At 64.9% G+C, this 335,419-nt stretch carries 291 protein-coding genes, 1 other RNA gene and 2 pseudogenes (1 of these 294 running past the window's edge); 133 read left to right on the forward strand and 161 right to left on the reverse strand.

The window, feature by feature from the left end; translation table 11 throughout:
- From QTI66_RS20335 to QTI66_RS20345, 3 genes are all read left to right on the forward strand, one after another.
- On the forward strand, window positions 1-1,340 hold the 3' portion of the coding sequence (locus tag QTI66_RS20335; RefSeq protein ID WP_286561670.1) for a tetratricopeptide repeat protein. The gene continues 208 nt to the left of window position 1, outside the view; only the last 1,340 of its 1,548 coding nucleotides appear in the window; the start codon falls outside the window, past its left edge; the stop codon is at window positions 1,338-1,340.
- A gap of 70 nt (window positions 1,341-1,410) precedes the next feature.
- Complete coding sequence (locus tag QTI66_RS20340; RefSeq protein WP_286561671.1) at window positions 1,411-1,839, forward strand: AP2/ERF family transcription factor; 429 nt, start codon at window positions 1,411-1,413, stop codon at window positions 1,837-1,839.
- Window positions 1,840-1,988: 149 nt separating this feature from the next.
- Window positions 1,989-2,480, forward strand: coding sequence for a hypothetical protein (locus QTI66_RS20345; protein WP_286561672.1), 492 nt, complete (start codon window positions 1,989-1,991; stop codon window positions 2,478-2,480).
- Window positions 2,481-2,525: 45 nt separating this feature from the next.
- Here the strand turns inward: QTI66_RS20345 and yjfF are convergent, their stop codons facing one another.
- The 8 genes from yjfF to QTI66_RS20385 all read right to left on the reverse strand — a co-directional run bounded on the left by yjfF (window position 2,526) and on the right by QTI66_RS20385 (window position 12,594).
- Entirely contained in the window at window positions 2,526-3,563 is a 1,038-nt protein-coding gene (gene yjfF / locus QTI66_RS20350) for a galactofuranose ABC transporter, permease protein YjfF (RefSeq protein WP_286561673.1), read from the reverse strand.
- A complete protein-coding gene (locus tag QTI66_RS20355) occupies window positions 3,560-4,615 on the reverse strand; it encodes an ABC transporter permease (RefSeq protein ID WP_286561674.1) in 1,056 nt (351 codons plus the stop codon). The genes yjfF and QTI66_RS20355 overlap by 4 nt, the downstream gene beginning before the upstream one ends.
- Window positions 4,612-6,168 carry a sugar ABC transporter ATP-binding protein gene (locus QTI66_RS20360; RefSeq protein WP_286561675.1) on the reverse strand — a complete coding sequence of 519 codons (1,557 nt, stop codon included), beginning with the start codon at window positions 6,166-6,168 and terminating at the stop codon, window positions 4,612-4,614. The genes QTI66_RS20355 and QTI66_RS20360 overlap by 4 nt, the downstream gene beginning before the upstream one ends.
- Window positions 6,165-7,376, reverse strand: coding sequence for a multiple monosaccharide ABC transporter permease (mmsB, locus tag QTI66_RS20365; RefSeq protein WP_286561676.1), 1,212 nt, complete (start codon window positions 7,374-7,376; stop codon window positions 6,165-6,167). The genes QTI66_RS20360 and mmsB overlap by 4 nt, the downstream gene beginning before the upstream one ends.
- Window positions 7,366-8,919: a multiple monosaccharide ABC transporter ATP-binding protein gene (gene mmsA / locus QTI66_RS20370; RefSeq protein ID WP_286561677.1), complete on the reverse strand. Its 1,554-nt coding sequence runs from the start codon at window positions 8,917-8,919 to the stop codon at window positions 7,366-7,368. The genes mmsB and mmsA overlap by 11 nt, the downstream gene beginning before the upstream one ends.
- On the reverse strand, window positions 8,919-9,992 hold the full coding sequence (chvE, locus tag QTI66_RS20375) for a multiple monosaccharide ABC transporter substrate-binding protein (RefSeq protein WP_286561678.1): 1,074 nt from the start codon (window positions 9,990-9,992) through the stop codon (window positions 8,919-8,921). Before chvE ends, mmsA begins: the two co-directional genes overlap by 1 nt.
- Before the next feature lie 135 nt (window positions 9,993-10,127).
- On the reverse strand, window positions 10,128-11,090 hold the full coding sequence (locus QTI66_RS20380) for an ABC transporter substrate-binding protein (RefSeq protein ID WP_286561679.1): 963 nt from the start codon (window positions 11,088-11,090) through the stop codon (window positions 10,128-10,130).
- Between the two features lie 52 nt (window positions 11,091-11,142).
- Window positions 11,143-12,594: an aldehyde dehydrogenase family protein gene (locus QTI66_RS20385; RefSeq protein ID WP_286561680.1), complete on the reverse strand. Its 1,452-nt coding sequence runs from the start codon at window positions 12,592-12,594 to the stop codon at window positions 11,143-11,145.
- 88 nt (window positions 12,595-12,682) lie between these two features.
- Between QTI66_RS20385 and QTI66_RS20390 the strand changes: the two genes are divergently transcribed.
- From QTI66_RS20390 to QTI66_RS20405, 4 genes are all read left to right on the forward strand, one after another.
- Window positions 12,683-13,642, forward strand: a complete 960-nt coding sequence (locus QTI66_RS20390) for a LysR family transcriptional regulator (RefSeq protein WP_286561681.1) — start codon at window positions 12,683-12,685, stop codon at window positions 13,640-13,642.
- A 122-nt stretch (window positions 13,643-13,764) separates the two neighbouring features.
- Complete coding sequence (locus tag QTI66_RS20395; protein ID WP_286561682.1) at window positions 13,765-14,682, forward strand: SMP-30/gluconolactonase/LRE family protein; 918 nt, start codon at window positions 13,765-13,767, stop codon at window positions 14,680-14,682.
- 147 nt (window positions 14,683-14,829) lie between these two features.
- Window positions 14,830-15,594: an SDR family NAD(P)-dependent oxidoreductase gene (locus QTI66_RS20400; protein ID WP_286561683.1), complete on the forward strand. Its 765-nt coding sequence runs from the start codon at window positions 14,830-14,832 to the stop codon at window positions 15,592-15,594.
- Window positions 15,591-16,673 carry an aldose epimerase family protein gene (locus QTI66_RS20405; RefSeq protein ID WP_286561684.1) on the forward strand — a complete coding sequence of 361 codons (1,083 nt, stop codon included), beginning with the start codon at window positions 15,591-15,593 and terminating at the stop codon, window positions 16,671-16,673. The genes QTI66_RS20400 and QTI66_RS20405 overlap by 4 nt, the downstream gene beginning before the upstream one ends.
- On the opposite strand, the gene QTI66_RS20410 is transcribed toward QTI66_RS20405, so the two are convergent.
- The gene (locus QTI66_RS20410) at window positions 16,670-20,104 is read right to left on the reverse strand and encodes a hypothetical protein (RefSeq protein WP_286561685.1); all 3,435 of its coding nucleotides are present in this window, start codon (window positions 20,102-20,104) and stop codon (window positions 16,670-16,672) included. The two genes, QTI66_RS20405 and QTI66_RS20410, sit on opposite strands and share 4 nt — an antisense overlap.
- Window positions 20,105-20,189: 85 nt before the next feature.
- Here QTI66_RS20410 and QTI66_RS20415 point away from each other — a divergent pair, with 85 nt between their 5' ends.
- Window positions 20,190-20,897, forward strand: coding sequence for an alpha/beta fold hydrolase (locus QTI66_RS20415; protein ID WP_286561686.1), 708 nt, complete (start codon window positions 20,190-20,192; stop codon window positions 20,895-20,897).
- Window positions 20,898-20,927: 30 nt separating this feature from the next.
- On the opposite strand, the pseudogene pcp reads toward QTI66_RS20415, so the two are convergent.
- The 9 genes and pseudogenes from pcp to QTI66_RS20460 all read right to left on the reverse strand — a co-directional run bounded on the left by pcp (window position 20,928) and on the right by QTI66_RS20460 (window position 28,724).
- Window positions 20,928-21,589, reverse strand: a pseudogene (pcp, locus tag QTI66_RS20420) (pyroglutamyl-peptidase I).
- Complete coding sequence (pxpA, locus tag QTI66_RS20425) at window positions 21,586-22,323, reverse strand: 5-oxoprolinase subunit PxpA (RefSeq protein ID WP_286561687.1); 738 nt, start codon at window positions 22,321-22,323, stop codon at window positions 21,586-21,588. The pseudogene pcp and the gene pxpA overlap by 4 nt, the downstream one beginning before the upstream one ends.
- Entirely contained in the window at window positions 22,313-23,362 is a 1,050-nt protein-coding gene (locus QTI66_RS20430; RefSeq protein WP_286561688.1) for a 5-oxoprolinase subunit C family protein, read from the reverse strand. Before QTI66_RS20430 ends, pxpA begins: the two co-directional genes overlap by 11 nt.
- Window positions 23,359-24,021, reverse strand: a complete 663-nt coding sequence (gene pxpB, locus QTI66_RS20435) for a 5-oxoprolinase subunit PxpB (protein ID WP_286561689.1) — start codon at window positions 24,019-24,021, stop codon at window positions 23,359-23,361. Before pxpB ends, QTI66_RS20430 begins: the two co-directional genes overlap by 4 nt.
- Complete coding sequence (coaD, locus tag QTI66_RS20440) at window positions 24,018-24,518, reverse strand: pantetheine-phosphate adenylyltransferase (protein ID WP_286561690.1); 501 nt, start codon at window positions 24,516-24,518, stop codon at window positions 24,018-24,020. The genes pxpB and coaD overlap by 4 nt, the downstream gene beginning before the upstream one ends.
- A 20-nt stretch (window positions 24,519-24,538) precedes the next feature.
- The gene (locus QTI66_RS20445; RefSeq protein WP_286561691.1) at window positions 24,539-25,216 is read right to left on the reverse strand and encodes an RsmD family RNA methyltransferase; all 678 of its coding nucleotides are present in this window, start codon (window positions 25,214-25,216) and stop codon (window positions 24,539-24,541) included.
- Window positions 25,217-25,246: 30 nt separating this feature from the next.
- Window positions 25,247-25,867, reverse strand: a complete 621-nt coding sequence (locus tag QTI66_RS20450; RefSeq protein ID WP_286561692.1) for a LysE/ArgO family amino acid transporter — start codon at window positions 25,865-25,867, stop codon at window positions 25,247-25,249.
- Between the two features lie 17 nt (window positions 25,868-25,884).
- Window positions 25,885-27,246 carry a M16 family metallopeptidase gene (locus tag QTI66_RS20455; RefSeq protein WP_444815026.1) on the reverse strand — a complete coding sequence of 454 codons (1,362 nt, stop codon included), beginning with the start codon at window positions 27,244-27,246 and terminating at the stop codon, window positions 25,885-25,887.
- A complete protein-coding gene (locus QTI66_RS20460) occupies window positions 27,246-28,724 on the reverse strand; it encodes a M16 family metallopeptidase (protein WP_286561693.1) in 1,479 nt (492 codons plus the stop codon). Before QTI66_RS20460 ends, QTI66_RS20455 begins: the two co-directional genes overlap by 1 nt.
- 29 nt (window positions 28,725-28,753) lie before the next feature.
- Between QTI66_RS20460 and ftsY the strand changes: the two genes are divergently transcribed.
- The 3 genes from ftsY (at window position 28,754) to rpoH (ending at window position 31,668) form a co-directional block, all read left to right on the forward strand.
- Window positions 28,754-30,133, forward strand: a complete 1,380-nt coding sequence (ftsY, locus tag QTI66_RS20465; protein ID WP_286561694.1) for a signal recognition particle-docking protein FtsY — start codon at window positions 28,754-28,756, stop codon at window positions 30,131-30,133.
- 21 nt (window positions 30,134-30,154) lie between these two features.
- Entirely contained in the window at window positions 30,155-30,619 is a 465-nt protein-coding gene (locus QTI66_RS20470; protein WP_286561695.1) for an Mpo1 family 2-hydroxy fatty acid dioxygenase, read from the forward strand.
- Between the two features lie 107 nt (window positions 30,620-30,726).
- Entirely contained in the window at window positions 30,727-31,668 is a 942-nt protein-coding gene (gene rpoH / locus QTI66_RS20475; RefSeq protein ID WP_286561696.1) for an RNA polymerase sigma factor RpoH, read from the forward strand.
- A 183-nt stretch (window positions 31,669-31,851) separates the two neighbouring features.
- On the opposite strand, the gene ffh is transcribed toward rpoH, so the two are convergent.
- Window positions 31,852-33,249, reverse strand: a complete 1,398-nt coding sequence (gene ffh / locus QTI66_RS20480; protein ID WP_286561697.1) for a signal recognition particle protein — start codon at window positions 33,247-33,249, stop codon at window positions 31,852-31,854.
- 197 nt (window positions 33,250-33,446) lie between these two features.
- Here ffh and QTI66_RS20485 point away from each other — a divergent pair, with 197 nt between their 5' ends.
- The 8 genes from QTI66_RS20485 (at window position 33,447) to QTI66_RS20520 (ending at window position 43,633) form a co-directional block, all read left to right on the forward strand.
- Window positions 33,447-34,253: a cytochrome C assembly family protein gene (locus QTI66_RS20485; protein WP_286561698.1), complete on the forward strand. Its 807-nt coding sequence runs from the start codon at window positions 33,447-33,449 to the stop codon at window positions 34,251-34,253.
- Complete coding sequence (locus tag QTI66_RS20490; RefSeq protein WP_286561699.1) at window positions 34,250-34,492, forward strand: PP0621 family protein; 243 nt, start codon at window positions 34,250-34,252, stop codon at window positions 34,490-34,492. Before QTI66_RS20485 ends, QTI66_RS20490 begins: the two co-directional genes overlap by 4 nt.
- The gene (locus QTI66_RS20495) at window positions 34,489-36,180 is read left to right on the forward strand and encodes a two-component system sensor histidine kinase NtrB (protein ID WP_286561700.1); all 1,692 of its coding nucleotides are present in this window, start codon (window positions 34,489-34,491) and stop codon (window positions 36,178-36,180) included. Before QTI66_RS20490 ends, QTI66_RS20495 begins: the two co-directional genes overlap by 4 nt.
- 4 nt (window positions 36,181-36,184) lie before the next feature.
- On the forward strand, window positions 36,185-37,717 hold the full coding sequence (locus QTI66_RS20500; RefSeq protein WP_286561701.1) for a sigma-54-dependent transcriptional regulator: 1,533 nt from the start codon (window positions 36,185-36,187) through the stop codon (window positions 37,715-37,717).
- A complete protein-coding gene (gene ampD / locus QTI66_RS20505) occupies window positions 37,710-38,315 on the forward strand; it encodes a 1,6-anhydro-N-acetylmuramyl-L-alanine amidase AmpD (protein ID WP_286561702.1) in 606 nt (201 codons plus the stop codon). The genes QTI66_RS20500 and ampD overlap by 8 nt, the downstream gene beginning before the upstream one ends.
- A 361-nt stretch (window positions 38,316-38,676) precedes the next feature.
- On the forward strand, window positions 38,677-41,595 hold the full coding sequence (locus QTI66_RS20510; protein ID WP_286561703.1) for a ribonucleoside-diphosphate reductase subunit alpha: 2,919 nt from the start codon (window positions 38,677-38,679) through the stop codon (window positions 41,593-41,595).
- Window positions 41,596-41,733: 138 nt separating this feature from the next.
- Window positions 41,734-42,972, forward strand: a complete 1,239-nt coding sequence (locus QTI66_RS20515) for a ribonucleotide-diphosphate reductase subunit beta (protein ID WP_286561704.1) — start codon at window positions 41,734-41,736, stop codon at window positions 42,970-42,972.
- A gap of 196 nt (window positions 42,973-43,168) precedes the next feature.
- Entirely contained in the window at window positions 43,169-43,633 is a 465-nt protein-coding gene (locus QTI66_RS20520; RefSeq protein WP_286561984.1) for a histone H1-like DNA-binding protein, read from the forward strand.
- Between the two features lie 73 nt (window positions 43,634-43,706).
- Here the strand turns inward: QTI66_RS20520 and QTI66_RS20525 are convergent, their stop codons facing one another.
- The 12 genes from QTI66_RS20525 to QTI66_RS20580 form a co-directional block, all read right to left on the reverse strand.
- Window positions 43,707-44,609: a carbohydrate kinase family protein gene (locus tag QTI66_RS20525; RefSeq protein WP_286561705.1), complete on the reverse strand. Its 903-nt coding sequence runs from the start codon at window positions 44,607-44,609 to the stop codon at window positions 43,707-43,709.
- Between the two features lie 56 nt (window positions 44,610-44,665).
- On the reverse strand, window positions 44,666-45,946 hold the full coding sequence (locus tag QTI66_RS20530) for a zinc-ribbon and DUF3426 domain-containing protein (RefSeq protein ID WP_286561706.1): 1,281 nt from the start codon (window positions 45,944-45,946) through the stop codon (window positions 44,666-44,668).
- Window positions 45,947-46,016: 70 nt separating this feature from the next.
- Window positions 46,017-46,901 carry a 50S ribosomal protein L11 methyltransferase gene (gene prmA / locus QTI66_RS20535; RefSeq protein ID WP_286561707.1) on the reverse strand — a complete coding sequence of 295 codons (885 nt, stop codon included), beginning with the start codon at window positions 46,899-46,901 and terminating at the stop codon, window positions 46,017-46,019.
- A 16-nt stretch (window positions 46,902-46,917) separates the two neighbouring features.
- Entirely contained in the window at window positions 46,918-48,267 is a 1,350-nt protein-coding gene (gene accC / locus QTI66_RS20540; protein WP_286561708.1) for an acetyl-CoA carboxylase biotin carboxylase subunit, read from the reverse strand.
- Between the two features lie 120 nt (window positions 48,268-48,387).
- The gene (gene accB / locus QTI66_RS20545) at window positions 48,388-48,840 is read right to left on the reverse strand and encodes an acetyl-CoA carboxylase biotin carboxyl carrier protein (protein ID WP_286561709.1); all 453 of its coding nucleotides are present in this window, start codon (window positions 48,838-48,840) and stop codon (window positions 48,388-48,390) included.
- Window positions 48,841-48,942: 102 nt separating this feature from the next.
- Window positions 48,943-49,491, reverse strand: a complete 549-nt coding sequence (locus tag QTI66_RS20550) for a TlpA family protein disulfide reductase (RefSeq protein ID WP_286561710.1) — start codon at window positions 49,489-49,491, stop codon at window positions 48,943-48,945.
- Window positions 49,488-50,084 (reverse strand): hypothetical protein, encoded by a 597-nt coding sequence (locus tag QTI66_RS20555; RefSeq protein WP_286561711.1) that lies wholly within the window; start codon window positions 50,082-50,084, stop codon window positions 49,488-49,490. The genes QTI66_RS20550 and QTI66_RS20555 overlap by 4 nt, the downstream gene beginning before the upstream one ends.
- Before the next feature lie 27 nt (window positions 50,085-50,111).
- Window positions 50,112-51,008: an EamA family transporter gene (locus QTI66_RS20560; RefSeq protein WP_286561985.1), complete on the reverse strand. Its 897-nt coding sequence runs from the start codon at window positions 51,006-51,008 to the stop codon at window positions 50,112-50,114.
- Between the two features lie 103 nt (window positions 51,009-51,111).
- Window positions 51,112-52,116 carry an SDR family oxidoreductase gene (locus QTI66_RS20565; RefSeq protein ID WP_286561712.1) on the reverse strand — a complete coding sequence of 335 codons (1,005 nt, stop codon included), beginning with the start codon at window positions 52,114-52,116 and terminating at the stop codon, window positions 51,112-51,114.
- A 6-nt stretch (window positions 52,117-52,122) separates the two neighbouring features.
- On the reverse strand, window positions 52,123-53,055 hold the full coding sequence (locus QTI66_RS20570; protein WP_286561713.1) for a bile acid:sodium symporter family protein: 933 nt from the start codon (window positions 53,053-53,055) through the stop codon (window positions 52,123-52,125).
- 36 nt (window positions 53,056-53,091) lie between these two features.
- Window positions 53,092-54,423 carry a flavin-containing monooxygenase gene (locus QTI66_RS20575; RefSeq protein WP_286561714.1) on the reverse strand — a complete coding sequence of 444 codons (1,332 nt, stop codon included), beginning with the start codon at window positions 54,421-54,423 and terminating at the stop codon, window positions 53,092-53,094.
- A gap of 41 nt (window positions 54,424-54,464) precedes the next feature.
- Window positions 54,465-55,334: an SDR family oxidoreductase gene (locus QTI66_RS20580; RefSeq protein ID WP_286561715.1), complete on the reverse strand. Its 870-nt coding sequence runs from the start codon at window positions 55,332-55,334 to the stop codon at window positions 54,465-54,467.
- A 91-nt stretch (window positions 55,335-55,425) separates the two neighbouring features.
- Here QTI66_RS20580 and QTI66_RS20585 point away from each other — a divergent pair, with 91 nt between their 5' ends.
- Genes QTI66_RS20585 through QTI66_RS20595 form a run of 3 tightly spaced genes read left to right on the forward strand, consistent with a single transcriptional unit; the run spans window position 55,426 to window position 58,248 of the window.
- Window positions 55,426-56,214 carry an IclR family transcriptional regulator gene (locus tag QTI66_RS20585; protein ID WP_286561716.1) on the forward strand — a complete coding sequence of 263 codons (789 nt, stop codon included), beginning with the start codon at window positions 55,426-55,428 and terminating at the stop codon, window positions 56,212-56,214.
- A 37-nt stretch (window positions 56,215-56,251) separates the two neighbouring features.
- Window positions 56,252-57,736, forward strand: a complete 1,485-nt coding sequence (gene mpl, locus QTI66_RS20590) for a UDP-N-acetylmuramate:L-alanyl-gamma-D-glutamyl-meso-diaminopimelate ligase (protein WP_286561717.1) — start codon at window positions 56,252-56,254, stop codon at window positions 57,734-57,736.
- A gap of 11 nt (window positions 57,737-57,747) precedes the next feature.
- Window positions 57,748-58,248 (forward strand): cupin domain-containing protein, encoded by a 501-nt coding sequence (locus tag QTI66_RS20595; protein WP_286561718.1) that lies wholly within the window; start codon window positions 57,748-57,750, stop codon window positions 58,246-58,248.
- Between the two features lie 9 nt (window positions 58,249-58,257).
- On the opposite strand, the gene QTI66_RS20600 is transcribed toward QTI66_RS20595, so the two are convergent.
- The 3 genes from QTI66_RS20600 to rodA form a co-directional block, all read right to left on the reverse strand.
- Window positions 58,258-59,376 (reverse strand): 3-deoxy-7-phosphoheptulonate synthase, encoded by a 1,119-nt coding sequence (locus tag QTI66_RS20600; protein ID WP_286561719.1) that lies wholly within the window; start codon window positions 59,374-59,376, stop codon window positions 58,258-58,260.
- A gap of 290 nt (window positions 59,377-59,666) precedes the next feature.
- Window positions 59,667-61,127, reverse strand: a complete 1,461-nt coding sequence (tldD, locus tag QTI66_RS20605; protein ID WP_286561720.1) for a metalloprotease TldD — start codon at window positions 61,125-61,127, stop codon at window positions 59,667-59,669.
- 33 nt (window positions 61,128-61,160) lie between these two features.
- A complete protein-coding gene (rodA, locus tag QTI66_RS20610; protein WP_286561721.1) occupies window positions 61,161-62,333 on the reverse strand; it encodes a rod shape-determining protein RodA in 1,173 nt (390 codons plus the stop codon).
- A gap of 181 nt (window positions 62,334-62,514) precedes the next feature.
- Between rodA and QTI66_RS20615 the strand changes: the two genes are divergently transcribed.
- The 8 genes from QTI66_RS20615 to ruvC all read left to right on the forward strand — a co-directional run bounded on the left by QTI66_RS20615 (window position 62,515) and on the right by ruvC (window position 70,164).
- Window positions 62,515-63,102: a YqiA/YcfP family alpha/beta fold hydrolase gene (locus QTI66_RS20615; protein ID WP_286561722.1), complete on the forward strand. Its 588-nt coding sequence runs from the start codon at window positions 62,515-62,517 to the stop codon at window positions 63,100-63,102.
- Window positions 63,103-63,163: 61 nt separating this feature from the next.
- A complete protein-coding gene (locus QTI66_RS20620) occupies window positions 63,164-65,230 on the forward strand; it encodes a ribonuclease catalytic domain-containing protein (RefSeq protein WP_286561723.1) in 2,067 nt (688 codons plus the stop codon).
- Window positions 65,227-66,084 carry an energy transducer TonB gene (locus QTI66_RS20625; protein WP_286561724.1) on the forward strand — a complete coding sequence of 286 codons (858 nt, stop codon included), beginning with the start codon at window positions 65,227-65,229 and terminating at the stop codon, window positions 66,082-66,084. Before QTI66_RS20620 ends, QTI66_RS20625 begins: the two co-directional genes overlap by 4 nt.
- Before the next feature lie 26 nt (window positions 66,085-66,110).
- Window positions 66,111-66,947 carry a shikimate dehydrogenase gene (aroE, locus tag QTI66_RS20630; protein ID WP_286561725.1) on the forward strand — a complete coding sequence of 279 codons (837 nt, stop codon included), beginning with the start codon at window positions 66,111-66,113 and terminating at the stop codon, window positions 66,945-66,947.
- A gap of 19 nt (window positions 66,948-66,966) precedes the next feature.
- Window positions 66,967-67,716 carry a transglycosylase domain-containing protein gene (locus QTI66_RS20635; protein ID WP_286561726.1) on the forward strand — a complete coding sequence of 250 codons (750 nt, stop codon included), beginning with the start codon at window positions 66,967-66,969 and terminating at the stop codon, window positions 67,714-67,716.
- Between the two features lie 35 nt (window positions 67,717-67,751).
- Window positions 67,752-68,615, forward strand: a complete 864-nt coding sequence (locus tag QTI66_RS20640) for a lysophospholipid acyltransferase family protein (protein WP_286561986.1) — start codon at window positions 67,752-67,754, stop codon at window positions 68,613-68,615.
- 9 nt (window positions 68,616-68,624) lie between these two features.
- Window positions 68,625-69,614 (forward strand): phosphatidate cytidylyltransferase, encoded by a 990-nt coding sequence (locus QTI66_RS20645; RefSeq protein ID WP_286561727.1) that lies wholly within the window; start codon window positions 68,625-68,627, stop codon window positions 69,612-69,614.
- A 7-nt stretch (window positions 69,615-69,621) separates the two neighbouring features.
- Window positions 69,622-70,164 carry a crossover junction endodeoxyribonuclease RuvC gene (ruvC, locus tag QTI66_RS20650; protein WP_286561728.1) on the forward strand — a complete coding sequence of 181 codons (543 nt, stop codon included), beginning with the start codon at window positions 69,622-69,624 and terminating at the stop codon, window positions 70,162-70,164.
- 405 nt (window positions 70,165-70,569) lie between these two features.
- Here the strand turns inward: ruvC and QTI66_RS20655 are convergent, their stop codons facing one another.
- From QTI66_RS20655 to QTI66_RS20790, 28 genes are all read right to left on the reverse strand, one after another.
- The gene (locus QTI66_RS20655) at window positions 70,570-70,746 is read right to left on the reverse strand and encodes a hypothetical protein (protein ID WP_286561729.1); all 177 of its coding nucleotides are present in this window, start codon (window positions 70,744-70,746) and stop codon (window positions 70,570-70,572) included.
- Window positions 70,747-70,762: 16 nt separating this feature from the next.
- Window positions 70,763-71,686, reverse strand: a complete 924-nt coding sequence (lpxC, locus tag QTI66_RS20660) for a UDP-3-O-acyl-N-acetylglucosamine deacetylase (protein WP_286561730.1) — start codon at window positions 71,684-71,686, stop codon at window positions 70,763-70,765.
- 211 nt (window positions 71,687-71,897) lie between these two features.
- On the reverse strand, window positions 71,898-73,109 hold the full coding sequence (gene ftsZ, locus QTI66_RS20665; protein WP_286561731.1) for a cell division protein FtsZ: 1,212 nt from the start codon (window positions 73,107-73,109) through the stop codon (window positions 71,898-71,900).
- A gap of 186 nt (window positions 73,110-73,295) precedes the next feature.
- Window positions 73,296-74,525 carry a cell division protein FtsA gene (gene ftsA, locus QTI66_RS20670; RefSeq protein ID WP_286561732.1) on the reverse strand — a complete coding sequence of 410 codons (1,230 nt, stop codon included), beginning with the start codon at window positions 74,523-74,525 and terminating at the stop codon, window positions 73,296-73,298.
- Between the two features lie 24 nt (window positions 74,526-74,549).
- A complete protein-coding gene (locus QTI66_RS20675) occupies window positions 74,550-75,347 on the reverse strand; it encodes a cell division protein FtsQ/DivIB (RefSeq protein WP_286561733.1) in 798 nt (265 codons plus the stop codon).
- 2 nt (window positions 75,348-75,349) lie between these two features.
- On the reverse strand, window positions 75,350-76,339 hold the full coding sequence (locus QTI66_RS20680; RefSeq protein ID WP_286561734.1) for a D-alanine--D-alanine ligase: 990 nt from the start codon (window positions 76,337-76,339) through the stop codon (window positions 75,350-75,352).
- Window positions 76,336-77,784 carry a UDP-N-acetylmuramate--L-alanine ligase gene (murC, locus tag QTI66_RS20685; protein WP_286561735.1) on the reverse strand — a complete coding sequence of 483 codons (1,449 nt, stop codon included), beginning with the start codon at window positions 77,782-77,784 and terminating at the stop codon, window positions 76,336-76,338. The genes QTI66_RS20680 and murC overlap by 4 nt, the downstream gene beginning before the upstream one ends.
- Window positions 77,781-78,839 carry an undecaprenyldiphospho-muramoylpentapeptide beta-N-acetylglucosaminyltransferase gene (gene murG / locus QTI66_RS20690; RefSeq protein ID WP_286561736.1) on the reverse strand — a complete coding sequence of 353 codons (1,059 nt, stop codon included), beginning with the start codon at window positions 78,837-78,839 and terminating at the stop codon, window positions 77,781-77,783. Before murG ends, murC begins: the two co-directional genes overlap by 4 nt.
- Window positions 78,836-80,140, reverse strand: coding sequence for a putative lipid II flippase FtsW (gene ftsW, locus QTI66_RS20695; RefSeq protein WP_286561737.1), 1,305 nt, complete (start codon window positions 80,138-80,140; stop codon window positions 78,836-78,838). Before ftsW ends, murG begins: the two co-directional genes overlap by 4 nt.
- Window positions 80,137-81,963 (reverse strand): UDP-N-acetylmuramoyl-L-alanine--D-glutamate ligase, encoded by a 1,827-nt coding sequence (gene murD, locus QTI66_RS20700; RefSeq protein ID WP_286561738.1) that lies wholly within the window; start codon window positions 81,961-81,963, stop codon window positions 80,137-80,139. Before murD ends, ftsW begins: the two co-directional genes overlap by 4 nt.
- Before the next feature lie 5 nt (window positions 81,964-81,968).
- Window positions 81,969-83,147 carry a phospho-N-acetylmuramoyl-pentapeptide-transferase gene (gene mraY / locus QTI66_RS20705; protein WP_286561739.1) on the reverse strand — a complete coding sequence of 393 codons (1,179 nt, stop codon included), beginning with the start codon at window positions 83,145-83,147 and terminating at the stop codon, window positions 81,969-81,971.
- A 15-nt stretch (window positions 83,148-83,162) separates the two neighbouring features.
- Window positions 83,163-84,590, reverse strand: coding sequence for a UDP-N-acetylmuramoyl-tripeptide--D-alanyl-D-alanine ligase (locus QTI66_RS20710; protein WP_286561740.1), 1,428 nt, complete (start codon window positions 84,588-84,590; stop codon window positions 83,163-83,165).
- A complete protein-coding gene (locus QTI66_RS20715) occupies window positions 84,587-86,110 on the reverse strand; it encodes a UDP-N-acetylmuramoyl-L-alanyl-D-glutamate--2,6-diaminopimelate ligase (RefSeq protein WP_286561741.1) in 1,524 nt (507 codons plus the stop codon). Before QTI66_RS20715 ends, QTI66_RS20710 begins: the two co-directional genes overlap by 4 nt.
- A complete protein-coding gene (locus QTI66_RS20720; RefSeq protein ID WP_286561742.1) occupies window positions 86,110-87,861 on the reverse strand; it encodes a peptidoglycan D,D-transpeptidase FtsI family protein in 1,752 nt (583 codons plus the stop codon). Before QTI66_RS20720 ends, QTI66_RS20715 begins: the two co-directional genes overlap by 1 nt.
- Window positions 87,858-88,211, reverse strand: a complete 354-nt coding sequence (gene ftsL, locus QTI66_RS20725; protein ID WP_286561743.1) for a cell division protein FtsL — start codon at window positions 88,209-88,211, stop codon at window positions 87,858-87,860. Before ftsL ends, QTI66_RS20720 begins: the two co-directional genes overlap by 4 nt.
- Entirely contained in the window at window positions 88,208-89,128 is a 921-nt protein-coding gene (gene rsmH / locus QTI66_RS20730) for a 16S rRNA (cytosine(1402)-N(4))-methyltransferase RsmH (protein ID WP_286561744.1), read from the reverse strand. The genes ftsL and rsmH overlap by 4 nt, the downstream gene beginning before the upstream one ends.
- A gap of 8 nt (window positions 89,129-89,136) precedes the next feature.
- Window positions 89,137-89,568 (reverse strand): division/cell wall cluster transcriptional repressor MraZ, encoded by a 432-nt coding sequence (gene mraZ, locus QTI66_RS20735; RefSeq protein ID WP_286561987.1) that lies wholly within the window; start codon window positions 89,566-89,568, stop codon window positions 89,137-89,139.
- A gap of 261 nt (window positions 89,569-89,829) precedes the next feature.
- Window positions 89,830-91,155, reverse strand: a complete 1,326-nt coding sequence (gene hslU / locus QTI66_RS20740; protein ID WP_286561745.1) for an ATP-dependent protease ATPase subunit HslU — start codon at window positions 91,153-91,155, stop codon at window positions 89,830-89,832.
- Between the two features lie 175 nt (window positions 91,156-91,330).
- A complete protein-coding gene (gene hslV / locus QTI66_RS20745) occupies window positions 91,331-91,876 on the reverse strand; it encodes an ATP-dependent protease subunit HslV (protein ID WP_286561746.1) in 546 nt (181 codons plus the stop codon).
- 55 nt (window positions 91,877-91,931) lie between these two features.
- Window positions 91,932-93,488, reverse strand: coding sequence for a hypothetical protein (locus QTI66_RS20750; RefSeq protein ID WP_286561747.1), 1,557 nt, complete (start codon window positions 93,486-93,488; stop codon window positions 91,932-91,934).
- Window positions 93,489-93,525: 37 nt separating this feature from the next.
- Window positions 93,526-94,416 (reverse strand): RNA polymerase-binding protein DksA, encoded by an 891-nt coding sequence (gene dksA, locus QTI66_RS20755; protein ID WP_286561748.1) that lies wholly within the window; start codon window positions 94,414-94,416, stop codon window positions 93,526-93,528.
- Between the two features lie 273 nt (window positions 94,417-94,689).
- Window positions 94,690-95,733: a CobW family GTP-binding protein gene (locus QTI66_RS20760; protein WP_286561749.1), complete on the reverse strand. Its 1,044-nt coding sequence runs from the start codon at window positions 95,731-95,733 to the stop codon at window positions 94,690-94,692.
- Between the two features lie 97 nt (window positions 95,734-95,830).
- Entirely contained in the window at window positions 95,831-97,045 is a 1,215-nt protein-coding gene (locus QTI66_RS20765) for a class I SAM-dependent rRNA methyltransferase (protein ID WP_286561750.1), read from the reverse strand.
- Window positions 97,042-98,070, reverse strand: coding sequence for a tyrosine recombinase XerC (locus QTI66_RS20770; protein WP_286561751.1), 1,029 nt, complete (start codon window positions 98,068-98,070; stop codon window positions 97,042-97,044). Before QTI66_RS20770 ends, QTI66_RS20765 begins: the two co-directional genes overlap by 4 nt.
- Window positions 98,015-98,683 carry a YdcF family protein gene (locus QTI66_RS20775; RefSeq protein ID WP_286561752.1) on the reverse strand — a complete coding sequence of 223 codons (669 nt, stop codon included), beginning with the start codon at window positions 98,681-98,683 and terminating at the stop codon, window positions 98,015-98,017. Before QTI66_RS20775 ends, QTI66_RS20770 begins: the two co-directional genes overlap by 56 nt.
- Window positions 98,680-99,372: a DUF484 family protein gene (locus QTI66_RS20780; protein ID WP_286561753.1), complete on the reverse strand. Its 693-nt coding sequence runs from the start codon at window positions 99,370-99,372 to the stop codon at window positions 98,680-98,682. Before QTI66_RS20780 ends, QTI66_RS20775 begins: the two co-directional genes overlap by 4 nt.
- On the reverse strand, window positions 99,369-100,247 hold the full coding sequence (gene dapF, locus QTI66_RS20785) for a diaminopimelate epimerase (protein WP_286561754.1): 879 nt from the start codon (window positions 100,245-100,247) through the stop codon (window positions 99,369-99,371). Before dapF ends, QTI66_RS20780 begins: the two co-directional genes overlap by 4 nt.
- 33 nt (window positions 100,248-100,280) lie before the next feature.
- Window positions 100,281-100,928, reverse strand: a complete 648-nt coding sequence (locus QTI66_RS20790; protein WP_286561755.1) for a TetR/AcrR family transcriptional regulator — start codon at window positions 100,926-100,928, stop codon at window positions 100,281-100,283.
- A gap of 94 nt (window positions 100,929-101,022) precedes the next feature.
- On the opposite strand from QTI66_RS20790, the gene QTI66_RS20795 reads away from it, so the two are divergent.
- The 3 genes from QTI66_RS20795 to QTI66_RS20805 all read left to right on the forward strand — a co-directional run bounded on the left by QTI66_RS20795 (window position 101,023) and on the right by QTI66_RS20805 (window position 104,305).
- Window positions 101,023-101,436 (forward strand): VOC family protein, encoded by a 414-nt coding sequence (locus QTI66_RS20795; RefSeq protein WP_286561756.1) that lies wholly within the window; start codon window positions 101,023-101,025, stop codon window positions 101,434-101,436.
- A gap of 400 nt (window positions 101,437-101,836) precedes the next feature.
- Window positions 101,837-103,534 carry an MBL fold metallo-hydrolase gene (locus QTI66_RS20800; protein ID WP_286561757.1) on the forward strand — a complete coding sequence of 566 codons (1,698 nt, stop codon included), beginning with the start codon at window positions 101,837-101,839 and terminating at the stop codon, window positions 103,532-103,534.
- A gap of 57 nt (window positions 103,535-103,591) precedes the next feature.
- On the forward strand, window positions 103,592-104,305 hold the full coding sequence (locus tag QTI66_RS20805) for an RNA pseudouridine synthase (RefSeq protein WP_286561758.1): 714 nt from the start codon (window positions 103,592-103,594) through the stop codon (window positions 104,303-104,305).
- A 27-nt stretch (window positions 104,306-104,332) separates the two neighbouring features.
- On the opposite strand, the gene rnpB is transcribed toward QTI66_RS20805, so the two are convergent.
- Window positions 104,333-104,664, reverse strand: an RNA gene (gene rnpB, locus QTI66_RS20810) — RNase P RNA component class A.
- Between the two features lie 67 nt (window positions 104,665-104,731).
- Between rnpB and cysK the strand changes: the two genes are divergently transcribed.
- The 4 genes from cysK (at window position 104,732) to QTI66_RS20830 (ending at window position 108,873) form a co-directional block, all read left to right on the forward strand.
- Window positions 104,732-105,652, forward strand: a complete 921-nt coding sequence (cysK, locus tag QTI66_RS20815; protein WP_286561759.1) for a cysteine synthase A — start codon at window positions 104,732-104,734, stop codon at window positions 105,650-105,652.
- An 86-nt stretch (window positions 105,653-105,738) separates the two neighbouring features.
- Entirely contained in the window at window positions 105,739-107,385 is a 1,647-nt protein-coding gene (locus QTI66_RS20820) for an NAD(P)/FAD-dependent oxidoreductase (RefSeq protein ID WP_286561760.1), read from the forward strand.
- On the forward strand, window positions 107,382-107,942 hold the full coding sequence (locus tag QTI66_RS20825) for a VUT family protein (protein ID WP_286561761.1): 561 nt from the start codon (window positions 107,382-107,384) through the stop codon (window positions 107,940-107,942). Before QTI66_RS20820 ends, QTI66_RS20825 begins: the two co-directional genes overlap by 4 nt.
- 61 nt (window positions 107,943-108,003) lie before the next feature.
- On the forward strand, window positions 108,004-108,873 hold the full coding sequence (locus QTI66_RS20830; protein ID WP_286561762.1) for a ProQ/FINO family protein: 870 nt from the start codon (window positions 108,004-108,006) through the stop codon (window positions 108,871-108,873).
- Here QTI66_RS20830 and QTI66_RS20835 read toward each other — a convergent pair.
- The 5 genes from QTI66_RS20835 to pyrC form a co-directional block, all read right to left on the reverse strand.
- Complete coding sequence (locus tag QTI66_RS20835; RefSeq protein WP_286561763.1) at window positions 108,866-109,342, reverse strand: CreA family protein; 477 nt, start codon at window positions 109,340-109,342, stop codon at window positions 108,866-108,868. The two genes, QTI66_RS20830 and QTI66_RS20835, sit on opposite strands and share 8 nt — an antisense overlap.
- Complete coding sequence (htpX, locus tag QTI66_RS20840) at window positions 109,342-110,211, reverse strand: protease HtpX (protein WP_286561764.1); 870 nt, start codon at window positions 110,209-110,211, stop codon at window positions 109,342-109,344. The genes QTI66_RS20835 and htpX overlap by 1 nt, the downstream gene beginning before the upstream one ends.
- A gap of 87 nt (window positions 110,212-110,298) precedes the next feature.
- On the reverse strand, window positions 110,299-111,084 hold the full coding sequence (locus QTI66_RS20845; protein ID WP_286561765.1) for a DUF3025 domain-containing protein: 786 nt from the start codon (window positions 111,082-111,084) through the stop codon (window positions 110,299-110,301).
- Window positions 111,081-111,839 (reverse strand): NYN domain-containing protein, encoded by a 759-nt coding sequence (locus QTI66_RS20850; RefSeq protein WP_286561766.1) that lies wholly within the window; start codon window positions 111,837-111,839, stop codon window positions 111,081-111,083. The genes QTI66_RS20845 and QTI66_RS20850 overlap by 4 nt, the downstream gene beginning before the upstream one ends.
- Window positions 111,836-112,867: a dihydroorotase gene (pyrC, locus tag QTI66_RS20855; RefSeq protein WP_286561767.1), complete on the reverse strand. Its 1,032-nt coding sequence runs from the start codon at window positions 112,865-112,867 to the stop codon at window positions 111,836-111,838. The genes QTI66_RS20850 and pyrC overlap by 4 nt, the downstream gene beginning before the upstream one ends.
- Window positions 112,868-113,079: 212 nt before the next feature.
- Here pyrC and QTI66_RS20860 point away from each other — a divergent pair, with 212 nt between their 5' ends.
- Genes QTI66_RS20860 through QTI66_RS20870 form a run of 3 tightly spaced genes read left to right on the forward strand, consistent with a single transcriptional unit; the run spans window position 113,080 to window position 116,015 of the window.
- Window positions 113,080-113,640: a TRAP transporter small permease gene (locus QTI66_RS20860; protein WP_286561768.1), complete on the forward strand. Its 561-nt coding sequence runs from the start codon at window positions 113,080-113,082 to the stop codon at window positions 113,638-113,640.
- Window positions 113,637-114,935 (forward strand): TRAP transporter large permease, encoded by a 1,299-nt coding sequence (locus QTI66_RS20865; protein WP_286561769.1) that lies wholly within the window; start codon window positions 113,637-113,639, stop codon window positions 114,933-114,935. The genes QTI66_RS20860 and QTI66_RS20865 overlap by 4 nt, the downstream gene beginning before the upstream one ends.
- 39 nt (window positions 114,936-114,974) lie before the next feature.
- Window positions 114,975-116,015: a DctP family TRAP transporter solute-binding subunit gene (locus QTI66_RS20870; protein ID WP_286561770.1), complete on the forward strand. Its 1,041-nt coding sequence runs from the start codon at window positions 114,975-114,977 to the stop codon at window positions 116,013-116,015.
- A 50-nt stretch (window positions 116,016-116,065) separates the two neighbouring features.
- On the opposite strand, the gene QTI66_RS20875 is transcribed toward QTI66_RS20870, so the two are convergent.
- From QTI66_RS20875 to QTI66_RS20900, 6 genes are all read right to left on the reverse strand, one after another.
- Window positions 116,066-116,386: a type II toxin-antitoxin system PemK/MazF family toxin gene (locus tag QTI66_RS20875; protein ID WP_286561988.1), complete on the reverse strand. Its 321-nt coding sequence runs from the start codon at window positions 116,384-116,386 to the stop codon at window positions 116,066-116,068.
- Window positions 116,380-116,634 (reverse strand): AbrB/MazE/SpoVT family DNA-binding domain-containing protein, encoded by a 255-nt coding sequence (locus QTI66_RS20880; protein WP_286561771.1) that lies wholly within the window; start codon window positions 116,632-116,634, stop codon window positions 116,380-116,382. The genes QTI66_RS20875 and QTI66_RS20880 overlap by 7 nt, the downstream gene beginning before the upstream one ends.
- Before the next feature lie 96 nt (window positions 116,635-116,730).
- A complete protein-coding gene (locus QTI66_RS20885) occupies window positions 116,731-118,182 on the reverse strand; it encodes an efflux transporter outer membrane subunit (RefSeq protein WP_286561772.1) in 1,452 nt (483 codons plus the stop codon).
- A gap of 36 nt (window positions 118,183-118,218) precedes the next feature.
- On the reverse strand, window positions 118,219-121,479 hold the full coding sequence (locus tag QTI66_RS20890) for an efflux RND transporter permease subunit (protein WP_286561773.1): 3,261 nt from the start codon (window positions 121,477-121,479) through the stop codon (window positions 118,219-118,221).
- A gap of 34 nt (window positions 121,480-121,513) precedes the next feature.
- Window positions 121,514-122,758, reverse strand: a complete 1,245-nt coding sequence (locus QTI66_RS20895) for an efflux RND transporter periplasmic adaptor subunit (protein WP_444815027.1) — start codon at window positions 122,756-122,758, stop codon at window positions 121,514-121,516.
- Window positions 122,759-122,909: 151 nt separating this feature from the next.
- On the reverse strand, window positions 122,910-123,782 hold the full coding sequence (locus tag QTI66_RS20900) for an alpha/beta hydrolase (protein ID WP_286561774.1): 873 nt from the start codon (window positions 123,780-123,782) through the stop codon (window positions 122,910-122,912).
- A 197-nt stretch (window positions 123,783-123,979) separates the two neighbouring features.
- On the opposite strand from QTI66_RS20900, the gene QTI66_RS20905 reads away from it, so the two are divergent.
- A complete protein-coding gene (locus QTI66_RS20905; protein ID WP_286561775.1) occupies window positions 123,980-124,894 on the forward strand; it encodes a LysR family transcriptional regulator in 915 nt (304 codons plus the stop codon).
- 20 nt (window positions 124,895-124,914) lie between these two features.
- Here the strand turns inward: QTI66_RS20905 and QTI66_RS20910 are convergent, their stop codons facing one another.
- From QTI66_RS20910 to QTI66_RS20945, 8 genes are all read right to left on the reverse strand, one after another.
- Window positions 124,915-125,313, reverse strand: a complete 399-nt coding sequence (locus QTI66_RS20910) for a hypothetical protein (protein ID WP_286561776.1) — start codon at window positions 125,311-125,313, stop codon at window positions 124,915-124,917.
- Window positions 125,314-125,326: 13 nt separating this feature from the next.
- Window positions 125,327-126,277: an alpha/beta fold hydrolase gene (locus QTI66_RS20915; RefSeq protein ID WP_286561777.1), complete on the reverse strand. Its 951-nt coding sequence runs from the start codon at window positions 126,275-126,277 to the stop codon at window positions 125,327-125,329.
- Window positions 126,278-126,434: 157 nt separating this feature from the next.
- Window positions 126,435-127,172 (reverse strand): amino acid ABC transporter ATP-binding protein, encoded by a 738-nt coding sequence (locus QTI66_RS20920; RefSeq protein WP_286561778.1) that lies wholly within the window; start codon window positions 127,170-127,172, stop codon window positions 126,435-126,437.
- A 46-nt stretch (window positions 127,173-127,218) separates the two neighbouring features.
- The gene (locus QTI66_RS20925) at window positions 127,219-127,890 is read right to left on the reverse strand and encodes an amino acid ABC transporter permease (protein WP_286561779.1); all 672 of its coding nucleotides are present in this window, start codon (window positions 127,888-127,890) and stop codon (window positions 127,219-127,221) included.
- A gap of 1 nt (window position 127,891) precedes the next feature.
- Complete coding sequence (locus QTI66_RS20930; protein WP_286561780.1) at window positions 127,892-128,647, reverse strand: amino acid ABC transporter permease; 756 nt, start codon at window positions 128,645-128,647, stop codon at window positions 127,892-127,894.
- An 87-nt stretch (window positions 128,648-128,734) separates the two neighbouring features.
- Entirely contained in the window at window positions 128,735-129,631 is an 897-nt protein-coding gene (locus QTI66_RS20935; protein ID WP_286561781.1) for a transporter substrate-binding domain-containing protein, read from the reverse strand.
- A 166-nt stretch (window positions 129,632-129,797) separates the two neighbouring features.
- Window positions 129,798-131,249: an aspartate ammonia-lyase gene (locus tag QTI66_RS20940; protein ID WP_286561782.1), complete on the reverse strand. Its 1,452-nt coding sequence runs from the start codon at window positions 131,247-131,249 to the stop codon at window positions 129,798-129,800.
- A 159-nt stretch (window positions 131,250-131,408) separates the two neighbouring features.
- A complete protein-coding gene (locus QTI66_RS20945; RefSeq protein ID WP_286561783.1) occupies window positions 131,409-132,395 on the reverse strand; it encodes a LysR family transcriptional regulator in 987 nt (328 codons plus the stop codon).
- A gap of 103 nt (window positions 132,396-132,498) precedes the next feature.
- Here QTI66_RS20945 and QTI66_RS20950 point away from each other — a divergent pair, with 103 nt between their 5' ends.
- Entirely contained in the window at window positions 132,499-133,953 is a 1,455-nt protein-coding gene (locus QTI66_RS20950) for an amidase (RefSeq protein ID WP_286561784.1), read from the forward strand.
- A gap of 7 nt (window positions 133,954-133,960) precedes the next feature.
- On the opposite strand, the gene QTI66_RS20955 is transcribed toward QTI66_RS20950, so the two are convergent.
- From QTI66_RS20955 to QTI66_RS20975, 5 genes are all read right to left on the reverse strand, one after another.
- Complete coding sequence (locus QTI66_RS20955; RefSeq protein WP_286561785.1) at window positions 133,961-135,145, reverse strand: M20 aminoacylase family protein; 1,185 nt, start codon at window positions 135,143-135,145, stop codon at window positions 133,961-133,963.
- Between the two features lie 51 nt (window positions 135,146-135,196).
- Window positions 135,197-136,699, reverse strand: a complete 1,503-nt coding sequence (locus QTI66_RS20960) for a M81 family metallopeptidase (RefSeq protein ID WP_286561786.1) — start codon at window positions 136,697-136,699, stop codon at window positions 135,197-135,199.
- 85 nt (window positions 136,700-136,784) lie between these two features.
- On the reverse strand, window positions 136,785-137,246 hold the full coding sequence (locus QTI66_RS20965; protein ID WP_286561787.1) for a MarR family winged helix-turn-helix transcriptional regulator: 462 nt from the start codon (window positions 137,244-137,246) through the stop codon (window positions 136,785-136,787).
- A gap of 201 nt (window positions 137,247-137,447) precedes the next feature.
- Entirely contained in the window at window positions 137,448-138,386 is a 939-nt protein-coding gene (locus QTI66_RS20970; protein WP_286561788.1) for a 2-hydroxyacid dehydrogenase, read from the reverse strand.
- 66 nt (window positions 138,387-138,452) lie between these two features.
- On the reverse strand, window positions 138,453-140,300 hold the full coding sequence (locus tag QTI66_RS20975) for an ABCB family ABC transporter ATP-binding protein/permease (RefSeq protein ID WP_286561789.1): 1,848 nt from the start codon (window positions 140,298-140,300) through the stop codon (window positions 138,453-138,455).
- A gap of 40 nt (window positions 140,301-140,340) precedes the next feature.
- Here QTI66_RS20975 and QTI66_RS20980 point away from each other — a divergent pair, with 40 nt between their 5' ends.
- Genes QTI66_RS20980 through QTI66_RS20990 form a run of 3 tightly spaced genes read left to right on the forward strand, consistent with a single transcriptional unit; the run spans window position 140,341 to window position 141,882 of the window.
- Complete coding sequence (locus QTI66_RS20980) at window positions 140,341-140,769, forward strand: acyl-CoA thioesterase (protein ID WP_286561791.1); 429 nt, start codon at window positions 140,341-140,343, stop codon at window positions 140,767-140,769.
- Between the two features lie 5 nt (window positions 140,770-140,774).
- Entirely contained in the window at window positions 140,775-141,314 is a 540-nt protein-coding gene (locus tag QTI66_RS20985; RefSeq protein WP_286561792.1) for a GNAT family N-acetyltransferase, read from the forward strand.
- Between the two features lie 49 nt (window positions 141,315-141,363).
- The gene (locus tag QTI66_RS20990; protein WP_286561793.1) at window positions 141,364-141,882 is read left to right on the forward strand and encodes a hypothetical protein; all 519 of its coding nucleotides are present in this window, start codon (window positions 141,364-141,366) and stop codon (window positions 141,880-141,882) included.
- Window positions 141,883-141,894: 12 nt separating this feature from the next.
- Here QTI66_RS20990 and QTI66_RS20995 read toward each other — a convergent pair whose 3' ends face one another.
- From QTI66_RS20995 to QTI66_RS21045, 11 genes are all read right to left on the reverse strand, one after another.
- Window positions 141,895-142,674 carry an enoyl-CoA hydratase gene (locus tag QTI66_RS20995; protein WP_286561794.1) on the reverse strand — a complete coding sequence of 260 codons (780 nt, stop codon included), beginning with the start codon at window positions 142,672-142,674 and terminating at the stop codon, window positions 141,895-141,897.
- A 147-nt stretch (window positions 142,675-142,821) separates the two neighbouring features.
- On the reverse strand, window positions 142,822-143,415 hold the full coding sequence (locus tag QTI66_RS21000) for a 2-hydroxychromene-2-carboxylate isomerase (RefSeq protein WP_286561795.1): 594 nt from the start codon (window positions 143,413-143,415) through the stop codon (window positions 142,822-142,824).
- A 26-nt stretch (window positions 143,416-143,441) separates the two neighbouring features.
- On the reverse strand, window positions 143,442-144,200 hold the full coding sequence (locus tag QTI66_RS21005) for an SDR family oxidoreductase (RefSeq protein WP_444815028.1): 759 nt from the start codon (window positions 144,198-144,200) through the stop codon (window positions 143,442-143,444).
- Window positions 144,197-145,033, reverse strand: coding sequence for an acyl-CoA thioesterase (locus QTI66_RS21010; RefSeq protein ID WP_286561990.1), 837 nt, complete (start codon window positions 145,031-145,033; stop codon window positions 144,197-144,199). Before QTI66_RS21010 ends, QTI66_RS21005 begins: the two co-directional genes overlap by 4 nt.
- 29 nt (window positions 145,034-145,062) lie before the next feature.
- Window positions 145,063-145,959, reverse strand: a complete 897-nt coding sequence (locus QTI66_RS21015) for an alpha/beta hydrolase family protein (RefSeq protein WP_286561798.1) — start codon at window positions 145,957-145,959, stop codon at window positions 145,063-145,065.
- Window positions 145,960-146,018: 59 nt separating this feature from the next.
- Complete coding sequence (locus QTI66_RS21020; protein WP_286561799.1) at window positions 146,019-147,215, reverse strand: acetyl-CoA C-acyltransferase; 1,197 nt, start codon at window positions 147,213-147,215, stop codon at window positions 146,019-146,021.
- Entirely contained in the window at window positions 147,212-147,628 is a 417-nt protein-coding gene (locus QTI66_RS21025) for an endonuclease domain-containing protein (RefSeq protein ID WP_286561800.1), read from the reverse strand. Before QTI66_RS21025 ends, QTI66_RS21020 begins: the two co-directional genes overlap by 4 nt.
- Window positions 147,629-147,694: 66 nt before the next feature.
- The gene (locus tag QTI66_RS21030; RefSeq protein ID WP_286561801.1) at window positions 147,695-150,094 is read right to left on the reverse strand and encodes a 3-hydroxyacyl-CoA dehydrogenase/enoyl-CoA hydratase family protein; all 2,400 of its coding nucleotides are present in this window, start codon (window positions 150,092-150,094) and stop codon (window positions 147,695-147,697) included.
- 31 nt (window positions 150,095-150,125) lie between these two features.
- Entirely contained in the window at window positions 150,126-150,560 is a 435-nt protein-coding gene (locus QTI66_RS21035) for a DUF2147 domain-containing protein (protein WP_286561802.1), read from the reverse strand.
- Between the two features lie 115 nt (window positions 150,561-150,675).
- A complete protein-coding gene (locus QTI66_RS21040) occupies window positions 150,676-152,472 on the reverse strand; it encodes an acyl-CoA dehydrogenase C-terminal domain-containing protein (protein ID WP_286561803.1) in 1,797 nt (598 codons plus the stop codon).
- A 51-nt stretch (window positions 152,473-152,523) separates the two neighbouring features.
- Entirely contained in the window at window positions 152,524-153,192 is a 669-nt protein-coding gene (locus QTI66_RS21045; RefSeq protein WP_286561804.1) for a TetR/AcrR family transcriptional regulator, read from the reverse strand.
- Between the two features lie 246 nt (window positions 153,193-153,438).
- Between QTI66_RS21045 and QTI66_RS21050 the strand changes: the two genes are divergently transcribed.
- On the forward strand, window positions 153,439-154,632 hold the full coding sequence (locus QTI66_RS21050) for a serine hydrolase domain-containing protein (RefSeq protein ID WP_286561805.1): 1,194 nt from the start codon (window positions 153,439-153,441) through the stop codon (window positions 154,630-154,632).
- A gap of 35 nt (window positions 154,633-154,667) precedes the next feature.
- On the opposite strand, the gene QTI66_RS21055 is transcribed toward QTI66_RS21050, so the two are convergent.
- The 3 genes from QTI66_RS21055 to QTI66_RS21065 are packed head-to-tail and all read right to left on the reverse strand — an operon-like array spanning window position 154,668 to window position 157,039.
- A complete protein-coding gene (locus tag QTI66_RS21055; protein ID WP_286561807.1) occupies window positions 154,668-155,516 on the reverse strand; it encodes a fumarylacetoacetate hydrolase family protein in 849 nt (282 codons plus the stop codon).
- Between the two features lie 45 nt (window positions 155,517-155,561).
- The gene (locus QTI66_RS21060) at window positions 155,562-156,308 is read right to left on the reverse strand and encodes an SDR family NAD(P)-dependent oxidoreductase (protein WP_286561809.1); all 747 of its coding nucleotides are present in this window, start codon (window positions 156,306-156,308) and stop codon (window positions 155,562-155,564) included.
- Complete coding sequence (locus QTI66_RS21065) at window positions 156,305-157,039, reverse strand: SDR family oxidoreductase (RefSeq protein WP_286561810.1); 735 nt, start codon at window positions 157,037-157,039, stop codon at window positions 156,305-156,307. The genes QTI66_RS21060 and QTI66_RS21065 overlap by 4 nt, the downstream gene beginning before the upstream one ends.
- A 165-nt stretch (window positions 157,040-157,204) precedes the next feature.
- Between QTI66_RS21065 and QTI66_RS21070 the strand changes: the two genes are divergently transcribed.
- From QTI66_RS21070 to QTI66_RS21095, 6 genes are all read left to right on the forward strand, one after another.
- Entirely contained in the window at window positions 157,205-157,915 is a 711-nt protein-coding gene (locus tag QTI66_RS21070; protein WP_286561811.1) for a FadR/GntR family transcriptional regulator, read from the forward strand.
- A gap of 59 nt (window positions 157,916-157,974) precedes the next feature.
- On the forward strand, window positions 157,975-158,970 hold the full coding sequence (locus tag QTI66_RS21075; protein ID WP_286561812.1) for a sialic acid TRAP transporter substrate-binding protein SiaP: 996 nt from the start codon (window positions 157,975-157,977) through the stop codon (window positions 158,968-158,970).
- Between the two features lie 130 nt (window positions 158,971-159,100).
- Window positions 159,101-159,658 (forward strand): TRAP transporter small permease, encoded by a 558-nt coding sequence (locus tag QTI66_RS21080; RefSeq protein ID WP_286561813.1) that lies wholly within the window; start codon window positions 159,101-159,103, stop codon window positions 159,656-159,658.
- 26 nt (window positions 159,659-159,684) lie between these two features.
- Window positions 159,685-161,079, forward strand: coding sequence for a TRAP transporter large permease (locus QTI66_RS21085; RefSeq protein WP_286561814.1), 1,395 nt, complete (start codon window positions 159,685-159,687; stop codon window positions 161,077-161,079).
- Between the two features lie 45 nt (window positions 161,080-161,124).
- Entirely contained in the window at window positions 161,125-162,651 is a 1,527-nt protein-coding gene (locus tag QTI66_RS21090) for a UxaA family hydrolase (protein WP_286561815.1), read from the forward strand.
- 8 nt (window positions 162,652-162,659) lie between these two features.
- Window positions 162,660-163,727, forward strand: coding sequence for a malate/lactate/ureidoglycolate dehydrogenase (locus QTI66_RS21095; RefSeq protein ID WP_286561816.1), 1,068 nt, complete (start codon window positions 162,660-162,662; stop codon window positions 163,725-163,727).
- 199 nt (window positions 163,728-163,926) lie between these two features.
- On the opposite strand, the gene QTI66_RS21100 is transcribed toward QTI66_RS21095, so the two are convergent.
- Together QTI66_RS21100 and QTI66_RS21105 are read right to left on the reverse strand one after the other, a co-directional pair.
- Entirely contained in the window at window positions 163,927-164,748 is an 822-nt protein-coding gene (locus tag QTI66_RS21100; protein ID WP_286561817.1) for an Ivy family c-type lysozyme inhibitor, read from the reverse strand.
- A 57-nt stretch (window positions 164,749-164,805) separates the two neighbouring features.
- Window positions 164,806-165,714, reverse strand: a complete 909-nt coding sequence (locus QTI66_RS21105; RefSeq protein WP_286561818.1) for a LysR substrate-binding domain-containing protein — start codon at window positions 165,712-165,714, stop codon at window positions 164,806-164,808.
- 134 nt (window positions 165,715-165,848) lie between these two features.
- Here QTI66_RS21105 and QTI66_RS21110 point away from each other — a divergent pair, with 134 nt between their 5' ends.
- The 9 genes from QTI66_RS21110 (at window position 165,849) to QTI66_RS21150 (ending at window position 174,852) form a co-directional block, all read left to right on the forward strand.
- Window positions 165,849-166,733 carry a dioxygenase family protein gene (locus tag QTI66_RS21110; RefSeq protein WP_286561819.1) on the forward strand — a complete coding sequence of 295 codons (885 nt, stop codon included), beginning with the start codon at window positions 165,849-165,851 and terminating at the stop codon, window positions 166,731-166,733.
- Window positions 166,734-166,764: 31 nt separating this feature from the next.
- Window positions 166,765-167,571, forward strand: a complete 807-nt coding sequence (locus QTI66_RS21115; protein ID WP_286561820.1) for a citryl-CoA lyase — start codon at window positions 166,765-166,767, stop codon at window positions 167,569-167,571.
- Window positions 167,568-168,725, forward strand: coding sequence for a CaiB/BaiF CoA transferase family protein (locus tag QTI66_RS21120; RefSeq protein ID WP_286561821.1), 1,158 nt, complete (start codon window positions 167,568-167,570; stop codon window positions 168,723-168,725). The genes QTI66_RS21115 and QTI66_RS21120 overlap by 4 nt, the downstream gene beginning before the upstream one ends.
- Entirely contained in the window at window positions 168,722-169,717 is a 996-nt protein-coding gene (locus tag QTI66_RS21125) for a Bug family tripartite tricarboxylate transporter substrate binding protein (protein WP_286561822.1), read from the forward strand. Before QTI66_RS21120 ends, QTI66_RS21125 begins: the two co-directional genes overlap by 4 nt.
- Before the next feature lie 78 nt (window positions 169,718-169,795).
- Window positions 169,796-171,007 (forward strand): amino acid ABC transporter substrate-binding protein, encoded by a 1,212-nt coding sequence (locus QTI66_RS21130; protein WP_286561823.1) that lies wholly within the window; start codon window positions 169,796-169,798, stop codon window positions 171,005-171,007.
- Window position 171,008: 1 nt separating this feature from the next.
- The gene (locus QTI66_RS21135) at window positions 171,009-171,860 is read left to right on the forward strand and encodes a branched-chain amino acid ABC transporter permease (protein ID WP_286561824.1); all 852 of its coding nucleotides are present in this window, start codon (window positions 171,009-171,011) and stop codon (window positions 171,858-171,860) included.
- A gap of 2 nt (window positions 171,861-171,862) precedes the next feature.
- Complete coding sequence (locus tag QTI66_RS21140; protein ID WP_286561825.1) at window positions 171,863-173,626, forward strand: branched-chain amino acid ABC transporter ATP-binding protein/permease; 1,764 nt, start codon at window positions 171,863-171,865, stop codon at window positions 173,624-173,626.
- Complete coding sequence (locus tag QTI66_RS21145; protein ID WP_286561826.1) at window positions 173,619-174,323, forward strand: ABC transporter ATP-binding protein; 705 nt, start codon at window positions 173,619-173,621, stop codon at window positions 174,321-174,323. The genes QTI66_RS21140 and QTI66_RS21145 overlap by 8 nt, the downstream gene beginning before the upstream one ends.
- Before the next feature lie 91 nt (window positions 174,324-174,414).
- Window positions 174,415-174,852, forward strand: a complete 438-nt coding sequence (locus QTI66_RS21150; RefSeq protein ID WP_286561828.1) for a DUF2501 domain-containing protein — start codon at window positions 174,415-174,417, stop codon at window positions 174,850-174,852.
- Between the two features lie 104 nt (window positions 174,853-174,956).
- Here QTI66_RS21150 and slmA read toward each other — a convergent pair whose 3' ends face one another.
- Window positions 174,957-175,625, reverse strand: a complete 669-nt coding sequence (slmA, locus tag QTI66_RS21155; RefSeq protein ID WP_286561830.1) for a nucleoid occlusion factor SlmA — start codon at window positions 175,623-175,625, stop codon at window positions 174,957-174,959.
- A 121-nt stretch (window positions 175,626-175,746) separates the two neighbouring features.
- Here slmA and galE point away from each other — a divergent pair, with 121 nt between their 5' ends.
- Window positions 175,747-176,769 (forward strand): UDP-glucose 4-epimerase GalE, encoded by a 1,023-nt coding sequence (galE, locus tag QTI66_RS21160; protein ID WP_286561831.1) that lies wholly within the window; start codon window positions 175,747-175,749, stop codon window positions 176,767-176,769.
- A gap of 49 nt (window positions 176,770-176,818) precedes the next feature.
- Here the strand turns inward: galE and argB are convergent, their stop codons facing one another.
- A complete protein-coding gene (gene argB, locus QTI66_RS21165) occupies window positions 176,819-177,712 on the reverse strand; it encodes an acetylglutamate kinase (protein WP_286561832.1) in 894 nt (297 codons plus the stop codon).
- A 49-nt stretch (window positions 177,713-177,761) separates the two neighbouring features.
- Window positions 177,762-178,862 carry a glycosyl transferase gene (locus QTI66_RS21170; protein WP_286561833.1) on the reverse strand — a complete coding sequence of 367 codons (1,101 nt, stop codon included), beginning with the start codon at window positions 178,860-178,862 and terminating at the stop codon, window positions 177,762-177,764.
- Between the two features lie 47 nt (window positions 178,863-178,909).
- Between QTI66_RS21170 and QTI66_RS21175 the strand changes: the two genes are divergently transcribed.
- Entirely contained in the window at window positions 178,910-179,698 is a 789-nt protein-coding gene (locus QTI66_RS21175) for a glycosyltransferase family 2 protein (RefSeq protein WP_286561834.1), read from the forward strand.
- Here the strand turns inward: QTI66_RS21175 and QTI66_RS21180 are convergent.
- Complete coding sequence (locus tag QTI66_RS21180; protein ID WP_286561835.1) at window positions 179,653-180,699, reverse strand: glycosyltransferase family 2 protein; 1,047 nt, start codon at window positions 180,697-180,699, stop codon at window positions 179,653-179,655. The two genes, QTI66_RS21175 and QTI66_RS21180, sit on opposite strands and share 46 nt — an antisense overlap.
- 150 nt (window positions 180,700-180,849) lie before the next feature.
- Here QTI66_RS21180 and QTI66_RS21185 point away from each other — a divergent pair, with 150 nt between their 5' ends.
- From QTI66_RS21185 to QTI66_RS21200, 4 genes are all read left to right on the forward strand, one after another.
- Entirely contained in the window at window positions 180,850-182,268 is a 1,419-nt protein-coding gene (locus QTI66_RS21185; protein WP_286561991.1) for a mannose-1-phosphate guanylyltransferase/mannose-6-phosphate isomerase, read from the forward strand.
- Window positions 182,265-183,068: an ABC transporter permease gene (locus QTI66_RS21190; RefSeq protein WP_286561836.1), complete on the forward strand. Its 804-nt coding sequence runs from the start codon at window positions 182,265-182,267 to the stop codon at window positions 183,066-183,068. The genes QTI66_RS21185 and QTI66_RS21190 overlap by 4 nt, the downstream gene beginning before the upstream one ends.
- A gap of 3 nt (window positions 183,069-183,071) precedes the next feature.
- Window positions 183,072-183,776, forward strand: coding sequence for an ABC transporter ATP-binding protein (locus tag QTI66_RS21195; RefSeq protein WP_286561837.1), 705 nt, complete (start codon window positions 183,072-183,074; stop codon window positions 183,774-183,776).
- A 209-nt stretch (window positions 183,777-183,985) separates the two neighbouring features.
- Entirely contained in the window at window positions 183,986-184,633 is a 648-nt protein-coding gene (locus QTI66_RS21200; protein WP_286561838.1) for a DUF1698 domain-containing protein, read from the forward strand.
- 117 nt (window positions 184,634-184,750) lie between these two features.
- Here the strand turns inward: QTI66_RS21200 and QTI66_RS21205 are convergent, their stop codons facing one another.
- Entirely contained in the window at window positions 184,751-186,880 is a 2,130-nt protein-coding gene (locus tag QTI66_RS21205; RefSeq protein ID WP_286561839.1) for a glycosyltransferase family 4 protein, read from the reverse strand.
- Window positions 186,881-186,927: 47 nt separating this feature from the next.
- On the opposite strand from QTI66_RS21205, the gene QTI66_RS21210 reads away from it, so the two are divergent.
- The 6 genes from QTI66_RS21210 to QTI66_RS21235 all read left to right on the forward strand — a co-directional run bounded on the left by QTI66_RS21210 (window position 186,928) and on the right by QTI66_RS21235 (window position 197,377).
- Complete coding sequence (locus QTI66_RS21210) at window positions 186,928-187,386, forward strand: hypothetical protein (protein ID WP_286561840.1); 459 nt, start codon at window positions 186,928-186,930, stop codon at window positions 187,384-187,386.
- Window positions 187,370-190,036, forward strand: a complete 2,667-nt coding sequence (locus QTI66_RS21215) for a glycosyltransferase (RefSeq protein WP_286561841.1) — start codon at window positions 187,370-187,372, stop codon at window positions 190,034-190,036. Before QTI66_RS21210 ends, QTI66_RS21215 begins: the two co-directional genes overlap by 17 nt.
- A 135-nt stretch (window positions 190,037-190,171) precedes the next feature.
- The gene (gene gmd, locus QTI66_RS21220) at window positions 190,172-191,209 is read left to right on the forward strand and encodes a GDP-mannose 4,6-dehydratase (RefSeq protein WP_286561842.1); all 1,038 of its coding nucleotides are present in this window, start codon (window positions 190,172-190,174) and stop codon (window positions 191,207-191,209) included.
- Window positions 191,206-192,102 carry a GDP-mannose 4,6-dehydratase gene (locus QTI66_RS21225; protein WP_286561843.1) on the forward strand — a complete coding sequence of 299 codons (897 nt, stop codon included), beginning with the start codon at window positions 191,206-191,208 and terminating at the stop codon, window positions 192,100-192,102. The genes gmd and QTI66_RS21225 overlap by 4 nt, the downstream gene beginning before the upstream one ends.
- Before the next feature lie 414 nt (window positions 192,103-192,516).
- Window positions 192,517-195,084: a glycosyltransferase family 4 protein gene (locus QTI66_RS21230; protein ID WP_286561844.1), complete on the forward strand. Its 2,568-nt coding sequence runs from the start codon at window positions 192,517-192,519 to the stop codon at window positions 195,082-195,084.
- A 571-nt stretch (window positions 195,085-195,655) separates the two neighbouring features.
- The gene (locus QTI66_RS21235; RefSeq protein WP_286561845.1) at window positions 195,656-197,377 is read left to right on the forward strand and encodes an FkbM family methyltransferase; all 1,722 of its coding nucleotides are present in this window, start codon (window positions 195,656-195,658) and stop codon (window positions 197,375-197,377) included.
- A gap of 46 nt (window positions 197,378-197,423) precedes the next feature.
- On the opposite strand, the gene QTI66_RS21240 is transcribed toward QTI66_RS21235, so the two are convergent.
- From QTI66_RS21240 to QTI66_RS21255, 4 genes are read right to left on the reverse strand one after another with little or no spacing between them, the layout of a single operon-like run.
- The gene (locus QTI66_RS21240; protein ID WP_286561846.1) at window positions 197,424-199,820 is read right to left on the reverse strand and encodes a glycosyltransferase; all 2,397 of its coding nucleotides are present in this window, start codon (window positions 199,818-199,820) and stop codon (window positions 197,424-197,426) included.
- Complete coding sequence (locus tag QTI66_RS21245; RefSeq protein ID WP_286561847.1) at window positions 199,817-201,556, reverse strand: glycosyltransferase family 4 protein; 1,740 nt, start codon at window positions 201,554-201,556, stop codon at window positions 199,817-199,819. The genes QTI66_RS21240 and QTI66_RS21245 overlap by 4 nt, the downstream gene beginning before the upstream one ends.
- Window positions 201,557-201,567: 11 nt before the next feature.
- Window positions 201,568-202,227: a class I SAM-dependent methyltransferase gene (locus QTI66_RS21250; RefSeq protein ID WP_286561848.1), complete on the reverse strand. Its 660-nt coding sequence runs from the start codon at window positions 202,225-202,227 to the stop codon at window positions 201,568-201,570.
- 47 nt (window positions 202,228-202,274) lie between these two features.
- Complete coding sequence (locus tag QTI66_RS21255; RefSeq protein ID WP_286561850.1) at window positions 202,275-203,552, reverse strand: methyltransferase domain-containing protein; 1,278 nt, start codon at window positions 203,550-203,552, stop codon at window positions 202,275-202,277.
- A gap of 317 nt (window positions 203,553-203,869) precedes the next feature.
- Between QTI66_RS21255 and QTI66_RS21260 the strand changes: the two genes are divergently transcribed.
- On the forward strand, window positions 203,870-206,422 hold the full coding sequence (locus QTI66_RS21260; protein ID WP_286561851.1) for a methyltransferase domain-containing protein: 2,553 nt from the start codon (window positions 203,870-203,872) through the stop codon (window positions 206,420-206,422).
- A 447-nt stretch (window positions 206,423-206,869) separates the two neighbouring features.
- Complete coding sequence (locus QTI66_RS21265; protein ID WP_286561852.1) at window positions 206,870-208,360, forward strand: FAD-dependent oxidoreductase; 1,491 nt, start codon at window positions 206,870-206,872, stop codon at window positions 208,358-208,360.
- Window positions 208,361-208,525: 165 nt separating this feature from the next.
- Here the strand turns inward: QTI66_RS21265 and rfbC are convergent, their stop codons facing one another.
- The 5 genes from rfbC to QTI66_RS21290 all read right to left on the reverse strand — a co-directional run bounded on the left by rfbC (window position 208,526) and on the right by QTI66_RS21290 (window position 212,697).
- Entirely contained in the window at window positions 208,526-209,074 is a 549-nt protein-coding gene (gene rfbC / locus QTI66_RS21270; protein ID WP_286561853.1) for a dTDP-4-dehydrorhamnose 3,5-epimerase, read from the reverse strand.
- Complete coding sequence (rfbA, locus tag QTI66_RS21275) at window positions 209,071-209,958, reverse strand: glucose-1-phosphate thymidylyltransferase RfbA (RefSeq protein ID WP_286561992.1); 888 nt, start codon at window positions 209,956-209,958, stop codon at window positions 209,071-209,073. The genes rfbC and rfbA overlap by 4 nt, the downstream gene beginning before the upstream one ends.
- An 11-nt stretch (window positions 209,959-209,969) precedes the next feature.
- A complete protein-coding gene (gene rfbD, locus QTI66_RS21280) occupies window positions 209,970-210,869 on the reverse strand; it encodes a dTDP-4-dehydrorhamnose reductase (protein ID WP_286561855.1) in 900 nt (299 codons plus the stop codon).
- Complete coding sequence (rfbB, locus tag QTI66_RS21285; RefSeq protein ID WP_286561857.1) at window positions 210,866-211,945, reverse strand: dTDP-glucose 4,6-dehydratase; 1,080 nt, start codon at window positions 211,943-211,945, stop codon at window positions 210,866-210,868. Before rfbB ends, rfbD begins: the two co-directional genes overlap by 4 nt.
- Before the next feature lie 407 nt (window positions 211,946-212,352).
- On the reverse strand, window positions 212,353-212,697 hold the full coding sequence (locus QTI66_RS21290) for an adenylyl-sulfate kinase (protein WP_286561860.1): 345 nt from the start codon (window positions 212,695-212,697) through the stop codon (window positions 212,353-212,355).
- Between the two features lie 339 nt (window positions 212,698-213,036).
- Here QTI66_RS21290 and QTI66_RS21295 point away from each other — a divergent pair, with 339 nt between their 5' ends.
- The 4 genes from QTI66_RS21295 (at window position 213,037) to QTI66_RS21310 (ending at window position 215,519) form a co-directional block, all read left to right on the forward strand.
- Window positions 213,037-213,534 carry a phasin family protein gene (locus tag QTI66_RS21295; RefSeq protein WP_286561861.1) on the forward strand — a complete coding sequence of 166 codons (498 nt, stop codon included), beginning with the start codon at window positions 213,037-213,039 and terminating at the stop codon, window positions 213,532-213,534.
- A 132-nt stretch (window positions 213,535-213,666) separates the two neighbouring features.
- A complete protein-coding gene (locus QTI66_RS21300) occupies window positions 213,667-214,350 on the forward strand; it encodes a TetR/AcrR family transcriptional regulator (protein WP_286561862.1) in 684 nt (227 codons plus the stop codon).
- Window positions 214,351-214,367: 17 nt separating this feature from the next.
- On the forward strand, window positions 214,368-215,201 hold the full coding sequence (locus QTI66_RS21305; protein WP_286561863.1) for a tetratricopeptide repeat protein: 834 nt from the start codon (window positions 214,368-214,370) through the stop codon (window positions 215,199-215,201).
- 60 nt (window positions 215,202-215,261) lie between these two features.
- Entirely contained in the window at window positions 215,262-215,519 is a 258-nt protein-coding gene (locus QTI66_RS21310; protein ID WP_286561864.1) for an acyl-CoA-binding protein, read from the forward strand.
- 28 nt (window positions 215,520-215,547) lie between these two features.
- On the opposite strand, the gene QTI66_RS21315 is transcribed toward QTI66_RS21310, so the two are convergent.
- From QTI66_RS21315 to QTI66_RS21330, 4 genes are read right to left on the reverse strand one after another with little or no spacing between them, the layout of a single operon-like run.
- Complete coding sequence (locus QTI66_RS21315) at window positions 215,548-216,792, reverse strand: CaiB/BaiF CoA transferase family protein (RefSeq protein WP_286561865.1); 1,245 nt, start codon at window positions 216,790-216,792, stop codon at window positions 215,548-215,550.
- Window positions 216,792-217,394, reverse strand: coding sequence for a polyhydroxyalkanoic acid system family protein (locus QTI66_RS21320; RefSeq protein WP_286561866.1), 603 nt, complete (start codon window positions 217,392-217,394; stop codon window positions 216,792-216,794). Before QTI66_RS21320 ends, QTI66_RS21315 begins: the two co-directional genes overlap by 1 nt.
- On the reverse strand, window positions 217,339-218,508 hold the full coding sequence (locus QTI66_RS21325; protein ID WP_286561868.1) for an aminopeptidase: 1,170 nt from the start codon (window positions 218,506-218,508) through the stop codon (window positions 217,339-217,341). The genes QTI66_RS21320 and QTI66_RS21325 overlap by 56 nt, the downstream gene beginning before the upstream one ends.
- Entirely contained in the window at window positions 218,505-220,604 is a 2,100-nt protein-coding gene (locus tag QTI66_RS21330) for a molybdopterin-containing oxidoreductase family protein (RefSeq protein ID WP_286561869.1), read from the reverse strand. Before QTI66_RS21330 ends, QTI66_RS21325 begins: the two co-directional genes overlap by 4 nt.
- A 47-nt stretch (window positions 220,605-220,651) precedes the next feature.
- Between QTI66_RS21330 and QTI66_RS21335 the strand changes: the two genes are divergently transcribed.
- Window positions 220,652-221,770 carry an ABC transporter substrate-binding protein gene (locus tag QTI66_RS21335; protein WP_286561871.1) on the forward strand — a complete coding sequence of 373 codons (1,119 nt, stop codon included), beginning with the start codon at window positions 220,652-220,654 and terminating at the stop codon, window positions 221,768-221,770.
- Window positions 221,771-221,899: 129 nt separating this feature from the next.
- On the opposite strand, the gene QTI66_RS21340 is transcribed toward QTI66_RS21335, so the two are convergent.
- Together QTI66_RS21340 and argE are read right to left on the reverse strand one after the other, a co-directional pair.
- On the reverse strand, window positions 221,900-223,165 hold the full coding sequence (locus QTI66_RS21340; RefSeq protein ID WP_286561872.1) for a DUF445 domain-containing protein: 1,266 nt from the start codon (window positions 223,163-223,165) through the stop codon (window positions 221,900-221,902).
- A gap of 16 nt (window positions 223,166-223,181) precedes the next feature.
- On the reverse strand, window positions 223,182-224,393 hold the full coding sequence (argE, locus tag QTI66_RS21345; RefSeq protein ID WP_286561873.1) for an acetylornithine deacetylase: 1,212 nt from the start codon (window positions 224,391-224,393) through the stop codon (window positions 223,182-223,184).
- A 162-nt stretch (window positions 224,394-224,555) separates the two neighbouring features.
- Between argE and QTI66_RS21350 the strand changes: the two genes are divergently transcribed.
- Complete coding sequence (locus tag QTI66_RS21350) at window positions 224,556-225,767, forward strand: M20 aminoacylase family protein (protein ID WP_286561874.1); 1,212 nt, start codon at window positions 224,556-224,558, stop codon at window positions 225,765-225,767.
- Window positions 225,764-226,858: a M14 family metallopeptidase gene (locus QTI66_RS21355; protein WP_286561875.1), complete on the forward strand. Its 1,095-nt coding sequence runs from the start codon at window positions 225,764-225,766 to the stop codon at window positions 226,856-226,858. Before QTI66_RS21350 ends, QTI66_RS21355 begins: the two co-directional genes overlap by 4 nt.
- Before the next feature lie 30 nt (window positions 226,859-226,888).
- Here the strand turns inward: QTI66_RS21355 and QTI66_RS21360 are convergent, their stop codons facing one another.
- Window positions 226,889-227,662, reverse strand: coding sequence for a type III pantothenate kinase (locus tag QTI66_RS21360; protein WP_286561876.1), 774 nt, complete (start codon window positions 227,660-227,662; stop codon window positions 226,889-226,891).
- 130 nt (window positions 227,663-227,792) lie between these two features.
- On the opposite strand from QTI66_RS21360, the gene lysM reads away from it, so the two are divergent.
- Window positions 227,793-228,272 carry a peptidoglycan-binding protein LysM gene (gene lysM, locus QTI66_RS21365; protein WP_286561878.1) on the forward strand — a complete coding sequence of 160 codons (480 nt, stop codon included), beginning with the start codon at window positions 227,793-227,795 and terminating at the stop codon, window positions 228,270-228,272.
- A 5-nt stretch (window positions 228,273-228,277) separates the two neighbouring features.
- On the opposite strand, the gene QTI66_RS21370 is transcribed toward lysM, so the two are convergent.
- Window positions 228,278-228,724, reverse strand: a complete 447-nt coding sequence (locus QTI66_RS21370; protein ID WP_286561879.1) for a rhodanese-like domain-containing protein — start codon at window positions 228,722-228,724, stop codon at window positions 228,278-228,280.
- Between the two features lie 189 nt (window positions 228,725-228,913).
- On the opposite strand from QTI66_RS21370, the gene QTI66_RS21375 reads away from it, so the two are divergent.
- The 3 genes from QTI66_RS21375 to QTI66_RS21385 all read left to right on the forward strand — a co-directional run bounded on the left by QTI66_RS21375 (window position 228,914) and on the right by QTI66_RS21385 (window position 234,382).
- On the forward strand, window positions 228,914-231,340 hold the full coding sequence (locus QTI66_RS21375; RefSeq protein WP_286561880.1) for a DUF6600 domain-containing protein: 2,427 nt from the start codon (window positions 228,914-228,916) through the stop codon (window positions 231,338-231,340).
- A 55-nt stretch (window positions 231,341-231,395) separates the two neighbouring features.
- Complete coding sequence (gorA, locus tag QTI66_RS21380; RefSeq protein ID WP_286561881.1) at window positions 231,396-232,778, forward strand: glutathione-disulfide reductase; 1,383 nt, start codon at window positions 231,396-231,398, stop codon at window positions 232,776-232,778.
- 83 nt (window positions 232,779-232,861) lie between these two features.
- The gene (locus QTI66_RS21385; RefSeq protein WP_286561882.1) at window positions 232,862-234,382 is read left to right on the forward strand and encodes an AMP nucleosidase; all 1,521 of its coding nucleotides are present in this window, start codon (window positions 232,862-232,864) and stop codon (window positions 234,380-234,382) included.
- Window positions 234,383-234,469: 87 nt separating this feature from the next.
- On the opposite strand, the gene QTI66_RS21390 is transcribed toward QTI66_RS21385, so the two are convergent.
- Window positions 234,470-234,784, reverse strand: coding sequence for a hypothetical protein (locus QTI66_RS21390; protein ID WP_286561884.1), 315 nt, complete (start codon window positions 234,782-234,784; stop codon window positions 234,470-234,472).
- Window positions 234,781-236,046 (reverse strand): DEAD/DEAH box helicase, encoded by a 1,266-nt coding sequence (locus QTI66_RS21395; protein WP_286561885.1) that lies wholly within the window; start codon window positions 236,044-236,046, stop codon window positions 234,781-234,783. Before QTI66_RS21395 ends, QTI66_RS21390 begins: the two co-directional genes overlap by 4 nt.
- Before the next feature lie 17 nt (window positions 236,047-236,063).
- On the opposite strand from QTI66_RS21395, the gene QTI66_RS21400 reads away from it, so the two are divergent.
- Window positions 236,064-236,429 (forward strand): translation initiation factor Sui1, encoded by a 366-nt coding sequence (locus QTI66_RS21400; protein WP_286561994.1) that lies wholly within the window; start codon window positions 236,064-236,066, stop codon window positions 236,427-236,429.
- A 21-nt stretch (window positions 236,430-236,450) separates the two neighbouring features.
- Here QTI66_RS21400 and QTI66_RS21405 read toward each other — a convergent pair whose 3' ends face one another.
- Both QTI66_RS21405 and QTI66_RS21410 read right to left on the reverse strand, forming a co-directional pair.
- The gene (locus QTI66_RS21405) at window positions 236,451-237,764 is read right to left on the reverse strand and encodes a Fic family protein (protein ID WP_286561886.1); all 1,314 of its coding nucleotides are present in this window, start codon (window positions 237,762-237,764) and stop codon (window positions 236,451-236,453) included.
- A 180-nt stretch (window positions 237,765-237,944) separates the two neighbouring features.
- Window positions 237,945-238,619 (reverse strand): ArsR/SmtB family transcription factor, encoded by a 675-nt coding sequence (locus QTI66_RS21410; protein WP_286561888.1) that lies wholly within the window; start codon window positions 238,617-238,619, stop codon window positions 237,945-237,947.
- Window positions 238,620-238,669: 50 nt separating this feature from the next.
- Here QTI66_RS21410 and QTI66_RS21415 point away from each other — a divergent pair, with 50 nt between their 5' ends.
- The 5 genes from QTI66_RS21415 (at window position 238,670) to QTI66_RS21435 (ending at window position 243,417) form a co-directional block, all read left to right on the forward strand.
- Entirely contained in the window at window positions 238,670-239,827 is a 1,158-nt protein-coding gene (locus QTI66_RS21415) for a cytochrome P450 (RefSeq protein WP_286561889.1), read from the forward strand.
- Between the two features lie 147 nt (window positions 239,828-239,974).
- Window positions 239,975-240,898 carry an ATP-binding cassette domain-containing protein gene (locus QTI66_RS21420; protein WP_286561891.1) on the forward strand — a complete coding sequence of 308 codons (924 nt, stop codon included), beginning with the start codon at window positions 239,975-239,977 and terminating at the stop codon, window positions 240,896-240,898.
- Between the two features lie 114 nt (window positions 240,899-241,012).
- Complete coding sequence (locus tag QTI66_RS21425) at window positions 241,013-241,840, forward strand: ABC transporter permease (RefSeq protein WP_286561892.1); 828 nt, start codon at window positions 241,013-241,015, stop codon at window positions 241,838-241,840.
- Between the two features lie 34 nt (window positions 241,841-241,874).
- A complete protein-coding gene (locus QTI66_RS21430; RefSeq protein WP_286561893.1) occupies window positions 241,875-242,276 on the forward strand; it encodes a phage holin family protein in 402 nt (133 codons plus the stop codon).
- A gap of 10 nt (window positions 242,277-242,286) precedes the next feature.
- Complete coding sequence (locus QTI66_RS21435; RefSeq protein ID WP_286561894.1) at window positions 242,287-243,417, forward strand: zinc-binding dehydrogenase; 1,131 nt, start codon at window positions 242,287-242,289, stop codon at window positions 243,415-243,417.
- Between the two features lie 3 nt (window positions 243,418-243,420).
- Here the strand turns inward: QTI66_RS21435 and QTI66_RS21440 are convergent, their stop codons facing one another.
- The gene (locus QTI66_RS21440) at window positions 243,421-244,020 is read right to left on the reverse strand and encodes an ORF6N domain-containing protein (RefSeq protein ID WP_286561895.1); all 600 of its coding nucleotides are present in this window, start codon (window positions 244,018-244,020) and stop codon (window positions 243,421-243,423) included.
- Window positions 244,021-244,032: 12 nt separating this feature from the next.
- Window positions 244,033-244,962, reverse strand: a complete 930-nt coding sequence (lipP1, locus tag QTI66_RS21445) for a LipP1 family hormone-sensitive lipase (protein ID WP_286561896.1) — start codon at window positions 244,960-244,962, stop codon at window positions 244,033-244,035.
- Between the two features lie 76 nt (window positions 244,963-245,038).
- On the opposite strand from lipP1, the gene QTI66_RS21450 reads away from it, so the two are divergent.
- Both QTI66_RS21450 and QTI66_RS21455 read left to right on the forward strand, forming a co-directional pair.
- On the forward strand, window positions 245,039-245,515 hold the full coding sequence (locus QTI66_RS21450; protein WP_286561897.1) for a CopD family protein: 477 nt from the start codon (window positions 245,039-245,041) through the stop codon (window positions 245,513-245,515).
- The gene (locus QTI66_RS21455) at window positions 245,512-246,768 is read left to right on the forward strand and encodes an RNA polymerase sigma factor (RefSeq protein ID WP_286561898.1); all 1,257 of its coding nucleotides are present in this window, start codon (window positions 245,512-245,514) and stop codon (window positions 246,766-246,768) included. The genes QTI66_RS21450 and QTI66_RS21455 overlap by 4 nt, the downstream gene beginning before the upstream one ends.
- Window positions 246,769-246,791: 23 nt before the next feature.
- Here QTI66_RS21455 and QTI66_RS21460 read toward each other — a convergent pair whose 3' ends face one another.
- The gene (locus tag QTI66_RS21460; protein WP_286561899.1) at window positions 246,792-248,114 is read right to left on the reverse strand and encodes an alpha/beta fold hydrolase; all 1,323 of its coding nucleotides are present in this window, start codon (window positions 248,112-248,114) and stop codon (window positions 246,792-246,794) included.
- Window positions 248,115-248,256: 142 nt separating this feature from the next.
- Complete coding sequence (locus QTI66_RS21465; RefSeq protein ID WP_286561900.1) at window positions 248,257-249,072, reverse strand: transporter; 816 nt, start codon at window positions 249,070-249,072, stop codon at window positions 248,257-248,259.
- A gap of 75 nt (window positions 249,073-249,147) precedes the next feature.
- Between QTI66_RS21465 and QTI66_RS21470 the strand changes: the two genes are divergently transcribed.
- The 7 genes from QTI66_RS21470 to QTI66_RS21500 all read left to right on the forward strand — a co-directional run bounded on the left by QTI66_RS21470 (window position 249,148) and on the right by QTI66_RS21500 (window position 257,593).
- A complete protein-coding gene (locus QTI66_RS21470; protein WP_286561902.1) occupies window positions 249,148-250,110 on the forward strand; it encodes a DedA family protein/thiosulfate sulfurtransferase GlpE in 963 nt (320 codons plus the stop codon).
- A gap of 231 nt (window positions 250,111-250,341) precedes the next feature.
- The gene (locus QTI66_RS21475) at window positions 250,342-251,952 is read left to right on the forward strand and encodes an acyl-CoA carboxylase subunit beta (protein ID WP_286561903.1); all 1,611 of its coding nucleotides are present in this window, start codon (window positions 250,342-250,344) and stop codon (window positions 251,950-251,952) included.
- Window positions 251,949-253,913 carry an acetyl-CoA carboxylase biotin carboxylase subunit gene (locus tag QTI66_RS21480; RefSeq protein WP_286561904.1) on the forward strand — a complete coding sequence of 655 codons (1,965 nt, stop codon included), beginning with the start codon at window positions 251,949-251,951 and terminating at the stop codon, window positions 253,911-253,913. Before QTI66_RS21475 ends, QTI66_RS21480 begins: the two co-directional genes overlap by 4 nt.
- Window positions 253,914-253,929: 16 nt before the next feature.
- The gene (locus tag QTI66_RS21485; protein WP_286561906.1) at window positions 253,930-254,838 is read left to right on the forward strand and encodes an SDR family oxidoreductase; all 909 of its coding nucleotides are present in this window, start codon (window positions 253,930-253,932) and stop codon (window positions 254,836-254,838) included.
- Between the two features lie 28 nt (window positions 254,839-254,866).
- A complete protein-coding gene (locus QTI66_RS21490; protein ID WP_286561907.1) occupies window positions 254,867-256,027 on the forward strand; it encodes an acyl-CoA dehydrogenase family protein in 1,161 nt (386 codons plus the stop codon).
- A gap of 7 nt (window positions 256,028-256,034) precedes the next feature.
- Window positions 256,035-257,198, forward strand: coding sequence for an acyl-CoA dehydrogenase family protein (locus QTI66_RS21495; protein ID WP_286561909.1), 1,164 nt, complete (start codon window positions 256,035-256,037; stop codon window positions 257,196-257,198).
- Window positions 257,199-257,317: 119 nt separating this feature from the next.
- A complete protein-coding gene (locus QTI66_RS21500) occupies window positions 257,318-257,593 on the forward strand; it encodes a hypothetical protein (protein ID WP_286561910.1) in 276 nt (91 codons plus the stop codon).
- Window positions 257,594-257,617: 24 nt separating this feature from the next.
- Here QTI66_RS21500 and QTI66_RS21505 read toward each other — a convergent pair whose 3' ends face one another.
- The 3 genes from QTI66_RS21505 to QTI66_RS21515 form a co-directional block, all read right to left on the reverse strand.
- On the reverse strand, window positions 257,618-258,139 hold the full coding sequence (locus QTI66_RS21505; protein ID WP_286561911.1) for a hypothetical protein: 522 nt from the start codon (window positions 258,137-258,139) through the stop codon (window positions 257,618-257,620).
- Window positions 258,136-259,062 (reverse strand): M15 family metallopeptidase, encoded by a 927-nt coding sequence (locus tag QTI66_RS21510; RefSeq protein ID WP_286561912.1) that lies wholly within the window; start codon window positions 259,060-259,062, stop codon window positions 258,136-258,138. Before QTI66_RS21510 ends, QTI66_RS21505 begins: the two co-directional genes overlap by 4 nt.
- A gap of 180 nt (window positions 259,063-259,242) precedes the next feature.
- Window positions 259,243-260,268 carry a class I fructose-bisphosphate aldolase gene (locus tag QTI66_RS21515; protein WP_286561913.1) on the reverse strand — a complete coding sequence of 342 codons (1,026 nt, stop codon included), beginning with the start codon at window positions 260,266-260,268 and terminating at the stop codon, window positions 259,243-259,245.
- A 160-nt stretch (window positions 260,269-260,428) separates the two neighbouring features.
- On the opposite strand from QTI66_RS21515, the gene QTI66_RS21520 reads away from it, so the two are divergent.
- On the forward strand, window positions 260,429-261,850 hold the full coding sequence (locus QTI66_RS21520) for an NfeD family protein (protein WP_444815029.1): 1,422 nt from the start codon (window positions 260,429-260,431) through the stop codon (window positions 261,848-261,850).
- Window positions 261,847-262,629, forward strand: coding sequence for a slipin family protein (locus QTI66_RS21525; RefSeq protein ID WP_286561916.1), 783 nt, complete (start codon window positions 261,847-261,849; stop codon window positions 262,627-262,629). The genes QTI66_RS21520 and QTI66_RS21525 overlap by 4 nt, the downstream gene beginning before the upstream one ends.
- Window positions 262,630-262,633: 4 nt before the next feature.
- Here QTI66_RS21525 and QTI66_RS21530 read toward each other — a convergent pair whose 3' ends face one another.
- The 4 genes from QTI66_RS21530 to QTI66_RS21545 form a co-directional block, all read right to left on the reverse strand.
- The gene (locus QTI66_RS21530; protein WP_286561918.1) at window positions 262,634-263,887 is read right to left on the reverse strand and encodes an MFS transporter; all 1,254 of its coding nucleotides are present in this window, start codon (window positions 263,885-263,887) and stop codon (window positions 262,634-262,636) included.
- Between the two features lie 26 nt (window positions 263,888-263,913).
- Complete coding sequence (gene mhpA, locus QTI66_RS21535) at window positions 263,914-265,527, reverse strand: bifunctional 3-(3-hydroxy-phenyl)propionate/3-hydroxycinnamic acid hydroxylase MhpA (RefSeq protein ID WP_286561919.1); 1,614 nt, start codon at window positions 265,525-265,527, stop codon at window positions 263,914-263,916.
- A gap of 25 nt (window positions 265,528-265,552) precedes the next feature.
- Window positions 265,553-266,521 carry a VOC family protein gene (locus tag QTI66_RS21540; RefSeq protein WP_286561920.1) on the reverse strand — a complete coding sequence of 323 codons (969 nt, stop codon included), beginning with the start codon at window positions 266,519-266,521 and terminating at the stop codon, window positions 265,553-265,555.
- Window positions 266,522-266,622: 101 nt separating this feature from the next.
- Window positions 266,623-267,462 carry a fumarylacetoacetate hydrolase family protein gene (locus QTI66_RS21545; RefSeq protein WP_286561921.1) on the reverse strand — a complete coding sequence of 280 codons (840 nt, stop codon included), beginning with the start codon at window positions 267,460-267,462 and terminating at the stop codon, window positions 266,623-266,625.
- 157 nt (window positions 267,463-267,619) lie between these two features.
- On the opposite strand from QTI66_RS21545, the gene QTI66_RS21550 reads away from it, so the two are divergent.
- The 3 genes from QTI66_RS21550 (at window position 267,620) to QTI66_RS21560 (ending at window position 269,560) form a co-directional block, all read left to right on the forward strand.
- The gene (locus QTI66_RS21550; protein WP_286561922.1) at window positions 267,620-268,339 is read left to right on the forward strand and encodes a TetR/AcrR family transcriptional regulator; all 720 of its coding nucleotides are present in this window, start codon (window positions 267,620-267,622) and stop codon (window positions 268,337-268,339) included.
- Window positions 268,340-268,472: 133 nt separating this feature from the next.
- Window positions 268,473-269,033, forward strand: coding sequence for a DJ-1/PfpI family protein (locus tag QTI66_RS21555; RefSeq protein WP_444815034.1), 561 nt, complete (start codon window positions 268,473-268,475; stop codon window positions 269,031-269,033).
- A 149-nt stretch (window positions 269,034-269,182) separates the two neighbouring features.
- A complete protein-coding gene (locus QTI66_RS21560) occupies window positions 269,183-269,560 on the forward strand; it encodes a ribbon-helix-helix domain-containing protein (protein ID WP_286561924.1) in 378 nt (125 codons plus the stop codon).
- A gap of 27 nt (window positions 269,561-269,587) precedes the next feature.
- Here the strand turns inward: QTI66_RS21560 and QTI66_RS21565 are convergent, their stop codons facing one another.
- Window positions 269,588-271,108, reverse strand: coding sequence for a CoA-transferase (locus QTI66_RS21565; protein ID WP_286561925.1), 1,521 nt, complete (start codon window positions 271,106-271,108; stop codon window positions 269,588-269,590).
- 110 nt (window positions 271,109-271,218) lie between these two features.
- On the opposite strand from QTI66_RS21565, the gene QTI66_RS21570 reads away from it, so the two are divergent.
- Genes QTI66_RS21570 through QTI66_RS21600 form a run of 7 tightly spaced genes read left to right on the forward strand, consistent with a single transcriptional unit; the run spans window position 271,219 to window position 279,258 of the window.
- Window positions 271,219-272,352: an acyl-CoA dehydrogenase family protein gene (locus QTI66_RS21570; protein WP_286561927.1), complete on the forward strand. Its 1,134-nt coding sequence runs from the start codon at window positions 271,219-271,221 to the stop codon at window positions 272,350-272,352.
- 4 nt (window positions 272,353-272,356) lie between these two features.
- A complete protein-coding gene (locus tag QTI66_RS21575) occupies window positions 272,357-273,124 on the forward strand; it encodes a 3-ketoacyl-ACP reductase (RefSeq protein WP_286561928.1) in 768 nt (255 codons plus the stop codon).
- Between the two features lie 21 nt (window positions 273,125-273,145).
- Window positions 273,146-274,309, forward strand: coding sequence for a dihydrodipicolinate synthase family protein (locus QTI66_RS21580; protein WP_286561929.1), 1,164 nt, complete (start codon window positions 273,146-273,148; stop codon window positions 274,307-274,309).
- A 13-nt stretch (window positions 274,310-274,322) separates the two neighbouring features.
- Window positions 274,323-275,090 (forward strand): enoyl-CoA hydratase/isomerase family protein, encoded by a 768-nt coding sequence (locus tag QTI66_RS21585; RefSeq protein WP_286561930.1) that lies wholly within the window; start codon window positions 274,323-274,325, stop codon window positions 275,088-275,090.
- 21 nt (window positions 275,091-275,111) lie between these two features.
- Window positions 275,112-276,602: an aldehyde dehydrogenase family protein gene (locus QTI66_RS21590; protein WP_286561931.1), complete on the forward strand. Its 1,491-nt coding sequence runs from the start codon at window positions 275,112-275,114 to the stop codon at window positions 276,600-276,602.
- Between the two features lie 11 nt (window positions 276,603-276,613).
- Window positions 276,614-278,239 carry a GMC family oxidoreductase gene (locus tag QTI66_RS21595; protein WP_286561933.1) on the forward strand — a complete coding sequence of 542 codons (1,626 nt, stop codon included), beginning with the start codon at window positions 276,614-276,616 and terminating at the stop codon, window positions 278,237-278,239.
- Window positions 278,236-279,258 carry an aldo/keto reductase gene (locus tag QTI66_RS21600; RefSeq protein ID WP_286561934.1) on the forward strand — a complete coding sequence of 341 codons (1,023 nt, stop codon included), beginning with the start codon at window positions 278,236-278,238 and terminating at the stop codon, window positions 279,256-279,258. The genes QTI66_RS21595 and QTI66_RS21600 overlap by 4 nt, the downstream gene beginning before the upstream one ends.
- A gap of 37 nt (window positions 279,259-279,295) precedes the next feature.
- On the opposite strand, the gene QTI66_RS21605 is transcribed toward QTI66_RS21600, so the two are convergent.
- Window positions 279,296-279,754, reverse strand: coding sequence for an RcnB family protein (locus tag QTI66_RS21605; protein WP_286561935.1), 459 nt, complete (start codon window positions 279,752-279,754; stop codon window positions 279,296-279,298).
- Between the two features lie 259 nt (window positions 279,755-280,013).
- On the opposite strand from QTI66_RS21605, the gene QTI66_RS21610 reads away from it, so the two are divergent.
- A complete protein-coding gene (locus tag QTI66_RS21610; protein ID WP_286561936.1) occupies window positions 280,014-280,493 on the forward strand; it encodes a VOC family protein in 480 nt (159 codons plus the stop codon).
- A 97-nt stretch (window positions 280,494-280,590) separates the two neighbouring features.
- Window positions 280,591-281,541: an AraC family transcriptional regulator gene (locus QTI66_RS21615; protein ID WP_286561937.1), complete on the forward strand. Its 951-nt coding sequence runs from the start codon at window positions 280,591-280,593 to the stop codon at window positions 281,539-281,541.
- Here the strand turns inward: QTI66_RS21615 and QTI66_RS21620 are convergent.
- The 7 genes and pseudogenes from QTI66_RS21620 to QTI66_RS21650 all read right to left on the reverse strand — a co-directional run bounded on the left by QTI66_RS21620 (window position 281,507) and on the right by QTI66_RS21650 (window position 293,113).
- On the reverse strand, window positions 281,507-284,713 hold the full coding sequence (locus QTI66_RS21620; RefSeq protein WP_286561938.1) for an efflux RND transporter permease subunit: 3,207 nt from the start codon (window positions 284,711-284,713) through the stop codon (window positions 281,507-281,509). The two genes, QTI66_RS21615 and QTI66_RS21620, sit on opposite strands and share 35 nt — an antisense overlap.
- Window positions 284,714-284,721: 8 nt before the next feature.
- On the reverse strand, window positions 284,722-285,813 hold the full coding sequence (locus QTI66_RS21625) for an efflux RND transporter periplasmic adaptor subunit (RefSeq protein WP_286561939.1): 1,092 nt from the start codon (window positions 285,811-285,813) through the stop codon (window positions 284,722-284,724).
- Between the two features lie 32 nt (window positions 285,814-285,845).
- Window positions 285,846-286,814 carry a hypothetical protein gene (locus tag QTI66_RS21630; RefSeq protein WP_286561940.1) on the reverse strand — a complete coding sequence of 323 codons (969 nt, stop codon included), beginning with the start codon at window positions 286,812-286,814 and terminating at the stop codon, window positions 285,846-285,848.
- Between the two features lie 215 nt (window positions 286,815-287,029).
- Window positions 287,030-289,339 (reverse strand): annotated as a pseudogene (locus QTI66_RS21635) (NADP-dependent malic enzyme); the annotation flags it as partial.
- Between the two features lie 31 nt (window positions 289,340-289,370).
- Entirely contained in the window at window positions 289,371-290,744 is a 1,374-nt protein-coding gene (locus tag QTI66_RS21640) for a dicarboxylate/amino acid:cation symporter (protein ID WP_286561942.1), read from the reverse strand.
- A gap of 196 nt (window positions 290,745-290,940) precedes the next feature.
- Window positions 290,941-291,918 carry a tripartite tricarboxylate transporter substrate-binding protein gene (locus QTI66_RS21645; RefSeq protein WP_286561944.1) on the reverse strand — a complete coding sequence of 326 codons (978 nt, stop codon included), beginning with the start codon at window positions 291,916-291,918 and terminating at the stop codon, window positions 290,941-290,943.
- A gap of 28 nt (window positions 291,919-291,946) precedes the next feature.
- Window positions 291,947-293,113 (reverse strand): mandelate racemase/muconate lactonizing enzyme family protein, encoded by a 1,167-nt coding sequence (locus QTI66_RS21650; RefSeq protein ID WP_286561945.1) that lies wholly within the window; start codon window positions 293,111-293,113, stop codon window positions 291,947-291,949.
- A 104-nt stretch (window positions 293,114-293,217) separates the two neighbouring features.
- On the opposite strand from QTI66_RS21650, the gene QTI66_RS21655 reads away from it, so the two are divergent.
- Window positions 293,218-294,123, forward strand: a complete 906-nt coding sequence (locus QTI66_RS21655; RefSeq protein WP_286561946.1) for a LysR substrate-binding domain-containing protein — start codon at window positions 293,218-293,220, stop codon at window positions 294,121-294,123.
- 12 nt (window positions 294,124-294,135) lie between these two features.
- Here QTI66_RS21655 and QTI66_RS21660 read toward each other — a convergent pair whose 3' ends face one another.
- Window positions 294,136-295,056, reverse strand: coding sequence for a LysR family transcriptional regulator (locus QTI66_RS21660; protein ID WP_286561947.1), 921 nt, complete (start codon window positions 295,054-295,056; stop codon window positions 294,136-294,138).
- A 125-nt stretch (window positions 295,057-295,181) separates the two neighbouring features.
- On the opposite strand from QTI66_RS21660, the gene leuC reads away from it, so the two are divergent.
- From leuC to QTI66_RS21675, 3 genes are all read left to right on the forward strand, one after another.
- Entirely contained in the window at window positions 295,182-296,588 is a 1,407-nt protein-coding gene (gene leuC, locus QTI66_RS21665) for a 3-isopropylmalate dehydratase large subunit (RefSeq protein WP_286561948.1), read from the forward strand.
- Window positions 296,589-296,597: 9 nt separating this feature from the next.
- Window positions 296,598-297,248 carry a 3-isopropylmalate dehydratase small subunit gene (leuD, locus tag QTI66_RS21670; RefSeq protein ID WP_286561950.1) on the forward strand — a complete coding sequence of 217 codons (651 nt, stop codon included), beginning with the start codon at window positions 296,598-296,600 and terminating at the stop codon, window positions 297,246-297,248.
- A gap of 76 nt (window positions 297,249-297,324) precedes the next feature.
- Complete coding sequence (locus QTI66_RS21675) at window positions 297,325-298,302, forward strand: tripartite tricarboxylate transporter substrate binding protein (protein ID WP_286561951.1); 978 nt, start codon at window positions 297,325-297,327, stop codon at window positions 298,300-298,302.
- Between the two features lie 40 nt (window positions 298,303-298,342).
- Here the strand turns inward: QTI66_RS21675 and QTI66_RS21680 are convergent, their stop codons facing one another.
- The 3 genes from QTI66_RS21680 to QTI66_RS21690 form a co-directional block, all read right to left on the reverse strand.
- Complete coding sequence (locus QTI66_RS21680; RefSeq protein ID WP_286561952.1) at window positions 298,343-299,683, reverse strand: DUF5666 domain-containing protein; 1,341 nt, start codon at window positions 299,681-299,683, stop codon at window positions 298,343-298,345.
- The gene (locus QTI66_RS21685) at window positions 299,680-300,546 is read right to left on the reverse strand and encodes a DUF6502 family protein (protein ID WP_286561953.1); all 867 of its coding nucleotides are present in this window, start codon (window positions 300,544-300,546) and stop codon (window positions 299,680-299,682) included. Before QTI66_RS21685 ends, QTI66_RS21680 begins: the two co-directional genes overlap by 4 nt.
- 485 nt (window positions 300,547-301,031) lie before the next feature.
- Window positions 301,032-302,006 carry a fasciclin domain-containing protein gene (locus tag QTI66_RS21690; protein ID WP_286561954.1) on the reverse strand — a complete coding sequence of 325 codons (975 nt, stop codon included), beginning with the start codon at window positions 302,004-302,006 and terminating at the stop codon, window positions 301,032-301,034.
- A 278-nt stretch (window positions 302,007-302,284) separates the two neighbouring features.
- Here QTI66_RS21690 and sorT point away from each other — a divergent pair, with 278 nt between their 5' ends.
- Together sorT and sorU are read left to right on the forward strand one after the other, a co-directional pair.
- Window positions 302,285-303,487: a SorT family sulfite dehydrogenase catalytic subunit gene (sorT, locus tag QTI66_RS21695; protein ID WP_286561955.1), complete on the forward strand. Its 1,203-nt coding sequence runs from the start codon at window positions 302,285-302,287 to the stop codon at window positions 303,485-303,487.
- Window positions 303,484-303,840, forward strand: coding sequence for a SorU family sulfite dehydrogenase c-type cytochrome subunit (gene sorU / locus QTI66_RS21700; protein ID WP_444815030.1), 357 nt, complete (start codon window positions 303,484-303,486; stop codon window positions 303,838-303,840). The genes sorT and sorU overlap by 4 nt, the downstream gene beginning before the upstream one ends.
- A 46-nt stretch (window positions 303,841-303,886) precedes the next feature.
- Here the strand turns inward: sorU and QTI66_RS21705 are convergent, their stop codons facing one another.
- The 5 genes from QTI66_RS21705 to QTI66_RS21725 all read right to left on the reverse strand — a co-directional run bounded on the left by QTI66_RS21705 (window position 303,887) and on the right by QTI66_RS21725 (window position 308,728).
- Window positions 303,887-304,324 (reverse strand): LEA/WHy family protein, encoded by a 438-nt coding sequence (locus QTI66_RS21705; protein ID WP_286561956.1) that lies wholly within the window; start codon window positions 304,322-304,324, stop codon window positions 303,887-303,889.
- Between the two features lie 200 nt (window positions 304,325-304,524).
- The gene (locus tag QTI66_RS21710) at window positions 304,525-306,030 is read right to left on the reverse strand and encodes a M48 family metalloprotease (RefSeq protein ID WP_286561957.1); all 1,506 of its coding nucleotides are present in this window, start codon (window positions 306,028-306,030) and stop codon (window positions 304,525-304,527) included.
- Window positions 306,031-306,179: 149 nt separating this feature from the next.
- Window positions 306,180-307,238: a beta-keto acid cleavage family enzyme gene (locus QTI66_RS21715; protein WP_286561958.1), complete on the reverse strand. Its 1,059-nt coding sequence runs from the start codon at window positions 307,236-307,238 to the stop codon at window positions 306,180-306,182.
- Between the two features lie 63 nt (window positions 307,239-307,301).
- Window positions 307,302-308,291, reverse strand: a complete 990-nt coding sequence (locus tag QTI66_RS21720) for a Bug family tripartite tricarboxylate transporter substrate binding protein (RefSeq protein ID WP_286561959.1) — start codon at window positions 308,289-308,291, stop codon at window positions 307,302-307,304.
- Between the two features lie 38 nt (window positions 308,292-308,329).
- On the reverse strand, window positions 308,330-308,728 hold the full coding sequence (locus tag QTI66_RS21725; RefSeq protein ID WP_286561960.1) for a carboxymuconolactone decarboxylase family protein: 399 nt from the start codon (window positions 308,726-308,728) through the stop codon (window positions 308,330-308,332).
- A 134-nt stretch (window positions 308,729-308,862) separates the two neighbouring features.
- Here QTI66_RS21725 and QTI66_RS21730 point away from each other — a divergent pair, with 134 nt between their 5' ends.
- Window positions 308,863-309,816, forward strand: coding sequence for an AraC family transcriptional regulator (locus tag QTI66_RS21730; RefSeq protein WP_286561962.1), 954 nt, complete (start codon window positions 308,863-308,865; stop codon window positions 309,814-309,816).
- Here the strand turns inward: QTI66_RS21730 and QTI66_RS21735 are convergent.
- Window positions 309,793-320,409, reverse strand: a complete 10,617-nt coding sequence (locus QTI66_RS21735) for a VCBS domain-containing protein (RefSeq protein WP_286561964.1) — start codon at window positions 320,407-320,409, stop codon at window positions 309,793-309,795. The two genes, QTI66_RS21730 and QTI66_RS21735, sit on opposite strands and share 24 nt — an antisense overlap.
- Before the next feature lie 323 nt (window positions 320,410-320,732).
- On the opposite strand from QTI66_RS21735, the gene QTI66_RS21740 reads away from it, so the two are divergent.
- Window positions 320,733-321,044, forward strand: a complete 312-nt coding sequence (locus QTI66_RS21740; protein WP_286561965.1) for a polyhydroxyalkanoic acid system family protein — start codon at window positions 320,733-320,735, stop codon at window positions 321,042-321,044.
- A gap of 354 nt (window positions 321,045-321,398) precedes the next feature.
- Here QTI66_RS21740 and QTI66_RS21745 read toward each other — a convergent pair whose 3' ends face one another.
- Window positions 321,399-323,153, reverse strand: a complete 1,755-nt coding sequence (locus tag QTI66_RS21745; protein WP_286561967.1) for an alkyl sulfatase dimerization domain-containing protein — start codon at window positions 323,151-323,153, stop codon at window positions 321,399-321,401.
- 125 nt (window positions 323,154-323,278) lie between these two features.
- Here QTI66_RS21745 and QTI66_RS21750 point away from each other — a divergent pair, with 125 nt between their 5' ends.
- Window positions 323,279-324,013, forward strand: coding sequence for a Crp/Fnr family transcriptional regulator (locus tag QTI66_RS21750; RefSeq protein WP_286561968.1), 735 nt, complete (start codon window positions 323,279-323,281; stop codon window positions 324,011-324,013).
- 32 nt (window positions 324,014-324,045) lie between these two features.
- Here QTI66_RS21750 and QTI66_RS21755 read toward each other — a convergent pair whose 3' ends face one another.
- Window positions 324,046-324,753: a Crp/Fnr family transcriptional regulator gene (locus tag QTI66_RS21755; protein ID WP_286561969.1), complete on the reverse strand. Its 708-nt coding sequence runs from the start codon at window positions 324,751-324,753 to the stop codon at window positions 324,046-324,048.
- A gap of 90 nt (window positions 324,754-324,843) precedes the next feature.
- On the opposite strand from QTI66_RS21755, the gene QTI66_RS21760 reads away from it, so the two are divergent.
- The 9 genes from QTI66_RS21760 (at window position 324,844) to QTI66_RS21800 (ending at window position 335,238) form a co-directional block, all read left to right on the forward strand.
- The gene (locus QTI66_RS21760; RefSeq protein WP_286561970.1) at window positions 324,844-325,383 is read left to right on the forward strand and encodes a thiamine pyrophosphate-binding protein; all 540 of its coding nucleotides are present in this window, start codon (window positions 324,844-324,846) and stop codon (window positions 325,381-325,383) included.
- 3 nt (window positions 325,384-325,386) lie between these two features.
- Window positions 325,387-325,998, forward strand: coding sequence for a thiamine pyrophosphate-dependent enzyme (locus tag QTI66_RS21765; protein ID WP_286561971.1), 612 nt, complete (start codon window positions 325,387-325,389; stop codon window positions 325,996-325,998).
- A gap of 2 nt (window positions 325,999-326,000) precedes the next feature.
- On the forward strand, window positions 326,001-327,629 hold the full coding sequence (locus QTI66_RS21770) for a GMC family oxidoreductase (protein ID WP_286561972.1): 1,629 nt from the start codon (window positions 326,001-326,003) through the stop codon (window positions 327,627-327,629).
- Window positions 327,630-327,654: 25 nt separating this feature from the next.
- On the forward strand, window positions 327,655-328,629 hold the full coding sequence (locus QTI66_RS21775; protein ID WP_286561973.1) for a Bug family tripartite tricarboxylate transporter substrate binding protein: 975 nt from the start codon (window positions 327,655-327,657) through the stop codon (window positions 328,627-328,629).
- A gap of 50 nt (window positions 328,630-328,679) precedes the next feature.
- Complete coding sequence (locus QTI66_RS21780; RefSeq protein WP_286561974.1) at window positions 328,680-329,102, forward strand: helix-turn-helix domain-containing protein; 423 nt, start codon at window positions 328,680-328,682, stop codon at window positions 329,100-329,102.
- An 8-nt stretch (window positions 329,103-329,110) separates the two neighbouring features.
- A complete protein-coding gene (locus QTI66_RS21785) occupies window positions 329,111-330,589 on the forward strand; it encodes a coniferyl aldehyde dehydrogenase (protein WP_286561975.1) in 1,479 nt (492 codons plus the stop codon).
- A 264-nt stretch (window positions 330,590-330,853) separates the two neighbouring features.
- Window positions 330,854-332,188, forward strand: a complete 1,335-nt coding sequence (locus tag QTI66_RS21790) for a DUF1254 domain-containing protein (protein WP_286561976.1) — start codon at window positions 330,854-330,856, stop codon at window positions 332,186-332,188.
- 58 nt (window positions 332,189-332,246) lie between these two features.
- On the forward strand, window positions 332,247-333,506 hold the full coding sequence (locus tag QTI66_RS21795) for an MFS transporter (RefSeq protein WP_286561977.1): 1,260 nt from the start codon (window positions 332,247-332,249) through the stop codon (window positions 333,504-333,506).
- 22 nt (window positions 333,507-333,528) lie between these two features.
- Window positions 333,529-335,238 carry an alkyl sulfatase dimerization domain-containing protein gene (locus QTI66_RS21800; protein WP_286561978.1) on the forward strand — a complete coding sequence of 570 codons (1,710 nt, stop codon included), beginning with the start codon at window positions 333,529-333,531 and terminating at the stop codon, window positions 335,236-335,238.
- Window positions 335,239-335,419: the final 181 nt, after the last annotated feature.

Genomic DNA, 335,419 nt, shown 5'->3' on the forward strand with positions numbered 1-335,419 from the left:
CGATGGGGCACTGGAGAGCCTCGATGAATCTGGCGGGCCTGTACGAGAGTGGCTTAGGCGTACAGCAAGACAGCGAGCAGGCAGTGTTGGTTGTCGAGGAGCTAATGAAGAAAGGCGTGCCGGCTGCCTTTGACAAGATGGGCACGTACCATCAGCGCGGCATCGGCGTGAAGACGGACACGAGCCGGGCATACGCGCTCTGGCAGCTTGCGGCGGACATGGGGAACGCTGCGGCTCAAGCCTATCTTGGCTCTAAACTGAAGGGGGCCTACGACAACCCTGGCCAAGGCTTTTGGGGGAACCGCGAGGTAGCACTCAAGATGCTCGAATGCGGGCTTGCACAGGGCAACAAAGATGCCGCCTACGAATTGGCGCTTACGCTGGAAAACACCGATGAGTCGCACGCTCGTGCGCTGCGCGTTTTTCACGAAGGCGTCAAGTTGGGCAGTTCAAAAAGCGCGAACTACCTCTCGTCCTCTTTTCGGCATGCCGAACCCCTCACCGGCAACACCATCGATACAACACGCTCGGAGCGCTACAACGAACTAGGCAATGCCTTGGAACGCAACCCCGACCTGCGCTTCCCCAACCTGGACAAGGTGCTGCCCCTGCCACCGGCCGAGTTGCCCCTGTGGGACGGCAAACGCGAGACCTTGGTCGATGCCGCCAAGGCCTTGGTCGCCAAACCTGCCGTCAAACCCACACCGGGCGCACAACGCACCGGCCGCGGACATATCCCGCAAGACCACGTGCTGCGCGCCCCAGACCGCCCGATAGTCGTCGAAGCCACGTCCCTGGTACCCCACAGCGGCTACTGGCTGCCCCATCTGTACAACGTCCACCGCGAACATGAGCGCGCGTGGGAGGCGGCCCAAGTGCCTCAGCGCTACGCCCGGGGCGAAGCGTTCGAGATGGTGGACCGCAGCAGCATGGGCGCCTATGCAAAGGTTGCACCACGCACAGTCTGGGCGTACATGGGCGAAGCCGTGGCCGTCCAGCAGTCCGCGCACCCGCGTGTGGCGCAAGGCCTTGCTCGCCCGACTCGCGTGCCCGAGCCGCTGCTGCGCTGCAAGGGCATGCTGCCGTGTCCACGCACGGGCGTATGGGCTGCCCAGGTAGCTCGGGAGCATCCATTTTCCAGGTCGTACAACCGCTGGGATCGCTTTGCATATGTGGAAAAGGACCAGCCCTTTCCCAATCCGCAGGACCAGCACATCCCCGTCGCGCCAAATGAGGTGAGTTGGCTGTGGCTGGATAACGCCAATCAACGCAGCTGGTCGGGCGACGCGCAGGTGAGCCTGAGCGATCTGCACGACGCACATTTCGAGCCGCTCGCGTGACCTGCGGTCAAGGAGCGGCACCGAGCGCCGAGTCCCAAAGACTCAATACGAAGCAATCGATCGTAGAACCATGTCAGGTCCACCCAGAGCACCAACAAACAAGCTGAACATCTATCGCGTAGAAGACGAGGCACGTTGGCTTGCGACCATCCAGGGCAGCGGTGTCCAGTTGCACCAAAGCTTTGCGGACACCAAACTCGGCGGCAAGCGTGCAGCGTTGAAGGCTGCGATTGAATGGCGAAATGCAATGCGCGCCCAACACCCCACGATGCCGCAAAGCGAACGCATGCAGATGGTGACGGTCGCCAACACGTCCGGCGTTCCGGGCGTCTTCTATTGGCACGACGGCAAGGGCAGGCCGTATTGGAAGGCGCAAACCACCGTCAACCGGCAGACCGTCGCAAAGGCCTTCTCGGTCGCACGCTATGGATATGCCGAAGCTTTCAAACTAGCTGCCGAAGAGCGAAAAAATCAGATCGAACGGATGGCGCGTTCGTAGTGTCTTGTGCCGGATTCGTCCGACAGCGATTCGGCACCTGCAGGCACGGCGGCCCGCCACCCCCGTCCCACACCGGGCTGCTGAAGCCCTGTTCACACTGATTTTCAGCGCGTCGCAGCAGTGCGCGCGCCAATCACAAGGAGTGAACCATGAAAGCAACCCGAATCGTCTGCTCTGCCCTGCTGGCCCTCGGCAGCAGCTTCGCTGCCTCCGGCGCGATGGCGGCAGGACCCACGAGCTACCAGCGTGCCGTGTGTGATGGCGTGATGCAAGACCGTGCCGCCTGCATCCGCGAAGGCGGCGCCGCCCGACAGGCTGCACAGACGGGCGCATTGACGACGCCTTCCCCCGATTCAGCGCTTCAAAACGCGCTGGCACGTTGCCAGAACCAGCCGGCTGAAGACCAGCGCGCCTGCCAGGACCGCGTACGCGGCACCGGTGTCACGGCAATTGATGGGAGCGTACTCGGCGGTGGCGCCATTCGCGAGACGGTAACGCCAGTCCCCGTGGCGGCAACTCCGCTGCCTGCGGCGTCGCCCATCCCGTTGACGCCGACCGTGGCGCCGATGCCAAGGCCGATGCCCCCACCGCCGGTGATCGTGCCAGCGCCGGCCACGGTGATCGTCGTACCGGCGCAATGATCTGAATATGCGCCGCGGGTGCGAACATCGCACCCGCAGGCCGGATCAGCTTCTTGACGCGGACCGCGCGCTGAAGAGCCTCTGCAACAGGCAGAAGACGAAGAGCAGCGCGCCCACCACGATCCGCGTCCACCACGAACTCAGCGTGCCGTCGAAGGCGATGAGCGTCTGGATGATGCCGAGCATCATCACACCGAACAGCGTGCCGACGACGTAGCCGACGCCGCCGCTCAACAGCGTGCCGCCGATGACCACGGCCGCGATGGCATCCAGCTCCAAGCCGACCGCATGCAGGCCGTAGCCCGACAGCATGTAGAAGGTAAAGATCACGCCGCCCAGCGCGGAGCAAAAGCCCGACAGCGTGTACACGCCGATGACGGTGGAGCGCACCGGCAAGCCCATCAACAGCGCGGAGTTCTCGCTGCCGCCGATGGCATAGACGGCGCGCCCAAATGGCGTGTAGTTCGCCACGAAGACCGCGATGGCCACCACCACCAGCGCAATCACCGCGCTGATCGACAGCGACGCATCAAAGCCCACCGGGATCCGGATCTGCGACACATCCGAGTACCACTCGTTCGTGATGCTGATCGAATCGATGCTGATCACGTAGCACAGCCCGCGCGCCAGGAACATGCCGGCCAGCGTGACGATGAAGGGCTGGAGCCGGAAGCGCTCGATCAGGAAGCCCATGAACGCGCCGAACACGGTGCCCATGGCCAGCACCAGCGGAATGACGGCCAGCGGGCTGAATCCGTGCTTCTCCACCAGCGAAGCCGACACCATCGTGGTGAGCGCGATCACCGAGCCTACCGACAGGTCGATGCCACCCGAGAGAATGACGAAGGTCATGCCGACCGCGACCACGCACAGGAAGGCGTTGTCGATCAGCAGATTGAGGAAGACCTGAAGCGAGAAGAAGCCGTTGTAGAACACCGAGCCCAGCGTGCCCATGAGCACGAAGAGCGAGATGGTGGCGGCGAGCGGAAGGTAGCGCGGCTGCAAGCGCGCCGGCTTGTGCACCCGCGCTGGCGTCTTGACCGTGGCCGCGGGCGCTGCAGTCGGCGGCGCAACGGCGCTCATCGCGCCACCTCACCACGCGGCGCGCGAATCACCAGGCTGCGAATCTCCGCACGGAACTCAGGCGACTGCAACAGCATGACGACAAACACCACCACGGCTTTCACCACCAGGTTGATTTCAGGCGGTACGCCCAGCGAATAAATGGCATACGTCAGCGTCTGGATGATGAGCGCCCCGATGACGCTCCCGACCAGGCTGAAGCGCCCACCGGTGAGCGCCGTACCGCCCAGCGTCACCGCCAGGATGGCATCGAGTTCGAGCAGCGCGCCTGCGTTGTTGCCGTCGGCGCTCTTCACGTTCGAGCTGATGATGAGCCCCGCCACGCCCGCGCAAAAGCCGCAGAACATGTAGCAGCACACGATAAGCCGCTTGGCGCGCACGCCCGCCATGTGCGCCGCCGAAGGATTGATCCCGACCGCCTGGATGAACAGCCCCAGCGATGTCCGCGTGATCGCAAGGTATAGCGCAATGAACACGGCCGCCGCGATGAACAGCGAAAACGGCAACCCCGCCAGGTAGCCGCTGCCGATGAAGAAATAAGGTTGGTAGTAGATCGTGATGATCTGCCCGCTGGTGATGAGCTGCGCAATGCCGCGCCCGGCCACCATCAGGATCAGCGTCGCGATGATGGGCTGCATGCCCACGCGCGCGACCAGCAAACCGTTCCACAGTCCGCACACGAGAGCCACCGCCAGTGCGGCCACCACGGCGAGCCACATCGGAAAGCGGCTGACCTGCTCGCTCACGCCCGCCTTCACCACCAGCGATCCACCAATCATGTAGGCCGCGAGCGCCGCGGCAATCGCCACCACGGCACCCACAGAAATGTCGATGCCCCGCGTCGCGATCACGAGCGTCATGCCCAGCGACACGAGGATCAGCGGCGCCGCGCGGTTCAGGATGTCGATCAGGCTTCCATACAAATGCCCGTCGCGCCACTCGATGTGCAGGAACGAAGGATTGAAAGCCGCGTTCATTGCCAGCAGCAGAATGAGCGTGACCACCGGCCACATCAGCCGGTGCTGCGACCAGCGCTTGAGGGAGTCGCTCATGTCTGCGCTGCAATCAGTTCGTACACCGCGTCCTCGGAACTGCCGGCCGGCAGCTCGCCCACCTTGCGCCGGTCGCGCAGCACGGCAATGCGGTGCGACACGCGCACCACTTCGTTCATTTCGGAGGAGATGAAGAGCACCGACATGCCGCCCTCCGCCAGCCGAAGGATCTCGTCCATGATTTCCTGCTTCGCTGCGACGTCGATGCCGCGTGTGGGCTCGTCGAGCAGCAACAGTCGCGGATTCGTTGCGAGCCAGCGTGCGAGCATCGCCTTTTGCTGGTTGCCGCCCGAAAGCAAGCCAATGGGCGTTTCGACGCTCGCGGTCTTGATGCCCAGCGCCTTGACGAACTTCTCGGCCAGCGCGGTCTGCTCGGCGCGCGAGAGGTTGCGCCGCAATCCGAGGCTGGCCTGAAGCGCCAGTGCAACGTTCTCGCGCAGCGAAAGCTCGGCGACGATGCCGTCGGTCTTGCGCTCCTCGGGGCACATGGCAAAGCCGCGGCGCACCGCGTCGGCGGGGCTTGTGAAGTTGACGGGCTCGCCATCAACGCGCAGCGTGCCGCCGTCAGGCTTCGCCAAGCCGAACAGGAGCCGGGCAACTTCGGTGCGTCCGGACCCCAGCAAACCGGCCAGTCCGACCACCTCGCCTGCGCGCATCTGCAGATCGACTGGCAGAAGCTGACCCGTCTGCGCAACCTGCTCGGCCTGCAGCACGACGGCAGCGTTGTCCGGCACCAGCGGCAGGTTGGCCGCCGCGCCGGCCTGCATGTCGAATTCACGCCCCACCATCGCCGAAATCAGCGCCTGCGGGCCCAGCTCGGCGGCTGGCCATTCACCGACCCAGCTGCCATTGCGCAGCACCGTGATGCGGTCCGACACCGCATACACCTGGTTCAGGAAATGCGTGACAAACAGAATCGCCAGCCCCTCGCCGCGCAAGCGCCGCAGCACCCCAAACAATTTCTGCACTTCGTCTTCATCAAGACTGGAAGTCGGCTCGTCCAGGATCAGCACGCGCGACGACACACCCAGCGCACGCGCAATGGCCACCATCTGCTGCACGGCCACGGGATAGCTCGACAGCAGTTGCGTGACATCGATGTCCACGTCCAGCCGCGCCAGCAACTCACGCGCCCTTCGATTGACGGAAGCCCAGTCGATGCGAAACCCCTGCAAGGCACCTCGGCGCGGATAGCGGCCCGAGAAGATGTTCTCCGCCACCGACAGGTTCGGGCACAGGTTCACCTCCTGGTACACCGTGCTGATGCCGAGCTTCTGTGCCTCCAGCGGCGACGCCGGCCGGATCGCCTCGCCACCCAGTTGCATGTCGCCGCCGTCGATGGTGTAGACGCCCGTGAGCACCTTGATGAGCGTCGACTTGCCCGCGCCGTTCTGCCCCATCAACGCGTGGATCTCTCCTGCGCGGAGGCACAGGTCCACGCCCTTGAGCGCAGCCACGCCGCTGAACTGCTTGTGAATGCCGCGCAGATGCAGCGCAATCCGGGCGTCATCGCCGACCGCGACGCCCCGACCCGGATCGACTGCCGCGCTCATTTGTTCTTGTTGTAGACGTCGACGAACACAGCCGCCAGCAGCACCAGCCCCTTGATCACCTGCTGGTAGTCGATGCCGATGCCCAGGATCGACATGCCGTTGTTCATCACACCCATGATGAAAGCGCCAATCACCGCGCCCATGACCTTGCCCACGCCACCCGACGCCGACGCGCCACCGATGAAGCAGGCCGCGATCACGTCCAGTTCAAAACCCAGCCCCGCCTTGGGCGTCGCCGTGTTCAACCGCGCCGCGAACACCAGGCCGGCCAGCGCCGCCAGCGCGCCCATGTTCACGAAAGTCAGGAAGGCAAGCTTCTGCGTGTGGATGCCCGACAAACGCGCCGCTTTCTCATTGCCGCCCAGCGCGTAGATGCGTCGGCCGATGGTCGTGCGGTTCGTGACGAAGTCGTAGGCAATGATGAGCACCGCCATCACGATCAGCACGTTCGGCAGGCCCTTGTAAGTCGCCAGCAGGTAGCAGAAGTAGATGATGACGCCCGCGAAGAACAGGTTCTTGACGAGGAAGAAGGGAAAGGGCTCATCCTCCATGCCGTACTTCGCGAGCTTGGCCCGGCCGCGCATCTTGAAGAACACCAGCGCCGCCGCAGCAATCGCGCCCAGCGCCAAAGAGGCGACGCGCATGCCTTCACCGCCGAAGGGATCGGGAATGAAGCCCGAACTCAGCTTCTGGAACTCCACCGGAAACGGCCCCACCGACTGCCCCGCCAGCAAGGCCAGCGCCAACCCCTTGAACACCAGCATGCCCGCCAGCGTGACGATGAATGACGGTATGCGGAAGTACGCCACGAACCACCCTTGCGCCGCGCCGATCACCGCGCCCGCCGCAATGCAGACGAGGCCCGTCGGCAGGTACGGCCAGTTGTACTCGACCATCAACACCGCAGCCAGCGCCCCTATGAAGCCGCACACCGAGCCCACCGACAGGTCGATGTGCCCCGCCACGATCACCAGCAGCATGCCCAGCGCCATGATCACGATGTAGCTGTTCTGCAAGACCAGGTTGGTGAGGTTGAGCGGCCGCATCAGCGTGCCGTCGGTCAGCACCTGGAACAGCACCATGATCGCGACCAGCGAGATCAGCATGCCGTATTCGCGCAGGTTGCTCTTGATGAATCCCTTGTGTTCTTCCGCGGCGACCTTGGCCGGCAGCACGGGTGCCTGGACGGCTTTCACATCATTCGCCATGGACGCTGCTCCCCGAGTTGACGATGACACGCATGATGCGCTCCTGCGATGCCTCGGCCACCGGCATCTCGGCGACGAATCGCCCTTCGTTCATCACGTAGATGCGATCGCACATGCCGAGCAGTTCCGGCAGTTCCGACGAAATCATCAAGATACTCTTTCCTTCGCTCGCCAACTGATCGACGATCGTGTAAATCTCGTATTTCGCCCCGACGTCGATGCCGCGCGTGGGCTCGTCGAGGATCAGCAGTTCGGGCTTGGCGAAGAGCCATTTGCTCAGCACCACCTTTTGCTGGTTACCGCCCGACAGGTCCACCGTGTGCTGCGCCACGCCCGAACAGCGGATGTTGAGCGCCTTGCGGTAGTCGTTGGCCACCTTGAACTCGCGGCCCACGTCCACGATGCCCGCCTCCGACACTGCCGGCAGATTGGCCAGGCTGATGTTCTTGCGGATCTCCTCGTCCAGCACCAGGCCGTAGCCCTTGCGGTCTTCGGTGACGTAGGCAATGCCGTGCGCAATCGCCTTGCTGATCGAGCTGATGTCGATCGGCTTGCCATGCATGAAGGCGCTGCCGCTGATGCGCTGGCCGTACGACCGGCCGAACACGCTCATGGCGAACTCGGTGCGCCCCGCGCCCATGAGCCCTGCGATGCCGACGATCTCGCCGCGCCGCACGTTCAGGCTCACGTTCTTCACCACCTCGCGGTCGGCGTGCTGCGCGTGGTGCACCTTCCAGTCGCGCACTTCGAAGATGACTTCGCCGATCTTCGGCGTGCGCTGCGGATAGCGGTGCGCCATGTCGCGCCCCACCATGCCGCGGATGATGCGGTCTTCGCTGATGGCGATGCCGCGGCAGTCCATGGTCTCGACGGTGGCGCCATCGCGCAGCACCGTGATCGAGTCCGCCACCTTGGAAATCTCGTTGAGCTTGTGCGAGATCAGGATCGACGAGATGCCTTGCGCCTTGAGTTCGAGCAGCAATGCCAGCAAGGCGTCGCTGTCGCTCTCGTTCAGGCTGGCGGTGGGCTCGTCCAGGATGAGCAGCTTCACGTCCTTCGACAGCGCCTTGGCGATCTCGACCAACTGTTGCTTGCCCACGCCCAGATGCGTCACCAGCGTGGTCGGCGCCTCTTTTAGGCCCACCTTGGCAAGCAGCGTGCGCGTCTGGTTGAAAGCCTCGATCCAGTCGATAACCCCGCCCTTCGCGCGCTCGTTGCCCAGGAAGATGTTCTCGGCAATCGACAGGAGTGGCACAAGGGCCAGCTCCTGGTGAATGATGATGATGCCGAGCTTCTCGCTCTCGCCGATGTCCCGGAAACGGCGAACCTCGCCGTCGTAGTGGATGTCGCCGGTGTACGAGCCGGCGGGGTAGACGCCGCTGAGCACTTTCATCAGCGTCGACTTGCCCGCACCGTTCTCGCCCACCACCGCATGGATTTCGCCGGCGCGCACGGCGAGGTTGACGTTGTCCAGTGCGTTGACGCCTGGAAATGTTTTGGTGATCCCGCGCATCTCCAGGATCGTGTCTCCCTGTCCGGCCATTACTTGACCTGGCTTTCCTTGTAGTAGCCGCTGTCGATCAGCACCGGCTTCCAGTTGGTGATGTCCACGCTCACCGGCTTGAGCAGGTAAGACGGCACCACCTTCACGCCGTTGTTGTAGGTCTTGGTGTCGTTCACTTCCGGCGCCTTGCCGGCCATCATGGCGTCGACCATGGCAACGGTGACCTTGGCGAGTTCACGCGTGTCCTTGAAGATGGTGGAAGTCTGTTCCTTGCGCAGCATCGACTTGACCGAGGGCACTTCCGCGTCCTGGCCCGTCACCACCGGCATCGGCTGCGACGCCGAACCATAGCCCACGCCCTTGAGCGACGACAGGATGCCGATCGACAGGCCGTCATACGGCGACAGCACCGCGTCCACGCGGTCCTTGGTGTAGTAGGCCGACAGCAGGTTGTCCATGCGCGCCTGCGCCACAGCGCCGTCCCAGCGCAGCGTGCCGACCTTTTCCATGCCCATCTGCTTGCTGCGCACCACCAGCTTGCCGCTGTCGATGTAGGGCTTGAGCACCGACATCGCGCCGTTGTAGAAGAAGAAGGCGTTGTTGTCGTCCGGCGAACCGCCGAAGAGTTCAATGTTGAAGGGGCCCTTGGCTTCCTTCAGCTTGAGCGACTTCTCGATGGACTGCGCCTGCAGCACGCCCACCTGGAAGTTGTCGAAGGTCGCGTAGTAGTCGACGTTCTTCGAGCCCTTGATGAGGCGGTCATAGGCGATGACCTTGATGCCCTTGTCCGCCGCCTTCTGCAGCACGTCCGAGAGCGTCGTGCCGTCGATCGCGGCAATGACCAGCACCTTCGGTCCCTTGGTCACCATGTTCTCGATCTGCGCGAGCTGGTTGGGGATGTCGTCGTCCGCGTACTGCAGGTCGGCCTTGTAGCCCTTTTCCTTGAGCGACTTGACCATGTTGTCGCCATCGGCGATCCAGCGTGCCGACGACTTGGTCGGCATGGAGACCGCGACCAGCCCCTTGTCCTGCGCCTGTGCGAGCGAGGCGAAGCCGATGAGTCCGGAAGCAGCAATGCCGGCGACCAGGGTTTTGAGGAAGAGGCGTTTCATGTCAAGAGTCTCCTTGGGTGTGTTGTGTATTGATTGTGGGCGCGAAGTCTTGTGGGAGGAACACCGCGGAGCCGTCTTTGCGACACCGCGGAGCTTTCATGGCGCAACGGCACGACGTGCCGCGGAGGCCGTGTCTCAATATTTGCGCTTCGGGAATTCGGCAGCGGCCACTTCCATCGGGAAGATGCCTTCCTTCGTCACGATGCGCTTGGGCAGCGGCTTGCCTTCCTGGATGTCCTTCACCGCGCTCATCAGTTGCGGGCCCAGCAGCGGGCTGCATTCGACCGACACGTTCAGCTTGCCCGCCATCATGGCTTCGAAGGCGCCCTTCACGGCGTCGATCGAAATGATGACGATGTCCTTGGCCGGCTTGAGGCCCGCTTCCTCGATCGCCTGGATCGCGCCGATGGCCATGTCGTCGTTGTGCGCGTACAGGACATTGATGTTCTTGTCGGCCTTCAGGAAGGCTTCCATCACTTCCTTGCCCTTGGCACGGGTGAAGTCGCCGGTCTGCGAGCGGGTGATCTTGAACTTCGGGTCGGCCTTGATGATTTCTTCAAAGCCCTTCTTGCGGTCGATGGCCGGTGCCGATCCCACCGTGCCTTGCAGCTCGACGATGTTGATCGGGCCCTTGTTGTCCTTCATCTTCTCGACCAGCCAGCGGCCGGCCTTGCGGCCTTCTTCGGTGAAGTCCGAGCCCATGAAGGTGACGTAGAGCGTGTCGTCCTTGACGTTGACCGAGCGGTCCGTGAGCACGACCGGGATCTTGGCGGCCTTGGCTTCGCGCAGCACGGTTTCAAAACCCGTTTCGACCACGGGTGAGAAGGCGATGACGTCCACCTTCTGCGCGATGTACGAGCGGATGGCCTTGATCTGGTTTTCCTGCTTTTGCTGCGCGTCGGAGAACTTCAGCTCGATGCCTGATTCCGCCGCGGCCGACTTGATCGACTCGGTATTGGCAGTGCGCCATTCGCTTTCCGCGCCGACCTGTGCGAAGCCCAGCACGATCTTCTTCTGCGCGAAGGCCGACAGCGGCAGCACACCGGTGACGGATGCCGCTGCAAGGGCGGCGGTAAGGGTGCGACGATTCAGATTCATGATGGTCTCCTATGGTTTGAGTAAGTAAAGGAACGTCGGGAAAAAATCGTCGTCAGGCCTGCAGGTAGCTGGTCTTGAGCGTGGTGTAGAACTCGGCCGCATGGCGGCCCTGCTCGCGCGGGCCGTAGCTCGATGCCTTTCGGCCGCCGAAGGGTACGTGGTAATCCACGCCGGCCGTCGGCAGGTTGACCATCGTCATCCCTACCTTGGCATGGCGGCGGAAATGTGTTGCGTGCTGCAATGACCGCGTGCAGATGCCGGCGCACAAACCGAAAGGCGTGTCGTTGGCCAGCGCAAGCGCGTGCTCGTAGTCGGCGGCGCGCAACACGCAGGCCACTGGCCCAAATATTTCTTCACGTGCCACCCGGTGCTCGGGCTGCGCCAGGAACAGTGCCGGACTCATGTAGTGGCCCGTGCTCGATCGCTTGAGCGCTTCGCCGCCCCACACATGCTCGGCGCCTTCTTCGCGTGCGATCTGCACATAGGCCAGGTTCTGTTCGAGCTGCGCCGCATCGACCACCGGGCCCATCTCGATGCCATGTTCGAGCGCATGCCCGACTTTCAGCGTGGCCACGCGCTGTCGCAGGCGCGCCACGAAAACGTCGTGCACCGGTGCCTCGACGATGATGCGGCTGGACGCCGTGCAGCGTTGGCCCGTCGAAAAATACGCGCCCTGCACCGCGCAATCCACGGCACGGTCCAAGTCGGCGTCGGCCATCACCACGAGCGGGTTCTTGCCGCCCATCTCCAGCTGCACCTTGGCCCGCCGCGCCGACGCCGACTGAAGAATGCGCTCACCCGTGGCGACCGAGCCGGTAAAACTCAAGGCATCGACCCAGGCGCTGTCGACCAGCGTCTGGCCCACTTCGCGCCCGCTGCCCATGACGAGATTGAACGCCCCCGCTGGCAGGGCTGCGCGGCTGATGATCTCGGCCAGCGCCCAGCCGCAAGCCGGCACCAGTTCGGCCGGCTTGAACACGACGCTGTTGCCATGGGCCAGCGCCGGCGCAATCTTCCAGGCCGGGATGGCAAAGGGAAAGTTCCACGGCGTGATGAGCCCGACCACACCGATGGGCTCGCGCGTGACGTCCACCTGCACGCCGGGCCGCACCGAGGCCATGGTCTCGCCCGCCGCACGCAAGGCCTCGCCCGCGAAGAACTTGAAGATCTGCCCCGCACGCGCAGCTTCGGCCACCGCTTCAGGCAAGGTCTTGCCCTCTTCGCGTGCGAGCAGCAGCCCCAGTTCATCCTTGCGCGCCAAGATCTCGCTGCCGATCTGGTCGAGCGCATCCGCGCGGCGCTGCGGCGTGGTGTGGCTCCATGAGGGAAAAGCATCCACGGCAGCGCGGATGGCACGCTCGGCCTGGTTGCGATCGGCCCGCGCATATTCGGCAACGACCTCGCCCGTATCCGACGGGTTTCGGCTGATGCCCGTCGTGACGCCCGTTTCCCAACGGCCGTTGATGTACTGCCTGGCGTTGTACTGGAGGTCACTTCGCTTCAAAGTGTCGCGAGTGTAGGAATGTTACCGATAGCTTTCTAATGAATATTTGGGTCGAATCGATATCAGAAGGTGGATTCACGATAACCCTATGACCAACTACACGCACTGGTTCATCCGTGCACGGCTCAAGACGAGGCAATTGCTGTTGCTCGTCGCCCTCGCGGAAGAGGGCAACATCCACCGCGCGGCCCAGGTGCTCAACATGACGCAGCCGGCCGCCTCCAAACTGCTGAAGGATCTGGAAGACGTACTGGAGGTCTCGCTGTTCGAGCGCTTGCCGCGGGGCATGCGTCCCACCTGGTATGGCGAAACCATGATCCGCCATGCGCGCGTGGCGCTGGCCAGCCTGAACCAGGCGCATGACGAACTCGAAGGACTGAAGGCCGGCCGCTTCGGGCAGGTGGCGGTGGGCTGCATCACCGCGCCGGGCCTGTCGTTGCTGCCGCCGGCCGTGGCCGCGGTCAAGCGCGAGCATCCGAGCCTGCGCGTCTCGCTGGAAATCGAAACGAGCCCGGTGCTGCTGGAGCGCCTGGCGCAAGGCAAGCTCGACATCCTGGTCGCGCGCCTCTTTGCGGAGCACGACAAGACCCAGTTGCGCTACGAAGCGCTGACCGAAGAGCCCGTGAGCGCACTCGTGCGGCCGGGCCATCCGCTGCTTGGCATGACCGGGCTCACGCTGCGCGACCTGGTCGGCAGCGGCTGGATCGTGCCGCCCGCGGGCAGCGTGCTGCGCCATCGCTTCGACCTGATGTTCCAGCAGGAAGGGCTGGCACCACCCATCAACCTGATCGAGACCAGCGCCCTGCTCTTCATCACGCGCATGCTGCAGCAAAGCGACATGGTCGCCATCCTTGCGGCCGACGTGGCGCGCTACTACGCGGCGCACGGCATCGTGTCGCTGCTGCCGGTGTCCATGAACTGCCACATGGACGCCTTCGGCATCATCACGCGCACCGATCGCCTGCTGTCGCCCGCGGCCAAGGTGATGATGCGCGCGCTCAAGACCGCGAGCCTGGACGTGTACGGCGCGCGGCTCGAAATCGAGTAGTCATTGCAATGCAGGGATCGACCGATGCCGCTTTCAGGTCTTTCCAGTATGGGTAGGCGTTGATAGGATCGGCCCGCCAGAACGCCGCCAAAAGCCGCGCACCCTGGCGAAGGAGACACACTTTGACCGCATCCACGTCCTTGCCCATCCCCACCGTTCTCGATGCGCCCCGCTGCGTGTGGGCCGCCGGCGCGGAGCTTGGCGAAGGAACCCTCTGGTCGCAGCGCGAGCAGTCGCTCTACTGGGTCGACATTCTGGGCAAGCAGTTGCATCGCCTGCGCTTGGCCGACGGCGCGCAGTCGAGTTGGCGCTTCGATGAGGAAATCTCGGCTGTGGCCGAACGCGCGCATGCACCGGGTCTGTTCATCACCTTGCGCCGCGGCTTTGCGCTGTTCGACCCCGACGTCAGCGGCGCCAAACCGCGCTACCTTCACCAGCCCGAGGAGCCCGCGACCAACCGCTTCAACGACGGCAAGTGCGACGGCTACGGCCGCTATTGGGGCGGCACGATGGATTGCGCCTGCGAGCAGCCCACCGGCACGCTGTACCGCTACGACGCCGACGGCCGCTGCACGCGACACGACTCCGGGTATCCCGTCACGAACGGCCCGACCTGGTCTGCCGACCAGGGCACCTTCTATTTCAACGACACGGCGCGTGGACGGGTCTACGCCTGGGACTTCGACGCGCCGCGCGGCACTGTGTCGAACAAACGCGAGTGGCTTCGCTTCACGCGCGAGGACGGCTATCCCGATGGCATGACGACCGACGCCGCCGGCCGCCTGTGGATCGCCCACTGGGGCGGCTCGTGCGTGACCTGCCATGACCCGGTGAGCGCGCGCGAGTTGTGCCGCATCAAGCTGCCGACGGCGCACATTACCGACGTCGCATTTGGCGGGCCGGACCTGCGCACGCTTTTTATCAGCAGTGCGTGGAGCGGCCTCAATGCCACGCAGCGCGCTGAACAGCCCTTGGCGGGTGCCTTGTTTGCGGTGACCATCGACAGCCCGGGTGTGCCTGCTGCCCTGTTCGGCGGGTAGCTTGCCCACCCCCGTTTCTTGCTCACTTCGTGTCGCCGGATCCCCACTCAAGGGGGCGCTTCCCCCGCGGCCCACAAAGCTGGTTCCGCGGGCGCTCCCGCACGGGGCCTGACCCTGATCTTCGTTTGCTTCAACCACTGAATTCACATGACTGCTTCTGCACAATATCCCAGCCTTTCCGACCGCAGCGTGCTGATCACCGGTGGCGCCACTGGCATCGGCGCCACGCTGGTCGAGAGCTTTGTTGCGCAGGGTGCGCGCGTCGCCTTTGTCGACATCGATGACGCGGCGGGCCAGGCCCTTGCAACATCGCTGGCCGGTGCGCGCCATGCACCGCTGTTCATTCGCACCGACCTGACCGACATCCCGGCGCTGCAGGCCGCCGTTGCAACGGCACGCGCAAAAAACGGGCCGATCAGCATCCTCCTGAACAACGCCGCCAACGACAAGCGGCACACCATCGAAGAGACGACCATCGCTTCGTGGGACGCCGGCATTGCCGTGAACATCCGGCACCAGTTCTTTGCGGCGCAAGCGGTGGCGCCAGACATGCGCGCGGCGGGCGGCGGATCGATCATCAACTTCGGCTCGATCAGCTGGATGCTCAAGCAGGGCGGCATGCCGGTGTACACGACCGCCAAGTCGGCGGTGCAGGGTCTCACGCGCAGCCTGGCGCGCGACCTCGGGCCGTCGAACATCCGCGTCAACACGCTGGTGCCCGGCTGGGTCATGACGGAGAAACAGTTGCGCCTGTGGGTCAAGGAAGACTCGAAGGAAGAGATTGCCAAGGGGCAATGCATCAACAAGCCGCTGATGGCCGAGCACATCGCGAGCATGGCGCTGTTCCTGGCTTCGGACGACAGCGCGATGTGCACGGCGCAGGACTTCATCGTGGACGGAGGCTGGGCTTGACCCTTGCGCTTGCGCGCATCGAACAGCGCGATGTGGGCCAGCTCGCCGATGGGCGCTTGGTGCGCGAATTCACGCTGCATGGCGCGAGCGGCATTCGCCTGAGTGCGATCAACCTGGGCGGCATCGTGACGGCGCTGCATGTGCCGGACCGCGATGGACAGCTTGCCAATGTCGTGCTTGGCTGCGCATCGCTACAGGACTACGAGACGCGCAATCCGCACTTCGGGACCATCGTGGGGCGCTATGGGAATCGCATTGCGCACGGACGCTTTTCGATTGAAGGTCGCGAGGTGCAGTTGGAAGTGAACGACGGCAGGAACGCGTTGCACGGTGGCTTCAAAGGCTTTGGCAAGCGCTGGTGGGACATCGAGCCGGTGGCGATTGCCGCGGACGGCAGCGTGGCGATCGAGTTGCGCTACACGAGCGAGGATGGCGAAGGCGGCTACCCAGGCCGGCTCGATGCGCGTGTGCGCTACACGTTGACGGCACAGAACGAATGGCGCATCGACTACCACGCGACCTGCGACCAGTCGACCATCGTCAACCTGACGCATCACGACTACTTCAACCTGCGCGGCAGCGGGGATGTGTTGGATCACATGCTGACGATCGGCGCGAGCCGCTATTGCCCGGTGGATGACACGCTGATTCCTGAAGGCATCGCGCCGGTGGAAGGCACGCCCTTTGACTTTCGCGAAGCGCGTCGCATCGGCGAGCGGATCCGGCAGTCGCATGTGCAGTTGCTGCGCGGGCGTGGGTATGACCACAACTTCGTGCTCGACGAAGCGGACCCGAAGGCCCTGCACTTCGCTGCGCGGCTGGAAGATCCTGTTTCCGGTCGCACGATGGACGTGCTCACGACCGAGCCCGGCGTGCAGTTCTATTCAGGCAACTTCCTGGATGGCACGCTGGTGAATTCCGCGGGCCAGGCCGTGCGGCAGGGCGATGGGCTGTGCCTGGAGACGCAGCACTTTCCGGATTCACCGAACCAGCCTTCGTTTCCTTCGACGGTGTTGGTGCCGGGGCAGGTGTTTGCCAGCACCACCGTGCATCGCTTCGGGTTGATGCGTCCGCGCTAGACATTCACCAGCGCCAGATAGTCCAGCAACGTCGACCCGCCCAAGGTCGCAAACGGCAACAACACCGCCTTGAGCAAGGGCTGCTGCCAGAACGGCGCAAACGCGCCTTCATGCAGGCTGTCCATTCGCGCGAGCAGCAGCGAAAGCTGCGCAGCCTTCGGCGGCTCCGGAGGCGGCACATGCTCGCACTTCCCGGGATCTTCGTCAGGCTCTTCGGACTCATCGTCAGGATCGTCGAACTGCCCGACTGGCGCGGCGCCAGCCGCCACCTCCTCCGCCTTCGGCTTCACATCTCCACTCACCCGCACCAGCGCATCCCGCAGCAAATCCATCGCGTGCTCCCGCGACTTCTCCGCCGCAAAGCGCAGCGCCACCGCACACGCCAACGCAATCGACGCCCCCAGCACCGACAAGACGATCCCCGTCGCCGGCATGTACCAGTCATCGAACGCCGCGCTGCGCGACAACAGGAACAGCGACAGCACGATGAAGGGAAAGTAGATCAAGCGCGTCACGCATTTCGTGCGCAGTGCGATGAACTCCAGGTCGATCCAGTTGTCCAGGTACGCGCGCGGCACGTGGAGGTCGTCCTCGAACTTCTCGACCGTTGATCGGGGCCAGTTGGCGCCGTGCACGCGCAGGCCGTGCACGAAGCTCACGCAGAAGGCGGTCGCGTCCACGACGAAGAAAACGAGGAAATACATCGCGAGAATCATGAGCGCGTGCAGCCATCGGTGGATGGAAAGCACGAGCGGGCCTCGCTGCGGAATGAACCAGCCGTCACGCATCGCCAGCCACAGCACGCCGCTGACGCACAGCGCAATGAGCACGCACGCCGTCGTGCGCGTGGCACGCGCGCTGATGCGGTTCTGCACGATGTAGCGGCGCCAGAAGATGATGGTGCCCGAGGTGCCGACGCAGCCCACCTTGCCCGCGCCCTCGGGTTGCGTGAAGCGGAACGAGAACATGTTGGCGACCTTCTTCCACCACGGCAGCCCGATCTCCGCCTTTCGCTGGTCCTCGATCAGTTGTCGCCGTGACTTGCGCAGCCTGAAGCGCAGGATGATGTCGTCGAGGTTCTCGCTCAGCGCCGACCATCCACTGAAGATCATGTAGAGGCACAGCAGCAGGCTCAGGATGCGAATGCCTTCGGTCGGCCAGATGCTGATGCCTTCGAGCATGACAAGGGGCTTGCCTCCGGCCGTGAGCCATTGCGCAAAGCGTTCCCAGTTCGCCGCCAGCGCCATGGGAATCGCCACATGCAGCAAGAAGAGCAATGCGATGAGCCCAACCCAGCGCATGACGCGCTTGTCGCCTGTCACGCTGACGAACATGAAGTTGCGCAGCCGCTTGCGCACCGCCTGGCTGCTCGTGATCACCGGCAGCCACAAGGGCAGGATGAGCGCCGAGAACAGCGCGGCCATCGTGGCGAAGCGCATCTGCGGATAGGCCGGCGACGCCGATGGATGAATGCCGCCGCAGGCGTCCCACCGGGGCCCTTCGCACGGCTGGCGCGGGGCGCCCTTCTGGCCTGCCGTCGGCGCGACTGAGGGCATCACTTCTTGCGTCGGCGTGCTGTAGTCAAAAGCCGTGGTGCGCCCAATCTCAAAGAGCCGCGGCGGCTTGAACCACATGTTGATGCTGTCTTGCGGTGTCGCGGCCGCGTCCGATGCCGACGCATCGTGCGGCACGAGGGCGCGCCGTGCGTCGTCCATCGCAATCCTTGTCGAAAGAAACGCCGAGGTCTGGTAGCTGTCGCGAAACGGCGGCACGCCCGCCTGCAGGCGGTCACCCAGTCGCAAGCCGAAGTTCGAGCCCACGATGAGGTTGCGCGTCCAAGCCCGTTCGCGCGGATGCAGGTAGCGCGCATCGAGGTCGGTGGTGAAGAACATCGCATTGGGAAACTCCGGCTGCAGCGCCTGCAGCACCAGCAGCTTGTCGTGCACGTCCGAACCCAGCACGCCGATGGCGCGCAGGCCCTTGCCGTCGGAACTCGACTCTCGCAGCTGGCGGTCGAGTTCGCGCATGCGCACCGAAAGGCGGCGCAGGTAATCGAACTGGCTTTGGCCTTCCGCAATTTCGACGAAGGTGCCGTCGCGGCGGCGGTTGTCGTCCTTATTGCCGGCGCCGGACTTGTCCGAGGACGACTTCGATGCAGCGCCATCCGCGTTGCCCGCGGGGAGTTGGCCATCGATGCCGCGCACATAGGTGAACCGGTTCACGCAGAAGCCTTCTTCCTGCTTGCCCGCGCGGAATTCGCGGCGCAGCGTGCGGCCGTACAGGGTGTCCCATTCGGCAATCACGGCGATATGGCTGAGCCCTTCGTCGTTGGGATGGGTCCTGTCGCACGCTTCGCCATACGCGGCACCCGAGGCCACCGTGCCCGCCGTGAGGCCGCGCAATTTCAGTTCGTCGATCAGGGCCTTGGCCAGCTTGTCGTCGTCGCCGATGGTGCGCACCAGGTGCACGTTGTTCTGCGCAAGGTAGGCCGACAAGGACAACTTGAGATCCGCCTCCGGCAGGTTCGCGAAGATGCGCTCGTCGGGCGCCGTCGCGGATGCGGAATAAAAACGCAGCGGCAGGTTGGCGAACGACTTCCCGATCGCCTTGTCCGCACCCTGCTGGCGGAGCTCGTCGACCATGCTGCGAAGCTCGTCCGAGCCGCTGGGCCCGAGCACGCGCCAATTCACCTTCACCGGATCGAAGCGCGCGATCAGGTCGCGGATCCGGCCCAGCGGCCCGCCGGCAAAGATATTGCCGTCGAGCCACATCACGAGGATCAGCGGCTGGATCTCGTCGCCCTTGCGGGGCGTGCCGTCGATGGCGGGCTCGAACCACTCGAAGGGCACGATCTCCGGCAACTCCGGCGTTGGCGGGACGTCGACGCCCACGGGAAAGAAGTAACCCAGATGCTCGCTGTCCACCGGCGCGAGGCGGCTCGCGCTCAAGCCCGCGAGCACGGCATAGCGGGTGCGGCGACGACTCTCGATGTTGTCCGAGTAGGGGCCGCCGGGCAGCATCACGGCGAACACTTCCACCTTGCGGCCGCTCGTTGCCATGCGCGCGACGATGTCCTCGCGCAGCGCCCGTGCCGTGTGGCGCTTGTCGGCCTCGGCGGCCTTTTTGGCGTCGCGCTTGGCGGCTTCCTCGCGCGCCCGGGCGATGGCGCCAAAAGGGTCCTGCCACAGGCGAGCATCGACGTCCTGCATCACGCTGGCTTGCTGGATGCGCGGTTCGTTCACCGGGAGCCGCGTGGTCTCCAGCGGCACATCGCGTATGAACAGCACGCCGGCGGTGAGCATCACGATCGCGACGATGCCGCTCGAGGAGAACCCGCCGCCCGCCGACCTGGATTCCTTGTCCATGCCCGATCCCTCCGCCCACGAATGGAGGCATGCGCTCACTCTAGGCGCGCCGGGACGGTGGCGCATCCACCAAATAGCGGACGCGAGCGGCTATTTCTTTTGGACGGGGGCGGCCGCGAGCGACGCTGGCGCAATTCTTCGAGAATCATTCATGCCCACACTTGTCCTGCTCCCCGGCCTCGCCTGCGACGAACGCCTCTGGGAAGCGCAGATGCCCGTCATCCCCGCCAGCCTCGCACCCCGGGTGAGCGACGCCCACATGCGCCACCCCCGCATCGAAAGCATGGCCTCGGCCGTCTTGCGCGAACATGCCGGGCCTCTGGTGCTGTGCGGTGCGTCGATGGGCGGCATGGTCGCCATGGAAGCCGCGCGGCAGGCGCCCGAACGCGTGGCCGGCCTCGCCTTGCTGGGCACCAATGCGCGGGCGGAAACGCCGGAGTACTACGACCTGCGCGCCTCGGCCATCGAACTCTTCGAGGCCGGCGACGTGCGCGAGGTGATCGAGCCCAACATCGCCTTTGCATTCCACCCGCGGCAGGCCGCCAACCAGACGCTCGTGCAGCGCTACCTGGACATCATTCTCGAAGCGGGCGCGCAGCAACTCATCCGCCAGAACCGCGCGCTGATGGAGCGTCCCGATGCCTGCGCCAACCTCCCGTCCTTGCGCTGCCCGGTGCTGGTGATGTGCGGCGACGCCGATCGCTTGACGCCGCCCGAATGCTCACGCGAGATCGCCAGGCTGGTGCCGCATGCCGAGCTGCACTGGGTGCCCGAGTGCGGCCACATGCTGACCATGGAAAAGCCGGCGCTGGTGAATGCGGCGCTGGGCCCCTGGTTGCGCCAGTTCGTGGCGCACTGACATCAGGCGCTGCCGCGCCCGGTGCGGCGATCAGTGCAACTGACCCCCCCCTCGCGGATGTCCTCACGCACTTCGAGCGAAGTCCTGATCGCGATCCGCATCGCCTCGATGGCCGTCGCCTGCGCCAGACTGGGAACGCCGGGCAGGCGCGCCGCCTGCATCGGCAAATACGGGATGTGGATGAAGCCGCCACGCATGCCCGCCACCGGCCGCGTCACGATGCGATGCATCAGGCCGAAGAAGAGGTGGTTGCAGACAAAGGTGCCGGCCGTGTTGGACACCGAAGCCGGAATGCCCGCAGCCCGCAGGTCGCGCACGATGGCCTTGATGGGCAGCGTCGAGAAGTAGGCCGCCGGCGCGCCGTCGATCACCGGCGTGTCGATCGGCTGGCAGCCCGCGTTGTCGCAAATGCGCCCGTCGTCCACGTTGATGGCCACGCGCTCCGGCGAAATCTCGCTGCGGCCGCCCGCCAGCCCGAGGCACACCACGAGTTGCGGTTGCAGGCTGTCGATGGCTTCATCGAGCGAACGCAGCGCCGCCCCGAACGCGCAAGGCATGCGACGCGCATGCACCAGCGCCATCTTGCCGTCGGCGCCCTCCCAGCCCCAGCCATGCAGCGCCCGCGCCACTTCCCACGAAGGGTTGATGGTGTCGCTGTCAAAAGGCTCGAAGCCGGTGAGCAGCACGTTCATGTGGGCTTGACGGCGATGCCTTCGATGGCCAGCCGCTCGCGAATGCGCCGCGCGAATTCGAGCGCATGCGCCCCGTCGCCGTGCAGGCAGACCGATTGCGCGTTGACGGCGACGGTGCTGCCGTCGATGGCCCGGACCTTGTGCTCGCGCACCAGCGAAAGCGTTTGCGCGAGCGACTGCTCTTCGTCCTCGATCAACGCGCCCGGCTGGCTGCGCGGGACCAGGCTGCCGTCGGGCATGTAGCCGCGGTCGGCAAACACTTCTTCCACCGGCTGCAGGCCGGCGCGCTGCGCGGCGGTGATCATGCCGCTGCCGGCGAGGCCGAAGAACTTCAGGCCGGGGTCGAAGCGGCGAACGGCCTCGCAGATGGCGTCGGCCAGCACCGGATCCTTGACGGCCTGGTTGTAGAGCGCTCCGTGCGGCTTGACGTGCGCCAGCGCGCCGCCTTCGGCCTTGACGATGGCGGCCAGCGCGCCGATCTGGTAGAGCATCCCCGCGACAATCTCCTCGGGCGGCAGGTGCATCGTGCTGCGACCGAAGTTCTCGCGGTCCGGAAAGCTGGGGTGCGCGCCGATGGCGACGCCATTCTTGAGCGCCCATTGCACGCACTGGCGCATGGTCTGCGCGTCGCCGGCATGCCAGCCGCAGGCGATGTTGGCCGAACTCACCAGCGCCAGCAGCGCCTCGTCGTTGCCGGCGCCTTCGCCCAGATCGGCATTGAGGTCAATCTGCATCCTGCTCTCCTTCGGCTTCAGCTTCTTCTGCTTTCCCGGGCGGCGGGGCGATGGCAGCGGCTGAAGCCCAGTTCATGAGCGCGAGCCCCTGCGCCATCATCGAAAGATAGCGCTGCTGGTCATTCCATGCGGACAGTGCGGCTGCGGCATCGACTTCTTCGAGCCGCAACTCGCCGCCCAGCGGCGCCTGCGCCAGCTTCCAGAGGTCGGCGCGGATGACCACCGCAATGCGCGGATAGCCGCCCGTGGTCTGCGCGTCTCCCATGAGGATGATCGGCTGGCCCGAAGGCGGAACCTGGATGGTGCCGGGAATCACGCCCGCCGACAGCATGTCGGCCGAGCGCTTGCGCTTGAGTTCCGGGCCGGCCAGGCGGCTGCCCATGCGATTGCTTTGCGGCGTGATGCGCCACGTCTCGGTGCACAGCTGCTTGCGCGCCGCGATGGTGAACTGTTCGTTCTCAGGCCCCGGCAAGATTCGCAGGGTCGTCGCCGTACCTTCGCCGCCGCCGTCGGGGGCAAGAAGGCCGAAACGGCGGCGCTCCAGTTGTGCCGGCGTGAGCGCACTGGCGCCGACGGGCAGGCGGTCGCCTTTGCGCAGCGCCCGTCCTTCATGGCCGCCAAAGCCAGCTTTCAGGTCGGTGCTGCGCGAGCCAAGAACGAGGGGCACGTCGATGCCGCCGGCCACCGCCAGCCAGGTGCGAAGGCCCGGCCTTTGCACCGTGCTCGCGCCGCCGAGCCTGAGGGTCTGGCCCGCGCGCACCGGCACGCTCCAGTAAGGCCACATCAGTTGCCCATCGAGCCGCGCACCAAAGGGGTCGCCGGCCAGCGCGATGCGGGTGGCTTCCTCGAAACGGATTTCGCACATGCCCATCGTGAGCTCGATGCCGGCCGCGCCATCGGCGTTGCCAACGAGCCGGTTGGCCAGCGTGAGCGCCATGACGTCGAGCGCGCCACCCGGACACACGCCCAGATGCCGATGGCCGTGGCGCCCCAGGTCCTGCACCGAGGCCAGCATGCCGGGCTTGACGACGACGATCACGCTTCCACGCTTTCTGCCACGAAGCGCACGCGGTCACCGGCCTTCAGCAGCGTGGGGCTTGGTGCCAGGGGATCGAATAGGGTGAGCGGCGTGCGACCGATGATTTGCCACCCACCCGGCGACATCGAAGGGTAGATGCCTGTCTGCTCACCGCCGATGCCCACCGAGCGCGCCGGCACCGCAAGTCGCGGCTCGTTGCGCCGGGGTGTGGCCAGTTCGGGCGGCAGTCCACCCATGAATGCAAAGCCCGGCAGGAAGCCAAGAAAGTAGACGACGTATTCGGCCTCGCTGTGGCGCCGCACGACCTCGAAAGGCGTGAGGCCGGTGTGCGCCGCGACGTCGGCGAGGTCGGGGCCATGCTCGCCCCCGTAAGCCACCGGAATCTCGATGAGCCGGCCCTCCATCGGCACCGCCTCGATCGTGGGCCAGATCGCCAGCACGCGCAATTCAAGCTCCTGCGCATCGAGCAGCAGGGGGTCGAACATCAGCGTCAGGTTGTTCATGCCCGGCAGCAGTTCGCCCACGCCGGGCCAGGATGCCGCCTGCGAGGCCAGTGCCCAGAGTTTCTGTTGCGCCTCGAGCGTGGCGGGGCCCGGCAACTCGCAAAGCAGGGCCGCATCGCCCAGCGAATGAAGGCGAGGCAGGCCGTCTTGCGTCATTCTCGCCCGAGGCTGCGCACCTTGGCGGCGAGCCGCGCCTGCACATGGGGAGAGACGAACTTGTCGGTTTCGCCGCCGAGCACGGCGATCTCGCGCACGAAGGTGCTGGAGATGAACTGGTACTTGTCGCTGGGCGTGAGGAACACGGTCTCGACGGCCGGCATCAGCGAGCGGTTCATGCCGGCCAGCTGGAACTCGTAGTCGAAGTCGGTGACGGCGCGCAGGCCCCGCACCATGGCCTTGCCGCCGCGCGCAACGACGAAGTCGCGCAGCAGGCCGGAGAAGCTTTCCACCGTGACCTGGTCGCTGTAGGGCGCAACGACATCGCGCGCCATCTCGATGCGCTCCTGCAGGTTGAACAGCGTCTTCTTGTGATGCCCTGCCGCCACCGCGACGATGACCTTGGCAAAGAGCTGCGTGGCCCGTCGCACGACGTCCTCGTGGCCGAGGGTCATGGGGTCGAAGGTACCGGGATAAACCGCGATCACGCTGGACATGTTGTTTCCTCCTGGGGCTGTCACGCTGCTGGCATGTTGTGTTTGTCGGCCGGATTATGTACGCGCAATAGATGCGCGTGTACGGCTCCCGCTTTCAGGTAGCGAAAGACGGCCAGGCCCAGCGGGCCCAGCTCCTCGTCGGTCCAGCGGCGAGGCGATTCCAGGTAGACGGCGCCGTCTTCCCGCAGGGCGCGGGCGGCCGCCCGCAAGGCGGGTGCATAAAGCGCCAGGTTGTCGAAGGGCGGATCGATGAACACCGCATGCTGGCTGCGCGGCTCGGTGCGCTCCAGCGCTGTGAGGCCGTTGCCGCGCTCGACGCGCACGGCCTGCGCGCCCAGCTTGGCCTGCACTGCCTTGAGTTGCGCGACCAGGGCGGCATCCTGTTCGCACAGAAGCACCGAGGTGGCACCACGCGAAGCAGCTTCGAATCCCAGCGCGCCGGTGCCGGCAAAGGCGTCGATGCACTGCCAGCCCGGGAGGTCGCCGCCACCGGCAGCGGCGATGCTGGCGAGCCAGTTGAAGAGGGTTTCGCGCACGCGATCCGGCGTGGGGCGAAGGCCCGGCTTGTCGGCAACGGCCAGGCGCGTGCGCTTCCATTCGCCGCCGATGATGCGTACTTCGTTGGCGTGCGCCGGGCGCGGTGGTCGGGGCTTGGCGGGGGCCTTGGGTTGTGTGGCGGTGGGGGGAGACTTGCGCATGCCCGCAAGCTTAAAGGCAACGCCGGAAGGTCAGGCGCCGGCCATGGCCCGTTGCGCCAGCAGGTAGGCCAGCAACAGCATCGTCGCGCCGATGAGCGCGTCGAGCACGCGCCAAGCACCGGGCCGCGCAAAGACCGGCGCGAGCATCCGCGCGCCAAAACCCAGCCCGAAGAACCAGACCACGCTGGCCAGCGAGGCACCCGCCACGAAAACACCCTTCAGCATGCCGGCGAACTGCGCGCCCACCGTGCCCACCAGCAGCACCGTGTCCAGGTACACGTGCGGATTGAGCAAGGTAAATGCCGCCGCCTGCGCAAGCGCCGCCGCCACCGAAAAGGATTGCTTTCCGTTCGCCGCGTCGAGCGCTCCGGGCCGCCGGCTGCGCCACAGCGCGCGCAGGCCGTACACCAGCAGGAAGACCGCGCCGGCCACCGTGAGCCACTTGGCCAGTGCCGGACGGTCCCCGAGCGCTTGCGCCATGCCCGCCACGCCCGCGGCCATCAGCATCGCGTCGGCCAGAGTGCAGAACACGACGACCGGCAGCACGTGCTCGCGCCGCAACCCCTGGCGCAGCACGAACGCGTTCTGCGCGCCGATCGCCACGATCAGCGCGAAGCTCATGGCGAAACCGGTGCCGAACGCACCGGTCATGGCTCCAGCGCCGAAGCTCAGGGCTTGGCCCCCACGATGACCGTCACCATGTCGTCGGGTTTCAGCTTGCGCGCGAAGGCGGCCTTGACGTCGGCCACGGTGACGGCGTTCATGCGCGCCGTCCACGTGTCGAGGTAGTCCAGCGGCAGGTCGTTCCACGCGATGTTCGCGACGTTGCCCAGCAGCTTGCGGTTGCTGTCGAGCAGCAATGGAAAGCCGCCGATCAGGTTGTCCTTGGCGGCCTGCAGTTCGGCCGCGGTGGGGCCGTCGGCGACGAATCGGGCCAGCACGTCGCGCGAGACCTTGACCGCTTCGTCCGCCTGGTCGGGCCGCGTCTGGAAGCCGATGGTGAACGCGCCGGCGTGCAGGCCCGGCGAAAAGCCGCTGTAGACGCTGTACGCCAGGCCACGTTTTTCGCGCACCTGCTCGGTCAGGCGCGACACGAAGCCGCCGCCACCGAGGATGTAGTTGCCCAGCGTCAGCGCAAAGTGGTCCGGATCGCGGCGCGGGTAGCCCGGCTGGCCGATGAGCACATGCGCCTGCGCCGATGCAAAGGGAATGCGGTCGATCTTGGGCGCCGTGAGCGGCGCCACCTCGGGCACCGGCGGCAAGGGACTGCAATCGGCTTGCGCAGGCAGCCGCGCCAGCAGGGCCGTGGCGATGCTGTCCGCCTGCGCACGCGTGACGGCGCCCACGATGCTGAGCTTGGCGCGGCATGGTGCGATGAGGCGCGCGTAGGCCTTGCGTATCGCGTCGACGTCGATCTGCGCCAGCGTGCCCTCGGTCGTCTCCTGCCCGTAGGGATGCTGGCCGTAAACGTCGTGCGCATACGCGCGCCCGACGATCGTGGCCGGCTTGGTGTTCGCTTCCTTGATCGACGCATTGATGCGCTCGCGCTCGCGTTGCCAGATGTCTGTCGGAAAAGCGGGCTCGCCGATCTCGCGGGCCGCGAGCGCCACGGCCTTGTTCAGCAACTCGGGCTTGGCGAGGGTGCGCAAGGTAAAGCTCATGCGGTCGGTCCCCGCGCCCACGTCGAAGCTGGCGCCCAGGTCGGCCCATGCCTCTCCCAGTGCGTTCTCGTCCATGGCGGGGTCCGATCCCCTGGCGAGCACGCCCTTTTCAACCATGTCGGAGATGGCAGCTGCCAATCCCGCTTGCGCGGGTGGATCGCGGCGGCTGCCGGCGTCGAAATCGATCTCCACGTCGACGATGGGCAGCGCGTCCGTGGCAACGAGGTAGATCTTGGCGCCACTGGGCTGCGTCCAGTGCTCGATGGGCAGCGCGGCGTGCGCACCCAGCGTGGCGAAGGCGACCCATCCGGCGGCGAGCAGGCGCAGCGATGCGGCCGCGAGCTTCATTTTGTTGTTGATAGCGGGCATCAGCGCATCTCCCCTTCACGTCCTGCCGCTTCGCGCGGTCTGCGATTCTTCTCGGGTGGCAAGGGTCGCAAGGTGGCCACGGTGAGCTGGTCGTCGCCGAAATAGCGTGCGGCCACGGCCTGCACCTGTTCGGGCGTGACGGCTTGGAGGCGCGCCATGATCTGTTCGCTGGCATTGAGCGGCAGGCCCTGGATCCAGTTGGCGCCCAGTTCGCGCGCCTGCGCCATCACCGAGTCGAGCTTGTAGGTTTCGCTGGCCTCCCATTGCGTCTTGACGCGCGCCAGTTCGGAGGCCGCCACGCCCTCCTTTGCGATGCGGGCAACCTGCGCGCGCAGCGCCGCCTCGACGGCTTCGGGCGTCTTGCCTGCGGCGGGAACACCGTCGAGCCCGAAGAGCTGCGGACCGCGTCCGACGAATCCTGCATAGGCGCCCACCGAATCGGCCACCCGGTCACGGCCTTGCGTGAGCGAACGATCCAGCCGCGCGCCGGCATAGCCGTCGAGCACGGCGGAAAGCACCACCAGTGCGTACGTATCGCTTGCTTCGTCGAGCTTGTCGAACTGCGGAATGCGAAAGACCAGCGACACATAGGACTGCTCGGCGGGCGCCTTGAATTCGACGCGGCGAATGCCGCGCTGCTCCGGCTCGGTGCGGGGCTTGCGCGCGGGCACGGCGCGCGCCGGAATGCTGCCGTAGTACTTCTCGGCGACCTTGCGCACCTGCGCGACGTCCACATCGCCGGCGACGACGATGGCGGCGTTGGCGGGCACGTACCAGCGCTTGTGGAAGTCGCGAACGTCCTCGGGCGTCATGGCGTCCAGGTCGCTCATCCAGCCCACGATGGGGCGGTGGTAGGGCGAGGCGACGAAGGTGGCGGCGTTCTGCAGTTCGCCCAGCAGCGAGCGCGGCTGGTCTTCGGTGCGCATGCGGCGCTCTTCCTTGACGACCTCGATCTCGCGCTTGAACTCGTCGTCCGGCCACTGGTTGTTGGCGAAGCGGTCGGACTCGAGCCGCATCACGTCTTCGAGCTTGCCGGCGGGAATCTGCTGGTAGTAGCCGGTGTAGTCGCGCGTGGTGAAGGCGTTTTCGCGTCCACCCAATGCCGCCACGCGGCGCGAGAACTCACCCGGCTTGATGCGCGCCGTGCCCTTGAACATCATGTGTTCGAGCGCATGGGCGACGCCGGACGTGCCGTCCACTTCCTCCACCCCGCCGGCGCGCACCCACACCATCTGCACGGCGGTAGGGGCGCGACGATCGGGCTGCACGATCAGCGTCATGCCGTTGGACAGCGTGAACTGCTGGGCGCGCGTGGGCGCTGAAGGCAAGGTCGTGGTGACGACGGGGGTGTCGGTCGGCTGCGCGACAGCCGCGACGGGTGCCAAGGCCCCGAACGCTGCCGCCATCACCGCGGAGGACAAAAAAGCGGCCGCAAAGGGCCGCCGGACCGCTGTGCGGTGTGGCGAGGGCTGTTTCATAGAATGGTTCGGATTCTAAGAACCCCCCAATGTTCAGTTTCTTCAAGAAAAAACCACCGACGGACGCAACCGCGCCTGCGGAGCCCGCGCTTGCGCCGCCTGCAGAGGCGCCTGCAACGCCGCCTGCGCCACCCGAGAAATCGCTGTTTTCGCCTTCGACGTGGTTCGGGAACAAGTCGGCGCCGCCTGTGGAAAGCGCGGAAGTGCTTGCGCCCGTGGCCGCGCCGGCGCCTATGGAATCCCCGACGCCGTTGGCGCCCGCCGCCGCACCCGCAGCACTGGCGCCTATACCGCCGACTGTCGCGCCCGCACCCGCACCCGCACCCGCACCCGCGCCTGTCGCGTTCGTCGCACCCGTCGAGGCGCCTGCACCCGCCTTTGCGCCACACCGGCCGCCAGCAGAAGCCCCGGTGTCGCCCCCCGTGTGGGCGCCCGCGCCGGTCGTGGCCCCGCCGGTTTCCGCGCCCGCGCCCCGGCCCGCCGCACCACCACCGCCACCTGCCGAACCCGAGCGCAAGCGCTGGCTCGACCGGCTCAAGAACGGCCTGAAAAAGACCGGCACCAGCATCCAGGCCGTCTTCGTCAACGCGCAGATCGACGAAGACCTGTACGAGGAACTCGAAGCCTCCCTGCTGATGGCCGACACGGGCGTCAAGGCCACCGAATTCCTGCTGGAAGACCTGCGCCGCCGCGTGAAAAGCGCGATGGCGACCGACGCCGCGCAGGTCAAGGTGCTGCTCGCCGAGGCGATCGCGGACCTGCTCAAGCCGCTGGAAAAGGCGCTGGTCATCGGCCAGTTCACCCCGACCGTCATCATGGTCGCGGGCGTCAACGGGGCGGGCAAGACCACCTCCATCGGCAAGCTGACCAAGCACCTTGCCAACGAGGGCTGCTCGGTGCTTCTGGCCGCGGCCGACACCTTCCGCGCCGCGGCGCGCGAGCAACTGGGTATCTGGGCGGACCGCAACACGGTCGAGATCGTCAGCCAGGAAGGCGGCGACCCCTCGGCTGTGAGTTTCGACGCCGTGAACGCGGGCCGCGCGCGCGGCAAGGACGTGGTGCTGGTCGACACGGCGGGCCGCCTGCCGACGCAGTTGCACCTGATGGATGAACTCAGGAAGATCAAACGCGTGGTCGGCAAGGCCGACGCCACGGCGCCACACGAGGTGCTGCTGGTCATCGACGGCAATACCGGCCAGAACGCCCTCGCCCAGGTGCGCGCGTTCGACGACGCGCTGGGGCTCACCGGCCTTGTTGTCACCAAGCTCGACGGCACCGCCAAGGGCGGCGTGTTGTGCGCCATCGCCCGCGAAAAGCCGATTCCGGTTTACTTTATCGGCGTCGGTGAGAAACTAGAGGATCTGGAAACATTTGACGCCCGGGAATTCGCACAGGCACTTCTGGGCTGATTTTCTCTGGGGCGCACCACGATGAGCGACACCGCATTTCACGCATTCGAATCAGAGGGCCGCAAGGTCGACCGCCTGCTGGCGCACTATGGCGAAAGCCACCGCAACCACACCAATGAGCTGATCCACGTGGTCGCCATTCCGGCGATCATGGTGAGCATCGTCGGACTGCTGTTCGCGCTGCATCCGTGGGTGGCCTACGCCTTCGTGGCGGCCAGCATCGTCTATTACGTGCGGCTGCGCTCGCCGGTGCTGCTGGCGGTCATGGCGGCGTGGACGGTCGTCATGTTCGCGCTGGTGTACGCCATGGGCGACAAGGTGTTGCCGATTTCGGCCGGCATCTTCATCGTGGGCTGGATCTTCCAGTTCATCGGGCACAAGATCGAAGGCAAGAAACCTTCCTTCTTCGAGGACATCCAATACCTCTGGGTCGGCCCGCTCTTCGTGGCAGCCTGGCTGCTCCAGCGGCTCGGGATCCGCTGGTAGCTCCGTTAGTAAATTTCTATCGACCAGATAGAAGTCCTCGGGAACCCTTTGTTTAGCACTCCCTCTAATCGAGTGCTAACATCAGTGCCAACCAAGGAGTTTCCCCAATGACAAGTCTGTCTGGAGCCTCTGCCAATCAACTCGCCGTCGCCAATCCATGGTCGATGGTGCCGCCGCTTGGCAATCTGGACGCGTACATCTCGGCCGCCAACCGGCTGCCGCTGCTCACCCTCGAGGAAGAGCAGGGTTTCGCGCGCCGATTGCGCGACCACAATGACCTTGAAGCCGCCGGTGCGCTCATCCTGTCGCACCTGCGCCTGGTCGTCTCGATTTCCCGCCAGTACCTGGGCTACGGGCTGCCGCACGGCGACCTGATCCAGGAAGGCAACGTTGGCCTGATGAAGGCCGTGAAGCGTTTCGACCCCGACCAGGGCGTGCGGCTCGTGAGCTACGCCATGCACTGGATCAAGGCCGAGATCCACGAATACATCCTGAAGAACTGGCGCATGGTCAAGGTCGCGACGACCAAGGCCCAGCGCAAGCTGTTCTTCAACCTGCGGTCCATGAAGCAGGGTTTCAAGGCCGACGCAGCCGCTGCCGACAGCGACACGCACCGCGACACCCTGAGCGCGAGCGAAGTCGACCAGATGGCAACGCAGCTCAACGTCAAGCGCGAGGAAGTGCTGGAGATGGAAACGCGCCTGTCCGGCGGCGACATCCTGCTCGACCCGAGCCCGTCCGATGACGGCGACGACGCCTTCGGGCCCATCGCCTACCTGGCCGACGCGTCGCAGGAGCCGACGGCACAGCTCGAATCGCGCCAGCGCGACCGCCTGTCGAGCGACGGCATCTCGACGGCGCTGCTGGCGCTGGACGACCGCAGTCGCCGCATCGTGGAAGAGCGCTGGCTCAAGGTGAACGACGACGGCTCGGGCGGCATGACGCTGCACGAACTGGCAGCCGACTACGGCGTGAGCGCCGAGCGCATCCGCCAGATCGAAGTCGCGGCGATGAAAAAGATGAAGAAGTCGCTGGCAGAATTTGCCTGAACCAGGCCCACCCCCGACTCTTGCTCACTTCGTGTAGCCGCATCCCCCCTCAAGGGGGCAACACCAGCGGCCCGGCGAAGCCGGTTCCGCGGTGTTTCCCGAACAGGCTTCGCGGAGCTTGCCCTTGAATTTTGGGTCCCCAAAAAAAAACCGGTGCTTGTCACCGGTTTTTTGTTGCGGTAGTCAAAACCGTGGCATTCCGCCGCCACCGCCCATCCCGCCGCCACCCATGCCCGGCATGCCCTTCATGCCACCCATGCGCTTCATCATCTTCATGAGGCCGCCGCCCTTCATCTTCTTCATCATGCCCTGCATCTGCTCGAACTCGTTGAGCAGGCGGTTCACTTCCTGAACCTGCACGCCGGCGCCGGCGGCGATGCGGCGCTTGCGCGTGGCCTTGAGCAACTCGGGCTTGCGGCGCTCCAGCGGCGTCATGCTGTTGATGATGCCTTCCTTGCGGCGGATGTCGCGTTCGGCGCGCGTGAGGTCGGCGTCGGTGGCCTTGGCGGCCATCTGCTGGGGCAGCTTGTCCATGATGCTGGCGAGGCCGCCCATCTGCTTCATCTGCTGCAATTGGCTCAGGAAATCGTTGAGGTCGAAGCCGCCGCTCTTGACCTTGGCGGCGAGCTTCTGCGCCGCAGCCACGTCGACGCCGGCTGTGACCTGCTCGACCAGCGCCACGATGTCGCCCATGCCGAGGATGCGTCCTGCGTGGCGCTCGGCGTCGAACACTTCCAGCCCGTCGATCTTCTCGCTGGTGCCGGCGAACTTGATCGGCACGCCTGTGACATGGCGCACCGACAGCGCTGCACCGCCGCGCGAATCGCCATCCGTCTTCGTCAGGATGATGCCGGTGAGCGGCAGCGCTTCCTTGAAGGCCTTGGCGGTGTTGATGGCATCCTGGCCCTGCATCGCATCGACCACGAAGAGCGTCTCAACCGGGTTCAGCGCCTCGTGCAGCTGCTTGATTTCGGTCATCAGCACTTCGTCGATGGCCAGTCGTCCTGCGGTGTCGACCAACAGCACGTCGAAGAAGTGGCGGCGCGCATGGTCGATGGCCGCGCGCGCGATGTCCAGTGGCTTCTGGTCCGGCGTGCTCGGGAACCATTCGGCGCCGGCCTGCTTCGTCACCGTCTTGAGCTGCTCGATGGCCGCGGGACGATAAACGTCGCCCGACACCGTCAGCACCTTCTTCTTGCGCTTTTCGATCAGGTGCTTGGCGAGCTTGGCCGTGGTCGTGGTCTTGCCGGCGCCCTGCAGGCCCGCCATCAGGATCACGGCGGGCGGCTGCGCGGCGAGGTTGATGTCGGAAACCCCCTCGCCCATGGTCGCGGCGAGTTCGCGGTTGACGATGCCCACCAGCGCCTGGCCCGGCTTGAGCGACCCAAGCACTTCCTGGCCGAGCGCCTTGTCCTTGACGCGGGCGACGAAGTCGCGCACCACGGGAAGCGCCACGTCGGCTTCGAGCAGCGCCATGCGCACCTCGCGCAACATGTCCTGCACGTTGGCTTCGGTGATGCGGGCCTGGCCGCTCATCTGCTTGACGAGCCGGGAGAATTTTTCGGTGAGGGCGGTGGCCATGAGGGGTTGCCTTGTTGCCCGCGGCAGCAGGCGCAATGAGACGAGAAAGAAGCAAGCGCAGTATCAACGAATCGGGACGCCCTTCGCAGAACGCCGTGGAACCGGCTTCACCGGGCCACTGGCGTTGCCCCCGGCAGGGGTTGGCGAAGCGCAACGCAGTGCCCGAAGCCTGGGGGCGAGCCCTTATGATCCGACCAATGATTTTAGCGAGCCCCTCCCCACTCGGCGTGGCACTGGGCATCGCCACCGCGGTCGCCTATGGAATCACCGCCGCCGGCGCATCGCGGATGAGCCGCTCGGCAACGCAAACCCTTCTGGGCCTGGCCTGGCTGCTTCACGCCGTCGCGCTGGCGTGGGGGCTGACCGGCGGCGACCCGCGCTTCGGCTTTGCACCCGCGCTTTCGGTCACGGCGTGGCTGGTGCTGACCGTCTACGCCGTCGAAAGCCGGCTCTATCCGCACCTGAACGTGCGGCGCGTGCTGGCCCTGCTGGGTGCGGCCGCGGCTCTGCTCGCCGTCTCATTTCCCGGAACCCCTTTGCACGTCAGCGCATCGCCTTGGCTGCCGCTGCATCTGGCGCTGGGCATCGCGTCTTACGGACTCTTCGGCGCTGCGGTGGTGCACGCATGGCTCATGTCGCGCGCCGAAAAGCAGATTCGCCGTGCCGACTCTCCCCCCGGCGGCCTGCCGCTGCTCACGCTGGAGCGCCTCACCTTCCGCTTCGTGACGGGCGGCTTCGTGCTGCTGACGGCCACGCTGGTGGCGGGCCTGCTATTCAGCGAAACGCTCTACGGCACGTCCGTCAACCACTGGAAGTGGGACCACAAGACCGTGTTCTCGGTGCTGGCGTGGCTGACCTTCGGCGTGCTGCTCATCGGGCGTGCGCGTTTCGGCTGGCGCGGCCGCAGCGCGACGCGCGTGCTGTATGCGGGCACCACGCTCTTGCTGCTGGCCTATGTGGGCTCCCGATTCGTCCTTGAAGTGGTCTTGCACCGAACGCCATGAAGTATTTGCTGGTCATCGCGGTGGTGTGGATCGCCTTCCTGATCTGGCGCCAGCGCCGGCGTGACGAGGCCCGTGCGGCCGCGCCGCCGCCCGCTGCGCCGCCACCGTCCATTCCGGCGCCGCAAGCCATGCTGCGCTGCGCCCATTGCGGCCTGCACCTGCCCGGCACCGACGCCATCAAGGGAAGCGACGGCCGCGACTACTGCAGCGCCGCCCACCGCCAGGCGGCCGAGGCATGACCCCGCTGTTGTGGTCGCGCGGCGAGTCCGCGACCGACTGGGGCACGCTCGGCGCCAACACCGGGAAGAGCTCGGCACTGCTACGGCTGTGGCGCGGTTTCATGACCGCGCGCTGCTTCGTGGCAGCCGTGCTGGTGACGCTGCAAGCCCTCACCATCGGCATCGCCCATGCCACGCCGCCCGCGCCCTTGTGGGTGTCCGGCGCATATCTGGTCGTGGCGCTGCTGGGCGCACGCTTCTTGCGCTTTCAACCGCCGCTGCGCAGCTTCGGCCTGGCGTGGATCGTCACCATCGCCATCGATCTCAGCGTGTTTGCGCTTCTGCAGTTGCTGCAGGCCGGCAACATCAACTACACGCCGCTTTTTGCACTGCCTGTGCTGATGGCGGCCGTGCTGGGCACCGTTTCGGTGGGCTTGGGAACCACCGCCGCCGCCACGCTCCTGCTTCTGGGCGACGCCAGCTGGCACTGGATGCAGAGCCCGGGCGATTCGTCCGCGCGATTCGTCCAGGCGGCCCTCACCGGCACGGGCCTTTTCGTGGTGTCGCTGCTCGCGCACGAGCTGGCGCTGCGGCTGGCGCGCGAGGAAACGATGGCCCTGCGCAGCCGCACCACCGCGCGCATGCACGCGCTGGTCAACGACCTGGTGATCGAGACACTGAGCGAAGGCGTGCTCGTGGTCGATGCCAACGGGCTGGTGCATGCGGCCAACCCCGCTGCCGGCGACATCCTCGGCAAGGACCTGGCCAACCTGCCCCTGCCCTTTGCGCTCGACGCCCATCCCGCGTGGCACGCATTGGCCGCACTGGCCTTGCAGACTTTTTCGCGAGGCAAGGGACAGTCCAAGGAAATCCCGATCGCGCAGATGCACGGCTCGCCCCTCGAAGTGCGCGTGCGCACGCGGCTCACGCCCGCTTCCGATCAACGCATCGATCGCCTGTGCGTCATGTTCCTGCAGGACCTGCGCGAACTGGAAGCGCGCATCCGCACCGAAAAGCTCGCCGCGATGGGCCGCATGTCGGCCGCCGTGGCGCATGAAATCCGCAACCCGCTGGCCGCCATCACGCAGGCCAGCGCGCTGCTCAGCGAAGACCTGCTCGAGCCCGGACAGCGCAAGCTCACGGAGATGGTGCAGCACAACGCGCAACGCCTCGCCCGCATCGTGGACGACGTGCTGGACGTCTCCCGCGCACGCCAGCAGCGCATGCTTCCGCTGGGCGAACAGGTCACGCTCGACAGCACGGTGCGCACGCTCGCCGGTGAATGGGTGCAGCAGACGCAGCGCCAGGGCATCCTGCTGCAGCTCGACGCCGCCGGCCGCGACGTGCGCTTCGACGGGGAGCACCTGCGCCGCATCCTCGTGAACCTGCTGGACAACGCGGCACGCTATGCCGGCGACCGTGAAGGCTCCATCCAGATCGCCACGCGCCAGTTGCCCAACGGCCGCGCCACGCTGCAGGTCTGGAGCGATGGCGCACCGCTCGAGGCCGCGGTGCAGCGGCACCTGTTCGAGCCCTTCTTTTCATCGGAGAGCCGCTCCAGCGGCCTGGGCCTCTTCATCTGCCGGGAACTGTGCGAAAGGCACGGCGCCACCATCGGCTATGACCGCCGCGCGCTCACCGCCAACGGGCCCGAAGGCAACGAGTTCCATGTCTCCTTCGCCTCCGCCGAGATGCGACTGACACAATAGCGCCGTGAGCACTGCCCAACCTTCCACTTCGCGACCCGCCCAGATCCTTGTCGTCGACGACGAGCCGGACCTGCGCACGCTGTATGAACTGACACTATTGCGTGAGGGTTACCGCGTCGAGGCGGCAGGGACTGTTTCCGAAGCGTGGCAACACCTGGAAGCCAATCGCTTCGACGCCGTGATCACCGACATGCGCCTGCCCGACGGGTTGGGCATGGAGTTATTGCTGCGCATCCAGCAGGCCCAGCGCAGCGAGCGCTGCGTGGTCATGACGGCCTATGGCTCCGCCGAGAACGCGGTGGAAGCGCTGAAGGCAGGCGCTTTCGACTACCTGACGAAGCCGGTCGACCTCAAGCAGTTTCGCGCGGTGGTTGCCTCCGCCGTGCAAGAGCAGGTGCAGACGGCACTGCCTGCCAAAACGCCCTCGCCCGTGGCCGACAGCGCCAAAGGCGACGTTGCCAGCGCCACCAGTGGGGCAGCGCTCGAACGGCTTGTCGGCAACTCCGAGGCCATGCGTCTGGTGAAGGCGCGCATCGCCAAGGTGGCGCGCGGCATGGCGCCGGTGCTGGTGCGCGGCGAGTCGGGCACGGGCAAGGAGCTGGTGGCGCGTGCCGTGCACGCCTGCAGCCAGCGCAGCGAAGGGCCCTTTATCGCCGTCAACTGCGGCGCCATTCCAGAGAACCTGCTCGAAGCCGAATTCTTCGGCGCGCGCAAGGGCTCGTACACGGGTTCGGCCGCCGACCGCGACGGCTACTTTCAGGCGGCGCGCGGCGGCACGCTTTTCCTCGACGAAATCGGCGACCTACCGCTTGCGATGCAATCCAAGCTGCTGCGCGCCATCCAGGAGCGCAGCGTGCGGCCCATCGGTTCGACGCAGGAAGACAGCGTGGACGTGCGCATCGTCAGCGCCACCCACAAGGACCTGCAGGCCGAAGTGCAGGCGGGCGGCTTCCGGCAAGACCTTTTCTATCGCCTCAACGTGATCGAGATCGCGGTGCCCGCGCTGCGCGAGCGCCGCGAAGACCTGCCCGCCCTGTGCGACGCACTGCTCAAGCGCATCGCCCGCGACAGTGGCATGCCGGTGCCCACGCTCTCGCATTCCGTGCTGCAAAAGCTCGCGGCGCACCCGATGCGCGGCAACGTGCGCGAACTGGAAAACCTGCTGCACCGCGCGGTGGCGCTGACCGACGGCGATGAATTGCACCTCGACTTCGAAGCCTCCGATAACGCCATCGCCGACGAGACGGCCCAGCAGCTCGAAGCGGCGCTGGCTTTCGCTTCGGCCGAAGTGCCCAAGGCGGTGGAAGCACCTGCCGCGCAGGCGCGCGTGACGACGGTGCCCTCCGACCTGCAGGCCTACCTCGACCAGCAGGAGCGCGAGATCCTCGTGCGTGCGCTGCAGGAAAGCGGCTTCAATCGCACGGCAGCGGCGGCGCGCCTGGGCTTGAGCCTGCGGCAGATCCGCTACCGCATCGCCCGGCTGGCAATCGCCACGCCCAACGGCGATGACGGCCCGGTCGGTGGCCCCGATGACTGACCCTGCGCCGAAGGCCCAGGACGCCTTGTGGCAGTCCGGCTGGTACCGATTCGCCAAGCACCTGCCCTCTCCGAATTTCGGGCCGCGCCCCGCCGGCGCGCAGATCGACCTGATCGTGCTGCACTCCATCAGCCTCCCACCCGGACAGTTCGGCGGTGACGAGGTGCAGCAACTTTTCACCAACCAGCTGGACTGGGACGCGCACCCCTACTTCGGCCAGATCCGCGGCATGGAAGTCTCATCGCACTTCTACGTGCGGCGCGACGGCGAGTTGTGGCAGTTCGTCGATTGCGACGAACGGGCATGGCACGCGGGCGCGTCGGCATGGCGCGGGCGCAGCAACTGCAACGACGACTCCATCGGCATCGAACTTGAGGGCATCGAAGGCGGCGTGTTCGAGGCCGCGCAATATGAAACGCTGGCCAGCCTGATGCCGGCGCTGGCGCAGCGCTACCCGATTTCCTTCGTCGCCGGGCACGAACACATCGCGCCGGGCCGCAAGTTCGACCCCGGTTCCGGCTTCGATTGGCGGCTACTTCGGGAACATCTGGCGTGGCGTTCTGAGGTCTTTCCCGAAGCGTCGATAATCGCCCGCTGAATTTTCTTAATCGATGCGCCGCAGGCGATGGTTCACCAGCACCTCGTGTGCGCCGAACCTCAGATTCGCCGGGCAGAGCAACCATGCGGCTTGCGCGCCCAAATCGGCCGGCAAGCCCCGTCATCCCTCACTTCAATTACCGTAATCGAGACGTGGCGTGCGTATTTCCGATACGCCGCGATAAGGGTGTTCCATTGAATCATTGAAAATTGTCAAAAACACTACATCTAGTGATTGTGTGGCCCTTCGCACACCAGATATAGTGCTTGCACCGCACGGCTATGGCATGTAACCGGCAGCCTGCGCAAGCGGCGTTTTTGATGCCGTCAATCACAACAATAGTCGCAAAGAGGACCAACGAATGCAATCTTCCCAGAACACTTCATCATCGACGGCGCGTGCCGTTTCGACTCCGAACGCTGCGCAGCCGCGCGACGTGGCCGGCTCGCCCAATGTCGCGGCGCTCGCCAACTACCAGATCATTCGCCGCAACGGCGCCGTGGTGCCGTTCGAGCCGAACAAGATCGCGATCGCGATGATGAAAGCGTTCCTGGCCGTTCATGGCACGCAAGGCGCGGCTTCGGCCAGCGTGCGCGAAACGGTCGACGGCCTGACGCAAGGCGTCGTGCGCGCCATGGTGCGCTCGCGTCCGGGCGGCGGCACCTTCCACATCGAAGACGTGCAGGACCAGGTCGAACTCGGCCTGATGCGCGGCGGCCACCATGAAATCGCCCGCGCCTACGTGCTGTACCGTGAGCGCCGCTCGCAAGAGCGCACGCATCAAGTCGAACAGCAGGCGCCCGCTGCGCCCGCACTGCACGTGCTGGACAACGGCGAGCGCGTCGCGCTCGACCTGGGCGAGCTCAAGGCGCTGTTCGTGTCGGCCTGCGAAGGCCTGGGCGACAGCATCACGGCCGAGCCGATCGTGTCGGAAACGATGCGCAACCTGTACGACGGCGTGCCGCTGGACGAGGTCTACAAGGCATCGATCCTGGCCGCCCGCACGCTGATCGAAAAGGATCCGGACTACACCTTCGCGACCGCGCGCCTGCTGCTGCACACGATCTTCAAGGAAATCATCGGCCGCGAAGTGGCGCCGGCCGACCGCGCGCAGACCTACGCCGACTACTTCCCGCACTTCATCAAGAAGGGCGTGGACAACGAACTGCTGGACGAGAAGCTGCTCCAGTTCGACCTGCCGCGCCTGGGCGCCGCCCTGAAGGCCGAGCGCGACAACCAGTTCGACTACCTCGGCCTGCAGACGCTCTACGACCGCTACTTCCTGCACGTGCGCAAGGCGCGCATCGAGTTGCCGCAGGCTTTCTTCATGCGCGTGGCCATGGGCCTGTCGCTGAATGAAATCGACCGCGAAGCCCGCGCCATCGAGTTTTATGAAGTGCTGTCGTCCTTCGACTTCATGTCGAGCACGCCGACGCTCTTCAACGCCGGCACGCTGCGCTCGCAACTGTCGTCGTGCTACCTGACGACCGTGCCGGACGATCTCGACGGCATCTACGAGTCGATCAAGGAAAACGCGCTGCTGTCGAAGTTCGCCGGCGGCTTGGGCAACGACTGGACCCGCGTTCGCGCGCTCGGCAGCCACATCAAGGGCACCAACGGCGAATCGCAAGGCGTCGTGCCATTCCTGAAGGTCGTGAACGACACGGCCGTCGCGGTGAACCAGGGCGGCAAGCGCAAGGGCGCCGTCTGCACCTACCTGGAAACCTGGCACCTCGACATCGAGGAGTTCCTGGAGCTGCGCAAGAACACCGGCGACGACCGCCGCCGCACGCACGACATGAACACGGCCAACTGGATCCCTGACCTCTTCATGCGCCGCGTGATGGAAAAGGGCAACTGGACGCTGTTCTCGCCCTCCAACGTGCCCGACCTGCACGACCTGTTCGGCACCGACTTCGAGAAGGCCTACGTCGCCTATGAAGAGAAGGCAGCCCGCGGCGAGATCAAGCCGAGCCGCACCGTGGCGGCCAGCGACCTGTGGCGCAAGATGCTCACGATGCTGTTCGAGACCGGCCACCCGTGGATCACGTTCAAGGACGCCTGCAACGTGCGCTCGCCGCAGCAGCACGCCGGCGTCGTGCATTCGTCCAATCTCTGCACCGAGATCACGCTCAACACCAGCGACACCGAAACCGCCGTCTGCAACCTCGGCTCGGTGAACCTGCTGCAGCACTTGAAGGACGGCAAGGTCGACCAGGCCAAGCTGAAGAAGACGATCTCGACGGCGATGCGCATGCTCGACAACGTCATCGACATCAACTACTACGCCGTGAAGAAGGCGCGCGACTCCAACCTGCGCCACCGTCCGGTGGGCCTGGGCCTGATGGGCTTCCAGGACGCGCTGTACGAACTTCGCATTCCCTACGCGTCGCAGGAAGCCGTGCAGTTCGCCGACGAGTCGATGGAAGCCATCTGCTACCACGCCTACTGGGCCTCGACCGACCTGGCGCGTGAACGCGGCAAGTACTCCAGCTACAAGGGCTCGCTGTGGGACAAGGGCATCATGCCGATCGACACGCTCGACCTGCTCGAGAAGGCACGCGGCGGCTACGTCGAAGTGGACCGTTCGTCCACGCTCGACTGGGACACGCTGCGCCAGAAGATCAAGCAGGACGGCATGCGCAATTCGAACTGCGTCGCCATTGCACCGACCGCAACAATTTCCAACATCATCGGTGTCGATGCCTCGATCGAGCCTTGCTTCGGCAACCTCTCGGTCAAGTCGAACCTCTCGGGCGAGTTCACCGTGATCAACCACTACCTGGTGCGCGACCTCAAGCGCCTGGGCCTGTGGGACGACGTGATGGTGATGGACCTGAAGCACTTCGACGGATCGCTGCGCCCCATCGACCGCGTGCCGCAAGACATCAAGTCGCTCTACGCCACCGCCTTCGAGGTCGAGACGACGTGGCTCGTCGAAGCCGCATCGCGTCGCCAGAAGTGGATCGACCAGGCGCAGTCGCTCAACATCTACATGTCGGGCGCATCGGGCAAGAAGCTGGACGACACCTACAAGCTCGCATGGCTGCGCGGCCTGAAGACGACCTACTACCTGCGCACCATCAGCGCGACGCACGCCGAGAAGTCGACGGTGCAATCGGGTCGACTCAATGCCGTGTCGTCGGGCGGTGCACCGACACAGCAGATGAGCGCACTCGAAGCGGCTGCGCAAGCAGCGCAAGCGCAGATGAATGCGACGCCCGCAACGGATATCAAGTTCTGCGCGATCGATGATCCAGGCTGCGAAGCCTGCCAATAAGACGACTGTGATTCGCTGCATCGCCTGACACAACGCGATGCATGCGAACAACATAAGAACAAGATAAATCGAGCTCGATGTGAACGAGCACTTTTCAACTCACATCGTTGCTCACATAATTTGAGCATTGGATTTTTTATGTTGACCTGGGACGACGAAGTCAAGCCCTCCTCGCCGAAGGACATGCAACTAGGATTGCAGCATTCATCGAACAGCGACGCGCCGATCAGCCGCTCGATGGAACTCCCGACTTCGCAAATTGCCCCCGCCGTGCGTGTGCTGGACGACGGCGCAACAGTTGCACAACACCCCGTCAGCACTTCGGCTTCCACGCCAGTGGCTGCACAACCTGCCGTTGCACGCCGCGTGCGCGCAGACGACAAGCGCATCATCAACGGCCAGACCGACGTCAACCAGCTGGTGCCCTTCAAGTACAAGTGGGCCTGGGAAAAGTATCTCGCCACCTGCGCCAACCACTGGATGCCGCAAGAGGTGAACATGACGCGCGACATCGCGTTGTGGAAAGACCCGAACGGCCTCACCGAAGACGAGCGCCGCATCGTCAAGCGCAACCTCGGCTTCTTCGTGACCGCCGACTCGCTGGCCGCCAACAACATCGTGCTGGGCACCTATCGCCACATCACGGCGCCCGAGTGCCGCCAGTTCCTGCTGCGCCAGGCCTTCGAGGAAGCGATCCACACGCACGCCTACCAGTACATCGTCGAGTCGCTCGGCCTGGACGAGAGCGAGATCTTCAACGCCTACAACGAAGTGGCGTCGATCCGCGAGAAGGACCAGTTCCTGATCCCCTTCATCGAGGCGATCATGGACCCGAACTTCCACACCGGCACGCCCGAGAACGACCAGACGCTGCTCAAGTCGCTGATCGTGTTCGCCTGCCTGATGGAAGGTTTGTTCTTCTACGTCGGCTTCACGCAGATCCTCGCGCTCGGCCGCCAGAACAAGATGACGGGTGCCGCAGAGCAGTACCAGTACATCCTGCGCGACGAGTCGATGCACTGCAATTTCGGCATCGACCTCATCAACCAGCTCAAGCTCGAAAATCCGCACCTGTGGACCGCCGAGTTCAAGGCAGAGATCAAGGCCCTGTTCCTCAGGGCCGTCGAACTCGAATACCGCTACGCCGAAGACACCATGCCACGTGGCGTGCTCGGCATGAATGCCTCCATGTTCAAGGGCTACTTGCGTTACATTGCGAACCGTCGCGCAACGCAGATCGGCCTCGAAGCGCTCTTCCCGAACGAGGAAAACCCGTTCCCCTGGATGAGCGAAATGATTGACCTGAAGAAAGAGCGCAACTTCTTCGAAACCCGCGTGATCGAGTACCAGTCGGGTGGCGCACTTTCTTGGGATTGAGTTTCGCGACAAACGACAAGAAAACGAATTCAGGAATTGCCCTTGGCGCCGATCGCACCGAAGAGTGTGGCGTCCGGGGTTCAGGTGTTCATGGCGCTGGGGCAAAGATCCCAACACCATGAATCGCTTCACGGCTCACAAGAAGTTGTGGAGTGCTTCAAGAGGTTGATTTTTCAACTTGATCAAGGAGAAAGAAATGGCAACTGCAAAGAAAGCGCCGGCTAAGAAAGCCGCTGCGAAAAAGGCTCCGGCAAAGAAGGTCGCTGCGAAGAAGGCTCCGGCCAAGAAGGTAGCAGCCAAGAAGGCGCCGGCCAAGAAGGTCGCTGCCAAGAAGGCTCCGGCCAAGAAGGTAGCGGCGAAGAAGGCTCCGGCGAAGAAGGCCGCAGCGAAGAAGGCTCCCGCCAAAAAGGTAGCGGCCAAGAAGGCGCCTGCCAAGAAGGCAGCAGCCAAGAAGGCCCCTGCGAAGAAGGCTGCGGCCAAGAAGGCGCCGGCGAAAAAGGCAGCGGCCAAGAAGCCCGCTGCCAAGAAAGCTGCGAAAAAGCCTGCTGCCAAAAAGGCCGCGAAAGCGCCCGCTGCTGCAGCCGTCGCCCCTGCCCCTGCGGCACAGACGACGCTGAACCCCCAGGCAGCATGGCCGTTCCCGACGGCCAGCAAGCCCTGAGTCGTTCAACGGCTGAAAAGCAAAAAAGCCCGGCACCGCAAGGTGTCGGGCTTTTTTTTGAGCTCGCGCGCGACTACAGGTCGAGTTCGCCGCGATTCACTTCATAGTTCTGCGGACCGCGCTGCGCGATCTTGAGCGCGCCGATCTTGTTGCCCAGCGCTGCGCACTTCTCAAGCGGCCAGCCTTGCTCGAGGCCATAGAGCAACGCACCGCGCCAGGCGTCGCCGCAACCCGTGGGATCGACGACCGCCTTGGCCTTGACCGCCTGCACGCGCGTCATCTCGCCGCCCACCCACACTTCGCAGCCCTCGGCGCCGAGCGTGACCACGAGGCCACGCACGCGGCGCGAGATCTCCGCGCTGTTCCAGCCGGTGCGCTCGCTGAGCATCTTGCCTTCGTAGTCGTTCACCGTGACCCAGTCAGCCAGCGTCACGAAATGCGCGAGCTCGTCGCCGTCGAACATCGGCAGGCCCTGGCCCGGATCGAACACGAAGGGAATGCCGGACGCCTTGAACTGCTCGGCGTGCTGCAGCATCGCGTCGCGGCCGTCGGGCGCGATGATGCCCAGGCGGATGTCGTCGCGCGGCTGGATCTTCGTGATGTGCGCCTGCTGCATCGCGCCGGGGTGAAAGGCCGTGATCTGGTTGTTGTCGCGGTCCGTCATGATCATGGCTTGCGCGGTGTAGGTGTCGCTCACTTCGCGCACGAACTCGGTGGAGATGCCCAGGCTGCGCATGCGCGCGAGGTAGTCGGCGCCGTCGCTGCCCACGGTCGCCATCGGCAAGGCGCGACCGCCCAGCGCATTGAGGCTGTACGCGATGTTGCCGGCGCAGCCACCGAAGTCCCGCCGCAGCGCGGGCACCAGGAAGGACACATTGAGGATGTGGAGTTGTTCTGGAAGGATCTGGTCCGCGAACCGGCCTTCGAACGTCATGATGGTGTCGAAGGCGAGGGAGCCGCAAATCACTGTTGCCATGAGTTAAGCCCTGGTGTGAGTGGGTGAGGAAAATTGAGCCGGCGCGGTGCGCGTGCTCAAGGATAGAAAGCAATCAGGCGATAGCCGGAAACGGGTGGCAAGGCGGCTGCATCGCCGCCGCCAAGTTCCACCGACAGCGAAGCCGTGCGTTCGGCGCTCGCGCCAAGAACGGGCGGTGCGCCGAACTGCGCCGGCGTCAGCACGCGTCGCACGACCGCACGCTCGTCGGTGTCGAGCAAGCTCAGTTCGATGGCAGGCATGGCCAGCGGCACACGTGCGCCATTGCGCAAGGTGAACAGGAGCCGGTAGCCATCGCCCTCCTTCTCGCGCGTGAACGATGCACCTTCGATGGTGATGGAGCCGATCTGCCGCAAGGCAGAAAGCTCGCAGTTCGTCCAGCGGCACAGTTGCTGAAGCGCGGGCCGCAGTTCCGGTTGGCTCGCAGCGATGGCATCGCGCTCGTGGCGAACGATCTGGAGAAGCAAGGCCACGAAGGCGACGACGCACAAGACCGCCCACGCCACGCGCATTCCGCGGGCACGCCTGGAGGAATCCGCAACGGGCGGGTCCGCGAAAGACACGGGCGCCGAAGGTTCGTCGAGCGCCGGCGTGACGGGTTCGTCTTCGTCTTCAGCCGCCTTCACCAAGCTGTGGGCAGCGCCTTGCACCTCGCGTTCGCGCTCCTTTTTCTCGGCCCGCTCCTTGCGCAAGGCCTTGACCCGCTCGCGCCGCAGCGCCTTTTGCAACTGGGCGTTGACCGCGTCGTCGATGGGCGACGGCACGAGCAGTGGCGGCGGCTCGGGCGAATCCATGTGCGGATCGACACGGGCCGTATTGCTGGGCACTTCGAGCGCGGTCCACTCCGAGATCAGGGGCTCGCCGCTCCACCAGGGCTCTTCATCGTCCTTGGAACGGGCCGGCCGCGCCTTGTCTTGCGTCGACGAAGCTTGGCTGCCCGCGAGCGCATCCTGTGCCGCAGGTGGCGCAACGGTTGGCAGTGGCGAGGGCTTGGGCCCGAGGTCGAGGATGTCCGCTGCAGGCCACGACATGGCCGGCAGCTTCATGCCGGTCGAGAGCGAGGGTGCGGGCTCCGGCGCTGGCAGCGGCGTCTGTTGCGCAGGCTCGGCTTGCGCTGCTTCGCGCGGCGCAGCAGGTGCGGACGAAGACGGCGTCGGGGCGATGGCCATTCCTTCTTCGTCGGCCTCCTGCAAGTCGGCCGTGGCGTCGAAGACCTGGCTGCAGCGCCCGCAGCGAACCCAACCATCGGAAATGCGAAGCTGGTCCCGGACGACCTTGAATGCAGTCGCGCAGGTGGGGCAGCGGGTAACAAGACTCATCTGGCGCAAATTGTAGAGGCGCCTTCCGGTGCCGCGCACGCGTCGGCCGCGTGCGGCAAGGCCGGCGAACTCACTTGCGCGCCGTCATGAGGATCCAGCCGTCCTCGCTGTCGCTGACTTCCAGTTGAACCCAGGGGGCGTACGCGGCCTTCAACTCGTCGGCTTGCCGCTCCAGGATGCCCGCCAGCACCAGCGCGCCGCCTTGGGCGACGTGGTTGCACAGCAAAGGTGCGAGGACCTTGAGCGGCGTAGCGAGGATGTTGGCCAGCACGGTGTCGTATTCGCCGTGGGCGGCCTCTGGAAGGCCGGGCGAGAGCTGCACGTTGTTGGCATCGGCGTTCAGGCGCGTGGACTCCACCGCGGCTTCGTCGATGTCGACCGCGTCGATGCGCGTCGCGCCGTACTTGGCTGCGCCGATCGCGAGGATGCCGGAGCCGCAGCCATAGTCGAGCACGCTCTGGCCCTGGAGGTTGCCGCGCGTTGCGATCCAGCGCAGGCACATGCGCGTCGTGGGATGCGTGCCGGTGCCGAAGGCCAGACCCGGATCGAGCCGGATCACCTGGCGCGCCTGCGCGGGCGGCTCGTGCCACGTGGGCACGATCCAGAAATCAGGCGTGATCTCGACAGGCGCGAACTGCGATTGCGTGAGTCGCACCCAGTCCTGCTCGGGCACGTTGGCCACGCCGAGCAACTGGCAACCCTCGAAGAAGTCCTGCACTTCCAGCACGTCTGCTGCGCCACACGCCTCCGATTCCGTCGGAAACAGCGCGATGACGCGCGAGCGCTCCCAGCCGTCCTTGGGCGGCGGCATGCCCGGCTCGCCAAACAAGGCGTGCTCGGCGTCGGTCTGCGCGTCGGCGTCTTCGACCGAGACGCTCAGGGCGTCGAGCGCATCCAGCGCATCGCTCAGGATCTCGATGCGGTCTTCAGGCGCCAGCAGACGCAGTTCAAACACGGTGGGGCCTTGCTGTTCAGCGGTTGTGGGCCGCCAGCCACTCTTCCAGGTAGTGGATGTTGGTGCCGCCGCTCATGAACTTGGCATCGACCATCAACTCGCGATGCAGCGGGATGTTGGTCTGGATGCCTTCGATCACGGTCTCGTTGAGGGCCGTGCGCATGCGCGCCAACGCCTCTTCGCGCGTGTCGCCGTGAACGATGATCTTGCCGATCATCGAGTCGTAGTTCGGCGGCACGAAATAGTTGGTGTAGACGTGCGAGTCGACCCGAACGCCCGGACCACCCGGCGGATGCCACATGGTGATGCGGCCCGGCGACGGGGTGAACTTGTACGGGTCTTCCGCGTTGATGCGGCACTCGATCGAATGGCCACGCATCTGGATCTGGCGCTGCGTGAACGGGAGCTTCTCGCCCGCCGCCACCATGATCTGCGTCTTGACGATGTCGATGCCGGTGGTGAACTCGGTGACCGGGTGCTCCACCTGCACGCGCGTGTTCATTTCGATGAAATAGAACTCGCCGTCTTCATAAAGGAACTCGAAGGTACCGGCGCCGCGGTAGCCGATCTTCTTGCAGGCGGCTGCACAGCGCTCGCCGATCTTGTCGATCAGCTTGCGAGGAATGCCCGGCGCCGGCGATTCCTCGATGACCTTCTGGTGGCGCCGCTGCATGGAGCAGTCGCGCTCGCCCAGGTAGACCGCGTTCTTGAACTTGTCGGCCAGGATCTGGATTTCGACGTGGCGCGGGTTCTGGAGGAACTTCTCCATGTACACCGCGGCGTTGTTGAACGCAGCGCCGGCCTCGGCCTTGGTCATCTGGATGGCATTGACCAGCGCAGCCTCGGTGTGCACCACGCGCATGCCGCGTCCGCCACCGCCGCCCGCGGCCTTGATGATGACGGGGTAGCCAATGGCGCGCGCGATGCGCTTGTTGACCGCCGCGTCGTCCGACAGTTCGCCTTCGGAGCCGGGCACGCAAGGCACGCCGGCTTTGATCATGGCCTGCTTGGCCGAGACCTTGTCGCCCATGATCCGGATGGATTCGGGCGTGGGGCCGATGAACTGGAAGCCGCTTTGCTCGACACGCTCGGCAAAGTTGGCGTTCTCGCTCAGGAAGCCGTAGCCGGGGTGGATCGCCTCGGAATCGGTCACTTCGGCCGCCGAAATGATGGCCGGCATGTTCAGGTAACTTTGACCCGAGGGGGCGGGGCCGATGCAAACGGCCTCCTGGGCCAGCTTGACGTACTTGGCTTCGCGGTCGGCTTCCGAATACACCATGACCGCCTTGATGCCCAGCTCGCTGCAAGCGCGCTGGATTCTCAGGGCGATTTCGCCGCGGTTGGCGACAAGGATCTTTTTAAACATGGCGTCCTCCGCGGCTCATCGCCCGCGTGCTGGCGCACGCCAGTGCAATTTGCCGGGCTTCGCCCGTCCGCGCCGGGGCGCGAACTCCCCGATTCGCGACAAGGATCTTCTTGAACATGCTTACTCGATGACGAACAGCGGCTGGCCGTATTCGACCGCTTGACCGTTTTCGCCGAGGATCTGCGTGACGGTGCCCGACTTGTCGGCTTCGATCTCGTTGAGGATCTTCATGGCCTCGATGATGCAGATCGTGTCGCCTTCCTTGACCTGCGCGCCGATTTCAACGAACGGTGCCGCGCCGGGGCTGGACGAACGGTAGAAGGTGCCTACCATCGGGGACTTGACGATGTGGCCGGCGGGGGCGGCTGGTGCCGCGGCCGGTGCCGCCGCGGCGGGCGCTGCTGCCGCAGGCGCTGCGGCCGGCGCAGCCAGCGTTTGCACGTACTGAACGGGGGCCGCTGCACCGCCACCCTTCACGATGCGAACTTTGCCTTCGGCCTCAGTGATTTCCAGTTCGGAAATATTGGATTCAGACACCAGGTCGATGAGTGTCTTGAGTTTGCGCAGATCCATGGGACTCCATCGCCGGCTTGACGCCGATCATTATTTAACTCGCCTGAAAATCGGCTTATTTCGGCGTACGCACGCCAAATGCCTGACTGGTGGAGTCGGATTCTAACCGTGAAAAAGCTCACGCCGCCACGTGTCCAGGTCGCTCTGCTCCAGCTTCCCCATTTTACGGGCCGTAATCTTGCCGTCCGCGCTGACGACCAATGTGAATGGAAGTCCGCCGCCGGTATTTCCCAACTCGCGCAGCAGTTCCGTGCCTTCAAGCCCCGCCAATCCGATGGGATACGAAACGGGCGTGCGCTGCAGGAACTTGCGCACCGAACTGGGCTGATCGATGGCAAGACCCACGATTTGAACGCCGTTGCCGCCACTTTCCTTGAAGAAGCGGTCAATCATGGGCATTTCTTCAACGCAGGGGGCGCACCACGTCGCCCAGAAGTTGATCAGCAACGGCTTCATGCGCAGCGATGCCAGGGCGATTTCACCGCCCTCGGGCCGCTCGAACTTCTTGTCCCAGAAATCGCTCGCCACGGAATCCTTGCCGCCCGCGGCCTCACCCTTGCGGCTCCACCAGGCACCGCCGGCACCCGCCGCAGCCGCCAGCACCGCAACGGCGCCGAACAGCCAGTTTCGGCGACTTGACGGCGAATTCACGAATTTTCCTTTTCGATCAGCCGGCGCAGCGCTGCCAGATTTCCGCGCGGGACGCGGCCTTGTGCGTCCGGCTTGAGGGCGCCGCGCAGGTCGTCCAGGTCGTACACCAGCAGGTGCACGCCGATTTCCTCGCCCAGTGCACGGCTGGCAACGTGCATGCTCAGGGCTTCCACCTGCTCGCCATGAAAGCCCGTGACCATGCGCGGTTCGTAGTCCACGTGGTGATCGATGAGGGCAATTTCCGCCGATTTGGAGTCGTCGCAGAACAACTGGATGTAGATATCCGACAGGCGCGTGGCCGTGCCGTGCCATACCGCGCCGCCAATGTGGGGCCGGAAGGCCGCCATGTGCTCCATCCACTCCAGCGCCAGCACGCGAAGCGCGTGGAGCTCCTGCGGTTGCGAGTCGGCGCAATACAACGCAATGTAGTCACGCACTTCCACCTCGACCTCGTCGTTGTTGGGCAGGGCGGTACGGCTCGAGAGGCCCAGGTCGCGCAGCGCGCGCCGCTTGGCCGGGCCGTATTCCAGCCCCTCCTCAACGATGAGGCGTGCAGCGCATGCGGCGATTTCCCGCTTTGAGGAATTGTCCATCGGGCCATTTTGCCCGTGACGCATCAATCACAGAAGGCCGCGTGCTTTGCGCGGGCCCGTCGCCCATGCCAACGCTCGCGTGGCGAGGCCCTGGTTGGTGACCAAACCCAGCAGAACGCCGGCTGTTCCCAGCCATTGCGCGGGCGTTGGCTTTTCGCCGAAGCAAATGGCCGCCGCCGCGAGCCCGACCACCGGCACCAGCAGGGAAAAGGGAACGATGCGCCCCGCCGGATGCCGCTGCAAGAGCCGCGTCCACAGGGTGTACGCGAGCAGCGTGGCGAACCAGGCGAGGAAGAGCACGGCCAGCACTGCCCGCCCATCGAGACTTGCCAGCTGGTGAAGCACGCTGGACGGTCCGTCCATGGCCAGCGCCAGCGAGGCAAAGGGCAACACCGGAAAGATGCTGCTCCACACGATGAAGGCGAACGGGTCGTAGCCCGGCGCAGCGCGCACCGCAAAGCGCACCACCACGTTGGAGCTTGCCCACATGAACGCGGCCGACAAGGTCAGGATGAAGCCGATCAGCGTCATCTGCCCCGGGCCGTCCCCGTGCGCCATGGCGATCACCAGCAAGCCAGCGAGCGCAACGGTGAGGCCCAGCCACTGGTTGCGGCCCGCCTTTTCGCCCAGCAACGGACCGGCCAGCAGCAAGGTGAAGAAGGCTTGGGTCTGCATCACGACCGAGGCCATGCCTGCCGTCATGCCCAATTGCAAGCCGAGGAACAGGAGCCCGAACTGCCCGAGCCCCTGCGCCAGGCCGTAGCCGGCCAGGAAGCGCCAGGGCAATGCTGGGCGCGAGACGAACAGCAGCAATGGAAAGGCCGCGGCGGCAAAACGCAACGCGCCGAGCAGCATCGGGCCCAGCGTGTGCAGCCCCACCTTCATGGCGACGAAATTCAAACCCCAGATCAACACCACGCCCATCGCGCGGAATGCGTCGCCGCGGCTCAGGCCGCCTGTAGCGCTCACTGGGAAGCCTCCGCGCTACGCGCTGCGGCGCGATCGCCTTCGGGCGGCCGGGCGGCGATCATGAAGCGATCTGGCCCATGCGCAGGCTGTGCGCCTTGCGTGCCGCCTTGAAAGCCAGGAACGCCTCGAGGCTGGACTTGCGGGGCACGTAGCCGAATTCCGTCTTGAGTCGGTAGTTCGACAGCACCGGCCGGTAGCGCAGGAAGTCGAGCTGTTCCGGTCCGTAGCGGCTGACGCGAAGGCGCGAGCCCACTTTCAGCGCCAGTCGCAAGACGGGTGCAGGAATGGAGAGCATGGGCTTGCGCAACAGCGCTGCAATCTGCGGCAGCGTGAGCGCGCCGTCGCCGGCCACGTTGAAGCAGCCCGCGCGCCCGCTGGTGATCGCATGCACGATGCAGCCGGTGACGTCTTCGTCCCAGATGAACACGAAGGGGCTGTCGCTGCCGCGAATGGCCAGGATGCGCGGCTTGTCGAACAGCGCGGTGATCTGGTTGTTCACGTGCTCGCCGAGGATGGTGCCGATGCGCAGCACCGTCTGGCGCAGCGCCGGGTGCTTCGTGCGGAAGTCCGCCAGCATTTCCTCGACCAGGCGCTTGTGATGCGAATAGGCAAAGGCCTCATTGCCGCGCAGCGCCTGGCTCTCGTCGATCCACGCGGGGTTGTCGACGTGATAGCCATAGGCCGCGCCACTGGAGGACACGACGATGTGATGAACGCCCGTGGCCACGCAGGCCTCGAGCACGTTCTTCGTGCCCAGCACGTCGACCGAATACTCGAACTCGCGCGTGCTGCCCGCACCGGGCGTGACGATCGAGGCCAGGTGCACCACCGCGTCGATGCGGTGCTGCGCCATCACCTCGCGCACGTCGGGCGCGCGCACGTCACCCACGGCATAAACAACGCCGGGAACGCGGCGCACCGCGGGAACCTCACGCACATCGAGCGCGACGACGGAATCGATATCGGGCAAGCGCGCCAGTGCGGAAACGACCGTGCGTCCAAGAAAACCATCGGCACCCGTGATCAACACGCGCCGGGCCAAAACAGGCAAAGAGAAATCCATTGAAACTCAGGCCGAACGAGCGGCAGACGAAGATGAAGAAGGTGTGAGCGGACGACGCGCCCACCACGCAGCGAGCCCGAGGCCCGCGATGATGTCCCAGAAGCCCCAGACGCCGGCCACCACGGCCATGCCACCCAGTCCTCCGAAGAAGCTGAAAATCAGGACGAGTCCCAGGCCCGCATTGCGAATGCCGACCTCGAAGCTGACGGCCCTGCGGTCGTACTCCGCCAGGCCCGTCACCGTGGCACAGGCGTAGCCGGTGGCAAAGGCCAGTGCGTCATGCAGGATCACGGCCAGCAGCACCAGCGTCACGTAGTCGAGAAAGTAGCGCCAGTTGCCCGCCACCGCGCCCACGATGAAGCCGACCAGGCACAGGAAGCTCAGGATGCGCACCGGCTTGGTCACGCGTTTGGTCAGCGCCGGCCAGTAGTGCGCCACCGCCAGGCCCAGCACGAAGGGCACGCCGATGATCGCGATGATGTGCATGACCATCTCCGAAGGGTCGAGCGCAATCGTCTTGAGCAAGGCCGACGCCGTCGGATGAATGCCGCCCCAGAACGCGAAGTTCAGCGGCATCACGAAGATCGAGATCAGGTTCGAAATCGCCGTCATCGACACCGACAGCGCCACGTTGCCCCCTGCCCGGTGCGTCAGGATGTTCGACACGTTGCCCGGTGGGCAGCACGCCACGAGGATCATGCCCAGCGCAATGCTGGGCGCCGGCTTGAGCAGCAGCGTGAGGCAGAACGTGACCGCAGGCAGCACCAGGAACTGCGCTGCAATGCCCGCCGCCATGGCCACCGTCATGGTGCCAAGCCGCTTGAAATCCGCCACGCGCGTGTCCAGCGCAATGCCGAACATCAGAAAGCCCAGCACGGCATTGAGCGCAACCAGCGAAGCCGGATTGAAGTTGAGGCGCACCTCGTCGACGGGCAACATGGGTTTTTCTTTCTTGTGATGGGATGGGTTGCGGCTTCAGGCCAGCGCTGCCGAAGCCTGGCGCACCGCCCGACGGTACGCGTCCTTGTTGACGTAGTACGACATGCGCTCGAGCTTGAGGTAGGTGTAGCCGCCCGAGAGGTCAGGCGTCGGACCCGCCTTGGCCGCCTTCAGCGCAGCGGCTTGGGGCTTGCCTTCGGCCTGGGCCTTGAAGTAGCGCGCCACCAGTTCGGCCTGCTCATAGCGGCCCTGCCAGCCGATGCCGCTCGCCTCGATCATGCCGAGCACCGCGAGGTTGTCGAAACCCGGCGCGAAGATGTTCAGGTAGAGCTTGGGCGCCATGCCCTCCCAATTCAACCACGTGCGGTCGATGAAAGGGTAGTGCAGCTTGTAGCCCGTCGCGCACAGGATCAGGTCGTAGTCGCGCGCGCTGCCGTCCTTGAAATGCACCGTGTCGCCATCAAGCCGCGCCACGTCCCCGCGCACGTTGATGTCGCCGTGGCCGATGTGGTGCAGGATGAGCGAGTTGACCACCGGGTGCGACTCGTACATGCGGTAGTCCGGCTTCGGGAAACCAAAGCGCACCGGGTCGCCGGTGAACCACTGCAGCACCTTGGCATCGAAGCGCTGCTTGATCCACGCCGGCAGCGGCCGCTTGCCGCCGAGCGTGTCGGCCGGCTTGCCGAAGATGTACTTGGGCACGAAGTAGTAGCCGCGACGCACCGAGATGTCGACGCTCTTGCCGTAATGCACGGCGTCCACCGCAATGTCGCAGCCGCTGTTGCCGGCGCCGACGATCAGCACGCGCTTGTCCTGGAAAAGACTCGCATGCTTGTACGCGGAGGTGTGCATCACATCGCCGTTGAAGTAGCCCTCGAAGCGCGGCATGCTGGGTTCCGACAGGGTGCCGTTGGCAATGATCACGCCCTTGTAGTCCGCGCTTTCCACGCGGCCGTCGCCCACGTCGATGCTCACGCGCCACAGCGTCGACGCGCCTTCGGTCACCGGCTCCACGCGCACCACGCGAACGCCGAAGCGGAAGTGCCGGCGCAGGTCGAAGTGGTCGGCGAAGTCGCTGAAATAGCGGCACAGCTCGGTGTGGCTGGGGTAGTCGGCCACGCTGTCGGGCATCGGGTATTCGGCGAACTCCGTGGTGCGCTTGGACGAGATCAGGTGCGCCGACTGGTACACCGTGCTGCGCGGGTTGCCGATGTTCCACAGGCCGCCGACGTCGTCGTAGGCCTCGAATCCCTGGAATGGAATGCCGAACTTCTGGAGGTTGCGCGCACCCGCCAGGCCCGAGGGGCCGGCGCCGATCAACGCGATTTGCTGGTGCGTAGGCACAGGAACAGACACAGGGGTAGTCACGAGAAACGAACTCCGGGGGGAAGACAACGAACTGCGCGCGTTCAGCGCGCAGTCGACTCAGTTTGTGAGGCGGCGCGCGGAGCGCCATGAGTGCTTGGCGTGGCAAGGCCAGGAAGACCGGGAATGGGCGTTGCGCCCGCTTCCCCGGGCCGCGGTTTGCGCGGCTGACGCAACAGCAATGCGTCATGCCAGCGCTCGGGCAACAGATCGAGCGCAGATGAAAGCCAGCCGATTTTTCGTGGAAGCACCAGTTGCTCGCGCCCTTCGGCCAGCGCACGAAGAATGGCTGCCGCTGCCTGTTCCGGCTCCATCAGGCCGGGCATGGCGAAATGGTTGCCAGCCGTCAGGGCCGTGCGCAGGTAGCCGGGGCTTACCGTGCACACGCTCAGGCCGGTGGGACGCAGTTCGGCGCGCAGGCTCTGCAGGTAGCGGATCAACCCGCCCTTGCTGGCGCAATAAGCGCCGTTGCCCGGCATGCCGCGTCGGCCAGCAATGCTGGCGATGCCTGCCAGCACGCCATGGCCCCGCGCACGCATCGGCTTCAGGAAGGGTTGGAAGGTGGTGGCGACGCCGAGCAGGTTGATTTCGAGCATGCGCCGGAACACCGCCAGGTCGGACGCCTCGGCCGTGTCGAAGCCGCCGGCAACGCCAGCGTTGGCGATCACGGCATCGGGCACGCCGAAGGCTGCCATCCAGTCCGCCGCCATGGCCTGCATGGCCGCGGCATCACTCACGTCGGGCGTGTAGACGGCGCAGCGCGTGGGCGCCGTGGCAGCCAGTTTTTCCAGTGCGGTGCGGTCGAGGCCGACGAGCGCAACTTTGGCCCCGCGCGACAGCGCCGCCGACGCCATGGCACGGCCCAAGCCGCCACATGCGCCTGTAATAACGAGGTTGTCGAGTGTCAAATGCATCAAAATGTGTACCGCTAACCACCGATTTTAACAATTTTGAGAGACAATCTCGGAATATTTATTAGTTTTGTTCCGGATTTCGAGATAGACAATGGATTTTCCCGAATCAGCCAGCATTGATGAAGTCGAAACGGCCGCCACGCCCGGTCTTCGCTTACTGAATTTGCTCGAATTGGTTGCCTCTTCCGGCGAACCGCAAACCCTCGCGGAAGTCGTTCGAAGCAGCGGCCAACCCAAGCCATCGGTGCACCGGATGCTCCAGCAGCTGGAGGTCGGAGGCTTGCTGGCCCGCGGCGTCGATGCGCGGCGCTATGCCATCACCCCGCGCCTCATTCGTTTCGCCGAAACGGTTCTGCGTGGCAGTTCCGCAACAGGTGTGCGTCATTCAGTGCTTCGCCAGCTTGTTTCCGATGTGGGCGAAACCTGCAACCTGACGGCCCTGTCGGGTGCTGAAGTGATCTACGTGGACCGCGTCGAAACTGCGTTCCCGCTGCGTCTTGAGTTGCGGCCGGGCTCGCGAGTTCCCCTGCACTGCTCGGCCAGCGGCAAATTGTTCCTGGCCAACCTGCCGCGCGCCCAGCGCGAGCGGCTGCTCGACGGCCTGTCGTATGAGCGATTCACCGCCCACACGCTCGATAACCGCGAAGCGCTGGAAGTCGAACTCGAACGCATCCGCGAAGAAGGCCACTCGGTCGACGCGGAGGAATTCATCGACGGACTGGTGTGCGTCGCCGTGCCGGTGCGTGACGAACCGGCAGGCCCCGTACGCTGCGCCGTTGCACTGCAGGCGCCGGCCGTGCGCATGCCGCTGCCCAGCGCACTGCTGCAACTGGACAAGCTGCGCAATGCAGCACAGGGAATCGCACGGGCGACTCGCTGAGGCCGGGGGCCTGAAGGCCGACTTTTAGAATCGGCCGATGCACATTCATATTCTCGGCATTTGCGGGACCTTCATGGGCGGCCTGGCCGCACTGGCCCGCGAAGCCGGCCACCGCGTCACCGGTTGCGACGCGGGCGTCTACCCTCCCATGAGCGACCAGCTTCGCGCCTTGGGCATCGACCTCATCGAAGGCTTCGGCGCCGACCAGATGGCGCTCAAGCCCGACGTGTACGTCATCGGCAATGTCGTCTCGCGCGCGCGCCTGGACGACGGAAGCCCCAAGTTTCCGCTCATGGAAGCCATCCTCGACGCCGGCGCCGCGTACACCAGCGGTCCGCAATGGCTGGCGGAGCATGTGTTGCAAGGGCGCCATGTTCTGGCCGTGGCCGGCACCCATGGCAAGACGACCACGACGTCGATGCTGGCATGGATCCTTGAGAAGGCCGGCCGTGCGCCGGGATTTCTGGTGGGTGGCGTGCCGCTGGATTTCGGTGTGTCAGCGCGGCTCGGAAGCGGCGCCTGCTCGAGCGCAGTGCCGGGCCGCCCCAAGCAAGCGAGCGCCCCCTCGGGGGGCAGCGAAGGACACGAAGTGCCGAGCGTGGGGGCACCATTCGTCATTGAGGCAGATGAGTACGACACGGCCTTCTTCGACAAGCGCAGCAAGTTCGTCCACTACCGTCCGCGCACTGCGATCCTGAACAACCTCGAATTCGACCACGCCGACATCTTTGACGACCTTGCAGCCATCGAGCGCCAGTTCCATCACCTGGTGCGCACGGTGCCAAGCTCGGGGCGCGTCGTCGTCAACGCGAAGGAAGAAAGCCTTCGTCGCGTGCTCGCGCAGGGTTGCTGGAGCGAAGTGGCCGGATTCGGCGGCAGCGGCGAATGGCAGGCGGAAGGCGCGCACGACGCATTCGACGTGATGCATGCCGGCCGCCTCGTGGGCCGCGTCGAATGGGCCTTGTCCGGCGAGCACAACCAGATGAACGCGTTGGCCGCCATCGCAGCGGCGCAGCACATCGGCGTCGATCCGGCCGAGGCGGCTGGCGCGCTGGGCACCTTCCGCAATGTTCGCCGACGCATGGAACTGCGCGGCACGGTGGAACGAGCCGGCGGCGCCATCAGCGTGTACGACGACTTTGCGCACCACCCGACGGCGATTCGCACCACGCTCGACGGCCTTCGCCGCAAGCTGGACAACGAACATCGCAAGGCCGAGCGCATCGTTGCCGTGTTCGAGCCGCGCAGCAATACGATGAAGCTCGGCGCCATGGCGGCCCAATTGCCGTGGAGCCTGGAAGCGGCCGACCTGGCCTTCTGCCACACGGCGGGGCTGGGCTGGGACGCGGCGGCTGCACTCGCGCCGATGGGTGCGCGCGCTCACGTCGCGGACGGCATCGATGCGCTCGTGCGTCAGGTCATCGAGGCCGTGCGACCCGGCGACCACGTCGTGTGCATGAGCAACGGCGGCTTTGGCGGCGTGCACCAGAAGCTGCTCGACGCGCTGGCCGCCAAAGTCTAAAGTGGGCGTCCATGCAGGCGCGCGAACTCATTGACACCCTGCGGCTCGAGCCGCATCCGGAAGGCGGCTGGTACCGCGAAGTGTTTCGCTCCAGCTCAAGCGTCGCGCCCGTCGATGGCCGGCCGGCGCGCGACGCGCTCACCACCATCTACTTCCTGCTCGAAGCCAACCAGTTCTCGCGCTGGCACCGGGTGCTGTCGGACGAAGTGTGGGTTCATGTTTCGGGCGCGCCCTTGGCGCTGTACGTCTGCGATGCCGCATTGCGCACGGCGCCGGGCCTCTTCAAGATCGGGCCGGTGGATGTGCACGGCACGCATCCGCAGCATGTCGTGCCGGCCGGCCAGTGGCAGGCGGCGCGGCCGATCACTGCGCGTTCCGCCGACGACTACACGCTGGTGACCTGCACCGTCGGCCCCGGCTTCGACTTCAGCGACTTCTCGATGATGGCGCCCGACAGCGACGAAGCACGGTCGATGCGTCACCACTGGCCGGATCTGGCGGCGTTGATCTGAAAGTTGGGTTCAGCCTCGGCGTGCCCTGACGGCGCGCGACAGGGTATCGAGCATCTGCACCGAATCATCCCAGCCGATGCACGCGTCGGTGATGCTCTTGCCGTACTCCAGGTCCGCGACCTTGTTCTTGCCCGGCGTGAACTTCTGTGCGCCGGCGACCAGGTGGCTTTCGACCATGACGCCGAACACGCTCTTCGACCCTGCGGCGATCTGGCTGGCGATGTCCGTCGCCACTTCCATCTGCTTCTGGTGCTGCTTCGAACTGTTGGCGTGGCTGCAATCCACCATCAGCGTGGGCGGCAGCTTCGCCGCCGTGAGGTCCGCGCAGGCCTGCGCCACGCTGGTCGCATCGTAGTTGGGCGCCTTGCCGCCGCGCAGGATGACGTGGCAATCGGAGTTGCCGTTGGTCTGCACGATCGCCACTTGGCCGTTCTTGTGCACCGACAGGAAATGGTGCCCGCGCGCCGCCGCCTGGATCGCATCGGTGGCGATGCGGATGTTGCCGTCGGTGCCGTTCTTGAAGCCTATCGGCGCGGAAAGACCGGACGCCAGTTCGCGGTGCACCTGGCTCTCGGTCGTGCGCGCACCGATGGCGCCCCACGCGATCAGGTCGCCGATGTATTGCGGGGAAATCACGTCGAGGAACTCGCTGCCGGCCGGCAGGCCGATGCGGTTGATGTCGATGAGCAGCTGGCGCGCCATGCGCAGGCCTTCGTCGATGCGATAGCTCTCGTCGAGGTACGGGTCGTTGATGAGGCCCTTCCAGCCCACCGTCGTGCGCGGCTTCTCGAAATAGACGCGCATCACGATTTCCAGCGTGTCGGCGTACTTGTCGCGCTCGACCTTCAGGCGGCGGGCGTAGTCCAGCGCCGCAGCCGGGTCGTGGATCGAGCACGGGCCCATGACCACGAGCAGGCGATCGTCCTTGCCCGTCATGATCTTGTGGATCGATTTGCGCGTGTGGGTGATGAGCGACTCCACCGGCGTCCCGCGGATCGGGAAGAAGCGGATCAGATGTTCCGGAGGGGGCAGCACGTTGATGTCCTTGATGCGTTCGTCGTCGGTCTTGCTGGTCTTTTCGACTTGCGCATACCAGGCGTCGCTGGCGGAGGCGGTGTTGTGGCTCATCGGATCGTTCCTTCTTCGGTGTCGTCTTGCTTGAAATGAATGGGGCAAAAAAAAACCGCCGGGGCTTTTGGCACCGGCGGTTTTGGGAGGTTCTTTTGTCTGCTTGCTTTACGCGCGCGCCTCTCGTCCGCCGGATACCGGGAACCAAAAGTACGAAAAGAAAAAGGCACGAAGGGCTGACATGAGCCGCGAATGTAGCACGGGCTTCGGCTTGAGATCGCAAATGCTTGTAACGCCCGACGGCAAACCACGGCAATCTGCCGTGCCCGCCCCGACCGCGCGCAAGGCGCTCAAGCCGTGCCGCCGACGGTCAGGCCGTCGATGCGCAGCGTCGGCTGGCCCACACCCACGGGAACGCTCTGGCCTTCCTTTCCGCAGGTGCCGACACCGCTGTCGAGCGCCATGTCATCGCCGATCATGGTCACGCGCTTCAACGCATCGGGACCGTTGCCCACGATGGTCGCGCCCTTGACCGGGTACTGGATCTTGCCGTTTTCCACCCAGTAGGCCTCGCTCGCAGAGAACACGAACTTGCCGCTGGTGATGTCGACCTGACCGCCGCCGAAGTTGGTGGCGTACAGGCCCTTCTTGATGCTGGCAACTATTTCCTTGGGGTCCTTGTCGCCGCCGAGCATGTAAGTGTTGGTCATGCGCGGCATCGGCACGTGGGCATAGCTTTCGCGGCGGCCGTTGCCGGTTGGCTTGACCTTCATCAGGCGCGCGTTGAGCGAATCCTGGATGTAGCCCTTGAGAATGCCGTCCTCGATGAGCACGTTGCGCTGGCTGGCGTGGCCTTCGTCGTCGACGTTGAGCGAGCCGCGGCGGTCGGCGATCGTGCCATCGTCGAGCACCGTGACGCCCTTGGCCGCCACGCGCTGGCCGATGCGGCCGGAAAACGCACTCGATCCCTTGCGGTTGAAATCGCCTTCCAAGCCGTGGCCCACCGCTTCGTGCAGCAGGATGCCGGGCCAGCCCGGGCCGAGCACGACCGTCATTTCGCCGGCAGGGGCGGGACGCGATTCGAGATTGACCAATGCAGCATTCACGGCTTGGTCGACATAGCTCGCGATGTGCTCGTCGTCGAAGTAAGCGAGGCCGAAGCGCCCACCGCCACCGCCCGATCCCACTTCGCGGCGGCCGTTCTGCTCGGCGATCACCGTGACCGACAAGCGCACCAGCGGCCGCACATCGGCGGCCAGCGTGCCGTCGGCGCGGGCCACGAGCACCACGTCGTATTCGCTGGCCAGGCCGGCCATGACCTGCGCCACGCGCGGGTCGCGCGAGCGGGCGAGCTTTTCGACTTTTTCGAGCAGCTTGACCTTGGCAGTGCTGTCCAGCGTCGAAATGGGGTCGATGCCACCGTAAAGCGAGCGGCTCGACGCGATCTTGCGCGTTGCCATCTTGGCCTTGCCATTGCGGCCCGCCGACGAAATGGAGCGAACGGTGCGCGCCGCGTCCAGCAAGGAGGCTTCCGAGATGTCGTCGGAATAGGCAAAGGCCGTCTTTTCGCCGCTCACCGCGCGGACACCCACGCCTTGGTCGATGCTGAAGCTGCCCGTCTTGACGATGCCCTCTTCCAGGCTCCAGCCTTCGCTGCGCGTGTACTGGAAGTAAAGGTCGGCATCGTCGACCTTGTGCGCGGTGATTTCCGCGAGCGCCTTGGACAGGTGCGACTCGTCGAGTCCGAAGGGCGTGAGCAGGAGTTGCTGCGCCGTGGCCAGGCGCTCGATGGTGGGTTCGCGAGAGATCATCGGTCCATTGTAGGGACCGCGTCCAATTCGCGCCTAACTCAAGTGATCGGGGCTTTTCGCCGCCATTTTCTTCGCGCGCGAGATCGACATCAGGATGCCCAGCCCCAGCCCCAGCGTCACCATGGCGGTGCCGCCATAGCTGATGAAAGGCAGCGGCACGCCCACCACGGGCAGGATGCCGCTCACCATGCCCATGTTCACGAAGGCGTAGGTAAAAAAGATCATCGTGACCGCGCCGCCGAGCAGGCGCGAGAACAGCGTCGGCGCGTCGATGGCGATGAACAGGCCGCGAATGATCAGGAAAATGAACGAGGTGATGAGGAACAGGTTGCCCGCCAGACCAAATTCCTCGGAATAGGCCGCAAAGATGAAGTCGGTGGTGCGCTCGGGAATGAACTCCAGGTGCGTCTGCGTGCCCTGCATGAAGCCCTTGCCGCCCACGCCGCCCGAACCGATGGCGATCATCCCCTGGATGATGTGAAAGCCCTTGCCCAGCGGGTCCTTGCCCGGATCGAGCAGCGTGCACACGCGCTGCTTCTGGTAGTCGTGCAGGATGCGCCAGTCGAAGCCGTCCGCGCACAGCGTGGATTCATAGCCCACGATCAATGCCACGGCGATGATGCCGAGCACGAAGGGCGGCACGATCAGCTTCCACGGCAAGCCGGCAAAGAAGATTACCGACATGCCCGCCGCCAGCACCAGCAGCGAGGTGCCCAGGTCGGGCTGCTTCATGATGAGGCCCACCGGCACCGCCAGCAGCAGCGTTGCCACAATGAAGTCGAGCGGCCGCAATGCGCCCTCGCGCCGCTGGAACCACCACGCGAGCATGAGCGGCATGGCGATCTTGAGGATTTCGCTGGGCTGGATGACCACGCCCACGTTGATCCAGCGTTTGGCCCCCTTCTTGGTCAGGCCGAACATCGCCACTGCAATGAGCAAGGCCACACCCACGGTGTACAGCGGCACCGCAAAGGCCATGATGCGCTGCGGCGGCACCTGCGCGACCACGAACATGAGAAAGCCCGCGATCAGCATGTTGCGGCCGTGGTCGGCAAAGCGGGTTCCGTGGTCGTAGCCCGAGGAATACATCGTCACCATGCCGGCGCAGGCGAGCAGGAAAACGGCAAAGGCCAGAAAGCCGTCATAGCCCTGGAAAATGGGCGCAATTCGACGCGCGAAAGAAGGCTGGTTGAACACGGCTGACATGGGCCGGAATTATCGGCGCCCTGCTGGCATGCCTTGGAGACATGGGGCGAATTCATGCGTTGCGATGCAGATGTTTCGCGGCCGACTTCACACCAAAGTTCACACATTGCTTGCCAGACCGGGATCGACGTTCCGTTCAAGCCACCATGGCGCGACGCCAACGCGCGATAGCATCGCGTCCATGCCGACCACCCACCTGCTCTACCTCCACGGATTCCGCTCGTCGCCTCACTCCGTGAAGGCCAGGGTCATGGCGGCGCGGATCGCGCAGCAGCATCCTGCGGTGCACTGGTGGTGTCCGCAGCTTCCGCCCTCGCCGCAGGAGGCGATGGCCCTCATCGAAAACGGCATCGCGGACTGGCCGCGCGAGTCGATGGCGGTGGTCGGCTCGTCGCTCGGCGGTTTCTACGCAACCCATGTCGCCGCGCAAACGCAGTGCCGCGCCGTGCTCCTGAACCCCGCCGTGTACCCGGCACGCGACCTGGCGCGCTACATCGGCGACCAGACGCAGTGGCACGACCCCTCGGAGCACTTCTATTTCAAGGCGGAGTACATCGAAGAACTGCGCGCTCTCGAAATCGACACCCTGGCCCGGCCCGAGCGCTGCCTGGCCATCATCGCCAAAGGCGACGAAGTGCTGGATTGGCGCGAAATGACGGCCCGCTACCCCGGCAGCCGGATCGACCTGCTGCCCGCCGGCGATCACGCCCTGTCGGATTTTGAAACGGCCCATCTGGCGCAAGTCATCGAGTTTCTGGACCTCGCCTGAGGCCAAAACGGACCGCCGTCTGGCGCCGGAAACTGGCCGGGCCGCATGTGACAATCGCGGAATGTTTGTATTGTTCGAAGAAGCCGGCAAGTACCTGGGTGGCCGCGTGCTGTCGGAGGCGGAAGCCTCCGCGCAGGTGGAGCTTGAGACCGGCAAAAGGGTCAAGGTCAAGGCAGCCAACATCGTGCTGCGTTTCGAAAAACCCTCGCCTGCCGAGTTGCTTGCCGAGGCGCGAACGCTGGCCGCCGCCATGGACCTCGACCTCGCCTGGGAGTTCGCGCCCGAAGGGGAGTTCGGATTCGGCGATCTCGCCTCCGACTATTTCAGCGCCAAGCCGACGCTGGCGCAGCAGGCCGCCGCCCTGCTCGCCCTGTTCGAGGCGCCGCACTATTTCCGTCGCGCCGGCAAGGGCCGCTTCAAGAAGGCGCCCGAGGAAATCCTGCAGCAGGCGCTGGCCGCCATCGAAAAGAAGAAGCTCGTCCAGGCGCAGATTGCCGAATGGGCCGCGCAGCTGAGCGAGGGCACCTGCCCCGCGCCGGTGCGTGAACAGCTCTACAAGATCCTGTTCAAGCCGGACAAGAACGCCGCCGAATACAAGGCCGTGGTCGAGGCGTCGCGCGCATCGCACCGTCCGCCGCTGGAACTGCTGGAACGCGCGGGCGCCATCGACTCGGCCTACCAGTTCCACTGGCGCCGCTTCCTGTTCGAGAACTTCCCCAAGGGCACCGGCTTTCCGCAACTGGCGGCACCAGCCATCAACGACGCATTGCCGCTCGCCACGGTGCAGGCCTTCTCGATCGACGATTCGCACACCACCGAAATCGACGACGCGCTCTCGGTGCAGGGCCTGGGCACCGGCACGATCACGGTCGGCGTGCACATCGCGGCGCCCGGCCTGGCGCTGACGCCGGGCAGCGCCATCGACCAGGTGGCACGTTCGCGCATGTCGACCGTCTACATGCCGGGCCACAAGATCACGATGCTGCCCGACGATGTCGTGGCGGCGTACACGCTCGAAGAAGGGCGCGATTGCCCCGCCGTGTCGCTCTATGCGCGATTCGACGAAGCCACGCTGGCGCTGCAAGGCACCGAAACGCGCTTGGAGCGCGTGCCGATCAGCGCCAACCTGCGGCACGACAAGCTTGACGCCCACGTCACGCAGCCGTGGTTGGAAGACGCGTCCCACGCCGTCGACGGCGTGCCGGAGCCGGCCGCCAGCCTGCGTGAGCCGCTGTCCTTCCTGTACCGGCTGGCCAAGCACCTCAAGGCGCAGCGCGAAGTGGTGCGCGGCAAGCCCGAGAGCTTCAACCGGCCCGACTACACCTTCCGCCTCGTCGGCAACGACGGCGAGCCCGATGGCAGCGAGCAGGTGCAGATCGGCACGCGCCAACGCGGCGCGCCGCTGGACCTGATCGTGTCTGAAGCCATGATCCTGGCCAACAGCACCTGGGGCGGCTGGCTCGGCGAGCTGGGCGTGCCCGGCCTGTACCGCAGCCAGGCCAGCCTGGCGCCCGGCATCAAGGTGCGCATGGGCACCAAGGCCCTGCCGCACGCGGGCCTGGGCGTGAAGAGCTACGCCTGGAGCACCTCGCCGCTGCGCCGCTACACCGACCTGGTGAACCAGTGGCAGATCATCGCGGCCGCGCGCCACGGCAAGACGGCCGCGCTCGCCGCACCCTTCAAGCCCAAGGACGCGGACCTGTTCTCGATCCTCTCCGGTTTCGACGCGGCCTACAGCACGTACAACGGCTACCAGGGCGCGATGGAGCGCTTCTGGACGCTGAAGTACCTGGCGCAGGAAGGCATCACCGAGCTGGACGCGACCCTGATGAAAGACTTGCCCAATGGCGCCTTGGCGCGCGCCGACTCGTTGCCGCTGGTGTTCGCCGTCACCGGCACGCAGGGCCTGGCGCGTGGCGCGCACGTGCGCGTGCGGCTCGGCGAGATCGATGAGATTTCGCTGGACGTCCACGGCACCGTGATCGAGCGCCTCGACGCCACCCCGGCCGAAGCTGCCGCCGAAGACGACAGCGGCGAAGAGGAAGAAGTCGCCGGCCCCATCGCCATCGCCGTGGACCTGGCGGATGGTGAAGGCAACGAAGCCACCCCCGAGAACGCACCCGCATGAACCTGCGCGACTTCAGCACATTGCAGATTGCGCTGGGCGTCTCGATCCTGGCGCATGCGGCCCTGCTCGCGGTTCGCTTTGCCGATCCGCAAGCCTTCAACCGCGTGTTCGAGGACACGGCGCTGGAAGTCATCCTGGTCAACGCCAAGACCAACGAGAAGCCCGACAAGGCCAAGGCGATTGCGCAGGCCTCGCTCGCCGGCGGCGGCGACCTGGAGCGCGGCCGGGCCACCAGCCCGCTGCCGCCCTCGGCATTCACCGCCGTTGGCGATTCGATCGACGACGCGCAGCGCCAGATCGAATCCATGCAGGCGCAGCAGATGATGATGCTGGCGCAGATCAAGAAGCAGCTCGCCGCCCTCCCCCCACCGGACCCGCGCAATCCGGGCAACCCGGCCGAGCAGTCGGCGCAGGAAGAAAAGCGCAAGCAGCTCGTCGAACTGCTGGCCGAGATCGAGCGCCGCGTGAACGAAGAAAACGCGCGTCCCAAGAAGCGCTACGTGAGCCCCGCCACGCGTGAAGCGGCCTATGCGGTGTACGTCGACTCGCTGCGCCGGCGCATCGAGGCGCGCGGCACCGAACACTTCCCGGAAGCGGCGGGCAAGAAGATGTACGGCGAACTCACCATGCTGGTGACGGTCAATTTTGACGGCAGCGTCCTGGGCACCGAAGTGGTGGAATCTTCGGGCAACACGCTGCTGGACCGGCGTGCGCAAGCCATCGTGCGCAGCATCGGCAACTTCGGCAAATTCACGGATGCGATGCGGCGGCAAACCGACCAGATCGTGCTGCCCTCGCGCTTCAAGTTCACGCGTGACGAAACGCTCGAGGCACAGCAGCTTTCGGCGCGATAAACAACAGAACACAGGGAGACGGGGCCATGGACCTCTATTGCGTGATGGGCCATCCTGTGGAGCACAGCCGCTCGCCCTGGATCCATGCCCGCTTTGCCGAGCTGACAGGCCAGCGCCTCGAATACGGCCGCCGCCTGGTGCCGCTCGATGGCTTCCGCGAAGCTATCGAGGCCTTTCGCGGCGAGACGGCGGGCAGCGCGCGGGGCTGCAACATCACCGTTCCCTTCAAGTTTGAAGCCGCCGAAGCCGCCCAGCACCTGAGCCCGCGCGCCGCGCTGGCGCAGGCGGTGAATTGCCTGTCCTTCCGCGACGATGGCATCCACGGCGACAACACCGATGGCGTGGGGCTGGTCAATGACATCACGCAACATGCAGGCGTTTCGCTGAACGGGCGCGACGTGCTGTTGATCGGCGCCGGCGGCGCGTCGGCCGGCGTGCTCGGACCGCTGCTGGAATCGGGCGCCCACCGCGTGGTGGTGGCCAATCGCACACTGTCCAAGGCCATCTCGTTGGTGCAGCGACACGCGGCGGTGGCGCTGCCGCATCACGCGGACCTGGAAGCGCAGTCGCTGCAGACCGTGCAGGGCAGCTTCGACGTGGTCATCAACGCGTCGGCATCCAGCCTGTCGGGCGGCGAGGTGCCTGTGGCGGCCAGCGTGCTCAAGCCGGGTGCATTGGCCATCGACATGATGTACGGCCCGGCTGCGGCCGGGTTCCTTGCCTGGGCGCGCGGGCATGGCGCCACGCCGCGCGACGGACTGGGCATGCTCATCGAACAGGCGGCCGAGGCCTTCTTCATCTGGCGCGGCGTGCGCCCGCCGTCCGCCCAGGTGCTGGCCGAGTTGCGCGCAATCGTGGGCTGATCGACGAACTCTCCATCGGATGCGGGCCATTTTTCGTTGGGTGCTGTGCCTGTTGCTGGCAGCGATCGCGCTCGAAGTCTTCTTCGTGGCGCGCATCGCGGTCATGGCGGCCATCGACCCGGAGTCGACCGCGTTCCAGCGCTCGGAAGCCTGGCAGATTGCGACGAACGGCCGCGCCAACGGCGACAAGGCGTGGGCGCAACGATGGGTGCCCTACGACCAGATCTCGGACTCGCTCAAGCGTGCCGTGATCGCCAGCGAGGATGGTGAGTTCCTGTATCACCAGGGCGTGGAATGGGAGGCCATCGAAAAGGCCCGTGAACGCAATGCCAAGGCCGAAGAACTTGCCGCACGGCGCGCTGCGCAAGCCGCGCGCACCGGCAAGCCCGTGCGTGCGCCCAAGCTGCGCGGCGGCTCGACCATCACGCAGCAACTCGCGAAGAACCTGCTGCTGTCGGGTGAACGCACCATGGTGCGCAAGGGGCAGGAGCTGGTGTTGGCCACCACGCTCGAACTGCTGCTGAGCAAGCGGCGCATCCTGGAGATCTACCTCAACAACGTCGAATGGGGCGAAGGTGTGTTCGGTGCCGAAGCCGCGGCCCAGCGCTACTTCAGGAAGCCGGCGTCGCGCCTCAATGCAGGCGAGGCGGCGCGCCTTGCCGTCATGCTGCCGAGTCCCAAGTTCTTCGAAGGCCGACCGGGTTCGGCTTATCTCGCGAGCCGCACCGCCACCATCGTGGCGCGAATGCCATCGGCTGACTTACCCTGATCGACGCGTGGGCCTTGGCCCGTATCATCGCGGCCATGCTTGCGAAGATTGTCGGTTGGATATTGTTGGCCCTCGTGCGATTGCTGACCGGCGCACAAGCGAGGTGGTGGGGCTGCCCGCCCAAGGCCGAACGTCGCATCTACTTCGCCAATCACCAGAGCCATCTCGATCTCGTGATGATCTGGGCGGCCTTGCCTGAAGAGCTGCGCAGCATCACGCGGCCGATTGCAGCGCGCGACTATTGGGCCAACACGCCCGTCAAGCGCTGGATCACGACCGAAGTCTTCAACGCGATCTATGTGGAACGCGGTGGCAGTGCGCCGGTGCCCAAGGATCTCGACACGCCGCCGCCGGTGCACGCCGCGCCGAAGGAGCGTATCGACCCGCGTTTCGATGCCGAGGCCTTCGCGCCGGAGGCTGCGATGACGGAGTCGGTGGCGAACGGAACGGCGGTTTCCGGCTCGCCCGCCTTCGCGCCGGCCGAATCCTCTTCCGGTGTCTTCCAGGCTGAACTGCCGCTGTCGGCGCCCGCTGAAAGCATCGAGCCCATCGCCACACCCGGCACCGCCGAGGCGCTGTTGCCCTTGCAGCCCTTGATCGACGCGCTGCAGAGCGGCGACTCGATCATCATCTTTCCCGAAGGCACGCGTGGCCACACGGGCGAGCCGCAGAAGTTCAAGTCGGGCCTGTTCACGCTGGCGCAGATGTTCCCCGAGGTCGTGCTCGTGCCGGCCTGGATCGACAACGTGCAGCGCGTCATGCCCAAGGGAGAAGTGGTGCCCGTGCCCATCCTGTGTTCCGTGACTTTCGGCGCGCCCATCCAGCTGGAAGAAGGCGAAGAGCGGCGGCCTTTCCTCGATCGCGCACGCGAGGCAGTCATCGCGCTGCGGGACGTGTAGGCGCACACCATGAACCAGTACTTGCGCAGCCTCACGCCGACACAGCAGGTCGGCGCCCTCTTTCTCATCGTCTTCGGCTTGCTCGCGCTCGTGAGCTTGAGCACCCTGCTGCTTTCCCTGCGGGAACGCCGCAATCCCATCCATGACGAAGCATGGCAACTGGAGCTCGACCATTCGCGCGCCCTGTCGCGCACCACCTGGTTCATGGTGATCGTGTTCTGGGTCGGCTGGGCGCTGGGGCCGACCGTCGCGACGATCCTGTTCGCGCTGCTGTCCTTCTTTGCCTTGCGCGAGTTCATCACCCTTTCGCCCACGCGGCGCGGTGATCACCGCAGCCTGCTGCTGGCTTTCTTCGTGATCCTGCCGATCCAGTTCTGGCTGGTGGCGACGGCGAAGTTCAATCTCTTCACGGTGTTCATCCCCGTGTACGTGTTCCTCGCGATTCCCGTGGTGAGCGCGCTGGCGGACGACCCGAGCCACTTCCTGGAGCGCAACGCGAAACTGCAGTGGGGCATCATGGTCTGCGTGTACGGCCTGAGCCACGTGCCGGCCCTGTTGCTGCTGGAGTTTCCGGGCTACGAAGGCAAGAGCGCGTTCCTGGTCTTCTACCTGGTGGGTGTGGTGCAGACCTGCATGATCGTGCAGCACCTGCTGGCCCGGCGGATGGACCGCAAGCCTTTCGCGCCCAACGTGAGCCGCAGCTTCAACTGGACGACTTGGGGCATTGGCCTGGCGGTGGCCTGCGTGGTGGGCGCGCTGATCTCGTTCATCACGCCATTCAAGTTTGGCCAGGCCATGGCGATGTCACTGATCGCCTGCGTGTCGGGCTCGATGGGCCATCTGGTGATGAAGGCGCTCAAGCGCGACCGCGGAATTCCGAACTGGGGACGGCGCGGCGTGGGCGTGACCGGTGCCAACGGCTTGCTCGACCGCGTCGACGCGCTGTGCTTCGCGGCGCCGATCTTCTTTCATTCGGTTCGCTGGTACTTCGGGGTTTGAGGCATTCATGAGAATTCTCGGCATCGACCCCGGCCTGCAAACCACCGGCTTCGGCGTGATCGATGCCGATGGCCATGCGTTGAACTACGTGGCCAGCGGCACCATCAGCACCAGGCACATGGTGGGCGGCGAACTCGCGTTGCGGCTGAAGGTGCTGTTTGACGGCATCGGTGAGATTTCCGAGCGCTACCGGCCCGACGCGGCGGCGGTCGAGATCGTTTTTGTGAACGTCAATCCGCAGTCCACGCTGATGCTCGGGCAAGCGCGCGGTGCGTGCCTGACGGCGTTGGTGATGAACAAGCTGAGCGTGGCCGAATACACCGCTCTGCAGATGAAGCAGGCCGTGGCGGGGCACGGCAACGCAGCGAAGGCGCAAGTGCAGGAGATGGTGAAGCGCTTGTTGAATCTGCCCAAACCGCCCGGCGCGGATGCGGCCGACGCGTTGGGCATCGCGATCACGCATGCGCATGTGGGCAAGTCGATGGCGCGCTTGGGGGCGGCGGTGACGCGTGGATCAGGTGGGGGTTACCGCCAAGGCCGCACCCGCTGACCGGATTTTCTCCCTCCCCTCCCGGGGGAGGGCCGGGGTGGGGGCGCTGGGCGGTGGAACTATTGGGGCGATTGAAACGCTGCATGCCCCCATCTCAACCTTCCCCCGGCGGGGGAAGGAGCAAGACCAAGACTCAGGCGACCCGCTCGGCGGCCGATGCGCTGGGCATTGCGATCACGCATGCGCATGTGGGCAAGTCGATGGCGCGCTTGGGGGCGGCGGTGACGCGTGGATCAGGTGGGGGGTTACCGCCAAGGCCGCACCCGCTGACCGGATTTTCTCCCTCCCCTCCCGGGGGAGGGCCGGGGTGGGGGCGCTGGGGGGTGGAAAGTGCTGGAGCGATTGAACCGCTGCCGTGCCCCCATCCCAACCTTCCCCCGAAAGGGGAAGGAGCAAAACCACACGTCAGGCGACGCGTTCGGCGATCAAAACTGCAAAGAACCCAAGCGCCGCCAGCAACGTCCACTTGAGCACAACCCACCCAAATCGCCGGTACCTGACCTGCCCCGTGCCCACATAAAAAACAAAGGACACGCCCGCCACCAGCAACAGCAGCAGGATGGCCCAGCGAAAAAGGAGCATGTGCGGGTGATCGGCCCTACCAGGCCTGTGCCACTTCAGCGAAGCCGCGCGGCGCATCCGCCTCGTCTTCGAAAGTCACGATCTCGTAGGCGTCTGAATGCGCCAGCAGTTCGCGCAACAGCAGGTTGTTCAACGCGTGCCCCGACCGGAAGGCCGTGTACGCCGCAAGCATCGGCTTGCCGATGATGTAGAGGTCGCCCATGGCGTCCAGGATCTTGTGCTTGACGAACTCGTCGTCATAGCGAAGCCCGCCGGCATTGAGGACCTTGGTGTCGTCCATCACGATGGCGTTGTCCAGACCACCGCCCAGCGCCAGCCCTTTGGAACGCATGTATTCGACTTCCTTCGTGAAGCCGAAGGTGCGCGCACGCGCAATGTCGCGGCTGTACGAACCGCTGCCCAGATCGAACTCCACGCGCTGCCCCGTCGAATTCACGACGCGGTGATCGAACTCGATCTGGAACGTGAGCTTGTAGCCGTGAAAGGGCTCCAGCCGCGCCCATTTTTCATTCGCGCCCTCGCCCTCACGCACCTCGACGGGCTTGAGCACCTTGATGAACCGGCGTGGCGCCTTCTGCAGCACGATGCCCGCGCTCTGGAGCAGAAACACGAATGACGACGCCGACCCGTCAAGAATCGGCACCTCGTCCGCCGTGATGTCGATCAGAAGGTTGTCGATCCCCAAGCCGGCACATGCCGACATGATGTGCTCGACCGTCTGCACCTTCGCCCCACCCCGCGAAATCGTCGAGGCCAGCCGCGTATCGGTCACAAACTCCGCTTCCATCGGAATCTCCACCGGCTCCGGCAGATCCACGCGACGAAAGATGATGCCCGTATCCGGCGGCGCCGGACGCAAGGTCAGCTCCACGCGCTGCCCGCTGTGAAGCCCCACGCCCACGGCGCGGCTGATGGATTTGAGGGTTCTCTGTTTCAGCACGGTCCCGATTTTAGGAGCCCGCGCCATCCAGCGCACCCTTTCCCTCGCTATGACCCCCATAGCCCCCCTTTCACACCCCCCAGCCGATTGATGGTGCGAAAAGCGTAGCGAGCGCCCCGAGGTCGCACCGAGCAGCGCAGCCGTACTCTTGTACGGCGAGCAGCACAGGTGCGAGATCGGGGCGCGCAGTAGCTTTGCGCGCCATCAATCATTAGTCAGCTTGGCGGCGGAGGAACGCGGGGATCTCGAAATCGTCCATGCCGCCGGACGACAACGCATCCACCTTGGCCGCAGCCATGGTCCGATTCGTGCGCCAAACGCTAGGCACCGACATGCCGTCGTAGTTCGGCTGGCCGCTGTTCGCCGCCGCCCCCGAAGCCGCGCCCAAAGCCGGCATCACGTACCCCACGTTGTCCGTGCCCGTCTTGCGGATCACTTCCAGCTGCGGCGCACGGTTCGCGCTTTGGCGCGACAGCCCGGTGGCCACCACGGTCACGCGCATTTCATCGCCCAGCGTTTCGTCGTAAGCCGCGCCATAGATGACGTGTGCATCCGGCGACGCATAAGCGCGAATGGTGTTCATCGCCAGCTTCGATTCGCTCAGCTTCAGCGAGCCCTTCGATGCCGTCACCAGCACCAGCACGCCCTTGGCGCCCGACAGGTCGATGCCTTCCAGCAGCGGGCAGGCCACGGCCTGCTCAGCCGCAATGCGCGCGCGGTCCGGGCCGTTGGCCGCAGCCGTGCCCATCATCGCCTTGCCTGGCTCGCCCATGACGGTGCGCACGTCTTCGAAGTCGACGTTCACGCCGCCGTACTCGTTGATGATTTCCGAGATGCCGCCGACGGCATTCTTCAGCACGTCGTTGGCGTGCGCGAACGCTTCATCCTGCGTGACGTCTTCACCCAGCACGTCGAGCAGCTTTTCATTGAGCACCACGATCAGCGAATCGACATTCGCTTCCAGTTCGGCCAGGCCCTGGTCCGCGTTGGTCATGCGACGGCCGCCTTCCCAGTCGAAAGGCTTGGTCACCACGCCCACCGTGAGGATGCCCATTTCCTTGGCCACGCGCGCGATCACCGGTGCCGCACCGGTGCCCGTGCCACCGCCCATGCCGGCCGTGATGAACAGCATGTGCGCGCCGTTGATGGACGCGCGGATTTCATCGACGGCGGCTTCGGCGGCATCGCGGCCCTTCTCCGGCTTGCTGCCGGCGCCCAGGCCACTGGTGCCCAGCTGGATCACCTTGTGCGCATTGCTGCGCGTCAAGGCTTGCGCGTCCGTGTTGGCACACACGAACTGAACGCCCTGCACCCCGCGTTCGATCATGTGGGCCACAGCGTTGCCGCCACCGCCACCGACACCGATCACCTTGATCTGCGTGCCTTGATTGAATTCTTCGACTTCGATCATTTCGATGCTCATCTGTAACTCCTTGAATTTGCAGTTGCCGTTATTGCTGTGAATCAATTGCTTTTTGTTGCTCTACTACTACTTCCGAACCGAACCCGGTTGACCACTAAGGCGGACCCGTGCGCCGCCATCGTTCGTTGAAATGCAGCGGGGGACTGCCACGCGCAAGCCAGAGTCGGTGGTGGGTGCGGAACATCGTCAGAAGTTCCCCACGATGAAGTCCTTGAAGCGGCCGAAGGCGGTCTTCACGGAGCCGCTCTTTTGCGCCACCTTGTAGCCGCGCATGCGCGCAAAGCGCGCCTCTTCGAGCAGGCCCATGACTGTCGCCGCACGGGGCTGGGCCACCATGTCGGACAAGGCGCTGGAATACTTCGGAATTCCGCGGCGAACGGGCTTGAGGAAGATGTCTTCGCCCAGCTCGATCATTCCCGGCATCACCGCGCTGCCGCCGGTGAGCACCACGCCGGAAGAGAGCACTTCTTCGTAACCCGACTCGCGCACCACCTGCTGCACGAGCGAAAAGATTTCTTCGACGCGCGGCTCGATCACGCCCGCCAGCGCCTGCTTGCTCAGCATGCGCGGGCCGCGATCGCCCAGGCCCGGCACTTCGACCTGCGTGTCCGGATCTGCCAACAGTTGCTTGGCATAGCCGTTCTCGACCTTGATGTCTTCCGCGTCCTTCGTCGGCGTGCGCAAGGCCATCGCGATGTCGCTGGTGATGAGGTCGCCCGCGATCGGGATCACGGCCGTGTGGCGAATCGCACCGTTGGTGAAGATGGCCACGTCGGTGGTGCCGGCACCGATGTCCACCAGCACCACGCCCAGTTCGCGTTCGTCTTCGGTCAGCACCGCCTGGCTCGAGGCCAGCGGGTTGAGCATCAACTGGTCGACTTCCAGGCCGCAGCGGCGCACGCACTTGATGATGTTCTCGGCCGCGCTCTGGGCGCCGGTCACGATGTGCACCTTGGCTTCGAGCCGCATGCCGCTCATGCCGATGGGCTCCTTCACGTCCTGCCCGTCGATCACGAATTCCTGCGGCTCCACCAGCAGCAGCCGCTGGTCGCTGGAGATGTTGATGGCGCGCGCCGTCTCCACCACGCGGGCCACGTCCGCCGGCGTGACCTCTTTGTCTTTCACCGCGACCATGCCGCTGGAGTTGATGCCGCGGATGTGGCTGCCGGTGATGCCGGTGTAGACGCGGCTGATCTTGCAGTCGGCCATCAGCTCGGCCTCCTTGAGCGCCTGCTGGATGCTTTGCACCGTGGCGTCGATGTTCACGACGACGCCACGCTTCAAGCCATTGCTCGGGGCAATGCCCAGCCCCGCGAGCTTGAGTTCGCCGTTGGGCAGCACTTCGGCCACCACCGCCATCACCTTGGCGGTGCCGATGTCGAGGCCAACAACCAGATCTTTGTAGTCTTTGGGCATGAATGAGAGGTCCTCGGTATTCGCTTATTTCTTCTTGGGGTCGGTCTTCTTGGGGTCGACCACGACCGTGGTGACACCGCGCAAGCGCAGTGCGTACGCATCCTTGTGGCGAAGGTCCGCGCCTTCGACCGAATCCAGTGTTCGGCCGTACTGGCCGGCCACTTGCCGCACCGACGTGAGGAAGCGCTGCGTGCGCGCAGCCACCTCCTCCGCCTGGCCACGGCCCAGTTCAACCACCGCACCGGTGTCGAGCTTCGCTTCCCAACTTCCGCGCGAGGACAGCGTGAGCTCGTCGATGGCGAGGTCGTAGGGCTTGAACAGCGGCTCCAGCACGCGGTACATGCCCAGCACCTGGCCGGCCTGCTCGGCCGGTCCGTCCAGGCGCGGCAGGGCATCGTCCACCTCGGCCACGTTGGCTTCGAACACCTCGCCGAAGCCGTTGATCAGTTTCGATTCCGACTCATCGCCCCAGTGCGCGACCGGCACCTGCTCGGTGAGCGTGGCGCGCAGCTTGTTCGGGAACTCGCGGCGTACCACGGCCTTGCGCACCCACGGCACGGATTCGAACGCGGCGCGGGCACGCGCCAGGTCGACGGTGAAGAAATTGCCCGTCAACTGCGGTGCCACGTTGGCGCGCAGCGTGACGGCGCTGTTGTGCGTGACTTCCCCATCCACCTTGATGCTGGTCAACGGGAAGAAGGGTTGGCGCAAGCCCCACCACACGCACGCCGCCAGCAACATGAGACCGCACAACGCAAACAGGAGCGTTGCCACGATGTTCATGAGCCTGACGTCGAACGGGACGGGGATGCTGTCGGCCATTTTCAGTTGCCGCCTCCACTGGTTTCGGCCGGCGATGCGGAGTCCAGCGTCGCCGAGGCCAGCACCCGCACGCACAGGTCTTCATAGCTGATGCCCGCCGCGCGCGCCGACATCGGCACCAGCGAATGGCTGGTCATGCCCGGCGAGGTGTTCATCTCGAGCAGGAAAGGCTTGCGATCGCTCGCGCGGATCATCACGTCGGCGCGGCCCCAGCCGCGGCAGCCGAGGGTGCGGTAGGCGGCCAGCGAGATGTGCTGGATTTCGCTTTCGAGTTCGGGCGCGAGGCCGCTCGGGCAGTGGTACTTCACGTCGTCTGTGAAGTACTTGTTCTGGTAGTCGTAGGCGCCTTCGGGTGCGGCGATGCGCACCACCGGCAGGGCTTGCGCATACTGGCCGGAGCCCAGCACGGCGCAGGTGACTTCCTCGCCTTCGATGAACTCCTCGCACAGCACGTCGGAGTCGAACTGCGCGGCGAGCGCGACGGCGTCCTTCATCTCCGAATAGCCGTTCACCTTGGTGACGCCGATGGATGAGCCTTCGCGCGGCGGCTTGACGATGAGGGGCAGGCCGAGCACGTCCGGCACCGCGCGCACCTGCTCGATGCTTTGCTGGTCGAAGGCCAGGCGCGCATAGCGCGGCGTGGGCAGTCCGTCCGCCACCCAGATGCGCTTGGTCATGACCTTGTCCATGGCCACGCTGGAAGCCATGACGCCCGAGCCGGTGTAGGGAATGCCCAGCAATTCCAGCGCACCCTGCACCGTGCCATCTTCGCCGTGACGACCGTGCAAGGCGATGAAGCAACGCGCAAATCCCTCGCGCTTGAGCTCGACCAGGTCACGCTGCGACGGGTCGAAGGAATGCGCATCCACGCCCTTGGCGCGCAAGGCGCCCAGCACGCCGGTGCCCGACATGATCGAAATTTCACGCTCGGCCGAGCTTCCGCCCATCAAGACGGCGACCTTGCCAAAACGACTGATATCCACGGCGCTCACGCTGGCGCTCCTTTTCCTGCATTGACATGAACGGCGGGTGCAACCCCGCCCAACTCGACGACCCTGGCGGGTACGGCACCGATCGAACCTGCGCCCATGCAGATCACGACATCGCCGTCGCGGGCGTTGTCCAGGATGGCCTGGGGCATTTCGGTGATGTCATCGACGAACACCGGCTCGACCTTGCCTGCCACGCGCAGGGCGCGCGCCAGCGAACGGCCGTCCGCGGCCACGATGGGCGCTTCGCCCGCCGCGTAGACCTCGCCCAGCAGCACGGCGTCGGCTTGCCCGATGATCTTCACGAAGTCCTCGAAGCAGTCGCGCGTGCGGGTGTAGCGGTGCGGCTGGAAGGCCAGCACCAGGCGTCGCCCCGGAAAGGCGCCGCGCGCCGCCGCGATGGTGGCGGCCATCTCCACCGGGTGATGGCCGTAGTCGTCGATCACCGTGAAGCTTTCGCCGTTGCGCTGTGGCACGGCGACGTCGCCGTAGCGCTGGAAGCGGCGGCCGACGCCCTTGAAATCGGCAAGTCCGCGCTGCACGGCTTCGTCCGCGATGTTGAGTTCGACCGCCATCGCGATCACCGACAGCGCGTTGCGCACGTTGTGCTCGCCCGGCAGGTTCAAGGTGATGGGCAGGTCCGGCAGCGTGACGCCGTTGCGGCGCTGCACGGTGAAGTGCATTTGTCCGCCCACGGGGCGCACGTCCACGGCGCGAACCTGCGCGTCTTCGTTGAAGCCGTAGCTCGTGACCGGGCAGGACACGTGCGGAACGATCTCCCGCACCGCTGCGTCATCGGTGCACAGGATGGCCACGCCATAGAAGGGCATGCGGTGCAGGAAATCGACGAAAGCCCGCTTGAGCCGCGCGAAGTCGTGCCCGTAGGTTTCCATGTGGTCGGCATCGATGTTCGTGACCACGGCCATGACGGGCAGCAGGTTCAGGAACGAGGCGTCCGATTCGTCGGCCTCCACCACGATGTAGTCGCCGCTGCCCAGTTGCGCATTGGTGCCCGCGCTGTTGAGCCGGCCGCCGATGACGAAGGTCGGGTCGAGCCCCGCCGCCGCCAGCACGCTCGCCGCGAGGCTGGTGGTGGTTGTCTTGCCATGCGTGCCGGCGATGGCGATACCCTGTTTCAGCCGCATCAGCTCTGTCAGCATCAGCGCACGCGGCACGATGGGGATGCGTTTCTCGCGGGCCGCGAGCACCTCGGGGTTACTGCCCTGCACGGCGGTGGAGGTGACCACTGCGTCCGCGCCGGCGATGTGCGCGGCGTCGTGGCCGACGTGCGTCGTGATGCCCAGGCCCGCGAGTCGGCGCAGCGTCGCGCTGTCGGCCAGGTCGGAGCCCGAAATCTTGTAGCCCAGGTTGAGCAGCACCTCGGCGATGCCGCTCATGCCCGAGCCGCCGACACCGACGAAGTGAATGTGACGAATCGCGTGCTTCATTTGGCCAACTCCTCGCAGGCACGGACGACCTCGATAACCGCTTCGGTCTTTTGCAGGCTCTTGGCCTTGATGGCGCGCTCCAGCAGGGCGGCCCTGTGTGTCTTTTGCAGCAAGTCGGAAAGCAATTCAGGAGTGAGTTCGGACTGTTGAACGAGCCAGCCGCCACCGTTGTCGACGAGAAATCGCGCGTTGGTGGTCTGGTGGTCGTCGACAGCCGACGGAAAGGGAACGAACAGCGCCGCCGCGCCCACCGCCGCGATTTCGGTCACGGTGCTGGCGCCGGCGCGCGCAACGATGAGGTCCGCCGCGGCATAGGCGTCGGCGGTCTCCTCGATGAAAGGCGTGAGTTCGGCTTCGACGTTCGCGGCCGCATAGTTGGCGCGCAGTTCGTCGATCTGTTTGGCGCCGCTTTGATGCAGCACGACGGGGCGCTCACCGGGGGCGATGCGCGCCAGCGCCTGGGGCACGATGCTGTTGAGCGCCTTGGCGCCCAGGCTTCCGCCGACCACCAGCAGCTTGAGCGGGCCGGTGCGGCCAGCAAAGCGCGCAGCCGGATCGGGCTGCGAAAGGAAGGCGGCGCGCAGCGGGTTGCCGACCCACTTGGCGTTCTTGAGCACGTTGGGGAAAGCCGTGAACACGCGGTCGGCCACGCTGGCCATGACCTTGTTGGCCAGGCCGGCCACCGAGTTCTGCTCGTGCAGCACCAGCGGCTTGCCCAGCAGCACGCTCATCATCCCGCCCGGAAAGCTGATGTAGCCGCCAAGGCCAACCACCACATCAGGCTTGACGCGGCGAACCACGGCAATGCTCTGCCAGAAGGCGCGCAGCAGGCGCATCGGCAGGAAGACCAGCGTCGTGAGGCCCTTGCCCCGCACGCCGCCGAACTGCACCGCCTCGAATTCGAAGCCGCGCGGCGGCACGAGTTGCTGCTCCATGCCCGTGGGCGCGCCCAGCCAGTGCACACGCCAGCCGCGTTCGCGCAGGGCTTCGGCAACGGCGAGGCCCGGGAAGATGTGTCCCCCGGTTCCGCCCGCCATGACAAGGGCCGTTTTCACACGCGCCCTCCCCGCATCAACACCCTGTTCTCGTAGTCGATCCGCAGAACGATCGCGAGCGCAATGAGATTCATGATGATGGCCGAGCCGCCAAAGCTCATCAGCGGCAGCGTCAGCCCCTTGGTGGGCAAGGCCCCCAGGTTCACGCCCATGTTGATGAAGGTCTGGAAGCCGATCCACAAGCCGATGCCCTGGGCCACGAGACCAGAGAACACGCGGTCGAGCGCAATGGCCTGGCGGCCGATGTGCATGATGCGGCGCGTCATCCAGAAGAACAGGATGATGGCCGTCAGCACGCCCACCAGTCCGAACTCCTCGCCGATCACCGCCATCAGGAAGTCGGTGTGCGCTTCGGGGAGCCAATGCAGCTTCTCGACGCTGCCGCCGAGGCCCACGCCGAAGATCTCGCCGCGTCCGATCGCGATCAGCGAATGCGACAACTGGTAGCCCTTGCCGAGCGCGTTGTGCTCGCTCCACGGATCGAGGTAGGCAAAGATCCGCTCGCGCCGCCACGGCGAAGACGCGACGATCATCCCGAAGGCCACCACCACCAGCGTGGCGATCACGAAGAACATCCGCGCGTTGACGCCGCCCAGAAAGAGGATGCCCATCGCGATCACCGCGATGACCATGAAGGCGCCCATGTCCGGCTCGGCCAGCAGCAGCATGCCGACCACCACGACCGCCACGCCCATTGGCAGCACCGCGCGGAAGAAGCGCTCCTTGATCTCCATCTTGCGCACCATGTAGCTGGCGGCGTAGAGCACCATGGCGAGCTTCGCCAACTCGGAGGGCTGGAAGTTCGTGATGCCCAGCGGAATCCACCGGCGCGCACCGTTCACGCTGCGGCCCACGTGCGGAATCAGCACGGCCACCAGCAAGAGCAGCGAGGCGACGAAGAGCCACGGCGCGGCGCGTTCCCAGGCGCGCATGGGCACCTGGAAGGCCAGCAGGGCTGCGATAAAGGCTGCCACCAGGGAGACCATATGGCGCGTGAGGAAGTACGCCTGTCCGTAGTTCTGACGGGCGAAGCGCGGGTTGTCAGGAATCGCGATCGAGGCCGAATACACCATCACCAGGCCCCAGGCCAGCAGTGCGACCGCCACCCACAGCAAAGCCTGGTCGAAGCCGAGCACACGCATGGGCGCGGCCTTGGTCTGTGTGACGCCGGCTCCGCCCAGATGCACGGGCAGGTGCACCGGCAAGGCGTCGATGCTCTTGCGCGCGCGGCCGAACAGGCGCCCGAACCACGCGCGGGCATGGCTGCTGTTCTCCTGGGCGGCGAGCGCAGCGCTGTTCATGCGGCGTCTCCATGGCCGGGGCGCGGACGGTCGGCCAAGGCTTCGACCGATTCGCAGAACACTGCCGCGCGATGCGCGTAGTCCTTGAACATGTCGAAGCTCGCGCACGCCGGCGAAAGCAGCACGGCGTCGCCGCGCTGCGCGTTGTCGGCGGCGAGGTTGACGGCTTCGGCCATCGACGGCGCGTGCAACAGCGGCACGCCGGTGGATGCGAGCGCCTGCTCGATCAGCGGCGCATCGCGCCCGATCAGCACCACGGCGCGTACATGCTGGCGAACCGGTTCTGACAGCGGCGAGAAGTCCTGGCCCTTGCCTTCGCCACCCAGGATGACGACCAGTTTGCGATCCACGCCCAGGCCGTTCAGCGCGGCCGCGGTCGCGCCGACGTTCGTGCCTTTGCTGTCGTCGAAATATTCGACCTCGTCGATGATCGACACCGGCTCCACGCGATGCGGCTCGCCGCGGTATTCGCGCAGTCCGTAGAGCATCGGCGCGAGCGCGCAGCCCGCGGCCGACGCGAGTGCCAGCGCCGCCAATGCGTTGAGCGCGTTGTGCTGGCCGCGGATGCGCAACGCATCGGCAGGAATGAGTCGCTGCAGGTGGATTTCTTCTTCGACCACGGCGCCGCGCTTGCGCTTGATGGTTTCGTCGGCTTCGTGTGCACGCACGAGCCAGCTCATGCCGTTGACGCGTTCGATGCCGAAGTCCCCCGGCCGCAGCGGCAGCGCCGCGCCAAAGGTGAGGTGCGTGCGCACCTGCGGCCGCTGGAGCTTGACGCGGACGGGCGGCGGCAGCATGGCCATCACGCCCGCGTCGTCGCGGTTGAGCACCATCAGGCCCTTCTTGCCGAAGATGCGCGCCTTGGCCGCCGCGTAGGCTGCCATGTCGCCATGCCAGTCCAGATGGTCTTGCGTGAGGTTGAGCACGGTCGCGGCCGTGGGCTCGAAGCCCTGCACCGCGTCGAGCTGGAAGCTGGAGAGTTCCAGCACCCAGACGTCGGGCAGTTGCTGCGCGTCGATGCGCGCCGCCAGCGTGTCCAGCAGCGTGGGGCCGATGTTGCCTGCCACCGCGACGGTCTTGCCAGCGCGCTCCACGAGTTGACCGGTCAGGGAGGTGACGGTCGTCTTGCCGTTGGTGCCGGTGATGGCCAGCACCGCGGGCTCGTAGCCGCGCGCTGGCGGGGCTTCGGGGATCACGGGCGCGGGGACGTCTTCTTCGTCGTCGGCGGCGTCTGTCGCGGGCTCGGCATCTGCCGGTTCGCTCGCTTGCAACGTCGACGGGGCTGTGGCGTCGGTGGCCTCGCCCGCCGCAATGGTCGCAGCGTCACCCGTCGCGTCATTCGCAGGGTCACCCGCCGCGTCAGTCGTCATGTCGCCCGTCGGCTCATTCGTCGCGTCGTTCGCCGCATCGGGCATCGCCGCATCGGGCATCGCCGCCTCGGCCGTCGATTCCTCGACCGCCTCAACAATCTCCGGAGGAATCCGCAGATCCGCCAACGCCTGCGCGAACAGATCCAGTTCACCGCCCACTGCCAGCCCGACGGCACGCGCGCTCGACACCACCGGCGCCACCGTCTGCGGCGACAGGCCCGGCGAGCAGTACACGGCGCGGATGGGCGTGCCGTCGACCAGCGCCGCGCTGAAGGCGCCGCCGACGAAGGCCACGTCCGGCAGTTCCTGCTTCAGTACCGCCAGTTGCGGCGGTGCTTCGCGCGTATCGGCCACGGTCACCACGGCGCCGTTGCGCGCGCACCAGCGCGCCATCGCCAGGCCGGACGCACCGAGGCCCAGGATCAGCACGTGGAGTTGGTTCAGATGCTTCACTGCGCCTATCTCAGCTTGAGTGTCGACAGGCCCACGAGGCACAGCAGCATCGTGATGATCCAGAAGCGCACGACGACCTGCGTCTCGCGCCAGCCGCTCTTTTCGAAGTGGTGGTGCAGCGGCGCCATCTTGAGCACGCGCCGCCCTTCGCCAAAACGCTTCTTGGTGTACTTGAAGTACATCACCTGCGTCATCACCGAGATGGCCTCGACCACGAAGATGCCGCCCATGATGAAGAAGACGATTTCCTGCCGCACGATGACGGCGATGGTGCCCAGTGCTCCGCCGAGCGCCAGCGCGCCGACGTCGCCCATGAACACCTGCGCCGGGTGCGTGTTGAACCACAGGAAGGCCAGGCCCGCGCCGGCCATCGCCGAACAGAACACCAGCAGTTCGCCCGAGCCGGGAATGTGCGGAAACAGCAGGTAGCGCGAATACACGGAGCTGCCCGTCACGTAGGCGAACACGCCCAGCGCCGAGCCCACCATCACCACCGGCATGATGGCCAGGCCATCGAGCCCGTCCGTGAGATTGACCGCATTGCTCGCACCCACGATCACCAGGTAGGTGAGGATGACGAAGCCCACGCCGCCGAGTGGATAGCTGATCTCCTTGAAGAAAGGCACCAGCAGGTTGGTCTTGGGCGGAAAGTTCAGGTCGAAGCCCGAGCGCACCCACGTGTAGAACAGTTCCAGCACGCGCCAGTTGGAGCTTTCCGAAATGCTGAACAACAAATAGAAAGCGGCCAGCAGGCCGACGATGGATTGCCAGATGTACTTCTCACGCGAAGGCATGCCTTCGGGGTCTTTCTTGACCACCTTGCGCCAGTCGTCGACCCAGCCGATGGCCCCGAAACCCAGCGTCACCCACAGCACGATCCACACGAAGCGGTTGCTCAGGTCGAACCACATCACGGTGGCCAGCGCAATGGAGAACAGCACCAGCACGCCACCCATGGTCGGCGTGCCGCTCTTGACCAGGTGCGTTTCCATGGCGTAGCCGCGCACGGGCTGGCCGATCTTGAGCGCCGTCAGTCGCCGGATCACGTACGGGCCGGCGATCAAGCCGACCAGCAAGGCCGTCAACGCGGCGCCCAGCGCACGAAAGGTCAGGTACTGGAACACGCGCAGAAACCCGAACTCGGGCGAGAGCGTTTGCAGCCATTGAGCCAGGCTCAGCAGCACGTCGTATTGCGCGGCTCATGCAGCATGACCGGCCTCCTCGTTGTTGGTCTGGATCTGTGCGGCAATGGCCTGCACGACGCGCTCCATCTTCATGAAGCGCGATCCCTTGACGAGCACGCTCGAAGCCCGCGGCAGCTTTGCCAGCACGGCCGCGTTGAGCGCGTCGATGTCGTTGAAATGCCGGCCTTCGCCGGCGCCCATGCCTTCGGTGGTGAAGGCGTCGATACCGTGCGCCGATTCGGCGCCCAGTGCGTAGACGGTCTCGATGCCGCGCGTGGCCGCCCACGCGCCGATCTCCGCGTGGAACTGCGGACCCTGGTCGCCCACCTCGCCCATGTCGCCGATCACCAGCAGGTGCGGTGCGGGCAGGCCGGCGAGCACGTCGATGGCGGCGCGCATCGAATCCGGATTGGCGTTGTAGGTGTCGTCCACCACGGTGATGGCCTGTCCGTCGGCGCGCGTGAGCACGCGGGCGCTGGAGCGGCCCTTCACCGGCTGGAACGCGGCCAGGCCCTGCGCGATCTTTTCGAGCGAAACACCTGCCGCGAGCGCACACGCCGTGGCCGCCAACGCGTTGATGACGTTGTGGCGCCCCGCAATGCGCAACTGGCAAGCCATCAGGCCCAGCGGCGTCTGCACTTCGACGTCCCACGCACAGCCATGCCACACGGCCTCCAGCAGTGCGATGTCGGCGTTGGGCTGCTCGCCGAAGGTGAGGCAGCGGCGCGACGCGCCGCGTTGCGCGAGCCGGGTCCACAGCGCGGTGAACTCGTCGCCGTGGGGAAACACCGCCGTGCCATCTTCGGGCAAGGCCGCGAAGACCTCGGCGTTCTCGCGCGCCACGGCCTCCACCGTCTCCATGAATTCCTGGTGCTCGCGCTGCGCGTTGTTGACCAGCGCAATGGTCGGCTGCGCAATGGCGGACAGCCGCGCGATCTCGCCCGGATGGTTCATGCCGAGTTCGACCACGGCCAGTTGATGCTGCGCGCGCAGGCGCAGCACGGTAAGCGGCAAGCCGATCTCGTTGTTGAAGTTGCCGACCGTGGCCAGCGACCGGTCGCCACTGCTGGCGGCCAGGATCGCCGCGATCATTTGCGTGACGGTCGTCTTGCCGTTGCTGCCGGTCACGGCGATCAAGGGCAACTCGAACTGCGCGCGCCAGCCCGCGGCCAGTGCGCCCAGCGCGGCCAGCGTGTCGGGCACTTCGAAACCCGGCAGGCTCGCCGCTTCCAGTCCGCGGTGGGCAATGGCCGCCGCGGCGCCACTGGCTTTGGCATCAGGAAGGAAATCGTTCGCATCGAAGCGCTCGCCCTTGAGCGCCACGAACAAGTCACCTGCGGCCAGCGTGCGCGTGTCGGTGTGAACACGGTCGATGCGCGTCTTGCCGTCGCCGACCAGCCGCGCACCCGGGATCCAGCCCACGGCCTGTTCGAGAGTCATCATGTCGAAGTCCTTTGCGTCAGCGCGTCGGCCGCGTGCGCGCGGTCCGAAAAGGCGATGCGCTCGCCCGCGATTTCCTGCCAGGCTTCGTGGCCCCGGCCTGCCAGCAACACGACGTCGTCCGGTGCCGCCTGTGCGATGGTTTCCGCGATGGCGCGGCCCCGGTCGAGTTCGACCTGCGCCGCTTCGGGGCTGGCCAGACCCAGCAGGATCTGGCTGACGATGGCGCCGGGCTTTTCGCTGCGGGGGTTGTCGCTGGTGACGACGACGCGGTCCGCCTGCATCTCGGCCACGGCGGCCATCATGGGCCGCTTGATCGGGTCGCGGTCGCCACCGCAGCCGAACAGGCACCACAGCTTGCCGCCGCGCTGCTGCGCCAGCGGGCGCAGGCCCACCAGCGCCTTGTCGAGTGCGTCAGGCGTGTGGGCGTAGTCGACCACCACCATCGGCCCTTGCTCGGCCGGCACGCGCTCCATGCGGCCCGGCACGCTGCTCAGGTTGGCGCAGGCCGCGACGGCTTGCGCCAGCGTGAGGCCCAGTGCGCGCAGCGCGCCCAGTACGCCCAGCAGGTTGGCCACGTTGTACTGGCCGATCAGCACCGTGGCCACATGCTCGGGCGCAACGCCGGACTCCACCACCGTGAAGCGCAGGCCTTGCGCGTCGTAGCCCACGTCGTGTGCGCTCAGGCGGGCACGCGCGCCGGCGGCAGAGACCGTCCAGACGTCGAGCGCGCCCGCGGCGCCGTTCGCCCGCAGGTTGCCCACGAGGCTGGCGCCGTGCACGTCGTCGATGTTGACCACCGCCGCGCGCAGGCCCGGCCAGCGGAAGAGTTCCGCCTTGGCCTGCCAGTAGGCGTCCATGCTGCCGTGGTAGTCGAGGTGGTCCTGCGTGAAATTGGTGAACACGGCCACCGCAATGCGCGTGCCGTCCAGGCGCCGCTCGACGATGCCGATGGAGGACGCCTCGATGGCGCACGCGCCGAATCCGCGGTCGGCGAAATCGCGCAGGTAGCGGTGCAACATCACCGGATCGGGCGTGGTGAGGCCGGTGTACGTGAGGTTGGGCGGCGCGCCGATGCCCAGCGTGCCCACCACTGCGCAGGGGCCGCGCGCGGCAGCGGGCGCGCCTGCCGTGCCCGCCAGTCCCGACAGCGCTTCGGCCAGCCACCACGCGGTGGATGTCTTGCCGTTGGTGCCGGTGACGGCCAGCACGTCGAGCCGCTCGGAGGGGTGTTCGTGGAAAGCGGCCGCAATGGGCCCGGTGGCAGCCTTCAGGCCCGCATAGCTGGCGATGGCATCGCCTTCGAAGCCGAAGGCCTCGACGCCCTCGCGCTCGACAAGGCACGCCACGGCACCTTGCGCCAGCGCGGCCGCCACATGGCGGCGTCCGTCGGTGGCTGCGCCTGGCCAGGCGATGAAGCCGTCACCCGCGGACACCGCACGGCTGTCCGCGTGCAGTGCGCCGCGCACCCGTCCGCGCAACCACTGCGCGGCTTCGGTGGGGGTGTGCAAGACCATCGTCATCAGAAGCTCTCGTCCACGCCACTGGTGACCACCAGCGGCTTCACTGCGAGATCGGGCGGCACGTTCATCATGCGCAGCGTCTGCTGGACGACTTCGCTGAAGACAGGCGCCGCCACCAAGCCGCCGAAATACTGCCCGGCGCTGGGCTCGTCGATCATCACAGCCACGATGATGCGCGGTTTGTCGATCGGTGCCATGCCCGTAAACCAAGCGCGATACTTGTTACTCGCATAGCCCTTTCCAACCTGCTTGTGGGCCGTGCCGGACTTGCCGCCGACCGAATAGCCGATGGTTTGCGCCAGCGGCCCGGTGCCGCCGGGGCCCGCCGCCATTTGCAGCATCTTGCGCACGGCCAGAGCGTTCTTCGCCGAGAAGACCTTGACGCCGACGGCCGGCTCCGGGCTCTTGAGAATGGTCACCGGGATGATGTCGCCGTTGTGCGCAAACGAGGTGTACGAATGCGCCATCTGGAACAGCGACGCCGACAGGCCGTAGCCGTAGGCCATGGTGGCCTGCTCGACGGGCTTCCACGACTTCCACGGACGCAGGCGGCCCGTGACCGCGCCGGGAAACTGCACCTGCGGCTTCTGGCCGTAGCCCAGCGAGGTATAGGTGTCCCACATCTCGTGCGGTGTCATTTTTTGCGCGATCTTGAGCGCGCCGATGTTGCTCGACTTCTGGATGACGCCTTCCACCGTCAGCGAGCCGTAGTTGTGGGTGTCGCTGATGGTGAAGCCGCCAAGGCTGTAGCGGCCGGGGCCGGTTTCGATGATCGTCTGCGGCGTGATGCGACCCGCTTCGAGCGCCATGCCCACGGTGATCGGCTTCATGGTCGAGCCCGGCTCGAACACGTCGGTGAGCGCGCGGTTGCGCAGTTGCTCGCCGGTGAGGTTGGCGCGCTTGTCGGGCACATAGCTCGGGTAGTTGGCCAGCGCCAGAATCTCGCCGGTGACCGAGTCGAGCACCACCACGCTGCCGGCCTTGGCCTTGTTGGCCGTGACGGCGTCGCGCAGCTTCTGGTAAGCAAAAAACTGCACCTTGCTGTCGATGCTCAGCTGGATGTCCTTGCCGTCGAAGGGCGGCACCTGCTCGCCAATGCCTTCGACCACGCGGCCGAGCCGGTCCTTGATGACGCGGCGCGAGCCGGCCTTGCCGGCCAGGTCCTTGTTGAACGCCAGTTCAATGCCTTCCTGCCCGTTGTCCTCGACGTTGGTGAAGCCGACCACGTGCGCGGCCGCTTCGCCTTCGGGGTACTCGCGCTTGTACTCGCGGCGCTGGTAGATGCCCTTGAGGTTGAGCGCGGCGATCTGCTTGGCGATGGGTTCGTCCACCTGGCGCTTGATCCAGACGAAGGTCTTGTCCTCGTCTTCGAGCTTCTTGTCGAAGTCCTTTTGCGACATGCCCAGCAGCTTGGCCACCTGCTTGAGCTTGGCGCGTGTCTCGGGATCGTTGCGCTCCACGTCTTCGGGAATCGCCCAGATGCTGGGCGCCACCACGCTCGATGCCAGCAGCAGTCCGTTGCGGTCGAGAATGCGGCCGCGGTTGGCGGGAAGCTCCAGGGTGCGCACAAAACGCACTTCGCCCTGACGCTGGAAGAAGGTGTTGCCGAACACCTGCACGTAAGCCGCGCGTGCGCCCAGCACCACGAAGCCCAGCGCGATGCCCGCGACGATGAGCTTGCTGCGCCAGACAGGCGTCTTGCTCGCGAGCAGGGGGCTCGTCGTGTAGCGGACGCTGCGATTGCGGCTCAATGCGTGCTCCTTGCCGCGCCGGCGCCGCGCGCCGGAGCACCGCCCGGCGCGGGTGCCGCCACGGGGGCGACGGCGGGAATGACGCTGCCGTCCTGCCGCACGTACTGCGTGATGGCCGGCGTGGCCGTGCGCATCTTCAGTTGGTCCTTGGCGAGCTTTTCGACGCGCAGCGGGGTGGCCTGCGCGCGCTTTTCAACCTGCAGGCGCTCGTAGTCGAGCTCGAGGCGGCGCGCCTCCTGCTCGACCCGGTGCATTTCCGTGTAGAGCTGGCGTGCCATGTACTGCGTGTGCACGACATAAAGCGCCGAGGCCAGCACGGCGACCAGCAGCAGCAGGTTGAGCCGGCTCATGCGGGCGCCCCCGTGCGCTCGGCCACGCGCAGGATCGCGCTGCGCGAACGCGGATTGCCCTTGACCTCCGCCTCCGACGGCTTGATGCGCCCGATGGAGCGCAGCTTCATTTCCTGGGGCACGGCAAAGGGCGCGCGGCGGTCGAACACCTCGCGCGAATGCTTTGCGATGAACTGCTTGACGATGCGGTCTTCCAGCGAGTGGAAGCTGATCACGGCAAGCCGGCCCTGGGGTTGAAGCACGGAAAGACTCGCCTCTAGCGCCTGTTGCAGCTCTTCAAGCTCGGCATTGATGAAAATCCGAAGAGCCTGAAATGTGCGCGTTGCAGGGTTCTGGCCCGGCTCGCGGGTTTTGACCGCGCCAGCCACGAGGTCGGCCAGTTCGGTGGTGGTTGAAATTGCGCCCCGTTCTTGTCTGCGAGCAACAATCGCCTTTGCAATCTGAACAGCAAACCGTTCTTCGCCATAGTCACGGATGACCTCTGCAATCTGTTGTTGTTCTGCTGTTGCCAGCCACTCGGCCACGCTTTCTCCGCGCGTGGTGTCCATGCGCATGTCCAGCGGGCCGTCGAAACGAAAAGAAAAACCCCGCGCGGGGTTGTCGATTTGAGGAGAGCTGATTCCGAGGTCCATCAACAGGCCGCCCACGCTGGCCGGCGGCAATTCGCCGATATGCCTGAACCCCTGGTGACGGATGGAAAAACGCGCATCCTCGATGCGCGCTGCTTCGGCCACCGCTTCCGCGTCCTTGTCGAACGCGATGAGGTGGCCCTCCGGCGCCAATCGCTCCAGGATCGCCCGGGCGTGGCCGCCCCGCCCGAAGGTGGCATCGACGAAGGTGTCGCGCGAGCCATCGGCCTGGAGAGCAGCAACCGCTTCTTCCAGGAGGACGGTGGTGTGGGTCCATTGGTTGTCCACGCCGACTCTCAGAAAGAAAGGTCCTGAAGGGCGCCCGATGCCAAGCCCGCCTGGATGGCCTCGGCCTCCTTGGCGTCGTGCGTGGCCTTGTCCCACAACTCGAAGTGGCTGCCCATGCCCAGCAGCAGCGTGTCGCGGGCGATGTTGGCCGCCGCGCGCAGTTCGGGCGACACGAGGATGCGGCCGGTGGAATCCATGTCCACATCCATCGCGTTGCCCAGGAACAGGCGCTTGAGCCATTGGTCTTTCAGCGGCATCGCGGCGATGCGCTCGCGGAACTGCTCCCACGCGGGGCGCGGAAAGATCATCAGGCAGCCATGGGGGTGCCGAGTGATCGTGAGTGCACCGCCGGCTGTAGCAGCCAGCACATCGCGATGCCGCGTAGGGACGGACAAACGCCCCTTGGCATCCAGACTCAGCGATGAAGCGCCTTGAAACACGACCACGAAACCCCGTTGACGGAACGTGACGCGCACCCAAAACAGGCACTGACCGACACTATTTCCCACTTAAATGCACTTTTTTGCACTGTAGCAGGAATCAAGGGGTGCGCAAGGGTGGGCCTTGTCTATTTTTTGTAATGGAATCAAGGACTTAGCCGCGTTTTCAAAAATCAGGACGCGGCGAAAAGTCCTTTATAAGTAAGCACTTAGCAAAGGCACTGAATGTGCTTTGTGAAACACAGGCCTTGTCAGGAGACGCTAGAGGATGTAGCGCGAAAGGTCTTCATCGTGACTTAGTGCCTGCAAGCGAGCATCCACATACGCCGCGTCGATGCGGATCGTCTGACCCGAAAAACGGGTTGCATCAAAGCTTGCTTCGTCCAGCAGGCGCTCCATCACGGTGGACAGGCGGCGCGCGCCGATGTTCTCGGTGCGCTCGTTGACGTCGAAGGCAATGCTCGCCAGCCGCGTGATGCCGTCGGGCGTGAAATCGAGCGTCACGCCTTCCGTGGCGAGCAGCGCCTGGTACTGCTTGACCAGCGATGCGCGCGTTTGCGTGAGGATGCTTTCGAAATCCGCCACCGAGAGCGACTGCAGCTCGACGCGAATGGGAAAGCGCCCCTGCAACTCCGGAATCAGGTCGCTGGGCTTGCTGAGGTGAAAAGCGCCGCTGGCCACGAACAGGATGTGGTCGGTGCGCACCACGCCGTACTTGGTGCTGACGGCCGTGCCTTCGACCAGCGGCAGCAAATCGCGCTGCACGCCCTGGCGCGACACGTCGGCGCCCTGCGCGTCCGTGCGGGTGGCCACCTTGTCGATCTCGTCGATGAAGACGATGCCGTTCTGCTCCGCATTGGTGATGGCCTGCGCGCGAATCTCGTCCTCGTTGACCAGCTTGGCGGCCTCTTCGTCGATGAGCAAGGTCATCGCCTCGGCGATCTTGAGCTTGCGCGTCTTGCGCTTGGCTTGGCCGAGCTGGCCGAACATGCCGCGCAGTTGCTCGGTCATTTCTTCCATGCCGGCCGGACCCATGATTTCGAGCGGCTGGCGCGCTTCGGCCAGGTCGATCTCGATTTCCTTGTCGTCCAGCAGGTGCTCGCGCAGCTTCTTGCGGAAGGCCTGGCGCGTGGTGTTGCCGCTGTCTCCGGCGGTGGCGCCATCGGCCAGGCGCGCGGGTGGCAACAGCACGTCGAGGATGCGTTCCTCGGCGGCGTCCTCGGCACGCATGCGCACCTTGGCGCTCTCATGCTCACGCGTCTGCTTGACGGCGATTTCCGCGAGATCGCGAATGATGGAATCCACGTCCTTGCCGACGTAGCCCACTTCGGTGAACTTGGTCGCCTCGACCTTGATGAAGGGCGCATCCGCCAGGCGCGCCAGGCGCCGCGCGATCTCGGTCTTGCCCACGCCCGTGGGGCCGATCATGAGGATGTTCTTGGGCGTGATCTCGGAGCGCAGCTTGGCGTCCACCTGCTGACGGCGCCAGCGGTTGCGCAGGGCAATGGCGACCGCGCGCTTTGCGTCGACCTGGCCGACGATGTGGTTGTCGAGTTCGGAGACGATCTCCTGTGGGGTCATGGACATGGAGTCACCTCCCGCCGGGCCGCCCCAAGGGAGGTGAGCGCCCCCTCGGGGGGCAGCGAATACACGTAGTGATGAGCGTGGGGGCTCACAGTGCTCCGCCGGGCCGCCCCAAGGGAGGTGAGCGCCCCCTCGGGGGGCAGCGAATACACAAAGTGATGAGCGTGGGGGCGCATGTTCAGAGCGTCTCGATCGTGTGGTTCATGTTGGTGTAGATGCACAGTTCCCCGGCAATCTCCAGCGATTTCTTGACGATGTCGGTGGCCGACAGGTCGGTGTTGTCCAGCAGCGCCTTGGCTGCCGACTGCGCATACACGCCACCCGATCCGATGGCCACGATGCCCTGTTCGGGCTCCAGCACGTCGCCATTGCCGGTGATGATGAGCGAGGTGGTGGCGTCGGCCACCGCCAGCATGGCTTCGAGACGGCGCAGGACGCGATCCGTGCGCCAGTCCTTGGTCAGTTCAATGGCCGCGCGGGCCAGTTGCCCCTGGTGCTTTTCGAGCTTGGCCTCGAAGCGCTCGAAGAGCGTGAAAGCATCGGCCGTGGCGCCTGCGAATCCCGCCAGCACCCTGCCGCCGTAAAGCCGGCGCACCTTGCGCGCCGTGCCCTTGATGACGACGTTGCCCAGTGTCACCTGGCCATCGCCACCGATCGCGACCTGGTCGCCCCCTGGGGTCTTGCGACGAACGCTGACAATCGTTGTTCCGTGAAATTGTTCCATCGAAGCAATTTGGGGGCAGCGGCGCCCAAATGCAAGGCCAATTACGAGACGAAAACTATTTCGCCCGAACGGCCACGGTGGCGTGCTCGGTGATGCCGACCACGTGGAAGAAGGTCGCCACCAAACGGTGCGCTTCGACAAACTCAATGCGCATGCCCTTTTCCTCGTGATCGGCCACCCAATCCACGAGGGCGCGAGCCGCTTCCAGATCGACGCGCACCAAGGCGGCGCACGAGACGATGGGCGTCAGCGCATGCGACAGCTCGAAATCCAGCCTGCGCAACAAGTTGCGGCAATCGCCACTCAACTGCCCGACCAGCAACGCGCGGCTCGGGAAGGAGATGTTGGTGTTGGGCGGTGGCACAGGCGCCGTGAAATCGCTGTAGGTGCCGCGCGGCTCGACCCACGGTGGTGGCGACACCTCGTAGGTGATGCAGTAGTTGAGCGCGGCCAACTCGTACATGTCGGGCTCGTGCAGCGTGCGCAATACCGCCATGCGCAGCTGCCACCACACGACGTCGACACTGCGGTCGCCGGTCGGCGCGGCCTGCGCGAGCACGGCCAGCAACTGCTCGGCCCCCGTAAAGCGCAATTGCACCGGGGAATCGGCCCAGTGATTGAAGAGCGCGCGAAGCGGCGGCGCGGCATCCGGCTCGATGCTGCCCAGCCCATGCCAGTCGAACTCCCACTCGGCGCCTGCGGCGCTCAGCGCGCGGGTGAGATCGCCAAGGCTTTCACGCGTGATGCGCGCGGGGCTGACCCAGTCGGCCTTTTGCACGGGCACGCTGGGCGTGATTTCGGCCGGCAGCGAATCGAAGGCGGTCTGGGCGTCGCGCACCAGGGACCTCAGCGATACCCACTCGGGGCCCGGCCGCCTCAGGCGCTGCGCATAGCGCGTGCTGGCGGCACCGAACTTCTCGGCATCACCTGTGGCGCGATAGAAGTCCAGCAGTGCACGCCAGACTTCGTTGTGATCGGCTTGCGGGCTGTCCGGCGCCACGAGTTGCAGCAACACGGTTTCCGCCCCTGCATCGTCGCCCTGGGCAAAACGGATTGCTGCGTCTTCGAGCCCCGTGGGGTGGCTGTGCTCGCGAATGGCGGGGTCAGCAGCCGCCGGGGCCGCTGCCGCGACTTCAGGCTGCGGCGGCGCCACGCCCGGCTCGGTGTCGGCGTAGGCACGCGCGCGCTGGTCCGCCAGAACCGCCTCGCTGGGCGGCTCATTGCTGTCGGCGGGTGGCGTCGCGTTGGGGCCGCGCCCCTTCCACCATTGCTGCGACATCTGCTCTTCGATCTCGTCGATCTTCTTGAGCGTGAGCGCGCGCCCTTCGGACTTGCCCGAGGTGCTCATGTTGAAAGAGGAAATGGCTGCCGCCCCTTCCGCGGTGCCGCCGCTGGCTTCGCGCTGGCGGAGCTTGCGCAGCATGTCGAACTCGCGGCGGCGCACGAAATCGTTGCGCTGCCGCCGCTCGATCATTTCCTTGAGCATCTCGCGGCTGTAACCGTTTTCCGCGGGGACGGACTCCGGAGCGTCGAGCTCGTTCCAGTCCTTCAGCGGATTGCGGACGAACTTGGCCACCTTGGCCAAGAGGCGGCCGGTTTCTTCCTTGGCCATGTCGTGAGCGCTTTTATCCAGGGAGGTGCAGGAGGAATCAGTCCCCGAACATCTTCTGCTTGAGTTCGCGGCGCTGTTGCGCTTCGAGCGAGAGCGTCGCCGTGGGGCGGGCCAGCAGGCGACCGACGCCGATGGGCTCGCCGGTTTCGTCGCAGTAGCCGTAGTCGCCGGCGTCGATGCGCTGGATCGACTGCTCGATCTTTTTCAGCAGCTTGCGCTCGCGGTCACGGGTGCGCAGTTCGAGGGCGTGTTCTTCCTCGATGGTGGCGCGGTCGGCCGGGTCGGGCACGACCACGGTGTCTTCGCGCAGGTGCTCGGTGGTTTCGCCGGCGTTGTCGAGAATGCCCTGCTTCAGCGCCATCAGCTTGAGCCGGAAGAACGCCATCTGCTTGTCGTTCATGTATTCCGACTCGGGCATGGCGATGACTTCGTCGTCGGTGAGCTGTTCGGCCGACTTGGTCTTCCAGTTGTTGGCGAGCTTGGGATCTTTCTTGATCGCGACGGGCGGTGGGGGGACGAGAACGGTAGACATGATCTTCGTAAAACTGGACTTGGCGGCCGTGGAGGCCACCGTTTGGGGCATGGAAGGAACTGTCAGCGATGACAAGCGCGATGAAACGCGTCCGCTGCGCGCCGGCATGGCCGAAACGTGCGCTGGCGCAGCAGGCGCTGCGACTTTCACCGGAACGGCGGGTGACGCCACCGGTGCGGCTACCGTGGTGGCCTTCTTGGCGGCCACGGGCGCCGGTGCCTCAGCCTTCTTCGCTGCGGGATGCACAGCGGCGGCGGCCTTGGCAGGCGCTTCGGAACTGGCGGGGCTGTGCGTCGCCGCAACCTTCTTCGCAGCGGGCGCAGCCTGCTTGGCGGCCGGTGTCTTCTTGACGTCCGGCTTGGTAGCAGGCTTGGCCTTGGCGACGGGTTTGTTCACGGTGACGGGCTCCTTCATTGAATATGACGCGCTTCCACTGGTTGTTTTCACCCGTGGTTTCCACAATACCTCGCAGTATTTGCAGACCCCACGTTTATAGGGTGCTCGCCAGTGACAATTCGTGGGGTTATACCCCTGAATTTGAGCCACAAACGCGCTCTCTTGTATGCTGAAAGTCACACCAAGCCTTCAAAAAGACAAGGCACGACCCTCGAACAGGGGCGCGATTGTATAGAGAAGTAGCGCGCGTGCGCGTCTGACGTCAGCGCTGTCTCAAACCAGGCACTGATCCAGGCCTTGTTCGAGGATTTCCCGGGGCAAATCAATGCCGATGAAGACCATGCGGCTGTTGCGCGTTTCGCCTTCGGCCCACGCCGGGCCCAGGTCGCTGCCCATTAGCTGGTGCACGCCCTGGAAGATCACCTTGCGCTCGGTGCCCTTCATGTTCAGCACGCCCTTGTAGCGCAGCATGCGCGGGCCGTAGATGTTGACGATGGCGCCCAGGAAGTCTTCCAGCCGCGCCGGGTCGAAGGGGCGGTCGGCCCGGTAGACGAAGCTCTTGACGTCGTCGTCGTGGTGATGGTGGTGGCCATGGCCTTCGTGGGCGTGCGACGGGTGGTCGCAGTTCTCGCCGTGCTCATGGTCGTGGTCGTGCTCGTCTTCCTTGAGGAAGTCGGGGTCGATGTCCAGCTTGGCGTTCAGGTTGAAGCCGCGCAGGTCGAAAACGTCCTTGAGCGGCACTTCGCCGAAATGCACCTTCTGCTGCGGCGCACGCGGGTTCATGTGCTTGAGGCGGTGGATCAGGGCATCCGTCTCTTCCGCGGCGACAAGGTCGCTCTTGCTGATGAAGATCTGGTCGGCAAAGCCCACCTGGCGGCGCGCTTCCTGGCGGTCGTTGAGTTGCTGGGGCGCGTGCTTGGCGTCCACCAGCGTCAGGATGGAGTCGAGCAGGTAGCTTTCGGCGATCTCGTCGTCCATGAAGAAGGTCTGGGCGACGGGGCCGGGGTCGGCCAGGCCGGTCGTTTCGATGATCACGCGGTCGAAGTCGAGCAGGCCCTTGCGCTTCTTGGCGGCCAGCAGTTGCAGGGCTTCGCGCAGGTCTTCGCGGATGGTGCAGCAGATGCAGCCGTTGCTCATCTGGACGATCTGCTCCTTGGACTCCGTCACGAGGATGTCGCTGTCGATGTTCTCTTCACCGAACTCGTTTTCGATCACGGCGATCTTCTGGCCGTGGGCCTCGCTGAGCACGCGCTTGAGCAGCGTGGTCTTGCCCGAGCCGAGGAAGCCGGTGAGGATGGTGGCGGGAATAAGGGCCATGACGTGCTCCGGAAACCGAAAGAAAAAGAATGGATCGGGAAAACCCGAAAGTTTAGCCAGCGCGCAATGCACGCGCTCAGCCAAGGTTGAGGGTGCCTCAGGCGGCCTTGCGCACCACCACCAGCCCCTTGAGGTATTCGCCCTCGGGGAATTCGATGGTCATCGGATGGTCCGCCGCGGCGCCCAAGCGCTCGCTGATGTAGCCGTCCACCCCCGCATCGATTCCGGCGGAGGCGACGATCTTGTGGAACAAGTCGGCGCTGATGCCGCCCGAGCAAGAGAAGGTCAGCAGCACGCCGCCCGGCGCCAGCAGCTTGAGCGCCAGGCGGTTGATGTCCTTGTAGGCGCGAGCGGCACGCTCGGCGTGCGCGATGGTGGGCGCAAACTTCGGTGGATCGAGCACGATGGCGTCGAACACCTGGCCTTCGTCCAGGAAGCGGCGCAGCGTCGCGTTGACGTCGGCGTCGAGGTAGCGGCAGTCGGCGCCTTCGAAGCCGTTGAGCGCGACATGGGCCTTGGCGCGGTCGAGCGCCGGCAGCGATGAATCAACCGATGTCAGCTCGGCGTCCTCAAGCGCACCCGCCGCCCGCAGACCCGACAAGGCGGCCACCGTGAAGCCACCCGTGTAGCAAAAGCAGTTGAGCACCTTGCGGAAGCGCCTGTGCTGCGCCAGTTCGGCAAAGCGCTTGCGGCTGTCGCGCTGGTCCAGATAGAAGCCCGTCTTGTGGCCGGTGGCGACGTCGAGCGTCAGCTTCCATTCGTGCTCGGTGATCGTCAGCTCGGTCGGGCGGCCTTCGCCGCCGCGCAGCCAGCCGGTGACCGGCTTGAGGCCCTCGCGCTCCCGGCCGCTGGCGTCCGAGCGCTCATAGAGGTGCGTCAAGCCCGTCGCGGCCAGCAAGGCATCGGCCAGCACGCCCTTCCAGCGTTCGACGCCCGCGCCGCTGAACTGGGCGACCAGCGTGTCGCCATAGCGGTCGACGATCAGGCCGGGCAGGCCATCGGCCTCGCCGTGGACCAGGCGCACGCCATCGCTGCGCAAGTCGAACAGGCCTCGCGCCTGGACGGCCTGCGAAACGCGCGCCTTGAAGAAGGCCGCATCGATGCGCTCGCCCTCCTTGAAGCTCCAGGCACGCGCCCGGATTTTGGACTCCGGGCTGAACGCCGCCCACGCGAGGAACTGGCCTTCATGGGACTCGACGCGCACGGTTTCGCCTGCGTCGGCGCCACCCTTGGCGATGGCCGAATCGAACACCCACGGGTGACGCCGCAGCAGCGAACGTTCCTTGCCGGGCTTGAGACGAAGCGTCTTCATTTTCTGGTTTTCGCTTTCGCGTCGTTGTGAGGGTCGGGACGCAATTGCGCCCGCGGATGTGCGGCGTCGTAGGCCTTGGCCAGATGCTGGAAGTCCAGCCGCGTGTAGACCTGCGTGGTGGAGATGTTGGCGTGGCCCAGCAGTTCCTGAACGGCCCGCAAGTCGCTGCTCGATTGGAGCACGTGGCTGGCAAAGGAATGCCGCAGCATGTGCGGATGAACCGGCGCCGCCAGGCCCGCCTTGAGGCTGCGCTGCCGCAGTTGCCGCCAGATCGCCTGCGCGGTGATGCGCGTGCCCCGGTTGCCGATGAAAAGCGCTGCGGCCGACGGCGCATCGCGCACCGTGGCGGCGGGCAGCGCCGCGCAGTCGCCGCGCACGGCCAGCCACGCGAGCAAGGCCTCGATGGCCTTCGCGCCCACCGGCACGCTGCGGCGCTTGTTGCCCTTGCCGAGCACATGGGCCTCGGTGGCGTCCAGGTCCACCCAGCCGCGCGCGTCTTTGCCGGCGTGCACGTCCAAGCCGACGAGTTCGCTCACGCGCAGGCCGCAGCCATAGAGCAGCTCGACCATCGCGCGGTCGCGTGCTTCGCACCATGGGTCGGCGTCGACATCGTGCAGTTCGGCCAGCCGGACGGCGTCATCGACCGCCAGCGCCTTGGGCAAGGGCCGGCCGGCCTTGGGGGCGTGCACGTCCTGCACCGGGTTGGCGCTGACTTTGCCCTGTTGGCCCAGCCAGCGATAAAAGCTGCGCCAGCACGACAGCACCAGCGCGATGCCGCGCGATTCATGGCCTGCGCCGTGCAATTGCGCCATCCAGCGCCGCACGTGCGCGGGCTGCGCCGCTTCGAGCGGCAAGCTAAGTTCAGCCGTCTTTTCCGCGAGTGTCCTGAGGTGGATCGAATACAGCTCCACCGTGCGCGCCGCGAGCCGTCGCTCGACGCGCACGTACTCCAGGTACTTTTCGATCCAGTCAGGGTTCAAGGGGTGGCTCCATCGGGTCGTGCCAGAGGTAACCGGACAAGGCATTGTTGATGATGGCCAGCGGCTCGCGCAACACGCCCTTGTAGAAGAGAAAGGGCCGACGCCCGCAGAATTCCGGAGCGGCGGCGTACTGAACCTTGAAAGCACGGTCAAATCCACTGGCGCGCGCCAGCCGCTCGATGCGCCAGAGGTGATAGGGGTCCGACACGACGATCACGCGCTTGACGCCCGCCGCGTCCAGCAATGGCCAGGACATGGCCAGGTTCTGGCGCGTGGACGAGGACAGCGACTCCTTCATGACCACGCCGGTGTAGCCGGACTGCCGGGCATGGACTTCCATGACCTCCGCCTCGATGCGCCCGTCCTCCCAGTCCTCGCCGCCGGACATGACCAGGGCGCTCACCTGTCCGGCACGGGCCAGTTCGACGCCGCGATCGACACGGTTGGTCAGGCAGGGGTTGGGCTGGCCGCCCAGATAGGCACGGTTGCCAAGGACCAGCGCCGCATCGGCCTGCTGCGTGGGCGGGTGCGCGAGCCGATCGCGTGCATGCCGCCAGACGATGGTCGCCAGCGTCGCATGCACCGCGCACAACGCCAGCGCGACGGCCAGCCAACGCCAGCGCCATCGCCAGAACGCGGCGAGGCGGCCTGACCTCAAGTGCGCAGCCGCGACAACGCCGCCGATGCCAGATCAGCGATGCGTTCCAGGAAGTCGGTGCCCATTTCGGAATTGAAGCGCTGCGCGTCGGGCGACGCCAGCACCAGCAGGCCGAAGGCGGGCGCATCGGCCTCCGCACGCAAGGGAATCATGGCCATGGACACGGCCGCGCGCGCATCGCCCAGCCAGTTGGCCGCCTCGAAGCCCGAATTGAGTCCGCAATACGGCGAGGTGAGCGAAGTGGCCAGCGCCTTGACGTCGTCGCCCACGCCCTGTGCGTAGCCCTCGCCCGCAAACGCTTCGTCGACGCCCCACACCTTGATGGCAGCTTGCGGCACCATGAAGATCGCCTGCAAGTCGGCGGCGATTTGCCAGGGCAGGCCGCGCGCGTCGCGCGTGGTCAGCAGGCCGCGGGTCCAGCGCTGCATGCGGTCGGCGGTCACGACGTTCTCGGTGCCGTGGCGCACCATGTCCATCACGCGATGTTCCAGCGCCTTGATCTTTTCGCGCAGCATCTCGGCTTGCCGCTCCTGCAGGCTCACGGCGCGCGAGCCGTGCGGGCTGGTGAGTTGCACCTGCGCCAGCAATTGCGCGTGGCGTTCGAAGAAGTCCGGCGTGTTCGCCAGGTAGTCGGCGATGTCGTCTTCGGTGATCGGATTCATGGCGTCTTTGTTGTGGGATGAATTCATGGGAGCTGCTCTGGAACCTCGATGTCGCCTTCAAAAACGGTCACGGCCGGGCCGGTCATCAGCACGGGATGGTTGATGCCCTGCCATTCGATGGTCAGGACGCCGCCGCGCGTTTGCACGTCGACACGGGAATCGAGCAGGCCCAGGCGAATGCCCGCGACCACCGCGGCGCACGCGCCGGTGCCGCACGCCAGCGTTTCGCCGGCGCCGCGCTCGAACACGCGAAGCCGGATGTTCTGGCGGTCGACCACCTGCATGAAGCCGGCGTTGACCCGCTGCGGAAAGCGCGGGTGGCTTTCGATGAGCGGGCCCTGCTCGGCGACCGGTGCGGTGTCCACGTTGTCGACGATCTGCACCGCGTGCGGATTGCCCATCGACAGCACAGCCACCGTGATGATGGCGCTGCCGGCGCGCGTGCCCAGGGCCAGATGCCACTGGAACCAGCCGCCGTTGGCCACCGAACTCAACCCGGCGTCGTCGAACGGCACGCGCTCGATGTCGAAGATGGGCGCACCCATGTCGACCGTGACGCGGCCATCGGCGCTCATGCGTGGCTCGATGACGCCGGACAGCGTCTGAACGCGCAAGGTGTTCTTGTCGGTCAGGCCGCGTTCGCGCACGAAGCGCATGAAGCAGCGCGCGCCGTTGCCGCATTGCTCCACTTCGCCGCCGTCGGCGTTGTGAATGACGTACTGGAAATCGATACCCGCCGCGGGCGAGGGACGCACGTTCAGGATCTGGTCGGCCCCGACGCCGAAGTGGCGGTTGGCCAGGAAGCGGTATTGCCCGGCGCTGAGCCCCAATGAGCCACGGGTTTCATCGAGCACGACAAAATCATTGCCGGCTCCTTGCATCTTGGTGAAATGGACACGCATGCGGCGATTATCCGTGTCCCTCGTGCGGCCCGATCAGATGCCCCTTTCCACCATGTCGAGCAAGCGCTGGCCCATCACGTCAGCGGCTTGACGGGGAAGGCCACGCAATGGCCCGTCGATCATGAGCATGGCCATTCCGTGCACCGACGACCACGCCAGGAATTCCGCGTTGGGTCGCCGCTCGAGCGGCAGGACGCCGGCTGCAACCAGCTGGTCCAGCGCCGCACCGAGCAACTCGAAAGGATTGAGGCCACTGCGCCCGGCGCGCGCCGGATCGGCATTGAGTTCGGCCACGTCCGGCGACGCGAAGCCCATGCGAAACAGGCCTGTTTCTTCCAGCGCGAATCGCAGGTAGCCGGTGCCAATGGCGCGCAGGCCGTCGCGCGCCCGATCGGCCGCCCGGCGTGAACGGCGAACGCCCGCCAGTTCCTTTTCCATGGCCTGGGCCACGCCCGACAACGCGTGGGAACGCACCGCTTCCAGCAGCGCCTCGCGGTTGGCGAAGTGCCTGTAGGCCGCGTTGGGCGCCACGCCCACGCGCCGCGTCGCCTCGCGCAGCACGACGGCTTCAGGCCCGCCTTCGCGTGCGAGTTGCACGCCCGCCTCGAGCAGCGCGCGGCGCAAATCGCCGTGACGATAGGTGTCGCGCACAGGCGCGGTCTTGGTGCTCTTGCCCGTCATCACCCCTCCATGTGGACACTGTCCATTATCTTTGCTATTGTTTGTGGACGGCGTACACAAACGTCCGTATCAACCCTTCCTGAAAGGACGAACCATGAAAGTTGAGCCCTACATCTTTTTTGACGGCCGCTGCGAAGAGGCGCTGGAGTTCTACAAGAAAGTGCTCGGCGCGGAAGTGACCATGCTGATGCGCATCAAGGACAGCCCCGAGCCGATGCCCCCCGGCATGGTGCCGCCCGGCTCGGAAGAAAAAATCATGCACTGTGGCTTTCGCATCGGCGAGTCGCAACTGATGGGGTCGGACGGCAACTGCAAGGGCCAACCCACGTTCCAGGGCTTTTCGCTGAGCGTGACGGTGCCTGACGAAGCCAAATGCAAAGAGGTGTTTACCGCCCTGTCGGACGGCGGACAGGTCCAGATGCCGCTCGCGAAGACCTTCTTTTCGCCCCAGTTCGGAATGGTCGCCGACAAGTTCGGCGTCGGATGGATGGTCATCGTCGACGCGTGATCGCGCAGAGGAGGCAACCAATTCGGGAAACACCGCGGAACCGGCTTTGCCGGGCCGCTGGTGTTGCCCCCGGTAGGGGGTTGGAGGCCACACGAAGTGGGCAAGCCTGGGGGCGAGCAACAGTTCTCCGGGCCGCTGGTGTTGCCCCCGGTAGGGGGTTGGAGGCCACACGGAGTGGGCAAGCCTGGGGGCGAGCAACAGTTCTCGGGCCGCTGGTGTTGCCCCCGGTAGGGGGCTGGAGGAGTGACACGAAGTGCACGGAGCCTGGGGGCGAGCAACAGCACGCATACGATGGTTCGCTTTTCTCCCCAAATGTGTTGGTGATTTGTGACGTTTTTCAGGCTATGCGAAGCGAAATTTCCGATGCGGTATAAGCTTTGGCGCGTCCGATAATCAGCCCATGGTCCGTCCCTCCCAACAGTTGCACCCCACCCGCGAACCCGTGCCGACGCGGCCCGCCGCGACGGTCTTGCTGCTGCGCGACGGCCCCGAAGGCCTCGAGGTGTTGATGACGCGCCGCTCGGACAACGCGAGCTTCGCGCCCGGCGCCTACGTGTTCCCGGGCGGCCGCATCGACGACACCGACACGCGGGCACGCACCATCGCGACGCGCCGCCGCACGCAAAGCCGCGTGCAACTCACCCAGGCCATTGCCGCGGTTCGAGAGACCTTCGAGGAACTCGGCGTGCTGCTCGCGCACCACGCCGAAGGCGGCGCGCCGGTCAGCGCCGCCGAGGTCGCGGCCATGGACCGCTCGACCACGTCGACCACTTCCTTTGCCGACCAGTGCGCCGCACGCTGCCTGCGGCTGTCGACGGATCAGGTCTACACGCTGGCGCACTGGATCACCGACCGGGACATGCCCAAGCGCTTCGACGTGCCCTTTCTGGTGGCACGCATGCCCGCCGACCAGGTGCCGGTGGCCGATGACGCCGAGCAGTTCGAGCCTGTCTGGGTGCGCCCGGCGGATGCGCTGGCGCGTCATGCCAAGGGCCGCTTCTTCATGATCTTCCCGACCGTGCGCACGCTCAAGCGGCTCACGGTGTTCCAGAACGTCGATTCGGTGCTGTCCCTGTGCGCGCAGGAAAAGCCGCTCTGGATCAGTTGCCCGCGCGCCGGCCTTCTGGGCGGCAAGGACGCGCGCTTCATGGAGCATGAGGCACCGTACGGCGAACTGGCCTTGGTCTGTCCGGACGGCCAGACCGGCCACGCACTCGACTGGCAAAGCAAGGAGCCGGTGCCGCTGCTCAAGAACGTGCAGCGGCTGACCGCGCCCAACCCCTCGGCCATGACCGGCCCCGGCACCAACAGCTACGTGATAGGCGAGAAGGCGACCGGCTACGTCGTCGTCGATCCAGGCCCGGCCGATTTCGACCACGTCGGACGGCTGTGGCGCGCCACCGGCGGCGACATCCGCATGATCGTGTGTACCCACTCGCATTCGGATCATTCGCCCGGTGCGTCTCCGCTGCAGGCCTTGTGCCCGCACAAGCCGCCGATTCTCGGCCTGCCCTCGGCGCCGACGGCTCGCCCCGCTGCCCGTTTTACCCCGGACCGGTCGCTGGCCGACGGCGAGCGGCTGGTGTTGAGCGGCCTCGAAGCCGAAGGCGGCGCAGGAATCAAGCACACGCTGCGCGTCATCCACACGCCCGGCCATGCCGCGAACCACCTGTGCCTCGTGCTGGAAGAAGACGGCCTGCTCTTCTCCGGCGACCACATCCTGAACGGCAGCACGACCGTCGTCGATCCACCGGACGGCAACATGACGGAGTACCTCGATTCGCTGGACGGGCTGGACGATGCCTGCGCCGAAGGCAACATCGAGTTCATCCTGCCGGCGCACGGCTACGTGATCGGCGAAGCGCGCGGCGCCATTGCCAAGCTCAAGGCGCATCGCCTGCAACGCGAATCCAAGATCGCCCGCGCCATGCGCAAGGTGCCCATGGGCACGCATGAGGATTGGCTGGCCATCGCGTATGACGACGTGCCCCAGCAGTTGTGGCCCGTCGCGGCCCGCTCGCTGGCCGCGCACGTCGAACGCATCCGCGAACTGGCGTCACGGCCCGGCGCCCTGCCCTCGGCCCTTTCCACGCTGTAGTAACGAAGCGCGCGCCGGGCGCTGCGCGACAATCGCAGCGTTCAACACAGGGAAAAGATGACTGACGATCCGCAAGATGGCGTGCGCCTCGCCAAGCGCGTGGCGGCGCTGGCCGGTTGTTCGCGCCGCGAAGCCGAACTGCTGATCGAAAACGGCGCCGTGCGCGTTGACGGCACCGTCACGCTGCTGCCACAGGCGCGCGTGCAGCCTGCGCAGGAGGTCAGCATCGAGCCGGGCGCCAAGGCCGTGCCGGTGGAACCGGTCAGCCTGCTCCTGCACAAGCCTGCCGGGCTGCGCATGGAAGACGCGCCCGCGCTGCTGGTTCCGGCCAATCTGCATGCGCCAGACCATCACGAGGCATCGCGAATGCTGCCGCGCCACGTGGCGGGCCAGCGCAGCATGACCCCGCTGGAGAGCGGCGCCAGCGGCTTGATCATCTTCACGCAGGAATGGCGGATCGAGCGCAAGCTCCAGGAAGACGCTGCTTTCATCGAGCACGAGGTGATGGTGGACGTCACAGGCGAGGTGAACGCACAAGCCCTCGCGCAATTGAACCGTCCGCCGGCCAAGGTGAGCGTCGGGCGCCAGTCCGAAGCGCGTACGGGATTGCGCTTTGCGCTGAAGGGCTACCACCCCGGGCAGATCGCGCAGCAGTGCGACCGGGTCGGCGTGACCATCGAGGCGATGAAGCGCATCCGTATCGGACGCGTGCCGCTGGCTGGACTGCCGCCCGGCCAGTGGCGATACCTGCAACCCCACGAGCGCATCTGAAATAAGCGGTTCGGGGGGCAATTGAAAGTGTGAAGCACGCCTGTAAGCCGGATTCTGTGCACTGAGGTTGCCCCCAGCGTGACCGCCATTACTCTGGGCCGCCGGTCACCCGGACGGCTCGATGCCACCTACCCGCCAGCTCAGCGGAACCACCTCGATACTGGCCTACTTGGTGTTGCTGCGCGCAGAGATTGCCCGTTTCACCCGATGCCGGGTTGCCCCGTCACCGACTCGTCTCTGTTGCTCTGATCCTCACCTCGCGGTGGAGAGCCGTTAGCTCCTGCGCTGTCCTGTGCAGTCCGGACGTTCCTCCAGTGCGCTCTTTCGAGACTTGCACCAGCGGCGGTCCAGCGTGCTTCACGCCTCGATTATCGCCACAATGGCGCTCCGCATTTCTCGAAATCGAACGACTGTCCAGGAGCCTGCATGAAAGCCCAGAACGTACTTGAGACCATCGGCGGCACGCCGCACATCCGACTGCAACGCCTGTTCAAGGGCGCAAGCCAGCAAATCTGGATCAAGTCGGAACGCGCCAACCCGGGCGGATCGATCAAGGACCGCATCGCCCTGTCGATGGTGGAAGACGCCGAGAAATCCGGCGCGCTGAAGCCCGGCGGCACCATCGTCGAGCCCACCTCGGGCAACACCGGCATCGGCCTGGCGATGGTTGCGGCCGTCAAGGGCTACAAGCTGGTGCTGGTGATGCCCGACAGCATGTCGATCGAGCGCCGGCGCCTGATGCTGGCCTACGGCGCGACCTTCGACCTGACGCCGCGCGAGAAAGGCATGAAGGGCTCCATCGCCCGCGCCGAGGAAATCGTGGCCTCCACACCGGGCGCGTGGATGCCGCAGCAGTTCAACAACCCCGCCAACGTCGAGGTGCACGCGCGCACCACGGCGCAGGAGATTGCGGCCGACTTTCCGGATGGCGTGGACGTGTTGATCACTGGTGTCGGCACGGGCGGCCACATCACGGGTTGCGCGCAGGTATTGAAGAAGAAGTGGCCCAAGCTGAAGGTGTTTGCAGTGGAGCCGGTGGCCTCCCCCGTCATCTCGGGCGGCCAGCCTTCGCCGCATCCGATCCAGGGCATCGGCGCGGGCTTCATTCCGAAGAACCTGGACACCTCACTGCTCGACGGTGTGATCACCGTTGATGCGGAACCAGCACGCGACATGGCGCGCCGCTGCGCGCGGGAAGAGGGGCTGCTCGTGGGCATTTCCTCCGGCGCGACGCTGCAGGCCATCATGCAGAAGCTGCCGGAACTGGCGCCCGATGCGGTGGTGCTGGGATTCAACTACGACACGGGCGAGCGCTACCTGTCAGTGGACGGCTTCCTGCCCGCCTGAAACGCCCTCAAAACCCGGCGCGGCGGCCGGGCGGTCCGGAAAATTACAATAGAGCCTTCTGCCCGATCGACACGGGCCGCTCGAACATGATCCGAATCTCCGAACTCAAGCTTCCGCTCGACCACGCGCCCGACGCCCTTCTGCAGGGCGTTGCGGGCAAATTGGGGGTGTCGCCGGCCGACATCGCCTCCCACAAGGTCTTCAAACGCAGCTTCGACGCACGCAAGGTCGAGCTTCTGCAGGTGTACATCGTCGATGTGCAACTGGCCGACCCGTCGCGCGAGGCCGCACTGCTCGCATCGCACGCCGCGAACCCGCACATCCAGCCTGCGCCCGACATGGAATACCGCCTCCCGGTGCATGCGGGCGATGGCTCGGTGCCCCGTCCCGTGGTGGTGGGCTTTGGTCCGTGCGGCATTTTTGCGGCGCTGTTGCTGGCGCAAATGGGCCTCAAACCCATCGTGTTGGAGCGCGGCAAGACGGTTCGCCAGCGCACCAAGGACACTTGGGGCCTGTGGCGCAAGAGCGAACTCAACCCTGAATCGAACGTGCAGTTCGGCGAAGGTGGCGCGGGCACGTTCTCCGACGGCAAGCTCTACAGCCAGATCAAGGACCCGCGCTTCCTCGGCCGCAAGGTGATGGAGGAATTCGTCAAGGCTGGCGCGCCGCCCGAGATCCTGTACGTGGCGCATCCGCACATCGGCACCTTCAAGCTGGTGAAGGTGGTGGAGAACATCCGCGAGCAGATCGTCGCGCTCGGCGGCGAGATCCGTTTCGAGCAGCGCGTGACCGACGTGCTGATCGAAGACGGCCATCTTCGCGGGCTGACCGTGCTCGACCAACGCACCGGCACGTCGAGCGAACTGCGCGCCGACCATGTCGTGATGGCGCTGGGCCACAGCTCGCGCGATACCTTCGAGATGCTGCACAAGCGCGGCGTCTACATCGAGGCCAAGCCTTTTTCGATTGGGTTTCGCGTGGAGCATCCGCAAGGGCTCATCGACCGCGCGCGCTGGGGACGCCACGCCGGCCATCCGCTGCTCGGTGCGGCCGACTACAAGCTTGTGCATCACGCGAGCAACGGCCGCTCGGTGTACAGCTTTTGCATGTGCCCCGGCGGCACGGTGGTCGCCGCCACGAGCGAGCCGGGCCGCGTGGTGACGAACGGCATGAGCCAGTATTCGCGCAACGAGCGCAACGCCAATGCGGGCATCGTCGTGGGCATCGATCCGCGCGACTATCCCGAGGGACCGCTGGCCGGCATCGCCTTCCAGCGCCGGCTCGAGTCCAACGCCTTCGTGCTGGGTGGCGGCGATTACCGCGCGCCCGGGCAACTCGTTGGGGATTTCGTCGCCGGACGCCCTTCCGTCGCGTTGGGCGACGTTCAGCCGTCGTACAAGCCCGGCGTGACGCCCGGCGACCTTCACCAGGCGCTGCCGGACTACGCGATTGAAGCCATGCGCGAAGCCTTTCCGGCCTTCGGCAAGAAGATCAAGGACTTCGACCTGCACGACGCGGTGCTGACGGGCGTCGAGACGCGGACTTCTTCGCCCATCCGCATCACGCGCAACGAGCACTACCAGAGCCTGAACGTGCGCGGCCTCTACCCGGCCGGAGAAGGCGCCAGCTACGCGGGCGGCATCCTGTCGGCCGGCGTGGACGGCATCAAGGTGGCGGAGGCGGTCGCGCGACAGCTGACGGCCGACATCGCCTCGGCGGAAGCCATCGCATGACACGCGTCGTCGCATTCCCGCCGCCCACCAGGGCCCAGTTCTCGCAAGGTGTGGCCGCCATGGTGGTGGTCGTGCTCGCCTCCAACTATCTGGTGCAGTTCGCCATCAACGACTGGCTCACCTGGGGCGCCTTCACGTATCCGGTGGCCTACCTCGTGAGCGACCTGCTCAACCGCCGCTTCGGCCCTGAGGTGGCGCGCCGCGTGGCGTGGTTCGGCTTTGCGGTCGCGGTGGCGGCCTCGCTGGCGCTGGCGCCGGCGCGCATCGCCGCTGCGTCGGGGCTGGCTTTCATCGCTTCACAGTTGCTCGACATCGGTGTGTTCCACCGCTTGCGCCGTGGCCGCTGGTGGCGCGCGCCGCTCGTGGCGACCGTGATCGCGGCGGTGCTCGACAGCATCGTGTTCTGGGGCATTGCCTTTGGCGGCACCGACGGTCCCTGGCTCAGCTGGGCCGTGGGCGACCTGGGCATCAAGCTGGCCGTGGGCGTGTTCATGCTCCTGCCTTTCCGATTGTTAATCGGGCGCACGGCGCCACCGGCGCAAGCCAGTGCCGCCTGAAGCCCGCACACTCCGCCGATTTCCGCGTGTTTTTTGTTTTCTACCCGTAGACCCCATCCAGATGACTGACGCCATTGACACCGTCGCCGCCAACGTGGCCACCGCACCCGAGGCGACAGCACGCCCGAAGGACGACACCGCGCCCCGCAAAAAGCGGGGCCGCGGCGGCCGTGGCGGTAAACGCGCCAACCCGAACCCCAACACCGGGGCGAACGCCAACGCCACCGATGCCGACGCCGGCGCATCCGGCACCCCTGCGAATGCCGGCAAGCCCGGTGCACCCGCCCATGCAGGCGCGCGCAGCAAGACCCAGCCGCGCAAACCCCATCCGGTTCTCGAGAAGCTGTTCGAGCTGTACCCCGGCCTCTTTGGCGCGCGCTTCCTGCCGCTCAAGCGTGGGGTGTACGAAGAGCTGATCGCGCGGCACCCGGAAGTCTTCAAGGCCGAGGACCTGAAAGTCGCGATGGGCCTGCATGCCCGTTCCACGCGCTACCTCGAAGCCGTGGCCGCCGGCCATCCGCGTCACGACCTCGAAGGCAATGTGGTCGAGCCCGTGGCGCCTGAGCACGTGCACCACGCCATTCTGGAAATTTTCCGCCGTCGCAAGAACGGCGCGCCCGAAGAGATCGCGGCACAGCTTCGCAAGCGGATTGCCGCCGCCATCGAAGCGTCGGGCCTGCCGCGCGACGAATACGCCGCACTGGTGCGCTCGCAACGCGATGAGGCAGCCAATGCAGCGCTGGACGATGCCGTGGCGGAACTGGCCACGCAAGCGGCCAAGCGCGAGGCGCTGCTGCGTGCTTTCGAAGCCAGCGGCCGAAGCGAAGCCGAGTTTGCCGACATGTACGGGATGTCGCCTGCCGACGTGGCGCGCACCCTCAAGCGTGCGCGGTCAGACAAGGCAGCGGCGGCGACCAGCGCCGCTACTTGACCGGCAAGGCCACCGCCCGATCCACCGCCACGGCGGTGATCGAGTTCTTGGGCGAGCCGTCGACGAGCTGGTCGGAATAGGTCAGGTACACCAGCGCATGGCGTTTGACATCGACCATGCGCACCACGCGCAGGCGCTTGAACATTACTGACTGGCGCTCGCTGAAGATCTCTTCTTGCTGGCGCAAGGGCTGCGGCACGCTGATCGGCCCGACCTGCCGGCAGGCGATGGACGACTCGGCCTTGTCCTCGGCCAAACCCAGTGCGCCTGAGACGCCGCCGGTGCGCGCACGCGAGACATAGCAGGTCACGCCGCTGACCTTCGGGTCGTCATAGGCTTCGACCACCACCTTGTGGTCGGGGCCGATGAGCTTGAAGGCGGTGTCGACGTCACCGATGCGCTCGGCCTGCGACAGCATCGGGACGAGCGCCGCCGCAAGGGCGAACGCGAGGCAGGCCGCGCGCCGCATCAGCGCGCGTTCTGCAGCGCAGCGATGCGCTCTTCGATCGGCGGGTGTGTGGCAAAGAGCTTGCCCACGGCGCCGGTGATGCCCATGGCTTCGACCGCCTTCGGCAACTCACCGGCCGGCAGGCCGCCCAGGCGGGCCAGCGCGTTCATCATCGGTTGCTTGCGGCCCATGAGCTGCGCCGCACCGGCGTCAGCGCGGAACTCGCGCTGGCGCGAGAACCAGGCGACCACGATCGCGGCGGCGAAGCCGAGCACGATGTCCAGGACCAGCGTCGTGATCATGTAGCCGATGCCCGGGCCCGAGCGGTCATCGCCACGGCGCAGGAAGGTGTCGACCGCATAGCCGATCACGCGCGACAGGAACACGACGAAGGTGTTCATCACACCCTGGATGAGCGTCATCGTGACCATGTCGCCGTTGGCGATGTGCGCGACTTCGTGGCCGATGACGGCCTCGACTTCTTCGCGCGTCATGTTTTGCAGCAGGCCGGTGGAGACGGCCACGAGCGACGAATTCTTGAAGGCGCCGGTGGCGAAGGCGTTAGGCTCGCCCTCGAAGATGCCGACTTCGGGCATGCCGATGCCAGCCTTGTCGGCAAACTTGCGAACGGTGCCGACGATCCACGCTTCGTCGGGCGACTGGGGCGAATCGATCATGCGCAGACCCGCCGTCCACTTGGCCATCGGCTTGCTGATGAGCAGCGAGATGATCGCGCCACCAAAGCCCATGATCAGCGCGAAGCCGAGCAGCGCCGTCAGGTTCAGGCCGTTGGCGGTGAGGTAGCGGTTCACGCCGAGCAGGCTGGCGACGACGCCCAGCACTGCAACCACCAGGACGTTGGTGAGAACGAACAGAAGAATGCGTTTCAAGTTGGAATCTCCGTGAGGCGAAACTGACGATCAGATGGGGGCCGGGCGGCTCGCTTCAAGCTGAACATCAACGCAGGTCACTGTTGTTTATGGCTTTTTCTGGCGCCCTGCGGGACGAAATACGTCGGAATCATCATAAAAGGAAAAGTTCTCGCTCTCGCCGTTCCAGCCGGGGATGCCCATGACCGGCAACGGGGAGAAGGGCTTGGCGGCGAACCACTCTGAGTGGAGTGCGCTGGCCAGCGATGCGTCGAAGTCTTCGCGCCACGGGGCGCTGGGTGGCGTGAGGAGCACGTGGGCCGTGAGTGCCTTTCTCGGCGCAACGGCGAGCTTTTCGAGCAGGGCATGGCCGAAAACGACGACGCGTGCTTGTGCCCACTTCGCGCGGTGCTGGATGAACAGCGATTGCCAATCGCGCGCGATCAGCGCGTCCTGAAGCACGGGCGGTGCATCGAACAGTGCGCCGTTTTCGTCAAAGAGCGTCAACGCGTCGCGCAATGGTCCGCGGGAAGCGCCGATGCCCATGCGTGCGATCTCTGCAGCTTGCAATTCGTTGAGGCGACGCTTGATACGCGGAAAGCGCAGCCACGCGAGCCCGTTGAACAGGTCATGCAGGTTGTCGCGGGTCGGCACGCAAGCCGTTCGCGCGATGAAAGCTTCGTACGCTTCGTCGGCCGGTGCACTGCCGGGAGGAACGAAGCGCAGCACTCCGGCCGCCAGTTCGATGCGCGCTGCTTGCCCGTTCAGCGCCTCACTGACGGACGCGCCACGCGCGACGGCGTCGAACACGTCGGGCGCGTGAGACGCATACGGTTCAAACCACGGCTGGCGCAGGTCCGGCACGGCCCACTCGCCGTGCGGAGCTGCTTTCATGACAAATCAGGACCGATGTACTGGACCTTGCTGGGCTTGGCAGACGGGCTCAGGTCGAACCAGTCCGGATGCTTGCGAAACAGCTTGAGCGAGCTGGCGCTCTTGCTGAGCAGCTTGCCGGCGCGCAGCCATTCGACCGCCTGGTTCAGCTCGATCTTCTCGCCTGTCCTGAACTCGGGGACCACTTCCAGAATGCGCACCACTTCATCCGGCAGCATCGGCGCCTTTGGCGGCGGCGGAGGTGCAGCGGGTTTCGCCTTGGCGCGGCTGGCGCGCGGCGCGCGCTTGGCGGCCGACTTCGCCGTGGGCTTGTCGGCCGGCTGCGACGACGCATGGTGCTGCAAGTCGGTGAACTGGTCGTAGACGGTGGTCGTCTCATCGCCCGTCTTGCCCTGCTGGCCGATGCCGCACACGCGGCAGCCTTTTTCGCGCAGGCGAATCACGAGCGGCGCGAAATCGGAATCGGAAGAGACCAAGTAGACGACGTCGGGACGCTCGGCAACAGCAAGGTCCATCGCGTCCACCGCGAGCGCGATGTCGGTGCTGTTCTTGCCGGCGGCAAGGTTCACCATCGGGCGCACGCCCAAGCGCTTGAACAGCGACTGCTGCTTGAGCGCCGTCTCGGCGTTGCAGTACGCGCGGCGCACATGCAGGTGTCCGTGCTCGCCGAGCACCTTGTGGACGGCTTGCTCGATCACGTCGGCCGAGACGTTGTCGGCGTCGATCAGCAGCATCACGCGCATGTCGTTGTTCATACGAGCTTCCAGCCAAGTTGCTCGCCACCGCGCAACGGCTTGAGCGTGGCGTCGCCGTAGGGCACGGTTTCCGGAACCGTCCACTCCTGGCGCCTGAGCGTCACGGTGTCCTTGTTGCGCGGCAAGCCGTAGAAGTCGGCGCCGTGGAAGCTGGCGAAGCCTTCGAGCTTGTCGATGGCGCCGACGCTGTCGAAGGCCTCGGCGTACAGCTCCAGCGCAGTCAGGGCGGTGTAGCAACCGGCGCAGCCCAGCGCGTGTTCTTTCAGATGCGCGGCGTGTGGTGCGCTGTCGGTGCCGAGGAAGAAGCGTTCGCAGCCGCTCGCGGCTGCTTCAACCAGCGCGACGCGATGCGTTTCGCGCTTGAGCACCGGCAGGCAGTAATAGTGCGGCCGGATGCCACCGGTGAAGATGGCATTTCGGTTGTAGAGCAGGTGATGTGCCGTGATGGTCGCGCCAGTGAAGCGGTCGGCATCGCGAACGTAGTGTGCGCCCTCTTTCGTCGTCAGGTGCTCGAAGACCACCTTCAGTTCGGGGAAGTCGCGGCGCAGCGGAATCATCACGCGGTCGATGAACACGGCCTCGCGGTCGAACAGGTCGATGCCCGGGTCCGTCACTTCGCCGTGCACGAGCAGCAGCAAGCCGTGCTTTTGCATCGCTTCCAGCGTCTTGTAGGTCTTGCGGATGTCGGTCACGCCAGCGTCGCTGTTGGTCGTGGCGCCGGCCGGATAGAGCTTGAGCGCGCGCACCCCGGCTTCCTTGGCATGGGCAATTTCTTCGGGCGGCAGCATGTCGGTCAAGTAGAGCGACATCACCGGTTCGAAGCTTTGGCCCTGCGGCACGGCGTCCAGGATGCGCTGGCGATAGTCGAGCGCCTGCTGCGCCGTGGTCACGGGCGGGCGCAGGTTCGGCATGATCAGCGCGCGGCCCATTTGCGCGGCGCTGTGCGGCACGACGGCCTGCAAGGCGGCCCCGTCGCGCACGTGAAGGTGCCAGTCGTCGGGGCGGGTGATCGTGATGGTGTCTGTCATGGGCGCGAATTGTCTCACCGGGCTTGCCGTGCCACCTTCAGTGCATGGCATCGCGAGTGCCCACACTCAGTAAAGACCCGATGCCGCGAATGGATACCCGTCGGTAACATTTGTGCGTGCCTTCCGACGCGGCGTGCCCTCCCCGAGCCGCGCCCGACATCTGTGGCGCGATTGCGTCCAGCCTTGCCGACATCTCCCGTCCATTTCTCTCTATGTCCCAACCCGAACCCGGCGCACTGCTGGACAACACCAGCCCGGTGCCCGAAGACCTGCCCGTTGCCGACGAACCCACGCGCGTGCCGCTGGCCATCGAGGACTGGGCCACCGTCGTCATCATGGGCTTGCTCGCCTGCATCACCTTTGCCAACGTGCTGGTGCGCTACTTCACCAACAGCTCCTTCGCGTGGACCGAAGAGTTCTCGGTGTTCCTGATGATCCTGCTGGCGATGGTGGCCGGCTCGGCCGCGGTGGCGCGCGACCGTCACATCCGCATCGAGTACTTCGCCGAAGCCGGATCGATGGCACGCCGCAAGCGCCTGGCGCAATTCGGCGCGCTGATGGTGGCGGTGCTGTTCCTGATCGTCGCGGCCCTGAGCGTGCGCGTGGTGTGGGACGACTATCGATTTGAAGAGACCTCGCCGGGCATCGGCGTGCCGCAGTGGTGGTATTCGGTCTGGCTGCCGATCTGCTCGCTGGCCATTGCGGGACGTGCGCTCGGGCTGTTCGTGCGCCGTGGCCGCAAGACGAACTACGGCGGCGGATCGCCCGAATGATCCCGACGCTGCTCTTCGTCGCCTTCGTCGCGATGATGCTGCTGGGCGTGCCGATCGGCGCGGCGCTCGGGCTGGCCGGCGCGGCCTGCATCGCGCTGGCCAATGCGGATACGCAATGGTTCGGTTTGCTGGCGGTGCCGCAGAACTTCTACGCGGGTTTGGGCAAGTACCCGTTGCTGGCCATTCCGATGTTCGTGCTGGTGGGCTCGATCTTCGACCGATCGGGCGTGGCGTTGCGGCTGGTCAACTTCGCGATCTCGATCGTGGGGCGCGGGCCGGGCATGCTGCCCCTCGTGGCGATCGTGGTGGCGATGTTCCTGGGCGGCATCTCGGGCTCGGGTCCGGCGAATGCCGCCGCCGTGGGTGCGGTGATGATCACCGCCATGTCGCGCGCCGGCTACCCGGCGGCGTTCTCGGCCAGCGTGGTGGGGGCGGCCGCCGCGACGGACATCCTGATTCCGCCTTCGGTGGCTTTCATCGTCTATTCGGTGCTGGTGCCCGGTGCATCGGTGCCGGCGCTCTTTGCGGCTGGCATGGTGCCCGGCATCCTCGCGGGTCTGGCGCTGATCGTGCCGGCCGTGTGGATGGCGCGCGCCAACAAGATGGGCGCGCTCGAATCGAGCCTGCCGCGCCCGCCGTTCTGGAAGAGCTTTCGTGAAGCGACCTGGGGCTTGGCGGCACCCGTCCTGATTCTGGGCGGCATGCGCGCGGGCTGGTTCACGCCGACGGAAGCCGCCGTGGTCGCGGTGTTCTACGGGCTGTTCGTCGGCATGGTGATCTACCGCACGATCAAGGTGCGCGACCTGTTCGTGATCTTGCGCGAATCGGGCGAGTTGTCGGCGGTGATCTTGCTGGTGGTGTCGTTGGCGGGCATCTTCGCGTACTCGCTGTCGACGCTGGGCGTGATCGATCCGGTGACGCGCGCCATCGTCAACTCGGGGCTGGGCGAATACGGCGTGCTGTCGCTGCTCATCGTGCTGCTCATCACGGTCGGCATGTTTCTGGACGGCGTGTCGATCTTCCTCATTTTCGTGCCGCTCTTGTGGCCCATCGTGCAGCACTACCAGTGGGACCCGGTGTGGTTCGGCGTCATCCTCACGCTCAAGGTGGCGCTGGGGCAGTTCACGCCGCCACTCGCGGTCAACCTGATGGTGTCCTGCCGCATTGCCAACGTGCGCATGGAAGAGACTGTGCGCTGGGTCGGCTGGATGCTGTTCGCGATGTTCCTCGTGATGGTGGCCGTGATTGCATGGCCGCAGCTGGCCCTGTGGCTACCCCACAAGCTTGGCTATTGAAGCGCTGGTGTTTCGTTTATTCAAAAGGAGACTGACGTCATGAAATTTCGCCGCAAACTGCTCGGCCTGCTGGCCGTGGCCACCGCACTCACCACCTTCTCGACGGTGGCACCGGCGCAAGCGACCAACTACAAGCCCGAATACAAGATGTCGCTGGTCGTCGGCACCGCCTTCCCCTGGGGCAAGGGCGGCGAGATCTGGGCGAACCTGGTGCGCGAGCGCACGCAGGGCCGCATCAACATCAAGCTGTACCCGGGCGTCTCGCTGATCCAGGGCGACCAGACGCGCGAGTTCAGCGCACTGCGCCAGGGCGTGATCGACATGGCCATCGGTTCGACCATCAACTGGTCGCCGCAGGTCAAACAGCTGAACCTGTTCTCGCTGCCCTTCCTGATGCCCGACTACGCGGCCGTCGATGCGCTCACGCAGGGTGAAGTCGGCAAGACCATCTTCGCCACGCTGGACAAGGCGGGCGTGGTGCCGCTGGCCTGGGGCGAGAACGGCTATCGCGAGATCACGAACTCCAAGCGCCCGATCAAGACGCCGGACGATCTCAAGGGCCTGAAGATCCGCGTCGTGGGCTCGCCCCTGTTCGTCGACACCTTCACCACGCTGGGCGCCAACCCCACGCAGATGAGCTGGGCCGACGCGCAGCCGGCCTTTGCCAGCGGCGCGGTGGATGGGCAAGAGAACCCGATGTCGATCTACACCGCGGCCAAGCTGCACACCGTCGGGCAGAAGAACGTGACGATGTGGGGCTACGTGGCCGATCCGCTGATCTTCGTGGTCAACAAGGAAGTGTGGGCGTCGTGGACGCCGGCGGACCAGGCCATCGTGCGGCAGGCCGCCATCGATGCCGGCAAGCAGGAGATCGCGATTGCTCGCAAGGGCCTGGCCGAGCCGGGTCAGCCGCTGCTCAAGGAGATTGCGGGTCTGGGCGTGACGATCACGCAGCTCTCGCCGGCCGAACGCGATGCTTTCGTGAAGGCAACGCGTCCGGTGTATGACAAGTGGAAGTCGCAGATCGGCAGCGATCTGGTGGCGAAGGCTGAGAAGGCGATTGCCACGCGGGCGAAGTAGGCCAATCAGCGCCACCCAAAAAGCCCCGGATTTCCGGGGCTTTCCTGTTTTCACTCAGCGAAGACTTCTTGCAATGTCGTGAGCGTCGCCGCCAGGGATTTCGGCGAAACGGCTCCGAGCCGCTTTGCCAGGCGGACCTTGTCAACGGTCCGTACCTGGTCCAACAAGATCAAGCCCCTGGTCCCGCCGTGCGTCACCGCGACACGGAATGGCGCCGCGAACCCCTTGGAAGTCATGGGCGCAACGATCACGGTGCGCAGGTGATCATTCAGCTCAGCCGGCGAAACCACGACGCAAGGACGTGACTTCTTGATTTCGCTGCCGACGGTGGGGTCAGGATTGGCGAGCCAGATCCCAACGCGCTTCACCAGGTGAGCTCCGAATCACCAGCGTTGCCGAACTCACCCATCACCAGTTCGTCATCGCCGTTGGCCGCCAGCGCTTGCGCAGCCTCGGCCCAGCCTGCGCGAGCGGGCCGCACCGCCTTTCGCAAGACGATCGCACCGTCTTCCACGGTCATTTCTGCCGCGGCTTCGTCATCGAGCCCTGCTTGCGCGAGCACGAGTTTGGGAAGAACAACGCCTTTGCTGTTCCCGAATGGCTTGATGGTGACTCGCACGATATCTCCCGTTGCAACAATGCTATTCCTTCAGATACCCTGAGTCGATCACCGGGACTTGCAGCGGTTCCATGCAGCCCCTTGGTGCGGCAACGACTACATTCGCGTTGATTGAGTGTTCGCCGCGACCTTGTCCGCCTCCCAGCCGCCACCGAGTGCGCGCACCAGCCCAACCGTCGCCTGGTATTGCAGCGACTTCACGAGCAAAGCCTGACGCCGGTTGCGCAACTCACTGCGCCGCGCGTCCAGCAGATCGAGTTGGCTGATCACGCCATTGCGATAGCGTGAATCCGACAGCACCGTCGCGCGCACCGCCGACGCTACAGCCAAGTCCTGTACCTGCGACTGTTCGGCCAACAGGCGCAATGCCGCCAACTGGTCTTCCACTTCCTTGAACGCAACCAGCACTTGCGCGCGATAGCTCGCCATCGCGCCATCGAACTCGGCATTGGCCCCTTGCACGCCGGCTTCGCGGCGTCCGCCGTCGAGCAGCGGAAGCGAGAGCAAGGCACCGATGCCCCATGAGCGCGCGGACCATTGCAAGAGGTCGCTGAGGTCCGTCGATGCATAGCCGCCCGAACCCGTCAGCGAGATGGTGGGGAACCACGCGGTCTGCGCAACGCCGACCCGCGCCTGCGCGGCCAACACGGTCTTTTGCGCAGCGAGCACGTCGGGGCGGCGTTCGAGCATCGTCGACGGCATGCCAGCAGGAATGGCTGGCAAGGCGGTCTGCCAGTCTTGCGCTTGCAGGCTGAAGTCGGAGGCGACATCGCCCACCACGACGGCGAGCGCATGTTCAAGCAGCGCGCGTTGGCGATCAACTGCGAGCGCTTCGGACTCCGTCGACGCCAACTCGGTGCGGACGCGCACGACATCGAGCTCCCCGAGATCGCCGGCCCGCTGGCGTCGCTCGGTCAGGTCCAGCGTGTTGCGGTACGCGGCAACGGTGTCCCGCATGATCTGGCGCTCCGCGTCGAGTGCGCGCACGCCGAGATAGGTCTGCGCGACCTCGGCCTGCACGAGCAGTCGTGCGCTTTGCAGCAAGGCCTCGCGCGATTGCGCATCGAGCGAGGCGGCCTTGCTCGCGCCAGCCAAGCGGCCGAACAGGTCGACTTCATAGGACACGCCCAAGCCGGCCGTGAAGAGATTGGCCGGACGTGTGCTCTGCACCTTGTCCACGCCGGCACCGCGCGAGCCTGCAGCGCCGAGCCCGACCTGCACCGAGCGATCCGAATCGACCGTGCGCGCAATTGCGCGGGCCGCTGCGAGCCGCGCCGCCGCCTGCTGGATGTCGGTGTTGTTGACCACTGCGCGCTCGATCAGCCCGTCGAGCACCGGGTCGTTGAAGACGCTCCACCAGCGCGCGTCCGCCGGCACTGGCGCATTCGTTCGAACTGCGCTCGCCTGCTGCTCCTTGAACTGCGCTGGCGTTGCCAGGTTCAAGTCAGCGGAAGGCGGCGTGGCACAGCCGGCGAGCACCAGTGCGGCCACCAGCGGCAACCAGGCCCAGCGGCGCAGGCCGCCGGATGAAAGGACATTCTTGTTCATGGCTTCACTCCATTGCGCGTCGTCTTGCGAACACGCTCATTCATTGGGACCGCGCGGCGCGGCAGGCAGCGGGCGCAGCGAGCCGCCACCCGAAGCGGCAGGCAGCGTTGGCGTGGGGGCATGCGCGAAGTCCTCGCCGTGCGGCACTTCGCCATGCAGCTTCAGCGGCTTGTTGCCCGTGAGCGCGCGCAGTGCCACGTAGAACACTGGCGTCAGGAACAGGCCGAAGGCCGTCACGCCAATCATTCCGGCGAACACCGCCACGCCCATCGCGCTGCGCATCTCGGAGCCCGCGCCGGTCGCAAGCACGAGCGGCAGCACACCCATCACGAAGGCCAGCGAGGTCATCAGGATCGGCCGCAGACGCAACCGGCTGGCCTCGATCGCCGCCTGCATCGGTGTGCGCCCTGCAAACTCCAGCTCCCGCGCAAACTCCACGATCAGGATCGCGTTCTTCGCACTCAGCCCGACCAGTACGATCAGCCCGATCTGCGTGAAGACGTTGTTGTCCCCATCCGAGATCCACACGCCCGTCATCGCAGCGAGCAGGCCCATCGGCACGATCAGGATGATCGACAGCGGCAGCGTCAGGCTCTCGTACAGCGCGGCCAGCACCAGGAACACCAGCAGGATTGCGATCGGGAACACGAGGATCGCAGAGTTGCCCGCGAGGATCTCCTGGTACGTCAGGTCGGTCCACTCGAAGCTCACGCCCTTGGGCAGCGTCTCGGCGGCGATGCGCTCGATCGCGTCCTGCGCTTCGCCGGACGAATAGCCCGGTGCGGCCCCGCCGTTGATGTCGGCTGCGAGGTAGCCGTTGTAGCGCATCGCGCGTTCCGGCCCGAAGGTGGCATTGACCTTCATCAGCGCCGACAGCGGCACCATCTCGCCCGAGGTCGAGCGCACCTTCAACAAGCCGATGTCCTCAGCCCGCGCACGGTACGGCGCATCGGCCTGCACGCGCACGCTGTAGGTGCGGCCGAACTGGTTGAAGTCGTTCGCGTACAGGCTGCCGAGGTAGATCTGCATGGTGTCGAAGATGTCCGTCACCGGCACGCCGAGCTGGCGCGCCTTGGTGCGGTCGATGTCGGCATAGAGCTGCGGCACGTTGACCTGCCAGCTGCTGAACATGCCGGTGAGCTCCGGCGCCTGCCGCGCCTTGTTCATGAAGGCCTGCACGGCCGCGTCCATGCCGTCGTAGCCGACCGATCCGCGGTCTTCCAGTTGCAGCTTGAAGCCGCCCGTGGTGCCCACGCCCGCCACCGGCGGCGGCGGGAACATGACGATGAAAGCGTCCTGGATGCCCGCGAACTGCTGGTTCAACTGGCCCGCGACGGCGCCACCGCTCTGGTCCTTGCGCTTGCGCTCCTCGAAGGGCTTGAGCATCGCGAACACGATGCCGGAGTTGGAGCTGTTGGTGAAGCCGTTGATCGACAGGCCCGGGAAGGCCAGCGTGCCTTCCACGTTCGGGTTCTGCTCCATGATCTTGCCCATGCGGCGGATCACCTCATCGGTACGGTCGAGCGTGGCGCCATCGGGCAGTTGCGCGAAGCCGATCAAATATTGCTTGTCCTGCCCTGGCACGAAGCCGCTGGGCACCGCCTTGAAGAGGCCGAAGGTCACGCCGACGAGCGCCAGGTAGATCACCAGCATCAGCGTTTTGCGCGAGATGACGCGCTTAACGCCGCCGCTGTAGGCATTCGAGCCGCGGCTGAAGAGCTTGTTGAAGCCGCGGAAAAGCCAGCCGAAGGCGCGGTCCATGCCGCGCGTCAGGGCGTCCTTGGGCGCATCGTGGCTGCGCAACAGCAATGCAGCGAGTGCGGGCGACAGCGTCAGCGAATTGATCGCCGAGATCACCGTTGAGATCGCGATCGTCACCGCGAACTGCTTGTAGAACTGGCCCGTGAGCCCGGTGATGAAAGCCAGCGGCACGAACACCGCGACCAGCACCAGCGCAATGGCGACGATGGGACCGGACACCTCGCGCATCGCCCTGTAAGTCGCGTCGCGCGGACTCAGCCCCGCCTCGATGTTGCGCTCCACGTTCTCCACCACCACGATGGCATCGTCCACCACGATCCCGATGGCAAGCACCAGCCCGAACAGGCTCAGCGCATTGATCGAGAAGCCCAGCACATGCAGCACCGCAAAGGTTCCGATGACCGAGATCGGCACCGCCAGCAGCGGGATGATCGAAGCACGCCACGTCTGCAGGAACAGGATCACCACCAGTACAACAAGCGCAATCGCTTCGAGCAGCGTGTGGATCACCGACTCGATCGACGCGCGCACGAACTGCGTCGGGTCATAGGCGATGCGGTACTCCACGCCTTCGGGCATGTTCTTCTGCAACTCGGTCATCGCCTTGCGCACCTGAGAGGAGATCTCAAGCGCATTGGAGCCCGGCGACTGGAACACGCCGATGCCGACGGCCGAATCGTTGTTGAGCAGCGAGCGCAGCGAGTAATCGGCCGCGCCGAGTTCCAGCCGCGCGATGTCGCGCAGGCGGGTCACGGCGCCATCGCTGCCGGTCTTGACGATGATGTCGCCGAACTCTTCCTTGCTTTGCAGGCGACCTTGCGCGTTGATGGACAGTTGCACGTCCACGCCCGGCAAGCCCGGCGATGCACCGACAGCGCCGGCCGCAGCCTGCACGTTCTCGCCACGCACGGCAGCCACTACATCGCTCGCTGAAAGCCCACGCTGCGCCACCTTCTGCGGATCGAGCCAGACACGCATCGCGTACTCGCCGCCACCCCAGATCTGCACCTGCCCCACGCCCTGGATGCGCGCCAGTTGGTCCTTGACGTTGAGCACCGCGTAGTTGCGCAGGTAGTCGATGTCATAGCGGCCGTTGGGCGACACCAGATGCACCACCATCGTGATGTCCGGCGAACTCTTGACGGTGGTGATGCCCAGCCGCCGCACCTCTTCCGGCAGCCGTGGCTCGGCTTGCGACACGCGGTTCTGCACGAGTTGCTGGGCCTTGTCCGGATCGGTGCCGAGCTTGAAGGTGACGGTGAGCGTCATCACGCCATCGGTCGTCGCCTGGCTGCCCATGTAGAGCATGCCTTCGACGCCGTTGATCGACTCTTCCAGCGGCGTCGCCACGGTCTCCGCGATCACCTTCGGATTCGCGCCGGGGTACTGCGCGCGCACGACCACCGAGGGCGGCGCGACGTCGGGATATTCCGAGATCGGCAGCCCGCGCAGCGCGATCAGGCCGGCGATGAGCATCAACACCGACAGCACGCCGGCAAAGATCGGCCGGTCGATGAAGAACTTCGATAGATTCATGATGAGCTTTCTTCAGGCGCGCAAGGCGCTCATATCAGGTGTTCGACGCGACCTTGCTCGCCGCCGGCGTCGCGGCCGGCGACTGCGCGGTCGCATCCATGGGCACCACCTGCGGCGCCACCAGCGCACCCGGGCGCACGTGCTGCAAGCCATTGACCACGACGTTCTCGCCTGCCTTCAGGCCGCTGGCGACGATGCGCAGGCCATTGGCCGGCGCGCCGAGCGTGACCTCGCGGTACTCGGTCTTGTTGTCGCCGTTCACCACCATCACGAACTTCTTGCTCTGGTCGGTGCCGATGGCGCGCTCGCTCACCAGCATCACGTTGCTGCTCTTGGCCTGGCCCATGCGGATGCGCGCGAACTGGCCGGGGATCAACTCGCCGTCCTTGTTGTCGAAGGCGGCGCGCACGCGCACCGTTCCGCTGCGCGCGTCCACCTGGTTGTCGATGAGTTGCAGGCGACCTTCGAAAGGCGTGCCATTGCTCGCGGCCGTGCCCATCTGCACGGGAATCTTGCCGATCAACGCACGGGCGCTGGAACCGCCGGGCATGTCCTTGAGGGCGCGTCCGATCACGTTTTCATCCACGTCAAAGCTCGCGTAGATCGGGCTCACCGACACCAGCGTGGTCAGCACCGGTGCGCCGGGACCGGCGGCGACGAGGTTGCCGACCGTCACCTCGAACTTGCCGATGCGCCCGGAAACGGGAGCGCGAACCTGCGTGTAGCCCAGGCTCAGCCGTGCCGTTTGCAACGCAGCTTGCGCGGCGCGCAGGTTGGCTTCCGCTTCGCGCTTGGCATTGCCGCGCTCGTCGAGTTCACGTTGCGCGATGGCTTGCTCGTCCCAAAGGCGCGTGGCACGCACATGCTCGCTCGTGGCTTGCGACACGCGGGCCTGCGCGGCAGCAACCTGCGCTTCGGCGCGATCCACTTCCGCGGCGTAGGGCGCAGGGTCGATGGTGATGAGCAACTGGCCCTGCTTCACCAATGAGCCTTCTTCGAAATGCACGGCCTGCACGGCGCCTGCCACGCGGGAGCGCACATCGACGCGCTCGACCGCTTCGAGGCGGCCCGAGAACTCGTCCCATGCGGTGATGTCGGTGGTGGCCACCGTGGCAACGGAGACGGGCGTGGCTTGCGGCGCGGGCGGCGGGCTGCTGGCCTCGGCCTTCAGCGTGTTCAGTCCGAACACCGCAGACGCAATCGCCAGCACGGCCGTCAAACCCGTCAACGTGGGCCACAGGCCCTTGCGTGCTGCGGAGGAAATCTGTTGCTTGGTCATGATGATTCTTCCTTTTGGGTCAATTTCGGGATGCAAGGGGCCATCCGGCGCGGGTAGCGCCAGAAAGCGTTGTTTTCTTCTGGAAAGGCCGAGGTCTCCGTCGGCGGGGAAAGCGTTGGCTGGCAACAGTTGCCAGCTGGAACGTCAGCGCTTAACTCGTCGCGGGCGGCGGTGTGGCCGCGCTGAAAAACTCGCGGAAGTGCTGCTTTACCGTCACGGCGCAAGGACACTCACCGCTCGCGCCCTGCGACAGCGATTCGGCCCACTGCGATGCCGGCGGCAGCACGATGCTCGAGACCTCGTTGCCGGCCTGCCTCAAGCGGCCGGCATAGGTCATGGCCTCGTCGCGCATCGCATCGTCCTGCCCGACCAGAACCAGCGTGGGCGCCAGTTGGCTGAGCCGAAGCGATGCGCTGGGCACGGCATAGGGATGCAGCGCATCCTTGGGCCGCCCGAGGTATTTGGCCCAGCCCGTCGCCCATTTGCACTGCGTGCCGTCGTCGGTCGCCTTGCGCAGCGACGCGGTGCCGGTGCAGGGGTCAAGCATCGGCGACAGCAGGATCTGCCCTGCAATGGGCGGATGGCCCCGGTCGCGGGCGATCATCGCCACGGCTGCTGCGAGGTTGCCGCCCGCCTCTTCGCCCGCCAGGAAGACGCGGGCGCCCTTGCCGGCCAGTTTGACCCGGTTCTTGTAGAGCCACTCCAGCACATCGAAGCCCACTTCGATGGCGCCGGGGAAGGGGTTCTGCGGTGCCAGCGGATACGCCAGCGACACCACCAGCGCGCCGGCGTCCGCCAAGAGGGTGGCCACCATGCGACCGTCGTCGAGTTCGCCGCAGGCAAAGGTCCCGCCGTGGAAATGCAGGATCAGCGGTGCATTGGCAGCACCCGACCGCTCCCCGTAGATGCGCGCCTTCACCGCATCACGCTTGGGCAAATCAATCGTGATGTCGCATTCCGCGATGCCGCTGGACGCTGCTTCTTCTTCAGCGTTGGCGGCGGGCTGGGACGGACGGGGTGACATAGGGGCGTACCTGCGAAGGGTAATTGCAAACAGTGCGATGTGGAAATGGTGCGATGGTTGAATATTAGGACGCATCGCCGCCAAGGAAACAGGCCCGAACAGCCCACTCTGTTTCCAAGGAGCGAACAATCGCGGGTTTCTTGCGTGTGAGAATCCCGCTCCCCCGGGGTATACCCGGGCACGAGGAGTTGAGATCCATGGACCCCATCCACGCGATGCGTGCCTTTGTTCGCGTCGTCGAAGCCGGCAATTTCACCCGGGCCGCCGAGTCGCTCGACCTGCCCAAGGGCACGGTCACCAAGCAAATCCAGTCGCTGGAGGAGCGGGTGCAGGCGAAGCTGTTGAACCGGACCACGCGCCGAGTCACCGTGACGCCGGACGGCGCCGCGTACTACGAGCGCGCGGCGCGATTGCTCAATGACTTCGACGACCTGGAGTCGAGCATGACCAATGCGCAGGCCAGTCCCAAGGGGCGGCTGCGCGTGGACGTTGGCTCCTCGACGGCCAAGCTCATCATCATTCCGGCGCTCCAGTCCTTTTGCGACCAGTACCCGGACATCCAGCTCGATCTGGGCGTGACCGACCGGCCGGTGGATTTGATTGGCGAGAACGTCGATTGCGTGATTCGCGCCGGCGACCTGGCCGACCAATCACTGGTGGCGCGGCGCATCGGCAACCTGCCTTTCACGACGGTGGCGTCGCCGTCGTACATCAAGCGCTACGGCATGCCCGCGCATCCGCGCGAGCTGGACAAGCGGCACCACGTCGTTGGCTTCTTCGGCGCCCACTCGCGGCGCAACTACCCGCACGAGTTCAACAAGGATGGGGAGCATGTTGAGTTGTCCGTGAACTACCGGGTGTCGGTGAACGAGAGCAACGCGCACTTGGCTGCTGTGCTGGCGGGGTTCGGGATCTCGCAGTGCGTGACTTTCCAGGCGGCGCCGTATCTTGAAAGCGGCGAACTGGTGGAAGTGCTGCCGGATTGGTCGCGCGATCCGCTGCCGGTTTATGTTGTGTATCCGCCGAATCGGCATTTGAGTCCGAAGGTGCGGGCGTTTGTGGATTGGGCGGCGGAGTTGTATGCGGGGCATCCGAATTTGCAGAGGTCCTGAAAAACCGCACAGCCTTGGCGTCACTGCCAATAGTCGGCGGGCGGGCGGTCCAAGGGATCATTTGAATAGACTTCCAAGTACTTCGCGGTCGGCAGCACGCCCTCTGTTGATGCCCGGCAATCGACGAACCACACCCGCGCCACCAACCCCTTTCGCAGGCTGTTTATTTTGTCGTCGCCACCAAAAGCCGTGTAATAGACACCCGACTGAGGTGGCCTCACTCGCTTGATTTGGCCGCTCGATGTTTTGAGTGTGATGGTGGAAATCTTCGATGCCGTTATGGTGCCAACTAGATTTGGCGGGCTCGGGTTGGTCACTCCACCGTCAGGGGCGGGCAGCCGACATGCAGCGTTCGCGATCATCGCCATCGTGAAAATGACGATAAGCGCCAACAGCCTGAAAATTGATTCGAAGTGCATTCCCTTTACAGCCTCAAACTCCGCTCTCCATAAACACCTCAACAGCCTTCACCGTCCGCGCCGGATCTTCTTCCTGCGGAATATGGCCCAAGCCATCAAACACCTGGACCCGGCTCCCCGCAATGTCCCGCGCGAAATACTGCGCCTGCGCCGGAGGGATCAATCGATCCAAAGCGCCCCACAAGATGAGCGTCGGCTGCTTGATCTGCGCGATCTGGGCGGAGTAGTTCTCCCCCTTCAGCGTCCGGAAGCGTTCGACCAGCGCCTGGCGATTGCCCGCGCGCAAGGTGAGTTCGTAATAGCGATCGACCAGTTCGGGCGTGACCTTGTCCGGATCGCCATACACATTGCGCACACTCGATTCGATCATTCCGCGCGGCAACAGGTTGCGCATCACCGGTGCCAGCATCGGAATGCCCGCCAATCGAAAGCCCAGCGGCACCGATTGCGATTCATAGGGATAGCCTCCTGCATCCACCAGCACCAGCTTGCTCACACGCGCAGGAAAGTCCACGGCCGTCTTCCACGCGACCGCACCGCCGAGCGAATTGCCGGCCAGCACGGCTTGCTTGATCGCCAATTGGTCGAGCACATCGACCACGAAGCGGGCGTAGCGCGGCAGCGAATAGTCGGCATCGGGCGCGGGGCCGGTCAGGCCGAAGGCAGGCAAGTCCATGCGCACCACGCGATGCCTGGCCTTGAGCACATCGACCCAGCCATCCCAGGTGTGCAGGCTCGCGGACGTACCGTGGATCAGGACGATGGGTTGCGGATCATCGCGCGGGCCTTCGTCGCGCAAGTGCACATCCATGCCCTCGATGGCCACGAATTGCGAAGGCGGCGGCGCCCAGCGCGCCTTGAGCGTATCGACCGGACGATCCGGTGCCCAGACTTGTGCGGTGCCGACGCCCGGCAGGGCGAGCAAAAGGCAGGCGGCGAACGCAAGCGACTTGAAGAGACCCATCGATTTTTTCCAGCATTTCAAACCCCGCCAGTATTGCGCGAGGCCTGCCCTGCCCGATGGCATCGTGTTTCGACCGACACGAATTGCACACCCTTCGCCATGGCGCCGACATGAAAAAGCCCCGCGTTGCGGGGCTCGGTGCGGGGCGAAATATCGCTCAGTGCGCCAGGATCTTGTTCAAGAAGTCCTTCGTCCGCGCCTGCCGATTTTCCGGATGCGCAAAGAACTCCTCCTTCGAGCAGTCTTCCAGAATCCGCCCACCCACGTCGATGAAGATCACGCGGCTGGCCACCTTGCGCGCAAAGCCCATTTCATGCGTGACGACCATCATCGTCATGCCTTCCTTGGCCAGCGCCACCATCACGTCCAGCACTTCGCCGACCATCTCGGGGTCGAGCGCCGAGGTGGGCTCATCGAATAACATCACGATCGGGTCCATGCTCAGCGCACGCGCAATCGCCACGCGCTGCTGCTGGCCGCCCGACAGCTGGCCGGGGAACTTGTCCTTGTGCGCCATCAGGCCCACGCGGTCCAGCATCTTCAGGCCACGCGTCTTGGCTTCGTCCGGGCTGCGGCCCAGCACCTTGATCTGCGCGATCGTGAGGTTTTCCGTCACCGACAGGTGCGGGAACAGCTCGAAGTGCTGGAACACCATGCCGACCTTGGAGCGCAGCAGCGGCAGGTTGGTCTTGGGGTCGTGCAGCGCAATGCCGTTGACGGTGATCTCGCCCTTCTGGAAAGGCTCCAGCGCGTTCACCGTCTTGATGAGCGTGGACTTGCCCGAGCCCGACGGCCCGCACACCACCACCACGTCGCCCTTGGCGATGCTCACCGAACAGTCGTTGAGCACCTGGACCGAGCCATACCACTTGGAAACGTTCTTGATTTCAATCATTTTTCAACTCCAGTGCGAGTACCAGATTTATTCGATTCGAAGTCGTTCATCGAATGATGGCGATCTTCTTGTGCAACATCTTGACCAGGTAGGACAGCGTGTAGCAAAGGATGAAGTAGACGACCGCGGCCAGCAAATAAGACTCCACCGGACGGCCGAAATTCTTGCCCGCCGTCTCGAAGCCCTTGAGCAGGTCATAGGCGCCAATCGCATACACCAGCGAAGTGTCCTGGAACAGGATGATGGTCTGCGTCAGCAGCACCGGCAGCATGTTGCGAAACGCCTGCGGCAGGATCACCAGCTTCATCTGCTGGCCGTAGGTCATGCCCATCGCCTGCCCCGCGTAGACCTGCCCGCGCGGAATCGACTGGATGCCCGCCCGCATGATCTCGCTGAAGTAGGCCGCCTCGAATGCCACGAAGGTGATGATGGCCGACACCTCCGCGCCAATCGGCCGGCCGATGATGAAGGGCACCAGCAGGAAGAAGCCCAAAATCACCATCACCAGCGGAATGCTGCGCATGCCGTTGACGTAGATGGCGGCCGGCATGTCCAACCACTTCTTGCCCGACAGGCGCATCAGCGCCAGGATCGTGCCGAAGAGCACGCCGCCCAGCGTTGCGACCACCGTCAGGAACACGCTGAAGTAAAAGCCCTTCAGGATGAAGGCGCTGACGACGTCCCAGTTGTAGAACGTGAAGTCGAGATTGAGGTTCATGTCAGTGGCCTCCCATTCCGCCAGCAGCCACGAAGCCCGGCACGCGCACCTTCTTCTCGATGTAGGCCATGATCCGGTTGATCACCATGGCCGAGAAGATGTAGAGCAGCACCACGCCGATGTAGATTTCCATGTTGCGCGCCGTCTCCTCGCCAGCCTGCAGGTAGAACTGCGTGAGTTCGGCAATCGACACCGCAAACGCCACCGACGAATTCTTGAAGATGTTCATCGATTCGCTGGTGAGCGGCGGCAGGATGATGCGGTAGGCCATCGGCAGGATGACGTAGCGGTAGTACTGCAGCGTCGTGAAGCCCACCGCCATGCCCGCGTAGCGCTGGCCCTTGGGCAGCGCCTGGATGCCCGAGCGAAGTTGCTCGGCAATACGCGCCGAAGTGAAGAGCCCGAGCGCAATGACCACCAGCACGAAGGGCGGAAAGTCGCGCATCACCGGGAAGATGGCGGGCACCACGTGGTACCAGAGAAAAATCTGCACCAGCAGCGGCACGTTCCGGAAAATTTCCACCCACACGTTGCCCAGGCGCACGAGCCAGGGGCTGTCGGGCAGCGTTCGGATGATGCCGATGAGCGAACCCACGATCAGGGCGATCGCCAGTGCGCACAGCGACACCGACACCGTCCAGCCCCAGGCCGACATCATCCAGTTGAGATAGGTGTAGGTGCCGCCGGAGCCAAAGCAGCCCGGCACCAGGTCACCGTCGATCGTGTCTTTGCAGAAAACCTGCCAATCCCATGCCATGGGCGACTCCTCGCGATTTGTTGTGTTGTTGTCGATAAAACAAACGCCCGCCACAAGGGGCGGGCGTTTGTCGTTCATCCATGCGGATTATTTCTTGACGTAGTCTTCCATCGGCTTGTTGTTCGGAGAGGCCCAAGCCGCCTTGGTGGCATCCGACAACGGCAGGTTGAGCGCTTGGTTGGTCGGCGGGATCGGCTGCATGAACCACTTGTCATACAGCTTGGCCAGCGAGCCGTCCTTGATCTGGCGTGCGATGGAGTCGTCCACGGCCTTCTTGAAGGCAGCGTCGTCCTTGCGCAGCATGCAGGCGATGGGTTCGACCGACAGTTCCGGGCCGACGAGCTTGAAGCCCTTGGGATCCTTGGCCTTGGAAATGTTGGCCGCCAGGATGGAGCCATCCATCACGAAAGCGTCGGCGCGGCCCGACTCGAGCAGCAGGAAGCTGTCGGCGTGGTCCTTGCCCATGACTTCCTTGAAGTCGATGCCCTGGGCGCGCTCGTTCTTGCGCAGCGTCTGGACCGAGGTGGTGCCGGTGGTGGTCGCCACGGTCTTACCGTTCAGGTCCTTCAGGTCCTTGATGCCCGAGTCGGCCTTGACGGCGATGCGCACCACTTCCACATAGGTGGTGTAGGCGAAGTCGACGTCCTTCTGGCGCGTGGCGTTGTTGGTGGTCGAGCCGCACTCGAGGTCCACGGTGCCGTTTTGCACCAGCGGAATGCGGTTTTGCGAAGTCACCGGGGTGTAGGTGATGGCGAGCTTCTTGCCGGCGGTCTTCGACAGGTCGTCGATGATGCGTTCAGCCATCTCGGTGTGGAAACCGGCGTACTTGCCGTTGCCCAGCGTGAAAGAGAGCGCGGAGGAGTCACGCACCCCGAGGCTGATGGCTCCACTGGCCTTGATCTTGGCCAGCGTGTCGGTGGCTTGCGCGAACGCGCCGCCAGCGGCGAGCGCTGCGATGGCCAGTGCAAAAACTTGCTTCTTCATGCGAAAACTCCTGAATTAACTAACAGAAACCAATCCCAAATTCTAATCACCCGCTTTATTGGGGCGTCTTAGGGCCAATACGGTGCATTTAGCCTCATTCGGCAAACCCTCTTCAAGAGGGCGCGCCCGAACAGGGCACTTTGCCCGCACCGCCTTGTATCAACTCTTAAGCAGCCTTTGTGCCTGAGGGCACGGCCGCAGGGTGCACAGGTGCGGACAATCGCACGGGTTGCGTCAGTTTCTCGGGAACGAGCAAAGCTTCCATTTCGGCGCGGGTCATGATGCCCAGCGCCTCGGCCACCTCGTCGATCGGACCGCCGGTGGCCAGCGCGGTCTTGGCGATGAGCGCGGCCTTCTCGTAGCCGATGAGCGGATTGAGCGCAGTGACCAGCGTGACCGACTCGCGCACCCGCTTCGCCAGGAATTCGCGATTGGCCTCGATGCCTTCGATGCAGTTCTTCTGCAGCGTGACGCAGGCGCGGCTCAGGTGCTGGATGCTCTTGAACACGCTCCACCCCATGATCGGCTCGAAGGCATTGAGTTGCAGTTGCCCCGCCTCGGATGCCATCGTCACGGTGACGTCGTTGCCGATGACTTCGAAGGCCACCTGGTTCATCACTTCCGGAATCACCGGGTTGACCTTGCCCGGCATGATCGACGAGCCGGCCTGCCGCGCCGGCAAGCGGATTTCGCCAAAGCCCGCCTGCGGCCCGCTGGACAGCAGGCGCAGGTCGTTGCAGGTCTTGCTGAGCTTGGTCGCCACGCGCTTGAGCACGCCCGACAGTTGCACGAAAGCCCCCGTGTCCTGCGTCGCCTCGATCAAATTGGCGGCCTGCTTGAGCGGCACGCCGGTTTGCTCAGCCAGGTATTGGCACGCGAGGTTGGCGTAGCCGTGCGGCGCGTTGATGCCGGTGCCGATGGCCGTTGCGCCCAGGTTGATTTCCTCGATGAGCGAGCGCGCCTCACGCAGCCGCGCTTCGTCTTCCTCGATCATCACGGCGTAGGTCAGGAACTCCTGGCCGAGTGTCATGGGCACGGCGTCCTGCAACTGGGTGCGTCCGATCTTCAGGATGTCGCGAAACTCCAGCGCCTTCACCTCGAAGCTGCCACGCAGATTGGCCATCGACTCGAGCAGCCGGCCGATGGCGAACCACAGCGCCAGCCGCACGGCCGTCGGATAGACGTCATTCGTGCTCTGCGATGCATTGACGTGGTCGTTGGGGTGCAGGATGTCGTAGCTCGCCTTGGGATGCCCCATCTTCTCGAGCGCGAGGTTGCAGATGACCTCGTTGGCGTTCATGTTGGTCGACGTGCCCGCCCCACCCTGGATGACGTCGACGACGAATTCGTCGAGCAGCTTGCCTTCGATCAGGTCGTCGCACGCCGCCATGATCGCGTCCGCGCGTTCGCGGCTGATGGCACCGAGATCGGCGTTCGCCCGTGTCGCCGCCTTCTTGACGAAAGCCAGCGCGCGAACAAGATCGGGCATGGCGGAGATGCGCGTGCCGGAAATCGGAAAGTTCTCGACGGCACGGGCGGTGTGAACACCCCAATACGCGACCGCCGGGATCTTGCGTTCCCCGAGAAAGTCGTGCTCGATCCTGAAGTGGGATTCCATGGCGCTCTCCAGCTAAAAAAATGCACGCCACGTGGCGTGCATGAAGAGATTGCGTGACAGCGAAACTGCCGCAACTGTATGCCTCAAGTGCCCGGCAATCCAATGCTGTTTGTAAGCGTCGTTATGCACATGACTCATAGTTTGTGCAGCGCACAAAAATCAGGCCGTGGGTTGCGTCGAGACCAGATAGGACCACAGCGCATCGACCGAGTTTTTCGACGCAGCGCCTGCGTCCGCAGTCGCCCTGCCCGCAGACCGGGCACCCTTGCCGCCGCTGGCCTCGGCGGGCCGCTCCCGGTAGGCGCGGATTTCCATCGTGGCTTCCAGTGCATGCGCCGATCCCGGCGGCAAGGCGCTCACCAGCTTGCGGGCACGGCCTTCCTTGCGCACCGCGCTTTGCGGCAGAAAGGCGATGCCGTGGCCTTCCAGCGCCATCGCTTTCAGGCCTTCTGCCATGTCGGTTTCGTACACGCGGTCCAGGTGCATGGGCACCGGCGAGTCCTTGAGGATCTGATCGACGATGCGGCTCAGGTAGGCGCCGGGCGCATAGCCCAGATACGGCAGCGGTTGGCCGGGGCGGCCCGGAAGCTGGTAGCGCGCGGAGCCGTCCGGCTCGGCGCGCACCCACGGCGCCACCACTTCCTGCCCGAGCGTGACCATTTCATAGCGTGTTGAGTCCAGCTCCAGCGGCAAGGAAGGATGGTGATATGCAATGAGCAGGTCGCAACCTCCTTCGACCAGTCGCGTCACGGCGTCGTGCACGTTGAGCGCGATCAGCCGGCTTTTCATCGGGCCGAAGTGCTCGCGCAGGCTCGTGGCCCACAAGGGAAAAAAGGTGAAGGCCAACGTGTGGGGCACCGCAAACTCGATCACGTCCTGCCCGGCCGTCGTGTGGCCGCGCAGCATGGCGCGCGCGCTTTGCAGGCCTTGCAGCATTTCGATGGCCTGCCCGTAAAGGGTCTGGCCCGCGGGCGTGAGCCGCGTGGGGTACGAACTGCGGTCGACGAGGTCGGTGCCAGCCCAGGCTTCCAGCGCCTGGATGCGACGGGAAAATGCGGGCTGCGTCACATGGCGAAGCGCGGCCGAACGGCTGAAACTGCGCGTCTCCGCAAGGCTGACGAAATCTTCGAGCCACTTGGTTTCCATGCGCCGGATTATGTCCACGCGATCCGGGGTTCAATCTTGCTGCATTGCCGCAAAGGCAGGCTGCGACATACTGGCCGCCCCTCAAGACCCAAGTCGTACTGCGATGTCGAACGCCGATCTCCTCGAACTCCACGCCACCGAGCTTGCCCGCCGCATCGCCGCGCGCCAGGTGTCGTGTCTTGAACTGATGCAGGCCACGCTGGCGCGCATCGATGCGCTCAACCCGCGCTTCAACGCCATCGTTTCCATGCGCGATGCGGATGCCTGCCTTTCTGACGCACGCGAGCGCGACGCGCAGTTGGCCCGCGGCGAACGCATGGGCTGGATGCACGGCTTTCCGCTGGCCGTGAAAGACCTGAGCCACGCCGCGGGCCTGCCTACTTCCATGGGTTCGCCCCTGGCGCCCAAGACCCCCGCACGCACCGACAGCCTGCACGTCGCCCGCGCCCGCGCCGCCGGCGCCATCGTGATCGGCAAGACCACCACGCCTGAATTCGGGCTGGGCTCCCACACCTACAACAACGTGTTCGGCATCACGCGCAACGCTTGGGACCCGGGCAAGAGCGCGGGCGGCAGCAGTGGCGGTGCGGCCGTCGCGCTGGCGCTCGTCATGCTGCCGGTGGCGGACGGCAGCGACATGATGGGGTCGCTGCGCAACCCGGCCGCGTTCAACAACGTCATCGGCATGCGCCCCTCGCGCGGCCGGGTGCCGGGCGCGCCGGAAGACGATCTGTTCTTCCAGCAACTGGGCACCGAAGGCCCGATGGCGCGCACCGTCGAGGACGCCGGGCGGCTGCTGTGCGTGCAGGCCGGCTTTGACCCGCGCGTGCCACTCTCGATGACGGACGCCCTGCCCTCGCCTGACGACTTGCAACTGGACGGCGACGCGAAAGGCCTTCGCATCGGCTGGCTGGGCAGCATCTGGCCCGACTTGCCGCTGGAGCCCGGCGTGCGGGAACTGTGCGAATCGGCGCTGGAGACCTTTCGCACCATCGGTTGCGAGGTCGAAGCCTGCGTGCTCGACGTGCCGCGCGAGCAGAACTGGACGGCGTGGCTGCGCCTGCGGCAACTGCTCGTGAGCGGCAAGCTCGGCGCCCTGAATGCGGATCCCGCGCTGCGCGGGCGCATCAAGCCCGAGGCGCTCTGGGAAATCGAGCAGGGCGGGCATCTGGACGCAGGCAAGCTGTACGAGGCGTCGATCTTCCGCTCCAACGTTTTTCGCGCCTTCGCGCGCCTGTTCGAGCGCTTCGATTTCGTCGTCGCGCCCACGGCGCAGGTGTTTCCCTTCGATGCCGAACTGCACTGGCCGGCGCAGGTGGCCGGCGTGCCAAGTGACACCTATCACCGCTGGATGGAGATCGTCTCGCCCTTCACGCTGGCCGGCTTGCCGACGCTCAATGTGCGCGCCGGTTTTGGCGCGACGGGACTGCCCATGGGCCTGCAATTGGCCGGGCCGGTGAACGCCGACCTTGCCGTGCTGCGCGTGGGCCATGCGTACGACCAAGCCTGCCCATGGAGCGCACTGCGGCCGCCGGCACTGGAGCAGGTTCGGTCATGACCAGCCGTCAAGTCAAGTAGGTCTCCGCCAGCATCGACCAGTAGGCCGCGCCCAACGGCAGGTTGCTGTCGTTGAAGTCGTAGGCCTGGTTGTGCACCATGCATGCGCCGTGTTCGTCGCCGCGGCCGTTGCCGATCATCAGGTAGGCGCCGGGGCAGCGCTCGAGCATGAAGGCAAAGTCCTCGCTGCCGGTCGATGCCATGCCTTGCGGCTCGACGTGCGCATCGCCCACCAGCGCGCGCCCGATGCTGCGTGCAAACTCGGTTTCCTCCGGCGTGTTGACCAGCACGGCGTAGCCGCGCCGGAAATCGATCTCCGCCCGAACGCCAAAGCATTCCGCCTGACCGATCACGATCGACTTGAGCCGCTGCTCCAGATGGATTCGCATCTCGCGCGTCAGGGCGCGCATGCTGATTTCCATGGTCAGCGTTTGCGGAATCACGTTGTTGGCCTTGCCGGCATGGATCGCGCCCACCGAGACGATCGCCGCCTGCTGCGGATCGGCGTTGCGTGAAACGATGGTCTGCAGCGCCATGATGATGCTGGCCGCCGCCACGATCGGGTCGCGACACAGGTGCGGCATGGCGCCATGGCCGCCGATGCCGGTGAGGGTCACCGTCGCGTAGTCCGAAGACGCCATCGCCGCACCCTCGCGAAACACGAAGTCGCCCTGCCGGCGACCGGGCATGTTGTGCATGGCGTAGACGCTGTCGCAGGGATATTTTTCGAAGAGCCCGTCATCGATCATGCGCAGCGCGCCGCCCATGCCCTCTTCGGCGGGCTGGAAGATCAGGTTGAGGGTGCCCGAGAACTCGCCTTCTTCCGCAAGGTACTTGGCGGCGCCCAGAAGCATGGCCACGTGCCCGTCATGGCCGCAGGCGTGCATGATGCCGGGGCGCCGGCTGCTGTAGGCCAGCCCCGTCTTCTCCTCGATGGGCAAGGCATCCATGTCTGCACGGATGCCGATGCGCTTCTTGCCCCTGCCGCGCTGGAGCCGGCCCACGACACCCGTGCCGCCAATCCCCCGCTCCACCTCGTAGCCCCAAGCCGTCAGCCGTTGCGAGACCAGCGCGCTGGTCTCGTGCTCTTCAAAGCCGAGTTCCGGGTTTTGGTGGATGGTGTGTCTCACCGTTAAAAACTCCGGGGCGTGCTGGTGCATGTACCGCAGGTACTGCGCGGCGCTCTTGGGCATGAACTCCTCCTGACTCTTGTTTTATGGTGGGATCGCGAAAGTCTCGAGGGCTCAGGGGCCCAGGGCCATGGTCGCCGGCAACCGGGTCCACGGCAGGTCGGCCGGATCGGCCGCCATCGGGCCCTTCGCCTTGGCGACCAGAATCGCCTTGGCGATCGGCGCGAAGTCGGCGCGAAAGTGCACCGAACTCTTGTTGACCAGGATCTTCATGTCTTCGGGCGCAATCCCCAGGTAGCGGAAGTGCTCGCGGTCGAGCACCTGCGTTTTCTGGCTGCAGATGGCGATGAGCACCCCCTCCACTTCCACGCAGGCGCTCTGACCGAGGGAGACCGTCATGCCCGCGCCCATCGGCCCTTTCAGAGCCACCTCGCCGTTGCTCAGTTGGCGCACGGTCGCGCGCACGACGACGGGAGGATCGCTTTGCTGCCCGCCCCAAGTCGCGACGGCCTTGCCCACTTGGAGTTGCAATTGCGCACCCAGGCCGGCCGCATGCGAAGCCGCCGCGGCCTCGGGGTCGGCGATCAAGCCAATGGCAACGCGGCCCGGAAAGCACTCGCCGGCCTTCAACGCGAGCAGCGCGCGCAGCATGCCGGTGGTGTTGCCGTCGGCACCGGCACCGGGGTTGTCCTGCGTGTCCGCGATGACCACGGGCCCGCCATCGCCCTGCGCCAGTACCAGCGCTTCGGCCACAGCCGACTCGGGGGTCTTCAGGTCCAGTCGCCATTGGCTGCGTGGCTGGTCGACACGGTCGAAGAGCGCCTGCACGGCGGCCTGCGCCCCATCGCCGTAGCCCCAGATGACCGGGCCGCATTCGGCGATGTCGGCCGCCGGAAAGCCCATCGCAAAACTCAGCACGCAGCCGTGGCGCGCATCGAGTGCCTTCAGCTCTTCGTACACGGCATCGGCCGGCGCCGCCATGGTGCATTGGGCATTGAGGGGCAGCAGAAAGCCCAGGCGCCGCACGGCCAGGCGCTCACGGCCGCCGCGCGCAAGGCGCCGCTGCAGCAAGGTGGCGGCCAGGCGCCCGGTGTCGACCATGTCGACGTGCGGGTAGGTGCGGTAAGCCGTCAGCGCGTCGGCCTGCTCGAGCATGCGCTGCGTGACGTTGGCATGCAGGTCCAGGCTCCCGACGATGGGCACCTGCGGTCCCACGAGCGAGCGCACGCGCACCAACAGTTCGCCCTCGGGGTCCTCCAGATGCTCGGTGACCGCTGCGCCGTGCATGTCGAGATACACCGCGTCGACGCCGCCCTGCGCAATGGCGCTGCGCAGGTCTTCTTCCACCGCCGCGGCGATGCGCTCGAAGGCGTCGCGCGTGACGTGGGCCGAGGGATTGGCGCCCGCCCACGCCGAGGGCACCAAGGTCCATCCTTGGGCGTCGGCCGCGGCGATGAAGCCGCCAAGCGGCAGGATGCTGCCGCGATACGCATCGAGCACCGCCTGTCCGCGCCGGTAGGGCGGGTAGCCCGAACCTTCATTGAAGGCCGCCCACCCCGCCTTGGTCGGCGCGAAGGTGTTGGTCTCGTGGTGAAAGCCGGCAACAAAAACCCTCACGACCGGCCCTCCCGCTGAACGGCCGCCGAGCTGCAAGCCCGACTTTCCTGACGTTGTGATGACCGGATCGCGATGGCACTGCCCCTCAAGTGAAGCGCGCCTGCGCGTTCTCGGCGTCGAGCTCGACCTGGGCCGTCATTTTGGCCAGGCAGTATTCGAACTGATCGATCTGCGCCGGGGTCAGCACGGAGAGCATCGACTTCTCCATCTTGCGGCCCAGGCGGTTGGATTGCTTGACCACTTCCCGCCCGTCGTCGGTCAGGAAAAGATGCACCCAGCGTGCGTCTTCCGCGCCAATCTGGCGCACCAGCAACTTGCGGCGCGCCAGGGCCGTGACGAGCTTTGAAACCAGCGTCTTTTCGAGGAAAGACTGCGCAGACACTTCGCCTTGCGTGATTCCCGGCTCGTGATAGGCCAGGCGCAGCACACGCAACTCTCGCAAGGTGACGCCACACGTCTGTTCATAAATGCCCGTCGCCATGTGCTTGGCCTGTTCGCTGAGTACATCCAGCCGGAAGTTGAGGAAGTCGATGGCAGCACGCGGCATGCAGATCTCCTGTAGTTATCTATTGGAAACAGTTGCCCATTGCAACCATGTCAAGGTTACGATATCAGCATGGGTCGTGTCTACGATGCTCGCTTGCACGGATAGCGCATGCGCGACTTCTCCTGGCGCGACACGCCATTGGAAGACTTGGGTGCGGTGGGCGTCAACACCCACCGTACTCACGAAGTACGGAACAATTCTTTATATTGGTGAAACAACACCATGGCCTGAGAAATGCCCTTCGGCATTGGCCAGGAAGCGATCGACACTGGCCTGCGTCGCTTCCGGAGACCAGCCCGCCATGTGCGGTGTGAGCAACACGTTGTTCATGCCCACCAGCGATTCGGGGCGCTGGGGTTCGCTTTCGTAGACGTCCAGCCCGGCGCCGGCAATGCGCCCTTCGCGCAGCGCCGCGGCAAGGGCTTCTGTGTCGACCACGCTTCCACGCGAGATGTTGATCAGGAAGCCTTCAGGCCCCAACGCGTCGAGTACCCCCGCATTGACGACGTGACGCGTGGCCGGGCCACCCGGTGTGGCGCACACCAGCACGTCGCACCACTTCGCCAGGTCGGCCAGGCTGTCGAAATAGCGGTGCGCCACGCCTTCGCGCGGCTTGCGGTTGTGATAGCCCACCGGCATGTCGAAGCCGCCTGCGCGCTTGGCGATCTTCTGGCCGATGGTGCCCAGGCCGAAAATGCCGATCTTCTTGCCGGACACGTTGGGCGGATGCGGAATCTCCTCGCGCCACACGCCGGCGCGACACTGGATGTCGAGCGTGCGGATGCCGCGCATGATGCCGATGATCAATCCAAAGGCGTGGTCGGCCACGCAATCGTCGTTGGTGCCCTGCCCGTTGGCGGTGACGACGCCGCGCGCCCGCAAGGCATCCATCGGCAAGCCTTCGAATCCCGCGCCCATGCAGCACACCAGTTCAACGGCCGGCATGGCGGCCAGTTCCTGAGCGGTGATGCCGATCACGCCGATGGTCAGCACCGCCCGAAAGCTCTCCCCTTTCTGGGCGATGGCCGCGGCCCGCGCATCGGGCGTCGGGGCGTAGGTGATGTCGTAGACCGCGCCGATCTGCGCCTGATGCGCGGGTGAAAGGCTGTTGAGGATGAGCAGGGGAATCTTGTCGGACATCGAAAACGGCTCCTGGATCGGTGTGGGGCCCGCCGCCTGCACGGCGCAGGCGGCGGGCGCGGGGTTTCAAAGAATCTGCGGCGCTTCGATCTTTTGCAGTGCCCACATCTGGGCGTAGCGCCCCTGGCGGGCCAGCAGTTCGGCATGCGTGCCGCGCTCGACGATCACGCCGGCTTCGAGCACCAGGATTTCGTGCGCGTCGACCACCGTCGACAGGCGGTGCGCAATCACCAGCGTGGTCTTGTTCTGCGACGCGCTTTTCAGCTCGGCCTGGATGGCGCGCTCGTTGGCGGAATCGAGGGCCGAGGTGGCTTCGTCGAAGATCAACACCGGTGGGTCCTTGAGCATCGTCCGGGCAATCGCCACACGCTGCTTCTCGCCGCCCGACAGCTTCAGCCCCCGCTCGCCCACCGTCGTTTCATAGCCCTTGGGCGTGGCCATGATGAAGTCGTGAATGCGCGCGGCCTTGGCGGCGGCGACCACCTCCTCATGCGTCGCGCCGGGGCGGCCGTAGGCGATGTTGTATTCCACCGTGTCGTTGAAGAGCACCGTGTCCTGCGGCACGATGCCGATGGCCTCGCGCAGGCTGGATTGCGTCACGCGGCGGATGTCTTCGCCGCCGATGGTGATGCGGCCGTGCTGCATGTCGTAGAAGCGGTACATGAGCCGTGCCAGCGTCGACTTGCCGGAACCCGAAGGGCCCACCACCGCCACCGTCTTGCCCGCCGGAATCTCGAAGCTCACGTGGTGCAGGATGGGCCGCGCCGCCTCGTACGCAAAGCTCACGTCCTCGAAACGCACGGTGGCGTCGCCCGATTCGCGCCAGCGAAGGGGCGTGGCGCCTGGCGCGTCGGCCACTTCGCGGTCGCGCTCGAGCAGCACGAACATCTTGTCCAGGTCCGTCAGGTTCTGCTTGATCTCGCGGTAGATCACGCCCAGGAAGTTGAGCGGGATGTAGAGCTGGATCATGAAGGCGTTGACCATGACCAGGTCACCCAGCGTCATGCGGCCGTCGACCACGCCCTGCGTGGCGCGGTACAGCATCGCGACCAGGCTCACGGCGATCAGCATCTGCTGGCCGGTGTTGAGCAGCGACAGCGTGGTCTGGCTCTTGACGGCGGCGCGGCGGTAGCGCTCCAGGTTTTCGTCGTAGCGCCGGGCCTCGAACTCCTCGTTGTTGAAGTACTTGACGGTCTCGTAGTTCAGCAGCGAGTCGATGGCGCGGCTCTGCGCCTTGGAGCCCAGCTCGTTCATCATCCGGCGAAACTGCGTTCGCCATTCGGTCACCGTCACCGTGAAGACGATGTAGATGACCAGTGCCGAACCCGTGATCACCGCAAACCACGGATCGAACTTGACCGAAAGAATCGTGAGCACCAGCACCAGCTCGATCAAGGTCGGCACGATGCTGTAGAGCGAATACGAAATGAGCGAGTGCACCGCCGCCGTGCCCCGTTCGATGTCGCGCGTCATGCCGCCCGTCTGGCGCTCCAGGTGGAAGCGCAGGCTCAGGGCGTGCAGGTGACGAAACACCTCCAGCGAAATGCTGCGGGACGCGCCCTCCGTGGCCTTCGCAAAGATGAGCTCGCGCAGCTCGGTGAACAGCGAGGTCGAAAAGCGCAACAAGCCGTAGCCCAGCAGCAGCGCGATCGGGACGACCAGCAGCGCACGCGCGTCGCCCGGCTTGAGCGTCATGGCGTCCACCAGGTTCTTGAGCAGAACCGGCACGCCGACGTTGGCGACCTTGGCGCCGACCATGAAGGCCAGCGCGAAGATCACCCGCCATTTGTAACGCCAGAGGTAGGGAAAAAGACGCCGGAGCGTGGCCACGTCGGAGCGGTCGCTGCGCGCGGGCGGGTGGGCACCCGTGGTGCCGTGAGGGGGTGAGGAAAGGGCTTCGCCGCTGCGACGCATGAGGGACAATCGTGGGTGTTTGTTTCCACAGATTGTGCCCATGTCCACTATTTCCAGCGCCAACGTTGCTGCGACCCTCAAGAGCCTGCCGGCCGATATGGAGCTGGTGCTCAAGGTCATCCCCATGCCGGCCGACTGCAATGCCAACGGCGACATCTTCGGCGGATGGGTGATGGCGCAGGTCGACCTGGCCGGTTCGGTGATCCCGGCGCGCTACGCCAAGGGGCGTCAGGCGACCGTCGCGGTCAATGAATTCATCTTCAAGCAGCCGGTGCGGCTGGGCGACATCCTGTCGTTCTATTCGTCGCTGGTGCGCGTGGGCCGCACGTCGATCACCGTCAAGGTCGAGGTGTTTGCCGAGCGTTTCCGCAAGCAGGGCGAATACATCAAGGTGACGGAGGCGACGCTGACCTACGTCGCCATCGACGAGAACGGCCGGCCGCGGCCGATCGAAGCCGACGCGGCCTGAACCTCTTGCTGGTTCGTCAGGCGTCTCCGGAGGATTGCGCGGCCATTGCGCGCGTGCACGTTGCGTCGTGGCAGTCGGCGTACCGCAATCTGCTGCCTGCGGAATTTCTCGCGGGGCTTTCTGTCGAGGATCGCGAGAGCCTGTGGCGCAAGGCGATCCAGCAAGGCGCACCGCAGCTTCTGGTGGCGTGCGACGGCGGCGAGGTGCTTGGTTTTACGGCATTCGGCGCCACGCGCGACCGGGACGCCGCGCCTTCGTGCATGGAACTGTGGGCCATCTACCTGCGTCCGGACGCCTGGGGCCTTGGCATGGGCCGGGCACTCTGGCTCGACGCCAGGGAGCGCATACGCGCCTCGGGTGCGACAAAGGCCAGCTTGTGGGTCATCGAGGGCAACGCGCAAGCCATGCGTTTCTACGAGGCAGCAGGATTCACACCCGAAGCCAGTTCCAGACAAGCTTTCGAACTTGGCGGCGTGACCCTGCACGAGCTTCGTTACGTACAGGCGATCATTCCTTCGAACAACGCTGAAAAAGCTCCCCGTTGAGGCCGCAACGCATCCATTAGAGTTGCGGGCAAACAATCGGGGAGGATTCATGCTGAACAAGCATTTGAAGGAGGTCGCCGCGGCCAACGCCGCAGGGACGGCCAGCGTTGCGTTGCCGCAGACACCGTGGCCGGACTACATGCCGACGCTCAACGTCGGCCTTTCTGGGAGCCCCATCGCCGCCGTGCTGCCGACGGACATCTGGGTGACGCCACCGGCTGCCGAGGTTCCGCGCGACAAGGCCCGATGGAGCGGCATCTGGAACGGATGGGCGCGTTTTGCCCGGCAATGCGACGTCAAGATTGCGGTGGAGCACGTCACGCCGCACGGCGCGGCGATTGCCTATGCCAGCGCCAGTGCGGCCAAGGTCATCAGGGAGCGCGCCGTGGGGGAATTCGTCGGCGACGAACTGCACGTGCGCCTGCAAACGGGCGGCGTGAAGCTCATCTTGCGACTGCGAAACGCCGGCGTCATGGAGATATCACTATGGAAGCCGGACACCGAGCTTGTGTCCGCCGGCGTGCTGAGCCCGGCATCGCCAGACCCAGCGCTTCGTGACGCGCCCTGACGGGCGCCACTTTCAGACCTTCGAGAAGTCCGGCTTGCGCTTTTCCATGAAGGCCGAGAAGGCTTCCTTCGCGGCCGGCGAGCGCATCGCGCTGGCGAAGCTCACGCTTTCCACGCCGATGCGCTCCTGCACCGCCGACTGCTGACCCATCTTGAGCAGGCGCTTGGTCTCGACCAGTGCCGACAGCGGCTTGCCGGCGAGCTTGCGGGCTTGCGCTTGCGCAATGCCATTGGCTTCGGTCGGCGGCACGACGCGGTTCACCAGGCCCACTTCGAGCGCGGCTTCGGCCATGAAGGGCTCGCCGAGCAGCAAGGCTTCGGCGGCGCGGTGGTAGCCGAACATCTGCGGCGCCAGGATGCTCGAAGCCGCCTCGGGCACCAGGCCCAGGTTGACGAAGGGCATCGAGAAGGCCGCGTTGTCGCCAGCGTAGACCAGGTCGCAATGGAACAACAAGGTGGTGCCGATGCCGACGGCCGGGCCGCAAACGGCCGCGACGATCGGCTTCGGGAAGGCGGCGATGGTGCGCAGGAAGCGGATCGCGGGCGATTCGCTCTCGGCTTGCTGCGCCGGTGCAGCAGCCTGTGCCATGAAGTCGTTGATGTCATTGCCCGCGCTGAAGATCGTCGGGTCGCCCTGGATCAGCACGGTGCGCACGGCTGCATCGGCGCCGGCCTGCTCGAGCGCGTCGGACAGCGTGTTGTACATCGCGCCAGTGATCGAGTTCTTGCGATCGACGCGGTTGAAAGTCAGGGTCATCACACCGGCTTCGGTGTGGACAAGGATGTCGCTCATGATGTTCGATTCAGTTGGTTGGTAAATGGTCGGGCTGGGTGCGTGAAGAAATCGTAGCGAGCGGCCCGAGGTCGCGTCGAGGACCGCAGTCGTACTCCCGTACGACGAGGACCACAGATGCGAGATCGGGCCGCGCAGCAGATTTATTCATGCACCCAGCGATTCGCGGACGAAGTCCAGGCGGTCCTGGCCCCAGAACATCTCACTGCCGACGAACATGGTGGGGGCGCCAAACACACCACGTTCCACGGCTTCCTGCGTCACGGCTTTCAGTCGGTCCTTGACCTCCTGCTCGGCCGTCAGGGCGAGGATTTTGCCCGCATCGAAGCCCGCGCCCTGCAGCACGGCACCGACGGTGGCCGGGTCATTCATGTTGCGGCCGTCAGCCCACATCGCCTGGTACATCGCATCGACGTACGCGCGAAAGCGCTCGGGCTCGCGCATCTGCACGCCGGTGGCACCGCGCATCATGAGCAGCGTGTTGATCGGGAAATGCGGGTTGTGCTGGTAGGGAACGCTGTAGCGGCGGGCAAAGCGCTGGAGGTCGTCCACCATGTACGGCGCCTTGGCGGGAATCTCGGCCGGCGAACGGTTGCCCGTGGCCTGGAACACGCCGCCGAGCAGCATCGGCTTCCACACCAGTTCGGCGCCCGTGTCGGCGCAGATGTGCGGCAGTTGCGTGTACGCCAGGTATGCGGCGGGGCTGCCGAAGTCGAAGTAGAAGTCCACCTTTTTTGTCATGTTGTCTCCTTGTCGGTGCGACGGCTTCAGAACTTTTCAGACCACGGGCGCAGGTCGAGTTCGTGCGTCCACGCGTCGCGCGGTTGGCGGTGCAGCATCGCGTAGGTGTCGGCGATGTGCTCGGGGTTCAGGATGCCGTCCTGCGACTTGAGTGCATAGCGATCCGGGAAGTTGCTGCGGATGAACTCGGTGTCGATGGCGCCGTCGACGACGACGTGCGCCACGTGGATGCCTTGCGGGCCCAGTTCGCGCGCCATGCTTTGCGCCAGCGCGCGCAAGGCCATCTTGGCGCCGGAGAAGGCACCGAAGTTCGCGCCACCGCGCAGCGATGCCGTGGCGCCGGTGAAGATGATGGTGCCGCGATGGCCGCTCTCGGGCATCGGGCGCGCCACCATGCGCTTGGCCACTTCACGCGCGTTCAGGAAGCCCGAAAGGCAGGCCATCTCCCACACCTTGAAATATTTGCGCGCGGTCTCGGTGAGGATGCTCTCGGGCACGTTCGCGCCGATGTTGAACACCATCACCTCGATGGGGCCGACGGTCGATTCGATCTTGTCGACCAGGGCGATGACTTCTTCTTCCTTGCGGGCGTCGCTGGCGAACGCGTGGGCCACGCCGCCTTCGGCTTCGATCTGCGCGACCAGCGGTTGCAGCTTGTCGAGGCTTCGGCGCGTGACGCAGGTCGCGTAGCCCTCCTTCGCGAAACGGCGCGCGATGGCGCCACCCGTGGCGTCACCGGCGCCGACGATGAATGCTGACTTTTCGGTGTTTGCCATGCGGGTCATTCCTTGAAGTAGACGATCTGGTTGCTGGTGGCGAGCAGGTGACCCCTCTCGCTCCACAAGTGTGCGCTCTGATCGAAAAATCCGTTGCGAAGGCGCTGTGCAAACGCACGGCCCAGCAGGTAGCCCGTGCCGACCTCGGCCATCTGCGCCGCGTCGGTATGGAAATAGGTCGTGATCGACACCGTGCCGGCCGGCACACGCTTCGCGCGGCGCAACCACACGCGCGGAAAGAACATGTCGCTCATGGCCGTGAGCGACGCAAAGTCGAGCGGGCGCGGTGTCGCGTCACGCATCCACAGGCGGGTTTCGCTGTGGGTGCCGCTGCCATCCCAGGTGGAAGGAACCACGCCGCTGATCGGGCGCATGTCGTATTGGTCCAGCCACTTCACGCCCGAGGGGCCGAAGCTCATGCGTGCCACGTCCGAAGGGCGCGGCACGTCGGGCATCGGCACATCGCTCTCGCTCCACGTCTCGCGGCGGGCGGCCGTGACGACGGTGGCGGTGGTGTTGACCTGCGGCACGCCGTTGGCGTCCGGCTGGGTGATCTGCACCGTCCAGTGTTGTGTCGAACGGTTGGTGCGCACGGCGGTGGTCTGCACGTCGAACGGTCCGGCTTCAACGGCAGCGGCGAAGTTCACCGTCAGCGAAAGCGGAGTCCCGAGCAGGTCGGGATGCTTCAGCACCGACTGCAGCGCGATGGCGGTAGTGGCACCGCCGAAGGGGCCCACCATGTTCCAGAAATGCGGACTCGTGGCACCGGTGAAATGGCCCGTGCGGATGTCGCTGGGCGCCAGTGCAAGGGCTTGGTCGAAGGGGTGTTGCATGCTCGTCATGATGGGCAGTGTGCCTTCGTTGGAGTGCATCACGCAGTCGTGTGCGTGACGCCGGATGGATGTGCGGAAGTGAGCGCGGCAAGGCGCTGGAGCTTGTCGAGCGTGCTAGGCCACAGGCTCTGGCTGAACTGCTCGCGGAAGAAGCCGAAGTGGCCGATGCGCTTGGCCTTCACGTCGGCGGGTGCGATGCGCTCCAGCGCGGTCGGCGCACCGGAGTAGAAGCTCAGCAGGCTGTGCGTGCCGGCCAGCGTCATGAGTTCGTCGTCGGTCATCGACAGCGCGAGCACCGGAAAGCGCACGCGACCGTAGCTGCGCGCCGCGTGTTCGCCCTCGGCGCCGACGCTGTAGCGCGGGTTCAGGCACCAGCGCCGCCATTGCAGGACCACGCCGCGCGGCAAGTCGCCCACCTTCCTGAGCTTGCGACCCGGGAAGTAGCCGAACAGGCGCGTGGCCAGCGGCACGAGCACAAACCAGAAATACAGGACGCTGCGCCGCAACTTCGGCGCGTTCTCGCGCCAGTAACCGCTGCCCGCGGCGATGCTGATGAGGCCATCGACCTGCTCGGGACGGCACAGGAAACCCGGCAACTGCGCGCCGAGGCTGTGGCCCAGGAGGTACAGCGGCTGATCGGGCAGCGTCGCCTTGGCGGCGTCGATGACCGCTTCGTAGTCGCGCGCCCAGTCAAAAAGATCGGCATCGACGTCGCGAAGCGACGCATCGCCGAGCGAATCGCCCGCGCCGCGGTAATCGAAGGTCCAGACGCGCAGGCCTTGCTCGGTGAGCCACTCGGCGAAGGGCTGGTAGAACGATTGCCGCACGCCCATTGCACCGCCGATGACGATGCTGGCGCGCGGAGGGTCGGCGGGTTCGTAGCGGCGCACCGCGATCTGCGAACCGCCGCTGACCGCGAGCTGTTGTGTCTGCATACCTTGTCTCCTCGTGTTTGCCGACACGCGTTCGCGGTGTCTTTTTCTTCTGAAGGCGCTTAGACGCGTTCGAAGATGCCTGCAGCGCCCTGGCCCATGCCCACGCACATCGTGACCATGCCGTACTTCAGGTTCTTGCGGCGCAGCGCATGCACCACGGTCGCCGAACGGATTGCGCCGGTCGCGCCGAGCGGGTGGCCCAGTGCAATGGCGCCGCCCATCGGGTTGACCTTCGAGGGGTCGAGGCCCAGCGTGTTCATCACCGCGAGCGACTGCGCGGCGAAGGCTTCGTTCAGTTCGTACCAGTCGATGTCGTCCTGCTTCAGGCCGGCGTAGCGCAGCGCGGCGGGGATCGCCTCGATCGGGCCGATGCCCATGATGTGCGGCGGCACGCCCTTGCTCGCGAAGCTCACGAAACGCGCCAGCGGCGTGAGGCCGAAGCGCTTGACGGCATCGCCGCTGGCCAAAATCAGCGCGCCGGCGCCATCGGAGGTTTGCGAGCTGTTGCCTGCCGTGACCGAGCCCCGTGCGGAGAAGACCGTGCGCAGCTTGGCCAGGCCTTCGATGCTGGTGTCCGGACGCGCGCCTTCGTCGAGCGAGACGATGCGGCTCTTGGCGATGGCTTCGCCCGTTTCGAGGTTGGCCGTGCGGTCGGTCACTTCGATAGGCGTGATTTCGTCGGCGAACTCGCCGGCTTGCTGAGCGGCGATGGCCTTCTGGTGCGATTGCAGCGCGAAGGCGTCTTGCGCCTCGCGGCTCACCTTCCACTGCTGCGCCACCTTCTCGGCCGTGAGGCCCATACCGTAGGCGATGCCCACGTCACCGTCGCGCTCGAAGATCGAGGGCGAGAGCGAGGGCGAGTTGCCCATCATCGGCACCATGCTCATGCTTTCGACGCCGGCCGCGATCATCACTTCGGCTTCGCCGACGCGGATGCGGTCTGCGGCCATCTGCACGGCCGAGAGGCCCGATGCGCAAAAACGGTTGACGGTGATGCCACCCACGCTGGTCGGCAGGCCCGCCAGCACCGCGCCGATGCGCGCGACGTTCAGGCCCTGCTGCGCTTCAGGAATCGCGCAACCGCAGATGATGTCTTCGATCGCCTTCGGATCGAGGTTGGGCACCGCGGCGAGCGCCGCCTTCAGCGTCGTCGCCAGCAGGTCGTCAGGACGGGTGTTGCGGAAGAAACCGCGATGCGAACGGCCAATCGGCGTGCGGGTGGCGGCGACGATGTAGGCGTCTTGAACTTGTTTCATGGAAAGCTCCTGGTATTTACTCCTTCCCCCTCCGGGGGAAGGCCGGGATGGGGGCAGACGGCACTCAACTCACCGAGTCGATTCAAGATCGTCTGCATCACCCCTTCAAAATTGATAAACGGCTCGTTGGACGCGAAGCGCAAGACCTCGAACCCCTGCGCATTGAAAAACGCCGTGCGCTTCGCGTCGTAGCCTTGCTGCACCAGATGCTGAGAACCGTCGAGTTCAACGATCAGCTTTGGTGCAAGACATGCGAAATCCGCGATGTAGCTGCCCAAGGGGTGCTGACGGCGGAACTTCACGCCCAGTTGCTCGCTGCGCAGGCCGGTCCAGAGCTTGCGCTCGGAGTCGGTCATGTCGCGACGCAATGTTTTTGCGTTGCGTTGGGCGACTGGGGTGGATTGGTTGCGCATCGGCGTTATTGAGGCTGCTTGCCCCCATCCCGGCCTTCCCCCGGAGGGGGAAGGAGGAAGACGGGGTCAGTTGCGCACGGGCTTTCCGGTGCTCAGCATTCCCATGATTCGCTCTTGCGTCCTGGGATGGACGATGAGCGAGCAGAAGGCCTTGCGTTCGAGTGCCATCAGGTATTCCTCGGTGACCAGCGTGCCGGCATCCACGTCGCCGCCCGTCACCACGCCGGCGATCAGGCTGGCGATGTGGAAGTCGTGCGCGCTGATGAAGCCACCGTCGCGCATGTTGACCAGTTGGCCCTTGATGGTCGCGGCGCCGCTGCGGCCGGCCACCGGGAACTTGCGCTTCAGCGGCGCGCGCCAGCCGGTTTCGCTCATCGCCTTGACCTGTTGCAGCGCGACGTAAAGCAGTTCGTCCTTGTTCGGCACGATCACGTCGCTGTCCAGCAGGTAGCCGAGCTTGCGCGATTCGAGCGCGCTGGTGCCGACCTTGGCCATCGCGGCAGCCGTGAAGCCTTCCGTGAGGAAGGGCAGGATGTCCGTGCCCGTGGATGCAGCGGCGTTTTCCGCAGCGCGGCGTGCGATGTAGGTCAGGCCGCCGGCGCCGGGAATGAGGCCCACGCCCACTTCCACGAGACCGATGTAGCTTTCCATTGCCGCGACACGCGCCGCCGAGTGAATCGCCAGTTCGCAGCCGCCGCCCAATGCCATGCCGCGCACGGCCGACACCACGGGCACGCCGGCATAGCGGATCTTGAGCATGACGTTTTGCAGCTCGTGCTCCGCGCCTTCGACCGCGCCGATGCCCGCGACCACGAAGGCCGGCAGCATCGCCTGCAAATCGGCGCCGACGGAGAACATCTCATCGGGCGACCAGATCACCAGGCCCTTGTATTCCTTCTCGGCCAGTTCGACCGCAGCGCCCAGCGCCTCGGCCACGTCAGGGCTGATGGCGTGCATCTTCGACTGGATGCTGGCGATGAGCACTTCGCCGTCCAGCGTCCACACGCGCACGTCGCCTTCATCGCTGATGGTCGTGCCGGCGTCGTTGGCTTCCAGTGCCTTGGAACCGTAGACGCTCTCGGGGAAGAGTTGACGCGAGTGAACGGGCAGGCGGCGCAGCGGCACGAAGCGGCTCTCCGACGCGCTCCACGAACCTTCAGGCGTGTGCACGCCACCGGCCTTGGCGACCGGGCCCTCGAACACCCACTTGGGCAGCGGTGCGCTCGACAGCGCCTTGCCGGCGTCGATGTCTTCCTGGATCCAGGTCGCGACTTGCGTCCAGCCAGCCTGTTGCCAGAGTTCGAAGGGACCTTGCTTCATGCCGAAGCCCCAACGCATCGCGAAGTCCACGTCGCGTGCACTCTCGGCGATGTCGCCCAGATGGATGGCGGCGTAGTGGAAGCTGTCGCGCAGGATCGCCCACAGGAACTGGCCTTGCGGGCCTTCGCTCTCGCGCAGCAGCTTCAGGCGTTGCGCAGCCGGCTTCTTGAGCATGCGGCCGTACACCTCGTCGGCCTTGGCACCACCGGGCACGTACTCACCCTTGGCCAGGTCGAAGCGCAGCACGTCGCGGCCGGCTTTCTTGTAGAAACCGGCCTTGGTCTTCTGGCCGAGGTTGCCCATTTCGATGAGCTTCGCGAGCACCGGCGGCGTTGCGAAGTTGGGGTAGAACGGATCGCTCTTTTCGTCGAGGTTGTCCTGCAGCGTCTTGACGACGTGGGCCAGCGTGTCGAGGCCCACCACGTCGGCGGTGCGGAAGGTGCCCGAGCTGGCGCGGCCCAGCTTCTTGCCCGTGAGGTCATCCACCACGTCCGGCGTCAGGCCGAACTTCTCGACTTCCTTCAGCGTCGCCAGCATGCCGGCGATGCCGATGCGGTTGGCGATGAAGTTGGGCGTGTCCTTGGCGCGCACGACGCCCTTGCCCAGCGTGCTGGTGACGAAGGCTTCGAGGTTGTCGAGCACCTGTGGCTGCGTGGTCGGCGTGTTGATCAGCTCGACCAGGAACATGTAGCGCGGCGGGTTGAAGAAGTGGATGCCGCAGAAGTTCGCCTTCAGCGCTTCGGGCAGTGCTTCGCTCAATTTGGTGATCGACAGGCCGGAGGTGTTCGAGGCGAGGATCGCGGTCTTCGACACGTGGGGCGCGATCTTCCTGTAGAGGTCGAGCTTCCAGTCCATGCGCTCGGCGATCGCCTCGATCACGAGGTCGCATTCGGCCAGCTTGTCGAGGTTGTCGTCGTAGTTGGCGACTTCGATCAGCGATGCATCGGCCGCATTGCCCAGCGGCGCGGGCTTGAGCTTCTTGAGGTTGTCGATGGCGCGCGTGACGATGCCGTTCTTCGGGCCTTCCTTTGCGGCCAGGTCGAACAGCACGACCGGCACGCGGACGTTGACGAGGTGGGCCGCGATCTGCGCGCCCATCACGCCTGCGCCGAGCACGGCGACTTTTTTCACTTGGAATCGGGACATGGTGTTGGGTATGTTGGTTGGGGGCCGCGTCTTACTGAACGCGGGTCCACGTTTGCGTGCGCCAGAAAGGGCCGAGGTAGCCGCGCACCTCCAGCTTCTTGCCGCCGTCGATGGGCGTGAAGCTGGCGCGGTATTCCTTGCCGTTCTCGGGATCGAGGATCTTTCCGTTCTCCCAGACGTCCTTACCCTCGGCCTTGCTGCCGCCGCGGATGATTTCGAGGCCGGCAATGGGCTTGCCCTTGCGGTCGTCGGTGCACTCGTCGCACACGGCGTCGGGCTTGGCGTCCTTGCGCAGGGTCTTGACGATGTTGCCGGCGAGTGCGCCGCCCTTGTCCGCAATGCGGATCTCGGCCTTGGACTCGCCCGTCTTGTCATCCACGCTGCGCCACAGGCCCGTGGGAACCATCTGGGCCATGGCGCCACCGGCGGCGGCCAGAAAAACTGCTGCTGCGAAAACACGCTTCATTGAAAGTCCTTGAAAGAGGAAAGGCAGCCGCCGCCGGGCCGCCCCAAGGCGAGCCGCGCTTCCCTTTCGGGAGATGACGAAGCACACGCAGTGGCAAGCCGGGGCGCAGACATGATCAAGCGAGTGCTGCGTCGGTGTCCATCAAGGACTTGCTGCCGGCACGGGCCGTGCGCATCAGCGTTGCCGTTTCCGGGAACAGCTTGGCGAAGTAGAAGCGCGCGGTTTGCAGCTTGCCCAGGTAGAACGGGTCGTTGTTGCCCGCGGCGATTGCGCGCAGCGCCACTTGCGCCTGGCGCGCAAACAGGTAGCCAAACACGAAGTGACCGGCCACGCGCAGGTAGTCCACCGCGGCAGCGCCCACTTCGTCGGGGTTCTGGAAACCCTTGAAGCCGATTTCCGTCGTGAACTTGGTGAGCTGTTCGCCCAGCACGGCCACGGGCGTGATGAACTCGCTCATCTTCTCGTTCACGCCTTCTTCTTCCACCAGCTTGCCCACGAGCTTGCCGAACTTCTTGAGCGACGCGCCGTTGTTGCCCAGGATCTTGCGGCCCAGCAAGTCCAGCGACTGGATGGTGTTGGTGCCTTCATAGATCATGTTGATGCGGTTGTCGCGCACGAACTGCTCCATGCCCCATTCCTTGATGAAGCCGTGGCCGCCGAACACCTGCATGCACGCGTTGGTCGCGATGTGGCCGTTGTCGGTGATGAAGGCCTTGACGATCGGCGTCAGCAGCGCGACGAGTTCGCCCGATTCCTTGCGGACCTTTTCGTCGGGGTGATTGTGTTCCTTGTCCAGCAGCAGCGTGCAGAAGATCTGCAGCGCGCGGCCGCCTTCGGCATAGGCCTTGGCCGTGAGCAGCATCTTGCGCACGTCGGGGTGCACGATGATCGGATCAGCGTCCTTGTCCTTGGCCTTCACGCCCGACAGCGAGCGCATCTGCACGCGGTCCTTGGCGTAGGCCAGTGCGTTCTGGTAAGCCACTTCGGTCAGGCCCAGCGACTGGTTGCCCACGCCCAGGCGGGCGGCGTTCATCATCACGAACATCGCGGCGAGGCCCTTGTTGGGCTCGCCCACCATGGTGCCGATGGCGCCTTCGATCACGATCTGCGCCGTGGCGTTGCCGTGGATGCCCATCTTGTGCTCGAGGCCGGCGCAGAAGATCGGGTTGCGGCTGCCCAGCGAACCGTCGGTGTTCACGTTGAACTTGGGCACGGCGAACAGGCTGATGCCCTTGCTGCCCTTGGGCGCGTCCGGCAGGCGCGCGAGCACCAGGTGGACGATGTTCTCGGTGATCTCGTGCTCACCGGCCGAGATGAAGATCTTGCTGCCGCTGATCTTGTAGGTGCCGTCGGCTTGGGGTTCTGCCTTGGTGCGCAGCAGGCCCAGGTCGGTGCCGCAATGCGGTTCGGTCAGGCACATGGTGCCGGTCCATTCGCCGCTGGTGAGCTTGGGCAGGTAGGTCTTCTTCTGCTCGTCGGTGCCGTGGGCGTGCAGCGCTTCGTACGCACCGTGCGAGAGGCCCGGGTACATCGTCCAGGCCTGGTTGGCGCTGTTGAGCATTTCGTAGAGGCACTGGTTGACCACGTACGGCAGGCCCTGGCCGCCGTAAGCCGGATCGCACGACAGCGCGGGCCAGCCGCCTTCGATGAACTGTGCGTACGCTTCCTTGAAGCCCTTGGGCACCGTGACGGTGTGCGTCGTCTTGTCGAGCGTGCAGCCTTCTTCGTCGCCCGAGATGTTCAGCGGGAAGGTGACTTCGGCGGCGAACTTGCCAGCCTCTTCGATCACGGCGTTGACGGTGTCCGCGTCGGTCTCGGCATGCTTGGGCATCGCCTTGAATTCTTCGGCGACGTTGAGCACTTCGTGCAACATGAACTGCATGTCGCGAACGGGCGGGTTATAGGCTGGCATGCGTAAAGCTCCTTGGATCGATGGGATTGGAAAAAACGAAGAAAACGGGGCTCAAGCGACGGGCTTGAGCTGGTGTTGGGCAGTGGTGGCTTCTTGTGCGGTGCTGCGCGCGATGATGTTGGCGAAGCCGGCGTTGGCACGGTCCAGCGATTGCGGCATGCGCAGGAAGCGGGCTTCGTAGTGCAGCGCAAGAATCAGCGCGTGGATCTCGAAGGCGATCTGCTGGGCGTCGGCGTCGGCGCACAGATGGCCTTCTTCCTTCGCCTGCTCCACGGCACGCAGCATGGCGGCCAGCCAGACGTTGACCGAATCGGCCAGCGCGTCGCGCACCGGTCCCGGCCGGTCGTCGAACTCGACGGCGCCGCTGATGTAGATGCAGCCTGAGTCGATTTCGGCGGAGGTGCGCTTCATCCAGTTGGCGAACATGGCGCGCAGGCGCGGCAGGCCGCGCGGCGCCGTCAGCGCCGGGTAGAACACTTCCTGCTCGAAACGGGTGTGGTACTCGCGCACCACCGAAATCTGCAGTTCCTCACGCGAGCCGAAATGGGCAAAGACGCCCGATTTGCTCATCTGCGTGATTTCCGCGATGGCACCGATCGAAAGCCCTTCCAGCCCGATCTGGGCGGCCAGGTTGAGCGATGCGTCGATGATGATGGCCTTGGTTTGCAACCCCTTCTGGGGCTGGCGGGAAGCCTTGGCGGAGACGGCGGTGGCTGGCATGCGTGGGCTTTGGAATAAAACGAACGGTCGTGCTATTTTGCGTTACTTTCATGTCAATCGGAAGACCAAAGACCCGAAAGTTTTGCGGGGCTTTGCCGGTTTCACCTGTACGGTGGCGCGCCCGAAAACGCCCGACTTCGGCCCTTCACGCAAGCGCCGTACATTGCGCGAATGCGCTCACGGATTGCCCACCCGCCGACCGTTGCCCGTCGCATGGCCTGCCTCGCGGCATGCCTCGTGTTTTCGATGTCATGCGCCGCCCAGGAGATTCGCTGCCATGCGCCGGCCCAGATGGACGACGGCTGGGAAACGGCATCCGCTTCAGCCTCCGGCTTCAATGCCGCCGCCCTGTGTAGCACCCTCGATGCGGCGGCCGCGGGGCCCGACAAGCTCCATGGACTCGTCGTGGAGCGTCACGGCCGGCTGGTGGCGGAGCTGTATCGCGACGGGCCCGACAAGCCGATCAACGTCCTGTTCGGCGTGGGCCGGCCCTTTGCCAAAGACGCTCATTTCGGTCCGGACGTCCGCCACGACGCGCGCTCGGTCAGCAAGAGCGTCGTGGGCCTGCTGGTCGGCATCGCCAGGGACAAGGGGCAACTGGGCGGCTTGTCATCGCCCGTGCTGGATTTCTATCCCGAAGACCCGGAGCTGCTGTCGGCGCGGCACAACCGCGTCACGCTGGACAACCTGCTGAGCATGACGAGCGGTTTGCAGTGGGACGAAGGTTCGCTGCCGAACGATGAAACCCGCCTTTACTGGACGACGAGCCTCCTGCCCTTTCTCTTCAACCGCCCTGTGGTGGCGCAGCCGGGCGAGGTCTTTCACTACAACTCGGGCTCAACGGCCGTGCTGGCCGACATCATCACCATGGCGCAAGGCGCCAGCCTGACAACGCTGGCCCGGGAACAACTCTTCGAACCGCTGGGCATCAGCGACTGGGAATGGGTGACCGACCTGCGGGGCCGCGAACTCGCCTTCACCGGGCTTCGCATGCGCCCGCGCGACATGGCCAAGCTGGGCAGGCTGGTGCTGGACCACGGCCAGTGGCGCGGACGACAGGTGGTGTCGCCGGAATGGGTGCACGCCTCCATCACGCCACACATCGCCACGGACATCCGCTTGCCGCCCACGGCGCCGGAACCTCTGGGCTACGGCTACCAATGGTGGACGGGCACGACGCGATGGAATGGCCGCAACCTGGCGTGGAGTGCCGCCTTCGGCAACGGCGGCCAGCGCATCTTCGTGGTGCCGGAACTGGACATGACCGTCGTGACGACTGCGGGCGCGTACGGCGACGGCAAGATCAACGTCATGGTCAACGGGCTGTTGGACCGCATCGTGGCGACGGTCCTGGACCCGGATCAAAACCCGAGCGCAGCCGCTACCGCGGGCGTGACCGCAACGTCTGAATCCACGCCGACGTCGCGACCGCTTCGTTGAAGCGCCCGGGACGCCGGACGTTGACCCCTACGCGATCAAAGCTTGAACGGCACCACTTCCTGCCGCTGGTCGCCCAGGCCCTCGATGCCCAGCGTCATCACGTCGCCCTTCTTGAGATAGAGCGGCGGCTTCATGCCCAAGCCGACGCCGGGGGGCGTGCCGGTGGTGATGACGTCACCGGGCATCAACGTCATGAACTGGCTCAGGTAGCTCACGATCTTGGCAACGCTGAAGATCATGGTCTTGGTATTGCCGGTCTGCATGCGCTGGCCATTGAGGTCAAGCCACATCGAGAGTTTTTGCGGGTTGGGCACTTCGTCGCGCGTGACCAGCCAGGGGCCGATGGGGCCGAAGGTGTCGCAGCCCTTGCCCTTGTCCCAGGTGCCACCGCGCTCCAACTGGTATTCGCGCTCGCTCACGTCGTTGATGGTGCAGTAGCCCGCCACGAAGTTGAGCGCGTCCTTTTGCGACACGTAGCGCGCACGCGCGCCGATGACCACGCCAAGCTCGACTTCCCAATCGGACTTGACCGAGCCCTTGGGCAGCATGACGGGATCGTTCGGGCCCTGGACGCAGGAGTTCGCCTTCATGAACACCACGGGCTCGGCGGGAATGGGCAAACCCGATTCGGCCGCATGGTCCGCATAGTTCAAACCGATGGCAATGAACTTGCCGACCTGCCCGATCGGGCAACCATAGCGCGGCTTGCCCTTGACCAGCGGCAGCTTGTCGGTCTTGAGCTTGGCGATCCTGGCGAGAGCCGCATCGCTGAGTTGCTCCGGACCGATGTCCTTGACCGCGGCGCTCAGGTCGCGCAGTTGCCCGTTGGCATCGATGAGCCCCGGCTTTTCCTTGCCCGGATTTCCGTAGCGAACCAGTTTCATTGTTGTGTTCCTTTTTCAGTGAGAGGGAATCGTCCAGAAGACGGATCAGTAGGTGCTGCGTCCGCCCGAGAGATCGAAGGTGGCGCCGGTCGAGAACGAGCAATCCTCCGTGCAAAGCCACGCCACCATCGAAGCAATTTCATCGACCTCGCCAAAGCGCCCCATCGGGATCTTCGAGAGCATGAAGGCGATGTGCTCCTGCGTCATCTGGTCGAAGATGGCCGTCTTCACGGCCGCGGGCGTCACGCAGTTCACGCGGATGCCGGTGTCGGCCAGTTCCTTGCCCAATGACTTGGTGAGCGCGATCACGCCGGCTTTGCTCGCGCTGTAGGCGCTGGCGTTGGGGTTGCCTTCCTTGCCCGCCACCGAGGCGATGTTGACGATGCGGCCCCAGCCGCGTGTGCGCATGTGCGGCACCACCTCGCGGCAGCAGATGAAGAGGCCGGTGAGGTTCACGTCCATCACCTGCCGCCAGGCGTCGACCGGGTAGTCCCACAGCTTGGTGTTCGGCCCGGTGATGCCGGCGCTGTTGATCAGCGCGTCGATGTGCTTGCCATGTCCCAGCGTGGCCGCGACGGCCTTGGCCACCGACGGTTGCTGCGACACATCAACGGGCAACGCAAAAGCCTTGGCGCCCAGCGTCCACGCCGCCTTGGTGGCCGCCTCGCCATCGCGGTCCCAGATGGTGACGCTGCCGCCCGATGCGATGAGTCGTTTGGCGATGCCGTAGCCCAGCCCCGTGGCGCCGCCCGTAACGACGGCGTGCCGACCGGCAAAGTCGAGCTGGTTCATATGGTCATTCCGCCATCGGCCGCGTAGGCCTGGCCGGTAACGAATTGCGCTTCGTCGCTGGCCAGGAAGACGATGAGCGGCGCAATCTCCTCAGCCTGCGCGAGGCGACCCATCGGCTGGCGGGCGATGAAAGCCTTGCGCGCTTCCACCGGGTCCGCGTTGGCGTTGATGCGTTCGGCCAGGGACGGCGTGTCGACCGTGCCGGGGCAGATCGCGTTGCAGCGGATGCCCTTGGTCACATAGTCGGCTGCAACGCTCTTGGTCAGGCCCAACACGGCCGCCTTGGTCGTGCCGTACACGCAACGGTTGGGCAGGCCCTTGATACTGGAGCACACGCTCGCCATGTTGATGATGCTGCCGCCGCCCTTGGCCAGCATGCCGGGAAGCACCGCCTGGATGGCCCAGAACTGCGCGCGCACGTTCAGGCTGAAGGCAAACTCCAGCTGATCGTCCGTCGCGTCTTCGATGGAGCCGTTGTGCACCACGCCGGCACAGTTGAAGAGCACGTCGATGGGCGGCAGGCCCTTCACCAGCGACGTGATGGCCAACTTGTCGAGCACGTCGAGCCTTGCGGTGGTGACGTTGGCCACGCCGGCGTATTGATCGAGGAGCTTCTCGTTGACGTCGGTCGCCCAGACCTGCGCGCCCTCGGCCGCGAATGCGAGCGCGGTGGCGTAGCCCATGCCCTGCCCGGCCGCGGTCACGAGCGCGGTCTTGCCTTTGAGTCTCATGCGTGTGTCTCCTTTGGGAGTGTCTTCTGACGGAATCAGGGGTGCTCGGTCGGGTTCGGGTTAGGCCCGATGGGACCAATTGTCAGCACATCGTATTCTGAATTGGCCTTACCACTTGTCCAATTCAGGGACAACCCTTAACGCCGGTCCAACGCCTCCTTGCCCGTGCCGCTGCAGATTGTCGAACCGCAACGCCTCTATCGCCAAATTGCCGACCAGCTGCGCGCGCTGATCGCCAAGGGCGAGTTCGCCGTGGGCGATCGCTTGCCGGCGGAACGCGACCTGTCGAAGCAGCTCGGCGTGAGCCGTCCTTCCGTGCGCGAGGCGCTGATTGCGCTGGAAGTCGAAGGCTGGGTCGAAGTGCGAACCGGCTCCGGCGTGTACGTGCTCGACCGCTCGCGCCGGGCGGCTGCCGCACCGGTGGCCGCCGCCGAATGGGGGCCGCTGGAGTTGATTCGCGCGCGCCGCGTGGTCGAGGGCGAAACGGCCGCGCTGGCCGCACAGCTTTGCAAGCGCAAGGACGTGGACGCCATCTCGCGCGCCATCGACGTCATGCGCGATTTGGCCGATCGCATGGTGATGCCGCTGGAAGGCGACCGCGCCTTTCACCTGGCCATCGTCGACATCTGCGGCAACGCGGTGCTGTCCGAAACGGTGGCCAGCTATTGGGATTCACGCAACGGCCCGATCTTCACGCGGCTGGGCGGCTACTTCGAGAACGTGAAGTCGTGGCGCACCGCCATTGCCGAGCACGAGGCCATTCGCGACGCCATCGCCGCACACGACCCCGACGCCGCACGCGCAGCGATGCACGAGCACATGGACAAGTCACACCAGAGATTCAGCGCGAGCTGGCGCCGCGCGAAGACCGCCTGAAACGCGCCAGCAGCTTTCGTTTTCCGTATCCGTTTCAACATCAACATGGAGACCAACCGATGACCAGCAAACGTATCGCCCTCAAGACCATCGCAGCTTGCGCCATCGCAGCAAGTTCACTCGGCATGCTGGGCATCGCGCAGGCGCAAACCAAGCTCAAGTGGGCTCACGTGTACGAGACTTCGGAGCCTTTCCACAAGTACTCGGTGTGGGCGGCGGAAGAGATCAAGAAGCGCACCAACGGCAAGTACGACATCCAGGTGTTCCCGGCCTCCAGCCTGGGCAAGGAGTCGGACATCAACCAGGGCCTGACGCTGGGCACGGTCGACATCATCCTGACGGGCGCGAGCTTTGCGGGCAACACCTACAAGCCGCTGGCCGTCACCTATTTCCCGTTCATCTTCCGCGACTCGGACCACCTGCTGAAGTACGCGAAGAGCGAAGTTTTCGCGGAACTGGCCAAGGGCTATGACGAGAAGAGCGGCAACCACATCGTGGCGCTCAACTACTACGGCGCACGGCACGTGACCTCCAATGCCGCGCATCCGGTCGCCAAGCCCGAGGACATGAAGGGACTGAAGATCCGCGTGCCGGATGCGCCGGCCTACCTGGCCTTCCCGAAATCGCTGGGCGCCAACGCCACGCCCATCGCCTTTGCCGAGGTCTATCTTGCGTTGCAGAACGGCACCGTCGATGCCCAGGAGAACCCGCTGCCCACCATCGAGGCCAAGAAGTTCTTCGAGGTACAGAAGAATATTTCGCTGACGGGCCATATCGTCGACTCGCTGCTGACGGTGGTCTCCGGCCAGCTGTGGGGCAAGCTGTCGGCTGACGAAAAGAAGATCTTCAACGAGGTGATGCAGGAGGCCGCGGAGAAAACGGGCCGCGAGATCATCGCGTCGGAAGTGCGGCTCACGGAAGAGTTCAAGAAGAAGGGCAACAACGTCATCACGGTCGACAAGGGCGCCTTCCGTGAAGCGGTGCTGAAGAACACGAAGCCGACGGACCAGGGCTATCGCCAGCAGGACTACGACCGCATCCTGGCCATTAAATAACTCGCCCCCAGGCTCCGCGCCACTTCGTGTCGCTCCTCCAACCCCCTGCCGGGGGCAACACCAGCGGCCCGGCAAAGCCGGTTCCGCGGTGTTTCCCGAAAAGTGAAGTCCATGCAATGACGAGCTTTCAATGACTGAACAGAAAATCATCGATGACGAAGGGCACTTCCATGCCGAGGACGAGGTCGTCGACCTCTCGGGCACCATCGCCGAAGGCTGGATCGCCCTGGCCATCTTCTGGATGCTGGGCCTCACGGTGTTCTATCAGTTCGTCACGCGCTATGTGATGAACGACTCCGCGGCGTGGACAGAAGAGGTGTCGCGGTACATGCTGATTGCCGTGGTCTTCATCGGCGCGGCCATCGGCGTGTCGAAGAACAACCAGATACAGGTCGACTTCTTCTACCGCCACCTGCCCGCATCCATGGGCAAATGGATGTCGAAGGCGGTCGACGTGATCCGCATCGCGTTCTTCGTGGCGGCCGTGGTGATGACGGTGCAGATGATGCTCAAGATCGGCAACCGGACACGCATGACCATCGTCGACCTGCCGATGAACATCGTCTACGGCCTGTGCCTCTTCGGCTTTGCCGCAATGGCGTTTCGCTCGGTGCAGATCCTGCGCATCCACTGGCGGCGCGGCTACAGCGTGCTCGAGCGGCCGGAATCGGCGCTCTCCGACCACTGAAGACCCACGACAAGAAGAACCACAACATGCTCAAGATCTTCTTCCTGATTTTCATGGCCGGCGGCATTCCGGTGGCCATCGCAATGGCGGGTGCCTCGCTCGCCTACATCCTCATGTCGGGCAGCCTGCCGCCCTTCGTGGTGATTCACCGCATGGTGAGCGGCATCGACAGCTTTCCGCTGCTGGCGGTGCCCTTCTTCATCCTGGCCGGCAACCTGATGAACAACGCCGGCATCACCACGCGCATCTACAACTTCGCGCTCGCGCTGGTGGGCTGGCTCAAGGGCGGCCTGGGCCACGTGAACGTGCTGGGCTCGGTGATCTTTGCGGGCATGAGCGGCACCGCCATCGCGGACGCCGCGGGCCTGGGCACCATCGAGATCAAGGCGATGAAGGAGCACGGCTATTCGACCGAGTTCGCCGTGGGCGTGACGGCCGCGTCGGCCACGCTGGGCCCCATCATTCCGCCGAGCCTGCCCTTCGTGATCTACGGGATGATGGCCAACGTGTCGGTGGGTGCGCTCTTCCTGGCGGGCATCCTGCCGGGCGCGCTGATGGCCATCCTGATGATGCTCACCGTGGCGTACTACGCTCACAAGAACAAGTGGGGCAGCGACGTCAAGTTCTCCAGCACGCGCCTGTTCAAGGCACTGAGCGAACTGGCGGTGGTGATCGGCTGGCCGCTCCTGGTGTGGGTGCTGGTCGACAAGCTTGGACTGCCCGCGCAGCTCACCGTGTTCGGCGCGCTGGCCGCCCTCTTCGTGCTCGACAAGATCTTCAAATTCGAGGCGCTGCTGCCCATCATGACGCCGGTGCTGCTCATCGGCGGCATGACGACCGGCCTGTTCACACCCACCGAAGGCGCGATTGCCGCGTGCGCGTGGGCCATGATCCTTGGCTTTGCGTGGTACGGCACGCTCTCGTGGAAGATGTTCGTCAAGGTGTGCCTGGACACCATCGAGACCACGTCGACGGTGCTCTTCATCGTCGCCGCGGCGTCGATCTTCGGCTGGATGCTGACGGCCACCGGGGTCACGGCTGACATCGCCGCATGGGTGCTGGGCTTCACCAAGGAGGCCTGGATGTTCCTGCTGCTGGCCAACCTGCTGATGCTCTTCGTTGGCTGCTTCCTGGAGCCGACTGCGGCCATCACGATCCTGGTGCCGATCCTGCTGCCCATTGCAACGCACCTGGGCGTGGACCCGATCCACTTCGGGCTGGTGATGGTGCTCAACCTCATGATCGGCCTGCTGCATCCGCCGATGGGCATGGTGCTCTTCGTGCTGGCGCGCGTGGCGGGCCTGAGCTTCGAGCGCACGACCATCGCCATCCTGCCGTGGCTCGTGCCGCTGCTGCTCAGCCTGGTGGTGATCACCTACATGCCTTCGCTGGTAATGTGGTTGCCGAAAATGTTCTTCTGATGCTCCGCGCGGCTTCGCGCTGGAGCCCCAACAAGAGGTGACACGATGAATCCCTTTATTCGCCTGCATCCCGCCGATGACGTGGTGATTGCGCGGGCGCAGCTCGTGGGCGGCACCGAGGTCGAAGGCGTGGCGGTGCGCGGCCTGATCCCGGCCGGGCACAAGGTCGCGATGCGCAACATTGCCACCGGCGAGCCGGTGCGGCGCTACAACCAGATCATCGGTTTTGCCAGCCGGCCAATCGCGGCCGGCGAGCACGTGCACACGCAGAACCTCGACATGGGCCCCGACAAGGGTCACTTCGAACGCGACTACGCCTTTGGTGCGGACGTGAAGCCGGCGCCAGCGAAACGCGAAGCCACCTTCATGGGCATCAAGCGTGCCGACGGTCGCGTGGCCACGCGCAATTACATCGGCGTGCTGACCAGCGTGAACTGCTCGGCCACGGCCGCACGCGCCATTGCGGATCACTTCTCGCGCAAGACCAATCCGGCGGCGCTGGCGGACTATCCCAACGTCGATGGCATCGTCGCGCTCACGCATGGCACGGGCTGCGGCATGGACACGCAGGGCATGGGCATGCAGATCCTGGAGCGCACGCTCACGGGCTACGCCACGCATCCCAACTTTGCCGGCGTGCTGGTGGTGGGCCTGGGCTGCGAGGCGAACCAGATCAACGCATGGCTGGCCACGGGGCATCTGGCGGAGGGCAAGAACTTCCGCACCTTCAACATCCAGGACACGGGCGGCACGCGCAAGACGGTGGAAAAAGGCATCGCGCTCATCAACGAGATGCTGCCGCGCGCCAATGCGGTGAAGCGCGAGCCGTGCAGCGCGGCGCACATCACCATCGGGCTGCAATGCGGCGGGTCGGATGGGTATTCGGGCATCAGCGCCAACCCGGCGCTGGGCGCGGCGGTCGATTTGCTGGTAGCGCACGGCGGCACTGCGATCCTCAGCGAGACGCCCGAGGTGTATGGCGCCGAGCACCTGCTCACGCGCCGCGCGGTCAAGCGCGAGGTCGGCCAGAAGCTGGTCGATCGCATCGCGTGGTGGGAGCACTACACCGAGATCAACGAAGGCGAGATGAACAACAACCCTTCGCCCGGCAACAAGGCGGGCGGGCTGACCACCATTCTTGAAAAGTCACTCGGCGCGGTCGCCAAGGGCGGCACCAGCAACCTCGAAGCGGTGTACGAATACGCCGAACCGGTGACGGCGCACGGCTTTGTCTACATGGACACACCCGGCTACGACCCCGTCAGCGCCACGGGCCAGGTGGCCGGCGGCGCCAACATGATCTGCTTCACGACAGGCCGCGGCTCGGCCTACGGCTGCGCACCCTCCCCTTCGCTCAAGCTCGCGACCAATTCGACCTTGTGGAAGCGGCAGGAGGAAGACATGGACATCAACTGCGGCGAGATCGTCGACGGCACGGCGTCGATCCAGGAGATGGGGCAGCGCATCTTTGAACTGGTGCTGGCGACGGCGTCGGGCGAGTACAGCAAGAGCGAACGGCATGGCTACGGGCAGAACGAGTTCGTGCCGTGGCAAGTTGGCGCGGTGATGTAGGGGAATTCATGTCACTCACACTCCAAGCCTCCCACCTGCGCGCGCAGGTCGCGTCGATCATCGCTGCGGCCGGCAGTTCCGCTGCCGAGGCCCGGCAGGTGGCGGACAACCTCGTGCTCGCCAATCTCAGCGGCCACGACTCGCATGGCATCGGCATGGTGCCGCGCTACATCGACGCGGTGGCCGAAGGCGGGCTCACGCCCAACGCGTCGGTCAAGGTCAACCTCGACATCGGCACGATGCTCTCGCTCGACGGGCAGCACGGCTACGGTCAGATCGTGGGCGTACAGGCGATGGACCTCGGCATCGCGCGTGCGAAGCAGCACGGCAGTTGCATCATGTCGCTGGCGGGTGCGCATCACCTGGGGCGCATCGGTCACTTCGCGGAAATGGCGACGGCGCAGGGGCTCGTGTCCATGCACTTCGTCAACGTGCTGTCGCGGCCTGTCGTCGCGCCCTGGGGCGGCGGTGACGGGCGCTTCGGCACCAACCCGTGTTGCATCGGCATTCCGCTCGCGGGTGTGGAGCCCTTCCTGCTCGACTTTGCGACCAGCCGTGTGGCGCAGGGCAAGATGCGCGTCGCCTACAACAAGGGCGAGCGCGTGGCGCCCGGCCATCTGATCGACGAACATGGCGCGCCGACGGACGATCCGGGCGTCGTCGTGGTGCCGCAGTCGAACGGGCTGTTTGGCGCGCTCATGACCTTCGGCGAACACAAGGGCTACGGCATGGCGATGGCCTGCGAACTGCTGGGTGGCGCGCTGACGGGCGGCGGCACATGGCACCGACCGGCCGACACGGCGCGCACGGTGCTCAACGGCATGCTCACCGTCTTGATCGATCCGGTGAAGCTGGGGACGCAGGCGGTCTTTGAGCAGGAGGCAAAGGCTTTCGTGCAATGGTTGCGTCAAAGTCCCGCGGGTCAGGGCTTCGACGCGGTGCAGATCGCGGGCGAGCCGGAGCGCACGGCGCGCACGGCCCGCGAGCGCGAGGGCATCTGGGTGGACGATGCGACCTGGGGTGAAATCGTTGCGGCGGGGGCGAAGGTGGGGGTGACGGTGGAGGCGACGCGTTAGTTGGCCTTATCCGCCGCTGCGTCCGGTCAAAGGCCCGGTGCCCTCACCCCGGCCCTCTCCCGGCGGGAGAGGGAGTAGAGACGGACTTGCTCCTCTCCCCTCCGGGGAGAGGTTGGGTGAGGGGCACCGGGCCCATGCAATGACCACGCGCTGTTGACCGCCCAGTGCCCGCTCCCGGCGGGAGAGGGAGTAACAGCCGTCAGCGGGTCTGCTGGCGCCACTCGGCTTTCCACAGCCGCTGCAATTCCGCAGCCACGGCGGGCGGCGGATTGCCCACCAGCGTGTCGCGGTTCACGCGATGCACAAAGCCGAAGATCTGCCCGGAGTCCGGCGCATAGAGCTGCACCGCGCTGTTGTCATAGCAGTCGTGCGCCTTGCAGAACCCATTGAAGGCATAGCGCGCGCCCGCCACATTCACCCAGCGCGGCGGAGGCGCGGGGCCGTTCATTTGCGCCAGCCAGGGCTCACGGGCGTCGGCGCCGAGTGCCTTGCGCCATGCCGCACCGAACTTCGGCGAAGCGACCACCACGTCGACACTGCCGGCCGCAGGCGGCGGTGAAGGCGCGGCGACGTAGGGTTGAACGGCATCGACCTTGCAGGCGAAGAACTGCACTTTCAACAGTTGGCTGCCCAGCGCAGCAGCGGTCTTGCCGTCGGCACTGAGCTTGATGTAGCGATTGCGCTTGTCGCGGTAAACGATGAACAGGAGTTCCGATCCGCCACGCACTTCGCTGAGCAGCGCCATCTCGTAGTTCTCCGGCGGCGAATTGCCGAAGTACGAGGCCGCCGCCTGCGGCTTGATGCCCGTCAGGCGCTGGCCGTCACGTTCGACCATCAACGCGTCTGCCTCAACTTTGAGCTTGGGGGCATACGGGTTGGCGCAATTCACCGACCACGTGCCGCCGTACATCGCGAGAACGTCAGCCGGCAGGCGCTGCGCCAGCGCGGACGCACCGGCGGCCACGCAAAGCCACGCCATGACCCCTGCCTGAAGGACGCGCCGCGTTGCCAATGGAGCCACAGGAATCTCCTGAAGAGCCGTGCCAGTGCACAGGGTACACGCCGCGCAGGGTGATGCCTATCCCGGCCCGTCCCGGCGCAGGCTGTTGCTCAGCGCAGTCTTGCGCAAAATCACAGCGAACGACTGCACATGCATCGGCTGCGCCTCGCCGAGCCGCCACAGGATGCCCGGCGTCCGAACGGGCGTCGGGCTTTCCAGCGGAATCACCGCCAGGCCCGTCATCGACTCGGTCACCGCGTTGATCGCCACGATCGATCCGATCTGCGTGCGCGCCACCAGACCCAGCATCGGCGCCACGGTGGACATCTCGGCCACGACGACCGGCTCGGCACCACACGCCCGAAAGCACTCGTCCAGCATGGTGCGCGTGGAGAAGTTGGACGACAGCAGCACCAGCGACTGCCGATGCAGCTCCACCATGCGGATGCGCTTGCGGCTGGCCAGTGGATGGCTTTGCGACACGACCAGCACCATCTCCTCGTTGTAGAGCGGCTCGAACCACAGGTCTTCCGGGTCGTTCGGCCGGTAGGCGATGCCCAGGTCCAGGTCGCCGGACTTGAGCCGCGCGCCGATCACCTCCGCCGACAGTTCCTCCACGCTGATGCGCACCGTGGGATGGCGCGCCAGCAACTGCGCCACGCACTCCGGAATGAGCCCGATGTTGAAGGTGTGCGTCGCGCCCACGCGCACCGTGCCGCTCAGGCTGCTGGTGCCCGGCTTGAGGAGCGCGATGCCCTGGTCGACCTCCTTGAGTGCGCGCGACGCATAGCCGCGCAGCAACTCGCCCGCCTCGGTCGTGACCACCTTCTTGCCGATGCGCTCGAACAGGGGTTGGCCCAGCTCGTCTTCGAGCTGGCGAATCTGGTGCGACAGGGTCGATTGGGTCACATGCACCCGCTCGGCCGCACGCGTAAAGCTCAGGCAATCGGCCAGCGCCACGAAGTAGCGCAAGTGCCTCATCTCCATGGAAACCCCTGTGAATGATCGATGGTGTCGATGATATCCATGGAAATTCATCATTTGCGACGGAATGTTTCAGGGTCTATTGTCCGGACTCATCAAGAAGCGCCCGCTTCGGGTGCAAAGCAGGAGACCACGCAATGTCCAACACACAACAAGATGCGATCACCCAGGATGTCCTCAAAGCCTTCGCGGGCACGCCGGACGCCCGTCTGCGCCAGCTGATGACCTCGCTCGTCAAGCACATCCACGCCTTTGCGCGCGAAGTCGACTTGACGCCAGAGGAATGGATCGCCGGCCTGAACTTCCTGAATGCCACGGGTCAGATCTCGACCGACAAACGGCCCGAATTCATCCTGCTGTCGGACACGCTGGGGCTGTCGATGATGGTCGTCGCGTTGGCCCAAGCCCGCGCCAGTGCCGACGCCAAGGGCGCGACCGAAGCGACCGAAGCGACCGTCGAAGGCCCCTTCTACTGGGCCGGCGCGCCCGAACTGGCATTGGGCAGCGACATCGGCGAAGGCGTTCCCGGCGAGCCGACCTTCTACATGGGCCGCGTGACCGACGTGCACGGGCAACCGCTGGCCGGCGCGCTGCTGGACGTGTGGTCCGGCGACGGCGACGGCAAGTACGACATGCAGCTGAGCGCCGAGCCGACGATGCGCGCGCGCGGTCGCTTTCGCACCGACGCGCAGGGCCGCTACTGGTTCTGGTCGATCCTGCCCACCTACTACCCGGTGCCCGACGACGGCCCGGTGGGCGACATGATGCGTGCCACCGGCCGCAACATCTACCGGCCCGGACACATCCACATGCAGATTTCCGCGCCGGGCCACGTGATGCTGACGACGCACCTGTTCGTTGCCGGCAGCCCGTACCTCGAAGAAGACGCCGTCTTCGGCAAGCGCGACAGCCTGGTGGTGGACTTCGAAAAGCACGCAGCCGGCAAGGCCGTCGACGGCCGCGAGATGGCCGTCCCCTATCACTCCGCGAGCTACGACTTCCGGCTCGCGCCAGCCGCGTGACAGCGGCAGCAACCACCCATCAAGGACTCCCATGAAGATCGGCAAGGCCACCGTGCCGCGCACGTCCATCAGCACATCGGACGAACACACCATCGTCATTCGCGGGCAAGACCTGTCGAAGGACCTGATCGGCAAGATTTCCTTTGTCGACCATTTCTTCCTGCTGCTCACCGGCCGGCACCCGAGCGCCGGCGAGACGGCGGTGCTGAACGCCACGCTGGTGGCCATTGCCGAGCACGGGCTGGTGCCCAGCGTGCAGGCGGCGCGCATGACCTTTGCCGCCGCGCCAGACGCGATGCAGGGCGCCGTGGCCGCGGGCATCCTGGGTTGCGGCTCCGTGGTGCTGGGCTCATCGGAGACAGCCGGCCGCTTCTACAGCGAGATCGACGCACAGGCGAGCACCGGCCGGCCGCTGGCGGCTGCAGCGCTCGCCGTGATGCAGGAGTGGCGCGCGGCCAAGCGCTCGATTCCCGGCTACGGCCATCCGCTGCACAAGGAGCGTGACGAACGCGTCGGCGCGCTGTTCAAGACGGCGAAGGCAGCAGGCACGAGCCTTCGCTTCGTCGAGATCGCCGAAGCCGTGGAGGCGCTCATGCCCGAAGTGCTGGGCAAGCCTCTCAAGCTCAACGTGTCGGGCGCGATTCCCGCCGTGCTGCTGGGCGCGGGCTTTCCGGTGGAGGCGCTCAAGGGCGTGCCCATCCTGGCGCGCACGGCCGGCCTGATCGCCCACATGTACGAGGAGATCCGTCAGCCGATCGGCTTTGCCTTGTCGTACCAGGCCACGCGCGAGATGGAATACGACGGCGCGCTCCCGGCGCATTTCGGACAGCACAAATGATTCCAGTCCTCCAGGGCCTGAAGGTGGTCGAGCAGGGCACCTTCATCACCGGACCGGCGGCGGGCATGCTGCTGGGCGACTTGGGGGCCGACGTCATCAAGGTGGAGCAGCCGGTGACGGGCGATCCGTTCCGCGCCTTCAAGAACGGCCTCTACAGCCCGCACTACCAGACCTACAACCGCAACAAGCGCAGCATCGAGCTGGACACGAAGAAGGCCGAGGACCTCGCGGTGCTCGACGCTTTGATCGCCGATGCCGACGTCTACATCCAGAACTTCCGCCCCGGCGTGGCCGAAAAACTGGGCGTCGGCGCGGAGCGGTTGCAGGCGCTCAACCCGAAGCTCATCTATTGCTCGATCAGCGGCTTTGGCTCTTCCGGGCCGGCCGTCAGCCGACCGGCATACGACACGGTGGCGCAAGCGGCCAGCGGCTTCCTGAACCTGCTCATCAACCCGGCGAACCCGCGCGTCGTGGGTCCGGCCATTGCGGATGCGCTCACCGGCTTCTACGCCACCTACGGCGTGCTCGGCGCCTTGTTCGAGCGCAACCGCACGGGCGTCGGCCGCAAGGTCGAGGTGTCGATGCTGGAGGCGATGACGCACTTCAACCTCGACGCATTCACACACTTCCTTCAGGTCGACGAGGTGATGGGGCCGTACAGCCGGCCGAGCGTGTCGCAGTCCTATGTGCTGCGCTGCGCGGACGACAAGTGGATCGCGCTGCACATGTCCTCGCCCGAGAAATTCTGGCGCGGCCTGGCCGTCGCCATCGAGCAGCCGGACATCTTCGAAGACCCGCGCTTTGCCACGCGCGAGGCGCGCATCGACAACCAGGAAGCGATCATCGAACTGCTCGGCGAGCGCTTTCTCACGCGACCACGCGACGAGTGGTGCCAGCGCCTGCAGCGCGAGGACGTTCCCAACGCGCCGATGTACGACACCAGCGAGGCGCTCGAAGACCCGCAGGCCAAGCACCTGCAGCTGATGACCTCCGCAGAGCATCCGGTAATGGGCCTGTTTCGCACCGTGCGCTCGCCGGTGAGCTTCGACGGCCAGCGCTCGCTCGACGTGCGTCCGCCCCCCACGTTGGGCGAGCACAACGACGAGATCCGCGCCGAGCTGCGGCGCAACAAGACACAAGGGAACAAGGCATGACTTGCGCAACAACGACATCCCCGGCGCGGCGGCGCCACCTGGCCACGCTCGCGCTGCTTTCATGCGGACTGCTCCTGGGCGGTGCGGCCGCGCAGGCGCAGGACCGCGGCCCGCTCAAGATGATCGTCCCCTTCGGCGCGGGCACGACGACCGACACGGTGGGCCGCGTCGTTGCCGAAGCGCTGGGCAAGAACCTGCAGCAACCGGTGATCGTCGACAACCGCGCCGGCGCGGGCGGCTCGACCGGCTCCGACATGGTCGCCAAGTCGGCGCCCGATGGCCGCACGCTGGTGATGGGCACGGTGGGCACGCACGCCATCAATGCGTCGCTGTTCGCGAAGCTGCCCTATGACCCCCTGCGCGACTTCGCGCCCGTCGCCTTCATCGGCTACACGCCGACGTTGCTGGTGGTGGCGGCCGATTCGCCCATCAAGTCCCTGAAAGACCTGGCCCTGGCGGCACATCGGCCGGAGGGCGTGACCTTTGCCTCGGCCGGCAACGGCACCTCGGGCCACCTGGCCGGCGAACTGCTGGCGCAGCGGCTGGGCGGCAAGATGATCCACGTGCCCTACAAGGAAGGCTCGGTCGCCCTGACGGGCGTCATGGCTGCGCAGGTCGACTTCATGTTCTATCACCCGGCCGCCGTGATGCCGCAGGTCAAGTCAGGCAAGCTGCGCGCCCTGGGCGCCAGCAGCGCGGTGCGAAGCGCAGCGGCGAGCGATGTGCCGACGCTGATGGAGCAAGGCGTGGCGGACTTCGATCTGGTTGCCTGGTTCATGCTGTACGCGCCGGCCGCGACACCGCCGGCCACGCTCGCGAAGCTGCGTGACGCCAGTGCCACCGCCCTCGCCCAGGCCGACGTGACGACGCGCCTGCGCGACCAGGGCATCGAGTCGCGCGCGATGCGCGCCGAAGAGATGCAGCCTTTCAACAAGGTCGAAATTGCGAAGTGGGCCGAACTCGTGAAACGCTCCGGCGCACGCGTGGACTGATGCGCTCGCCACCACGGCATTCCCCGATTTGATCCCGGCATGTGCAACTGAACCAAAACCAACGAGGAGACAAAGACCATGAAGACGCAGAACTTTTCCGGCATCGGACGGCGTACCGCCATGACGGCCATCGCACTGGCTGCCGCAGGCATCGCGGTGGCGCAGCCGGCCGGCCAGCCCATCCGCATCGGCAGCACGCTGGCGCTGACCGGGCCGCTTTCGGCCACGGCGCAGATCCACAAGCTGGTGGGCGACATCTACATCGAGCAGGTCAACAAGCGCGGCGGCCTGCTCGGGCGGCCCGTTGAATGGGTGGTGAAGGACGACCAGTCCAAGCCCGACCTGGCGCGCACGCTGTACGAGCAATTGGTGACGGCCGACAAGGTCGACCTGCTCATGGGCCCCTATGCCACGGGCGCCATCCTGTCGGCCATGGGCGTGGCGCAACGCTACAACAAGGTGCTGGTGCACCACACGCTCGGCATTCCCTCGCTGGCCAAGTACGACATGCAGTTCCCGGCCTGGTCGATCGGCTCGGACCCGGCCACCACCGTGCCCAACACGCTGTTCGATGCGCTTGCCGCTGGGCCCAAGCCGCCGAAGACCGTAGCTGTGGTGACGAGCAAGTTCCCCTCGATCCAGTTCATGAGCGCGGGTGCGCGCGAGGTCATCAAGAAGCGCGGCCTGACGGAAGTGCTGTTTCTCGAATGGGACTTCGGCAACCGCGACTTCGGCCCGATTGCCAACCGAGTGAAGGATGCCAAGCCCGACTTCGTGTGGGTCGGCGCCATCGGGCTGGAAGGCAACCTGCTGCTCGACGCGATGAAGAAAATCGACTACCTGCCTCCGCAGCACTTCTACCTGTACCCGGCGCCCGGTCCGCTGCTCGCATCGCCGGACGCGAAGCTTGCGCTGTCGGCCACGATCTTCGAAGACCAGCCGCCCTTCACCTCCAACTTCGGCGCGGCCGAGTTCGTGAAGATCTACAAGGAACGCGCGGCCAAGGCCGGCTTCACCGACACCGCGGTCGAAACGCAGGCAGCGGCGTCGTACACGGCGTGGCAGATCCTCGAAGCCGGCGTCACCGCCACCAAGAGCCTGGACGACAAGAAGATCGCCGACTACCTGAAGACGAACAAGGTCGACACCATCCAGGGCAAGCTGCGCTTCGATGGCACCGGCAACTTCGGCGACGACCTGATGCGCATCAAGCAGATCCAGGATGGCAAGTGGGTCGTGGTCTGGCCGAAGGAAGTGACCTCCGGTGGCGCCAAGATGCTGACGCCCTGAGATGCCGAGCTTTTCGCTGCTCTCGCAGTCCATTCTTTCGGGCATCTTCGTTGGCGCGCTCTATGGGTTGATGGGTCTGGGGCTCAGCCTCAGCTGGGGCCTGCTGCGGCTCATCAACCTGGCGCACTTTGCATTCGCCTTCCTGGCGGCCTACCTGTGCTACCAGATGGCGACGATGGGAATGGACCCATTGCTGACCATGGTCGTCATCGTGCCGCTGTTCTTTGCGCTGGGCGCCGGCCTGCACTGGGTGATGGCGCGCTTCGCAGTGACGCCCTTCAACTCGCTGCTGCTGACCTTCGGTCTCACGGGCATTGCGGAAAGCGTGATCCAGTCCATCTGGACCGCCGACTTCCGCAAGCTCGAATCGAGCTATGCGCAGCAGAAGTTCAAGGTGGGCGAACTGTTCGTGCCGGTGCCGGAGTTCATCACGCTGGTGCTGGCCGTGGGCCTGACCTTCGCGGTGTGGGCGGTGCTTCGCTTCACCGACATCGGAAAGGCGATGCGCGCCGCAGCGCAGGATGCACCCGTGGCCGCCGCGTTCGGCGTGAATGAAAAAGCCTCGGGCCTGCTGCTGGCCGGCACCTGCGCCGCGCTGGCGAGCATCGCCGGCGTGTGCCTGGCCCTGGGCCACACGCTGACGCCGTCGCAGATGTATTCATGGGTCGGCGTGGTGTTCGCAGCCGTGATGCTGGGTGGCTTGGGCAGCGCGCTGGGGCCGCTCATTGCGGGCACCGTGATCGGCGTCAGCGAGGCCATCACCATGGCCGTCACGGCGCCGTCGTGGGCACCGATCGTGTCCTTCACCCTGTTGATCCTGATCCTTGTACTGCGGCCCGGAAAGGCCTCCTGACGATGAAGCGCACCCCTTTTGTCATTGTGTTGGCAGGCGTCGCGCTGGCCTTTTTGCCGCAACTCGGGCTCCCGGCGTTCTACGACTCGCTGCTGTACCTGATGCTGCACTGGATCGTGCTGGCGACGTCGTGGAACATCCTGTCGGGTTACTCGGGCTACTTTTCTTTTGGCCACGGCGCGTTCTTCGGCGCGGGCATCTACACGAGCGCCAATCTCATGTCGCGCTACGACTGGCCCTTCCTGTGGACCTTGCCGGTGGCGGCGCTGGTGGCCGCGGTGCTCGGCGTGGCGCTGGGCGCGGTGGTGTTCCGCGTGAAGGGCGTGCGGGGCGAACTGTTCGCGCTGCTCACGCTGGCCATCACCTTCGTGATCGGCACCATCGTGGTCAACACGCCGCTCGATGGCGGCAATGGCGTGTCGTTGGCCGCGGTGCCGGTGCCGAAAGTCGGGCCGACGCCGTCGTCGACTTTCTATCTGCTCGCGCTGGCGGCCGCGGTGCTCACGCTGCTCGTGGCGTGGGGCATCCAGGTCTCGAAGTTCGGCGCGGGGCTCTTCGCCATTCATGACGATGAGGATGCGGCCGAGGTGATGGGCGTACCGACCTATCGCTACAAGCTGATGGCATTGGCGATTTCGTGCGCGCTGGCGGGCGTGGCGGGTGGCATCCATGCCCTCTTCCTCTCGTATGTGACGGCAGGCGAGGTCTTCACGATCACGGTGCCGCTGACGGTGGTGCTGATGAGTGTGCTGGGTGGCACGCGCCATTGGGCGGGGCCTGCCATCGGCGCGGTGGTGATCACGGCGCTGCTCTACAGCTTTACCGCGGCCGACCATGCGGTGGCCGGCAAGGCGCTGATCGGCGGCATCCTGATCGTGGCGATCCTGTTCATGCCCGAAGGGATCCTGGAGCGCGTGCGGCGCTTCGTGCGGCCGGCTGGCAAGGCGGCGCCTGCTGCGTCATCGCACGATGCATCGCCGCCTGCTGTGGCTGTGAGCACCGCGCCTGCGACGTCGACCTCATCCGTCATGTCGCAAGGCGACGTGCTGCTGCGCGTGCAGGGCTTGAGCAAGTCCTTCAAGGGCGTGCGTGCACTGACGGGCGTGGACGTGGAAGTGCGGCGTGGCGAAATCCTCGGCCTGCTCGGGCCGAACGGCTCCGGCAAGTCGACCTTCATCAACGTCGTCAGCGGGCACTACACGCCCACGGCGGGCGCGATCTACTTCGAGGGGCGCTGCCTCAATGGCCTGGCGGCGCATCGAGTTGCCGGCAGCGGGATTGCGCGCACCTACCAAATCCCCCGGCCCTTCGCGCACCTGAGCGTGTTGCAGAACGTGGCGATCGCGACGATGTTCGGCGGCGCGGTTCGCGACCCGGCCACGGCGCAAAGGATGGCGATGGAGTGGCTCGAATTCACCGGCCTGCAGGACAAGGCCCATGCACGGCCCGATGACCTGAACCTGCACCAGCGCAAGTTCCTGGAGCTTGCGCGTGCGCTGGCCTCGCGGCCGCGGTTGGTGCTGCTCGACGAAGTGCTGTGCGGCCTGACGCCCAGCGAAATCGACGACGCCGTGGCCCTGATCCGGCGCATTCGCGACCAGGGCTCGAGCATCGTCTTTGTCGAACACGTGATGCGCGCCGTGATGGCGCTCACCGACCGGATCGTCGTGTTCAACCACGGCGAACTGCTGGCCGAAGGTGCGGCCACCGATGTGATGCAACGGCCCGATGTCATGACGGCCTACCTGGGAAAAGCCCATGCTTGAAGTGCGCGATCTGAAGGTGGCCTACGGCGCCGCACCGGCCTTGTGGGGCGTGTCGCTCGACGTGAAGCCGGGAGAACTGCTCTGCGTGGTGGGACCGAACGGCGCCGGCAAGACGACGCTGATCAACACCATCGCCGGCGTGCTGCGCGCGCGCAGCGGCAGCATTGCCCTGAACGGCAGCGAGATCACGCACTTGGCACCACACCGTTTCTGCGAGGCGGGCATCGCGCTCGTGCCCGAGGGCCGGCGGCTTTTCACCGGCATGAGCGTGCTCGAAAACCTGGAACTGGGCAGCTACCTGCCGCAGTCCAGGGCGAAGCGCCGCGAAACGCTTGACCAGGTGATCGAGTTGTTTCCGGTCATCCGCGAAAAGCTCGCGAGCCTCGCGGGCGACCTGTCGGGCGGCCAGCAGCAGATGGTGGCCATCGCGCGGGCGCTGATGGCGCGCCCGCGCCTGCTGCTGCTCGACGAGCCTTCGCTGGGCTTGTCGCCGCTGATCGTGCACGACATGTTCGCCGCCATCCGGCGCATCAATGCCGAAGGCATGTCGGTGCTGCTGGTCGAGCAGAACGTGGTGATGGCGATGGAAATCTCGCAGCGGGCCTACGTGCTGGAAGAAGGCCACATCGTGGCCGAAGGCGAGCCGAAGGAACTGCTCGCGCGACCTGAGATCCAGCGCGCCTACCTGGGGGTGTGAGCGGCCACGAAGTGTTTCAATGTCGTCGCCGTGGTGCCTTGCGCTTGGGCTAAGGTCTGAAGGACTTTTTCCAGATCACAAGGAAGCCGGCATGACCACTTCATCGAGACATTTCGCCCGCGCGGGCATCGTTTTTTCGCTGCTCGCCGGCCTCTCGGCCGTGGCCGGCGCCCAGAGCCTGGACTCGCTCAAGGGCATGGCAGGCGGCCTGACCGGCGGCGGTGGCGGCGCGGGCATGGGCTCGCTTTCTTCCGGCTCCATGGGCAACGCCGCCGGCGTGCTGGAGTTCTGCATGAAGAACAACTTCCTGGGCGGCGGCGATGCTTCGTCCATCAAGGACGGGCTGATGAGCAAGATTCCTGGCGGGCAGCCCGCCAAGGACCCCGGCTATACCGATGGCGCCAAAGGCCTGCTCACCAGCAGCGACGGCAGCAAGATGGACCTGTCCAGCGGCATGACAGGCCTGAAGAAGGAAGCGACCAAGCAGGCCTGCGACATGGTGCTCAAGCAGGCGAAGTCGATGCTGTAGCGCGCCAGCCCGGCAGCCGCGAGCGCTGCCGGCGTCAGGCTGCTTGTGTCAGCCCCCTGAGGTCTGGACTGGGGCCGCTTCGCAAGCTCGCACGAGGCCTGGATTCAAAGCATCAGCGAAACAGACGCGTCCAGATGCTCGGACGGCAGGCGCCGGAAGCCGGAGCGCGCGAAGCGTTGCAGCCGGCCGACGGCGAATGCCGTCAAGGTGGAGGCCCGCACCTGCGCATCGACGGTGGGCGTGGCGGAGCCGTCCGCCGCAGCCGCGCCGCGCAGGGCTTGGCGCAGCGTCGCCTCGATCTTGTCGAAGAACTGGTTCATCCGGTGCTGAAGGCGCTCGTTTTCGAACACCAGCGCATCGCCGACCATCACGCGCGTCATGCCGGGGTTCTTTTCCGCGAATTGCACCAACATGGTGACAATGCGCGCCGCCTGGCTGGCGGCCTGTTCGCGCTCGTTGGTGGCCGGATCGAGCGGCGTTTGCTCGAGAATCTGGTTGACCAGCGTGAAAACGCTCTGCTCGATGAAGTCGATCAGGCCCTCGAACATCTGCGCCTTGCTGGCGAAATGTCGGTAAAGGGCCGCCTCGCTGACTTCCAGCCGTGCGGCAAGTGCCGCAGTCGTGACGCGTTCCGCACCCGGTTGCTCAAGCATGGCCGCCAAAGCCTGCAAAATCTGCACACGTCGCTCGCCCGGTTTGGGCCGCTTTCGGGCAGGGGTGACGCCATCCTCCGATGCCGGATGGGTGGGGTCAGGTGTATCGTCGTTCTGCATGGGCGACCACAAAAGTGTAATTAATTGATTCTCGCATGTTGCAGTAAGCACGCGCCTACCGGGAGAACCCCGTGATGGCGCGCAAAATCTTCTACTTTTTGGGAGGGCCTGAGGGCTAAAAATGAAAAATTGCGTATTAGTAACGGGCGGGGCCGGTTACATCGGCAGCCACACCGTTGTTGCGTTGGCGGCAGCTGGCTATGAGCCCTTGATCCTCGACAACTTCTGTAACAGCGATCCGCGGGTTGTCGAACGCCTGTCAAAAATCATGGGTATGGCGCCCCGCTTGATCGAAGGCGACATTCGCGACCGCGCCCTGCTCGACCGCATTTTTCGCGAGGAGCGCATCACCGCGGTGATCCACTTCGCGGCGCTCAAGGCAGTGGGCGATTCGGTGTCCGACCCGCATTCATACTATGAGAACAACGTGAATGGCACCTTGGTGCTGACCGCTGCGATGGCTGCGGCAGGCGTCAAGACGCTGGTGTTTTCCTCGTCCGCAACGGTGTACGGCGTGCCCGAGCGCACCCCCATTGCCGAGGACGCGCCCTGCGGCCCGACCAACCCCTACGGCCAGACGAAGTGGATGGTCGAGCAAATCCTTCGGGATTTGGAGCATGCCGATCCCGAGTGGCGCGTGGCCTTGTTGCGCTACTTCAACCCGGTGGGCGCCCACGAAAGCGGACTGATCGGCGAGCAACCCAAGGGCCGGCCCAACAACCTGATGCCCTTTGTGAGCCAGGTGGCGGTGGGGCTGCGCGAGTGCCTTTCGGTGCACGGAAGCGACTACCCGACGCCGGACGGCACCGGTGTCAGAGATTACGTTCATGTGTTGGATTTAGCCGACGGTCATGTTGCAGCATTGCAACATCTTGAGAAGCAAGCGGGGGTTCTGACCGTCAACCTGGGTACCGGACAGGGCGCCTCGGTGCTGCAACTGGTCGCGGCTTTCGAGCGCGCCAGCGGCAAGGCCATCCGCTACGAACTGGGGCCGCGCCGACCGGGCGACGTGCCCACCACGGTGGCCGACCCGACATTGGCGCGCACCCTTTTGGGCTGGCAGGCCAAGCGCGGGCTGGACCAGATGTGCGAGGACAGCTGGCGCTGGCAGAGCGCCAATCCGCGCGGGTACGAAGAGGCTTGAGCCACACCGCGCCGCCTGCTGGCGGGCGGCGCACGCCCCATGAAACCGCTCAGCGGGCGCGAATCATCGTGCCGTAGGCCTGATCGGTCAGGATTTCCAGCAGCATCGCGTGCGGCACGCGGCCGTCGATGATGTGCACCGCGTTCACGCCGCTCTTGGCGGCGTCGAGCGCGCCTTCGATCTTGGGCAACATGCCGCCGGAGATCGTGCCGTCGGCAAACAGCTCGTCGATTTCGCGCGCTGACAGGTTGGTCAGCAGGTTGCCGTTCTTGTCCAGGACGCCCGGCGTGTTGGTGAGCAGCATCAGCTTTTCGGCCCGCAGCACGGTGGCCAGCTTGCCGGCGACGACGTCGGCGTTGATGTTGTAGCTCTCGTTGTCTTCGCCGAAGCCGATCGGGCTCACGACCGGGATGAAGGCGTCGTCCTGCAGCGCCTTGACCACGCTGGGGTCGATGGAGACGATATCGCCCACCTGCCCCACGTCGTGGTGCGTGTTGGGGTCGTTGCGGTCCGCCATCTTGAGCTTTTGCGCGCGGATCAGGCCGCCGTCGCGCCCCGTGAGGCCCACGGCCTTGCCGCCGGCCTGGTTGATGAGGCCCACGATGTCCTGCTGCACTTCACCGGCCAGCACCCACTCGACCACTTCCATGGTTTCGGCGTCCGTCACGCGCATGCCCTGGATGAAGCTGCCCTTCTTGCCCAACCGGTTGAGCGCCGATTCGATCTGCGGGCCACCGCCGTGCACGACGACCGGGTTCATGCCCACCAGCTTGAGCAGCACCACGTCTTCGGCAAAGTCGGCCTGCAGGGCCGGGTCGGTCATGGCATTGCCGCCGTACTTGATGACGATGGTCTTGCCGTGGAACTTGCGGATGTAAGGCAGCGCCTGGGCCAGGATCTCGGCCTTGTCGCGCGGCGGAATGTTGAGTACGTGGTCGGTCATGTGCAGTCACGCTCCAGAGCGTTGAAAGAATGGTGATTGTGAGAGCGCATCAGCCCGTTAGTTCGCGAAGCCAGCGCGGCACCTTGAAGCGCACGATCATGAGGTACGCGGCCACATAGGTTGTGACGAAAAGCAGGCAAAAGAACATCAGCACCCAGGTGCGGTTCCAGAACAGGACGGCCGGAACGATCGACAGCGCCGCAAAAACCCAGAGGTAGGGCGAGGTGCGGTTGTTGCGCGCCAGAAGCTGCCGCGCCTCGTCGTCGTGCACCACGGCGCGCACCAAGCGGCGGAAAATGAGCTGGTGAAAGTGCAAGGCGTCCGCCATGCCGGGCGACTGGCCGCGGGCCAGCTTGCGATAGATGGAGAACATCGTTTCCCACACCGGGTAGATGAGCAGCAGCATCGGGAACCAGGGCGAGACCTGCGGGTGGCGTTGCACCAGGGTGACGCAAGCCACGGCGATGACCATGCCCCACACGTAGGCGCCGCCGTCGCCGGCAAAGATCTTGCCGCGGGGGTAGTTCCACATGAGGAAGCCGAAGGTGGCGCCGACCAGGCACATCACCATGGCGGCGAGTTGGCGGTCGCCCACTTGCAAAGCGACGTGGGAGATGGCAAGGCACACCAGCACGGCGACCGTGCCGGCGAGGCCGTTGTAGCCGTCGATGATGTTGAAGGCGTGCGGCAGGCCGCCGATGGCGAAGGCCGCAAAGATGACGCCAGCGAACGGAATCGCGATCAGCCAACCGTCGAGCACGGGGATGCCGGTGCGCTCCAGGCTGAGCCCCGTCACGAAGCAAAGCAGAAACGCGGAGCCGATGGTCAGCCCGAGGCGATAGCGCACCGAGACGCGCTGCGTCACATCTTCGGTGATGCCACCCAGCACGGCGGGCGCCATGCACAGGAGCGTCAGGCCCGATGCCTTCAGCGACCAGGAGACGTTGATGGAGGTGATCAGGCCCGCACTGAGCCACGCGACGCCCATGCCAATGAAGATGCCCGCCCCACCCAGCCGTGGCACATGCCCGGCGTGAAAGCGCTGCGGCATGTCCTTGCCGTAGCGTCTGGCATGGCGGCGCGCACGCCGCATGAACGCCAGAACCGAGAGGGCGGCAAAGAGAAAACTAATGACGATCAGTGCAAGCATGTGGGGCCAATTGGAAGGAACCCTAGAATTCCCGGCGAAATTAGACCATGCGCAGCAACACTTCCCCTCAAAAGCCAATCACGGTGTCGATCGTCAGCCACGGTCAGCTTGAACTGATCCGGCCGTTGCTGGAGCAACTGGACCAGTTCAGCGCGGAGGTGGTGGAGAAGGTGGTGTTGACGATCAACATCCCGGAGGCGGACGCGATCGCCGGGCTCCAGTTGGGCTATCCGATCGAGCGGATTGAGAACGCTGCGCCCATGGGTTTTGGCGCCAATCACAACCAAGCCTTTCGACGCTGCGCAACCGACTGGTTCTTGGTGTTGAACCCGGACATCCGCTTCGACGACGACGTGCTGGCGCCGCTGACCGTGCAGGCCACGCCTGATGCAGGCCTGTTGGCGCCGCGCATCATGGAACCGGACAAGGTGACGCCCGAGCAGCATCGCGCGCTGATCACACCGCTGGAAATCCTGACGCGCCGGCGCCCAGGCTACGCAATCCCGGCGGTGCCGGACTGGATTCCTGGGCTTTTCATGATGTTCCGACGCCAGGCTTTCGCGGCCATAAATGGCTTTGACGAGCGGTTCTTCATGTATGGCGAAGACTTCGATATCTGCGCCCGAACGCGGCTGGCAGGGTGGAAACTGCAAATTGCCGAAGGGCTGAGAACGCGGCATGACGCGCAGCGGGCGAGCCATCGCAGCAAGAGACATTTATGGTGGCACGCGAGCAGTTTGCTGCGGGTATGGGGTTCCGGTGCGTTCTGGCGCTACCGGCGCTTCCTGGCCTACTCGGCTTCCAACAAATCTCGCAACACGCCTTCCAGCCCGTAGTCGAACGCCTGGTATCGCCCGGTTCGTATCTCTCGCGCAATTGGAAACCACCGAGCCACCCGGTTCGCCGGGAGTGCTGCGCGCAGGCGTTGATGCTCAAGCTTGGAGCGTGCCTTGGCGACTCGGTCGGCAGGGAGTTTGTCGCCCAAAGCGAGTAGTCGCGTCAGGAGAACCTGTGCCTTGACTCGACGCCGCTCGGGGTCCTGACCGCGAGACGCAAGTGCCTTGCGAATCTTTGCGCCGAGGGTGATGCGCTGCGCGCCGACCTGATTCGACCCGTGCTGCCGATATTGGATCAGTTGTGCGTTCAACAAATCAGCCTCGCTGGTCGCTGCTGCAATGATGGCAAGCCATTCGTCATGCAGCCACTCCGTCGGGAACGGCAGCGCATCATCGAGCAAAGGCCGTCGAAAGGCAGTCGTTGCTCCTGTCACCAAGTTGCGGCGCAGGTAGACATCAAAAGCCTGCCCTTCGTGGATCTGGGCGAACTCGCTCGTCGACACGCCCAGCGCTTCAAAGAGAGATTGGGGGAGGGGTACCAATGCATCGTCGACCAATTGGGCATCCGTGTGCAGTAGCACCAGGTCTGGGCGTCTCTCGAATTCGCTGGACAGGCATGCAAGCTTGTCGGATCGCCAGACGTCATCCTGGTCGCACAACGCGATGACGTCGCCGCAGCACACCCGAACGGCCTGCTCGAAATTTCTTGTGATGCCCAAGGCTGCCGAATTTTGCAGGACTTTCAGCGCCGGCATTTGACGCGATGGCGCCTCGGCGACGCACTGCGCATGCGCGTTGCGTGCGATATCGACGCACCCGTCGCCCGAAGCGTCGTCGGACAAGACAAGCTCGAACGGCAGGCGTGTCTGCTGGCAAATACTGCGAACCTGTTCGGCGATATATGGGGCGCCGTTGTGCGTGCAAATAGCGACCGAGATCGTGGGGCTCGTTGGAGCCACGCTCTCAGGAAACTGAACTGCGGAGTTGAAGGGATGCAACAAGGGGGCAGGCGTGCAGGGGATGCGGCGGATTATCACAGCGGGGCATCTGTCTCAAAAAACGACACCCAATGTCTTGGGACACGGGGAAAACCCCGGCCCCGCTCGTGCCGCCAAGTAAAATTGGCTGCCTTGAAACCTCTTAGGTGAATGATGCACGTTGTTTCTGTAGTGCTCTCAGGCGGCTCCGGTTCCAGACTTTGGCCCGTTTCCAGACAGTCCGTTCCGAAGCCTTTCATGAAGTTGGGTGGGTCCACACTTCTTCAGCAGGCCATTGAGCGTGGACAAGCGTGTGGCACGGATGACCTTTTCATCGTCACCAACAAGGACCATCAGTTCCTGACGAAGGACGTCTTGCGGCAGATGCCCGATCCGCCCAACACGACGCTTCTTCTCGAGCCCAAGGGGCGCAATACGGCGCCTGCGATTGCCGTCGCGGCCCTACGTTGTATTGAGCAATTTGGCGGCAGTTCCGTCATGCTGGTCTTGTCCGCCGACCATCTCGTTCCGAACGTGGAGGCCTTCGTCGCGAGCGCGAGCCAAGCATGCCGCTTGGCTGCGCAAGGAGCGCTGGTTGTCTTTGGCGTCAGCCCTGTCAGTCCGGACACGGGGTTCGGATACATCGAGGTGCCTCGCATTTCTCGCGACAGCCAGCAGGTCACGCGCTTCGTCGAAAAGCCCGATCTGGCGACGGCACAGGAATTCCTCGCGACTGGCCGCTACTACTGGAACAGCGGCATGTTCTGCTTTACCGCGGATGCCATCGTGGATGCGCTCGGGCGCTGCGCACCTGAGGTGCTGGCCGCTGCACGACGCGCACTGGCGTCCTCCACGAAGACCAGCGACATGGTGCAGTTTGCGGTGCATGACTTCGGGCGTCTTCCAGACATCAGCATCGACTATGCGGTTTTGGAGCAAGCCGACAACGTGCACGTAGTGCCTGCCAAGTTCAATTGGAGCGACGTCGGCTCATGGCCATCCGTGGCAAAGACGCATGCCGCAGACGCGAGCGGAAACACAATGCCCCGAGATGTTGTGGCCATCGATACCACGGGCACCCACGTTGAAGTCAGCAGCCACGGGCCGAAGGTTGTCGCCACCCTCGGGGTCCACGACTTCGTCATAGTCGACACGCCGGACGCACTGTTGGTGGCGCACAAGGACAGCGCACAGCACGTGAAACAGGTCGTGGAAGTCTTGAAGTCGCGCAATCACGAAGCAGCCGTGATGCCGGCGGTCGTCCATCGGCCGTGGGGCACCTATGCATCCCTGAAGGAAGAGCACGGTTATAAGGTCAAGCGCATCACCGTAAAGCCGGGTGAATCCTTGTCACTACAATACCATCACCAGCGCGCAGAGCACTGGGTCGTCGTCCAAGGCACTGCCATCGTGCAGATCGGCGACGTCGAACACAAGACTCTTCCCGGCGAATATCGCTACATCCCCCTCAAAGAAAAGCATCGCTTGACCAATGTCGGCCAAGACGAACTCGTGCTCATTGAAGTGCAGTGCGGCGCCTACCTAGGCGAAGACGACATTGTCCGTCTAGCGGACACCTACGGACGCGCATGAGCCAAGCCCATTCCAACCTCCACCGCAGCGCATGGGCTGACTGGTGGGAGGGAACCCGACGCACGGATATCTGGTGGACCCTCGCATGGTTCGACATCGTGCTGCGGTACCGACGATCGATGCTCGGCCCTCTTTGGCTCACCCTGAGCATGGGGGCGATGATCGGCGGCATGGGCCCGCTGTACAGTTCGCTGTTCGGCACCGTGCTGTCCAAGTTCTTCCCGCACCTTGCGCTGGGCATCATCTTCTGGGGATTTTTCTCCAGCATGGTGACGGATTCGTGCAACGCCTTTGTCAGTTCGTCGAACTACCTGAAGCAGGGGTACTTTCCCATCAGCCTCTTTGTGTGGCGGAGCATGGCGCGCAACCTGATCCAGTTTGCACATCAGATCGTGCTGTACATACCGATCGCCATCTGGGCGCATATTTCACTGGGCTGGGATGCGCTGCTGGTCGTGCCAGGCTTCATCTTGTTGCTGGTCAACGCGCATGCGCTGGGTCTCTTCCTCGGTCTGATCTGCACGCGGTACAGAGACGTCGCGCAGATCGTGATAAGCGTCATGCAGATGCTGATGTTCCTGACGCCTGTATTCTGGTTTCCTGAAAGTTTGCCGGGTCGCGCGCAGTACATCCTATGGAACCCGTTTGCGCAGATGCTGGACCTCGTACGTACTCCGCTGATGGGTGGCGTTGCCGAATCCCATAACTGGTATGGGATCCTCGCCTGGACGGCGTTGAACCTTGTCGCTTCGGCCTATCTCTTTTCCAAGTACCGTCGCCGCGTCGTCTACTGGCTGTAACCTATGCCATACATTACTCTCAAGAACGTCGCGGTCAATTTTCCGATCTATGGCGCCGGCGCAAACTCGCTCAAGAAGACGATTGCCGCGTCGGTGACGGGCGGGCGCTTTGGCAGCGAAACCGGGGTGAAGGTGGTCCAGGCGCTGAGCGACATCAACCTGGAACTAAAAAGCGGTGATCGGCTGGGCCTGATCGGGCACAATGGTGCCGGCAAGTCGACCCTGCTGCGTACGCTCGCAGGCGTCTACGAGCCTTCTTCGGGCGACTTCGAGCGCCGCGGAAGTCTGGCCAGCCTGATCGATCCTTCCTTGGGCATCGAGCCCGATGCAACCGGCATCGAAAACATCATGCTCCGCGGCCTAGTGATGGGCATGAGCAAGAAGCAAATCGACGACCTGACGCCCAGCATCTGCGAATTCAGCGGGCTTGGCGAATACGTCAACATGCCGGTGCGGACCTATTCCACCGGGATGATGATGCGGCTGGCCTTCTCAATTTCGACCAGCGTCGAAGCTGACATCCTGTTGATGGACGAGTGGCTTTCGGTGGGGGACGCGGAGTTCACCGAGAAAGCCGAGCAGCGCATGAAGGACGTGGTGGCCAAGTCCGGCATCTTGGTGCTTGCTTCACACTCGCCCGACCTGATTGCCAAGGAGTGCAACCGGGTGATCCACTTGGAGCACGGGCGAATCGTGGAAGTCAGTTGACGAAGGCAATGAAGGAGCGGCCGCCTTGCGCGGGGTTTGGCAGAGCCAACTTGCACGTGCAGTGCGGCAAAGTGAAAGAGGCCGGCTGACGGACATCGAAGGTGCAATGGGCACTAGCAACGAGGCACTGGCTGCGACCATCTGCCAAAATTGCCGAACCTGAAACGGCGAGCACTGCGGCGCCACTAACTACTGGAATGTGATTGCCCATGACCACGAGACTCGAGGACGAAGTCAATTCAGTGTCTTGGTTTCACCGGATCCCCCTCGGCAACGGACTAGTCACTCCGGGAATAGATGACACGCCTTTCAAAATGGCCAAGTTGCACCTGCCGGCAAGTCTGGCCGGCAAAAGCGTCATAGATATCGGCGCGTGGAATGGCGCCTTCTCATTCGAATGCGAAAGCCGCGGTGCCAGCAGGGTGCTCGCGACCGATTGGTACTGCTGGCAAGGCGAAAGCAAGAAGGGCTTTGACCTTGCCAAGCGAACTCTTGGCAGCCAAGTCGAAGAGATGGAAATCAAAGTGGAGGCGATATCCGCCGACACCGTCGGGGCATTCGATCTTGTCCTCTTCCTAGGTGTTCTTTACCACTCGCCCGATCCAATCGGATACTTGAGACGAGTCCGGGACGTCTGTTCGGGCATGTGCATCATGGAAACCCTGGTGGACGCCATGGACTGCCCGCGACCAGCACTCGCATACTACGAGGGCTCGTCCGAAAACAACGATGCCTCGAACTTCTTTGGCCCCAATCGCCTTGCCTGCGAGGCAATGATGCGAGACGTGGGATTCAAGCGCGTTGAAATGGTGGACGAGTACTACGGAAACAGAATGGTTTTCCACGCATACGTTTAGACTCGATTTCGGAGGCTGCCGTATCTTGAGCGCCAAACGCGTCAGCCACCACATCTCGTCTCCAGGCACCACGGCACATCAAGGCGTGCCAGCCAGCCCGAGCAACTCAAGATTGGCTTAGCTGACGACTGTGCGGGTCGCTCGAATCTCCTCCAAGCACTTGGAAAATCGTTGTCCCGCAGCCTCCAGAGAGAGGTTGGCCTCCGCGCTTGCCTTGCCCTTCTGACCCACTTCGCGCGCCCATTCTTGATTGTCGTTGACGCGGCGCATCTGTTGTGCGGCATGCTTGATCGAGGGCTCCGCCCACTCTAGGTGTGCGTCGTAGGGCGGGATGGGCCAGCCCAGCTTCACCAACTTGTAGTCCACAGGCAGGCTGTTGCTTTCATCCATGAAGTCCACGTTGCCCGAGAAATTCGTGGCAATCACCGGCTTCCCCAGGAGCATCGCTTCGGCGATCGTCAGACCCAAGCCCTCGCTGCGATGCAGCGACACATACGAGTCGCAAACATCCATCAACGCCAGAACGTCGGCGGGGCTGTAGACGGCGTCGATGACCTTTATATTGGCGCCTTCGGCTGCCTCACGCAGTTCCTGCAATTGGGCCGGATAGCGCTCGCCATATGAAGTCTTGAGAACCAGACACGGCCCGTCATTCGCAGCAAAGGCCAACTTGAAGGCGCGGATGAGGCCCAAGGGATTCTTTCGTTCCATGACGCTCATCATGTGGAACGTAAAAAGGAACGTGAACGGGCCATTGTCCAGGCCGAAATAGTCGCGTCCGCGCCGCTGGAAGGGAGCCAGCTTGACACCCGGAAAGAGCGTTCGCACCGGGATTTTCAGGCGGTCCTTCAGGCCTTGCGCGACAAAGTTCGTCGCGGCCCACACCTCATCGGCATTCTTGGCTTTCGCTACCCAAGAGTCGGGAATCGACGCAAACTCCCAGTACCAATATGCGATCCGATAGGTGCGAGGCTCGCGCGCTTCAAGCTGTGCCCGCTCGTAGGCCGCATCGAAATGGGGCTCCGGCTGAACGTGGATGATGGTGGTGTCAAAGCACTCCACGCCATGAAACTCAGCATGCTGGGGATCGTCCTTCGGGTCCGTGAGCACATCACGCAAGGACGTGGAAACGCCGGCCGAGCGCATGGCCTGGGTCATGGACTCCACAGAGACGCGAAGGCCCGACGGATAGCAAAAGTGACCAATGACGTTGACCCCGGGTTTTGTCAGCATCAGGGAGATCGCGTCTGCGTCAAGCGCTGCGCACCACTCCCGTTGGTCCGCCTCCAGTCCTGCGTCAGCTGATGCCAGCCACCGAAGGAAAGCTCGCGCCTGTTGCTGATCGGAGAGCGCCATGGGATAGGCACGTCTCCATTGCGGGCGCGCCCAGTAGCCAATTCGAACTTGCGTTGTCTCGTCGTGCCATTTGGGCCAGCGGTGTGGATCGGTCCACGACCCGGCGGTGCCGTACTCGGCCGCAAACCAGGCAGCGAAGGATCTGCGCCCGAAGATCGTCAGGCCCTCGGGGTGCTGCTTCTGCCACTCAGGGGCAAATGAATGGGCCAGCAGCAGTTCGTGCGGAGCTTGCTGTGCGGCTTCCAGGAACAGCCACCAGATCTCTTCCAGGCGCAATGCTGCCTCGTCCTTGCCCCATTGCATGAACCAGCAAAAAAGCTCCGTGTGACCAGCAGGCGTCAAGCCGTGAGGCAAGACAGCAGCCAAGCGGATGTTCGCCAAAAATGCCTGCCTGGCACGAGCGCCAAGCCGGGCATCGAGGGCGGCGAGCGCGTGCGCCGTGGCCCCCGAGCTCAACCCCAACTCAGAGGCACCACCTTTTCGCAACCAATTGCCGAAGCCACCCGCACTTCCCGCCGAGAGCGCATCGGGGAAGCGGTTTCGAAGGTCTTCGCGGCGCCTCCACAGTTCGATGAGAAAACGCGACGCCGACCACAAATCAGACACGTCCTCAAGGGGCGCGGGAGGCCAAAGAATCTGATGTGCGGGAAGTCCCGCAGCCAACGCAACCGCCTCATCATCGAACAGGTCCAAAGGCGCAGGCGCAGGAGCCGGTAGGCCTCGCATCCGCAGCGCGGAGCGCTCTCGCTCCCGTTGCACCCACCGCGCCAACCTGGAACTCGTCTTTCGGGATGCAAGGTTCTGCCGCAGTACCTTCACGCGTTCGCGCACGGGCCATGGCAACACGGTCCAGTAGAGCCCCTTGGCGGCGCGCGTCAGGAGCTTTCTCATGGATTGACCTTAATCATGGACTCGGTACTTTTCGACTTTGGAGTTGAATGACAGCCCGCATTGGAGCCGAAGTTGAAGATTGGTCCCTTGAATCGAGACAAGCTCGCGAATTGGTGGCGCCCTCTAGAATCCGAGCGCTCCACAGCAGCACGCCCCGTCTGCGTGAAGTACGGCGCCGCAAAATGATACAGAAAACACCAGCCATCCTGGACAGCAGCAAAGCCTGGACGACCGCCACGAAGCGCGCCGCAAAGTCCGCATTGCGTCGCGTGCTGGGCGGCATCGCACGGCGTCCCTTGCCCAAGAAGCTATTGATGAATGCCATAAAGTGGATCCCTCCACTGGACCGGCGAGTGCAACTCTCGATGCAATCGTTCGAAGAATCCGCTGTCGACGCCGTCACGGGGCCCGAGGCACTCTCCCCGAGCGCCATGGTGGTCTATCGACGCCTCCAGCAATACGCCTCACAGGCCGATGCCGAAGGGAGCCATGCGCGTCGTCATTGACCTACAGGGCACCCAGTCAGCCGATCTCCGCAGTCAAGGCATTGCGCAGCACACTGCCGCACTGACGCTGGCGATGGCGCGCGCGCCGCGAGGGCACGATCTGATGCTCGCACTCAATGGGCGCTTCAACGGCACCATCGAAGCGGTGAAGCGCCGGTTCGGGGGCCTGATCGCTCCCGGTAATCTTCGCATCTGGCATCCAGCGGCGCTGCCTGGATTGTCTGCGTCAGAACGCGTGGCAAGCGCCAACGCGAAGCTGTACGAAGCGTTCTTGGCAAGCCTGCGACCTGACGTGGTGCATGTGATGAGCTTCTTCGAAGGCTGGCGCGACCCGGCGGTAATCAGTGTAGGCGCCTTTGCGCGGCTTCCGACCGCCGTGAGCGTGCACGATGCCGACCTGAGCGCCTATGTCACAGACCCCACCTTCAGACACTGGGCCGAGGGGAAGATCCACGCGCTGCGCCAGAGCGATCGCTGGTTCGCCGCATCGGACGCTGCACGGAAAGGGGGGATCGCGCATTTCGGTCTGGACGCGGCCCGATGCATCGTCATCTCGCCGGATGCCGACAACCACAGCAACCGCCGGCGCGAAGGAGTCGACTGGGATGAAACCGCCCGCCGGATTTGGGAGGGCCTCGAGGACTTGCGCAGCGCGGGTGCTCGCCTCCGGCAATCCCGGCCCGACACTTTTCGACCTCTGCTGGCATACATCTCTGCGCCTTCGCCGGAGCACAACGCCATCGCCCCTCGCGATGCCGAGTTGGTTCCCCATCTTGCGCCACACTACGACATTGAACTGATCTCCGATCAGCCTGTCGACGACCCAAGGCTGGCGGCCTTTCCGACGCGATCGGTCGAATGGTTTCGACGGAACCTCAGCGCATTCTCGCGGGTGCTTTACAACATCGGCACTGGCGAGAGACCGCTTGCATTGGACCTGCTGACGGACATCGCTGGCATCGTTGTCCTGCAGGATTTCAACCTGAGTCCGGCGCTGGCCCGCCAGGAAGCGCAGGCTGGGCACGAGTTCCCATGGGCGCGCGCGCTTTACGCCTCCCATGGCTATGGCGCCGTACAAGAACGCTTCGACGGCCATGACGCAACGCGGGTTGCCCTGAAGTTCCCCGCCACCTTCATTGCGATTGCCAACGCGCAAGGCGTCATCGTGAGTTCAGATGATGCGGTGGCATCAGCCAGGCAATGGTTTCCAGCCTCGGACACCGGCGGCTGGGCGGTGATCCCCCATCAAGCGACGTGCACGATCGACGCGACCCATCCGAGTGGCGACGAAGCCGACCGTGCGCTCACGCGTCGCGCCTTGGCGTACGTCGCAGCGATCGAGCGATTTGCCGCCGCGGCCCTGTCCGGACGAGATGGGTTGATCAAGTCCATTGGGCTGGACATGCAAGGAGCGCTCAATCCTGAGCGCAGCAAAGATCTTGCAGCGATCTCCCAAGCCATTGTGGACAGCCTGCCGTCGCCGCTTGCGCAGTTGCAGCTATTCCTTGACGTTTCTGAACTTGTGACCCGGGACGCCGGCACCGGCATCCAGCGGGTGGTGAGGAATCTGCTGCGCGAATTGCTGACACGCCCTCCCGCGGGCTACCGGATCGAGCCGGTGCTTGCTGTGCGCGGCCGAGTTGGATACAGGTACGCGCGCCGCTTTACGCTGGAATTCTTAAGCTGTCCTGGTGATGTGCTCGAGGATGAGCCGGTCGACATGCGAGCCGGCGATGTCTTCGTCGGTCTCGATCTCGTACCTCGCATTGCGATTGAGCAACGCGATTTCTATCAACGCATGCGTCAAGCCGGCGTGCGTGTTGAATTCGTCGTGTACGACTTGTTGCCGATCCAGCTTCGCAATCGGTTCATGCGGGATGCGGCCGAACTGCACGAAAAATGGCTGGGTGTCGTGGCAGAAAGCGATGGCGCCATTTGCATCTCGCGGTCCGTCGCCGAAGAGCTTCGTTCGTGGGTGCAGGCCGAACACCGCGGGGCCCGAGCACCGGATCTTCGAATCCAGTGGTTTCACCTCGGGACGGAGCCGTTGAAGGGATCAAGCCCAGCCCTGCCGAGCGCTGCAGAAGCCAGCACGCTGCAAGCCCTGGGCGACCGACCCACCTTCCTAATGGTGGGCACGATCGAACCGAGAAAAGGGCATGCACTTGTGCTGGATGCCTTCGACCGAATGTGGGCCAGCGGTTTGAACGCGAACCTCGTCGTTGTGGGCAAGAAAGGGTGGATGGTCGAAGCGCTTGCCGCCCGGCTACGCAAGACAGCATCGGTCCGCTCGCATCTGTTCTGGATCGAGAATGCGAGCGACAGCTTTCTGAAGCTGCTGTATGCCGCGTCCAGTTGCCTCATCGCAGCATCCGAAGGCGAGGGCTTTGGACTGCCCCTGATCGAAGCGGCCCAGCATGGTTTGCCGCTCCTGGCGCGAGACATTCCAGTGTTTCGCGAGGTCGCGCGCGATCACGCGAGCTACTTCGGCGATGAGCCCGCCTCGCTTGAAAGCGCGGTTATGGCCTTTCTCAACGGCAAGCGGCGCGGCAAGCCCGCTCCGACAGGGGCCCTGCCCTACCTGACATGGGCCGAGAGCGCCGACAGCTTCGCTAGGGCCTGCGGCCTGCCACATCTCCAGGGGAATTGAGCCTTGCCCCTGCGCTCCCACCTGCGCGCGCCGGCAGCTGAGAGGGAAAGCCCTTACATTCAGGCAAAATCAAATTTTGTTTCGCGGACTCCGCGTCGATGATCGTCGCCGGGCCGTCTTTAGATCGAGGTCTTCATGGGAAAACGAGCCGTCGTCACCGGCATCACGGGCCAGGATGGCGCCTACCTGGCGCAACTTCTGCTAGAGAAGGGCTACACCGTCTACGGTTCTTTCCGCCGGACAAGTTCCGTCAATTTCTGGCGGATCGAAGAACTGGGCATCGAGTCGCATCCCAATCTGCACCTGCTGGAACACGACCTGACGGACTTAGGGAGTTCGCTCGCTCTGATGGCGAAGACGGCGCCGGACGAGGTCTATAACCTTGCCGCTCAGAGCTTTGTTGGCGTCAGCTTCGACCAGCCTGCGGCGACCGCCCAGATCACCGCCGTCGGCGCTTTGAATCTCTTGGAGGCAATCCGAATCACCAATCCGAAGGTTCGCTTCTACCAAGCCAGCACATCCGAGATGTTCGGGAAGGTGCAGAGCATTCCGCAGACCGAAGAAACCCCATTCTATCCGCGCAGTCCCTACGGCGTCGCAAAGCTTTATGCGCACTGGATCACGGTGAATTACCGGGAAAGCTACGACATCTTTGGCAGCAGCGGCATCCTTTTCAACCACGAAAGCCCGCTGCGCGGGAGGGAGTTCGTGACGCGAAAAATCACCGACGGCGTCGCGAAAATCAAACTCGGCAAGCTCGACGTTCTGGAACTGGGCAACCTCGACGCCAAGCGCGACTGGGGCTTTGCAAAGGAGTACGTCGAAGGGATGTGGCGCATGCTGCAGGCCAAGGAACCCGACACCTTCGTGCTGGCAACCAACCGGACCGAGACCGTCCGGGATTTCGTGCAAATGGCCTTCAAGGGCGCAGGCATCCAGGTCGAATTCAAGGGCACGGGCGAAACCGAATCCGCGGTCGACACCGCGACTGGCAAGACGGTGATGCGCATCAACCCTAAGTTCTATCGCCCGGCCGAGGTCGAGTTGCTGATCGGCAACCCCGAAAAAGCCTTCGCCAAATTGGGATGGGAACCCAAGACCACGTTGGAGCAGCTGTGCCAAATGATGGTGGATGCAGACCTGCGACGCAACGCACAAGGGCATTCGTTTTGAAGATACTGCTCACCGGTTCAGATGGATTTACGGGCAAGCCCTTTGCCGAGTACGCCGTCTCTCTGGGTCACGAAATTGTCGCGCTGCAATCGAACTTGACCAGCCGCGAGGAATTGTTCAATGAGATCAAGGAAGCCACACCCGACGCGGTCGTTCATCTGGCGGCCATCAGCTTTGTGGGGCACGCGGACGAAAAGGAGTTCTACGCGATCAACGTCCTAGGCACGACCAACCTGCTGGATGCCTTGGTGCAACTGAAGGTCGCGCCCAGCAAGGTGCTGCTGGCAAGCAGCGCCAACATTTACGGCAACACCGATCAGTCGCCCATTGTTGAAACCCTTTCGCCGGCACCGGTGAACCACTATGCCATGAGCAAGCTGGCCATGGAATACATGGCCCGGACGTACCAAGATCGCCTCAGGCTGGTGATCACACGCCCCTTCAACTACACCGGTCCTGGGCAGGATCGCAACTTCATCATCCCGAAGCTTGCGTTCCATTTCGCTCATCGAAAGCCATCCATCGCGTTGGGCAATCTGAATGTCGAGCGGGAATTCAATGACGTTCAGCTCGTCTGCAGCGCCTACATGGAATTGCTGAACCATGGCGAGCCGGGAGAGACCTACAACGTTTGCTCGGGACAGCCTTATGAGCTTCAAAGCATCATTGACAAGTTCTCTAGTCTCACGGGACATTCTCTCAAAGTGCGCATTGACTCAGCCTTAGTGCGCGCCAACGAAGTGCATCGTCTGTGCGGCAATCCGGCCAAATTGACGGCATTGCTGGCCAAACGCGGCCGCTTGCTGGACGCTCCGCCCATTGAATCAACCTTGAGGCGGATGCTACTGGCCGAAAATGCGTCGGCGCTGAGCACCGCCGCCCAAGAACCATGAAGGCTTCGGAAAACACCGACCGGCCCGCCTCGCCAGAAGGGCGCACCCTGCCAATTCAAGTGTTCGTGCCCCCCAGCTTTGCTCATCGGGGAACACGTTGCCTGTTGCAGCCTATTTCACTTTAAAGAAATTTTGGCATAACAGAGGCAACTACCATGCGCTATCTAAAAGACCGTGTCGCGATCGCGCTTAGAAAAATATCCTCGCTGTCGCGGAAGCTGCCATTGCTTCGAAGGATGGCTGGCGCCGTGCTTCGTCGCTCCCCCTCGTGGGATGCTCGCATACGGCGAGTGATTCTTGCGGGCCAAATGAAGCGCGTCATCCGCGAACCGTCGAACCCCAAATCACGCGCCGTCTTTGAACAACTCACCCAGAACAAGCCTTGACGGAAACGCAGGGGTCGCCATTCCATACATGAGAATCGTCATCGACATGCAGGGGGCTCAGAGTAGCTTCTCCGCGCACCGGGGTGTTGGGCGCTATACGCGCGAATTGACGGCAGCACTACTGCGCCTAGGCTCTCCGCATGAAATCGTTCTTGCCTTAAACGGCGCATTTTCCGAGTCCGTGCTCGCATTGCGCAAGGAATTTGGGCAGTTGCTTCCGCAGTCTCGCATCAAGGTGTGGCACCAACCCCTGAAAATTGCTGCACACGCGCGGCCCAATGCCGAGCGCATGAAGGCAGCGCAACTGGTCAGGGAGTCCTTCCTGATGAGCCTGGAACCCGACGTGATCATTTCGACCAACCTGCAGGAGGGCCTAGTCGACGACGCATGCACCAGCGTCGGACTCATTGAAAGCAAGGTCATCTATGTCTCGACCCTGCATGACGTCGTCCCTCTGTTTGAGCCGGAGAAATACCTCTCGAATCCCGAGGTGAAGAAGTGGTATGAGGAAAAAATAGCGTTTGCGACGGCGTCCGACCTTATCCTGACCGTCTCGGAGTCTTCAAAACGCGACATCGTCAGCAAGCTCGGGGTTCCACCCGGAAAGATCGGCGTCACCTACAACGCCGTGGACACCAAGCTGTTTCGTAAGCGTGAAATCGATGACTCAGAGAAGGCGAAATTCCTCTCGCGCCTTGGAATCGAGGGACGCTTCATTCTTTATTCTGGCGGCAATGACGACCACAAGAACCTGAATGCGCTCTACAAGGCTTTCGCACAACTGCCCTCTGCGCTGCAATCCACGGTGCAGCTAGTGATGGTGGGTCGAGAACTCAAAGCCCAGGAACCTATTGGCCGAAAAAAGCTGCGTAGGCTGGGTTTGCCCCCCGAAAGCGTGTCCCGGATCGTGTACCCGGGCTATATCAGCGACGAGGATCTGGTGCGACTCATGAACTTGGCGTCCTTGTTCGTCTTTCCGTCGCTGCGTGAAGGATTTGGCTTGCCGCCCTTGGAGGCCATGGCTTGCGGCGCGCCGGTCGTTACGTCCGACACCTCCAGCCTACCGGAAATCACTGGCCTGAAGGAGGCAATGTTCTCGCCTCATTCCGTCGATCAACTGAGCACCATGATTGGGAAGGCACTGACGGACTCTGCGTTCTCAGACCGACTGCGCGCCAACGCCGAAAATCGCGTGCAGTTCTTTTCCTGGGCAAACTCCGCAAAGCATCTCATCGAGCTACTCGAGTCGGTCACAACAAACCGGCCCGCTGCAACGTTGAAATCCCCAACGCCCGCCGCCGCTGCTGTCGCGGCCAGGATTCGTGGCGCCGCGCTCACGCTTTCCAGGGAAGATCTCTACGGCGTCGCCCAATCCATTGCCGAGTCCTTTGACAACGGAAGCGGTGAATCGACGGTGTATCTGGACGTGAGTTCGATCATCCTTGCCGACGATCGGTCCGGCATCCAGCGGGTGGTGCGGGCGCTTGGCAGCGAGCTCCTCAGGCGGGGAGGCTCGCGCTTCGTGCCCGTCTATACGACACCGGGCGACTACGAGCACTACATCGCACATCGGTTCATGGCGGAGTGCCTCGGGGCAACCGACGAGCCCGTTCAGGAGTCGCAGCCGACATGGGTCGACCTGCGACCCGGAGATGTGCTGATTTACCTCGATCTTCACCCCGCGGTAGCAATTAACCACCAAGAGAAAAATGAATACTTGCGGGAGAAGGGTCTGTCCGTTCTCCATGTCGTCTACGACCTGATCCCTATTCTTCGGCCGGACTTCTTCTGGCCGGAGCTTTGCGCGGAATTCTCGAATTGGATGAATGCAATGGCGCATTCTTCGGGTGCAATTTGCATTTCGAAATCGGTGGCCGACGATGTTGCTGCGTGGATCCGAGAAAACGCGCCAGACCGGGTTGACGATTTCAAGATCACCTCGTTCCATCTGGGCGCCGACATCGACAACTCCGTCCCTACCAGAGGTCTTCCGCCAAATGCGTCGGAAACGCTTGAGAAAATGCGTTCGCGACCGACATTCTTGATGGTGGGGACGATCGAGCCCAGAAAGGGATACCTGCAGGCGCTCGCCGCCTTCAATATGCTGTGGGAGCGTGGCCACGACTGGAATCTCGTAATGGTCGGACGCAAGGGATGGCAAATCGACGCCTTTAGCCGCGAGGTGCTCAATCACCCGAAATTCGATCAGCACCTCTATTGGCTCCAGGGGTGCAGCGATGAATACCTAGGTCTGGTTTACAAGTCGGCCACCGGCGTTCTCGCGGCGAGTGAGGCGGAAGGCTTTGGATTGCCATTGATCGAGGCCGCACGCTACGGAACCCCAATCATCGCGCGTGAGATCAAGGTCTTTCGGGAAGTTGCGGGCAATGCAGCCTTTTACTTCTCGGGAGGGCAGGCAAGAGACCTTGCGGATGAACTGGAGGCATGGATGGCCTTGCGCGAGGACGCTCAGGCGCCCGATTCGAGCACGATGACAATCCTCAAGTGGGCACAAAGCGCCGAGCAGTTCGCGCAGTGCATCGGCCACTGCGCGCGGGACATTCTGGATCGGCCATTGGCACTGATCCAAAGTTGATCGGCAGATGCCCTCCCTTCAAATACGAAAGGATGTACGGGCGCCGGGGCGATACTTGAGGCCGACCGGCAACGCGGTAGCTAAGCTCGAGTAGGCAGCCTTGATGCACCGCACATAGAGCTGCAGCACTAGGACCATTCTTGAGAAGGGTGACACTGCAAATCGGCCAGGCCAAAACCTCGCAAGTATCCACGGCGCCTCTTGAAGTGGGCGAAATTTAATCGCCGGACAAGGGTTCTCAGGTAGAGTCCGAAAATCAACCCTTTCCCACGAATTGGAAATAGTCAAGGGGCGCTCCACCGATAGACGCCAAATCATCTGCAGGGAACCGCCGGAGGTGCGGTAGCAGAGCAAGGCGGTCTTGCATCAAGGGTTGAGGAGTATCCGAACCTTGGTTTTAGGTATGCCATTCAAAAGCACTCCATTTCGACAGATTGAGCGCCTGTATGCATCGGTGCTGCAAGCGGCCGCCTCCCTTGCAAACCTGAGATCTAGCAGCGCAGAACAAGAACGACTTCTTCGAATCACCACTGATGCTGTTGACAAGGCGGTGTCAACCACGAGAGATTCGATGGCAGTGCTCATTGCAGCGAATGCAACAGAAATCAGGAAGGCGACAGACGCATTTCAGCGCCTCTTGCCCCCACCCACGGCGCCCACCGAGATTGAGCGCTCGCAAGAACTGGCTCTTCTTCGGGCACAAGCGAATGCGTCGACGCCGCGCAACCCCGTCGTCCACGGTTGGTCTTCCTATTCTCAGTGTGACGAGGATGGAATCATTCGAGAGTGCTTGGCAAGGATTTCTCAAGTGGCGACACTGTCTCGAACATTCATCGAAGTCGGATGTGCTGATGGCCTTGAGAATAATACGCATCAGCTTGCACTCGACGGATTCGCAGGCTGCTGGATCGACGGTGACCTCAGAAATGTTCACTTCATAGATGAGGCGCTAGGAGGCCTCCAGTTCCCCGCGTTGATGATTCGACATTCCTTTGTAACGCTCGAGACGGCCGAGCAGACCATTAAAGATTGCCGTTTATTTCTCGGCACAGAGGAGATTGACCTTCTGTCTTTCGATGTCGATGGAAACGATACGCACTTGATTCGCAAAGCGCTGCTGGCTGTTCACCCCAAATTGATCGTTGTCGAATACAACGCGAAATTCAGGCCTCCTACTCGACTTGAAATGGACTACGTGGCCGAGCATAAATGGGGCGGCGACGATTACTTCGGCGCGTCGCTTCAGTCCTGGATGGATGTCCTGTCCGATTACACCCTGGTTTGCTGCAATATCAGCGGTGTGAATGCATTTTTCGTCCACAACGATTTGACAGTCCCATTCACCAAATACGGGGTTGAAAGCCTGTACCAACCTGCGCGCTATTGGCTGACACGAAAATCCGGCCATGCTCCGAGCCTAAGATGGCTGAGGCAATGCGCGCCGATTGCCAAAATTGACAGACCGTGGATCATTGAGGCGAAAATTCCAAATTTTCCGCCTTTCAATTTCGAAATTCATCGCCATATCGATCAATTCATCTCAAGCGATCTTGCCCGCGATAAAATCTGGGAACCTTTCGAAACCGATGTATTTCGGCGACTGTGCCACCTCGATGATTTTGTGCTCGACATCGGTGGAAATATTGGCTGGTATTGCGCGGTGGCTTCCAGAATCATCGGGCCGGACGGTCGGTTGATGGTCTTCGAGCCTGACCCGGAAAATTTTGGTCTATTGACACGAAACGCGTCGCGCCACACCGATGGGTCGCCGAGTTGCGTCGAACTCAAGCAGCAAGCCGTGGGCGATATTGTCGGCACCATCAATCTTTTCCGCTCTGAAGAAAATCTGGGAGATCACCGACTCTTTGACGATGGATCGGCGCGCAGTTCGATAGAGGTTCGAATTGTCACACTCGACTCTGTCCTGGCCCGCGAGACGCGGCTTCCGGACATTGTGAAGTCTGACACGCAGGGTTCGGAGGCCCGCATTCTGAGGGGCGCGCAAGGCCTCTTGGCCGCGGGCTGGCGGCCCATCTTTCTGCTTGAGTTCTGGCCCTTCGGTTTGACCCGTTCAGGTAACGAGCCGCTGGAGATGTGGCACATCCTTAGCGACCTCGGCTACCAAATGTTCGAGGTATCTGAGGAAAACCCAACGCTGACACCACTCGTGGCGGAGCAGCTTAAGCAGCGCATCGTCGACGACCTGTCTCCTACTTTGGGACGATTCATCAATATCCTCGCCGTGCCGCACGGCAGCAATCGCATTGCGGACTTGCGCGGCCTGCTTGATTGACTGCTGCGCGTGGTTGTCACCATATCGGCAATCGCAAATCACAACGTCACAAGGCGATCAGTCGTGTCGATATTGCATCGCCATAGCCGGCCCAATCCTGAATGTCGCGACCGATGGCTTCGAGCGAAAGCTTGCTCAGCAAGCCTGATTCTGTCGCCAAGCGCTCCATCGATGCAGCAACCGCCTGCGGATCAGTCATATCCGTAGTCAGACAGCCACCAGGCGCAGCCAACTCGGCCATGACTCCGCCATAGTGGCAAATACAAGGCTTGCCCATCCACAGGCTTTCCATGATCGGTAGCCCGAATCCTTCCACTACCGAGGGATACACCGTGAAGGCGGCGCGCTCGAATTCACTTGCCAAGTCGCAGTCCGGCAACAAGCCCGACCAGACAATGCTCGCGTCTTCTCCTACGACTCTCTGCAACCACGAAGCCAGATCGTCGGCCTCTGCAAATCGATGCCCCACCAGCACCAGTTTGAGTGGCAAATCGGGGCGCCGGCTTTTCAGCAATTGATAGGCTTGGACCAAGGTCCTGTGATTCTTGCGCGGCTCAATGCTGCATACGCAAAGGATCGTGATGACATCGCCGGCGGTTAACTCTGGCCGGCGGTAAGAACTCCTCGCCACAGCGCTGAATTGCCCGGGGAGTTGAACCGCCTCTCCCGCCGGTTTGGGGAGGCCGCTGCGCCGGGCATATACCCGAAACTGCTTCAGACTCTCATTCGAGATGGACCAGACGGCGTCCGCCGAGGCGAGCGCCTCGAGATACTCTGGAAAGCGTTCGACGACCTCTCTGGCGCAGAACAAAGGGTGCGACATGGGAATCACGTCGTAGAGCAAGCCGGCGACGGCCAAACCCCTGGCACGCGCCCACAAGAAGCGCTTTTGCACGGCACCGTCGAGGATGACTTCGGGAAGCAACAAAACGGCACGCTTTTGATGGCCGAACATGGAGAGGCAACTGTCCAGCGTCGAGAACGCCTGCTGTAGTTCACCGCCGTTGGGGCCATCGAATGTCGCCAAGACACCGCCTTCCGAAGCCGACAACAAGCGGTAGTAGTCCAGTGCAGGATCCCAGCGTACGAAGACAGGGAAGATCCCGCGTATTTGCTGCAGCGCCTGACACAGTCTGCGGGTTACGCGGATGACGCCAGGGTTTGCGGGGTCGATGGACGAGCAGGTGCAATCGATGATGACGAGTCTTGGAAGCTGTTCCAGCCAGCGTTGTGCATCTACGTCAATGGGCACAGCGGGAAGGGCAAGGACTCGCGCAAGTGCTTCATCGTATTTGATGAGAGTCGCTCGCCAGCTGAAGGCACTCCGAAATCGCTCAAGCCGGCCTTCGACCTTGATATGCGGGGGCCACCCTTCCCGAAGGATGCGGACAGCCTTGGACGCCATGTCGTCCGGGCGCGCACACAGCATGCAAGGATCGAGGACGACTTCAGCGTGTGCGGCCAGGCTGAACGCAAGAGCGGGTATCCCCAACCACTGCATTTCCGCCAGAGGAAGGTTGAATCCTTCCCACAAAGAGAGCGACAACCCCAATTTGCACTGGCGCATGATGCTTAAAAGGGCCAAGTCGCTCACGAAACCAAGGAACACGACGGCATCCGCAATTGCCGGAGGTATCGTGAACTCGCCTTCGCGCGCCAAGACCAGCATGCGCGCCTCGGGAACCTGAGCGTGAATCCTCTCGAAGACCTCCAGCGCCGCAGGACTGTTCTTGTAGCCAGTGGCCTCATAGCGCCCCAGCAACATGACGAACTGCTGTCCAGTTTCAGCCATTGCTTGAATCTTGGCGTTTGCAACATCATCGACGTCCCCACCATCCGGTGATTCGAACATCGGGGTTTCCAGATGATCTGCCCCGAGCAGGATGGTCTCGACTCCATGGCGACTGCCTCGATCGGGAAGTGTTTGACTCTCGGCGATGAACCCGCTGATCGGGAATACCGCGCTGAATTTTGGCAATGCTGCGGCACGAATCCGTCGGAGTTCACGCTGCGTCGGCAGACCGAGCGGCGTCATCCCATCGTGAGGTACGGCTCCGGCATCAATGAATACTGATCGAACATTGCGATCGGCACAGACGGACGCTGCGGAGAAAAATGGCCATCCACCACTGATGAGAACGTCTGGCGCGCCATCAGCAAAGAGTTCGCGACTCCAACCCGCTCGTAGGAGATCGGCTGCGCGCGCTTCTGCCTCCTGAATCGAGAGACTCCCTATCCCGTCTAGGATGTGCAATTGCGGTGAAATCCTTTCGACCATCGACCTGTCGCAACGCAGACAGACGAAGGTCACGCGGTGGCCCTGGCGCACAAGACTTTGCCCAAGGAGCAGCAAAAGGCGATCGACACCAAAACGCGGCAGGAGCCTTTCGTTGCAGATAACGAAATGTCGAACGCTCCCGATATTTACCAGGGCTGAAGTCATGGCCAGTTGTCGGGACACCGAAGGTGAAAAGACTCTTGGGGGGCGAGCGCAGTCAGCATTTCCGCACCACCCCGTGCATTTTTTGAACGCGCAATTGGCATCGGATCTGCGGCCATTTTTGCGAGGACCCACCGCATCTCGATTTCCTGTTCGACGGTCGTCACACCACCAAAGAGTCGACCCACTGCCACGATTGGTCCGCAAGCGCTTGAGGAGATGATCGGAATTCCCCATCGCAAGGCTTTCGCCGCGGGAGCGAAGGCTGTGTCCGCCCCCCAATTCCAGAATGCAGCGGCCTCCTCCCACGCCTCGGCCGGCAACCACTCATGCCAAGCCAATCGAACGCGGCGCCCGCCGGCGACCGCGTCTTCAGCCTGATGCAAATTCTCACAGGCCGAATACGCGTCCAAGTCCGGCACAGGGCCGGCGCAGATGATCAATGGATCCGATGGTGCCGTAATGGGCTGGGACAAAACTTTCTTGTACTCCGCCAGTATTGCCTCTGTCGTGACCTCTTCGTCGAAATGATTACGTCTAGCGAGATTGGCGTCCCCTTCCTTCACCGCTCGTTCAGGGTCTTCCACGTAGCCCCGCATGGCGCTAGCCAACTGCTGGGGAGCGGATGGCGGAACGAGCATGCCTGTTCGGCCCTGCTCGACGAGGGCGCCGACCCCGCCAACGTCTGTCGCGAGTTGTGCAGTGCCTGCAGCAATGGCCTCCAGCAGCGAAACCGGCTCGTTCTCGGGCCAACGCGAAGGCAAGATCACGACATCACTTCGACTCATCAGTTCAAGGACGCGCGCGCGTGGCACGCGGCCCACGCACTTCACGAATTCGCTAAGTCCGAATTCCCTGATCTGGGCTTCAACAGTCGGCCTCAAATGACCATCGCCAGCAATAGTCACCTCCCAACCAAACGCCAGTTGTGGCATCGCGGCCAAGCGCCTAGCCGCCTCGATGAGGTCCGTGATGCCCTTGTGCTCGCCGAGATAGGCAACGCACAGGAAGCGGACGACGGAGGTGCGCGATCGCACCATATCCCTGAACGGACTTAAATCAATGCCATTTGAGATGACAGAGAGACGATTCCGCTTGATCACGCCCGCCTGCACATACGAATTAGCGAGTGCCTGGCTCGGCGAGATCACTCTCGAAGCGTGATTGAAACACCATGCTACAAAATCTCGTCGCAGACGCATCGGAAGTGCGTGGTGCACGTCATGCGGACGAATTGCTCTGTCGCAATGGGTCCCACACTCTTCGGTATTCCTGCACGTCGTGCCATCGACCCGCAGCATCGTGCCGCGATAGCACAGCCCCCACAAGTCATGCAACGTCAACACCGTTGGAATACCCCTTCGGCTAGCCAAGGGAACAAGATCGGCGCCCAAACCGGCCACGTTGTGAAAATGAACAAGATCAGGCCGTGCGGCGTTCAGCACCGCCTTGAATTGCTCGGCCGTACGCGCGTTTCGAAAATTTTCTTCTGACGCGAAGGATGCGATGGAAGTTCGCCAAACGACCAGGCCATCTGCGCACTCCCGCTCGAGCCGCCCCAACCCGGCTTCATCCTCCTCAATCCGTCCAGCAAAGACGCTGACATCGTGGCCTAGCGCCCTCAGACCAAGCGCTTGACGTTGCGCAACAACTTCCGCACCCCCGATAAAATACGGTGGAAAGAGATTGCTGACGATAAGAATTCGAAGCGGACGCCCAATCGGACCGGAATGGTTCACAGGCCGGGCTCTCAGTGCGGCTGGCCGCCCGCTGTCGCACCGTGAAGTGCCCGTACCGTATCGGCCGCACCCGCAGAAATGCTGAGTTCGCCGTGTCGAGGGCTGGAATTCAGGTAAGCCAGCCCCAAACCACCCCAGACTTCCCCACCCCTAATCTGGCCCGGAACAAAATCAAGCTCCACGGCATGGACATACGGACAACTCGCCCAGTCCGCGCTCGCCATCCCGCGACGGCACTCTGGATTGCCACTATCATGCATTACGATAAACATTGGCCCAGCCGGCAAAAAGCGTCTGTGAATTATCCGTTCAATGTCTCGCCGAACGCCCGCTGCGCTGTGGTCCGCGTCAATCAGGACCAAGTCGAGGCCAATGCTCTTCGCGTCGAGTTCACTTAAGAGATCGGTCAGCACCGTCTCCGGCGCGCCGATGCGAAGATCAACATTTTTTGGCACGGCAAATCGCCCGGGCACCTCCGGATCGATATCACACGCCCATACATGTTGAGCAAATTTTGCAATCAGAGAAAGGCTGCCTCCATGGTAGACGCCAACTTCTAGGACATTCTTGGGGCGCACTTGAGCCAGCAGCCCCATTAACGCCATGCGCTCACTATTGAGCATCTGCCAATTGGCAGTCGGAAGGCCCGGGTATAGCACTTCTTCCAACATTAGTTGGGCTCCTTATAACTCATCAAAATGACTATTGACTGATTTTCTCAGCGTCTCGCCGAAATCTCAAACTCGAAACATCGACCATTTCGACGGCCTCTAACGGGTATTTCGATACTTTCAAAGCCGGCCTCGTGAATAAGCGATGTCAGACTATCAGGAGTTAGCAAGTTAAAGTGGAAGTCACCGCCATAGTCCTGGCTTCCAAAAAGGACTTCGCGAAAGTCTTCAAATGCGTAGGCACCTTCGGTCACTGCCTTCAACATTGCCTCACCGTCCGGCACAATGGCACGAAGGGTGCCGCCAGAGCGTAATAGACCACGCCAATGAGGGAGCAACCGTCGGCGCAACTCTTCTTGCGGAAAATGTTCAACGAGGTGGGATGAAAAGACTTCATCGACTGTCCCAGGCTCAAATGGAAGCGAACCTACATCCGCAACGACATCCACACCAGGGACATCGCGGGCGTCCACATTGACATAGTCCGGCATGGCAATGTGCCCGCATCCAAGGTTAATCTTGAATTTCCCATTTTGCAGGGCTTGTTCCACTTTTGTTGGATTGAGAACATTAGCAACAACCTCTCCCGAGACGCCGGTGGTCCGTACCGTTCGACCGACCCCATAGTTCAATTCAAATAAAAATTCGCGCCGTACGAATTCGATGCGATCCAACACGAATCGCAGAGTGTTGTCCACCTGAGCATCCCGCGCTGCCAGCTCCTTGCGCAGTGGACCCGTCGAATCCGCAACAACCTTCAACCGCTCCGGATTCGCTACTTCGGAGGTGCGTTCCTCCACATGTTGGAGTCGCACAGTCAAGTCCTCGATCCTAAATGCCCGAGACTCAGCCGTTTCAAGTCGAGACCGAAGCTCTTCAACGCCCCGCCATCGACCAACCAAATCCTTTAAATGCGTCGCATCTTTTTCAATTCCTTCAAGTTTCTCCAGCAATTGCTCAACTTTGTGAAAGCGTGCATCAGCTCTTTCGACACGCGACTCGAGTTCCATGAGGTGCTGCACACGTCTTTCAGATGACTCAACCTTCACAGCCAGTTCGTCGGCCTTTTGCACGCCTTCTTCAATAGTCGATATGTCGTTTCGCACGCGCAACCACACGCGTGCCAAATCGTCGATCGTGCGCTGACGACGATTTCCCTCCTGCTGAAGTTGGCTGATTTGCAACTGAAACTGTCCCAGCCTGCCATCTAGTTGACCGATCTGCGGCTGTAATAGTGCAATGGGGCGATTGAGGCGAAATAGCAATGGACGCAACACGGGTCGTGCAAGCGCCTTCAACGACTGCTTGAAAGTAACGCGCGTCATGGATAGCCCTTCAGTGAACTACCAAGCAGCACGTGACCGACGACTCGCATCGAAACTGACCAAGCTTTCGGGAAACGTAGCACGAAAAACCCCTTTCCTTCGGAGAACAACGGACTGCAATCACGAAGCAATGCGTCCTTGTAGTTTGCAGTAAGTGACAACCATATACTAAGTTGCGAGGCGAAGCGGGCAGTCCACACAGACTTTTCGTTGCGTAAAGTCTTCGCTTGGCGAAACAGAAAGCTTCATTTGAATCCTTTTGTATCACAGAATTTAGTCGTCTGTTGTAGAACAGATCAACTAAGGAAAGAGAAACCATGTCGACCTCCGATACCGTCTCAGCCGCCTTGGACAAAATGTTTGAGCGTCCGGAAGGGCTTTATGGGGCATTTGATGATCTGCCCGTGATAAGTCGAATGGGTCATGAGCGCCGAATGGAACTACTCGAGCAACTCAACATCGGCTCCCCAAGCTCCATGAAGATCGCCGACTTTGGCATGGGCAGTTGGGGATTTGCCGCTGTCTATCCGCGTTTGCATGACTGTGCGGCAGCCATTGGCATGGACATCTCCGCCTCCGCGATCGAACAGTCTTTGCGACTCATTGCAGAGTCAAAACCAAAGTATGGGCCTGTATTTTCCGCACTTCAATCTGATGGCATGGATCTCCCGCTGCCCGACTCAAGTATAGATCTATTCTTTTCAGGAGAAAGCATTGAACACGTCAAGTTTCCGCTCAAACATCTTGGTGAAATATATCGAGTTCTCAAGCCTGACGGCCAACTCGTAATCACAACACCGAATCGGGACGCAATAAAATACAAAGAAAAATCCGAAGAATATTGCACCAGCCCAGAGCATTTCTGGCTATTCAATTACGAAGAACTGATCGTGGCGGCGTCCCGCTTCTTTGAAGTAGTGGAGGCGTACGGTTTTAACGGAAGCTTTGGAAGTCATGAAGAAGATCGATCAATAATGGACGAAGCAACGGCACGGGAATGGAGTCAACGTTTCAAAGACTCGCCGCAGCTCGCGACAGGAATCGTCCTCCGACTTATAAAGCGGCCAGGTATCCGCGAACGCTACGAGTTAATTGACGTCCCGAAGGAGGACATTTTAATAAATGCACCGGGCACGTATCTCGATCTCGAGTTTGGCCTCAAAGGTCTCCTTCTCGACAAACCAGAACAATCAGTTACAATTTCGCGCCCGCCGAGCGATGGTTTTGTATGCCGTTTTTGGAGCCACCGCTGGAGTGGGATTACCTACATTCATGCAGACAAGCGCCGCCAAGAGGTTGACCTTTATACAAACGTTCCAGGCTGGAAAAATTGGACTTCAGACCAGCGGACGATAACTCGGTCCGAAATTACCATTTCGCCAAGCCAACGCAAGAACGCAAAATCCGAGGCGGCGCAAACGTTGTTTTTTGAAGCGTTTGGCTGGAATGTAGTCAATACACCAATACCGCTCACCCCAGCCCAGCCGCTCAAAACAACTCCCACATCGATGGCCGGCTATGGATTCGACAAATTCCAGCCAATTGTCTCAACCACAGTATTCCATTGGTTTTCACCCAACGAGGGCAACGTTCGGGGACCATGGCAACCAATTGAAGGAAGAAAAAATTGGACAGGAGAATGCGAATTTTGGCGGACGCAGATCAAGCAAATAATGCTGGCCAATATTGATTCCATCTATTTGCACTGCATCGACCTATACGAAGATGCCAGATGTGAATTTTTCAAAGCATACGCAGAATTGCGCCGCGAAGGGTTTGATGTTCCTAAAATAGCTCCGTTCCTTGATCCAAATATACTATTTGGCCAGCCGGGACGATCTCCAATAGATGTCGAAACCGACGCAGGCAAGGACGCATTCACGAATCATTACGTTCGGTTTTTTGACCAATACTTTGCAGAAAACAGAGATGATGATGCCGCAAGCTTCTTGCTTACGATTGACGGAAAGTTAACTTTGGCCACTTGGTGGGTCTACTCGCTTCTGCACAATCTTCACACATTGACGCGGGAAGACGTGGAGCGACGTTTGTCAATCGCGTTCGGAGCGAAAATACCGCAGCTCCGCTCCGGCATCCACATGGTCACCACCGCGCTCATCGATCCTGATCTTTCATTTTCAGATGAACGCATTATTGCATTTTCCGGCTACGCCTACGCAATTCACTGCGTGCATCATGGCATTGACTCATGGCATGTTCAACCTGGCTATTGGGACCAAAACATTAGGAAGCCGGGCTATCTTCTGCCGCGCGGCGGCGGAAAAAATTATCGAAGCGCATGGGATGCTGTGATTGCCGCCGCTCCGCATTTGCATCGGGTTTACGTTGAGAGTTGGAATGAATATGACGAAGGCTCCGGAATCTACGCGGCAGATCCGGCTGCGCCATGGACCGATCCTGCGATGAATTCCGGTGTGGACTCATTTTCTGATGACGGAGATCCCTTTGAATACATCCTCACGACGAACCGGGGGGCATCAAAAATAAATGGACGCCCCGCTTGGGATTGCAAATTCTTGTGGCACGACATGCCCGCACTCGCAAAACCAGGGCAATCGATGCAGATCTCAGTCACAGTGCGCAATCTAGGAAACACCCGCTGGGCCACAGGTGAAGACATTGCGCTCGTTCTGCGTGGCGAAGGAGGCGCTGAGCTTTCAAGGGTTCACCCGTGCGAAGGAGTTGAAGATCACTGGCCACATGGGGTCTATCGGGGGGGAGCAGTCGAAGTCAAGTTCATGGCCGTCGCAACCCGGCGGACAGGCCGGTCGCAGTTCACGGTCGAACTACTGCATGGAGAGCATCGCATCGGGAAGGCCATGCATTTGTCAGTTGATGTGATTTCTTAGTCTGCAATGGCCGAGCCCCAGCGCACCCAATGCTGAAACAAAGCTTGCTTCGCGCACACCACTCGGCACATTCCGGTCACTCACCCGTCAGTGCGACCCGCATGACCGCGCGAAAGAGAAATTGCACATGGTGCCCCCTTGTGGGGCGAGGTCTGCGCCGGCCAGTCGGCGCCCTGTGTTTGACGAATATGGTCTGTTTGCACCACACTACGACGGCTCCATCCTTCATTCTTACCGTCATTTTTGCGATGGCCGACAATGTCACAGTCGATGCGCGCGCTCTGCGGCGAAGGGGGCTTCTCGCCATGGCACTCCTAACGCCAGTGGCTGCGGCGATGCCGCCGCTTCGCGCAACTCAACCAAGCTCATTCAGCACTTACCACTTCGTCGACGGATGGTACATCTCCAGTTTGGAGGCTCAAGAAGCCCTGAATCGGGGTGATCCACATGCTGATTGATGCTGCAAAAGACCCCGGCCTGCCTCAACACCTGGATTTTTGTGTCATCGGAACTGGTCCGGCTGGCCTCGCGGTGGCCTTCGAACTAGAGACCGCCGGCTTTGACGTTGGCCTAGTTGAAGCGGGCGATCTGAATCCATCCCGTTCCAGCCAATTCTTCTATCAAGGCATTGACGGTGGGATAACATACGCCTTGGATGGCAGCAGAATAAGGGCACTCGGTGGCTCATCAAATTGTTGGGGTGGCTGGTGCAGACAGCTAGAGCCCATCGAGTTTGAAAAACGCGAATGGATGCCTGCATCGAGTTGGCCCATCCAGCACCGATCCATTGCAAAATATTATGGTACCGCCGGCAAGATTTTGAACGTTGATGGAAAGAATTTTAATCCCGACTTCTTGAAAGAAAAGGCCAGTAGGCAAGGCATCTATCTAACCAAAGAGTCAAGAATCTTCTCGCCTCGCATATGGCAAGTCAGCGTCAATCGCAGACTTGCCGAGGTATATCGCGATCGGCTGGCGTCGAGCCAAAAGATATTCCTCATCTACAATTGCACCATTACGGATATTCTGTTCAACGGCCTCAAGGTCAGCGCGCTGAAGTACGTCACCGCAATAGGAAAACATGGCGAGCTCAGTAGTCGCAATTCTTTTGTGCTTGCGCTGGGAGGCATCGAAACATCTCGTCTGCTGCTCATTGCAAGATCAAGAGGACCATCTGCTTTGCAGTCAATAAGCCCTTGGCTGGGAAAAGGATTCATGGAACACCCAGCGCGAATAAATGGCTGGCGAATGTATGTGCCCTATCGCAGCGTCCCTTTTGTCGAAGAGGATGGCGGCGCGTTGCAGCCCATTCCAGGCCAAGATTTTCGCATCGCCTTTGGCTTTGGTGCATCTGAAGCGGCTCAACGCAAGTATCGGCTTCCTGGTTTCTGGGCAGTGCCCGGTGCCGCACAAAAGATCACTGATGAAAAAGAGGAGGCAGCCGCAAGACTGTTTGTTCAAAACATGCAGCGCCTCGATAAAAAGCCAGAAGTTCGTTCAGTTGACGTCACATGGGCAATCGAACAGTCGGTCAATGTGAAATCACAAATTAGACTGTCCCACACGGACGACTCGATGGGGCAGCCAAAAGTGCTTTTGGACTGGGAAATCTCCGATTCGGATGCGAGGACCGTAAAGGCTTATGAACATCTTATTGCAAAAGATTTTTTAGATCGAAAAATTGCTCGCTTTCGTATTCTCAACAGCATAAACACGAGCGACAAGGTCATTGACTACGGCAATCACCACATGGGTGCAACGCGAATGGCCGCCAGTCCAAAAGATGGGGTCGTTAATTTTGACTGCAAAGTTTTCGGCACGAGCAATCTCTATCTTGCTGGTTCCGGCGTCTTCCCCACGTCGGCAGTAACGAATCCAACGATGGCTTTGACGGCACTGGCGCTTCGACTCGGAGATCACCTAAAACGCTCTGTTTGAGCCTAACTCGCTCCAGCAGGGTTGCCGCGATTTTTCACAGTGCCACCATGTCGAACGAACGAGGTAGCCGCGCTCTCAACGCGTTGCTTGTGCAGCCTAGACCTGCCAATCACGCCTCACTCACTCCATTGCGCTTGTCCCGCCCGGCGAACAGGTCGGGCGCGCTCAAGCGTACAGTGCACATTCAGTGAAAGCCGCCCCAAGCAAGTCCTTCGCGGAGAGCACTGGTGCTGCGCGAAGATCTGGCCAAGCAATCCCGAGCGTCGGATCGCTCCACAAGATGCACCGCTCATGCTCGGGAGCGTAGTAGTCCGTGGTCTTGTACAGAAAGTCTGCCGACTCGCTCAGCACAAGGAACCCGTGTGCAAACCCTTCGGGCACCCACATCTGCCGGTGGTTTTCAGCAGACAGTTCCATGCCGACCCACCTGCCAAATGAAGAACACGACCGGCGAATATCCACCGCCACATCGAAGACCGCCCCGCGCGCCACGCGCACGAGCTTGCCTTGCGCTTGCTGGATCTGATAGTGCAGACCACGCAGTACGCCCTTGGCGGAGCGCGAATGATTGTCCTGGACGAATTCGACGTGGCGCCCCACGGCATCATCAAAGACCTTCTGGTTGAAGCTCTCCAGGAAAAAACCGCGCTCATCGCCAAACACTTTCGGCTCGATGATCAACACATCGGGAATCGCACTGGGCGTGATCTTCACAGGCGAGCCTCCTCGGTCAGCAATCTCGCCAGGTACTTGCCATATTCGTTCTTCTGCAGCGACGCTGCCAGCCGGGCGAGTTGCTCGTTGTCGATAAAACCGTTTCGCCACGCAATCTCTTCGGGACAAGCGATCTTCAACCCCTGGCGATGCTCGAGCGTTGCAATGAACTGCCCGGCCTCGAGCAAGCTCTCATGCGTGCCCGTGTCCAGCCAGGCATAGCCACGCTTCATGATCTGGACGTTGAGCCGATCGCGCCCCAGGTAAGCCCGGTTGACCGCGGTGATTTCAAGTTCTCCACGGCCGCTTGGCTTGACGGCCTTAGCGATCTCGATCACGTCGTTGTCATAGAAGTACAAGCCGGTCACCGCATAGTTACTCTTGGGCTGCGCCGGCTTTTCCTCGATGCTACGCGCCCTGCCCTTTGAATCGAACTCGACGACGCCATAGCGCTCCGGGTCATGCACGTGATAGGCGAACACCGTAGCGCCCGCCTTGTTGTCATCGGCCTTTGTCAGCAGTCCTTCAAAGTCGTGCCCATAGAAGATGTTGTCGCCAAGCACAAGCGCACTCGATGCGTTGCCGATGAACTTGTCGCCAATGATGAAGGCTTGCGCCAACCCGTCCGGACTCGGCTGCACCGCGTATTGGAGGCTGACACCCCAACGGCTGCCATCGCCCAGCAGTTGCTGGAATCTCGGGGTGTCCTGTGGCGTGCTGATGATGAGGATGTCGCGCATGCCGCCCAGCATCAGGGTACTCAGCGGGTAATAGATCATCGGCTTGTCATACACCGGCAGGAGCTGCTTGCTCATGGCAAGGGTGGCCGGGTGCAACCGCGTACCCGAGCCTCCCGCCAGAATGATTCCTCTGCGTTGAGTCATGTTCTTGATGCCTATTTTTGGTCCAACACTTCCCGCAACATCCGCGCCACGCCAGTTTGCCAATGCGGCAGCGTAAAGCCGAAGGTTGATCGAAGCTTGGTAGTGTCCAATCTTGAGTTGGCGGGGCGCCTGGCAGGCGTAGGAAAAGCGCTCGTCGGCACTGCTTCGACAGCCGAGGGCGCTGCTTTGAGCGCCACCCCGGCAGCCCGTGCCTGTTCGAACACATAGCTCGCATAGCCGTGCCAACTTGTTTCGCCGCCCGCGGCCAAGTGATAGAGGCCCGCCTTGCCGGGATCGCGCAGGACATCGCGGATCGCCTGGGCGGTGACGTCCGCGAGCAGCTCTGCACCGGTCGGTGCGCCGAACTGGTCATCGATCACGGTCAGGTGGTCGCGCTCCTTGGCCAGACGCAACATCGTCTTGGCGAAATTTCCGCCACGTGCCGCATAAACCCAGCTCGTGCGAAAGATAAGGTGACGGGCGCAATTGGCAGCAACCAATTTCTCGCCCTCGAGCTTGGTCTGCCCGTAGACGCTCAAGGGTCCGGTGGGGTCGCTTTCTCGCCAAGGCTGCGTCCCGCTGCCGTCGAATACGTAGTCGGTCGAGTAATGCACTACGAGTGCGCCGATCTGCTGCGCTGCCTGGGCCACCACGCCCGGGGACGTCGCATTGAGCATGCGCGCGAAATCAGGTTCGCTCTCGGCCTTGTCGACCGCCGTGTGCGCAGCAGCATTCACGATCACATTTGGCCGCACCTTCAGGACTGTCTCTGCCAAGCGCTCTGGCTGACCAAAATCCGCGAGGAGGTCGTCACTGTCGAAATCCAGCGCCACGAGCTCACCCAATGGCGCGACGCTGCGTTGCAGTTCCCATCCCACCTGCCCACCTTTGCCAAACAGAAGCACCTTCATCGGGACTTTTCCTCGAGGCCGGTCGCATATTGCTTTTGAACCCATTCGCGGTACGCACCGCTTTGCACGTTTCGCACCCAATAGCCATGGTCGAGGTACCACTGCACGGTTTTACGGATGCCGCTTTCGAAAGTCTCCGCTGGCTTCCAGCCCAACTCACGCTCAAGCTTGCGCGCGTCGATGGCATACCGGCGGTCGTGCCCCGGCCGGTCGGGCACAAATGCGATTTGCTCGCGGTAGCTCTTGCTGTCATTGCGCGGCCGAAGTTCGTCAAGCAATGAACACACTGTGTGGACGATCTCGATGTTGGGTTTCTCGTTCCAGCCGCCCACGTTGTAGGTTTCACCAATCGTCCCGGCTTCGAGCACGCGGCGGAGCGCGCTGCAGTGATCCTTTACGTAGAGCCAATCGCGCACCTGCATGCCGTCGCCATACACCGGCAGGGGCTTGCCAGCGATTGCGTTCACGATCATCAGCGGGATGAGCTTTTCCGGAAAGTGAAAGGGGCCGTAGTTGTTCGAGCAGTTGGTTGTCAGCACCGGCAAGCCATAGGTGTGGTGCCAGGCACGCACAAGGTGGTCGCTCGCCGCCTTGCTGGCCGAATAGGGGCTGTTGGGCTCAAACTTGTTGTCTTCGGTGAAGGCCGGGTCGGTTGCCGCTAACGAACCATAGACCTCATCGGTAGAGATATGCAGCAAGCGAAACGCGCTTTTCTCGTCGGGCGCCAGACCATTCCAGTAGCAACGAATCGACTCCAGCAGCCGAAAGGTGCCGAGCACGTTGGTTTGGACAAAATCCTCGGGGCCATGGATGGAGCGGTCCACATGCGACTCTGCCGCGAAGTTAACGATCGCCCGGGGCCTGTGCTTGGCCAGCAGGGCGCCAAGCAGCACGCTGTCGCCGATGTCACCACGCACGAAAGTGTGCTTCGGATTGCCAGCGAGTGACGCGAGCGTTTCAAGATTGCCTGCGTAGGTGAGTTTGTCGAGGTTCACCACCTCTTCGCCGCCGTGAGCCAGCCAGTCGAGGACGAAATTTGCGCCGATGAAGCCGGCGCCGCCAGTCACGAAAATCACGCTGGATATCCCAATGTTCTTGTGAAGATGTGATCGCCAGCCGACGACCGAAAGGGGCGATTATCCACATCAGAGCAAAGCGCGAGGTGCTGCCATCAACTCCGTGGCTCGTCGCAATTTCCTCACTCCAAGAAAGGTCGGAATCACCGGGGAAGCCTGCCTTTCTCTTGCTCGGCGTAGGTGCACCAGTCGTATACAACCTCACTTCCGCGCGAGGTCTCCGCAGAAAGACATCCTTGCATCTTATACGGCCACCTTATGATCAGGCATTTCAGAAAGTGCTCCTTCATCGACGCGGCATCCGCGCCGCCCGCACACCCACGGCGAGCTAAGACATCACGCACTTTATGGACGTACCCACGTCGGCGTCAACACTCGTGTCAACACACATCGGGATGATGTGGCACCTAATAGGGATCGTTCACCCCTGTGACGTTCGCCAGTTCTCCTCGTCGCGCCCGTGCATAGAGTCCTTTGACATCGCGTCGTTCGCAGTCCGCCAGCGACGCCTGCACGTGGACCTCAAGAAATGGCGAGACAACGATTCGACGCGCCAGACTTCGATGGACCTGCAAAGGCGAGATGACCGCGACAATGACGGTCACACCCTGCTTGCTGAAAAGTCGCGAGACTTCAGCGATGCGGCAGATGTTCTCCGTGCGATCTTCCGGGCTGAAGCCCAGCCCTTGACTCAGCCCTTGCCGAACCTCGTCCCCATCGAGAATCAAACAGGTTGATCCACAAGCGATCAATCGCTCTCGTAGCCGTCTGGCAAGTGTCGCCTTCCCGATCCGGAAAGGCCCGTCAACCAGACTACGAGAGGCCCCACCTCTTGGCCTGCAATCCCGAACGAATTGCTTGCTTCATCGGCATGACGCGCGATTTTGACGGTGGGTGTTGAATTCACAGTGATTCGGATTGCGTTCGCAGGAGTTTCGCGAACTGAGGAAGCGCCCACACGAACGCTTTGCAAAGTTTGTACGAGACTGAAACAACTCGCTCGCCTGGAAAGGTCGCCGCTTGAATCGATGCGTGTCCCACCAAACGCTACGTTACCTGTTCTAAAGTAACGCAACTGCATCGGAGACCTCATGGACAACCCCAAAGACGAAAAACCCGCAGACCGCATCAAAGACTCCGCCCAACAAATCTGGCTAGCCGGCCTCGGCGCCTTCGCCAAGATGCAGGAAGAAGGCAGCAAAGCCTTCGAGGCCTTGGTCAAAGACGGCACGGGCGTCCAGAAGAAAACCCAGCAAGCCGCCGAAGAGACCCTCGCCCAAGCCCAGGCCCGCATGGCCGGCTTCGCCAGCGAGTTCAGCACCAAGGCCGCCGGCGGCTGGGGCAAGCTCGAAAACATCTTTGAAGAGCGCGTCGCACGCGCCCTGGAAAAGCTGGGCATGCCCTCGGCCAAGGATCTCACCGCCCTGCAGGCCAGGGTCGACGCGCTCGAAGCCGAACTCGCGCAAAAAAGCAAGGCCACCGCCCCCGCGAAGTCGCCCGCCCGCAAAACCACCGCACGCAAGGCCGCCGCCCCGACCACGGCAGCCACCAAGCCTTCCCGCCGCAACAAGACCAGCGGCACAAGCTGACCCCCACCCTCGTCACGCCCGGCCAGGAACAAAATCCACCGGCCGCGGCGTATGCCATTCGGGCAGCCCCCGGCCGTCCGGCCTGTTCACACTTGAGCTAGAGTGTCGGCAAGAGACAACACGAAGCCCGACATGGCCAAGAAAGCGCCACGCCGCACTGCGCAACGCATCCTGGAAGCCGCACTGGACCTGTTCAACCGGTTCGGGGAACCGAACGTCTCGACCACCCTGATCGCCGCCGAGCTGAACATCAGCCCGGGCAACCTTTACTACCACTACCCCGCCAAGGACGAACTCATCAACCGGCTGTATGCCGACTACGAAGCCGAACTCGACAACCTGCTGCAGGCCAGCGTTGGCGTGCGCGACGTGGAAGACGCCTGGTTCTTCATGCACACGCTGTTCGAACTCATCTGGCGCTACCGCTTTCTTTATCGCGACCTGAACGACCTGCTCAGCAAGAACCGCAACATCGAAACGCAGTTCCAGCTGGTGCTCAAGAACAAGGTGGGCGCCATCCGGGCGCTGGTGGCGGGGCTGGGCGAAGCCGGGAACCTGCAGATCGACGCGCGCGAAGTGTCCACGCTGGCGCACAGCATGGTGGTGGTGCTGACTTACTGGCTCAGCTTCGAATACGTGCGCAACCCGCGCGAGGCGCTGGAGCCCGAACATGCACAAGGTGCCCTGCTGCGCGGCGCGCATCACACCCTGCATTTGCTGGCTCCCTACCTCGCGCCGGACCAGCGGCAGCACCTTTTAACGCTGAGTGAAGCCTATGCAGGCGAAAATTCACCGGCGCTCTTGCCGACGACTTGAGATCTTTTAATAACAGCATGTCCGAACCCAAGATCCAACCGCTCTCGCTTTTCGCCTCCGGCGGCGCTGCGGCGAAAAGTGATCCGTGGACCCGGATTCCCTACGCCGACGTGCCGCGCTTCGACGCGCGCACCGTGCTCGCCAAATGGACCCGCCTGCAGGCCGGCCAAGGCAAGCCCGCCCAGCCCTGCGCAGACCTTGCGGAAGGGTGGGCGCTCTATCACAGCGGCGATTTCGAGCAGGCCGCGGCCATTGGGCTGCAACACGGCCCGGAAGGCCTGGCACTGGCCAACCGCGCCGTCGCGATCTACGCCAACTACCTGGAACCGCGCGAGGCCGTGCGGCTGACCCTGTTTCGCCAAGTGGCCGACCGCACGGCCGCGCAGATCGCCGCCGAGCCGGACAACTGCCAGGCGCTGTATTGGCACGCCTATTCCCTCGGCCGCTACAGCCAGGGCATCAGCGTGGCACGGGCGCTGGCGCAGGGCCTCGGCGGCAAGGTCAAGGCCACGCTCGAGCGCGTGATCGCGCTGCAGCCGGAGCATGCGGATGCCCACGTATCGCTGGGCGTCTTCCATGCCGAAGTCATCGATAAGGTGGGCCCCCTCGTGGCCCGGATGACCTACGGCGCGCGGGCCGACACGGCCGTGGCGCTGTTCGAGCGCGGCCTGGCACTGAACCCCGACGCACCCGGCAACCTGATGGAATATGCCAACGGGCTGCTCATGATTTATGGCGATTCGCGCCAGGCCGAGGCCAAGAGCCTGTTTGAAAAAGCCGCTGCCTTTACGCCGGCCGATGCCCGCGAACGGCTCGATGTCGAACTGGCCAAGGCCGGGCTTGCGGATTGAGCCGCCTTCAAAATCTCGTCACACTTTGAAGCACAATCAGCCCTTTTTCGCGCCCACCCCATGTCCGACCTGCAAAGCCAATTCGAAGCCGCCGAAGCCAACTCCAAGCTCCTCACCGAGAAGCCCGACAACGTCACCCTGCTGAAGATCTACGGCTACTTCAAGCAAGCCACGCGCGGCGACAACACCGAAAAGAAGCCCAGCTTCAGCGACTTCGTGGCCCGCGCCAAGTGGGACGCCTGGACGGCGCAAAAAGGCCTGTCGGCCGACGAAGCCAAGCAAAAGTACATCGACCTCATCGAATCGCTGCGCGCCTGATGGCAACGCAGTGACCTGACCCAAAACGTCAGGCCACGATGCCGCGCTGCCTGAGCGCGGCGATCTGTTCCGCGGTCAATCCCACTTCCCGCAAGACGGCATCGGTGTCCTCGCCGAGCGCCGGCGCATTGCGCCGATGGCTCGCCGGCGTCGCCGACATCTTCGGCACGAAGCCCGGCAGCGCCAGGGTGCTGCCATCGGCCTGCGCCACGGCCTGCAGCATTCCGCGCGCCGCAAAGTGCGGGTCGGCGGCGATGTCGGCAATCGTATAGATGCGCCCTGCCGGCACGTCAGCCGCAGCCAGCGCCTCGAGCACTTGCGCCACCGTGCGCGCGGCCGTCCACGCGCCGATGGCGCCGTCGATCTTCTCGACCTGCGCCACGCGGCCCGTGTTGTCCGCCAACGCCGGATCGGCCGCCAAGTCGGGCCGTCCGATGCACTGCATCAGGCGCCGGAAAATGCTGTCGCCATTGCCGGCGACGATGGCGTACCCGTCAGTGCAGCGATAGGCATTGGTCGGCGCAATGCCGGGCAAGGCGCTCCCCGCCGCCTCGCGCACCGCCCCGAATGCGCTGTACTCCGGCAGCAGGCTTTCCATGCAATTGAAGACCGCCTCGTAAAGCGCCACGTCGATCACCTGCCCCACGCCCCTGGGCGCCTGCGCGCTCACCGTGGCATGTCGATGGTGCAAGGCCATCAGCACGCCGATCACGCCATGCAGCGATGCCAGCGTGTCGCCAATGGACACGCCCACCCGCACCGGCACGCGTCCCGGCTCGCCCGTCAGGTGGCGCAGTCCGCCCATCGCCTCGGCGACGACGCCAAAGCCCGGCCGGTCGCGGTACGGTCCCGTCTGTCCATAGCCGCTGATGCGCAGCATGATCAGCGCCGGGTTGATGGCATGCAGCGCGTCCGGCCCCAGTCCCCAGCTTTCCATGGCGCCGGGGCGAAAGTTCTCGATCAGCACGTCGGCTTCGCGCACGAGGCGGCGCACCACGTCCTGCGCCTCGGCCTCGCGCAGGTCCAGCGCCAGCGAGCGCTTGTTGCGCGACTGCGCCTGCCACCAGACCGAAGTGCCGTCCTTGAGCAGCCGCCACTTGCGCAACGGGTCGCCGTTGCCCGGCGGCTCGATCTTGATGACTTCGGCGCCAAAGTCCGCCAACGTGCGCGCGGCGAAAGGCCCGGCAATGAGCTGGCCCAGTTCGATGACGCGCAGGCCCGCGAGTGCGCCGGTCGGGCGATGGGTGTCTGAACCGCTCTGTGCGCCGTCCATCACGCCTTGGTGGCCGGCTTGGTCTTTTTCGCTGCAGGCGACGGCTTGGCGGCCTTCGTCGACTTGGTGGCCGGTGCGGCGGCAGCCTTGACGGGCTTGTTAACCGGCTTGGCCGCCTTGACCGCTGCCTTGACAGGCTTGGCCGCCGCTTTCAAAGGCTTGCCCGACTTCCCCGCAGCGACCGGCTTGACCGCCTTCTCCTGCTTGGCACCCGGCGCCTTGGCCCCACCCTTGGCCGATTTCTCCGGCTGCGCAGCCCCGCCCGCATCGCCCAGCAATCCATCCAGCACGCGCGTCACGGCGTCCGTGATGCGTTGGCGGAACAGGCCCAGCAGGAAGCCCAGCTTGGCCTCCAGCACCACCGTGTGGCTGGTCACCGTGACCGTCCCGTTCAAACCCGGCTTGGCGAACGCCGTGACGTCTTCGGTTCGGCCCCGCGTGAGCGTGCAGGTAAGCCCGTGCTCGCGCTTGACCTGCTCAGCCCATTGCTCCGCCACCTTGCGTGCGCGCGTCATGCCCAAATCGTGTTCGCGCTTGATATGAATGTCAGGCACCGTTTGTCCCCTTCTCTTTCTGATCTTTGTTCTGGTTCTGGTTTCCATGTGCCGACAGCGGCTCCACGCGCAGTACGCGATCCCGCTCCGCCTTTGGCTGCGCGGCCAGCTTCTTCACCTCGGCGTAGAAGCGGGGCCACGGGTCGCCGCCTTCGCGGCTTTCCCGCGCAAACAGCGCCTCGAAGCCGGGCACCTGCTCATCGTAAGCGGCCTGCGCGCCAAACAAGGCATTGTTCGCGCGCGCAACCCAAGCGTCGTAGGCATTCTGGCGCGGGCCGGTCCAGCCCGCGCGCAACTGGGCAAAGCGTGCACGGAAGTCATCCATCACGGCGCGCTTCATGCTGTCGACGGCCGGCCAGTCCTGCGCCTGCGCCTCCTTGGATTCGTACACCGCCTGCAGGCGCTTGCGCGTGTCCAGCGTCAGCTCGCGAAACTGCCGGCGCCGCTCATCGAACTGGGCGTATTCGGTTCGGGCGGCATCGCCGGCCTGCGTCGCCAGCCAGCGCTCACCGCCCATGCGCTCGACCGAGGTGGCGTAGGACTCGTTGAACATGGTGTCGCCCTGCACATAGACCACTTGGTGCGCCAGTTCATGAAAGATGATGCGCGCCAGCTCGCCCTCCGGATAGCCGATGAAAGTCGACAGCAAGGGGTCGCCGCCCGCCCAGTTCATCCAGCCCAGCGTGGAGTAGGCCGGCACCGGATACACCGACACCTCCAGTCCCTGTTCGCGCAGCGCGGCGGCTTCGGCCTGCGCGTCGGCCTCGACGTAGTAGCCCCTGTAGCCCACGCAGCCCGCCACCGGAAAGCACCAGGTCTTGAGCGTGAGCGAATGCGCCGGCGCCGCCACCACGTTCCAGATGGCGGCCGGGCGGTGCAGGTCCGCGTAGCCGGTGTAGCTGTCGTTGTCGGGCAGGCCCAGTTCGGCGCTCGCAAAGCGGCGGATTCGCTGCGCCAGCTCCAGACGCGTCTTGAGCCGCTCCGGCGTGGCCGGGTCTTGCAACCATTGCGACACCGGCCGGGCGGCGCGCATCACATCGACATGGCCGGTGGCCGATTGCAGGTAGTAGCTGATGTTGGTGCAGCCCGCGCAGCCCGCAATGGCCACGGCCCCGATCGCCGCCGCGGCGAGGGTCCAGAACACGCCGCGTCGCCGGGTCATGACGCGACGGCGCTGGCTTCCGTGGCGGCAGCTGCTGCAGCGGCCGGCGCGACCATTTCGACCTGCACCAGGCAGTCGTAGAAGGTCGGCCCGCGTCCGATGTCGGTCAGCCGCTGGCTGGTGAGCTGGTTGACGTTGGTGCCGTCCAGGCCCAGCTTGCGCCACCAGATGCCCAGACCGTGCACCACGCCGGGCCGTGCACGCCGCGAGACCTCCGCGCGGCAGCGGTGCTCGCCGCGGTCGTTGAACACGCGCACCACGCTGCCGTCCTCGATCCCGCGCGACGTGGCATCGGCCACGTTGATCTCCAGCAGCGGTTCGCCCTCGATGGCCCGCAAGCTGGTCACGTTCACGAAACTCGAGTTGAGGAAATTGCGCGCCGGAGGCGAAATCATGGCCAGCGGATAGTCGGCCGAACTGCCCGCGACCTCGTGGTTGGGCACGTGGTCAGGCAAGCCGTCCTGCCCCATCGCGGCCAGCCGCGCGCTGAACATCTCGCACTTGCCCGAGGGCGTCGGAAAGTTGCCTTGCGCATAAGGCGTATCCGGCAGCGCCAGCGTCGCGAAACCCCTGGACTGCAATTCCTCGAAGCTGACGGCGCTTTGCGGAAAGGCGCTGCGGCACAGGCTCAGGTCGTCGTCCGCAAAGCAGGGTTCGTCGAAACCCATGCGCCGGGCCAGTTCGCGAAACACCCAGGCGTTGCTCCGGGCCACGCCGCGCGGCGCCACGGCGGGCGTGTTGAGCAGCACGTCGGTGTGGCCGTAGCTGAAGTGGATGTCCCAGTGTTCGAGTTGCGTGGTGGCCGGCAACAGGTAGTCGGCGTAGTCGGCGGTGTCCGTCTGGAACTGCTCCATCACCACGGTGAACAGGTCTTCGCGCGCAAAGCCCGCCACCACCTTGCTGGAATCGGGCGCCACGGCCACCGGGTTGCTGTTGTAGACCACAAGAGCCTTGATCGGCTTTTCGGTGTCCAGCAGTGCATCGCCGATGGTGACCATGTTGATGGTCCGTGGCGTGCGGCCGGCCAGCAGGTCGGGCCGCTGCAAGGCGGCACGATCGACGGGGTAAAGCCCCGAACTGCTCAGCAGCACACCGCCCGCGCGGTGCCGCCACGCGCCGGTCAGCGCCGGCAGGCAGGCCACGGCACGCGCCGCGTTGCCGCCGCCGTGCACGCGCTGCATGCCGTAGTTCAGGCGGATGGCTGCCGGCTTCGTCGTGCCGTAGTCGCGGGCCAGCGCCACGATCTGCGCCTCCGGCACGCCGCACACCTGCGCGGCGCGCGAGGGCGGCCACTGCAATGCGCGCTCGCGCAGTTGCGGCCAGCCGACGGTGTATTGGTCGAGGTAGTCCTGGTCGAGCCATCCGTTCACGATGAGCTCGTGCATGAGCGACAACGCCAGCGCGGCGTCGGTGCCCGGCAGCAGCGCGACATGCTCGTCGCACTTGTCGGCCGTCTCGGTCTTGCGTGGGTCGATGCACACCAGCCGTGCGCCCGCGCGCTTGGCCGCTTGCGCATGGCGCCAGAAATGCAGGTTGCTGGCAATCGAGTTGCTGCCCCAGATGAGGATCAGCTTCGCTTCGGCGAAAAATTCGACCCGCATGCCGACCTTGCCGCCCAAAGTAAAACCAAGGGCCTCACCGCCTGCCGTGGAGCAGATCGTGCGGTCCAGGAGCGACGCGCCGAGCTTATGGAAAAAACGACGGTCCATGGATTCGCCCTGCACCAAACCCATCGTTCCTGCGTAACTGTAAGGCACAATTGTTTCAGGATTGATACGTTTGAGCTCGCTTAACCGGGACGCAATGTCGTCGAGCGCCTCATCCCATGACACGGGTTCGAAGCGCCCGCTGCCCTTGGGGCCACTGCGGCGCATGGGCTGCACGAGCCTTCCGGGGTGGTTGTTGCGCTCGATGTAGCGCGAGACCTTGGTGCACAGGACGCCCGCCGTGTGCGGGTGCTCGGCATTGCCCTGCAGCTTGGTCGCCACGCCGTTGTCGACGGTGGTGACGAGCGCACACGTATCGGGACAGTCGTGCGGGCAGGCGCCCAGCACGCGAAGAGGGGAAGTCACGGAAGCATCCGGGGCGGAAACCATTGGCAAGTCTAGTGATGCGACGCAGAGGGCGCGAAAGGGTATTTACGATGATGAATCGCAGGCAATTCTCCACGGTGGTGGGTGCCACGATGCTTGGGGGGTTTCAAATTGCGCGCGCGCAAAGCGAAACACCGATTGTGCTGGGGCAATCCGCGCCCTTCAGCGGCCCGGCGGCGCAACTGGGCATCCAGTTCTACGAAGGCGCCAAGCTGATGTTCGACCAGCACAACGCACAGCCCGGCCGTGACGTCGAAATCAAGTTCCTGGACGACGGCTACGAGCCCGACCGCTGCGCCGCCAACACGAAGAAGCTCCTCGAAGAAGACGTCTTCGGCCTGTTCGGCTACATCGGCACGCCGACCAGCCTCGCGGCCCTTCCGATGGCGGTGAAGGAAAAGGTGCCCTTCATTGCGCCCTTTACCGGCGCCATGTCGCTGCGCGACCCGTTCCAGAAGAACGTGTTCCACCTGCGCGCCTCGTACAACGACGAGACGGCCGTCATCGTCAGGCAGCTCACCAACCTGGGCCTCACGAAGATCGCCGTCTTCCATCAGAACGACGCGTACGGCAAGGCCGGGCTGGACGGCGTGACGCTGGCACTGTCGCAGCTCAATCTCAAGCCGATCGCGCAGGCCACGGTCGAGCGCAACTCGGTGGAGGTGACTGCCGCCGTGCAGGCGCTGACCGCGGCACGCCCCGACGCCATCGTGCAGATCGGCGCCTACAAGGCTTGCGCCGCCTTCATCCGACAGGCGCGCAAGAGCGGCTACGGCGGCACCTTTTACAACGTGTCCTTCGTCGGCACGCAGGCGCTGGCCGACGAACTGGGCAAGGACGGCGCGGGCGTGGTCGTGACGCAGGTCGTGCCCTCGCCCTACTACGCGGCCAACGGCATCACGCGCGAATTCACGGATGCGGTGAAGAAGGCCGGCAAGGGGAGCGTCAACTTCTCGAGCATGGAGGGCTACCTGGCGGCCAAGGTGTTCATCGAAGGCATGCGTCGCGCGCCGGGACGGGTGACGCGTGAATCGCTGATTGCGGGTCTGGAGAGCATCGACCGCCAGCAGTTCGGTGGCTTCGAGGTGTCGTTCTCGCCGAGGAACCATGTGGCGTCGAAGTTCGTGGAGCTGTCGATGCTGACGGGGGACGGTCGGATCCGCACCTGAGCCTGACTTTCTCCTCTCCCCTCCGGGGAGAGGTTGGGAGAGGGGCACCGAGCGGTTGATGAGTGCGTGGTTGATCCAAGGCCCACGCCCCTCACCCCAACCCTCTCCCCGGAGGGGAGAGGGAGCAAGTCAAGCCCTCATCCACAACGTTACGGTGTGGATGATCAACCCCACCAGCCCCCCCACCAACGTGCCATTGATCCGTATGAACTGCAGGTCACGCCCCACGTTGCGCTCCAGCTCCAGCGTCATCTCCCCGGTATTCCACGCATTCACACGCTCCTCGATGTAGCGGCGGATGTCTTCGCGGTACCGGTCGATGGCCATCGGCGCGCCCGAGGTGATCTGCTCGTTGATCCACTGCCGCATCCGTTCATCGGCTTGCAGGCGCTGGCCCAGCGCGGCGGCCATCTCCGCGATGCGCAGGCCAATGGCGGAGTCGGGCCGCCCCAGATCGGCGTGCAGCCACGCCAGCAATTCGTCCCACAGGCCGTGCAGGTAACTGCCCAGCGAGGGATGGGCCAACACCTCGGCGCGGATCTTCTCGCCGCGCGCCTGGAAGTCCGGGTCATGCTGCAGGCGTTCGATGAACTCGCGCGTGAAGGTGTCGAAACGATGGCGCAGCGGATGGTCCGGCTGCGTCGCCAGGTCGCCGATGGTGTTGGCCACCGCTGCCACGATCTTGCGCGTCGCCATGCGTGCCGCCACCTGGTCCAGGCCCACGTAGCGAAGCGCCTTGATCTCGCGGGCGATGGCCTCGGTGATGTGCTCCTGCACCGCCTCGCCTTCGACCACGCCGGCCACCTGCCGCAAGACGTCATCCAGCAAAGCCTGATGCCGCCCGCCCTCCGTGAGCGCATCGAGCGCCTGTCCCGCCAGCCGCGAAAAATCGATCTTCGCGATGCCGGCCGCAGCCGCCTCGCCAAGGAATGCGCGCACCCGCGCATCGTCGAAGGCCGACAAGGCATAGCGCGCCGCCGCCACGCCAAAGCCGCCCAGCCGCTCTGCATTCGCCGGTTGCGCCAGCCAATGCGCCAGGCGCGACGCGGGATCGTATTTCTCCAGCTTGGCCAGCACCTGCGGCGTGCTCAGGAAGTTGTTGCAGATGAAGCCTGCCAGGTTGGCGCCGATGCGGTCCTTGTTCGCCGGAATGATGGCGGTGTGCGGAATCGGCAAGCCCAGCGGGTGTCGGAACAGCGCCGTCACCGCGAACCAGTCCGCCATGGCGCCGACCATGGCCGCTTCGGCAAATGCGGCGACGAAGCCCCACGCCATGTGTCTGCTCTCCATCACCGTCGCGAGCGCATACACGCACGCCGCCACGACCAGAAGGCCGAAGGCGAGCCGCTTCATGTGCGCCAGCCGGCGCGCCTGGATTTCCCTTGCGTCTTGCATCCGGACCGAGTGTCGCTCAGTCCAGGGAGCGCGTGAGTGCCAAGCCGCGAATGAAGACTTCGCAGCGGGCGAGCTGGTCGAGCGTCACGTATTCATCCGGCTGATGCGCCTGCAGGATGCTGCCCGGCCCGCACACCACGGTCGGAATGCCTGCGCCCTTGAAGATGCCCGCTTCGGTGCCGAAGGCGACCTGCGTCGTCGTGGCCTGCCCTGACAACCTTTGCGCCAGCCGCGTGATCGGATCGCGCGCAGAGCCCAGGAAACTCGGGATCTCGCAGATGGTCTCGAAGCTCACGCCGGTGTCGGGCGCGACCTTCTTCATGCGTTCCTCCAACTGCAGCGCATACGCCTCCACGTCGCGCTGCATCAGCGTGGCGTCGGCCGTGGGGAGGTTGCGGAATTCATACCGAAACTCGGCGTCGCGCGGCACCACGTTGTCCGCGATGCCGCCATGGAACTGGCCCACGCTCGCGGTGCTGAAAGGCACGTCGAAGCCGGCGTGGCGCGGCTCGTTGCGCTCGAAGTCTTCCGCCATGTCGCGCACCTTGCCCACGATGCGCGCTGCCATCTCGATGGCGTTGACCGACTGCGGCGTGAGCGATGAATGCGCCTCCTTGCCGCGCACGCAGCAGCGGTAGCGGTACACGCCCTTGTGCGCGATGGCCGGCACCATGTTGGTCGGCTCGCCGATGATGCAGGCCATGGGCTTGATGCCCGAGTCCTTCATGTCGGCAATGAGTTCGCGCACGCCGAAGCAGCCCACTTCCTCGTCATAGCTGAAAGCGAAATGCACCGCGAAGGGTGCATCGTTTTCCATGAAGCACTCCGCATTGGCGAGCGCGACGGCAATGAAGCTCTTCATGTCCGCCGAGCCGCGGCCATACAGGCGCGGGCCGCTTTGCTCGAAGCGCCCGTCCTCCCCTTCCTCGCCCGGCCAGTCCTGCACGCTGGCGGACAGCGGGTCCACGTTCCAGTCCTGCCCGTCCCACGGCACCGTGTCGGTGTGGCCCGAAATGATGACCCCGGCGCGCCTTCCGGCGCCCAGCGTGGCAAAGAGATTGGCCTTGGTCTTGTCGGCGTTGTAGGTCAGGCGGCTGCGGATGCCCAAGCCAGCCAACTGGTCGCGGACAAAGTCGATCAGCTCCAGATTGCTGTTGGCGCTGACCGTGTTCATGCGCACCAGGGTCTGGGCCATCTGGAGCGCGCGGGTAGAAAGGACGTGTGACATGCCGCGCTATTTTCATGTAAGTCGAACGGGTTCTTGCAGGCTCCGAGGAGCTATGCATGTCAGCCAGTAACGGGCATGGCGGCGCAGGACATCGCCCGCACGAGGCGCGTGAGTAATGGCATACATCGCCGGCCCGCGCCCCAAAAGTCTAGACTGTGCGCCATGAAACTCATCGACTCCCTCGTCAACCAGGCGGCGGGCATCGCCGCGGTGCGACGTGACCTGCATGCCCACCCCGAGCTTTGTTTTCAGGAAGTGCGCACGGCCGACGTGGTCGCCGCCAAGCTCACCGAATGGGGCATTCCCATCCATCGCGGCCTGGGCACCACCGGGGTCGTCGGCATCGTCAGGAACGGCACCAGCAGCCGCGCCGTCGGCCTGCGCGCCGACATGGACGCCCTGCCCGTCACGGAGCTCAACACCTTCGAGCATGCCAGCAAGCACCCCGGAAAGATGCACGCCTGCGGCCATGACGGCCACACGGCAATGCTGCTCGCGGCGGCGCAGCATCTGGCAAAGAAGCGCAACTTCGACGGCACGATCTACCTGATCTTCCAGCCCGCCGAAGAAGGCGGCGGCGGCGCGCGCGAGATGATCAAGGAAGGCCTGTTCAAGGAGTTCCCGATGGAGGCCGTGTTCGGCATGCACAACTGGCCCGGCATGAAAGCCGGCCAGTTCGCCGTGAGCCCCGGCCCCTGCATGGCGTCGAGCAACGAATTCCGCATCGTCATCCGCGGCAAGGGCGGCCACGCGGCGCTGCCGCACACCGGCGTCGACCCGGTGCCGATCGGTTGCGAGATGGTGCAGGCCTTCCAGACCATCCTCACCCGCAACAAGAAGCCGACCGACGCAGGCGTGATCTCGGTCTCCATGTTCCACGCCGGCGAAGCCGCGAATGTGATTCCCAACACGGCCGAGCTGCGCGGCACCGTGCGCACCTTCACGCTGGAGGTGCTGGACCTGATCGAATCGCGCATGAAGCAGATTGCAGAGGGCCTTTGTGCGGTGCACAACGCAGAGTGCGAATTCGACTTCTTCCGCAACTATCCGCCCACCATCAACACGGCCGACGAAGCCAACTTTGCGCGGCGCGTGATGGCCGGCATCGTGGGTGAAGAGAACGTGCTGCCGCAAGACCCGGCCATGACCGCTGAAGACTTCTCCTTCATGCTCCAGGCCAAGCCGGGCGCCTATGCCTTCATTGGCAACGGCGACGGCTCGCACCGGGCCATGCACCACGGCGGCGGACCCTGCATGCTGCACAACGCGAGCTACGATTTCAACGACGACCTGATTCCGCTGGGCGCGACGATGTGGGTTCAGTTGGCCGAGCAGTTTCTCAACGACCCGGCCAGCGCGCCGAAAGCACGATGATCGGAAATCCCCAGGCGTTTTCGCCCATGTACGCGCAGGCGCGGCAGAAGTTCCTGCAAGCCTGTGTCGCAGCCGGCATCACGGTGCAGGCGCATCCGCATCCGCTCAAGGGCCGCGAGGGAGAAGATCTCTCGATGGACGTGGCGCTCGACGGGCCGGCGGACGCCCGTCATCTGCTGCTGGTGACCAGCGCCTGCCATGGCGTGGAAGGTCACTGCGGCAGCGGCGTGCAGGTGTTTGCGCTGCACGACGACGAATGGCGCGACAAGGCACGGGCTGCCGGCGTGGCGGTGATGTACATCCATGCGCTGAACCCGCACGGCTTTTCCTGTGGCCGGCGCGTCACGCACGAGAACGTCGACATCAACCGCAATTTCGTCGACTTCACACAGCCGCTGCCGGTCAATGCGGCCTACGCCAAGCTGCATGCGCTCTTGCTGCCCGACGCCTGGCCACCGACGCCTGCCAACCAGGCCGACATCCAGGCGTGGATCGAAAAGCACGGCATCAAGGCCTACCAGGCGGCCGTCTCCGCCGGCCAGTACCAGTTTCCGGATGGCGTGTTCTACGGCGGTGGCGCGCCCACCTGGAGCAACCGCGTGTTCCGCCAGGTGCTGCGCGAACACGCACAGCACGCCAGCAAGCTCGCGTGGATCGACCTGCACACCGGCCTGGGGCCCAACGGCATCGGCGAGCGCATCTTTTCCTGCCGGGACGACAAGGACGCCTATGCCCGAGCCAACGCGTGGTGGGGTACGCCAGAGGCGCCGGTCACGTCGATCTACGACGGCTCATCGACCTCGGCCGTGCTCACCGGCATGGCTTTTGCCGCGATCTATGAGGAATGCCCCAAGGCGGAGTACACGGGCATTGCCATGGAATACGGCACGCAGCCCATCCTGCAAGTGACCGGTGCGTTGCGCGCCGACCACTGGCTGCACAACCACCCCCAAGCCGCGCCGGAGTTGGCCGACGGCATCCGCCAGCAGATGCTCGACGCCTTCTACACGGACACCGATGCATGGAAGGGCCAAATCATCAGCCAGGCCCGGCAGGCGATGTTCCAGGCGGTGGATGGGCTGACAGGCTGAACGCAACGCGCGGCCCGGAAGCGCTGCGACTCAGGCGTTGAGCAAGCGCTGCTCGGCAATCACGAGCAGCCCGTCCATGATCAGGCTCTCGACCAGTTCAAAGCTGGTGTGCATCGACGGCGCCATCTTCCAGCCCGCCCCGCCCGTCATGTAGCGCACGGGCTCCATGCCGCAGTGTTCGCGCACGTGGTGCACCATGCGCTCAACCGCACCGGCGATCGCATAGGTGCCGCCGCTGGTGAGCGCGTCGCTGGTGTTGGTGGGAAAGGGCGTGACCTCGCCGGTGGGCACGTGCAGGCCGGCCGTGCCGGATTCGAGCGCGCGCAGCATGATCCCGTGCCCCGGAAGAATGAAGCCGCCCAGGAACTTGCCATGGGTGTCGACCGCCTCCACCGTGACCGCCGTGCCGATGAGCACCACCACCATCGGCCGCGGCGGCCCTTCGGCCAGCATGCGATGTCGCGCGCCGATCATGGCCACCCAGCGATCGGCACCCAGGCGGGTGGGATGGTCGTAGCCGTTGATGACGCCGGCTTCGGCCAGCGTGGGCACCACCCAGCGCGCGGCGCAGTCGAAGCGCTCGTGGATCTGCTCCTCGGCGCGCCGCCTCACGGCGTCGCCGGCAACCACGCAGCCCAGCATCGACGCGGGTGGCGGCAGGTCGGCCCATGGGCCCTCGGCGAGTTTCTCGATGTGGTCCAGAAACTCGGCGCCATGCGCCAAAACCGCCGCACCAGGGTGCGGCGCGCCGTAAAGCGCCCACTTGAGGCGGGTGTTGCCGATGTCGATGGCGAGGAATCCCATGCGCCGCATTATGCGGACCCACCGTTTGCATTTGCTTGCGTACCCATCCGAAACGTGACGTCCGGCCTTCATGTTTCGCCGCTAAAGTGGCCCGTCGAACCATCCACACACCCTTTGAAGGAGAAGTCACATGGGTTTGCTCAGCTTTATCAAGGACGCAGGTGAAAAGCTTTTTGGCGGCTCGTCGGCCCATGCGGCCACGCCCGCTGCCGACCCGGGCGCGGCCAATGCGGCAGCCGGCACGGCCATCAAGACCTACATCGACAAGCAGAACCTGGGCATCACGAACCTGGCGGTGGCGTTCGACGGCGCATCAGGCCAGGTCACGCTCACGGGCGACGCGCCCAACCAGGCGGCCAGCGAAAAAGCGACCCTTTCCGCGGGCAACGTGAGCGGCGTCGTTCACGTGGAAAACAAGCTTGCCGTGGCAGCCCCGGCTGATGAGGCGCAGTACCACGACGTGGTGAGCGGCGACACGCTGTCGGCCATCTCCAAGAAGTACTACGGCGACGCCAACAAGTACAACGCGATCTTCGAGGCGAACAAGCCGATGCTTTCACACCCGGACAAGATTTACCCCGGCCAAAAGCTCCGGATTCCGAAGCTCTGATCCGTTCAGTTCTGCTTCCAGGGGAGGCCGCGAAAGCGCCAGCCTCCCTTTCGCCCCCGATGGCCTTCTGAATCGGCATCGCCCTCGAATCCTTCGAGGATGTTGTAGGCCTGCACGCCCAGTTCGGTGGCGCGCTTGGCCGCGGCGATCGAACGCACGCCGCTTCGGCACAAGAGCACGGCCTTCTGGCCGGCGGGCACGGCCGCGCGGATGCCTTCGTCGAACGCGGGGTTCGGGGCCATACCCGGCCACTGCTTCCAGGCCAGGGGCACCGCGCCGGGCACGAAGCCGACCCACTCGCGTTCGGCGTCGCTGCGCACGTCGACCAACACTGCCTCGCCGGAGGCTTGCCAGCGGGAGGCCGTGTCAGGGGTGATGTCGCCCGCGTAGCCTTGGGCGGGACGGACGCTGTCAGACGCCGAAGCGTCGATGGAAGGGTTTTCGGCTTTCATGGGTCAAAGATAGCAGCACGCCTTTCCTGCGGCAGCGCAGCACGCGCGCCGCCACGTCGCCAGGCGTGTCTTCTGCGACACAGGCCGACCCGCCACGCACCAAAACTTTCAAAAACTTTGCATTGGCTTGACACCGCTTCGCGGGGGTCATGCGTTGAGTGGGTAGTCTCCGGACAAAGCCCGCCCTACATGAACTCGACACTTCACTTTTCCGGCCTCTTCCATCGCGTCTCGCGCATCCTCGTGGCCCTGGCCACCGGCTTGGCGCTGCAAGCCTTCGCGCAGGACGAAGATCCGCCCGGCCGCGTGGGCCAGATCAACCTGCAGCAGGGCACGGTGAGCATGTCGCCGGCCGGTGACGACACCTGGTACGACGCCATTGCCAACCGCCCCATCACCACGGGCGACAAGCTCTGGACCGACCGCGGCGCTCACGCCGAAGTCTTCGTCGGCTCCGCCGCCGTGCGCATGGACGGGCAAACCAGCGTCGAATTTTCAGAGCTCACCGACCAGACGCTGCGCCTGACGGTGCAGCAAGGCGTGCTGCAGGTTCGCGTGCGCGACGACTTGGCCGGCCAGCAGGTCGAGGTCGACACCGGCAACCTGGCGTTCGTCGTGCGCCAGCCCGGCGACTACCGCTTCCTGGTCAATCCGCAAGCCGACACGACGCAGGTCATGGTCGCCCACGGGGCCGGTACCGTCTACGGCGACAACGGCGAGGCGCAGGAAGTTGGCGGCCAGCAGCAATCCGTGTTCACGGGCCGCAACCTCGAGGCCGCCGGGGCGCCGGTACAACTGTCTGCCGCCTTCGACCGCTGGCTGGCCGATCGCAACCAGGTCGAAGACCAATCACAGTCTGCCCGCTACGTGTCGCGCGAGGTGGCCGGCTACCAGCAGCTCGACAACTACGGCCAGTGGCAAAACGACGTGACCTACGGGGCCGTCTGGTATCCGAACAACGTCGATGCCGACTGGGCGCCCTACAGCGACGGCTACTGGACCAACGTGGCGCCTTGGGGCTGGACCTGGGTCGACCGGGCGCCCTGGGGCTTCGCACCTTTCCACTACGGCCGCTGGGCGCGCTTTGGCCCCCGGTGGGGATGGGTGCCGGGCCGCCCGCAAGGCAGGCCGGTGTATTCGCCGGCGCTGGTGGGCTTTGTCGGCGGGCGGCCGGGCACCCCGGGTGGCGGCTTCTCGGTGGGCAGCAATCGCCCTGCCGTCGGCTGGTTCCCGCTCGCGCCCGGCGAGGCGTGGCGACCGGGCTATCGCGCCAGCGACCGCTACGTCGATCGCGCCAACCGGAACGTGTTGTTCAACAACCCCATCAACGTGCCCAACCCCAGCTACGCCAATCGCCGCGTGCCGAACGGCGTGACGGCCATGCCGGCGGACGCATTCGGCCGCGGACCCATGGGCCGGCGCGACTACATGCGCCCGCCCGAGCAGGCGGTGGCCGGCACGGCCGTCGTGAACCGTCCGCCGGTGCAGTGGCCTCCCATGGGTGGCACGGCGGGCGCCGGCGGCGCGGGCGGCGCCTTCGGGTTCATGGGGCGTCGCGCTTCGTCGGCGCCAGCCGAGATTGCGGCGCGGCAGCAAGCGATGCCATCGCAGCAGTTCCAGCAGGGACAGCACATTCCGCCGATGAACGATCAGGTCATGCGGCAGCGGGACATGTTGCGCGAGCAACGCGCCATGCAAGTGCAAGGCGGCGCTGGCGCCGGCGTTCAGGGCCAAGGCCAAGGACAGCAAGCGGCGGAGCAGGCTCGGCTGCAACAGCAGCAAGGCTTCCAGCAACGGGCGGCGCGCGAACAGCAGGATTACCAGCAGCGCGGCCAGGAGCCTTGGGCACAACAGCGGCAACAGGGCCAGTCGTTGCGCGAGGCGCAGGAGCGGCAGGGTCAGCAGATGCGGGACGGACAACAGCAGCAGCGTCAGCAATTCCTGCAGCAACAGCAGAACCAGCAACAGCAACAGCAGCAAGTGCAGATGCAGGCACAGCAACAGCAAGCGGCACAGCAGCAGGCCGCACAACAGCAGGCCGCTCAGCAACAGGCCGCGCAACAGCAGGCGCAGCGTGCCCAGCAAGAGGCAGCACAGAGCCGCATCGCCCAGGCCCAGCAACAACAGGCGGCGCAGCAACAGGCTGCACAACAACAGCAGCAGCGCGCCCAACTGGAAATCCAGCAACGCGCACAGCAGCAGAACCTGGAATCGCAGCAACGCGCCATGCAGGCGCAGCAGCAACAACAAGCCCAGCAACGCGCCCAGCAGATGCAGCAGCAGCAACAGTTGCTCAACGAGCAGCAGATCCAGCGGCAGCAGCAGGCCGCGCAACAACAGCAACAGCAGAACGCGGCGCAACGGGCGGCGCAGCAGCAACAACTGCAGCAGCAGCAAGTGCAACAACAGGCCGAGCAGCAAGCCCGCCAAGCGCACCAGGCACGCCAGGCGCAGCAACAACAACTGCAACAGCAGCAGCAACAGCAGCAGTTGCAACTCCAGCAACAACAGCAGGTGCAACAGCAACGCGTGGTACCGCGTCCGCCGCAGGGCCCGGGTGAGCCGGGCCAGTTCCGTCAGCGGCCCGGCGGCCGCCCCGACCCGCAGCAGAACTGAAAGCGAACGCATCCGCGCCCGCATGCGGCTACATTGGCCGCCTTGGGGGTACGCGATGCGTTCATCAACATCATTCGACTTTGACCTGTTCGTGATCGGCGGCGGCAGCGGCGGCGTGCGCGCCGCGCGCATGGCGGCCGCCCGCGGTGCGCGCGTGGCGCTCGCCGAAGTGGCCGAACTGGGTGGCACCTGCGTCAACGTCGGCTGCATTCCCAAAAAGCTCTACAGCTACGCGGCCGGCTATGCCGAAACCTTCGAGGAACTGGCCGGCTACGGGTGGAGCCTGCCCGGCGAGCCGCGTTTCGACTGGAAGCATCTGAAGGCACAACGCGCGAAGGAGATCGGCCGCCTCAACGAGGTGTATCGCAAGCTGCTCGAGGGGCCGGGCGTGACCATGCTGCCGGGCTGGGCGCAGTTCGTGGACGCGCACACCATCGACGTCGGCGGCCAGCGCCACAGCGCGCGACACGTCATCATCGCCACCGGCGGCATGCCTTTCGTGCCCGAGTTTCCCGGCCGCGAGAACGCTGTGGTGTCCGACGCCATGTTCGATCTCGACCCATTTCCCGAGCGGCTCGTGATCGTGGGCGGCGGCTATATCGCGTGCGAGTTCGCGTCCATCTTCAACAGCCTGGGCGCCAAGGTCACGCTGCTGCAGCGCAAGGGCCACGTGCTGAGCGACTTCGACGAAGACTTGCGCCATTTCGTGGCCAACGAAATGGGCAAGGCGGGCGTGGACATCCGGCTCAACGTACAGGTGACGTCGATGCGGCGCGACGACAAGGGCATCACCGTGGTGCTCGACCGCGGGCAGGACCTGTGCGCCGACACGGTGCTGTGCGCCACCGGCCGCGTGCCGAACACGCAGGGGCTGGGGCTGGAGACCACGGAGGTGGCGCTCGATGAAAAAGGCGCCGTGCGCGTCGACGCGCATTTCCGCAGTTCGGTGCCATCGATCTACGCCCTGGGTGATGTGTCCACGCGCCTGCAACTGACGCCGGTGGCGCTGGCCGAGGCAATGGTGGTGGTCGATTCGCTTTTTCCGGACCCGAACCGCCGCAAGCCCCGACAGCCGCCGGACTACGACTTCGTGCCGACGGCCGTGTTCACGCATCCCAACGTGGCCACCTGCGGCTTTACCGAATCACAGGCTCGCGCGCACTTCAAGAAGATCTCGGTGTTCGGCACGGAGTTCAAGGCACTGCGGCATACCTTGTCGGGCCGCACGGAGCGCACTTTCATGAAGCTGCTGGTGGACGACGCGACGGATCGCGTGGTCGGCCTGCACATGGCCGGCGCGGAGGCCGCCGAGATCGTGCAGGGCTTTGCGGTGGCCATGCAGGCCGGCGCGACGAAGGCGCACTTCGATCGCACCATCGGCATCCACCCCACGTCGGCCGAAGAGTTCGTCACGATGCGCGAGCCGATCGCGGGGTGAGTCGGGGGAGCTTCTGATGGCGTCTGTGCCACGGCGCGCGGCGCTCTCATGCACATTGTCACAAGTGCGTTGCACAATGGGCCATGTCCCATATGCCCGATTTCATCGCACCCGCCCGCTTCAACGATGCTGATGCGGCGCTCGAACAGGTCAAGCTGATTTATCGCACCGGTCTGGACCATTTACGCAACGCGATGGTGCGCTTCGTGGCCGGCGAAACGATGCCCGGCCGCGTGCGTGCCTGCTACCCCTTCGTGCGCGTGCACACGCACACCGTGTCGCGCCAGACGGTGGCCGCCAATGCGGGGCTGAGCTATGGCTTTGTCGCCGGGCCCGGCCGTTTTGAAACCACGCTGACGCGCCCCGACCTGTTCAGCGACTACTACGCCGACCAGTTCCGCCTTCTGCTGGAAAACCATCGCGTCGATCTGGAGATCGGCACCAGCACGCAGCCGATTCCGATCCACTTTTCCTTTGCCGAGAACGACCACATCGAAGGCTCGATGAGCCTGGAGCGCCGCGCGTTGATGCGCGACGTTTTCGACCTGCCCGACCTGGCGTCGATGGACGACGGCATCGCCAATGGCACGCATGAAGCGAAGCCGGGCGAAGCGCAGCCGCTCTCGCTTTTCACGGCGGCCCGGGTGGACTATTCGCTGCACCGGTTGCGCCACTACACGGGCACGGCACCGGAGTGGTTCCAGAACTTCGTCCTGTTCACGAACTACCAGTTCTATATCGATGAGTTCGTGCGGCTGGGGCGCGAGGCGATGACGGATGAGAACAGCGAATACATCGCGTTCGTCGAGCCGGGCAACGTGGTGACGCGGCGCCGTGGCCTTTCTCCATCGTCGCTGACGGGCGAGTTCGCCGAACTGCTCGACGGCACGCAGGGCACGCCGCCGCCGCGGCTGCCGCAGATGCCGGCCTATCACCTGGTGCGCGAGGATCGCGGCGGGATCACGATGGTCAACATCGGTGTGGGACCGGCCAATGCCAAGACGATCACGGACCACATCGCGGTGTTGCGGCCGCATGCGTGGATGATGCTCGGCCACTGCGCGGGGCTGCGGCCCAGTCAACAGTTGGGTGACTACGTGCTGGCGCATGCCTATGTGCGCGAGGACCACGTGCTCGATGAAGAGTTGCCGCTGTGGGTGCCGATTCCGGCGCTGGCCGAGATCCAGTTGGCGCTGGAGCAAGCGGTAGAGCAGGTCACGCAGGTCAGCGGGCCGGACCTCAAGAAGTTCATGCGCACGGGCACGGTCGCGAGCACCGACAACCGCAATTGGGAACTGCTGCCGGGCAATCAGCCGCAGCGCCGCTTCAGCCAGAGCCGCGCGATTGCGCTGGACATGGAAAGCGCCACGATTGCGGCGAACGGCTTTCGCTTCCGGGTGCCGTATGGAACGCTGCTGTGCGTGAGCGACAAGCCATTGCACGGGGAGATCAAGTTGCCGGGGATGGCGAATCACTTCTATCGCGAGCGGGTCGAGCAGCATCTGCGCATTGGCATTGCGGCGATGGGGATCTTGCGGCGCGAAGGGTCGAGTCGGTTGCACAGCCGGAAGTTGCGCAGCTTTGCGGAAGTGGCGTTTCAGTAGCGTCTTGTTCCGTGCTCGCCGCGGCGTCCCCGCTTTCCCCCTCCCCTACCGGGGGAGGTCCGGGGTGGGGGCACACCCTCCGCACCGCTAAACCGCATCCCCCACGAACTGCTCCCGAAAGGCCTCGCAAAAAGCCTCTGTGCCACTGATCGACAAGGTGAAACATCGGCGCGGCGGCTCGCCTGGTTCGTCGATGACGCCGAGGTCACTGTCCCAATCGCCGCCTTCTTCAACCGGACCACGTCGGCCCGCGAAGTCTTCGCTCGCCCAATTCAGCACTCGGGCGATTTCGGCTTCCACATCGGCGGCATATTTCAACTCGACCGACGCCATCGCATCGAACACACCCGTGTCATCCGTGCCTTCGCTGTAGTCGAACTCGAGCCAGCGCAGCGCCGTCATGGCTTGGCCACTGCGGCCGCGCGTGCAGCCGCAGCGCGCAGCTTGTCCTTCTTGCTTGGCCGCTTGCCCTTGATGCCCCCCGTAGGCGACTGAACGCCTTCAATCACAGGCACAGCCACTTCCACCGGCTCAAAGCCCGCGATGCGCTCGCGCGGCACGTGCAGACCCTGCCGCTTCTCGATGATCCTGAAGTGCGCCTCGCTGTCGGCAGGAATGAAGCTCACCGCCAGCCCGCTTTCACCCGCCCGGCCCGTTCGACCGATGCGGTGCGTGTAGTCGCTGGCCGAGCGCGGCAGGTCGTAATTCACCACCACCGGCAGCTGCGCGATGTCGATGCCTCGCGCCGCCAGGTCGGTGGCGACCACCACCTGCACGCGGCTGGCCTTGAAGTCCGAGACCACCTGCGTGCGCTTGCCCTGGCTCAGCATGCCGTGAAAAGGCTCGGCATCGATGCCGACCTTGCGCAGCTTGTCGGCCACGATTTCGGCGGCGTGCTTGGTGGCGACAAAAGCGAGCACGCGGGTCCACTTCTGCTCCTGCACCAGATGCCGCAGCAACTGGGTGCGGCGTCCGGCGTCGACTTCGATGGCGCGCTGTGCGATGTCGGGCTCGGTGGCCTCGGTGGCTTCAACTTCGATGCGAACGGGCTCGTGCAGCAAACGGGTGGCCAGCGCTTCGACGGCCGGCGCGAAGGTGGCCGAGAAGAAGAGGTTCTGGCGCTTGGGCGGCAGCACGTCCAGGATGCGTTGCAGTTCCTCGGCAAAGCCGAGGTCCAGCAGGCGATCGGCTTCGTCGAGCACCAGCGCCGACACGTTGGCGAGCTTGAGCGCGTTGTGGTCGAGCAAATCGATCAGCCGGCCCGGCGTGGCGACGACGATGTCGGCGCCACCACGAAGCGCCATCATCTGCGGATTGACGGAAACGCCGCCGAACACAACGGCAATCTTGGGGCGCTCATGCAGTTGCTGGGCCAGCAGGCGCAGCGTTTCACCGACCTGCGCGGCGAGCTCGCGCGTGGGCACGAGCACCAGCGTGTGCACCGCGCGACGCGAGCGATGGCGTGGCGCCTCGTTCCAGCGTTGGAGCAAGGGCAGCGAAAATGCGGCCGTCTTGCCCGAGCCGGTCTGGGCGAGGCCAAGCACGTCCTGCCCGCGCAGGACGGCCGGAATGGCCGCCTCCTGGATGGGCGTCGGCGTGAAGTAGCCCACGTCGGTGGCGGCGTGCACGAGGGCGGGCGTGAGACCGAGCGATGGAAATGGCATGAAGGGCAACGATGACGATGAATAAAAAGGGCGAAGGCAGCCGGCTGGTGTACTCCACCGACACCGGCCGGATCTGCCCTGACTGCGGCCAACCTGTCGCAGCCTGTAACTGCAAGCTTTTGAAGAAGGCAATGCCCGTGACGGACGGCATTGTGCGCGTGTCATTGGACACCAAAGGGCGCAAGGGCAAGGGCGTGACGGTCATCAAGGGCGTCGCGCTCGATGCCACGGCCCTCGCGCTGCTGGGCAAGCAGCTCAAGTCCGCCTGCGGCTCCGGCGGCACGACGAAGGACGGCGTGATCGAGATTCAGGGCGATCACCGGGATGCCGTGATGGCGGCGCTGCAGAAGCAGGGGATGACGGTCAAGCGCGCGGGTGGGTGAGCGTCCGCGCGAATTGGCGCCTCAAGTCCAACGCGTACGCCAGTGCGCGTATTCACTCGGCCGCAAGCGATAGCGGGCAATATTCCCCTCGTGCAGGCTCAAGGCCTCTGTTTCCGCCACCTCGATGAAGCGGGGTCGATCCAGCTCAGGCACCGAGTCTTGCGCACGCTGGTGGATATGAACGATGGCCTGCTGCTTGTCCATGCCGCCGCGCACCAGGGCAGATACTGTTTCGTATAACAGATCGCGATAGCGCAGTCGAAACGGATCGGGTTCACCCAACGATTGCCGCACCGCTGAGTAACGCGCGCATGAGCGACGGTAGGCCCAGGCAAATACATCACGCAGCAACTCAACGCGCTTCAACTCATAGACGCTGAGCGTGGCGCTGGTATAGAGCGATTGCGGAACATCCACGAATGAGAGCGGACACAGGTTGCTGCGAATGAACGGAATGTTGGCCGCAAGACGTGACACGCGCTTGTTGACGTCCTCGAAAGGTTGCAAGTACGGCAGATGCACCATGGCGAAGAAGGCCTGCTCGAAAGGATCGATGATTGCCGCGGCCGTATCGAGCACCTGTTGAAAACACTCCTCGATCCGCTGGGGCCCTTCGAGCGGCACAAACTCTGAATGGCTGATGCCGACCGCGATGCGGCGCAAGCGGCCGCTTGCCGTCGGGTCATCCAGCAGGTTGTCTGCCAGAAGTGCATGCAGGTTCAACACCGTATAGCGATTGAAGCCAATGTCGCTTGCCGATTCAACGAGGAACTCGATAGCCGCCTTGTGGTTCAGGATCATCTGCGCTTCAAGCGCATCCTTGCCCGCGGCAATTTGACCTTCAGAGACCAGGCGCTCGGTTTCGAGCAGTGAATAAGTATTTCCTTCAAGCCGGCTGGAGTTCCAGGACAGGTCGATCAACAGCCTGTTCAGCAACTGACGTGCATACGTGCCCGCCGGCTGGCCGACACTTGCGGCGGCTTGACCCACCGCTCGCAACTCGGCGCGCAGTGACGCGGACAAGTAGAAGGTGTTGTTCGGTCGGTATGCGTCGAGAAAGTCACGGTCGTAGCCCACGGGAGCGCGTTGCGTCTGCGGTCGCTCGACGGCGCCCTTGAGCTGCCCGGCCTCTGGCGACAGATCAATCGTGGAGCCGGTTTGTCCATCACCGGCTGCGAGGTCCGCGCTCGCCTCGACGATCCCGCCAAATACATAGCGGGTTGCCCTCCCCGAGCCTTCTTTGCGTAGCCGCCCCTCCGCTTCCAATTGCAGCAGCCACCGTTGAACCGTGCGACGAGTGGGCGGGTCTGCAAGCGCAGCCTGGATGTCGCGCAAGGCTGCGCCATTCGGGTGGGCACGGACGACCCTCAGTACATCGTTGAGATCGTGAGATGAACTGGAGGGCACTGCATCCTTTGAAATTGCGACATAAAACCGGGCTTTCGCGACATTTTATGTCGCGATTCCGGAATTGCGACATTGCATGCCAGCAGCAGAATGGCGCGTTTTTGCCTTTCAGGCGCCCCCGAACAGCTCCGGCATCTCACGCTTCGCCTTGGCCGTGAGCGTCAGCGCACGGCTGTCCAGATCCTGCCGCACCCAGCCGCGGCGCAGCGACAAGTCCAGCCACGCCGCCCCCAGCGCACCGCCCAGATGCGGCCGTCGCTCGCTCCAGTCGAGGCAGGCGCAGGCAAAGCGGCGACGCCGGCCGCGGGCGGCTTGCACGTCGAGTCCGAGCTTTTCCATCGCACGCGCACCCACGGGCGTCAGGTCGTACGAGCTGTCGTCGATGGCGCTGAGCCAGCCTTGCTTCTGGAAATGGTCGTGCAGTGCGACACCCGCGGCGCCGGCGATGTGGTCGTAGCAGGTGCGCGCCGCCCGCAGGCGGGTCGGCGTGCTGGGCCGGAAGGTGGCGCGCGCCGCGCCGGCCACCGCCAGCAAACCTTCGAGCGCTGCGGCCACGTCGCTGCCAGCAAGGCGGAAGTAACGATGCTTGCCCTGGGCGAGCGAATCGATCAGGCCCTGGTCGCGCAGGCGCGCCAGATGCGTGCTGGCGGTTGAGGGCGCGACTTCCGCGACTACGGCCAGTTCGGTGGCAGTGCGCGCATGGCCGTCCATCAGGCAACACAACATCCGGGCACGCGCCGGCTCCGCGATGGCACCGGCAATGCGGGCGAGGTCAGCATCCATGCTTCGATCGTAGACGAAGCGTGCAATCCATGCACGGGCAAACTGCGGACATGAACGACGCAAGCCTTCCACGCGATCCCATTGCCGCCGTGACCCATGCGGACCCCTATCCGTACTACGCCGGGCTGCGCGACGGGCCGCCACTCATCCACGACGCCGGGCTGGGCCTCTGGGTCGCAAGCCGCGCGGAGGTCGTCGCGGAGGCGCTGAACTCCCGTGCGCTGCGCGTTCGGCCAGTTTCAGAACCGGTGCCCAAGGCGATTGCCGGCACCACGGCTGGCAACCTCTTCGCGCAGTGGGTGCGGATGAACGATGGGCCATTGCACACCGTCCACAAGCCCGTGCTGCAGCAGGCGCTTGCGGGCATCGACCGCGAGACCGTCCGTGCCACGGCCAGGCGGGTCGCCGAGCACCTCGAACAGGATGCGCTCGATGACTGGTGCTTCGCCCTGCCCGTGTGCACCGTGGCCGCCCTGCTCGGATTCGACGACGACCAATTGCCGCACCTCGCCGCGTGGACGCGCGACTTCGTCGCCTGCCTGACGCCCCTGTCGACCCCGGCGCAATTGCGCGATGCGAGCCAGGCGGGCGACGCGTTGCTCGCGCGCTTTGACGCGATGCTTGAAGCACCACGTGCCGGCAGCCTGATGGCATCGGCGCGAGACGAAGCGCGACGCGCACCCTCCGCCGAGCGGCGCGTGCTGCTCGCCAACCTGGTCGGACTTCTGTCCCAGACCTGCGACGCCACCGCCGGATTGCTGGGCAACTGCATCGTCGCGCTGAAGCGGGAGCCCGGCCTGCTCGCCGCCTTCGCCGCCGGGCAGGTCGACACGAGCGAACTGGTGGCCGAAGTCGCGCGTCACGACCCTTCGACGCACAACACCCGGCGCTTTGTCGCGGAAGGCACGACCCTGGCCGGAACCCCGCTCGCACCGGGCGACGCTGTGCTGCTCATCCTCGCCGCTGCCAATCGCGATGAAGCGTTGAACCCGCTCGCCGAACGCTTCGAGCTCGCACGCGCGCAGCGCAAGATGCTCGGCTTCGGCCATGGCCCGCACGCCTGTCCGGGCCAAGCGCTGGCCTTCGACATCGCGGGCGCGGCGCTCGAATCGTTGCGCGACAGCGGAATGACCCGCGCCGACAAGCTCCCGCCGCATCGGGGCTATCGCCCGTCGATCAACGTGCGCATTCCGTTTTTCGGCGACTGACGCTTCCTTCGATGCGGCCGCCGGCGGGCGCTGCCGTCCGTATGTCGATTCCTGATCGCTCGCATATAGTTGCTGGCGTTTGGCACTTGCCGGGACTTTGTGTTCCGCGCGCGTGCTCATGCGTCGGCCGCGATCAACAAGAATCGAATGCAAAGCCCGCTCCTTCAAGCCACGTCCCTGCGCAAGCGCTATGGCGACCAGGTCGTTGTCGATGACCTCTCTTTCGAGATCGCACCCGGCGAATGCCTGGGCGTGATCGGCCCGAACGGCGCGGGCAAGACCACCACCATCCGCATGTGCCTGGGCCTCACCACGCCCGATGCCGGCACCATCCAGGCGCTGGGGCATTCGATGCCGCGCGACGCGCGGGCCATCAAGGCGCAGCTGGGCGTGGTGACGCAGTTCGACACCCTCGATCCCGACTTCAGCTGCGCCGAGAACCTGACGGTGTACGGCCGCTACTTCGGCATCGGCAAGAAGGAAATGCTGACGCGCGTGCCGCGGCTGCTGGAGTTCGCGGCGCTGTCGCACAAGGCCAATGCGCGGCCGGCCGAGCTGTCGGGCGGCATGCGACGGCGGCTCTCGCTCGCGCGCGCGCTGGTCAACGATCCGAAGCTGCTGCTGCTCGACGAGCCAACCACCGGGCTGGATCCTCAGGCGCGCCACCTCATGTGGGAGCGATTGCAGGTGCTGTTGCAGCAGGGCAAGTCGATCCTGTTGACCACGCACTTCATGGACGAAGCAGAGCGGCTGTGCGCGCGCCTGATCGTGATGGACCACGGCAAGAAGATTGCCGAAGGCCGGCCTCGCGAACTGATCGGCCAGCATCTGGAGCCGGATGTCGTGGAGGTCTATGGCAACGGCGCACTGTCGTTGGCGCAATCACCGCTCAAGGAATTCGCGGCGCGCGTGGAGGTGAGCGGCGAGACGGTTTTCTTCTACACGCAGGACGCGCGCCGCTTGCTCGATGGGCTGGCGGCGCACAGTGGCTTGCGCACATTCCATCGGCCTGCGAACCTCGAGGACCTGTTCCTCAAGTTGACCGGCCGACAGATCCGTGAGGATGGCTAGAAATGTGGCTCGCCCCCAGGCTGCGCGCACTTCGTGTCGCTTCGCCAACCCCCTACCGGGGGCAATACCAGCGGCCCGGCAAAGCCGGTTCCGCGGTATTCCTGAAAGGAGAACATGATGCCGTCGGGCGTTGAACTGAATTTGGCTGCGCCGTCCCCTTGGCGCCCACCGGAACTCACGGCCCGCTGGTGGCCGGTGTTTTTGCGCAACCTGCTCGTGTGGCGCAAACTCGCCATCCCCAGCCTGATCGGCAACATCGCAGAGCCGCTGATCTGGCTCGTGGCTTTCGGCTACGGCATGGGCGCGCTGGTGGGCCAGTTGAACGTCGATGGCACCAACGTGCCCTACATCCTCTTCCTCGCGAGCGGCTCGATCTGCATGAGCGCGATGAACGCTGCTTCATTCGAGGCGCTGTATTCCGCCTTCTCGCGCATGCACGTGCAAAAGACCTGGGACGGCATCATGAACGCGCCGGTGGGTCTGGACGACATCGTGCTCGCGGAAATGCTGTGGGCCGGCTTCAAGGCGATCTTCACGACGACGGCGATCCTCTTCGTGATGCTGGCGCTGAACATCAGCCACAGCCCCAAGCTCATCGTCGCGTGGTTCGTGCTGGTGGGCGTGGGGGTGGCGTTCTCATGCATCGCGCTCATCTTCAATGCGCTGGCCAAGGGCTACGACTTCTTCACCTACTACTTCACGCTGTTCATGACGCCGATGATGTTCTTGTCGGGCGTGTTCTTTCCACTGGAGCAGTTGCCGCCGGTGGTGCGCGCGGTGTCCAACTGGCTGCCGCTGACCAATGCCGTGCAACTGGTGCGCCCGCTCTTCATGGACCAGTGGCCGCCCAATGCGCTGCGCCACACGTTGGTGCTCGTGGTGTATACCGTCGTCGCGTTCTGGATCGCCCTGGCGCTGACGCGCAAGCGCTTTCGCATCTGACAATCCGGGCTCACAACAAACCTGACACTGCCGCATGCTGCAAAACCTGACCCCCTTCCTCCTTCACTGGGCCATCACGGCCTTTTCGCTCTGGCTCGCCAGCGTGGTGTTCAAAGGCATCAAGTTCGACACGAAGTCGGCGCTGATCGTCTCGGCCCTGCTGCTGGGCTTCGCCAATGCCGTGGTGAAGCCGTTGCTGATCGTGCTCACCCTGCCGCTGACGCTGGTGACCTTCGGCCTCTTCCTCTTCGTCATCAACGCGCTGATGGTGCTGCTGGTGTCGGCCATCGTGCGGGGGTTCAAGGTGTCGGGCTTCTGGACGGCCTTGTTCGCCAGCGTCTTCATCTCGATCCTCAGCATCATCATCGGCGGCTTCTTCGTCGGCGGCACGCCGGAAACGACCATCCGGATGCCCAGCAGCGGCACCTGGCTTTGAAAGGACTCACATGACCACCAACCTCCAACTGCGTTCCATCATCACCCAGGGCGGCGAACTCGAGCTGTCGCTCACAAACATTCCCATGCCCACGCCCGGCCCCGACGAGGTGCTGATCCGCGTCGAGGCGTCGCCGCTCAACCCGTCCGACCTGGGCTTGCTCTTCGGCGCAGCGGACATGAGCACGGCGAAGGCGTCCGGCGCGGCAGAGCGCCCGGTGGTCACGGCCGGCGTTCCCGAAGCGGCGATGCGCGCCATGGCCGGGCGGCTGGACCAGTCCATGCCCGTGGGCAACGAAGGTGCCGGCGTGGTGGTCGCGGCCGGCTCATCGCCCGCCGCGCAGGCCCTGCTCGGCAAGACGGTCGCGGCCATCGGCGGTGCGATGTACACGCAGTACCGCGCGGTGCATGTGGCGCAGTGCCTGGCCTTGCCCGAAGGCGCGACGGCGACGGATGGCGCTTCGTGCTTCGTCAATCCGCTCACGGCCTTGGGCATGGTCGAGACGATGCGCCGCGAAGGGCACAAGGCCCTGGTGCACACGGCAGCAGCGTCCAACCTCGGCCAGATGCTCAACCGCATCTGCATGAAGGACGGCATCCAGCTGGTGAACATCGTGCGCAAGCCGGAGCAGGCCGAGTTGCTCAAGGGCATCGGCGCGAAATACGTGATCGACTCCAGCACGCCGACCTTCCTGCAGGACCTGACGGATGCTCTGGCCGAAACCGGCGCCACCATCGCCTTCGACGCGACGGGCGGTGGCAAGCTCGGCGGCCAGATCCTCGGCTGCATGGAAGCGGCCATCAACCGCACGGTCAAGGAATACAGCCGCTATGGCTCCAACGTCCACAAGCAGGTGTACCTGTATGGCGGCCTGGACACGCGACCCACCGAGTTCGTGCGCAACTTCGGCATGACCTGGGGCATGGGCGGCTGGCTGCTGTTCCCGTTCATGCAGAAGATCGGGCCGGCCGCCGTGGAAACGCTCAAGCAGCGCGTGGCGTCGGAGCTGAAGACGACCTTTGCCAGCCACTACTCGAAGGAGATCTCGCTGGCCGAGGTGCTCGACCTGGACACTATCGCCGTCTACAACCAGCGCGCCACGGGAACCAAGTACCTGATCAACCCCAACAAGGGGCTTTGAAGGCTACTTCTTGCGCGCCGCAGGCTTGGCGCCCTTCTTCTCATCGGGCGTCAGGAAACCGATGGACCGCTTGGCGGGCGGCTCGGGCTGCGCCGCCAGCGCGCGCAAGGCATCGAAGAAGTGCCTCAACTGGATGCGCGTCTGCTCGCTGAAGGTCTCGTGTTGCACTGCGATGAGTTCCGTCTTCGCTTCCAGTGCATCGAGACGCTTGGCCAGTTCGCGATGGCTCGACGCCAACTCGCGCAGTTGCACGAAGGCCCGCACCACGTAGACACTCACCTCCACCGCCCGCGGGCTGTTCAGCACGGTGGCAGCCATGATGGCGCCGTGCTCCGTGAAGGCCATCGGCAAGCTTCGTCGGCCGCCCCAGCTTGAGGTCGCAGATTGCGACTTCAAGTGCGTGGCCTCTTCAGCCGTCAGCTCGAACAGGAAGTCTTGCGGAAAGCGCTCGCGGTTGCGCTTGACCTGTTCGTTCAGCCGGCGCGTTTCCACGCCGTAGAGCGCAGCAAGATCGCTGTCGAGCATCACCTTCTGGCCGCGCAGCACGACGATGCGCTGCGTGATGGCTTCAAGTGCCACGGAAGGCGAAGAAGGCTCGCTCATGGTGGTTGAACACTATAGCGCGCGGCGCAGTTCCGTTGCGCACAGCGCCACCGCCGTGTTGGCCTCGTCCAGCGCCTTGCCCATGAGGACGAAGCCGTGAATCATCCGCTCGAAGTTGACCAGCGTCGAACGGCTGCCCGACTCCGTCAGCCGATGCGCGTACTGCAGGCCTTCGTCGCGCAGCGGATCGAACCCGGCCGTGAGCACCAGCGAAGGCGGCAGGCGCGTCAGGTCCTTGTGCAGCAGGGGCGAGGCGCGCCAGTCCATGTCCAGCGCCGCATCGGTGATGTAGTGGTCGTGGAAGTAGGTGATGCTGTCGCGCGTCAGCACATAGCCTTCGCCGTTGGTGGTGTGCGACGCGGCGCAGCGGCGCATGTCGGTGGCCGGATAGATGAGCAGTTGGAACTTCAGCGGCAGGTCGCCCGCGTCGCGGGCGGCAATGGCCACGACCGCGGCAAGATTGCCACCCGCGCTGTCGCCACCCACGGCCAGGCGCGATGCATCGAGCCCGAGCCGCGCCGCCTCGCGATGCACCCAGCGTGTCGCGGCGATGGCGTCATCCACCGCCGCGGGAAAGCGATGCTCCGGCGCCATGCGGTAGTCGACCGACACCACGGCGCATCCCGCCTGGATGGCCAGTTGCCGGCAGAGCGTGTCGTGCGTGTCGAGATCGCCGATGACCCAGCCGCCCCCGTGAAAATACACGAGCACCGGCAGCGCCTTGTCTTCGGTCGTTGCCGCGTAGAGCCGCAAGGGAATCGGCCCCAGCGGCCCCTCGGCCTGCAACTCCTCGACGCGCGCGATCGGCGGCGGCTCGGGCTGCGTGAAGCTGCGCCGCTCACGGTAGAGACGGCGGGCATCGTCGGGCGTCAGGGTGTGCGTCGGCGGCACGCCACGCTCCACCATCAAATCGATCAACGCGCGGGCCTGGGGGTGCAGCATGTAATCTCCTTTTGACTTGGACATCTGCGCTAGCTTACTTGACACCGTTAGTGATGCGCCGATGATGCCAGCGAACATGCCCCACAGCCTTTCCCTCCTCCAATCCTTGCTCCTGTGCCTGCACGCACTCGCGGCCGCCCTGTGGGTGGGCGGCATGGCGACCATGCATTTCGCGGTGCGCCCGGCCGCCGTGCAAACGATGGAGCCGCCTGCGCGCCTGCGCTTCATGCACGCGACGCTCGCACGCTTTTTCTCATGGGTGTCCGCCGCCATCGCGCTGCTGCTCGCCACCGGCTTTGCCATGATCGCGATGGCAGGCGGCTTTGCCGCGGCGCGATGGAACGTGCACGCCATGATGAGCATCGGCATCGTGATGATGGTCTTCTTCGCGCGCATCCGGCTGGGCCACTACCGGCACCTGTCGGATGCCGTCACAGCCACCGACTGGCCGGCCGCCGGCGCTGCGCTCGGCAGCATCCGGCAACTGGTCTTCGTCAACTTGTGGCTGGGCGTGGCGGTGTTCGTCGTGGCCCTGGTGGGCCGCTCGATGTGAGTCCGGACGCCACGCATCGCACCATCGACGGTGTCTGGCCCATCGAGTCGGCCAGAATCATTGCCACCGTTGCGCGCATGGTGCGCGACATCGGGGTGGCCGAGGAACTGGCGCAGGACGCATTGGTCGCCGCCTTGCAGCAATGGCCGCGCGACGGCATTCCCGACAACCCCGCCGCATGGCTCACCGCCACCGCCAAGCATCGCGCGCTCGACTGGCTGCGCCGCAGCAGGCTCATCGCCGAAAAGCACGAGGAGATCGCCCACGAGATCGAGGCCATCGGCGAGCCCCTGGCGCCCGACCCGAGCGAGGTGCAGGACGACGACATCGGCGACGACCTGCTGCGGCTCATCTTCACCGCCTGCCACCCCTTGCTCTCGCGCGAGGCCCGCGTGGCACTCACGCTGCGCGTTGTGGGCGGGCTGACGACCGACGAGATCGCGCGCGCATTCCTCGTGGCCGAACCCACGATTGCGCAACGCATCGTGCGCGCCAAGCGAACGCTGACGGACGCCAAGGTGCCCTTCGAGATTCCCCGCGCCGACGAACTCGCGCCGCGCCTGGCGTCCGTGCTCGAAGTGATCTACCTGGTCTTCAACGAAGGCTATGCCGCAACGGCCGGCGACGACTGGATGCGGCCCACGCTTTGCGCCGAGGCGCTGCGGCTCGGGCGCATCCTGGCCGAACTGACGCCCGGCGAATCGGAGGTGCATGGGCTGGTCGCGCTGATGGAGATCCAAGCCTCGCGTTCGGCTGCGCGCGTCGACAGGACGGGCACGCCCATCCTGTTGCTGGCACAGGACCGATCGCGCTGGGACCAGCTACTCATTCGCCGCGGGCTCGCCGCCTTGCAGCGGGCCGAGGCGCTGGGCGGCGCGCTGGACAACTACGCGCTGCAAGCCGCCATCGCCGCCTGCCACGCGCGGGCGCGGGAAGCGAAGGACACCGACTGGTCGCGCATCGCCACGCTGTATGGCGAACTGGCACAGGTGGTGCCCTCGCCTGTCGTGGAACTCAATCGCGCCGTGGCCATTGCCATGGCCTTTGGCGCCGCGCCTGCGCTGCAACTTGTCGACGGCCTGATGACCGACCCCGCGATGCGCGACTACCACCTGCTGCCGACCGTGCGCGGCGACCTGCTGGAAAAGCTCGGCCGCAAGGAAGAAGCCCACCACGAATTCGAACGCGCCGCCACGCTGACGCGGAACACGCGCGAGCGTGAGTTGCTGCTGGCGCGCGCGGCTGCCTGCTAGTCAGCGTGGCGCGTGCGACGCCCTCATTTCGGCGATTGCACAGCGGTGGCCCGGCGATCGAAGTGGTCCAGGACCGATGCCAAAGCCGTCTGGCGGATCGCATCGGACTCAATGAAAACCGCGTGCTGGGCGTTGGGAATGACGAAGCCCGTGCAAACGGCAGGCGCCTTCCGGTTCGCATTGCTGCAAAACTCGGTCTGCGCTTGAGGATTGACGATCTTGTCTTCGCCGCCCTGAATCAGCAGCACTGGAATGCGGATCCTCGCGGCGTCATCTCCCCGCACGCGCAAGGATGCAGCGCATGCTTGATTCAGCCACCGCACGGTGGCGCTGGCCACCTTGGCGCTGGGGCTGCCGCAGTACGCCCCACCGTCGCACGCGGCCTTGCGCGCCGCCCAGTTGCGCGCATAGCGCTCCTTGCTGCTCGTGATTCCGTTGCCTTCGAACCTGTCGTTGCGCAGCAATTCATCGAAGTCCTTGCCACCGGGCACGTAACGCGTGGACAGCCACGGGATGGTAAAGGGCGGCTCCCAAGCGGGGTCATCGCAATACTTTTGTACCGCCGCTTCCAGGTGGTCAGGGTTTTCTCCTCCGGCAGCCCAAGGCTGCATCATCGGAGTGACCAGCGCAGCCGCGGCAAAGGCGTGACTGGCGTCGTTTTCCAGATACCGGGCCGCGATGGCGCCGCCCATGGAATGGGCCAGGAGATACAGCGGCCTCTTGTCAGTACCACGGCTGGCCCTGACGAGTTCGACAAAGCGGTCCAGGTCCAGGACGTAGTTGTCGAAGTCATCCACATATCCCTTGTCGTCGTCGAGCAAGCGGCTTGAGAACCCCTGCCCGCGATGGTCGTGAACGTAGACCGAATAGCCGTTCCTCACAAGATCGTGGATCAGCTCCTGGTACATCGACACGCCTTCGGTGCGCCCGCTGGAGATCACGATCCCACCTTTGCTCTCCCGTCGGTTCACATACATGCGGTAGTGGATCCTGATGGGCTTGGAGCCAAACCAGCGATTCACGGACACTCCGTCGAACGAACCGATCTTGAGCGTCGCCAGCTTTTCAGTCTGTTTCTGGACGGCCTGCCAGTCTTTGCCATTCAGATCACCCGAGGCAGAGAACTTGTAGGACGTCGCCGGAAGCGACTTCGCCTCCAGCCTGCCAAACACTTCAGTCTGCTCGGCCCAAACCGCCGGCGCCGCCAGCGGGAACGCGAACAGGGCGAACAAGGCGCGACGGAGCAACGCGCGTCGCAAAGAGTGCGAAGCAACCGGCCTCACGGCAGGTCCGGGGCTGAAGATGACCGGCATGATGACTCCCCTCGGCTTGATCGAAGGGTTCATATTGGCCTTCTGGACGCGGCACCGCATCCGCCATCGTGATGACGACAGGCCGTTGACTGCGGCCGTGACCCGCAACGAACCTGCAGCCTCCCACCGCGCAAAGCCGCCGCTGCGACCTGCAGACGATTTCGAAAGCCGCCAGCTACTTCGGAAACAGGAAAGTCACCACAAAGCGAAAGCCCAGGTCATGCGGCCCCGAGTCCGGGCTATCCGCCCAGTAGCGCAGTCCGCCCGTGAAGCTCACCGGCTGCGTGCCGAACTTCACCAGCTTGCCGACCATGAGGTTGATCGGCACGGACCACTCCTTGTTCTTCCAGTCGTAGGTCGACTCGGTGTTGAGCGTGTAGGTCCACGCGTCCTTGGTGGTGAACGAGAGAAATGGCTGGAGAAAGGTGTTGCTGATGTCCGGCCGCTGCGAATCGCCACCGCCGGCCCAGATGTGATTGACCAGCGCGCCGTAGGTCCAGCCGCTTTCCTGCTTCAGGAACACCGCCGTCGGGCCGATGCCCCACTTGCGCGCGCTCAGTTGCGAATCGGTGCCGGTGGGCAGGTAGAACACCGGGCCCACGCCCCAGATCCAGCCACTCGCAGTGGGCGCCTTCGGCGAGAAGAACAGGCTCTGCGTGATGTCGCCCAGACCCGACTGGCTGCTGCCCGGAATGACGTCGTGCTGGTCGACGATCGGCAAGATGGTGCGGCTGATCACGTTCCATTGCGGGTTGATTTCGAACGGAATCACCGGCTGGACGTTGAGCACCGACTTGTAACCCGTGTCGTTGGTGCCGTAGTGGTGGTCGTAGTTGTATTGCAGCGGCACGCTGATGAGCGCGGCGACCGGGTTGGAGAGCTTCTTGGCCAGCTCCTCCGAATCGTCGGCCGCCCGGGCTGCCGGGCCCACCAGGGTTGCAGAAGCGGCCAGGCAGGCCATGAACGAGGCGGGCGTGGGCTTGAAGTTCATCGATTCATCTTACAGACAGCACCTCGTTTTGTGAGCCCAAAAGACAGGAAATTCCTGAACGGTTAGATTGCAGACATGGAGCAACTGTTGGCACTGGCTACCCAGCACGGCGTACTCGTCGTGTTCATTGCCACGCTCGCCAAACGGCTGGGCGCTCCGCTGCCGGGCTCGGCGATCATGGTGGTGGCCGGCGGGCTGGTGGCCAGCGGTGCGCTCTCGCTGCCGGCCATCGTGGCGGCGGCGGTCGTCGGCAATGTGCTGGGAGACGCGGCCTGGTTTTACCTGGGCCGGCACTTCGGCTACCGCGTCATGCGGCTGCTGTGCAAGGTGTCGCTGTCGCCGGACTCCTGCGTGCGGCGCAGCGAAACCCTCATCACCGACTGGGGCGGCGTTTCGCTGATCGCGGCCAAGTTCGTGCCGGGCGTGTCGGTGGTGGCGCCTCCCATGGCCGGGGCGCTGCACATGCCGCTGCTGCGCTTTGCAGCCTTCGACGGCCTGGCCGCGCTGATCTGGACGGGCGTGTACCTTGGCCTGGGCTGGGCCTTCAGCGGCCAGATCCAGGCGGTGCTCGAAGCCCTGGCCGACGCCGGCGTCGTGGGCGGCGCGATCCTGGCCGTGCTGATCGCCATCGGCCTGGCGGTGCGCTACTGGCAACGGCGGTCCGCGTTGCGCGACCTCGCCATTCCGCGGATTGGCATCGACGAATTGCGCACGCTGCTGGAGGGTGAACCGATGCCCGTGGTCATCGACGTGCGCTCGGAAGCCTCCGCCGCCATCAAGCCGCATCGCATTCCCGGTGCCATCACGATCCACCCCAAGGGCATCGAGCAGCACGTGGGCGACCTGCCGCACGACCGGGACATCGTGCTGTATTGCGACTGCCCGAACGAGGTGACCGCTGCCAAGGCCGCGACGATCTTGACGCGGCATGGCTTTCATCGGGCACGGCCGCTCGCGGGCGGGCTGGAAGCATGGCTGGCGTCGCAGGCGCCGGGCGAGAGCGTGCAGCCCGTGGTGGCGGGCATCTCCTCTTCTTAGGGAGACTCTGATCAAGTCCTCCGCGGACCGCTCATCCTCCGCCGGGCGGTCTGCGGCGTTGCAAATCCTCGCCATAGCTTGGGCTATGGCTGTGGTTTGCGCCTTGCATCCCATCCCGAGCCGAGGCGCGCGGCCTCGCGGGAACTTGATCAGAGTCTCCTTAGCCAGTTATCGCAAGCGCCCGACCGGGGCGGCGCATAGAGTCTGCCAAGGCCTCCTGCCTGCAGACCCATGCCCGTCATCGAATCCCGCCTTCAAACTTCCAGCGACCTGTTTCAATCGCAGCGCGCCAGCATGCTGGCACTGCTGGGCGAAGTGCGCGCGCACGAGGCGCGCGCCGTCGCCGCGTCGCAAGCCTCGGCCGCGCGCTTTGCCAAGCGCGGGCAGCTCCTGCCACGCGAGCGCATCGCCCTGCTGCTGGATGCGGGCACGCCTTTCATTCCGATCTCGACACTGGCCGGGCTCGGGCGCGACAACCCGGACCTGAGCAAGAGCGTGCCGGGCGGCGGCATCATCGCCGGCATCGGCTTTGTGTCGGGCATCCGCTGCGTGGTGAGCGCGTCCGACTCCGGCATCGATGCGGGTGCGCTGCAGCCCACGGGGCTGGACAAGCAATTGCGCGTGCAGGAAATCGCCCTCGAGAACAAGCTGCCCTACGTGCAGTTGGTGGAGAGCGCCGGTGCCAACCTCATGGCCTACCGCGTCGAGGACTTCGTGCGCGGCGGCAACATCTTTCGCAACCTCGCGCGCCTGTCGGCGGCGGGCCTGCCGGTGGTCACGGTGACGCACGGTTCCTCCACCGCGGGCGGCGCCTACCAGACGGGCCTGTCGGACTACATCGTGATGGTGCGCGACCGTTCGCGCGCCTTTCTCGCCGGGCCGCCCCTGCTCAAAGCCGCCACCGGCGAGATCGCCACCGAAGAGGAACTGGGCGGCGCCGTCATGCACACGCACGTGTCGGGCTTGGGCGACTACCTGGCCGAGGACGACCGCGATGCGATCCGCATGGCGCGCGACATCCTGGCCAGCATCGACTGGGAGCGCGGCGAAGCAGCACGCCCCTTCGCGCCGCCACGCCATTCCGCGGAAGACCTGCTCGGCATCATGCCGACTGATGCCAAACGGCCGGTCGACATGCGCGAGGTGATCGCGCGCATCGCCGACGGCTCCGAATTCCTGCCTTTCAGCGAGAACTACGGCAGCGCGACCGTGTGCGGCCACATGCGCCTGCACGGGCACGCCGTGGGCGTCATCACCAACAACGGGCCGATCGACTCGGACGGCGCGGTGAAGGCCACGCATTTCATCCAGGCCTGCTGCCAGTCGCGCACGCCCCTCTTGTACCTGCAGAACATCACCGGCTACATGGTGGGCGTGTCGCATGAAGAGGCCGGCATCATCAAGCACGGCTCCAAGATGATCCAGGCCGTGACCAGCGCGACGGTGCCGCAGATCACGCTGTACTGCGGGGCCTCGTATGGCGCGGGCAACTACGGCATGTGCGGGCGCGGTTTCGGGCCGCGCTTTTGCCTGTCCTGGCCCAACGCGCGCACCGCCGTCATGGGCGGCGAACAGGCCGCTCGCACCATGGCCATCGTGATGGAAGCGGCCATGGCACGCAAGGGTGCGGTGGACCAGGCGAAGCTCGACGCGATGCAACAGCAGATCATCGAACGCTTCGAGCAGCAGATGAGCGTGTTCACCACCAGCGCGCTGCTGCTGGACGACGGCGTGATCGACCCGCGCGACACGCGCGCCGTGCTGGCCGAGTTGTTTGCCGTGTGCCGCAGCGCCGAGCGGCGCGAGCCGCAGGCCATGCAGTTTTCGGTGGCACGGCCATGAGCGCACCACGCACACCGTTCCGCAACGTGCTCGTCGCCAATCGCGGCGAGATCGCGATGCGCGTGATGCGCAGCGCGCGGCAGATGGGACTTCGCACCGTGGCCGTCCATTCCACCGCCGATGCACGTTCGCCGCATGTGCAGCGGGCGGATGAATCCGTGTGCATTGGCGAGGCGCTGCCGGCGCAAAGCTACCTGCGCATCGACGCCATCGTCGAGGCGGCACGACAGAGCGGCGCGGACGCCATCCACCCCGGCTACGGCTTCCTGGCCGAGAACGCCGACTTTGCGCAGGCCTGCCGCGACGCGGGCATCGTCTTCATCGGCCCGTCGCCCGAGGCGATTCGCGCGATGGGCGACAAGGCGGGCGCCAAGCGCCTGATGGCGGCGGCCGGCGTGCCGTGCATCGCAGGCTATCAAGGCGAAGACCAAGGCGCAGCCACGCTGGCGCGTGAAGCGGCGCGCATCGGCTGGCCGGTGATGATCAAGGCGACTGCCGGCGGCGGAGGACGCGGGATGCGGCTGGTGCCCGCCGCGGCGCAGTTCGAAGAGAGCTTGCGCAGCGCGCAATCGGAAGCGCTGCATGCCTTTGGCGACGCCACCGTCATCCTGGAACGCGCCATCGTCGCACCGCGCCACATCGAGATCCAGGTGATGGCCGACCGCCATGGCCATGCGATTCACCTGGGCGAGCGCGACTGCTCGGTGCAACGCCGCCACCAGAAGGTGATCGAGGAAGCGCCCTCGCCAGCCGTGTCGCCCGAATTGCGCGAGCGCATGGGCGCGGTGGCCGTGGCCGCCGTGCGGGCCATCCGCTACGAAGGCGCGGGCACGCTGGAATTCCTGCTCGATGGCGACGGCCAGTTCTGGTTCATGGAAATGAACACGCGGCTGCAGGTGGAGCATCCTGTGACGGAGGCGGTGACGGGGCTCGATCTGGTGGCCATGCAACTTCGCATCGCGGCCGGCGAGGCGCTGTCGTTGAAGCAGGAAGACGTGCGTTTCAAGGGACACGCCATCGAGGTGCGCCTTTGCGCGGAAGACCCGTCGCATGACTTCATGCCGCACAGCGGAACGCTCTCGCTGTGGCAGCCCTCGGCGGCGCTGCGCGTGGAGCACGCGCTGGTGTCCGGCGCCGAAGTGCCACCCTTCTACGACTCGATGATCGCCAAGGTCGTGGCGCACGGCGACACACGCGCTTCCGCGCGGCAGCAGCTCCTGGCAGGCCTGGAAGACACCGTGGCGCTCGGCGTGTCGACCAACCAGCACTTCCTGCAGCGTTGCCTGGCGCACCCGGTATTCGCCGCGGGCGACGCGACCACGGCGTTTATCGGCGCGCATGGCGATGAACTGCTGGCGCGCGACGCAGCCGCCGAATCGCTCGCGGCGCAGTTGGGTGCCGTGCTCCTGCAAGCGGGAACGCGCGTGCTGCCTTCGCCCCTTGCGCATGGCCTGACGGCGCCTTTGCGCTTCACGCTCGATGGCGCCGCCCACGAAGCCCGCGTGACCTTGCAGGGCGCGGGCGTGTATCGCGTCGAAATGCAGGGCGCGCCCGTCGCAGGGATCGGGCTTGACGACATGGGCCACAACGGCGTTCACTTCAGCTGCAACGGCGTGCAGCGGCGTGCGATCGTCATTCGCGACGACGACCGCCTGCTGATGCACCTGGCCGGGCGCCCCTTCGAATTGCGCGACCTGTCCCTCGCGCCGCGCGAGCGCGAGGGCGCCACGGGCGGCGACGGCTTGTTGCGTGCGTCCATGAACGGCCGCGTCATCGCCCTGCTCGCGGCGGAAGGCGATGTCGTGGCGGCAGGACAGCCCATCGTCACGCTCGAAGCGATGAAGATGGAACATCTGCACTGCGCGCCGCACGCGGGCCGCGTCCATGCGCTGCGTGTGTCGGTGGGGGAACAGGTCGCAGCGCGGCAGGTGGTGGCAGAAGTGGCCGCCATCCATTCATGATGAAAGGGAGCTTGTGATGCACGACGACAACACGCGCTATCGATCCGTCTTCGCACCCGGCCTGTTCGAAGGCCAGGTCGCCATCGTCACCGGGGGCGGCTCGGGCATCGGCCGCTGCAGCGCGCACGAACTGGCCGCGCTCGGCGCGCATGTCGTGCTGGTCGGGCGCAATCGCGAAAAGCTCGTTGCGGTACGCGACGAAATCGTGCGCGACGACGGCAGCGCGAGCTTCGAGGTCTGCGACATCCGCCAGGAAGACGCGGTGCGCGCCACCGTCGCCTCGGTGCTGGACGCGCACGGGCGCATCGACGCGCTGGTCAACAACGCGGGCGGGCAATACATCGCGCCGCTCGCCTCCATCTCGGCCAAGGGCTGGGCGGCGGTGATCGACACCAACCTCACGGGCGGTTTCCTGATGGCGCGCGAGTGCTACGTGCAGGGCATGCAGGCCCAGGGCGGCGCCATCGTCAACATCGTGGCCGACATGTGGGGCTCGATGCCCAACATGGGCCACAGCGGCGCGGCGCGCACGGGCATGGTGAGCTTCACCGAAACCGCGGCGCTCGAATGGGCGGCCAGCGGCGTGCGCGTCAACGCGGTGGCGCCGGGCTACATCGCCTCCAGCGGCATGGACCACTACCCGCCCGAAGCGGCCGACATGCTGCGCGCCATGCCGCGCACCGTGCCGGCCGGCCGCTTTGGCACCGAGGCCGAGACCTCCGCGGCCATCGCCTTCCTGCTGAGCCCGGCGGCCGCTTTCATCAGCGGCGCGGTGCTGCGTGTGGACGGCGCGCGACCGCAGGTGCGCATGGGCTGGCCGATGTCGATGCCCAAGCCCGATGTGCGCGAACGCGCGGCGGTGCGGCCCTTCAATGGATTCCATCGGGCGCAGACGCCGCGCATCTTCGACGAGCGCAAGGACTGAAAGAAGAGAGAGAAGGACGAGAGACACCATGCACTACACCCACGAGCACCTGGAAATCCAGAAGACGCTGCGCCGCTTCATCGACGACGAGATCAACCCCCACGTCGACGAATGGGAAGAAGCGCAGATGTTCCCCGCGCACGAGGTCTTCAGGAAGCTGGGCAACCTGGGCCTGCTGGGCCTGAACAAGCCCGAAGCCTATGGCGGCGCCGGCCTGGACTATTCCTATGCGATGGCACTGGCCGAGGCGCTCGGCCATGTGCGATGCGGCGGCGTGCCCATGGCCATCGGCGTGCAGACGGACATGTGCACGCCCGCATTGGCGCGCTTTGGCAGCGACGAACTGCGCCGCGAGTTCCTCGTGCCCGCCATTGCCGGCGACACGGTGGGCTGCATCGGCGTGAGCGAACCCGGCGCAGGCAGCGACGTGGCCGGCCTCAAGAGCGTGGCGCGCAAGGACGGCGACGACTACCTCATCAGCGGCCAGAAGATGTGGATCACCAACAGCCTGCAGGCCGACTGGATGTGCATGCTGGTCAACACCGGCGAGGGGCCGGTGCACCGCAACAAGTCGCTGGTCATCGTGCCGATGGATTCGCCCGGCATCGAAGTGGCGAAGAAGATCCGCAAGATCGGCATGCATTCGAGCGACACCGGCCTCATCTACTTCGACAACGTGCGTGTGCCCCAGCGCTATCGCATCGGCGAGGAAGGCCAGGGCTTCGTCTACCAGATGCAGCAGTTCCAGGAAGAGCGCCTGTGGTGCGCGGCCAGTTCGCTGGAGCCGATGGAGCAATGCATTGCCGACACCATCGAATGGGCGCAGCAGCGCAAGTTGTTCGGTGGCACGCTGGCGGACCAGCAATGGGTGCAGTTCAAGCTGGCCGAACTCAAGACCGAGGTCGAGGCCTTGCGCGCCCTCACCTACCGTGCGTGCGACCTGCATGTGCAGGGGCAGGACGTGACCGAGCTGGCATCGATGGCCAAGCTCAAGTGCGGCCGGCTCACGCGCGAGGTGGCGGACACGTGCCTGCAGTTCTGGGGCGGCATGGGCTTCACGTGGGAGAACCGCGTGTCGCGGCTCTATCGTGACGGCCGGCTGGGCTCCATCGGTGGCGGCGCGGACGAGGTGATGCTCGGCATCCTCGCCAAGACGATGGGTATCGCCAAGCGCCCGCCACGGGAATGACGCGTTGATGGACGACGAACTGCGCGCCGAGCGCGAGACGCTGGCCGACGCGGTCGCACGCTTTGCGCGCACCGAACTGGCGCCCCACATCACCGCGTGGGACGACGCCGGCATGTTTCCGCGCGAGCTTTACCACCGCGCCGCCGAACTCGGCTTGCTGGGCATCGGCTACCCCGAATCGCTGGGCGGCACGCCGGCCTCCCATGCGCTGAAGCTGCCCATGTGGGTGGCGCTGGCGCGGCACGGCACCAGCGGCGGCGTGTTCGCCAGCCTGTTCTCGCACAACATCGGCCTGCCGCCCGTGGTGGCGCACGGCAGCGATGCGCTGTGTGCCGAGGTCGTGCCGCCCGTGCTGCGCGGCGAGAAGATCGCGGCGCTCGCCATCACCGAGCCGGGCGGCGGCTCCGACGTCGCGGCGCTGCGCACCACGGCCCGGCGCGAGGGCGACAGCTACGTCGTCAACGGCGAGAAGACCTTCATCACCTCGGGCATGCGCGCCGACTGGCTGACGGTGGCCGTGCGCACGGGCGAGTCGCGCGGCGCGGCGGGCATCTCGATGCTGCTGGTGCCGGGCGATCTGCCGGGCATCACGCGCACGCCGCTCGCAAAAATGGGCTGGCAATGTTCCGACACGGCGCAGCTTCACTTCGACGCGGTGCGCGTGCCCGCGCGCTTCCTCATCGGCGAGGAAGGCGCGGGCTTCCGCATGATCATGGGCAACTTCAACGGGGAGCGCCTTGCCATGTCGGCGGGCGCCCTGGGTTTCGCGCAGGCGTGCTTGGACGAAGCCTTGTCCTGGGCCCGCCAGCGCCGAACCTTCGGCGCCGCGCTCATCGAGCATCAGGCGGTGCGCCACAAGCTGGTCGACATGCAGATGCGCATCGCCTCGACCGAGGCATGGCTCGAAGCCGTCGCCGCGCAGGGCGACGCATCGGAGGCGCGCGGCATCGTCAACGCATCGGACTGGGTGGCGCAGGTCTGCCTGCTCAAGAACCACGCGACGCAGACCATGCAGTTCTGCGCCGACACGGCCGTGCAGGTCCTTGGCGGCATGGGCTTCATGCGCGGCACCATCAGCGAGCGCATCTACCGCGAGGTGAAGGTGATGATGATCGGCGGCGGTGCCGAGGAGATCATGAAGGAGCTGGCGGCGCGGCAGATGGGGTGGTAGACGCCCCGCCGTTCGTTCGCAGCGCTTTTCGGGGAGATCTTTCAGAAGCAGTGATTGCGTCCGCTTCCTCCCCAAAATTGAGGAGGCGGCTTGGCGGTATCCATTTGTATCGTCGGCCCATGCAACCTGCCGTCGAAATCACCAAGCGCGGGGAAACCAGCTTCGACGCCCAGGTGGGCATCGGCAGCGGCGCGCCACATTACGAGCGCGAAGGCCTGCCGTCGCTGGCCGCCTGCCTGCGCGACGCCGCCGAGGCGCTGGGCGATGAGTTCCCCGTCGTCACCGTGGTCTACCAGCGCATCAAGGTGGGCAGCTTTCCGGTGGCTGCCATTTCGCACCGCGCCTGCGAGGTGGCGGAGGAACTGCTGAGCCGCACGGCGGGGCATCCTGCCTGAGCGTGGTCGGGGGCGACCCGCACCCTACCACCCAAAAACCTCGAGGCCGAAGCGGGTCGCGTCCGCCGGAACCGGACCGCCTTCCGCGAAGGCCTTCCCCAAAAGGTACACCTGCGGCTCGAGCACGAGGCCGCGATGCAACAGGCCGCGTCGCTGGGGGTTCGCAAACAAGGTCGCATTGCGCAAGTCGCGTGGCCACGCAGGCAACAGCTTGCGTGCCCGCTCGGGCGACACCTGGTGCACCGGCAAGTCGCCACGGCGCTTGGCGAAGGACTGCAGGTACGACTGCCAGTCGCCATAGGCTTCGGACGACTTGAGCTTGCCATCAGCCTCGTCAATCACGACGAGCACGAACGCACGATGCGCGCGCAAGTCTGCTTCGGGGCTGGCACCTGCCGCCACGCTTGATACCGGGCTTGAAACCAGGCTTGAAGCAGGCATGGCGCCCGCGCCAGCCGAAGCGTGCGCACATGGCAGCAAGGCCGCGACAAGGCCGGCCAGCAGCAGCGCCCGCAGCCCCAGCAGGAACGCAGTGGCCTTCCTCATGCGCGTCGCAAGGGGTGATGGCGGTCGTACGAGCGCTGGGCGAAGTAGAACGAGTTCAGGTACTCGTCGCTGGTGTGCAGCACACGCTTGTCGAAGTGCGGCGGGTCCTTGGGGCTGAAGTCGCCGCCCCAGCGCAACCCGATGTCCTTGGCCGCCTTCACAAGATCCTGGGCAGCCTGGGTCGCCGTGCCGGCGTTGAACATCGGCGAGGTGTTGACGGTGCTGCCATCGACGATGTTCACGTCGAGCGCGTGCCCGATCAGGTGCTGCGAGCTGGAAGCCGGCGGCACCACTGCGCCCGATACCGGCAGGCCCTGCACCCGGAACGCCTGATTCACGCGGAGCGTCACCTTGTTGTCCTTCGCCTTGGTGTTCATCGATTCCAGCCAGGGCACGAAGTCCTGGTGCACCAGTATCTCGTCGGCACCCGCCGAAGGATAGTCGAGCACCTCGAAGGTGGACGATCGCACGATGTTCGATAGCTTTCCCACGCTGTAGGCCACCAGTGGACTGGCGAGCTCGAAGCCGCCGTCACGCCAGCTCACGACTTCGGCAAGCGTCGTCAGGCGAACGAAACCGTCCAGCAGAACGCCACTGGGGGCGGTGTAGGCCTCGATGCTGCCATGCAATGAGTCTCCGGTGCCGGAGATCCGCAGGCGGTGGGCAATGCGCCTTAGATACCACTGGAAGCGCTTGACGGCCTCCTGGGTCTTCTTGCCGAAGTCGCCGTCGGGGGTCGCGCTCATCGCGCCGATTTGAACGAGCGCCTCCTGCAACTCGCGCACAGGCTTGCCACCCGGCGACGCACGATCCTTGCCGCCCCACCTTGATCGCGCGTCGTTGTCCCCGCGCTGCAGGATGATGCCGGGCTGGGCCAGCAGGCTTTCCAGCGTCAGCGTGGCTGTCGGCGGAGTGGTCGACATAGCGGTTGCTCCCGTAGATCGTGTTCTGGAACAGGCTACCACCTGCACTCGTGACGTACATGAGCAATATTGGGGAGGTCGACAAGACCCTCTTGACGGCAAGAGCGGCTGGCGCGATCCCTTCGGCGTCAACGCGTCCCATGGGATACACCGCAAATGGAAGGCCCCACGTGGGCCGCCCTATTCGTTGCGTTCCATCATCTCCGTGTAAGCCCCCTCGCTGGCCGCGCTGTTCAGCCACGCCCGCTTGAGCAACGCATCCTGGCATGGCCCTCCATTGGCAGGCTCCCCCTTCCACGCCTTCATCGCCGGATCCTGCAGCGCGCGGCCGTAGGAAAAGCTCAGGTGCCACGGCTGCGGGCCGAGCCGGTTGAGCGCATCCAGGTTCGCCGTCGCCTCCTCCGGCGACTGGCCACCAGACAGGAAATTGATGCTCGGCACCGCCGCAGGCACCATGCGCCGCAGCACGCGAATCGTCTCCGTGGCTACTTCAGCCGGCGTCACACGCTGCGCGCTCTCCTTGCCCGGCAGCACCATGCCGGGCTTGAGCAGGATGTGCTCGAGCACCACCCGATGCCGATGCAGCGCAAGAAAAACCTCCAGCAGAACCGCCTGCGTGACCTCGGCGCAGCGCGCCATCGTGTGGTCGCCGTCGATGAGCACTTCGGGCTCGACGATGGGCACCACGCCGTGCTCCTGGCAAACCGCCGCATAACGCGCCAGTGCCTCCGCGCTCGCCTCGATCGCCGCCCGACCCGGCAGCACGTCGGAGATGTTGTACACCGCACGCCACTTGGCAAAGCGCGCGCCGCTTTGCTTGTACTTCTGGAGCCGCTGGGCAAGCCCGTCCAGCCCCACGGTGATCTCGTCGCCCGGCGACAGGGCCAGAGGAATCTTGCCGGCGTCGACCTTGATGCCAGGCACGATGCCGTTGCGCGCCGCCAGTTGCGGCAGGGCTTCGCCGTCATCGGCGGATTGCGCCAGCGTTTCTTCGTAGAGGATCACGCCGCTCACGTACTGCCCGAGCCCCGGCGTGGACAGCAGCAGGCTGCGATACGCACGCCGGCTTTCCCCGGTTGATTCCACGCCGATGGCCTTGAAGCGCTTGGCGATGGTCGGGCCGCTTTCGTCGGCGGCGAGGATGCCCTTGCCTTTTTGTACCAGTGCCTCGATGGTCGCTTGCAGCTCGCTTGCAGTTGTCGTCATGTCGGTCTCCAGCAACGCCCCAGTCTGATGCGGCGGCGCGCCCCTGCGTTGCAAGCCCCTTTTGCAGGTGATGTCATGCGCCAGACGGCAGCCCGGTGGCATGGCGCGCGGCCGGCACGGCAGCCCGCTCAGGAGTACGCTGCAATTTTCAGTGCACCCCATGCCTGTGATGTTGCCTCGCCCCCCGCGCGCCTGGTTGATCTGCGCGTTGGTGCTGCTTGGCTTTTTCTCGCGGATGGCGTCGTGCGGGGCGGCGACGGGCGATGCGGCGCCGCCGGTGTTCGTCATCCCCATTCAAGGGGCCATCGGCCCGGCCACCGCCGACCAGATCAAGCGCGCACTCGAGCGAGCGGCGCGCGAGCATGCGCAGCTGGTCGTGCTGCAACTGGACACGCCCGGCGGACTGGACACCGCCATGCGCAGCATCGTGCAGAACATCCTGGCTTCGCCGGTTCCCGTGGCCGGGTATGTGGCGCCGCAGGGCGCGCGCGCGGCGAGTGCGGGCACCTACATGCTTTACGCCTGCCACGTGGCGGCCATGGCGCCGGCCACCAACCTGGGCGCGGCCACGCCGGTTGCCATCGGCATGCCGACGCCGGGCGCGCAGCCGTCCGCACAACCACCCGGAAGCGCATCGAAGCCCGACAAGTCCGAAGACACGATGAGCGCCAAGCGCATCAACGACGCCACCGCCTACATCCGCAGCTTGGCGCAACTGCGCGGCCGCAATGTCGAATGGGCCGAGCAGGCGGTGCGCGAGTCGGTGAGCCTGCCGGCGAACGAGGCGCTGTCACGCAAGGTGATCGACGTCGTCGCCACCGATCGCGACGACCTGCTGCGCCAACTCGATGGCCGCTCGCTCAAGCTCGGCGCAGCGGGTGCAGCGCCCGTGAAATTGTCGACCGCCCACGCGCCGGTGGTCGTCCTGGAGGCGGACTGGCGCGACAAGCTGCTGGCGGCCATCAGCGACCCCGGCATCGCGCTGGTGCTACTGATGATCGGCGTCTACGGCCTGATGTTCGAGTTCATGAACCCCGGCTTCGTGGCGCCCGGCGTGATTGGCGGACTCTGCCTGCTGCTGGCAATGTGGGCGCTGCAAATGCTGCCCATCAACTACGTCGGCCTGGGCTTGATCCTGCTGGGCATCGTCTTCTTCGTGGCGGAGGCCTTCGTGCCGAGCTACGGTGCGCTGGGCATCGGCGGCGTCGCCGCGTTCGGCCTGGGCGCGCTCTTGCTCATCGACAGCGACGTGCCGGGTTTCGGCGTTCCGCTGCACCTGATCGGCGCCCTGATGGCGGTCTCGGCGGTGTTCGTGATTGGCGTCGCACGCATGGCCGTCAAGGCGCGATCGCGGCCGGTGCGAAGCGGCATGCAGCGATTCATCGGCGCATCGGCCGAAGTGATCGAGTTTGCGGATGGCGAAGGCTGGGCGCTCATCGACGGTGAACGTTGGCGCATCCGCTCCACTCACGCATTGCGCGCGGGCGAGAACGTGCGCATTGCGCGCGCGGATGGCATCACGCTCGAAGTCAACGCGGTCAGCGCCACAAGGTCCACGACACAAGAAGCGAGAACAACATGATTACGTCTACCGTGATTGCGTTTCCGGTCTTCATCGTCCTGCTGGCGGTGCTGGTGGCAAGTTCGCTGCGCATCCTGCGCGAATACGAGCGGGGCGTGGTGTTCCAGCTCGGGCGCTTCTGGCGCGTCAAGGGGCCGGGGCTCGTGATCCTGATTCCGGGCATCCAGCAGATGGTGCGCATCGACCTGCGCATCGTGGTGCTCGACATCCCCTCGCAGGACGTGATCTCGCGCGACAACGTCACGCTCAAGGTCAACGCGGTCCTGTATTTCCGCGTCGTCGATCCGGAGCGCGCGGTGATCCAGGTCGAGCATTTCCTGGCGGCCACCAGCCAGCTCGCGCAGACCACGCTGCGGGCCGTGCTCGGCAAGCACACGCTGGACGAGATGCTGTCCGAGCGCGAGCGGCTGAACCTGGACCTGCAGAAGATCCTCGACAGCCAGACCGATGCCTGGGGCATCAAGGTGACCAACGTGGAGATCAAGCACGTCGACCTGAACGATTCCATGATTCGCGCGATTGCGCGGCAAGCCGAGGCGGAGCGCGAGCGGCGCGCCAAGGTCATCCATGCCGAGGGCGAATTGCAGGCTTCCGAAAAGCTCGCGCAGGCCGCGGAGATCCTGGCGAAGCAGCCGCAGGCAATCCAGTTGCGCTACCTCGAGACGCTGACGGTGATCGCGGCGGACAAGAATTCGACGATCGTTTTTCCGCTGCCGATGGACATCGTGGCGCCGCTGCTGGAGAGCCTGAAGCGGCATTCATCGACGACGCCACCTTGATGCATCAGCGTTGCTTGCCCGGCGCAGTCTCCTTCAGCGAGAGCGCCACGAAGAGGCCCACCGCGAGCGCCACGGCCGCCAGGTGCATGATGTACTGGATGCCGAAATGCTGGGCGACATAGCCCGCGATGACCGGCGCAATGCCGCCGCCGAAGATCTCGCCGGTGCCGACCACGATGCCCGAGGCCGTCGACATCAATTTCGCAGGAACCGACTCCACGCTCAGCGGGCCGACGGTCAGGCAGATCATGCTGAAGATGAAGAACAGCGTGACGAACAACCAGATGAACAGGCGCCAGGGCTCGGCGCCGGTGTGCATGAGCAAATACAGCCCAACGGCTGCGCCGAGCACCGACAGGATCATCACCGGCTTGCGCCCGATGCGGTCCGACAGGGCCGGCATGACCAGCGTGCCCATCGTGCCGCCAAAGCCGATGGCCGACAGCACCAGGCCCATCTGTTCCAGCGACAGGTGCAGGTAGTCGATCAGGTAGCTCGGCAACAAGGCACTGAGCACGACGAGGTTGGTGAGCCAGCACAGCATGCCGATCATGTTGAGCGGGATGTTGCGGTACTTGAACACGTCGCTCCATTGGTGCGGCGATGCGTCATGCGTGGTGGTGTGCGCTGCGGCGACGGCCGCGGGCGTATCACGCAGCGTGCGCCACAGCAGGTAGGCGATCAGCAGGCCGGGGATCGACACCATCGCAAAGATCCAGTGCCATTCGACCACCTTGAGCAACTGCGTGACCAGGATCGGCGCGATGCCCAGTCCGAAAAGCGGCAACGCAGCCTGCTGGATACCGATGTTCATGCCCTGCCGCGAAGGCTTCGACGCATCGAGCGTCGCGACGATGCTCGAAGGCGTATAGGCGCCTTCCGCAAAGCCGATGAGCGCGCGGATGAACATGAGGCTCATCACGCCGGTGGCCAGGCCGCTGAAGCCGGCCAGCAGCGAGAACACGATGATGGCGGGAATGATCACCCTGCGATGGCCGAAGCGGTCGGACAGGTTGCCCATGAAAAGGGCCGCCACGCCCCAGGCGATGGCCAGCACGCCCGTCACCTGGCCAAGGTCCTGGTAGCCGAGGTGCAGGTCCTTCGCGATGACCGGGAACAGCGGCAGGATCATGAAGCGGTCGATGCCGACCAGGCCGAAGCCCAAGCACAGCAGCGCAACGGCTTTCCACTCGTAGCTGACGTCCCGGCGGGACTTGCCCGAAGCGAGGCCCGGGTTGATTGCGACATGGGTGTTCATGGTGCTTGTCCTTGGGTTGGATTCGTTCAGGCGGCAAGCGCCTGCGGCACTTGCGCGCAAGCCACGTTCACGCCATGGCGCTGGAGGTCGGCCGCGAGGTCGTCGACGAGTGCGTTGACGTCGCCGTCGCCGGTGGCTGCGCCGTAGAGGTAGAAGTCGGGTCGCACCAGCATGGCCCGGATGCCATGCCGTTCCATGAACGGCAGGTACTTGTGATCGACGTCGACGAATGCGCCGTTCGTGGCCTTGTCCGCGATGACCACGCGCTTTGCACCGATGGCATCGAGGAAGGCACGCTGCGACGCGCCCAGTGGCTGCGCCGTGCCGCGGGAGACCAGCACGAAGCCGAGTCCCACGACTTCGTCAAAGCGGCCTTCGCGCCCACCGCCGCGCACCGTGCCATGCGGACTGAGCAAGCCGGCAGGTGCCTGCACCGCACCGTCCGCGTCGCGGCGCAGGATGCCGTCCGTCAGCGATGGGAACGCCGGCGGTGGCGGCACCTTGCCGCTGAAGAAGGCTTCATCACGCTCAGCCGCCAGTTTCGCGTCGGGAATGCAGATGATCTTGCCGAGAAACATCGACAGGTCGATCACGTCGCTCACATGCGGGCGGCGCTCGGGCTGGTAGGTGTCGAGCAGTGCGTCGTCGGCCATGCCCTTGAGGATCAGGTCGAGCTTCCATGCGAGGTTCCAGTCGTCGCGCAGGCCGGCGCACATGCCCTGGCCCATGAAGGGCGGCATCACGTGCGCGGCGTCGCCGGCGATCAACAGGCGGCCCTTGCGCCAGGTGTTGGCCAGCAGCGAGCGGAAGGTGTAGACCTTGTGGCGCACGATGGTCGCCTGGTCGCGCTGGACCCACGGCGCCAGCAGATCCCATGCGACGCTCTCGTGTTCCAACTCTTCGCGCGTTTCATGCGGCAGGCGCATGAACTCCCAACGGCGGAAGTAGCGGCCGTCCTTGACGCCGGCGGGGACGATGGTGGTGGGGCGGATCGGGTTGCAGTACTGCGCGGCCGGCGGAATGTCGAGCGTCACGCCTTCGTTGGGCAGCACGTCGATCACCAGCCAGTCGGCTTCGAAGCCGCGGTCTTCCTGCGTCGATCCGATGGCTTGGCGCACGAGGCTGTTGGCGCCGTCGGCACCGATCAGGTATTTGCAGCGAACGGTGCGCGTCTCGCCCGATTCCGTGTCGCGCACCACGAGTTGCGCGTAGTCCGCGGTTTGCGTGGCCTCGATGGCTTCCCAGCCGAGGTTCAGCGTCACTTCGGGGCGGGCTTGCACGACTTCCTCGAACATTTTCTCCAGCGTTGGCTGGTGAACGAAGTTGACTTCGGGGCCTCCGGAGATCGACTCGGACTCCCAGTCGATGGAGAGCAGTTCCTTCCACTCGGCGTTGAACCACTTGTAGTGCGGGCCGGCGTGGCTCACGGCCGGGAGCGTGCGGCTCATGCCGAGGGCCGACAGCACGCGGTACAGCTCGTGGTCGATGCACACGGCGCGCGGCAACGCATAGCGCTCGCGCCAGCGTTCGAAGATGGCGACCTTGTGACCTTGCCGGGCGAGCGACAGGGCCATGATTTCGCTGACCGGGCCGTAGCCGATCTGGACGACGTCGTAGAAGGGAATTGCGCTGCTGGTCATGGCTGATCTCCTGGTGCTGCGCCGCTCAGCGGGCAACTGTTTCGTGGTTGACGATGAAATCCCCGGGAAGCGATGGGCCCCAGACGTAGAGCGAGTCTTCGCCGGGGTGGTCGGCCGCAGGCCAGGTGTTGCCGGCCTCGACGTAGTCGATGTCGAAGGAGTACTCCGCATAGCTGCCCCACGGATCGCGCACATAGCGGAAATAGTTGGAACCCAGCACGTGCCGGCCCACGCCCCAGCCTTGCGCGTAGCCCGCTTGCGCCATCTGCTGCGTGCCCTGCCCGACCGCGTCGAAAGACGGCACGCACCAGCTGCTGTGGTGCAGCCCGCCGCCATTGGACTTGGCCAGCGCGATCAGGTGGTGGTCGCTGCCGTGCGGCGTGTGCAGGAAGGCGATGACGGAGCCGGACTTGTCCGAGAGGCGCAGGCCCAGCACGTCTTCGTGGAACGCGCGAGCCGCATCGACATCGGCGCTGAACAGCAGGATGTGCGAGAGGTAGAGCGGGCGTGTCGGCTGCGCCTGGCTGCGGCTCGGCGAACGGCCGGTGTTGGCGTTTTCCGGCGGAAACTCGCGCGGCGCGGGCTGCGAAGGCGAGGACTTGTCCGCCACGCGCAACTGCAAGGGCAGCGAGTCGGGCCCTTCGATCCAGATGCCGCTCGCGTCCGCGCCTTCTGGTGGTGCGATGCGTGCGATTTCGCGCTCTGCCAGATGGCGTTCGAATCGCGCTTCGTCCGCGGCATGAATGCCGAGGCTGATCCACAGCAAGCGCTTTTCGCCCTCGCGTTGAACAACGCGCGCCCAGCGGTGCGGATGGCTGTGCGTGTAGAGCGCCAGCGCATCGCCTTCATCGCGAACGTCCAGCCCGAAGCTCGTGTAAAAGTGTCTGGCCTCTTCCAGCGCGGGCACGCTGAAGACGAATTCATCCACCGAATGCACGGCCAGGAAGTTCGCCTGCCGGGCTGTTTCTGAAGATGCTGTTGCTGTTGCGTTCATCGTTGTCTCCTTGAAGTCCGTTGGTTCGGGGCAAAGCTGCGCCCGCGCTGCGAGTTCGCAGCGTTGTCCTTGGCGATGGGTCGGTCGGGGTGCGGGCGGGGTCAGACGACCTGCTGGCGCTGCGTGCCCAGCGGGCCGGCGCTCAGGGTCATGACGTCGCCGCGGCGCAGGAACTGCGGCATCGGCTTCATGCCCAGTCCGACGCCTTGCGGGGTGCCGGTGATGACCACGTCACCGGGCAGCAGCGTCATGAACTGGCTGAGGTAGGACACGACTTCGGCCACCGGAAAGATCATGTCGGCCGTGTTGCTCTGCTGCATGAGCTTGCCGTTGACGGCGAGTTCGAGCGGAATGTTCTGCGGGTCGGGCAGTTCGTCGGTCGTCACGAGCCACGGGCCGATCGGGCCGAAGCCGTCGAAGCTCTTGCCCTTACCCCATTGGCCGTTGCGCTTGATCTGCCAGTCGCGCTCGGACACGTCGTTGGCCAGGCAATAGCCGGCGACGTGCTTGAGCGCATCGGCCACCGACACCTTCTTGCACTGCGTGCCGATGACGAAGCCCAGTTCGATTTCCCAGTCACCGGCTTCCGAGCCTGCGGGCAGTTCGACGTCGTCGTTCGGGCCGGCCAGCGAGGTGAGCGCCTTAGTGAACACGACCGGCTCCTTCGGAATCTCGAGGCCGGACTCTTCGGCGTGCTTGCGGTAGTTCAGGCCAATGGCGACGAACTGGCGAACGCCCGTGACCGGCGTGCCCAGCCGGGTGCCTTCGGGCACCAGCGGCATCTTCGAGAGGTCGATGGCCGACAGCGCGTGCAGCTTGGCGGGCTGCATCCATTCAGGCGTGAAATCATCGACCAGCAGCGCAAGGTCGCGGACCTTTCCGTTGGCGTCCAGTGCACCGGGCTTCTCTGCCCCGACGGGGCCATGGCGTAGCAGCTTCATTGGGAGGTCCTTCGTTGAATTAGACGATTTGTCTAAAACGAAATGTAGTCGAACTGACGTTTTCGTCAAGATGACAAATCGGGCAAAGTCATAGGGAATTCCCTATTCACCGACGGCGTGTTTTTCTTCCCGAATTCGTCGTGTACCCTCTGGCCCGATGGCAACGAAACAAGTCGAAGCACCACTTGAAGACCACCGCGTGCGGGTGGGCGCGCAGCGGCGCGAGAAGACGAAGCTCAAGCTGCTCGAAAGCGCGTTGACCGTGTTCGCCGACAAAGGTCCGGACGTGGCGGTGATCGACGACTTCATTGCCGCGGCGGGCGTGTCGCGCGGCACCTTCTACAACCACTTCCGCACCACCAACGAGTTGATGCTTGCGCTGGCTGCCGCCATGAGCGACGAGGTGCTGCAAATCGTCGACCCCATCGTGCTCAAGCTCGACGACCCGATCGCCCGCGTTGCGGCCGGCACGCGCATGTACATGCAGATGGCGCTGCGCTACCCGCTGTGGGGCGGCTTCATCACGCGCGTGGGCACCCGCATTGCCACGCGCGGACAACTCATCGACGAGTACCTCTCGCGCGACCTGGAAGCCGCGCGAAAGGCCAAGCGCATCCAGGTCGACAGCGTGACTGTGGCACGCGACATCGTGCTCGGCTCCATCTTCTACGGCATCGAGACGATGCTGACCGAGCCGACGCAAAGCCACCACCCGGAGCACATCCTGCGAAGCGTGCTGGTGGGCTTCGGGCTCGACCCGAAAGAGGCTGAAGCGATTGCCTACATGCCGCTCGCGGTGCCCAGCTCGGTGGACGGACCGATTTTTTCCGGGATGAAACCCCGGAAATCCGGCGCGCGGGCGGCCCTTCGCGCCTGAAAAGCGGCACATCACAACGGACTGCTACCACCGGCCGGTCGTACTTCTGAAAAATGGGGCTGCCACGCGTGAAGCACTTTCGCTTCGCGAATTGCAGCCACTTTTTACGGAGACGACCTTGAGCAAGATCCTGATGCTGTGCGGCGACTACGCCGAAGACTACGAAACCATGGTGCCCTTCCAGGCGCTGCTGGCGGTGGGCCACACCGTGCATGCGGTCGCACCCGACAAAAAGGCCGGCGACTGGATCCACACCGCCATCCACGACTTCGAGGGCGCCCAGACCTACAGCGAAAAGCCCGGTCACCGCTTCACGCTGAACTTCAACTTTGCCGACGTGAAGCCCGAGGCCTACGACGCGCTGGTCATCCCCGGCGGCCGTGCCCCCGAATACCTGCGCATGAACGCACGCGTGATCGAGATTGCGAGCCACTTCCTCAAAGCCGACAAGCCGCTGGCCGCCGTGTGCCATGGCGCGCAACTGTTGGCAGCCACCGGCCTCATCAAGGGCCGCAAGCTGTCGGCCTACCCCGCCTGCCAGGTGGAGGTGGAGCTGGCCGGTGCGGAATACATGGGCATCGCCATCGACGCCGCAGTGACCGACCGAAACCTGGTGACGGCGCCGGCGTGGCCTGCGCATCCGGCGTGGATTGGCCAGTTCCTCAAGGTGCTGGGCACGCGCATCGAGATCTGAGCCGGCTCGATTCAGAGTCTCCCCAAGAAGGCTCTGATCATGTCCACCGTGAGGTCCGCGGCGTTGATCAAGAGTCTCCCCAACACTGGCGGGTGAACGGGTGCGGCCTCACAATGGCTGCATCTGCCCGCCAACCGAGGAGAGCACGCATGTGCGAAGTCTTCATCAGCGCCGACCCGCAAAGCTACGACAGCCGCACACGCTCGGTGCGGCTGCACGGCGTGGTCACCAGCATCCGGCTCGAAAACCTCTTCTGGCAGGTGCTGGAAGAAATTGCGCAACGCGACGACATGGGCGTGGTGCAGCTCATCGAAAAGCTGTATGACGAACTGGTCACCGCCCGCGGCGACGTTGGCAACTTTGCATCCTTCCTGCGGGTGAGTGCGCTGCGCTACGAGGCGCTGCTGGCGCAAGGGCGCATTCCCACCGACACGCGCGTGTCGATCGGCTCGCTGGACGCGCAAGCCGTGCTGCGCGCCCTGCCGCGCGGCTGGGTCAGCACGCAGCGCGCCGCCGTCCCGTCCTGAGCTTTTGCGCTTGCAATGCTTGCCGGCTCAGTTGGAGACGGCCGCAGAAACCAGCGACTCATCCACTTCGACCTCGAAGGGCATGCGGTCCAGCACGTCGGCCTGGATGTCCACTCCCGGCGGCACTTCGATCAGGCGCAGTCCGTTGGGCGTCAGCCGGAACACGGCGCGCTCGGTGACGTACAGCACATCCTGCCCCTCCGCGCGCGCACGCAGACCGCTGAAGGTGATATGCCGCACCTTCGGCACGAGCTTTGAAACTTCGCCGTAGCGACGGATCCGCACCTCCTCACCTTCGTGCTCCACCACCAGCCCCTTGGCCTCGAAGGTGCCGCAAAAGACGACCTTCTTCGCGCGCTGCGTGATGTCCACGAAGCCGCCCGGCCCCACGATGCTGTCGCCCAGCCATGAGACGTTGACGTTGCCCTGCGCGTCGAGTTCACCCATGCCGAGAAAGGCGATGTCGACGCCGCCGCCGCTGAAGAAATCGAACTGCTCGGTGGACTTGACGATGGCGCTCGGGTAGCGCGTGGCGCCGAACAGGTGACCACCGAGCAGTTCGCCGTTGTGCGGGCCCTGCTCGATGGTGGTCCAGCCGATCTCCAGCCCTTCGGCACGCGCAACCGCGGGCACGCCATCCGGCAGGCCGAAGCCGAAGTTGACGCAGGCATCGGCGCGCAATTCCCGGGCCGCGCGCCGTGCGATGAGGTAGCGCACGCCTTCGGGCAAAGGCATGGCCGCGCGATCGGCGGGCGCGCGCAACAGGCCACTCATGCTGAGGTCGTAGGCTGCCCCCGTGGTCTGCGTTTGCGCGGCGAACTCGCAGACCATGTCCACCAGCACGCCCGGCACGCTGACGTCGCGCGCCGGGGCGATGGATTCGTCCAGCACATCGCGCACTTGCGCCAGCACCTTGCCGCCGCAGTTGTGCGCGGCCATCGCTGCGGCAAACGCGTCCATCTCCGAGGGTTCTTCGCGCGAGGTGAGATTGCCCTGCGGATCGCAGGCGGTGCCGCGGATCAACGCGAAGTCGATCTGGATGGGCTTGTACCAAAGCAATTCCTTGCCGCCGAGATGAATCAACTCGACCAGGTCTTCAGTGGCCTTTGCATTGCAGCGGCCGCCACCATGTCGCGGATCGGCAAAGGTGTGCAGGCCGATGTGCGTCACCAGGCCGTGTCGCCCCGCACCCGTTTCACGCAGCAGCGTCTGGATCGGGCCGGCCGGCAGCGTGTACGCCTCGATCTCGTTGTCGCGCGCAAGGTCTTGCATCGCCTTCGACCAGGTCCAGTGCCCGCCGATCACGCGCTTGACCATGCCCTTGTGCGCAAAGCGCGTGATGCCCGAGACCACGCCGTCGCCGATGCCCAGGCCATGGATCAGCGTGAGGTCGCGCGGATGGCCCGTCGCGAGAAAGCGCTTCTCGATCGCCTGCGCGATGTGGTCGGCCTCCTGCAAGCCACCGCCGGAGCCGCTGAGCACCACGGTCGCGCCATCGAACACTTCGCTCGCCATCTGGTCCGCGTCAACGATTCGTACTTTTTTCATTGCAACTTCCTTGTGATTGCGCTTGCCGAAATGCAAAACGTCTGCCATCATTCTAATAACTAACCAGTTACATACATACGGGTTTGACCCTAACTTCGAAGGAGACAGACATGAAATTGACGATGGAACACACCCAGGTCGCCGACATGGCGAAGCGCTTTGCGAACGAGGTCATCCGCCCGCAAGCGGAGCGCCTGGACCGCGAGGAAGCCTTTGCCGGCGACATCTACACCGCCATGGGCGAGAGCGGCCTCTTCGGCATCACGGTGCCCGACACCTGGGGTGGCGCCGGCCTCGATTGCCTGGCCTACAGCATCGTGATGGAAGAACTGAGCCGCGGCTACGCCTCCATCGCCGACCAGTGCGGCCTGGTCGAGTTGCTCACCACGCTGCTGTGCAAGCACGGCACCGACGCGCAGAAGGACCAGTGGATCGCCCCGCTCATCCGCGCGCACAAGCGCGGCGCCTACTGCATCACCGAAGCGGGCGCCGGCTCGGACGTCTCCGGCGTCAAGACGACTGCGGTGCGCAAGGGCGACGGCTGGGTGCTCAACGGCGCCAAGCTGTGGATCCACAACGCGCCCGTGGCCGATGTGGCCTTCGTGCTGGCGCGCACCGATCCGGCGGCGGGCAAGCGCGGCATGAGCATCTTCATCGTCGATTGCGCATTGCCCGGCGTCTCGCGCGGCCCGAAGGAGCACAAGCTGGGGCAGCGCTCATCGCAGGTTGGCGAACTGGCGTTCAACGACGTGGTGCTGCCGGCGGATGCGCTGCTCGGCACCGAGGGCCGGGGCTTTCACATGATGATGAGCGTGCTGGAAAAAGGCCGCGTGGGCATCGCGTCGCTGGCCGTCGGCATCCTGCAGGCAGGGCTCGATGCGTCGGTCGAGCAGGCGAAGATGCGCAAGCAGTTCGGCTCGCCCATCTCCGAATTCCAGGGCATCCAGTTCATGCTGGCCGACATGGCCAAGGACACCGAGGCGGCGCGCCTGCTGGTGCGCTCGGCCGCCTCGAAGATCGACGCCGGTGAAGACGCCACGGCCGCTTCGTCAATGGCCAAGTGCTTCGCCGGCGACGCCGCCGTGACGCACAGCTCCAACGCCATCCAGATCTTCGGCGGCAGCGGCTTCATCCGCGGCTACGAGGTCGAGCGCCTGTACCGCGACGCCAAGATCACCCAGATCTACGAAGGCACCAACCAGATCCAGCGCGTGATCATCGCGCGCAACCTCTTGAAGGCCTGACACCATGAACAAGACAGCCATCGTCACCGGCGCCTCGCGCGGCATCGGACGCGCCACCGCACTGGCACTCGCAGCAGAGGGCTTCGACATCGCGGCACTCGCATGGAAGGACGCCGACAAGCTCGCGCAACTCAAGTCAGACATCGTCTCCACCGGCCGGCGCTGCGAGACCTGGGACATGGACATCGCAGACCGCGCCGGCCACCAACCCTTCGTCGATGCGGTGGTCGCCGGGTTTGGCCAGATCCATTGCCTGGTCAACAACGCCGGCGTCTCGGTGCTGCAGCGCGGCGACCTGCTCGAGGTGAGCGAAGAAAGCTATGACCGCTGCTTCGACACCAACACGCGCGGCACCTTCTTCCTGTCGCAGGCGGTGGCGCGGCACATGGTGCAGCAGCCACGCGACAGCGACATTCCCCGCAGCATGATCTTCGTCACGTCGTCCAACGCGGCGGCCGCGACGGTGGAACGCGGCGAGTACTGCATGTCGAAGATCTCGCTGCACATGGCGTCGCGCCTGTTCGCCATGCGCCTGGCGCCGCTGGGCATCGGCGTCTTCGAAGTGCAACCGGGCCTCATCCTCACCGAGATGACCGCGCCTTCGAAGGACAAGTACGACGGCCTCATCGCCAAGGGCATGACGGTCGACCCGCGCTGGGGCATGCCCGAAGACGTGGCCCGCGTGATCCGCACGATGGCCGCCGGTCTGCTGCCCTACACCGTGGCGCAGGAGGTTCGCGTGGATGGCGGCCTGCTGCTGCAGCGCTTCTGACACATCAGGAGGAATAGCGACATGAACGAACTGAAGCTTCCCGGCGACGATGGCCGCCTCACGCCCTACAAGTTGCAAGGCACGCCGTGGGCACCGCAAGCACCCGCCTGCCCCTTCAACCGCGTGGTGTTCTCCGCGGCGCACGTGGTGGCCGACCCCTTCGCCGATGCCGCGCCCTCGAGCGGAGGCGCCATCGACTGGGACGCCACGCTGACCTATCGCCACTACCTCGCGAGTCTCGGCCTGGGCATTGCCGAGGCCATGGACACGGCGCAGCGCGGCATGGGCCTGTCATGGGCCGACTCGCTCAAGCTCATCGGCGAGACGCACAGGGCCTTGCGCGGCACCGACGTGCCCATCTACAGCGGCTGCGGCACCGACCACCTCGACCTGGCCAGCGTGCGCACGATCGACGACGTGATCGGCGCCTACCTCGAGCAGATGGACGCCATCCAGCAAGCCGGCGGCCGCCTGATCCTGATGGCCAGCCGCGCGCTGGCACGCGTCGCCAAAACGCCCGAGGACTACCTGCGCGTGTACCGCCGCGTGCTCGCCCAAACGGACCAGCCCGTGGTGCTGCACTGGCTCGGCGCCATGTTCGACCCTTCGCTCGCCGGCTACTGGGGCACCGACGATCTCGGCGCCGCACGCGACGTCGCGCTGCAGGTGATCGCGGAATCCACCGCCAAAGTGGACGGCATCAAGATCTCGCTGCTCGACAAGCAACGCGAGATCGACATGCGCCGCATGCTGCCGGCCAGCGTGAAGATGTACACCGGCGACGACTTCAACTACCCCGAACTCATTGCCGGCGACGAAGTGGGCTACTCGCACGCCCTGCTCGGCATCTTCGACGCGATCGCGCCCGCCGCGTCGCACGCGCTCGTTGCACTGGCGCAAGGCGACAAGCAGCGCTTTCTCGACATCCTCGAACCCACGGTGCCGCTGTCGCGCCGCATCTTCGGCGCGCCGACGCAGTTCTACAAGACGGGCGTGGTGTTCCTGGCGTACCTGAACGGGCACCAGTCGCACATGGTGATGCTCGCCGGCCACCAGTCGATGCGCCCGCTGCCCTACTTCGTCGACATCTTCCGCATGGCCGACCAGGCCGGGTTGCTGCGCGACCCCGAGTTGGCTGCGTCGCGGATGCGCCAGTTCCTCGCGCCCTACGGCGTGCAGGCCTGAAGGAGCCATCGCCATGGGCGAGATACTCTCCTCGCGCGAAGGCGCGGTGCTGACCCTTCAGCTGTCGAACCCCGGCAAGGCCAATGCGCTGGACCTGGCCATGCTGGCGCAGCTCGATCAGCACCTGAAGCAGGTCGAACAGGACACCACCGTGCGCGCCGTGGTGCTGCGCGGCCAGCCGGGTGGCGTGTTCTCCTCGGGTGCGGACATCGCGCAGTGGGCGCCGATGACGCCGTCGCAGTTTGCCGAGGAATGGATCCGCTACGGCAACCGCGTCTTCGCGCGACTGGAGCAACTGCGCTGCCCCACCGTCGCAGCGGTGGAAGGCCTGTGCTTTGGCGGCGGCTTCGAGCTGGCACTGGCCGCTGACCTGCGCGTCGCCTCCGACGCGGCGCGCCTGCACTTCCCCGAAGTCGCCATCGGTGCGATGCCCGGCTGGGAAGGCGGCAATCGGCTGGAGCGAATCGTCGGCCGCGGCCGCGCGCTCGAAGCCGTGCTGACCTGCCGCCAGCTCGATGCCGCCACCGGCCTGCAGTGGGGCGCGCTGAATGCCGTGTGGCCCGCGCGGGTTTTCGAGGCGGGACTCACGGAGTTCGTCGCCACGCTGACGCGCGTCTCGCCCGTCGCGGCCCGCTGGGCGAAGGCCGCCATCGTGCGCGGCAACGACCCCGCCGCCGCCGACGGCGGGTTCTACGCCGAGGCCGGTCACGCGGTGAAGGCCAGCGCCGACGCGGCCATCGGCATCGCCGCCTTCAAGGCGAAAACCACCGCCATTTTTTGACCCGCAGGAGGAGACAACAACATGCACAAGCACACGCTGCCAGCCACGCCCCGGCGCTTCCAGATGTTCATCGACGCTCGCTGGACCGACGGGTGCGGTGGACAGTTCATCACCCGCAACAGCCCCGGCCACGGCACGCCCGTGGCCCGATGGCCCGCGGGCAACGCGCAGGACGCGCAAGACGCGATCCGCGCCGCGCGCAACGCTTTCGACAGCGGCCCGTGGCCGCGCATGCGCGCCGCAGACCGCGCCAAGGTGCTGTTCGCGGTGGCCGACCTGATCGAGACGAACGCCGACGAACTGGGCCTCATCGAGTGCCTGGAAACCGGCAAGCCGATCACCCAGGCCACCGGCGAGATCCGCGCCGCGGCGGACGTCTGGCGCTTTGCCGCGGGCGCCTCGCGCACCCTGGCGGGCGAGACGCTCAACAACCTCGGCGACCGGCTGATGGCGCTGGTCCTGCGCGAGCCGCTCGGCGTGATCGGCGTCATCACGCCCTGGAACTTTCCCTTCTTCATCTTGGCCGAGCGCCTGCCCTTTCTGCTGGCGGCCGGCTGCACCGCGGTCGTGAAGCCCTCCGAGGCCACCAGCGGCACCACGCTGCGCCTGGGTGAACTGCTGCAGTTGGCCGGGCTGCCCGATGGCGTGGTGAACCTGGTGAGCGGCCACGGCGCCGCGGTCGGACAGGCCATCCTCGACAGCGATCAAGTCGACATGGTCTCCGTCACCGGCTCGACGGCGACCGGCCGCAAGGCCATCCAGGCATCCGTGGGCACCATCAAGAAGCTCGGGCTGGAGCTGGGCGGCAAGAACCCGCACATCGTGTTTGCCGACGCCAACCTGGACGACGCCGCCGATGGCGTGGCCTTCGCGATGTCCTTCAACGCGGGCCAGTGCTGCGTGGGTGCGAGCCGGCTGGTGGTGCATCGCTCGGTGGCGGAAGACTTCACGCAGCGCGTCGCGGCCAAGCTGCGCCGCGTCGTGGTCGGCGATCCGCTCGACCCCGCCACGCAGGTGGGCGCGCTGTTCGACGAGGCGCACATGCGCAAGGTGCTCTCGTACATCGACGGCGGTGTGGCGCTCGGCGCAACGCTGGTGCAAGGCGGTGGCCGCACCGGATCGGACAACGGCTTCTTCGTGCAGCCCACACTGCTCACGGACGTGCGGCCCGACATGCCGCTGCTGCGCGAAGAGATCTTCGGGCCGGTGCTGGCGGTGCTTCCCTTCGACACGCCGGAAGAAGCCATCCGCATCGCCAACGACACCGAGTTCGGCCTGTCCGCCTCCATCTGGACGCAGGACGTCAACCTGGCGCTGCGCACCATGCGCGAGGTGAAAGCCGGCCGTGTGTGGATCAACACCACGTTGGACAATGGACCCGAAGCGCCCATGGGCGGCATGAAACAGTCGGGCCTGGGCCGCGACGCGGGGCTTGCGGGCATCGAGGAATACACCGAGGTCAAGACGGCGCACATCAACCTGCAGCCGCGCGTTCACTGGATTGCGTCGTAGGAGCAACGGCAATGGCATATGACTACATCGTGGTTGGTGGTGGTTCCGCAGGCTGCGCGCTGGCGGCACGGCTGTCGGAGGATGCGGACGTCCAGGTCCTGCTGCTCGAAGCGGGCCCGCGCGACACCAGCCCCTGGATCCACATGCCCGTGGGCTTCTACAAGATGACGGCGGGCCCGATGACCTGGGGCCTGAAGACCGCGCCGCAAAAGCATGCGATGAACCGCGAGATTCCCTATGCGCAGGGACGCGTGCTGGGCGGCGGCGGGTCGATCAACGCGGAAGTGTTCACGCGCGGCTGCGCGCAGGACTACGACGCCTGGGCCGGCGAATTCGGCTGCAACGGCTGGTCGTTCAAGGACCTGCTGCCGCTCTTCCTGCGCTCGGAAGACAACGACAGGCTGTCGGGGCCCTTGCATGGCGTGGGCGGCCCGTTGGGCGTTTCCAGCGGCGCGCCGCATCGCATGACGCAGGCTTTCGTGCAGGCCTGCCAGCAGATGGGCATGCCCCACAACCCCGACTTCAACGGCGCCACGCAGGCGGGCACCGGCGCCTACCAGACGACCACGCGCGGCGGCAGGCGCTGCTCGGCGGCGGTGGGCTATTTGCGGCCTGCGGCGGGCCGGCGCAACCTCACGGTGCGAACCGGCGCGTTGATCAACCGCATCGTCATCGAGAAGCATCGCGCGGTGGGTGTGGAAGTGATCGAGGCGGGCCAGCCGACCATCGTGCGGGCGGCACGCGAAGTGCTGGTCACGGCCGGCGCCATCGGCTCGCCCAAGCTGATGCTGCTGTCGGGCATCGGCCCGGCCGATCAGCTGAGCTCGCTCGGCATCGAGGTGGTGGCCGACCGGCCGGAGGTGGGGCAGAACCTGCACGACCATTTCGGCATCGACATCGTCTACGAGCTCAACGGCCCGCACAGCTTCGACAAGTACGCCAAGCCGCACTGGATGGCGTGGGCCGGCCTGCAATACGCGCTGTTCAGGAAGGGGCCGGTGGCTTCCAACATCGTGGAGGGCGGCGCGTTCTGGTACGCCAATAAAAGCGAGCCGACGCCGGACCTGCAATTCCACTTCCTTGTCGGCGCGGGCGTGGAAGCCGGCGTGCCGAAGATCGAATCCGGCTCGGGCGTGACGCTGAACTCCTACGCGGTGCGACCGCACGCGCGTGGCTCGGTGACGCTCGGCAGTGCGGATCCGCGCGCCATGCCCATCGTCGATCCGAACTTCCTGGGCGACGAGCGCGACGTGAAGACGTCGGTGGAAGGCGTTCGCATCAGCCGCGAGATCTTCCGGCAATCGGCGCTGGCGAAGTACATCCGCAAGGAGCACTTTCCCGGCGATCGCGTGGCGACGACCGCGGACCTGGAGACCTACGCGCGGCAATACGGCCGCACCTCGTACCACCCCGTCGGCACCTGCCGCATGGGCGGCGACGCTGCGTCGGTGGTCGATCCGCAATTGCGCGTGCGCGGCATCGATGGCCTGCGCATCTGCGACAGCTCGGTGATGCCGCGGCTGGTCAGCTCCAACACCAACGCGCCCTCGATAATGATCGGAGAAAAGGCGGCCGCGCTGATTCGCGCACGCAGCGTGGCACGTCCTTCACAACAACTACAGGAGGCATTGACTTGAACCCCTCGCACAAACGCAAGCTCGGCCGCGTCGAACTGGACGTTACGGCCTTCGGCTTCGGCACGGCGCCGGTCGGAAACATCTTTCGCGCGGTGCCGGACGCCGACTCGGACGCCATGTTCCGGTCGGCCTGGGACGCGGGCGTCCGCTACTTCGACACGGCCCCCATGTATGGCCACGGGCTCTCTGAACTGCGCACCGGCCACAGCCTGCGATGGAAGAACCGCGACGACTACGTGCTGTCGTCCAAGGTCGGGCGCGTGCTCAAGCCGGCGCGCCGAGCGGACATCCGGTTCGCGCCCTGGGTGGACGCGGCGCCGTTCACCATGCACTTCGACTACAGCTACGACGGCACGATGCGTTCGTTCGAAGACTCGCTGCAGCGCCTGGGCCTGGAGCGAATGGACATCTGCTTCATCCACGACATCGACGTCTTCAGCCGGGGCACCGAACAGCCGGCCGTGTTCAAGCAGGCGATGGACGGCTGCTGGAAGGCGCTGGAAAAGCTGCGCTCCGAAGGCGTGGTCAAGGCCATCGGCGTGGGCGTCAACGAGTGGGAGGTGTGCCATGAGGCGCTGCGGCAGCGCGACTTCGACTGCTTCCTGCTGGCGGGCCGCTACACCTTGCTCGAGCAGGAAGCGCTCGACGAATTCCTGCCCCTGTGCGAGAAGCGCGGCGCTGCCGTGGTCGTCGGGGGCGGCTTCAATTCCGGCATCCTGGCCACGGGTGCCAGGCCGGGCGCCAAGTACAACTACGCGCCGGCGCCGGTGGATGTCATGCAGCGCGTGGCTGCCATCGAAGCGGTCTGCACGCAGTACGAGGTGCCATTGCCGGCGGTCGCCTTGCAGTTCGTGGTGGCGCACCCGGCCATACCGTCCTTCATTGCCGGTACGCGCAACGTCGAACAACTGGAGCAGAACCTGCGGTGGTTCAGCCAGCCGGTGCCGGCGGACTTGTGGCGCGACTTGAAGCGCAAGGGCTTGCTGCGCGAAGACGCGCCGGTGCCCGCGGCTGCTTGACCTTGCGCAGGGGACGGCATGCGCGCCCCTGTCTCATTTACTGCCCGATGACGATCTGGGCGATGAGCCCCGTGGCGATCGCGGCCAGGGCGAATTCGCTGCCCACACCGACCCACTGGTAGCCGCGCGGCGGCGCATTCAGGTGGTAGGCGCGGTAGTCGTTGACCACATAGCCGCGGCCGCGGTATTCGTTCGGCACGCGGCCACCACGATGCCATTCGGCGTGGGGTTGCGAGAAGCCGCGGCGGTCATAGTGGCGACCATCCCGGTAGTCGTTGCGGTAGTCGCCGCGGTAGTCGCCGCGGTAGTCGTTGCGATGGTCGTTCCCGCGCCAGTTGTCCTGGCGGCCGTCGGGGCGCTGGTCGTGCTGCTCGTACCGGCCGTCGCGTCCATCGCGGTCCGGGCCGTGGTTGCGATCCTGTGCAAATGCACTGCCCACGCTGGACAATGCGAGGGTCGCGGCGATCACGGCGATGGTCTTGGAACGGATGGTCATTCTGAACTCCTTGTTGGGATGACGAGTTCAGTGTCGGCCTTGCTTGTATCGCGGACGTGCAGCGCGCGTGCTGCAATGTAAAGACGTCGAAAAGGCCTGCATCGCATGAAGCGCCCACCGTGAGCGCGTGGCGTCGGCGCAGGCTGACGAGGGCATCGGTCCCGTCCGACAATGCGGCTTGCCGTGATGGCGACGATTGCGGTTTGGACGACGGCGCATGCGGCGCGCCAACAGCCTGTCAACTGTTCAGGAGACATGAATGACCAGTAAGAACACCATTTGCCTGTGGTACGAGAGCGGCGCCGTTGACGCCGCCAACTTCTATGCCAGGACATTCCCCGACAGCTCCGTCGGCGCCGTGATGCGCGCACCGGGCGACTTTCCCAGTGGCAAGCAGGGCGATGTGCTGACGGTCGAGTTCACCGTCGCCGGCATCCCCTGCATCGGGCTGAACGGTGGCCCGGCGTTCAAGCAGGACGAGGCCTTCTCTTTCCAGATCGCGACCGACGACCAGGCCGAAACCGATCGCCTGTGGAACGCGATCGTCAGCAATGGCGGCCAGGAAAGCGCGTGCGGCTGGTGCAAGGACCGCTGGGGCGTGTCATGGCAGATCACGCCGCGCGTGCTCATCGAAGCAATGGCCGACCCCGATCGCGCGATGGCCAAGCGCGTGTTCGACGCGATGATGACCATGAAGAAGATCGACATCGCGGCGCTCGAGGCGGCGCGGCGGGGCTGAAAAAAGGCGCCTGCCCGCCGGTTGAATGCGTGCCCTTAAAAAGGGGCGCGCATTGCCACCGTCAGGCCATTCCGCTCCAATCGGCGGAATGGATGCCTTGTCCGAAATCCTGAAGGTCGTGCAGCTCAACGGCGCGATCTTCTTCAACGCGCACTTCACCGCGCCTTGGTGCGTCCAGTCGCCTGCCGCGACGTCGCTCGCGCAAACCTTGGGCGTGGGCGAGGAGCGCGTGCTGCTCTACCACTACATGGTCGACGGCTCCTGCCTGGTCACGATGGAAGACATGGCGCCGGTGCGCCTCCATGCGGGCGACATCGTCGTTTTTCCTCATGGCGACGCGCACACGATGGCGTCGTCCACCGACGTTCAGCCGTTGCCGATGGACGCTCAGGCCGTCCTGCGCGAGCGCCCCAAGGTGCTGCACTTTGGCGGCGGCGGCGAATCGACGCGCTTCATCTGCGGCTACATGGTGTGCGATCCGCGCCTGTTCCACACGGTGCTGGCGGCGCTGTCGCGCGTGGTCACGGTGAGCCTGCTCGGCCTGGACCAGGGGCGCTGGCTGCAGGCCTCGGTGCAGCACGCCGTGGAAGAAGCGAGCGCACCCCGGCCCGGCACCGAGGGCCTGCTGGCCAAGCTGTCCGAGGTGATGGTGGTGGAAGCCTTGCGCCTGTATGTGGCGCAGCTCTCGCCCGAGCACACCGGCTGGCTCGCCGGCCTGCGCGACCGGGTCGTCGGCAAATGCCTGGCACTGATGCACGAGAAGCCCGCGCACGCGTGGACGGTGGACTCCCTCGCCCGCGAGGTGGGCGCGTCGCGTTCTGTGCTGGCCGAACGCTTCACCCATTTCGTGGGCCAGTCGCCCATGCAGTACCTCGGCCGCTGGCGCATGGCACTGGCCACGAACCACCTGCGGCGCAGCTCGCTGAGCGTGGCCCGCATTGCCGAGGAAGTGGGCTACGAAACCGACGCCGCGTTCAGCCGCGCGTTTCGTCGTGAATTCGGCGTGCCTCCCGCTACTTGGCGGCGGATGCAGGGCGGGCGGCCATGAAGTAGAGCACCGGGATGACGACCAGGGTCAGCAAGGTGCTGATGGAAATGCCGGAGATCAGCGAGATGGCCAGGCCGTTGAAGATCGGGTCGTCCAGGATGAACAAGGCCCCCAGCATCGCCGCCACCGCGGTCAACAGGATCGGTTGCGCACGGGTGGCGGCCGAGCGGATCACCGCCTCCTTCAATGGCATGCCTTCGATGCGCTTGCGCTGGATGAAGTCCACCAGCAGGATCGAGTTGCGCACGATGATGCCCGCCAGGGCGATCATGCCGATCATGCTGGTGGCGGTGTATTCCGCGCCCAGCAGCGCATGGCCGGGCAGGACGCCGACCACCGTCAGCGGAATCGGCGCCATGATGATCAGCGGCGTCAGGTACGAACGGAAATGCGCCACCACCAGCAGGTAGATCAGGACGAGTCCGAAGGCGTAGGTGATGCCCATGTCGCGGAAGGTTTCCCCGGTGATCTTCCACTCGCCATCCCATTTCAGGCTGTAGCCGCGGTAGGGGTCGCCCGGCGGCCGGATGAAGTATTCCTCCAGCGTACCGCCGCCCGGAGGCTTGAGGGCAGCGATGCCGGCGCGGGCCGCGAACAGGCCGTAGAGCGGGCTGTCCACGCGGCCGGCCACGTCGCCGATGACGTAGTTCACCGGCAGCAAGTCCTTGTGATAAGCCGGCTGTTCGCGAAGCGTGTCGGTGACGGTGACCAGTTCGCCAATCGGCACCAGTTGCCCCATGCCGCCGCGCACATGCAACTGCAGCAGCGCATCGAGTTCGCCGTGGCGCTCGGCCGGCAGTTGCAGCAGCGCCGGTGCGGGGTACTTGCTTTCGTCGTGCAGCCAGGCCGCATCCTCCCCGGCCAGGCCGGCGCGCAAAGTGCTCACGATGGCGGCCTGCGACACGCCCAGCATCGCGGCCTTGCGACGATCAATGAGCAGCAGCTTGCGCGGCGCGGCGGCGGCGCTGCTGTCGTCCACGTCGACCACGCCCGGCGTGTGTTCCAGCACGGCGCGCACCGCCCGCGCGACCTGCAGCCGGCCATCCGCATCCGGCCCGTAGATCTCGGCGACCAGGGGCGACAGCACCGGCGGCCCCGGCGGCACTTCGACCAGCTTCACGTTGGCACCCAGGCGCCGGCCGATGGCCTGCAGGCCGGGCCGCAGCCGCTTGACGATGGCGTGGCTCTTCTGCGCGCGCTGTGACTTGTCCAGCAGCGTGACCTGCAAGTCGCCCACCTCGCCGCCGCTGCGCAGGTCGTACTGCCGCATCAGGCCGTTGAAGTTGATGGGCGAAGCCGTGCCGGCATAGGCCTGGTAGTGGCTCACCTCCGGTTGCTGCGCCAGGAACGCGCCGAGTTCATGCAGCACGCCCGCCGTCTGCTCGAGCGGCGTGCCCACGGGCATGTCGACCACGACCTGGAACTCCGACTTGTTGTCGAAGGGCAGCATCTTCAGCACGACCAGTCCCATCATCGGCAGGGCGAGTGCGCCCGCGATGAGCACCGCCACGCCGGCCGCCAGCAGGCGCCGGTTGCGTTGCCCGCGACCCTTGTCGAGCAGCGGCGCCAATACCCGTTCGAACAGGCGGTCCAGCCAGGCCGCGAACCTGCCGCCGCCCCGGTGGTCGTGGACCCCGGAAGGCCGCATCCACAATCGCGACAACCAGGGCGTGACACTGAACGCGATGCCCAGCGACAGCAACATTCCCATGCTGGCGTTGATCGGGATGGGGCTCATGTACGGCCCGGTGAGGCCGGTGAGAAAAGCCATCGGCAACAAGGCCGCGATGACGGTGAGCGTGGCCAGCACCGTCGGGCCGCCCACCTCGTCCACCGCGGCGGGAATCAGTTGCGAAAGCGTCCGCTTCGGATGCGCTTGTTGTTGCCGGTGGATGTTCTCCACCACCACGATGGCGTCGTCCACCAGGATGCCAATGGAGAAGATCAGCGCGAACAAGGACACGCGATTGAGCGTGAAGCCCCAGGCCCACGAAGCGAACAAGGTGCCTGCCAGCGTCAGCACCACGGCGACTCCGACGATGGCCGCCTCGCGCGGCCCCAGCGTGAGAAACACCAGGGCCACCACGCAGGCCGTGGCGAAGAGCAGCTTCTTGATCAGCGTGTGTGCCTTGTCGTTGGCCGTGACGCCGTAGTTGCGGCTCTGGACCACCTCCACGCCGTGGGGAATCACGGTGTTGCGCACATCATCGACGCGCCGCAGTACGCCCTTGGCCACGTCGATGGCGTTCTCGCCCGGCTTCTTGGAAATCTGGATGGTCACCGCCGGGTATTCGGCCGCCTCGGCGCCGCCGGTGCCGTGCCAAACGTAGTGCCTTGCGGGCGGGACGCCCTCGCGCACCGTTGCCACCTCCTGCAGGTAGACGGGCTTGCCATTGCGCACGCCGATCACCAGCTCGCCCAGTTCGCGGGCATCGTGCAGCCAGGGCCCGGTCTCGACCGCGACGGCGCGGTTGCCGCCCAGCAACTCGCCCACCGGTGCGCCCATGTTGGCCGCTTGCAGCGCCTGCCGCAGTTCGACGATGGTGACGCCGGCGCTGGCCATGCGCTGCGGATCGATCTCCACCAGCGCCGCACGGCCGGGCCCTCCCAGGGTGCTCACTTCGCGCGTGCCGGGTACGCGCTGGAGGTCGATCTCCAGGCTGTGCGCCACGCGCTCCAGTTCCTGCGGCCCGATGCTCCGATCCCGCGAGTACAAGCTCAGGGCCACGATGGGGATGTCGTCGATGCCCACAGGCTTGACCATCGGCTGGCCCACGCCCAAGCCGCGCGGCAGCCAGTCGGCATGGGCGTTGACCGCGTCGTACAGCCGCACCAGCGCCTCGGTGCGCGGCACGCCCACCTTGAACTGCACCGTCAGCGCTGCCACGCCCGGCTTCGAGACCGACATGACGTGCTCGACGCCCGTGATCTGGCTGAGCACCTGCTCGGCCGGCGTCGCCACCATCTGTTCCACGTCACGCACCGACGCCCCGGCAAAAGGGACGAACACATTGGCCATCGTCACGCTGATCTGCGGCTCTTCCTCGCGCGGGGTCACCAGCACGGCGGTGATGCCCAGCAGCAGGACGACCAGCGCCAGCAGCGGCGTGATCTGCGCCGCCTGGAAATACGCGGCGATCCTGCCGGGCAGGCCAAGCGCTTCGTTCGTCATGATCGACCTCAGCGAATCCGCGCGGCCGCCTGCGGATCGAGCGCCACGCGTTCACCGGCCGTCACGCCGCTGAGGATCTCGATCTGGCTGCCTTCGCTGCGCCCGGGCCGCACCTGACGCAACAGGGGCTTGCCGTCCTTGCCGATCACGTAGACGGCTGCGAACTCCGGGCGGCGCACCAGCGATTGCGAGGGCACGAAGAGTCGTGCATCTGCCGCGCCCGAACCAGCACCGGGCAGCCAAGCGCGGGCGAACATGCCGGGTGCGGCATCCGTATTGGCTGGCAGGTCCATGCGCAACTCCAGCGTGTGGCTGGCCGCATCGACCGTGGGCATCAACTGGACTTGGACCGGCTTGATCAGGCCCGCTACCGCGCCGGGGATCTCGGCTTGGGGCGCCAGTGGCCCACCCAACCTTTCTGCAGCAGTCTGCGGGATCGCGGCAGTGACGCGCAATGCCGACGGGTCGTACAGCGTCAACAGCGGCCGTCCCGGCATGGCCATATCACCCAGCACGACGGACACGCTGGCGACCACGCCGCCGTAGGGTGCCTTGACGACGTAGAACCCAGACTGGATCCTGGCGGCCCCGGCGCTGGCGAGTTGCGCTGCGGCTTCGGCCTGCGAAGTCTTGAAGCGGGCATCCGCATGGTCGAGCGCTGCGTGGCTGATGTAGCCCTGCGAGAAGAGCTGCTGCTGCCGCTCGAAGTCGCGGGTGGCCATGTCCATCGCAGCCCGTGCGGCGCGCGCCTGGGCCGCGCCGGCGGCGGCCGTCTGCTCCGCCGCCCGCGCGTCGATGCGCATCAGGACCTCGCCGGCGCGCGCCTTGTCGCCGGCGCGCACCTGAATGGCGATCACCGCGCCGGGCACCTGCGCGGCGACGACGGTCTGGCGCAGCGCCTCGACCACGCCTTCGTACGGGGTGTTCGCGGAGCTGTCCCGGGCGGCGACCATTGCTGTGGAAAGGGCCGGCAATCCATCGGCCGGCGCCGGCCCCGGCGGACTGGCGAGCGCCGCAGTCGCCGCGATCGCCAGGACGGCGTGCAGCGCGCGGCGAGCCAAGCGAGTCGGCAGCCGGCGCATCGATGGACGCTTCGTCATGGCCGTGTCGTCCTGACGATTGGGCCAAACTCTCAGGCCAGCGCCGCCATGCGCGAAGCATCGGCCGGCGCGGCATACAGCAGCGGCGCGAGCGCACCATTCACACGCTCGATCTGGGCGGGACTCATCGTGCCGAACAGGACCTTCTGGAAGCGCGGCTGCATGACGCCCGAAACGATGTATTGCCACCTGTAGGCCTTGAGGAAGGTCGCCGCGACCATCTCCCGCTGCGCGGCCGCGAAGTCGCCGTGCGCAACGTCCAGGAAGTACGCCGCATCGGCAGCGGCCTGGGCCTGCAGGATCTGGTCCACCGCGACGACGAGTTCAATCAATTCACCGATGGCCATGTCGCGCTGCGCTGGCGTCAGCTTGGCGTCGGCGCTCATGAACTCGAGTTCGTCGAGCACCGCGTGCTGCGATTCCTCCTTCCAGTGGAACAGGAACACGTCGCGCCAGAGTTCGCAGATGTCGGCCTCGGCCGCGATGCTGGCGCGGTAGTGCGCCTGCGTGAACAGCTCGATGTCCAGGGTCAGCGCCATCACGGCCCAGGTGCTCTTGCCGAGCACCGCCACGGCCACGGCGTTCGGCTCGGCTGCCGGCCTGTAGCCGGCAGGCATGTCGGCGTCCATCATGGCCTCGAGGCGGCGGAACAGTTCCTGGTGCTTGATCTCCTCGCCGGCCATGCGCACCAGGGCTTCCAGCGCGACCTGGTCACCCAGCGCGTGCGCGCCGCTGATGTCCAGCACCTTGGCGCTGATGAAGCGCTCGACCAGGCCGAAGATGTACGCATAGCTGCGGCCCTGCACCTGGCTGAACAGGCGGCGGTCAGCGCCCTGGAGAAACGGAAGCTCTCCTGCGAGTGACAAAGCGCCCGGCAGGAAGGGCTTGCCCAGGTCGAAGCGGCGGCCGCGCAGGACATCGCGGTCGATGTCCCAGCGCACGCGTTCCGAATTGGCGATGACCTTGGCGTACGAAGCTGTGGTGGTGGAAATGCCTTGCATGATGTGCTCCTTGAATGAAAGTTGGCAGGAGCAATTCTTCGCGCCGGGCCCCGCGCTGAACATGGCAGGCGCTCGGTCAAAACTGTCAGAGGCTCCGGATCGGCTGGCTTGCGCGCTGGATTCCGGCGGTTTCGAAGCGACAACGTTGCCGAAGGCTAACCGCAGCCTGCGGCGGCTTGTGATTCTTCAGAGCGAGCGAGCACAGCCTCATCAGACCGCGCCGCGTTGGCATCCGCCACCGTGAGCGCCGTCATGTTGACGATGCGTCGTACCGTCGCGCTCGGCGTCAGGATGTGCACCGGCTTGGCGGCGCCCAGGAGCACCGGGCCGATGGCGATGTTTCCGCCGGCCGCAGTCTTGAGCAGGTTGTAGGCGATGTTGGCAGCGTCGAGGTTGGGGAACACCAGCAGGTTGGCGTCGCCCTCCAGCGCGCTGCGCGGCATCACGGCGGCGCGCTGCTTGCCGTCGAGCGCCACGTCGCCGTGCATCTCGCCGTCAACTTCGAGCCAGGGGGCTTGCTCGCGCAGCAACGCCAGCGTGGTGCGCATCTTGAGCGCCGTTGGCAAGTTGCTCGTCCCGAAGTTGGAGTGCGACAGCAGTGCCACCTTGGGCTGGATGCCAAAGCGCAACATCTCTTCGGCCGCCAGCACCGTGATCTCGGTCAATTCCTCGGGCGTCGGGTCGTAGTTGACATGGGTATCGACAAGGAACACTTGTCGGTCCGGCAACAGCAGGCCGCTCATGCAGGCATAGATCGGCACGTCCTGGGCAGTACTTTCTGCACCGCCCGGTCGCTTGCCGATGACCTGGTCGATGTACGGAAGGTGCAACTGGGTCGTGCCCCAGGTGCCGCAGATCATTCCATCGACATCGCCGGTATGCAGCAGCATCGCGCCGATGAGCGTGAGTCGCCGGCGCATTTCGATCTTGGCCGTTTGCATCGTCACGCCCTGCCGCTCGCCCATGCGGTGATAGGCTTGCCAGAACGCGCGGTAGCGATGGTCCTGCTCGACGTTGACGATGTCGTAGTCCAGTTCTTCCTTCAGGCGCAAGCCGAACTTCTCGATACGCTGCGCGATGACGGCCGGGCGCCCGATCAGCGTCGGTCGCGCAAGACCTTCATCGACGACCACTTGCGCTGCACGAAGCACGCGCTCCTCCTCGCCTTCGCAGAAGGCCACGCGCTTGTTCACCGCACGCCGGGCTGCGTCGAAGATCGGCTTCATGGTGGTTCCCGATGCGTAGACAAAGCTTTCCAGCCTGGCGCGATAGGCGTCCATGTCGGTGATCGGCCGCATGGCCACGCCGCTGTCAGCCGCCGCCTGGGCCACGGCCGGCGCGATGCGCGTCATGAGGCGGGGATCGAAGGGCTTGGGGATCAGGTAGTCGCGGCCGAAGCTGAGCTTTTCACCGGCATAGGCCGCGGCGACCCGCTCGCTCTGCTCGGCCTGCGCCAGGTCGGCAATGGCGCGCACCGCTGCGATCTCCATCTCGTCGGTGATCGTTGTCGCGCCTGCATCGAGCGCGCCGCGGAAGATGTACGGAAAGCACAGGACGTTGTTGACCTGGTTCGGGTAGTCCGCTCGCCCGGTGGCCATGATGATGTCGTCGCGCACCGACCGGGCGTCCTCCGGCGAGATCTCGGGGTTCGGGTTCGCCAGCGCGAAGATCACCGGATTGGCGGCCATTGTCGCGACCATGGCGGGCTTTAGCACGCCACCGGCCGAAAGGCCGAGAAACACGTCTGCGCCGTCGATGACCTGCGACAACGTTCGCTTGCCGGTCTTCTGCATGTACTGGCGCTTGTCTTCGTCCATGAGCGCTTCGCGGCCTTCGTAGACCACGCCGGCCAAGTCGGTCACGAAGACGTTCTCGCGCTTCAGGCCCACCTTGAGCAGCAGGTTCAAGCAGGCCAAGGCCGCGGCTCCGGCGCCCGAGGTCACGAGCTTGACCTCTTCAATGTTCTTGCCAGCCACTTTCAGTGCATTCAGGATGGCCGCCGCCACGGTGATCGCTGTTCCATGCTGGTCGTCGTGGAACACAGGGATCTTCATGCGCTTGCGCAGTTCGCGCTCGACGTAGAAGCAATCGGGCGCCTTGATGTCCTCGAGGTTGATGGCGCCAAAGGTCGGCTCCAGCGCGGCGATGACCTCAACAAGCTTCTTCGGGTCCTTTTCGTCGATCTCGATGTCGAACACATCAACGCCGGCGAACTTCTTGAAGAGAACGGCCTTGCCTTCCATCACCGGCTTGGACGCCAGGGCGCCGATGTCGCCCAGACCCAGGACGGCGGTGCCGTTCGAGATCACGGCCACGAGGTTCCCGCGTGCGGTGTACTTGAAGGCGGTGGCGGGGTCGCGCACGATCTCTTCGCATGGCGCCGCCACGCCAGGCGAGTAAGCGAGCGACAAATCCCGCTGATTGAACAGCGGCTTGGTGGCGGTGATCGCGAGCTTTCCAGCAGGCGCCTGGGAGTGGTAGTCGAGGGCGGCTTGTCGAAAGCCGGTGTTGTCGGGGGTGGTCATGGGAGTGGCAGGCTGTTTGTTGAATGTTGGATCAGGCCGTGGGCTCGGGCGTGATGGCGCCGGCTGCTGAGTCCGCGGCGACGCGAGGGGCCTTGGGCGTTCTCGTCTTCTTTGGCAGTGGGGTCTTGTCGCCGGTGACCTCGCGCCAACGAACTTCATCAAACGCTCGCTCCCATTTGGCGACTGCGATCGTGGCCAGGCCATTGCCGACCAGGTTGGTGATCGCTCGCGCCTCGTTGAGGAAGCGATCGACGCCCAGCAGCAGCACAAGTCCCGCAACGGGAATGGAGTGCATGCTGCCCAAGGTGGCTGCCAGCGTCACGAAGCCGGCACCGGCCACACCGGCGGAGCCCTTCGATGTCAGCATGAGCACGCCCAGGATGACCAGTTGCTGCATCCAGCTGAGTTCCGTATTGGTGGCTTGTGCGACGAAGATGGCCCCGATGGTCAGGTAGATCGCCGTGCCGTCGGGGTTGAAGGTATAGCCCGCGGGCAGCACCATGCCAACGACCGTCTTCTCGCACCCGGCACGCTCGAGCTTGGACATCATCTGCGGCAGCACCGATTCGGTCGATGCGGTACCGAAGGTGATCAGGAGTTCGTCCCGTATGTAGCGCAGGTAGGAAAAGATCGAGATCCGGCAGATTCGCGCCACGGTGCCGAGCACCACGACGATGAACAGCACGCAGGTGCCATACACGGCGATGATCAGCTTGCCGTAGGAGGCCAGCGATCCCACGCCGTACTTGCCGATCGTGAACGCTATTGCGCCGAATGCACCGATCGGCGCGAGCACCATCACCATTTTCACGATGCCGAACAAGCCGTTGAGGAACAGGTCGATCATGTCGATGAAAGGCTTGGCACGCGGCCCCATCTTCGACAGCGCGGCGCCAAGCAGAACAGCAAAGAAGATGATCTGAAGCACGTTGCCATCCGCGAAAGATCCGACGATCGTTCTCGGGATGACATTCATGATGAAGTCCACGGCCCCAGCGTGCTGGGTTTCCGCAGCGCTGGTGTAGGCCGAGATGGCCTTGCCGTCGAGCGTCGCGGCATCGACGTTCATGCCGACGCCTGGCTTGAGGATGTTCACCACGAGCAGGCCGACCACCAGGGCGATGGTCGAAAGCACTTCAAAGTAGAGGAGTGCCTTGGCCCCTACCTTGCCGACCTCCTTCAGGTCGCCCATCCGGGCAATGCCTACGACGATGGTCCCGAAGATCACCGGCGCCAGCAGCATCTTGATGAGCTTGATGAACCCGTCGCCGAGGGGCTTCATGTCGGCGCCCACGGTTGGATAGAAGTGGCCGAGCGCGACGCCGACCAGAATGCCGATGAGGACCTGGATGTACAACCGGCGAAGAAGTGGCACCTTCGCGGAAGAGGAAGCAGTGGGGGTCATGTTGTCTCCTTGAAGTGGCGCGTGCCGTCCACGGCAGTGCCACCGATGGCTGAATGTTTCGACCGGAAAGGTGTGAAGCGCAGCGCGCCTCATGGATGCCGACGACAAGGTCGTCAGCGTTGGCAGATCCGCCCCGCCTGCCGTGTCGCCTGGATGAAAGACGCGCGCTCTATCGGCGCGCTGTCGTTCTCCTGCTTCAGTCGGCGTATTCGCCCGCGTCCTTGATCACCTTCGACCAGCGTGTCTTTTCGGCTTCGAGGTATTTCTTGTGGCCGGCCGGATCGAGACGCTCGTCGGTGACCACGGTGAGGCCGAGCGCCTCTTCACGCTTGATCAGGTCGGGGTCTTTCAATGCGACGCGCAACGCCGCATTGAGCTTGGCAAGCACCGCGGGCGGTGTGCCGCGCGGCGCGTACAAGCCGTGCCAGACCTGGACGTTGAAGTCCTTCAACCCGGCTTCAGCCAAGGTCGGTGCATCCTTGAGCGCGGGCAACGAAAGCCGTTGCAGGCTGGTGACGCCGTAGACCTTCACCTTCTTGCCCTCGATCTGCGGCACCGCGTTGGTTGCCTGTTCGCACATCACATCGACCTGACCGCCGATGAGGTCCGTCATCGCCGGTGCGGTGCCTTTGTAGGGCACGGGCGTCATGGAGGTCTTCAGTGCGCTCTGGAACATCAGGCCGCACAGGTGCGACGCCGAACCCAACCCTGCGTTGGCGAGGTTCACCTTGCCGCCGTTTGCCGCAATCCACTGTCGCAGTTCCCCGAAGTTGCCTGCCGCCAGCGTCGGCTTGCCAATGAGCACCGAAGGCGCCTCGTTGATGAGCCCCAGCATCTCGAAGTCGTCCGGCACCTTGTAGGCCAGCTTGCGGTACAGCGCCGGCGCGGTCGCCATGCCGATGTGATGCACCAGCAGCGTGTAGCCATCCGGCGTCGCCCGCGCCACCTTGGCCGAGCCGATCGTCCCGCCCGCGCCGCCCGCGTTGTCCACGATCACGGTCTGGCCGAGGGGCTTGCGAAGCGCCTCGGCCAGGTCCCGGGCGATCTTGTCGCTGGGGCCGCCGGCCGCAAAAGGCACGACCAGCGTGACCGGCTTGTCGGGAAACTCCGCACAGGCCAGCGTGGCCGCCGCGAGCAGGGCGATACCGGCGCCGCAGCGCCAAGGATTGATCATGGTCTTGTCTCCTCGGGGTTGCGGAGCGTCAGGCCGACAGCGCCTGCATCTCGCGATACAAGTCCGCCTTGCCCTCGAAGCCGATGCCGGGCAGGTCGGGCAGCGTCACGAAACTGTTCTCCACTTTCACGCCGTCCGGGAAGCCGCCAAAGGGCTGGAACAGGTCGGGGTAGGACTCGTTGCCGCCCAGGCCCAGGCCCGCGGCGATGTTCAGCGACATCTGGTGCCCACCGTGCGGGATGCAGCGGCTCGCCGACCAGCCATGTTCCTTGAGCATGTCGAGCGTCTTCAGGTACTCCACCAGGCCATAGCTCAGCGCGCAGTCGAACTGCAGCCAGTCACGGTCGGGGCGCATGCCGCCATAGCGGATCAGGTTGCGCGCGTCCTGCATCGAGAACAGGTCTTCGCCCGTGGCCATCGGGTTCTTGTAGAAGTTGCGCAGCGCGGCCTGCAGTTCGAAGTCCAGCGGGTCCCCCGGCTCCTCGTACCAGAAGAGGTCGTATTGCGACAGGGCCTTTGCATAGGCGATCGCGGTTTCGAGGTCGAAGCGGCCGTTGGCATCGACGCACAGCTTCTGGCCGTCCTGCAGCACTTCCATGATCGAGTCGATGCGGCGCAGGTCTTCGTCGAGCGAGGCGCCGCCGATCTTCTTCTTCACGACCGTGTAGCCGCGGTCGATGTAGCTGCGCATCTCGTCCTTGAGCTTGTTGTGGTCCTGGCCGGGGTAGTAGTAGCCACCAGCGGCGTAGACGAAGATCTTGCGGTTGGGCTTGCCGTCGCCGTAGCGGTCGGCCAGCAACTGGAAGAGCGGCTTGCCTTCGATCTTGGCGACCGCGTCCCACACCGCCATGTCGATGGTGCCAATGGCCACCGAGCGTTCACCGTGGCCGCCAGGCTTCTCGTTGGTGAACATCGTGTTCCAGATCTTGTGCGGGTCGAGGTTGTCGCCGGTGTCGTCCACCAGCGAGGTCGGATCTGCTTCCAGGATGCGGGGGATGAAGCGTTCGCGCATCAGCTTGCCCTGGCCATAGCGGCCGTTCGAGTTGAAACCGTAGCCGACCACCGGCTTGCCGTCGCGGATCACGTCGGTGATCACGGCGACCAGGCTCAGGGTCATCTTGCTGAAGTCGATGTAGGCATTGCGGATGGGCGAGCTGATGGGGATGGTCTTTTCGCGGATTTCGACGATCTTCATGGTTGTCTCCAGGTGGGTTTAAATGGGAGACTGAATGGTCAGCGTTGCCGACTTTTTCGGCCAATGTTCAATTTCTCAACTTCCATGCGCTGGACGAACCGCACATGAACCTGATCTGGCTGGACGACTTCCTGGCGCTGGCGGCCACGGGAAACTTCTCGCGTGCGGCAGACGATCGCCACAGCTCCCAACCCGCGTTCAGCCGGCGCATTCGCGCGCTGGAAGAGTGGCTGGGCGCCGACCTGTTCGACCGCAGTTCGCAGCCGGCCACGCTCACGGAAGCCGGTGAGTGGTTTGTCGGTGTCGCGCAGGAATTGAATGCCAGGGTGGCACGCATTCCCGGCGACGCCAGGAAGGTCGCCGAAGCCAGCTCGGTCACCTTGCGCATCGCGTGCACCCATGCGCTTTCCATGACTTTCCTGCCGCGATGGATTCGAAGCCTCGAGTCCAGCATCACGCTGGGGCCGGTGCAGCTCATGTCGGACGTTCTCGAGCGCTGTGAGTCGCTGATGCTGCAGAGCAAGGTCCAGTTCGTATTGAGCCACGCGCATCCCCAGGCCCTTGGGGCCCTCGATGCACAGCCGTACCAGTCGTCGTGCATCGGCGAGGACGTGCTGATTGCGGTGTCCGCACCCGACCTCGGCAAGGCGGGCAACCCGCGCCATCAGCTCGCGCGCCAGGATGGGCCGGCCGTGCCGGTGCTTCTGTACACCGATGAGTCAGGACTGGGGCGGATCATGCGCGCGCTGGTCAGCCGCAGGTTGGAGGCCGTGCCGGTGCAGGTCGTCTTCACGGCGCATCTCGCCTCCGTGCTCCGGACGATGGCGCTCGACGGCAGGGGCATCGCGTGGCTGCCGCAGACGCTGGTGGAGGAAGACATCGCGCAGGGCCGGCTTGTGGCCGCCGCAAGCAACGATTGGAATGTCCCGCTTGAGATCCGCCTCTACCGCGACGGCGAGCTTTTGGGGAAGTCGGCCAACGCATTCTGGAACACCGCCATCGGGGCGTGATTCCCCTGCGCCTCACCAACCCCAACCCGGGTCGCCGGAATCCCGATGCGCTTCAAAGCGCTTGAGCATGAAGTCGACGAACACACGCGTCTTGGCGGACATGTTGCCCTTGTTCGGAAAGAGCAGGTAGATGTCCGCGTTTGGCAGCGACCAGTCCGGCAACACGGGCCGCAGGCGACCCGATCGCAGATAGGGCGCCGCATCCCACAGGGAGCGCATGAGGATGCCGTGTCCCTCCAGCGCCCACGACAGCGCGCAGTCACCGTCATTGCTGCTCAGCGGTCCGCGCACTTTCACGGTCTCATGCCGGCTTCCTGAGCGCAGGTGCCAGGTGCCGTAGGTGTCGTCGCTCTCGCGGATGAAGAGGCAATGGTGCCGCTGCAGTTCGCCAGGCAGCGTCGGCTCGCCCGCGCGACGCAGGTACGCGGGCGCGGCGCACAGGATGCGCTTGTTGCGTGCCATGAGGCGTGCGGTCAGGCGCGCGTCGGGGAGTTCGCCGAACCGGATCGAGGCATCAAAGCCCTGCTCGACCAGGTTCACCGGCCGCTCGGTCAGGCTCAGCTGCACCTCGACCTCCGGGTAGGCGCGCGCGAATTTCGACAGCGCGGGCGCGACGTGGCGCCGGCCAAAACCCAGGGTCGCGCTCAGCTTGATCTGCCCGCGTGGAACGGCCTTGGCACCGGCCACCCGCCGTTCGAGTTCGTCCATCTCGGCCAGCACACGCGCGCCCTCGCTGACGTAGGTCTCGCCCTCGGGCGTGAGGCTGATGCGCCGTGTCGTGCGGTTGAGCAATCGCACGCCCAGGCGCGCCTCCAGGGCCGCCAGGCGCTTGCTGACGGAAGGTGGCGTGACGCCCATCTGCTGCGCGGCGGCAGCGAGGGTTCCCAGCTTGATGACCAGCGTGAAGAACGCGAGATCGGAGAAGGTATCCAAGACGCCCATTCGTTCGTTGAAGGCAACTATGTAGTTTCCCACGCGCTATTCATGTTGTCACGACCCATCAATAGACTTCACGCATCAACCCCACCGCCTCGGCCCCACTTCAAGGAGAGACCGCCATGACGTCTCGAACCCTCTATCAAAAGCTCGTTGACTCGCACACCGTCACGCGGCTCGACGAACAGAACGTGCTCTTGTTCTGCGACCTCCACTTGATGAACGAGTACACCAGCCCCCAGGCGTTTGCGGGGCTGCATGAACAGGGCCGCGAAGTGTTGATGCCTGCGCAGAACGTCTCGACGGTGAGCCACGTCATTCCGACGCACCCGGTCGCGAACCGCATCATCCAGAACCCTGCCGCCGCCCTGCAGGCGAGCAACCTCAAGCGCAACTGCGTGCGCCATGGCATCCCGCTGTTCGACACCAACGACGCGCTCCAGGGCATCGAGCACATCATTGCGCCCGAGCACGGAATGATCCGGCCCGGCATGGTGGTGATCTGCGGCGACAGCCACACCACGACCTACGGTGCGCTGGGAGCCTTGGGCTTCGGCATCGGCACCTCGGAGGTTGAGCATGTGCTCGCCACCCAGACGCTGGTCTATCGCACGGCCGATGACATGCGGATCCGGGTCGACGGGCAACTGCCGATGGGCACGACCTCGAAGGACCTCATCCTCATGATCATCAGCCGCATCAGTGCGCAAGGCGCGCGGGGGCATGCGGTCGAGTTCTGCGGCAGCGCCATCAATACACTGTCGATCGAGGCGCGATTCACGCTGTGCAACATGACCGTCGAGGCCGGTGCGCGCGGCGCGCTCATTGCGCCTGACCAGGCGGCCATCGACTACGTGCTGGCGCGCGCGCCGGACATCAGCGGCGACATTCGCGAGCGCGCGCTGGCGCACTGGGCAACGCTTTACAGCGATGACGACGCTGTGTTCCACATCGAGCATCGCTTCGACGCCAGCGACGTGGCGCCTTATGTGACCTGGGGCACCAGCCCCGACCAGGCGATTCCCATCACCGGCAACGTTCCCGCGCCGGAAGGCTCGCAGCGCCTCAGCACGGAGCAGGCCCTGCGCTACACCGGCCTCGAAGCGGGCATGTCGCTCGAAGGGCTGAAGGTGGACCACGTCTTCATCGGCTCGTGCACCAACGCGCGCATCGAGGACTTGCGGGCGGTGGCCAAGGTCGTCCAGGGGCGGCACGTGTCGCCGACGCTCAGGGCCATGGTGGTTCCCGGCTCAGGCGCGGTCAAGGTGCAGGCCGAAGCCGAGGGGATCGCGCAGATCCTCATAGACGCCGGCTTTGAATGGCGCCAGCCCGGCTGCTCGATGTGCCTGGCGATGAACGACGACATCCTTTCGCCGGGCCAGCGCTGCGCATCGACCACCAACCGCAACTTCGAAGGGCGCCAGGGACGCGGCGCCGTCACGCATCTCATGAGTCCCGCCATGGCCGCTGCTGCGGCCATCACCGGCCACATCACCGACGTGCGCCACATGGCCGTCGAAACCCTCTGAAAGCGCCGCATGACTGAACTTGCCCACCGTATCGAAGGCATCGCCGCCCCCATCGAGATTGCCAACCTCGACACCGACCAGATCATGCCCAAGCAGTTCCTGCACGGCATCGACAAGTCGGGGCTCGACAAGGGACTGTTGTGGGACCACCGCTTCACCGGCGACGGTGAAGTGAAGCCGGATTTCATCCTGAACAAGCCGGCGTATGCGGACACGCGCGTGCTCATCGCCGGCCCGAACTTCGGCTGCGGCTCGAGCCGGGAACATGCCGTGTGGGGACTGCAGCAATTCGGCGTGCAGGCGGTCATTGCGTCAGCGTACGGCGAGATCTTCTATTCGAACGCCATGAACAACCGCCTGCTGGCCGTCATGCTCGCTGAAGAGGAAGTGCAGGCGCTGCTCCGCGAATCGCGGCAAGGCGAGACGCCGTTGCAGGTGGCCATTGATGTGGACAGCATGACGGTCACGTCGCCGCAGCACCGCTTCGCGTTCACCATGAGCGCGCGCCATCGCACGATGTTCCTGCAAGGGCTGGACATGATCGGCGCCTCCCTGAGCCACAAGGCCGGGATCGAGGCCTTCGCTTCGCGGCACTGGGCAAAGCAGCCGTGGGTGAAGGACGTGGCGGGACGAACCAAGGCGCGTCTCGACGGGCGCTGAAACCCGCCCACCACACATCCAAATACCCCGGCCTCTTCGCTGCTCACGCTTTTATCGACAACAGGAGACAAGACTCATGCAACGCCGTCACGCACTTCTTTCGCTTGCGCTTTCCATCGGGGCAGCTTTCGCATGCCAGGCGCAGGCCCAGACCCAAGCCTGGCCGCAACGGCCCATCAAGCTCATCGTGCCCTACGCGCCCGGCGGAAGCGCCGACATCGCAGCACGGCTTGTCACCGATGAATGGGCCAGGAAGCTCGGCGGCGTCATGGTGGTGGACAACCGGGCCGGAGCCGGTGGCAACTTGGGCGTGGATGCGGTTGCGAAAGCCGCGCCGGACGGCTACACCATCGGCCTGCAAACGGTCTCGCTGGCGATCAACCCTGCGCTGACGCCCAAGATGCCCTACGACACGCTGAAAGACCTGGCGCCGATCGGCATGGTCGCGAGCTCGCAGCACGTGCTGGTCGTGACGAACAACCTGCCGGCCAAGGACGTGAAGTCGCTGATTGCGCTGCTGAAGGCCGAGCCCGGCAAGCACAACTACGCCTCCGCGGGAGGCGGCAGCACCTTTCACATGGCAGCCGAACTGTTCAAGGCCAACGCGGAGGTTCCGCTGGTGCACATTCCCTACCGTGGCGGTGGACCGGCACTGGTCGACACCATCGGCGGCCAGGTCAGCCTGAGCTTTCCCGTGCTGTCTGCGGCCTTGCCGCAAGTGCAAGGCGGCAAGCTGCGTGCGCTCGGCGTCACCGGCACCAAGCGCTCGCCCTTGATGCCCGACGTGCCGACGCTCGCTGAAGCCGGCCTGCCCAAGTACAGCTTCGAGACGTGGTTCATGGTTTTCGCACCCGCCGCCACCCCCAAGGCCATCATCGACAAGCTGAACGCCAGCCTGAACGAGGCGCTCGCCTCTCCCGCCGTCGCGGCGCGCATGACCAAGGAAGGCTTCGATCCGATTCCATCGACGCCCGAGCAGGCACGCGCCCGGCTTGAGAAAGAACTGCCGCAATGGGGCAAGCTGATCAAGGAGCGCGGGATCAAGGCGGATTGAGTTCAACCGTCGTCAGCGCCGGAACGGGTCCTGAGCGAAGTCACTGGAAGCTCACGCGATGTGCCACCAGAACGCCTTTGACAACGCGCTCACCCTCGATGTTCACGCGCACGCCATTGCCCAGGCTGGATGCGGTGCCGTTGACGAACTCGACACCAGGGTCCGTCGCATCGACGGGCTGTCCCCGCACCTTGAAACTTGAAGGCGAGCTGAAGGCACCAATGTTCCCCACGAGCTGGAAGGCCGAAGGCCCTCCGGTGCCAGGCACTGATCGCGTCTTGAGCTTCGTGGCCTTGAGCACACCGTTGGCCCATGCGCCCGCGACTTCCACCCTGACGCCAGTGCCGACGCTGCCGGCTGGCCCGCCCGTGATCTTTGCGGTAGAGGCGTCCACCTGAAAGCCCAGGACCTTCAGGGACGCGGGCCCGGCATAGTCGGTCACAACGCCGGCGAGTTGCACCGGCAGGGCGTCCACGTTCGGCACCGGATACCACCACTGCACGAGGGTCGCGACCAGGCGGCCCGATTCCACCGCATTGGCACGCACGCGCACCAGGGTTCCGTTGGCCAGCGGCTTCCCGTCGGGGCTGCCGGACAAGGTGGCCTGGCCGTAGTCGATGACGGATGCGCCGAGCACAAAGCTCTTGCTTGCGAAGTCGAGTTTTTGCACCGTGCCGGAAAGGATCGGCGTGGAAGCGACGTGTTGCTCGACCCGCGTGGCGAGCAGAACGCCCGGCGCCGCCGGCAGGCCCCAGACCTGCAGCGTCGTGCCGGATGCCACGGCGCCGAGCCCTGTCAGATCGGCCCATACCGTGGCGTCGTCGGTCGTGATCGTGGTGCCCAAGATGGTGAAACGCCCCTGCGCCAGATCCACCGAAGCCACGGGGCCTCGAACGTCCGCGGCCGACTCGATGCGGCGTGCCACCCCCGCGGTGAAATCCGCATTCACCGGCCCCGTGACTTTGGCGGTCATGCCAAGCTGCAGCGCGGGTGCATCCTCGATGCTCACGACCACGCCCGCCGTGTCGTAGCGCAGTCCGTTGACGATGATGCTGCCCGCGCCGTCCACCGCGCCGACGCCGGTGCCGTCGGCCGACGCGCTCACGCCGGTGCCGCCGGAGCCCACGCCGGAACCGTCATCGCCGCCAGACGAGGCCGCGGTCGATGTACTTGCCGTGCTGGTCGCGGCCCCGTCCGTGTTGCCGCCTGGCGAATCGGCCAACAGACCAGTCCTGGTCGTGCTGGTTGCAGTTTCCGCACTGGTTGTGATGGGCGTCCGCGCCACACCTGCGCCATTGCCGCCGCCACCTCCGCCACCACAAGACAGCAGGAGTCCGACCCCCAGCGCGATCAGGCCGCGGCGCAGCAAGGTGCTTGTCATTCTTCTCTCCCAGGCGTTTTGACGGACTCGGCGGCACCGTCTTCGTAGTAGGTATAGATCCCGACGCGGATGCGGCCCGTGGCCGATTTGTCCGCGCCCTCGAAAGCGCGCGTCATCTCGTGTGTGAGCTCGTGGTGAAGGGCGTCCCACCGAATGCGCGCCAGCTGATGGATACGCTCGCATTCCTCCATCGAAATGCCGGCTGCGAAGACAGAACGTTCCAGCAGCTCTGGCTTTGCGCCGAGTGCGTTGGAAACGCCCGCCAGAAGATGATCGCCGGCGTTGGTGCCCAGAAATGCAAGCATCCCTTTCATGTCGCTCGACGGAACGAAGGCCGTGGCATTGAGTTGCGCGCGACCGTCCTGTTCGACGGCCATGTTCAGACGCACCAGTTCGTCGAGGATGGCGCGATGGTGCACGTTGCCCCGACTCGCGCGATGGGCGATGCTCTCGAACGAAACTGCATTCGCCTGCGTGACGACAGGCAAGGTTTGAAGGCCGGGATCGTCCCTGCACATCTGCAGCCACAAGGTCAGGACCTTGGACGCCGCCGACATTTCTGCGTCAAGCGACGGCAAGTCGGCGACGCGCACCCTGTTTGTGAGGGCCTTGCGGTTGAGCCCGGTCGTCACTGAGAGCTGACTGATGTTCGGCTCGCTGCCCTTGCTTTGTCGCCACGCGCGGCGTGCTTCGTCCAGCAACAACTCCCGCAACAACCGTTCGAGATGCGCGTGCTTGACGCCCAGCGCCAAGGCCAGCCTGACCAGGGGCCGCATGACGCGTGCACACGTCGCGAGCGCCCAGGGGAGCCGCCCTTGCGGCGCTTCGTTTGAGTTGACCCCAGCAGGTTCGGTGTTGTCCATGGCCGTATGAGTGGAACGCAAACGCGCACTTCCCGGCGTCTGTTTTTTGCCCCGCCTTGCGACAAGGGTGGTTGCTGTCCCGACAAGACAGGGGCGCATGCCGGGCATTCATGGCCGATTACGGCTGCTCTGGACTTTGTCCTACGACAAAACGCCCTCCTTCAGGTAAATGTGATCTTTTCACATTCAACTCGAGAGGTGGACAGTGCAAGGCGATCATGAAGACGAGTTCTGGGGGCACAGCGTAAAAAGATCCCTGGAACTGGAAAGGCAGATTCGCAGGGAGATCCATGCGCGAGACTGGCGCCGGAATCTCGCTGTTCTCGCCTTCACAGTGGTGATCTCCTTCGGCGCCTTTGCCGTCTGGCGCTGAACGCGAGCGTTTCCACACGACGGCGCCTTGCCCCTCGCGGGCTGCGATGCCGTCCCGCTCAATCGGGCGCGAGGGCCACACGGCCCTCCCGGTCCGTGTCGGCGACGGCTCCTCAAGCCGGCGGAAGGATCACCTTGTCGCAAACGTGAACGACGCCATTGGTGTTGAGAACGTCCGCCCTCGTCAGGTTGCAGACGCGGCCACGTGAATCGATCACCTGGAAGCTCGCGTTGACCTTGATGGTCGTTCCCTCGACGGTGGTGACGGGTGCATCGGTCACGAATTCCTTCTTGAACTTTCGCGAAGGCACCATGTGGCAGCTCATGACCCTGCGGCATTGCGCCGTGTCGGCCAGGAAGGCCTGGAACGTGATGTTCAGTTCGACCAGCACCGCGGTGAAGGCTGCGTCCGTCGGGCAGAAGAAGGTGTAGGGCCCAGGCTGCTTGAGCGTATCGGTCAGCCCGCAAGCATCGATCGCCTGCACGCACATGCTGACTTGCGGCGTTGTCTGGCAAGTCACCACGATGTCCTTGTCGGCCGGCAGCATCACGCGGTCGAGCGTATGCAAGACGCCGTTCAATGCCACGATGTCGGTGCTGAGGAGCGTACAGACGCGGTTGCGGCCGTCGGTGGCCTTGAACACGTTGTTTTCCTTGTCGATCTTGAAGAAGCCTCCTCCGATCGGCTCGATGGCGTGGCCTTCCACAATGGCCTCGGTGAATTGCGCCTTGCCCAGGATGTGGAACTTCAGGATCACGGTCAGCGTCGCCTTGTCGGCAAAAAGCTGGTCCTTGCTCTTGCCCATTTCGCCCAACAGCGCTGTGAAGGCATCGTTGGTCGGCGCGAACGCGGTGTTGGTGCCCGAGGCTTCGAGCGTCGAGCGCAGGCCGCAGGCGTCGACTGCCTCGACGAACACGCTGAGCTCCGGCTTGGATTCGGCCTGGTTCATGATGTTCTTGCGCTCGTTCAGCTGGGTGCCAACGGTCTTGTCGGAACTTCCCCCGCCACAACCGGGCAGTAACAGGGCACCGCCCAATGCGGCGGCTCCGAAGGTAATGAGTTGGCGGCGGTTCGACATGTTCAACATCGCAATGCTCCTGAGTTTGATGAGACGGTGGAAAACGGGGTTTTCCGATGCAAGCAATCAGTCAAAGCTGCGGATCAATGGGAAATATTCCCATTGGTCCCGCTAAGCTGCTTTTGCGTCAGGGCATGGCGGTCGCTTGTAAGACGATGGCTCTTGTTCTTGTCCAGTGGTGTTGAGGGATATCCTGACCTTCCCCCTCCTTCGGGAAGGGGGTGGCGCGGCTTGCCACGGTGCAGCATTGGCTCCCGAAGCATCTTCATCAACTTCCGGTAAATCGAATGCCTCCTCATTTCGCAGTCAATCCCGTGCGCCGCGCCTTGTTGGGCATGTCGGCATCCGCCGCAGCGATGGCAAGTCTCGGTCCCTGGAGATCGGCGTTCGCACAGGAAGCCCGGCCGTTGCCCGCCTTCGCGGCGTGGAAGGACGCGGGCGCCATGATCGTGCACAGCCCGAACACCATCGAGCTGCGCCGCAGCGCCATGGGCGACGGCGTGATCACCCCGGCCAGGCATCTCTACGTGCGCAACAACATTGCGCCGCCAAGCGCCGACATCCTGAACGACAGGGACGCCTGGGAAGTGCGGATCGACGGCGTGCGCCGCCCGCGCGCCTACAGGCTGGCCGACCTGAAGAAGATGCCGACCGAGACGGTGACGATGGTTCTGCAGTGCAGTGGCAACGGTCGCGGGATGTTCCCTTCCAGGCCTTCCGGCACGCCGTGGCAGGTTGGCGCCGCAGGCTGCGTCATGTGGACCGGCGTGCCGCTGCGTGACCTGGTGCATGAACTTGGTGGCATGGAGGCCGGCGCGAAGTTCCTGACCGGGACTGGCGGCGAGGTCATTCCCGCAGGCCTCGATCCAAAGACACGCATCGAGCGCAGCGTGCCCATCGTCGCTTTGGATGACGCGCTCCTGGCGTGGGAACTCAATGGCCAGCCGATCCCCCTGGCGCACGGCGGACCCCTGCGTCTGGTCGTGCCTGGCTTCACCGGCGTCAACAGCATCAAGTACGTGAAGCGCGTCGCGTTCACACAGGCGGAGTCCGACTCGTCGATCCAGCAGACCGACTACAGGATGAGTGCGCCGGATGCCAAGGCCATGAATCCCGCAGATCCTTCGGTGTGGCAAATGCCGCCCAAGTCTTGGATCAATTCGCCGCTGCCTGAAAGCGGAACGCTGCGCCCGGGCGCAGCGGTCATCAAGGGCGTCGCGTTTGGAGGGACGAATGCGGTCAAGCAGGTCGAGGTCTCGACCGATGGCGGCGCGACGTGGAAGGTGGCGGCGCTGGTCGGCCCCGATCTGGGCCGATTTGCGTGGCGCGAATTCGCAGCCACGGTTGACCTGCCTGCTGGCACCCACCGCTTGGCCAGTCGGGTGACCGACGTCAAGGGACGCACGCAGCCAGAGACGCGCATCGAGAACAAGGCCGGCTATCTCAACACCAGCTGGCGTGACCACGCCGTCACGGTGACCGTCGCATGAGCCGGCTGACGTTTCGATCCGGCAAGCTTGCCGCGCCGGTGGCTTTGGCGTTGGCGTGCATGGCGATTGCCGCGCCGTGTCTTGCGGCCGATCCAGCCTTGGCGGAAGGGCGCCAGATCTTCAACAGCGGTGCAGCATCCGCCCCGGCCTGCGCGCTTTGCCACACGCTGAAGGACGCCGGAGCGACCGGACAAATCGGGCCGGACCTGGACGATCTCAAGCCCGACGCGGCCCGCATCGCCCGGGTCATTCGAAGCGGAATGGGCGCCATGCCCGCATTCACCGCACTCACCGACGCCCAGGTCGCTGCGTTGGTGCGCTACGTCTCTGCGGTGACGCAAGCGAATCCCTGACTGCTTCAGGGACGATCGGATCGCAGGGTGCTTGCCCTTCACCGCTTCAGTGGTCGCTCCTCCAGGGCGAGGCGCCGGCCGGCCAGTCGATCTTTCCGCTCGCTTCGAACGCATGGCCGCCCAAGCCACCGCCCAGGCGGCCCCTCAGCACGTAGTCGAGCGCCCTGTTGCTGCCGGAGGCCATGCCGAAGATCTGGCGCAGCGCGGCCACCGCGCTCACCGTCACGGGGATCTCGATGAGCTGCTCGCCGAAGCCGGGTACCGAGCCGGCTTCGGGGCTGACGCCGCTGGCCAGCGTCGAGCCGCGCAGGTTCAGCGTCACCGAGACACCCTGGTAGTCAATCGCTCCCGTGTTCGGGTTTTGCACCCTCAGCTTCAGCCGCAGTCGCATCTCCATGCCCTCGCCGGACAACGGCTCCACACCTGCGAGCGTGACACGCAGCGGCTCGCTGCCGGGCCAACTCGCACATCCGGCAACCGCCATCGTGAAAAGTCCGGCAAGGCGGACGAGTGTCGATCGCCGGTTGCCCATGAGCATCATCCCTGCGCACGTGTGCCGCTGGCCAGCAGCGACGTGAGCACTGCACGGATGCCGGGTATCTTGCGACGGTTCACAGCATTCTCCTTTTCAGGTGTCATGAGGCCCCAGCCGAAGGCGGCAGGTTGGAGGCACGTCTCCCCAAGCTATCTCACCACCTTCACCGCTTGTCCCGGCTTCGGATCCGCGCCGCCACTGTAGGCGCCGTTCATCAGCTTCAGTTGCGCTTCCGCCTTGGCGGCGGGCAGCGGTGATGACTTTGCCAGTTCGCTGAAGCCTCCGCGGGGGTAAGGCACGGTTTGCACAGTCCACGCCTTGGCCGCCGCCCTGTCGGCCTGCGACATCGGTCGAAAAGAGGCCTCGGCCTCCTTCAAACCCGCCTGTGCGCGTTGACGGGCGTTCTGATCCCTGGCCACGTATTGCAGCCAGTAGGTGTGATCTTCCGGTCCGGCGACGAGCGTCAGCGCAAGTGCCCGGGACTGCCCTTGCTGGGTGCGAACCGTTCCGTCGAAATGCGTGGCGGTCAGGCCGTGGAGCGTGCGCTGTTCCGTGCGGCCGTCGATCGGCTCGAGCACATTGCGGATCACTTCGTTGTGCGTGCTGCCGGCCTTCGGTGGCACCAACCGCACCACCAAGCCTGCATCGCCCGCGCCGTTGACAAGCATGATCGCGTCGGACGCATTCTGGATCTGCCAGCCCTGTGGCGCCGTCATCGCGATACCCAGGCCCTCGTGGTAGAAGTTGCGCCCGCGAACGAGTCCCTGTTCGGCGCCGTCACCGAAAGTCATGCCGGTGATGGCCTGCAGGTAGCGCGCGCGTCCCTCATCCGCGTAGCCATCCTGGCCTTTGTACCTGGCGGCGTAGACCTTGATGTCGGCGAGCCGCTTGTCGTTGGCGGGATGAGAAGCGAGCCAGTTCGATCCCGATGGCCCCGGCTTGCCATCGGCCTTGGCCATGTCGGCGGCGAACTGTTCCTGGCTCTTCAGCGCCTGGATCACGTCGACCATGTTCTGCGGGTTGTAGCGCACGCGCGAGAGGTACTCGGCTCCCAGCTCGTCCGCCTGGGATTCCTGGTCCCGGCTGTACGAGGCGATGTATCCCGATGCGGCCGTCTGCGACAACTGGCTCGCCAGGTTGGTGGCTCCGCCCACCCCTCCAACCTCGAGCACGGCGCCAAGGACGGTGGCGGCGATCACGCCGATGCCTGCGGTCTGCTGGCGCGTCGCGCGCTGCGCGCCGTGGCGTGCGGCGACATGGCCAATCTCGTGGCCCATCACCCCCGCCAACTCCGCCTCGCTGTCAAGGTAGGCCATGATGCCGCGCGTGACGTAGACATAGCCGCCGGGCAATGCAAAGGCATTGATCTCCGGGCTGTCGAGGACCGTGAAGGTCCATTTCAGGTTGGCCCGCTGCGATTGGCTGGCGAGCTTCTGGCCCAGGTCGTTCACATAGGCCTGCAATCCGGGATTGGCGTAGACGCTGTACTCCTTCAGCACGCCTTCATGTGACTTGGCGCCCTCCCTGATCTCGGAGGCCTCGTCCATCACCGAGTACTCGGCGCGGCCGGTGACGGGGTTGACCACCTGGGAGCCGCAGGCCGACAACAGCAGCATTGCAAGCACCAGCAGCGGACGAATGGACCACGTGCTCATCACAAACCTCCATCGCGTTCTGCCCGGGTCGGGCTCGGCGCATGAGCATGGATCGTAGCGAACAACAGCGCCCGCGGAGCCACAGGGCGTTGGCAGGCGCGACGCCTCGACGCACAGGTCTTGCGCTGGGCGCGCTGACCCGTCCGCCCTCAGGCCGCCTTGCGCAGGAAGCCCTGGTGCGCGCCGTTGCGGTTCGGCGCGAAGCCGTTGGCCAGCAGCGATTCCTCGACGGTGTCGTAGAACACGCCGATCTTGCTGATCTCGCGTGCCTGCTGTGCGGTGGCGACCGGACGGCCGAACTCGCGCGAGATGCGCACCAGTTGCTCGACCTGCTTGACCGTGCTCATCTTCTCGGTGCGGGCCTGGTTCCACAGGTTGTCCTCGATGCCGCAGCGCACGTGCAGGCCCATCGCGATGCCCATCATGTTGACCGGCAGCACGTTGCGCATCGAGCTTTCCACCGTCAGCACCGCGCCGTCCGGCGTGGCACGCACGAAGTTGGCCAGGTTGTAGATGTTGGGCTGGTCCATGCCGCCGCTGATGGCGACCCAGTTCATGACCAGCGGGCCCTTGTAGACGCCACGGCGCATCAGGCGCTCGACCGACTCGAAGCTGTTGATGTTGTAGCACTGGAAGGCGCTCTGGATGCCCGCGTCGTTCAGGCGACGGATGTGCTCCTCGGCCCAGCCGGGTTGCGCCGGAACGGTCATTTCCTTGTAGGCATTGAAGACTGCCGGGTCTTCCATCGAGGTGCCCTTGTAGTCCTCGTATTCCCAGTGCTCCACCACGTTCATCTGCGAGGTGTTGATGGTCACGGTGACCTGGTCCGGCTTGGGGTCGAGCTCGGCCAGCATGTGGCGCGTGTCGTCAGAGAGCCACTTGGCCGCGGCGCCTTCGGTTTCCGGGGCGAAGCTGATCGAGCCGCCGACCTGGATGATCATCTCGGGCACGGCATTGCGCACGCCGGCGATGAGTTCGTTGAACTTGGACAGGCGCTTGCTGCCCTTGCCATCGAGTTCACGCACGTGCAGGTGCAGCACGGTGGCGCCGGCGTTGTAGCAGTCGACCGCCTTCTGGATCTGCTGGTCGATCGTGACGGGGATGTCCTCGGGGAAGTCGGAGGGCACCCACGACGGCGCGTACGGCGCGGCGGTGATGATCAGGGGTTGCTGGTTTTCGGGGAACAGATGTCCGTCAAGAAAATGCATGATGGCCTTCCAGTCAGGAGAAAAAAAAATTCGCCGGGCCGCAGGGTGCCCGGCGTCCCCGGGTCAGGGCGTGTAGTTGATCGAGCGCAGCATCTGGCCGGTGCGCTCGTTGTCGCGACGCAGCTGCTTGTCCAGCTCGTCGATGCTCTGCGCAGGGTCACCGGCCTGCATGCCAAGTACCTGCAACTGGCTCTTCACCTCCGGCGCGGCCATGGCCTTGAGCAAGGCATCGCGGAACTTGCGCCGCACATCCTGCGGCACGTCCGGGGTTGACCAGACGCTGGTGCCCATGATCTGCGTCAGGTCCGGGTAGCCCTGCTCGGCCAGCGTCGGCACGTCGGGCAGGTAGGGCAAGCGCTGGGCCGAGGTCACGGCCAAAGCCCGCAGCTTGCCCGCCTTGATCATGGGCAGCGACGTGCCCATGCCATCGAACATGAACTGCACCTGGCCACCCATGATGTCCTGCAGGGCCGGTGGCGAGCCCTTGTAGCCCGCATGTTCCATGTCCAGTCCCGCAGCCTTGTTGAGCTGCATGCCCTTGATGTGCGACAGCGTGCCGGGGCTGTACGAGGCGTAGCTGACCTTGCCCGGGTTTCCCTTGACGTAGGCCACCATCTCGCTGAGGTTGCGTACGGGCAGCTGCGGGTTGGTGACCAGCACCAGCGCCACGCTCGCCACTTCGGCCACGGGTGCCAAATCCTTGAAGAGGTCGATCCGGTACTTGTAGCTGTACGGGTTCTCGGTCACCAGCGAGTTGGGCGACACCACGAAGGTGTAGCCGTCTCGCGGCGCGGACAGCAGGGCATCGACAGCAAGGATGCCGCCCGCGCCCGGCTTGTTGTCGACCACGACCGCCTGGCCCGTGCTCTTGCGGATGCTTTCGCCGAGGGTGCGCGCGATCATGTCGGACGCGCCACCGGCGGGGGCAGGGACGAGCAGCCGTATCGGGTGGTTGGGCCAGTCGTTCTGGGCCTGCGCGCCGGCGCAGGCCAGGCAGGCGGTCAGCGCGATCAGGCAGGCGCGGCGCGATGGAAGCTTGGAATGTGTGTTCATGGGGATTCGCTTTTGTGGGGTGGTGGGGGGGCGGTTGCTCAGCCCTCGCTGACGTCCTTGAAGGCGCCGCGCCGGTAGTTATCCATCTCCTCGAACAGGATCGGTGCGCCCAGGCTCATCGTGTGCAGGCCCAGCGTGCTGGTCAGTTGCAGCACGGCCGTGATCTCTTCCGGCGTCACCCCCAGTGCAAGGGCGCGGCGGATGTGGCGACGCACACCGGGGCCGAACATGTGCGTCACCGAGGCGTCGACGGCGATGGCAATCAGCTCGAAGGTCTTCGGATCGATCACCCCCGAGTTGAGGGGCGCGCTCACCATCGCCATGAACTTTTCCGTCCAGTCGGCGTCGAGTTGCGCCATGGGCTCCCAGTTGTTGTTCCATTGACCGCCAGCGCGCATGGCGTCACAGATGGGGGTGGGGGAAGCGGTCGCTTGCATGGTGTCTCCTGAAGGCAGAAAAAAGGGGCGAAACGGCGTGTGCGCCATGGAGCGAACTCTAGGATCAGGGCGGAGTCCATGGTTGACAATCCGGGGCAGTCGCTTGACCATTTGAGACAGGCAGGGAAAACACCGTGACGTCCTATCTACGCAGCGCGAGCCTGAGCAACTACGGCGAATTGGCGCGCAGCCTGGGCCTGGATCCCACCCTGATGCTGTCGCGCGTGGGGCTGCCCCCGGGCTGTCTCGACAGCGCCGACCTGCGCTTGTCGGCCGACGCGGTGATGGCGCTGCTGGAACTGTCGGCGCGAGAGTCGGGGGAACAGGCCTTCGGGCTGCGCCTGGCGCAGACGCGGCGGCTGTCCACCCTGGGGCTGGTGGGGATGCTGGCGCGCGACGAGCCCACGCTGCGCGAGGCCATCGCCACCCTGGTGCGCTATGGCCGGCAGCACAACGAAAGCCTCGTCGCCCGGCTGGAAGAGTCGGGCGAAGTCGCGGTGATCACCCAGGAACTGCTGCATGCGCCCAGCGCGGGCCGCCAGTCCATCGAGCTGGCTGTCGGCGCCATGCACCGCATCCTTCGCCTGTTGCTGGGGCCGGAGTGGTCGGCCCGCGCCGTGTGCTTCATGCATCCGGCGCCCGCCGTCCTGGACATTCACCGACGGCTCTTCGGGCGCAGCGTGCGCTTTTCGCAGGAGTTCAATGGCATCGTGCTGCGAAGAACCGACCTGGACACGCCGATGGCCATGGCCGACCCGGTGATGCGAGGCTATGCCCATCAAATGCTGGCCGAGGCAACGCCGTCGGAGCGCACACGCACGCGCCATGAGGTGCAACACATGATCCTGGCCCTGCTCTCAACGGGACGGTGCAATGCGGATCAGGTCGCGCTCCACATGGGCATCGATCGGCGCACCGTCCATCGCCGGCTGGCCCGGGAGGGTTGCAGCTTTTCGGCCCTGCTTCAGCAGATCCGGCAGGAACTCATGGCACGCCACCTCAGCGGAGGCCGCCTCCTGTCGGAAATCGCTCCCCTTCTCGGGTTCGGCAGCCTCAGCGCCTTTTCAAGGTGGCGCAGGACCCACTGAGGATGCGCTGTCCACGTCGCCCCACCCCTGCGCCAGATTGGCAGGTGGCATCCAGCTCTCCATGGAAAACGCAGCGCGATCCTGCGCCTCGCCACGCAGTTGCTCGGTGAAGCTCCTCGCGGTTTGCGGCTGCAGCGCTTCCGGGTCCACGTTGGCCGAGCCACCCTCGCCAGGAATGATCATCTCGGGCTCCGGTGCAAAGAGCGAGGGAGCATCCAGCAAGCCATCGGCGCTCAGGTTCACGCGCCCTTCGCGGCCCAGCAAGCGGGCCATGCTGAGTTCGCGGTCCACGCGGCCTTCCGCCACGGCGCGCGCCACGAATTGCCCGTTCACCCGTCCCAGGCCTGCGCCGATGGAGGGAAAGCCGAAGTCGTCGGCCAGGGGTGCCAGCACGCGCGTGCCGTCGGAGCGCCATGACGAGAACTCCAGGCCGCGCGCAATGTCCCGCACCACCGGTTGCACGAAGATGGCCGGCTGTAGCTGTGGCAGCGGTTCGTTCTGGAAAATTGATCGATCGCGCTGCGGGAAGATCTGGTCGCCTGGCGCCGGCACGAAGGGTGCGGCAATGTCCAGGAGAACCGTGAGCTGCGCCTGGTCGGTGGCGCCCCTCAGGTCTGCCACGGTATAGGTGAAGTAGTCATTGAGCACCTGGCCCCTGCCCGCCGCCGCCAGCACGTCCGGGTTGCTTTGGTCGATGGTGTAGGTGTAGCTGCCATCCGCGTTGATCTCCAAGGTACCGTAGCGGCCCGACAGTGGCTGGCCAAGGCTTCCGGCCGCGCCGGTGCCGTTCCCGGCGCCCGCGCGAATGGCCACCACCGTGCGCGCATCGCCGCCATCCACATCGCTGTCGTTGGGCAGCACGTTGCCCGTGGTCTGCGGCGCAGCCACCTGGTCGGAGGCGTCGGTCGTGTCGTCGAGAGCCACCGGGTTGTCGTTGGCCCCCTGGATGGTGATGATGAAATTGGCTCTGGACGTGGCACCTGCGGTGTCCCGCATGAAGTAGCTGAACCGCTCGGTCAAGGTTTCTCCGGCAAGGCGCAGCGCCTGGACGACGGGGTTGTCGTTGTCGACGTCGTAGGTGTAGCTGCCGTCGGCGTTGAGCACCAGGCGACCGTAGAGACCTTGCAACGCGGACCCGGCTGTGGCGCTCTTGCCATCGCTGCCCGCAAAACTCAGCACCTGCCGGGTCTCGCCATTTGCCGCGCTGTCGACATCGCTGTCGTTGTCCAGCACATTTCCTCGCGGGTCGACGCCTGGCGTCGCGTTGGCGATGCCCCCGGCTTCCACCGCGGTGGCGGTGTCGTCGGCGGCGATGGGGGTGTCGTTGCGGCCGTCGATCACCACGCGCAGTTCCGACGTGGCGCGTGCGCCCCAGGGAAAGTCGGTGATGGTGTAGGTGAACACGTCGGTCAAGGTCTGGCCGCTGATGCGCAAAGCCTCGACCGCAGGCAGGTCGTCGTTGACCACGTATTCCCACGCGCCGTCGCGCTGCATCGTGAGGGTGCCGTACAGGCCCTGCACCGTCGTGCCGAGGCCGCCGACCGCAGCGCCGGCGGAGGAGTCTCCGGGCCTGACGCCCACGACGAAGCGCTGATCTCCCTCGACGTCGGTGTCGTTGGCAAGGGCATTGCCGTTCGGGGACGGTTGCGTGTCGACGTTGTGCAGTCCCCCGGCCTCGATGGCGTCGCCCTGGTCCGGCACTGCAATGGGCGCCTGGTTCACGCCACGAATCACCACGGTGAGCTGGGCCAGGTCGGTGAGGCCGCCCAGGTCCTGCGCCGCATAGGTGAATCGCTCGGTCACGAACCCGAGGGGTCCCAACGCGAGGATGGCGGGGTTCAGGCTGTCCACCTCGTAGAGATAGCCGCCGTCGGCACCGACGTTGAGCCAGCCGTACTGGCCCGTGATGCGGACGCCGCTTGCGAGCGTGCTTCCCGCGGGCACCGCCGTCATGCCGCCGGGCCCATCCGTCTCGGGGCCGGCGCGCACCGCGCTCACATGCAGCACGTCGCTGTTGTCCACATCGCTGTCGGCGCCAAAGACGATGACGCCCAGGAAGTTGTCGTCGGTGAGCAGGTTGCCCTCGGGGTTGATCGCCGTCCTGAAGGGGTTGTTTGCCACCGCGTAGGTGGCGTTGTCCCGGGCCACGGGGGCATCCCAGGCGCCATTGATGGTGACGTCCAGTTGCGCGGAGTCCGCGGCGCCCGCCAGGTCCTTCAATGCGTAGGTGAAGCTCTCCGACAGCGTCTGGCCGGGCCGCAAGGCATCCACCGCGGGATTGCCGTTGTCGACAACGTACTGGTAGCTGCCGTCGTACGAGATGACGAGCGAGCCGTAGGTGCCTGCGATCGTCACGCTGCCGTTCAGCGGCACACCGGTCAACGGGCCGCCCCTTGTTTCGCCGCCGCTGCGCGCACCGAGCACGAAGCGCTGGTCGTTGGTGTCCACATCGGTGTCGTTGACGAGAACGTTGCTGACGGGATCGATGCCGGCCGTGCCGTTGCGCGTGCCACCCGCTTCGGTCGCCTGGATGGTGTCGTTCACCCCCACCGGGTTGTCATTGCGCCCGTGGATCACCACGACAAGCTCGCCCTTGGCCGAGAGGCCCTGGCCGTCGTCGACCGTGTAGGTGAAGTACTCCTGGATGCGGTCGGTATCGAGCAGCAGGGCCTGCACCGCGGGATCGAGGTTGTCCACCCTGTATTCGAAGGCGCCGATGGCGGCGACGAACAGCGTGCCATACGTGCCCCTGATGACCGTTTCGCCAGTGGGCGACACAGGTTGATCCGTGCCGGGCACGTTCGGTCGGCCGGGTCGTACGAACGTGAGCGTGATCACATTGCCGTCCGGGTCGAGCGCGGGACCACGGACGTCGCTGATCGGGTCCACGCCCGCGGACTGGTTGTTGAAGCCACCGGCTTCAATGGCGAGTTCGTTCACGTCGCCGGCGACGGGAGGGTCGTTGACGCCCTTCACCTGCACCACCAGTTGCGCCAGGTCGGTCAGGCCACCCGTGTCCGCCAGCCGGTAGGTGAAGACGTCGTTCAGGGAACCGCCTTCGGGCAGCGCGTACACCAGGGGATTGGTGCTGTCCACGTCATAGGCATAGCTGCCGTTGGCGCCGATGGTCAGCGTGCCATACAGGCCCTGCAGCACCGTGCCGCCGCTGGCGCTGGAACTGCCCGCTGCGACCGCGCCCAGCGCGCCGCCCGCGGCTTCGGTGCCAGTGCGGATGCCGTTGACCTGCAGCACCGTGCTGGGCTGGTCGGCCCTGTCGATGTCGCTGTCCACGCCATTGCCGTTGTTGTCGGTGATGACGTTCCCGCCGGGGTTGATCTCCGGCCGGCTCAGGTCGGAAGGAGCGGCCTGCGCTTGCGCGGCGTTGTCCGTGGCCACCGGGTTGTCGTTGCGGCCGCGAATGATGATCGTGAGGTTGGCCAATGCATCCAGCGCACCCACGTCCGTCACGCGGTAGCTGAACACCTCGGACAGGATCTGGTTGTCGTTCGACAGGGCTTGCACGGCCGCGTTGTTGTTGTCCACCACGTAGCGGTAGCTGCCGTTCGACCCGATGGTCAGCGTGCCGTACAGGCCCGTCACGACCAGACCGCTGCCGCCGCCCGTGCTGCCGGGCACCGGCAGGATGGGGCCGGGATTGGATTCGGGAATCAGGCGGATGCCGGTCACGGTCAGCGCCTCGCCGACCACATCCTTGTCGTGGTCGCCCGTCAGCGGATCGGTCAGCACGTTGCCAGTTGCATCGCTGCCGGGGATGTTGTTGGCAACGCCGCCGGCCTCGACGGCCGTGCCCTCGTCATCGACCGGGATCGGCGTGTCGTTGGCGCCGTGGATGGTGACTGTGAGGCGGCCGATGTCGGTTGCCCCTGCGATGTCGCTCACCACGTAGTCGAAGCTTTCCTGCAGCGTCTGGTCGGGCGTGCGAAGCGCCTCGACGGCCGCGTTGCTGTTGTCGACGATGTACTGGAAGAGGCCATTGCGGTCCACCACCAACCGGCCGTATTGACCGACGATCTCACGCAGGCCTGTGGGCGGCACCGGCTGCCGGGCCTGGTCGGCCAAGCCGATCTCGGTCACGCGAAGAACGTCCGGCGGGATGTCGTTCAGGTCCGGGTCGACGTCTTTGCCGAGCAGCCCCCCCGGCGGGTCGAAGCCAGGCTGCTGGTTGTCGGTGCCCCCGGCTTCCCGAGCGTTCGCATTGTCGTCCACCGCCACGGGCGGATCGTTCACCGGCGCCAGCACGATCAGGAAATCTGCCGAGGCACTGAGCGCGTCCTGCGCTTCGCCGGGAATGCCGTTGCGATTGTTGGCATCGCCGAAGTTGCCGTTGTCGGACACCACGAGGAACAGGCGGTCATTGCCGTTGTAGTCCCGCCGGCCCTGGTACAAGAGCATGTCCAGCGCCGCGTTCAGGTCGGCCAGCGCCCCGGTGAGAAACAGCGTCCCGGTGCCCGAACCGCTCACCGTCACGCCGGTCGGCACGCCGGACAGCGAAAGCGTGCCTTGGCCGACGTTGAGTCGCACCGTGAGCGGGCTTGCCGGGTTTGGGTTGCGCTGTGCGTCCGGGTCCGCCACCACGATGCCGTGGATGGCCAGCGGCACGTCTTCCAAGCCGTTCTGCGTGCCGGGCACGGCAAACGTGGGTGGATCATTGTGCTCGACGTAGCCGGCATTCGCGATCACGGTGACCACGCCCTCCGGGGTGCTGGCGTCGATCGCGAAATCCACCTGGCCGAGCGTGCCCGCATCGGTATCGATGCGCACATCCATCAGTCCCGCGGCAGCATCGTTGATGTCGGTGATGGGCCCCGTGGGCATCGTGATGCGGTAGACACCCGTGGGCAGCAGCGTGAAGTGGTAGGCCCCGGCGAGGTCGGTGATGGTGGTGAACGTGCGGTTGTCAGCGGTGGTAAGCAGGTCGTTGTCCACGCCACCCCAGGTCAGGGTCACGGTCTTGCCTTGCAGCAGCGGTTCGGTGAGCGCGGGCGCAGGTGTGGAATTGGCGGAGAAGGTGTCGTTCCACAACACCCCGGCCACGCGGCCCAGGCCGGCCGCCGTGCGCAGCAGGTAGCCGTTGGGACCGATCCCGGTGCCGATGCGCTCGCCATCGCGCTGACCGTCGCTGCCGACGATGTCACCGCCCCATTCCGTGAAAGTCTCGGGCAGGCTGGTCCAGGTCAGGATGGTGTTGACCGGCAGCACCGCCTCGTCGTTGAGCAATATGGCCGTGTACACCACCTGCACGCTGCTGCCGATGTTGATCTGATCGAAGTCGATCGCTACACCGGAGGGTCCAATGAATGTGCTGATGCCCGGCGGCAGATTGCCCGGCGTATAGGTATTGCCGTCAACCTTGATGCTGACCAACTGGTAGTTGATGGCCCGCGGGTAGTTGACCGCCAGGCGCGTGTTGAAAGCCGCCACGCCGCCGTTTTGCGTGAAGTCCACCTGGAACGTGGCCGTGCCGCTGTTGCCCGAGGGATTCGGGTCGAAGTCGATCACCCGGTTCAACAGGCTGTTGAAGGAGGGCTCGACAATGCTTTCTGTGAGGGTCTCGGTCCCCCCGAGCTGGACGCCGTTCGAGAATTCATGAACGGTGGCATTCAGCTGCGCGCCGGTCCGCACCGCGGCCACGTTGGCCACGCGCACGTTGAACTCGATCACGATGCCTTCCAGGTCGAGGTCGTTCGGCGGATTGGTGATGGTGCCCAGGTTGAAGGTGATGACCTGCCGCCCCTGTGCATTCGTGGTGACGGTGATGCGCGTCGGATCGAAGACGCCCAGCGGCGCCGGGCCGGTCAGGGTGGGGGTGATGAGTTGCGCTTCCGGGCTGTTCTCATTGCCGTCGACATGCACCGGCGTGAGATTGATCGTCAGCGTGGCGTCGCTGGTCATCCAGGCACTTTGCGGGCCATTGGAGACGAGGCCGACACGGATGTTGTTCAGCACGTCGGTGGGCACGATGAAATCGAGCCCCGCATCCAGCGTGATCTGCAACTGGTAGTTGGGTGTGACGCCTTCGGGCATCAGCACCGCGGCGCGATAGCGAATGATTTCGCCGACCGTGACGTTCTCGACCGGGTTGTCGGTGGGCGTTGGCGCGATCGTGTTGTCCAAGCCGCCGACGCGTGAGAAGCGCATGCCCGAGGCCACGGGTATGTTCAGCGTCGTGGTGAGCCGGTAGTCGTTGAGCACGCCGCTGTTCAACGCGCCGTTGACGCCGGTGCGCTCGCCGGCCGGGTCGGCCGCGCCGCCGACGGTGCCGTCCAGGCTGGTCCATTGCACCGTGGCACTGTTCGGAATGGCCGGCACTGCGGCGGCCGTGGCGTTGATCACGCCGCTCAGGTGCAGCGTGATCGTGCCGCCCCTGGCGACATCGATGTTGGCAGTCAGGGCCGTGGCCAGCGAAGTACCGCTCAGGACGAAGTCCGGGCCGCCATGATTGGTGGCGCCTGCGCCATAGACCACGCCGGTGAGCGCGATGTTCGACAGCTGCGTCGGCAGCGGGTTCAGGAAGCTGATGTCGAAGGCGTCGAAGTCCGTTGCGCCGGTGCCGTTGGTGATGGTGATGTCCCACTGGACCACATCCCCCTCGTCGAAGCCCAGGCCCGGCGGCGTGACCAGGGTCTGCGCGATCTGCAGCGTGGGCTCGCGCACCGTGATGCCCGGCGCGCCACCTGACAGTGCCACGTTGCGCGTGATGGCGGTGCTGCCGTTCGCAGTGTCGCCGTCGAGGTCCGAATAGCTCAGCTGCGCGCTGTTGGTCCGCGTCTGGCCCGCCTGGTTGGCCAGGGTGTTGCTCGCTACCAGCCGCAAGCGGATCACGAAGCTGTTGTTGTTCAGGACGTTGTCGCCCGTGACCTGTGCGCTGCTGAAGGTAAAGCGCGGGTCCACGCCGTCGTCGCCCAGTACGCCCGAGACGGCGCTCACGCCGCTGATGACCACCGTGCCGTTGAGGCTGGCGGGGAGCGAACCGGTCTGGACGTTGCTGGTCAGCAGTTGGTAGCCGGTGCCGTTGTTGAAGCTCATGTCCAGCCGCAGCCCGGTCGGAACCAGGTCGGTGAGCACAAGCGAAGGCGCGACGCCTTCGGGCAGCGTCACGACGATGTCGTAGAGCATGCTCTCGCCGATCACCAGGTTCGAGCCGCTGGTGTGCGTGGCGCTGGAATCGCCGTTGTCCAGCGAGCCGTCGGCGTAGGACTTCGTCACGGATGGGGCGGCCACCTGCTGGGCGGCGATGTCGCTCAGGTCGGTCGGCGTGAAGTCCGTGCCGCCTTCGGCACTGGCGTAGCGGTTCAACGTGCCGGTGCTTTGCAAGGTGCGGCTGGCTTCGATGCTTTGCGCCACCACGGTGTCGTAGGTGATGACCACGAGGTTGCGGCCAGCGGTGTCGGCTGCCGAGCCTGGGCGTCCCGCGAGCAAACTGCCTTGGTTGCCCGCGTCCAGGAATGTGATGGCGTTGCCCGAGACGGCATAGTCGGTGCCGAGCACCAACTGCGACCCGTCGCCGCGGAAGACGAGCACGTTGGCAGTCGCCAGGCTGCCACCCACGAAGCCGATGCCAGCCGGCAACGCAATGCTCGTGGCCACATCGAAGGCATTGCCGCCGCCCGTGTTCTCGATGGCGGTGGCCATGCGCACCGTATCGCCCGCATCGATGCCTGAAACGCTGCCGTCGATGGCAGCCAGGCTGTTCACGCTGCCGGTGAACGGCACGCCGGAGGTGCCGGGCGCGCTCCAGCTGCCGGTCGTGCCCGTCACGGTGCCGTGGGTGGTCGACACCACGCCGTGCGTGATGTTCAGCACCGGCTCGGCGATCGACGCAATGCGCGTGACGTCGTAGGAGATCAATTGCTGGTCCGTCAGCGTGGTCAACTGCCTGGACTGACCCAGCACGCTCAATGAGCGCTGGTCGGCAAAGGGCTGGTCGCCGACCCGCAAGGTGAACGCCACGACAATGCGGCTTCCGTTCGCCGGGGTGGCGTAGTCAGGGAAGGTGAAGACCACCGAATTGCCGGCACCGCTCGACACCGTGGGTGGGGGCCCCGGGTTGGTGTTGCCCGTGTCCAGCTCCCACTGTCCCGCTTCATCGCCGTTGCTCCAGGCGATGCCGGCCACACTGAACAGCGGCAGCGGCAGGTACGCCCTCAGGCTGAAGGACTCGTAGTCGCCCGTGACCAGGTCGTAGCTCAGCTGGAAGGTGACCAGATCGCCCGGACGCAGTTCGCCATTCGCGGGCGGCGTGCCGTTGTTCACGGACACGAGCTGGATGTCGATCGTGCTGGTGGGCACGGTGGACGTGGTGCCCGAACCGTCGCTCTGGTTGCCCGCGACGCTGGCAGGCGCGTCCAGGATGGTGGCGGTGACAACCGCGTTGTTGCCCACCGAGTCGCCTTCGTTGATGTCGCTGTGCGGCGCCCCCGCCGGCGGCTTGTAGCTCTGGCCGATCGTGGCGGTGTAGCTGATCCTGGCGCGGGTGGCTCCAAGCTGGCTGGAGTCCATGGCGAGGTCGCCATTGAGGTAGGCGCGCAGCGGGTCGTTGTTGCGCAGCGATTGGGCAATATCGAAGGTCAGCGAAGTCGAACCGTCGGGGTTCACCACCGGGGTGGCAACCAGCGCAATGGTCTGCGTGGCGCCGCCGATGCTGAAGCTCAGCGTTGGCGTTCCGGCCAAGGTCTGCCCGTCGGTCAGTTGGTCCTTCACGACGAACTGGCCTTCCTGCAGGATGTTGCGGCCGAACACGAAAAAATCCGAGATCGTGATGTCGAACTGGTAGGCCAGCGTGTCGCCTGGCGTCAGGCCCGCGTGCCCGGTTTCCGTCTGCAGCGTGGCTTGCTTGATGAGCGCGATGGACCTGGCCACGAAGCTCGTGTCTTCGCCGCTGGCCGTGAAGTCGATGGAGGTCGCGGGCGGCGTGAGGTCACGCGGATCCAGCGGCACCCATCCGCCCCTGGCTTGCGCCGCCGCCACCGTGATCGTGCGCGGATTGCCGGTTTTCGGATCGAGGATGGCCGCGGCCTCGGCATCGGCATCGGGCACGTAGAACGCCACCACGGTGTTGGTGGCGACCGACAGCGAGGCGTAGGTCACGGTGAACGAGTCGATGAAGTCGCCGGCCGCGATGGCCCGGGCAATGTCGTTCGGGTCGGTCAGCACGGTGCCGCTGTGCAGTCTGATCGACGTCAGCGTGCCGCCGGCGCCCGGCGTGATGGCGGTCACCTGGATGGTGATGGGCAGATCCTGGACGACCTCGACATGGGTGAGCGTCTGGCCGAGCGCGGGCGTCGCGGTGACCGTCAGCGTGCGACCGTAGTTGGGGCCGGTGGCGGTTTCGCCTTCGGGCGCGTTGATGGTCTCGTCGAAGGTCAGGACCGTGGGGTGGACCTTGTATTGGACAAGTCCCGTGCCGATCAGGCTGGGGTCCTGCTTCGGGTTGAAGAGCGCGTCGTTGCCCAGTTCGAAGCCGCCGCGCACCGCAATGCCCAGGTCGGGGTTGCCGTTGGAATAGGCCGTGTCGGCCAGGTTGCTGAGGTTGACCGTCACGTTGACCGGAATGACCGGCTGGTCGTTCGCCACGCTGCCGTAGGGCAGGGAGATGACGACCATCAGGTCACCCGCGCGCATGCCAACGCTGGCCGCCGTGACGATGACCGGGTTGCCGTTGGCATCGCGGGCAAACGGGTGTGTCGCGTTTCCATTGGCATCGAAGGTGACGACGTTGGCGCCGAGCGTCTGGCCCAGGTAGGTGGCCGAGGCGAAAGTCACGCCGTCATTGCCGTCCTTGCCGGTCGCCGGCAGAAACACGTCGATGAACGGCGCGTAGCCGACCTGGGCGGAGTTGTTGGAGAAGTTGACCGTGAAGCTGGCCTGTTCGCCCAGAAGCACGTCACTGCCGCCACTGTCCAGCGCGACGGTGGGTGCTGCGTTGGCCAGCAGACCTGCATAGGCGGCAGACGCTTCGGCACCGATCGCCAGGGGTTTGTCGATGACGCCGCTGACCACTTCCAGGTTCCAGTTGCCGCCTGCCGCGGTGCTTCCGGTTGCGTCGCTGGAGGCGCCCACGTCGGCGCCGGTGAGTTGGGCCAGTTGGGCGACCAATGCCTGGCCGGCGGGGCCCGCGCCGATGTCGCAGCCATACAGCTGGATGTCGGCGCCTGCATTGAGTTGCGCATGCCAGCTGGAAAGCACGGTTGCGGCATCCCTGAGCGCGTCGCGGTCCAATGTGGCGTTGCCCAGCGTGAACTGGCCGGAGGCGCCGTGCGAGAAGATCTGGATGGAATCCACATGGCCCAGTTCGGCGAGCGCGGCCGAGATGGCGGCCAGGCCATTTGTCCGGGTGTCCACGACCAGCACCTTGGTGTCGGTGGGGGGCTTGGCGGTGAGCTGCTCGCGGTTCTCGACGCGGGAATCGACCACCACCAGGTTGAGGGTGGGCGGCTGGACAGTCGGTGCTGCCGCAGGCGCCGCAGTGGCCGGCGCACGGGCAGCCAGGTCGACCGGGCCGGCCGGTGCCGTGGCGCCCGCGTCATTGTCGTGGTGATGGTCGACCGCCGTGGCCGCAGCACCGTCGAACATGATGCGCGGCTCCAGCGCCAATGCATGGGAACGCGGTCGCAAGATGGATGTACTGCGAGCTTGGGACGGAGTGGCCATGCGGTGGTCCAAAGTACGTCTGACGAGCGGGCCATCATTGCAGGCAGCGGCGCGTGGCTCAAGCAAAAAATAACGCCGCGTTTCGATTGGTTACATCGAATTGCGATCGCGGCCGGCGTCCTCGTGCCCAAGCTGCCGATTGCGTGGCAACAGTCAGGCATTGCGGGTGAGGCGACTGGCTCGGAACTGCCCCGTGCCCCCTGCAGGCCCTTGCCCGGTGCGTCGATTCGCTGCACCCTATACGCATGGCATCGCCCATCATCGTCAGCATTCCACATCAACTCGGCCGCGCCGAGGCGCGACGTCGCATCGAGGGCGGTTTCGCGAAGATCATCAACCTGTTGCCCGGCAGCAGCGGGGCCCCCAGCGAGCGCTGGGAGGGCGACCGGCTCATCTTCAGCGTCGCGGCGCTGGGCCAGACTGTCTCCGGCGCCATCCAGGTCCTCGATGCCACGGTCACGATGGAGATTGAACTGCCCGGCGTCCTTGGCGTCCTCGCGAGCGGCCTCAAGAACAGGCTTCAGAAAATGGGACAACTGCTACTGACAAAGCAGTAGCGCAGGTTGTGCAGCGGTGCAGGACGATTTCCGGGCGCAAGTCATCTGGTTTGCATGGCGGCGTATCGGCGTTCCTGAGCGGGAAACCTCGCGCCGCTGCAAGGCTGCTCGCTGCCTCGCGCAAGCTTGCAAGCGCGTCGGCAGGAAATTCATGCCTGACCCCTGCTCATGGCCAGTTCCATGCGCAAACCGTTCCACGCGTGCACGCCAGCCTCCCTGCTGCAGATGTGCATCGGCTACGCGAGGAAGGCCAGCGAATGACCGTTCAGGCTGCCCTCGCCCATGCACTGGGCGATTGGGCTGACTGAGCCGAGGTCACGCAAGAAGATTTGACAGCCAATCGCAAGAAAGGGATCAGGCCGCAACGGCCGGATCGAACATGGCGAAGAAGGCCTTGACCTTGGCGTTGTCGTCCGCCTTGGCGGCGCCGCTCTGCAGGGCCGCAGCAACCGTCGTCTTGCCCGTATAGATCTCGGCCCATGACTGGTGCGACAGGCGCAGTTCCGCATCGGCCTTGCCTGCAATCGCACTCTCGCCTTCGCGGAACTCCGCCACGCCGTGGCGCACGGCGAGTGCAAAGGCTTGGCCCTTGTCCTCGATCACGATGCGCAGCGTCACTTGCTGGTTGCCGGCCTTGGCCGGATCCAGGCGCACACGCTGGAACGACACGAAGCGGCCCGGCTCCGCGGCCAGCACGTCCTGCACGCTGGGCAGGATCGCTGTCGGGATCTGCAGCTTGCCTTCCAGCTCCAGCGCCTGGGCCAGGCAGAAGTGACGCGCAATCGTGCCCGAGGCACGGTACGCCATCTCGCGCAGCGCCCTGGCCTTGAGCAGGCGCAGGGCCTGCACGTCGGCACCTTCGGGATCGGCGCTCAGCAGCCAGTTGATCAGCTGCAGCGACCACAGCACTTCGTCGTTCTGCTCCAGCGCCTCGCGCGCCTGGCGCTCGACCACGGCCGCGCCGCCGAAGCCGCGCACAATGCGGCGCGCTTCCTCCTGCGGCGGCAGGCGGTGGATGTTGGCCGCATCACCGTCGAACCAGCCGAAGATGTGGTTGTAGATGTGCGAGGGGAAGTAGTTGAACTCGCCGTAGATCTCCGCGTTGTGCGGCTCGTCGCGCAGCACGTCCGGCAGGCGCACGAACTCGCGCAGCTCGCGCGGTCCCAGCCCCTTGTTGATGCCGCGCATGGTCTGGTCGATCAGGAAGCTGATGGCGTCCATGTAGCGCTCCAGCGTGCCCTGCACCTCTTCCTTGCCGACGACAGGCAGCGCGTGGGTGTTGACCAGGTACGTGGCGCCCAGGTCGCGCAACACGCGCACGCCGGCCATCCACTCGTGCGGCGTGCGGAACACGTCGCCGCGCAGGGTGTAGAAGTTGGGCAGCGTAGGCCACACGAAATTGTTGAGTGCCACGCCCAGTTCCGGGATCCACACGCTCAGCGTGTCTTCGGAGTCGGAAAAGTATTTGGTGAAGAACTGCATCTTCAGACCGGCCACGTCGAAGGTCTCGCCGTCGTGGGCCACCAGGCGGTTGGCGAGCACGGTGCCCTTTTCGCTGATCTTCGGGATGCCGCCCAGGAAGCGCGAGTCCGGGCCGTCGGCCGGCAGGTACGAGCCGAACTGCAGCATGAAGCGCGAAGCCAGCACCGGGGCTGCCTCGGGGAAGGTGCCGCCCGTTGCGAAGCCGGCGCTCAGCACCTCGAAGTTCTGGTTGACCGACGGATGGCCAATGATCATCACGTCGCCCTGCCCTTCGATGATGGGCCTGGTGCCGTGGGCATAGTGGTTGTGGCTGTAGATGACGGCCTTGATCGGCTTGTCGCTGATCTGGCGGATCGCCACGAGTGCGCGCTCGCCGTCCTCGATGTCGTCGCCCGTGTCGTAGATCACCAGGCCTTCGGGCGCCTCGATGATCGTGCGGATCACCAGGCTGCCGCCGACGAAGCAGTGCACGCCCTCGCGCACCTTGATGATCTTCGGCTCGGCGGCAACGGTCTTGCCGATGAGTGAAGTCATGTCCTTGGCGACAACGGCGCCAGTGCGGGTGCTCACGCGTTCGGGCGCGGGGCCCATGTAGCGGGCGACGGTGGTGCCGGAAAGATCGGTCATGTTCTTGTCTCCTGTGGATATTTGCGTTGAATGTCATGTCGCCCGGCGGGTCGGCCCCGGGGCGTGGCGCAAGTGTCGAGGCGCACCCGCTGGCGTGCACATCCGGGCGCTGCAATACTGTCGTGATGCCGACAGATTTCGAATCCAGCAGCGCTTACCGCGTGCTTGCCCGGCGCTTGCTGGAGCAGGCACCCGGCTTCGACCAGTGCCCCGCGCCGACCATCGATGCATTGCTCGAAGGCGCCGGATTCGTGCGGCTCAGGAAGAACGAGGTGCTGTTGCGGCGCGGCGATCCTTGCGATGCACTCATCCTGCTGGTCGAGGGCGCGCTCGAATCGAGCATCGCCTCCGGCAAGGGCCGGCGCCATCTGCTGACCTTCATCCTGCCCGGCATGCTGGTGGGCATCCTGCCCTTCGTCGACGGCGGGGGCGTGGTGCACGACACGGTGGCGCACGTGCCTTCGGTCGTTCTCAGGATGCCGGCGCAGGTGGTGCGCAGCCAGCGCGCCACCGACCCGATGCTGCACATCGCCTTCGAGGTCCAGCTGGCCTCACGTTCACGGCGCCTGTACGACCTGGTGGCCGAAGGCATGCTGCATTCGTTGCGCGAGCGTCTGTCGCAACAGTTGCTCGAGCTCGTGAACTCCTTCGGGCTCCAGCGCGGCAAGGAATGGACGATTGCCCTGCGCCTGCCGCAATCCGACCTGGCTGACCTGCTGGGCGCCACGCGGCAGAGCGTCAACAACGAGCTGCGCGACATGGAGGATTGCGGACTGATCCGCATCGAGCATTCGCACATCGACGTGCTGGACCTCGCCGCGCTGCAGGCGGAGTGCAGCAAGATGCTGGACGGTCCCTGAGGGCTTGCCGGCGTGCCGCGCGGGCGCTCAGCTCAGATCAGCGCGCTGGCGTGACGCGCCAGGCCGCCGGGGTCGACCACCACGACCTTGGCATGCGCGATGCGGATCAGCGCCTGGTGCTCGAGCTTCTTCAGTTCCACGCTCAGGCTCTGTCGGCTCACGCCGAGCATGTCGCTCAGTTCGCTCTGCGTCATGAGGATCTCGATGTCGCGCTGCGCCGCCGCATGCTGCTGCGATTCGACGTTGGCCAGGATCATGATCAGGTGAACCACCCGGGCATGCAGCGACAGCAACTGCTGGAACGCGAACATCTCGTAGAGCTGGCGAGAGCGTCCGCACAGCAGGTGCAAGAGGCGCAAGGCCAGCGATGGCTGCGTCTGCAATTCCGACAGCAGCACCTCACCTGAAAGCTGCAGCAGTTCGGTCGGCTCGTGCGCCTGCGCGTCATGCACGGCGCCGCCACCGTCGAGCGCCGGGATCAGTCCATACACCTCGCCCGGCATGAGGCAACGCGTGACGTGCCGCTTGCCGTCGCGGCCGTGAATGCCGATCTCGAGGCTGCCGGAGCGCACGAAATACATCTGCGTCTGCGGGTCTCCGCGGCGCGCCAACGCCTCGCCGGTGCGCAGGTGGCAAGGCCGGCAATGCTCGGCGAGCCGCTCGACCACCACGGGGTCCAGGTCCGCGAACCACGACACCCGCTGGATGGTCTCGATGGCGGCCAATAGTTGCGATGTCATGGTTTTTTACTAGAGCACTTGTCGGATTTTGGACAGACGCCAAAGGGTCCGGAAATTCAAACTTCGCCCCATTCACAGGACGCCAGAACTATGACAGACAACTTATTGAAAGACCACGCGGTGCCGGCATCGGGCTGCATTGCTGCGTTGCGGCAATGCGGCGTCGGGCACGTGGTGACCGTGCCCGACTGGGTGCAACTCGCCATGCACGCCCGCCTCGAAGCAGGCGAAGAAGGCTTCTCGCTCATCAACACCTGCAACGAGAACCAGGCTGTGACCATTGCGGCCGGCCTCACGCTCGGCGGCCAGCGCCCCGTGGTCGTGATGCAGAACCAGGGCTTCTACAACTGCATCAACACGCTGCGCGCGGTGTGTCTCGATTCCGGGATTCCGCTCGTGCTCATGGTGGGCCAGTTCGGCCGCGAGTTCGACAACTTCGGCGAGCCCGCCACGTCGTCGCGCAGGACCATGGTCCGCCTGATGGAGCCGATGCTCGACACCTTGGGCATTCCCTTTCACCGGCTCGATTCCGCAGCCGACCTGCCTTGCATCGAGAAGGCGTACGCGCAAGCCACCGAGACCGGCAACGCCGTCGTCGTGCTCGTTTCCGCACCTTTGGCCTGGAGCTGAACCATGATGAACATGATCCAAGCCTGCGGCGCCATCGCGCAGCTGCGCCCCGCCGATTCGCTCCTGGTCTCGACCATGGGCGCCATGTTTGTGCTCGACCGCATCGAGGCCAGCCAGGGCCTGCCCAAGCCCGCCAACCGCATCAATGCCGTGCCGCTGATGGGCGGCTCGGCCGGCATTGGCCTGGGCCTGGCACTGGCGCAACCGCATCGCCGCGTGATCGTGGTGGACGGTGACGCGAGCCTGCTGATGGAGCTGGGCATCCTCAACGCCGTCGCGGTGCAGGCGCCGAAGAATTTCCTGCACATCGTGATCCACAACGGCACGCAATTCACCGGGCTGGCGAACATCAACTCGCCGCACTCGGGCTTTAGCTTCGCCCAAGCGGCGCGCAATGCCGGCTACCACCACGCCGAGACGCTGGAAGACCCGGCGGCGTGGCCCGAACGCTTCAGCGCGTTGCTCGGCCATGACGGCCCGGCACTGGTCGACCTGATGGTGGACCCGATGCCGCAACAGACCGGCCCCGGTTTCGAGCAGGCCGAGATGCCGGACATGCAGTTCCAGCGCATGGGCCAGGAAGCCCGCGCCTTGCAGGCCTATCTGAAGGGTTGAGCATGACGCCCGCTGAATACGACTACATCGTCGTCGGCTCCGGCTCGGCCGGCGCCGTCGTCGCCACCCGCCTGAGCGAAGACCCGAACACCCGGGTCTTGCTGCTCGAAGCCGGCGCAGCCAACCACAAGGACTTCTGGGTGCGCACGCCCGTGGGCGTCGCGAAGATCCTCCAGGACCCGCGCTATGTGTGGCCGTCGAAGACCGTGCCACAGAAGGGCCTCGTCGGCCAGCAGGTCTATTGGCCGCACGGCAAGATGCCCGGCGGATCGAGTTCGGTCAACGGCATGATCTTCGTGCGCGGCGATCCGAAGGAATACGACAACTGGGAAAGCCAGCACGGCTGCGAAGGCTGGTCGTACAGGGACTGCCTGCCCTACTTCAAGCGCTTCGAATCGACGACCGCGGGCGACGACAGCTATCGCGGCCGCTCGGGCCCGATCAGCGTCACCCCGCTGATCCACCAGCCCGATCCGCTCTCGGATGCCTTTGTCGCGGCCTGCCAGGAAGCAGGCATTCCGCGCACCGACGACTACAACGGTGCGCAGTTCGAAGGCGTCAACTATTTGCAGCTGTCCACCCGCAAGGGCCAGCGGTGCAGCACCGCGCTGGGCCACCTGGCCACGGCCGAAGGCCGCACGAATCTCGACCTGCAGGTTGAAGCGCATGCCACGCGCGTGCTGTTCGAAGGCACGACGGCTGTCGGCATCGAATACCGCCAGGGCGGGCAGCTCAAGAGGGTCCGCGCGCGCCGTGAGGTGATCCTGTCCGCCGGCCCGATCAAGTCGCCGCAATTGCTGGAGCTGTCGGGCGTCGGCCAGGCCGATCGCCTGCAGGCACTCGGCATCCCGGTGGTGCACGACGCGCCCGAGGTGGGCGAGAACCTGCGCGACCACCTGCAAGCGCGCATCACCTTTGAATGCACGAAGCCCATCACGCTCAACGACGTGCTCAACAGCAAGGTGAAGACGATGATGATGGGCGCGGGCTACCTGCTGACGCGCAAGGGCTTCATGTCCACGCCGTCGACCTCCTCGCATGCACAGGCGCGCACGCGGCCCGAGCAGACGCGGCCCGAATGCAAGATCCAGATGCACTACCTGAGCGCGGGCGATCGCTACGCCAACGCCAAGGGCATGGGGCTCGATCCCTTTCCGGGCTTCTCGGTCGGCTTCTTCCCGCTGCGCCCGCAATCGAAGGGCTGGCTGCACACCGCCGGCACCGACGCCATGGTCGACCCCGTGATCGAGCCGAACTACATGACGCATGAAGCAGACATCACGTCCATGCTCGAAACGCTTCGGCTGGCGCGCAAGATCGTGTCGCAACCGGCCTTGCAGCCCTTCACCAAGCGCGAGACGCGGCCCGGCATCGACATCCAGGACGACGCCGGCCTGCTGCAGTACATCAAGGAATGCGGCCAGACCTCGTGGCACCCGATCGGCACCTGCCGCATGGGCAGCGACGCAACATCGGTCGTCGATCCGCAACTGCGCGTGCGCGGCGTGCAGCGCCTGCGCGTCATCGACTCATCCATCATGCCGACGATGCCTTCGTCGAACACCAATGCCGGCTCGATCATGATCGGCGAAAAAGGTGCGGACCTGGTCCGGGGCACGCGCGGCGCATGACAGAACAAAAACCCGGAGACTTCAAATGACCCATATCCATCGCCGTCAATTCATTGCCACCGCCGTTGCTGCGGCCGCCGTGCCGGGCCTTGCGTTTGCGCAGGCTGCCTACCCCAACAAGCCCATCAAGATCATCGTGCCGCTGCCGGCCGGTGGCGCTGCCGACGCGGGCACGCGCATCATTGCCGCGGCCCTGCAAACGAGGCTGAACCAGCCGGTGGTCGTCGACAACAAGCCGGGCGGCAGTTTCGTCATCGGCGTGCAGGCCACGACCAGCGCGCCTGCGGACGGCTACACGCTGATCGCCCTGAACACCGGCATGCTGGCGGCGCAGGCGGCCTCGAAGCGCTATGACCTGCTCAAGGCCCTGACGCCCATCACGCAGACGGGTCTCACGCCCAGCCTGCTGGTGGTGCCCGCCAAGTCGAGCTTCCAGTCGATGGCCGATCTGGTGGCCTATGCCAAGGCCAATCCGGGCAAGCTGAACTACGGCTCGGTGGGCATCGGCAGCCTGGAGCACCTGTGGCCCACGCTGTTCTGCAAGAGCGCCGGCATCGAGGCCACGCACGTTCCTTTCAAGGGCATGCCCGATGCGATGACTGCGCTGGCGCAAGGCGAAGTGCAGTTCATCTCGAGCGTGTTGCCCGCGGCCACTGCATTCATGCAGAAGGGAATGGTTCGCCCGCTGGGCGCGATCTCGGACCAGCGCCTTGCCAGCATGCCCGACCTGCCCACGCTCAAGGAACAAGGCTTCAAAGTGCCGCCGCTCGAGTTCTGGAGCGGCTATGCCGCGGCGGCGGGGACGCCGACCGCCATCGTCGACCAGTTGCGCAAGGAACTGGCCGCCGTGGCCAACGATCCCGCCGTGCGGGAGAAGTTTGCCGGCCTGTCCACCACCATGGTGGTCAGCGACGGTCCCACGGCCTTCGCCAGGCTCATCGGCAACGACCTGGGCTGGATGAACGAGACCGTCAAGGCGGCAGACATCCGCCTCGAATAAGCGTTGCTTGCCGCGGCCGGATGCCACCACGCCGGCCGCGGCTGAATTCCATGTCCTCCACATTGCACCCGCAACGCACGGGCGAGCACGCGCTCGTCAGTGCCATCGAGCAGGCCTGCTTGCGCAGCGCCGATTGCCGCCCGCGCGTCGAACCGCTTGCCCGGCAATTCGGCTTGTCGCTGCGCACCCTGCACAGGCGCTTGGGCGAAGCCGGCACCAGCTACTTCGAGATCGTCGACGGCGTGCGTGGCCGAGTGGCCATCGAGCACCTCGAACAGACCGACTTGAGCGTCGAAGAGATCGCCCGGCGCCTGGGCTTCTCCGACGTGTCCAACTTTCGCAAGGCGTTCAGGAAATGGACGGGCCAGCCCACGTCCTGGTATCGCACCCGCACGCGCAAGGCGCGGCCTTCGAACTCCTCCAATGCCTTCTCCGCGCGGATGACGTCCGCACCAGCCCCGTCCCGGGATTGAACTTCGCCATGAACAACGCACCCTTCCATACAGCCGCTTCGCACGAAGCCAACGAACGCGTCGCGCGTCTCTTCGCCACGCAGCAAGCCGCCTTCCGGGCCGCGCCCTCCCCCAGCCTGCACGAGCGCCTCGACCGCCTGAAGGCCATCAAGCGACAGATCTCGCGCTACCAGGACGTGCTCGCCGACGCCATGAGCCGCGACTTCGGCCACCGCGTGCACTCCGAATCGAAGATGCTCGACCTGCTCGGCTCGATGATGGAAGTCAACCACAGCATCTCGCACCTGAAGCGCTGGATGAAGCCGAGCCGCCGCTCGACCGAACTGCTCTTCATGACCAACAGCGTCAAGGTGATGTACCAGCCCAAGGGCGTGGTCGGCGTGGTGACGCCGTGGAACCTGCCGATCTACCTGTCGCTCGGTCCGTTGATTGCCGCGTTGGCAGCGGGCAATCGCGTGATGATCAAGATGTCGGAGGCAACGCCTGCGACCAACGCTGTCCTGAAGACTTTGCTCGCCGAAATCTTCCCGGAAGACCTGGTGGCCGTGGTCGGCGAAGAACTGCTCGACCCGAGCGGCTTCACGACATTGCCCTTCAACCACATCGTGTTCACCGGCTCGCCTGCCGTGGGCAGGATCGTGATGCGCGCCGCAGCGGCCAACCTGACGCCTGTCACGCTGGAACTCGGCGGCAAGTCGCCGGCCGTGGTCACGCGCAACTACCCTGTTGCCGATGCGGCCAAGCGCATCACGCATGGCAAGACGACCAACGCCGGCCAGATCTGCGTGTCGCCGGACTATGCGCTGGTGCCGCGTGAGCACGTCGATGAATTCGTCGAGGGCGTGCGCCGTGCGTTCAAGCGCTTGCACGGGGAACAGGCCACGGGTCATGCGGACGTCACCCAGATCGTTGACCAGCGCCAGCACCAGCGCATCATGCGGCTGCTGGACGATGCACGCGCCAAGGGCGCACGCGTCGAATCGTGCGGCCCCGCGCCGGCAACAGGCAGCCGCGCACTGCCGCTGCAGGTCATCACGAACGTGACGCCCGACATGCTGGTGATGACCGAAGAGCTCTTCGGTCCACTGCTGCCCGTCGTGCCCTACGACACGATGGACGAAGCCATCCACTACATCAACGAGCGCGAGCGGCCCTTGGCCCTGTACTGCTTCAGCCACGACCGCGACGAGCGCGAGAAACTGCTCACGCGCACCCACTCCGGCGGTGTCTCCATCAACGACTGGGGCTGGCACGCAGTGAACCACGACGCGCCTTTCGGCGGCATCGGCAACTCCGGCATGGGCAACTACCACGGCGAGGAAGGCTTTCGAGAGCTGTCACATGCGAAGACGGTGTACAAGCGCCACCGCTTCTTTCCGGTCGACCTGTTCTACCCGCCCTACGGCAATCTCGCGCAGCGTCTTTCGATGAAGTTCTTCCTCGGCAAGGCCGATGACAGCCTGCGAGGTCCCGGGCAAAAGCACTGAAATTCCGCGGATGCCGGGCGCGCTCCAAGGGCCGCCCGTCATGGTTTTTCAGTAGGGCACTTGTCGGCTTTTTAACAGACCCAAAAGCCCCCGGAATTCAAACTTCAGCCATGTTCTGAAGGGCAGCACCAGGACACAAAACCAGCGTCATTGCACGCTGGACGCAGGATCCCCCAAGCAGTGCTGCCAGCTTGAAACCCACTCAACCCCGATGGCGCGCGACGAATGCAATGCGCGTCCTCGATCAACGCAGAGACACACGCAATGAATGCAATCGACAGCGCCATCGACTGGCGCGAGGACCATGCCTATCACCTCGGCATGCAGGCCTATGCCTACGGCTTCCCGGCCATGTACTACGCCAAGCTGCGCTTTGGCATGGTGATGCGCCCGCAGGGCCAGATCGACACGCCGCTCAACACCTTCTTCCACATCACCAAGCTGGGCGACCACACGCTGCAATACGGCGGATCGCCCTATCGCGACGGCCTGTATTCCATCGCCTGGATCGACGTGAAGGACGAGCCCGTGGTGCTCAGCGCACCGGCCTGCGGCGACCGCTACGTGAGCATCCAGCTCGCCGAGTTCCATTCCGACCTGCTGGGCTATGCCGGCGGCAGCGTCAACGAGGGCGCAGCGCAGACCTGCCTGATCGTCGCGCCTGATTGGCAAGGTGAAAAGCCCGCCGGCATCGATGTCGTGATCCGCTCGACCACGCCCGGCGTGTTCGGCGTCGCCCGCGTGGCCACGCCCGGTGGCGACGACCTCGAAGCCGCGCAGGCCATCCAGCAGCTGTGCAAGCTCACGCCCTTGTCGAACTGGCTGGCCGGCACCGAGGCCGCGCCGCGCCGCAACGTGCTCGTGCCCACGGCCCCCGACAAGCCGCTTGCGGACTTCCACACGATGCACGCCGCCCTGTGCGAAAACCCGCCGCCGGCAAGCCACGACGTCGTGATGCGGCAGTTCGGCCGCATTGGCCTCGGCCCCTTCGCCCGCATGCCGCTCAACGAACTCGACGACGCCACGAAGCGCGGCCTCGAGCGCGCGCTGAAGGACGGCCCCGCGCTGCTGGCCAAGGTGGCCAAGTCCGGCGGCGACACGCCCGTGATCAACACCTGGTTCTGGGGCGACAAGAACTGGGGCCGCATGGGCGCCGTGGGCGACTACCTCGGCCGTGCCGCGCCGCAAGCCTTCTCCGGCATCGTCGAGCACTGGATCGAGCAATCGACCAAGTTGCGCACCTTCACCGACGCCACCGGCGCCGAGCTCAACGGCGCCAACGACTACGTGCTGCGTTTCGAGCGCGAGCAGATTCCGCAAGCGCGGGCCTTCTGGTCGATCACGCTGTACGACGAGCGCTTCAACCTCGCGGACAACCCGATCGGCCGCTACTCGATCGCCAGCAACACCGCCGGCCTGCAATACGGCGCCGACGGCTCGCTGGAGATCTACCTGCAGCACGCACAGCCCGAAGGCGATCGCGTAGCCAACTGGCTGCCCACGCCGAAGGGTGCCTTCAACCTGTTCCTGCGCACCTACCTGCCGGGAGCCAACATGCTGGACCAGAGCTATGCGCCGCCTGCCGTACGCCGCGTCTGAAGCGGCGCCGGCCGCAAGCCGGACCCCGACACCCACAACAAGAAATAGAGACAACAACGTGACGACTCAAGAGTATCGGCCGGTGCGTGCATGGAGCATCGCGACCATGCTGACGCTGTTCATCCTGGTGAACTTCGCCGACAAGATCGTCGTGGGCCTCGTGGCCGTGCCGATGATGGAAGAGCTCAAGCTCAGCCCGACCGAATTCGGCCTCATCGGCAGCAGCTTCTTCTGGCTGTTCGCCATCTCGGGCATCGTCGGCGGCTTCCTCGCCGATCGCCTGAACACCAAGTGGATGCTGCTGGTGATGGCGCTGGCGTGGTCGGTGTGCCAGTTGCCGATGGCGCTGAGTTCGTCGATGGCCGTCATCATCGTCGCGCGGGTGCTGCTCGGTGCGGGTGAAGGCCCGGCATGGCCCGTGACGGTCCATGCCGCCTACAAATGGTTCCCCGACAACAAGCGCAACCTGCCGGTCGCCTTGTTCTCGCAAGGTGGCGCCATCGGCCTGCTGATCGCCGGCCTGGCCGTTCCGCTGATCACGGCCAGGTACGGCTGGCGCGGGAGCTTCTACGCACTCGCCGCCATCGGTGTCATCTGGGCATTGGTGTGGGCCGTGGTCGGTGCCGAAGGCAAGATCGGCAACAAGGACAAGGCCGCGCTGGCCAAGGCCAAGGCGACCGACGCACCGATGGGCCGCGTGCTCAGGGACCCGACCGTGCTCGGCAACTTCATGCTGCACTTCGTGGGCTACTGGGGCCTGGGCGCTTCGCTCACCTGGTTGCCGGCCTACTTCCAGAAGGGCCTGGGCTACGACAACGTGGCATCGGGGCGTCTCTATGGCGTGGTCGTGGCGGTCAGCATTCCGCTGGTGCTGCTGGTGTCGTGGTGGTCGCAAAGGTTGCTCGCCAAGGGCTGGAGTTCACGCGATGCCCGTGCGCGCTTTGCCAGCATCGCGCTCATCGTGGGTGGCGTGCTGATGGGCATGATGATGCTCGACGGTCCCAGCAACGCGATGCGCATCGGCTTCTTCGCACTGGCCTTTGGCCTGACCACGGCCATCTACTCCCTTGGTCCGGCCATGCTGGCCCAAGTGGCCCCCGAGTCCCGTCGCGGCGCCGTGCTGGCGCTGGACAACTCCATCGCTTCGCTCGCCGGCCTGCTGGCGCCCGCCATCTCCGGAAGGCTGATCCAGGCGACCACGGGAGCCGCCGGCTTCGAGCACGGCTTCGCACTGACCGGCGCCCTGATGGCCATCGGTGGAATCATCGGTTACTTCATCCTCGACCCCGAAGCCTCCGCGGCCAGGCTGCGTCGATAAAAGACATTCAAGGACAAGCATCATGAACACAACTCTCTCTCCCTACATGGGTGGCCCGGTCGACGTGGTCACCGGCAAGCGTGGCGACGTCGCCAACGCCAGCTTCGCCAGACACGCCGCGCAATTCGAGCGCAAGGTCCACACCGTGGCCAAGGGCGTCTGGTGCCACGTCGGCTCGTGCCTGGGCAACAGCACGATGATCGAAGGCAAGACCGGCACCATCGTGATCGACACGGGCGACTGCATCGAGCAGTCCGTGACGCAGAAGGCCGACTTCGCCGCCGTGTGCAGCAAGCCGCTGGCCGCGCTGGTCTACACGCACAGCCACTACGCCTTCGGTTCGCGCACCTGGGTGCCGGTCGAGATGGAAGGCAAGGTGCCGGTTTGGGCGCACCCCGACCTGCTGGTCAACCTGAGCCGCAACGTGGGCGACCTCTCGCCCTTCATCATGCGCCGCATCGCCATCCAGTTCGGCCTGCACCTGCCGCCGGAAGGCCCGGATTCGATGGCCCACCACGGCCTCGGCCCCTTCTTCTACGAGCTCGACAAGTACAAGCCGACACCCGGCTTCGTGCGCCCGACGCACCAGGCCACCGATGGCCTCAAGACCGAGATCGACGGCGTCAAGTTCGAGTTCTTCGACTGCTGGGGCGACACCGACGACACGCTGCTGATCTGGCTGCCCGAGAGCCGCACGGTCATCAACAACATCGCGTGGCCGGCGATGTTCAACATCTACACGCTGCGCGGTGAAGTCTTCCGCAACCCGATCGAGTTGCTGCGCGGCCTGGACAAGATCCTGGAGCTGCAGCCCGAGCACCTGATCGGCGTGCACGGCGTGCCCATCAGCGGACGCGAAGCAGTCGCCCAGGCCATCACCGAGTACCGCGACACCATCCAGTACATCTACGACCAGACCGTGCGCGGCATCAATGCCGGCCTGTCGCCCGATGAACTGGCGAACACCATCGAACTGCCGGAGTCCCTGCGCAACGGCCGCCTGACGCAACAGCACTACGGCGAGATGAGCTACCACGTGCGCCAGGTCTATTCCGGCATGGTCGGCTGGTTCGGCAAGGACACGGTCGAACTGCATCCGGTGGCCGAGCCCGAGGAAGCACGCCGCGTCGTGGCATTGGCCGGTGGCGAAGACAAGTTCTTCACCGCCGCGCAAGCTTCGATGGACCAGAAGGAATACGCCTGGGCCGCGCAGATGGCGACTTGGGGCCTGCGCAACGGTGGCGCGCGTGCGGCCGGGTTCCGCCAGCTCAAGGCCGACGCATTGCGCGCCATGGCCCGGGCCACCACCGCGGCCAACACCCGCAGCTGGTACCTGACGCAGGCCCGCGAGCTCGAAGGCCTGTGCGACACCAACGTGACGCCGGTGACGCTGCTGAACCCCACCATGGTCAAGCAGATGCCCCCGCGCACCTACGTCAACGGCCTGCGCTTCAAGCTGCCGGCCACGCTGAGCGCCAATGGCGCGAAGGTGCTGCACCTGCACTTCACGCAACCTGAGCTGGACTTCACGCTGCTGCTGCGCAATGGCGTCGTCGTGGTCAAGGACGGCGCACCCGCCAACGGCACGAACGCAGACGCGACGCTCGACATGAGCTTCGATACGTGGGCCAGGCTGGTGGGCCGCGAAGCAACAGGCGCCGCGTTGGTGGCCAGTGCCGACATCCAGGCGAGCGGCGACGAAGCGCTTGTCGCTGCAGTTCTGAAAGGCTGAAGAAAATGGCCCGGAAACATTGGCTCGCCTCCTACGGCAGCGTTCCCCACGACATCAACCCCGACGCGTACAGCTCCATCGTCGACATGCTCGAGCAGGCGATGAAGCAGTACGCGGGCAAGACGGCTTTCCGCTCATTCGGGCAGCGCCTGAGCTATGCCGACGTGGACCGCCTGTCGGC

It is taken from the genome of Variovorax brevis (assembly GCF_030317105.1).
GTDB classification, from domain to species: domain Bacteria; phylum Pseudomonadota; class Gammaproteobacteria; order Burkholderiales; family Burkholderiaceae_C; genus Variovorax; species Variovorax brevis.

What these genes read in the sequence shown, in the direction of transcription:
- QTI66_RS21120 (WP_286561821.1), top strand. Translation starts at nt 167,568, where the DNA reads ATGATTCCAGTCCTCCAGGGCCTGAAGGTGGTCGAGCAGGGCACCTTC.
- QTI66_RS21515 (WP_286561913.1), bottom strand. Translation starts at nt 260,268, where the DNA reads ATGACGACAACTGCAAGCGAGCTGCAAGCGACCATCGAGGCACTGGTA.
- QTI66_RS21645 (WP_286561944.1), bottom strand. Translation starts at nt 291,918, where the DNA reads ATGATCAATCCTTGGCGCTGCGGCGCCGGTATCGCCCTGCTCGCGGCG.
- ftsW (WP_286561737.1), bottom strand. Translation starts at nt 80,140, where the DNA reads ATGAACAGCGCTGCGCTCGCCGCCCAGGAGAACAGCAGCCATGCCCGC.
- QTI66_RS20865 (WP_286561769.1), top strand. Translation starts at nt 113,637, where the DNA reads ATGATCCCGACGCTGCTCTTCGTCGCCTTCGTCGCGATGATGCTGCTG.
- QTI66_RS20380 (WP_286561679.1), bottom strand. Translation starts at nt 11,090, where the DNA reads ATGAATCTGAATCGTCGCACCCTTACCGCCGCCCTTGCAGCGGCATCC.
- QTI66_RS21045 (WP_286561804.1), bottom strand. Translation starts at nt 153,192, where the DNA reads ATGCCAGCCACCGCCGTCTCCGCCAAGGCTTCCCGCCAGCCCCAGAAG.
- QTI66_RS21050 (WP_286561805.1), top strand. Translation starts at nt 153,439, where the DNA reads ATGTCATGCGCCGCCCAGGAGATTCGCTGCCATGCGCCGGCCCAGATG.
- accB (WP_286561709.1), bottom strand. Translation starts at nt 48,840, where the DNA reads ATGGATCTGCGCAAACTCAAGACACTCATCGACCTGGTGTCTGAATCC.
- QTI66_RS21240 (WP_286561846.1), bottom strand. Translation starts at nt 199,820, where the DNA reads ATGACTTCAGCCCTGGTAAATATCGGGAGCGTTCGACATTTCGTTATC.
- QTI66_RS20990 (WP_286561793.1), top strand. Translation starts at nt 141,364, where the DNA reads ATGCTGAACAAGCATTTGAAGGAGGTCGCCGCGGCCAACGCCGCAGGG.
- QTI66_RS20715 (WP_286561741.1), bottom strand. Translation starts at nt 86,110, where the DNA reads ATGACGATGGTCTTGCACACCCCCACCGAAGCCGCGCAGTGGTTGCGC.
- QTI66_RS20415 (WP_286561686.1), top strand. Translation starts at nt 20,190, where the DNA reads ATGCCCACACTTGTCCTGCTCCCCGGCCTCGCCTGCGACGAACGCCTC.
- QTI66_RS21745 (WP_286561967.1), bottom strand. Translation starts at nt 323,153, where the DNA reads ATGACCGATCTTTCCGGCACCACCGTCGCCCGCTACATGGGCCCCGCG.
- QTI66_RS20790 (WP_286561755.1), bottom strand. Translation starts at nt 100,928, where the DNA reads ATGACGGGCAAGAGCACCAAGACCGCGCCTGTGCGCGACACCTATCGT.
- QTI66_RS21725 (WP_286561960.1), bottom strand. Translation starts at nt 308,728, where the DNA reads ATGCAAGCGACCGCTTCCCCCACCCCCATCTGTGACGCCATGCGCGCT.
- QTI66_RS20890 (WP_286561773.1), bottom strand. Translation starts at nt 121,479, where the DNA reads ATGAATCTATCGAAGTTCTTCATCGACCGGCCGATCTTTGCCGGCGTG.
- QTI66_RS21415 (WP_286561889.1), top strand. Translation starts at nt 238,670, where the DNA reads ATGAACGACGCAAGCCTTCCACGCGATCCCATTGCCGCCGTGACCCAT.
- QTI66_RS21550 (WP_286561922.1), top strand. Translation starts at nt 267,620, where the DNA reads ATGGCAACGAAACAAGTCGAAGCACCACTTGAAGACCACCGCGTGCGG.
- QTI66_RS21500 (WP_286561910.1), top strand. Translation starts at nt 257,318, where the DNA reads ATGCAACCTGCCGTCGAAATCACCAAGCGCGGGGAAACCAGCTTCGAC.
- cysK (WP_286561759.1), top strand. Translation starts at nt 104,732, where the DNA reads ATGAAAGCCCAGAACGTACTTGAGACCATCGGCGGCACGCCGCACATC.
- QTI66_RS21485 (WP_286561906.1), top strand. Translation starts at nt 253,930, where the DNA reads ATGCACGACGACAACACGCGCTATCGATCCGTCTTCGCACCCGGCCTG.
- QTI66_RS21320 (WP_286561866.1), bottom strand. Translation starts at nt 217,394, where the DNA reads ATGGAAACCAGAACCAGAACAAAGATCAGAAAGAGAAGGGGACAAACG.
- gorA (WP_286561881.1), top strand. Translation starts at nt 231,396, where the DNA reads ATGCGTTCATCAACATCATTCGACTTTGACCTGTTCGTGATCGGCGGC.
- QTI66_RS20495 (WP_286561700.1), top strand. Translation starts at nt 34,489, where the DNA reads ATGACCCCGCTGTTGTGGTCGCGCGGCGAGTCCGCGACCGACTGGGGC.
- QTI66_RS21330 (WP_286561869.1), bottom strand. Translation starts at nt 220,604, where the DNA reads ATGGTTTCCGCCCCGGATGCTTCCGTGACTTCCCCTCTTCGCGTGCTG.
- QTI66_RS20900 (WP_286561774.1), bottom strand. Translation starts at nt 123,782, where the DNA reads ATGTCACCCCGTCCGTCCCAGCCCGCCGCCAACGCTGAAGAAGAAGCA.
- QTI66_RS21475 (WP_286561903.1), top strand. Translation starts at nt 250,342, where the DNA reads ATGCCCGTCATCGAATCCCGCCTTCAAACTTCCAGCGACCTGTTTCAA.
- QTI66_RS20975 (WP_286561789.1), bottom strand. Translation starts at nt 140,300, where the DNA reads ATGCGTCGCAGCGGCGAAGCCCTTTCCTCACCCCCTCACGGCACCACG.
- QTI66_RS20950 (WP_286561784.1), top strand. Translation starts at nt 132,499, where the DNA reads ATGTCGAACGCCGATCTCCTCGAACTCCACGCCACCGAGCTTGCCCGC.
- QTI66_RS21355 (WP_286561875.1), top strand. Translation starts at nt 225,764, where the DNA reads ATGATCGGAAATCCCCAGGCGTTTTCGCCCATGTACGCGCAGGCGCGG.
- QTI66_RS21740 (WP_286561965.1), top strand. Translation starts at nt 320,733, where the DNA reads ATGGCATCGCCCATCATCGTCAGCATTCCACATCAACTCGGCCGCGCC.
- murC (WP_286561735.1), bottom strand. Translation starts at nt 77,784, where the DNA reads ATGAAGCACGCGATTCGTCACATTCACTTCGTCGGTGTCGGCGGCTCG.
- QTI66_RS21470 (WP_286561902.1), top strand. Translation starts at nt 249,148, where the DNA reads ATGGAGCAACTGTTGGCACTGGCTACCCAGCACGGCGTACTCGTCGTG.
- aroE (WP_286561725.1), top strand. Translation starts at nt 66,111, where the DNA reads ATGGACCTCTATTGCGTGATGGGCCATCCTGTGGAGCACAGCCGCTCG.
- QTI66_RS21580 (WP_286561929.1), top strand. Translation starts at nt 273,146, where the DNA reads ATGAACGAACTGAAGCTTCCCGGCGACGATGGCCGCCTCACGCCCTAC.
- QTI66_RS20935 (WP_286561781.1), bottom strand. Translation starts at nt 129,631, where the DNA reads ATGAAGAAGCAAGTTTTTGCACTGGCCATCGCAGCGCTCGCCGCTGGC.
- mmsB (WP_286561676.1), bottom strand. Translation starts at nt 7,376, where the DNA reads ATGGCGAATGATGTGAAAGCCGTCCAGGCACCCGTGCTGCCGGCCAAG.
- QTI66_RS21755 (WP_286561969.1), bottom strand. Translation starts at nt 324,753, where the DNA reads ATGACATCGCAACTATTGGCCGCCATCGAGACCATCCAGCGGGTGTCG.
- QTI66_RS20525 (WP_286561705.1), bottom strand. Translation starts at nt 44,609, where the DNA reads ATGGCAACAGTGATTTGCGGCTCCCTCGCCTTCGACACCATCATGACG.
- QTI66_RS20410 (WP_286561685.1), bottom strand. Translation starts at nt 20,104, where the DNA reads ATGCGCCACCGTCCCGGCGCGCCTAGAGTGAGCGCATGCCTCCATTCG.
- QTI66_RS20910 (WP_286561776.1), bottom strand. Translation starts at nt 125,313, where the DNA reads ATGCACTTCGAATCAATTTTCAGGCTGTTGGCGCTTATCGTCATTTTC.
- QTI66_RS20445 (WP_286561691.1), bottom strand. Translation starts at nt 25,216, where the DNA reads ATGCGCAAGTCTCCCCCCACCGCCACACAACCCAAGGCCCCCGCCAAG.
- QTI66_RS21055 (WP_286561807.1), bottom strand. Translation starts at nt 155,516, where the DNA reads ATGAAACTGGTTCGCTACGGAAATCCGGGCAAGGAAAAGCCGGGGCTC.
- leuD (WP_286561950.1), top strand. Translation starts at nt 296,598, where the DNA reads ATGACTGAACTTGCCCACCGTATCGAAGGCATCGCCGCCCCCATCGAG.
- QTI66_RS20490 (WP_286561699.1), top strand. Translation starts at nt 34,250, where the DNA reads ATGAAGTATTTGCTGGTCATCGCGGTGGTGTGGATCGCCTTCCTGATC.
- QTI66_RS21035 (WP_286561802.1), bottom strand. Translation starts at nt 150,560, where the DNA reads ATGAAGCGTGTTTTCGCAGCAGCAGTTTTTCTGGCCGCCGCCGGTGGC.
- QTI66_RS21145 (WP_286561826.1), top strand. Translation starts at nt 173,619, where the DNA reads ATGCTTGAAGTGCGCGATCTGAAGGTGGCCTACGGCGCCGCACCGGCC.
- QTI66_RS20615 (WP_286561722.1), top strand. Translation starts at nt 62,515, where the DNA reads ATGCCGACCACCCACCTGCTCTACCTCCACGGATTCCGCTCGTCGCCT.
- QTI66_RS21370 (WP_286561879.1), bottom strand. Translation starts at nt 228,724, where the DNA reads ATGAAAGCCGAAAACCCTTCCATCGACGCTTCGGCGTCTGACAGCGTC.
- QTI66_RS20645 (WP_286561727.1), top strand. Translation starts at nt 68,625, where the DNA reads ATGAACCAGTACTTGCGCAGCCTCACGCCGACACAGCAGGTCGGCGCC.
- QTI66_RS21770 (WP_286561972.1), top strand. Translation starts at nt 326,001, where the DNA reads ATGACGCCCGCTGAATACGACTACATCGTCGTCGGCTCCGGCTCGGCC.
- QTI66_RS20765 (WP_286561750.1), bottom strand. Translation starts at nt 97,045, where the DNA reads ATGAAGACGCTTCGTCTCAAGCCCGGCAAGGAACGTTCGCTGCTGCGG.
- QTI66_RS20980 (WP_286561791.1), top strand. Translation starts at nt 140,341, where the DNA reads ATGTCCACTATTTCCAGCGCCAACGTTGCTGCGACCCTCAAGAGCCTG.
- ffh (WP_286561697.1), bottom strand. Translation starts at nt 33,249, where the DNA reads ATGGCCACCGCCCTCACCGAAAAATTCTCCCGGCTCGTCAAGCAGATG.
- QTI66_RS21760 (WP_286561970.1), top strand. Translation starts at nt 324,844, where the DNA reads ATGACAGACAACTTATTGAAAGACCACGCGGTGCCGGCATCGGGCTGC.
- pxpB (WP_286561689.1), bottom strand. Translation starts at nt 24,021, where the DNA reads ATGACGCAAGACGGCCTGCCTCGCCTTCATTCGCTGGGCGATGCGGCC.
- QTI66_RS20870 (WP_286561770.1), top strand. Translation starts at nt 114,975, where the DNA reads ATGAAATTTCGCCGCAAACTGCTCGGCCTGCTGGCCGTGGCCACCGCA.
- QTI66_RS21690 (WP_286561954.1), bottom strand. Translation starts at nt 302,006, where the DNA reads ATGTTGAACATGTCGAACCGCCGCCAACTCATTACCTTCGGAGCCGCC.
- chvE (WP_286561678.1), bottom strand. Translation starts at nt 9,992, where the DNA reads ATGAAACGCCTCTTCCTCAAAACCCTGGTCGCCGGCATTGCTGCTTCC.
- QTI66_RS20850 (WP_286561766.1), bottom strand. Translation starts at nt 111,839, where the DNA reads ATGAACAACGACATGCGCGTGATGCTGCTGATCGACGCCGACAACGTC.
- QTI66_RS21360 (WP_286561876.1), bottom strand. Translation starts at nt 227,662, where the DNA reads ATGGGATTCCTCGCCATCGACATCGGCAACACCCGCCTCAAGTGGGCG.
- QTI66_RS20390 (WP_286561681.1), top strand. Translation starts at nt 12,683, where the DNA reads ATGACCAACTACACGCACTGGTTCATCCGTGCACGGCTCAAGACGAGG.
- QTI66_RS21575 (WP_286561928.1), top strand. Translation starts at nt 272,357, where the DNA reads ATGAACAAGACAGCCATCGTCACCGGCGCCTCGCGCGGCATCGGACGC.
- QTI66_RS20915 (WP_286561777.1), bottom strand. Translation starts at nt 126,277, where the DNA reads ATGGGTCTCTTCAAGTCGCTTGCGTTCGCCGCCTGCCTTTTGCTCGCC.
- QTI66_RS20560 (WP_286561985.1), bottom strand. Translation starts at nt 51,008, where the DNA reads ATGGGCGTGGTGTTGATCTGGGGTTTGAATTTCGTCGCCATGAAGGTG.
- QTI66_RS21040 (WP_286561803.1), bottom strand. Translation starts at nt 152,472, where the DNA reads ATGCCAGCCTATAACCCGCCCGTTCGCGACATGCAGTTCATGTTGCAC.
- QTI66_RS20970 (WP_286561788.1), bottom strand. Translation starts at nt 138,386, where the DNA reads ATGTCCGACAAGATTCCCCTGCTCATCCTCAACAGCCTTTCACCCGCG.
- QTI66_RS21395 (WP_286561885.1), bottom strand. Translation starts at nt 236,046, where the DNA reads ATGCCATTTCCATCGCTCGGTCTCACGCCCGCCCTCGTGCACGCCGCC.
- QTI66_RS21675 (WP_286561951.1), top strand. Translation starts at nt 297,325, where the DNA reads ATGCAACGCCGTCACGCACTTCTTTCGCTTGCGCTTTCCATCGGGGCA.
- QTI66_RS21790 (WP_286561976.1), top strand. Translation starts at nt 330,854, where the DNA reads ATGAATGCAATCGACAGCGCCATCGACTGGCGCGAGGACCATGCCTAT.
- QTI66_RS21300 (WP_286561862.1), top strand. Translation starts at nt 213,667, where the DNA reads ATGGCCAAGAAAGCGCCACGCCGCACTGCGCAACGCATCCTGGAAGCC.
- sorT (WP_286561955.1), top strand. Translation starts at nt 302,285, where the DNA reads ATGCCTCCTCATTTCGCAGTCAATCCCGTGCGCCGCGCCTTGTTGGGC.
- QTI66_RS20355 (WP_286561674.1), bottom strand. Translation starts at nt 4,615, where the DNA reads ATGAGCGACTCCCTCAAGCGCTGGTCGCAGCACCGGCTGATGTGGCCG.
- tldD (WP_286561720.1), bottom strand. Translation starts at nt 61,127, where the DNA reads ATGATCTCTCGCGAACCCACCATCGAGCGCCTGGCCACGGCGCAGCAA.
- QTI66_RS20510 (WP_286561703.1), top strand. Translation starts at nt 38,677, where the DNA reads ATGCAATCTTCCCAGAACACTTCATCATCGACGGCGCGTGCCGTTTCG.
- yjfF (WP_286561673.1), bottom strand. Translation starts at nt 3,563, where the DNA reads ATGAGCGCCGTTGCGCCGCCGACTGCAGCGCCCGCGGCCACGGTCAAG.
- argB (WP_286561832.1), bottom strand. Translation starts at nt 177,712, where the DNA reads ATGACCGACCACGTACTCAACATTCCGCCGCGCGACAAGGCCGAGATC.
- QTI66_RS20595 (WP_286561718.1), top strand. Translation starts at nt 57,748, where the DNA reads ATGCAGGCGCGCGAACTCATTGACACCCTGCGGCTCGAGCCGCATCCG.
- QTI66_RS21400 (WP_286561994.1), top strand. Translation starts at nt 236,064, where the DNA reads ATGAATAAAAAGGGCGAAGGCAGCCGGCTGGTGTACTCCACCGACACC.
- QTI66_RS20780 (WP_286561753.1), bottom strand. Translation starts at nt 99,372, where the DNA reads ATGAATTCATCCCACAACAAAGACGCCATGAATCCGATCACCGAAGAC.
- QTI66_RS20520 (WP_286561984.1), top strand. Translation starts at nt 43,169, where the DNA reads ATGGCAACTGCAAAGAAAGCGCCGGCTAAGAAAGCCGCTGCGAAAAAG.
- QTI66_RS21630 (WP_286561940.1), bottom strand. Translation starts at nt 286,814, where the DNA reads ATGCAAGGCATTTCCACCACCACAGCTTCGTACGCCAAGGTCATCGCC.
- QTI66_RS21005 (WP_444815028.1), bottom strand. Translation starts at nt 144,200, where the DNA reads ATGACCCGCATGGCAAACACCGAAAAGTCAGCATTCATCGTCGGCGCC.
- QTI66_RS21095 (WP_286561816.1), top strand. Translation starts at nt 162,660, where the DNA reads ATGTCACTCACACTCCAAGCCTCCCACCTGCGCGCGCAGGTCGCGTCG.
- QTI66_RS21020 (WP_286561799.1), bottom strand. Translation starts at nt 147,215, where the DNA reads ATGAAACAAGTTCAAGACGCCTACATCGTCGCCGCCACCCGCACGCCG.
- rfbD (WP_286561855.1), bottom strand. Translation starts at nt 210,869, where the DNA reads ATGAAGGTGCTTCTGTTTGGCAAAGGTGGGCAGGTGGGATGGGAACTG.
- QTI66_RS20585 (WP_286561716.1), top strand. Translation starts at nt 55,426, where the DNA reads ATGGATTTTCCCGAATCAGCCAGCATTGATGAAGTCGAAACGGCCGCC.
- QTI66_RS20835 (WP_286561763.1), bottom strand. Translation starts at nt 109,342, where the DNA reads ATGCGGCGCGCGGCCTGCCTCGCGTTCGCCCTTGCGGCGGCGCTCGTC.
- QTI66_RS21530 (WP_286561918.1), bottom strand. Translation starts at nt 263,887, where the DNA reads ATGAACACCCATGTCGCAATCAACCCGGGCCTCGCTTCGGGCAAGTCC.
- QTI66_RS21190 (WP_286561836.1), top strand. Translation starts at nt 182,265, where the DNA reads ATGAGCCAAGCCCATTCCAACCTCCACCGCAGCGCATGGGCTGACTGG.
- QTI66_RS21390 (WP_286561884.1), bottom strand. Translation starts at nt 234,784, where the DNA reads ATGACGGCGCTGCGCTGGCTCGAGTTCGACTACAGCGAAGGCACGGAT.
- rpoH (WP_286561696.1), top strand. Translation starts at nt 30,727, where the DNA reads ATGACAAGTCTGTCTGGAGCCTCTGCCAATCAACTCGCCGTCGCCAAT.
- QTI66_RS20760 (WP_286561749.1), bottom strand. Translation starts at nt 95,733, where the DNA reads ATGGCCCTTATTCCCGCCACCATCCTCACCGGCTTCCTCGGCTCGGGC.
- QTI66_RS21480 (WP_286561904.1), top strand. Translation starts at nt 251,949, where the DNA reads ATGAGCGCACCACGCACACCGTTCCGCAACGTGCTCGTCGCCAATCGC.
- QTI66_RS21610 (WP_286561936.1), top strand. Translation starts at nt 280,014, where the DNA reads ATGACCAGTAAGAACACCATTTGCCTGTGGTACGAGAGCGGCGCCGTT.
- QTI66_RS21060 (WP_286561809.1), bottom strand. Translation starts at nt 156,308, where the DNA reads ATGAACCAGCTCGACTTTGCCGGTCGGCACGCCGTCGTTACGGGCGGC.
- QTI66_RS21570 (WP_286561927.1), top strand. Translation starts at nt 271,219, where the DNA reads ATGAAATTGACGATGGAACACACCCAGGTCGCCGACATGGCGAAGCGC.
- QTI66_RS21625 (WP_286561939.1), bottom strand. Translation starts at nt 285,813, where the DNA reads ATGACGAAGCGTCCATCGATGCGCCGGCTGCCGACTCGCTTGGCTCGC.
- QTI66_RS21305 (WP_286561863.1), top strand. Translation starts at nt 214,368, where the DNA reads ATGTCCGAACCCAAGATCCAACCGCTCTCGCTTTTCGCCTCCGGCGGC.
- QTI66_RS20340 (WP_286561671.1), top strand. Translation starts at nt 1,411, where the DNA reads ATGTCAGGTCCACCCAGAGCACCAACAAACAAGCTGAACATCTATCGC.
- QTI66_RS21410 (WP_286561888.1), bottom strand. Translation starts at nt 238,619, where the DNA reads ATGGATGCTGACCTCGCCCGCATTGCCGGTGCCATCGCGGAGCCGGCG.
- QTI66_RS20825 (WP_286561761.1), top strand. Translation starts at nt 107,382, where the DNA reads ATGACACGCGTCGTCGCATTCCCGCCGCCCACCAGGGCCCAGTTCTCG.
- gmd (WP_286561842.1), top strand. Translation starts at nt 190,172, where the DNA reads ATGGGAAAACGAGCCGTCGTCACCGGCATCACGGGCCAGGATGGCGCC.
- QTI66_RS21540 (WP_286561920.1), bottom strand. Translation starts at nt 266,521, where the DNA reads ATGAACGCAACAGCAACAGCATCTTCAGAAACAGCCCGGCAGGCGAAC.
- QTI66_RS21775 (WP_286561973.1), top strand. Translation starts at nt 327,655, where the DNA reads ATGACCCATATCCATCGCCGTCAATTCATTGCCACCGCCGTTGCTGCG.
- QTI66_RS20345 (WP_286561672.1), top strand. Translation starts at nt 1,989, where the DNA reads ATGAAAGCAACCCGAATCGTCTGCTCTGCCCTGCTGGCCCTCGGCAGC.
- QTI66_RS20885 (WP_286561772.1), bottom strand. Translation starts at nt 118,182, where the DNA reads ATGAACAAGAATGTCCTTTCATCCGGCGGCCTGCGCCGCTGGGCCTGG.
- ftsZ (WP_286561731.1), bottom strand. Translation starts at nt 73,109, where the DNA reads ATGAGCATCGAAATGATCGAAGTCGAAGAATTCAATCAAGGCACGCAG.
- QTI66_RS21235 (WP_286561845.1), top strand. Translation starts at nt 195,656, where the DNA reads ATGGCAGTGCTCATTGCAGCGAATGCAACAGAAATCAGGAAGGCGACA.
- QTI66_RS21650 (WP_286561945.1), bottom strand. Translation starts at nt 293,113, where the DNA reads ATGAAGATCGTCGAAATCCGCGAAAAGACCATCCCCATCAGCTCGCCC.
- QTI66_RS21720 (WP_286561959.1), bottom strand. Translation starts at nt 308,291, where the DNA reads ATGAACACACATTCCAAGCTTCCATCGCGCCGCGCCTGCCTGATCGCG.
- QTI66_RS20620 (WP_286561723.1), top strand. Translation starts at nt 63,164, where the DNA reads ATGTTTGTATTGTTCGAAGAAGCCGGCAAGTACCTGGGTGGCCGCGTG.
- QTI66_RS21350 (WP_286561874.1), top strand. Translation starts at nt 224,556, where the DNA reads ATGAAACTCATCGACTCCCTCGTCAACCAGGCGGCGGGCATCGCCGCG.
- QTI66_RS21565 (WP_286561925.1), bottom strand. Translation starts at nt 271,108, where the DNA reads ATGAAAAAAGTACGAATCGTTGACGCGGACCAGATGGCGAGCGAAGTG.
- QTI66_RS21780 (WP_286561974.1), top strand. Translation starts at nt 328,680, where the DNA reads ATGTCCTCCACATTGCACCCGCAACGCACGGGCGAGCACGCGCTCGTC.
- QTI66_RS21015 (WP_286561798.1), bottom strand. Translation starts at nt 145,959, where the DNA reads ATGCAGACACAACAGCTCGCGGTCAGCGGCGGTTCGCAGATCGCGGTG.
- QTI66_RS21080 (WP_286561813.1), top strand. Translation starts at nt 159,101, where the DNA reads ATGACTGAACAGAAAATCATCGATGACGAAGGGCACTTCCATGCCGAG.
- QTI66_RS20570 (WP_286561713.1), bottom strand. Translation starts at nt 53,055, where the DNA reads ATGTTGCCCGTCGACGAGGTGCGCCTCAACTTCAATCCGGCTTCGCTG.
- mhpA (WP_286561919.1), bottom strand. Translation starts at nt 265,527, where the DNA reads ATGACCAGCAGCGCAATTCCCTTCTACGACGTCGTCCAGATCGGCTAC.
- ruvC (WP_286561728.1), top strand. Translation starts at nt 69,622, where the DNA reads ATGAGAATTCTCGGCATCGACCCCGGCCTGCAAACCACCGGCTTCGGC.
- pyrC (WP_286561767.1), bottom strand. Translation starts at nt 112,867, where the DNA reads ATGACAGACACCATCACGATCACCCGCCCCGACGACTGGCACCTTCAC.
- pxpA (WP_286561687.1), bottom strand. Translation starts at nt 22,323, where the DNA reads ATGCAGATTGACCTCAATGCCGATCTGGGCGAAGGCGCCGGCAACGAC.
- QTI66_RS20965 (WP_286561787.1), bottom strand. Translation starts at nt 137,246, where the DNA reads ATGCCGCGTGCTGCCATCGACTTCCTCAACTTCCGGCTGGATGTACTC.
- QTI66_RS20820 (WP_286561760.1), top strand. Translation starts at nt 105,739, where the DNA reads ATGATCCGAATCTCCGAACTCAAGCTTCCGCTCGACCACGCGCCCGAC.
- QTI66_RS21210 (WP_286561840.1), top strand. Translation starts at nt 186,928, where the DNA reads ATGACAGCCCGCATTGGAGCCGAAGTTGAAGATTGGTCCCTTGAATCG.
- QTI66_RS21685 (WP_286561953.1), bottom strand. Translation starts at nt 300,546, where the DNA reads ATGGACAACACCGAACCTGCTGGGGTCAACTCAAACGAAGCGCCGCAA.
- argE (WP_286561873.1), bottom strand. Translation starts at nt 224,393, where the DNA reads ATGTCACACGTCCTTTCTACCCGCGCGCTCCAGATGGCCCAGACCCTG.
- QTI66_RS20460 (WP_286561693.1), bottom strand. Translation starts at nt 28,724, where the DNA reads ATGAAACAGCCCTCGCCACACCGCACAGCGGTCCGGCGGCCCTTTGCG.
- QTI66_RS21560 (WP_286561924.1), top strand. Translation starts at nt 269,183, where the DNA reads ATGTGCGAAGTCTTCATCAGCGCCGACCCGCAAAGCTACGACAGCCGC.
- QTI66_RS21175 (WP_286561834.1), top strand. Translation starts at nt 178,910, where the DNA reads ATGCGCAGCAACACTTCCCCTCAAAAGCCAATCACGGTGTCGATCGTC.
- QTI66_RS21495 (WP_286561909.1), top strand. Translation starts at nt 256,035, where the DNA reads ATGGACGACGAACTGCGCGCCGAGCGCGAGACGCTGGCCGACGCGGTC.
- QTI66_RS21000 (WP_286561795.1), bottom strand. Translation starts at nt 143,415, where the DNA reads ATGACAAAAAAGGTGGACTTCTACTTCGACTTCGGCAGCCCCGCCGCA.
- QTI66_RS21105 (WP_286561818.1), bottom strand. Translation starts at nt 165,714, where the DNA reads ATGGAGATGAGGCACTTGCGCTACTTCGTGGCGCTGGCCGATTGCCTG.
- QTI66_RS21200 (WP_286561838.1), top strand. Translation starts at nt 183,986, where the DNA reads ATGACCACGAGACTCGAGGACGAAGTCAATTCAGTGTCTTGGTTTCAC.
- QTI66_RS20845 (WP_286561765.1), bottom strand. Translation starts at nt 111,084, where the DNA reads ATGAAAGCAGCTCCGCACGGCGAGTGGGCCGTGCCGGACCTGCGCCAG.
- QTI66_RS21620 (WP_286561938.1), bottom strand. Translation starts at nt 284,713, where the DNA reads ATGACGAACGAAGCGCTTGGCCTGCCCGGCAGGATCGCCGCGTATTTC.
- QTI66_RS21125 (WP_286561822.1), top strand. Translation starts at nt 168,722, where the DNA reads ATGACTTGCGCAACAACGACATCCCCGGCGCGGCGGCGCCACCTGGCC.
- slmA (WP_286561830.1), bottom strand. Translation starts at nt 175,625, where the DNA reads ATGCAGAACGACGATACACCTGACCCCACCCATCCGGCATCGGAGGAT.
- QTI66_RS20675 (WP_286561733.1), bottom strand. Translation starts at nt 75,347, where the DNA reads ATGGCCGACAGCATCCCCGTCCCGTTCGACGTCAGGCTCATGAACATC.
- QTI66_RS21195 (WP_286561837.1), top strand. Translation starts at nt 183,072, where the DNA reads ATGCCATACATTACTCTCAAGAACGTCGCGGTCAATTTTCCGATCTAT.
- QTI66_RS20895 (WP_444815027.1), bottom strand. Translation starts at nt 122,758, where the DNA reads ATGACCAAGCAACAGATTTCCTCCGCAGCACGCAAGGGCCTGTGGCCC.
- QTI66_RS21250 (WP_286561848.1), bottom strand. Translation starts at nt 202,227, where the DNA reads ATGTTGGAAGAAGTGCTATACCCGGGCCTTCCGACTGCCAATTGGCAG.
- QTI66_RS21335 (WP_286561871.1), top strand. Translation starts at nt 220,652, where the DNA reads ATGATGAATCGCAGGCAATTCTCCACGGTGGTGGGTGCCACGATGCTT.
- QTI66_RS21465 (WP_286561900.1), bottom strand. Translation starts at nt 249,072, where the DNA reads ATGAACTTCAAGCCCACGCCCGCCTCGTTCATGGCCTGCCTGGCCGCT.
- QTI66_RS21735 (WP_286561964.1), bottom strand. Translation starts at nt 320,409, where the DNA reads ATGTTCGACGGTGCTGCGGCCACGGCGGTCGACCATCACCACGACAAT.
- QTI66_RS20360 (WP_286561675.1), bottom strand. Translation starts at nt 6,168, where the DNA reads ATGAGCGCGGCAGTCGATCCGGGTCGGGGCGTCGCGGTCGGCGATGAC.
- QTI66_RS21545 (WP_286561921.1), bottom strand. Translation starts at nt 267,462, where the DNA reads ATGAAGCTGCTACGCCATGGCCCCGTCGGGGCAGAGAAGCCCGGTGCA.
- QTI66_RS21590 (WP_286561931.1), top strand. Translation starts at nt 275,112, where the DNA reads ATGCACAAGCACACGCTGCCAGCCACGCCCCGGCGCTTCCAGATGTTC.
- QTI66_RS21640 (WP_286561942.1), bottom strand. Translation starts at nt 290,744, where the DNA reads ATGACCCCCACTGCTTCCTCTTCCGCGAAGGTGCCACTTCTTCGCCGG.
- QTI66_RS21490 (WP_286561907.1), top strand. Translation starts at nt 254,867, where the DNA reads ATGCACTACACCCACGAGCACCTGGAAATCCAGAAGACGCTGCGCCGC.
- QTI66_RS20930 (WP_286561780.1), bottom strand. Translation starts at nt 128,647, where the DNA reads ATGGCATGGGATTGGCAGGTTTTCTGCAAAGACACGATCGACGGTGAC.
- QTI66_RS20515 (WP_286561704.1), top strand. Translation starts at nt 41,734, where the DNA reads ATGTTGACCTGGGACGACGAAGTCAAGCCCTCCTCGCCGAAGGACATG.
- QTI66_RS21425 (WP_286561892.1), top strand. Translation starts at nt 241,013, where the DNA reads ATGATGCCGTCGGGCGTTGAACTGAATTTGGCTGCGCCGTCCCCTTGG.
- ftsY (WP_286561694.1), top strand. Translation starts at nt 28,754, where the DNA reads ATGTTCAGTTTCTTCAAGAAAAAACCACCGACGGACGCAACCGCGCCT.
- QTI66_RS21435 (WP_286561894.1), top strand. Translation starts at nt 242,287, where the DNA reads ATGACCACCAACCTCCAACTGCGTTCCATCATCACCCAGGGCGGCGAA.
- coaD (WP_286561690.1), bottom strand. Translation starts at nt 24,518, where the DNA reads ATGTCCAGCGTGATCGCGGTTTATCCCGGTACCTTCGACCCCATGACC.
- QTI66_RS20625 (WP_286561724.1), top strand. Translation starts at nt 65,227, where the DNA reads ATGAACCTGCGCGACTTCAGCACATTGCAGATTGCGCTGGGCGTCTCG.
- sorU (WP_444815030.1), top strand. Translation starts at nt 303,484, where the DNA reads ATGAGCCGGCTGACGTTTCGATCCGGCAAGCTTGCCGCGCCGGTGGCT.
- QTI66_RS20805 (WP_286561758.1), top strand. Translation starts at nt 103,592, where the DNA reads ATGACTGACGATCCGCAAGATGGCGTGCGCCTCGCCAAGCGCGTGGCG.
- ampD (WP_286561702.1), top strand. Translation starts at nt 37,710, where the DNA reads ATGACTGACCCTGCGCCGAAGGCCCAGGACGCCTTGTGGCAGTCCGGC.
- QTI66_RS21135 (WP_286561824.1), top strand. Translation starts at nt 171,009, where the DNA reads ATGCCGAGCTTTTCGCTGCTCTCGCAGTCCATTCTTTCGGGCATCTTC.
- QTI66_RS21525 (WP_286561916.1), top strand. Translation starts at nt 261,847, where the DNA reads ATGATTACGTCTACCGTGATTGCGTTTCCGGTCTTCATCGTCCTGCTG.
- QTI66_RS21110 (WP_286561819.1), top strand. Translation starts at nt 165,849, where the DNA reads ATGTCCAACACACAACAAGATGCGATCACCCAGGATGTCCTCAAAGCC.
- QTI66_RS20635 (WP_286561726.1), top strand. Translation starts at nt 66,967, where the DNA reads ATGCGGGCCATTTTTCGTTGGGTGCTGTGCCTGTTGCTGGCAGCGATC.
- QTI66_RS20830 (WP_286561762.1), top strand. Translation starts at nt 108,004, where the DNA reads ATGACTGACGCCATTGACACCGTCGCCGCCAACGTGGCCACCGCACCC.
- QTI66_RS21085 (WP_286561814.1), top strand. Translation starts at nt 159,685, where the DNA reads ATGCTCAAGATCTTCTTCCTGATTTTCATGGCCGGCGGCATTCCGGTG.
- QTI66_RS21205 (WP_286561839.1), bottom strand. Translation starts at nt 186,880, where the DNA reads ATGAGAAAGCTCCTGACGCGCGCCGCCAAGGGGCTCTACTGGACCGTG.
- mpl (WP_286561717.1), top strand. Translation starts at nt 56,252, where the DNA reads ATGCACATTCATATTCTCGGCATTTGCGGGACCTTCATGGGCGGCCTG.
- QTI66_RS21260 (WP_286561851.1), top strand. Translation starts at nt 203,870, where the DNA reads ATGTCGACCTCCGATACCGTCTCAGCCGCCTTGGACAAAATGTTTGAG.
- QTI66_RS21025 (WP_286561800.1), bottom strand. Translation starts at nt 147,628, where the DNA reads ATGCGCAACCAATCCACCCCAGTCGCCCAACGCAACGCAAAAACATTG.
- QTI66_RS21310 (WP_286561864.1), top strand. Translation starts at nt 215,262, where the DNA reads ATGTCCGACCTGCAAAGCCAATTCGAAGCCGCCGAAGCCAACTCCAAG.
- QTI66_RS20565 (WP_286561712.1), bottom strand. Translation starts at nt 52,116, where the DNA reads ATGGATTTCTCTTTGCCTGTTTTGGCCCGGCGCGTGTTGATCACGGGT.
- QTI66_RS21460 (WP_286561899.1), bottom strand. Translation starts at nt 248,114, where the DNA reads ATGAACCCTTCGATCAAGCCGAGGGGAGTCATCATGCCGGTCATCTTC.
- dapF (WP_286561754.1), bottom strand. Translation starts at nt 100,247, where the DNA reads ATGCGTGTCCATTTCACCAAGATGCAAGGAGCCGGCAATGATTTTGTC.
- QTI66_RS21605 (WP_286561935.1), bottom strand. Translation starts at nt 279,754, where the DNA reads ATGACCATCCGTTCCAAGACCATCGCCGTGATCGCCGCGACCCTCGCA.
- QTI66_RS20600 (WP_286561719.1), bottom strand. Translation starts at nt 59,376, where the DNA reads ATGAGCCACAACACCGCCTCCGCCAGCGACGCCTGGTATGCGCAAGTC.
- QTI66_RS21680 (WP_286561952.1), bottom strand. Translation starts at nt 299,683, where the DNA reads ATGACAAGCACCTTGCTGCGCCGCGGCCTGATCGCGCTGGGGGTCGGA.
- QTI66_RS21185 (WP_286561991.1), top strand. Translation starts at nt 180,850, where the DNA reads ATGCACGTTGTTTCTGTAGTGCTCTCAGGCGGCTCCGGTTCCAGACTT.
- QTI66_RS20955 (WP_286561785.1), bottom strand. Translation starts at nt 135,145, where the DNA reads ATGCCCAAGAGCGCCGCGCAGTACCTGCGGTACATGCACCAGCACGCC.
- ftsA (WP_286561732.1), bottom strand. Translation starts at nt 74,525, where the DNA reads ATGCCCAAAGACTACAAAGATCTGGTTGTTGGCCTCGACATCGGCACC.
- QTI66_RS20450 (WP_286561692.1), bottom strand. Translation starts at nt 25,867, where the DNA reads ATGACCGGTGCGTTCGGCACCGGTTTCGCCATGAGCTTCGCGCTGATC.
- QTI66_RS21555 (WP_444815034.1), top strand. Translation starts at nt 268,473, where the DNA reads ATGCTGTGCGGCGACTACGCCGAAGACTACGAAACCATGGTGCCCTTC.
- QTI66_RS21115 (WP_286561820.1), top strand. Translation starts at nt 166,765, where the DNA reads ATGAAGATCGGCAAGGCCACCGTGCCGCGCACGTCCATCAGCACATCG.
- rodA (WP_286561721.1), bottom strand. Translation starts at nt 62,333, where the DNA reads ATGTCAGCCGTGTTCAACCAGCCTTCTTTCGCGCGTCGAATTGCGCCC.
- QTI66_RS20940 (WP_286561782.1), bottom strand. Translation starts at nt 131,249, where the DNA reads ATGGAATCCCACTTCAGGATCGAGCACGACTTTCTCGGGGAACGCAAG.
- QTI66_RS21340 (WP_286561872.1), bottom strand. Translation starts at nt 223,165, where the DNA reads ATGCAAGACGCAAGGGAAATCCAGGCGCGCCGGCTGGCGCACATGAAG.
- QTI66_RS20485 (WP_286561698.1), top strand. Translation starts at nt 33,447, where the DNA reads ATGATTTTAGCGAGCCCCTCCCCACTCGGCGTGGCACTGGGCATCGCC.
- QTI66_RS20750 (WP_286561747.1), bottom strand. Translation starts at nt 93,488, where the DNA reads ATGGCCAAGGAAGAAACCGGCCGCCTCTTGGCCAAGGTGGCCAAGTTC.
- QTI66_RS21800 (WP_286561978.1), top strand. Translation starts at nt 333,529, where the DNA reads ATGAACACAACTCTCTCTCCCTACATGGGTGGCCCGGTCGACGTGGTC.
- QTI66_RS21170 (WP_286561833.1), bottom strand. Translation starts at nt 178,862, where the DNA reads ATGCTTGCACTGATCGTCATTAGTTTTCTCTTTGCCGCCCTCTCGGTT.
- QTI66_RS21255 (WP_286561850.1), bottom strand. Translation starts at nt 203,552, where the DNA reads ATGACGCGCGTTACTTTCAAGCAGTCGTTGAAGGCGCTTGCACGACCC.
- QTI66_RS20530 (WP_286561706.1), bottom strand. Translation starts at nt 45,946, where the DNA reads ATGAGTCTTGTTACCCGCTGCCCCACCTGCGCGACTGCATTCAAGGTC.
- QTI66_RS21215 (WP_286561841.1), top strand. Translation starts at nt 187,370, where the DNA reads ATGCGCGTCGTCATTGACCTACAGGGCACCCAGTCAGCCGATCTCCGC.
- QTI66_RS21420 (WP_286561891.1), top strand. Translation starts at nt 239,975, where the DNA reads ATGCAAAGCCCGCTCCTTCAAGCCACGTCCCTGCGCAAGCGCTATGGC.
- QTI66_RS20655 (WP_286561729.1), bottom strand. Translation starts at nt 70,746, where the DNA reads ATGCTCCTTTTTCGCTGGGCCATCCTGCTGCTGTTGCTGGTGGCGGGC.
- QTI66_RS21785 (WP_286561975.1), top strand. Translation starts at nt 329,111, where the DNA reads ATGAACAACGCACCCTTCCATACAGCCGCTTCGCACGAAGCCAACGAA.
- QTI66_RS21150 (WP_286561828.1), top strand. Translation starts at nt 174,415, where the DNA reads ATGACCACTTCATCGAGACATTTCGCCCGCGCGGGCATCGTTTTTTCG.
- QTI66_RS21130 (WP_286561823.1), top strand. Translation starts at nt 169,796, where the DNA reads ATGAAGACGCAGAACTTTTCCGGCATCGGACGGCGTACCGCCATGACG.
- QTI66_RS20555 (WP_286561711.1), bottom strand. Translation starts at nt 50,084, where the DNA reads ATGGACAATTCCTCAAAGCGGGAAATCGCCGCATGCGCTGCACGCCTC.
- QTI66_RS21595 (WP_286561933.1), top strand. Translation starts at nt 276,614, where the DNA reads ATGGCATATGACTACATCGTGGTTGGTGGTGGTTCCGCAGGCTGCGCG.
- QTI66_RS21030 (WP_286561801.1), bottom strand. Translation starts at nt 150,094, where the DNA reads ATGTCCCGATTCCAAGTGAAAAAAGTCGCCGTGCTCGGCGCAGGCGTG.
- QTI66_RS20860 (WP_286561768.1), top strand. Translation starts at nt 113,080, where the DNA reads ATGTCCCAACCCGAACCCGGCGCACTGCTGGACAACACCAGCCCGGTG.
- QTI66_RS20455 (WP_444815026.1), bottom strand. Translation starts at nt 27,246, where the DNA reads ATGCCCGCTATCAACAACAAAATGAAGCTCGCGGCCGCATCGCTGCGC.
- QTI66_RS20995 (WP_286561794.1), bottom strand. Translation starts at nt 142,674, where the DNA reads ATGAGCGACATCCTTGTCCACACCGAAGCCGGTGTGATGACCCTGACT.
- QTI66_RS21375 (WP_286561880.1), top strand. Translation starts at nt 228,914, where the DNA reads ATGAACTCGACACTTCACTTTTCCGGCCTCTTCCATCGCGTCTCGCGC.
- QTI66_RS21705 (WP_286561956.1), bottom strand. Translation starts at nt 304,324, where the DNA reads ATGGCGGTTGCCGGATGTGCGAGTTGGCCCGGCAGCGAGCCGCTGCGT.
- QTI66_RS21385 (WP_286561882.1), top strand. Translation starts at nt 232,862, where the DNA reads ATGTCCCATATGCCCGATTTCATCGCACCCGCCCGCTTCAACGATGCT.
- QTI66_RS20945 (WP_286561783.1), bottom strand. Translation starts at nt 132,395, where the DNA reads ATGGAAACCAAGTGGCTCGAAGATTTCGTCAGCCTTGCGGAGACGCGC.
- QTI66_RS21750 (WP_286561968.1), top strand. Translation starts at nt 323,279, where the DNA reads ATGCCGACAGATTTCGAATCCAGCAGCGCTTACCGCGTGCTTGCCCGG.
- QTI66_RS20770 (WP_286561751.1), bottom strand. Translation starts at nt 98,070, where the DNA reads ATGCCTTGTCCGGTTACCTCTGGCACGACCCGATGGAGCCACCCCTTG.
- QTI66_RS21090 (WP_286561815.1), top strand. Translation starts at nt 161,125, where the DNA reads ATGAATCCCTTTATTCGCCTGCATCCCGCCGATGACGTGGTGATTGCG.
- QTI66_RS20800 (WP_286561757.1), top strand. Translation starts at nt 101,837, where the DNA reads ATGGTCCGTCCCTCCCAACAGTTGCACCCCACCCGCGAACCCGTGCCG.
- QTI66_RS20640 (WP_286561986.1), top strand. Translation starts at nt 67,752, where the DNA reads ATGCTTGCGAAGATTGTCGGTTGGATATTGTTGGCCCTCGTGCGATTG.
- QTI66_RS21430 (WP_286561893.1), top strand. Translation starts at nt 241,875, where the DNA reads ATGCTGCAAAACCTGACCCCCTTCCTCCTTCACTGGGCCATCACGGCC.
- accC (WP_286561708.1), bottom strand. Translation starts at nt 48,267, where the DNA reads ATGTTTAAAAAGATCCTTGTCGCCAACCGCGGCGAAATCGCCCTGAGA.
- leuC (WP_286561948.1), top strand. Translation starts at nt 295,182, where the DNA reads ATGACGTCTCGAACCCTCTATCAAAAGCTCGTTGACTCGCACACCGTC.
- QTI66_RS21065 (WP_286561810.1), bottom strand. Translation starts at nt 157,039, where the DNA reads ATGAGACTCAAAGGCAAGACCGCGCTCGTGACCGCGGCCGGGCAGGGC.
- QTI66_RS20925 (WP_286561779.1), bottom strand. Translation starts at nt 127,890, where the DNA reads ATGAACCTCAATCTCGACTTCACGTTCTACAACTGGGACGTCGTCAGC.
- galE (WP_286561831.1), top strand. Translation starts at nt 175,747, where the DNA reads ATGAAAAATTGCGTATTAGTAACGGGCGGGGCCGGTTACATCGGCAGC.
- ftsL (WP_286561743.1), bottom strand. Translation starts at nt 88,211, where the DNA reads ATGAGCCGGCTCAACCTGCTGCTGCTGGTCGCCGTGCTGGCCTCGGCG.
- rfbA (WP_286561992.1), bottom strand. Translation starts at nt 209,958, where the DNA reads ATGACTCAACGCAGAGGAATCATTCTGGCGGGAGGCTCGGGTACGCGG.
- QTI66_RS21075 (WP_286561812.1), top strand. Translation starts at nt 157,975, where the DNA reads ATGACCAGCAAACGTATCGCCCTCAAGACCATCGCAGCTTGCGCCATC.
- QTI66_RS20920 (WP_286561778.1), bottom strand. Translation starts at nt 127,172, where the DNA reads ATGATTGAAATCAAGAACGTTTCCAAGTGGTATGGCTCGGTCCAGGTG.
- hslU (WP_286561745.1), bottom strand. Translation starts at nt 91,155, where the DNA reads ATGTCCATGACCCCACAGGAGATCGTCTCCGAACTCGACAACCACATC.
- QTI66_RS21315 (WP_286561865.1), bottom strand. Translation starts at nt 216,792, where the DNA reads ATGGACGGCGCACAGAGCGGTTCAGACACCCATCGCCCGACCGGCGCA.
- QTI66_RS21440 (WP_286561895.1), bottom strand. Translation starts at nt 244,020, where the DNA reads ATGAGCGAGCCTTCTTCGCCTTCCGTGGCACTTGAAGCCATCACGCAG.
- QTI66_RS20400 (WP_286561683.1), top strand. Translation starts at nt 14,830, where the DNA reads ATGACTGCTTCTGCACAATATCCCAGCCTTTCCGACCGCAGCGTGCTG.
- QTI66_RS21520 (WP_444815029.1), top strand. Translation starts at nt 260,429, where the DNA reads ATGCCTGTGATGTTGCCTCGCCCCCCGCGCGCCTGGTTGATCTGCGCG.
- QTI66_RS21710 (WP_286561957.1), bottom strand. Translation starts at nt 306,030, where the DNA reads ATGAGCACGTGGTCCATTCGTCCGCTGCTGGTGCTTGCAATGCTGCTG.
- QTI66_RS21765 (WP_286561971.1), top strand. Translation starts at nt 325,387, where the DNA reads ATGATGAACATGATCCAAGCCTGCGGCGCCATCGCGCAGCTGCGCCCC.
- QTI66_RS21230 (WP_286561844.1), top strand. Translation starts at nt 192,517, where the DNA reads ATGAGAATCGTCATCGACATGCAGGGGGCTCAGAGTAGCTTCTCCGCG.
- QTI66_RS21450 (WP_286561897.1), top strand. Translation starts at nt 245,039, where the DNA reads ATGCCCCACAGCCTTTCCCTCCTCCAATCCTTGCTCCTGTGCCTGCAC.
- QTI66_RS21265 (WP_286561852.1), top strand. Translation starts at nt 206,870, where the DNA reads ATGCTGATTGATGCTGCAAAAGACCCCGGCCTGCCTCAACACCTGGAT.
- QTI66_RS20580 (WP_286561715.1), bottom strand. Translation starts at nt 55,334, where the DNA reads ATGCATTTGACACTCGACAACCTCGTTATTACAGGCGCATGTGGCGGC.
- hslV (WP_286561746.1), bottom strand. Translation starts at nt 91,876, where the DNA reads ATGGAACAATTTCACGGAACAACGATTGTCAGCGTTCGTCGCAAGACC.
- QTI66_RS21655 (WP_286561946.1), top strand. Translation starts at nt 293,218, where the DNA reads ATGAACCTGATCTGGCTGGACGACTTCCTGGCGCTGGCGGCCACGGGA.
- QTI66_RS21715 (WP_286561958.1), bottom strand. Translation starts at nt 307,238, where the DNA reads ATGCATTTTCTTGACGGACATCTGTTCCCCGAAAACCAGCAACCCCTG.
- QTI66_RS21505 (WP_286561911.1), bottom strand. Translation starts at nt 258,139, where the DNA reads ATGAGGAAGGCCACTGCGTTCCTGCTGGGGCTGCGGGCGCTGCTGCTG.
- QTI66_RS20905 (WP_286561775.1), top strand. Translation starts at nt 123,980, where the DNA reads ATGGACCCCATCCACGCGATGCGTGCCTTTGTTCGCGTCGTCGAAGCC.
- QTI66_RS21325 (WP_286561868.1), bottom strand. Translation starts at nt 218,508, where the DNA reads ATGACCCGGCGACGCGGCGTGTTCTGGACCCTCGCCGCGGCGGCGATC.
- QTI66_RS21585 (WP_286561930.1), top strand. Translation starts at nt 274,323, where the DNA reads ATGGGCGAGATACTCTCCTCGCGCGAAGGCGCGGTGCTGACCCTTCAG.
- QTI66_RS21140 (WP_286561825.1), top strand. Translation starts at nt 171,863, where the DNA reads ATGAAGCGCACCCCTTTTGTCATTGTGTTGGCAGGCGTCGCGCTGGCC.
- QTI66_RS20795 (WP_286561756.1), top strand. Translation starts at nt 101,023, where the DNA reads ATGAAAGTTGAGCCCTACATCTTTTTTGACGGCCGCTGCGAAGAGGCG.
- QTI66_RS20710 (WP_286561740.1), bottom strand. Translation starts at nt 84,590, where the DNA reads ATGATGACTCTCGAACAGGCCGTGGGCTGGATCCCGGGTGCGCGGCTG.
- QTI66_RS20470 (WP_286561695.1), top strand. Translation starts at nt 30,155, where the DNA reads ATGAGCGACACCGCATTTCACGCATTCGAATCAGAGGGCCGCAAGGTC.
- lysM (WP_286561878.1), top strand. Translation starts at nt 227,793, where the DNA reads ATGGGTTTGCTCAGCTTTATCAAGGACGCAGGTGAAAAGCTTTTTGGC.
- QTI66_RS21510 (WP_286561912.1), bottom strand. Translation starts at nt 259,062, where the DNA reads ATGTCGACCACTCCGCCGACAGCCACGCTGACGCTGGAAAGCCTGCTG.
- lipP1 (WP_286561896.1), bottom strand. Translation starts at nt 244,962, where the DNA reads ATGCTGCACCCCCAGGCCCGCGCGTTGATCGATTTGATGGTGGAGCGT.
- QTI66_RS21010 (WP_286561990.1), bottom strand. Translation starts at nt 145,033, where the DNA reads ATGACGAGCATGCAACACCCCTTCGACCAAGCCCTTGCACTGGCGCCC.
- mmsA (WP_286561677.1), bottom strand. Translation starts at nt 8,919, where the DNA reads ATGGCCGGACAGGGAGACACGATCCTGGAGATGCGCGGGATCACCAAA.
- QTI66_RS21295 (WP_286561861.1), top strand. Translation starts at nt 213,037, where the DNA reads ATGGACAACCCCAAAGACGAAAAACCCGCAGACCGCATCAAAGACTCC.